Raw genomic sequence first — 341,483 nt, forward strand, 5'->3', positions numbered from 1 at the left:
GGGGTGGGGGGGGGGGGGTTGTGTCTCTCGTGCGGGGGGGGGGCCGCGCCGCGCCGCCCGCCGCCCCCCCCCGCCCCCATCTGCGTAGGAACTGGTCTGCGTAGGGACTGTTAGAGCTTGTCGATCACGTAGTCGATGCACTTCGTCAGCGCCTCGACGTCCGCGGGGTCGATCGCCGGGAACATCGCCACGCGAAGCTGGTTGCGGCCGAGCTTCCGGTACGGCTCCGTGTCCACGATGCCGTTGGCCCGCAGAGCCTTGGCAACAGCGGCAGCGTCGATCTCGTCCGCGAAGTCGATCGTGCCGATGACCTGCGAGCGCTTGGCCGGGTCGGAGACGAACGGCGTCGCGTACTTGGACTCCTCGGCCCAGCCGTACAGCGTGCGCGAGGAGGCGGCCGTGCGGCCGGTGGTGAACTCCAGGCCGCCCTGGCTGTTCATCCACTCCAGCTGCTCACCGAGCAGGAAGAGCGTGGCGAGCGCCGGCGTGTTGTACGTCTGGTTCTTGCGGGAGTTGCCGATCGCCGTGGGAAGGCTGAAGAACTCCGGGACGTGACGGCCGCTCGCGTGGACGCGCTCGGCACGCTCGATGGCGGCGGGAGAGAAGAGGCCGATCCACAGTCCGCCGTCCGACGCGAAGGACTTCTGCGGGGCGAAGTAGTAGACGTCCGTCTCGGCGATGTCGACCGGGAGGCCGCCCGCGCCGGAGGTGGCGTCCACCAGGACGAGGGAACCCTCGTCCGCGCCGGCCACCCGTTTGATGGGGGCCGCGACGCCGGTCGAGGTCTCGTTGTGCGTGAAGGCGTAGACGTCCACGCCCGCCTCCGCCCGCGGCTCCGGGTGCGTGCCCGGCTCGCTGGTGATCACGCTGGGCTCGGCCAGCCACGGGGCGAGCTTCGAGGCCTTGGCGAACTTGGAGGAGAACTCGCCGAAGCTGAGGTGCTGCGACTTGTTCTCGATGAGGCCGTGCGTCGCGACGTCCCAGAAGGCGGTGGAGCCGCCGTTGCCCAGGATCACCTCGTACCCCTCGGGGAGGGAGAAGAGGTCGCGCACACCCTCGCGCACCTTGCCGACCAGGTTCTTGACCGGGGCCTGGCGGTGGGAGGTGCCGAGCAGGGAGGTACCGGTGGCGGCGAGCGCGTCCAGCGCCTCCGTGCGCACCTTGGAGGGGCCCGCGCCGAAACGTCCGTCGGCGGGCTTGATGTCAGCGGGAATCTGGATCTCAGCCACGGGGTGAGCCTAACGGCTTCCGGCGCGCCGGATTCGGGGTGTCCGTCCGGTGAGACCGTGGGACGGACCCAGCGTCACCGGCAGCTCGTACAGGTCGTTCTGCGTCACCACCGGCTTGTTCCGCAGTTCGCGGGGAGCGACCGCCAGGGCCAGGTGGGGGAAGCGCTCGTAGAGGGCCGCGAGCGCCACCCCCGCCTCCAGGCGGGACAGGGCCGCCCCGGGACAGACGTGCGGACCGTGGCCGAAGGAGATGTGGCGGTTCGACGAGGGCGCGGACGTGCGCGAGATGTCGAAGGCGCCCGCCGTGGGCCCGTGCGCCCGCTCGTCGCGGCCGATCGCCGCGTACGACACGATCAGCGCGTCACCCTCGCGGATCACCTTGTCGCCCACCTGGACGTCCTCGGCCGCGAACCGGATCAGGACGTGCGAGGTCGGCGTGGAGTACCGCAGCGTCTCCTCCACGACCATCTCCCAGCTCGCCTCGCCGGACAGGACGAGCGCGAGCTGCTCGGGATGGGCCGAGAGGTTGACCACCGCGTTGACGATCAGCGAGATCGTCGTCTCGTGTCCCGCCGCGACCATCAGCTGGAGCGTGGAGACGATCTCCGCGTCGGTGAGGTGGTCGCCGCCCTCCGACGCGAGGATCAGGGCACTGGTCAGATCGTCGCCGGGCTCGGCACGCCGCGCGGCGACGATCCCCTCCATCATGGCGGCGAGCTCGCCCAGCGTCGCCACGACCTCGGCGGGCGGCGTCTGGGTGGAGAAGAACTTGTCGAAGAGGACCTTCAGGCGCGGATGGTCGGCGGAGTCGATGCCCATCAGGTCACTGATGACGTACATGGGCAGCGGGTAGGCGAACTCGGCCTTGAGATCCACGACCTGGCCGCCGTCCGACGGGAGCCGGTCCAGGAGGCCCTTCGTCAGCTCCGCGATCCGCCCCCGCATCCGCTCCACCCGCCGCGGCGTCAGCGCCTGCGCGACCAGGGCGCGCATCCGGCGGTGCTCCTCGCCGTCGACCGTCAGCATCGAGCGGCCCGGGTTGGCCAGGCCGATCAGCGGCCAGTCGGCGGGTATCTCACCCCGCCGCCAGGCGCCCCACACGCCGATGTCCTTCACCAGGCGCTTGTCGCCGAGGAGTTGGCGGGCCTCTGCGTGGTGCGTGACCGCCCAGACGGGCACACCGCCGGGCAGCTCCACCTCGGCGAGCGGGCCCGCGGCACGCAGCCTGGCGCTCTCGCCGTCCAGGTCGGTGACGAAGGGGTCGAGGACGATGCGGTCGGGTGCGGTGCGGGCGGGGCAGCCGGTCGTCATCGGGGCTCTCCTCTGGGTCCACGCGGGTTCTGATGATCAAGTCGCGGCAACTATAGGCGCGCGTCGGGTGTTTGACCGCGGCCGGTTCGGGCCTTCGCGGATGCATATTGAGGGCATGGATATCGGCATGAGTGATCTCGGAGGCGTGGAAGCGGAACTGCGGGCAGCGGTACGGGGGGAGGTGGACTTCTCCGTCACCGCGCGGGCCCTGAACACCATGGACGCGTCCAACTACCGTCGCGTGCCGCTCGGCGTCCTCGCCCCGCGCGACGCGGACGACGTGGCCGCGGCGCTCGCCGTGTGCCGTGCGCGCGGGGTGCCCGTGGTGGCCCGCGGCGCGGGCACGTCCATCGCCGGGCAGGCGACCGGCACGGGGCTCGTCCTCGACTTCACCCGGCACATGAACCGGATCGTGTCCCTGGACGCCGAGTCGCGGACCGCGGTCGTCCAGCCCGGCGTGATCTGCGACGACCTGCGGGGCGCGGCGGCTGCCCACGGCCTGACCTTCGGCCCCGACCCGTCCACCCACAACCGCTGCACCTTGGGCGGCATGATCGGCAACAACTCCTGCGGGTCGCACTCGGTCGCCTGGGGCACGACCGCCGACAACGTCGCCTCGCTCTCGGTGGTGAGCGGAGCCGGTGCGCGGCTGGCTCTCGCGCAGGGCTGGCAGGGCGCTCCCGATGGCCTCCGTGCCCTCCTGGAGCCCGAGTCGGAGCTGCTGCGCACCGGCTTCCCGGAGCTGCCGCGCCGTATCTCCGGCTATGCGCTCGACGCCACGCTTCCCGAGCGGGGAGTGGATCTGGCCCGCTCCTTCTGCGGGTCGGAGGGCACGCTCGGCGTGCTGACGGAGGCGGTCGTACGCCTCGTCGAGTCGCCACGCGCGCGTGCGCTCGCGGTCCTCGGGTACGCCGACGAGAGCGCCGCGGCCGAGGCCGCTGCCGGGTTGCTGCCGCACGGGCCTCTGACGGTGGAGGGCATGGCGGCCGACCTCGTACGGGGCTCCGCGGGGCTGCCCAAGGGCGGCGCCTGGCTGTTCGTGGAGACGGGCGGCGCGAGCGAGGGTCAGGCACGCGCGCGTGCGCAGGCGATCGCGCGGGCGGTGTCGGGGGACACGGTGGACTCCGTGGTCGTGACGGACCCGGCGGGGCAGCGCGCGCTGTGGCGGGTTCGGGAGGACGCCAGCGGGACGGCGACGCGGATGCCGGACGGCAGCGAGGCGTGGCCGGGGTGGGAGGACTGCGCGGTGCCGCCCGCACGGCTCGGGGCGTACCTGCGGGACTTCAGGGGGCTGCTCGCCGAGCACGGGCTGCGCGGGACTCCGTACGGGCACTTCGGGGACGGCTGCATTCACGTACGCATCGACTTCGACCTGCTGAGCGAGGTGGGCGTGCGACGCTTCCGCCGCTTCTCGGAGGAACTGGCGCAGCTCGTGGTCGCGCACGGGGGTTCGCTGTCGGGCGAGCACGGGGACGGGCAGGCGCGGGCCGAGCTCCTGCCGAAGATGTACGGGGCTGACCTCGTCCGGCTGTTCGAGCGGGTGAAGGGGGTGTGGGACCCGGCGGACCTGCTGAACCCCGGGATGCTGGTGCGCCCCGCGCCGCTGGACACGAATCTGCGGTTCGCCCCGCTGCCGCGGAAGCCGGTGGACGTGGCCTTCGGCTACCCGCATGACGGCGGGGACTTCTCCGCGGCGGTGCGCAGGTGCGTGGGCGTCGCGAAGTGCCGTACGGCTTCGGCCGGTGCGGGGGGCGGGGTGATGTGCCCGTCCTTCCGGGTCACGGGGGAGGAGGAGCATTCCACGCGGGGCCGGGCCCGTCTCCTGCACGAGATGCTCGCGGGCGAGGTGGTCACGGACGGCTGGCGTTCGGAGGAGGTGCGGGACGCGCTCGACTTGTGCTTGTCCTGCAAGGGGTGCCGGTCGGACTGTCCGGTGGGCGTGGACATGGCCACGTACAAGGCGGAGTTCCTGCACCACCACTACGAGGGCCGCAGGCGCCCCGCGGCGCACTACGCGATGGGCTGGCTGCCGCTGTGGCTGCGCCTGGTCTCGCGGACGCGCATGGCGGGGGTGGCCAACGCGCTGGCCCGGGTGGCGGTACTGGCGGCGTCGGCCAAGAGGCTGGGCGGGATCGCACCGGAGAGGGAGATTCCGCGGCTTGCGGGGGAGACGTTCCGGCGGTGGTTCCGGGGGCGGGATGTTTCCCGGGCTTCGGGGGGCCCGGCGGTCGTTCTCTGGCCGGACACGTTCACGGACCACTTGTCACCGGCGGTGGGCCGGGCCGCGGTGCGGGTCCTGGAGGACGCGGGGCTGCGGGTGGTGGTGCCGCCGGGGGATGTGTGCTGCGGCTTGACCTATGTGTCGACGGGGCAACTGGACCGAGCGCGCGCGGTGATGCGCAGGACCCTGGAGCGGATGGGGCCGCTGCTGGACTCGGGGGCGCCCCTCGTGGTCCTCGAACCGAGCTGCGCGGCGGCGCTGAAGACGGACCTGGTGGAGCTGTCGGGCGACGACGAGCGGGCGAGGGAACTCGCGGGCCGCGTACGGACGTTCGCGCAGGCCCTGGAGGAACTGGCCCCGGAGTGGTCGCCGCCGAGGATCGGCCGACCGGTGGTGGGTCAGACGCACTGCCACCAGCACGCGGTCCTTGGCGACGCGGCCGAACGCCGCCTGCGGGAGAAGGCGGGCCTGGAGGGCGGGTTGAGCGGCGGCTGCTGCGGCCTCGCGGGCAACTTCGGTTTCGAGGCGGGCCATTACGAGGTCTCCGCGGCATGCGCGGAGGAGCAACTGCTGCCGGCGGTACGGGGCGCCGTGCCGGAGCCGGAGGGCGGCCCCGTGGTCCTCGCGGACGGCTTCTCCTGCCGCACGCAGCTGGAGCAGCTGGGGGAGGGTGCGCGGGGTCGGCATCTGGCGGAGGTCTTGGCGGAGGGGCTGGGGAAGGGGTCGGCGGAGAGTTCGGGGGAGCTCTGAGAGGACTGACGGACTGACTCAGGCCCCGCGAACGCCGTCTCCCGCCCCCGCCCGCAGCTCTGCCCGCAGCTCCCCGTGCAGGCGGGCGATCGTCCCGCACACCAGTGGCATGACCAGCGGAGGCAGCAGGAGCAGGGCCACGGCTGTGGGCAGGATCATGACCAGTACGCCAGTGATCCATACGTTGTCGTCGCTGAGCCACAGCATGCCGAGTCCCGCGAAGTGGGCGAGAGGGGCGAGCGCGTACGCGGCCAGAAGGACGACGAGTGCCGCGGTCGCCATGAGCAGCGTGCCCAGCCCGAAGACGCGCATACGCGCCCCGCGGGTCAGCACCCAGGAGCGGTACAGCGCCACGAACGGCGACCGGCGTTCCAGCACCGTCTCAGCGGTGGCCGGCGAAAGGCGGAAGTACAGCAGCGGGCCCAGACACATGACGCCGATCGGCAGCACCCACCCCACCAGCGTGTACAGCGGGGTCGCGGTCTCGCCCAGAGGCGTGGGCTCGACCCCGGGCACCTCACCCCTCTCGACGAACATCCACAGCACATAACCCGCGAGCACCATGGCGCCCACGGCCAGACCGGTCAGCGCGTTGACCGCGAGGGCGGCGGGAAGACGCCGCCGGGTGCGCCGCCACAACGCGCGGACGCTCAGCGCCCCGCCGTCGCGCGTGGCGTGACAGTCCGCGACGGCGTACGCGGCGTGCAGGACGGAGACGACGAGAAGTCCCAGCACGAGCAGCAGCAGCGACACCACGGAACCGACCCTCACCAGCGGGAACCAGCCACCGTCGGCGTAGGCCACGTAGGAGTCCTCGTTGGCGATGTTGCGGTCCGCGTAGTTCCGGACGCCCTCGAAGGTGTCCCACGCCGCCGCGAACCCACCGGCCACGATCGCGCAGCCGAGGAGCGCGGTCAGGGCGGCCACGCGCAGGGTGAAGCCGTACGCCGCGCCGCGGTAGCCCCTGACGAGGGCGGCGCTCAGCACCCCGCCGACCCCGCCGGGCCTGCCGCACGGCTGCTCGGTGGGCTGGTTTCCGTCGCGCGCCATGGACTGACCCGACTTCCTTGCGGTTGCGTGGTGACTGCACCCAAGACGCTGTGCGGGCGTGCGGGGTTCCGGCGCCACCCACCATGTGGACCTGGTTTGCGTACAGCAGTGAAAGCGCTCCACAATCCTGACGTGGTCTACTACCTTGGACGGTCCAGTCCAGGTGAGTGGACTGGTCGGATGGGCCGGGGACGGAAGAAACGGAAGGGTTGGCTGTGGACGCGTCGAGGAGTGGTCAGGAGGCGGCACCCGGTGGGCGGTGGGGTGCCCTCGGGCCCGTCGGGCTGGTGCTCGCGGGCGGCGTCTCCGTCCAGTTCGGCGGGGCCGTCGCCGTGAGCGTGATGCCCAAGGCCGGCGCCCTCGGCATCGTGACTCTGCGGCTCGCCTTCGCCGCGCTGGTGCTGATGATCGTCTGCCGGCCCGCGTTGCGCGGGCACTCGCGCGCCGACTGGGGGACCGTCGTCGCCTTCGGCGTGGCCATGGCCGGGATGAACGGGCTCTTCTATCAGTCCGTCGCCCGGATTCCGATGGGGCCCGCCGTCACGCTCGAGGTGCTGGGGCCCTTGGCGCTCTCCGTCTTCGCCTCGCGGCGTGCGGTGAATCTCGTGTGGGCCGGGCTCGCCCTGTGCGGTGTCTTCCTGCTGGGGGGCGGGGGCGGATTCAGTGGGCTCGATCCAGTCGGAGTCGCGTACGCCCTTGGTGCCGGTGCCATGTGGGCCGCGTACATCATGTTCAGCGCCCGTACGGGGCGTCGCTTCCCGCAGGCCGACGGGCTCGCCCTCGCGATGGTCGTCGCCGCTGTCCTCTTCCTGCCGCTCGGCCTCATCGAATCCGGGGAGAAGCTGGTGCGGCCCGAGGTGCTCGCGCTGGGCGCGGCCGTCGCCCTGATGTCCTCCGTGCTGCCGTACACCCTCGAACTGCTCGCCCTGCGCAGGCTTCCCGCCTCCACCTTCGCGATCATGATGAGTCTGGAACCGGCCATCGCCGCCGTCGCCGGATTCCTCGTGCTGAACCAGGCCCTTTCCGTGAACGAGGCCCTCGCCATCTCGCTGGTCATCGCCGCCAGCATGGGCGCCGTGCGCACCCAGGTCGGGCGTGGCCGGGCGCGCAAGGCCGGCGGTGTCGTGTCGGGCGCCGCTCCAGAGGTCATCCCGGCCGCCACCCCGGAGGCCGTGGTGGCGGAGGCCCAGGAGTCCGGCCAGGAGTCCGGCCAGGAGCCCGCCCAGGAGTCCGTCCAGGGGGCCACCCGGGAGTCCGTCACGGAGACGTCCGGAAAGTAATGCAAGCACGCTTGCTTGTTTCTCCGGGCGCTGCCATGCTCCGGGGCACTCCCCCAAGCTCTCAACTCCGTTCGAGCAGGGGGGACCCCCATCCGTGCCCCGAGGGGAGCGCTCCGTGCCCGAAGCCGTGCCCGTACTCGACGATCTGCGCCGTGAGAGCGAGGAACTCGACCGGCTGGTCGGGGGGTTGAGCGAGGAGCGCTGGGCGCTTCTCACCCCTGCCGACGGCTGGACCGTCGCCCATCAGATCGCCCATCTCGCCTGGACCGACCGGGCCGCGCTGACCGCCGTCACCGACGAAGACGCCTTCGGGCGGCTTGTCGAGGAGGCCCTCGCGGCCCCCGATTCGTTCGTCGACGCCGGGGCCGACGAGGGGGCCGCGCTGCCGCCCGGTGAGTTGCTCGCCCAGTGGCGCGCCGGGCGCGAGGCTCTGCTGAAAGCCCTGACGGCCGCCCCGCGCGGCACCCGCTTCCCCTGGTACGGGCCGCCCATGTCGGCCACCTCCATGGCGACCGCCCGGCTCATGGAGACCTGGGCCCACGGCCAGGACGTCGCCGACACGCTGGGCGTCGAGCGGACGCCGACCGACCGGCTGCGGCACATCGCGCACATCGGCGTCCGGGCCCGGGACTTCTCCTTCGGGGTACGCGGGCTGACCGCGCCCGAGTCCCCCTTCCGCGTCGAGCTCCGGCTGCCCTCCGGTGAGCCATGGACCAGCGGGCCCGAGGACGCCGCCCAGCGGGTGACCGGGCCCGCGCTCGACTTCTGCCTGCTCGTCACGCAACGCGCGCACCGGGACGACCTCGCCGTGCGGGCAGAAGGCGCCGACGCCGAGCGGTGGCTGAGCATCGCGCAGGCCTTCGCGGGGCCGCCGGGGAAGGGACGCCCGGCCAAGGAGGGCGGGAGGTGACCGCCCCGCCGCCCGCCCCGCGAGCCACCCCGCCGACCGACTCGCCGGCCGCCCCGCTGCGGATCGGCAACGCCTCCGGCTTCTACGGCGACCGCTTCGACGCCATGCGCGACATGCTCACCGGCGGCCCGCTCTCCGTCCTCACCGGCGACTACCTCGCCGAGCTGACCATGCTGATCCTGGGCCGCGACCGGCTCAAGGACCCCGCCCGCGGCTATGCGAAGACCTTCCTGCGGCAGCTGGAGGAGTGCCTGGGGCTCGCCAAGGAGCGGGGCGTGAGGATCGTCGCCAATGCCGGAGGGCTCAACCCCGGCGGGCTCGCCGACGCCGTACGGGAGTTGGCCGGTCGTCTCGGAATCGGCGTGCGGGTCGCGCATGTGGAAGGGGACGACCTCGGGCGCCGCTTTCCGGACGCTCTCACCGCCAACGCCTACCTCGGCGGCGCCGGAATCGCCGCCTGTCTGCGCGCCGGAGCCGACGTCGTCGTCACCGGGCGGGTGACCGACGCCGCCCTCGTCACCGGGCCCGCCGCCGCACACTTCGGGTGGGGCGACGGCGACCACGACCGGCTCGCGGGAGCGGTCGTCGCCGGGCACATCCTCGAATGCGGCACCCAGGCCACCGGGGGCAACTACGCCTTCTTCGGCGAGCGTGCGCGGCGCGATCTCATCCGGCCGGGGTTTCCGCTCGCCGAGATCCATGAGGACGGAACCAGCGTCATCACCAAGCACGACGGCACGGGCGGTTTCGTGGACGTCGGCACGGTCACCGCGCAGTTGCTGTACGAGACGTCCGGCGCCCGGTACGCCGGGCCGGACGTCACCGCCCGGCTCGACACGGTCGCCCTCACGCAGGAGGGACCCGACCGGGTCCGCGTATCCGGTGTGCGCGGAGAGGCGCCGCCGCCCGACCTCAAGGTCGGCCTGAACCGGCTCGGCGGCTTCCGCAACGAAGTCGTCTTCGTCCTCACCGGGCTCGACGTGGAGGCCAAGGCGGGCCTGGTCCGCGCGCAGGTCGAGGACGCGCTCGCACGGTCCGAGTCCCGCCCTCAAGAGGTGCGGTGGGAGCTCGCCCGCACCGACCGGCCCGACGCCCCCAGCGAAGAGACCGCCTCCGCCGTCCTGCGCCTCGTCGTGCGCGACCCGCGGCAGGACCCCGTCGGCCGCGCCCTGAGCGGCGCCGCGATCGAACTGGCCCTCGGCAGCTACCCCGGGTTCCACGTGACGGCGCCCCCGGGCAAGGGCGCACCCTACGGAGTCTTCGAAGCCGCCTACGTCGAGCGCGGCACCGTCGACCACGTGGCCGTCCTGCCCGGCGGCGAGCGGCTGCACGTCGAGAGCAAGGCCGAGGCTCCCGGCGACAGCCGCGTACCGCTCCTACCGCTCGCACCGCTCGCACCGCTCGCACCGCTCGCACCGGAGGACCTCGACCAGCCGCCCCTGCCCGTGCCCCTCCCACCGGGCCCCACCCGCCGCGCCCCCCTCGGCCTCGTCGCCGGGGCCCGCAGCGGCGACAAGGGCGGGGACGCGAACGTCGGCGTCTGGGTGCGCACGGACGACGCCTGGCGATGGCTCGCCCACGAACTGACCGTCGAGCGGTTCCGTCGACTCATCCCAGAGGCAGCGGGGCTGACCGTCGTACGCCACGCCCTGCCGAACCTGCGGGCGCTGAACTTCGTCGTCACGGGAATCCTCGGCGCGGGCGTCGCGTCCCAGGCCCGCTTCGACCCCCAGGCCAAGGGCCTCGGGGAGTGGCTGCGCGCCCGCCACCTCGACATACCGGCCGCACTCCTCGAAGCGGCCGACCCGGCATCAGCAGCGACGACCCCACCGACGGAGGTACTCCCGTGACCGTCCTCGCGTCCGCGCTCGACCCCGCGAGCGCCGAGTACGCCGAGCACCGCGAGGCCATGCTGGCCAAGCTCGCCGAGCTCGACGCCGAGCAGGCCAAGGCCCTTGAGGGCGGCGGCGAGAAGTACGTGGCCCGGCACCGGGGGCGCGGAAAGCTGCTGGCCCGGGAACGGATCGAGCTGCTCCTCGACCCCGATACGCCGTTCCTCGAACTGTCGCCGCTCGCCGCCTGGGGGAGCGACTACCCCGTGGGCGCCTCGATGGTCACCGGCATCGGTGTCGTCGAGGGGGTGGAGTGCCTGATCACCGCCAACGACCCGACCGTACGCGGCGGCGCCAGCAACCCGTGGACCCTGAAGAAGGCCTTCCGGGCGCACGAGATCGGTCATGCCAACCGGCTGCCGTCCATCCATCTCGTGGAGTCCGGGGGCGCCGATCTCCCCTCCCAGAAGGAGATCTTCATCCCGGGCGGCGCGCTGTTCAAGCACCTCACCCAGTCGTCGGCCGCCGGTGTCCCGACGGTCGCCGTCGTCTTCGGCAACTCCACGGCGGGCGGCGCGTACGTCCCCGGCATGAGCGACCACGTGATCATGGTCAAGGAGCGCGCCAAGGTCTTCCTCGGCGGCCCGCCCCTGGTGAAGATGGCCACCGGCGAGGAGAGCGACGACGAGTCGCTCGGCGGCGCCGAGATGCACGCGCGCGAGTCGGGCCTCGCCGACTATCTCGCCGAGGACGAGCGCGACGCGCTGAGGCAGGCGAGGCGGGTCGTCAGACGCCTCAACTGGAAGAAGGCGTACGCCGATCCGGTCGTGGCCGTCGAGCCGCCCAAGTACGACGAGGACGAGCTGCTCGGCATCGTGCCCGGCGACCTCAAGGTGCCCTTCGACCCGCGCGAGGTCATCGCCCGCGTCGTCGACGCCTCCGACTTCGACGAGTTCAAGCCGCTCTACGGGCCGAGCCTCACCACGGGGTGGGCCTCGCTGCACGGCTATCCCATCGGGATTCTCGCCAACGCGCAGGGCGTGCTCTTCAGCGAGGAGTCCCAGAAGGCCGCCCAGTTCATCCAGTTGGCCAACCAGCGCGACATTCCGCTGCTCTTCCTGCACAACACCACCGGCTACATGGTCGGCAAGGAGTACGAGCAGGGCGGCATCATCAAGCACGGCGCGATGATGATCAACGCCGTGTCGAACTCGCGGGTGCCGCACCTCAGCGTCCTGATGGGCGCCTCGTACGGGGCCGGGCACTACGGCATGTGCGGGCGCGCCTACGACCCGCGCTTCCTCTTCGCCTGGCCGAGCTCCAAGTCGGCCGTCATGGGGCCGCAGCAGCTCGCGGGAGTCCTGTCCATCGTGGCCAGGCAGTCCGCCGCCGCGAAGGGGCAGCCCTACGACGACGAGGCGGACGCCGCCCTGCGCGCCATGGTGGAGCGGCAGATCGAGTCGGAGTCGCTGCCGATGTTCCTCTCCGGCCGTCTCTACGACGACGGCGTCATCGATCCCCGCGACACCCGCACGGTCCTCGGCCTGTGCCTGTCAGCGATCCACACGGCTCCCTATGAGGGCGCGCGCGGTGGCTTCGGCGTCTTCCGGATGTGAGGGGCTCACGATGACCAGCACCACGGCCGGCACCACGACCGGCACCATCATCAGCACGACCGGCACCACCGCCATCAGATCCATCCTGGTCGCCAACCGCGGCGAGATCGCCTGCCGCGTCTTCCGCACCTGCCGCGACCTCGGCATCACCACCGTGGCGGTCTACTCCGACGCCGACGCGGACGCCCTGCACGTCCGCGAGGCCGACACGGCCGTGCGGCTGCCCGGCTCGGCGCCCGCCGACACGTATCTGCGCGGCGAACTCGTCGTGAAGGCCGCCCAGGCGGCGGGCGCGGACGCCGTCCACCCCGGCTACGGCTTCCTCTCGGAGAACGCGGACTTCGCGCGCGCGGTCCTCGACGCCGGGCTCGTATGGATCGGGCCCTCGCCCGAGGCGATCGCGTCCATGGCGTCCAAGACCCGCGCCAAGGAGCTCATGGGCATCTCGCCGATGGCCGTGGACGAGGTCACGGAGGCGGATCTGCCGGTCCTGGTGAAGGCGGCGTCCGGTGGCGGCGGGCGCGGCATGCGCGTCGTACGGGAACTGGACGCACTCAAAGGAGAGTTGGCCGCCGCCCGGGTGGAGGCGGCCGGCGCCTTCGGGGACGGCGAGGTCTTCGTCGAGCCCTATCTGGAGGGCGGCCGGCACGTCGAGGTGCAGATCATGGCCGACGCGCATGACACCGTCTGGGCGCTCGGCACGCGGGACTGCACGCTCCAGCGCAGGCACCAGAAGGTCATCGAGGAGTCCCCGGCACCGGGCCTCGCCGCCGCACTCGTCGAGGAGCTGCACGCGCAGGCCGTGCGCGCGGCACGCGTGACCGGATACCGGGGGGCGGGCACCGTGGAGTTCCTGGTCGCGGACGGACGGGCGCACTTCCTGGAGATGAACACCCGACTCCAGGTGGAACACCCGGTCACCGAGGCCGTGTTCGGAGTCGACCTCGTGGCGCTTCAGATCCAGGTGGCGGAGGGCGCCCGGCTCGCCGAAGAGCCGCCGCCCGCACGCGGTCACGCGGTGGAGGCCCGCCTCTACGCCGAGGACCCGGCCGCTGAGTGGGCCCCGCAGACCGGCACCCTGCACCGGCTTTCCGTGCCGGGCGTGCGGCTCGACACGGGATACGCGGGCGGCGACACGATCGGCGTGCACTACGACCCGATGCTGGCCAAGGCCGTCGCGTACGCCCCTACGCGTGCCCAGGCCCTGCGTGGCCTCGCGGGCGCGCTGGAGCGTGCGGTCGTCCACGGCCTGGTCACCAACAGGGAGTTGCTCGTACGGTCCTTGCGGCACCCCGAGTTCGTCGAGGCCCGCATGGACACCGGCTTCTACGACCGGCACCTCGCCGAGCTCGCCGCCCCCGCCCCGGACCCGTACGCCCCACTGGCCGCCGCGCTCGCCGACGCGCACGGGCGCTCGCGGTTCGGCGGCTTCCGCAACCTCGCCTCTCAGCCGCAGGTCAAGCGCTTGAGGAGCGAGCCGGACGGTACCGAGCACGAGGTGCGCTACCGCCATACACGGGAGGGCCTGAGCGCGGAAGAGGTGCGGGTGCTCTCCGTCTCACGTGAGCTCGTCCTGCTCGAGATCGACGGCGTACGACGGCAGTTCCCTGTCAGCCGGTACGGCGACGGTCGCGTGTACGTCGGCAACACGGCCCTCACCATCCTCCCGCTGCTCCCCGAGCCCACCGTCCGCCAAGAGCCCGGCTCCCTGCTCGCCCCGATGCCCGGCACCGTCGTACGCCTGGCCGAGGGGCTCGCGGAAGGGGCGCGGGTCCAAGCGGGGCAGCCCCTCATCTGGCTGGAGGCCATGAAGATGGAGCACCGCATCTGTGCTCCCGCCTCCGGCACGCTCACCACCCTGCACGCCGCGCCCGGCCGCCAGGTCGAGGTCGGCGCGCTGCTCGCCGTCGTAGACGTCGTACAGGAGGAACAGTCCGTATGAGCACCGTCCTCGAAACCGAAGAGCACCAGGCCCTGCGCGCGGCCGTCGCCGCACTCGGCAAGCGTTACGGCCGCGCGTACATGTCCCGGGTCGTGGCGGGCGAAGGCCACCCCGACGAACTGTGGGCCGACGCCGCCAAGCTCGGCTACCTGGGCGTGAACCTGCCCGAGGAGTACGGCGGCGGGGGCGGCGGCATATCAGAACTCTCCATTGTCCTGGAGGAGTTGGGTGCGGCGGGCTGCCCGCTCCTGATGATGGTCGTCTCGCCCGCCATCTGCGGAACGGTCATCGCCCGCTTCGGCACCGACGAGCAGAAGCGGGCCTGGCTGCCCGGTCTCGCCGACGGCAGCCGCACCATGGCGTTCGGCATCACCGAGCCCGACGCGGGCTCGAACTCCCACCGGATCACCACGACCGCCCGCAAGGACGAGGCGACCGGCGACTGGCTCCTGACCGGCCGCAAGGTGTTCATCTCGGGTGTCGACATCGCCGACGCGACGCTGATCGTGGGCCGTACGGAAGACGCCAGGACCGGCAGCCTCAAGCCCTGCCTGTTCATCGTCCCGCGCGAGACGGAGGGCTTCGAACGGCGGCGGATCGAGATGGAGCTCCAGGCGCCGGAGAAGCAGTTCGAGCTGACCCTGGACGACGTACGGCTGCCCGCCGACGCGCTGGTGGGCGACGAGGACGCCGGGCTGCTCCAGCTTTTCGCCGGCCTCAACCCCGAGCGGATCATGACGGCGGCGTTCTCGATCGGCATGGCGCGCTTCGCCCTCTCCCGGGCGGTCGGATACGCCAAGGAACGCAGCGTCTGGAAGAGCCCGATCGGCGCCCACCAGGCGATCGCGCACCCTCTCGCCCAGTCCCACATCGACATCGAGCTGGCCCGCCTGATGATGCAGAAGGCCGCCCGGCTCTATGACCAGGGCGACGACATGGGCGCGGGCGAGGCCGCCAACATGGCCAAGCTCGCGGCTGCCGACGCGTGCGTGAAGACCGTCGACCAGTCGGTGCACACGCTCGGCGGCAACGGCCTGACCAAGGAGTTCGGCCTGGCCTCCCTGATCGTGGCGTCGCGGGTGGCCCGGATCGCCCCGGTGAGCCGGGAAATGATCCTCAACTACGTGTCGCACCAGACGCTCGGCCTGCCCAAGTCGTACTGAACCCGCCGTCTCGAACAGAGGTGATCCGCATGGGACTCGTGCACGCGCCCCACGAGCGCGGCATCGTCACGCTCACCCTCGACAACCCCGCCAACCGCAACGCCCTCTCGGCGGGGCTGCTGCGGGAACTCGCGGCGGCGCTCGACACCTGCGGCAAGGACCCCGGCGTACGCGCGGTCGTCCTCACGCACACCGGCTCCACGTTCTGCTCGGGCGCCGATCTGCGGGAGCCGCCGGACCCGGCCGACTTCGTGGGGCTGCTCCGGCAGATCGTGGAGCTGCCGAAGCCGGTGGTCGCGCGGGTGGACGGGCACGTGCGGGCGGGCGGGCTCGGCCTTCTCGGCGTGTGCGACATGGCGGGCGCGGGTCCGGGGGCGTCGTTCGCGCTGACGGAGGTACGCATCGGGGTGGCGCCCGCGGTCATCTCCATGCCGCTCCTCGCCCGGCTCGACCCCGGCGCGGCGGCACGCTACTTCCTCACCGGCGAGCGCTTCGGCGCGGCCCAGGCGGCGCGGATCGGTCTGGTGACGGTGGCCGGGGACGACGTGGACGCGGAGCTCTCGCCGCTCCTCGAAGGGCTGCGCAAGGGGGCGCCACAGGCCCTGGCCGAGACGAAGAAGCTGCTCACGGCTAGGGTGCTCGACGCATTCGACCACCACACGGACTCCCTCGTCGCCCTGTCCGCGCGGCTCTTCGCATCGGCGGAGGCGCGGGAGGGGATGGGGGCGTTCCTCGAACGACGGGAGTGCCCATGGGTGCTGTGACGGCGTCCGACCGTGCCGACCGTGCCGACCGCTCGCCCAAGCAGGACCGCAGCCGTGCGACACGGCAGCGGCTCCTGGAGGCCGCCGTGGCGTGCCTCGCCGAGAGCGGCTGGGCCGGGTCCACGGTCTCCGTGGTCGCCGAGCGGGCGGGAGTCTCGCGGGGGGCGGCCCAGCATCACTTCCCGACGCGGGAGGACCTCTTCACGGCGGCGGTGGAGTACGTGGCCGAGCAGCGGTCGACCGCGTTGCGGGAGCTTCCGTCGCAGGACCGGGCCTCGGTGGTGGCCGCTCTGGTGGACTTATACACGGGGCCCTTGTTCAGGGCGGCGCTGCATCTGTGGGTGGCGGCGTCCAACGAGCCGCAGCTCGGTTCGCGGGTGACGGAGCTGGAGGCGCGGGTGGGGCGCGAGACGCACCGGATCGCGGTGCGGCTTCTGGGAGCGGACGAGTCACGGCCCGGCGTCCGGGAGACCATCCAGGGCCTCCTGGACATGGCCCGAGGCCTCGGCCTCGCCAATCTCCTGACGGACGACAGGGCGCGCAGGGAGCGGGTGGTGGCGCAGTGGACGGTGCTGGTGGAGGGAGCGCTGCGCTGAGCCGACCACCGGACGGGCTGAGAATCAGCCCGTCCGGCGTTCGAGGACGAACTCGGCGGAGCCGGTGACGCCGGCAGCCAAGGCCTCCCTAGCGCGCGATGTCCCCGAACCCTTCGACCTCCCGGGGGTCCCGCGTACCGGGCCCCACGTACCGCGCGGAGGGCCGCACAAGACGCCCCGTCCGCTTCTGCTCAAGAATGTGCGCCGACCACCCCGCGGTCCTCGCGCACGTGAACATCGACGTGAACATGTGCGCGGGCACCTCGGCGAAGTCGAGGACGATCGCCGCCCAGAACTCCACGTTGGTGGCGAGGACGCGGTCGGGACGCCGCGCGTGCAGCTCGTCGAGAGCGGCCTTCTCCAGCGCCTCCGCGACCTCGAAGCGGGGGGCGCCCAGCTCGCGCGCCGTGCGGCGCAGGACGCGCGCGCGGGGGTCTTCGGCCCGGTACACCCGGTGACCGAAGCCCATCAGCCGCTCGCCCTTGTCCAGCGCCTGCTTGACGTACGCGACCGCGTCGCCCGTCCGCTCGATCTCCTCGATCATGCCGAGGACACGGGACGGCGCACCGCCGTGCAGCGGCCCGGACATGGCACCCACGGCGCCGGAGAGCGCCGCCGCCACGTCCGCGCCCGTGGAGGCGATGACGCGGGCCGTGAACGTGGAGGCGTTCATGCCGTGCTCGGCGGCCGACGTCCAGTACGCGTCGACGGCCTGGACGTGTTTGGGGTCGGGCTCACCGCGCCAGCGCTTCATGAAGCGCTCGACGACCGTGTCGGCCTTGTCGATCTCGCGCTGCGGCACCATCGGGAGACCCTGGCCGCGGGCGGACTGGGCGACGTAGGAGAGCGCCATGACGGCGGCCCGCGCCAGGTCGTCGCGGGCTTCTTGCTCGCTGATGTCCAGGAGCGGCTTCAGGCCCCACACGGGGGCGAGCATCGCGAGCGCGGACTGGACGTCGACGCGGATGTCGCCGGAGTGCACCGGAATGGGGAACGGCTCGGCGGGCGGCAGGCCGGGATTGAAGGCTCCGTCGACGAGCAGGCCCCAGACGTTGCCGAAGGAGACATGGCCGACCAGATCCTCGATGTCGACGCCGCGATAGCGAAGCGCGCCGCCTTCCTTGTCCGGTTCGGCGATCTCCGTCTCGAACGCGATGACTCCTTCAAGTCCGGGTACGAAGTCGGACATCAGGCGGCTCCTCGTGATGTGTACGACAGACGGTGGTGACAGACAGCTCGTGACCATGTGTCAGAAGTGGGCATGTTCGCCCCGGTTCCGCGGTCCGCCGGTGCGTCGGCGGCTTCCGGCTCTCGACTCGCGGTCCGGGTCGGACACCCCGGTGATGCCCCGTGCGGCTGGTGGTCACCCAACCGATTCGGCAGCGGAACGATATCCTTTGGTGCCACCCTTGGCGATGGCATGCGGCACTCAGTGCCACACGTCACCCTCTCCGTGGCGTACGACAGCTCGTCGGACAGCCCTTCGTATACGGCAAGATGACCGGGTGACCGATCGAGCCGACGCCTCAGCATCAGCCTCCTCATCTGCCGCTCCCGCCGCTCCCGCCTCTCCCGTGTCCGATCTCGCCGCCATCCGGGCCCACTACGGCATGGACGGACTCACCGAGGACCAGGCGCCCGCCACGCCCGTCGAGCTGTTCGCGCTCTGGTTCACGCAGGCGCTGGCCGCGGCCGACGCGGGCCTGCTGTACGAGCCGAACGCCATGGTCGTCTCGACGGTGGACGCCGAGGGCCGCCCCGGCTCACGCACGGTCCTGCTGAAGGGGTACGACGAGCGCGGCTTCGTCTTCTTCACCAACTACGACTCCCGCAAAGCCCGCGATCTGGCCGCGAACCCGAACATCTCGCTGCTCTTCCCCTGGCACCCGATGGCCCGCCAGGTCATCGTCACGGGCGTGGCGGAGCGCGTCGCCCGCGAGGAGACCGTGGCGTACTTCCGCACCCGTCCGCACGGCTCCCAGCTTGGCGCCTGGGCCAGCGCCCAGTCGTCGGTCATCGCCACGCGCGAGGAACTGGACCGTGCGTACGCCGACTTGGAGGCGCGTTACCCGGAGGGCGAGCAGGTGCCCGCGCCCGCGCACTGGGGCGGCTTCCGGGTCGCGCCCCGGAGCGTCGAATTCTGGCAGGGCAGGGCGAACCGCCTGCACGACCGCCTGCGCTACGTCGTACGGACGGAGCAGGACGGCGCCGCGGCCGCTTCGGGCTGGACGGTGGAGCGCCTCAGTCCGTGATGGCCGTGGCCTACCCCGTCAGGACCCCGTCCAGGAACGGCTGGATCGCCTCGCGCCAGGCCTCCGGCTGGTCGTAGTGCACCAGGTGCCCGGCGTCGGCCACCTCCGCGTAGGCCCCGCGGGGCAGTACGCGGACCATTTCCTGGGACTCGGCGCGGCCCAGCTCGCCGTCCAGGCCGCGGACGACCAGGGCGGGGCACTGGACCTGGGCCAGGTCCTCCCAGTGGGCGTCGTACACCCAGGTCTCGCGGGACTTCAGCATCTGTTCGCGGTCGAAGACGGGGCGCCAGCCGTCGGGGCCCTCGGTCATCACCTCGGCGAAGAACTCACCGCGGGAGGGGGTGGGCCGCTCGACCCAGGGGTCGTCCTCGCCGAACCACTTCCGTACGTCGGCGAGCGTGGCGAAGGGCACGGGCCAGGCCTTGAACCAGTCCTCCCACTCGCGCTGCGATGCGGCGCCCAGAGCGGAGGCCCGCATGTCGCAGACGATCAGGGCGCGGACGAGGTCGGGGCGCTTCGCGGCGAGCTGCCAGGCGGTGAGCGCGCCCATGGAGTGGCCGATGAGGACGGCGGGGGCGAGGCCGAGCTGGACGAGCGCGGCCTCGGCGTCGTCCACGTAGGCCTCGCGGGTGAAGGGGCCCTCGGGGGGCTTCTCGCTCTGCCCGTGCGCGCGCTGGTCGAGTGCGACCGCGCGATGTCGCTCGGCGAGCCAGCGGGCGGTGCCCGCCCAGTGCGATGCCCGGCCCATCAGGCCGTGCAGTAACAGCACGCCACCAGGCGGCCCGTCGGTCTCCCTGGACTTGGGAGGATCGGCGAACTCCCAGGCAGCGAGGCGCACGCCACCCGCGCCTGTCACGTCAATGCGCCGCACCATGTTTCCTGGCACCCCCCTTGAATCCTCTCGGGCTGAACGCCTGGTTCTGTCACGCACCCCCGCACGCTATCGAACTCTTTTTCGAAAGCGGCCAGTTCGCCGCCAACACCCCTCATTCGAGTGACCATGCTCAAGGATTGACCGCCGTCGCCGAGGGGAGATCTTCATCGGGAGGCGGGCCGCTCGGGGAAAACGGTCCGAGGGGAATGACCCTGAGAGCTCGGGGCTCCGGGTCAGAACAGGGGAGGACAGGCCCCGGCGCTCAAGGGCGCCGGGGCCCTCTGCGTGCACAGGGGGCGCCGACGCGCACTGTCCGTGCACGCGCGCCCGCTCACCTGATGGGCACATCCTCCTGCCCCCTCCCACGGCCGTGGCGGCGACCACGCGCCGACACGGCAAGAGCCCTCAAGTCATATGCCTCTCGCGACAGCCTCGCACGCAAAACGTCCGGGCGCTGCGATTCGGCACACTGAATCTTGGACCCCCATCGGGCCCGAGGTCGACACAACTGCCCAACCGTTACCGCCAGTTGACGCGAATTATCAGTGGCGGGAGCCGGATCTCGCCGAATCCCGGTCCGGCCGGCCTCAGCGCTTGGCGACGAAGACGTGCGAGGCGACCTCCGTGTTCAGCTCAGCGGCCTCACCGCTGCTGCCCACGAGCACCCCGCCCGCGGACTCCGTCACGCTCACCACGGAGCCCGGCTGCACGCCCGCGCGCCGCAGCGTGTACATGAGCTGCGCGTCCGTCTGGATCGGCTCGCCGATGCGGCGCACCACGACGGTCTTGCCCTCCGTGCCGGGGTCGAGGTCGACCAGGGAGACCATGCCCTCGTCCAGGAACGGGTCGGCCCCGTCCTTCTCGCCCAGCTCCTCCAGGCCCGGGATCGGGTTGCCGTACGGAGACTCGGTGGGGTGGCGCAGGAGCTCCAGGACGCGGCGCTCCACCGCCTCGCTCATCACGTGCTCCCAGCGACACGCCTCCGCGTGGACCTGCTCCCACTCCAGGCCGATCACGTCGACGAGGAGGCACTCGGCCAGGCGGTGCTTGCGCATCACGCGGGTGGCGAGCCTGCGGCCCTCCTCGGTCAGCTCCAGGTGACGGTCGCTGGCGACGGCCACCAGGCCGTCCCGCTCCATGCGCGCGACCGTCTGGCTCACCGTCGGCCCGCTCTGGTCGAGACGCTCGGCGATCCGGGCGCGCATGGGGACCACACCTTCCTCCTCCAGCTCGAGGATGGTGCGCAAATACATCTCAGTGGTGTCAATAAGCCCCGACATGGGTGCCCCTCAGATCTCGCTCGTGCGGCCGGCCCTGCACTCAAGTCTGACGCATACCGCTGACAACCGGGTCGCGCCGGAGGAAAACCGGTTCCGGGCAGCCTCGACGGGGTGCTCGGGCCGTATTGACAGGGCACTGGTCCAGACCGCAACGTGATCCGCGGCACACGCGAAATACGTGCAGGACATACGTACCCGGAAAGGTTCCTCGGCGCATGGGCTCGAAGAGCGAGAACAAGCTGGCCGGTCAGTACATCGACGCCGCGATCGGGCTGCTCGGGCGGGTGCGCGACGAGGAGGCCGGCAACGTCGACGCGGCCGGCACGCTGCTCGCCGACGCGGTCGAGGCCGGCGGCAGGCTCTTCGCCTTCGGCGCCGGACACTCCTCGCTGGCCGCCCAGGACGTCGTCTACCGCGCGGGCGGCCTCGCCCTGATGAACCTCCTGGCCGTCCCCGGGGTCGTCGGCATCGACGTCATGCCCGCCACGCTCGGCTCGGCCCTGGAGCGGGTGGACGGGCTCGCGGGCGCCGTCCTGGACTCCTCGCCGGCCCGCCCCGGCGACGCACTCGTGATCATCTCGCTCTCCGGGCGCAACTCGCTGCCCGTGGAGATGGCGATGAACGCCCGCGCGCTGGGCCTGAAGGTCATCGGGGTGACGTCGGTGGCGTACGCGACGGAGACGAAGTCGCGGCACGTGTCCGGCACCTTCCTGAAGGACCACTGCGACGTCGTGATCGACTCCAAGATCGCCCTCGGTGACGCGGAGCTCAGCCTCGACACGGTCGACGCGCCCTTCGGGCCCGCCTCCAGCGTGGTCGCCAACGCGATCATGCAGGCGACGCTGGCGACCGCCGTCGAGGTGCTGGCGGGGCGGGGGATCCAACCCCCGCTGCTCCGGTCGGGGAACGTGGACGGGGGGCACGACTGGAACGGCAAGGTGTTCCAGGAGTACGGAGACCGGATCTTCTACCGCCGCTGAGGCCGCCTCCTCCACCGCCGCTGAGGCCTCCGCTACCGCCGCTGAGCCCCCTGCGGGCCCGTGGGGAAGCGCACGCGCACGCTGAGCCCGCCTCCCGCCGCGTTCGCCTCCGCGGTCGCCTGCGCTCCGTGCGCGCGGGCGATCGCGGCGACGATGGACAGGCCGAGGCCCGCGCCCTCCCCGCGCGCGTGGGTACGTTCCCGAAGGCGCCGGAAAGGCTCGAAGAGGTGCGGGACGGTCTCCGGCGGGACGACGGGTCCGGTGTTGACGACCTCCACGCCCTCGGGCCCTGTGCGCACCTCGACCCGGCCGCCCTTGACGTTGTAATCCAAGGCGTTCGCCACCAGGTTGTGCACCAGACGGTCCAGGAGCACCCCGTCGCCGAGCACGGTGAGCGGCTCGGCGTGCAGAGAGAGGGTCACCTCCCGCTCGGCCGCCCGGCCCGCGAGCCCTTCCGCCACGGCGTCGGCGATGACGTCGAGGGCGACGGGCTCACGCCGCTCGAGGCCCTGCTCCGATCCGGCGAGGAACAGCAGCCCCTCGATCAGATGCTCGCTGTCGTCGGCGATGGAGATGAGCTTCGTACGAATCCGGGCCACCTGTTCCGCGTCGGGCTCGCCCGCGAGACCGATCTCGGCGGCGGCCCGCTGCATGGCGAGCGGGGTGCGCAGCTCGTGCGCGGCGTTGGCGGCGAACCGCTGCTGCGCGCCGACCAGTTGCTCTATCCGCCCGAGCATCTCGTCGAAGGTGTCGGCCAGCTGTTTCAGCTCGCCGGGCGGGGCGTCGAGCGCGATCCGCTCGTGCAGATTCTCGCCGGACAGGCGCCGCGCGGTGCCGGTGATCACGGCCACCGGGTGCAGGACGCGGCCCGCCATCCACCAGGCGAGCAGGATGGAGAGCGCCGCGTAGGCGAACAGGACGATGACGGAGACCGTGAGCAGCCGGCTCAGGGCCGCCTGCTCGGCGACATCGCTGATCTTCGTGACGGCGAGACCCTGCGTGATGTCGGTGGCCGTGACGCTGTCCGTGGGCATGTGCCGGGCGGCCGACGCGGACGGGTCCGGGGCGGGAACCCGCCAGGGCGGGTCCAGCCTGCGGGCGGGGACGGCGGTGGTGACGGCGGTACTGATCGAGGAGTAGAGCCCCTGCCGTACGAGGAAGTAGACGAGCCCGGTGAGCAGCCCTCCCGCGAGGACGAGCATGCCGCCGTAGAGGGCGGTGAGACGGGCGCGCTCGCTGCGCATGGCCGGCCGGCGCATCATCCGGAGGCGGGGCCGGCCGCCCCCGCGCGCAGCCGTGCGGACCTCGCCCGCGCCGGTCACGCCCGCACCGTGGCGCCGCCCGCCGGAGCGCTTCACGCCGACCGCTCGGTGATCCGGTAGCCCGCGCCGGGCACCGTCTCCACCACCGGGGGATCGCCCAGCTTGGTGCGGAGTTTGGAGAGGGTGACGCGGACCGCGTTCGTGCGGTAGCTGGTGTCTTCCTCCCAGACCTGTTCGATCAGGTCGTCACCGCTGACCACCGCCCCCTCGGCCCGCAGCAGCGCCTCCAGGACCGCGAACTCCTTGCGGGAGAGTGCCAGATGGCGGCCGTCGCGGCTCGCCTGGCGGCGGGCCGTGTCCAGGGTGAGGCCCGCGCGCTCGATGACGGGCGGGAGCGCGGGGCGCGTGCGGCGGCCGAGGGCGAGGACGCGGGCGAGGAGCTCGTCGTACGCGAAGGGCTTGGTCAGGTAGTCGTCCGCGCCGAGGCCCAGGCCCGCCACCCGGTCCCGGACCGTCGCCGACGCCGTCAGCATCAGGACGCGCGTGAGCAGCCGCTGCCCCACCACCCTGCGGCACACCTCGTCGCCGTGCAGGCCCGGCAGATCCCGGTCCAGGATGACGACGTCGTACTCACCGAGTTGTAGCTTGCGCAGCGCCGTCAGGCCGTCGGCCGCGACGTCGACCGCGAGCGCGTCGCGGCGCAGCCCGTCGGCGATCATCTCGGCCAGGAATTCCTCGTCCTCCACCAGCAGTACGCGCATGCGGCCCTGTGTACCTGAAGTGCACCTTTCGTCGGTGTAAGCGTCTCCGTTGAGAGAAACGAAACCCTCCTTCCCGCCAGCCTGTGCGCGTCACAGCGACCAGTGAAGTGAAGGGGACGCCATGAGGACTCTGAGGACTCGTACGCGCTCGACCGCCATCGCGACGGGGTTCGCCGCCCTCGCCCTGTTCGCCGGAGCCTGCTCCTCCGGCGGCGGCGAGAGCAGCCAGGACAAGGCCGACGGTGGCAAGGGCAAGCAGGCCGACGCCGCGTTCAAGGAGCGCGAGTGCCTGCGCAAGCACGGCCTCGAGGTGCCCGAGCCCAAGGCCGGCGAGGACAGCCGCGGCATCACCATCGGCGGCGATCTGAGCAAGGAGAAGATGGAGGCCGCCATGAAGGAGTGCGCCGGCAAGAACGGCAGGTCGGGCGGCGGATCGGTCTCGCAGGCCGACAAGGACAAGATGCTGAAGTACGCCCGCTGCATGCGCGAGAACGGCTTCGACATGCCCGACCCGAAGTTCGACGGCGGCGCCATGGAAGCCCAGAAGATGCCCAAGGGCGCCGAGGCGAAGAAGATGGAGAAGGCCGCCGAGGCGTGCAAGGACATCGTCGCGTGAGGCGCCGCACCGCCGTCGTCGCCACCGTCGTGTCCCTGCTGGCGATCACCGGCGGCGGCGTCGCCGTCACCGCCATCGCCGACAACGGCAAGGACGAGTCCGTGAGCCAGGACTCCGGACTCCCGCCCGCCACCGCGCCCGTCGAACGCGGTGACCTCAGCAGCGGAACCCAGACCGACGGCACCCTCGGCTACGCCAAGGAACGCAAGGTCAACGCGGGCACCACCGGAACGTTGACGTGGTCGGCAGGCAGCGGTTCGACCGTCACACGCGACGGGCGCCTGTACGAGGTCAACGGCGTCCCCGTGCGCCTCATGTACGGCACCGAGCCCATGTACCGCACGCTGAGGACCGGTGACGAGGGCAACGACGTACGGCAGCTCGAGGAGAATCTGCAGGCGCTCGGGTACGGTGCCGGGCTGGCCGTGGACGACACGTACACGGCGGGTACCGCCGCCGCCGTCAAACAGTGGCAGAAGGCGCACGACCGGAAGCAGACGGGCCGGGTGGGACCCGATCAGATCGCCTTCTCACCGGGCGGCGTCCGCGTGAAGTCCACCGAGTCGGCCGTCGGCGACCAGGTCGCGCCGGGCAAGCCGGTGCTCAGCACCACCGGGTCAAAGCGGGTCGTACGGTTCCAGCTCGACGTCGCCGAGGGGAAGCTCGCCAAGGTGGGCACCAAGGTCACCGTGGACCTGCCGGACGGCTCGACGGCCAAGGGGAAGGTCGCGTCCGTCGGCAAGACCGCCAAGCCGGGCGACGACCCCGCCGACAAGACCCCCAAGATCCCGGTGACGGTCTCCTTCGACGATCCCGGCAAGGTCGACGGCTTCGACCAGTCCCCGGTGACGGTGAACCTCACCGGTGAAACCCGCGAGGACGTACTCTCCGTCCCCGTCAACGCCCTCCTCGCGCTGCCCGGCGGAGGCTACGGCGTCCAGGTCGTCGAGCACGGCCGCGCCCGCCAGGTGAAGGTCGAGCTCGGCATGTTCGGGCAGGGGCGCGTCGAGGTCACCGGCGGCGGCCTGCGGGACGGAATGAAGGTCGGGGTGCCCAAGATATGAGCGCCGTCGTGGAGTTGGGCGGGGTCACCAAGGAGTACCCGGGCGGGGTCGCCGCCCTGCGCGGGGTAAATCTCAGGGTCGAGGAGGGTGAACTCCTCGCCATCGTCGGCCCCTCCGGGTCCGGCAAGTCGACGCTGCTGCACATCATCGGCACCCTCGACCGCCCCTCGGAGGGCTCGGTGGCGATCGCGGGGCACGACGTCGCGAAGCTCGCCGACCGCAGCCTCTCCGCGCTGCGCGCACGGCACATCGGTTTCGTGTTCCAGGCGTTCCACCTCGTGCCGGGGATCAGCGCACGCGACAACGTGGCGGAGGGGCTCCTGTACTCCGGGCTCTCGCGCTCGGAGCGCCGCGCGCGGGCCGCGGAGGCCCTGGACCGGGTCGGCCTCGCGGACCGTATGAAGCACCGCCCGCACGAACTCTCCGGCGGCCAGAAGCAGCGCGTCGCCATCGCGCGGGCGGTGGTCGGAGCGCCGGACCTGCTCCTGGCCGACGAGCCCACCGGGGCGTTGGACTCGGCCTCCGGCGAGGCGGTGATGGAGCTGCTTCACGAGCTCAACGCGGAGGGCGCCACCATCGCCGTCATCACGCACGACACGGAGATCGCGGAACGGCTGCCGCGCCAGGTGCGGATACGGGACGGGCAGGTGGTGGCGGACGTCCGCGCCACGACGGGTGAGGGGGTGCTCGCCGGATGATCCGTACGAAGAGGACCAGGAACCCACGGTTGAAGGCGGCGCGGCTCGGACCGAGGGACGTCCTCCACGTCGGCTCGGCGGGTCTGCGCAGCCGCCCCGTGCGGGTCGTTCTGTCGGCGCTGGGGATCGCCATCGGGATCGCCACAATGATCGCGGTGGTCGGCATCTCATCCTCCAGCAAGGCGCAACTCATGCGTGAGCTGGACGAGTTGGGCACGAACATGCTGGTGGCCGCCCCTGGGGAGCCGATGTTCTCCGGCGAGAAGGTGGTACTCCCGCGCGACGCCGCGGGCCGGGTCTCCCGGGTGAAGGGCGTACGGGACGTCGGCGCGACCGGCGACCTCGAACGCAGCGTGCGGCGCAGCGAGAAGATCCCCGAGGACGAGACCGGCGGCATCTCCGTCAAGGCGGCGACCGAGGGCCTGCTGAAGGTGCTGCGGGGTGAGATGGGGCACGGCACATGGTTCAACGCGGCCAACAGCCGATACCCGTCGATCGTCCTCGGCCACGTCGCGGCGGACCGTCTCGGCATCACGCGGCCGGGCCGGCAAGTCTGGGTGGACGACCGCTACTTCACGGTCGTCGGCATCCTCGACCCGCTGCCGCTCTCGCCCGACGTGGAGCGCTCGGCCCTGGTGGGCTGGAAGGCGGCGAAGAGCGAACTCGGCTTCGACGGCCGCCCCACCTCGGTGTACGAGCGGTCGACCGATGCCTCGGTGCACGAGGTCAGGAGCCTGCTCGCGGCGTCGATCGACCCGGAGAACCCACGCAACGTCCAGGTCACCGACCCGTCCTCGGCACTCAAGGCGAAGGCGGCGACGGAGGGAGCGTTCTCCACGCTGCTGCTCGGCCTGGGCGGGATCGCGCTGCTGGTGGGAGGAGTCGGCGTAGCCAACACCATGATCATCTCGGTCCTGGAGCGGCGGTACGAGATCGGATTGCGCCGCTCGATGGGCGCGACGAAGGGGCAGATCCGGATTCAGTTCGTGACGGAGTCCCTGATGCTGTCCGGGCTCGGCGGCCTCGCGGGAATCGCCCTGGGCGCGGCGGCGACTGCCGCGTACGCGGTGTCGGGCGGGCTCCCCTGGGTGGTCCCCCTGTGGGCGGTGAGCGGCGGCTTCGGGGCAACGCTGGTGATCGGGACGGTGGCGGGACTGTACCCGGCGGTACGGGCGGCGAGGCTCTCCCCGACCTTGGCGCTGCACGCGGCCTAGCGGGCTGGGCGGACGGGGCTTTGGGCTCCCGGGGCCTGGCGCTGGATGCGGCTTGTCGGTCCGGTGCGGCGCTCTCCTGGACCGCTGGACCGCCGCTTCGCGGCGGATGCTCCCCACCCACCCACCCACCCACCCGTTTGCCCGGCAGCGGATGCTCACCCCCCGGTTTGTCCCGCAACGGGTGATCACCCACCCGATGTACCGCAGGGTAATCGGGTGGGTGGGTGGGAAAGATCCGCCGCGCAGCGGTGGCCTCGAACACCCACCCACCGACCGGCAGAAACGCGGAGACCCTGAACACCCGCCCCCCCCCGCAGGGAAGCGGAGACCCTGAACAACCGCCCGCCCCGTAGGGCAGCCCCCCCGGCAGGAGCCGTGTCGTCAGGGGCTCAGGGCGTGGGCCAGGTCAAGCGCCGCCGCAACCCTCGCCGCCACACTCTCCGCGTACATCGCGTCCGCCCGCTCGAACTGCGTGCGGCTCGCGCCCCGCAGGAACGTCACCACCCCCAGCGTCCGGCCCCGGCTGCGCAGCACCGCGCACAAGGCGTGGACGGCGTCCTCCGGCCACTGCCTGGCCGCCGCCCACTCCCGGGCGCGCTCAGGCGGCGCGGTGCCCGCACTCGCCCGTACGGAACCCACCCGCTCCACGCACTGCGGGGCCGGATGGCCCTCCAGGTAGCGGACGGGCAGCCCCGCCTTGGCCACCGGCAGGCACGGCCCCGGGGCACCGGCAGGCGTGGCGGCGACCCGGATCAGCCGCACCGGCTCGTCGTCGCCCGCCACCAGATCGATCAACGCGTGGTCGGCGAACCCGGCAAGGGCGAAGTCCAGCTGGACCGTCGCCGCCTCCGTCGGGTCCTCGCACTCACCCGCGGCCCTCGCCGCCCGGTGCAACTGCTGCGAGCGGAACCGCAGTTGCGCCGCCTCCTGCTCGGTCTGCTTGGCCTCCGTCACGTCCAGGAAGAGCCAGGCGACCCCCAACGGCACCGGCTCCTCCGCGAGCGGCGACGCCAGCCGCAGAAAGCCGCTGCGCCAACAGCGCCGCTCAGGCTCACCGCTCTCCGTGGCCCGCACGGACACCCACATCTCGGCGGGCGCGGGCGGAGCCCCCTCGGCGAGCACATGGCTCAGCGCGCTCTCCAGCTCCTCCACCCCCTGCCCGAGCAACTCCCCGAGGGGCCGCCCCAGCAACGCCGTACGCCCCATCCCCAGAGCCCGCGCGGCATGTTCGTTCGCCACTGCGGGGCGCAGATCCGCGTCGACGAGCACCACACCCCACGACGCGCTGTCGAACAGCGCCTCGCTCAGCGCGATGGAACGCTCCAGGTCGATCTGCGCGTGGACCTCGCTGAACGCGCAGTACACCCCGGCGGACTTCCCGTCCCCGCCCCGCACGGCGGCGGACTGCGTCCGCACGAGCACCCGCCCGCCGTCCTTCGTCACCAGCGCGAACTCGTGCACCTGGCGCCCGGGCGCCTCCATGGCGGACAGCAGCCGAGCCTCGACCTCTTCGGCGTCGGCCGTCCGCACCGCCCACCCCGCGAACCCCTGCCGCCCGACGGCCTCCGCCGCCGACCACCCGAGAATCCGCTCGGCCTCACGATTCCAGTGCGTCACCACCCCGTCGGCGTCGAACGCGCACAGGGCGGCGTCCATCCCGTCCAGCAATGCCGCGAGCAGTTCGGCCCCACCGGGCTCGGGCTCTTCGGGCCCCAGCTCGTCGGTGGTTCCGCTACGCCGGGAAGCACTCACCTGGCACCCCCTGCAGGCCGTGTCCTCATGAGCTGCATGTTCTGCGAGTTCCGCGTGTACCGCACGTCAGATCATTGAACTCGAACGTGACGCAGCCCACAGGTACTTCCCAGAAGTTGGACGAAATCGTTGCCCCCAAAGCACTGTGCAACGCCCCGCATAAATCGCTTGTGCGACGGACGGGGCGGTTCCTAGGGTGGCACGTACACACGAAGGGAGGTGGTTCGGCAGATGTATGGAAACCGGACGCGTGAGGTGACTGCGGGCTAGTGGCCCGTCGTCGCAACTCGATTTCGGCGCCGGACCAGCACGTGTGATGTGCGTGCGACCGGCCCAATCCCAAGCAGTCACCCGACCCGCGAGCCGCCGGTGAGTCCGGCCGGCTTCCCGCCGTCTCGTACGGCGGGAACCACGGCTCGCGGGTCGTCTGCGTCGTGAGGCGCCCCTCAGCCCTTGCTGACCGCCGTCAGGATCTCCGGCAGCGCGCGCGCCACCCTCGGCGCCGCGAGCCGCAGGCCGCAGTAGGTGATCAGCGCTCCGTAGGCCCCGCCGAGCGGCAGCAGCACCCAGGACCAGGAACTCTCACCCGAGACGTGCAGCCAGATGGTGAAGGCGAGCACCGGGGCGCAGAGCAGGGCCGCGGCGACCATCCCACCGAAGATCGAGATCCAGGCCAGGCCCGCCTGCCCCGGGGCCACGTTCTTGTAGCCCTCCTGCGGGATCGAGTAGGGGAAGCGGGCCGACGACCAGGCCCCGGTCGCCAGCATCGCGCCGAGCAGGGCGAAGGAGAGGCCGAGCCCCTCCGCCAGACCGGTCCAGTCGCCGAGCACGGCCGCCGTGATCACCGTCACCAGCGTCGCGTACGGAAGGGTGATCACGAGGAGGGCCAGGGCGCGGGCACGGATCTCGATGTACGCGTCGTACGTCGACGAGATCGTCATCGCGACCATCCAGAACGCCGAGGTGTCCTGGCCGAACTGGTTGTACATCAGGACGCCTAGCATCCCGGCCGCGAAGCACGCGAAGTAGATGGAGCCGGTCCCTTGCAGGGCGTTGAAGAGCGGCACGATGAGGCCGATGGCCAGGGACGTCACCCAGGCCGCCTTCGTCTTCGGGTCGCGCCACACGTAGCGCAGGCTGCGCTCCATCACCGTGCCGGTGCGTCCGCCGGGCAGCAGGCGCACCAGGCCGTGTGCCGCGCGGGCCTTGGTGGGTTCCGCCGCCGCGAGCGTCGAGCCGTCGGGGGCCGTCATCAGGCGGGTCAGGCTGCGCTGCCAGAGGGCGAGGAGGGTGGCGAGAGCCCCCGCGCTCAGTACGAGTTGGATGATTCCCGTCGCGTACGAGCCCTCGCTCACGGAGCCGACCGCGCCGATCGCCGAGGCGGGCGGGATCCAGCGCACGACGTCCGCCGCCGGGTCGAGCTGCGAGAGCCCCGACGAACCCAGGCGCTGCGCCCCGAAGTTGACGACCTGCGCCCCGACCGCGATGAGCAGGCCGCTCAGAACGGCCAGATCGCGCCCCTTGCGGCTGGTCAGCAGCCGGATGTTGGCGGCGGCGACGGTGCGCGCGAGGGCCACGCAGATCAGCAGGGTGAGGGCGATGGCCAGGACGCCGGTGACGGCCGCTGCCGCGCCGTGCGCGAGGGCGATGACCGAGCCGAGCGCGAGGCAGAGGGTGAACAGCGGGCCGATGCCGACCAGGGACGCGACGAGGAGCGCGCGCACCAGCGGACGGGGACGCAGCGGCAGCATCACCAGGCGGGTGGGGTCGAGGGTCTCGTCGCCGCTGGGGAAGAACAGCGGCATCACCGCCCAGCCGAGCGCGAGCACCGCGGTGAGCAGGACGGAGACGGTGGCGGCGTGTTCGTTGCCGCGCAGGGCGATCAGGCCGAGGAGCTGGAGGGCGGCGACGAGGAGCGCCGCGACGACGGACGCGACGTAGGCGGCGCGGCGGCCGGTCGACTGGTGCAGTCCGTTGCGCAGGAGCGCGAGCTTCAGGCGTACGAAGACCGGAGTGATGGACGCGGAGGGCGCGGGCGCGGCTGTCGCGGGCGCCCTCACCGGGTGCCGCCGCCCAGCCAGTCGAGGTGCGAGCCGGTGTCGCGGCCTCCCGCGCCGACCAGTTCGAGGAACGCCTGCTGGAGCGAGGGCGAGTCGCCGCGGACCTCGGCGAGGGTGCCCTGGGCGCGGATGCGTCCCGCGGCCATCACGGCGACCCAGTCGCAGAGCGATTCGACGAGTTCCATGACGTGGGAGGAGAAGACGACCGTCGCCCCGGAGGCGGTGTAGCGCTCCAGGACGCCGCGGATGGTCTGCGCGGAGACCGGGTCGACGCCTTCGAAGGGCTCGTCGAGGAAGAGGACTTCGGGGTTGTGGAGCAGGGCCGCGGCGAGCCCGATCTTCTTGCGCATGCCCGTCGAGTAGTCGACCACTAGTTTGTGCTGGGCGCCCGCGAGATCGAGCACGTCGAGGAGTTGGGTGGCTCTCTTGTCGACCTCGTCGCCGGGAAGCCCGCGGAGTCGTCCGGTGTACGCGAGGAGTTCGCGCCCCGAGAGGCGCTCGAAGAGGCGCAGCCCTTCGGGGAGGACGCCGATGCGGGCCTTGACCTGGACGGGGTCGGTCCAGACGTCGTGGCCGACGACCTGCACCGTGCCCCGGTCCGGCCGCAGAAGCCCGGTGACCATGGACAGGGTGGTGGTCTTGCCGGCGCCGTTCGGCCCGACAAGGCCGATGAACTTGCCCGCGGGCAGCGTGAGATCGATCCCGGCGACGGCGATCTGTTGGCCGAAGGCCTTCCACAGCCCTTGCACCCGTACCGCTGCCGGTACTTCTCCGCTCACCGTGTCCGCCCTTCGTCGCCGTTGCCGCACGATACGACGGCCAGGGGCCAGAACGCCGGACGGGCTTGGACATCCAGCCCGTCCGGCGTCCGTGCTCCGGTGATGCGCCTACCGCCGCGCCTCGCGCCCGCACGCGTACGCCAGCGGCGAGATGATCTCCTCCGCGTCGGGGAGCCAGCGGTTCGCCGCGGTGGGGCGGCAGGCCCACTGCACGGCGCCGCTCGCACCGAACCGGGTGGGCGGCGCGGCGACGTACGCGCCCTCGCCCAGCGAGACCAGGTCGATCGCGGAGGGCGGCCAGCCCAGCTTGCGTACCAGGTCAGGGACCTTCGCGGTGGCGCCCGGCAGGACGAAGAACTGCATCCGGCGATCGGGTGTGCAGGTCACGGGGCCGAGCGTCAGCTCCATCCGCTCCATGCGGGCGAGCGCGAGGAACCCGGCCGTCTCCGGCACGTCGATCGCGTCGAACGTACGGCCCGTCGGCAGCAGGATCGACGACTGCGGCTGCTTGGACCACAGCCGCCTGGCGCCGGTCGCGCTGCCCGTCGCCTGCGTGGCCCAGTCCTCGCGCGCCGGGTGCGAGCCGGGTGTCGCGCACGCGGTGTCACCGCACGAGCAGATTTCGGCCCCCTCGACGGACTCGAGCCATGTCCCGGGGAAGACGTCCCAGTGGCGCTCTTCCGCGTATCGCACGGCCGTGTCCAGCAAGGATTCTCCGCGCTGCTTCGGGATGCGCGCGGCTGACGTGACTCCCATGGTCTCTTCCACGGACTTCTCAACTCCGCCCGACACCTACGGTTACGGCTGGCGCGTGCGCGGGGGCGGAGCATCGATCCTGCATGTGGGGCGCATGGGTGCACGGGCGGGGGCGCGCATGGGCAATGGGTTCCATGTGCGGGTAGCCAAGGCTGGGGCACTCCGAAGAAGCCCGGTTACCGACTTATCGTCCGTTTGTGGTGCATCTTCCGTTTGTCCCAAGGGCATTGATCATCTGGGGTGGCCGATTCCGGCCCCTCCGTCCAGATGAACCACGGTGCACATCAGGGGGTACGCCATGGCCGCAAGGCCGCTCGTCGCGCGGCAGCCCAACGAAAGGCTGCAGGCACTCATTCAGGAAGCGGGTTGCTCGAACGCGGGCCTGGCCCGCCGGGTCAACATGTGCGGCGCGGAGCACGGTCTCGATCTGCGCTACGACAAGACGTCGGTCGCCCGGTGGCTGCGCGGTCAGCAGCCGCGCGGCAGGGCGCCCGGCATCATCGCGGAGGCACTGGGCCGCAAGCTGGGCCGGACGGTCACGATCGACGAGATCGGCATGGCGAACGGCAAGAATCTCGCCTCCGGCGTCGGCCTGCAGTTCTCGCCCACCGTGCTCGGCGCCATCGAGCAGGTATGCGAGCTGTGGCGCAGCGACGTGGGGCGGCGGGACTTCCTGTCCGGCTCGTCCGTCGCCGCTTCCGCGCTCGTCGAGCCGAGCCGGGACTGGCTGATCTCGTCCCCGGACGCGCAGGTCGGCCGGATGGCCGGGCCGCGGGTCGGGCTCTGTGACGTGGCCGCGGTGCGGGCCATGACGGAGGCGCTGACGCAACTGGACCACCAGTACGGCAGCGGGCATGTGCGGCCGGTCGTCGTGCACTACCTGAACAGCGTGGTGTCGGGACTGCTCGCTGGTTCGTACCGCGAGGCGGTGGGACGCGAACTGTTCTCCGCCGTAGCGCGGTTGACGGAACTCGCCGGCTACATGGCGGTGGACACGGGCCAACCGGGCCTGGCCCAGCGGTACTACATCCAGGCGCTGCGGCTCGCTCAAGCCGCGGGCGACCGGGGATACGGCGGCTATGTCCTGGCCGCGTCCATGAGCCATCTCGCGGCCCAGCTCGGCAATCCGCGGGAGATCGCGCAGTTGGCGCGGGCGGCCCAGGAGGGGACGCGCGGGCGGGTCACTCCGCGCGCGGAGGCCATGTTCTACGCCGCCGAGGCGAGGGGGCACGCGCTGCTCGGGGACGGGCGTTCGACCCAGGCCGTCGCGGGCCGTGCGGTCGAGGCGATGGATCGGGCGTCCGGGGAAGCGGACTCGGGCGACGACCCGGTGTGGATCCAGCACTTCGACCACGCGTATCTGGCCGATGAACTGGCTCATTGTCACCGTGACTTGGGTCAGGCGGACGCGGCGGCGCGCAGTGCCGAGGAGTCCCTCGCGGGGCATCCGGAGACACGGGCGCGGCGACGGGCGATCGGCCTCGTCCTGCTCGCCACGGCGCAGGTGCAGAGCCGGGACGTCGAGCAGGCGTGCCACACGGGTCTGAAGGCGGTCGAACTGCTCGGCACGCTGCGGTCGAACCGCGGCGCCGAGTATCTGGAGGACTTCCAGCAGCGGCTCGGTCCGTACCGCGAGGAGCCGGTGGTAAGGGAGTTCGGGGCGCGGATGGACCTCCAGGCGGCGTGAAGGAGCGCGGGTTCGGGTGCGTGAAGGGTTTGTGATGTGTGTCGCGCACCGGTGAACGCGGCCCGTCCCCGCCCTTTCCGCACCATGAACAGCCAACTCCCGTACGTGGCCGGTCCTGCCCGGTGACGTAATCAGCGTTTCACGGAGAGCTTTTGTTACTTCCGCGATTGATGCGGCCTCGGAGGTTTGAGCTGCGTGGCAGACGGCTGTGGCGACCCGGTAGCGTGAGCCGACGGTTCCGTAGGTCCCCCATTCGTAGGAGTCCCGGTGACGCAGCAGAGCGGGCAGGGCGCCGCTTCCTCCGATCCGCATTCCGCGGACCGGCACGCGCACGAAGGCATCGTGCTGCCTGCCGACGGAAGCGAGCCCTTGATGCCCGGCACCACCGGCGACCAGGTGGCCCCCGCGGGCGGCAGCCCCTGGGGCCAGCCGTGGGGCCCGGCCCCGGCCGACCCGCCGCCCGGCTCGGACCAGGCGTGGGACTCCGCCGCCGGCCCGCAGCAGTCGTACGGCGCGGGCACCCCGCTGCCCCCCGAGGGCGCGCAGCACCAGGACCACGCGCAGGGCGCTTCGTACGGGGGCCCGCCCACGGACGGCACGTACGGGGGCCAGCAGCCGGCCGGCGCGTACGGCGGCCAGCTCCCGGGCGACGCGTACGGCGGCCGGCCGCAGAGTGACGCATACGGCCGACAGGCTCCGAACGCCGCTTACGGGGGCCAGCCGCAGGGTGCTCCTTACGGGGCGCCACAGAACGCGGACGCACCGTACACGGGGCAGCCGCAGGGCGGTCAGCACGCGGGCCCCGCTCACGGTGGGCAGCACGCGGGCACGCACGCGGGGCAGCCCGCCGCCGACGTGCCCTACACCGGGCCGGGGGGTGGGGCGCACGCGGGCCGGCCCGCAGCCGGCGCGCATGCGAGACCCGCGGCGGGCGGCACCCACGCGGGCCAGCCCGCCGACGCCTCGTACCCCGGACAGTCCGCCGACGCCTCGTACCCCGGCCAGCCGGGACAGCCGCTTCCGGCGGCGGGGCAGGCCGGGCAAGCGGGTCAGGCCGGGCTGCCCGGGCAGCTTCCGGCCGCCATTCAGGGCGAGCAGACGCCGCCCGCCGCACAGTCCGGCCAGCTTCCCCCGAGCGGCTCCGGTGCTGCCGGTGTGCCCTTGCCGCCCGTCGCCGGAGGCCTCGCGCCGCTGCCGCCCGTCGCCGCGGGTGACGCGGACGCCACGCAGTACATACCCGCGACGCCCGCCGCAGGCGCAGGTACCGACGAAAGCGCCACGCAGTACATACCCGCGACGCCCGCCGCAGGCGCAGGCGCCGACGAAGGCGCCACGCAGTACATACCCCCCGTCGCCCCCGGCGCCCTGCCGCCCGAGGCGCCCGCGGGGGAGGCCACGCAGTTTCTGGGGCGCGGGCCCATGCCCGGTGCGCCCATGCCACCGGCTGCCGGTTCCGACAGCGAGCCCACGCAGTACATCCCGCCCGTGCCCGCCGAGCCCGGCAAGGCACCCTTCGGGATACGGCCCGGCGCCCCGGGCGACCGGCAGCCGCCCGCCGAGTTCGACAGCCTCTTCCGCACCGAGCAGCCGGAATCCGAAGGCCCCGCGTCGACCCAGCAGATGCCCCGCTTCGAGCCGCCGCAGCCCGCGGGCCACGGCCAGGGCGACGGCGGCGGTCGCGCCGCGCGCCGCGCCGCGGCCGCTGCCCCCGCGTCGCGCGGAGGGGGCCGCACCGGGTCGAAGGTGCCGCTCTTCGCGGCCGTCGGTGTCGCCATCGCGCTGGTCGGCGTCGGGGCGGGTGCTCTCCTCAGCGGCGGCGGTGACGAGGAGAAGGACAGCCCGCAGACCGTCTCCGAGTCCGCGCCCGCCGAGAAACCGTCGCCTTCCGTCGACCCCGCCAAGGAGCAGGCCGTCGCCCTGGACAAGCTCCTGGCCGACAGCAACAACAGCCGTGACTCGGTGATCGCCGCCGTACGCAACGTGGGAAAGTGCGCCGACCTCGCCCAGTCGGCCACCGATCTGCGTAACGCGGCCAAGCAGCGCAACGGCCTGGTCACGCGCCTCTCGGGGCTCTCGGTGGACAAGCTTCCGGCCAACGCCCAGCTGACCGCCTCCCTCACCAAGGCGTGGAAGGCGTCCGCGGCGGCCGACAACCACTACGCCGCGTGGGCGGGCCAGGTCGCGGGCAAGAAGGGCTGCAAGAAGGGCCACGCCCGTACGACGCCGCAGGCGGTCGCCGGGAACAAGTCGAGCGGCGAGGCGACCACGGCCAAGCAGGAAGCGGCCGGGCTGTGGAACACCATCGCCAAGCGGTACGGGCTCACCACCCGCGACAAGTCCCAGCTCTAGGGCGGCGGGGCAGCGGGGGCCCGGGGCAGCGGGTCCCCGGGGGCCCCGTGCGGGTCATTCCACCCGCTCCAGAGTCTTCGAGACGTTCACGAAGCCCTTGCGGGCAGGCACCAGGCGGCCGTCGCGCACCATCTGGAACGTGACGTCCGCGTTGACCAGGCGCGGGAAGTCGCTCGCCGCGAGCATGTCCTTGAAGCGCCAGCTCAGGGTGGGCGTGAGCCCGCCCGTCTCCACCTTGAGCCCCTTGTCGAGCGCCCGCCGCAGCGTCCGCGCCGAGACCTCGCCGCCGTCGAGCGACTCGACGGTCTGCTTCAGGACGGTGTAGGCGATCCACGTCGTCTGCACGCCCGCGTCCGTCGGGTCGACCCGGTTGTCGCCGAAGGCCTGCTGCCGGATGACCTCGCGCATCTCGTCCCAGCGCGCGTCGCTCGCGGCGGGGTACCAGCCGGTGAGGTAGGCGCCTTCGTACGGTCCCTTGCCGCCGCCCGTGCGGTCGACGAGGGACTGGTCGACGCTGCCGAGCACGGAGGAGATCTTCGCGGTCGGATACGCGTCCTCGGTGCGCCGGTAGGAGTCGTAGAACGTGTCCGTGCGCTCCCCGAGGGCCGCCGTCACACAGCCGCCGGTGCCCGCGCGCTCCAGCGCCTGCTCGGCCTGTGCCGTGAAGTCGGTGCCGTCCTCGGGCGCCCGGATGTCGAAGGAGGGCTTGTGGCGGCCCTCGGTGAGGCCCGCGTCCAGGAGCCCCGGCAGGTCGTCACCGGCGATCGTGTCGGGGCGTACGAGGGAGACACGCTCGCAGCGGTCGGCGAGCTGGCGGCCGTTGCCCGCCATGAGCGCCGGTTCGCCGCCGTTGACGGGGTACGACAGGGGGCTGCTGAACTCCTCGTCGGTGACGCCGTACCCGCCGATGTAGGGGATGCCGGCGACTTCGAGGGGGGAGAGGAAGGACCGGCCGTGCTGGCTGTACGAGCCGACGACGGCCGCCACCTCCTTGTCGACCGCCTCGCGGGCGCAGTCGGCTGCGCCCACCGGGTCGTTGTGGTCGTTGCAGGTGATGACCTTGAGCTCACGGCCGTCGAGGCCGCCGTTCGCGTTGACCCAGCGCGCGTAGGCCTGCGCCATCGCCGGGATGCCCGGCTTGTTGCTCGCCCTGGTCTTCTCGGGGGCCCAGGTCATGACGGTCACGGGGTCCTCCCTGGATCCCCCCGTGGAACCAGGGACGACCCCGCACGCGGTGGTCAGGGACGCACCCGCCGCCACCAGGGCGGCCGCGGTGAGCGCTGCGGTCTTGGAGGGGCGGGGGAACAAGGTGCGTCGTGAGACGGGCATGGTCCTGCACGATTCCGTCGCAGCGCCAACCATGGAGTGACGCGTTCTCAACGCATGGTGACAAGAAGGTGAATGGCAGGGGCCGGTTCGGCCGCACCGAAGGGGAACGTACGATCGATGACCGTGCAAGGTTCGGAGAACTCTTCCCGTCGTGGCCGTCGCTCAAGCACCATGGGCGGCATGCCAACCAACGACATGCCGTGGTGGCGGTGGCGCAGCAATGTGCGCTCGGCCCTTCACATGCTCTCCGACCCGGGGTTCCAGCGTGAGTGCTGGCTCGCGGGGCGCGAGGAGTACGGGGACGTGACCGACGCCGTGTACCGCCTGGTCGAGGACACGTGGCTCGACAACTGGTCCGCCGAGAAGTACGTCGGGACGATCTTCCGTGACGCGGAGGAGGCCGCCCTGGTCGACGCGGCGGTGCTCAGGGTCCTGCGGATCATGCACGAGGTGGGACCCGACGCGTTGGTCTCCGCCTATCTGAATCACCCGGGGTGGCCGGAGGCGGTCCGTGCCGCGCGGGAGGCGCATGTGCGGCTCGCCGCGAGTGACGGGGACAACCCCGACGAGGCCCCTCGGACCCTTGAGGTGCTGCGGATCATGACGCGGTCGGCGAGCTAGACACTCGCCGTCCGGGGCGTGGACCGTGGTCCCGTGGAGCGCCCCGGTTGTGGGAACCTTGGGCGCATGAACGAGAAGGTCCCCGCCCCCGCTGAGCAGTACGTCCTCACCCTCTCCTGCCCGGACAAGCAGGGCATCGTGCACGCCGTGTCGAGTTATCTCTTCATGACCGGCTGCAACATCGAGGACAGCCAGCAGTTCGGTGACCACGACACCGGGCTCTTCTTCATGCGCGTCCACTTCTCGGCGGAGCCGCCGGTGACGGTGGAGAAGCTGCGGGCGAGCTTCGCGGCGATCGGTGACTCCTTCCACATGGACTGGCAGGTGCACCGCGCCGACGACAAGATGCGCGTCGTCCTGCTCGTGTCGAAGTTCGGGCACTGTCTGAACGACCTGCTGTTCCGCTCGCGCATCGGCGCGCTCCCGGTCGAGATCGCCGCGGTCGTCTCGAACCACACGGACTTCGCCGAACTCGTCGCCTCGTACGACCTTCCCTTCCACCACATCCCGGTGACCAAGGACAACAAGGCGCAGGCCGAGGCGCAGATCCTGGAGCTGGTGCGCGCCGAGAAGGTGGAGCTCGTCGTCCTCGCCCGCTACATGCAGGTGCTCTCGGACGACCTCTGCAAGCAGCTCAGCGGCCGGATCATCAACATCCACCACTCCTTCCTGCCGAGCTTCAAGGGCGCGAAGCCGTACCACCAGGCGCACGCGCGCGGTGTGAAGCTGATCGGCGCGACCGCGCACTATGTGACGGCGGACCTCGACGAGGGGCCGATCATCGAGCAGGAGGTCGAGCGGGTCAGCCACGACGTCACGCCGAACCAGCTGGTCGCCATCGGCCGGGACGTGGAGTGCCAGGCGCTCGCGCGGGCCGTGAAGTGGCATGCCGAGCGCAGGATCCTGCTGAACGGCCACCGGACGGTCGTCTTCACCTGAGGCGGGCCCGCGGGGTCAGCTCACATCCGGCTCAGTGACGCCGCCGCGAACAGCACGTCCCTGATCGCCTGGCCGTCCCCGACCTGCCCCGCTGCCGCCTCCTGCGGCGAGACGTGGCCCGCAGCCAGGCGGCAGAACTCGACGCCGTCCAGGGCGACATGGGCCACCTCACGGTCCGCCGAGGCGCTGGCGCCGGGGGAGTCGAGGGGAATGAACCACTCCCCGCCGCCCAAGCCCTCGACCTCCAGGCGCAGGCTGCGGCCCGGGGCGCCCGCCGCCACCAGGCCGTGCGCCGGGGCGGCGAGCCCCGAGCGGCGGCGCTCGGCGAGCGTGCCGGGGAGCAGCCGGGCGGCGAGGTCGATCATGCGGTGCAGATGGCGCGGGGACGGCGGCTCGTACGGATAGTCCACCGCCTCCGCGATGTCGCCCGCGTGGATCCAGCACTCGAAGGCGCGGTCCAGCATCGAGTCCCGCAGCGGCAGTTCGACGCGGCGGCCCTGGTCGTCAGGGGCGCTGTAGGGGACGGCGAGGCCGCCGGAGCCGGAGCCGTGCGGGCCGCCCGCGGTGAAGGACACCGTGCGGATCAGCTCGTGGGACTGCTCGCGCCAGGGGCCGCGCACCGCGCGCGTGGGCGGGAAGTACGAGGCGCGCCAGTACGCCTCGGTGCGGTGGCCGGGGTCGGACCGCAGCGGTGTCTCCCTGCCCAGCGGGTCGTCGAGGCCGAGGGCCAGCGCGACCAGGCCGTCGACGGCGAGGAGGTGGGCGATCACGCCGGCCACCGTCGTCTTGCGGCTGGCCGGACGGTCCTCGTCGAACCATCGCAGGCGCACCGGAGCGTGCCACTCCGAGTCACCGATGTCCCGCAGGAGCGCGTCGAGCCGCGCGGTCTCGGCGTCGTACGGAATGGCCCACTCGGGCACCGGGATACGGGGCGGACGCCGCCCGAGGCAGTTCTCGATGACGCGGTTGCGCAGGCCCGGGTCGAGGTCGAGGCTCTCCTCCTGGTGCAGCAGGCCCACGGCGTCGCGCAGCCGCAGGGCCTCTTCCGCGCAGGGGCCGCAGTGCCCGAGGTGTTCCTCGACGGCGATGGCTTCGTCGACGGAGCACGCGGCGAGCGCCCAGGCGCCGAGCAGGGACTTCAGGACGCGGTGGTCGAGGGCGAGAGGGGGCGCCTCCCAGGCTTTCGGCTCTGGGGGAGGGCCGGGCAAGGGGTCGCCCGTGTCCTCTATGGACGCGCGGGGCAGCGGTATGCGAGGCGGCCGCCGGGCGTCCCCGCCACCGGCACCGTCCGCGCCGTCGGGGCCATCGGAGCCTCCCGCGCCGTCGCCGCTCTCCGGGACGTCCGGTTCCTCGAACGGGTCCTGCCGGTCGGGCCCCTTCACAGCGCTCTCCCGTAACCGGGACGCGTCCGCGGTGAGGGGTGCGGTTCCGCGGGTCCCGCCGCGTCGTTGGCGGTGGAGAGAAGCTGCAGGCCCAGGCGGAGACGGCGGCGCGCCTCGTCCTCCGTCACGCCGAGGTCGGCCGCGGTCTGGCGGTAGTCGCGCCGCTGGAAGTAGGCGAGCTCCAGTGCGGCGCGCAACGGGGCGGGCATGGCCGTGACGATGTAGTCCGCGCGGGCGGCGGCCGAGGCGCGGCGGACCTTGCGCTCCAGGTCCTCCGCGGTGCCCGCACCACCGCGGGCCAGGGCGGCGGACTCGGTCTGGCGAAGCCGCCGGACGGCCCGCTGGTGGGTGAGCGTGGCGACCCAGGAGCGCAGGGGGCCCTGCTTGGGGTCGTACGCGTCGGGGTTCTCCCAGATGTGGGCGAAGACCTCGCGGGTGATCCGGTCGGCGGCGTCCTCGTCACCGAGCACGCGGTGGGCGAGGCCGTGCACGAGCGAGGCGAAGTGGTCGTACAGCTCGCCGAGGGCGGCCGCCTCCCCGTGCGCCAGTCGCTGCTGCATGCGGCGGTCCCAGCGACGCGGCGCGTCCTTCGCCATGCGGCCCCCTCTGCGCCTGCCGTTCCTCGCTCGTCCCGATTCCCTCCGTCGAATGTAGTCGCCACCACCGACAACGCACTCCCTTTGAGGCAAAGTGCGCGTGCGCCGGGCCTCGGGTGATAGGGAGCGGTGTCTCTGGTGTTTCATGGGGAAGAGCTGGGGCAGCCGCGACGTAGGAAGCGTAGGGAAGGCTTCCGCATCGGCGAGCTACGGGCGAGCGGTATCAGCGAGCGAGAGGCGTGCGAGTGACGCTGCAGGTGGCCGTGGACGAGCAGGACGGCTGGGCCGTGCTGCGGGTGTCCGGCGAGATGGACCTCGTGACCTCGCCCGTCGTGCGCCAGCGCGTGCACGACGCCGTGGCCGACGGCCGGCACAGCCTCGTCCTCGACCTCTCGGACGTCCTCTTCTGCGACTCCAGCGGCGTCGGCGTGCTCATAGCCACGCGCCGCCTGTTCCGCTCCTGCCAGGGCCGCCTGCGCCTGATACTGCCCGCGCAGGGCGCCGAGGACGGCTCCCACGTGAACCGCGTCCTGGCGGCCCTCGGCGTACGCCGCCTCTTCGAGGTCTTCCCGGACGTGGCGGCAGCGGTCGACGACGAGGCGATCCCCCTCTCCGCGTGACACCGCCCCGGGCGGACCCGAAAGATCACCAAGGACGGGCTCCTGGTAAACCTCTCTTGTCCCGGTCTTGGCACAAGCGTCGGCTTCCGGCCTCCGGGGGGTCGCCGAACACGTACGCTCGCTGCCAGACAGACCCAGGGGACCCCCTGTGCACACGCACCCAACCGCAGAAGTGAGGCGGCCCGAACACCATGGACAGTGCCGAGTACGAGCGTAAGATCGCGGCCCGTTTCGCCAGCTTTGACCAGGACGGCAACGGCTACATCTCCCGTGAGGACTTCAGCACGGCGACCGCCGCCCTGCTCAGCGAGTTCGGCGCCACGGCACGCTCCGAGAAGGGGCAGGCCCTGTACATCGGGGCCGAAGCCTTCTGGCAGGGCATGGCCGGGATCGCCGACCGTGACGGTGACCAGCGGATCACCAAGCCGGAGTTCGTGGGCGGCGCCGTCAAGCGCCTGCGGGACAACTCGGACCGGTTCGCCGAGATCGCGCGGCCGTTCCTGGACGCCGTGATCTCGGTCGCGGACGGCGACGGTGACGGATCGCTCAGCCCGCAGGAGGTCGAGCGCGTCCTGAGGGCCCTCGGCGTCCCGGCGGACGTCGCGAGCGCCGCGAGCGGCTCGCTCGACACCGACGGGGACGGGCGGGTGACGGAGGAGGAGATCGTCGCGGCGTTCTCGGCCTACTTCACCGTTCCTGAGTGAGTCGTTCTCAGGTCAGCCGCGCGTGAACCTCTCCCGCAGCTTGTACTTGAGCACCTTGCGCAGCGCCTCGTTGCGAGGAAGGGCCTCCACCACCTCCAGTTGCTCCGGCAGCTTGTACGTGGAGAGTCCTTCCCCGCGCAGATACGCGGTCAGGGACTGAAGCGTCAGCTCGTCGGCGGTGTCGTGAGCCCCCGGCCGCAGTTCGATCACCGCGCAGACCCGCTCGCCCCGTTCGGGGTCCGGGAGGCCGATCACCGCCGCGTCCCCCACGGCCGGATGCCGGTGGAGCAGATCCTCGATCTCCTTCGCGGAGATGTTCTCGCCCTTGCGGATGATGATGTCCTTGGCCCGGCCGGTGAGCACCAGGTGACCGGTGGGGCGCAGGTGGCCCAGGTCGCCCGTGATCAGGAAACCGTCCGCGTCGAAGGCCCCCGCGCTCTGGGCGTGGGGGCCTGGGGGTGTACCCCCGGCAGGACGAGTCACGTACCCCTGGCAGACCGCCTCCCCGCGCAGCCGCACCTCCCCGTCGACCCCGGCGGGCACCTCCTTGCCCTCGGCGTCCGTGATCCGGATCTCCATGCCCTCGGGGGGCCTGCCCTCCGTCGTCGCGAGGTTCTCCGCGGTGTCGTCCGGCGTACCCATGGTGATCATCGGCACCTCGGTCATGCCGTAGCCGTGGGTCAGTTGGCAGCCCATCTCCCGTACGACCGCGTGATAGATCTCCGGCGGCTTCGGCGCACCGCCGCCCGCGAGGAGGCGCAGGGTGGGGATGAGCTTCTCGCCCGGCGCCAGCCTCCGCTGCTCGGCGAGGAACATCGAGTAGAACGCGGTCGAACCGCCCGCCACCGTCACGCCGTGCCGCCGGTAGCCGTCGAGCGCGTCCGGCAGCGCGAACTGCTCGAACATGACCGCCGGGAAGCCGTACAGCAGGAGCATCACCGTGTAGTCGGGGCCCGCTATGTGCGCGAAGGGGAACGCCATCGAGCCGACGTCGTCCGCCGACAGGTGCAGCGCGTGCGCCAGGCACGAGCCGCCCGCGATCAGTGAACGATCCGTGTGCAGGACGCCCTTGGGGTCGGACGTCGTGCCCGACGTCCAGTAGATCCAGCGTACGGACGTGCCGTCCGCGGGCGGCGGGGGAAGGGTGGCCGGGTCGCCGTCGGGCAGGTCCTCGTACGCGTACGCCTCGAAGACGCCCCGTGCGCCGAGCCGGCGCGCCATCTCCGTGTGGTCGAAGCCGCGCCACACCCCCGGCACGGCGAAGAACTCCGCCCCGGACGCCCTGAGCGCGAAGCCGACTTCGCGGTCTCGGTAGAAGGGGATGACCGGTGACTGGACCGCGCCGATGCGGGCGAGCGCGAAGGAGAGCAGGGCGGTCTCGATGCGCGTGGGCAGCTGCCAGGCCACGACGGTTCCGGGGCGCACGCCCATGCCGTGGAGCCCCGCGGCCACCCGTTCGGCCCGGTCGCGCAGTTCGCCGAAGGTCAGCGTCCGGTCGTCGGCGGCGTCGGCCGCGGCCTGGACGAGGACGGGGGCGTCGGGGGTGAGCCGGGCGCGGCGCTCGACGAGCTCCCAGAGGGTGCGGGACGCCCCCAGCGCGTACGCGGTCTCGTTCTCCGAGGTCCTCATGCGATCCCCTCCTGGCGGGCCCTGAACTGACGGGGAGTCAGATCGTGCCGAGAGCGTAAGCCTCACCGCCTTGTCGGTCCAGGGGTGCGCGGTTAGCCTGCCTTCTGACGTTCCATCTGACGCGCCATCAGATATGCCGGAGGGCCAGTGGATCTCACATACACAGCGGAGGAGGAGTCCTTCCGGGCGGGACTGCGTGAATGGCTGGCCCGGACGCTGCCGCAACTCCCGCCGCGCCCGGACCCGTTGGACTGGCCGGGGCGTCGCGCGTACGACATGGGATGGCAGCGCAGGCTGTACGACGCCGGGTACGCGGGCCTGCACTGGCCCGTCGACGCGGGCGGCCGTGGGGCGACTCCGACCCAGCACCTGATCTTCCTGGAGGAGACGGAGAAGGCGGGCGCACCCTACGTGGGGGCGAACTTCGTGGGCCTCCTGCACGCGGGCCCCACCATCGCCTCCGAAGGGACGCCCGAGCAGCGGGCCCGGTGGCTGCCGCCCGTACTGCGCGGCGACGAGGTGTGGTGCCAGGGGTTCAGCGAACCCGAAGCGGGCTCCGACCTCGCGTCGCTGCGCACGCGCGCGTGGCGGGACGGCGACGACTACGTGGTGAGCGGCTCCAAGGTCTGGACCTCGCACGCGGAGGTCGCCGACTGGTGCGAGCTCCTCGTGCGCACGACACCGGTCAGCGAGGACGTGCCCAAGCACCGCGGCATCTCCTGGCTGGCGATGCCGATGGACGCCCCCGGCATCACGGTCCGTCCCCTGCGCACGCTCGCGGGATCGACCGAGTTCGCCGAGGTGTTCCTCGACGAGGTGCGGGTGCCGGTCGCCAACCGGGTCGGCGCGGAGAACGACGGCTGGCGCGTGACGATGGTGACGCTGTCGTACGAGCGGGGCACGGCCTTCGTGGGGGAGGTCGTCGCCTGCCGCCGGGTCCTCGGCGAGCTGGCCCGCGAGGCCCGCAAGAGCGGCCGCTGGGACGACGCGGTCCTACGGCGCAGGCTCGGCAGGCTCAGCGCGGAGTTCGGGGCGCTGTGGCGGCTCACGCAGTGGAACGTCAGCGAGTCGCAGCGGGCCCAGGCCGGGGTGCCGGGCATCGGCGGGTCCGTCTTCAAGCTGCGCTACTCGCACGCGCGCCAGGAACTGTACGAGGCCGCGGGTGAGGTCCTTGGGCCCGGCGCGCTCGACCTGGGCCACGAGTGGACCCTGGACCGGCTCTCCTCCCTCTCGTACACGATCGCCGCCGGGACCTCGCAGATCCAGCAGAACATCGTGGCCGAGCGGATACTCGGCCTCCCGAAGGGACGGTGAGGTCCGCGTGGACTTTCAACTCACACAGGACCAGCGGGCGTTGCGGGCCGGGGTGCGCGAGCTCCTGGAGGGGCGGTTCGGCGGGGCCGCGCTGCGGGCGGCAGCGGACCGTGGAACCCCCTCGCTCGACCGCGCTCTGTGGCGGGAGCTCGGGGACGCCGGGTTCTTCTCGCTGCGGGTGCCCGAGGAGGCGGGCGGGGTCGGACTCGGTCTTCCGGAAGCCGTGTTGGCCTTCGAGGAGGCGGGGCGAGCACTGCTCCCCGGGCCGCTGGTGGCCACGTTCCTCGCGGCGCCCGACGTCACGGGAGCGGCCCAGGGCGCGACCGTGGTGACGGCCGTGTCAGGCGGGCTCGTCCCGTGGCTGGACGAGGCGGACGTCGTCCACGGGGACGCCTCCGGGGCCCTGCCGCTGCGATCGGTCGACCCGCTGACACCGCTGCACCGGGTGCGTGATGACGGCGGGCGTGGAAGCGGAACGGCCTCGGAGGCGGACCTGCTGCTCGCCGCGGAACAGCTCGGCAGCGCGGGCAAGACCTGCGAGATGGCGGTCCGCCATGCCCGGGAACGTACCCAATTCGGCCGTTCCATCGGATCCTTCCAAGCCGTCAAGCACCTCTGCGCACAGATGCTCGTGCGCGCCGAGGTCGCCCGCGCCGCCGTGTACGCAGCGTCCGTCACCGGTGACGCGGCGGAGATCGCGGCGGCCAAGCTGCTCGCCGACGAGGCGGCGGTGCGGGGCGCGCGCGACTGCCTCCAGGTGCACGGCGGGATGGGCTTCACCTGGGAGGCCGACGTGCACCTGCATCTCAAGCGGGCCTGGGTGCGGGCAGGGCTCGGGCGATCGGCGGCCCGGGCGGAGGAGGAGCTGGCGGCGGCGCTGTGAGCCCCGGTGGGCGCGCAGAGTGATCGACTTGTCAAGTCCGCGAAGTGGGGGGAGGCTACTGAGCGTCGATATCGGGTTGTGTCCTATGCGTGACTCGTCACGGCATGGAGTCGGGCGTCGGCTCCGGTACCTTGTGTCAGATGCGAGTGGTTCTGAGGTCGAGCCATGCCGGTGTTGCCACTGAGGCGGCGCCGGACCCGGCAATGCTTGCCGCTCGCAGTGCAGGAAGGGGCTTCATGCCCGCCTGTTCGACACCCCGCGGCGCGCGTCGCACAGTATGCAGCACGCGTACTCCTTCACGCTGGAATATGCCTGAAGCGCTTGTTGGGGTGACTGAACGTCAACCATGCTGTCTCTCAAGGGGATCACGTTCCGTGACCCCGTGGAGTCGCGAGGCGATGTGTCCGCCGGTTCGGATGGTGTGAGCGGTGCAGGTGCTTCAAGTTCAGCTGGAGGTCAGGCCCGACCCCACAGAGGTGGGACGGGCTCGAAGGTGGGCCCGGTCGCGGCTCGCCGGTTCCGGGATAGGGGTCGACGAGCCACTGGCCGAGACGCTGATCCTGCTGATCTCGGAGCTGGTGACCAACGCGGTGGTGCACACGGGCTGTCCGGCCGTGCTGCGCATGCGGCTCCCGGACGTCCCGGATGCGCCCGAGGAGGCCGCGGAGGCGGGTCCGGGCACGGTCAGGGTCGAGGTCGCCGATGCCAGCGCGCGTCCGCCGAAACAGCGGCACGCCGGTGACGACGCGACCAACGGCCGGGGCCTGGAACTCGTCGACGGCCTCGCCGACCGCTGGGGCTGGCAGGCCGAAGGTGCGGGAAAGAGCATCTGGTGCGAGGTGGACAGGTGCGAGCCCGGGGTCGCGGCGGTCGCGTTCGACGGGACGACCTACGAAGACGTCGCGTACGAGGCGGTCTGAGCCCCGGAGAAGCCGCGTACGAGGCGGTCTGAGCCCCGCGAGGCGGCCCCGGGCGCCTGCATGCGCCGTCGCGTGCCACGGTGCGCGGCCGTGCGCGGCCGGTACAAAAGCGGCATAATTCATCAATCAGTGGACGGGTGTTGACGTACCGTGTCCGATTGATCACGCTTATGTGCAGCGATTCGCCGCGAGGGGACGTCGAGGGACGGTGGTCTGTGACCCGGTCCTCGGCGAGACGTGAGTCGCCGTCGGCGTGGGTCCCTTCGTGGCCGAACTGGGCAGGACCAGAGCGCCGGAGCCGGATGGCGGCGCGCGCGGCAACGCGCTCGGGGCGAGAGCCGAGGCGCCGCCATCCGAGGATTCACAACACCGCCACCGGCGCGACAGGAGTCCCCGTGCCGCCGACGAACGGCTCGGGCGTCGCGGAGAGAAGGAAGCTGTAGCGGGAAACTTCTGCACAGGCTGTGGACAACTTTTCCAGATTCCAGTTCTGACCCTGCAGCATCCCCATCTCCACCAGGTCGAGCGCGTGCACGGGCAGCCAGAGGTTCTCGATCTCGGGCGGGAAGATCTCGAAGGTGAGGGTGTCGTTGGCGACCGCCGCGACATCGCGCGCGTGGAACCACTCGGGGGTGCGGACCGAGAGGCCGGGGGACGGATATCCGTACGCGTGCTTGTCGCCCGCCAGATAGGTCTGGATCTGGCCGGTGCGTACGAGGACGATGTCGCCGGCGCGGACGCGGAGCCCCGCGAACTCCTCGGCCTCGGCCAGGTCTTCGGGGGTGACCGCGTGATCGCCGGGCAGCCGGTCGACGCCCTTGGCGCGGGCGACATCCAGCAGCACACCGCGCGAGACGAGGTGCGCCACCTTGTCGATGCCGCTGAACCGCGCGCCGGTGTGGGCGGTGATGGTGTCCGCCGGGCGGCCGTTGTAGATCTTTCCCGAGTGCGAGGCGTGTGTGAGCGCGTCCCAGTGGGTGGCCGTCTGCAAGCCCATCGTGACGGCGTCGTCGCTGGTGGCGACCGTACCGGGGCCGAAGAGCTCCTGGTTGATCTGCACCATCGTGTGGAGGGGGTTGATCCGGCCGGGTATCAGGCCCGTCTGGACGCCGTCTTCCTTGAGAGGCAGGGCGAGCGGGACGCGCCGTCCGGTGCGAATGGTGGCGGCGGCCTCGCGGACCACCTCGTCGGTGATGAGGTTGAGCGTGCCGACCTCGTCGTCGGAACCCCAACGACCCCAGTTGTTCACGCGTTTGGCGATGTCGAAGAACTCGGGCGGCAGGGCTGGTCCTGTGGAAGCTGTGGAGTCTGTGGATGCCGAGTCTGACATGGGTCCTCCCCGGGGCTTGTCTTCCGGTGTCTGACGGGCCATAGAATCTAACGGTCCGTCAGAAACCGCGGGAAGGGGCCGGACGTGGGGAACTTCTTGGCAGGCAAGGTGGTGGCCGTGACCGGTGCCGGGCGCGGCATCGGCAGGGCGGTCGCGCTGGCCGCCGCGGCCGAGGGGGCGAAGGTCGTCGTGAACGACTACGGCGTCTCCATGGAGGGCGCGGAACCGGCCAGCGAGATAGCCGACGGCGTGGTCAAGGAGATCCAGGCGGCGGGCGGCGAGGCCGTGGCCGTCGCCGACGACATCTCCACCATGGCGGGCGGGCAGCGCATCGTCGACACCGCCCTCGCCGCGTACGGACGCGTCGACGGCGTGGTGTGCGTGGCCGGAATCCTGCGCGAGCGGATGCTGTTCAACATGTCCGAGCAGGAGTGGGACCCTGTGGTCGCCACGCACCTGAAGGGCACGTTCACCGTCTTCAGGGCCGCATCGGCGGTCATGCGCAAGCAGGGCACGGGCACGCTGATCGGCTTCACCAGCGGCAACCACCAGGGTTCCGTCGCGCAGGCCAACTACAGCGCCGCCAAGGGCGGGATCATCTCGCTGGTGCGCAGCGCGGCCCTCGGTCTGCACAAGTACGGAGTGACGGCCAACGCCGTCGCGCCGGTCGCGAGGACCCGGATGTCCGCCAACGTGCCCATGGAGCTGAAGGAGATCGGCGAGCCGGAGGACGTGGCCGCGCTGGTCACGTATCTGCTGAGCGAGCGGGCCCGGCAGGAGAAGATCACCGGGCAGGTCTACACGGTCGCCGGACCGAAGATCGCCGTATGGGCCCAGCCCCGGGAGCTGCGCGCCGGGTACGTCGAGGGCGGCTGGACGCCGGAGAAGATAGCCGACTTCCTGCCGGGGACGGTGGGGGTCGACCCGATGCCGATGCTGGCGCAGCTGGAGGCGATGGCGAAGGCCGCGGCCGCCAAAGACCGGCCGAACGCGTAGGCCGGGCGGTGGAGTTCGCATTCACGCGGCAGGACGAGGAGTTCCGCGCTCAGGCACGGGCGTGGCTCGGCGAGCACCTGACGGGGGAGTTCGCCGGGGCGGCGGGGCGGGGCGGGCCCGGCAGCGAGCACGAAGGGGCGGCGGAACGGCGCGTCTGGGAACGGGAGTTGGGCCGAGGCGGGTGGATCGGCCTCGGGTGGGACTCGGACGCGTACGGGAACCGGAGGGCCACACTGACCCAGCAGGTCGTCTGGGCGGAGGAGTACGCGCGGGCGCGGGCGCCAGGGCGCTGTGGCCACATCGGCGAGAACCTGCTGGCCCCGACTCTCCTCGCCCACGGCACGCAGGAGCAGCGGGACGAGTTCCTGCCGCCCATCGCGCGCGGCGAGACGCTGTGGTGCCAGGGGTACAGCGAGCCGGGGGCCGGGTCGGACCTGGCGGGACTGCGGACGGCGGCGCTGCGGGACGGCGAGGTGTACCGCGTCACCGGACAGAAGGTCTGGACCTCGCTCGCCCATGAGGCGGACTGGTGCTTCGTGCTGGCCCGGACCGACGCGGGCTCCGCCGGGCACCGGGGCATCTCGTTCCTGCTGGTGCCGATGGACCAGCCGGGACGCGTCGAGGTGCGGCCCATACGGCAGTTGACGGGGACGAGCGAGTTCAACGAGGTCTTCTTCGACGGGGCGATCGCGCGCGCCTCGCACGTGGTCGGAGGGGCGGGCGACGGATGGCGCGTCGCCATGGGGCTGCTCGGCTTCGAACGGGGAGTCTCGACGCTGGTGCAGCAGATCGGTTTCGCCCAGGAGCTGGAAGACGTCGTCCGGGAGGCCGTCGCGAGCGGGGCCGTCGACGACCCCGTGCTGCGGGACCGGCTCGTACGGCAGTGGGCGCAGTTGCGGGTCATGCGGTGGAACGCGCTGCGTACGTTGGGGACTGCGGGCCGCAGCGGCACCGAGGACGCGGGCGCGCCGAGCGTGGCCAAGCTGCTGTGGGGCGGGTGGCATCAGCGGCTGGGGGAGCTCGCCATGGCCGTGCGGGGGGCTGCGGGGGCGGTCGGCCCCGGGGACTGGAGCGAGAGCGCCCCCTACGAACTCGACGCTCTGCAGAGGCTCTTCCTCTTCACGCGGGCGGACACCATCTATGGCGGCTCGGACGAGATTCAGCGGAACATCATCGCCGAGCGCGTGCTCGGCCTGCCGAGGGAGGCGCGATGAGGGGTGTCGTTTTCGACAGGAGCAGGGCCGAGGGGAGCAGGGTCGAGGTCGTCGACGACCTGGAGATACGGGACCCGGGGCCGGGAGAGGTACTGGTCGCCGTCAAGGCCGCGGGCCTGTGCCACAGCGATCTCTCCGTGATCGACGGGACCATCCCCTTCCCTTCACCGGTGGTGCTCGGCCACGAAGGGGCGGGGGTGGTGGAGGCGGTCGGCGCGGGGGTGACCCATGTGACGGCCGGTGACCACGTGGCGCTGTCGACCATCGCGAGCTGCGGGGCGTGCGGGGAGTGCAACCGGGGGCGGCCGACCATGTGCCGGCGCGCGATCGGGATGCCGGACCAGCCGTTCTCGCGGGGCGGCAGGCCCATCCACCAGTTCGCGGCGAACTCCGCGTTCGCGGAACGCACGGTGGTGAAGGGCGTGCAGGCCGTGAAGATCCCGCAGGACATTCCGCTGACGTCGGCCGCGTTGATCGGCTGCGGGGTCGTGACCGGGGTCGGCGCCGCGCTCAACCGCGCGAAGGTCGGCCACGGGGACAGCGTGGTGGTGATCGGGACCGGCGGCATCGGCCTGAACGTGCTCCAGGGGGCGAGGATCGCGGGGGCGACGCGGATCGTGGCGGTCGACGCGAACCCCGAGAAGGATTCGGTGGCACGGAGGTTCGGCGCGACGCACTTCTTCTCGTCGGCGGAGGCGGAGGGCGTGAAGGAACTGCTGCCGACGGGGGCGGACCACGTCTTCGAGTGCGTGGGCCGCGTCGAGCTGATCCGGCAGGCGATCGACCTGCTCGACCGGCACGGGCAGGCGATCCTGCTGGGGGTGCCACCGGCCGCGGCCGAAGCGTCGTTCCTGGTCTCGTCGCTGTTCCTGGACAAGTCGATCCTGGGCTGCCGCTACGGCTCGGCCCGCCCGCAACGGGACTTCGCCCTGTACGCGGAGCTGTACCGGGAGGGGCGCCTGCTCCTTGACGAGTTGGTGACGGAGACGTACCCGGTGGAGGACTTCGCGAAGGCGGTGGGGGATGCGGAGGCGGGGCGGGTGGCGCGGGGGGTGCTGATGTTCTGAGCTGATGTTCTGAGGGGTCACTGGGGGGAGGGGGGAGGTGGGGAGGGGGCTGTGCGGTGCGGTGCCGTCCGTGGGTGCGCGCGGTGCGGGGCCGGGTCGTTTGTGGGTGCGGGGCCGCGCCGGTATGTCCGTCCTCGCTATCGTCCGGTGGCCGCGGGGCTGCTTCGGTTCTGGAGCGCCGCGAACCGTGCTCCGGGCAGACATACCGGCACGTCCCCTCGCGTGCGCTGCCGACTGCGGGTGATCGTCGGCTGGTCGGATGGTGCTGCGGGGTAATCGGGTGGGTGGGTGGGAAAGTCTGTTCGGTAGAAGGGCTGCAGGGCGCTCTGTCGCGGGAGGGGGCGCGGGCCCCCGGGGTCACCCGCGGCCCCCGGGGGGTCACCGCCCAGGCCCGGCGGGCACGCCTTCGCGGAACGTGCGGCGGTACGCCGTGGGGGTCACACCCAGGGCCGCCTGCAAGTGCGCCCGCATCGACTGCGCCGTACCGAACCCCGCGTCCCGCGCGACCCGGTCCACGGAGAGATCGCTGGACTCCAGGAGGTGGCGGGCCCGCTCGACCCGCTGCTGCGCGAGCCACTGGCCGGGGCTGATGCCCACCTCCTCACGGAAGCGGCGCGTGAAGGTGCGTACGGACATGGATTCCTGGTCCGCCATGTCGCGCAGCTGGATCGGCTCGTGCAGGCGGGCCAGGGCCCACGCCCGCGCGGCGGTCGTCGTCGCGAACTGGGGCTCGGGAACGGGGCGTTGGATGTACTGGGCCTGGCCCCCGTCCCGGTGCGGCGGCACCACCGTACGGCGGGCGACGTCGTTGGCGACCGTCGACCCGTGGTCCCTGCGCACGACATGAAGGCAGAGGTCGAGCCCCGCCGCCACACCCGCCGAGGTGAGGACGTCCCCGTCGTCGATGAAGAGGACGTCGGGGTCCACCGTGATCCGGGGGAAGAGACGCTGGAAGTGCTCCGCCGACGACCAGTGCGTCGTGGCGGTGCGGCCGTCGAGATAGCCCGCGGCGGCGAGGACGTACCCGCCCGTGCAGATGGAGATCAGGCGCGTGCCCGGTCTGATGTGGGCGAGGGCCGAGGACAGTTCATCGGTCAGGCGGCCCTCCTCGTGGACCGGGCCCAGTTCGTACGATGCCGGGACCACGACCGTGTCGGCCGTGGCCAGAACCTCTGGTCCGTTCTCCACGAGGATCGAGACATCGGCATCCGTGCGCACCGGGCCCGGCGGCCGGATGGACGCGGTCACCACCTCGTACAGAAACGCGCCGTCATCGCTTCTCGCGCGGCCGAAGATCCGCTGCGGGATGCCGAACTCGAAGGGGATGACACCGTCCAGGGCCAGCACCACCACGCGGTGGCGGGGAGTGGTCCGTTTCGGGTCGGCGGTCGTCGGGGCCATGGCCCGATCCTAGTCAATGCTGTCCTTCGGGCCACTCGTTCGGGGGCGGACGGAACCTGATGCTGTTTGTCGTGACCCAGACAGACGTGAATCAGGCGGCCGAGCCGCCCCTGGAGGCGCCGAGGCGGCGCCGCCGTATCCACCGGGCGTGGTTCGTCGTCGCCGTCACCTTCGTGACGATCATCGGCGCCGCCGCCTTCCGCTCCCTGCCGGGCCTGCTCATCGATCCGCTGCACGACGAGTTCCACTGGTCGCGCGGCACGATCGGCCTCGCGGTCTCCATCAACCTCGCGCTGTACGGACTCACCGCGCCGTTCGCCGCCGCGCTGATGGACCGCTTCGGCATCCGCAGGGTCGTGGCCGTCGCGCTCATCGTGATCGCGCTCGGCTCCGGCCTCACCGTGTGGATGGAGCACGCCTGGCAGCTGCTGCTGTGCTGGGGACTGCTCGTCGGGCTCGGCTCGGGGTCCATGGCGCTCGCCTTCGCCGCCACCGTCACCAACCGCTGGTTCACCACGCGCCGCGGACTCGTCACCGGCATCCTGACGGCTGCCTCCGCGTCCGGGCAGCTGATCTTCCTGCCGGTGCTCTCCTGGCTCGTGGAGGCCCACGAGTGGCGGCCCGCCGCGGTGACCGTGGCCCTGGCGGCACTCGCCGTCGTCCCGTTCGTGTGGCTGCTGCTGCGCGACCATCCGGCGGACGTGGGCCTGAAGCCGTACGGGTCCGAGGAGTTCGTGGAGAAGCCCCCGCCCGCCACGGGGGCCGCGCGACGTGCGGTCACCGTACTGTTCGCGGCGGCCCGCACAGGCCCGTTCTGGCTGCTCGCGGGGACCTTCGCCATCTGCGGCGCCTCGACGAACGGACTGATCCAGACGCACTTCGTGCCCGCCGCGCACGACCACGGCATGCCGATCACGGCCGCCGCCTCACTCCTCGCCGTCATCGGCGTCTTCGACGTCGTGGGGACGATCGCCTCCGGCTGGTTCACGGACCGCTTCGACGCGCGGCGCCTCCTTGCCGTGTACTACGCGCTGCGCGGCATCTCGCTGCTCTTCCTGCCGCTGCTGCTCGCGCCCTCCGTCCACCTGCCGATGGTCTTCTTCATCGTCTTCTACGGCCTCGACTGGGTGGCGACCGTGCCGCCGACCCTGGCCCTGTGCCGCGAGCAGTACGGCGAGGACAGCGCCATCGTCTTCGGCTGGGTGCTCGCCTCGCACCAGGTGGGTGCCGCGCTCGTGGCCGTCATCGGCGGCGTGGTGCGCGATGCCTTCGGGTCGTACGACGTGATGTGGATCGCCTCGGGTGCGCTGTGCGCGGCGGCGGCACTGATGGCCCTGGTCATCCGGCGGGCCGGCGAGGAGGAGACCGTGCGGCCGGCCGCGCTCACCTAGCGCGCGTGTCGAGCCCGCCGAACGTGCCGAACGTGCCCCGGTGGAAGAGGAGCGGTTCGCCGTCCTCGGTGGCGCCCAGGGCGTCCACCCTGCCGACCACGATCAGGTGGTCGCCCCCGGTGTGCACGGCCTGGATCGTGCAGTCGATCCAGGCCGGAGCGCCGGTCAGGCGGGGCGAACCGGTGACGGGGGCGGCGTCGAACTCCACTCCGGCGAACTTGTCGGCGCCGCTCACCGCGAAGCCGCGGCACAGTGCGCCCTGGTCGGCACCGAGGACGTTCACGCAGAAGACGCCGGCGCGTGCGATGCGCGGCCACGTCGTCGACGTACGCGCGACCATGAAGGAGACCAGGGGCGGGTCGAGGGAGAGCGAGGAGAAGGACTGACAGGCGAATCCCGCCGGGCCGTCATCTCCCTCGGATGCCGGTGACGTGACAACGGTCACGCCGGTCGCGAAGTTCCCCAGTACGCGCCGGAACTCGCCCGCGTCCAGCGGCGCCCGCTCGTCGTCGCCGACCGCCCGCAGCCGCGGCCGGGGGAGGGCTTCGACCGGGCCGGTGGTGGTCGGTGCTCCGACCGACCTGAGGTATCGGACGGCCGTGGCCGCCATCCCTGCATGTCCCATCACACCGACCATTGAAGCTGACGGGTCGTCAGATGGGAAGGGTGCGGAGCTTCCGCATCGGCGGTGGGCGGGGCTGTGGGCCTGCGGGCTCGGATGCCCGTGTGCCTGTGTGCCCGTGTGTTTAGCGACCTCAGCGGCCCACGGTGGCCCTCAGCGGCCCTCGTACGACGGTGAGCGCCGCTCCACGAAGCTGGCCACGCCCTCGTTCGCGTCAACCGTCGTCATGTTGATCTCCTGCGCCGCGGCCTCCGCCGCGAAGGCGGTCGCACGGTCCGATTCGAGGGACGCGTTGACCAGTTGCTTGGTCATGGCGATGGCGCGGGTCGGCCCCGTCGCGAGGCGTTCCGCCCAGGCGCGTGCCGTCTTCTCCAGCTCGTCGGCCGGTACGACGCGATTGACGAGCCCGATCCGTTCGGCCTCCGCGGCCGGCACGGAGTCGCCGAAGAACATCAGCTCCTTGGCCCGCCGCGGACCGATGAGACGCGGCAGCAGATAAGCCCCGCCGCCGTCGGGCACCAGGCCGCGGCGCACGAACACCTCGATGAACTTGGCCTGTTCGGCGGCGACGACGAGGTCGCAGGCGAACGCGAGGTGCGCGCCGATCCCGGCGGCGGTCCCGTTCACGGCGGCGATGACCGGTTTCTCGCAGTCCAGGACAGCGGCGATGAGGCGCTGGGCGCCCAGCCTGATCGTGCGGGCCACGTCGCCGGGCACGCGCTCGGCGCCGCTGGGCGCACCGCGCAGGTCGGCCCCGGCGCAGAAGCCCTTGCCGGTGGCGGTGATCACGACGGCGCGGACGCCTGGGTCCGAGGAGGCGTCGGCGAGCAGCGAGATGACGCGTTCGCGCTGGTCCCAGGTGACGGCGTTCATGGCTTCGGGCCGATTGAGCGTGATCCACGAGACGCCGTTGTCAGTGGCGTGGAGTACCAATGAGTCGAGGGGATCAACCGGCGTTTCGGGGGAGGCAGTCATGGGTGGGCAGGCTCCATTTCGCCGCGGGGTGTTCGGGTGGGCGAGCGTGTGGGCGTCCGGGTGGGTGAGTGCGTGGGCGAGTGCGATTGCGTGGGTGTTCGGGTGGGTGAGCGGGAAGGGAGCGCCGCGAAGCGGTGTCCTGAAACCCCTGGAACCCCGCTCAGCGGCAGACGGCAAGAGCGTCCAGAGCGACCGCCCCCTGCCCCCGCCCCAGCACCATCAGCGGATTGATGTCCAGCTCCGCCAGCTCGTCGCCGAGTTCAAGAGCCATCCGCTGGACCCGGAGCACCACCTCGACGAGCGCGTCGACATCGACCGGCGGCCCTCCTCGGACCCCGTCGAGCAGGGGTCGCCCGCGCAGCTCGGAGAGCATCGCAAGCGCCTGGTCCTCCCCGAAGGGCGGCACCCGCACGGCCACGTCCCGCAGTACCTCGACAAGGACACCGCCGAGCCCGACGGTCACCGTCGGCCCGAACAGCTCGTCCTGCGTCACGCCGACCACCATCTCGACGCCCCGCTCCACCATCTGGCAGACCAGCACCCCGTCCAGCGCGATGCCTTCGTAGCGGGCGATGTCGGTCAGCTCCCGATAGGCGTCCCGCACCTGACTCGCCGAGGTCAGCCCGACCTTCACCAGGCCAAGGTCGCTCTTGTGGGCGAGCCGTGCCCCGGACGCCTTCATCACGACCGGGTAGCCCACGAGCCCCGCCGCTCGCACGGCGGCCGCCGCACTGGTCACCAACTGCTCGCGCGGTACGCGAATCCCGTACGCGCGCAGCAACTGCTTCGCCGCGTGCTCGCTCAGCTGCTGGCCCGGCCGCATCAGGGCCTGGGCCTTGCGGAAGGACGGCGAGGGCGTGCGCGGGGCCTCGGCGAAGGGGGAGCGGTAACGGGTCGTGAAGCGGTGGTGATCCAGATAGGACCGCACCGCCGTGATGCAGTTGGCGAAGGTGCGGAAGGTGGCGACGCGCGACGAGCCGAGCAGCGTCGTGCGGTAGGCCTCCTCGGTGCCCACGGGCGAGCCCCACACCACGCAGACCAGCTTGTCCGTCTGCTCAGCCGCGTCCACCAGGTCCTGCGCCAGCTTGTCGCTCATGGGCGGGAAGGGACCGGTGATGGGACAGATCAGCACCCCCACCTCCGGGTCGTCCAGGATCGCGTCGATGATCTTCCTGCCGCGCCAGTCGCCCACCGGATGCCCGCCGTTGTCGACGGGGTTGGCTACGTTCAGGTAGCCGGGTATCCACTGGTGGAGCTCCGTCTGCTTGGCGTCCGAGAGCTGCGGAAGCCGCAGTCCCGCCTCGGTCGCCAGGTCCGAGAAGTGCGCGCCCGTGCCGCCCGAGATCGAATACACGACGACGCCCTCGGCCCGCGGCGGCCTCGCGCGCGCCAACAGGGCGGAGGTGTCCTGGAGTTCGTCGAGCCCGTCCACGCGGATCACGCCGTACTGCCGCATCGCCGCGTCGACGACCGTGTCGGCACCGGTCAGCTTGCCGGTATGTGAGGCGGCCATCCGGGCGCCGGTCTCTGTACGGCCGACCTTGACCGCGACGACGGGCACGCCGCGCTGGGCGGCGTGGTCGGCGGCGAGCAGGAAGGAGCGGCCGTCCTTGAGGCCTTCGACGTAACAGGCGATGGCTCCGACCTCGGGGCGTTCGGCGAAGTAGGAGATGAAGTCGGAGGTCTCCAGGTCGGCTTCGTTGCCGGTGGGCGCCCAGTGCGAGAGGCGTACGCCGATCTCCTGCATCGTGAAGACGGGTCGCCCCTGGTGGCCGGACTGGGTGATCAGGGCGATCGCGGGGCCTTCGAGGTCGTCGCGGAACTTCTCGAAGGCGTTGAGATTGGTGTTGGGTCCGAGCAGGCGCAGCCCTGAGCGCTCCACGGCGGCGGCCAGTCGGGCCTGGGCGGCCGCACCCTTCTCGCCTGTCTCCGCGAAGCCCGAGGCGAAGGCGACGGCGAACTTCACCTTGGACTCGGCGAGTTCTTCGATCACGGGAAGGGGGTCACTGACGAGGAGTACGGCCAGATCGACCTGTTCCGGCAGGGCCGCGACGGAAGGGAAGCAAGGGGTGCCGAAGACGGACTGACGGGTGGGATGCACCGGATGGAGCCGGGCGCCGCACCGCTCGGCCCAGTCCATGAGCTGACGCGTGATGCCCGTGTTCGGCCGCCCCTCGGCGTCGGACGCGCCGATGACGGCGACGGACTCGGGCCGGAAGAACCGGTCCAGATCCGGTACGGCGGCATGCAGGGGGCGTCCGCTGACGTCCAGGTCGTCCGCTGGGGCGGCCTGTCCGTGGACGGCGGGTGCCGGGACTTCGCCGCAGGCCACTACACGCGCGCGGCGGGGGTCGGTGGTGAAGGTGCCGTAAGTCGATCCAAGCATCGGTCCGCCCGCTCCTGTGTGACAGCAACTCAACTGACGCATAGTCAGATTACTGAACTGACGCTGTGTCAGGAACAGGGCTGCACGCAAAGAGTGGGGCGGCCCTTTCAGCAGTACCCACGTGCCCCGGGGCTAGCAGTACCCACGTGTCCCGGGGCGCTACTCCCCTTCCGGGGGGTGGGCTTCCGGAAGGGGGTAGTACCGGCCATGGTGGCCCTGTGGAGGGCCGTGGGTCGGGTGCGGGTCCGTTCTGGCTGGTCGCGCCGTTCCTCGCGCCCCCGGAGGGGCGCGCCGGGGTCTGCGGTTCGTGTGGGGTGCGGTGGCCTGGCCTGGGCTGTCAGCGGCTCACGGCGGCCTGGGGTGTCAGCGGCTTGCGGCCAGCGTTCTCGCCACCGCCTTCGCGATCTTCTCCGCGTCCATGGCCATCTCGCGCAGCATTCCGCTGATGGGGTTCGTGAAGCCGGTGAAGTAGAGGCCGGGGGCCGACTTCGGGGTGCGCGCGCCACGGACCAGCGGGGCGCCCTTCGCGTCGAGTACGCCGAGGTCGCCGAGGAGCGGTTCCAGGGCGCGCCGGTATCCCGTGGCCGCGATGACGGCCTCGGGGCCGATCCGGGTGCCGTCGGCGAGGACGACCTTGCCGTCCTCGAAGGAGTCGAGGGCCGCGACCGGTTCTACCTTGCCCTTGCGCACCGCGTCGATCAGACCCACGTCCTGGACCGGGATCGCGCCCTCCTTGACGCGTGAGTACAGGCCGGTGTCGGGGCGGGGCAGCCCCTGCGCGGAGAGGTCGGGGACGCTCACCTTCGCGATCGGTCCCGCGAGCCGGTCCACGAGGGCGGCCGGGAGCCTGCGGCACAGGATTCCCGTGCGCTGCGCGGGCCAGCCCGCCGTGGAGCGGCGGACGATGTGCGGCGCGGTGCGCACCGCGAGACGGACGCGGGCCGCGCCGCCCGCGACGAGGTCGACGGCGATCTCGGCGCCGGTGTTGCCGACGCCCACGACCAGGACGTCCTTGCCCGCGTAGGGTCCGGGGTCGCGGTAGGCGCTCGCGTGCAGGAGTTCGCCCGCGTACGTGTCGCGGCCGGGCCAGTCCGGTATGTGGGGCGTGTGGTTGTACCCGGTGGCGATCACCACCGCGCTGCCGGTCAGCTCCCGTCCGCCGGTGGCGTGCAGCAGCCAGCCGGTGCCGTCGGCCGCCCGTTCGAGGCGGGACACCTCGACGCCGGTGACGATCTCCAGCTGGTGGAAATCGGCGTACTTCTCCAGGTAGCGCACGACGTTGTCACGTGACACCCAGCGTCCGAAGGAGCGCGGTATCGCGAGCCCCGGCAGGGCGGAGAGGCGGCGCGTGGTGTGCAGGTGCAGGCGGTCGTAATGCCCGCGCCAGGAGGCGCCGACCCGGTCGGACCTCTCGAGCACGACCGCGCGCACGCCACGGGCACGCAGTGCGGCCGCGACGGAGAGCCCGCCGGGTCCGCCGCCGACTACGTACACGGGGCGGTCTTGTTGTGGCGCTTGTGGGGGAGTGGTGTCGGCCATGAACCTGAGAGTAATCACGCGGTCACTTGATGGGGGACGGTCAAGCCCCAAACCGGTTGCGAATTGATCACGGGTGCGCGCGGGGTGTTCTCCGTCGATGGGTTCACCGACCTGCCGACGGCCCACGCCTCGTACGTCCTCGCCTCGTGCGCCCATGCCCTCGTACGCCCATGCGTCGCGCGCCCTCACCTCGTACGCCCTCTTGTGCGCGCCCTCTTCTGCAGGCCCTTCTTGCGCACGCCTTTGCCACGCCTCTTGCGCGCGAGTCGGGTGTGCGTTGAACTGACGTACCGTCAGGAACCTGTAGTCGGAGTGGGAGAGACCGCCGCATGGACGTGAGCAGTGCGAGCCCGCGCTACGACCTTCCCGAGCTCGACGCCTTCACCCGCCCCTACTGGGACGCGGCGGCCGACGGGCACCTCCTGATCCGCCGCTGCGGCGGCTGCGGCAAGGCGCACCACTACCCGCGTGAGTTCTGCCCGCACTGCTGGAGCGAGGACGTCGCCTGGGAGCGGGCGAGCGGTCTCGCCACGCTCTACACCTGGTCCGTGGTGCACCGGAACGACCTGCCGCCGTTCGGCGCCCGCGTCCCGTACGCCGCCGCCGTCGTCGACCTCGCCGAGGGCCCGCGCATGATGACGGAGATCATCGGCTGGGAGGGCAGTGAGGGGAGTGAGCTACGGATCGGGATGGCGTTGGAGGTCGCCTTCCGGGAGGCGGGCGACGTGGGGGAGGGGGCGGGCGAGGGCGTGGCCGTGCCGGTGTTCCGGCGGGCCGGGTGACGCTGCCCTGCCCGTAGTCGACTTCTGCCGGAAGCACGGTGCGGGAGATCATGGCTCATGGCTTCCACTCCTTGCCCAGGCTGGCAGTTGATCTCCGACCTCGACGAGTTCCACTCGCGTGCGGCGGCCTTCCTGCACTCGGCGCCCGCCCTGCACACCGCGCTCCTCAGCGTCACCGACGTGCTGCGCACGCGCGGACTCCACGTGTACGGGGAGGAAGACCCCCTCTTCGGAATCCGCATCGGCGATGACGGCGCGAGAGGGCCGCGCGAGGCCACCGTGACCGGGGCTTTCCTGTGGACCCCGCCGCATTTCCTCGCCCTGAGCCCACTCTCCGACGCCGCCGCCGATGAGCTCGCCGGGGTGCTCGCGGACGCGGGCCTGCAGCCCGGCGGGGTCGGAGCCGAGAGCACCACCGCAGCCGACTTCGCGGCGGCCTGGCAGCGGCGGACGGACGCCACCGCCGCCGTCAGCTACCCCCAGCGCCTGTACCGCCTCGGCACCCTGACCCCGCCCGAGCCCGCGCCGGCCGGCGGCGCGCGCGTCGCCACGGACGCCGACCGGGCGTTGTTGGTGCGCTGGCACGGGGAGTTCCACGAGGCCCTCGGGGAGAAGGGGGCGATGGGCGCCGGTGAGTGGGCCGACGCCCGCATCGCGTACGGAGGCGTCACCCTCTGGGAGGCGCCCGACGGCACCCCCGTCGCCATGGCGGGCAACACCCGGCGGGTCGCGGGCCAGGTCCGCATCGCCCCCGTCTATACCCCCGTCCGCCTGCGCGGGCGCGGCTACGCGGGCGCGGTCACCGCCGAGGTGAGCCGTGCCGCGCTCGCGGCGGGCGCGGACGAGGTGCTGCTCTTCACCGACGTCGGCAACCCCACGAGCAACGAGCTGTATCAGCGGCTCGGATTCCGTCCGGTGCGGGACTTCACGCAGTACAGCTTCACGCGCTGACGCCTGCGTGGCCTCCGCCTCACGTGCTGGCGCCTGTGCGGCGGCCCTCACATGCTGACGTCTGCGTGGCGCCCCTCACGCGTTGGCGCCTGTGCGGCCTCCGCCTCACGTGCTGGCGCCTGTGCGGCGGCCCTCACGCGTTGGCGCCTGGGTGGCCTCCCCCTCGCGTGCTGGCGCCTGCGCGCCCTCCCTCACGGCCAGAGCAGCTCCTTGGCCCACCTCGCGTCCCCGCCGCTGTCCGTCTCCCTCCGGTAGCGCAACCGCACGTGCCGGCGCCTCGCGTCCCCCTGGAAGAACTCGACCTCCGCCGGTTCGAGCACGTACAGGGTCCAGCTCGGCGCCGGTGCGTCCGGCTCCGCCTGCGCGCGCTCCCAGGCCGCCTCGCTCGCGGCCACCAATTCCTCGTAACCGGGCAGTACTTCGCTCTGCCTGCCGACCAGGGCCGAGGCCAGGGCACCCGTCGACCGGCGGGCGAGGTCGGCGCGGCTCTCCTCGGGTCCCGCCGTCGTGACCCGGCCGCGCACCCGGACCTGGCGGCCCTGCGCGGGCCAGTAGAAGCCGAGCGCCGCCTCCGGGCGCGCCGCGAGCTGGCGGCCCTTCGCGCTGCCCGCGTGCGAGGCGAAGTGCCAGCCCCGCTCGTCCGCGTCGTGCAGCATCAGCGTCCGTACGTCCGGGCGGCCCGACTCGTCGGCCGTCGCCAGACTCATGGTGTGCGGCTCCACCTGTCCCGCGCCCGCCACGTCCACGAACCACTGCCAGAAGAGCGGCAGCGGGTCGGCGGGGGCTGCCGCGGGGTCGAACGGCGGCAGGTCGGTGTCCCAGACGCGGAGGGAGCGCAGGAGGGCTCGGCCGCGGACGGCCGGGTCGGCGGGGGTGTCGGTGTCGTCCATCCGGCGAATCTACGGGAACACGGCCCGCCTCAGCCCTCTCCAGCCCCGCCGTGCCTCGCCGCCCGCCTCAGCGCCGCGCCTCAGCGTCGTGTCTCACCACTCGCCTCACCGCCGTGCCTCAGCGTCGCGTCTCACCGCCGCGCTTACCCCCTCCGCCTCACCTCCCCGGGCCTCACCCCCCGGGCCTCACGCCCCCCGGGCCTCACCCCCCACCTCACCGCCCCAGCACCACCGTCCCCGACGAGCAGAACCACCCGCCCGTCCCCGACGCCACCGCCACCTCCGGCAGCCTTCCTCCCGCCTTGTGGACCTGGCGGTCGGCACCCGCCTCGCCGCGTAGTTGTCGTACCGCCTCCACCAGCAGGAACAGGCCCCGCATTCCCGGGTGTTGGGCCGAGAGGCCGCCGCCGTCGGTGTTCGTCGGCAGTTGGCCGTCCCGCAGCAGGCGCCCGTTCTCCACGAACGCGCCGCCCTCGCCCTTCGCGCAGAACCCGAGGTCCTCCAGTGTCACCAGGGTCATGTAGGTGAAGGCGTCGTAGATCTCCGCCACGTCGACGTCCTCGGGGCGCACCCCGGCCCGTTCGAAGGCGAGGCGGCCGCTCACGGCCGCCGGGGAGACGGTGAAGTCCTCCCACTCCGACATCGTCGTGTGCGAGACGTGCTCGCCGGTGCCGAGCACCCAGACCGGGGTGGAGACGCAGTCGGCCACGTACTCCTGCGCGGCCAGGAGCACCGCGCAGCCGCCGTCGGAACGTATGCAGCAGTGCAGCTTGGTGAACGGGTCCGCGATCATCGGGCCGCCCAGGACCTCGTCCACCGTGATCGGGTCGCGGTACATCGCGTCGGGGTTCGTCGCCGCGTTCGCGCGTGCCTGCACCGCCACCGAGGCGAGCTGCTCGAGCGTCGTGCCGTACTCGTGCATGTGGCGGCGCGCGGCCATCGCGTACTTCGAGATCAGGGAGTGCCCGTACGGGACCTCGAACTGGAGGGGCCCGCGCGCGCCGAACGACAGGTTCGACGTACGCCGCCTCGCCTTGATGTCCGCCCTCGCCGTCGACCCGTACACGAGCAGTACGGCGTTCGCGCGCCCCGCCGCGATCGCGTCCGCCGCGTGGGCCGCCATGACCTCCCAGGTGGAGCCGCCGACGGAGGTGGAGTCGACCCAGCGCGGCTCGAGCCCCAGATACTCGGCGACCTCGGCCGGGGCGAGCGTGCCGAGGCCCGCCGAAGCGATGCCGTCGATGACCTCGCGGCCGAGACCCGAGTCGGCCAGGGCCCGGCGGGCCGCCTGGGCGTGCAGCGCGTAGGGGGTGGCCTCGTCGACGCGGCCGCAATCGGAGAGCGATATGCCGACGACGGCCACCTTGCGCGGACGCGGCGCCGCACCCGCACCGGCCGACGACGACGTCGACGCATGTGGGCTCGGAGGGAGGGGAGTTGGCATGAATCTGACGGTACATCAGGTGCGGGCGCCTTCGGGAGGGTGTCCGGGGCGGTGTTACGTCCGTCGTGGCCCTGTGCATCTCGCGGGCGCCGTCTTAGCATGACGGCCCGTCAGATCCGGGTCGGACCACCCCTCGTGCACGGCGCCGAGGGGCACGGCCGCGACCCTGGGGAGGAGCCCGCCGATGGACGCCGCCTTCACCGCGGAGCAGGATGAAATCCGCCGCACCCTTCGTGAGCTCGTCACCAAACGCTGCGGCCCGGACGAGGTGAAGGCCGCGGTCCGTACCCCCATCGGACACGACACCGCCCTCTGGTCCGCCCTCGCCGAACAGCTCGGCCTGCCCGGTATCGCCGTGCCCGAGGCGTACGGAGGCGTGGGGTGCGGCCCGGCGGAGCTCGCCCTCAGCAGCGAAGAGCTGGGCCGCGCCCTGACCCCCTCACCCCTCTTCGGCACCGCCGCGCTCGTCGCCCCGCTACTCCAGCGCCTCGGCACCGACGAGCAGCGGTCGGAGCTGCTGCCCCGTATCGCGACGGGCGGCCTCACCGCGGCGCTCGCCGTACCCGGCACCGGTCTCGCCACCGCGCTCGGCCTGGTCGGCGACAACCTCGGCGACTGGTCGGGCGGCGGCCGTGCGGGCGGCGTGCAGGCCAAGCTCTCGGACGGCGCCTGGCGGCTCTACGGTCAGGCCGAGCAGGTCCTCGACGGGCACGGCGCGGGCCTGCTCGTCGTGGCCGCGCACACGGGGGGCTTCGCCCGTTCCCGTACGCTCCTCTACCTCGTGCGCGGAAACGCCGCCGGACTCGTACGCACCCGGCAGACCGCCCTCGACGAGACCCGGCCGCAGGCGCGCGTCGAACTGCGTGACGTCGAGGCCGAGTTGCTCGGCGCCGCCGACGACGCCGATGTGCCGGGCGCGCTCGCCGCCGTCGGTGACGTCGCCGCGACCGTGCTCGCCGCCGAGGCCGTGGGCGCGGCGGACCGTGCCCTCGAGCGGACCGTCGAGTACGTCAAGCAGCGGGAGCAGTTCGGGCGGGCGATCGGCTCCTTCCAGGCGGTCAAGCACCGGCTCGCGGATGTGTACGTGCAGGTGCAGGCAGCCCGGTCGGCGGCGTACTACGCGGCGTGGGCCACTGGAGCGGGCTCCGGGGCGACGTCCGGGGCGACCTTCGACGAGGGAGGGGGTGTCGGGCAGGCGGGGAGGTCCGCGCGGGTGGGGCGATCCGAACAGGTGGGGGGCCTCGCACTCGCGCAGGCGCTGGACGCGCTGCGGACCGCCGCGTCGGAGGCCGTACAGCTGCACGGCGGCATCGGGTTCACCTGGGAGCACGAGGCGCACCTGTACTTCAAGCGGGCGTCGAGCGACGAACTCCTTTTCGGGCCCGTGCACCGACTGCGGGCGCGAGCGGCGGAACGGGCCGAGCTGTTCGCACCCGCTCCCGCACCTGCCACTGCTCCCGCACCTGTCACCGCTCCCGCACCTGCCACCGCCACCGTTGCCGCCACCGCCCCCGCCCCCGGGGAAGCGCCCGAGCCGGCAGCCTCACAGCCGACGGCGGCCCTCTGATGGCCCCCGGCGTCCGCCTGATGCAGAAGGTGTCGTCCACCCGGACCTTCGCGAAGATCGCCCCGCACTTCATCCCCGCGATGGACCGCACGGTGCACCGCCTCACGCGCGGCAAGGTGCTGCTCAGCGCGAAGATGCTGCCGGGGGTGATCCTGACGGTGCGCGGCGCCAAGAGCGGGCTGCCGCGGCGGATCCCCCTGGCCTGCATGCCGGAGGAGAGCGGAAGTTGGATTCTGATCGGTTCCAACTTCGGCCGCCCGGGACACCCCGCCTGGACCGGCAACCTCATCGCCCATCCGGACGCCGACGTCAGCTGGCAGGGCGCGGACATACCGGTCAGGGCGCGGCTGTTGGCGGGGGACGAGCGGGCGGCGGCCTGGGAGGCGGCGCTGAAGTTCTGGCCGCCGTACGCGACGTACCAGTCCCGCGTGGACCGGGAGATCCGCCTGTTCCGCCTGGAGCGACGCGCGGGGGGACGCGCGGACTAGACGCGCGTGGGTGGTGGGGTAGGAACAGCACAGCGGCGGATCACGAGTGGAACGTGATCCGCCGCTGTACCGACAGGACTTGATAAGCCGACAGGACTTGATAAAGCGTCAGGAGGAGCGTCCCCGGTGACGCGGGATGACGCTGGTGATGCCGGTGACGCCGACGGCATCGACGACACCCATGACATCGACGACACCGATGGCGCTCATGACGCTGATGACGCTATGACGCCGAAACCATGCTCGATGCCCTACTTCGTCGGCTTCTTACCTGTTACGCCCAAATGCACCAACAATGCGAGGTTCGGCTTCAGTTCGGCCTGCTTGACGCCCCAGGTCTGGAAACCCCGCTGGTGCGAGGCGACCGCGGCGAGCATGGCCACCAGGGAGCCCGCCATCGCCGCCGGGTTCACGTCCTTGTCGACCTTGCCCTTGGCCTGGAGCTCCTTGACCGTGTCCGTAAGGGAGTTGTTGACCGAGTTCAGGATCTTCATGCGGATCTTGTAGAAGCGCTTGTCGCCCTCGGCGGCGCCCAGATCGACGACGCGGAGGATCGCGTCGTTCCTGCGCCAGAAGTCGAGGAAGCCGTCGACCAGCTCCTGTGCGGTCTGCCATCCGGCCTTGCCGACCCAGGAACGGCCGTCGAGGAGCTGGGTCAACTCAGCGCCCTCCATGGCCATTTGCTCGGCGATTTCGAGAACGGCGCCCTCGACGTCCGGGAAGTACTGGTAGAAGGTCGCGGGTGAAGTCCCCGCCTTCCGGGCGACGTCGATGACTTTGACGTCCCGGTAGGGCGAGGAGCTGAGCATCTCGCTGAGGCAGTCGAGCAGCTTCTGGCGCGTCGCCTGACCGCGCCGACCGGCCACGCGGCCGTCGACGGTACGTACCTGTCCTGTCATGCCGTCAGCTTACCGAGGGGTGATCGGAGCGCGATTCGGCCGAGTGCAAATGGGGTTGGGGGCCGTATTCCTCTCGATTCCGTACGCCGGTCGGGCGCCGGTCGTGTGGCGGTCCGGCGCCGCGGTCGGCCGGTGATCGGGCGCCGGTCGTGCGGCCGGCGGTGGCCGGAAATCGAGCCGCTCTCGTATTCGATTTACTGTTCGAATCAGGTTTCGCTCACATATCTCCTTCTTCTTACGTCCTTCTCGCGTCTTCTTTGCCCCACAACACCCCGATCCCGCCCCGGGTTCGCAACCGCCGCCCCGGACAGGAAGAATCAGGGTGCGTGCCGCCGTAGCGGCTCGGTGGTGAGACGCTGCACGGGGCCGCTCATACGGCGCCCGGGTACGGGGAGGTGGCAGGGCAAGTGGTGGATCAGCTGACGCAGCACGATCCGAGGCGGATCGGCCCGTTCGAGGTGCTCGGCCGGCTCGGAGCCGGTGGCATGGGCCTTGTCTACCTCGCGCGCTCCGCGTCAGGACGGCGCGTGGCGATCAAGACGGTCAGGACCGAGCTCGCCGAGGACCAGCTGTTCCGCGTTCGCTTCACGCGCGAGGTCGAGGCGGCACGAGCGGTGTCCGGTTTCTATACGGCCGCCGTCGTGGACGCCGACCCGCGTGCGGCCGTGCCATGGCTGGCCACCGCCTATGTGCCCGCTCCCTCGCTCGAAGAAATAGTGAATGAACACGGGCCGCTGCCCACCCAGGCCGTGCGCTGGCTCGCCGCGGGCGTCGCCGAGGCCCTGGAGTCCATCCACGGCGCGGGCCTCGTCCACCGTGACCTCAAGCCGTCGAACGTCCTCGTGGTGGAGGACGGCCCGCGCGTGATCGACTTCGGCATCGCGTCCGGCGTCTCCAATACCCGCCTGACCATGACGAACGTAGCCGTGGGCACGCCCGCCTACATGTCGCCCGAGCAGGCGAAGGACTCGCGCAGCGTCACCGGCGCCAGTGACGTCTTCTCGCTCGGTTCGATGCTCGTCTTCGCCGCCACCGGGCACGCGCCCTTCCACGGGGCGAACCCCGTGGAGACCGTCTTCATGCTGCTCCGCGAAGGCCCTGACCTGGAGGGACTCCCGGACGAGCTGCGTCCGCTCATCGAGACGTGCATGCAGATGGAGGCGGCGCTTCGGCCGAGCCCCAACGACCTCCAGGCCCAGCTCGCACCGCACCTCTTCGCCTCCGAGAGCGCGGACGGCGACAGCGGCACGGCCTCCGCGTGGCTGCCGGAGCGGGCCGTCGCGCTGATCGAGGCCCGCCGTGGCGGCCGACCGCCCGCGCGGGCCGCGCTCGCCTCCTCGGGCAGGAGCGGCGGCCGCGGTGCCGCCCCCGCCGTCGCACCGCCCCCTCCGCAGCACGCGCCGCCGGTGCCACCGACGCAGCCGCCGCCCTTCGGGGGCGTGCCGGACGCCGGTCCCGTGCACCTCGCCGGGGCGAAGGTGCCGATCGGTCCCGGACCGCGGGTCGCCGACGCACGGGCCGCCGCCGTGAGCGCGGTGCCCGCCGACACCGGGCTCGCCGCTTCCTGGTCGCGGTCCAAGGCCGCGGTGAACGGCGCCGCCGACCCGGTGGTGCCCGCCCCCGCCGCCGCCCCGGACGCGGGCACCGCGTGGCGGCCGTGGCGCTTCCGGATGTCGAACGACGTGTGGGGCACGCCCGCCGTCGCGGGGAACCTCGTGTACGTCACGTCCTTCGAGGTCCACGCCCTGGACGTCGGCACCGGCCGCCGCAGCTTCAAGACGCGGGACGTCGCTTGGTCCATGGGCGTCGCCGACGGACGTATCCACGCGTCGGACGGCCCCACGCTCTACGCCCTCGACGGCGCCGACGGCACCGACCTGTGGCGGCTGAACACCGACGCCTGGGTGTACTCCCTGCAGGCCGACCGCGGCACCGTCGTCACCGGGACGCGCGGCGGCGGCGTACAGGCCTGGGAGGCCGCGAACGGCGAGAAGCTCTGGGAGATCACCGGGGCCCAGACCGACTTCGAGACCCCCGAGGCGGGCCCGGTCGTCCACGACGGCACGGTCTACGTGTGGCAGAACGCGCGCCTGCGCGCCCTGGAGGCCCGCACGGGCGACGAGCGCTGGTCGTACCCCATCGGGGACGCGGCCTCCTGCGGCGGCGTCCCGGTGCGGCTCGCGCCCGCCGAAGACGGGTACGTGTACGTGTCCGCGGGGTCCCGTGTCCTCGCCATCGACGTGGCGGGCGGGCACGTCCGCTGGCACTTCGAGGCGCCCGCCGCGTTCCTGTGTCCGCCCACGTTCGCGCCGGGCCCCGCGGTCACCGGCGGCGGCGTGTACCTCGCGGACTACCTCGGGACCGTGTACGCCCTCGACGCCACGGACGGCCGTGACCGGTGGCGCATCGCCACGGAGTCCCGGGCGTCGATCGAGCCCGTGCTCGTCGCCGACGGACATGTGCACGTGGGCAGCGGCAAGGGGCTCTACACGCTGGACGCGGTGACGGGCACGCCGAAATGGCGGTTCCAGGCCGGCGGCGAGGTCGTCGGCACGCCCGTCGTGGCCGACCGGCGTATCCACTTCGGGTCGACGGACCACCTGCTGTACACGCTGAAGGCCGACGACGGCCGCCTGCGCTGGAAGCTGGCCACGGGCGGCGAGATCACCGGGGCACCGGTGGTGCGGGACGGCGTCGTGTACGCGTGCAGCAAGGACCGGTGCGTGTACGCGCTGGACGCGGAGCGGGGGACTGGCACCGCGCGGTCCTAGCGGACCTGGGTGCCTCTCGGGTGCGGGTCGTGTCTGACCCGCGCCGCCGCTCCGCAGCGGATCTTTCCCGCCCACCCACCCGATCACCCCGCGTCGAGCCCCGTCGGGTGAGGGCCGCGCCTCGTGACGGCCGTCGCACCAGCTTTGGAAGGGGCTCCGGACGGCGGCCGTCCACTCGTGACGTTACGCCGACCGCGTGAACCGCGCGAGGCGGCGGCCGGCCCCCCTCACCGGGTACGGAAACCGGAGCCGCGCCCCGTGAACAGCCCCGCCTGCCGCTCCGGGGGCAGGTTGCCGAGCGCGATCAGGTGCGGGGCCTGGGCCAGGGCCTGGGTGCGAGCTGCCTCCTTCGCCGACCAGAGCGCGCGTACGGTGCCCTGCACCGGCTCGGTCGGGTAGGCGGCGATGACCTCGGCCGCACGGGTGGCGGCCGCCAACAGGTCCTGTGGCGCGGCGAGTTCGGAGACCAGGCCCGTCTCGTACGCCCGCTGGGCCGATATCCGCTCGGCCGTCCCCATCAGCGACATCCTGGTGACCTCGCCGAGCGGCATGCGCTGCGCCATGAGGACCGCCTCGTACGCGCTGACCATGCCGTAGGTGGTGTGCGGGTCGAAGAACGTGGCGTGGTCGGCGGCGATGACGAACTCCGCCTCGCCCAGCAGATAGAAGGCGCCGCCGCACGCCATGCCGTTGACGGCGGCGATGACCGGCTTCCACAGGTCGTTGCTCTTGGGGCCGACGGAGAGCAGCGGATCGTCCATCGAGTAGGGGGAGCCGGGCTGCGGGGCGGCGGTGTCACGGTCGATGCCGGTGCAGAACGCCTTGTCCCCCGCTCCGGTGAGGACGATCGCCCGCACGGTGTCGTCGAAGCGGAACTCCCGCCAGGTGGCGGCAAGTCCCTCCGCCGTCTCGGTGTCGATGGCGTTGTGCCGGGCGGGGCGGTCGAGGGTGACGACCGCGACGCCCGTGCCCTTGTCGACGTCCGTACGCAGACTCACGGCCGCTCCAGGAGCCAGCGGGGCATCGTGATCCCGTCCACGTCGGTGAACACGACCTGCACCTTCGCGCCGATGCGCAGGCGCTCGGGGTCGACGGAGTCCAGCGGGGCGTCCGGGGCGGCGACGAGGTTGCCGACCAGGCGGATGCGGGGGGCGTCGGCCAGCTCGACGATGATCGCGTTGTACGGGGCGTTTGCCGCGTACGCGGGGAGCAGGGGTGGGTGTGGTCTTACGTAGGACCAGAGGCGGCCCCGTCCGCTCATCCTGCGCCACTCGCTGTCGAAGGACTGGCAGTGGGGGCAGCATGGCCTTGGCGGGAACCGGAGCTCGCCGCAGGCGGTGCAGGCCTGGATCCTGAGCTCGCCCTGGGCTGCGTACTCCCAGAAAGGGGCGCCGTCCGAGTCGATCGTGGGCGCAAGGAGGGGTTCGCTCGTCGCGTCTGCCATGTGAGTGTCCTTCTGCGGCTGCGGGTGGGATGTGGTTGCTCGCGCAGTTCCCCGCGCCCCTATGGGGCCCGGAGCAGCACCGCCGACGTGGGTACTCCCTCACCGGCTGTCACCAAACACGTGGCCGCGTTCGGCACCTGCGCCGTGCTCGTGCCCCGCAGTTGCTTCACGCCCTCGTTGATGAGGTTGAAGCCGTGGACGTACGCCTCGCTCAGACCGCCGCCCCCGGTGTTGATCGGCAGGCGCCCCCCGCTCTCCAGCGCGCCGCCTTCCGTGAACGCGCCGCCCTCACCACGACCGCAGAAGCCGTACCCCTCCAGGGACAGCGGGATCAGCGGGGTGAACGCGTCGTAGATCTGCGCCACGTCCACATCTTCCGGCGCGAAGTCGGCGTGCTTCCAGAGGTGCCGGGCCGCGGTCCACGCGGGGCCGGTGAGCGGATCGTCGTTCCAGTAGTTGACCATCCCGTGGTGCTGCGCGGGCAGCCCCTGGGCGACGGAATGGACGTACACGGGCTTCTGTCGGCAGTCCCGCGCCCGCTCGGCGGAGACGATGACGCACGCCAACGCACCGTCGGTCTCAAGGCAGTTGTCGAACAGGCACAGGGGCTCGCTGATCCAGCGGGACGACATGTACATCTCGCGGGTCAGTGGGCGTTCGTACATCATCGCGGCGGGATTCTGGTTCGCCCGGTTCCTGCACGCGAGGGCGACGTTGAAGAGGTGGTCGCGGGTCGCCCCGTACTCGTGCATGTAGCGGCGCGCCAGCATTCCGATCTCGTCAGCCGGGCGGAGAAGCCCGAAGGGACGGGTCCACTGGCCCGGGGTGGGGAGCTGGACCGCCGTGTTCTTCCAGGGGCGCGGCCCGCTGCCCCGCTTGCGGGACCGCCAGGCGATGCCCACGCTCGCCTGTCCGGTGGCGACGGCGGCGGCGAGGTGTGCGATGGTCGCGCAGGAACCGCCGCCCCCGTAGCCGACCTTGCTGAAGAAGGTCACGTCGCCCGCGCCGATCGCCTTGGCGACCTCGACCTCGTCCGTCTCCTCCATGGTGTACGAGGCGAAGGCGTCGACCTCGGAGGGGGCGATGCCCGCGTCATCGAGCGCGGCGACGATCGCCCGGCACGCCAACGTCTTCTCGTCCTCGGGCAGTTGTTTCGCGAACGCGGTCTGCCCGATCCCGACTATCGCTGTAGCGTCTTTGAGTGAAGCCATGGGCAACGGCACCTCCGCGAGTGGCGAGGCTCCAGGGCTTCGCCATACGTCGTCCCGACTGCTGACAGCGCGTCAGGTTACAGCTAATCTGACGGATAGTCAGCTACTGCGGCGGAGGGGCTTGCGATGCGCGGCGACCTGGAGTGGGGCAGCATCCCGGGACTTGTCCGGGCGGCGGCCGAGCGGTACGGCGACCGGGAGGCGGTCGTCGAGGGCCGCACCCGCGTCTCGTACGCGGAGCTCGGCCGGCGCGTGGAGCGAGCCGCCGCCGCCTGCATGGCCAACGGCGTCAACTCCGGCGACACAGTGGCAGTCTGGGCCCCGAACACCCTGGACTGGATCGTCTCGGCGCTGGGCGCCGTATCGGCGGGCGCGGTCCTGGTCCCCCTCAACACTCGCTTCAAGGGCGCGGAAGCGGCCTACGTACTACGACGCAGCCGCGCGAAGCTGCTCTTCGTGACAGGCACCTTCCTCGGCACGTCGTACGTCGCCTCGCTGCGCCGCGCGACCACGGAGGGCAAGGGGCAGGGCCCACTGCCGGGACTCCCGCACCTGGATCAGGTGGTGGTCCTGTCCGACGACGCCCCGGAGAACTTCCGCACCTGGAAGGACTTCCTGGCCAGCGGCGACGGGGTGAGCGGCGGCGACGTACGAGGACGCGCGGAGAGCGTCGACGGTGCCGCGCCCTCGGACATCATCTACACCTCGGGCACGACAGGCCGCCCCAAGGGCGCGGTCATCACCCACGCCCAGACCCTGCGCTGCTACGACATCTGGAGCGAACTCGCGGGCCTGCGAGAAGGCGACCGCTACCTCATCGTCAACCCCTTCTTCCACACCTTCGGCTACAAGGCGGGCATCATCGCCTGCCTGATGCGCGGCGCGACGATGATCCCGCAGCCGGTCTTCAACGTGGACACGGTCCTCGCGAACGTCGCGGCGGAACGGATCTCCGTCCTCCCCGGCCCGCCCACCCTGCACCAGTCCCTCCTCGACCACCCCACCCGCGACCAGCACGACCTGTCGGCCCTGCGCCTGGTGGTGACGGGCGCGGCGGTGGTCCCCCTGCAACTGGTCGAGCGCCTGCGCAGCGAACTGCACATCACCACGGTCCTGACGGCGTACGGCCTCTCCGAGGCGAGCGGCATCGTCACGATGTGCCGCCAGGGCGACGCCGCACGTGTCATCGCCTCGACCTCGGGCCGGGCCATCCCGGACACGGAGGTACGGGTGGTGAGCCCCGGCGGCGAGAAACTCTCACCGGGCCACCCGGGAGAGATCCTCGTACGCGGACACAACGTCATGCGGGGCTACTTCGAGGACCCGGCGGAGACGAAGAAGGCCCTCACACCGGACGGCTGGCTGCGGACGGGAGACGTAGGCGTCCTCGACGAGGCGGGCAACCTCCGCATCACGGACCGGATCAAGGACATGTTCATCGTCGGCGGATTCAACGCCTACCCCGCGGAGATAGAACAACTGATCGGCGTGCACCCACAGGTGGCGGACGTGGCGGTGATCGGCATCCCCGATTCGCGGCTGGGAGAGGTGGGCAAGGCGTACGTGGTGCGGCGGCCGGGGGCCGTGCTCACGGCGGACGACTTGATCGCGTGGTCACGCCGGGAGATGGCGAACTACAAGGTGCCCAGGGAGATCGAGTTCGTGGCTGAGCTGCCGAGGAACGCGAGCGGGAAGGTGCTCAAGGGGGAGCTGCGGGGTGCGGGCGTCGTTTAGCTGGCGGGTGTCCGCTCGGCGGCGCTGCGCTCGACGCAGAACTCATTGCCCTCGAGATCGCTGAGCGTGACCCAGCCGCGCCCATCGGGCACGCGATGATCCCTCACGACCTTGGCACCGAGCTTCACGAGCCGCTCGACCTCCTCGTCACGCGTGCGGTCCTGCGGCTGAAGGTCGACGTGCACGCGGTTCTTGACGGTCTTGGCGTCGGGCACGGTCAGGAAGAGAACCGTGATGCCGTCGGCCTCGACGAGGGCTTCCGGATCGCCGGGGGAGTCCTCGTCGGAGATCTTCCCGCCGAGCACTTCGGCCCAGAAGGTGCCCTGGCGGTAGGCGTCGGAACAGTCGAACGTGAGGTGGCGCACGAGCGAGGTCATGGGCGGCACTATCGGCTGGGGACGCGGGGGCTGTCCACCGGTTTTCCGACGGGGCGGCGGGCCCGCCGAGGCTGGCTATTTGCCGGGCTGGCAAAGTTCCTGGCGGGTGGGGGAGGCGGGGGGAGAGCATCATGACGTACGGGCTGGTCCGATGGGTGGGTGGGCGCCGGCCCGGTATGTCTTTGCTGATCCTGATCGTGATCGTGACCCTGACTCCGACTTCTGATCCTGATTCTGATTCTGACTCTGTCTGGGAGGAAACATGTCGCACCCAGTGCAGCACCGCTTGGTGGATGTCCCTGGTGGGCGGATTCACCTGGTGGAGCAAGGGGAGGGCCCCCTGGTCCTCCTCGTCCACGGCTTCCCCGAGTCCTGGTACTCGTGGCGCCACCAGATGCCGGTGCTCGCCGAGGCGGGCTTCCGCGCGGTGGCGATCGACGTGCGCGGCTACGGGCGTTCGTCGAAGCCGCGGGAGGTGGCGGCGTACCGGATGCTGGCGCACGTGGCGGACAACGTCGGAGTTGTCCGCGCCCTGGGTGAGCAGACCGCGACGATCGTGGGCCATGACTGGGGCTCGTCCATCGCGGCCAACTCGGCGCTGCTCAGGCCGGACGTCTTCACGGCGGTGGGGTTGCTGAGCGTCCCGTACACGCCGAGGAACGACTTTCGGCCGACGGACGCCTTCGCCCGGATCGGTGGCGGCGAGGAGGAGTTCTACGTCAGCTACTTCCAGGAGGAGGGGCGTGCGGAGGCGGAGATCGAGCCGGATGTACGGGGCTGGCTGGCTGGTTTCTACGCGGGCCTGTCGGCGGAGACGATGCCCTCGCCCGACACCACCCCGAGCCTGCATCTCGTCCCCCGAGGCGGCAGGATGTCGGACCGCTTCCCGCAGGGTCCGGGACTGCCCTCCTGGCTGACGGAGGCCGACCTCGATGTCTACGCGGCCGAGTTCGAGCGCACCGGCCTGACCGGCGCTCTCAACCGCTACCGCAACGTCGACCGTGACTGGGAGGACCTGGCGCCCTGGGACGGCGCCCCCATCTCCCAACCGTCCCTCTTCATCGGCGGCGACCAGGACGCGACGACGACATGGCTGGCGGACGCGATCAAGGCCTTCCCGGAGACGCTGCCGGGACTGGTGTCCTCGCACATCCTGGAGGGGTGCGGGCACTGGGTGCAGCAGGAGCGTGCGTACGAGGTGAACCGGCTGCTGGTGGAGTGGTTGAGGATGGTGCGCCCGTCAGCCTGAGGTCTCAGTGGCCGATCGGGGGCGCGATGCAGCCGGTCTCCATGAAGGGGCCGTTGGCGCTCGCCTCGTAGTTGGTCGGCTGCAAGAAGGCGGTGACGCAGGCGTCGTCGCGTACGCGCAGGCCGATCATGGTGCCTTCAGGGGTGACGTACTCGTCGTTCTCGTAGCGGGCGCGCATGTCGCTGACGGTGAGTTCACCGCTGAGGATCTTGCCCTTGCCGTCGTACTTCTCGATCTCGTACCCGAGCTCGCCGGTGAGGGCCGCCCGCACGCTCTCCGAGTCCCACGTCTTCTTCTCGTGCAGCCGCTTGAGGACGAGTCTGATGCGAGCGGCCTCGGCCTCGGCGGCTTCCTCGCCTGCCGGGGACATGTCGCCGGGGCGGCGGTAGGCGTTGTTGTCGCCGTTGTGGGGGGCGCCGTCGATGACGCCGGGTTCGACGTAGGGGGAGGCGTCGGGGGGTGGGGCTGGGTCTGTGGTTGTGGTTGTGGGGGTTTCGGCTGGGGAGGTGTCGTGCGGTTGCTCGCCGCAGCCGGCGAGGGAGATGAAGGCGGCGCCGACGAGGACAACCGACATCGCGCCGAGGCGCCGGCGCTGGGATGTGGCGACGATGCGGGATGTGCGTCTCAAGCGGACCATGCACGTGACTCTGCCACGGGTGTGGGGCGGGTGTGCCGTGGGTGGTGAGACGGCTGTGCCACGGCTGTGCCACGGCTGTGCGCGCAGGGCCCGCTGAGGGATACGACTAGGACACGGTCGGGGCCGCGGTCCGGGCCGCGGTCTGTGCTGCGGCCTGGGCTGTCTGGGTCCGGAAGCGCTCGACCAGGGCGGCGGGGGCCTTGTCCGGGGAGCCGGCGTCGTACGGCGGCTGGGGGTCGTACTCGATGAGCAGCTGTACGGTCTGGGCGTGCTCGTCACCGGCGATCTTCCCGGCGAGGGTGAGGCCCATGTCGATCCCGGCGGAGACACCCGCGCCGGTGACGTACTTCCCGTCGAAGACGACGCGCTGCCCGGTGGATTCGACCCCGAACTGCTTGATCTGCTCCAGGGCCAGCCAATGAGACGTGGCCCGGCGGCCCTTGAGGAGCCCGGCGGCCGCGAGGATGAGCGATCCGGTGCAGACGGATGTCGTCCAGGTGGTGGTGGCGTCGACGGCGCGGAGCCAGTTGAGGACGGCCTCGTTCCTCAGGTCGGGCTCGGGGCTGCCGGGTACGACGACGATGTCCGGGCTGCTGACCTCGGCGAGGGATTTCGTGGCGACGAGGGAGAGCGTGCGGGTGTCGTCGAGCACGGGTCCGGCCTGCTCGGCGACGAAGACGACTTCGGCGTCCGGAAGCGAGGAGAGGGTCTGGAAGGGGCCTACCGCGTCGAGGACGGTGATGTTGTCGTAGAGCAGGATCGCGATCTGCATGGGGTCCCTTTTCCGGGTGGCGGGTGGTGTGGGGCGGGCAGTGCCGGGCCGTGCCGTGCTGTGCTGTGCCGTGCTGTGCCGTGCTCAAGTCTTATGGCGGGTGTGGATGTCGGCAATGACAAGTAGCCCTCCTTTACTGCCACTTGTGTGGGCGCGGTTATCCACAAGAGGGCAGTTATCCACAGGCGAATCCGCGCATGACGGATGTGGGGCAACCTAAGGCGATGGGGGGTTCAAGGGAGCCGAGGGGACCGAGGGAGTCGAGAGGGGCCAGGAAATGGGGTGGGCTGAGGGAGATGGCCGTCGAGGGGGTGTTGCTCACGCGCTGGGCCAGGGACGCGGGTTGGCCGACGAGCACGTTGTCCAGGTGCCTGGCCGCCGAGGGATGGACGCGCATCCCGGGCGGTGGCTGGGCGGAGCCCGGAAGAGAGCTCGATCTGACGGTACGTCTCTGGGCGGGGCAGTTGACGACGCCTGGCCTGGTAGCGAGCCACCGGTCGGCGACGATGCTGTGGCGTATCGAAGTGCTTCGGGAGGAGCTGGAGTTCACCGACCCGCTGGGGGCCGCCCGGAAGACGGGCGCCCGCGTCCACCGGCTCCCGCTGCCGCCTGCGGAGATCACAGTGGTGGGGGATCTGCGGGTGACGACGGTAGCGCGTACGTTGGCGGATCTGTTGCGCGGCGGCCCTCGCGAGGACGCCGTGGTGGCCCTCGACTCCGCGCTGAGCAGCCGCCGATACGGGGGGAGTTACTGGCGGGGTCCACTGATCGGGGGCATCGACACGGTGGCCACGGCCCTGGGTTCCCCGCCGGTGGCGCTGGCGGCGGGGGCGGTGAGGGCGCGTCGGTGGCTGACGCTGGCTGACCCGGGGGCGGGCTCACCGGCGGAAACGGTGGCCCGACTCCGGATGCGGGACGCGGGCCTGCGCCCGGAGTCGCAGGCAAGGATCACGACCCCGTGCGGCCGCCTCCTACGCCCGGACTTCTTCTTCCGCGGGGAGGGTGTGGTGGTCGAGATCGAGGGCTACGCCTACCACGGCACCAGAGAGGCCCACCGCCGAGACCTGGCCCGCTACAACGACCTGGGGTCGTGCCCCGAGGTCAGGGTGGTACTGCGCTTCGGCGCGGAGGAGGTATTCACCGCACCGGAGGCATTCGTGGAGAGGGTTCGGACGGCGGTGGAGGGGGCGGGGAGGGGGTGAGGGGGGGGAGGGGAGAGGGGAGGTCAACTGGGCGTCTGATGGCCGACGGGGCGTGGCCTGCGCGGGCGACGACCGTAGCGGCGCCCGACGCCCGACGCCCGTCGACCGACGAGCGCCGCACGGTGCTCGAACTCACCGAGCACGGCGAGGCGGAGCGCGCCCGCTTCGCCGCCGAGCAGCGAAAGGCGTTCCAGGAGACCACCGCCGCCTGGGCCCCGGAGGAGCAACTCCAGTTCGCACGGCTCTTGGTCCGATACGGCGCCGACGCCACGGCTTGGTCGAAAAAGCAGCCCCCAAGCCGGGATTGACCGGGCGTACGACGGCCGGATGCAGAAAAATCCCAGGCTAGGGAGCAGGGGGAGGGGGCTGGGTGGGAATTATTTGCATCGCCCTCAGCTAGCTGCGGGGGCGGCGGTCCGGGCCTTGGGTCTTTACGTGGCGTATGAGGTGGGCGAGGCTCTGGGGGGTTGTCGAGAGTTCGGTGTACGGGGCGTCGCTCTCGCGGAGTTTGACGGTTCCTTGTTGTCCCTGGTGCCCCTGTTGCTGCTGGGCGCTGAGTTCGACGCAGTCAGATGAGTCGCCGCCGCCGGAGTACGAGGACTTCTGCCATGCGGTCTGCTGTGTCATGTCGAGGCCCTTCACATGCTCTGCATGATGCGGCGGATGAGGTCCCTCGACTCTATGACTCCCAACGCCGCCCCCTCCACCTTGCGCAGGACCTCTCGGTAGCGGCTGAGCTGCGCTTCCGCGTCCAGAAAGGCGCCACCGTGCGGGGTGTCCATCAGGACGGTGTCCAGTTGCGGTACGGGACCACGGGCGTAGAGCAGTGTGTCCGCGATTCCGGCGAAGCCGTCCACGTCGAACGGGACGACGCGGACCGTCACTTGTGGGTGATCCGACCGCTCCAGGATGTGCTGCAACTGGTCTCGGGCGACCTTGCCGTCGGCGGCCCGGATTCTCAGCGCTGCTTCGTGGATCACTGCCTCGTAGCGGAAGGGCCGGTCGGCGTCGAGGATCTCCTGACGGCGTAGGCGGAACCGTACGCGTACTTCGAGTTCTCCCTCGGGGAGTCTCGGGACCGTGGAGGTGAAGATCGCCCGAACCTGGTCCTCCGTCTGCAGGAGGGCGGGGATGTGGACGCTCTGGAAGGTCCACAAGTCAGCTGCGTGGTGCTCAAGTTCGGCCAGGTCCAGGTAGCCCGACGGCACCAGCTCCCTGTACTCCTCCCACCAGCCTCGCATCCGCTCGCAGGCCATGGCGGACAGGGCATCGACCAGCGCCGAGTCGTCGCACGCGTACTGGCTGGCCAGGTGGCGTACTCGTTCCTCGCTCACGCCGACTCGCGCGGCTTCTGTCGCGGAGACCTTCGTCTCGGCGATACCGGCGGCTCGCGCTGCCTCCCTGCCGGTCAGGCCCGCCCGTTCGCGCAGCTTGCGCAGCTCGGTGCCGAGCCGTTCCTGGCGCGCGGTGATGATACTTCTCGCCGGCATGTGTGGTCCTCCTTTGGGGAGTTGGAGGAGCTGAGTATCCCAGTTGTGATTGACGGGGTTCAACTGAACCCCTACTGTCAGTGACGTAACACGTACTCTGCGGAGCCGCGGAAGCGCACCGCCCCGTCACGCCTTGACGGTTGCGGCACGGCCACCGCGTTCCCCGCCCCGCAGGGCTGCCCGACTTCTCTCACTCCTCCCTCACCCCCACCAGGAGTACCCCCATGCCCGAAACGAGACGTGCCACGAGCTGCGCCGCGAACTGCGCTCCACCGGAAGAACCCTGGGAGTACACGCTCTACGTCCCCCACGACCTCCGCGCCGTCACCATCGGTCGCCGGACCCTCCGCCTCATCCTCGCCGCGCACGGCCTGCCGCACCTCGCGGAGGTGGCCGAGCTGGTGGCGACGGAGCTGGTCAGCAATGCGTTGCGACATACGAAGGGGCCTGCCGCGCTGCGGCTGCGGTGGGCGGGGCGGGTGCTGCGGATCGGGGTCTGGGACGGCGACCCGACGCCGCCGGAGCCGCCGCCGGACGTTGTCTCCGCGTATGCGGAGGAGGGGAGAGGGCTGGCGATCGTGCGGACGTGTTCCGACGGGTGGGGGTGGTACGCGCTCCCTGGGGCGGGTGCCGGTCCCGGGGGTGGCGGTGGCGGTGGCGGTGGGAAGTATGTGTGGTGCGAGTTGACTGCGGCGTAGGCGTAGGCGTAGGTGTGGGCGTTTGGGACGTGACCGTCACCGATTGGCCTGGACCTGGCTCCAGACATGCATCGGCCGCGACGGCTCCCCCTCCGCGCCGTCGCGGCCGATCGTCCCCCGTCGGGATGTGCGGCTTCGGGTCAGTCCTTCGGCGGGCTGGGCATGTGGCCGTCGCCGAGAGTCGTGATCTCGGTGTCCTTGGGCGGGCTGGGCATGTGGCCGTCGCCGAGAGTAGTGATCTCACCGTCCGCCGGAGGGGCGGGCAGGTGGCCGTCTTCCTGGATCGTTATCTTCTTCTTCGCATCGCTCATCGTGACAACTCCTAGGGAATTGCAGGGGCTCTGGTGTCTGGACCGCCCGTTCGGAAACTCCCCCGAGGGTTGCCGAACGGGCGGTCCAGGGGCCGCTCACGATATAGGTGGGGCCCAGGCGACCCGTCTGCCCCCCGATGCGACGGATCGATGTGTTGAGAGTGGCAGGCACTCATAAACGTTCGATGAACGCCACGGACGGCTCCCTCAGGCTGCCGCGACGGGGTCGAGCAGGGCCCTTACTTCGTCGGCTTCTTGGGCCCCGGCGCCATCGTGGATGACCAGTGCTTCCGTCCAGCAAGCCCGTGCGCGGTCGAGTTGCCCGAGATTGTCGAGCGACCTTCCCAGCAGGATCAGTACGTTTGCACGCATCCAATCACCACCCATGCAGCCGGTGGCCAGGGCTTGCTCCGCGTGCCTGGCCGACTGTGCCGAGCGGCCGGCCTGGAGATGCACTTGAGCGATCCGGTAGTGAGTAGTGCCTTCCCACAGACGCTGACGATTCTCCGCGAACACCTGTAGGGCGTCCGAGAGTTCATCAAGGGCCTCCGCGTGGCGACCTGCATGGCTGAGGCCGATCCCGAGCGCGTATTTCGCATTGGCCAGTCGGAACGTGAGTCCCAGGTCGTCGTAAATGGTCACGCCTTGTCGGGCAAGGTCAATTGCTTTGTTCGTACATCCCATCGAGACGAGTACGCGGGAAAGATTGCACAGAGCGCTCGCTTCACCTGGACCGTTGCCGTCGGCACGGAAGGATTCGATGGCCCTACGGAAGAAGATCTCGCTGGCTGCGTGCTGATTCATGATGGCCGCGGTGATCCCCTGTTCATTCGGGGCGTTTCCACTGGTCCATGGGTCGTCGGACTTGAGTGCAAGCTGCGCGGCCTGCTCCAGTTCAGCTGACGCCTCTTCGAATTGCCCTCCGACCCGGCCGAGTACTTGAGCCAGGCTGACCCGCGCCCGCCCCTCGGCGTGCGAGTCCCCCACCGCCGCCGCGGCATCCCGCGCAGCCGACGTGGCCAGCTCATAACGGAGCGAACTCGCGCCCGATTCCGCCAAGTCCTTGGCGGCCAGCAGCAGGTCAACCGCTCGCCGCAGCGTGCTCGGCCCCAGTGACTGCTGTACGCAGGCCAGGATGCAAGCCGCCTCCGAGTGCAGCCAGTCAAGGGCCTTCGCGTCGTCGCTGAAGCCCTGGACCGTGTGCTCGGTCACTTCGAGGTGATCCACCGTCCGGTCCCCAGGCCGCTCTATCGCGTACACCCGCGCCGCCGACGCCAGATAAAAGTCCAGCAACCGCGACATCGCCGCCCCCCGCTCACTCGGCGGTGACTCGTCCCGTTCCGCGCACGCACGCGCGTAGAGGCGGACCAGGTCGTGGTAGCGGTAGCGTCCCGGCGCCGCCGACTCCACCAGGGATGTGTCGACCAGGGACTCCAGGAGGTCCTCCGTCTCCTCCGTCGGGAGGTCCAGGATCGCCGCAGCTGCCGCCAGGGAGAGGTCCGGGCCGTCCGCGAGGCCCAGGAGGCGGAACGCCCGCGCCTGGGCCGGCTCCAGCTGCCCGTAGCCCAGTTCGAACGTCGCCTTGACCGCGAGGTCGCCCGCCTGGAGCTCGTCCAGGCGCCGCCGCTCGTCCGCCAGCTTCGCGGCCAGGGTCGAGACCGTCCACGTACGGCGCGCCGCGAGGCGAGAGGCCGCGATGCGGATCGCCAGGGGAAGGAAGCCGCACGCCGCCACCACGTCCAGCGCGGCCTTCCGTTCCGACTGGACCCGTTCCTCGCCGACGATCCGGGTGAAGAGGAGGAGGGCCTCCTCCGGAGACATCACGTCCAGGTCGATCAAGTGGGCCCCCGCCAGGTCCACCATTCGGATGCGGCTCGTCACCAGGGCCGCGCAGCCCTCCATGCCCGGGAGCAGAGGGCGTACCTGTGCCGCGTCACGTGCGTTGTCCAGGACCACGAGCACTCGACGCCCGTCGAGGACCGACCTGTACAGCGCCGCCCGCTCCTCCAGGGAGTCCGGGATCGCCGAGTCGGAAGTCCCCAGGGCCCGCAAGAACGCGCCCAGCACCGTTTCCGGCTCCGCCGCCCTCGCGCCCGCTCCCTGCAAGTCCACGTACAGCTGGCCGTCAGGGAAGTGCGAGCGCGCGACGTGCGCCACGTGGACCGCGAGGGTCGTCTTGCCCACGCCGCCGATGCCCGCGAGCGCCGAGACCGCCATCACCCGGCCCTCCGCCGCCGACAGGATCTCGCTCAACTCGGAGACGAAAGACGCACGCCCCGTGAAGTCCGGGACCGTGGCCGGAAGTTGCGCCGGGCGCACCACCGCGGCCGCCGGTTCCGGGGCGGCCGCCGAGGGTTCCGTCAGCGCCGGGTCCGCCCGCAGTATCCGCTGCTGGAGCTCCTTCAGACCCGGGCGCGGGTCCACGCCCAGTTCGTCCGCGAGCAGGCGGCGCGTGTCCGCGTACACCGCCAGCGCCTCCGCCTGGCGCCCGCTGCGGTACAGCGCCAGCATCAGGAGCTCGCGCAGGCGTTCGCGCAGGGGGTGCGCCGCCGTGAGCGCAGTCAGCTCTGATACCGCCTCCGCGTGGCAGCCGACCTCCAGGTCCATGTCCAGGCGTGATTCCAGGAGCTGGACGCGCCATTCCTCCAGGCGTGTGCGTTCCGTTTCCGCGTACGGGCCGGGGACGTTGGCCAGGGGTTCGCCGTCCCACAGGCTCAGCGCCTTGTTCACCAGGGAGCGCGCCTGGCAGAGGTCACCGACGCCCCGCGCCTTCTCCGCCTCCGCGCACAGGTCCTCCGCGAGCGCCAGGTCCAGGGAGCCGTCGGCCACCACCACGGCGTAGCCGCCCGACTCGCTGACCAGGACCCCGGCAGGCAGCACCTTGCGCAGCCGTGACGCGTACGTGCGGACCGCGGCCAGCGCCTGCGAGGGCGGTTCGTCGCCCCAGAGGGCGTCGATCAGTTCGTGTGCCGTCGCCGTGCGGCCGTCGCGCAGCAGCAGTGCGGCCAGCAGTGCGCGCTGCTGCGGGGAGCCCATGGAGAGCTGCTCGGCGCCGTGCCATGCGCGTACGGGGCCGAGCACGCTGAAGTGCGGTCTCAGTTCCTCGGGGGCGTTCCCCGGGGCCGGACGTCGTTGGTCCGGTACTCGCGGTACACCGTCCATCGCTCCCCCTGCTGCCCTGACATGCCCGGCCGTCACCGTGCCTGGTCGTGCGCCGCGGGTCTGCCCGTCCCGCGGTTGCCGTGCTGTACGTGGTTCCGTTCTTTAGCTGATTCTTGCTGCCCGCCAGTTTGCCTTGTTCATGGCGGATACGTCAGCCGTGCGAGACGGCTCTCACAGGGTCCACGCACTCAGGGGCCGGGAACAGTCGGCGTACGGATAACCGACGGAGAGCTGACGGGCCGTCAGATCGGCGCTACCGTGGAGCACATGGAGACCACCGAGACCTTGCCGACGAGCCTGCCGACGAACCCGCCGACGTTCCCGAGGATCATCTCGGTGGACGACCACACCGTTGAGCCCGCGAACGTCTGGCGGGACCGGCTCCCGTCGAAGTACCAGGACAGCGGGCCGCGCATCGTCCGGGCACCCTTGAAGGAAATGTCCTTCTTGGGCGGGAAGTTCGCCCCCGTGATGGGAGCGAAAGGGGATGACGGGCCCATAGGCGACTGGTGGATCTACGAAGACCTGCACCGGCCGCTCACCCGCCTCGACACCGCCGTCGGGTACGACAGGGACGAGATCAAGCTCGAGGTCATCACGTACGAGCAGATGCGGCCGGGCTCCTTCAGCGTGCCCGACCGCCTCGCCGACATGGACGTCAACCACGTCCAGTCCGCCCTCTGTTTCCCCACCTTCCCCCGCTTCTGCGGGCAGACGTTCACCGAGGCCAAGGACCGTGAGCTGGGTCTGCTCGGCGTCCGCGCCTACAACGACTGGATGGTGGAGGAGTGGTGCGGCCCGGACGCGCGGGGCCGCCTCATCCCCCTGACCCTCATTCCGCTCTGGGACGCCGAGCTCGCCGCCGCCGAGGTCCGCCGCAACGCCGCCCGCGGTGTGCGCGCCGTCGCCTTCTCCGAGATTCCGCCGCACCTGGGCCTGCCCTCCATCCACACGGACGAGTGGGACCCCTTCCTGCGGGCCTGCGACGAGACCGGCACCGTCATCGCCATGCACATCGGGTCCAGCAGCAAGATGCCGAGCACGTCCGCGGACGCGCCGCCCGCCGTCGGGTCCACCATCACCTTCGCCAACTGCTGCTTCTCGATGGTCGACTGGCTGATGAGCGGCAAGTTCGAGCGCTTCCCGAACCTCAAGATCATGTATGCGGAAGGGCAGATCGGGTGGATTCCGTACATCCTTGAGCGCGCCGACGTGGTCTGGGAGGAGAACCGCGGCTGGGGCGGGGTCGCCGACAAGGTGCACCGGCCGCCGTCCGAGCTGTTCACCGAGCACGTCTACGGCTGCTTCTTCGATGACGCCTTCGGGCTGAAGAACCTCGACTCGATCGGCGTCGGGAACGTCCTGTACGAGACCGACTATCCGCACTCCGACTCGACCTGGCCGAAGTCGCGGGAGGTGGGTGAGGAGCAGATGGGGCACCTCCCGCCGGACGTGGTCGACCGGATCGTGCGCGGCAACGCCATCGATCTCCTCGGGCTCACGCCGGACGGCTTGTGGGCGGGGCCCGGCGCGTAGCGGCGGGCAGTCGCCGCCGACCCCTTGCCTGACGGATCGTCAGCTACGACGATGAGTCCCGTCGCCAAATATGACTGACCGTCAGGTCAAGGTGAGGGGTCGGGTTCCCATGGCTGCCAACGCGCTGGCGCACATCTTCCCGCAGGGGCGACTGGTCTACGGGATGCAACTTCCCGTCCAGTCGCAGAGCGTCATCTACGCCGAGGCGTGGGAGGCGGACGCCACCGCCGACGATCTCGCCGAGATCGCCCGCACCGCGGACCGGAGCGGCTTCGCGTATGTCGCGGGCTGCGATCACGTGGCCATTCCGCGGCGGCTCGCCGACACCATGAGCACCGTCTGGTACGACCCGGTGGCGACGCTCTCCTTCCTCGCCGGGATCACCGAGAACGTACGGCTGATGAGCCATGTCGCCGTCGTCGGGCTCCGGCACCCGCTCGTCACCGCCAAGCAGTACGCCACCTTGGACCGTCTCAGCGGCGGGCGGCTGATCCTCGGCGTCGGGGCCGGCCACGTGCGGGAGGAGTTCGACGCCGTCGGCGCCGACTTCGAGCGGCGCGGGCCGGTGCTCGACGAGACCATCGACGCACTGAAGGCCGCCCTCGGGCCCGAGGAGTACCCCGAACACCACGGGGCGCGGTACGACTTCAGCGGACTCGGCCAGCAGCCGCGCCCCGCGCAGTCCCGCGTGCCCGTCTGGGTGGGCGGCTCCTCGCCCGCCGCCGTCCGCAGGGCCGCCGTACGCGGTGACGGGTGGCTGCCGCAGGGTGATCCGCGCGACGAGCTACCGGCGCAGATCGCCAGGCTCAAGCGGCTGCGCGCGGAGGCGGGCATCGAGGAGCCGGCCGTGGTGGGGGCGATCGCCGAGCCCCTGTACGTGGGGGAGCCCGGCTGGTCCGTGGGGCGGCGCACCCTGAGCGGGAAGCCGGAGGCCATCGCCGAGTCGCTGCGGGCGTACGGGGCGATGGGCGTGCAGCAGATCCAGGTGCGGTTCCGGTCCCGGAGCCGTGCCGAACTCACCGACCAAATGGCTGCGTTCGTCGCCGAGGTCGCTCCGCACCTCAACTGAGGCCCCCTGATCAACCGAGGCCCCTGACCGCCTGACCTCACTGAAGGAGACTCGTATGGGCAAGCTGGACGGTCGCGTCGTCATCGTCACCGGTGCGGCGCGCGGGCAGGGCGAGCAGGAGGCGCGGCTCTTCGCCGCCGAGGGGGCGCGCGTCGTCATCGGTGACGTGCTCGACGACCAGGGCGAGGCCCTCGCCAAGGAACTCGGCGGTGACGTGGCCAAGTACGTGCACCTCGACGTCGGCCAGGAAGCCGACTGGGAGGCGGCTGTCTCAGCCGCCAAGGGCGCCTTCGGGAAGATAGACGGTCTCGTCAACAACGCCGGCATCCTGCGTTTCAACGAACTCGTCAGCACTCCGCTCGAAGAGTTCCAGCAGATCATCCAGGTCAACCAGGTCGGCTGCTTCCTCGGCATCCGCAATGTCGCGCCCGAGATCGGGGCCGCCGGCGGCGGCACCATCGTGAACACCGCCTCTTACACGGCGATGACGGGTATGGCGTACGTCGGCGCGTACGCCGCGACGAAGCACGCCATCCTCGGCCTCACGCGTGTGGCGGCGCTGGAGCTCGCCGCGCGGAACATCCGCGTCAACGCCGTCTGTCCGGGGGCCGTCGACACCCCGATGACCAACCCCGCGCAGCTCGACCCGGCCGCCGACCCCACCGAGGCGCGGGACGCCGTCGCCGAGCTCTACAAGAAGCTCGTGCCGCTCGGGCGGATCGGCAGGCCCGAGGAGGTGGCCGCGCTCGCGCTCTTCCTGACCGGGGACGACTCGGCGTACATCACCGGGCAGCCGTTCGTCATCGACGGGGGGTGGCTCGCGGGGGTCAGCATCGTGTGACGGCGCATCAGGTATTGACGCTCCACCCACCCGGTGGAACAGTCGACCCCATCAAGATCTGACGGTTCGTCAGAAACTCACGAGGAAAACTCACGAGGATGGTGAACCTCCTTGGAATTCGGTCTCTTTGTACAGGGATACGTGCCCGCCAAGCGGGCCAAGGTCGACCCCGAAGCGGAGCACAAGGCACTCATCGAGGAGACCGAGTACGTCATCCAGGCGGACAAGTCCGGCTTCAAGTACGCCTGGGCCTCCGAGCACCACTTCCTGGAGGAGTACTCGCACCTCTCCGCCAATGACGTCTTCCTCGGCTATCTCGCCCACGCCACCGACCGCATCCACCTGGGCTCCGGGATCTTCAACCCGCTCGCCCCGGTGAACCACCCGGTCAAGGTCGCCGAGAAGGTCGCCATGCTCGACCATCTCTCCGAAGGCCGCTTCGAGTTCGGGTCCGGGCGCGGCGCCGGGTCGCACGAGATATTGGGCTTCATGCCGGGCGTCACCGACATGAACCACACCAAGGAACTCTGGGAAGAGACCATCGCCGAGTTCCCCAAGATGTGGCTCCAGGACGAGTACGTGGGTTTCCAGGGCAAGCACTGGTCACTGCCGCCCCGCAAGATCCTGCCCAAGCCGTACGGGAAGTCGCACCCGGCCATGTGGTACGCCGCCGGGTCCCCCCCTTCGTATGCGATGGCGGGCAAGAAGGGGCTGGGGGTCCTCGGCTTCAGCGTGCAGAAGGTCTCCGACATGGAGTGGGTCCTGGAGTCGTACAAGACAGCCGTGAAGGAAGCCGAGCCGGTCGGTGACTTCATCAACGACAACGTCATGGTGACCTCCACGGCGATCTGCGCGGAGACGCACAAGAAAGCCGTGGAGATCGCCGTCGGCGGCGGACTGAACTATCTGCAGTCCCTGCTCTTCCGCTACCACGACACCTTCCCGCGCCCCGAGGGCATCCCCGAGTGGCCCGAGCTGCTTCCCGAGTACAGCGAGGAGATCATCGAGCTGCTCATCGCCGAGGAGCTGATGATCTGCGGCGACCCGGACGAGGTGCTCACGCAGTGCAAGCGGTGGGAGCAGGCGGGCGCGGACCAGCTCAGCTTCGGTCTGCCCATCGGCATCTCGCCCGAGGACACGAAGAACACGATCAAGTTGATCGGTGAGCATGTGATTCCGAAGATCGATACGGATCCGGTTCACCGGACGTCGCGCTTCCGCCAGGCGGGGACTTCCTGACCCCCCTCCAGCTGCCCCGGCCTTCCCTTCCCGGACGGAGGCCGGGGCACCCTCAACTTGGCACCGACAACCCACCGTCAAGGGGGACGACCTCGTCATGCTCGACCACCTCATCAAGGGCGCGACCGTAGTCGACGGGACCGGCGCCCCCGCCCGCATCGCTGACGTAGGGATCAAGGACGGGCGCATCGCCGTCGTCGCCGAACCCGGCACCGTCACCGAGCAGGCCGCGACCAGCGAAGACGCCCGGGGGCGCATCCTCGCGCCCGGGTTCGTCGACCCGCACACCCATTACGACGCCCAGCTCTTCTGGGACCCGTACGCGACGCCCTCCCTGAACCACGGCGTCACCACCGTCGCGGGCGGAAACTGCGGCTTCACGCTCGCCCCGCTGAACCCCGCGCGTCCCGACGACGCCGACTACACGCGGCGGATGATGTCCAAGGTCGAGGGCATGTCCCTGGTGGCCCTCGAAGAGGGAGCGCCGTGGTCGTGGAGCTCGTTCGGCGAGTATCTGGACGCCCTGGAGGGGCGCGTCGCCGTCAACGCGGGCTTCATGGTGGGGCATTGCGCGCTGCGGCGGTATGTGATGGGCGCGGATGCCGTGGGCGGGCAGCCCTCCGCCGAGCAGTTGGAGGAAATGCTGCGGCTCTTCCATGACGCCATGGACGCGGGCGCCTGGGGTCTTTCCACCACGCAGTCGTCCACGCACTCCGACGGCGACGGACAGCCGGTGGCCTCGCGGCACGCGAAACCCGACGAGCTGCTCGCGCTCAGCCGGGCCGTCGGCGAGCACGAGGGCACGCAGTTGGAGGCGATCGTCGCGGGCTGCCTGGACCAGTTCAGCGACGCCGAGATCGATCTGCTGGTCGAGATGAGCGCCGCCGCGGGGCGGCCGCTCAACTGGAACGTCCTGACCATCGACGCCGCCGTGCCCGAGCGCGTCCCGCGCCAGCTGACCGCCAGCGAACGCGCCCGCGGGGCAGGCGGCCGGATCGTGGCCCTGACGATGCCGATCCTCACCCCCATGAACATGTCGCTCGGCACCTTCTGCGCCCTGAACCTGATCCCCGGCTGGGGCGACGTCCTCGGCCTTCCCGTCCCCGAACGCATCGCCAAGCTGCGTGATCCGGACGTCAGGGGCGAGATGCTGCGGCGCGCCGACAGCAAGGAGGCCGGGGTCTTCCGGCGGCTCACGCACTTCGACCGGTACGTCATCGGGGACACGTACTCCAAGGAGAACGAAGGCCTCACCGGCCGGGTCGTCGGCGACATCGCCGCCGAGCGCGGGCAGGAAGCCTTCCAGTGCGTCGTCGAGATCTGCGCCAACGACGACCTGCGTACGGTCCTGTGGCCCATGCCCTCCGACAACGACCCCGACTCGTGGGCCCTGCGCCGGCAGACGTGGCAGCACGAGGACGTCATGCTGGGCGGCTCCGACGCGGGCGCGCACCTGGACCGCATGTGCGGCGCCCCGTACACGACCCGGTTCATCGGGGACTGCCTGCGGGGCCGCAAGCTCGTCGGCCTCGAACAGGCGGTCAAGATGCTCACCGACGACCCCGCCCAGCTCTTCGGGCTGCGGGACAGGGGCCGCATCGAGGAGGGCTTCCACGCCGACCTCGTCCTCTTCGACCCGGAGCGCATCGACGCGGGCAAGGCCACGCTGGTGCACGACCTGCCCGGCGACAGCCCGCGCCTGGACTCCAAGGCCATCGGCGTCAACGCCGTCTGGGTCAACGGGGTCGAGGCCATCCGCGAGGACCGGGTGACGGGTGCGACGCCCGGCACGGTGCTGCGTTCGGGCCGGGACACCAGGACGGTGAGCACCAAGTGAGTGGTCAACTACCCGCTGGTGAGAGGCTGTTCATCGGCGGCGAGTGGGTCGAGCCCGATGGTGGCCACTACGAGGTGATCAACCCGGCGACGGAGGAGGTCGTGGGCCTCGCCCCGGAGGCGACCCGCGAGCAGGTGCACGCGGCGGCCGGCGCCGCCCGCGAGGCCTTCGCCACCTGGTCGCGTACGACACCGGAGGAGCGGGCCGCGGTCCTGGACCGGGCGGCGGAGATCATGCAGCGGAACCTCGCCTCGTACGCGGAACTCGCCCAGGCCGAGAGCGGCGCGACGACCGGCACCGCGCGGGGCATGCAGGTCGCGGTGTCCGTGGCGCGCTTCAAGCGATACGCGAAGGGCGCCCTCGAACCGGTCGAGGCGGCCCTTCCCCCGCAGATCAACGAGGCGGGACCGATGGGGAGGGCGGGCGTCGTGGGGGCGCTCACCGTCCGCCAGCCGGTGGGTGTCGTCACCTGCGTCACCTCGTACAACAACCCGTGGGCCAACGCGGCGGGCAAAGTGGCGCCCGCCCTGGCCATGGGCAACACGGTCCTCGTGAAGCCGGCCCCGCAGGACCCGCTGTCCGTGTACCGGATGGCGGCGGCGCTTGAGGAGGCCGGGGCGCCGCCGGGAGTGGTGAACGTGGTGAGCGGCGCGCGCCCCGAGGTCGGCGAGGCGGCCGTCGACTCCCGGGACGTCGACATGGTGAGCTTCACCGGCTCGACATCGGTCGGGCAGCGGATCGCCGAGGTGTGTGGCCGCGACATGAAGCGTCAGCTGATGGAGTTGGGCGGCAAGGGCGCGGCGCTCGTCTTCGAGGACGCGGACCTGGACTCGGCGGTGTCCGGGATCGGCACGACGTACGCCTTCTACAGCGGGCAGATCTGCACGGCTCCGACGAGGGTGATCGCGCATCGCGCGGTCTATGAGGACCTGATCGAGAAGCTGAAGGGCTACATCGGCTTCATGAAGGTCGGTGATCCCCGGGAGCAGGGGACGGTCGTCGGGCCGGTGATCTCGGCGGCCCACCGGGACCGCGTCGAGTCGTACGTGGAGCTGGGGCGGAAGGAGGGCGCCCGGGTCGTCGCGGGCGGTGAGCGCCCGGCGGGGCCGGGCCTGGACCGCGGCTTCTACGTCGCTCCGACGCTGCTCGCGGACTGTACGAACGACATGCGGGTGGTCCGGGAGGAGATCTTCGGCCCGGTCGTGGTGGTGGTGCCCTTCGAGGACGAGGAGGAGGGCATCGCGCTGGCCAACGACAGCGACTACGGCCTTCTCGACTACGTCTGGTCGGGCGATGTGGCCCGCGCCTTCCGGGTCGCGCGGCGGCTACGGGCGGGCGGGGTCGGCGTGAACACGATCGGCCGGAACATGGAGGCGCCGTTCGGAGGGTTCAAGAAGAGCGGGGTGGGCCGGGACGTGGGGTCGTACGCGCTGCACGCGTACAGCGAGATGCAGTCGATCGTGTGGCCTGGGTGACGTCCGTCATGTGGGACCCGAGATGCTGCTCGGGAAATTTTTGAACTGGGGCAAAACGGACAGTGCTGCGGTTCCCGCATACCGGACAGTCTGGCTTTTGCCTGTAGATGGATGACGGCTGGCGCGCGGCGGCCGGTAAAGCAAAGGCGCCTGTCCCCTTTTCTCCATCGGTTGCAAGGCGAGCGATCCGGATGTTCATCCTCCGTATGTGGAAACCGCAGCCCTTAACGTCCTGTTCATGACCCAGTTGGACGTACGGCCCCAGGCCGGAGACACGGTAAGCGGCGCCCCCGAGGGGGGCGTACGCGCCAAAGGCCTGGGCGGGAACTCCGTCGGCCTCATGGGCAGCGCCGTCATCGGCATCTCCACTGTCGCCCCCGTCTACTGCCTGACGTCGACCCTCGGCTCCACGGCCGGCGAGGTCGGCCTCGCCATGCCCGCGGTCTTCCTCGCGGGCTTCCTGCCGATGCTCCTGGTGGCCTTCGCCTACCGCGAGCTCAACAAGGCCATGCCGGACTGCGGCACGTCGTTCACCTGGACGGTCAAGGCCTTCGGCCCGCGGATCGGCTGGATGTGCGGCTGGGGCCTCGTCATCGCCACGATCATCGTCCTGTCGAACCTGGCGGGCGTGGCGACCTCGTACTTCTGGCTCCTGGCGGGCGAGATCACGGGCAACGACTCGATAGCGGCCCTGGACGACAACAAGGCCGTCCACATCCTCACCTGCCTCGCCCTGATCGCTGCCGCGACGGCGATCAGCTATCGGGGAATGACGGCCACCAAGGGTGTTCAGTACGCGCTGGTGGGGCTTCAGCTCGTCGTCCTCGCGGTCTTCGTGGTGATGGCCTTCCAGAAGGCGGGCAGCGCCCAGTTCCCCCTCTCGCAGGACTTCTCCTGGTCGTGGCTGAACCCGTTCGCGGTGAAGTCGTTCTCCTCCTTCACCGCGGGCCTCTCGCTCGCGATCTTCATCTACTGGGGCTGGGACGCGTGCCTGGCCGCCAACGAGGAGACGACCGGCAGCGACAAGACCCCCGGCCGCGCCGCGCTCATCGCGATGGTGGTCCTCGTCGGCTCCTACCTCGCGACGGCCATCGCCGCGCAGATGGTGGTGGGCGCGGGCACCAAGGGCCTGGGCCTGGCCAACCCCGACACCTCCGACAACGTCTTCGCCGTCCTGGCGGGCCCCGTGATGGGCCCGACCCTCGGCGTCCTGCTCTTCGTCGCGGTCCTCGCGTCGGCCGCCGCGAGCCTGCAGACGACGTTCATCCCGGTGGCCCGCACGGTCCTCGCCATGTCCTCGTACGAGGCGCTTCCGCCGTCGTTCTCCCGCGTCCACCCGCGCTTCAAGACGCCGGGCCGCGCGACGGTCACGGCGGGCGTCGCGACCGCCGTCTTCTACACGGTCATGACGCTGGTCTCCGAGCACGTCCTGGTCGACACGATCTACGCGCTCGGCCTCATGATCTGCTTCTACTACGCGCTGACGGCCTTCGCCTGCGCCTGGTACTTCCGCCGCGAACTGTTCTCGTCCGTGCGGGACTTCGTCTTCAAGGGGCTCCTCCCGATCCTCGGCGGCGTCCTGCTGACCGGCGTCTTCACCAAGACCCTGATCGACATGTGGAACCCCGCCTACGGCAGCGGCTCCTCCGTCTTCGGCGTCGGCTCGGTCTTCGTGATCGGCGTGGGCCTGCTGCTGCTCGGCGTGGCGATCATGCTGGTGATGGGCCGCAAGAGCCCGGCGTTCTTCCGGGGCGAGGTCCTGAAGAGGGACACGCCCGCGCTGGTCGTCGCGGACTGAACCCTGGCCCGGCGTGACCGCCGGTGAGGGGCTGGCCGCGCAGCTCCCGCGCCTTTCAGGGGCGCGGGGAACTGCGCGAGCAACCACGACGCACCTAGTTCCGGCCCAGGAAAATCGGGTTCGTGAAGGCCCTCAGCGGCCCCGGAAGGCCCGGCGTCACCGGTGCGTGGCGGACCTCGGCCCGTACGTACGCGGCGTACGAAGGCGTCGTGCGCCACTGGGCCGTGCCGGTCCCGGTGGCGGGGATCGCGGGGCTGGTGAAGAGGACGCCCTGGTCCGTCACGAAGCGGATCGTGCAGCCCGGGGCTCCCGTGACGTCCAGGCGGACCGTCACGGGGGTGTCCTGCTCGACGTGGAGGCGCTCGCCGATGCCCGCCTGCTTGCCCCTGCCGCCGGTGGCGGTGAACGTGAGCGAGACCTTCTTGGACTCGGCGACGTAGCTGTGGCCCGCGCGGATGCCCGCCTGGATGGCGTCGCGGCTCAGGTCGTCCGCGAGGACCACCGTCTGCGGGGTGCCGATGGGGTCGGGATCGCGGTGGGCGTCGCTGCTGCCCATGGCCGGGACCCAGGGCTTGCGTCCGCGCACGGCGGCGACCAGGGTGCTGTCCCAGTCGGCCAGGGAGATCTCGTCGTCCGGGGTGTACGCGCCGTTCCACACCTCCACCGCGTCCGCTTCCCCGAAGCCGAACTTCCAGTTGCAGCCGATGCAGGTGGCGTGCGGGTGAGCGGGGACGACGAGGCCGCCCGCGTCGCGGATCTCGCGGGCGTACTTGCCGAAGCGGTTGTCGCGGGCGCGGTAACGCCAGTCGATGAACGTGCCGGGATCCGTGCCGAGGGCGACCAGGTGGCCGTTGCGCGTGGTGACCTCCTCGCCCAGCATGATGAGGAGGTCATCGCCCGCCTCCTCGGCCCAATGAGCGTGCGCCGAGTGCGTGTTGTGCTCGGAGGAGTTGATGAAGTCGAGGCCGGCCGCGCGCGCGAGCGCCGCGATCTCGGCCGGGGTGCGCCTGCCGTCCGAGTACCAGGAGTGCAGGTGGCAGTCGCCGCGGTACCAGGCGCGGCCCCGCCCCTTCGCCCGCTCCGGCGGGTAGACGGGCCTGGGCGTCTTGCCGGGCGCCCCGTACTTGAGGGTGATCGTGACCTCGTAGGGCAGACCCTGGGGTGCGACGGTGTAGGGGCCGAGCGCGATGTTCCAGGTGCCCGCCTTGACCGGGCCGGGGATGTAGCCGGGGGTCGCGTCGTCGGCGCGGATGAAGAACTCCGTGCGCGCGCCGCCCGACCAGCCCCGGAATCCCTTGCCGCCGAGTGCGGTGCCGCGCTGGTCGAAGATGCCGATGTCGAGGGCGTTGCCCTGCGTGCCCGCCGGGACGGTGACCTTCTCGTAGGTGTACGCGACGTGGATCTCCCGTACGCCGCCAGGGACTTCGACCGGCAGGTACACGAAGTCGGGTGACCCGGTGGGCAGCGTGCCGCGCACCACCTTGGTCTCGTCGCCACTTCCGGATTCACGCCCTGCGGCGCTCGCGAAGCTCACGCTGTTCAACGTAAGCGCGGCGGCGGCTCCCGTCACGAGCAGACCGCGCCGGTTCAGGGGCGTGTTGGCGGGTCTGGCCCGGTGGTGTTCGTCCTCGCACATGTGTCGGCTCCCCAGGGTGTCGGAAGGGACTGCAGGGCAACCCTGGTATTGAGCCGTGAACTGCACGGCAAGGGAAGGCAATTGACAGACTTACGGCCGGTGTCGGGCTTTGCGCACGCGGCGGACGGCGATCATGACGATGATGATGATCGCGATGACGGCGATGATCCCGATGATCAGTCCCATCCCGCCCTTGGACTTCTTCTTTTTCTTCTTCTTGGGCTTGGACTGCGCCTCGTCGGCCGCCTTGGTGTCCGCCCGGACGGTGACGGCCCCTGTCGTGTACGCCGTCGAAGCGGGAGCAGAAGCAGAAGCCGTGGCCGAAGCCGACACGGCACCGGCCCGCGGCGTGGCCGCGTGGACCCCCGCGGAAGCGGTGCCTCCCAGCAGCGCGCCGAGCAGCAGCAGTACGGTCGCCAGGCGAAGTCGCATGATGGAGCCCCCCAATTCCCCCGGAACTCGCCGGAATAGTCCGGTTCTGGCGGATCCTAGGCCACTGGGCGCCCCCGCGCCTAGGAGCTCGCGCCCGCGGCCCGCAGCACGGCGGCCGTCTCCTCGTGCCCGCCCTGCGTCGCCCATCGCAACGGGGAACATCCCGTGCCGTGGTCCTCGCGCAGGTCGGGGTCGGCTCCGTGGGCGAGCAGTTCGCGCACCGCGTCGGTGTGACCCCAGCACGCGGCCCCGCACAAGGGCGTTCCCTGGTCGCCGTGGCCGCTCTCCGCGTCGGGATCGGCGCCCGCCTCCAGGAGCACCCGGACGGTGGACGCCGCGCCGTGGACGGACGCGCCGTACAGCGGTGTCGTGCCGTCGGCGTCGGGCTTCTTGGGGTCGGCTCCCGCCCGCAGCAGGGCCTTGACCTGTGCGGTACGGCCCAGTCTCGCTGCCACGGCCAGCTGTTGTGTCTGTTTCTTGCGTCGTCTTCTGCTCATCGGGCGCCAGGGTAGTTCGGGAGCCGCGCGGAGTGGTCGGATTTTCCGCTCCCCCGTGCGGTGGAGGCCCGGCGCTCGTGATCGGCCCGTACGCCGATGTGACGGGACCGCACCCACGGCCAGCATGATGCCCATGCTGAAGATGAGCGCTCTCCCCGATGTCCCCCGGTGGGCCGTGATCGCCGCCCACGCCGTACCGCTGGCCACCCTGCCTTCGGGGCTGTGGCGTGTCGCCCTGGTCGCCGGGCTCCCGGTGGCCGACATGCCGGTGGAGGGCTGGGGCGAGATGCTCTACGTCCTGGGGCTCAGCGTCGTCTCCGAGTGCCTCGCCCTGCTGACGCTCGGACTGGTGCGGGGGTGGGGCGAGGTCGTGCCGGGGTGGATACCGCTGCTCGGCGGGCGCCGGGTGCGGCCGCTCGCCGCGGTGATCCCGGCGCTGCTCGGGGCCGCCGGGCTGTTCCTGATCACTGGCTGGTTCGTGTACGCCGCGTACGCGGACCTGGGCCCCGGCGTCACGGACAGCGTGGCCAAGCAGACACTCCTGATGGTCTGCTACGTGCCGCTGCTCCTGTGGGCTCCGCTGCTCCTCTCGGTGACGGTCGCGTACTACAGGAGGCGGACGCGGGGTGCGGGCGCGGCATGGACCCCCGGGCCGCTGACGGCTGGTAAGTGAGATCCGCTCCCGTACGAGAACGATGTACGGGAGCGTTATGGCTACGCACGCATACGCAACCGGAGGACACCCCATGCGAGTTGCCGCCAGCCTCTACCTCACCGATCAGACCATCACCCCCATACGCCTGGCCCAGGAGCTGGAGCAGCGCGGCTACGCGGCGCTGTACCTCCCCGAGCACTCCCACATCCCCGTTTCCCGCGAAACCCCGTACCCCGGCGGTGAACTGCCGCCCGAATGTGCCCGGATGCTGAACCCGCTCGTGGCCCTCGCGCAGGCCGCCGCCGTCACGGAGCGGCTCGGGCTCGGCACGAACATCGCGCTCGTCGGGCAGCACGACCCCATCGACCTCGCCAAGCAGATCGCGACCCTCGACCATCTCTCCGGCGGCCGGTTCACCCTCGGCATCGGCTACGGCTGGAACAGGGAGGAGGCCGCCGACCACGGCACCGAGTGGCGCACGCGGCGCGCGCTGGTGAGGGACCGGATGGCGGTCATGCGGGCCCTGTGGGCCGATCAGCCGACGGCGTACGAGGGGGAGTTCGAGAGTGTGCGCGCCAGCGATGCGCACCCCAAGCCGGTCCGCGCGCCCCGCCCCCGCAAGGAAGGCCCGCTGTACGGGCCCCGCACCCTCATCGGCGGGGCCGCAGGGCCCAAGCTGTTCGCACACATCGCGGAGTACGCGGACGGCTGGCTCCCCATCGGCGGCGGCGGTCTGCGCGAGAACCTGCCCGCTCTCCGCACCGCGTGGACCGACGCGGGCCGGGACCCGGCCGACTTGTACGTGGCGCTCTCGGCGGTCGAGCCGACCGAGGGCAAGCTCGCCCACTACGCCGAGCTCGGCGTGGACGAGGCCATCGTGCAGCTCCCGGCGCGTGGGGAGGCGGAGGTGCTGCGCACGCTGGACGAGTACCAGCGATACGTGCCTCTCGCACCCGCCTCCCGCGAACGGCACTGACCTGTAGCTGTTTCTCTGAGCGGTCGCTCGTATGCTCGGACGCATGACCAACAGCGCGCCGCAGGACAAAGCACCCCAGGGGCCGACCCCAGCGCCGGCACGGCCCACCGCGAACGCCATGCGTCGCGCGCTCAAACGCGCCAGGGACGGCGTCGCGCTCGACACGGCCGAAGCCGCCGTGCTGCTCCAGGCGCGGGGTGACGACCTGAAGGACCTCGCCGCTTCCGCCGCGCGGGTGCGTGACGCGGGGCTCGCGGCGGCGGGGCGGCCCGGCGTCATCACGTACTCGAAGAGTGTCTTCATCCCGTTGACCCGCCTATGCCGGGACAAGTGTCACTACTGCACGTTCGTGACCGTGCCGGGCAAGCTGCGGCGTGAGGGCCACGGGATGTTCATGTCTCCGGACGAGGTACTGGACATCGCGCGGCGCGGAGCCGAACTCAGCTGCAAAGAAGCCTTGATCACCCTTGGGGACAAGCCTGAGGACCGCTGGCCGGAGGCGCGCCAGTGGCTGGAGGCGGAGGGGTACGACGACACGATCGCCTACGTGCGTGCCATCTCGATCCGCATCCTGGAGGAGACGGGCCTGCTGCCGCACCTCAACCCCGGCGTCATGACCTGGACCGACTTCCAGCGCCTCAAGCCGGTCGCGCCGTCCATGGGCATGATGCTGGAGACCACGGCCGATCGCCTGTGGAGCCGGCCGGGCATGCCGCACTACGGCTCCCCGGACAAGGAACCAGCCGTGCGCCTGCGGGTCCTTGAGGATGCGGGCCGGTCGTCCGTGCCCTTCACCAGCGGGCTGCTCATCGGGATCGGGGAGACGTACGAGGAGCGGGCCCAGTCGCTGTTCGCCCTGCGTCGCGTGTCGCGTTCGTACCACGGCATCCAGGAACTGATCATCCAGAACTTCCGCGCCAAGCCGGACACGGCGATGCGCGGCATGCCGGACGCCCAGATGGACGACCTGGTCGCGACGGTGGCCGTGGCCCGGCACATCATGGGTCCGGCGGGCTGTATCCAGGCCCCGCCGAATCTGGTCGACGGGGAGTACGCGCGCCTGATCGGCGCGGGCATCGATGACTGGGGCGGCGTATCCCCGATCACGATCGACCATGTGAACCCGGAGAAGCCATGGCCGCAGCTGGACGAGCTGGCCGAGCAGTCGGCGGCAGCGGGCTTCCGCCTGGAGGAACGGCTGTGTGTGTACCCGGAGTTCGTGCAGCGCGGCGAACCCTGGCTCGACCCGCGCCTCCTGCCGCACGTGCGCGCACTCGTCGACCCGGAGACGGGCCTGGCGAACGCGGACGCCCGGCCGAGCGGCCTGCCCTGGCAGGAGCCCGACGAGGGGTACGTCGCCTCTTCGGGCCGCACGGACCTGCACCGCACGATCGACACGACGGGCCGTACGTCCGACCGCCGCGACGACTTCGACGAGGTGTACGGCGACTGGGAGGCCCTGCGCGAGCAGGCGGCGCCCGGCATGGTGCCCTCGCGCATCGACGGAGACGTACGGGCGGCCCTGAAGACGGCGGCCGACGACCCGACGCGCCTGACGGACGAGCAGGCCCTGGCCCTGCTGCACGCGGACGGTCCCGCCCTGGACGCGCTGTGCGGTGTCGCGGACGACCTGCGCAAGTCCGTGGTCGGCGACGACGTCACGTACATCGTCACGCGGAACATCAACTTCACGAACGTCTGCTACACCGGCTGCCGCTTCTGCGCGTTCGCCCAGCGCCGTACCGACGCGGACGCCTACACGCTCTCCCTGGACCAGGTCGCGGACCGGGCCCAGCAGGCGTGGGAGGTCGGCGCCACCGAGGTGTGCATGCAGGGCGGCATCCACCCGGACCTGCCCGGCACCGCGTACTTCGACATCGCGCGGGCCGTGAAGGAGCGCGTGCCGGGGATGCACGTGCACGCGTTCTCGCCGATGGAGGTCGTGAACGGCGCGACGCGGACGGGTCTTTCGATCCGGGACTGGCTCAGCGCCGCGAAGGACGCGGGCCTGGACTCGATCCCCGGCACGGCGGCGGAGATCCTCGACGACGAGGTGCGCTGGGTCCTGACGAAGGGGAAGCTGCCGACGGCGACGTGGATCGAGGTGGTCAAGACGGCCCACGAGCTGGGCATCCGCTCCTCGTCCACGATGATGTACGGGCATGTGGACCAGCCGAGGCACTGGCTCGGGCACTTCCGCACGCTGGCCGCGGTGCAGCGGGACGCGCTGGCCAAGGGCGTGGCGGGCTTCACGGAGTTCGTGACGCTGCCCTTCATCCACACGAACGCGCCGGTGTATCTGGCGGGCATCGCGCGTCCTGGGCCGACCACCCGCGACAACCGCGCGGTGGTGGCGATGGCGCGGCTCCTGCTCCACCCGCACATCCCGAACATCCAGACCAGCTGGGTGAAGCTGGGCACGGAGGGTGCGGCGGAGATGCTGCGTTCGGGCGCGAACGACCTGGGCGGCACGCTGATGGAGGAGACCATCTCCCGGATGGCGGGCTCCAGTTACGGCTCGTACCGCTCCGTCAAGGATCTGATCGCGATCGCGGAGGAGGCCGGTCGTCCCGCGAAGCCGCGGACGACGCTGTACGGGGAGGTGCCGCTGGAGCGCCAGGAGGCGGCCGCCGCGTCGGACGGCCACCTCCCGGAGTTGCTTCCCGTACTGGACTGACTCGGGGGACAGGTCAGCCCCTCGGGGGCGGGGTCAGGAGAGTTCGCCGCCGAAGCGGGCTCCCGCCTCCGGGGTGCCGAGCGAGGACGGGCTGAACGACGTGATGTTGGCCGTCGTCAGGCCCGTCTTGGAGCCACGGAACAGCCAGGCGGCGCCCGAGTCCTTGGTCGTGCCGTCCTCCAGCGGGACGCCCACGGTCAGGTCGGCGAGGCCGTCCTTGTTCACGTCGGAGAGCTTGACCTCGGTGCCGAAGTTGTCGCCGGACTCCGAGACGCCGGGGACGGCGGCCGTGGACTGGTTGAAGGCCTGGGCGCCGGTGCCGCTCAGGCCGTTCGCGCCGCCCTTGAGGAGGACGACGGCGCCCGTGTCCCCGGCGGAGTCGATGTCCTCGCCGGGTACGCCGACCGCGATGTCCGGGTAGCCGTCACCGGTGACGTCACCGGCGGAGAGCGAGTAGCCGAACTGGTCGCCCCTGTCGTTCAGATCGGGGTCGCCCGGCTCGCCCACGCCGGGTACGCCCGCGGTGTCCTGGGTGATCTTCGCGGTGCGGGTGGAGAAGCCGGACGCGGAGCCGTAGACGACCCGGACGGCGCCCGCGTCGTAGACCTGCATCTCGGAGACCTCGTCGACCTCGCGGGCCACCAGGTCGCCGTACCCGTCCTTGTCCACGTCGGCGATGACGCCGTTCGTCGTGAACTTCTTCGTCGGCGTCGACGTCTTGGCGAGGCCGTCCTTGCCGCCCTTCCACAGGCGCGAGGAGTACTGCATCTCCTCGAAGTCGTGGCTGGTGACGAGGTCGTCGGCGCCGTCACCGGTGACGTCGCCCACCATGAGCTCCCTGGGGCCGTCGTCGCCGTTCGCGACGGACGAGGTGGAGGCGGGCTTCCCGTCGCGGGTGAACGGGCCGTAGTTCACCTTCAGGGTGTCCTGCGAGTTGACGACGAGGTCGGTCTTGCCGTCGCCGTTGAAGTCGCCTGCCTTCAGCCCCGTCGTGTACTGGTCCGGCAGCTCGCTGCCCTGGGTCAGGCCGTTGGCGGAACCCCAGATCACGACGTTCTTGGGGCCGTTGTTCACGGTGAGGTCGGTGTATCCGTCGCCGTCCAGGTCGGCTGCCTCGGTGCTCGCACCGAAGGCGCCGCCTTCCTCGGGGTCGCCGGGCACGCCCGCGGTGGTGCGGTTGATCTGCTTGGCGTGCGCGGTGTCGGCGCCGGACGCCGAGCCGTACACGATGGATACGTAGCCGGCGCCGGCCTTGCCGTTCACGGCGCCGCGGTACGCGGAGACGGCGAGGTCGGCGTATCCGTCGTGGTTGAAGTCGGTCACGGGCTTGCTCGCCGCGACGGGCGCGGCGGCGGCGGAACCCGCCGTGGCCACGACGGCGAACGGGGTCGCGAGCGCGGTCACCGCGACGGCGGCTATGAGTGAGCGACGCACTGGTCCTCCTGCGGGGGAAACTTCTGTGACACAAGAGAAGACGGGCGCCTGAGGCAAGTGGTTGTACACCGCAGGTTCATCGTTACGACGCCCGGACATTTCCGTTACGGAACCTGACGTTTTCCTCGCTCAACTCCTGTCCCACGTAAAGCAGTTCAGGCTCAGGCCATGGCGAGCCGGTCCACCAGCAGCTCCACCCTCGGCTCGATGTACTCCGGCGGCAGCCGTCCCGCCCGGGTCAGGGTCGCCAGGCCGTGCAGGGACGCCCAGAACGTCTCGGTGAAAAGCCCCGGGTCGACGCCGTCCCCGGCCACCTCGCCCAGGCTCTCCAGCAGCGCGGCGAAGGCGTCCTTGAGGGGTTCCGGGGTGTCCTCGTGCGCGAAGGCAAGGCCACCGTCGAGCTGGAACAGGGCGTCGTAGACCGCCGGGTTGCGTGCGGCGAAGTCGAGGTAGGCGCGGGCGAGAGCGGCGACGCGCTCGCGGGGGCTGTTCGCGCGGGAGGCCGCGGCCCGCACCGCCATGGCCATCTCCGCGGCGCCTTCGAGGGCGACGGCGCCGATGATCTCGCGTTTGCCGCGGAAGTGGCTGTAGAGGACGGGCTGGCTGTATTCGATGCGCTCGGCGAGCCGCCGGGTGGTGACCGCGTCCCAGCCCTGCTGCTCGGCGAGTTCGCGGGCGGTCGCCACGATGAGGCGCTCGCGCTGTGCCCGTTCGCGCTGCTTGCGTTCCTGTACCGACATGACTGAATCCTAGCATCGCTAGACAATCGAGCGGCAGCAGCGCTAGCGTTGCCTCATCACCTAGCAACGCTAGATTCTGGATTCCAGGGGGATCATCATGCTCGACGCACTTGAGGTCATCACCACCGTCTCCGTCGGCGTGATGGTGGGGGTGGAGTTCTCCGTCGCCTTCGTCATCAACCGGATCCTCGACGCGCTCCCCGAGGACAGCGGCCAGCTCGGCCGCGCCCACGGGGGCAGGATGCTCGGCGCCGTGATGCCGGTCTGGTACATCACCTCGGTAGCCCTCGTCGCGGTCTGGGCCATCGCCAGATGGGACCACCACGGCACCGGCCTCGTCGTCACCGCCGGCGCGCTGCTGATCCTCAGCGTGATCATGTCGATCCTGCTGCTCGTCCCGATCAACAACCGCAGCAAAAAGTGGACGCCTGAGAACCGGCCCGCCGACTGGAAGGAGCAGTCGAACCGCTGGGACCGCTTCCACTACGTCCGCGTCGCCGTCATCATCGCCGCCTTCGCCCTGCTGGTCACCGCCCTCGCCTGAGCGCTAGGCGGATGCGGTCGCGTAGGTGAGGAAGACCGCCCAGGTGCTGTTCGCGAAGGCGAGTTGGGGGCCCTGGGCGTTCTTGGAGTCGCGTACGTGGATGGTGCGGGGGGTGGGGGCGATTTCGACGCAGTCGGAGCCAGCTTCGTTGCTGCTGTGGCTGCTCTTCCGCCAGGCCACCTCCAGGCAGTCGGGGCCGTCATCCGTGCTGTAGCTGCTCTTGAACCACTCCAGCTCGGGATCGTCTCCGCCCGAGGGCTTGAGGGTCATGTCTCTCCCCGCACTTTGTCGATGAAGGCCAGCGACTCCTGTGGTGTCAGAGCCTGTGCCCGGATGATGCCATAGCGCATATCAAGGACCTGGATATCCTTCGGGTCAGAGATCACACGGCTGATGAGCTGGACCTCGTTGTGCCCAAGCGTGCTCCCGTCCTTGAGCTTGAGCAGCCGGAACGAGCCGCCGAGGCCAGAGTTCTCCTCGCGGCCCAGAGGCAGCACCTGGAGATCGACGTTCCGCAACTTGCTCACCTCGCACAGTCGGTCGAGCTGCCGCCGCAGCACCATTCTGCCTCCGATGGGGCGACGCAGCGTCGACTCACACTGCACGAAGCTGAAGACAGGCAGGCCTGTTGAGTCGCTCAGGATCTCCTGGCGGGCCATACGGGCGGCCACCCGTTGCTCCAATTCCTCCGAGGCGAACGGGGGCCGCCGATTGCTGAAGACTGCACGGGAGTACTCCTCGGTCTGCAACAGGCCGTGGACAACGGAGTTGTTGTACGCCCCGAGTTCGACCGCTTGGGCCTCCAGCTTCGCCAGGTCCCGGACCTTCTTCGGGTACCGAGCCTCTGTCAAGTCCTCGCGCATCGCGGCGATCTTGCCGCCCGCCCCCAGCACCTGATCCGCCTTGACCAAGAACTCCGGCCGAGGAATCCGCTTCCCCCGCTCGATCTTGTAGACCAGGTTCTCGCCATACCCCACGGCCCTGCCGAACTCGGCGGCTCCCAGCCCAGCAGCCTCTCGCCAGAGTCTGATCTGGCGGCCGACAGCAACCACCGTCCCCGACTCGTCCTCGGGATCAACGTCCCAGCCGGGCTCATCCGTACTGTCAGTGTTCACCGTGTCCACCTCCGCCGTGTCGCCCGTCCCTAACGGTGCTTACATACGGAGCGTCACGCCGGACAGGCTGTACAGGTCGGGACAGCCGTTGGACAGTCACGTACGCACGGGCGTCATCGCTGTTCAGCGTACGCACGCCCCGCCACGCTGAGTGACATGAACCCAGAAGTCACCCAAACCAGCACCCACGCCACCCGCACCCGCACCCACCGGTTCACCGTCCTGCTCTCCGCAACGCGAAGAGGCGCCCGCCTGGCGAGGCTGCTCACGGAGCGTCAACTCGCCGACTGGCAGAACCCGTCCGAGGCGGCGGAAAGCGTCGTCGCCGAGCTAGCGGCAAACGCGGTGCTCCACGGCCAAGTGCCGGGCCGAGGCTTTCGGCTGACCCTCACGCTGGACGCGACCCGCACGCTCCGTATCGAGGTGACTGACCCCCGGGGTGACCGGCTCCCACGAACCCCGGACCCGGCCGGAGGCGACGCGGAGTCGGGGCGAGGGCTGCTCCTCGTCGCGGCGTACGCGGACCGCTGGGGCGTGGACGAAGGCCCAGCCCCCTGCAAAACCGTCTGGGCGGAGCTCGCGCTGCTACCGGATTGCGGCGCGACGTGACCCGGTCAGGCCCGACGCCAAAGACAAAGAACCAGGTAAAGGGCTTGGGGGAAACCCCACCCCACCCCGCCCGTATCGCGCCGTCACCCACAAGAGTGGTCATCGCCAACACGGTTGGCGCTCAGGGGATTTCGTGGTGCAACGTCAGCCGCGACAGAACGCAAGACAACCGAACATGAGACGGCCCCCGCCGGGACGGCAATCCCGAACGAGGGCCTGACCACCGAGGAAGAGATAGAGGCTCCCCTCCATGGCTGAACAGCAGCCTAGCGCGCCCCTGCGCGCCCGCACCGGACGTACGCGGACCGGACTTGACCACGTGGTGGAACGCCACAGCGAACAGTTCACCGTGGTCGGAAACCACCTCGCCCAGCACTCCGAGCTGTCCCTGACGGCGATCGGTCTCGCGACACACATCCAGTCGCTTCCCGGTGGCACGCCGGTCGGCATCAAGGCTCTGGCCGCGAAGTTCCCCGAAGGGGAGACGCGCATCGCCTCCGCCCTGCGGGAGTTGGAGGCGCACGGGTACTTGTCCCGCACCAAGGAGCGGCTCCCGTCCGGCCGGATCGTGACGCGTACGACGTCGTACAACACGCCTCGCCCCGAGCAGCGAGAGCACCCCGAACCGGCGGCACCTGAGCCATCAGCAGCACCGGCCACGAACCCGCTCCCCGCCCCGGACACACCCGTCGACCTCGAAAGACACCGCACCGCGGCGGAGCTACTGTCCGGCCTACGCACCCTCGCCCCACGGCTGCTGCTCACCGAGCGCGACGTACGCCGCCTCGTACCGGCTGCCGCCGCCTGGCTGGAGCGTGGCGTGGCCGCAGCGGACGTACAGCTGACGCTGGCGTCCGGACTGCCACCGGAACCCCTGCGCCGCCCCGCGGCCTTCCTCGCCCACCGCCTCACGGCCCTGCTGCCCCCAGCCGCGCCCCCTGCGCCGAAGGCGCCCCGCCCCGACCCGCTCCAGACCTGCGAAGCCTGCGACCGCGCCTTCCGCTCTCCGGGGCCAGGGCAGTGCGGGGACTGTCGTACTTACGGCGCGGTAGCGGCGTGATGGCCGTGAACGGCTCGATCATCCCGCTGGAGTGGTACATAACCTGTACCATGAACTTCATGGCACTGAAGCGAACCAACGTCTACGCCGATGACGAAGACCTCGCGATGATCAAAGAGGCTGCCGCACGCATGGGCGTCTCGGAGGCCGAAATAATCCGCGAGGGCATTCACCGCATCGCCTTGGCGACCCGCATCTGGGACGAACCGTTCGTCACCGATGAGGAGACGTTCGATCTCGGTGGGCCTGTCACGGATGACGACATCCGCACGGCCGTGACCGGAGCGCATGAGGCGCGAGAGCGCCGCAATCGGGGGCACGCGGCTTGATCGCCATCGCTGACACCTCCGGATTGCTCACGCTCTACAACCGTTCTGACCCGGATCATGAAGCGGTCCGCAAGGCCGCGGACCAGTGCGCTCTTCTCGTCGCCACCCCTCTTGCTTTGACCGACGTCCACCAAGTGGCTGCCAGCCGCGCTGGGCGTGCCGCAGCCGACGGCATCCTTCGCTCGCTCATCGCGCGGGCCCGCCAGATGCGACTGGTCCTGGCCCCTCCCACTCCTGACCACCTCGACGTGGCGCTGTCAGTACGCGCCCGGTATGACTCCCTCGGCCTCGATCTCGTGGACGCGGTGAACGTCGCCCTGGCCGCCGAATACGACACCGATGCCGTACTGACCCGGGACATCCGGGACTTTCGGGCCGTCCGCCCCCTCGGGGGCCGATACACCCATTTCCGGATTCTGCCGGACGACCTCTGATGCCGATCGCTCTGTGATCCCGCCATGGACGTTTCCCGGCCCCCGAAGCTCCATGAAAAGCCCCTGTGAAGTCCGGTCAAAAGTGATCTGAAGGGCGACTCTTCAGATATCTCTTCGCCTCTGAACCGACCGTTCCCGTTCGATTACAGTGCTGCGCAGAACGTGCGCGGAGGGTGCGCGGGGAGAGCAGGGGGAGGAGGTGCCGTGAGCACCGCAGCAGCCACCGGAGTCTGGGGGCGCGTCGAGCAGCAGGACTTTCGCAGCCGGGTGCGCGGCACACTCCTCGGAGCCGCCGTCGGGGACGCGCTCGGGGCGCCCGTCAACTCGCTCAGCCTCGAAGAGATACGCGAAGCCCACGGCGCCGAGGGGCTCACCGAGCCCGCCCCCGCCCACGGCAGGCGCGGCGCCGTCACCGCCGCCACACAGCTCACTCTCTTCACCGTCGACGGACTCATACGCGCCCAGGTGCGGCGCGACACCGGCGCCTGGCACCCGCCCACCGACCTGCACCGGGCTTATCGGCGGTGGGCGGCCACCCAGAGCGACTGGGGCCCTGACGAGCGGCGCAAGGAAGACGGCTGGCTGGCCCGCGAGGAGTGGCTCTACTCGCGCCGCTCGCCCGCCCGTGCCTGTCTGATCGGGTTCGGCGACGAGATCATGGGGACGCTCGAAGCCCCCAAGAACCCGGGGGAGCAGGGCTCCGAGGCCGTCACCCGGTCCGCACCCTTCGGGCTCCTGGTCGGCTGGGAGCCGCAGCTCGTGCTCCAGCTCGCCGTGGAGTGCGCCGTACAGACGCACGGGCACCCCACCGCCTACCTCGCCGCCGGCGCGCACACCCTCCTCGTACACGGCCTGGCGCGCGGAGAGTCCTTGGACGGCGCGATCCAGCGGACGCTCGCGCTGCTCGCCGCCCGGCCCGGCCACCAGCCCGTCACCGACGCCCTGAAGCACGCCCTGGGCGCCGTACGGCAGGGGATGCCCACTCCCTCCCGCGTGGAGGAGCTGATGGGGGACGGGGGAGCCGAGGGCGCGCTTGCCGCCGCGGTGTACTGCGCCCTCGTAGGAGAGGACATCCGCCACGGGCTGCGGCTCGCCGTCAACCACGGGGGAGCTTCGTCCGCCGCGGGCGGCCTGTGCGGGGCGCTGCTCGGCGCGCTGCACGGCGAGACCGCGCTGCCGCCCGCCTGGCTGACCGAGCTGGAAGGGCGGGCCACGATCCTTGAGCTGGCGGACGACTTCGCGATGGAGATGACCCAGGGGCCCGCGCTGCACGGTCCCGCGGTGTCGTCGCCGGGGTGGCTCGCGCGGTATCCGCGGGCGTAGAGCAGCAGCAGTACGCCGGACGGGCTGAATGCTTCCCTGGCCGGGGGAGCATTCAGCCCGTCCGGCGTTTGAGGACGAACTCGGCGGAGCCGGTGAACTACGGCAAGCGGCCCTGCGGCGCGACCATTCCGTCGGCCTCCCCGGCGGGGGGCGGAACAGCCGCCGCACCGGCGGAGTCGTCGTCCCCGTCCGTATTGATCTTCTCGATGAGCGCGTCCCGCTCCGGAGTGTCCTCCGGCTTCACGATGCCGACGACGATGTAGAGGATCAGCGAGACCGCCAGCGGGATCGAGACCTGGTACTCCAGGGGCACCCCGCCCTCGACGCTCCAGTTGATCGGGTAGTTGACCAGCCAGAAGGCGAGCAGACCCATCGACCAGCTGGTGAGCGCCGCGGTCGGACCCGACCTGCGGAAGGTACGCAGCAGACCCAGCATCATCGGGATCGCGATCGGACCCATCAGGCCCGCGACCCACTTGATGACGACCGTGATGATGTCCTTGAACGCGGGGGAGTTGACCTGCGTGGCCACCGCCATGGACAGGCCGAGGAAGACGACGGTCGTCAGACGCGCGGCGAGCAGGCCCGAGCGTTCGTTCCAGTTCCTGGCCTGCCGGGAGAGCACCGGCGCCACGTCGCGGGTGAAGACCGCGGCGATGGCGTTGGCGTCCGAGGAGCACATGGCCATCGTGTGGGAGAAGAAGCCGACGATGACCAGGCCCAACAAGCCGTGCGGCAGGAGCTGTTCGGTCATCAGGGCGTACGAGTCCGAGCCGTCGGGCTTCTTCGCGTCCACCAGGAGCGGGGACATCCACATGGGGAAGAAGAGGACGACCGGCCACACCAGCCACAGCGCGGCCGAGAGCCGGGCCGAGCGTGCGGCCTCCTTCGGGCTCGACGTGGCCATGTAGCGCTGGGCCTGGTTGAGCATGCCGCCGTTGTACTCGAAGAGCTTGATGAAGAGGAACGCGAGCAGGAAGATCGTTCCGTACGGGCCGACCAACGGCTCCGCGTGACCCTGGAGTTCGGGCTCGTCCCAGACGCCGAAGAACCCGCCGTGCGGGCCCAGCTTCGACACCACGGCAACGAACATCGCGACACCGGCCAGGAGCTGGATGATGAACTGGCCGAGTTCGGTGAGCGCGTCGGCCCACAGGCCGCCGATCGTGCAGTAGATGGCGGTGATCACGCCGGTGATCAGGATGCCCTCGTTGATCGAGATGCCGGTGAAGACGGCGAGCAGGGTGGCGATGGCCGCCCACTTGGCGGCCACGTCCACGATCTTCAGGAGCATCCCGGACCAGGCGAGGGCCTGCTGGGTCTTGAGGTTGTAGCGGTTCTTGAGGTATTCGAGCGGCGAGGCCACGTGCAGGCGTCCGCGCAGCCGGTTGATGCGGGGAGCGAAGAGTTTCGAGCCGATGGCGATGCCGAGCGCGATCGGGAACGACCAGGTGATGAAGGACGTGACGCCGTAGGTGTACGCGATGCCCGCGTACCCGGTGAACATCACCGCGCTGTAGCCGGACATGTGGTGCGAGATGCCGGACAGCCACCAGGGCATCTTGCCGCCCGCGGTGAAGAAGTCGCTCACGTTGTCCACGCGTTTGTGGGACCAGATGCCGATCGCGACCATGATGCCGAAGTAGCCGATGAGCACGGCCCAGTCGAGACTGTTCATGTGCCCCCTCCAGGGGTCCGCCTTGTGAACTGCGCTGAAATGCCGTGCACTTGGCCAGTTTCGGGACATACGGACCTGGGCGGCCTTGAAGTGCCCGCTCATCGTGGGTGGGGGTGTGCGCTGCCGACAACCGGCAGTGAGGTCAAGAGCGAGTAAAATCGTTCTGTTTACTGACCTGCGTTCACATCCTTGATCCTGAGAGGCCCGTCCCACGAGGCCGTGTAAGCGCACAAAAACGGCTGTACAGGACCCGGGTCCCGTACAGCCGTGGCCTGTTCCGCGGCGCGGCGCCTACCGCATCAGCTCACCCGCGTTCACCAGCAGCGACTGGCCCGTGATCGCCCGCGCCCTGTCCGACGCGAGGAAGACCGCCGCGTCCGCCACGTCCCCGTCCGTCGCCAGTTCCGGGAGCGCCATCCGCGCCGCGAGGCGCTCCCGCACCTCCTCCTCGGGCACCCCCTCGGTGTGCGCGGTGAACTGGACGTACGCCTCGACCGGCGGGCCCCACATCCAGCCGGGCAGCACGGTGTTCACCCGGATGCGGTCAGGACCCACCTCGTGCGCCAGGGAGTACATCGCCGATGTCAGCGCGCCCTTCGACGCCGCGTACGCCGCCTGCCGCACCTGCGAGGGAGCCGCGACGGCCGACTGCGTGCCGATGAACACCACCGAGCCGCCCCGGGCCTTGAGCGCGGGCAGGCAGGCCCGCGTCATCCGCAGCGTGCCGAGCAGGTTGACGTCGATGACCTGCTGCCAGGTGGTGAAGTCCGCGTCCTGCACGCCACCGAAATAGCTGTCCCAGGCGGCCACATGGACCACCGCGTCGATCCCGCCGAAGCGCTCACGCGCCAAGCCCGCCAGCGCCTCGCACTGGGCCTCGTCGGTGATGTCGGTCGGGCGGTACGCCGTGTGTGTGCCCTCGGGGTCGATCTCCCCGGCGGACTTGGCGAGGTTCGCCTCCGTGCGCGCCCCGAGCACCGCGTGGCCCCCGTCCCGTACGACGGCGGCCGCCACCTGGTGGCCGAGGCCTGCCCCGACCCCCGAGACGACGACGGTCTTTCCTTCGAGGAGCGAGCGCATGGGGCGCCTCCCGGCTCTGGCAGTTTTGCTGACGGAGCGTCAGAGTATGGGCGTCCACCGGAGGAAGGAAGACTCATGAGCGAGGCCGCCCGCACCGAGGACAGCCGCAGCAAGGAAGCCCGCAGCGAGGACACCCGCAGCGAGGACTACGGCGAGCTGGCCGCAGTCGGTCCGTACGGCGTGCACCCGGGCCACGCCCTGATCACCATGGTCGAGCCGCACCCGGGCCACGAGTACGCGTACAACCGCTGGTACGAGGACGACCACTACTACGCCGGCGCGATGGCGATGCCCTGGATGTACGCGGGCCGCCGCTGGGTCGCTCCCCGCGAGCTCCAACTCCTGCGCCGGCCGGAGAAGTCGGCGGTCGCCGAGCCCGTGACCGCCGGCTGCTACCTCTCCACGTACTGGGTGACCGAGGGCCGCTATGACGAGCACATGAAGTGGACCGTCGGCATCAACGAGCGCCTGAACCGCGACGGCCGCGTCTACCAGGACCGCACGCACGTCTTCACGGCCTTCCAGGACCACGAGGCCACCGTCTACCGCGACGGGGCGGCCGGGCCCCGCGACTTCCACGCGCTCGACCACCCCTACCAGGGCCTCGTGCTCGAAGTCATCGACGCCGAATCGCAGCGGCGGCGGGGAGAGCTGCTGGAATGGCTGCGAGCCCGGCAACTGCCGGGGGCCCTCGCCGGTTCTCCCGCCGCGATGGTGACCATCTTCCGGCCGACTCCGCTGCCGGGGGACCGGATGACGTACGTGAAGCAGGTCGAGGGAGTCGACACCCGGCTCACGCTGCTCTGGTTCCTGCAGACCGATCCGCGCGAGTGCTGGCAGGAGCATTTCGCCGGGCGGGCGGAAGCGGTGGCTGAATCGGGGATGGGGAGGGTGGAGCTGCTGGCGCCTTTCATTCCCACGGTGCCGGGAACGGACACGTACGTCGATCAACTGCGGTAGTCGACGAGTGCGGCAGGCGAGTCGATCAGTGCGGCAGGTCAGTCGATCAGTTCGCGCCGGGGAAAGGCCGAGCCCCCTCGGCCGGGACGGCGGGCCAGTCGAGAGGGCTCAATCGGTGCTGCTTATGCAGTTGTCGACCTCTCGCTGATCGCGTCGGGCTGATGCGCGAGCGGGTTCGTCTCAGCCGAGGTGTGAGGACTCCCGGCCGACCTCGGAGACGAAGGCGCGCCACGAGTCGGAGGGAAAGGCGAGGACGGGGCCCTCGGTGACCTTCGAGTCCCGGACCGAAATCGCCGTCGCAACGGGGGACTTGACCTCGACACACGCGCCGTTTCCCGTGGAGTACGAGGACTTGACCCACGTATTCGTAGCGCCCTGATGAATAGCCATGGTTACTCCGGTTCACACAGTTGATGAGTTGCGGTCACCGCCAGGAGCGGCTGCGCCAACGGATGTTGCTCGATGGCGTGATTGACGCTACTCGCCAACATCGCGGAGTGAAGGGAGCGTTCACTCGACCGGATGGCATATTCCAGTGGGGTCTTCCGCCTCGCCGAGTGGTAGGTGTACGGTGCGGGACTTTCCCCTGCGGGGCGGTCTCATACGCGACGTACGCCTCAGCGGGCGTACTCTTTCGCGATGTCCGCGATGAGTTGGCGCGATTGATCCACGTTCAGCGCCTGGGCCCGCAGGTGCTCGTACATCACGCTGTACTGCTGGACGTCGTTCGCCTTCTCCAGATAGAGGTCGCTCGTGACGCCTTCGATGTAGACGACGCTGGAATCCGCCGCGTCCGGGAACTCGAGAATCGCGTACTGGCCATTGAGGCCGGGGTGCGCGCCCATCTCGAAGGGGATCACCTGGACGGTCACGTGAGGCAGCTGCGACTGTTCCACGAGGTGTTCGAGCTGGTCGCGCATCAGATGCCGGGAGCCGACCACCCGGCGCAGCGCCGACTCGTCGAGGACGGTCCACAGGCGCAGCGGGTTCTCCGGGGCGTTGATCCGCTCCTGACGGCGGACGCGCACCTGGACGCGCTTCTCGATGTCCGTCGGCGTGGTCTCCGGCAGCGCGCCCGTGATGAGCGCCTCCGCGTACGCACGGGTCTGGAGCAGACCGGGGACGACCTGCGGGTCGTACACGCGCAGGGACGCGGCGTCCGTCTCCAGGCCGATGTAGACGCTGTACGGAATGTCGCCGAAGGAGTGCCACCAGCCCTGCTGGCGCGAGTCCTTGGCCATTTGCATGAGCGAGTCGACTATGCGGTGGTCCTCGACCTCGTAGACCCCGCACAGGTCGCGCACATCGCGCTGGCTGATCGAACGGCGGCCGTTCTCGAGGCGGCTGATCTTCGACTGCGAGACCAGCAGGCGCTCGGCGACCTCCTCGGCCGTCATGCCCTTGAGCTCGCGGAGCCTGCGGAGCTCCTGGCCCAACCGGCGTCGCCTGACGGTGGGATTGACATTGGACGCCACGGACGTGCACCTCCGACTACATGCCTCTACTTTGCGTGTCTGCTGTTCAGCAGAGTGCCACCAACGCGTCGCACACCGCTGGAAAACAGCCGATGTGAAGAGCGAACCGCAATGCGACGTGAAGACGGACGTGAGGACTGGTACGAGGGGTGCGGCCCGGCCGCGCGATCGCGTTTGCGCGGCCGCGCGGGGCGGTGGTGCCGGTGCCGTCGTCCTGACGGTTCCGGTGCCGGTGCCCCGCGCGGCCCAGCGGCTCCCGAACCGGGTCTGGGGGACTGCGGTGCGGCGTTGCTGTCGCCGGTACTGCGGGTGCTGCGAGTACTGCGGTGCTGCGGGTGATGCGGTGCTGCTGAGCGTGCTCAGTGGGCCACGGCACGTGCCATGGATCCGCGGCGCGGCTGCATCGGAACCCCGCCGGGTTCCGGCACGGTCCTGGCCGGCTGTCGGCCACCGCCTGGTCCACCATGTCCGCCAGGACCACCCGGTCCGCCCGGTCCCGCTGGGGCCGGACTGCGGCGTGGCTGAGCGGCCACACCGTTCTGGACGTCCATCACGGCGTGCGCCACGAGGCCGCCCATCGGGTCGTGCCTGATCAGATCCCGGAGACGGGAGCGCGATGAACGCCCCTCGTTGCCGGGGTAGAGGTGCTTGCCGAGCCCCACTGCGTGAGCGAGCGCGGCGAGCGCCGCGGTCCGCGGGTCCGGCGGTACGCCGGTGCGGATCGCGCTGTCCAGTCGGGACCTGATGTCCCGGCTGATTGCCGTTTCCGTCGCTTGGTAGCGAGTCGTCGGCAGTACTCCGCACATCTGGCCCGATACGGCATGCACCATGCCGCACCGCTCCAGGTGCGCGAGGTAGATCTGGCGCAGCCCCAGTCGGGGCCCGCCAATCCAGTGGACCGCCCGAACCGGGCTGCCGCGCCTGCGCAGCAGTTCCAGTGCGGAGTCCAGAGTCGGATCTCCGGTCGGCCGTGGCATCACCACGGCGATACGATCCCCGTCTGGGGCTATCCGTCCGGCCAGCGCCAGCTCCACTAGCTGTGCTCCGGCCAGACCGAGGTCGAGCGACTGCGGCTGCGCTGTGGTACCCGTGGCCGGGTCCAAAGCGAGCAGCAGAAGCTCCTCCGGAATTGTTCTGCGGCTCCTGCCCATCCATGCCTCCCCGCGTGGATGAATGACAGGGTGACCCCTCTCACATTGGTCTGTCGAGAGTGCGTGACCGGTACGTACGGGAACCAGTAGGTATGTCGTTCTCGTCTACCACGGGGGTTAAGCCCCCACACAGGACACTGGTACATGGTTCGGACAGCGGGTCCGGCCGTGGTTTTGGCGCAACGGCAACGCGAGCGGCATGGCGTACGAGGAGGCATCGGTGGCGGGCGAGACCCCCGACAGGTCGAAGCAGCGGAAGTCGTCGGGGAACCCGACTGGGGCAGAACCGTCCGTGCCGGCACCGGCGCCGGAGGAACGCGACCCGCGTCTCGCGGTGGCCCGTGAGGTCCCCGCGGCACGGGAGGAGCGGGAGGACCAGGCGACGGCGGTCTTCTCGACGAAGGCCGTGACGGAGGCGGCGGCTTCCGGACCGGAGCGGCGTGCGGAATCGGCCGGTGCCGAGGGCGCCGAGACCGGCGACGCGCGGCTGCGGGCCGCTGTGGCGGCGTGGGTGGCCACAGCGGACGAGGAGGCTCCCGGGACGGCGAAGACGGAGGCCGGGGACGGCTCCGAGGAAGTGACGGCTCCGGACGACGAGAAGAACCCGCCGGACACGGCGCCGGAACCTTCCGCCGCTTCACCGGCCACGGCTGAGGCCACGGAGGAGAGCGAGACTCCGGCTGCCACCGAGGCGAAGGCTTCGAACACCGCGGATGAGGCGGACGAGGCGGACGAGGCGGAAGGCTCTGGTGACGCGGGTGCATCCCGTGGCGCTGCCGGTTCCGCCGAGTCCGCGGGCGCCGCGGATGGCCCCCGTGACGCCGACGACGCCGACGACGCCTCCAGTGCCGACGAGCCCGAGGCGGCGGACGAGTCCGCGGGTGGCTCCTCCGGTGCTGCCGGTTCCGCCGAGTCCGCGGGCGCCGCGGATGGCCCCCGTGACGCCGACGACGCCGACGAGGCCTCCAGTGCCGACGAGCCCGAGGCGGCCGACGAGTCCGCGGGTGGCTCCTCCGGTGCCGCTGGCGACGTACGTGACGCCGCCGGTGCCCCCGAGCCCGAGCGGGCCGATGAGCCTGCGGGCGCGGGTGCATCCCGTGACGCTGCCGGTTCCGCCGGTTCCGCCGGTTCCGACGAGCCTGCGGCCGACGACAAGCCCGCCGGTGGCTCCCGCAAGCCCGCCTGGGCCGCGGCGGACGACCCCGCCGATGCCGATGCCGACAAGCCTTCCGGCGGCAAGAGCGAGGGCGAGGGCAAGGGCAAGGGCTCCGGCGGTTCCGAGTCCCCCGGCTCCGCCGACGGTGACCGCAAGGCCTCGACCGGCACCGACAAGGGCGGTGACGCAGACGACACGCCCTCGGCGGACACCCCCACCGGTGGAGTCGACCAGGCCACCGCCGTCTTCAAGGCGCTGCCCCCGAAGGCCGTCGACCAGCCGACCACCATGCTCAAGCTGGGCGACCACAAGCCCGGGGCCAAGCCCGGTGCCAAGCCCGAGGGCAGCACCAAAGCAAAGCCCGAAGCAAAGCCCGAAGCAAAGCCTGCCGCAAAGCCCGAAGGTGAAGCCGAGCGCACCAGCAAGTTCGTCGCGCTCAAGCCCCTGGACGCCCCGTCGCCCAGCGCCCCGAAGCCTCCGGCCCCGGCCCCGGCACCGGCGGCCCCCGGAGCCCAGGCGCCCGCGCCCGAGAAGGCCCCCGCGCCAGAGAAGAGCGACGTAGGGCCCGAGCGCACCACCCAGCAGCCGCTGCCCCCGCGGCCGCCGCTCGACCTCCTCGCCGAGCTCACCAACACTCCGCCGCCGCCGGAGACCCCGGTCCGCACCGCCGTGCGGAGGGTCAAGATCTGGACGCCGCTGGTGCTGCTCCTGGTGGTCGTCTTTGCGGTCGTGCAGGCCGTGCGACCGCTGCCGACCCCGACCCTCGCGCTGACCGCGCAGGAGACCGTCACCTTCGAGGGCGGCAAGCCGTCCATGCCGTGGCCCAGCAAGGGCCAGGCGGCGATGGACGTGAACGGCATCGGGTCGTTCGGCACGTCCGGCGATCAGAAGCCCGTGCCGATCGCGAGCATCGCCAAGGTCATGACGGTCTATCTCGTCCTGCGCGACCACCCGCTGAAGAAGGGCAACCCCGGCCCGAAGATCCCGGTCGACGCCGCGGCGGAGAAGCACTACACGACCGGCAAGGCGGGCAACGAGTCGGTCGTCAAGGTCACCGAGGGCCAGAAGATCACCCAGTACGAGGCGTTGCAGGCGGTGATGCTGCCGTCCGCGAACAACGTCGCCAAGCTGCTCGCCCGCTGGGACACCAAGAGCAATTCCGAGGACGAGTTCGTCGCGAAGATGAACAAGACCGCCAAGGAACTCGGTATGAAGAACACCCACTACACGGACCCGAGCGGCCTGGACAAGACGACCGTCTCCACCGCCGAGGACCTCGTGAAGCTGGGCCGGGCCGCGATGGAGGACCCGGTCTTCAACGAGATCTCCCGCCAGCCCAGCTACAAGGACCTCAACGGCGACAAGCAGAACAACTTCTTCGGGCTCGTCCCGACGGTCGCCATCGGCATCAAGACCGGCACCACCACCGCGGCGGGCGGCAACATCCTCTTCGCCGCGGAGAAGAAGGTCGGCGGCGAGACCCGCACGATCATCGGTGCCGCCCTCGGTCAGTACGGGCAGAACGGCGTGGCCAACATCGACCAGGTCACCGGCGTCACCCGCAAGCTCATCGAGGCCGGTCAGGACGCGCTCACGGCCAAGAAGATCGTGAAGAAGGGCGACGTCGTCGGCCAGGTCGACGACGGGCTCGGCGGCACGACCCCGGTCGTCGCCACCAAGGACGTCGCCGCCGCGGGCTGGTCGGGCCTGACCGTGAAGCTGAAGCTCGGCGAGAAGGCCGGCGTCACGATCCCGCACTCGGCGAAGGCCGGTACGACGGTGGGCGTGCTGAGCGTGGGCGACGGCAAGGAAGGTGCCGTCGAGGTGCCCGTCGCGCTCCAGAAGGACCTCTCCGAGCCCGGTTTCGGCGCCAAGCTCCAGCGCGTCGGCTGAGGCGAGGAGAGCGGAACGTACAGGGAGAAGCGGGCATGGGCGCGGGCGCGAGACGCCGCCCGTGCCCGCGCCTCCGCCGAACCCGCCCGGCCCCGTGGGCGCAGAGCCCCCGCCCCAGGCTCGGTGTGCGCCGTGCGTGCTAGCGTCACAAGTTCGGGGAGTAGCAGTGCGCCGGGGCTGAGCGACGGGGTGTTCCGGGACGGACCCCCTGCCGCGGCGCCCGGACGGACAGAACGACACGGGGAGTGCCGCAAGTGGCCACAGCGGAGCCGACGCGAGCCGACGACGCCGATCCGGAGCCCGGCACCGGAGGCGGCACCCGCACCGGGGCACGAATACAGCTGCCCGCCCAGCGCGGAGCCCGCCCCGTGACACCCGAACGGCCCCCTCGGTGGACGCGAATCCTGCGTCACCCCGTGACCATCACGACCGTCACCGCGGCCGTCCTGCACGTCCTGTGGTTCTTCACCTTCGCCAACAGCGGCGGTGACCTCGCCGCGCAGGACGCCTGGGCCGAGTTCGTCGGACGGCACCCCGACTCCGCGTACAACCTCGCCTGGTACGGCGGGATGCACCCGGTGTCGTACAGCGTCGTCTCGCCGTACCTGATGTCGGTGCTCGGCGTCCGGACCACGATGATGATCGCCGGGACGTTGTCCGCCGCGCTCCTCACGATGATCCTGATCCGCAGCCGCGCGGTGAAGCAGCCCCTGTGGCCCGCGTTCGCGGGTGTCTTCGCGCTGTTCTGCAACGCGGTGTCGGGCCGCGTGACGTACGGACTCGGCCAGATGTTCGCGCTGATGGCCGTCGCGGCCGTCTTCTGCTGGCCCTACCGCTGGCGCTACAAGCGGTGGGCGAAGGCGCTGGTCGCCGCGCCGTTCGCCGCGCTCGCGACCATGGGCAGCCCGGTGGCCGGTCTCTTCGTGGGCCTGGTCGCCGTCGCGCTGTTCCTCAGCAAGCGCTACCCCGGCGCGTACGCCCTCGGGCTCGCGCCCGCCGCCGTCGTGGGGCTCTCCGCGTGGCTCTTCCCGTTCTCCGGCACGCAGCCGATGTCGTTCGGGTCCGCGTCGCTGCCCCTGATCTGCTCGGGCCTCGTCTTCTTCCTCGTACCGAAGCAGTGGAAGACCGTGCGGATCACCACCGCCGTGTACGCGGCGTTCGTGCTCGGCGTCTGGCTGATCAGCTCGCAGATCGGCTCCAACATCTCCCGCCTCGCGATGTCCTTCGGGGGCGTCGCGTTCCTTGCCGCGCTGCCGTTCACGGTGAAGAAGTCCCGCAAGTGGTACACGATCGTCATGGCGTTCGTCGCCTTCACCGGCTGGGTCGGGTTCAAGGCGGTCGACGACATCGTGCACACGACGCCCCAGGCCTCGTGGACGCGTGAGCTCGCGCCGCTCGTCAACGAACTGCAGGAGGTCGGCGCCGAGAAGGGCCGCGTCGAGGTCGTGCCCGCGCGCAGCCACCGCGAGGCGTCCGCGCTCTCGCCGTACGTGAACCTCGCCCGCGGCTGGAACCGGCAGGCGGACATGGAACGCAACCCCCTCTTCTACGACGACACCCTCAACTCCGCGAACTACCACGAGTGGCTCCAGCGCTGGTCCGTGCATTACGTCGTGCTGCCCAAGGGCGAGCCCGACGGTGACGGCGGCAAGCGCGAGGCCGCGCTGGTCGAGAGGGGCCTGCCGTATCTGAAGCAGGTGTGGGTGGACTCCAACTGGCAGCTGTACGAGGTCACCGACCCGACCCCGCTCGCCGACCCGCCCGCGGTGGTCGACCGCGCCGAGGCGGGCGGCATGACGATCGAGGTGAAGGAGGCGGGCCGCGTCCTGATCCGCGTCCCGTACTCGCCGTGGCTCAGCCTCGTCGACGCCGACGGCAAGGGCGTCGAGGGGCCGAAGGAGACCGAGGAGTCCAAGCGGCTGCGGGAGACCGACGAGGACCGCCCCAAGCAGTTCGACAACCTCAACGGCTGCCTGATGGAGGCCGAGGAGGACGCCGAGGGCGACAAGTGGACCGAACTCCTCGCCCCCGGCCCCGGTGTCTACCGCCTCGGCGCCCCCTACCAGCTGCCGCGCGGCACGGCCTGCCCGGAGGAGCTGCGCGAGAGCGTCCGCTAGGGGCTCACTCGGCTCACTCGCCCACCGGGAACGCCACGTCGCACACCTGGTCCTCCGGCCCGGCGGAGTCCCAGTCCACGAAGTAGATCTCGCGGCACGCTCCGGCGACCGTCAGGCCTTCGCGGGCCACCCACGCCTCCACCGCCTCGAACGCGCCGAGGATCTGCGGGTAGGCGACCTGGGCCTTGGTGATGCGGGTGTAGGCGATCCGGTGGGCGGGTTCCACGCGGACCCCCGTGCCCCGCTGCCGGCCCGCCTTCTGGGCCCACGCCCGCGCCGCCGCCGCGTCCCTGACCGGCACGCAGGCCTCCGCGGGGCCGTCGCTGTCCTGGGTGACCTCGGCGTGGTAGACGACGAACGCCGAGCCCGCCACGCCCCCGCACTCGCTCTCGGCCGCCTCTTCCAGACGTCGCGTCGACGCGTCGATCCAGCCGGGCAGCTCCTCGGCGAGCAGGTGCCTGCTCTCGCACAGGACGTACTGCTCCGGCACGTCGACGGTCTTGACCTCGAAATCTTTCCCGTACATCTCAAAGCCTCTTCCAGACAGTCGTCCACGGAGGTATCCCACGAGCGTGCGCTGCTCCGCGTGCCGCTCCTCGACGCCCGCCCAGTACGCGGCGACCGCCTGCCCCGCCCCGTCGCCGTCGAGCCGTACCGTCGCGGTGATCTCCGCGAGCGGCATGCCGAGGCGGCGCAGCAGGACGACGGTGCGGGCGCGTTCCACCTGCGCCGCGCGGTAGTGGCGGTAGCCGGTGGAAGCGTCGACGTACGCGGGGGTCAGCAGCCCGAGGCGGTCGTACAGGCGCAGCGCCTTCGGTGAGAGCCGTGCGCGGGCGGCGAACTCACCGATGGTGAGCAGCGGTTCGCCGCTTGTCCGGTCGTCCCGCGGTGCGTGTGCGTCGTCCATGGGGGAATCCTCCGTCACCGGACCTCGTGGCCCGGCACGCGGACGATGGGCTCTGCCCCAGGGGGAAGGTCAACGTCGGCCGTAGTACGCCTGGGCCTCAAGCCACCGGCGGTGCCTGCCGCGCCGGACCCCGACGATGATCGCGATGCCGGAGCCCGCGAGGAGGCCGAGGAGCGGCACGAGGACGGTCACGACGATGCCGCCGACGAACGACGCGAAGTCGGCGTCGTCGCCGGGGGCGAAGGTGAGGGCGCCGCGCGGGTCGTCGCACGTCACGCGGTAGTCCGCGTCCGTGTCGGCCTTGAGGACGAACACCCGCTCCCACTCGACGCTGCCCTTGGTGACGGTGAAGGTGCTCCCGGGTGTGGTGACGCGCGGCGCGGAGCCCGAGGGAGCGGTGACGATCTCGCAGTGCGCGCGGGCGACGAAGGGGCTGCGTACGTAGATGGCGGCGTCGGCGCCGGGGCCGATCCGCAAGGTGACGGACTGCCCGCTCGTGAACGCCTTGTCGTCCTCGACGGAGTCCACCGTCGAGGTCGACGTCAGCAGGAAACTGGCGATGCCGACGCCCACACAGACCACCGCGACCACCGCGGCCACGACGAACCACACCCAGCGGGGCCGCAGTTGCCCCGCGTCGATACGGGGCGGCGTCCCGGGAGGCGGCCCATAGGGATACATATCGGCACGATGACAGCCCGCCGGGGGGTTGGGGAAGGGTGCTGTCCCCCGGGTTGAACTATGGCCGGCCGCCGTCACCGGCGGCGGACTTCACGTAGCCCTGCCAGATCCGCACCGGGAAGACGTTCCCGTGCCGTGAACTCGCGCCGCCCACACCCGACATGGGCAGCAGCTGCGGTTTGCCCGGAGTGGTCCGGAACATCGTCACGGCCGTCGACAACTCCTTCGTGGTGGCGGTGAACCAGGCCGACCGGAGGCGGTCCTGGTCGCCGGTGCGGCCCGCGACGACCGGGCGGCCGACGGAGGACGCGCCGACGCCCCGCATGGCGTCGGCGGCCTCGTCGGCCACGTCGGGGTCCAGCGCGCGCCGCACGCCGGGCCTTTCGAGTCCGTCGACGGTCTCGTCGGCCACGTCGGGGTCCAGCGCGCGCCGCACGCCGGGCCTTTCGAGTCCGTCGACGGTCTCGTCGTTCTTGACGACCTTGGTCACCGAGTACGGGTCATGCCGCAGGCCGCGGTTGACGAAGGTGCCGTAGGCGTTGGCCATGCGGATCGCACTGGGGGTCGACGTACCGATGGGGAAGGTCCGCTCCAGGCGCGCCATGCTGCCTTCGAGCAGCCCGGACGCGACGGCGGTGCGCCGCACCCGCTCCCATCCGACGTCCTTGCCGAGGCGTACGTAGGTGGCGTTGCCGCCCTTCGCCAGGGCCTGGCCGAGGGTGGGGCGGCTGCTGTCCGGCCGGGCGGTGTCGATGCTGGCCGCGTGGGTGGGCGCGGTGGCTTCCCGCAGGACGCCGCTGTCGTCGTAGGAGCTGCGGGCCGAGACGTCCTGCCACGGCGTACCGCGTCCGCCCGAGCTCCCTTTCGCCTTCCCGCTCGACATGCCGACCCCGTGTTCAAGGGCCGAGGCGAGCACGAAGGGCTTGAAGGCGGAGCCGACGGGGACGCCGGAGGTGTCGGCGTTGTTGGTGAAGTGCTTGGTGGCATCGGACCCTCCGTACAAGGCGACGATGGCGCCGTCGGACGGACGCACGGAGGCGGCGCCCACCTGCACGCCCTTGTCGGCGGCGCGCTTCTTCGGGTCGATGTCGCGGTCGAGCACACGCTCGACAGCGCCCTTCAGCCGCCGCACCTTGGTCCGGTCGAAAGTGGTGTGGATCTTGTAGCCGCCGCGCGCGAGGTCTCTGTCGGTGAGGGAGGTGTGCTGCTTGATGTACTGGTTCGCGACGTCGACGAGATAGCCGGTCTGCCCGCCGAGACTGGTGGTCCGGGACTCCTTGTGGGGTTCGGGGTAGGTGGTGAACTTCCCTCGCACCTCGGCCTTCATGAGCCCGGCCCTGACCTGCCGGTCGAGAATCCACTTCCAACGGGCCTCGGAGCGGCGGTGGTTGACCGCGCTGACGGAGGGGTCGTACTGCTCGGCGCCCTTCAGCAGGGCGGCGAGAGCGGCTCCCTGGCTGGGGTCCAACTGGCGGGCGGGGATGCCGTAGTAGGCGTGAGCGGCGGCCTCGATCCCATATGCGCCACGCCCGAACCAACTGGTGTTGAGATACCCCTGGAGGATCTCCCGCTTGCTCTTCTTCCGGTCCACCTTCAGGGCGATGACGAACTCCTTGACCTTCCGCGTCATCGTCTGGTCCTGGGAGAGGTAGGTGTTCTTCACGTACTGCTGGGTGATGGTGGAGCCGCCTTGGGTCTCCTGGCCGCGGACCATGTTGACGGCGGCGCGGGCCACGCCCTTCGGCGATACGCCGGAGTCGCTGTAGAAGGTGTCGTTCTCGGCGGCGATGACGGCGTTCTCGACGGCGTCGGGGATCTCCGAGAGCCGCACGTTCTGCCGGTTCACCTCACCGGTGCTGACCATCTGGGTGCCGTCGGCCCAGTAGTAGACGTTGGCCTCGCGCCGGGCGGCCGCGTTCTCGTCGGGGATGTCGACCCAGGCGTACACGAAGGCGAAGAGGCAGGTGAGGACGGTCACAAGGAACGTGAGGGAGCCCAGGCACTGCCGCCAGGAGGGAAGCCACCGCCGGATGCCGCGTCTGCCGTGGCGGGGGTAGTCGACGATGCGGCGGCTCGGCTTGCGGGCGCGGGGGTTCTTGGGCTTGCGGGCCGGCTTCCCCTGAGTGTGTGTCCCCATGGTGGGGGAGAGGGGGATGGCGCGGGTGAGGGTTGGCCGGGAACGTATTAGGGGGTCGTAACAGCTCTGGGGTCAGCTCAGCTCTGGGGTCGTCACAGCGCTGTCGGCTCCCGTGCCTGCCCCCGGCAGGGCCGGCCGCGGCGGCTCCCCTGGGCCGCGGCCGGCCCGCCTCGACCATGGCGCCCGGCGACGCGGGAGTGTGCCGGCCTCCATGGGAGTTCGACGGCTGTGTCGGTGTGTCGGCTGTGTCGGCTGCGTCATGGCGTAGACACCACCATGACGGCCTGTAGCCACCGCTTCTCTCTCCCCGTGTTCCCTGGGCGCGGCGATCGACACAGATTGAATGTGCGAAGATCCCGGGCCCAGCGGCGTACCGACCGCGGCCGTGCCGCCGGGGGCGGATGGGAAGCAGGATGGGAAGCGGGCATTGCGGACGCGGGCAGCGCTCCCGCCTGCGAGGCTGTGCTGTGTGACGTATGCGGTGAGTGTGGACGCCCGGATAGCTGCCGGTGCCTCGGAGATGGATGAGCTGCAGCGGATCGGAGCCGGCGCTCTCCTTGAGGACGGCTTCGAGTCCGTGGAGGAGATCGCGGGCCCCGACGGGATGGAGGTCAAGCTCCGCGACACATTTGTGGGTGTGTACCCCGGCGGGGCACTCCTGAAGGTCTTTGTGGACGCCCCGGCGCTGGAGTTCGCCGAGGAGGCCGTCCGCGAACTCGTGGAGGAGCTGCTGGAGCGTACGGGGCTGCTCGCGGAGTGGACCGTCGAGCGCTGCCAGGTGGAACTTCACCCGGACCTGGCGAAGGAGAGCCTGGACGCGGCCGACGGCCCGGACGCTCCGCCGAACGACGTCGAGTCCCGCCGCGCGCGCCTGATGGGACCGGCGGGGGCAACGGTCCCCCTCCATGCTGACGGGACGACGGTCGAGACCGGTGCGATCCGCTCCAAGATCCGCAACATGGCCCCGACGCTGGCGGCGTTCGGGATGGGCGTGTTCGGCGTACCCGACGAGGTCGGCGGCGCGGGCGAGGGAGCGTCGGAGAACACTCCGGGCATCTCGACCGAGGACGCCGAGCTGGCTGCGGGAGCCCTGATCTGGGGCATGGACGTCCTCCTGGACGAACTGTTCCAGGACGCCCACGCGCTGGACCGGGAGGAGACCAACGTCGCCGAGTACGACGGCCCCATGTGGCTCCTGGACGAGCTGCCGGCGCGCTACGCCCTGCGGTACGACGCGAGTTTCGCCCGGCGCTTCCTGGTGACGGCGATCGCCCTGACGACACGGCTCACCGACGGAAGCTTCCGCCAACTGAGCTGCGTCGCGGAGGAGTTGGCGCTCAGGCTGCTGCTGCGCGAGGCGGAGGTCACGCTGGGCACCTTCGGCCTCCTGGACGAGGGGGTCTCGTCGGCGCTCGAGTGCTTCGCCGATCTCGTCTACGAGGACATGGACCACGAGTGGCTCTACGACGACGCGATGGACGGCATCGACGAGAGCGAGGCGAGCGAGGCCGCGGGCATCGCCAGCTGGTTCACCCCCTTCAACGCGACCCGATACGTACACCCGTACGCGGCGGACGAGCCCGAAGGCGGGACGAGCGAGGACGGCGGTTCTTCCGTGTAGCCGTGGTCCCGCGGCGACCCGGGCGCGCCGTGCGAGGGCTCGGAGAAATCGGACGACGCCAGAAGGGGCCCACCTCCAAGATCTAGAGGTGGGCCCCTTCCGCACTGGTGCCCCCGGCAGGATTCGAACCTGCGACACCCGCTTTAGGAGAGCGGTGCTCTATCCCCTGAGCTACGAAGGCCGGCGACCGCCACGGATGGCGGTTCCAGACAGGGTAGCGGATGGGGGTGGGGCGGCGGTGCGTGGCCGGGGGGTGGGGCTTCTCAGGGGGCCGGGGTCCAGTTGCCCAGCCAGTCGCCGATCTCCTGGCCCGCGGCCTGCGCGTCCGTCAGGTGGGGGCGGTCCGCGCTCGCCGGTCCTGAGCCCGCGCCCCTGTTCTTGTACTCGGCGAAGCGGTCGTCCTTCCACGGGAAGCCGCCCATGTCCGTCCACGGTGTGGTCCTGATCGCCGCGCTGAGGGAGGAGTCGCGGACCGTCGTCTGGGGGTCCAGGCTCGCGTCGCCGCCCGCGTGCCAGTTGCGGCCCAGGTGGAAGCTGCGCGCGGACACGTCGCCGTTGACGGTGCTGTTGGTGATCAGGAAGCCCTTGCGGTCGGGCGCGGTCGAGGGGGCCGTGACGTAGCCCTGTGAGGTGCCGTCCCAGCGCTTCTTGAGGGTGATCACCGAGCGGTCCACCACGGCCGTCGCCCGGCCGAAGATGAAGTCGGTGTTGCCCACGATGTAGGAGTTCCTGATGTACGCCCGGCCGAGCTTGGCCTTGGACGCGGTGTCCAGGAGGAGCGTGTCCTGATCGCCCTCGACGATCACGCTGTCGAGGAACGCCTTGTCGGCGGCCGTGCGCAGCGCCACCGCCTGGTGGCCGGACATGTCCTGGTGCGTCTTCTCGTTGAAGTCGTTGGAGATCGTCAGGTTCCGGGCCTGGAAGTCGTCCGCCTCCGCGGCGACCGTGGCGCTGCCCGAGGTGCCGTAGTTTCCGGAACCGTCCGGCTTGGGCGTGCCCGCCGCGTTGTCGTACACGATGACCGTGTCCTTGCGGCTGCCGCCCGTGCCCTGGAGGGTGACGTGCGGCTTGTTGGCCGGGATCTTGACCGTCTCGCGGTACGTGCCCGGCTTGATGGAGACCGTGACCCGCGACGGGTTGTTCGCGGGTACGGCGTCGACCGCGGCCTGAACCGTCTTGTACCGGCCGCTGCCGTCCTTCGCCACGGTGAGGACACCGGCAGCGGAAGCAGCGGAAGCAGCGGATGTCGCGGAACCAGCCTTCGGCGTTGCGGCGCCGATCTTCGCTCGCGGTCCCGTCCCCGCCTTCACCTTCGCCGGGACAGCCGCCGCCTTGTCGAGCGTGTAGCCGTAGAAGCGCTTCGGGTCGAACGCCGTGCCGCCGCTCTCGTTGCGTCCGCTCGTCCTGACGAAGATGTTGCCGCGCTGCACGACCGAGGCCGAACTGTCCCTGATCACCGGGTTGTTCAGGCCCTCGAAGTAGCTGTTCTCCAGGACCATCTTCGTGTTGCCGCGTGAGTAGTTCCCGTAGGACGAGGTGATGTCCGTATCCGAGACGTCCTGGAGGTAGTTGTTGTAGAGGTGCGCGTGGGCCACGTTGTCGGTGGACGGGTTGCGCTGTTCGGTCTCGCGGAACCAGTTGTGGTGGATCGTGATGTCGGCCGTGGTGTTCTCGGTCCAGCCGATGCCGAAGGTCTTGTTGTTGTCGCTCAGCTTGTTCCAGGACACCGTCAGGTAGGTGGTGTCCTTGCGGCTGTCGATCAGACCGTCCGCCATGTGCCGCAGGTCGTTGTGGTCGATCCAGACATGGTGCGCGCCGTCCATCTGCACGGCGTCGAAGTCGTGCTCCTTGTCGTTCCACGTGCCCGCGTACGAGTCCCGGATCGTGAGGTTCCGGATGATCACGTTGTGCACGCCCTGGCCCAGGAAGAAGCCACCCCCGACGATCTGCCCCGAGGTTCCGGAGCCCACGATCGTCTTGTCGGACGCGACCTTGATCTCCTTGCCCTTGGGGTTCATCGTGATCGTCGCGGCGACCACGATGACGTACGGATCGGAGGCCGTCGCGTACTTCTCCAGGTCCGCGAGGGTCTTGACGGTGACCGTCTTTCCGTCGCGTCCGCCGTACGTCCCGTTCTGGCCGAGCGCGTTGACCGAGGCGAAACCGTCGGCGACATCGGCGGCCAAGGCCCCGGACGTCGGGGCGGAACCCGTCGCGGCGGCCGCCGAGGCCCGTGGCTCCGCGTCCTCGCCGAAGACCCCGAAGGCCGTGCCGTACGTCAGTCCCGCCGCGGCGGCCAAGGCCACCGGGATGCCGACCGTCAGGTTCAGCCGGCGTCTGCGGTGGCGCGCCTTGCGCCGATTCTCGTGTTCCTGTTCCTGCCTGACCGCTCTCATTGCCTCATCCGCCCTGGGAAAAGTGAGTGTTGCGTTGCGCAGGCCAGTCGCCACCGGCGGGCGGATTGGTTGCCGGAGCCGGCCGTCGGGTCAGGTCAGGCGGGGCCGGCGGCCCGGTCCCGCTCCGCAAGGTCCTCGTCGATCGCCGTCCGCAGGTCCGCGAGCAGCGTCTCGAACCGCGCCAGGATCTCGGGCGGGTACTGGGCCATCGTCGCGTCCATCCGGACCGCGAGCGGCGTGAAGAACTCGTCGGCGTGTTCCCGGATGCCCGGGCGGCTGTGCAGCGTGACGACGCGGCGGTCGGTGTGCTCGCGTGTGCGGGTGATGTGGCCCGCGCCCTCGAGGCGGTTCAGGAGAGCGGTGGTGGCGCCCGAGGAGAGCAGGATGCGTTCGCTCAAGCGGGCCGGGGAGAGCGGGGTGCCGCGGTCCTCGGCGGTGACGATCTCCAGGAGGGCGTCGGCGTCCGTGGAGTGCAGGCCGAGCCAGACGGCGAAGCGGCGGCTGAGCTCGTTGTAGCGCTCGCCGTACCCCCTGAGCCCGTCCATCAGGCGCTCGCGCTGCGCCGTCACCTCGTCGAGGCGCTCGCGCTCCGCCGTCACCTCGTCGGGTGTCGGTTCCTCCGTCGCCACCGCGCCCGCCCTCTCTGACCCTGCCTGCTGCCCGTACTCGTGCTTTGACAACTTACCGGCCTCAAATTACCTTCATGGTGGAATTACTTCACCATGGAGGTATCGATCGAGATGCGTGACCCCTCGTCCCGTGACCTGTCGTCCCGTGATCCGTCGGCCCCCGCCGGGACCCCCGCCCACCGATGGCTCGGCCTCATCGCCATCGCCCTCGGCGTCGCCCTGATCGTGGTCGACACCACGATCGTCAACGTGATCGTCCCCTCGGTCATCGAGGACCTGGACACAGGCTCCGCCCAGACGCAGTGGATCCAGGAGTCGTACGCGATCGTCTTCGCGGCGCTGCTCCTGCTGACCGGGCGCCTCGCGGACATCTTCGGCGCCCGGCGGATCTTCGTCGCGGGCGTCGTGGTCTTCGGCGCGACCAGCGTGCTGGCCGGGCTCGCGCCCGGCAGCGGGCTGCTGATCCTGGCCCGGTTCCTGCAGGGCGCGGGCGCCGCGATGATCCTGCCGACCTCGCTCTCCCTGCTGAACGCGACCTTCACCGGCAAGGCGCGCGGGCAGGCCTTCGCCATCTGGGGCTCGACCATCGGCGCGGCCGCCGCCCTTGGCCCGCTGCTCGGCGGCTGGCTCGCCGAACACCTCTCGTGGCGTTGGGCGTTCGGCATCAACGTGCCGCTGTCCGTCCTCGTCGCCGCCGGTGTGCTGCTCTGCATGGCTCCCTCGCCGCGGACCAAGGGCCGGGTCGACGTGTCCGGTGCGGTGCTCTCCGCGGTCGGGCTCGGACTGCTCGCCTTCGGTCTTGTCGAAGGGCGTACGTACGGCTGGATCGTCAGCATCGAGCCGCTGGAGGTACTGGGGATCAGCTGGGGCAGCGGCCCCTCACCCGTACTCGTCGCCCTCGTGCTCTCCGCCGTCACGCTGTTCGCGTTCGTCCGGCGGCAGGTCATGCTCAGCCGGGGCGGTGACACGGCGCGGGTCCTGATGGACGTACGGCTGTTCTCGATCGCTTCTTTCCGCAACGGCAACATCGCGACCCTGATCATCGGCCTCGGCGAGTTCGGCATCGTCGCGGTGCTCCCGCTCTGGCTCCAGTTCACCCTCGGCTACAGCGCCCTGGAGGCCGGGCTCGCGCTCGTGCCCATCGCCATCGGCAGCTTCGTGGCGACCGGTGTCAGCTTTCCGCTGGCCTCCAAGGTCGCGGCGCTCGGGCAGGTGCGCATCGGGCTCGCGCTCGAGGTCGTCGGGCTCGCGGGGGTCGGGTTCATCGCCGCCCCGGACAGTTCGTGGTGGGCCGTCGCGCTGATGCTCTTCGTCTACGGGATCGGCGTCGGGTTCGCCACCGCCCAGGTCACGCATGTGGTCCTCGCCGAGGTGCCGCACGAGAGCGCGGGGCAGGGCTCCGGCATTCAGAGCGCCTTCCGCCAGCTCGGTTCCGCGCTCGGGATCGCCGCCCTGACCACGGTCTTCTTCACCACTCTCAGCACCAATCTGCGTGACCGGCTGGGCGAAGCCGGGGTGCCGGGTGGACAGGCGGACCAGTTCACCGGCGCCGTCACCGACAGCGCGGGCGCCGCCATCGGGCCCCTCGCGGACCGCCCGGAGACGGCGTCCGTCGCCGACGCGGCGCGCTCGGCGATGACCGACGGGATCGCCGTCGGCGGCTACGTCGCCGCGGGGTTCGTCGTCCTCGGGCTCATCGCCACCCTCCTCATCCCGGCCGCCACCGCCAGGGACGAGGGAGCCGCCGAGGATCACGACGATGTGGTCACCCCGGTGTAGACGTGCAGACGCAGGGCCAGCTGGATCTCCAGGGCGCGCTCCGGGGACTGCCAGTCGGCGCCGAGCAAGTGGCCGATCCGGTCCAGGCGTTGGACCACGGTGTTCACATGCACATGGAGGGAGTCCTTCGCCTTGGACTGGCTCATGCCGCAGGCGAAATAGGCCCGCAGCGTGTGGATCAGCTCGGTGCCGCGTCTGGTGTCGTAGTCCAGGACCGGGCCCAGCGTGCGGCGTACGTACGAGTCGAGATTCGTGTCGTCACCGAGGAGTACGCCGAGGAAGCCGAGGTCGGGGAGGGCGGCGCCCTGCCCCGCGTGGCCGAGCGCACGCAGGGCGGAGAGGCAGCGCAACGCCTCCGCGTGGGCCAGGGAGAGGGCCTCGGGGCCGATCGCGGGGCCCGCGGCGCCGACGGTGACCGGCGCTCCGGCTGCCTGGCTGAGCTCGGCGGCGAGCGCGCGGGCCCGGGAGCCCGTGTCGTCGGCCGGGATCACCAGGGCCACGTGGTCGTGGTGCGGGCCGGACAGGCCGTGGTGGGTGCGGGCGGCGCGCGCGGCCGATGAGAGCAGGAGTTGGCGTGCCGCCGTGTCGCTGTGGGCGACGAACACCGAGTGGGGCAGGGCCAGATCGACGTCCAGACGGCGGGCACGCGAGGTGAGGCGGCCCGGCGTGCCGGAGAGCGAGAGCAGGTCCCCGAGGAGCTCGCCGCGTACGCGGTCCTCGGCCTCGGCGGCCGAGCGGCGAAGCAGCAGGAGCAGCGCGGTGACGACCCCGGCCCGCTCGAAGAGGCGGCGGTCGGCCTCGCTGAGGTCGGCGCGGCCGGTGAGGGCGATGCTGCCGAGGAGCTCCGGGCCCGCGAGGACCGCGCACACCCAGGTCCCGTCGAGGGGGACGGCCCGGCCACTGGCGCGCGAGGCGGCGACGGCCTTGGCCGGGGGCCTGCGGGGTTCGGCGCCCTCGTCACCCACCCGGGCGAGTTCCGTGCCGTCCGCGTCATGGATGAGGGTGCCGCCGCTCAGCAGCGCGCCGATGGCGGTGGCGACCTCGGTGAAGTCGCCGCCGCGCAGCACGAGATCGGTCAGGCGGTCGTGGGCGTCCTCGGCCCGGCGCAGCGCCTCGCTGTGCGCGCGGATGGTCTGCGACGCCGCGTTCAGGTCGACGAGCGCGGCCCGGGTCTCCTCCATGCGGCGCGCGCTGTCGATGGCGATGGCCGCGTGGTCGGCGAGCGAGGAGAGCAGGGCGCCCTCGTCCGGCGTGAAGGCGCGGGCGGTGCGGTCGGCGGCGTAGAGGACCCCGATGATGTGGGTGCCCTGCCGCAGCGGTACGCCGAGGATGGCGTGCAGGCCCTCTTCCAGTACGGCGCTGTCGATGGGGGCGGTGTGCTGGAAACGGGGGTCGACCTCGTAGTCCCCGGTGGCGTACGGGCGGGCGGTCTGGGCGACGAGGCCGCCGAGCCCCTCGCCCATGCCCAGGCGCAGGTTCTGGAAGGCGGCGGAGACCGATCCGTCCGTCACCCGCATGTAAGTGTCGCCCGCCTCCGGGTCGTTGAGCGAGAGGTACGCGACGTCCGTACGGAGAAGCAGCTTGGCCCGGTGCACGATGGCGCGGAGCACCGCGTCCAGGTCGCGAAGGGCCGCGAGGTCGCCCGCCGTGTCGAACAGCGCGGTCAACTCGGCCTCCCTGCGCTGGTGCTGGTTGAGGGTGCGCCGTACGCGCAGGGCGGTCTGCGTGGCCTCGTCGACCGCCGCGAGCTGGGCGGCGCCCGCCCCGGCGGCGCGGGCCGCCGCGGCGGGACGGGCGAACTGCTCGGCCGGCGCGTCCTGGGCGAGCAGGTCGAGCAGTTCGCGCAGGGCGGTGCACACCTGCTCCCGGTGGGCGGCGTCTGGGGAACTGGTCATACGACGGGTCGCCTCCGGGAGCGGGGTACGCGTGGCGCGCGTGCCGGTGGTGCGGTTCAGCTTCCGATTGTCGCCGAGGCCGTGTCGGCCGCACCCTCGGAAGCCGGTTCGTCATCGGCGAGGGAACGGCCCCGGGTCTCCTTCGCCACCAGCACGGTGACGGTCGTGATCACGACCGTCACGCAGACGTAGAGGGCCACCGGCGTCGCCGAACCGAAGTCCCTCAGGAGCTCCACCGCGATGATCGGCGCGAGCGCGCCGCCGATGATGGACGCGAGCTGGGAGCCCATCGACGCCCCGGAGTAGCGCACCTTCGTGTCGAACATCTCGGAGATGAAGGCGGCCTGCGGCCCGTACATCGCGCCGTGCAGGAGCAGGCCGACCGTGACCGCGAGGGTGATCACGGCGAACGACTTGCTGTCGACGAGCGCGAAGAACGCGAACGCCCACGCCGCCATGCCGATCGACCCGATGAGGGTGACGGGCCTGCGGCCGATGCGGTCGGAGAGCGCGCCCCACAGCGGGATGGTCACGAAGTGCACGGCGGAGCCGATGAGCACGGCGTTCAGGGCGGTGCTCTTGGGCAGTTCCAGGTGCACGGTGACGTAGACGAGGACGAAGGCCGTGAGGATGTAGTACGAGACGTTCTCGCCGAGCCGGGTGCCGATCGCGGTGAGGACGCCGCGCCAGTTGTGCCGGAAGACCTCGACGACCGGGGCGTCCTGCTTGGCCGCTTGCCCCGAGGCCGCCTCGGCCTCCGCGCGGGCCTGCGCCTCCAGGAACAGCGGCGACTCCGAGACCGAGACCCGTATCCACAGGCCGATGATCACGAGCACCCCGGAGAGCAGGAACGGGATGCGCCAGCCCCACGCCAGGAACGCCTCGTCGGACTGGACGGCGGCCAGGAGCGCGAGGACGCCGGTGGCCAGGAGGTTGCCGCCGGGGGCGCCGGCCTGCGGCCAGGAGGCCCAGAAGCCGCGGTTCTTGTCGTCGCCGTGCTCGGAGACGATCAGGACGGCGCCGCCCCACTCGCCGCCGAGCGCGAAGCCCTGGACCAGGCGCAACACCGTGAGCAGGATCGGGGCGCCGACGCCGAGGGTGGCGTGCGTGGGGAGCAGACCCATCGCGAAGGTGGCGCCGCCCATCAGCATCAGGCTGAGCACGAGGAGCTTCTTGCGGCCGATCTTGTCGCCGAAGTGGCCGAACACGACGCCGCCCAGCGGCCGGGCGGCGAAGCCGACGGCATAGGTGAGGAAGGAGAGGAGCGTGCCGACCAGGGGATCGCTGTCGGGGAAGAACAGGGTGTTGAAGACGAGCGCGGCGGCTGACCCGTAGAGGAAGAAGTCGTACCACTCGACGGTGGTGCCGATGAGGCTCGCGCTGATGATGCGGGCGATACCCGGCGTGCCTGGGGTCTTGCCCTGGGCACGCGGCGTTGCGGCTGCCATGGCGTGATCCGTTTCTCGATGGGGACGTGTCGTGGAAGGGCGCTGGGGGGGAGCGGGGGTTTCAGCCGGCGGTCCAGCCGCCGTCCAGGGGCAGCGAGGCGCCGGTCACGAAGCCGCTGTGCGGGCCGCAGAGCCAGAGCGCGGCGGCGGCGATCTCCTCGGGTTCGATGAGGCGCTTGATCGCGGAACGCCGCAGCAGTACGTCGGTGAGGACCTGCTCGGGGTCGATGCCGTGGGCGGCGGCCTGGGCGCTGATCTGGTCCTCGACGAGGGGGGTGCGGGTGTAGCCGGGGCAGAGGCAGTTGCTGGTGACGCCGTGCGTCGCGCCTTCCAGGGCGGTGACCTTGCTCAGGCCCTCCAGGGCGTGTTTGGCGGTGACGTAGGCGGACTTGTAGGCGCTGGCGCGCAGCCCGTGCACGCTGGAGATGTTCACGACGCGGCCCCAGCCGCGGGCGTACATGTGGGGCAGCGTCCGGCGCAGCAGGAGGAACGGCGCGGTGACCATGACCTTCTGGATCAGGTCGAACCGCTCCGGGGGGAACTCCTCGATGGCGGCGACGTGTTGGAGCCCGGCGCTGTTGACGAGGACGTCGACGCGCGTGGGCAGGGTCTCCACCGCGGCGGGGTCGGCGAGGTCCACGGCGTGCGCCTCGCCGTCGATCTCACCGGCGACGTCCTTGGCCGCGTCACCGTGCCGGTCCACGACATGGACGAAGGCGCCGGCATCGGCCAGGGCCACGGCACAGGCCCGGCCGATGCCGCTCGCGCCGCCGGTGACCAGGGCGGTGCGTCCGGTGAGGTCGGTTCCGGAAGGTCCCGCGGGGGCGTCACCGCGGGGAGTGGGGCTCGTCATGGCCGGAAACGTAAGGGTGCGGCGCACGGGGTTCCCATGTGTGGGGCCCACATAACCGGGGCGCGCTCCATGTGGAGGGGCGCGGCCTTCCGCGGACGATCCCGGTGACCCGCGTCACGCCCGGTGGCCCGCGAGCTGTGCTACCTTGCGAACAGCACGTGTGTACGCCGCTTTCTGTGGCGCCGGTGCCGATCTACTTTCTTCCGCCTCGGTCGAGGCTCCCGCAGCTCCGCGGCTTCCACAGTTTTCCTTCTTTTCGCGAAGCCCTTTGCCGCTGTTCTTTTCTCCGCCCGACGTACGGGACGTGTACACACCGTCCCGCCGGGCCCCTTCATTCGCACGCCTGCGAAAGGACCCCCTTCATGAGTACCGCAACCCTCACCCGTGACAACACCAGGACCAGGACCGCCACCCCGGCCACCGCGACCCCCGTCGCCACCGCCTCCGGCATCCTCGACGTGAGTCACAACGCCAACGGCCATCTCCGTACGGGCGATTGCCTCCCCACCCCGAACGACGTGCAGGTCCCCTCCGCGCTCATCCGCCGACTCGGCCTGCGAGCGGGCGACCTGGTCCAGGGCGTCTGCGGCAAGGCCCGCACCCTGACCGACGTCGAGCGGGTCAACGGACACTCCGCCGAAGCCCTGCACAGGCGCGCACGGTTCGGCGACCTGACCCCGCTGCACCCCCGCGAGCGCCTGCGTCTCGAAACACCGGGCACGGGCGGCGGCAGCATCGCCACCCGGCTGATCGACCTCGTCGCCCCGGTCGGCAAGGGCCAGCGCGGCCTCATCGTCGCGCCGCCCCGCACCGGCAAGACCGTGCTGCTCCAGCAGATCGCCGCCGCGGTCAGCGCCAATCACCCCGAGGCGCACCTCATGGTGGTTCTGCTCGACGAACGGCCCGAAGAAGTCACGGACATGAAGCGTTCCGTACGGGGCGAAGTGCTCGCCTCGACCTTCGACCGGCCCGCCAAGGAGCACATCGCCCTGGCCGAACTCGCCGTCGAGCGCGCCAAGCGGCTCACCGAGGAGGGCAAGGACGTCGTCATGCTCTTCGATTCCCTCACCCGGCTCTGCCGCGCGTACAACAACGCGGCGTCCAGTGGCGGCCGTACCCTCTCCGGCGGTGTCGACGCCGCCGCCATCCAGGGTCCCAAGCGCCTCTTCGGTGCCGCGCGGCTCGCGGAGGAGGGCGGGTCCCTGACCATGCTCGCCACCGTGCTCGTGGAGACCGGATCGCGCGCCGACGACTACTACTTCGAGGAGCTCAAGGGCACCGGCAACATGGAGCTCCGCCTCGACCGCGGTATGTCCGAGCGCCGGGTCTTCCCGGCGGTCGACGTCACCCCTTCCGGCACGCGGCGCGACGAACTCCTCGTCCCCGCCGATGAGTTGACCGCCGTACGCGGTCTGCGGCGCGCCCTGCACGGCAGGGACCCGCAGAGCAGCCTGGAGGCGGTCATCGAGCGCCTGCGCAAGACCCCGAACAACGCCGCGTTCCTGCGACAGGTGCAGCAGACCGTGCCCGGTGCGGGATCCTCGAACGTCAACGGCGGCTGAGCCACCGCCTCACGGCCGCGTGACGTGCACCCGGTAGCGGCCGGCCTCGTCGATGTCAGTCACCGTGATGCGCACGCCCGTCTTCTTGTCCGTGAAGGTCTGTCCGGGCTCGTAGGCCGCGTCGGAGAGTTCCGCGTGGACGTTCGGCTGGCGCGTGCAGCCGCCGCTGTCCTTCGTCGAGTCGGAGACCGTGATCGGTCCGTGGCCCGTATCGACTTCCGCGTCCACCCGGTAGACGAGGACGCCCGGCTTGCAGATCGCCTCGTCGTTGCCGCCCCGGGTGCGCACCTCGACGGCGTATCCCGTCCGCTTGGTCAGCGGCACGAAGGCGAGCTTGGTGCCGCCTTCCGTCGGCAGCGGGCTCAGCGTGTGCTCGGTGGTGCCCGCGTCCGAGGCGCAGCTGACCTGTTCGTCGCCGAGCCAGCCGAGCTTCCACTTGTGCCAGGCCACCAGGTCGTTGTTGGCGCCCCAGTCCTCGCTCATGATGTCCCAGTGGCCGGCCGCGCCGCCGCCCTCCTGCGTGTAGAGGTCGGGCAGGCCGAAGACGTGGCCGTTCTCGTGGGGGAGTACGCGGTAGCCCGTCTCGCGGTAGCTGCCCGAGCCGTCGTCCTGCCGGCTGTAGACGAAGGACGCGTTGGAGACCGGGACGCCGTCCGCCACCGGGGCCTCGGTGTTGCCCGCGAAGGTCACCGAGAGGACCGTGTCCAGCGCGGAAGGTCCCGCGTTCGGCGTGATGAGGACGTTCACCAGGTCGTACTCCCGGAAGTCCACGTCCGGGTCGGCGGCCTCCACGATGTCCGTGACCAGTTCGCGGTAGCCGGGGTCGAAGGGGGCGCCACGCTCTATCCCGTACTCCTTGAAGCTCTTGGGCATCCGCAGCCAGTCGGAGACCGGGGACTGAGGGCGGTAGTCGAGCCGTCCGTAGGAGCTGGTGCGAAACCAGTCCGACGTCTGCGGGAAGAACTCCGCGAGGCGGTCGAGCGCGGTGCCCTCGCCGGGGGCGTCGGAGAAGTCGACCATGAGGTTCAGGGCCCGGACGGTGCCGGTGGAGCGGGAGTAGCCGCTGGAGGTGGGCATGCCCTCCGACATCTGGACGCCCATCGTGCCGCTGATCATGCACGGGTTGAGTGTGGTCGCGCGGGCCACGGACGAGGGGCCCGCCGCCGTGGGGGACTCCTCCATCAGGCGGCCGGTGCTCGCCGATGTGGTGACCGTGAGGGCAAGGACGGCGCAGGTGGCGAGTGCGGTGCCGCGTCGCCCTGCGCGTATCTGCCTCCAGGTCGGCTGCTGCATGCGGTGGGCCTTCCCCTAGCGGCAGCCGCCGGTCCTGGCTGCACCCTTTCGATCACCCTGTGCCGGTGGGTGCGCGGGCGCTCGCTGGGTGCGACCGATCGTGGGTTTCTTGTTCCTTTAGGTGTGACGCGGGTCACGGAAAGAAAGTCGGGGACGGGAAATATCCGGGGACTGTCTCCCCGTTTAGACCTGTGTCCGAGCGAAACGGGGAGTGATTCCCCGCATCGCGCATCCGAGGCTCCGGCACCGTCCAGAGGCTCGATCACAAGCTTGAGGAGGGCCGCCGTGGAAACCGCCACCGCTGCACAGCGCCGCACGCCCCGCCCGCGGGCGGACGCGCTGCGCAACCGGGAGCGGATCGTCGCCGCCGCACGCGAGATGTTCGTCGAGTTCGGCCCCGACGTGCCGCTCGACGACATCGCGCGGCGCGCCGGCGTCGGCAACGCCACGGTCTACCGGCACTTCTGCGACCGTTCCGAACTGGTCCACCAGGTCGTCCTGCTGGTCACCGACCGCGTCGCGGCACACGCCGAGGCGGCGATCGCGGCGGCCGAGGCCGACCCGACCGTCGCCTTCGACGAACTGCGCCGGTTCGTACACGCCTCCGCCGACGAGCGGATCGGCGCCTTGTGCCCGATGCTCCAGTCGGCGTTCGACCCCGATCATCCGGATCTGGTCGATGCCCGTGAGCGGCTCGAAGCCGTCACCGACGGGCTCATGCGACGGGCGCGCGCGGCCGGGCAGCTGCGCACCGACATCGCCGTCGGGGACCTGATGGTCGCCCTCTCCCAGCTCACCAGGCCGCTGCCCGGCACCGCGTGCCCGAACATGGACCGCTTCGTCCACCGTCATCTGCAGCTGTTCCTCGACGGCCTGATGGCGCCCGCCCGTTCCGAGCTGCCCGGTGAGGCGGCGACCTTGGAGGACCTCCGCCAGTCCTGAGTCCCGCCCGACCCGCTCGGCCCCACTGACTTCACCACTCCACTGACTTCGCACAACGCCGTTCGATGCCGCTCGATGCCGCTCGATGCCGCTCGATGGAGCCCGGCTTCGTTCTGCGTGGCACGCGTCTCGTCGGCGCGCGACACGCGTCGCCTTCGCCTTTCCGTCACTTTTTCACCACTCGTACCGCTAGGTGGCTTCTCCCATGTCAGAAACAGATCCCAGGCGCTGGAAAGCGCTGATCTTCATCGCGCTCGCGCAGCTGATGGTCGTCCTCGACGCGACCATCGTGAACATCGCGCTGCCCTCCGCCCAGCAGGACCTGGGCATCTCGGACGGCAACCGACAGTGGGTCATCACGGCCTACGCCCTGGCCTTCGGCGGCCTGCTGCTCTTCGGTGGCCGCATAGCCGACATCTGGGGCCGCAAGCGCACCTTCGTGACCGGCCTGATCGGCTTCGCCGCGGCCTCCGCCCTCGGCGGCGCCGCGACCGGCGAGGCCATGATGCTGGGCGCCCGCGCCCTCCAGGGCGTCTTCGGCGCGCTGCTCGCGCCCGCCGCCCTCTCGCTGCTCGCGGTGATGTTCACCGATGCCAAGGAGCGCGCCAAGGCGTTCGGCATCTACGGTGCGATCGCCGGTGGCGGTGGCGCCGTGGGCCTCATCCTCGGCGGCTTCCTCACCGAGTACCTGAACTGGCGCTGGACGTTCTTCGTGAACATCCCCTTCGCCGTCATCGCCGCCCTCGGCGCGTACTTCGTCATCCGCGAGCCGGCCGGCGCCCGCAACCGCTCGCCGCTCGACATCCCGGGCGTGGTCCTGTCCACCCTCGGCCTGGTCGCCCTGGTCTACGGCTTCACGCGCGCCGAGTCCGCCGGCTGGTCGGACGCCCTGACGATCGGCATGTTCGTCGGCTCCGCCGTCCTGCTCGCCGCGTTCGTCCTCACCGAGGCGAAGGTCAAGTCGCCGCTGCTCCCGCTGCGCGTCCTGACCGAGCGCAACCGCGGTGGCGTCTACCTCTCGCTCGGCCTCGCGATCATCGCGATGTTCGGCCTGTTCCTCTTCCTCACGTACTACCTGCAGATCGTCAAGGGCTTCTCGCCGGTGAAGACCGGCTTCGCGTTCCTGCCGATGATCGTCGGCATGATCGCGGGCTCCACGCAGATCGGCGCCCGCCTGATGACCCGCGTCGCACCGCGGCTCCTGATGGGCCCCGGCTTCGTGGTCGCGGCGATCGGCATGCTGCTCCTGACGCAGCTGGAGATCGGCACCTCGTACGCCGGTCTGATCCTGCCCGCGCAGCTGCTGCTCGGCCTCGGCATGGGTACGGCGTTCATGCCCGCCATGTCGCTGGCCACGCACGGTGTCGAGCCGCGTGACTCCGGTGTCGCCTCCGCGATGGTCAACACCTCGCAGCAGGTCGGCGGCGCCATCGGCACCGCACTCCTGAACACCATCGCCGCCTCCGCCACGACCGCGTACATCGCGGACCACGCGGCGGGCGCGACGACTCCCGCGGCCCAGAAGCTGGTCCAGGCGCAGGCCATGGTCGAGGGCTACACCAGCGCGATCTGGTGGGCCGTCGGCATCCTGGCCGCCGCTGCCGCGATCGCCTTCGCCCTCATCAACACCGGTGCCCAGAGCGGCTCTTCCGCCGCCTCGGGTGAGACGGACGGGGCGGAGGACGAGATCAGGATTCCGGTGGTCGCGCACTGACCGCGACCATTCCGGTGGTCGCGCACTGACCGCGACCACCTGGCGTGGCGAGTAGCGCCCCGTAAGGAGGGCCAAGGCGCTAGCGGAGCCAGGGCAGGTCCGCCCCCGCCTCCTTCGGCTGAAGTCCCTCGGCGACGATCACCATGATCTCGCCGAGGGACTTCTGCTGTTCCGGGGTGAGCCGGTCGAAGAGCGCCTGGCGCACGGCGGTGACATGACCGGGCGCGGTCCTGCGCAGGACCTCGTACCCGTCGTCGGTGAGGATCGCGAACTGGCCGCGCCTGTCGGAGGGGCAGTCCTCGCGGCGCACCCAGCCGTTCTTCTCCAGGCGCGCGACGGCGTGCGAGAGACGGGACCGGGTGATCTTGGTGTTCTTGGCCAGCTCCGTCATGCGCAGCCGCCGGCGCGGGGCGACGGAGAGCTGGACCAGAAGGCCGTAGTAGATGTGCGGCATGCCGGCGTCGCGCTGCAACTGGCGATCGAGGTGATCCTCCAAGAGTGTGGTGGCCTGCAGATACGCGAGCCAGGTGCGCTGTTCCTCGTCGTCGAGCCAGCGCGGTTCCCCGCCGGGGGCGTCGGGGGAAGAAGTGGGTGCCGTGTCCATGTACTCCACTGTACGCAGCCCTTCCTTGAAAGTTAAACAATATACGCGTAGGGTCATCGTCGAGCGAAGCTTGAGAGTTAAAGCAACTAGTCCTCGTACGTTCTCGGAGGCGCCGCCATGACCGCAACCCAGGAGCGCATGCCCGCCCTGTATCTCAGCCACGGCGCACCGCCGCTGGCCGACGACGCGCTCTGGCCGGACCAGCTCCGTGCCTGGTCGGACGCGCTGCCGCGCCCCAAGGCCATCCTCATGGTCTCCGCCCACTGGGAGGAGGCCCCGCTCGCGCTCGGCGCGACGCAGACGGCCCCGCTGGTCTACGACTTCTGGGGCTTCCCCGAGCACTACTACCAGGTCACGTACGCCGCCCCGGGCGCCCCTCACCTGGCCGACTCCGTACGCAAACTGCTGCGCGGGGCGGGTACACCGGTGCAGGACATCCCGGATCGCGGGCTCGATCACGGGGCGTACGTCCCGCTCGTCGAGATGTATCCCGACGCGGACGTCCCCGTGCTCCAGATATCCCTGCCGACCCTCGATCCGCGCCGCCTGATGGACATCGGCCGCAAGCTGGCGCCGCTGCGGGACGAGGGCGTACTGATCGTCGGGAGCGGCTTCTTCACGCACAACCTGGCGGCACTGCGCCAGGGCGGTACGCCGTCGTGGTCGGTGGAGTTCGACGCGTGGGGGCACGAGGCGCTCGGCGCGGGCGACGTGGACGCTCTCCTCGACTTCCGGCACACGTCCCCGGCGGGCGAGCTCGCGCATCCGCGCACGGAGCACTTCGCGCCCCTGTTCGTGACGCTGGGGGCGGCGGAGGCCTCGGGGGACCTCGGCGGGCAACGGAGCGTGATCGACGGGTTCTGGATGGGGCTCGCCAAGAGGTCTGTGCAGTTCGGGTGAGGGGCTGCCGCTACGGCTGCCGCTACCTGAGCGGTTCGCTGATCTCGACCGCGCGCAGGGCCGCCGTCAGGGCGCGCTCGTCGCCGATGTCCAGTGCCGTGTCGGTGAACTTGATGACGTGCTCGTCGCCGTGCGCGAGGGCCCGCTCGAAGACCTCCTCGGGGGCGAAGGTGCCGGGCGCGGTGTAGGTGACCGGCGCGTCAGGGGCGTACATCGAGGTAACGGCGGCCGATGCCGTCCAGGCCGCGTGCAGGCTCGGCGCCCACAGGGTGCGGGGCAGCGCGGGCAGGGCGCGCAGCACGGCGTTGGGCGCGGTCGAGGCGTGCACCAGCATGGTCTCCTCGCCGTGGCCGTGCGTGGCGTACCGGTGGGTGGCCGCCCGCACCAGCTCGGTGAGCGCGCGGTGTGCCTCGTCCGGGTCCGTCACCGTGGCCGCCCACGCGGGCAGGCCCGCGACCCGGCCCAGCCTGGCGGGGAAGCCACCGCTGTCCCTGTCCGGGATCGGCTCGACGGCGTCCAGGGCGGCGGCCGCGGTGCCCGCGCCCTCGCTGTCGCCCAAGGGCAGGAGCTCGACACCCGTGACGGGGCGGTGGCGGGCGGCCCAGTAGCCGAGGCCGTGGGCGAGTTCGGCGACGCGGGGTTCGGTCGCCTCGCCGGACAGGAGCGTGCGCACCGCGTGGCCCACCCGGATCACCGGGTGGGTGGAGCCGCCGTACATGCCCGGCAGCAGGATCGGCCACCACGCGGCGAGCACGTCGCGCCACGGGCGTTCGCCGACCTGCCTGCGGAAGTACGCGATCCAGTCCGCCGCACGGCGCGGGTCGCCGAGGGCCTCGCGCCAGTCGTCGTCGGTGATTGACCCGACCGCGCTCGGGTACTCCTCCAACTTCGGCGCGTACAGCTCGAGCCAGCGGTGGACCGCATCGGCCCGGCCGTGCGCGGCGAGCGCCTCGACGGCCATCGGCGCGTGGTTGGTCAGCCGTCCGAGCCGCTCGGGACCCGAGGCGTGCAGGCGCTGCAGGGCTTCGTCGAGGGTGCCGGTGGTGTCGGCTCTGGCGTCTGCTGTGGCGTCTGCTGTGGCGTCCATGGCGGCACGGTAGGCGGGCGCGGGCGGGGATGTAACGGCCTTGCGCCCTAGGTCAGGGCTTAGGGCGGGCCCGGTCGGGACCTAGGACCCGCTTCCGGGCCGGGGGCCCAGGGGACGCTCGTACCAGGCGACGTCCCAGTAGCGGCCGAACTTGCGGCCCACCTCGCGGTACGTGCCGACGTGCCGGAAGCCGACACGTTCGTGGAGGCGGCGGGAAGCGTCGTTCGGCTGGGCGATCCCCGCGTAGGCCCGGTGCAGGTCCTCGCCTTCGAGGGCCTCGAAGAGCGCCTCGTAGAGCAGGGTGCCGATGCCACGGCCCGCGGCGCCCGGCGCGCAGTAGACGCTGACTTCAACAGAAGTGGCGTAGGCGGGCTTGGCCCGGAAAGGAGAACTCGTGGCGTACCCGAGGAGCGGGCCGGAATCCCGCTCCTGGGCAACCAAGAGGCGGTGGGGGCCGTCTTCAGGGTGGGAGAGCAGCCAAGGGCGGCGCTCTTCCGGCAGGAAGACGGCCGTGTCGAAAGTGATCGCCGTCTCGCGTACGTAGTGGTTGTAGATAGCGGTCAGGGCCCCCAGATCGTCCTCCGTGCCCGGCCTGACCTGCACCTCTGTACGCTCCGAAATCATCCGGCCTCCCTTTGTGGCGGCACAGGGTACTGCAACGTCAGGAAAATAGTTGCGCGGCTTGGGAATTCTGTCCGGATTCCAGTCGTTGTTTCCAGTGGAAGCAGGGCACCCGCAAGGGTGTGGTTTCCACCACAGAGGCCTGTGAAAAGGCCGACCAGGACCTCCACACGCAAGGGAGCACGCATGGCAACCCGTGCCGTCGCCCGTCGTAAGTCCGCCTCCTCCGGCGAGACCGACGCGGCACGCAGTGTTCGCGCCGTAGGCGGGGAGATCGCCGACCGCGACCTGGTCGGCATGTACCTCGAGGAGATCGCGCGTACGCCGCTGCTCGACGCCGCCAAGGAAGTCGAGCTGTCCCAGATCATCGAGGCCGGTGTGTATGCCCGGAAGATACTCGACGGTGACGTCGAGGACTCCGTCCCCGGCACTTCCGCATCGCGCGAGGAGCTCGAGGCGCTGGTCGCCGACGGCGAGCGGGCGAAGGACGTCTTCATCCGGTCCAACCTGCGCCTCGTCGTCGCCGTGGCCCGCCGCTATCCGCGCAGTGGGCTGCCGCTCCTCGACCTGATCCAGGAGGGGAACGCGGGCCTGGTCCGCGCGGTCGAGAAGTTCGACTACGCCAAGGGTTTCAAGTTCTCCACGTACGCCACGTGGTGGATCCGTCAGGCCATCACGCGCTCCATAGCCGACCAGTCCCGCACCATCCGCCTCCCCGTCCACCTGGTGGAGGAGCTGGGCCGGATCCGCCGGGTCATGCGCGAGTTCAACCGCAAGCACGGGCGCGACCCGGAGCCGGCGGAAATCGCCGCGGAGCTCGACTCCACGCCCGCGCGTGTCACGGACGTCCTGGACTGGGCGCGCGACCCGGTCTCGCTCAACATGGGCGTGGACGACAGCGGCGACACGCAGTTCGGTGACCTCCTCGAGGACACCTCCGCGGTCTCGCCCGAGCAGTCCGTCCTGACGCTGCTGCGCAGCGAGGAGCTCGACGACCTGATCGGCCGCCTGGACCAGCGCACGGCCTCCATCATCAAGATGCGGTACGGCATCGATGACGGCCGCGAGCGGACGCTGACGGAGGTCGGCAAGCAGCATGGTCTGACGCGTGAGCGGATCCGTCAGATCGAGAAGCACGCGCTGCTGGAACTGAAGAAGCTGGCTCGGGACACGGGCTTCGACGCGGCGGCCTAGGCGGTCGGCCTGAGCGGTCTCCCCATAGCTGAGCCCTGGTGCCATCCCCCCCCGGCACCGGGGCTCATTTTGTCTTTGCCTTGCCTTTTTCTTGCCTTGCGGCTGTGGGGGGGATCGTGTCCCGCGCTCCGCGCGGATGTCTCCCACCCACCCACCCGTTGCTCCGGGGTAATCGGGTGGGTGGGCGGGAAAGATCCGCGCGGAGCGCGGGACAGGGCCCTGCGCAGCCCAGGTGGAGATGGAACCGCCCCGCCCGCGGGAGAGGGAGCTCTGGGACAGGCCCGCGGCCTGCCTACGCCGGGGAAGACGCCCGGTGGAGGCGGGAGCCCAGTTCCCGGAGGGAAGCGACCAGCTCCGGTGGGCCATGGGCCACGAAATCGCAGCCCGCGGTGGCGAGGCGAACCGCCAGCCAGTCGAGGGAATCCGTCACCGTGGCACGCAGGCGGCACCTCGTGTCCGTCACGGGCTCGGGCGTACCCAGGGCGGCAGGGAACGTCGCCGCGATGGTCTCCGCGGACGCTTCGAACGTCACGTCGATCGCGTACGAGGGCTGACCCCGCCACATCGACCGGCGGATGAACTCCGCGGCGTCCCCCGTCGGCAGCTCCCGGGGGACGAAGCGAGCGCCGGTGGCGAAGGGGGACGACACCCGGTCCACCCGGAAGGTGCGCCAGTCGTCGCGATCGATGTCGTACGCGACGAGATACCAGCGCCGCCCCGTGGACACGAGCCGGTGCGGCTCCGTCAGGCGACGGGACTCGGTGCCGTCACCGGAGCGGTACGCGAAGCGGAGGCGCTCCTGGCCCGCCGCCGCGGACGCCATGACCGTAAGCGTCTCGGGCGCGATGCTGGCACCGTCCCCGCTGGTCAGCGGGGTCGTGGCGATCTGCAGCGTCTGGACGCGGTGGCGCAGACGGGAGGGGAGGACTTGTTCGAGTTTCGCAAGGGCCCGTACCGACGCCTCCTCCACGCCCTCCACCGCGTGGCCCGCCCCCGCCCGCAGCCCCACCGCGATCGCCACCGCCTCCTCGTCGTCCAGTACGAGTGGCGGCATGGCCTTGCCCGCGACCAGGCGGTAGCCGCCGGCCGCCCCCTGGCTGGCCTGCACCGGGTAGCCGAGGTCCCGCAGCCGGTCGATGTCGCGCCGCACCGTACGACGGCTGACGCCGAGCCGGTCGGACAGCTCCCCACCGGGCCACTCGCGCGGGGTCTGGAGAAGGGAGAGGAGCTGCAGCAGCCGAGCCGGGGTGTCCATACCACCGGAGCCACCGGAGCCACCGGAGCCGCCAGAACCACCTGAGTCACCGGACCCACGTGATCCGTCAGAGCAGCCTGATCCGTCAGAGTCGAGTGATCCATCAGAGCCACGTGATCGGGCGGCGGACCGTTCCGCCCATTCCGAGGTCGTGCCGGAAGTCGATGTCATGTCTTCCAGGATGCCGCGCATCTAGGACACGCTCTGGCCTATATGGCTTCTAATCTCCCCTCATGACTTACAACAGCCCCGCCACAGCACCGCCAGGAACGGCCTCCGCCGCCGCCGACCGGCGCCGCTGGTTCGCCCTCGCCATCGTGATGACCGCGGCCTTCATGGACCTCGTCGACGTCACCATCGTCAACATCGCGATCCCGTCCATCCAGCAGGAGGCGGGCGCCTCGTACAGCCAGATCCAGTGGATCACCGCGGGCTACGCGCTCGCGTTCGCGGCCGGGCTCATCACCGGCGGGCGGCTCGGTGACATCCACGGGCGCAAGCGGATGTTCCTCATAGGGATCGCGGGCTTCACGGTCGCCTCCGCGCTCTGCGGGTTCGCCGCCAACCCGGAGATGCTGGTCGCCTCGCGCATCCTCCAGGGCGGCATGGCCGCGATGATGGTCCCGCAGGTCCTGTCGATCGTGCACGCCACCTTCCCCGCGCACGAGCGGGGCAAGGTCTTCGGGCTCTTCGGCATGATCGTGGGACTCGGCGCCGTATCGGGACCGCTGCTCGGCGCACTCCTCACCCAGTGGAACCTCTTCGGCCTCGAATGGCGCCCGATCTTCCTCATCAACTTGCCCGTCGGCATCGCGGGACTGATCCTCGGCAGCAAGTTCATCACCGAGTCCAAGGCACCGAAGGCACTCAAGCTCGACCTCGTCGGCGTCGTCCTCGTCACGCTCGGCATGCTGATGGTCCTCTACCCGCTCACCCGCGGGCAGGAGCTGGACTGGCCGCTGTGGGGTTACGCCATGATGGCGGGCGGACTCGTCGTCTTCGGCGCGCTCATCGCGTACGAGAAGGCGAAGGCGGCCAGGGACGGTTCGCCGCTCGTGGAGCTGTCCCTGTTCAAGGTGAAGAGCTTCGCCGCGGGCATCGCCGTGCAGACCGTGTTCGGTGTCTGCATGGGCATCTTCTTCCTGGTCTGGACCCTGTACATGCAGGAGGGGCTCGACTGGAGCGCGCTGCGGGCCGGCACGACCGGGATTCCGTTCTCGATCGCCGTCTCGGTGGCGGCCGGCATGTCCGTGCAGAAGCTGGTACCGCGGTTCGGGCGCAAGGTCCTTCAGGGCGGCGCGCTCACCATGGCCACCGGGGTGCTGCTCTACATCTGGGAGGCGGACCGGTACGGCGCGGACATCGCGTCCTGGCAGATGGCGCTGCCGCTGGTCGTGATGGGCGCCGGCATGGGCTTCATCGTCGCGCCCCTGACCGACGCCATCCTGTCCGACGTGCCGCGTGAGCACTCCGGGTCCGCGTCCGGGCTGCTCAACACGGTGCAGCAGATGGGTACGGCGCTCGGACTCGGCCTGGTCTCCGTGGTCTTCTTCGGCGTGATCGACGAGAAGGCGGCGCGGAGTGAGGTGCCGATGGAGATCGTGGGCGCGTTCCAGAACTCGCTGTGGTGGGTCGTCGGCGTGCTCGTCGCCATCTTCCTGCTGATGTTCGCCCTGCCGTCGAGGCCGCGCCAGCATGTGGAGGGCGCTGACGGTGGCGATGGCAGTGGCGGTGGCGACGAGGCCGCTGCCGGCGATGTCTCCGGTGATGAACTTGCCGAGCGGGAGCCCGCGTTGACCTCCTGAGCGAAGGAGTGACGTGGCACGGCCCAGGCGGAGCCCAGAGCTCTGCCTGGGCCGCCGTCGCGTCCGGGGACGGACGGCGGGTGATGGCCCCCTCACCCACCCACCCTGGGCCCGCTCAATAGGGGCGGACGTCCGTTTGTGTCTGGCGAAAGCCCGAACCTGTTTACTTTGAGGTGTCTCGGTCGTACTCTGCTGGGGAAACCACACACTCGGGCATCCCGCGGAGGCAAACGGACATGTACGCACCGGAGCGGCAGCAGGAGATCCTGCGGCTCGCGCGTGACGGCGGGCGGGTCGACGTACTGTCGCTGGCGGAGGAGTTCAAGGTCACCGCCGAGACCATCCGGCGCGACCTGAAGGCCCTCGACCGCGCGGGTCTGGTGCGTCGCGTGCACGGCGGTGCCATACCGGCCGGACGTCTGGACTTCGAACCGGACCTGGCGGAGCGAGAGGGGACGGCGGCCGACGAGAAGGACCGCATCGCCCACGCCGCCCTGGCCGAGCTCCCCACCGAAGGCAGCGTCATCCTCGACGCGGGCTCGACCGTCGCCCGCCTCGCGGCCTCCCTCCCGCTGGAGGCGACCTTCACCGTCGTCACGCACGGCCTGCCCACCGCCGCCCGCCTCGCCGACCACCCCGGCATCCAGCTCCACCTGATCGGGGGCCGCGTCCGCAGCCGTACGCGCGCCGCCGTCGACGCGTGGGCGCTGCGGGCGTACGGAGAGATCCGCGCCGACGTCCTCTTCGTCGCCGCGAACGGCTTCTCCCCACAAGCCGGTCTGACCACCCCCGACCTCGCCGAAGCCGCCGTCAAACGCGCGGCGATCGGCGCGGCCCGCCGCGTGGTGCTCCTCGCGGACTCCACCAAGCACGGGCAGGAGCACTTCGCGCGCTTCGGTGATCTCGACGACGTGGACCTGCTGATCACCGACACGGGGCTCAGCCCCGAGGACGCCGAGGCGATCGAGGCCCGCGGCACCGAGGTGATCCGCGCATGAGCGGCACGGGCGGCGGCCCGGAAAAGAACGCGGACAGCAGCAGCACGCAGGTCAGTGGCAACGAAACGGTACGTACGCGCATGATCCTCACCGTCACCCCCAACCCCTCCCTCGACCGCACCTACGAGATCCCCTCGCTGGACCGCGGCGAGGTCATCCGGGCCACCGGTGACCGCATGGACCCAGGCGGCAAGGGCGTCAACGTATCGAGGGCGGTCGCGGCGGCCGGCGCGGCCACGCTCGCCGTCCTGCCGCTCGGCGGCGCGCCCGGCGCACTCGTCGCCCAGCTCCTCGACGAGCAGGGCATCAAGGTCGCCCCGGTATGGGTCGCGGGCCAGACCCGCTCCAACATCGCGGTGGCCGAACCCGACGGCACGCTCACCAAAATCAACGCCACCGGGCCCGAACTGACGGGTGCCGAAGCCGAGTTGCTGCTCTCCGCCGTGCGGGGGCGCTCCACCGGCGCCGACTGGATCGCCTGCTGCGGCAGCCTGCCCCGCGGGCTCGCCCCGTCCTGGTACGCCGACCTGGTGGCCCGCGCGCACGCCGCCGGTGCACGCATCGCCCTCGACACCTCGGGACCGGCCCTGCTCGCCGCCCTCGCCGAACGCCCCGACGTGGTCAAGCCGAACGCCGAGGAGCTCGCCGAAGCTGTGGGCCGCCCCCTGGCGACCGTCGGCGACGCGGTCAAGGCCGCCGAAGAGCTGCGGCAGTTGGGCGCGCGGGCCGTGCTCGCCAGCCTCGGCGCGGACGGCCAGCTCCTGGTGGACGACTCGGGCACGTACTTCGGCTGCGCGCCGGTCGACACCGTACGCAGCAACGTCGGCGCCGGTGACTCCTCCCTGGCCGGTTTCCTCATCGCGGGCGGCACCGGCGCCACCGCCCTCGCCTCGGCCGTGGCGCACGGCGCGGCAGCCGTCCAGCTCCCCGGCAGCGCGATGCCGACCCCCTCGGACCTCGCGCCCGACGCGGTCACCGTCACGTCGGAGGTCCCCCTGGACCGCGTACTGACGGAGCCGGCGTCATGACCCCCCGGCCCCACCCCCGCCCCCACACCCCCGTGCCCACCCCCGCCCTCCGGGCGATACGCGTGCGAAGGAGCCCGCGATGAGCGAGATGATCACCGCGGAACTGGTCGACCTCGAAATCGACCGGTCCGCCGGAACCAAGGAAGCGGCGGCCCGTGCCCTCGCCGAGCGCATGGTGGCCCTGGGCCGGGTGACCGATCTGGACGGATTCCTCGCGGATGTGGCCGCCCGCGAGGCCCAGATGCCGACCGGCCTCGACGGCGGCATCGGCATCCCGCACTGCCGCAGTGCCCACGTCACGGAGCCGACCCTGGCCTTCGGCCGCTCGGCCGACGGCATCGACTTCGGGGCGCCGGACGGGCCCGCTGACCTGATCTTCCTGATCGCCGCCCCCGCAGGGGCCGACGACGCCCACCTGACGATCCTGTCCTCCCTGGCACGGCAGTTGATGGACGAGGAGTTCACGACCGCGCTGCGGGCCGCGACGGACGCGGGGACGGCGGCGGACTTGATCCAGGGCAATGGACGGGCGGGTGGGGAGACGACAGAAGAACCCACGGCCCCGCAGCCGGAGAACGACCCCGCCCCGGCGGAACCGTTCCGCATCGTGGCGGTCACCTCCTGCCCCACGGGCATCGCCCACACCTACATGGCAGCCGAGTCCCTCGAGAACGCCGCCCGCGAGGCAGACGTAGAGCTGACCGTGGAGACCCAGGGCTCAGCAGGCTTCACCCGCCTCGACCCGGCGGTCATCGCCGCCGCGGACGCGGTCGTCTTCGCGCACGACGTCCCCGTACGGGACAAGGACCGCTTCTCCGGGAAGCCCACGGTCGACGTCGGCGTGAAGGCGGGCATCAGCAGGCCCGCCGAGCTCATCGCGGAGGCCCGGGCCAAGGCGGCCCGCGGCGAGATCACCGCGGACGTCGGGCCGAGCCCCGTCGACAACACCGGGGACAGCGGCGACGGTTACGGCACCAAGCTGCGCAAGTGGCTGATGTCCGGCGTCAGTTACATGGTCCCCTTCGTCGCCGCCGGCGGCCTCCTCATCGCGCTCGGCTTCGCCATCGGCGGCTGGAAGATCGACAAGGCGCCGTCCGTCGCCGAGCACTTCGTGTGGACGGACACCACCAGCTGGGCCGCGCTCCTCTTCCAGATCGGCGGACTCGCCTTCGCCTTCCTGGTGCCGGTCCTCGCGGGCTACATCGCGTACGGGATGGCCGACCGGCCAGGACTCGTCCCCGGATTCGTCGGCGGTTCCGTCGCCGTCACGATCAACGCGGGCTTCCTGGGCGGCCTCGCGGCGGGTCTGATCGCGGGTGCGGTCGTCATGGGCATCCAGCGCGTGAAGATCCCGGACGTCCTTCGCGGCATCATGCCCGTGGTCGTGATCCCGCTGATCTCGTCCGCGGTCGTCGGCTTCCTGATGTTCCTCGTCATCGGGAAGCCCATCGCCTCGCTGCAGAGCGCGCTGACGGACTGGCTGGAGGGCCTGTCCGGCGCCAACGCCATCATTCTCGGCGTCATCCTCGGCCTGATGATGTGCTTCGACCTCGGCGGCCCGCTGAACAAGGTCGCGTACGCCTTCGCCGTCGGCGGCCTCGCCAACCCGACCGATGGCAGCTTCAAGGTCATGGCCGCGGTGATGGCGGCGGGCATGGTCCCGCCGCTCGCCATGGCCCTCGCCACCACGATCCGCGGCCGGCTCTTCACCAGGGCCGAGCGTGAGAACGGCAAGGCGGCCTGGTTCCTGGGCGCCTCCTTCATCACGGAGGGCGCCATCCCGTTCGCCGCGGCCGACCCGCTGCGGGTGATCCCCGCGTCGATGGCGGGCGGCGCGGTCACCGGCGCCTTGTCGATGGCTTTCGGCTGCACGCTGCGGGCCCCGCACGGCGGCATCTTCGTGGTGCCGCTCATCGGGCAGCCGCTGCTGTACCTGGTGGCGATCGCCGCCGGTGTCGGCGTCTCGACCGTCGCGGTCATCCTGCTCAAGGGCGCCCGGAGGACGGCCCCTTCACAGGGCGGTGTCACGGGCGAGGAAGCGGCGACGGAGAAGCGGGTGCCCGCGGCTGTCTGATCCTCGGCCGTCTGATGCCCGGTCGTCTGATGCCCGGTCGTCTGATGCCCGGCCGTTAGGGCCCGACTGCCGGGCTTCGGCTGTTCGGGCCCTATGCGGGGGGTTGTGCGACATGCGTCACTTCAGGACGTAAGTCCCACAACCCCCTGTCGTAAGCCCCGGATCGTGATGTCTACTGTGCGACATGCTCCAGAATGTCTCGATCCTCCAGCAGACAGGCGTGGCCGTACTGGCCGCGGCGACCGTCGTCTGGGCCGTGGGCCTGGTGCGGGTGATGCGGCGCGACCAGGCCGATGTGGGCGTCCGGCGTCAGTCCCAGGCGCTGAGCGCGCTGCCCGCGCAGGCGGGCCCGCCGGGCGCGGAGACGGCCGAGCTGACGGCGGACGAGCGCGCCGCCTTCGCGGGCCTCGTCCGCCAGTTCGGCCACGGCCGCCCCTGAGCCGGCGAGGCCGCCGCCCCTCTTCGTCCTGCTTCTTCCTATTTTGCGCGCTGCTGCGGCATGTTCCTCGCGCGCTGTTCCATCGCCGCGCGGGCCGCTTCCTCGGAGGCGTACACCTCGCAGCGGTGCCGCTTGTCGGGTGTGACCGTGTGCTCGACCTCCCAGAGGCTGAGCTCGCTGCCGTCGAAGAGCAGGAACGCGTGCTCGTAGAGCGAGAAGCACAGGCGTGCCTCGCCCACCAGGCAGGGGCGGCCGAAAGCCTGGGTGATCTGGTGCGCGAACGCCGAGCGCAGTAACCGCTCCAGTTCCTCGCCGGGGCGCCCCTCGCTCACCGAGTTCTCCGCGCGGCGCAGTAGTCGGCGGCCGTGATCCGCGGAGTCGTCCGGCACGTACGTATGGCGGGGTTCGTGGGCGACCGGGAGCTGGAGCACGACGGGCTGCTCGCAGGCGGCGGAAGGGGTGTCCGGTGGGAGGGGCAGGCGCGAGGTGGCGACCCCCGCCTCCTCCTCGTCCGCGTACAGCTCGTACTGAGGGTGGCTGCCGGGGCCTGTGTTGTGCGCGAGCTCCCAGAGGGTGAGCGCGCCCGCGTCGGCGAGCAGCCACGTGTGACGGTACGTCTCGCGGTGCAGACCCGCGCTGTGGTGCGCGGAGTGCAGCGAACTGTCGTACGCCACAGCCGAGTCCAGACGCCCTATCGTGTCGTCCGGCAGGTCGAAGGAGTTCATGGCGCGGCGAAGAAGCCGCTCTAGATGCTCCTGCGGGGAGTGCGGAGAATTCTGCTCGGCAGACTGTGGCTCGTACGCCGTCTCGTACTCGTACGGAACGCTCAAGGTCTCTCCCGGCGTTGCTGCATGTCACCTTGTGAGTGCATACCGTAGCCCCTGCGTCGGACATCATGTCCGGGAACGGGAAAACGTACGAGCCGCACGGCAAGTTCCCGTGCGGCTCGCGGTGTTGGGGCTGGTGAGAGGGTCGGCCGGGTCAGGTGCGGCGGCCGGAATCAGCCCGCGCTGCCCGCCGTCCACTCGCTCCAGGACATGTTCCAGCCGTTGAGGCCGTTGTCCGGGGCGATCGTCTCGTCCGGGGAGCCCTTGACCGTCACGATGTCCCCGATGAGGGAGTTGTCGTAGAACCACGCGCCCGGCGTGCTGGAGTCACCCGCGCCCTGCGCGTCCTGCAGCCCGACGCAGCCGTGGCTGGTGTTGGCGCTGCCGAAGATCGAGGGTGAGCCCCAGTAGTTGCCGTGGATGAAGGTGCCGGACGACGACAGGCGCATCGCGTGCGGAACGTCCTTGATGTCGTACTCACCGCCGAAACCGACCGTGTCGCCGTTCATACGGGTCTGGGTGAACTTCTCGGAGATCACCATCTTGCCGTTGTACGTGGGGTTCGCGGGGCTGCCCGCGGAGATCGGGATGGTCTTGATGACCTTGCCGTCGCGCTCGACCGTCATCTTCTTGGCCTTCACGTCGACCGTGGAGACCTGGGCGCGGCCGACGGTGAAGCTGACCGTCTTGTTCTGTACGCCGGTGGCGCCGTCCGCGCCCTTCACGCCCTCCAGGTCGATCTTCATCGTGACCTTGGAGCCGGCCTTCCAGTACTCCTCGGGCCGGAAGTCCAGGCGCTGGTCGCCGAACCAGTGACCCACGACCTTCTGGCCGCTGTCGGAGGTGACCTTGATGTGCGACTGGACGGACTGCTTCTCGGTGATCGCCTTGTCGAAGTTGAAGGAGACCGGCATGCCGACGCCGACCTTCGTGCCACCGTCGGGGGTGTAACTGCCGATGAAGCTGTTGGCCTTCGAGACGGTGGTGAAGATCGAGTTCTCGGTCGCCTCCTTGCCCTTGGAGTCCTTCGCGTCGGCCGTGATCTTGTACTTCATGCCGCGCTCCAGCTGGGCCTTGGGCTTCCAGCTGGTGCCGTCGGCGGAGAGCGTGCCGTCGACCGCCGCTCCGGTGGAGACCAGGGTCATCTTCACGTCGGTCAGCTTGCCGCCCTTGACCTTGACGCCGGTGGCGTTGATGGACGCGCCGGTCGAGCCGTCCTTCGCGGAGATGGTGATGTCGGCGCCCTGGGCGTTGGTCTTGCCGTCCTTGCCGCCGCTGTCGCCGTTGGCGTCCGAGTCGCCGCCACAGGCCGTGAGGGTGAGCGCACCCACGGCGGCGAGCGCGGTGGCCGCCAGAAGGGTGCGCCGCCGGGGCTGGGCTATGTGCGACGTTGTCACGGGCTGCTCCATCTTTGTGCGAAGTGCGCGTTCTGATCCAGTAAGGGTTAAGAGCGGCATGCGGGCGGAGAGGTTCCGTCCGCTTGATGTGAGTGCGGGCACATGGACATGGCCCGCCGGCGGTCCAACGGAGCGTTGTCCGCGGCCATTTGTAACTGTTCCGCCTGAGAATTCCCTTGGGTGAGGCTATGGGATTCCTGAGCTCGGGCTACTCGGACTGGTCGGGCTGCTCGGGCTGGTCGGGCTGGTCGGGCTGCTCGGGCTACTGGGCCTGCTTGCCGTACAGGTCGCGGTACGAGAGAAAGGTGCCGCCCGGCGTCCGGACGGACTCCGCGGCCAGGAGCGCCCGGACGATCGCAGCCGTCACCATGTCCGCGCCCGCCGCGAGGATCTCGTTCAGGGCGAGGGGAGCGTCGGCGGCCAGGGGGCGCTCGCCGGTCGCGAGGGCGAAGACCGTGTCCCCGTCGTTCAGGAGATGGACGGGGCGTACGGCGCGCGCCATGCCGTCGTGCGACGTGCCGGCCAGCTTCTGCGCCTGGGCCTTGGTGAGTTCGGCGTCCGTGGCGACCACGGCGAGGGTGGTGTTCAGCGGGGGCGGCCCGTTCTCGGCGGCGGCTTCGGCGAGGCGGCGCGTGGCCTCCTCGTGCACCTCGGGGGCGGGGTAGGCCACCTGCCGTCCCTCGAAGTACCGCCCGTACAGCGCGCCCGTCCCCGCATCGACCCCCGGGCCCGCCGCGTTCGCCACGACCAGGGCGGCCACGGTGATGCCCGAGTCCAGCCTGACGCTCGCGCTGCCGACACCGCCCTTGACCTTCCCGACCACGGCTCCGGTGCCCGCGCCGACGTTCCCCTCCTCGACGGGGGTGAACGGCTCGGTGCCCGCGGCGGCCTCCACCGCGGCGCGGCCCGTCGTGGCGTCGGGGCGCGCCCTGAAGTCGCCGCCGCGGCCGAGGTCGAAGACGCAGGCGGCCGGGACCACGGGGACGACGTGGGAGGGGTCGGGGCCGACCCGTACGCCCCGGCTCCGCTCCTCCAGCCATGCCATCACGCCGGTCGCGGAGTCCAGGCCGTACGCGCTGCCGCCGGTCAGCACCACGGCCTCGACACGCTGCACCAGATTGCGGGGGTCGAGGGCGTCCGTCTCACGGGTGCCGGGGCCGCCGCCGCGCACATCCACGGCGGCGACGGCGCCGCCCGGCGGAGCCAGTACGACGGTCGTGCCGGTGAGGCGGCCTTCGCCGGCGAGAGTCGCGTGGCCCACCCGGAGGCCGGGGACATCGGTGAGGGAGTCGGAGGTCATACCGAGTTGCGTATCACGAGGGGGAGTTGCGCGCCGTGAGTCGGGCCATCCGGCTGGTCAGCGTCACGCCGGTCGCGACGGTGGCCGTCGCCACGAGCCCGGCGACCAGCACGGCCCAGCTTCCGGCGAACGTACTCGCGAGGGTCGCCAGCGCGCCGACCGGCAGCACGAGTTGCTGGGCGAGCCCCACCTTGTAGTAGCGGGAGTGCAGCAGCCAGACGGTGAGGAGATACAGCGCCATCGGTACGGTCACCGCCGCGGACGCGGCGAACGTCGAGATGTGCGCCTTGCCGACCGCCTCCTCGACCGCGACCTCCAGGCCGGCGCCGATCGCGGCGGCCGCTCCCAGGATGAAATAGTGCCCGTACCCCCACAGGAAGGCCTGTCGGTTGCTGCTCAGGCGGCCGTGGATGGGGACGACGAAGTAGACCCACCACGCGGCGAAGACCATCAGGAGACCGCCCGCCGCGATGGGCAGGAGCTCGTCGAGCGCGTCGTTCTCCTCGATGCCGGACTTCACGGCGACGGTCGCCGCCGCGATCGTCTCGCCGAGCACGATGATCGTGAACAGGCCGTACCGCTCGGAGATGTGGTGCGGGTGCCAGGCCGTGGTGTAGCCGCGCTCGGCGATCACCGGCACGCACATCTCCGCCACCGCCATCACGAGGAACAGCCAGGGGCGCGCGTCCTCGGGCAGGAACAACAGTCCCGACCAGCCGATCTGGCAGACCAGCACCCCGCTCGCGTACCGCAGCGCGGTGGTGCGCTCGGCGCCCGTGGCCGACTTGGCGACACGCAGCCACTGAGTGGTGAGGGCGACCCGCATGATCAGGTAGCCGAGCCAGATGAGGAGGAAGTCGTGCTCCTCGAACCCCTGGGAGACCCCCGCGGCGAACACCAGCACTCCGGCGATCTGTACGAGCGTGACGACCCGGTAGAGCACGTCGTCGTTGTCGTACGCCGACGAGAACCACGAGAAGTTGACCCACGCCCAGAACAGCGCGAAGAACACCATCGCGTAGTTGAGCACGCCCTCGCCCGCGTGCCCCTCGGCCACGGAGTGCACGAGCTCGACCCCGGCCTGCGCGACCGCCACGACGAAGCAGAGGTCGAAGAAGAGTTCCAGTGGAGTCGCGGCCCGATGCGTCTCCCCGCGCCCGCGTGCGCGAAGTGGCCGCAGGATGGGGGGCGGGGAAGACGGGGAGCTTGTGGCAGGTGGGGTCGGTGTCGCCCCGGAGGCCGGTGTGGACGTCATGCGGCCCAGCACAGCAGAAGGCACCCGCCGAGTCGGGCTGCGGCGCCCAGCGGGGTCGGCAGTGACACCCGGCCGCCGTACGGCACGCCGCATCCCCTCGCCGCCCTCCGGGCAGATGGCCGCCGCCGGGGGGATCTTCGCCGCTCAGGGGTTCACGGCCGTCTGACGCTCGCCGCGGCCCCCCACGGACGTACCCTGGAAACATGAGCACCGCCCCCGCCCCCGAACCGCGCGATCCGAAGGAATCGGAGACCCCGAAGCACTCCGAGGCGCCGAAGAAGCCGAAGAGTGCCCTGATCTTCGACGACCCCCTGTCGCAGCAGTCTTCGGACGACACGGATCGCGGGTGGGGCGAGCGGCCTCCGGCCGGCGACAGCGCCGGCGACCTGGCGCGCTTCCTCGACGAGAAGCCGCCGCACCACCTCTGAGCGCGGGCTACCGCTCGTCGCGCCCGCGCTCGTCGTGCCCCGAGCCGCGCTGGGCCACCAGGGCGTCGCGGATCTCCTTCAGGACCTCCAGCTCCGAGACCTCGATGACCTCCTGCGCGCCCTCCTTCGCGGCCTTCCGCGCGGCCTGCCTCGCCAGATACTTGGCCATGGGCAGCACCATCAAGAAGTAGACGACGGCCGCCGTGATCACAAAGCTGAGGGTCGCGCTGAGAACCGTGCCCCACATGATCGGGATGCCGTCGACGACCTCTCCCGACTTGTCCACCTTGCACGGGGACTTCAGACAGGAGCTGTAGTGGTCGAGATCCTTCGTCCCGAAGGCGCCGACCAGCGGGTTGATGACACCCTTCACCACGGAGTTCACGATGTTCGTGAACGCGGCTCCGATGACCACCGCGACCGCCAGGTCGACGACATTGCCGCGCATCAGGAAGGCCTTGAAGCCCTCCCAGAGACTCGGCTCGTTCTTCTCGCTCACCACGAGGCCTTTCGTTGCACATGCAGTTTGTGAAACAGACGGCTTCGCAAACTACGTCAGGGCCTGGTAGGACTGTCCAATTGGATGCCTCGAACGAGCGACTTGACCGCAAGTAAGTGCAGTCGCACACGTCGTGAGTCAGCACAGCGTCACCGCCAGCCGCATACCCGCACCGGCTCCGGCGAGCCGCGCCGCCGTCGCCCGCGGCACGGAGAATACGACCAACGCCCCCGCCTCCGCGACGCTTTCACCGGCGTCCGACCGAGGGACGGGTACCTCGGTCACCCTGGCCCCGGCCGCGACCACCCGCGACTTCGATCCGTCCGAGGCCACCACGTCGACCCGGTCGCCCCGGTGCAGCAGACGCACTGTCTCCGCGTCCGCGATCCGTACCGGCGCCGCCACCAGCGCGGCGGCCCGATGCCCCCGCTCCGACTCCCGCGAGGGCGCGGCGGCGGCCGCCGGATGTCCCTGCGGCCGCACCGGCTCGGCATCCCGCGGCCCGGCGGCCACGAGCGCCGCCGCGGTCACCGCGAGCCCAGCGGCCACGGCCCGCCGCCTGTGCCGCAGCAGCCTTCGCAGGCGCCGGCGCCCGCCCCGCACCCGCACGGGCGAGAAGTGCGGCACGGGGCACGGCGGGGGAGGGGCGGAGGAGGAGATTTCTGAGATGTCTGAGGGAGCATGCGCCACGACGGCCACCACCTGCGGAGAGTGCGGGAGAGCTGCGGAGAGTTCGGTAGAGCTGCAGAGAGTTCGGGAGGGCTGAGGATCTTGCCTTGCGCTCTCACGATGCAGGCCCGCGCCGAATCCCGCTGAGACCCGTGCACTACTCGCCGGTTGTGGACAACTCCCTCACCCGAAGGGAAAGTTCCGCCCTCAGACGCGGTGAGGGCCTCTCACGGCAGCTGAATCCCCGTCTCCATCCCGCCCAGCGCCCGCGCACACGAACACTCCCGCTCGCCCTGCGCGGGCAGCCCGGCCACCGCGTCGAACAGCACCGCCCGCAGCCGGTCCACATTGGCCGCGAACACCTGGAGCACCTCTTCGTGCGAGACGCCCTCACCGCTCTCCGCACCCGCGTCCAGGTCCGTCACCAGGGTCAACGACGTGTAGCAGAGCTCAAGTTCGCGGGCGAGCGCGGCCTCCGGATGCCCGGTCATGCCCACCACCGACCAGCCCTGCGCCGCATGCCACAGCGATTCGGCCCGAGTCGAGAACCGCGGCCCCTCGATCACCACGAGCGTCCCGCCGTCCACCGGCTCCCACTTCCGCCCGCGGGCCGCCTGCAGCGCGGCGCCGCGCCCGACGGGGCAGTACGGGTCGGCAAGCGACACGTGCACGACGTTCGGAATGCTCCCGTCCGGCAGGGGCACCCCGTCGAAATACGTCTGCGTACGTGACTTCGTGCGGTCCACGAGCTGATCGGGCACCAGCAGCGTCCCGGGACCGAACTCGGGCCGCAGGCCGCCCACCGCACACGGGCCGAGCACCTGACGTACGCCCACGGAGCGCAGCGCCCACAGGTTGGCGCGGTAATTGATCCGATGCGGCGGCAGATGGTGTCCGCGGCCGTGCCGGGGCAGGAACGCGACCCGCCGCCCGGCGATGTCTCCGATGAAGAGGGAGTCGCTGGGCGCCCCGTAGGGCGTGTCGACCTCGAGCTCGGTCACGTCGTCGAGGAAGGAGTAGAAGCCCGAGCCGCCGATGACACCGATCCCGGCCCGCGTCGCGTTCGGCGTGTTCACCATGCCGAGCACAGTAACCGGGCCCGGGAACGCCGAGGTCCCCGCTGTCGGAGGACAGCGGGGACCTGGGAGAAAAGCGTGCGCGTGGGGTCTTTAAAGGCGTGCGCGGACGGTCTGCCCGAGGACTAGGCGGCCGACGAGCTCGACGAGCCGGCCGAGGACCCCGATGAGGAGCTGGACGACTTCGAGTCCGAGGAGGACGACGAAGCGCCCGCGGAGGACTTGGAGTCCGACGGCTTGGAGTCCGAGGACTTCGACGCGGTCGCCGTCGACGGCGTGCTGCTCGACGACGAGCCGCGGCTGTCGTTGCGGTAGAAGCCAGAGCCCTTGAAGACGATGCCGACGGCGGAGAACACCTTCTTGAGGCGTCCGTCGCAGCTGGGGCACGTGGTCAAAGCGTCATCGGTGAACTTCTGCACCGCCTCGAGGCCCTCGCCGCATTCGGTGCACTGGTACTGGTACGTCGGCACTTGCTTCCTCCTGGCACTCTCACTCGATGAGTGCTAACGACGATCCATAGTGACGTATTCCGCGAGATCAGTCCACCGCGACCGGCTCGCGGTGACCGACGCCACGTGCCACGGTGCGTCCGACCGACCGCGGCACGAGCCGCGAGCGCAGCGTCACGAGCACCGCGAGGGCCAGCGCCGTGCCGCCCAGCGGCACCAGGAATCCGGCGCCGTCCCAGAAGCGGTCCTCCAGCTGTCCCGCGACCGTGACGGCCGCGGCCTGACCGAGCGCGACGGCACCGGTGAGCCAGGTGAACGCCTCGGTGCGGCCGGAGGGGTCCACGAGACGGTCGACCAGTGTGTAGCCGGTGATGAGCGCGGGCGCGATGCAGACGCCGACCAGGAGTCCGAGTCCGGCGAGCAGCACCACGGAGTGCGCGGCCCACAGTCCGGAGGCCATCAGGGTCAGCGCCGCGTACCCGACGAGAAGGCGCCGCTGCGGGGCGATCTTCCAGGCGATGGCACCGCAGACGAGCCCGGAGAGCATGTTGCCCGCCGCGAACGTGCCGTACAGGACGCCGTTCAGGCCGGGCTCGCCGATGGACTCGGTGAAGGCGGCCAGGGACACCTGCATACCGCCGAAGACGGCGCCGATGCCCAGGAAGGTCACGATCAGCACCCGCACACCGGGGATGCGCAGGGCCGAGACGTGCTCCACGCGCGCGTGCTCCTCGCGGGAGGCGGGCCTGGGCTGGGTGCTCTTCTGCGCGGCGAACAGCAGGCCGCCCACCAGAGTGAGTCCGGCCTCCGTGAAGAGTCCGGCCGCCGGGTCGATGGTCGTGCACAGCGCGGTCGCGAAGAGCGGGCCGAGGACGAACGTCAGCTCGTCCGTGACCGACTCGAAGGCGGCCGCCGTGCCCGCCAGCGGGGAGTCCTGGAGCTTGACGCCCCAGCGGGCCCGCACCATGGGGCTGATCTGCGGCTGCGAGGCGCCGGTGGGCACCGCCGCGACGAAGAGGGCCCACAAGGGGGCGTCCGAGAGCGCGAGCACCGTCAGGGAGAGCACCGAGACGGTGTGGATGAGCACGCCCGGCACCAGTACGGCCCGCTGGCCGAACCGGTCGGCGAGCTTGCCGCCGAAGGGGGCGAACACCGCCATGGAGACACCGGTGACGGCCGAGACGGCGCCGGCGACGCCGTACGAGCCGGTGGTGTGCTGCACAAGGAGCACGATGGAGATGGTCAGCATCGCGAAGGGCTGTCGTGCCGCGAAGCCGGGCAGGAGAAACGTCCAGGCGCCGCGGGTGCGCAGCAGCTGTCCGTATCCCGGGCGGGAGGTGACCGTGGATGCCACGGCCCGTGCCTTTCTGCCGCCTGGTAGCGCGGCCCCCTTTTTCAGGGCGACGCCGAGAGCTGTCCTCTTGCGCGGAACTGCGGTAGATGCCGGTTGCCCACTGCAGTTGCCCACTGCGAGGACATGCGGCCGCCATACGGTCGGCGCCAGCTCTGCTTCAGACAGAGTTGGTTCGATCAGTTGGTACAGAAGAAGTGTGCCTTCATCGTACAGGGAATGTGCCCCATCAGGCCTGTGAATACGGAGATTGAGGCGCCCGTCACCTGTGATTGCCCCGCCTTTTGGCCTCATGACCAGCAGTTCCCAGCCATCCAGCCAGTTTTCCGCCCTGTCCGACGGCCCGCAGCCGCCGCTCCGCCGCGTCGCGCACCGGGTCGGTCGCGACCACGAGAAGTTCGTCCCCGCGCTGCAGCACGGTCATGGGCTGCGGTACGAATGATTCGCCGTTGCGAACGACGAGCGTGACCGCCGCCCCTGCGGGCATCCGCAGCTCCCCCACCTCGACGCCGTGCATCCGCGATCCCTTCGGGATCGCCACCGAGAGCAGGTGCCCGCGCAGACGCTCCAGAGGTGCCGATTCGATGCCCAGGTCGGCGGCGCCCGAAGAGTCGCCCAGGTGCAGTGTCCTGGCCAGCCACGGCAGCGTAGGACCTTGGATCAGGGTGTAGACGACGACCAGGACGAAGACGATGTTGAAGATCCGCTCGCTGTCGTCGACGCCGTTCACCATCGGGATCGTGGCCAGAATAATGGGCACGGCTCCACGCAGTCCGGCCCAGGACATCAGGGCCTTCTCCTGCCAGGGCAGGCGGAACGGCACGAGGCTGATGACCACTCCGAGGGGTCTGGCCACCACGGTCAGGATCAGGCCGATGATGATCGCGGGCCACATGTCGTCGAGCAGGTCGTGCGGGGTGACCAGGAGGCCGAGCAGGACGAACATGCCGATCTGCGCGATCCAGCCGAGCCCTTCGGCGAAGCCCCGGGTGGCGGGCCAGTGCGGCAGCTTGGCGTTGCCGAGGGCCATCGCGGCGAGGTAGACGGCGAGGAATCCACTGCCGTGCGCCATGGCTCCGGCCGCGTAGGCGGCGACGGCGATGGCCATCACGGCGATGGGGTAGAGGCCGGACGCGGGCAGCGCCACGTGCCGCAGGCCGAAGGCGCCGAGCCAGCCCACCGCGATGCCGATCACGGCACCGATCGCCAGCTCCAGGGCGATCTCGCCGAGGAGGACGTACCAGTGCTCCACGGGGCCCGCGGTGGAGAAGGCCACGACCAGGATCAGCACGGGGGCGTCGTTGAACCCCGACTCCGCTTCCAGGATCCCCGTCACGCGCGCGGGCAGCGGCACCTTGCGCAGCACGGAGAAGACCGCCGCCGCGTCCGTCGACGAGACCACCGCGCCGATGATCAGCGCTTGCCGCCACTCGAGGCCGACCAGGTAGTGGGCTCCGGCGGCCGTCACGCCGACGCTCACCGCGATGCCGACGAGCGACAGGACGGCGGCCGCGGGCAACGCGGGTTTGATCTCTTTCCACTTCGTGCCGAGGCCGCCCTCGGCCAGGATCACGACGAGCGCCGCATAGCCGATGACCTGCGTCAACTCGGCATTGTTGAAGGTGACGTTGCCGATACCGTCCTGACCGATGGCGATGCCGATGCCGAGGTAGAGAAGCAGGCTGGGGAGCCCACTGCGCGACGAGATGCGGACCGCCGCGACCGCGACGAGCAGGACGAGCGAGCAGATGAGCAGAAGCTGGTTGAGGTCGTGGACAGTCAGGGGCCGTTCCTTCCTTCGCGCAAGCCAAGTACTTCGTTACCTTACCTAATTGTTAACGCTTCCTTGATGCCACCGAACACGCGTCCGACGTGTCGCCATGTAGGTTCCTGACTCCGCGTCCGAGGCCGTAGTGCCCTGCGCCTACAGTTGCTCCAGCGCTCCCACCACCGCCCAGCCAGCCCTGCCGCTCGCGTAAGGACAGCAAGGACAGCGATGCCCTCGAATACCACCGCCTCTTCCGGTCATAAGTCCGGCAAGAAGAAGGGGCGCCGAGCCCGCCTCCTCGTAATCGTCCTGGTCCTGGCCATCGTGGCGGGCATCGGCTACGGGGCGTACTGGAGCGTCAGTACGGTGCGTGCCTCCTTCCCGCAGACCAAGGGGACGATCAAACTCGACGGCCTCGCCGGTCCCGTCGACGTGAAGCGCGACGGCAACGGCATCCCGCAGATCTACGCCGAGTCCGACGCCGACCTGTTCATGGCCCAGGGCTTCGTCCAGGCGCAGGACCGGTTCTGGGAGATGGACGTCCGCCGCCATATGACCTCCGGTCGCCTCTCCGAGATGTTCGGCAAGGGCCAAGTGAAGACCGATGAGTTCCTGCGGACGCTCGGTTGGCACCGCGTGGCGCAGAAGGAGTACGACACCAAGCTCTCGCCCGCGACGAAGAAGTACCTCCAGGCGTACTCCAAGGGAGTCAACGCCTACCTGAAGGACAAGAGCGGCAAGGACATCTCCCTGGAGTACGCCGCCCTTGGCTTCACCAACGACTACGAGCCCCAGGAGTGGACCCCCGTCGACTCCGTGGCGTGGCTCAAGGCCATGGCCTGGGACCTGCGCGGCAACATGCAGGACGAGATCGACCGCTCTTTGATGACCAGCCGTCTCGGCCCGTCCCAGATCAAGGACCTGTACCCGGAGTACCCGTACGACCGGAACAAGCCCATCGTCCAGGAGGGCGCCTACAACAGCCTCACCAAGGAGTACGAGGGCAAGGGCAGCGGCACGGGCAGCCAGTCGCAGACCGGCGGCGCGGCGGGCACGGGCCTCGCGGGCAACACCCAGGCCCCCGACGGGCTCCAGTCCCAGCTGTCGGGCCTCTCCGACATCCTGGACAGCGTCCCGGACGCGGGCCTCGGCCCGAACGGCAACGGCATCGGCTCCAACTCCTGGGTGGTCTCCGGCGACCACACGATCACCGGGAAGCCACTGCTCGCCAACGACCCGCACCTGTCACCGCAGCTGCCGTCCGTCTGGTACCAGATGGGGCTGCACTGCCGGACGGTCTCCAAGGACTGCCAGTACGACGTCTCCGGCTACACCTTCGCCGGCATGCCCGGCGTGGTGATCGGCCACAACCAGGAGATCGCCTGGGGCATGACGAATCTCGGCGCCGACGTCACCGACCTCTACCTCGAGAAGTTCGAGGGCGACGGCTACGAGTACGACGACAAGGTGCTGCCCTTCAAGTCCCGCGTGGAGACCATCAAGGTCGCGGGCGGCAAGTCCAAGAAGATCACCGTCCGGGAGACCGGCAACGGGCCCCTATTGTCCGACCGCGACGACGAGCTGGTGAAGGTCGGCAAGAAGGCCACCGTCGACAGCGCGGCCCCCGACCGGGGTGATGGCTACGGAGTCTCGCTGCGCTGGACCGCGCTGCGGCCGGGCAAGTCGATGGACGCCGTCTTCGAGCTCAACAAGGCGAAGGACTTCTCGGAGTTCCGCAAGGCGGCCTCTTCTTTTGAAGTGCCCTCGCAGAACCTGATCTACGCGGACCGCGACGGCCACATCGGCTACCAGGCGCCCGGCAAGATCCCGGTCCGCGGCAAGGGCGACGGCGCACTGCCCGCGCCCGGCTGGGACTCCGACTACCGCTGGACCGGCTACATCCCGCAGTCCGCGCTGCCCTACGAGTACGACCCGAAGCGCGGCTACATCGTGACCGCCAACCAGGCCGTCATCGACGACGACAAGTCCTCGTACCCGTACAAGCTCACGTCGGACTGGGGCTACGGGGCGCGCAGCCAGCGCATCACCGACCTGATCCAGTCGAAGATCAAGAACGGTGGGAAGGTCTCCACCGAGGACATGCGCACGATGCAGATGGACAACAGCAGCGAGATCGCCAAGCTGCTCGTGCCCAAGCTGCTCAAGATCGACGTCAAGGACGGCTACGTCCGTGAGGCGCAGAAGCTGCTCGAGGGCTGGGACTACACCCAGGAACCCGACTCGGCGGCGGCCGCGTACTTCAACTCGGTCTGGCGCAACATCCTCAAGCTCTCCATCGGCAACAAGCTGCCCAAGGAGCTGCGGGTCAAGGGCCAGTGCCTGAACGTCGAACCGGCCGGGAACACCGGTCCCGCCGACGAGGCCGAGCGGGTGCGCGAGTGCGGTCAGCGGGACGCGGAATCCGCGCAGCCCGACGGCGGCGACCGCTACTACGAAGTGATCCGGTCGATCCTCGACGACGAGGACAACGACTGGTGGAAGTCGCCCAGGACCCGCACGGACGCCGCGACCAAGACCCGCGACCAGCTGTTCGGCCGGGCCATGGAGGACGCGCGCTGGGACCTGACGGCCAAGCTCGGCAAGGACGTCGACACCTGGAGCTGGGGCCGCCTGCACCGGCTGACCCTGAAGAACCAGACCCTGGGCGTGGAAGGCCCCGGCTGGCTCCAGTTCATGCTCAACCGCGGCCCGTTCAAGCTGGGCGGCGGCGAGGCGGCGGTCAACGCGACCGGCTGGAACGCGGCGGGCGGCTACGGAGTGCAGTGGGTGCCTTCGATGCGCATGGTGGTGAACCTCGACAACCTCGACAAGTCGAAGTGGATCAACCTCACCGGAGCTTCGGGACACGCCTACAGCGCGCACTACACCGACCAGACCAGCAAGTGGGTCAAGGGCGAGCTGCTGCCGTGGTCCTTCTCGGACGAGGCCGTCAAGAAGAGCACGAACGACACCCTGGTGCTGCGGCCCTGAGCCGCGTCCGACCAGTACGGCAACAGTGAAAGGGCCCTCCACGCGCGCGTGGAGGGCCATTCTCGTCTTCACAGACCTCTCAGCGGAAGCGGCGCACTCCCGACGGGGTGACGACGGCGTGCACCGGCTTGTCGTGCGGCTCCTGGGGCACGTGCGCGACGACTTCGGTGTCGTACAGGAGCACCACCAGGGCCGGGTCGGCCCCGGCCCGCCCGAGCCGGGCGAGCACCCTGTCGTACGACCCGCCACCGCGCCCCAGCCGCATTCCGCGCGCGTCCACGGCAAGGCCCGGCAGCAGCACGACGTCCGCCGACACGACCGCGTCGGGCCCGAGGCGCGGCCCCGAGGGTTCCAAGAGCTGGATCTTTCCAGGGTGTTGCACGCGGGCGAGCGAGCCCTCGCCCGCGTAGGCCGCCCAGTCCAGGTCGTTGTCCGGGAGGAGCACCGGCAGCAGGACCCGCGTCCCGCGCGCGTGCAGGGCGTCGAGGAGAGCGCGCGTCCCCGGTTCGCTCCCCACGGAGACGTACGCGGCGACCGTGCGCGCCCCGAGGAGCTCCGGCAGCTTCAATGCGCGCTCGGCGAGAACCGCGGCGGTCTTCTGAGCGTCATCCCTAGTCAACCGGCTTCTCACCGCGAGGAATTCCGCGCGCAAGGTGCGCTTGGTTGGCTGATCGGACGGCTGGTCCGAGCCGGTTTCTTGCATGGCGCGTTCACAAACCTTTCCAAGTGCGCTCATATGAGAACAAAATGTCCGGAGACACAGATTCCGCACATACTCACCGGTTATGGTTACGGACATGACTGAGTCTCACCCCCCGCGGATCAGCAAGGCTGTCATTCCCGCAGCAGGCCTTGGCACCCGGTTCCTGCCGGCCACCAAGGCCACCCCCAAGGAGATGCTGCCCGTCGTCGACAAGCCGGCGATCCAGTACGTGGTCGAGGAGGCCGCCTCCGCCGGCCTCGACGACGTCCTCATGATCACGGGCCGCAACAAGCGCCCCCTCGAGGACCACTTCGACCGCAACTACGAGCTGGAGTCGGCCCTTCTGGCCAAGGGCGACGAGGCGAGGCTGGCGAAGGTCCAGGAGTCCAGTGACCTCGCCACCATGCACTACGTGCGCCAGGGCGACCCCAAGGGGCTCGGTCACGCCGTCCTGTGCGCCGCCCCGCACGTCGGCGACGAACCGTTCGCCGTCCTCCTCGGCGACGACCTGATCGACCCGCGCGACCCCCTCCTCGCCCGCATGGTCGAGGTCCAGGAGCGGCACGGCGGCAGTGTCATCGCCCTCATGGAGGTGGCCCCGGAGCAGATCCACCTCTACGGCTGCGCGGCCGTGGACGCCACGGACGAGGGCGACGTCGTCAAGGTGACCGGTCTGGTCGAGAAGCCCGACGCGGCGGACGCCCCCAGCAACTACGCCATCATCGGCCGCTATGTCCTCGACCCTCACGTCTTCGACATACTGCGCACGACCGAGCCGGGCCGCGGCGGTGAGATCCAGCTCACCGACGCCCTCCAGCAGCTCGCGGCCGACGAGAAGGTGGGCGGCCCCGTGCACGGCGTCGTCTTCAAGGGCCGCCGCTATGACACCGGCGACCGGGGCGACTATCTGCGTGCCATTGTCAGACTCGCGTGCGAACGTGAAGACCTGGGCCCGGACTTCCAGGCCTGGCTTCGCAGTTACGTGTCCGAGGAGATGTAGCACTTTGAGCAGCAGCGCGACGACTGAAGTCACCGGCCAGGAACACGTCTGGTCGGTGAGCGAGCACCTGGACGACATCCTCGGATCCGTCCGCCCCTTGGAGCCCATCGAGCTCCAACTCCTCGACGCCCAGGGCTGCGTCCTCGTCGAGGACGTCACGGTGCCCGTCTCGCTGCCGCCCTTCGACAACAGCTCCATGGACGGTTACGCGGTCCGGGTCGCCGACGTCGCGGGCGCGAGCGAGGAGTTCCCCGCCGTCCTGACGGTCATCGGTGACGTGGCCGCCGGCCAGGGCGAGCAGCCAGAAGTCGGCGCCGGACAGGCCGCCCGCATCATGACCGGCGCCCCGCTGCCGCCCGGTGCCGAGGCCGTCGTCCCCGTGGAGTGGACCGACGGAGGCCTCGGCGAAGGCCCCGTCTCCGGGATGCGCGCGCACAGCGGCGCCCCCGAAGGAGCATCCGGCGAGGTCCGCGTCCACCGCCCCGCCGAGGCACGCGCGCACGTGCGGGCGCGTGGCAGCGACGTCCGGGCCGGTGACCGCGCGCTGTCCGCCGGCACGGTCCTCGGCGCCCCGCAGATCGCCCTGCTCGCCGCGATCGGCCGCGGCACGGTCACGGTGCGCCCACGCCCCCGTGTGGTCGTCATGTCCACCGGCAGCGAACTGATCCAGCCCGGCGAGGAGCTGGCCAAGGGGCAGATCTACGACTCCAACAGCTTCGCCCTGACCGCCGCGGCCAGGGACGCCGGAGCGATCGCCTACCGCGTGGGCGCGGTCGCCGACGACGCCGACACACTGCGCTCCACCATCGAGGACCAGCTGATCCGCGCCGACCTCGTCGTCACCACGGGCGGCGTCAGCGTCGGTGCGTACGACGTCGTGAAGGAAGCCCTCTCATCCGTGGGATCCGCCGAGGACGGGGGTGAGGACGGCAGCGGCATCGAGTTCCGCAAGCTCGCCATGCAACCGGGCAAGCCGCAGGGCTTCGGCTCCATCGGCCCCGACCACACCCCGCTGCTCGCGCTCCCGGGCAACCCGGTGTCGTCGTACGTCTCCTTCGAGATCTTCGTGCGTCCCGCGGTGCGCGCCCTGATGGGCCTCCCGGACGTCCACCGGCCCACGGCGCGCGCGGAGCTCACCGCCGACAAGGCGCTGACCTCACCCGCGGGCAAGCGGCAGTTCCTGCGCGGGCAGTACGACGCCGAGGCGGGCGGCGTGCGGCCCGTGGGCGGCGCGGGCTCCCACCTCGTCGCGGCCCTCGCGCACGCGAACGCGCTGATCGTCGTCCCGGAGGACACCACGTCGGTCGAGCCGGGTACGGACGTCGAAGTGGTCCTGCTCGGCTGAAAGGCGCGTCCGCGCGGTACGGTGTCGCGCACATAAGCCCCCTCGCGCCGCACCGCCGGAGGGCCCGGACCGGGAGCGCCACAGCACATGAGTACCGAGCAGCGACTGACGCACATCGACGAAGCGGGCGCCGCCCGCATGGTCGACGTATCCGCGAAGGACGTGACGGCGCGCACCGCCCGCGCCAGTGGCCGCGTCCTGGTCTCGCCCCGCGTGATCGAGCTGCTGCGCGGGGAAGGCGTGCCGAAGGGCGACGCCCTGGCCACCGCGCGGATCGCGGGCATCATGGGTGCCAAGCGCACGCCCGACCTGATCCCGCTCTGCCACCCGCTGGCCGTCTCCGGGGTGAAACTGGACCTGTCCGTGGCGGACGACGCCGTCGAGATCCTCGCCACGGTGAAGACGACGGACCGTACGGGCGTGGAGATGGAGGCGCTCACCGCGGTGAGCGTCGCCGCCCTCACGGTGATCGACATGGTCAAGGCCGTCGACAAGGGCGCGGTCATCACGGACGTCCGCGTCGAGGAGAAGACCGGCGGCAAGTCCGGGGACTGGAGCCGCGAAGGAGCCGGCGCATGACCGCGTACCGCGCACTCGTCGTCACGGCCTCCAACCGCGCGGCCGCCGGGGTCTACGCCGACCGGGGCGGGCCGATCATCGCCGAGGCGCTGTCCGCGCTCGGCTTCGAGGTCGAAGGCCCCCAGGTCGTCCCGGACGGCGACCCCGTCGAGCAGGCCCTGCGCGCCGGAGCCGAAGCCGGGTTCGACGTGATCCTCACCACCGGCGGCACCGGCATCTCGCCCACCGACCGCACCCCCGAGGCGACCCGCGCCGTCATCGACCACGAGGTGCCGGGCATCCCGGAGGCGATCCGCGCCTACGGCAGGGCGAAGATCCCCACGGCCGTGCTCTCCCGCGGCCTGGCCGGGGTCGCGGGGCGCACCCTCATCGTGAACCTGCCCGGCTCCACCGGCGGCGTGCGGGACGGCATCGCCGTCCTGGAGCCCTTGCTCACGCACGCCGTAGAGCAACTCCGGGGCGGCGACCATCCCAGACCCTCCCCCAGTGCCCCAAAGGCCTGGGAGGTACCCCCGGGCGGTGCGAGCTGAACAGCCCTTCCTGGCCCGTCGAGCTGACGGACGGCGATGTCGCCCTCCGTCCGATAAAGATGCGCGACCAGCGGCCCTGGCGTGAGGTCAACCGGCGCAACAGGGACTGGCTGCGCCCCTGGGAGGCGACCATCCCGCCACCCACGCCGAGCGGCCCGGTGGTGCACCGCCCGACGTACCGTCAGATGGTCCGGCATCTGCGCGCCGAGGCGCACGCCGGGCGCATGCTGCCCTTCGTGATCGAGTACCAGGGGCGGCTCGTCGGGCAGTTGACGGTCGCCGGAATCACCTGGGGATCGATGTGCTCGGGCCATGTCGGCTACTGGGTCGACCAGTCGGTCGCGGGCCGCGGCGTGATGCCGACCGCCGTCGCTCTCGCGGTCGACCATTGCTTCCGATCGGTCGGGCTGCACCGTATCGAGGTCTGTATTCGCCCCGAGAACGGGCCGAGTCGCAGGGTCGTGGAGAAACTCGGATTCCGCGAGGAGGGCCTCCGTCCACGTTATCTCCACATCGACGGCGCCTGGCGTGACCACCTTGTCTTCGCGCTCACCGCGGAAGAGGTACCGGAAGGGTTGCTGCGGCGCTGGCACCAGGCACGCCCCCGGAACACCGCGTAAATAGAATAAGTGTTTGAAATTGATCGGTGATCGACCACCTGGGTCCGACTTGGTCCCTCCGAGGCATTAATTTCACGGTCCCGGTGTCCTGTTGATCGCATCAGTCACAAAAAAAGTTCGAGATATCAGCCAGATCGTGCGACACACCGGCGCAATTGGCAGATGGCCTCAAGCAAACCCCTCTACCGTGTGAGGCGTGAGCAGCAGCGGCCTCATCTACGCAGTCATCGTCGGGGCCTGGGCCGCCTACTTGGTGCCGATGTGGCTCCGTAGGCAGGACGAGCTCAATGAAGCCCGTCCGACGGAACGCTTCAGCACCGCCATCCGGCTCCTGTCCGGACGCGCGGGGATGGAGCGCCGGTACGCCAAGGACCTGCAAGCGCGCTCGCCTGAAGAGGAGGAGTCGCGCGACCCGGACAACGCCACCGGCTCGGTGGACGTCCGGGCCTTCGTCGCGCCCCCGCACCGACAGGGCGGCCAGGACGAGCGGCCCGAGCCGCAGGGCAAGGCGCCGGTCAAACCCCAGGCGCAGCAGCCCTCGCCGAGGTCACACACGCAGCAGCCGTCGGCACGGTCCCAGGCGCAGCCCGCGGCGAAGCCCCAGGCGAAGCCCTCCGTGAAGGCCCAGGTGAACCCCTCGGCCGCGGTTCCGGCACAGGCCCCGGCCCCGACCCCGGCCCCGTCCGGAGCCCGGCCCCAGCAGTCGGCCGCCCGGCGGGCCGCGTCGGCGGAAGCCGCCGCGCGCGCCCGGCGCACGAAGGTACTCGCGCGCCGACGGCGTACGACGGTGATGCTGTTCATCGCCTTCACCGCCGGCACGGTCGTCGCCGCCGTCGGAGGGCTCGCGTTCCTCTGGGCGCCCGCGGCGCCCGCCGCGCTCCTCAGCGCGTACATCGTGTATCTGCGGGGCCAGGAGCGGCGCCGCTTCACCTACACCATGGACCGGCGCAGGGCCGAGGTCGCCGCGCAGCGGCTGCGGGAGCGTCAGCCGCGCAGGCGTACGCCGGGCGGCGCGGACGCGGTCGTCGACGAAGCGGAGGAAGGACCGGGCCCCGGGACGGAGACCGGGCTCTCCGCACTCGCCGCCGACCGCCGCGCCCTGGTCGAGCAGACCGACCACGCGGAGTGGGTGGACCAGCAGCGTGAGCGCCAGCGCCGCCCCGGCCACGGCGACAGCTGGGACCCGGTGCCGGTGCCCCTGCCGACATACGTGACCGCGCCGGTCGCCCCGCGGGCCACCGGCGACGTCGACTTGGGCGCACCCGACGCCTGGAGCTCCGCGCGGTCGAGTTCCGTGGAGCCCACGGCCGACGAGGCGCGGGGCGAGGCGGACGCGAGCGGATACCCCGACTACGCCGAGGACGCGGAAGCCGCCGAGGGCGGCGAGGGCGCCGAGGGTATGGACGCGGGGGGTGGCCGCAGCGACGCACGGCGGGCCGCGTCCGCGCGCAGGGCCCGGGAACGCGGGCGCACGCCCCTCTTCGATCAGTACGACGACGGGGAGCGGCCGCGGGCCGCCAACGAGTGAGGCCTGACCAGCGAGGGACCGGTCAGGAACGGATTTCCGAGCACCCGGATCGGGATGCTAGAGTTTCACTCGTTGCAAGGGCCTGTGGCGCAGTCTGGTAGCGCACCTCGTTCGCATCGAGGGGGTCTGGGGTTCAAATCCCCACAGGTCCACTGCACATGAGATCCCGTCCAGTTCATCGAACTGGGCGGGATCTTTGCTGTGCCTCAGAAGTGAAGCGCCGGCAACTACAGCGGCTTCGCGAAGCAGCGGCTCGAGTTCTCGAAGCGGTAGTGGCCGAACTTCGTGGGGGCCGGGGTGTAGCCGGTAGAGGTGTAGAGAGCTATGGCCTCCGGCTGCTTCGTGCCCGTCTCCAGGACCATGCGCGTACGCCCGGCCGCCCTGGCGTCGTCCTCCAGGGCCGCGAGTATGCGCCGGGCCAGGCCGAGACCGCGGGCCTCCGGGGTGACGTACATGCGCTTGATCTCGGCGTCGCCGTCCGCGTACCCCTCGTCGTTCTTCTCGTGGCCGCGCCAGCCGCCGGTGGCCACGGGGGTGCCGTTCTCGTCGTACGCGAGGAGATACAGACCGCGCGGGGCGGTGAACATGGCCGGGTCGAGGGGTGTGATGTCGCCCTCGTCGCCGTACCGCTCCGCGTATTCGAGCTGGACGCGGTCGTTGAGCATGACCGCGTCGGGGTGGTCGAAGGGGGTGGGGCGCAGCTCGATGAAGGTCCGCTGCGACAGTGACTGGATACTCATGCGAATCATCGTACTTCTATGCGGTGGGGTGTGGGTATCCATTAGTGGGGTGCGGGCATCCATTTAGTGTGCCGGTATCGTTCCCGGATGCTCCAAGTGACCAGTGTGAATGTGAACGGGCTGCGCGCCGCCGCGAAGAAGGGCTTCGTCGAGTGGCTCGCGGACACCTCGGCCGACGTGCTCTGCCTCCAGGAGGTGCGGGCCGAGCCTCAGCAGCTGCCGGACGAGGTGCGCGGGCCCGAGGGCTGGCACGTCGTGCACGCGCCGGCCGCCGCCAAGGGGCGGGCGGGCGTCTCCCTCTATACGCGCCGTGAGCCCGATCGCGTACAGGTCGGATTCGGGTCGCAGGAGTTCGACGGCAGCGGGCGTTACGTCGAGGCCGATCTGCCCGGCGTCACGGTCGCGAGCCTGTATCTGCCCTCGGGCGAGGTCGGCACGGAGCGGCAGGACGAGAAGGTCCGCTTCATGGGCGAGTTCCTCGTCTACTTGAAGGGCCTCAAGCAGCGGGCGGCCGCCGAGGGGCGGCAGGTCGTGGTCTGCGGCGACTGGAACATCGCGCACCAGGAGGCCGACCTCAAGAACTGGAAGGGCAACAAGAAGAACTCGGGGTTCCTGCCCGAGGAGCGTGCCTGGCTCAGTGAGGTCTTCGAGGGGGACGCCGGATACGTCGATGTGGTGCGGGCGCTGCACCCCGACGTCGAGGGCCCCTACTCCTGGTGGTCCTACCGAGGGCGCGCCTTCGACAATGACACGGGTTGGCGCATTGACTACCACGTGGCGACGCCGGGCCTCGCGGAGCGCGCGGTCAAGGCTTTCGTGGAGCGGGCGGCCAGTCATGAGCAGCGGTGGTCGGACCACGCACCCGTCACGGTGGTCTACGACATGTGATGCCGCGCGGCGCCATGGCATGTTGCGAGCGCGTACCTGACAATGACTCGACTGCCTCAACTGCCAGCCGTGTGGGGAGACTTCATGTCCGGTAAGTCGAGTCCGTCTCGTCGGGGTGTGCTGCTCGGTGCTCTGGGTGCGGGGGTCGGGGCGGGGCTGCCGGTGGTGGCCGCGTCACCCGCCGTGGGCGTGTCACCCGCCGTGGCGGCCGGAGCGGGCGGAGCCGACGGAGGGATTCCTCGGGGTACGCCGCCCGTGCTGCTCACGGAGCAGGCGACCCGGCGGATCCTCGTGCTCGACCCGAGGCGCAGGGTCTGGGACCCCGAGGAGAATCCGTCCGTCGTGCGGTGGGCGTTCTCGCCCCTGGAGCACTCGGGGTACAAGGACCTCCGGCCGGAGGACAGCTGGGTGTATCCGAGCGAGTCGAAGGTGCGCAGACACAAGAAGCGTACGTACGTCCTGACCACCGCCTCCTTCGGCTTCGTCGCCGTCGTCGACCACCCCTCGGGCAAGCGCTACTGGGGCGCGGCGATCGGACCGGGCGACGACCTCTTCAATCCGCACAGTGCCGAAATCCTGCCGGACGGCAACGTGGCGGTGGCGTGCAGCACGGGTGCGCTGGTCAGGCTGTACGCGGCGTCACAGGGGCCGCGCGCCTCGCGGTTCGCCGAGGCGGAACTGAAGGGTGCGCACGGGCTGCACTGGGACGGTGAGCGCGAGGTCCTGTGGGCCATAGGGGACGATGAGTTGGTGACGTATGCCGTGGGTGGCACGCGGGCACGGCCCACGCTGACGCGGCGGTTCTCGATCGGGCTGCCGGTCGGTACGCCGGGCAGGACCCCCGGCGGCCACGACCTCTTCCCCGTGGCCGGGCGGGCCGGGCGGCTGTGGGTGACGACGAACGCGGCCGTCTTCCAGTACGACATCCGGGGTGAGGTCTTCGTGCGGGACTTCGCCGGGGCCGGGGAGATCTCCCGGAAGTCGGTGAAGGGGGTCGGCGATGATCCGGGTACGGGGCAGGTCATCTCCACCGTGCCGGAGGGTGGGCTCGAGGAGAGCTGGTGGACCACGAAGGTGAGTGTCCATCGGCCTGCCGGGGAGTATGAGTTGGTCAACGGCGGGATTTACAAGGCGCGTTGGTTCTTGCCGAGGTAGGGAGTGCTCGGAGGTCCGGGCGGGCCGTCTACTTCAAACGGCGGTCCAAGGCCATCGACAGTTCCGCCTCCACCACGCTCTTCGCCAGTGGGCGCAGGCGGTCGATGCTGACGGTGCCCGCTTCGTCGGGTGTATGGGTGCGGATGACCGTGATGAACAACTCGGCCAGTGCGTCCGCGTGTTCGCGTACGCGCTGGCCCGCCTCCAGGACCGCCGCCAGGGGGATGCCTTCGCGGACCAGGGCCGATGAGACGTCCAGGAGGCGGCGGCTCACGTGGACGATCTCCTCGCCGTCCGTGCCCAGGTAGCCGAGGTCCAGGGCCGCGGCGAGGTTCTCGGGGGTGACCTCGCCCGCGAAGTGGTCGGCCAGTTCCTCGGGGGTGAGGCGGACCGGGGTCTCCTCGGTGGGTGCGCCGATGCCCAGGAGTTCGCCGACGTCGCGGCCGTTCTCGAAGGCCTCCGCGAGTTCCGCGATGCCGCTCAGGGTGTGTCCGCGCTCCAGGAGGGCGGCGATCGTGCGGAGTCTGGCCAGGTGATGGTCGTCGTACCAGGCGATGCGGCCCTCGCGGCGGGGCGGTGGGATCAGGCCGCGCTCACGGTAGAAGCGCACGGTGCGCACCGTGATGCCGGCCGCCTTGGCCAGCTCCTCCATGCGGTACTCGCGTGTCTCTGCCACGGCAGCAGCCTATGCGGTGCCGGATCGCGCGGGTGTTCTACCGGCGGTAACTCAAGGCGCCAGACCCCTACCCATCAGTACGCGGCTGTTCTACTCTCCCAATTGCGCCAGTGGACACTGGCAGAGTCGTGAAGCAGTTCGGGAGGCGGCGGCATGACCGAGGACGAGCGCCAGCAGGAGCGCGAGCAGGGGTGTGAGAAGGGGCGCGCCCGCGAGCATGTGCGGGTGGCGGTGATCGGGTCGGGGTTCGGCGGGCTCGGTGCCGCGGTCCGGCTGCGCCGCGAAGGCATCACCGACTTCGTCGTCCTGGAGCGGGCCGACGCCGTGGGCGGCACCTGGCGGGACAACAGCTATCCGGGCTGTGCGTGCGACGTTCCCTCGCATCTGTACTCGTTCTCCTTCGCGCCCAACCCCGACTGGCCGCGCACCTTCTCCGGCCAGGAGAAGATCCAGGAGTACCTGGAGCAGGTCGCCGACACCTTCCGCCTGCGCTCGCACATCCGCCTGAACACCGAGGTCACGCAGCTGCGCTGGGACGCGGAGGAGCTGTGGTGGGAGGTCGAGACCAGCAACGGCACGCTCACCGCGGATGTCGTCGTCTCCGCCACCGGCCCGCTCTCCGACCCCAAGCTCCCGGACATCCCCGGCCTCGACACCTTCGAGGGCAAGGTCTTCCACTCCGCGCGCTGGGACCACGACTACGACCTGCGCGGCAAGCGCGTCGCGATGATCGGCACCGGTGCCTCCGCCATCCAGATCGTGCCCGCCATCCAGCGCGAGGTCGGCAGGCTGACCCTCTTCCAGCGCACCCCGCCCTGGGTGATGCCGCGCATGGACCGCGCCATCAGCAAGGCCGAGCGCTGGCTGCACCGTCAGCTGCCGTTCACCACGCAGGCCCGGCGCGGCATCCTGTGGGGCATCCGGGAGTTGCAGGTCCAGGCGTTCACCAAGCGGCCGAACGAGCTCGGCGCGGTCGAGCAGCTCGCCAAGCGGAACATCGCCCGTGCCATCAAGGACCGGTCGCTGCGGGCCAAGCTGACACCCTCGTACCGCATCGGCTGCAAGCGGATCCTGCTCTCCAACACCTACTACCCGGCGCTCGCGCAGCCCAATGTCGACGTCGTCGCCAGTGGGCTCAGCGAGGTGCGCGGCAACACCGTCGTCGCCGCGGACGGCACCGAGACCGAGGTCGACGCGATCATCTTCGGCACGGGATTCCACGTGACGGACATGCCGATCGCCAACCGTGTGGTGGGTCCCGACGGCGTGACGATGATGGAGACCTGGAAGGACGGGATGAAGTCGCTGCGCGGCGCGACCGCGGCGGGCTTCCCCAACTTCATGACGGTCATCGGACCGAACACCGGCCTCGGCAACTCCTCGATGATCCTGATGATCGAGTCCCAGCTGAACTATCTCGCCGACTACATGCGGCAGTTGACGCTGCTGGCTCCCCCCGGACGCGGCGACCGGGCCGCGCTCGCCGCGCGGGCGAGTGCCGTGGACGCCTGGAACGTCAAGGTGCAGGAGCGCATGAAGCGCACCGTGTGGAACACGGGCGGCTGCAACAGCTGGTACCTCGACGAGAACGGCGTGAACACGACGATCTGGCCGGGCACGACGAGCGAGTTCCGGGGCGCCACGCGCCGGGTCGATCTCGCCGAGTACGAGGTGGTGCGACCGCCGAGGACGGACGTGGGCGCGCCGCTGAAGCCCCGTACGGAGAAGAAGGTCGAGGCAGGGGCATGAGCAGGCTGACGCATGTGACGAGCGGTCCGTTCGCGCCGCCCGCCGCGGCGCCGCCCGCCGCGGCGCGGGAGCTGACCGTCGTGTCGGCGGACGGCGCGCGGCTGCACGCCGAGGTGCACGGCCCCGAGGGCGCGCCCGCGGTGGTGCTCGCGCACGGGTGGACCTGTTCGACCGCCTTCTGGGCGGCGCAGATACGTGACCTCGCCGTCGACCACCGGGTGATCGTGTACGACCAGCGGGGACACGGGCGCAGTGCCGCGCCGGACGGGGTCGAGGGGTACAGCACCACCGCCCTCGCCGACGACCTGGAGGCGGTGCTCGCGGCGACTCTCGCGCCGGGGGAACGGGCCGTGCTCGCCGGGCACTCCATGGGCGGCATGACGATCATGGCCGCGAGTACGCGTCCGGCGCTGCGGGAACACGCGGCCGCCGCTCTGCTGTGCAGCACGGGCAGCGCGCGGCTCGTCGCCGAGTCGACCGTGGTGCCGATGCGGGCCGGGTGGCTGCGGACACGGCTGACGCGGTCGGTGCTCGGGGCCAAGGCGCCGCTCGGGCCCGTGACGCCGATGGCCCGCCGGCTCCTCAAGTACGCCACGATGGGCGCCGGTTCGCCCCCGGAACGGGTCGAGGTGTGCGCGCGGATCGTGCACGGATGCCCGCGGGTGGTGCGCTACCGCTGGTCGCACGTGCTTGACGAGGTCGCACTCGACACGGGCGTACTGGAACTGAACGTGCCCACCGCGGTCATCGCGGGCACCTGCGACCGGATGACGCCCATCGCGCACGCGCGGCGACTCGCGGGGATGCTGCCGGACTCGCTCGGTCTCACCGAGCTTCCCGGTATCGGGCACATGACGCCGGTCGAGGCGCCGGAGGCGGTCACCGCGGGGATCAGGGGCCTCGTGAAGAAGTACGTACGGGCGAACGAGCAGCAGGTGCACGGGCTTGAGGGGAGCAGCGCATGAGCAAGGTCAGCCTGGAGGGTCAGGTCGCGGTCGTCACCGGGGCGGCGCGGGGAGTGGGGGAGCTGCTCGCGCGCAAGCTCTCGGCGCGGGGTGCGAAGCTCGCGCTGATCGGCCTGGAGCCGGACGAACTGAAGCAGGTGGCGGGGCGGCTGCACACCGAGGCGGAGGCCTGGCACGCGGACGTCACGGATCACGCCGCGATGGCCCGGGTCGCCCAGGAGGTCAAGGAGCGGTTCGGGAAGGTCGACATCGTCGTCGCCAACGCGGGCGTCGCCAACGGAGGGCCGTTCGTCGAGTCCGACCCCGACGCGTGGCGCCGGGTGATCGAGGTCAACCTCATCGGCAGCGCGGTGACGGGGCGGGCGTTCCTGCCCGTCCTGATGGAGAGCCGGGGCTATCTCCTCCAGATCGCCTCGCTGGCGGCGATCACGCCGGCGCCGATGATGACGGCGTACTGCGCGTCGAAGTCGGGCGTCGAGGCGTACGCGCACTGTCTGCGGGCCGAGGTCGGCTACAAGGGCGTGAAGGTGGGCGTCGGCTACCTGTCCTGGACGGACACGGACATGGTGCGGGGCGCGGATCAGGACGACGTGATGCGGGAGTTGCGGCAGCGCCTGCCGTGGCCGGCCGGCAAGACGTACCCGCTGGGTCCGGCCGTCGACCGGATCGTGGCCGGGATCGAGCGCCGGTCGAGCCACGTGTACGCGCAGTGGTGGCTGCGGGGGATGCAGGGCATCAGGGGCTACCTGCCCGGCGTCATCGGCTCGGTCGGCCAGCGAGAGATGCGGCGGTTCGAACCCCGGCTGGGGTCGGTCTCCACGGGGCTCGTGGGGGCGGGGGGCTCCGCCGACGAACAGGCCCGTGACGAACAGGCCCGTACCGCGCGGTAGTCAGGCAATGGTGAGGCCCACCCGGCACCCCGGGTGGGCCTCACCGTCAAAACAGCCAAAGCTCGGCGCCGCGTCAGGCGTCGTAGTCCTGGTTGAACTTGTCCTGCTGCTCCTGCGCGGCCTTCTGGGCCTCGTCCCTGCCCTGTGAGCTGCGCTCGCTCGCCTCGTCCCTGCCCTGCGAGGCGCGCTCGCCCGCCTCGTCCTTCTTGTCGCCCATCGCGTCCTTCGCCTTGCCGGCGAGGTCGTTCGCCTTGTCCTGGAACTGGTCCTTGATGCCCATGCGGGTTCACTCCTAGGGGTGAGGTTGGAGGGGCCTCGACCAGACTTGCATGGAGGTATATACCTCGCATTTCGATCAGTTACGGGAAGTGACGTGACGGGAAGTGACGGGTCACGTGAGGGAGGCCGCGCTACCCCCGCGGCGGCAGCTTCGGCCGCCGCCTGTCCGGCACGTCGTCCATGCCCGGCGGCTCAGCCGCCGACTGCTGTTCCAGGAGGTCCAGCGCCACCCGCACCGCGTCGTCGAGCTGCGCGTGCCGCCCCTCCGCCCAGTCCAGCGGCGTCCGCAGCACCTCCAGGTCAGGGGCCACGCCGTGGTTCTCCACGGACCAGCCGTACTCGTCGAACCACCCCGCGTTCATCGGCACCGTGATGACCGTCCCGTCACCGAGGACGTGCCGCCCGGTCATCCCCACCACGCCGCCCCACGTGCGCTGGCCCACCACGGGGCCGAGGCCGAGGAGTTTGAAGGCCGCCGTGATCATGTCGCCGTCGGATGATGTCGCCTCGTCGGCCAGGGCCACCACGGGGCCTCGGGGCGCGTTCGACGCGTACGACACCGGCTCGGCGTTCCGTGTCAGGTCCCAGCCCAGGATCTTCCGCGTCAGCTTCTCCACCACCAGCTCGCTGATGTGCCCGCCCGCGTTGCCGCGCACGTCCACGATCAGGGCCGGGCGGGAGACCTCCAGGCGCAGGTCCCGGTTGAACTGCGCCCACCCGGAACCGCCCATGTCGGGGATGTGCAGGTAGCCGCACTTGCCCCCGCTCAACTCCCGGACGACGTCACGCCGTTTGGCCACCCAGTCCTGGTAGCGCAGGGGGCGTTCGTTGATGAGGGGGACGATCGCCACCCTCCGCGGCCTGCCCTCCTTCTCCGCCGGCTGGAACGTCAGCTCCACCGTCGTGCCGCCCGCCGCCGAGAGCAGCGGGAAGGGGCCCGCCACCGGGTCCACCGGGCGGCCGTCGATGTGCGTGAGGATCGCGCCCTCGCGGATGCCCGCGCCCGCGAGCGGCGAGCGCGCCTTGGAGTCGGAGGAGTCGCCGGGCAGAATCCGTTTGATCATCCAATGGCCGTCCCGGCAGACCAGGTTGGCGCCCAGCAGGCCCATCGCCCGCTGATAGTGCGGCGGCCCTTCGTTGCGGCGGGCGGCGGAGACGTACGCATGTGACGTGCCGAGCTCGCCCAGGACCTCGCGGAGCAGGTCCGCGAACTCGTCGGGGGACGCGACCCGTTCCACCAGCGGCCGGTACTGGTCCAGGATCGCGGGCCAGTCGATGCCGCACATGTGCGGCTCCCAGAAGTAGGCCCGGATGAGGCGGCCCGCCTCGTCGTAGGCCTGGCGCCACTCGGCGGCCGGGTCGACCTCGTGCAGGATGCGGCGCAGATCGATCCAGACGATCGTGTCGCTGTCGCCGGACTCCGTCGAGGGGACCGCGCGCAGCTCGTCATCGTCGACCACCACGAGCCGCGTGCCGTCGCCGCTGAGCGCGAACCAGTCGAGGTTGCCGACCAGTTCGGACTTCTTCCCCTTGGTGATGTCGAAGTACTCCAGGGTGGGGCGCCCTGAGGTGTCCGAGGGATTGACGAACGTCTCGCCGAGCGCGCCCGAGATCGGCCAGCGCAACCAGACGAGACCGCCGCCGCTGACGGGTTTGAGCGCCGAGTACTTGGACGCCGAGACCGGGAACGGCGTCACCCTGCTCTCCAGGCCCTCGACCTCCACGAGGGCCGACCCGGCCGGCGAGAGGCCGTCGGCCGGGTCGAGCCCGCCCGCCGCCGGGCGGCCGTCGGGGGAGAGCGCGAAGGGGGACGGGGTCGCCGACGACAGGGGGACCAGGTAGGGGCGGCAGCCGAGCGGGAAGGACAGGTCGCCGGTGTGCACGTCGTAGACGGGGTCGAAGCCGCGCCAGGACAGGAAGGCCAGATAGCGGCCGTCGCTGGTGAAGACCGGATTCTCGTCCTCGAAGCGGCCGTTGGTGACGTCCACGATGATGCGGCGGCCCGGCCCTTCGATGCGGGCCATCTTGATGTGGCGCAGCGACCGGCCGATGCCGGGATGGGACCAGGTCAGCCACGCCCCGTCCGGGGAGAACGCCAGATCCCGCACCGGGCCGTTGACGGAGCGGATCAGCTCCGTGACCTCGCCCTCGGACTCCTCGGAGGCATCCACGAGGAGCAGCCGCCCGTCGTTCGAGGCGATCGCGAGCCGCTCGCCCTCCGGGTCGGAGATCAGTTCGAGGACTCGGCCCAGCTTTCCCTGCGCGAGCCTGCGCGGCGCGCGGTCGCCGCTGGCGCGCGGCAGATAGGCGATCTCGACGGCGTCCTCGCCCTCGGCGTCGGTGACGTAGGCGACCTGCCCGCCCTTGCCGAGCATCTCCGGGAGCCGGACGCGAACGCCCGGGGTGTCGATGATGGTGCGGGCGGGGCCGTCCCGGTGCGTGAGCCAGTACAGGCTGCCGCGTACGACGACGGCGCTCGCCCGGCCCGTCGTGTCCACGGAGAGCGAGTCGAGGTGCTGCGCGGCCGGCACCTGATAGATCCGCCGTCCGGCACGCGGCCCGCCCAGGCGCACGTCGAGCCGGCGCGGCTCGGAGTCGGCGGACAGGTCGTCCACCAGCCAGACGTCGCCCGCGCACTGGTAGACGACGCGCGAGCCGTCGCTGGCGGCGTGCCGGGCGTAGAAGGCGTCGTGATCGGTGTGCCGTCGCAGGTCGGAGCCGTCCGGCAGACAGGAGTAGAGGTTGCCGACGCCCTCGTGGTCGGAGAGGAAGGCGATCCTGCCGTCCACGAACATCGGGGCGTCCAGGTGCCCGTCGAGGTCGGGCAGGATCTGCTCGCCGTGCACCCACAGGCGGCCCGTGGCCCCGCCCCGGTAGCGCTTCCACGCGGCGGGCTCGTGCGGCGGCTTCCCGGTCAGGAGGAGCGTCTTGCGTTCGCCGTCGATGTCGTTGACCGCGATGTCGTACACAGGGCCCCAGGGCAGCTTGCCGCCGGGTGAGCCGTCGGTCGGCACGCTGTAGGCCCAGCAGAAGTACGAGAAGGGCTGGCCGTGCGAGGAGACGGCGAGGATGTCGCCGTCGGGGGACCAGCCGCAGACCCGGGTGTCCGTGCTGCCCCAGTAGGTGAGGCGCCGGGCCGGGCCGCCGTCGACCGGGGCGAGATGGATCTCCGGGTCGAGGCTGCGCCATGTCGTGAACGCGATGTGGCGGCCGTCCGGCGAGAAGCGCGGATGGCTCACCTTGGTCCGGTCGACGGTCACCCGCCAGGCCCGGCCCGCGGGTGCGCTGTCCGGGCTCAGCGGTGCCACCCAGAGATCGTCCTCGGCCGCGAAACAGAGGCGGTCGCCGCTGAGGTGCGGAAATCGCAGGTAGGCGTGGTCAGCATGGGCTTCATCGCGCGCGTCGGTCACTTCACCATGCTTTTCCGGTGCGCAGGCCCCGGCAACTCGTACATGAGGTCAATGACTCGTACATGGGGTCGAACAGGTGCTGACGCGCCGCGTGATGCAGCACACGTACGAAACCGTTTCGTTTCGTTAAGCCTCCGGGTAGAGTCATGGCGTACGCAACAGTGCTGAACGGGAGCGGAGGGATCATGGCTGAGGCGGCAACGGTGCGGCGCAGCCGGATCACGCCCGAGCGCGAGGCCGAGCTCTACGCGGCCGTGCTCGACCTGCTCCGCGAAGTCGGGTACGAAGCGCTCACGATGGACGCCGTCGCGGCCCGCACGAAATCCAGCAAGGCCACCCTCTACCGCCAGTGGGGGAGCAAGCCCGAGCTGATCGCCAGGGCGCTGCGGCACAACAAGCCGGTGTCCATCGAGGACATCGACACGGGGTCCCTGCGCGGCGACCTGCTTGAGACCGCGAACCGTTCGGACGACTGCCAGATGGAGCGGGACGCCGCGCTGATGCGTGGTTTGTTCCACGCCATCCACGGGAACCCCGAACTCCACCAGGCGCTACGGCAGTTGCTCATCGAGCCGGAGATCACCGGCCTGAACGCGCTGCTGCGCAGGGCTGTCGAGCGGGGCGAAGTGGCCCCGGACAACCCGGCGTTGGGTTACGTCATCCACATGATGGTCGGCGGCTTCGTCGCCCGTGACCTGATCGAGGACCGCACGGTCGACCGTGAGTTCCTCCGTTCCTACATCGACGCCGTGATCCTCCCCGCTCTCGGCGTCTGACCCAGCCCCCTCACAAGTTCACCCCTTCCACCTGACGCGACCGCTCACGTCGTCGGGCTGATCCCCCCTGCCCTGTAGACACCACGACCTGACCGGGAGTACGCCTCCGTGGCCACTTTCCTCTACAAACTAGGCCGACTCGCTTTCCGGCGACGGCACTTCGTCGCCCTGATATGGGTGGCGCTCCTGACGCTCGCCGGAGTCGGCGCCGCGTCCGCGCCCACCGCCGCCTCCAGCTCCTTCTCCATTCCGGGCACGGAGGCCCAGAAGGCCTTCGACCTGCTCGAAGAGCGTGCGCCCGAAGCCAGTGCCGACGGGGCGAGCGCCCGCGTCGTCTTCAAGGCGCCGGACGGCGAGAAGGTCACCGACCCGGGCAACAAGGCCGAGATCGAGAAGACCGTCGCCGCCCTCAAGTCCGGTTCGGACGAGGTCGCGAGGGCCGACAGCCCCTTCCGGACCAAGACGGTCAGCAAGGACGGCTCCACGGCGTACGCCTCGGTCTCGTACAAGGTCACCTCGATGGAGCTGACCGACGACAGCCGTGACGCCCTTGAGAAGACCACCGACCAGGCGCGGGAGTCCGGGCTCACGGTCGAGGTCGGTGGCGACGCGCTGCAGGCGATGCCCGAGACCGGGGCCACCGAGATCATCGGCATCGCGGTCGCGGCCGTCGTCCTCGTCATCACCTTCGGCTCGCTGATCGCGGCGGGTCTTCCCCTGCTGACCGCGCTGATCGGCGTGGGCATCGGCGTCTCCTCGATCACCGCGCTCGCCAGCGCGCTCGACCTGGGGACGACCACCTCCACGCTCGCCATGATGATCGGCCTCGCGGTCGGCATCGACTACGCGCTCTTCATCGTCTCCCGCTACCGCGGCGAACTCGCCGACGGACGGGACCGCGAGGAGGCGGCGGGCCGTGCCGTGGGGACCGCAGGATCGGCCGTGGTCTTCGCCGGACTCACCGTGGTCATCGCGCTTGTCGGCCTCGCCGTGGTGAACATCCCGATGCTCACCAAGATGGGCTTCGCGGCGGCCGGCACGGTGGTCATCGCCGTGCTCATCGCGCTCACCCTGATTCCGGCGCTGCTCGGTTACGCGGGCAAGAAGGTCAAGCCCACGGGCGAGAAGAGCAAGGTGCTCGGCGGCGGCAGGAAGAAGGCCGCGGCCGAGGGCACCGAGGGCGGTGCGGAGCCGAAGAGCAACCTCGGCACGCGCTGGGCACGCTTCGTCGTCCGCCGCCCCCTGACCGTCCTGCTGGTCGGCGTCATCGGTCTCGGCGCCGCCGCGCTGCCGGTCTCCTCGCTCGAACTGGGCCTGCCGGACGACGGTTCGCAGCCGACGTCCACGACTCAGCGCAAGGCGTACGACCTGGTCTCCGACGGATTCGGCCCCGGTTTCAACGGCCCGCTGATGACGGTCGCCGACCTCAAGGGGAGCGACGACCCGAAGGCCGCGGCCGGTGAGATCACCAAGACGATCTCCGGGCTCGACGACGTCCTCTCGGTCGCGCCGCCGACGGTCAACAAGGCGGGCGACACGGCGATCATCAGCGTCGTCCCGTCCTCCAAGCCCAGCGGCATCGAGACCGAGAACCTCGTGCACGCGATCCGTGACGCGGGCGCCGACATCAAGTCCGACACCGGCGCGAGCGTCATGGTCACCGGCACGACGGCCATGAACATCGACGTCTCACAGAAGCTGAACGACGCCCTGCTGCCCTACCTGGCACTCGTCGTCGGTCTCGCCTTCCTCCTCCTGATCGTCGTCTTCCGCTCCATCCTGGTCCCGCTCAAGGCGGCACTCGGCTTCCTGCTCTCGGTCCTCGCGGCCCTGGGCGCGGTCGTCGCGGTCTTCCAGTGGGGCTGGCTCGGCTCGCTCTTCGGTGTCGAGCAGACCGGCCCGATCATGAGCATGATGCCGATCTTCATGGTGGGCGTCGTCTTCGGCCTCGCGATGGATTACGAGGTGTTCCTCGTGACGCGCATGCGAGAGGCGTACGTCCACGGGGAGCGGCCGGGCCAGGCGATCGTGACCGGCTTCCGGCACGGGGCACGCGTGGTCTCGGCGGCGGCGGTCATCATGATCGCGGTCTTCGCCGGCTTCATCGGCTCCGGCGAGCAGATGGTGAAGATGATCGGCTTCGGCCTCGCGATCGCCGTCTTCTTCGACGCGTTCATCGTCCGCATGGCGCTGGTCCCGGCGGTTCTCGCGCTGCTCGGCAAGAAGGCGTGGTGGCTGCCGAGGTGGCTGGACCGCGCGCTGCCGAACGTGGACGTCGAGGGCGAGGGCCTGCGCACGGCCGCCGAGAAGGACGCCGACCGCGCTCAGGACACCGACCGGGAGCCGGCCAGGGTCTGAGCGGGGGCGAGCACACCGCGCTGGGGCGTCAGCTACGACGCCTCAGTGCGGGACGGGGCCGTCTCAGTGCGGGACGGGGGCCGTCGCGTACGTGCGGCGCAGGAAGCGGATGAGCGCCGAAGCCTCGAACTGCACGACTGCCACGCCCTGCGCCGAGTGGAACTCCATGACCGTCTGGACCCGTCCACAGGGCCAGATGTGTACGTCGCCGCTGGTGGCCGGGGCCCGCAGGCCCTGTTCGAGCAGCTGCCTGGCGATGGTCCACTCGTGTGAACCCTCGTAAGACCCAGGGAGGCCGATCCGCACCGAGAGCGGGTCGGCCTCCGGGTCGTACCGGAGGACGGCGGGGACGGCGAGCTGGTCGTCAGGGGAGTCCGTGACGACGTGGGCACGTGCGAACTGTTCTACTGCGGGCATCGCCGAACTCCTCACCGTCACGCTCTTCATCACGCGCCTTCTGCCCTCTAATGTCCCATATATTGCGATTCTTGCTCCAGGTGTGACCGGGATAACTGGGTAGTCAGCGCTCTTGCAAACCGTTCGCAACAGAGCACTATCATTGAACGGTTCGCGAGCGATCCGCTCTGCCTCTCCTCTTCCTGTCCTGCCCAGGAGCGCGCGCATGCATGTCCCCGACGGATTCATCAACGCACCCGTCTCCGCCGCCACCGGGATCATCGCCGCCGGAGCGGTCGCGGTCAGCCTCCGCGGCGCACGGCGCGAGCTGGACGAGCGGACGGCGCCGCTGGCCGGACTCGTGGCCGCGTTCATCTTCGCCGTGCAGATGCTGAACTTCCCGGTCGCCGCCGGGACCAGCGGACATCTGCTCGGTGGGGCGCTCGCCGCGATACTCGTCGGCCCCTACACGGGCGTCCTGTGCGTGTCCGTCGTCCTGCTGATGCAGGGCCTCCTCTTCGCCGACGGCGGCCTGACCGCGCTCGGCGTGAACATCACGGACATGGCCGTCGTCACGACCGTCGTGGCCTATCTCACCTTCCGCGGCCTGGTGAAGGTGCTCCCGCGCACCCGCCGCTCCATCACCGCCTCCGCCTTCGTCGCCGCGCTGATCTCCGTGCCCGCCGCCGCGCTCGCCTTCACCTTCCTCTACGCGCTCGGCGGCACGACCGACGTCTCCATCGGCAAGGTCGCCACGGCCATGGTCGGCGTGCACATCCTCATCGGCATCGGCGAGGCCGCCATCACCGCACTCACGGTCGGCGCGGTCGTCGCCGTCCGCCCCGACCTCGTGTACGGCGCCCGCGGCCTGACCCAGAAGCTCAAGCTCCGCGTCGGCGGCGAACTGGTCGACGCCCCCGCGGCCGAGGAGCCCGCCCCCGTCGCCGCGGCGCGCTCGCACCGCAAGGTGTGGATCGCGGGCCTGGTCACCTCCCTCGTCCTCGCGGGCTTCGTCAGCTTCTACGCCTCCGCGAACCCCGACGGCCTGGAGAAGGTCGCCGCCGACAAGGGAATCGACAAGAAGGCCGAGGAGCACGCCACCTCGGACTCCCCGCTCGCCGACTACGGCGTCAAGGACATCACCGACACCCGCCTCTCCGGCGGCCTCGCGGGCGTGATCGGCGTCGGCGTCACGATCGTCGCGGGCTCGGCGGTCTTCTGGGCGCTGCGGCGTCGCCGTACGACGGACACGGACCCCGCGTCCACAGCCTCGGTCTCCTCCTCCGCCTCCGCCTCCGAGAACACCTGACATGGGCGCGGGCCACGCCCACCGGCTCTACCGGCACGGCCACTCACCCGTCCACGCCCTGCCCCCGCACACCAAACTGGCGGCGGTCTTCTGCTTCGTGCTCGTCGTGGTCTCCACACCGCGCGAGGCGATGTGGGCCTTCGGCCTGTACGCGCTGCTGCTCGGCGCGGTGGCCTACGCCTCCCGCGTCCCGCTCCCGTTCCTCCTGAAGCGGCTGCTCATCGAGGTCCCGTTCGTGGCGTTCGCGGTGCTCATGCCGTTCGTGGCGGAGGGCGAGCGAGTCGACGTACTGGGCATGTCCCTGAGCGTGAACGGCCTCTGGGGCGCCTGGAACGTCCTGGCCAAGGGCACGCTGGGCGTCGCCGCCTCCGTGCTGCTCGCCTCCACCACCGAACTGCGCTCGCTGCTCCTCGGCCTCCAGCGCCTGAAGCTGCCGCCGCTGCTCGTCCAGATCGCCTCGTTCATGATCCGGTACGGCGACGTGATCACGGACGAGATGCGCCGCATGAAGATCGCGCGTGAGTCCCGCGGATTCGAGGCGCGGGGCGTACGGCAGTGGGGCGTCCTCGCGAAATCCGCCGGCGCGCTCTTCATCCGCTCGTACGAGAGGGGCGAGCGGGTGCACCTGGCCATGGTCAGCCGGGGCTACGCCGGTGCGATGCCGGTGATCGACGAGGTCACCGCCTCGCGCGCACAGTGGACGTACGCCTTCGCCCTGCCGGGCGCCGCTCTTGTCGTCTGCCTGCTGGGATGGACCCTGTGACCGCTGCACCCTCTCTCGAAGTGGCCGGACTGGCCTTCGCCTACCCCGACGGGCACCAGGCGCTGTTCGGCGTCGACATGACGGTCGGCCGCGGCGAGCGAGTCGCACTGCTCGGCCCCAACGGCGCGGGCAAGACGACGCTCGTCCTGCATCTGAACGGCATCCTGACGGGCGGCGCGGGCACGGTCACCGTCGCGGGCCTTCCGGTCGGCAAGAAGCACATGGCGGAGATCAGGCGCCGCGTCGGCATCGTCTTCCAGGACCCGGACGACCAACTCTTCATGCCGACGGTGCGCGAGGACGTGGCGTTCGGCCCGGCGGCGGCGGGGATGCGCGGCCCGGAGCTGGAGGCCAGGGTCCACAAGGCCCTCTCCCAGGTGGGCATGGCGGAGTTCGCGGACCGCCCGCCGCACCACCTCTCCTTCGGCCAGCGCAGACGCGTCGCGGTGGCGACCGTCCTCGCGATGGAGCCGGAGATCCTGGTCCTCGACGAGCCGTCCTCGAACCTGGACCCGGCCTCGCGCCGCGAACTGGCCGACATCCTGCGCTCGTTGGACGTGACGGTCCTGATGGTCACCCACGACCTCCCCTACGCCCTCGAACTCTGCCCCCGGGCCCTGATCCTGAGCGAGGGCGTGATCGCCGCGGACGGCCCGACGGGCGAGCTGCTCGGCGACGAGGACCTGATGGCGGCACACCGCCTTGAGCTGCCGTTCGGCTTCGATCCGAAGACGGCCGACACGACTCGAAAGGCCCCTAGCGGCAGCGCCGGCCAGACCGACTGGTGACGCGGCTGCCTCAGCTAGTAATTCCGCATGTGCGTACGGGTACTTGTGGGGCGAAAGTGACGGGGGTTGTGGCATGGCGGGGAATCGTCCGGCGGATTGGCATGTCCTGGACCTGGACAAGGACCCAACTCCCGGCGATCCGGACCGGGTCCGGAACCTGGCCAAGAACTTGCACGACTTCGCCGACGACGTGTCGAAGGTGCTGCGGGACATCAAGGGGATGGCGGGTGAGGATGCGATCCTGACGTGGGCGGGCAAGACGGCGGAGTCCTTCACGGCGGAGTTCGAGGACGCGCCGGGCAAGTTGAAGAAGCTCAAGAAGAGCTACGAGATGGCCGGCGACGCCCTGTCGACGTACTGGCCGGAGCTGGAACGCTCCCAGGCTTTGGCGGACAAGGCATTGGCCCAGGGGCGCGAGGCCCAGACCAGCCTCTCCGCCGCGCAGTCCCGGCTGACCTCGGCCGACTCCTGGATGGACCGGGCGGGCAAGGAAGCCGACAAGTACAAGGACGACGACGGCACCAAGGCCGGCAAGGACGTCCCGAAACCCGACCCGGACAAGGTCAAGGCCGCCACCCGCAACGCCGACTCCGCCGAGAAGGCCCAGACGGCCGCCAAGTCGGACGTCTCCGCCGCCAAGAGCAACCTCGATGCCGCGAAGAAGATGGCCGAGGACGCGCGCAAGATGCGCGAGAACGCGGCCGGTACGGCGAAGAAGAAGCTCGAAGAGGCCTCCGACGCCGGTATTCAGAACCGCAAGTGGTGGGAGGAGGTCGGCGACTGGGTCACCGACAACTGGGACACCATCGTCGCCGTCTGCAAGGTCGTCGTGGCCGTGCTCGGCGTCATCGCGCTAATCGTCGGCGGTCCCATTCTCGGCGCGATCGTCCTCATCGCCGCCCTCGTCGTCCTGGCCGACACCCTCAACAAATACGCCAACGGGGAAGCAGGGCTGCTCGACGTCGCCTTCGCCGCCCTGGACTGCATCCCCGGCATGGAGGCCCTCACCAGCCTCCGCGGCCTCGCCAAGGGTATGAAGGGCCTCAAGGGAGGCCTCAAGGGCCTTAAGTCGGCCCGGAGTGCGCTCGCCAGTGGTGCGAAGGGCACGTACAACCGGGTAAAGAGCAAGATCAAGGGTTGTGGTGACCCGGTGGACGTGGCCACCGGGCAGATGTTCCTCGAGGGGACGGACATCAGGCTCCCGGGCACCTTGCCGCTGGCCTTCACCCGCCGTGTCGCATCCGGCTATCGCACCGGTGGGTGGTTCGGGCCGAGCTGGGCATCCACCATCGACCAGCGCCTGGAGATCGACGAAGAGGGCGTTGTCCTCGTCACCGAGGACGGAATGCTGCTGGCTTACCCACACCCCGCGGGACCCGAGGCTTGCGTGCTGGCCGACTCCGGCCCGCGCCGGCCGCTTGTCCGGCTGGACAACGGCGGCTACCAGGTCACAGACCCGGTCACCGGTCGTCGCCGCCAGTTCTCCTCACCCGTCGATGGGGTGGCACTCCTGGAAAGAGTGGCCGACCGTAACCACAACACCATCGACTTCGACTACGACACGCAGGGCACTCCGCTGGGGATCCGCCACTCCGGCGGCTACCACCTCGCCCTGACCGTTGAGGACGAGCGCGTCACCGCCCTGACTTTGGTCGGTGCGGGAGACGACTGCTCGGACATCATGGTCAAGCGATACGGCTACACCGACGGCAACCTCGCCTCAGTCACCAACTCCTCCGGCATTCCGACGCGGTTCACGTATGACCAACGGCTGCGCATCACGTCGTGGGAGGACTCCAACAGCAGCTGGTACAGCTACACGTACGACGAGCAGGACCGGTGCGTCGCGCAGAGCGGCATGGCCGGGCATCTGGCCCACACTTTCGCGTACGACGTGACCGACCCAGCGTGGCCCGAGTGCCGTGTCACGGACGTCACCACGGCCGCGGGTGCCACTTCGCGCTTCGTCATCGATGACCGCTGCTTGGTCGTCGCGGAGACCGATCCGCTCGGCCACACCACACTCCGGACCTTCGACGCACGCGACAAGCTGGTTTCCACCACCGATGGTCTTGGCCGCACCACCGCTTACACCTGGGACGAATGCGACAACCTCACGCTTGTCGAACAGGCCGACGGGACCCGCACGGAGATCGCTTACAACAACCTCGGCCAGCCGGTCGACGTGCATGAACCCGGCGGCCTGGTCTGGCGCCACACCTACGACGAGCGGGGCAACCACCTCACCACCCTCACCCCGGCGTCAGCGCTCACCCGGTTCGCCTACGACGAAACGGGCCACCTGACCGCGGTGACGGACCCGCTCGGCAGCACTGTCTCGGTCCGTTGCGATGCGGCAGGTCTGCCGGCTGAAACCATCGACGCACTGGGCGGAACGACCCGCTACGAGCGCGACGGCTTCGGCCGTCCGGTCAAGGTGACCGACGCGACGGGCCTCAGCACGTCCATGGAGTGGACGGTCGAGGGCAAACTGTCCCGGCGGACCACAGGGGACGAGGGGACGGAGTCGTGGACGTACGACGGAGAGGGAAACTGCACGACACACACCGACGCCATGGGCGGCGTATCGGTATTCGAGTACACGCACTTTGACCTGCTGTCGGCCCGTACTGGGCCGGACGGCTCCCGGTACGTCTTCGAGCATGATGCGCAGCTGCAACTGCGTAGGGTGGTCAATCCTCTCGGACTGGCGTGGAGTTACGAGTACGACTTGGCCGGACGGCTGATATCGGAAAGCGACTTCGACGAGCGGCGGCACGACTACACCCATGACGCGGTCGGCAGGCTGACAGCCCGGACCACTCCTTCCGGTGACACGATCAGCTTCGAACGAGATGTGCTGGGGCGCGCGGTGGCCAAGAACGCCGCAGGCGTGGTCACCACCTACACGTACGACGCAATGGGCGATCTGATAGGCGCTCGCGGCCCGGACACAGTGCTCACGCTGGAACGTGACCGGGAGGGCAACATCACTTCGGAGACGGTCAACGGCCGCACCTCGAGGTACACCTACGATGCGCTCGGGCGCCGCACCAGCCGTGCGACGCCGTCCGGTGAGGTGAGCACCTGGGTCTACGACGCCGCGGGCAACCGCATCGCGCTGTCGACGGCGGGCCGCCGACTGAGCTTCACCCACGATGCGGGCGGCCGGGAACTGTCCCGTCGGATCGGCGAGGGCCTCACACTCACGCAGAACTACGATCCTCTGGGCCGCATGACCCGACAGGAACTTGCCGGTCCGGCCGACCGGAGCATCCAGCACCGCACCTACACCTATCGCCCGGACGGCTACCTGGTCGGAATCGACGACAAGCTCAATGGATCCCGCCGCTTCGACCTGGACCCGGTAGGCCGGGTCACCACCGTTCGCGCAGCGGGCTGGTCCGAGAGCTACGCCTACGACGCGGCCGGAAATCAGACCCAAGCCTCCTGGCCCTCCTCCATGCCCGGCCAAGAAGCAGTTGGCCGGCGGACCTACACCGGCACCCGCATCCGCACCGCGGGAGGCGTCCGCTACGAACATGACGGAGCGGGTCGCATCACGCTGCGCCAGAAGACCCGGATATCCCGGAAACCGGACACCTGGCGCTACACGTGGGACGCGGAGGACCGGCTCACCGCAGTGGTCACCCCGGACGGGACGCGGTGGCGGTATCAATACGATCCGCTGGGGCGACGCACAGCGAAGGAACGCTTGGCCGTGGACGGTGAAACTGCGGTCGAGCAGGTGGACTTCACCTGGGATGTGACCAACCTGTGCGAACAGACCAGTCACGCCCCGGACAGCGCGGAAGCGGTCACTCTCACTTGGGTCCACAACGGGCTGCACCCTTTGACCCAGACCGAGCGCAAGATGACGGTCGATGCGGGCGCAGCTGACCAGCAGGAGATCGACTGCCGCTTCTACGCCATCGTCACCGATCTCATCGGTACCCCCACCGAGCTTGTGGACGAGCAGGGCGACATCGCGTGGCGTACCCGCACCACGCTCTGGGGCACCACAGTCTGGAATCGCGACGCCACGGCCTACACGCCACTTCGCTTTCCCGGCCAGTACCACGATCCTGAGACTGGTCTCCACTACAACTACTTCCGGCACTACGACCCGGAGACGGCCAGGTATCTCACTCCTGACCCTCTCGGCCTGACGCCCGACCCGAACCACGCCACCTACGTACATAACCCCCACACCTGGGCCGACCCTCTCGGCCTGAGCCCATGCGACGAGATTCTTCCTGAGGGCTATACGTCGTCGCCCGCACTGCAGAAGGACCCGTACCACCCGGATGCGGTAAAGAAGCGGAGTGACGCGAACAAGGAGCTCTACGCTGCAACACCGGCGGACAGGGCGGCGGAGCTCGGTTACAAGACAAGAATTCCGACTCAGCGGGCGCCTTTCGATTCGCATGGGCAAGAGGTGTTCTCAAACGGCAAGAAGTACATCTCGCCTGACGTCGACGGCCACAACGTCTCCGACGGATGGAAGATGTTCAACAGAAAGGGCCAGAGGATCGGCACCTATGACGCAGACCTCAATTACCTCAAGGAATGACGGCTTCTCGATCCAGGTGGCTTCCGAGCCCTCGCCGGGAGAGGTGGCTGCAGGTACTGGCGCTGTCGGCAGGATTTCGGTGGGTGATTTCGAAGAAAGCTTTGCGATGGATCTCTCCTACTGGAGCGTGACGGACTACCAGGAAAGCTGGATGAGCGCCCTGGCTGTCCTTGACGGTGGGACTGACTCCACTTCGTGCCTAATTTCCTCGATCACTGATCCGGCGAACAGTAACTTTGTGTTCTGCTGGCCGATATACCGAGAAGGGGATGACGTGTACGTCCAGAATTCGATCATCTTCTTGGAGGAGTTGACCGGAGATTTCATTCCGAAGGAGCCTTGGCGCTCCGTGGAGCCGCGCAGCACGGTGGACGAGGACGGAAACAACATCTCTGAATGGAAGACGAGTATGGGCGCGGTCAGAGAGTTTCTGTCCGTGGCTCGTTGAGTGACGAGGGGTGAAGGTCCAGTTCGGCACGGACCGTTTTGCCGAAGGGTGGGCGGTCGAGTACTGCCCACCGGTCGGCCAGCGCCTCGACGAGGAGGAGCCCTCGGCCGCCCTCCGACCGGGGTGGTGGGGTGGCGTCTGTGCCGGGGCCGTCCGGGCGACGCTCGCCGCGTGGGTCCGATACGTCGATGCGGAGAGTGCGCGCGTCGAAGGTGAGCCGCAGCTCGAAGTCACGTCCCGGAACGTGGCCGTGCGTCACTGCGTTGGCGGCGAGTTCGGCCAAGAGCAAGGCGGCGGTGTCCGAGGTGTCGGAATCGTACGGGATGCCCCACGCGTCGAGCCGGTGCAGGGCGAGGTGACGGGCCAGGCGGGCGCCGCGCGGCGTGGAGCTGAATCGCTGGGCGAACACACGCACGGTAACCGGCACTTGGGGAGTTGAGCTGGGCGTCATGGCCCCAAAATGGCCGCCTGCGGGTTCCGCGCACCAGGTCAGCGACTAGCACTCTGCGTCAGAGTACTAGTACGGAGCGTAGACAGGGCTGGCAACTGTCCGTAACCATGGGCTGGTTGGGAGCGGTTCGCGGGGCAGGCGCAACGGAGGTGTCCTCGTATGACGGACGGTGCGGGCGGGTCGCCGGGCTGTAGTGAGCCGGAGGTGTCGGACAGTCTGAGGACGTTCGGCGAGGTCTTCAAGGCCTTCCGTAGACGGGCGGGCCTGACCCAGGAGGAGTTCGCCGAGTCGGTCGGGTACTCGGTTCAGACGGTCGCCAAGATCGAGCAGGGGCGTCGCTTTCCACAGCCGGACTTCGTGGAGCGGGCGGAGGAGCTTCTGGACGCGTTTGGCGCGCTGCGGGGTGCGGCGCGGCATCTTTCGCGACAGCCGGGGTTGGCCAGTTGGTTCCGGCAGTGGGCGAAGTTCGAGGCGGAGGCGGTGAGTCTGTACACGTACGAATGCCGGGTGGTGCCGGGCCTGTTGCAGACGGAGGCCTACGCGCGGGCGGTGTCGTTCAGTGTGCCACCGCTGCCGGACGAGCAACAGTTGGGGGAGCGTGTCGCTGCGCGGCTGGCACGACAGGACCTCCTTGCGACATCCCGTAAGCCGCCTACGGCGTTCAGTTTCATCGTGGAACAGGCGGTACTTGAGCGGCATACGGGCGGGGCTGAAGTGACCCGGGAGCTGTATGACCGCCTGCTGGGCGTCATCGAACGGCACTGGAACGTGGAGTTCCAGCTGATGCCGTTGCGGCAGCCGGTGCATGCGGGGCTGGATGGGCCACTGCGGCTGGCTGAGACGGTCGAGAATCACTGGTTCGGCTACTCGGAAGGACAGGAGAACGGTCGCCTCATCACTGACGTGAAAGAGATCAGCCGCCTCCATCAGCGCTATGCCAAGATGCGTTCACAGGCCCTGACACCCGAGGATTCGCTGGGCCTGTTGAAACGATTGCGAGGAGCGCTATGAACACGTCCGAACTGGCCTGGTTCAAGAGCAGTTACAGCGGCTCGCAGGGCGACGACTGCATCGAGGTGGCCCTCTCCTGGCGCAAGTCCAGCTACAGCAGCGGCAGCGAGGGCGACTGCGTCGAGGTTGCCACGTGCCCCGAGACGGTCCATGTGCGGGACTCCAAGGTGCAGTACGGCCCGCAACTCGCGGTCACCGCAGGGACGTGGCGGCGTTTCCTGTCGTACGCGACGGCAGCGCTATGAGCACGTTTGATCTGGCCTGGTTCAAGAGCAGTTACAGCGGCTCCGAGGGCGACGACTGCGTCGAGGTGGCCCTTTCCTGGCACAAGTCCAGCTACAGCAGCGGCAGTCAGGGCGACTGCGTCGAGGTCGCCACGTGCCCCGAGACGGTCCACGTGCGGGACTCCAAGGTGCAGCACGGCCCGCAACTCGCCGTCACGGCCGGGACTTGGCGGAGCTTCCTCTCGTACGCGACGCAGGACTAACACCGCCGAAGCCCTAACCCGCGTGCAGCATCAACCCGATCCCCGCCACCATCAACCCCGCCGCCACCAGCCTCGGCGCCCCGAACTTCTCCTTGAAGAAGACCGCCCCGATCCCCGCCCCCACGATGATCGACGACTCCCGCAGCGCCGAGATCGGCGCGAGGTCCGCCTTCGTCTGGGCCCAGAGGACCAAGCCGTACGCCGCCACCGACAGGGCCGCACCCAGCAGCCCGACCCCCGCGAACGGCCGCAGCCGCCCCACCAGTTCGCCCCGCCAGCGGTACGCCGCGTACACCGGAATCGCGAGGCCCTCAAGGATCATCAGCCACGCGATGTAGCCCAGGGAGGAACCGGACGCCCGGACGCCGAGGCCGTCCACCACCGTGTACGCCGCGATCGAGACGCCCGTGGCGAGGGCCGCGCCGATCGCCGCCCAGTCGGGGCGTCGGCCCGAGCCGCGTATGCCCCAGAGGGCGAGGCCCGTCAGGCCCGCGCAGGAGACCGCGACGCCCGCCGCCTGCCAGCCGTCCGGGATCTCGCCCGCGAAGACCGCGGCGAGGACGGTCACCACCAAGGGCGCCGTACCGCGCGCGATCGGGTACGCCTGGCCGAAGTCGCCGAGCTTGAACGACTTCATGAGCAGGGCGTAGTAGCCGATGTGGATGAGGGCCGAGACGATCAGGTACGGCCACGCTCCCGCCGCCGGTATCGCCGCGAACGGGGCGATCAGCAGGCCGATCAGCAGCCCGCCGCCCGATATCAGCGTAAAGCCGACCAGCTTGTCCGTGATGTGGTGCGCGATCGCGTTCCAGCTCGCGTGCGTGACGGCGGCCAGCAGGACCGCCGCCGTGACCACCGGCGTCACTTGTCGAGCTCGCGCACGTCCACCAGAGTGCCGTTCGCATGGCTGATCAGGACCTTGGGCGCCATGGGGAAGACCGCGTACGGAGTGCCCGCCGCCGCCCACACCACGTCGTGGGCGAGGAGGGAGGGGTCCGCGAGGACGCGGGTCTTCGTCGCATGACCGAAGGGCGGTACGCCGCCGATCGCGTACCCCGTCGTCGCCCGGACGACGTCCGCCTTCGCGCGCGTCACCTTCGCCGCGCACAACTCCCACCGCACGCGCTCCAGGTCGACCCGCGAGGCGCCGTCCATCAGGACGAGCACCGGGACGCCGTCCGCCGCGAAGATCAGGGACTTGCAGATCTGGCTCAGCTCGCAGCCGATGGCGGCCGCGGCCTCCTGGGCGGTACGGGCTCCCTCCGGGAAGGTGCGGACCTCGCCGACCAGTTCAGCGAGGCCGAGCTCGTCCAGTGCCGCGGCGAAACGGGGGTGGGCGGGGGAATCTGTAGCGCTCATGCCCGGCACGCTAGCGGTCTGTGTACCGGGCACGCGACCGTGTATCCGCATATCGGACAGACGGTAACGACCAGAGCGAGTCGCCTACTTGTCCGCCAGGAACTACTTGTCCGCCAGGAACATCGCCCGCACCAGCGGCCCCGCCGAGTCCCCGCCGTGCCCGCCTTCCTGCACCACCGCTCCCGCGGCCAGGTCACCGCGGTACGCCGTGAACCATCCGTTGGGCTTCTTCTGGCCGTCGACCTCCGCGGAGCCCGTCTTCGCGCCCATGTCGGAGCCGAGGCCCGACATCGGCTTGACGGCCGTTCCCGCCACCGCCGTGTAGTGCATCAGGTCCCGCAGCGCCGAAGCCGTCGCCCCCGACATCTTGCGGGGCGCCGTCGCGAGCGTGCGCTTGTCGACGTCCGGGGAGACCAGGTACGGCTGCTTGAAGGTGCCCGACTTCACCGTGGCCGCCACCGACGCCATGTTCAGCGGGCTCATGCGCACCCCGCCCTGACCGATCAGCGAGGCGCCCATCTGCGCGTCGCTCTGCACCGGGATCGCCCCGTCGAAGGACGGGACGCCGATCGACCAGTTGTCGCGGCCGAGGCCGAAGACCTCCTGCGCCTGCTTGGTCAGGGAGTCGTCCTGGAGCTTCTCGGCCTGGCTGATGAAGGCCGTGTTGCAGGATCGGGCGAAGCTCGCGCGGAACGTGCCGTTCTTGATCTGGAACTTGTCGTCGTTCTGGAACTTCCAGCCGCCGTACGTCACGTACTTCGGGCACGGGTGCTTCTTGTCGACGCCCGCGAGCTTCTTCTCCAGGAGCAGGGACGAGGTGACGACCTTCATCGTCGAGCCGGGGGCCAGCGAACCCTGGAACGCGATGTTGAAGCCGGTCGGCTTCGAGTTGGCCGCCGCCAGGATCTCGCCCGTGCTCGGCTTCACCAGGACGACCGACGCCTGCTTGCGCTTGCGCGTCTCCTTCTCCGCCGCCGCCTGGAGCGAGGCGTCGAAGGTGGTCTTCAGAGTGCCGGGAGTGCCGGGGGAGAGCGTGAGGAGCGTCTTGTCGGGCGTCGCCTTCGCGTCGTCCTTCGTCGTCGCCGACTTCTCGGCGTTCTTCGCGCTGTCCTTGCGCACGACCCGCAGCTCCACGCCCGCCTCGCCGCCGGCCTTGTCACCGAACTTCTCGCGCAGGCTGTCGAGCACCGTGCCGAGCGAGGGGTACTTCGCCGCCGTCAGCTCGCCGCCGTCCCGGTCCACCGCCTTGATCGGCGGGTCCCCGGCCGCACCGGTGACCAGGCGGTCGCCTTCCTTCAGGTCCGGGTGCACGACGGAGGGCTGCCAGCCGACCAGCGTCTTGCCGTCGTGCTTTCTTCGTACGACGGTGAGCTCGGAGTCGTACGCGAAGGGCTTGCTCTTTCCCTCGTACGAGACCGTGGACGTGACCGAGAACGGCACCTTCGCGCCCGAGCGCTCGCCCGGCGTCAGCCGCACCTTCGTGAGGTGGGAGTCCTTGGCGTACGCGGTGAGGGCCCTCTTCGCCGTCGCCCGGTCGTCCGTGAGCGCCGCGGCCCCCGCGACATCGCCCTTCTGCCACGCGGCGAGGAAGTCCCGTGTGGTGGCGCGCACCTCGGCGGCGGTCGGCGGGCCCGAGGCCACCGGCTTCTCGTCGACCGTCGGTCCGTCACCGGACGAGCCGCCGATCAGGCTGTACGCGGCGATGCCCACGCCGCACACGATCACGGCGGCGGCGCCGCCGAGCACACCCGGGTGCACCTTGGCGCTCTTCGCGTCCGATGTGCCCGTGATGTTCCTGATTCCCTTGCGCTCGCTGGCGCGCCCTCGCTTACCCACTGACCCTCCGCAGATCCCAGAGCCCACGCACCGGAAGGCCCCACACTAGGCGGCTTTCCTGAGCCCCCCGACCAATCACCTCAACTGCCGGCGGCAAGTACCGCGGCCACGACAGGACCGGCCGCGTCGCCGCCGTGGCCGCCCTTCTCCACCACCGCCGCGGCCGCCACGTCACCGCGGTATCCGGTGAACCAGCTGTTGGGCTTCTCCTGGCCGGTGACCTCCGCCGATCCCGTCTTCGCGCCGATGCTGCCACTGAGCCCGGACATGGCGCGGGCGCCGGTGCCGCTGACCGCCGTGCGGTTCATCATCTGGCGCAGCTGCTGCACCGTGGACGCGGGCAGGCCGCGTGCCTGGGCCAGCTTCCGGGCGTCCAGTGACGGGTCCACGATGACCGGCTGCCGGAAGACTCCCGTCATCGCCGTCGCCGTGACCGACGCCATGTTGAGCGGGTTCAGCTGCACCTGGCCCTGGCCGATCATGTTCTGCGCGCGGTCGGGGCCCGGGGACGCCGGGACCGAGCCGTCCACCGTCCGGACGCCCACCTTCCAGTCGAGGCCGAGGCCGAAGCCGTTCCGCGCCTCTTCGGTGAGGGACGCGTCCGTGACGCCGTCCTCGTCGACCAGCTTCACGAACGCGGTGTTGCACGAGCGCGCGAAGCTGTCCGCCAGGGTCGCGTCCTCGTTCGGGGCGAGACCGGGGAGGTTCTGGATGGTGTTGCTCTGCCAGGTCGCGGTGGACGGGCAGGGCGCGGGGCCGCTCGCCTTCGTCACGCCCTTGTCGATGAGCATCGCCGCCGAGACGATCTTCATCGTCGAGCCGGGAGCCAGCCGGCCCTCGAGGGCCGCGTTGAACTCGTCCGCCCGGTGGTTGGCCACCGCCAGGACCTCGCCGGAGCTCGGCTGCACGGCGACGACGGAGGAGTCCGGGCGCTGGGCCACCGCTTTCTCGGCGGCGCGCTGTGCCGGTGCGCTCAGTGTCGTTTTCAGCCGCCCCGCCTTGCCCTTGGCGAGCGTGAGGAGCGTCTCGGTGCCCGCGTCCTCGTCCGCGCGGCGGACGTAGAGCTCGACGCCGGGTGTACCGCCCAGCTTCTCGCCGTACTTCGCGCGCAGCTGGTCGAGGAGCGGGCCGAGCGAGGGGTGGTCCTTCTCGTCCAGGACCGTGCCGTGCCGGTCGACGGCCTGGACGGGAGGCGCGGCGGCCTCACCGGTCGCCAGCGTGTCGTCCCTCTTCAGGTCCGGGTGGACGACCGAGGGGTCCCAGTCGACGAGTGCGCGGCCCGTCGCCTTGCCCCGGACGACGGTCAGTTCGGAGTCGTACGCGAAGGGCTTGCTCTTCCCCTCGTACGACACCGTGGCCTCGACCGAGAACGGCACGGTCGTGCCGGTGGCCTTGCCCGGCGTGAGTCTCACCTTCGTCAGGTGGGCGTCCTCGCGGTAGCCGGTCAGGATCTTCGAGGCCACTTCCGCGTTGTTCGTGTAGTGCGAGGCCTGCTCGGCGTCGCCCTTGGCCCACGCGGCGAAGAACTTCTTCGTGGTCTCGCCGACCTCACCGCTCGTCGGCGGCCCGGTCCTCACCACCTCGGGACCCGCCCCCGGTGGACCGCCGCCCCCGGTCACGCCGTTCACCAAGTTGTACGCGCCGTATCCCGCGCCCCCGACCATCACGGCGAACACGCCGCCCACCAAAGTGACCTTTACCCCTTTGCGCATTCCGCGCCCCCTCCCCAGGAGCCCTCCCGAATGTGTGTCCGGAAGGGTGGTTCGCACCGAACTTTAAGCGGAGGAGGTGACGTACGAGGGAGCTGTTATCCGAAGGTGTCTCAAGTGCCCACTACATGGACGTTTCTAGACCCAGGTGTCCAGAAGCATGCGGGCCCGCCAGGAATCGATGGGAATGGCCTGGCCGGTGTAAATGGGCCAGAACCAGATGAAGTTCCACAGGATCAACAGCACCAGGACGCCCGAAGCCGCGGCCCCCACGACCCGCCGCCGCTCGCTCGACCCGGGCGGGCCGAGAATCGCGCCGATCATCATCGCGACGGCCAGGCACAGGAACGGCACGAAGACGACGGCGTAGAAGTAGAAGATCGTCCGCTCCTGGTACATGAACCACGGCAGATAACCCGCCGCGATCCCGCACACGATCGCGCCCGCACGCCAGTCCCTGCGGAACACCCACCGCCACAGCACATAGAGGAGCGCGAACGCCCCCGCCCACCACAGCATCGGAGTGCCGAGCGCCAGGACCTCGCGGGCGCACTTCTCGGCGGTGCCCGACGGGCAGCCGTCCTTGCCGGGCAGCGGTGACTCGTAGAAGTACGAGACGGGCCGGCCGTCGACGATCCAGCTCCACGGGTTCGACTGGTAGGTGTGCGGCGAGGAGAGCCCCACGTGGAAGTCGTAGACCGCGTGTTCGTAATGCCACAGGCTGCGCAGCCAGTCCGGCAGGAACGTCCAGGAGCCGCCCTTGCCGTCCGTGGCCGCCCAGTTGCGGTAGTAGCCGCCCGTGCCGTCCGTCGGGGAGAGGATCCAGCCGAGCCAGGACAGGACGTACGTGCCGAGCGCGACCGGCACCGTCGAGACGAACGCCGGGAACACGTCCCGCTTCAAGGCCGCGCGGTAGGGGCGCTCGGCGCCCGCGACGCGGCGGGCGCCCACGTCCCACAGGACGGTCATCAAGCAGAAGAAGACCATGATGTACAGGCCGTTCCACTTGGTGCCGAAAGCGAGCCCCAGGCAGAGACCGGCCGCCCAGCGCCACGGGCGCCAACCGAGCCGCAGCCTCTCGGCGACGCCCGCGTCCGGGCGCACGATCCCGTCCTCGTCCATCGGCAACGCGGTCGCCAGCTTCTCCCGCGCCTTGTCCCGGTCGATCAGGAAACAGCCGAACGCGGCGAGCACGAAGAACATCAGGACCTGGTCGAGCAGCGCGGTGCGGCTCATCACGAAGTGCAGCCCGTCCACCGCGAGCAGCCCGCCCGCCAGACAGCCCAGGAACGTGGAGCGGAAGAGGCGCCGCCCGATCCGGCACAGCATCAGCACCGACAGGGTGCCGAGCACCGCCGTCATGAAGCGCCAGCCGAAGGGATCGAAGCCGAACATCCACTCGCCGACGCCGATGACGTACTTGCCGACCGGCGGATGCACGACGTACGCGGCGTCCGTGGGGATCGTGATGTTCGACCCCTGCTCCAGGACGGAGTCGTTGACCTTCTCCGGCCAGTTGACCTCGAAGCCCCGGTGGATCAGTGCCCAGGCGTCCTTGGCGTAGTACGTCTCGTCGAATATCACGGCGTTCGGGCTGCCGAGATTCCAGAACCGCGTGAGCCCCGCGACCAGCGTGATCAGCAGCGGGCCGATCCAGCCCGACCACCGGACGAAACGGTCGGCGTAACTCTTCGGCATGCCGATCGACGCCCACAGCCGCGGGCTCGGCTCGGTGTACGCGGGCACGAGCCGGGCCCGGACGTCGGCGGTGGGACGCGCCACATAACCGAAGCGGCGCAGCCTGTGCTGCCACGACGGCTGCTGCTCCTCGGCTGCCTGGCCCTGGCGGGTGTCCGGGGAAGACGCGGTACTGGTCACCGCGCCATCGTAGGGAACCCGACTGTGTGAGTCCCGCTCCCGTCCCCTGCGAGGATGGAACAGTGACAGGAAGCGCTGATTCCCCCGGAAACCCGTCCCTCGCAAACCCGTCCCCCGGAACCCTCGTCCTCGCGGGCACGCCCATCGGCGATGTCGCGGACGCGCCGCCGCGGCTCGCCGCCGAGCTGGAGTCGGCCGATGTGGTGGCCGCCGAGGACACCCGGCGGCTGCGCAGGCTCACCCAGGCGCTCGGTGTGCAGGTGGGCGGGCGGGTCGTCTCGTACTTCGAGGGCAACGAGAGCGCGCGTACGCCCGACCTGGTCGAAGCCCTGGTCGGCGGTGCACGGGTGCTGCTCGTGACGGACGCCGGGATGCCGTCGGTGTCCGACCCCGGGTACCGGCTCGTCGCCGCCGCCGTGGAGAAGGACATCCGGGTCACGGCCGTGCCGGGGCCGTCCGCCGTGCTCACCGCGCTCGCGCTCTCGGGCCTTCCGGTGGACCGCTTCTGCTTCGAGGGCTTCCTGCCGCGCAAGGCGGGCGAGCGGCTCTCGCGGCTGCGCGAGGTGGCCGAAGACCGTCGCACTCTCGTCTACTTCGAGGCACCGCACCGGATCGACGACACCCTCGTCGCGATGGCCGAGGCGTTCGGCGACGAACGCAGGGCGGCGGTCTGCCGTGAGCTGACCAAGACGTACGAAGAGGTCAAGCGCGGTTCGCTGAAGGAACTCGCCGAGTGGGCGGCGGACGGCGTACGCGGGGAGATCACCGTCGTCGTCGAGGGAGCGCCGGAGAAAAGCGCCGGTGACCTGGGCCCGGAGGAGCTGGTGCGCAGGGTGCGGGTGCGCGAGGAGGCGGGGGAGCGACGCAAGGAGGCGATCGCCGCCGTCGCGGCCGAGGCGGGGCTGCCCAAGCGCGACGTGTTCGATGCCGTCGTGGCGGCAAAGAATGCGGCTCGGGCCGCCCCATCGGACGGCAAAGGACTATCGTGAAAAGCAAAGTGCGGGCCGTGCACCGGGCCTGAAGGCCATGGAAAGGCCAAATCGTCCTCAACTGTCGACAGGTCTGATGCGCTGACTCCGGGAAAAGCGTCCACTGGTCAAAGGGGACGCACCCGTCCCCACGCTTCCGGCCGGGAGGTATCCCCGGTCCGGCAGCGCTTGTCCAGCGGACAAGAGGAGCTGGCATGAGTGATATCGCCGACACCGGTCACCCACTCGCGACGAACACAGTTCACGAGTCGTACGCCTTCGCCTGTATGAGGTGCGGGCACGGCTGGGAACAGTCGTACGAGATCGAGCATCACGTGGACGGCAAGGGCAAGGAATTCGTGACGTACGTGGCGGACGGCCACCGTGTGCCGTCGCCCCTGACCCGGCCGACGTGCCTGAACTGCGGCGGCCATGTCGTGCGGATCATGCGGGCGGGGCAGGTGTCGTCGGTGCTCGATCTGATGCGGCGGCATCAGGCGCCGCGGGCGGTGGCGAGTGCGGGGGCGGGGGGTGAGTCCGGCTCCGGGGGCGCGGCGGCAGAACCCCGTGAGCCCAGGCATCACCACTGGCACCTGTCGGCGCTGCTGCATCCCTTCCACCACCGCAAGGCGGGGTGACCCGCAAGGTGGGGTGACCCGCAAGGTGGGGTGACCCGCGAAGGGGGATGCATTCCACTTCGTAGGATCGAGGCATGCCTTCCGACGCCAAGAACGCCGCGCCGCCGCTGCCCGAACCCCTGCGGGTTCCGGTCGCCGACTCCCACACCCACCTCGACATGCAGTCGGGGACGGTGGACGAGGGGCTCGCCAAGGCCGCGGCGGTCGGCGTGACCACGGTCGTACAGGTGGGCTGTGATGTGGCCGGTTCGCGCTGGGCCGCCCAGACGGCCGCCGCGTACGAGAGCGTGCACGCCACCGTGGCCCTGCATCCCAACGAGGCGCCGCGCATCGTGCACGGCGACCCCGACGGCTGGTCCCGGCAAGGCGCGCGCGAGGCGGGCGGAGACGGGGCGCTCGACGCGGCGCTCGCCGAGATCGACAGGCTGGCCGCGCTGGCGCAGGTCAAGGGCGTGGGTGAGACCGGGCTCGACTACTTCCGCACCGGGCCCGAGGGCAAGGCCGCCCAGGAGCGGTCCTTCCGCGCCCACATCGAGATCGCCAAGCGGCACGGCAAGGCCCTGGTCATCCACGATCGCGAGGCGCACGAAGACGTGCTGCGGGTCCTGAAGGAGGAGGGGGCTCCGGAGCGCACCGTCTTCCACTGCTACTCGGGTGACGCGGCGATGGCCCAAGTCTGCGCGGAGAACGGCTACTTCATGTCCTTCGCCGGCAACATGACCTTCAAGAACGCGCAGGGTCTGCGGGACGCGCTGGCCGTGGCCCCCCTCGAACTGGTCCTCGTGGAGACCGACGCGCCCTTCCTCACGCCCGCTCCCTACCGCGGACGGCCTAACGCGCCGTATCTCGTTCCGGTCACATTGCGGGCGATGGCCGAGGTGCGGGGGATCGGTGAGGACGCCATGGCCGAGGCGATCTCGGCCAACACGGCACGCGCCTTTGATTACTGACGTATAACGCCCATACCCCCGCGGTTCAGGGCAGCGCAACCACACTGTGTAGTTGCGCTGCTTTGGAGAGTGACGCTCGCTCCGCTAGGTTCTGGTCCGCCTCGCCCGATCCGGACCAGAACGAGAACGCTGGAGCGTCGTCGTGAGTCATGCGCCGCAGTACGAGATGTCCTATGGGGGCGGCACGACCTATGAGCCGGAGCCGGAGCCGGTGCCGGAGACCGGCCCGGAGCCGGACCGCTTTCCCCGGCAGGCCACCCTGGTCATGCCTGACGGAGGGCGGGCCGAGGCGCGGCGCGCGGCGCGGCGGAAGAAGCCGAGACCGAAGCAGCAGTCCCGGTCGAGGGCCTCGGCTTCGCCGGAGCGGCCCGACTCGCTGCGGCGGCTGTTGCCGCAGGCGCTGGTGGTCGCCTTTCTCGCGGGCGGCACCTCGGCGTTCGTCGCCGACGACAAGGCGATCCGGCTGAGTGTCGACGGCGAGTCGCGCACCCTGCACACCTTCGCGGACGACGTCGGTGAGCTGCTCGAGGACGAGGGCGTGGACTTCGGCACGCACGACATCGTGGCGCCGACCGCGAGCACGGCCCTGGCCAGCGGCGACGAGATCGCCGTCCGCTACGGCCGGCCGGTCAAGCTCACCGTCGACGGCCGGCGTCGCGAGGTGTGGACGACGGCCCGCACGGTGGACGGGGCGCTGCGGCAGCTCGGGGTGCGCGCCGAGGGGGCCTATCTGTCGGCCTCGCGGAGCAAGCGGATCGACCGGGGCGGACTGGATCTCGACGTAAGGACCGAGCGCACCGTGACGATCCTGGCGGACGGTCGCGAGCGGACCGTCCGTACGAACGCGGCGACGGTACGGGAAGCGGTCGAGGAGTCCGGAATCAGCCTGAACGGCCAGGACACGACCTCCGTCCCGCCCGGCAGCTTTCCGCGCGACGGGCAGACGGTCACCGTCATGCGGATCTCCGGGCGCAAGGAGGTGCGCGAGGAGCCGATCCCGTTCGACGTCCAGCGGACACAGGACCCCTCCCTGTTCGTCGGTACGGAGGTCGTGGAGCGGCCGGGGCGCCAGGGGGCCCGGCGGGTGACGTACGCGCTGCGGACGGTCAACGGCGTCAAGCAGAAGCCGCGGCGGCTGCGGTCGGAGGTCGTGCGGGAGCCGCAGACGCAGATCGTGAAGGTGGGCACCAAGCAGCGGCCGAGTTCGGTCGCGGGGGCGGACGGCCTGAACTGGGGCTCGCTGGCCCAGTGCGAGTCGGGCGGCCGCCCGAACGCGGTGGACGCGTCGGGGACGTACGGGGGGCTGTACCAGTTCGACACACGGACCTGGCAGGGCCTGGGCGGCTCGGGCCGCCCGCAGGACGCGTCCGCGGAGGAACAGACGTACCGCGCGAAGAAGCTTTACGTGCAACGGGGGGCGAGTCCGTGGCCGCACTGTGGGGGGCGGCTGTAGGGGGCTCCGGGCTCCCGCGGGCACTCGGGTGGCCGGGCGGGCAAGGCGGCGGGGCGACCGGCGGCCGACTGGTGAGGGGCCGGGGCCGGGCCCCGTAATCTGGTGCGGTGAGCAACACTGAGCCCGGCAGCCTCCTCGGCGCCGCCGACATCCGCGAACTGGCCGCTGCCCTGGGCGTACGCCCGACCAAGCAGCGCGGCCAGAACTTCGTCATCGACGCCAACACCGTCCGCCGCATCGTCCGCACCGCGGAAGTCGGCCCGAAGGACGTGGTCGTCGAGGTGGGGCCCGGGCTCGGCTCGCTGACTCTGGCCTTGCTGGACGCGGCGGCCAGCGTGATCGCGGTCGAGATCGACGACACGCTGGCGGGGGCCCTTCCCGCGACCGTCGAAGCCCGGCTTCCCGCGAAGGCCGCGTCCTTCGCGCTGGTGCACAGCGACGCCATGCTCGTGCGCGAGCTGCCGGGCCCCGCCCCGACCGCGCTGGTCGCCAACCTTCCGTACAACGTGGCCGTCCCCGTGCTGCTGCACATGCTCGACACGTTCCCCAGCATCGAGCGCACGCTCGTGATGGTGCAGGCCGAGGTCGCCGACCGCCTCGCCGCGGCTCCGGGCTCGAAGGTGTACGGCGTGCCTTCCGTGAAGGCGAACTGGTACGCCGACGTGAAGCGCGCTGGTTCCATCGGCCGCAACGTCTTCTGGCCCGCCCCGAACGTCGACTCCGGCCTGGTCTCGCTCGTGCGGCGCGCCGAGCCGGTGAAGACCACCGCTTCGAAGAAGGAAGTCTTCGCCGTCGTCGACGCGGCCTTCGCCCAGCGCCGCAAGACCTTGCGTGCCGCCCTCGCCGGGTGGGCGGGCTCCGCGCCTGCCGCCGAGGCCGCGCTCGTCGCCGCCGGAATCTCGCCGCAGGCGCGCGGCGAGGCGCTGACGGTGGAGGAGTTCGCGCGGATCGCCGAGAACAAGGGACACGAGCCCAAGGGCCCCGAGGGAGCGCACGCGTGAGCCAGAGCGTGACCGTTCGCGTTCCCGCGAAGGTCAATGTCCAGCTCGCCGTCGGCGCCGCGCGCCCGGACGGGTTCCACGACCTCGCCAATGTCTTCCTCGCCGTCGGGCTGTACGACGAAGTCACCGTGACGCCCGCCGAGCGACTGCGGGTGACCTGTTCGGGGCCCGGCTGCGATCAAGTGCCTCTCGACCGCACCAACTTGGCGGCGAGGGCCGCGGAGCTGCTCGCCGCGCGTCACGGGCGTACCGCCGACGTGCACATCCACATCGCCAAGGACATCCCCGTAGCCGGTGGCATGGCAGGCGGCAGCGCGGACGGTGCGGGCGCGCTCGTGGCGTGCGACGCGCTGTGGGGAACCGGGGCCTCGCGGGACGAACTGCTCGACATCTGCGCCGAGTTGGGCAGCGATGTGCCGTTCAGCCTGGTGGGCGGGGCGGCGCTCGGCACCGGCCGTGGCGAGAAGCTGGAGAGCCTTGAGGTCGGCGGCGCCTTCCACTGGGTGTTCGCGGTGGCCGACGGAGGACTCTCCACGCCCGCGGTCTACCGCGAGTTCGACCGGCTGACCCCCAACGCTCCCGCTCCGGAGGCGTCGGCCGGGCTGCTCGACGCCTTGCGCCAGGGAGACGCCGAGGCCCTCGCCGGCGCCGTGTCCAACGATCTGCAGCCCGCGGCGCTCTCGCTGTTCCCCTCGCTCGCCGGCACCCTCGCCGCGGGGACCGGGGCGGGCGCCCTGGCCGCGCTCGTCTCCGGCTCCGGGCCCACGACGGCGTTCCTGGCGGCGGACGCCCAGGCCGCGCGGCGGGTCGCCGAGGCGCTCTCGGCCTCCGGCACCTGCCGTACGGCCCGGGTGGCGGCCTCGCCCGCGCCGGGCGCGACGGTGCTTTAGGGGCGCGGGTACTCAGACGCGGATCTGAGTACGTGCGCGCTGATGCCAGGCGTGCGGTGCGCGCGACCGTACGTACATGGGATCAAGCGTTCGCGAACTGGCCGAGAAGACGCCCACCGGGCGCGACCGGTACATCGACCTGCTGCGGGTCGCCTCGCTCGGCACGGTCGTCGTGGGCCACTGGCTGATGGCGGCGGTGACCGTCGGCGGCGACGGCCGCACGGAGGTCGGCAACCTGCTCGCCGTCGTGCCCGACCTGCAGCTGCTCACCTGGGCGCTGCAGATCATGCCGGTGTTCTTCTTCGTCGGCGGCTTCTCGCACGCACTGTCGTACCGCTCTCTGAGGCGCAAGGCCCCGCAGGGCGGCGGCTCGGTCTACTCGGCGTTCCTGCGGGCGCGGCTGCAACGGCTGCTGCGGCCGACGATGGTCTTCATCGGGGTATGGGGTGTAGCCGCGCTGGCGGTCCAACTCCTGGGTGGGAGCGGGGCGTTGCTGGACGTGACGCTTCGGCTTGTCGCCCAGCCGCTGTGGTTCATCGGCATCTACCTGGCGATGGTCGCGTTCACGCCGCCGCTGCTGAGGCTGCACGAGCGGTACGGCTGGGGCGCGTTCGGCGGCCTCGTGCTCGCCGCGGGGGCGGTGGACGTGGCGCGCTTCGCCTTCGGCGCCCCGTACGTGGAGTTCCTGAACTTCGCCTTCGTGTGGCTCGCCGTGCATCAGCTCGGCTTCCTGCGGGCGGACGGCAGGCTGCGGATACCGGCGGCCATGGCCGGGGCGGGTCTCGCGGGGGCCGCGGTCCTGGTGGCCTTGGGCCCGTATCCGCTCTCCATGGTGGGCATGCCCGGCGAGCGCGTCTCGAACATGGCGCCGCCGACCTTCGCCCTGCTCTGCCACGGCGTGTGGCTGGTGGGCGCCGTGGAGCTGCTGCGGGGACCCGCGACCCGGTGGCTGGCGCGACCGCGGGTGTGGCGGGGCGTCGTGGCGGCGAACGGCGTCTCGATGACGGCGTTCCTTTGGCACCTGACGGCGATGCTGGGGGTGTACGGGGCGATGATCGCGATGGACGTGCGGTTGCCCGAGCCGGCCACCGCGGTGTGGTGGACGCAGGTGCCTTTGCGCATGGCGGCCGCGGTGGTGCTCACCGCGCTGCTGGTCGCGGCGTTCCGCCGTTTCGAAGAGCCGGTGAAGGCAAAGGAGCTGCCGAGAACCCCGGGTGCGGGCCCGGCAGCCGCCGTGGGCGTCACGCTCTGCCTCTTCGGGGTGCTCGGACTCTCGATGGTCGGCTTCGGGGGACTTCTCGAAGGGCGTACGGCGATGCTGATCGCGGTGCGGGTGACGGCGCCGGCGGCGGTGGGCATGGCGCTGGTCGGGTGGCTGCTCGTGGAGCGGGCGCCTACAGCTCGTCGATGGCGGTGAGGTCGATGTCGATGTCGAACGGGACGTTGATCTTGAGGCGGTCGTGGTGGATGCCGGTCAGGGCGTAGGTGCCGGACGCCTTGCCGAGTTCGTAGACCTGGACCACCGGGTGGGCGTCCCCACCCGCCATCTCGACCAGCCAGTAGTGGGGGATCCCCGCTGCGGCGTACTTGTGGGGCTTGGTGTCGCGGTCGCGGGCCTCGGATTCGGGGGAGACGACTTCGACGGCGAGGAGCACGTCGGCGACGGGGAAGTACGTTTGGTCGCGGCTCTTGACCGCCTCCTTGCGGACGACGGAGACATCAGGCTCAGGGCCGTTTCGTCGGTCGATGACCACCGTCATCTCGCGGCTGACCTTCAGATCAGTTGGAACCGTGCTGCGGAGCCCGTTCACCAACAGGTCGATGGCGAGGCTGTGGAAGTAGCGTTGCGGGCTCACGAAGACCAAACTCCCGTCGATCAACTCGGTGTGCGGCGGGAGGCCGGGCAACGTGTGCAGGTCGTCCACGGTCCAGCCCTCCTGCGGCGGCACCGGCCACCGCGGTGTCGGCGCGGTGCTCGGCTCGGAGATCGGCTCGGCGGTCATGGTTCCTCCCATGGACGGGATTCTTCGGCCTGCGCCTCAACGGTAGCCGCCGGTTCGCGCGACCGTCATCACAAAGAGTGATCACCCCCGCACTCCGGAGCGCGCGAAGGCATCCCCGGCAGGGCGACTACGCTGGAGGTCGATCGATCCCCTTCCCTGGAGCGTTAATGGCCGTCAACCTGGTCAATGTCGAGGCAGTCAGCAAGGTGTACGGCACCCGTGCCCTGCTCGACGGTGTCTCCCTCGGCGTGTCCGAGGGGGACCGGATCGGCGTCGTGGGGCGCAACGGAGACGGCAAGACGACCCTCATCCGGATGCTCGCCAAGCTGGAGGACGCGGACTCCGGGCGGGTCACGCACAACGGCGGTCTGCAGCTCGGCGTGCTGACCCAGCACGACTCGCTGGACCCCGAGGCCACCGTGCGCCACGAGGTCATCGGTGACCTCGCCGATCACGAGTGGGCGGGCAACGCCAAGATCCGCGATGTGCTCACCGGGCTGTTCGGCGGGCTCGACATGCCGGGCTTCCCGCAGGGGCTCGACACCGTCATCGGGCCGCTCTCCGGCGGCGAGCGGCGCCGCATCGCGCTCGCCAAGCTCCTCATCGGCGAGCCCGACCTCATCGTGCTCGACGAGCCGACCAACCACCTGGACGTCGAGGGCATCGCCTGGCTCGCGGGGCACCTGCGGACGCGGCGCTCGGCGCTCGTCTGCGTCACGCACGACCGCTGGTTCCTCGACCAGGTGTGCACGCGTATGTGGGACGTACAGAGCGGCTCCGTCTTCGAGTACGAGGGCGGGTACTCCGATTACGTCTTCGCCCGTGCCGAGCGTGAGCGCATCGCGGCCACCGAGGAGACCAAGCGCAAGAACCTGATGCGCAAGGAGCTGGCCTGGCTGCGGCGCGGCGCCCCCGCGCGCACCAGCAAGCCGCGGTACCGCATCGAGGCCGCCAACGAGCTCATCGCCGACGTGCCGCCGCCGCGGGACACCAGTGAGCTGATGAAGTTCGCCACGACCCGGCTCGGCAAGACCGTCTTCGATCTTGAGGACGTGACCGTCCAGGCCGGGCCCAAGGTGCTCCTCAAGCACCTGACGTGGCAGCTCGGCCCTGGTGACCGCATCGGCCTGGTGGGTGTCAACGGCGCGGGCAAGACCTCGCTCCTGCGGGCGATGGCGCAGGCTCAGCGCTCCGACGGTGACGTGCAGCCCGAGGCGGGGCGTGTGGTCGTCGGCAAGACCGTGAAGCTGGCCTATCTGTCGCAGGAGGTCGCCGAACTCGCCCCGACGCTGCGGGTGTTGCAGGCCGTGCAGCAGGTGCGCGAGCGGGTCGACCTCGGCAAGGGCCGGGAGATGACCGCGGGGCAGCTCTGCGAGATGTTCGGGTTCAACAAGGAGAAGCAGTGGACGCCCGTCGGTGACCTGTCCGGTGGTGAGCGGCGGCGGCTCCAGCTGCTGCGTCTCCTGATGGACGAGCCGAACGTCCTCTTCCTCGACGAGCCCACCAACGACCTCGACATCGAGACGCTGACACAGCTCGAGGACGTCCTCGACAGCTGGCCGGGGTCGATGGTCGTGATCTCCCACGACCGGTTCTTCCTGGAGCGCACCACCGACAAGGTCTTCGCACTGCTCGGCGACGCCACGATGCGGATGCTGCCGCGCGGCATCGACGAGTACCTGGAGCGGCGCAAGCGGATGGCGGAAGCGGGCGTCCCCGCGGCGCCCGGAGCCACCGCGTCGGCATCCTCCAGGGCCGCCGCACCGGCCGCCCCGCAGAAGACCGTCTCCTCCGCCGACGCACGCGCCGCGAAGAAGGAACTCCAGAAGATCGAGCGGCAGCTGGACAAGATGTCCACGAAGGAGACGTGGCTGCACGCTCAAATCGCCGATAACGCCACTGACTTCGAAAAGGTGGCCAAACTGGACGCCGAGTTGCGTGAACTCGTCAGCGAACGCGACGAGTTGGAGATGCGGTGGCTGGAGCTCGCGGAGAGCGCGTAGAGGTCTAGTAACAGACGCATCACGGGCCGGTCCTCCCTTGGGAACAGGGGACGGACCGGTCAGGTGTGCTAGGCCGTCAGGGTGATAGAAAGGTCGGCCTGAGCACCACTTGGCGTGCCGAAAAATCAGTGAAGGGGGAAGCGCTGATGACTCAGCCGCCCAACCAACCGCCGTCCGGCGGTTTCGGAGCTCCGCAGGATCCGGAGCAGGGAGCCGCGCCGCAGCCACCGGGCCAGCCGCCGCAGATGCCCGGTCAGCCGCCGGCCCCGCCGTCCGGAGCCCCGCAGACTCCGCCGCCCGCGCCCGGCTACGGCTACCCGCAGACCCCGCCCGCGCCCCAGCCGGGTTACGGCTACCCGCAGCAGCCGGGGCCGTACGGCCAGCCCACGCAGCCGCAGCAGCCCGGACCGTACGGCCAGCCCACGCAGCCGGGTCAGCCCGGTCCCTACGGCCAGCCCACGCAGCCGGGCCCCTACGCCCAGCAGCCCCAGTACGGGTACCCGCAGCAGCAGTTCCCGCCCCCTGGCGTGCCCGGCACCCATCCGCCCGGCGTCGGCGGTGGCGGCGGCAAGAACCCCTTCAAGGGCAAGCCGGTTCTGATCGTGGCGGCCGTGGCGGTCGCGGCGCTCGTCATCGGCGGTGTCGCCTGGGCGGTCGTCGGCGGTGATGATGACGGCAAGAAGAAGCCGACCGCGGGCAAGAGCGAGGACCCCAAGGCCAGCGGGTCCGCTCCGGTCAACCCGGGCAACGGCGACGGCGACGGCAAGGAGCAGGAAGACCTCAACGCGGGCCGGCAGCCCGGCGAGGCGAAGGTGCTCTGGTACAAGGAAGCGCCCAAGGTGCCCGGTTCGGGCGCCGACGCCAACGGCATGTGGGTCCAGGGTGACGTCGCAGTCAAGGCGGCGTACAAGGAGATCACCGCCTACAACGTGAAGACGGGCGACCAGGCCTGGCCGACGATCAAGTTCCCGCAGAAGATCTGTGGCACGACTCCGCAGGTCACCAAGGACAACAAGATCGTCGTCGCGTACAAGGACGGCCAGAAGGACTCCGCCAAGTGCAGCCAGGTCCAGGTCGTCGACCTGAAGACGGGCGGCAAGGGCTGGGCGAAGCCGGTCGAGGAGGAGGGCCTCTTCGACTTCTCCAGCGACGTCGATCTCTCCGTCACCGGCGACACGCTGATGGTGGGCCGCTCCCAGTCCGGCACGGCGCTGCGGATGAGCGACGGCAAGGAACTCTTCGTTTCCGAGAAGAAGGACGAGGGCACCTGCTTCCCCAGCGGCTTCGCCGGCGGGAAGAAGATGCTCCGCGCCCTCTCCTGCGGGGCGGGCTCGCCCACCGAGCACGACGAGCTCCAGCAGATCGACCCGAAGACCGGCAAGGCCGTGTGGACGAAGAAGTTCCCCAAGGGCTGGCAGGTCACCCGGATCTACTCCGAGAGCCCGACGATCGTCTACCTCGCCAATGAGGACAAGAAGCAGTGGAACATCACCACGCTGAAGCCCAACAGCAGCGACACCCGCTCTGAGGTCGCCGTCGACGAGAAGTTCGCGCCGGAGTGCGGCGGTTCGACGTTCCTCGGCGGCAGCCTGCAGGGCTGCCTCGGCGCGACGACCGACGACAAGAACCTCTACCTGCCGACCGAGGCGACCTCCGGGGCCAACGAGGTCGTGGCGATCAGCCTCGCCGACGGCAAGGAGGCCTGGCGCGTGAAGTCGCCGCTTGAGGAATCGATGCTGCCGATGAAGGTCGAGGGCGGTGAGCTGATCGCCTATGTCAATCCGTCGTACGACTCCGGCGGTCAGGTCGTCTCGATCCCGCTCTCGGGGTCGCACGAGCCGAAGACGCTCCTGAAGCACCCCGAAGGGACCTCCGAGATCGAGAGCGGCTTCTTCTCGAAGGACGTCGACTTCGTGGACGGTCGCTTCTACATCTCCACCACGCGGCTCTCGGGCAGCGCAAAGGGCCAGGAGAAGCTGATGCTGGCCTACGGCAAGTGACCTTCTCCGGCGGGCAAGCGCCCGCGCCTTCCTCGTCGCCCAGTTCACCTCTCGTCCCCAAGGAACCGACGTCATGACCCAGCCGCCCCAGCCGCCCAACGAGCCCCCGCAGGGCGGGTTCGGCGCTCCCCAGGACCCCCCGCCCGGCGGTTTCGGCGCACCGCAGGACCCCCCGCCGGTGGGCTTCGGCAAGGCCCCCGAGCCGGGCAACCCGTCGTACGGCTACCCGCAGACCCCGCCGCCCGCGCAGCCCCCCGCCCAGCCGCAGACGCCGCCCCCGCCGCCGCAGGGCCAGCCCAACTACGGCTACCCGCAGGCACCGCAGGCCCCCGGCACCCCGCCCCCCGGCCAGCCCCAGGGCTACGGCTACCCGGGCCAGCCGACCCAGCCCTACGGCCAGCAGGCTCCGTACGGCCAGCAGGCTCCGTACGGCCAGCAGGCTCCGTACGGCGCCTACCAGCAGCCCGGCACGATGCCGATGGCTCCGCAGGCGGGCGCGCCCGGCGGCTCGGGCGGGTCGAGGCTCAGCGGCCAGATGAAGATCATCATCGGTGCGGTCGTCGCGATCGCCCTGATCGTCGGCGGCGGCGTCTTCTACGCCACGACGTCGGGCAAGGACGACACCGAGGCGAGCTCCGAGGGCTCGACCGGTGGCAGCAAGGGCGGCGAGGGCGAGCAGAAGGGCGGTGGCGGCGAGCAGGGCCCGAGCGGTCCCGGCACGGAGAAGGTCCCGGCCAACACCAGCGCCACCGTCTCCATGCAGCTCCCGCAGCCCGAGGTCCCCAAGGACGACGTCTGGAGCATCAAGGGCTCCTGGCTCACCGAGGACGTCTACGCCAAGGCGGGCGTCAACGAGATCGTCGGCTACGACCCGTCCGACGGCAAGGAGCTGTGGACGCTGCCGCTCAAGGGACAGACCTGCGCGAGCTCGCGCGAGGTCACCAAGGACGGCATCGTCGCGGTCGCGTACGAAGAGGGCAAGCGGACCAAGAAGGGCGACCACCAGACCTGTTCGCAGATCTCCGCGGTCGACCTGAAGGACGGCAAGAGGCTCTGGACGGAGACCATCGACGAGGGCAGCATGGCCGCCCGCGTCCAGGAGGTCACCATCAGCGGCAGCACCGTCGCGGCCGGTTCGAGCGCCGGTGGCGCGGCCTTCGACCTCACCTCGGGCAAGCACCTGTGGGAGCCCACCCCGGGCGAGAAGTGCCAGGACGAGGGCTACGCGGGCGGCGAGCAGCTCGTAGCCGTCCAGAAGTGCGGCGACTACGGCGACGAGAAGCTCAAGGTCCAGCTCCTCGACCCCAAGACCGGCGATTCCAAGTGGACCTACCCGGTGACGCCGGGCGTCGACAACGCCAAGATCATCTCGACCCGCCCGGTCGTCTTCGGCCAGGACACCCAGGAGATCACCGCGAGCGGCGTCACGGACGCCTTCTCGCTGGACGACCAGGGCAAGCTCCGCGCCAAGATCTCGCTGCCCGACGGGAAGTACGACCACGACTGCGAGGTCAACGTCGTCTACGCCTGCTCTTCGCTGGCCGTCGGCAACGACAAGCTCTACGTCCCGACCCGCCAGCACGACGGCGGTGGCGACGGCTACAGCCAGACGAACGAGATCATCGCCTTCTCGCTGGCCACCGGCAAGACCACCGGTGACCGTGCCGACGCGGGCGAGAACGGCGAGATGTTCCCCATCCGCATGGACGGCGGCAACATCCTGGCCTACAAGGACGCGGGCTACGACAAGGGCGCCCAGGTCGTCTCCCTCAACGGCAAGACGATGAAGGAGACCAAGCTCCTGGAGACGCCCGCGGCCGAGTCCGTCGGCAGCGCCATCAGCGGCATGGTCCCGAAATCGAACGAACTCCTTTACGCCGACGGCAGGCTCTACCTCGGCAAGGAGCTGATCAGCAAGCCGTACTCGAAGGACGAGAAGGAGTACACGGCCCTGGGCTTCGTCGCCCAATAGGCCCGCGACCTCCGCGTACGCGATGAGCGGCCCCGTTCCTGAAGAGGAGCGGGGCCGTTTTCGCTTTCCCCTCTGCGCCGTTCCGTACGCACGTACTCCCGCTCACTCGAATATGGCCGGGATTTCGGCATTCCGGGCCGCTTATCGCCGGGAGGGGGCGCGCCGCGTCGAACAAGCGTGTAGCTTCCGGGGGATGAGTGGGCGTGGGGCCGGGGGGCCCTCGATCCGTGGGGGTTCCGTGGGGGAAAGTGGGGGGCTGCTCGATGGGTGTGCGACTCATGGTGGTCGACGACCACCGACTGCTCGCCGAGGCACTCGCCTCGGCCTTGAAGCTGCGCGGGCACCGGGTGCTCGCCGCTGCCGCACCCGCGGCCGGGGCGGCGGAGCTGGTCATCAGCCGGGCACCCGAGGTCTGCCTGCTCGGCACGGCGACGCCCGCGGAGCCCGGCATGTTCGATCCGGTCGTGAAGATCAAGCGGGAGCGGCCACAGGTGGCCGTGGTGGTGCTCGGCCCGGTGCCGAGCCCGCGCGGCATCGCCGCGGCCTTCGCCGCGGGTGCTTCCGGGTACGTACGCCATGACGAGCGCATCGAGGGTGTCGAGCGCGCCATCATGAAGGCGAGAGCCGGTGAGGCCGCCATCGCCCCGCAGCTGCTGCAGGGCGCGTTCAGCGAGCTGCTCAATCCGGCCGCGCAGCCCGACGACGAGGGGCAGCGGCTGCTGCAGATGCTCACGCCGCGCGAGGTCGAGGTCCTGGTGCGGGTCGCGGACGGCGAGGACACCCGTCTCATCGCCGCCGGGATGGGGATCGCGCCCAGCACGGCGCGCACGCACGTGCAGCGCGTCCTGATGAAACTGGGTGTCGGCTCCCGCCTGGAAGCCGCGGCGCTCGCCGCCCGCACCGGCCTGCTCGACCGCGCGGAACGGCCCGCCGCGGCCTACCCGGAGGACACCCAGACGCCGACGGGGCCCGAGCCACCGGTGCAGTGAACTCGGGCCCCGTCCTGGGGTGTTACTCGCCTTCTTCCGGCGCCTCGGTGGGCGGCGGAGTGGGGCGCAGCCACAGCCAGCCGAGGAAGAAGAGCCCGAGCGCCAGCATGGCCAGGCCCGTCCAGAGGTTGATGTTGATGTCCTCCGCCTTCTTCATGTCGGCGTCGGACGGGGAGATTCCGGCGATCGTCACGATGATTCCGTAGACGACGAAGAGGCCGCCGATGATCCGCCGGATGTCGAAGAGACGGGCCGCCGTGGCGGACTTGCGCTCCAGTGCGGAGACTTCGTCGTGCAGTTCAGACATGTTCTTCCAGACCTCCGATCGGGATTAGAGCGAGTACGGCAGGTAGCAGGCCGCGGCGAGCACGACCGCTCCCCAGCCGAGCAGCGCGGGCTTGCGGTACCAGGCGTCGTCGCCCTCGGCCGGTGGCTCGTCGATGCCCGGCGCTGTCGTCCCGTAGACCAGACCGGCCAGTTCGGCCTCCGGCTTGGGGGCGGTGAAGAGCGTGACCGCGACCATCACGACGGCGCCGGCGACGAAGCCGACGATCGCCGATACGAAGTTGGCGCCCTGGTCGGTCGGGATGTCGATGACGCCCTGTTTGTAGATCCAGAAGTAGTTGACCATCGCGGCGGTCGTGCCCGCGAGCAGACCCCACACACCGGACTTCATGGAGGCGCGCTTCCAGAACATGCCGATGATGAAGACGACGAACATCGGCACGTTGAAGAAGGAGAACAGCGTCTGGAGGTACCCCATGATGTTCGAGAACGACGAGGCGATGAAGGCCGTCCCGATGGAGGCGAGGACGCCGATCGCCGTGATGAGCCGGCCGAACTTCAGGTAGTAGCCGTCCTCGCGGTCCTTGACCACGTACTTCGCCCAGATGTCGTACGTGAAGACGGTGTTGAAGGACGACACGTTCGCCGCCATGCCCGCCATGAACGCCGCGAGCAGACCGGTCACCGCGATGCCGAGCACGCCGTTGGGCAGCAGCTCCTGCATCAGGTACGGGATCGCGTCGTTGTACGTCAGGTCCGACCCCGCGGTGCCGATCTTCGGGACCAGCACGGCCGCGACCAGGCCCGGGATCATCACCAGGAAGACGATGAAGATCTTCGGGAAGGCTGCGATCAGCGGGGTGCGCTTGGCGGCGGAGAGGTTCTTCGCGGACAGGGCGCGCTGCACCTCGGCGAAGTTGGTCGTCCAGTAGCCGAAGGAGAGCACGAAGCCGAGGCCGAGGATGATCGTCAGCCAGTTCGCGCCCAGCGGGTTGGCGTCACCGATGCCGGTGCCGCCCCAGGCGGTCATGAAGTTCTCGCCGTGCGACTTCTCGATCGACCCGCTCAGACCGTCCCAGCCGCCGACCTTCTTCAGGCCGATGACACAGATCGGGATCAGCGCGGCCAGGATCACGAAGAACTGGAGGACCTCGTTGTAGATCGCCGAGGAGAGGCCGCCGATCGTGATGTACGCCAGGACGAAGAACCCGGCGACCACGATGGCCACCCACTGCGGCCAGCCGAGGAGCGCCTCGACGACGATCGACAGGGCGTAGAGGTTCACGCCCGCGATGAGTATCGCGGCGAAGGCGAAGAGCACCGAGCTCAGCAGGTGCGCCGACTTGTCGAAGCGCTGGAGCAGGAACTCGGGGACCGAGCGGACCTTGCTGCGGTAGTAGAACGGCATCATCACGAGGCCGAGGAAGACCATCGCGGGGATGGCGCCGATCCAGTACCAGTGGACGACCGCGACGCCGTACTGGGCGCCGGTCGCCGCCATGCCCAGGATCTCGGTGGCGCCGAGGTTCGCCGCGACGAACGCGAGGCCGGTGACCCAGGCGGGCAGGGAGCGGCCCGAGAGGAAGAAGTCGAGGCTGGTCTTCACGGAACGGCGGGCGGCGAAACCGATGCCGAGGACCACGGCGAAGTAGATCGCGAGGATCGCGTAGTCGAGGCCGTTGGTAGGCAGCCGAAGCCCGTCGGCCAAGGTCTGTGTGGGGGACTGCATGGGGAACTCGCTTCGTTGCGCGAACTGAATCAGAACCGGAACCTACGCCCCTCACTTCAATAACTGAAGACTTCTGTTGGTGTTCTTTGTTGGATTGTGATGGGCCCCACCGCTCCGACCGCGTTGACGATGCTGTTGCGTTGTGGTTTGTTGTGTTCGGTTATGTTGGGTGGGTGTCGGTGAGGAGCCACGGACGTGAAGAAGACCTCGACCCGTCTCGCAGACGGTCGTGAGCTCATCTACTACGACTCGCGCGACGACGCGGTGCGCGACGCCATGGACCGCAGGCCCCTGGAGCCCATCTCCACCACATCGGAGATCCGGCACGACCCGCTGCTCGGCGACGCCGTCGCCATCGCCTCGCACCGCCAGGGCCGCACGTATCACCCGCCGGCCGACGAGTGCCCGCTCTGCCCCTCCGAGGGAGAGCGCCTGAGCGAGGTCCCCGACTCCGCGTACGACGTGGTCGTCTTCGAGAACCGTTTCCCCTCGCTGGCCGGGGACGCCGGACGGTGCGAGGTCGTCTGCTTCACCTCCGACCACGACTCGTCCTTCGCCGACCTCACCGAGGACCAGGCCCGCCTCGTCCTGGACGCCTGGACGGACAGGACCGCCGAGCTCTCACACCTCCCCTCCGTCGAGCAGGTGTTCTGCTTCGAGAACCGCGGAGCCGAGATCGGCGTGACCCTCGGCCACCCGCACGGGCAGATCTACGCCTATCCCTTCGTCACCCCGCGTACGTCGCTGATGCTGAGGTCCCTCGCCGCGCACAAGGAGGCCACGGGCGGTCGCAATCTCTTCGACGACGTGGTGGCCGAGGAGTCGGCCGGCGAACGCGTCGTCCTGGACGCCGAGCACTGGGTGGCGTTCGTCCCCTACTCCGCGCACTGGCCCTACGAGGTGCACCTCTATCCCAAGCGCCGGGTGCCGGACCTGCTCGGGCTCGACGAAGCCGCGCGCACAGAGTTTCCCCAGGTTTATCTGGAACTGTTGAGGCGCTTCGACCGGATCTTCGGCGAAGGTGAAGGCGGGACCGAGGGACAGGCGCTCACCCCGTACATCGCCGCGTGGCACCAGGCGCCCTTCGGCGCGCTGGAGGGACATGACGGCGTCAATCGGGACGACTTCGCACTCCACCTCGAGCTTTTCACCATTCGCCGCACTTCGGGCAAGCTGAAGTTCCTCGCGGGTTCCGAATCCGGCATGAGCGTGTTCATCAACGACGTGCCGCCGGAAGCCGCGGCCCAGCGACTGCGAGAGGTAGCGAGTTCATGAGCGGTAAGTACCTGGTCACCGGCGGGGCGGGCTATGTGGGAAGCGTGGTGGCCCAGCATCTGATCGAGGCCGGGCACGAGGTGACCGTCCTCGACAACCTCTCGACCGGCTTCCGCGAGGGCGTCCCGGCCGACGCGACGTTCGTCGAGGGAGACATCCGCGATGCCGCCAAGTGGCTGGATCCCTCCTTCGACGCCGTGTTGCACTTCGCCGCCTTTTCCCAGGTCGGCGAGTCCGTCGCGAAGCCCGAGAAGTACTGGGACAACAACGTCGGCGGCACGATGGCGCTGCTCGCCGCGATGCGCGAGGCCGGGGTCCGCAAACTCGTCTTCTCCTCGACGGCGGCGACATACGGCGAGCCGGTCAGCACCCCCATCACCGAGACGGACCCGACCGCCCCGACCTCCCCGTACGGCGCCTCGAAGCTCGCCGTGGACCACATGATCACCGGCGAGGCCACCGCCCACGGCCTGGGCGCCGTGTCGCTGCGCTACTTCAACGTGGCGGGCGCCTACGGGCAGTACGGCGAGCGCCACGATCCCGAGTCCCACCTGATCCCGCTCGTCCTCCAGGTCGCCCAGGGCAAGCGCGAGGCCATCTCCGTCTACGGCGACGACTACCCGACCCCGGACGGCACCTGCGTCCGCGACTACATCCACGTCGCGGACCTCGCCCAGGCGCACCTCCTCGCCGTCGAGGCCGCCACCCCCGGCGAGCACCTGATCTGCAACCTCGGCAACGGCAACGGCTTCTCCGTGCGCGAGGTCATCGAGACCGTCCGCCAGGTCACCGGCCACCCGATCCCCGAGGTCATGGCCCCGCGGCGCGGCGGCGACCCGGCGGTCCTCGTCGCGTCCGCGGCCACCGCGCGGGAGCGGCTCGGCTGGAATCCGTCCCGCGCGGACCTCGCGGGCATCGTCGCCGACGCGTGGGCGTTCGCCCAGCGCTGACACATGGGATCAAGGGGTAACTGATGGACGTAGCGGGGCAGTTCGCGGAGCTGTACGGGTACGAGCCGCAGGGGGTCTGGTCGGCCCCGGGCCGGGTCAACCTCATCGGCGAGTACACGGACTTCAACGAAGGCTTCGTGATGCCGCTCGCGTTGCCGCACACCGCGGTGGCGGCGGTGGCGCGCCGCACCGACGGCGTCCTGCGCCTGCACTCGGCGGACATCGACGCCCCGGTCGCCGAACTGCGCGTCGACGAGCTGACGCCCCTGTCGAAATACGGTCAGGGCGGCTGGGCCGCCTACCCGGCCGGTGTGGTGTGGGCGCTGCGGGACGCGGGGCACGAGGTCTCGGGGGGCGCCGACATCCACCTCGCGTCGACCGTGCCGACCGGCGCGGGCCTGTCCTCGTCCGCGGCCCTGGAGGTGGTCACGGCACTCGCCCTGAACGACCTGTACGAACTGGGTCTACCCAGGCCCGAGTTGGCGGTCCTGGCCCAGCGCGCGGAGAACGCCTTCGTGGGCGTTCCCTGCGGAGTGATGGACCAGATGGCGTCCGCGTGCGCCACCGAGGGCCACGCCCTGCACCTGGACTGCCGGGACCTGTCGATACGTCAGGTGCCCTTCGACCTGGCTTCACACGGCCTGCGGCTCCTGGTGGTCGACACCCGCGTCAAGCACGAGCTGGGCGACGGGGCGTACGCCGAGCGGCGTGCCGGGTGCGAGGAGGGCGCGCGCATCCTGGGGGTCTCCCATCTGCGGGACGTGCGGTACGCCGAACTCCCCGACGCCCTGGCCGAGCTGACGGATGAGAAGGTCCGCCGCTATGTCCGCCACGTCGTCTCGGACGACCACCGGGTGGAGCAGGTCATCGGCCTGCTCGACGCGGGCGAGGTGCGGGCGATCGGCCCCGTCCTGACCGAGGGCCACGCATCGCTCCGTGACGATCTGAGCATCTCCTGCGAGGAGTTGGACCTGGTGGTGTCCGCCGCGAATGCGGCGGGGGCACTCGGCTCCCGGATGACGGGCGGCGGCTTCGGTGGTTCGGCGGTCGTCCTCGTGGAGGAGGCGGACGCGGAGGCGGTGACGAAGTCGGTCCTGGAGGCCTTCACCACGGCGGGCCACACGGCCCCACGGGTGTTCCCGGCCATTCCGTCGGCGGGGGCGCGCCGCTTGGCGTGAGGCGTCTTGGACGGAGATCCGTCAGAAGGATCCCAGGCCCCTAGTCCAGCCGCTTCGTGAGGGTGAACTCCTTGGCGCCCTCCGGGTAGTCGGGGATCACCGCCACCACGTCGTAGCCCTGTCCTCGGTAGAACCCCGGGGCCTGGAAGTCCCACGTCTCCACGCGGGAGTTGCGGCATTCGCGCTCCTCTCGCGCGATGCGTTCCGCCTCGGCGAGGAGCCGGGCGCCGAATCCGGCGCCCCGGTGCTTCTCGCTGACCCAGAGGTGGTTCACATGGAGCCAGCGTCCCCAGGTGTGTCCGGCGAGGCCGCCGACGAGGCCCTCCGTGCTCTCCACGAGCCAGACGGCCAGCGGTATTTCGCGATCCTGCGGGGTCCCGTGCAGGGAACGGATCACGGGGGAGGCCGCGGAGTTCGCGTCCTCAAGTCCGGCGAGGAGCAGAGCGAACCGCTCCTTGTCGACTCCTGCCTCAATACGAAACATACGGCTCACCATAAACGCGCTGGCCAGTCAGTTCTGTAAATTACCTTCCGCTCCTGCCGTGCGGCCCTACTCTGAGTGGCAGTGCCGGTGGGGGCCGGCACCGCTCAGGGGGCGAGACAGTCGGGTACGACACCCGGCGTGGGGGTGGCAGTCACAGCTCGGCGGCGGCCGTGCGACTGTGGCGACCCCCGTCCCGGGTGTCGTGCCCGCACCGTACGTCCTCCGACATCATTTTGACGGGGGTATCCCCTGCTCTTCGAGGAGAGCTTGGGGGAGGGGGTTTCAGTGGTTCGTATCCGAGTCCTGGTCGTCGACGACCATCGCATCTTCGCCGAGTCGCTCGCGGCGGCACTGGCGGCGGAACCGGACGTCGACGTGTCCGCGGCGGGCAGCGGCCCGGCCGCGCTGCGCTGCCTGGAGCGGGCGACGGCCGAGGGGCGCAGATACGACGTGCTGCTCGTCGACGCCGACCTGGGCGCGTCCGCGAGCGCCATGCAGGGCGTGCGGCCCGCGCCTTCCGTGCAGGAGGGCAACGCGGACGGCCTGGTGGACGGCATCTCCCTGGTCGCCGGGGTCCGTTCGGGCCAGCCGATGGTCCGTACGGTCGTGCTCGCCGAGAAGGACGACCCCCGCCGGGCCGCCCTCGCGCTGCAGGCGGGCGCCTCGGGGTGGGTCGCCAAGGACTGCTCGCTCTCCCGGCTCCTGACGGTCATACGGGGAGTGCTGCGGGAGGAGACGCATCTGCCGCCCGCGCTGCTCACCGGCGTTCTGCGCGAGTTGACCGCCGCCCGCAAGCACCGCACGGAATCCGAGCGCCTGGTGGAGTCGTTGACCCCGCGTGAGCGCGAGGTGCTGCGCTGCATGGTGGCGGGCCTGGGCAGGAAGGCCGTGGCCGAGCGCCTCTTCCTCTCCCCGCACACGGTGCGCACGCACATGCAGAACGTGCTGGGGAAGCTGGGCGTCCACTCCACGCTCGCGGCCGTCGCGCTGGCGCGCCGGGCAGGGGTGGGACCGGTCGACCTAGCCGGGGATGTTGTCGAACGGGGCGGTCAACTGGCGTAGCAGTCCGGCGAGTTCGCCGCGCTGCCCGCGCGAGAGTTCGGCGAGGATCGCCCGCTCCTGCTTGAGGAGTCCGGCGAGGGCCTGGTCCGCGCGGTCCTGCCCTTCCTCGGTCAGCCGCACGAGCACGCCCCGCCGGTCGCTGGGGTCCGGCAGCCGCTCGACGAGGCCCTTCTTCGCGAGCCGGTCGATGCGGTTGGTCATCGTGCCGGAGGTGACCAGGGTCTGGGTGAGGAGCTGTCCGGGGGAGAGCTGATAGGGCGCGCCCGCGCGCCGCAGCGACGTCAGTACGTCGAACTCCCACGGTTCCAGATTGTGCTCGGAGAACGCGAGCCGCCGGGCCCTGTCGAGATGCCGCGCGAGCCTGCTGACGCGGCTGAGCACCTCGAGTGGTTCCACGTCGAGGTCGGGGCGCTCCCGGCGCCATGCAGCGACCAGACGGTCGACCTCGTCCTCCATGACGATCAGTGTAGGGGGTCTGTCGACATGAAGTCTCTTGACGTCAAGATAGTCTGGGCCGAGGATGGCGTTACGACGTGCGCATGGCGCCCGTACGAAGGCGATGTGACGCCGGTACGACGCCCGCGCGAAGGCAGTATGACGCCGAGGCCCGGAAAGTCCGTGCGACGCCGAGGCCCTTCCCCGCAGGAGGCCCACCCATGTCCGCCGCCCCCGGCAACAGCCCCGCCCCCACCTGGGACCCTGGCCAGTACCTGCGCCACTCCGGGCACCGCGCCCGCCCCTTCGTGGACCTGCTGGCCCGCGTCCCCGAGCTCCCCGCCACCGGCGGCCGTCCGCCGCGCGTCGCGGACCTGGGCTGCGGCCCCGGCAACGTCACCCGGCTCCTCGCCGAACGCTGGCCCACGGCGCACATCACGGGCTTCGACAACTCCCCCCAGATGCTGGAGCGGGCCGGGCGCCTGGCGGGCCCCACGACCGGCGGCGGCCGCCTGGACTTCGCCGCGGCGGACGCCGGGAACTGGGCGCCGCCCGAGGGGACGTACGACCTGATCCTGTCCAACGCCACGCTCCAATGGGTGCCGGGCCACCCCGACTCCTTCCCCGCCTGGATCGCGGCGCTGACCCCTGGCGGCACGTTCGCCTTCCAGGTCCCCGGCAACTTCGAGGCCCCGAGCCACGTCCTGATGCGGGAGCTGAGCGAGTCCGAGCGGTGGCGGGACCGGCTCGGCGGCAGCCTGCGCCACGCGGACGCGGTGCTCTCGCCGACGGCCTACCTGGAGCGGCTTGCCCCGCTGGGGTGTGAGGTGGACGCCTGGGAGACCACGTATCTGCACCTCCTGGAGGGTCCGGACCCGGTCCTGGACTGGGTGAAGGGGACGGGCCTGCGGCCTGTGCTGACGGCTCTGGGTGACGACCCGGAGGCGAGGGAGGCGTTCCTCACCGAGTACGGGGAGCTGCTGCGCAAGGCGTACCCGGCAGGGGAGCGGGGCACGGTCTTCCCCTTCCGCAGGGTCTTCGCCGTGGCCAGGCGGACCACGTGACGCTGGTCGCCGTCGACCACGTCCAGCTCGCCGCGCCGCCCGGCAGTGAGGTGGCCCTGCGGGCGTACTACGTCGACGTGCTCGGCATGAAGGAGATCGCCAAGCCCCCGGCGCTCGCCGCGCGCGGCGGGTGCTGGTTCCGCGCGGGGGCGGTGGAGCTGCACCTGGGCGTGGAGGCGGGCTTCCGCCCGGCGCGCAAGGCGCACCCCGGGCTGCGGGTGCGGAACATCTCGGCGTACGCCGAGCGGCTGGCCGCGCGAGGCGCGGAGGTCGTCTGGGACGACGCCCTGCCGGGCCACCGGCGGTTCTACTCGGAGGACCCGGTGGGCAACCGGCTCGAATTCCTCGAACCGTTGGCCTGACCTCGCACTTACGAGTGATCTCCGGGACTTTCCGTCCGCAGGGGCGGTGTGGCCCATAGCGTCCCCGTGTCGCTTGTGCCGCAGTGGCGCCCGCGCCCACACTGACGAAGGAGGTGCTTCACGATGACCGCTCTCGCACACGAGGTGTCCGTGGCTGTGGACGACAACATTTCCCCTGCGGCGGACGACAACCCGGTCCCTGACCTGGACGAGGTCCTATGGCAGGTGTGGAAAGCCATGGATCTCCCCGAGGGCTGCCGGGCCGAGATTATCGAGGGAGCCATCGAAGTGTCGCCCACCGGCTGTCGCCGTCACATGGTGCTCATCAACCGTCTTCGCCACGCTCTGGCAGGTCATCTGGAGGGCGGCGACTGGGCGGTATGGCATGACGGCAACGTCTTGCATCACCGAAAGTGCTGGATTCCGGACCTCTTCATCGCTCCGCTCGACCCCGACGAGATCCCCGATGAGGAAGGTCTTGGTGTCGACGCGGCCGGCGTTCCCATGGTCATCGAGGTTGTCTCGCCAGGCACGCGGAACGAAGAACGAGACCGCATCCGCAAACGCCGCGAGTACGCCGGCGCCGGTATCCCGCTGTACGTCCTTGTCGACGACCACGACGGCGACGGCTATGTCGTCCTGCTGACCTCACCCAACCCAAAGAAGGCCACCTACACGGACGAACACCGCGTCCCGTACGGCACGGACGCGGTGCTCCCCGAGGGGCCGGCAAAGGGGTTCGTCATCGGCGAGGACATCACCCGGAGCTGATCCCCCTCAGCTCTTCCTGTGCCCTATCAGCCGCGGCTTCGGCTCAAGCCCGTCAAGGCCGTGCCACGCCAGGTTCACCAGATGTGCCGCCACCTCCGCCTTCTTCGGCTTGCGGGCGTCCAGCCACCACTGGCCCGTCAGCGCGACCATGCCGACCAGCGCCTGGGCATACAGGGGCGCCAGCTTCTGGTCGAAGCCCCGTGTCTTGAACTCCTGGCCCAGGATGTCCTCGACCTGCGTCGCGATGTCCGAGATCAACGAAGCGAACGTGCCCGTCGACTGCGCCACCGGCGAATCACGGACCAGGATGCGGAAGCCGTCCGTGTACGTCTCGATGTAGTCCAGGAGGGCGAACGCCGCCTGCTCCAGGAGCTCACGCGGATGGCCCGCCGTCAACGCACCCGTCACACCGTCGAGCAGCGCCCGCATCTCACGGTCCACCACCACCGCGTACAGACCTTCCTTGCCGCCGAAATGCTCGTACACGACAGGCTTGGAGACACCGGCCTTCGCCGCGATCTCCTCCACCGACGTGCCCTCGAAACCCTTGGCGGCGAAGAGAGTACGGCCGATGTCCAGCAACTGCTCCCGGCGCTCGGCACCCGTCATCCGGGTCCGGCGCGTACGCCGGGGCTGCTTCTCTTTGCTGGAGGGGCTGGAATTGCTGGAGTCGGTCGGCACGTCATCAATCATGCCGGGCCGACGGTCTGCTGCTTCCGGCGGGAGTCGATACGCGACCTCGACGGCCAGCGCACGTCCGTCGCCCACCCCAGCTGCTCGCACCAGCGGATGATCCGCGCCGACGAGTCGATCTGGCCCCGCAGCACACCGTGCCGCGCCGACGTCGGGTCGGCGTGGTGGAGGTTGTGCCAGGACTCACCGCAGGACAGCACCGCGAGCCACCACACGTTGCCGGAGCGGTCACGCGACTTGAACGGGCGCTTGCCGACCGCGTGACAGATCGAGTTGATCGACCACGTCACGTGGTGCAGCAGCGCGACCCGCACCAGCGAGCCCCAGAAGAACGCCGTGAAAGCGCCCCACCACGACATCGTCACCAGGCCGCCGACCACCGGCGGGATCGCCAGCGACACGATCGTCCAGAGCAGGAACTGACGGGAGATCCTGCGCAGCGCCGGGTCCTTGATCAGGTCCGGTGCGTACTTCTCCTGGGACGTCTGCTCCTCGTCGAACATCCAGCCGATGTGCGCCCACCACAGGCCCTTCATCAAGGCCGGGACCGTCTCGCCGAAGCGCCACGGGGAGTGCGGGTCGCCCTCCGCGTCGGAGAACTTGTGGTGCTTGCGGTGATCCGCCACCCAGCGGACCAGCGGTCCCTCCACCGCCATCGAACCCGCCACGGCCAGCGCGATCCGCAGCGGACGCTTCGCCTTGAAGGCGCCGTGCGTGAAGTAGCGGTGAAAACCGATCGTGATGCCGTGACAGCCCAGGTAGTACATGAACACCAGCAGGCCGAGGTCCAGCCAGCTCACCCCCCAGCCCCAGACCAGCGGCACCGCGGCGACCAGAGCGAGGAACGGCACGACGATGAACAGCAGCAACGTGATCTGTTCGAGGGAACGCTTCCGCTCACCGCCCAGCGTCGCGGACGGGGCGGTGGAGGCTGAAGCGGTGGAGGGAGAAGCGTCTTCGATCACATCGGTGTCGGAATACGCATCGGAAGATGTGGTCATGGGCACGTCCCCTGTGGGGTCGAGGGTTGAGGGTCACGACGCGGCTGCGGCGGGCGCACGAGCACGGGTCCCGCGCTGTCTACGGTCCCGTAACCTACGGCGACGTAAGTATGTCAGCGCGGAACCGCGCGGCAAGAGGCCGCGAGTACGTGCCGCGCGGTGACACTTATCCTTGGAAACGGTCGGACAGCGCGGTCCGCTCTCTCTAGTTCCCCCAGATCGGCGTTCCTATCCGACTGGGGACCCCCTCCCAGACGTGCTTCAACACTGCAAGGAGCCGCACCTGTGAGCAGTGCCGACGACCAGACCACCACAGCCAGCGCCGAGCTGCGCGCCGACATCCGCCGTCTCGGCGATCTGCTGGGCGAGACCCTCGTACGTCAGGAGGGTCCCGAGCTCCTCGAACTGGTCGAGAAGGTCCGCCGCCTGACCCGCGAGGACGGCGAGGCCGCCGCGCGCCTCCTCGGCGGCACCGAACTGGAGACCGCGGCCAAGCTGGTCCGCGCCTTCTCCACGTACTTCCACCTGGCCAACGTGACCGAGCAGGTCCACCGCGGACGCGAGCTGCGCGCCCGGCGAGCCGCCGAGGGCGGGCTCCTCGCCCGCACCGCCGACCGGCTCAAGGACGCCGACCCCGAGCACCTGCGCCAGACCGTGGAGCACCTCAACGTGCGACCCGTCTTCACCGCGCACCCCACGGAGGCCGCCCGCCGCTCCGTCCTCAACAAGCTCCGCCGCGTCGCCGAACTCCTGGAGACCCCGGTCATCGAGGCCGACCGGCGCCGCCACGACACCCGTCTGGCCGAGAACATCGACCTGGTGTGGCAGACCGACGAGCTGCGCGTCGTCCGGCCGGAACCCGCGGACGAGGCCCGCAACGCCATCTACTACCTGGACGAACTGCACGCCGGCGCCGTCGGGGACGTACTGGAAGACCTCACCGCCGAGCTGGAGCGCGTCGGCGTCCAACTGCCGGAAGGCACCCGGCCCCTCACCTTCGGCACCTGGATCGGCGGCGACCGCGACGGCAACCCCAACGTGACGCCCGCCGTCACCTGGGATGTCCTGATCCTCCAGCACGAGCACGGCATCAACGACGCCCTCCTCCTCGTCGACGAACTGCGCGGCTTCCTCTCCAACTCCATCCGCTACACCGGAGCCACCGAGGAACTGAAGGCCTCCCTCCAGCTCGACCTGGAGCGACTGCCCGAGATCAGCCCCCGCTACAAGCGGCTGAACGCCGAGGAGCCCTACCGACTCAAGGCCACCTGCATCCGGCAGAAGCTGGAGAACACCAAGGAGCGTCTGGCCCGCGGCACCGCCCACGAGGACGGGCGCGACTACCTCGGCACCGGCGAGCTCCTGCACGACCTCACCCTCGTCCAGACGTCGCTGCGCGAACACAAGGGCGCCCTGTTCGCCGACGGCCGCATGAACCGCACGATCCGTACGCTCGCCGCGTTCGGTCTGCAGCTCGCCACCATGGACGTACGCGAGCACGCCGACGCCCACCACCACGCCCTCGGCCAGCTCTTCGACCGCCTGGGCGAGGAGTCCTGGCGTTACGTGGACATGCCCCGCGAGTACCGCCAGAAGCTGCTCGCCAAGGAACTGCGCTCCCGCAGGCCGCTCGGCCCGTCCCCGGCTCCGCTGGACGCCGCAGGGGAGAAGACCCTCGGGGTCTTCCTCACCGTGAAGAAGGCCCTGGAGGTCTTCGGACCCGAGGTCATCGAGTCCTACATCATCTCCATGTGCCAGGGCGCCGACGACGTCTTCGCGGCGTCCGTCCTCGCCCGCGAGGCTGGACTCATCGACCTGCACGCCGGCTGGGCGAAGATCGGCATCGTGCCGCTCCTGGAGACGACGGACGAACTGCGCGCCGCCGACGTCATCCTCGACGAGATGCTCGCCGACCCCTCGTACCGCAGGCTGGTCGCGCTCCGGGGCGACGTCCAGGAGGTCATGCTCGGCTACTCGGACTCCTCCAAGTTCGGCGGCATCACCACCTCGCAGTGGGAGATCCACCGGGCGCAGCGGAGGTTGCGTGATGTCGCGCACCGTTACGGGGTTCGGCTGAGGCTGTTCCACGGCCGCGGCGGAACGGTCGGGCGTGGCGGCGGCCCCTCGCACGACGCGATCCTCGCGCAGCCCTGGGGCACGCTCGAGGGCGAGATCAAGGTGACCGAGCAGGGCGAGGTCATCTCCGACAAGTACCTGGTGCCGTCGCTGGCCAGGGAGAACCTCGAACTGACGGTGGCCGCGACCCTCCAGGCCTCCGCCCTGCACACGGCTCCCCGCCAGTCGGACGAGGCGCTCGCCCGCTGGGACGCGGCGATGGACGTGGTGAGCGAAGCGGCCCACACCGCCTACCGCAAGCTCGTCGAGGACCCGGACCTGCCCTCGTACTTCCTCGCGTCGACGCCGGTGGACCAGCTCGCCGAACTCCACCTGGGCTCGCGTCCCTCACGCCGTCCCGGCTCGGGCGTCTCGCTCGACGGCCTGCGCGCCATCCCGTGGGTGTTCGGCTGGACGCAGTCGCGGCAGATCGTGCCCGGCTGGTTCGGCGTCGGCTCGGGCCTCAAGGCGCTGCGCGAGGCCGGTCTGGACGCCGTGCTCGGCGAGATGCAGGAGCACTGGCACTTCTTCCAGAACTTCCTCTCGAACGTGGAGATGACGCTGGCCAAGACGGACCTGCGGATCGCCCGCCACTATGTGGACACGCTCGTCCCCGACGAGCTGAAGCACGTCTTCGACGTGATCGAGGCGGAGCACGCGCTGACCGTGCAGGAGGTCCTGCGGATCACGGGCGGCGAGGAACTCCTCGGCTCCCACCCGGAGCTCCGGCAGACCCTCGCCATCCGTGACGCCTACCTGGACCCGATCTCGTACCTCCAGGTCGCGCTCCTGAAGCGTCAGCGTGACGCGGCAGCGGCGGGCGAGGAGCCGGACCCCCTCCTTGGCCGCGCACTGCTCCTCACGGTCAACGGAGTGGCGGCGGGGCTGCGGAACACCGGCTGATTTTTCCTGGCGGGGCGCCTTGCTTACGGGGCTGATGCTTCGGCCTGGCGGGGCGCCTTGCTTACGGGGCTGATGCCTCTGCCTGGCGGGGGCGCCCCCGCCTTGCCTTGCTCTGAGCTGGCCGGGGCTCGGTGCCTCGGCCTTCGGCCGGATTGTCCCGCCGCCTGCGCGGCGGACGTCTCCCACCCACCCACCCACCCGTTTGCCCGGCGTCGAGTTGTGGGCGGGAGGGCGTTTCCCGCCCACCCGCCCGTTTACCCGGCGGCGGATTGTGGGGTGGGCGGGTGTCTCCCGCCTACCTGACCGTTTGCCCGGCGTCGGGCTGTGGGCGGAGGACGTTTCCCGCCCCCTGCCCGTTTACCCGGTGTCGGGTCGTGTCTGCCACCCACCTGACCGTTTGCCCGGCGTGGGGTTGTCGGGTGGGCGGGTGTCTCCCGCCCACCCGGTTACCCGGCGGCGGGTTGGCTGGCGTGTGGGTCTGCTGTTGCGTCCGCTCGCCCGTTTGGCCGTCGGCGCAGGGTGAGGGGCGGGGCTGGAGTTTGGTGTCCGCCTTCTCCTTGCGTGGCAGGCGTCAGCCCGCCGTTGCACGAGCTTTTCCCGCTCACCCACCCAATGCCGGGTAATCGGGTGGGTGGGTGGGGAAGATCCGCCGCGCAGCGGCGGGCCCGGGACGACCCGAGGCCGGTCGGGAAGCGGCGGGCCCCGGCGACCCCCGGTCAGGGAAGCGGCGGGCGCAGGCGGCCCCCCGGTCGGGGAAGCGGCGGGCCCCCGGCGGCCCCCCAGGGGCAGGGAAACGGCGGACCCACGTGTGGGGTGCTGGGCTGCGCCTAGAACGTCAGCGTTGCGAAAGACGTCGTCAGGAGTGCCCCGCCCGCCAGGGCCAGCGCCCACGCCGTACGGGGCAGGCGCAGCCCCCCGGCCACCACCACCGAGGACAGCAGCAGCGCGCCGCCCAGCGGCAGCCACGCGTGGAGGAATCCGGGGCCGCCCGTACGGACGACCTCGTCGGTGCCGGGCTTCACGGCCACCGGAATCCGCGCCCCCTTGTCCTCCGCGATCGAGCGGTCGATCACGACCCTCTCCCGCGGCTCGGAACCGGCGGTCGAGGGGACATAGGAACCGAAGCAGTCGTCGGAGGAGCAGCGCGTCACCCGCATCGTGCCCCGCTCACGCTCACCGGTGAGCATCACGTGCTGCGCCGTGCCCCAGGAAGCCCAGACGCCCGCGACAAGCAGCAGCGCCGCGAGCCCGCCCATCACCGTCCGGCGTACGAGAAGCAGCGCGTTCATGGCGGTGATCCTTGGCCATGGGTATGCGCTCAGTCAACCGGTCTCGGGTCTCGGCCACATCCCCGGACGCCGGACCCCAGACGCCACCAGCCACCACTCAGGAGTTGTACGAACTCTGCGCCCGCTCAAGACCGTCGATCACCAGAGACTCCGCCGCGTCCGCGGCCCGGTCCACGAAGTAACCCAGCTCCTTGCGCTCCGCCGACGAGAAGTCCTTCAGGACGAAGTCCGCGACCTGCATCCGCCCCGGCGGACGCCCGATCCCGAACCGCACCCGGTGGTAGTCCGGGCCCATCGCCTTCGTCATCGACTTCAGACCGTTGTGGCCGTTGTCGCCGCCGCCCAGCTTCAGCCGCAGCGTGCCGTAGTCGATGTCCAGCTCGTCATGGACCGTGACGATGTTCGCCGTCGGGACCTTGTAGAAATCGCGCAGCGCCGTCACGGGACCGCCCGAGACGTTCATGTACGACATCGGCTTCGCAAGCACGACACGGCGGCTCCCCGGACCCGGCGGACCGATCCGGCCCTCGAGCACCTGAGCCTGCGCACGCCCACTGCGCTTGAACGAGCCACCGATCCGCTCCGCGAGGAGATCGGCCACCATGAAGCCCACGTTGTGCCGGTTCAAGGCGTACCCGGGGCCTGGATTGCCCAGACCCACGATCAGCCAGGGCGCGCTCGGGTCCGTCGTCATCTGCATGTCTCCTTCATAGCCCAACCGCCGCCCCGCGCAGGAGCGCGGAGCGGCGGTCGGCGGCAGAGTCGAGCTCAGGAGCTCAGTCCAGCAAGGTCGAGGCTCAGGCCTCGGCGGCGGCGTCGCCCTCGGCGCTCTCGGCGGCCTCCTCGGCCTGCGCGGCCAGGACCTGCAGGACGACGGTGTCGTCCTCGACGGCAAGGGTCGTGCCGGCGGGCAGCGTGATGTCCTTGGCGAGGACCGTCGCACCGGCCTCGAGACCGGCGATGGAGACGGTGACCGACTCCGGGATGTGCGTGGCCTCGGCCTCGACGGGCAGCGCGTTCAGCACGTGCTCGAGCAGGTTGCCGCCCGGGGCGAGCTCGCCCTCGGTGTGCACGTAGATGTCGACGTTGACCTTCTCGCCCTTACGGACCAGGAGCAGGTCGACGTGCTCCAGGATGCCGGTACGCACGGCGTCACGCTGGACGGCCTTGGGGATGACCAGCTGGCTCTTGCCCTCGATGTCCAGGTTGATCAGGACGTTCGGGGTCTTGAGCGCCATCAGGGTGCCGTGGTGCGGCAGGGCGATGTGGACGGGGTCCGCACCGTGGCCGTACACAACGGCGGGCAGCTTGTCGGCGCGACGCAGACGGCGGGCGGAACCCTTGCCGAACTCGCTGCGGACCTCGGCGGAGATCTTCACCTCGGGCATGTGCACTCCTCGTAAAAGTGGTGACGGAACAGAGTCGGTCACCCGGCCACGACTGGCCTGCTACGAAGAGCGCGTCGATAACGGACCGCCGTACTGCAATGAGTACGGCCTCCCTCGCCGAGCAACTCCGTGAGTCTACCCGGCGGGGAGGCCGCCTCAGAAATCGATCTTCCGTAGTCGTACCGGCGAGCCCGCGAAAGCTACGCCTGCTCGTCGAAGAGGCTCGTCACCGAACCGTCCTCGAAGACCTCACGCACCGCGTTCGCGATGGTCGGCGCGATCGACAGGACCGTGATCTTGTCGAGCTCCAGGTCACCCGGGTCGGGCAGCGTGTCCGTGAACACGAACTCGCTCACCTTGGAGTTCTTCAGACGGTCGGCCGCCGGACCGGACAGCACACCGTGCGTGGCCGTCACGATGACGTCCTCCGCGCCGTGCGCGAACAGCGCGTCCGCGGCAGCGCAGATCGTGCCACCCGTGTCGATCATGTCATCGACCAGGACACAGACGCGGCCCTCCACGTCACCCACGACCTCATGCACGGTGACCTGGTTGGCGACGTCCTTGTCGCGGCGCTTGTGCACGATCGCCAGCGGCGCGCCCAGACGGTCGCACCAGCGGTCGGCGACCCGGACACGGCCGGCGTCGGGGGAGACCACCGTCAGCTTCGAACGGTCGACCTTCGCGCCCACGTAGTCCGCGAGGACCGGCAGCGCGAAGAGATGATCGACCGGACCGTCGAAGAAGCCCTGGATCTGGTCCGTGTGCAGGTCGACCGTGAGGATGCGGTCCGCGCCCGCCGTCTTCATCAGGTCCGCCACCAGACGGGCCGAGATCGGCTCACGGCCGCGGTGCTTCTTGTCCTGGCGCGCGTAACCGTAGAACGGCACGATCACGGTGATGGAGCGGGCCGACGCGCGCTTCAGCGCGTCGATCATGATCAACTGCTCCATGATCCACTTGTTGATCGGAGCCGTGTGGCTCTGGATCAAGAAGCAGTCCGCGCCACGAGCCGACTCCTGGTACCGCACATAGATCTCGCCATTGGCGAAATCGAAAGCCTTCGTCGGCACGATGCCGACACCCAGCCTGTGTGCGACCTCCTCGGCCAACTCGGGGTGGGCGCGGCCGGAGAAGAGCATCAACTTCTTCTCGCCGGTCGTCTTGATCCCGGTCACAGCACTAGTCTCCTCAGACGAGTTCTTCCCGCTGCCGTCCTCACACGCTCCGGAAAATCACAGTCCGAAGCGCTGAGTCGGCCGAAATGGTGTGCACCTATCACGGTACGCCGTGTACGACGCACCTGTTTCCGGTCAGCTTCCGCTTGCCGAATTCCTGGACTCCCCGGACGCCGCCTCCGCCGCCCGCGCAGCCGCACTGCCCGGACGCTTGCGCGCCACCCAACCCTCGATATTCCGTTGCTGCCCCCGGGCCACAGCCAGCGAACCCGCCGGAACATCCTTCGTGATGACCGAACCCGCCGCCGTATAAGCCCCGTCCCCAACAGTGACAGGAGCCACAAACATGTTGTCCGAACCCGTCTTGCAGTGAGACCCCACCGTCGTGTGGTGCTTCGCCTCACCGTCGTAATTCACAAACACGCTCGCAGCGCCGATGTTGGTGAAATCACCGATCGTCGCATCACCCACGTACGACAGATGCGGAACCTTCGTCCCCTCACCGATCGTCGCGTTCTTCATCTCCACGTACGTACCCGCCTTGGCCTTCACGCCCAGCCGCGTCCCCGGCCGCAGATACGCGAACGGACCGACACTCGCCTGCTCCCCCACCTCGGAGTCGTACGCCACCGTGTTGTCCACCCGCGCCCCGGCGCCCACCCTGACGTTCCTCAGACGGGAGTTCGGCCCCACCTCGGCACCCTCACCCAGATGCGTGGACCCCTGCAGCTGCGTACCCGGATGCACCAGCGCGTCCTGCTCGTACGTCACCGTCGCGTCGACCCACGTCGAGGCGGGGTCCACGACCGTGACACCGGCCAGCATCGCCTCGGTGAGCAGCCGGTCGTTCAAGGTGCGCCGAGCGGCGGCCAGTTGCACGCGGTTGTTGATCCCCGCGATCTCCTCATGATCCACGGTGACCGCCGCGCCCACACGATGCCCCGCTTCCCGCAGGATCCCCAGAACATCGGTCAGGTACTCCTCACCCTGACTGTTGTCCGTACGCACCTTGCCCAGCGCCTTCGCGAGCAGCTGCCCATCGAACGCGAACACACCGGAATTGATCTCCCGGATCAGACGCTGCGTCTGAGTGGCGTCCTTGTGCTCGACGATCCCGGTCACCGCGCCGCTCTCGCCGTCCCGCACGATCCGGCCGTAGCCGGTCGCGTCCGGCACCTCGGCGGTCAGCACGGTCACGGCATTGCCGTCACCGGTGTGCGTCTCGGCCAGCTTCTGGAGAGTCGCACCGGTCAGCAGCGGAGTGTCCCCACAGACGACGATCACGGTCCCGTCCACGGCACCGCCGAGCTCGTCCAGACCGATGCGGACGGCGTGACCGGTGCCCTTCTGCTCGCTCTGGTACGCCGTGCGGACGTCCGGGGCGATCGTCCCGAGGTGCGCGATGACCTGCTCGCGGGCGAACCCGACGACGGTGACGAGGCGCTCCGGGCTCAACGCGTACGCGGCTTCGAGCACGTGCCCGATGAGGGAACGCCCACAGATCTCATGCAGGACCTTGGGAGTGGCCGACTTCATACGGGTGCCCTCACCCGCTGCAAGGACGACGACGGCTGCCGGGCTGTTGGCGCTCACGGGGGTGCCCTTCGGCTTCGGATGTGCGGGGAGTGGACATCCGCAGGATACCGGGGCGTTGTGGGGCGGAAATGAGGGCGGGTCCTGACCTTGCGGTCAGGACCCGGAAGTCTGCTCCCCCGCCAGGGCTCGAACCTGGAATACGGCAGTCAAAGTGCCGGGTGTTGCCAATTACACCACAGGGGATGGCGGGAGCAGCCTACGCGGTATGCCGCCCGGCCTCCACCACCATGCCAGACCACCAGCCTTCGATGCGACGGTAGAGCTCGGCGCTCCGGGAAACCCGGATCACAAGGCAGCCGCGATAGCCGTCGCCCACGTTCTTCCGGACTGTCTTGGGGTTGTGCTTCTTGATAGTCGTCTTCTGGAAGGTGGAGACGTCGACGCCGACCAAGTCGGCCCAGTAGCGCTCAGCAGCCTCGACGTCGGCCGTCATGTGGATCATGACCCGGTACTTCAGTCGCTCCGGTCCCACGTCCAGCAGGTTCAGCCATGCCAGGTAGAGCTGTATGACACCCGGGTCGCTGTTGACGAAGAGGACGTTCTCTCGTCGGTCGTACGACTTGTCCTTCATGCCTTCCGCCCAGTAGAGCGCGGTTCCGGCAACGAGCAACTCACGGTCGGACATCGCCTCGATCTGGCGGGCTGCCGCAGTCTTGGTGCGCTTGCGCTCTTCATCCCGGACCGCAAGTTCGTGCTCCCACCGTTTCCGCGCCGCCAGCTTCGCCTGCTCTGACGGGTCCCGCCGCTCCGGCTTCGGCAAATCCCGTACCCACAGCGAGATCGAACTCTTCGAGCAGCCCAGCTCGACCTGGATCTGGTCGTACGTGAGCCCCTTGACCCGCAGCTCCCGCGCCCGCTCCCGTAGGTCGTCCTTCGCGTTCGGACGCTTCGTCCACTCCGGGGCTGGCTCGCCCTCCAGGAGGCGGTTCAGGATGTCGTTGTTGTCGACGTGCAGCCGGTCGCGGATCTGGCGGCGGCTCAGCCCCTCCCGCCGTAACGCGATCGCCCGCTCCCGCAGTCCCTCGAAGTCGGCGTACTTGCTCGTGATTTCCGTCATGCGACGACCCTTGTCCGGAATGCGAACCTCCGGCCGGGAACCCGGAGCGGTTCGCCAGTTCGAGGGAATTCGGGCCGTTTCGTTTCGCGATGGTCAGCGCGTGCGTTCGATCACCGAGCCGGAAACTCGCCGGAAAAGGAGGGCTTGTCGCCCGTAGGCTGGAAGGCATGACCACGACGGGGGAGAACCACAGAGCGGCCGTGACCGGGCCGTGGTGGTGGGAGCGGCGGCGTAGTGCCGTGCTGGATGTGGGGATTGCGCTGGCGTCGGCGGCGGAGTGCGCTGCCGAGGGGATCACGTTCGCGGGGGATACGGGGGTCCCCACGGGGGTGGGGGTCGCGTTCGGGGTGTTGGCGGGGGCTTCGCTGGTGTTGCGGCGGCGGTGGCCGATTGCCGTGGTGCTGATTTCCATCGCGATCACGCCCGCGCAGATGGGGATTTTCCTGACGGTCGTCGGGCTTTACACGCTGGCCGCTTCCGAGTTGCCTCGGCGGATCATCGGGTCGCTCGCCGGGATGTCGTTGCTGGGGACGCTCATCGTGACCCTTGTGCGGACTCGGCAGGACATGGAGAGCGGGGAGCTGGGGTTCGCGGAGGGGTTCATACCCTTCATCGCGATCATGACGTCCATCGGGTTGACCACGCCGCCGATCTTGCTGGGGCTGTACATCGGGGCGCGGCGGCGGCTCATGGAGAGTCTGCGGGAGCGTGCCGACAGTTTGAAGGGTGAGTTGCAGCTGCTCGCGGAGCGCGCCGAGGAGCGGGCGGAGTGGGCGCGTAATGAGGAGCGGACCCGGATCGCGCGGGAGATGCATGATGTGGTCGCTCATCGGGTGAGTCTGATGGTGGTGCATGCTGCCGCGTTGCAGGCTGTGGCGAGGAAGGACCCTGAGAAGGCCGTCAAGAACGCCGCTCTGGTCGGTGACATGGGGCGGCAGGCGCTGACGGAGCTGCGCGAGATGCTGGGTGTGCTGCGGACCGGGGAGCCGACGCCGGCCGCGGGGGGTCGGCACGGGTCGGTCTCGGACGCGGTGCCGTTGGCGGCTGTGGGGTTTGCGGCCGCTGCTGCCGCCTCGCGCGCGGTGGACGAGGACGGGCCGTGTCTGGCGGAGCTGGATGAGCTGGTGGGGCAGTCTCGTGCGGCGGGGATGGCGGTGGTTCTGTCCGTGGAGGGTGATTCGCGCGCGTATGCGGCGGATGTCGAGCAGACGGCGTACCGGGTGGTTCAGGAGGCGTTGACGAACGTGCACAAGCACGCCGCGGGCGCCAAGACGTATGTGCGGCTGGCGCATCGCGGTGCGGAGATCGCGATGCAGGTGGAGAACGAGCCGCCGCCGGAGGCCGGTCCGGGGGACGCCCGGTTGCCCAGTGGGGGCAATGGTCTGGTGGGGATGAAGGAGCGGGTCGTCGCGTTGGGTGGGGTGTTCGTGTCGGGGCCGACGGACGCGGGTGGGTTCCGGGTGTCGGCGGTGCTGCCCGCGGCCGCCTAGGTTCTGTTGCCGGGTTTTTCTCAGCCCGCCCTGAGGTGTTTTCTTCTCAGCCCGCCTTGAGGCGTTCCGGTTGTGTGCCGGAGGTGAGGGTGGCGAGGGCTTCGTCGATGTGGGCGCCCAGGTACCAGTCGCCGCTGTGGTCGAGGCTGTAGACGCGGCCCAGCGCGTCGATGGCCAGGAGCGCCTGGGTCTCGGTCTCCTCTCCTATGGGGCACACCTCGGTGTCGAGGGCGCGGCCCAGGTCGCCGAGGGTGCGGGCGAGGTGGAGGCCGTAGAGGGGGTCGAGGTGTACGGCGGCGGGCGCTATGTGGCGGCCGGGGCCCTGTGGGGTGATGTGCAGTCCGCCGAACTCGGCCCAGGCTTCGACGGCGGCGGGGAAGACGGCGTGCTGGTGTCCTGCGGGTGAGGTGTGGCGGCGCAGGACGTCGGCCCAGATCTCGGCCTGTTTTATGTCCCACCGTCCGGGGGTCCAGCCGGCGGCGCGCAGGGCGGCGTCGACGGGGACGGGGAAGCGGGGTGAGGCGGCGGTCTGGTGGGTGTGCGTGGGGTGGTGCGTGTGCTGTTCGGTGTGCATGGGCCCTCGTCGCGGTTCGGGGTCAGCGGTTCGGTGGTGGGGGTCAGGATTCGGGTGTCGGGGGTTCCACGATCCGTACGCCGAAGTGCGCTGCGAGGGCGGTGCAGGAGCGGCAGGGGCGGGCGAAGCCGCCGTGCAGGGGGTCGCCGTCCTCGCGGATGCGGCGGGTGGTGAGTTTGGCGTGTTTGAGGGCTTTGCGGGCTTCGCCGTTGGTCATGGGTTTTCGTGCGGCGCGTTTGGAGCGGCTGCTGTCGGCCGTCGTGAGGTGGCGCGAGATGAGGATGGCTTCGGCGCATCGTCCGGTGAAGCGTTCGCGCTGACCGCTTGTGAGGGTGTCGAGGAAGTCCTGTACGAGTGGGTGCAGAGCGGGCGGTTCTTCGCCGCGGCCCGCGGTGCTCGTGAGGGTCGCGCCGCGGACGGAGAGTGCGGCGGCGACGGTGGGAAGTATGCCGTCGCGGCGCTGGCGCAGTGTGGGCGCGTGGGCGGACGTGCTGCTCCAGCCGACGCGTGGATCTCCGGTGCCGGTGGGGTGCTCGGCGGTCGCCGAAGGTGCTGTCGTGGCCGTGGTGCTGTCGGTCGTACCGGTCTGTGCCGTGTGCATGGTGGTGCTTCCCTCCCCGCAACTCGCGGCTGTGACCGCGTGTGCCACGCCCCCGCGTTGCGGGGACAGCCTGCCAAACGGGGCGGGTGGTGCGGAAGCTGGGGCACCGCGACACGCCCGGCTTTCGGCGGACGGTGACGGTCCGGTGGCTGCAGGTCATGGAACCGGAGGCCCGGTGACCGGTGTCGTCCTTACGCATAGGCTGTCGACATCCGCAGACCGCGGAACGCAGGACGAAGTACGCACAATCGACGCACAGCGATCCGCGAAACCATTAACAGTGCCGCAGGGGGCAACCGCCATGACGACAGGTCGGCTGGGGCAGCAGGCCGCACCGCCGAACGCGGCCTACGCCGGGCAGGTCGTGCACTTCCCGGATCCGGTCCGGGCCACGCGCCATCCCAGAGGCGTGCGCGTGGACGAGCGCGGCTATCCGGACTTCTCGGCCTACGCGCGTGCGGCCGTCGAGATCGCCGAGCCTCCGGAGGGCTTCGGTGTCGACGAGTTGCGCCTGACGGACTATGTCTCCGCGAACGCGGCGATGGCCGCGGCGGAGCATGACCTGTGGGACACGATTCTGCCGGTGGCGACTCCGCACGGCTGGACCTGGCACCACGTGCCGGGGGGCCGGCGTCTTGAGCTGGTCCCGGTGGAGGTGAAGGCGCTCCTGCGGCATCACGGCGGGCTCGCGACGACGCCGGTGGACCAGGACAAGAGGGGTACGCGCCCGCTTCAGGAGACCCGCCCGGCGCATCTCGCGCTGCCGAAGTCGGCGGTCGCGGTGAGCGAGCAGGAGATCCTCGGCGCCGAGGAGGAGCTGGGTTACCGGCTGCCTGGCGCCTACCGTTCCTTCCTGAAGGCGGCGGGCGGTTGCGCGCCGGTGGGTACGGCGCTCGACGCGGAGCTCGGCCTCCTGATCGACCAGCCGTTCTTCACGGTGCGGGACGAGGCCGCGGTCAATGACTTGGTGTACGTGAACAAATGCCTGCGCGACCATCTCACCAAGGACTATCTGGGAGTTGGTTTCGTGCAGGGCGGCATCCTCGCCGTGAAGGTGAGGGGCGAGCGGATCGGTTCGGTGTGGTTCTGCGCGTACGACGACGCCCGGGACGTCTCGGAGACGGCGGGCTGGCAGCCCGCCGAGCGGGTGCAGCGATTGTTGCTGCCGTGCGGTGACGACTTCGACGCGTTCTTGTCCCGGCTCGCGGGGAATCCGCCGGAGTTGGAGACCGTGGCGAACCTGATGGTGGACGGCGGCTTCGCGCGCGCTGTCCCGGTGGGGGAGTGAGTTGTCGATGGTGACCTTCGCGCAGGCGCAGGAGCGCGCCGACGAGTGGATCAACGGCGATGTGCCCGGATACCAGCATCGTGAGGTGCGGGTACGGGAGTTCGAGCTGGGTTTCGTCGTGTGGGCGGAGGACCGTGAGAACGGTCCGGTGTCCGACGGTGGCCGTCAGCGGCTCGTCATCGCGCGGGACAGCGGCGACGCCACGCTCTGGCCGGGGCTGCCGGTCGGTGAGGTGATCCGCCGGTACGAGGAGGAGTACGGCGCCCCGGAAGCGGTGCCTCAGGACGCGGTGCCGGCCCCGCCGGAGCGGGTTGATCTGAATCAGACGTCGTTCCTGTTGAGCCCTCCGGAGTGGCTCCAGGAGGCGGCGGACAAGCTGGGCATCCCGGATCGCAGGGGTGAGTCGTCCGCGGGTGTGGAGCCGTCGGACGAGGCGCCTGCGTCACCTGCTCCGTCTGCTTCCTCCGCTCCGTCCGGCTCCCCTGCCTCCCCTGCCCCCTCTGCCCCGTCTGTGTCGGGCGGGTCCATCGGGGGTGTGGGATACGGCAGTTCGACGCCACCCGCGCCCGCGCCTGCGGAGTCAGCCGCACCCGAAGCGCCCGGTGGCGGTACGCCGTGGCCCGCGGCCGGGGCGTCGAGTGACCCCGTCGGGGCCACCCCGTGGGCCGGTACGGACACCAACGCGGACTCCGGCGACGACCGTTCGGTGCCCGCACCCGCGACGGTGTTCGCGCCGCCGCTGGTCGGTGGTGACGACGACACGCCGCCGCCCGGTGTGGCGCCGGAGGCCAAGACCGCGCTGATGCACGGCGGCAGCGGCCTTCCGTCGACGACGGTGGCACCCGCACTCGACGGCTCGAACATGCCGCCCCCCGCGGGCCCCGGTGGTCCCGACGCGTCCGCGTACGGCTATCCGCAGGGGCCGGGCGCGCAGGCTCCGGCCGCTCCGGGGCCGAACCTGCCCCCGCCGCCCGCGGGCGCCGCGGTGAACATGCCGCCGCCTCCGGGCGCGAGCGCTCCGGACCCCTCCGCGTACGGCTATCCGCAGGGTTCGGCTCCGGCTGCCGCCGCGCACTCCGTGCCTTCCGGCGCGGGGGACATCGCCGACGCCGCGACCAGCAAGGCGCAGGCGCCGCCACGCGGTGCCCGTGGTGGCGGTGCGGTCACCCCGCCGCCTCCCGGCGCCCCGGGGACCCCCGGCATGCCGCCGGGCAGTACGCCGCCGCCGTCCGGTCCCGGTGCTCCGGGCACCCCGGCGGGCGGTTACGTCCCGACGCAGCTGGTCTCGGCGCTCGGCCCCGATGGACCTCAGCCGCCCGCGGCTCCGAACGCGCCGCAGCCGCCCGGTGCTCCGGGTACGCCTGCCGGTGGTGTGCACCATGCGGCGACGATGCTGGCGGACCCGAGCCTGGGCGGTCCTGGCGGGATCAAGCCGCCGGGCGCTCCTGGTGCTCCTCAGCCTCCCGGCCCGCCCGGCGTTCCGGGTGCTCCGGGTGCTCCTCAGCCTCCCGGCCCGCCCGGTGCTCCGGGTACGCCTGCCGGTGGTGTGCACCATGCGGCGACGATGCTGGCGGACCCGAGCCTGGGCGGTCCCGGTGGGATCAAGCCGCCGGGCGCTCTTGGTGCCCCGCAGCCTCCCGGCCCGCCCGGCGCTCCGGGTGCTCCCGGCGCACCTCAGCCTCCTGCGGCTCCCGGCGCACCCGGCGCACCCGGCGGTGGTGTCCACCACGCCGCGACCATGCTGGCCGGACCCGCGGTCGGCGGCCCCGGCGCGCCCATGCCCCCGCAGGCTCCGGGCGCCCCCGGCATGCCGCCCCCGGCGCCGGGCGGGCCCGGCCCCGGTCAGCCCTACGGCTACCCGCAGCCGCCCACAGGGCAGCCGACCGTCGGCCCCGGCTACCAGGCCGTACTCCGCTATCGCGCGCAGGACGGCTCCGAGCAGCAGCTCATCCGCCGCTCGGCGCCCGGCACGCCGCACCCCGAGTGGCAGATCCTGCACGAGCTGCGCGGCATGAACGTGCCGCCGCAGCAGGTGCTCGAACTCCACACGGAGCTGGAGTCCTGCGAGCTGCCGGGCGCCTACTGCGCCCGCATGATCCGGGAGACCTGGCCGCAGGCGCGGATCACGAGCATCGCTCCGTACGGCAGGGATCACGGGTCCCGGCAGGGGGGCATGCAGCAGCTCATCGCGCATCAGGCCGAGTTGCACCAGGTCGCGGACGGCCCGGCGCGCCCGGCGCCGGTGCGCGCGCCGCTGCCGCAGGTGCAGCCCGCGCCGCCGATTCCGCCGGAGGGTGTGGCGCAGGAGCTGGTGGGCGCGTTCGGGCCCGGTGTCTTCCGCTTCGACCAGCGGGCGGTCTCCCGGCAGGGGGTGCCCGATCTGGTGGCGCACACGCTCGTCGTGGCGGGCCTGCCGGTCGATTTCGGTCCGTTCTTCTGGGCGCAGGCCCAGCCGGGCCGTCCGGTGCCGACCCTCGCCGAGACGGCACAGGAGCGCGGGGTGCAGCCGGCGTCGGACGCCGGTTCGTACCTGGTCATGGGCAGTGACTTCGGCCGTGCGATCTGCGTCCAGTACGGCACGGCGAACATCGTCGCCGTGCCCGTGGAGGCCGGCCCCGGCGGGGCGCCCGTGCCGCCGCAGTTCGTGAACACGGGGCTGCCGGAGTTCGCGCGCTGCCTGGCGCTGCTCGGCCGCATGTGGCGGCTGCGGTTCGGGTTGAACCAGGAGCAGGCGGGGCGCTGGACGGTCGACTTCCAGGCCCAGCTTGCCGCGCTCGACCCGGCGGCGCTGGCTTCGCCGGAGAGCTGGTGGTCGGTGCTGCTCGAGCAGATGTGGGACGGGTTGCTCTGACCTCCGCCCCTGCGGGGGTGGCGGCATACGCATACGAGGCGCTCGACCCCGCCGGGGACGAGCGCCTCGCCGTTTCCCGGGCTCTGATTCCGACTTCCGGCAGGAATAGCGCATCCTTGAGTGGATGAGATGAGCGGAGTGTCGCGTTATGGGTACTTCCGCTTGATCCATCAAGATGTGCGCCAATCGCGTAGTACGCGCGTGGTGCGTCGGAGGAGGGATTCAGGATGAGCAGCGGTGCTACGGCGTCGGAGCACGGCTTCGTCGCCGTGCGCGGACGTGGTTACCGTCCCGAGCAGGTGGACGCGTACGCCTTCGATCTGTCCCGGGACCGCGACGACGCGTGGGAACGCGCCGCCCGGCTCACCGTCCTCGCCAAGGAGATGGAGGCGGAGGCGGAGCGGCTGCGGGACGTGGTCTCGCGCCTCGCCCCTCAGACGTACGAGACGTTGAGCGAACGCGCGCGGAACATTCTCGCCCTGAGCGAGGCGGAGGCCGCGGCCGTACGGGAGTCGGCCGAGGCCGAGGCGCGGCGCGCGACGGAGGCGGCCGAGGCGCAGGCCCGGGAGGTCCGTGAGGCTGCTCGTGCGTACGCCGACGAAACCCTCGGCGAGGCCGACGAGCGGGCCCGGCAGCGGTTGCTCGCCTGCCGCGCGAGCGCGGACGAGACGCGGATCGCGGCCCGCCGTGACGTGAAGGAGTGGCGGGGTGAGGCCCTGGCCGCACTGCGGGAGATGCGGCAGCGCAGCGCCGCGCTCCTGGAGGAGCAGGAGAAGGAGCAGGCCGAGCGTTGGGAGGCCGCGGAGGCGGAGATCGCCGCCCGGGAAGCCGAGGCAGAGGCGCGGGAGGCTGCGCTGGTGGCCGCGGCCGAGGCGCGCCTGTCCGAGGCCAAGCGGGCCTTCGCCCAGGCGGAGGAGTCCGCCCGGCACGGGCAGGAGGACGCGGAGGCGAAGGGCGCCGAGCTGGTCGCCGCCGCGAGGGTGCGGGAGGAGGGCATCGCCAGGGAGACCGAGCGGATGCTGCGGGAGCACGGGGAGGAGTGGGACGAGGTGCGGGCGCACATGGAGCACGTACGAAGCAGTCTCGCCGCGCTGACCGCACGGGCGGCGGCGGAGGAGGGCGCCCCCTAGGGCCCCTGGTCGCACCCCGTCCGCCCGTCCACCCGCCTACCCCCGCTTGATGCCCGCCAGGATCCAGCCCTCCACCGCCTCGTACCGCCTGCGTTGTTTCTCCGACTCCCTCGGGCCCGAGGACACCGTGCCGAGCCAGCCCAGGAGGAAGCCGAGGGGGATGGAGGCGATGCCTGTGGTGGTGAAGGGGAACCAGTTGAAGTCGTGGTCCGGGAAGGCCGAGGTGGGGGCGCCCGAGACCAGGTTGGTGCCCGTCATGAGGATGACGGAGCCGAGGGTGCCGCCGATCAGGGTCCACAGGAGGCCCCTGCGCGTGTAGCGGCGCCAGAAGAGGCTGTAGACGAGGGCCGGGGCGAGGGCCGATGCGCCCAGGCAGAAGGAGAGGGTGACCAGCGGTTGCAGGTTGTGGTGCTGCACCATGACCGCGAGTGCGATCGCGAGGCCCCCTATGGCCAGCGCCGAGACGCGGGCCAGTGTCATCTCGCGGCGCGGGGTGAGCTCCTTGCGGAGGCTCAGGTGTGCGAAGACGTCGTGGGCCAGGGAGTTGGCGCAGGCGAGGATCATTCCGGCGACCGAGGCGAGCAGTGTCAGGAAGATCGCCGTGGTGACCGTCGTGAAGAGGAGGGTCTCGAACGTCGTGGCGTGCGCGCCGAACACGGCCTTGGAGCCCAGCAGATAGGCCGTGTTGCCCTGCGGGTCCGCCTTCGCGATCGCCGCGCGCCCGATCATCGCCGTCGCGCCGAAGCCGACGATCGTGATGATGAGGACGAAGAGCGCCACCGAGGACACCGCCCAGGACATCGAGCGGCGTATCTCGGGCGCGCTGCGCGCCGTGTACATGCGCATCGTCACATGGGGGAGGCATGCGCCGCCGAGTACCACCGTCAGTTCCGAACTGATCATGTCGAGGCCGGGGTGGGGGCCGCCCGCGAACTGCAGGCCGGACTGGAGGTAGGCCGGGCCTGCCCCGCTGCCCCGCTCGGCGGCGGCGAGCAGCGCGCCGAAGTCCCAGTCGAAGCGGTGCAGGATCAGGGCGGCGATGACCACTCCGGAGCCGAGCAGGATCACGATCTTGAGGATCTGGATGAGGGCCGTGCCCTTCATGCCGCCGATCGCCGCGTAGCTGATCATGAGTGCGCCGAGTGCGACGACGCATCCCGTCTTCACGCCCTCGCCGGAGAACCCGAGGATGAAGGAGAGCAGGTCGCCCGCGCCCGCCAGCTGCACCAGCATGAGGGGGATGAGCGCGGCGAGTGTCGCCGCGCAGGCGGTGACGCGTACGGCGCGGCCGGGCATCCGGCGTGCCAGTACGTCGCCCATGGTGAACCGGCCCGCGTTGCGCAGGGGTTCGGCGAGCAGGAACATCAGGAGCATGAGGGACAGCGCCGTACTCAGGGCGAGGACGACACCGTCGTACCCGAGGAGGGCGATGATTCCGCCGGTGCCGAGCACGGTCGCCGCCGAGATGTAGTCGCCCGCGATGGCCAGACCGTTGCGCATCGGCGAGAGGGCGCCGTAGCCGGTGTAGAACTCGCCGAGGTTGTCGCGGTCCGGGCCCGTCATGACACACAGGAGCAGCGTGAGGGTGACGACGGCGGTGAACGCCACCAGGGACATGGCTTGTGCGGAGTCGGCGGCCAGGGTGACGCCGGGGCTCGCCGGTGCGAGGCCGGAGTTCATCGGTTCGCCTCCAACTCCGCGAGCTTGCGCAGCCGTTCGGCCATCGGGTCGACCCTGCGGCGGGCCGTGTACTCGTACAGCCCTATGGCGAGCAGGGTGACGGGCACCTGGCACAGGCCGAGCAGCAGGCCGGTGGTCAGGCCGCCGGAGACCGTGTCCGTCATCAGGGACGGGGCGGAGGCGGAGAGGATCAGGAAGAGCGTGAAGTAGCCGAGAGCCGTGAGGGTGGCGACGCGACGCTGCCGGCGGTAGGCGCTGCGCAGGTGGCGCAGGTCGCTGTGGCGGCCGAGCGCGGGGTGGCGGGGGAGCCTTCTGGGCGGTGGGGGAGGTGGCGGCGCGACGGGCTGCCAGGGGTAGGTGGGGTACGAGGGGGAGGAGGGCGACGGGGGTGCGGAGTTGGGGGGAGCGGCGGGGGGACCGTAGGCGTGTCGGCCCTGCTGAGGGTGGTGCGGGCGCTGCGGGTGGTGCGGGTTTTGGGGCTGGTCAGGGTAGGGCATCCCGGTTCTCCTTGCGCGGCGTCGGTCCGGTGCGGGACCGCAGGGAGCGAGAGGTGAGGATCGAGCACGCTACTTGTAAGTAGGAGAACCGCGGAGGGTTTTGCGCATACTGGTTGGTCGGTCTAGTCGGCCGGTCTGTTCACGGGGCTTTCGCGCGGGGCGAGTTCGGTGTTCTCGCCACTCTCAGGGGCGCTGACCTCCCCGTTTCCCGACCCGCTCTCCGTCCCGTTCTCCGGGGACTCCACCCCGATTACCGGAAACCGCCGGGGCGCGAGGAACACCAGGACGAGGAGTGCGATCACCGCCGCGCACCCCGCTCCCACGTACACCGTGTCGACCGCCGAGTCGACCGCCCGGCGCAGCCGTTCGGGGTCGGCGACCGCGGCCGGGTCCTCCAGGGCGTGTGCCACCGAGTCCAGGGAGCCGGCGCCGCCGAGCTTCGACGTGAGCACTCCGTTGGCGACCGCCCCGAAGAGCGCGGCGCCCAGGGTCTGGCCTATCTGGCGGCAGAAGAGGATCGAGGCGGTGGCCGTGCCGCGCTCGGACCAGCCGACGGTGGACTGCACCCCCACGATCAGCGGCAGTTGGAAGAGGCCGAGTGCCGCGCCGAGCAGCAGCATGATCAGCGCCGGCTGCCAGGCCTGCCCCGGATAGGGCAGGAACGGGAACGCGAAGAGGCAGAGCGCCGCCCCGCCGATGCCGATGAGCGCCGTGTCGCGAAAGCCCAGCCTGCGGTAGACGTGCTGGCTCAGGGCGGCGGAGACCGGCCAGCTCAGCGTCATCACGGAGAGCACGAACCCGGCGGCGACCGGCGCGAGGCCGAGCACGGACTGGGCGTACGTCGGCAGGAACACGGTGGGCGCGACCATCAGGAGACCGAGCGCGCCCAGGGCGAGGTTGACCGCGGCGATGGTGCGCCGGCGCCAGACCCAGCCGGGGATGATCGGTTCCGCCGCGCGCCGCTCGACGACCACGACGGCCGCCGCGAGCAGCAGTCCGCCCGCGAACAACGCGAGTGACGGCGCGGACAGCCAGCCCCAGGCGACGCCGCCCTGTACGAGCGCGGTGAGCAGGACGCCGCCGCAGGCGAAGACGGCGAGTGCGCCCGCCCAGTCGGTGCGCCCGCGGGTGGCCTGCTCGCGCTCCGGCTCGTGGAGGTGGCGGACGATCAGCCAGAGCGCCACCGCCCCGATGGGCAGGTTGATCAGGAAGATCCAGCGCCAGTCGGCGTATGCGGCGATCAGCCCGCCGAGTGCGGGCCCCGCGATCGAGGAGGCGGCCCATACGGTGGACAACTTGGCCTGGATCTTGGGGCGTTCCTTGAGGGGATAGAGGTCGGCGGCCAGTGTCTGCACCGTCCCCTGAAGCGCTCCGCCGCCCAGGCCCTGGACGACGCGGAAGGCGATGAGCGCCCCCATGTTCCAGGCGACGGCGCACAGGGCCGAGCCGATCAGGAAGAGGATGCTGCCCGCGATGAGGACGGGCTTGCGGCCGAAGGTGTCGGAGAGCTTGCCGTAGATGGGCAGGGTGACGGTGACGGCGAGCAGATAGCCGGAGAAGAGCCAGGAGAAGACGGAGAAGCCGCCGAGGTCGCCGACGATCTGCGGGATGGCGGTCGAGACGATCGTGGCGTCCAGGGCCGCCAGCGCCATGGCGAGCATGAGGGCGGCTACGACGGGGCCGCGCCGCCGCCGGTCGTCCGTGCCCGAAGGTGTGCCGTCCGCGTTCACCGAGATCCCTTCCCCCTGCATCTAATTGCTCCGGGTCACCTTCTCACCCGGCGGGCGTCCGGGGCAGGGGCGCGGAGCATCGCGGCAGGTGGGGCGGTGTCCGCTCGGCAGGAGGGTGGAGCGACCCCGAGAAAGGCTCCACCGGCGGGTGGAGATCCCCTAGGGGAACCTCCGTACTACGGACCGGGGAGCGTTCGTACTGCCGGAGGACGAGAAGGCCCCGGGCGCTTCTTAGATTGGCTTTATGCCGACGAGGTCGGGCCCACGCACCTTCGGGTCGGACCAGCCACCCCCTCGGGGGTGGGGTTTTCCCCAGCAGAAGACTGCGCTGGGCACCAGGGCGCCGGAGCCGTCGGACGACCAGACTCTTTATGCGTAGCGAACACGCCTGAGAACACCTTCAAGACCACCTGAGCACACCTGATCCACCGCGTAACCGACTTAGGAGACTTACCGTGACATCGGCTGTAACCATTCCCAGGCACGGGGGCACTGGAGGGCGTACGGCCGTGGCGGCACGGGCGCGCCAGGTCGTGAAGGCGTACGGGTCCGGGGAGACCCGGGTCGTCGCGCTCGACGAGATCGACGTGGACATCGCCCGCGGGCAGTTCACCGCGATCATGGGCCCCTCCGGCTCCGGCAAGTCGACCCTGATGCACTGCCTCGCGGGCCTGGACACCGTGTCCTCCGGGCAGATCTACCTCGACGAGACCGAGATCACCGGCCTGAAGGACAAGAAGCTCACGCAGCTTCGCCGGGACCGGATCGGCTTCATCTTCCAGGCGTTCAACCTCCTGCCGACGCTCAACGCCATCGAGAACATCACGCTTCCGATGGACATCGCGGGCCGCAAGCCCGACCGCGGCTGGCTGGATCAGGTCGTGGAGACCGTCGGCCTCGCGGGGCGTCTCAAGCACCGTCCGACCGAGCTCTCCGGTGGCCAGCAGCAGCGTGTCGCGGTGGCCCGCGCGCTCGCCGCGCGTCCGGAGATCATCTTCGGTGACGAGCCGACCGGAAACCTCGACTCCCGTGCGGGAGCGGAGGTGTTGGGCTTCCTGCGCAAGTCGGTGACCGAGCTCGGCCAGACCATCGTGATGGTCACGCACGACCCGGTGGCCGCCTCGTACGCGGACCGGGTGCTGTATCTCGCGGACGGCCGGATCGTCGACGAGATGTTCTCGCCGACCGCCGAGAGTGTCCTCGACCGCATGAAGGACTTCGACGCGCGGGGGCGTACGTCATGACCGTCCTCAAGACCTCGATGCGCAACTTCTTCGCGCACAAGGGCCGCATGGCGCTCTCCGCCGTGGCCGTGGTCCTGTCGGTGGCGTTCGTCTGCGGCACGCTCGTCTTCTCCGACACGATGAACACGACGTTCGACAAGCTCTTCGCCGCGACGTCCGCGGACGTCACCGTGACCGACAAGAACGCCGAGGACTCGGGCGAGACGCCCGACAGCGGCAGGCCGGAGTCGATCCCCGCCTCGGCCGTCGAGCAGGCGAAGAAGGCCGACGGCGCGAAGTCCGCGGAGGGTGCGGTCAGCAGCACCGCCGTCACCGTCGTCAACTCCGAGAAGGAGAACGTGGGTCCGTCCGGCGGCGGTCCGACCATCGCGGGCAACTGGACGCACAACGACCTGCGTTCGATGGACATCACCTCGGGACACGCCCCGCGCGGGCCCACCGACGTGATGGTCGACGCCGACACCGCGGACAAGCACCACCTCAAGATCGGTGACGAGCTGCGCACCATCGCCGTCGCCGGCGACCACACCGCCAGGATCTCCGGCATCGCCACCTTCAAGGTGACCAACCCCGGCGCCGCGATCGTCTACTTCGACACCGCGACCGCACAGCGCGAACTCCTGGGCGCGACAGGCAAGTTCACGCACGTCAACGTCACGGCCGAGCAGGGTGTCAGCGACGCGGAGCTCAAGCGGAACGTCGGCGAGGCCATGGGCGCCGAGGCCTCCGCGTACAAGGTCAAGACCCAGCAGGAGACCTCGGACGACGGCCGCGAGAGCGTCAGCGGCTTCCTCGACGTGATGAAGTACGCGATGCTCGGCTTCGCCGGGATCGCCTTCCTGGTCGGCATCTTCCTCATCATCAACACCTTCTCGATGCTGGTCGCCCAGCGCACCCGCGAGATCGGCCTGATGCGCGCCATCGGATCGAGCCGCAAGCAGGTCAACCGCTCCGTGCTCGCCGAGGCGCTGCTGCTCGGCGTCATCGGCTCGATCCTCGGAGTCGGCGCGGGCGTCGGACTCGCCGTCGGCCTGATGCAGCTCATGTCGGGCATGGGCATGGAACTGTCCACGCAGGACCTCACGGTCAAGTGGACGACTCCCGTGGTGGGCATGGTCCTCGGCGTCGTCGTCACCGTCCTCGCCGCCTACCTCCCCGCACGGCGCGCCGCCAAGGTCTCCCCGATGGCAGCGCTGCGCGACGCCGGAACACCGTCCGACGGCAAGGCGAGCTTCCTGCGCGCGGTCATCGGCCTGGTCCTCACCGGCGCCGGCGCCTTCGGCCTCTACACCGCCTCGCAGGCGGACAAGGCGAGCGAGGGCTCGCTCTTCCTCGGCGGCGGTGTGGTCCTGACCCTCATCGGCTTCGTCGTCATCGGCCCGGTCCTCGCCAACGGCGTGGTCCGCGTCATCAGCGCCGTACTCCTGCGGTGGTTCGGCCCCGTCGGGCGGATGGCCGAGCGCAACGCCCTGCGCAACCCGCGCCGCACCGGCGCCACCGGCGCGGCCCTGATGATCGGCCTCGCCCTGGTCGCCTGCCTCTCGGTGGTCGGCTCCTCGATGGTCGCGTCGGCCACGGACGAGCTCGACAAGTCGGTGGGCGCGGACTTCATCATCCAGTCCGACAACGGCCAGGCGATCACCCCGAAGGCCGCGAAGTCCCTGGAGAAGGCCGACCACATCGCCCACATCACCCAGTACAAGGACATCAAGGCCGACCTGACCGCCCCGAACGGCAAGACCGCCAAGGGCGTGGGCCTGAGCGCCGCCGACGCGACGTACGCCGAGGACCTGCGCAGCGAGACCGTCGCCGGCAAGCTCACCGACGCCTACAAGCCGGACTCCATGTCGGTCGGCGAGGACTTCGCCAAGGACCACGGGATCACCGTCGGCGACAAGGTGAAGCTCGCCTTCGACCACGGCCGGACCGGCGAGATGACGGTACGGGCGATCACGTCGAGCGAGACCTCGATCGACTCGGGCGCGATGTACGTGAACATCGAGACCGCGGCGAAGTACGTGCCCGACGACCGCATGCCGCCGAACGAGATCATGTTCGCCAAGGCGGAGAAGGGCCAGCAGGACGCGGCGTACACGTCGCTGAAGGCGGCCATGTCCGACTACCCGCAGTACAAGGTCATGGACCAGACCGACTTCAAGCAGACGCTGAAGGACCAGGTCGGCCAGATGCTGAACATGGTCTACGGCCTGCTCGGTCTCGCGATCATCGTCGCGATCCTGGGTGTGGTGAACACCCTCGCCCTCTCGGTGGTCGAGCGGACCCGTGAGATCGGCCTGATGCGGGCGATCGGCCTCTCGCGCCGCCAGCTGCGCCGCATGATCCGCCTGGAGTCGGTGGTCATCGCCCTCTTCGGCGCACTGCTCGGCCTCGGCCTCGGCATGGGCTGGGGAGCGACGGCCCAGAAGCTGCTGGCCCTGGAGGGCCTGAAGGTCCTGGAGATCCCCTGGCCGACGATCATCACGGTCTTCATCGGCTCGGCGTTCGTGGGCCTGTTCGCGGCGCTGGTCCCCGCTTTCAGGGCGGGCCGGATGAACGTGCTGAACGCGATCGCTACCGAATAGCTCCCGCTACGGGGGTGCGGGGGCGCTCCCGCTGGGGGGCGCAGGAGAATGGCCCGGCTCCGGTGGAATTCCGCCGGAGCCGGGCCATTGTCCGGTCGAGTTCGGCGAGCTCCGCGGGGTTGATGAAGATCGCCACGGCCCGGCCCTGGTCCGTGATGGTGATGCGTTCACGGGCGTTCGACGTCCGGCGGACCAGGGGGTCGAACCGGGCGTAGGCCTCAATGATGGGCAGCGTCTCGCTCATGTACAGAACCGCAAGCTCGGCCCTGCGTGCCGTCAGTCGCTCGATCGGGTGACGAGAGCGTCGGCGACGTACTCTGGGCACCCCCGACCCGTCCGGCGTGCTCGGTCGGATTCAGCCCGTCGACGGCGCCCGCCTGGGGCGGAGCCCGACGGCCAGCGGCTCTCCGCCGTGAGTCGTACGCTGGAGGCCCCCCGGCCCGTCACTCGTGTCGGGCGGTTCGCGTTGCCCACCCCTCGGACCCCGGACGGGATTCCCCTTCATGAGCCTGCACGGACTCCTCGACGCCGTCGTCAAGGACGCGGCCCTCGCCGAAGCGGTAAAAGCCGCCACCGGCGGCAACCGCGCCCACGTGGACCTGGTCGGGCCGCCCGCCGCCCGCCCCTTCGCGGTCGCCGCTCTTGCCCGCGAGACCGACCGCACCGTCCTCGCCGTGACGGCGACCGGCCGCGAGGCCGAGGACCTGGCCGCCGCCCTGCGGACGATCCTGCCGCCGGACGGAGTCGTCGAGTACCCCTCCTGGGAGACGCTCCCGCACGAGCGCCTCTCGCCCCGCTCCGACACCGTCGGCCGCCGCCTCGCCGTCCTGCGCCGCCTCGCGCACCCGCGCCCCGACGACCCCGAGACCGGCCCCGTCTCCGTCATCGTCGCCCCCGTGCGCTCGGTCCTCCAGCCGCAGGTCAAGGGCCTGGGCGACCTGGAGCCCGTGGCCCTGCGCACCGGGGAGAGCACGGACCTGAACGAGACCGTGGAGGCCCTCGCCGCAGCCGCGTACTCCCGCGTGGAGCTGGTCGAGAAGCGCGGCGAGTTCGCCGTGCGCGGCGGCATCCTGGATGTCTTCCCGCCGACCGAGGAACATCCCCTCCGGGTCGAGTTCTGGGGCGACGACGTCGAGGAGATCCGCTACTTCAAGGTCGCCGACCAGCGCTCCCTGGAAGTCGCCGCCCACGGCCTGTGGGCCCCGCCCTGCCGCGAGCTGCTCCTCACGGACCAGGTGCGGGAGAGAGCCGCCGCTCTCGCCGAGGCCCACCCCGAGCTGGGCGAACTCCTCGGGAAGATCGCCGAGGGCATCGCCGTCGAGGGCATGGAATCCCTCGCGCCGGTCCTGGTCGACGACATGGAGCTGCTGCTCGACGTCCTGCCGGAGCAGAGCATGGCCGTGGTCTGCGACCCCGAGCGCGTGCGCACCCGCGCCGCCGACCTGGTGGCCACCTCGCAGGAGTTCCTCCAGGCCAGCTGGGCGGCGACCGCCGGTGGCGGGGACGCCCCCATCGACGTGGGCGCCGCCTCCCTCTGGGGCATCGCGGACGTCCGCGACCACGCCCGTGACCTGGGGATGATGTGGTGGTCCGTGTCGCCCTTCGCGGCGGACGAGGACCTGGGCCAGGACACCCTCAAGCTCGGCATGCACGCCACCGAGACCTACCGCGGCGACACCGCCAAGGCGCTCGCCGACACCAAGGGCTGGCTCGCCGACGGCTGGCGCACCGTCTACGTCACCGAGGGCCACGGCCCCGCCGCCCGCACCGTCGAGGTCCTCGGCGGCGAAGGCATCGCGGCGCGCCTCGACGGGGACCTCGCCGAGCTCACGCCCTCGCTCGTACACGTGTCCTGCGGCTCCATCGACTACGGCTTCATCGACCCCGCGCTCAAGCTCGCCGTACTCACCGAGACCGACCTCTCCGGCCAGAAAGCGGCCGGCAAGGACGGCCAGCGGATGCCCGCGCGCCGCCGCAAGACGATCGACCCGCTGACCCTGGAGGCCGGCGACTACATCGTCCACGAGCAGCACGGCGTCGGCCGCTACATCGAGATGGTGCAGCGCACCGTCCAGAGCGCCACCCGCGAGTACCTCGTCGTGGAGTACGCCCCCGCCAAGCGCGGCCAGCCCGGCGACCGGCTCTACATCCCCACCGACCAGCTGGAGCAGATCACCAAGTACGTCGGCGGCGAGGCCCCCACCCTGCACCGCCTGGGCGGCGCCGACTGGACGAAGACGAAGGCGCGCGCGAAGAAGGCGGTCAAGGAGATCGCCGCCGACCTCATCAAGCTGTACTCCGCCCGCATGGCCGCCCCCGGCCACTCCTTCGCCCCCGACACGCCCTGGCAGCGCGAGCTGGAGGACGCCTTCCCGTACGTGGAGACGCCCGACCAGCTCACCACCATCGCCGAGGTCAAGGAGGACATGGAGAAGACGGTCCCCATGGACCGCCTGATCTGCGGCGACGTCGGCTACGGCAAGACGGAGATCGCGGTCCGCGCCGCGTTCAAGGCGGTCCAGGACGGCAAGCAGGTCGCGGTCCTGGTCCCGACGACGCTGCTCGTGCAGCAGCACTTCGGCACCTTCGGTGAGCGCTACTCCCAGTTCCCCGTCAAGGTGAAGGCGCTGTCCCGCTTCCAGACGGAGACGGAGTCCAAGGCCACCCTGGAGGGCCTGCGCGACGGCTCGGTCGACATCGTCATCGGCACGCACCGCCTCTTCTCCTCCGAGACCAAGTTCAAGGACCTGGGCCTGGTCATCGTCGACGAGGAGCAGCGCTTCGGCGTCGAGCACAAGGAGCAGCTGAAGAAGCTGCGCGCCAACGTCGACGTCCTGACCATGTCGGCCACCCCCATTCCCCGTACGCTCGAAATGGCCGTGACCGGCATCCGCGAGATGTCGACCATCACCACGCCGCCCGAGGAGCGCCACCCGGTCCTGACCTTCGTCGGGCCGTACGAGGAGAAGCAGATCGGCGCGGCCGTCCGCCGCGAACTGCTCCGCGAGGGCCAGGTCTTCTACATCCACAACCGCGTCGAGTCCATCGACCGCGCGGCGGCCAGGCTCCGCGACATCGTCCCCGAGGCCCGCATCGCCATCGCCCACGGCCAGATGTCCGAACAGGCCCTGGAACAAGTGGTGGTGGACTTCTGGGAGAAGAAGTTCGACGTGCTGGTCTCGACGACGATCGTCGAGTCGGGCATCGACATCGCCAACGCCAACACGCTGATCGTCGAGCGTGGCGACAACTTCGGCCTCTCCCAGCTCCATCAGCTGCGCGGCCGTGTTGGACGTGGCCGTGAGCGCGGTTACGCGTACTTCCTGTACCCGCCGGAGAAGCCGCTGACCGAGACCGCCCACGAGCGTCTCGCCACGATCGCCCAGCACACGGAGATGGGCGCGGGCATGTACGTGGCCATGAAGGACCTGGAGATCCGCGGCGCGGGCAACCTCCTGGGCGGCGAACAGTCGGGACACATCGCGGGCGTCGGCTTCGACCTCTACGTACGCATGGTGGGCGAGGCCGTGGCCGACTACCGCGCGTCCCTGGAGGGCGGCGTGGAGGAGGAGCCGCCGCTGGAGGTCAAGGTCGAGCTGCCGGTCGACGCGCACGTCCCGCACGACTACGCCCCCGGCGAGCGGCTGCGCCTGGCGGCCTACCGCTCGATCGCCTCGGCGAGCAGCGAAGAGGACGTCAAGGCCGTACGGGAGGAACTCACCGACCGCTACGGCAAGTTGCCGGAGCCCGTGGAGAACCTCCTCCTGGTGGCCGGTCTGCGCATGCTGGCCCGTGCGTGCGGCGTCGGCGAGATCGTGCTGCAGGGCAACAACATCCGGTTCGCCCCGGTGGAGCTGCGGGAGTCGCAGGAGCTGAGGCTCAAGCGCCTCTACCCCGGCACGGTCATCAAGGCGAACGCCCACCAGCTCCTGGTGCCGCGCCCGAAGACGGCCAAGGTCGGCGGGAAGCCGCTGGTCGGGCGGGAACTGCTTGGCTGGGTCGGGGAGTTCCTGACGACGATCGTGGGGTCGTAAGGGGCTGCAGGGAGCTCAGGGGGTGCAGGCGTCGGCGATCGAGCGGCTGTTCTCGTAGAGGTGGTGCCGCGTGACCCGCCCGTCCTCGACGGTCAGCCGCAGCGCGAAGGGGCCTTCGAAGGACTTGCCGGTGTCGCGCACGGTGCCCCACAACTGACCGAAGATCACGGCGTCCGCGCCGTCGACCATGATCGTGTCGACGGTGGCACCGGCCTTCTCCGGGACGGTGTGGGCGGCCAGTTCGGCGGACTGGGCCGCGCAGTCGGCGGCGGTGGCACGCGGCCGGATCCACGGCACGCCCGGGTTCTCGGCGAGCATCCAGTCGACCTCGTCGGCGAAGAGGGCGGTGAGGCCCTCGCTGTCACCCGTCAGCCGGTACTGGAGGAACGCCTGGACGGCGGCGCGGGTGGCGTCTTCGGTGGAGGCGGTGGCGGAGGGCTTGGCGGTCACTTCTCACTCCTCGGTCGGGCGTTCCTGCGTCTGACGTCGATACTTCCGCACCGCCGGGGAGGGGGCGATTACGCCGGAGGTAATGACGGCCCTCGGTACGGTGGCCGTGAGAGACGCAAGCACGTGGGACATGGGGAGGGGAAGTGCCGTGGGGCTTGGGACCGTCGTGGGACTCGTCTGTTTTCCGGTGAAGTCGATGCTGGGGGAGGAGCGCGAGCGGCTCGTCCTCGATGAGCGGGGCGTGGCCGGTGACCGGCTGTGGGCCCTGCGGTACGAGGACGGGAAGTTGGGGAGCGGCAAGAACAGCCGCCGGTTCCGGCGGACACCGGGGATGCTGGAGCACGACGCCGCGTACGAGGGCGACGACCCCGTCATCACCACGCCGGACGGTGAGACGCTGCGGCCGGGTGACCCCCGTATCCCCGAACTCTTCGGCGCGGGCGTGGAGCTGGCGCGCGAGGACGAGGTGAGCCATCAGGACGCGGGCGCCGTCTCCCTCGTCGGCACCGCGTCGCTGCGCGCGCTCGGCGAGCTGCTCGGCGACTTCGACCCCGTCGACGTACGCCGACTGCGCAAGAACGTCGTGGTCGAGACGGACGAGCCGTGGATCGAGGGGGACTGGGTCGGACGGCAGATCACCTTCGACGGCGGCCTGAGCCTGCGCGTCGTCGAGCGCATCGAACGCTGCGTCATGACCACGCAGGCCCAGCGCGGCCTCCCGGCAGACAACCGCATCCTCAAGACGCTCACCGCCTCGCGCGGCATGAGCATCGGGGTGTACGCCGACGTCGTGACGCCCGGCACGCTCGCACTCGGCGCGCAGGTGACCGTCCAGTGAGCCGCCGTGGCAGGGGAGTTCAGATCGCGCTGCTGCTCGCGCTCGCCGTCACCGGAACCGTCACGGGCTGCTCGCCCCCGGAGGAGACCGGCGGCCAACCAGGAGCCGACGCCGAGGCGGGCCCGGCACTCGCCGCGGTCGACACACTCACCGTCAAGGGCCGTGCCCCCAAGACGGGGTACGACCGCGACCGCTTCGGCAGCCCCTGGGCCGACACGGACTCCAACCGTTGCGGGACGCGCGACGACATACTCAAGCGCGACCTCACGGACGTGAAGTACCGCGACGGCGGGGACTGCGAGGTGTCATCGGGCGAGCTCTCGCCCGACCCGTACACCGGCAAGGACGTAACGTTTGTGCGCGGTCGCAGCCAGGTCGACATCGACCATCTCGTCGCCCTCTCGGACGCCTGGCAGAAGGGCGCGGGCAAGTGGGAGCCGAGCAAGCGCATCGCCTTCGCCAACGACCCGCTCAATCTCCTGGCGGTCGACGCGGGCCCCAACCGCGGCAAGGGAGACGGGGACGCGGCCACGTGGCTGCCGCCGGACAAGGGTTACCGGTGTGCCTATGTGGCACGACAGGTGGCGGTGAAGAAGAAGTACGAGGTGTGGGTGACGGGCGCCGAACGGGACGCGATGAAGCGGGTCCTGGCGGACTGCCCGCGGGAGAAGCTGCCGGCCGGGGGCGGTCCGACAGTGGCGCCGGGACGGTTTCACGCACGCTGAGACGTTGCTCGGCCGCTGATGCGTTGCTCGGGCGTACGGACTCGTACGTACAGAAAAATGACTTAACAGGCGGGTCCGGGCCCGCTACCGTCCGGGCCATGGACCTGAAGATCACGACACTTGCCGAGCGGCCCGAACTCGCCGGGCCGCTCTGGGCGATGGAGGACACCTGGCCCGAGTTCATCGGGAACGATCCCATCGCGTGGTCGCTGATCGGGCGGATCGTGAAGGAGCTTCCCGAGTACGTCCTGGTCGCCACGGACGAGCGGGGCACGGTCGCGGCCAAGGCGTTCAGCGTGCCGTTCGCGCTGGCCGCCGACGGGCGCCGGGAGCTGCCGGACGGCGGCTGGGACCAGGTCATGCTGTGGGCGTTCTCGGATCTGCGGCACGGCAGGAAGCCCGACACGGTGAGCGCGATCGAGATCACCGTGGCGAAGGAATTCCTCGGGCAGGGGCTCTCCGGACGCATGCTCGCCGCGATGCGCGAGAACGCACGCGCGCGTGGCTTCGCGGAAGTCGTGGCCCCGGTCCGCCCGAACGCCAAGCACCTCGAACCCGCCGCGCTGATCGACGCGTACGCGCGGCGCGAGCGGGACGACGGGCTGCCCACCGACCCGTGGCTGCGGGTGCACGTGCGGGCGGGCGGCACCATCGAGAAGGTGGCGCACGCGTCGATGACGGTCTCCGGTTCGCTCGCGCAGTGGCGGGCGTGGACCGGGTTGCCGTTCGACACCGCCGGTCCCGTGGAGGTCCCGGGCGCGCTGGTGCCGGTGCTCTGCGAGCCGGAGCGCGGGTACGCGGTGTACGTGGAGCCGAACGTGTGGGTGCGGCACGTGCTCTGAGCGCGCGTCATGAGCCCGCGCCTCGGGCCCGGACAGTCAGCCCGGGCCTTGGCCTATGCCGTAAGCCCAGGCCGCACCGCGGTCCACGTCGGTCGCGAGGGTCAGCCCGCGAGCTTGTCGATGTCCACGACGTCACCGGCGGGCGGCTTCGCGTCGACCGGCTTGTCGAAGTCGCCGAACGCCAGGCTGTCCGGCGTCTTGGCGGTCTCGTTCACGACCTTCAGCAGATACGGCTCGCCCTCCGTCGCGACGTAGAGGGTGTACCGGTCCTTGCCGTCGCTCTCGGTGAGCGTGAGGGCCGGGGTGCCGTCGAGCGTGGTCGTCTTGCCCCTGCGGGCGGCGGAGTTGACGTCCTTGAACGGGGCGAGCAGGACGTCCAGGTCGCAGAACGAGGCGATGTCCTTCGCGTCGGCATCGGTCGCGGAGGTCTTCACCCACCGGTCCGCGAGCGTGTCCACGGCGGCCTGGGTGTCGGCCGCGGGCTCGCCCTTGCCCTGGGCGCGCAGGAACTTCTCGTCGTACTTCATGTAGACCGTGCGCGCGGTCGTGATCAGGTCGAGCGAGCCTTCCCCGCCCATGCCCATCGTGCCCGCGCACTGCCCCTTGGTGTCGAAGGCCATGTCCAGCTCGATGTCGCCGGCCTCGTCGGGGACGCTGCCCTTCACGGTGAGGGACGAGGCGCCGGTCGTCGCCTTCACGGCCTTGTCGACGATGTCGGGCCCGGACAGGCCGGGGAAGGGCCCCGCCTCCTTCTCGGCCTCCTTCACCTTCCCCTGCTCCTTCTTCTGGGAGCCGCCGGTCTCGGTGCCGCAGGCCGCCAGGCCGGTGGTCGCGGCGGCGGCCAGGCATACAGCGGCAAGAGTGGTACGTCGCGTACGTCGCATGAAGATCCCCCCACGGGAGCTCAGAGCTTGAAGCTTTAAGTGCTGCCGACATCTCAGCAGAGGCTGTGAACCGAGTCAACACGAGATTGAGTGGACGGTCGGTTAACACGCGTGAAGGGAGGCGTTCGCCGAGCGGTGGGTATGCTCGGCGCCACAGCGCCGCGGCGGGGCCCGTCAGCGGCGGGGCAGCGGGACCGAGGGGAGCCAGTCGGTGCATGACAACGCGACAGAGGTGACCGCCGCCGGGATCGCCCGGCTCGCCGGTGTCGGCCGGGCGGCCGTCAGCAATTGGCGCCGACGCCACCCCGACTTCCCCAAGCCCGTCGGAGGCACCGAGACCAGCCCTTCCTTCGCCCTGGCGGAGGTGGAGCAGTGGCTGCGCACCCAGGGCAAGCTGGGTGAGGTGCCGCTGAAGGAGCGCGTCTGGCAGCACCTCGCGGGCCACCCCGCGGGCCCGGTCACCGCACTCCTGCACGCGGGCTGCGCCCTGCTCCTCGTACGTGACCGCCATCCCGACTGGCTCAAGGTGAGCGCGGTGTCGGACGAGCGGATGGCGCAGCTGCTCCCGAAAGCCCTCGCGGAAGTCGTCACCCCCCGGTTCGGCGCGCCCGCGGTCACCACCGGAGGCAGCCCCCGACAGACCCTGCGCGTCCCCGACGCCGCCCAGCTCCTGCCCTCCGTCCCGTTGCTGCGCGGCGTGGCCGAGCTCGCCTCCGAGCTGGGGGCCCGGCAGACGTACGAGTTCCTGATCGGGCGGCACATCGACGCCAACCCCCGGCAGTACACGCTCACTCCGGCCGGCCCCGCCGACCTGATGGCCGCCCTCGCCGGGCCCGCGCCGACCGTGCTCGACCCCGCCTGCGGCACCGGCGCCCTGCTGCGAGCCGTCGCCTCGCGGCCCGACCAGCGCCTCTACGGCCAGGACAGCGCCCCCGAACTCGCCGCCCTCACCGCACTGCGCCTCGCCCTGCACTCCGATGCCACCGTCCGTGCCGCAGCCGCCGACACCCTGCGCGCGGACGCCTTCGCCGAGGCGCGGGCTGACGCCGTCCTCTGCCACCCGCCCTTCAACGAGCGCAACTGGGGGCATGACGAACTCGCCTACGACCCCCGCTGGGAGTACGGCTTCCCGGCCCGTACGGAATCCGAACTCGCCTGGGTCCAGCACGCGTTGGCCCGGCTCCGGGACGGCGGCACCGCCGTCCTGCTGATGCCGCCCGCCGCCGCGGCCCGCCGCTCCGGGCGCCGGGTGCGCGCCGACCTTCTGCGCCGCGGCGCCCTGCGTGCCGTGATCGCGCTGCCCGCGGGCGCCGCGCCCCCCTACAACATCCCGCTGCACGTCTGGGTCCTGAAGAGGCCCACGCCCGGCGCGAAGACCCCGCCCGAGCTGCTCCTCGTCGAGACGGCGGGGCTCTCCGCCGCCGACGGCAGGGACCGGCAGGCGTGGCGGCCGGTGCAGGACGCCGTGGTGGACGTCTGGCGGACCTTCGAGCGGCACGGCACGGTCGGTGAACGGCCGGGGCTCGCCCGCTGCGTGCCGGTGCTCGAACTCCTCGACGACGAGGTCGATCTGGCCCCGGCCCGCAGGCTGCCGGCCGCGGGCGGCGGGGCCGACGAACTGACGGCCGTCCGTGAACGGCTCGGGGACGCCGTGCGGCGCACGAGCGACCTCATGCCGCCGCTCGCCGAGGAGGGCGAAGCGGCCCGCTGGCCGGTGACCACCGTGGGGGAACTGGCCCGCGCGGGCGCCCTGTCGCTGTGTACGGGCACGGGGTCAGGGGCGGTCGCGCCCGGCGTCACACGTGTCCTGACCGAGCATGACGTACTGGCCGGAACGGCACCCTCCGGCACCGTCGAACCGTCGTCCTACCCGCTACGGGAAAGCGCCGTCGACGAAACGGCCGACGCCGTGGTGACCCGGCCCGGCGACGTCGTCATCCCCGCCACCGGCGGCGGCACCGCGGCCCGCGTCATCGACGAGACCACCGCGGGCGCCGCGCTCGGCCGGGGACTCACCCTGCTGCGCCCCGATCCGGCCGCCCTGGACTCGTGGTTCCTCGCCGGGTTCCTGCGCGGCACCGCCAACAACCGCCAGGCGAGCAGCTACGCGTCCACCGCGGCCCGGCTCGACGTCCGAAGGCTGCGGCTGCCGCGCCTGCCGCCGGAGGGACAGCACGGCTACGGCGAACGGTTCCGCGCACTCGCCGCATTCGAGGACGCCCTGCGTCTCGCGGGCAGGCTGGGCGAGCAGTTGGTGAGGGGTCTGCACGACGGACTGACGGACGGCACCCTTCCGCCGGAATGAGGCGACCGGGTTCCGGCCGGGCCCGTGATCGGGCCGCGATCGGGACGTGACCAGTACGGCAACGGTTCGGTACAACCCGGGACCGCTTCCACGTGTCGGCCTATACGCTCGAAACAGCATCAGTTCGTATTTCGACTTTCGGCCTTGCGTTCTCCTCCAGGAAACGGGCGGCCGCATCAGGCAACAGGAGCGTCCATGCACGGCCACGGTTACGCGCCGCAGCAACCGCCGCCGGCCTCCGGCGGCACCCACGTGACGCTGCGCGTGCTGTTCGTGGCCATCGCGGTCATGACGTGCGGACTGCTCGCCTGGGCGCCGATGCTGCGGCTCGCGATCGTGACGCGCAAGTCGTACGACTGGGGGTTCTTCGGGCTCGTGACCGCGCTCGACGTGACGGCTCTCGTGCTCATCGGCGTCGACCCGGGCGAAGAGGAGTTCCAACAGCCCGGCAGCGCGGGCATGGTGATCCTCCTGAGCACCCTCGTGGCCGCGATCGCCTACTACCTGTTCGCGGAGATCCGCCACTTCAGCCGCCACCGGCAGAGCTACGCGGGCTACGCGGGACCGCAGCCCGCGTACGGCTACCCGCGACAGCAGGGATCCGCCCCCGTCCACCTCCAGCCCACGCAACCGCACCAGCCGCCGGTCCAGCAGACGCCGCCCCCGCCCGCGCGCCCCGCACCGGCCCGCATCCACCAAGTACAGGCCGAGCTCGACGAGCTCAGTGACTACCTGCGCAAGCAAGAAGGCGGCAACTGACCGTGTCATCGGGGACGGGCGGCGGCGGCCGTGTCATCGCAGCGCGCTACGAACTCTCCACCCTCATCGGCCAGGGCGGCATGGGCCAGGTCTGGACGGCGTACGACCAACGCCTCGACCGCCGCGTCGCGGTCAAGCTCCTGCGCCCCGACCGCGTCGCGGGCGCCGAGGCCGACGAGCTGCGCCGCCGCTTCGTGCGCGAGTGCCGCGTCACCGCCCAGGTCGACCACCCGGGCCTCGTCACCGTCCACGACGCCGGTACGGAGGGCGAGGACCTCTACCTCGTCATGCAGTACGTCGACGGGGCGGACCTCGGCGACCACCTCGCCGAGCACGACCCCTACCCGTGGCAGTGGGCCGTCGCGATCGCCGCACAGCTGTGCGCCGTGCTCTCCGCCGTGCACGCCGTGCCGATCGTGCACCGCGACCTCAAGCCGCGGAACGTGATGGTCAAGCAGGACGGCACGATCAGCATCCTCGACCTGGGCATCGCCTCGGTCATGGACACCGACACCACCCGCCTCACGCACACCGGCTCGCCCATCGGCAGCCCCGCGTACATGGCCCCCGAACAGGCGATGGGCGGCGCGGTCGGCCCGTACACCGACCTGTACGCCCTCGGTGTCCTGCTGCACGAACTCCTCAGCGGTGACGTGCCGTTCTCCGGCTCCACCGCGCTCGGCGTCCTCCACCGCCACCTCTACGAACCACCGCTCCCGGTCCGCCGCCTGCGCGCCGAGGTCCCCGAACCCTTGGAGGCCGTGGTCCTTCGCCTCCTCGCCAAGGACCCCCAGCACCGGTACGCCAGCGCCCAGGACGTCTACGAGGACCTCGCCCCGATGCTCCCCGCGCGCGGTATCCCCACCGGCGGCCCGCTCGACCCCACCCGCCCCTTCCTGCGCCCGCACGCGCCGTGGCCGGACCGCGCGACGACGCCGGCCGCCGCCCCCGCCATCCAGCCGGACCGGCCCGACCAGCGCCAGGGCCCCGGCAGCCACACCGACGTGGTGCACGCCGTCGACGAGGTCAAGCGGCTCCTCGGCGAGGGCCGCATCACACAGGCCGTGGACATCCTCGGCTCGATCCTGCCCGCGGCCGCCGCCAAGCACGGCGAGCACTCCCCGGTGGTCCGCTCCCTGCGCAAGCAGTACGCGGCGACGCTCATGGACGACGGCCAGTACCGCCGCGCCCTGCCCGAGCTGCGCCGCCTCGCCGACGAGCGCGCCGCCGAGTCCGGCCAGGCCGACCCGCACTCACTCCAGTTCCGCTACGAGGCCGCGCAGTGCCTGGAGCAACTGGGCGAACCCGCGGCGGCCCTCGCGGAGTACCGCGCGCTCCTCCCCTATTACGAGAACCGCTACGCCTCCGACGACCGCGAACGCCCCCTGGAGATCCGCCGCCGCATCGGCCACCTGCTGCTGGCCCTCGGCGACCGCGCGGCGGCCCACGACGCGCTGGCCCGGCTGCTCATGGACGCCGAGCGGATGCACGGCGTCGGTCATCCGTTCCCGGCGGAGATCCGGCGTACGTTGCAGTGGCTAGGACAAGTGCGCGGTTAGTGGGGCCGGGGGTGCCTCAACTTCACCCGAATCGTTGGTCGAATGGGTGGCCGAGAGACCGGCCACTCCCTAACATCGATCACCGCAAGACTTTGTGCACCGCCGCACAATCTCCTCGGGAGGCTCACTTGCACCGCCGTCGTCGCCGTCGCACCGCGCTCGCCCTCTCCACCGCCGCCATCGCCGCGGCCCCCCTCCTGACCGCCTGCGGCAGCGAGGCCCATCCGGGCGCCGCGGCCGTCGTGGGCAACGACCGGATCACGGTCTCGCAGCTGGAGGGCCGGGTGAACGAGGTCCGCGACGCGCAGCGCGCCGCCATCCCGGACGAGCAGCAGTACGAGCAGGCCATCGCCAAGTCCGGCGGCCTCACCCGCGCAACGCTGCACACGATGGTCCTGGACAAGGTGCTGCACCGCGCGGCCGTCGATGCCGGGGTGGACGTGTCCCGCCGTGACATCCAGACGATGAGAGCGGGCCTCGAACAGCAGGCGGGCGGCAAGAAGCAGCTCGAACAGGGCTGGCTCCAGCAGTACAGCGTCGCCCCCTCCCACCTGGAGGACAGCCTCCGTACGGAGATCGAGGCCCAGAAGCTGGCGAAGAAACTGGGCGCGGACATGAACGCCCCGGAGGGCCAGGCGATCTTCTGGAAGGAGCTCTCCAAGGCCTCCAAGAAGCTCGACGTGGACCTGAACCCGCGGTACGGCACGTGGGACGTGGAGAAGAGCAAGCGCGCGGACAGCAAGACGCCGTGGGTGCGCGAGGTGTCCGGCGACGGCGCCGCCGCCCCCAAGCAGCAGGCATAAGGACGCCGGTCGGCGCTGTCGGCGGCGTGGGTTACGTTCGACGGGTGAACGCAACCACGCCCCCGGCCGACGCCCCCGGCCGCGTCATCCTCCTCACCACCAGCCACCGCGTGGCCCCCGGCCTGTTGTCCTGGCCCGCGTGGCAGGCCCTGCACGGGGCCGACGCGGTCCTGTGCGCCGACGCCACGCACCCCCAACTGCCGTATCTGCGCGAGGCGGGCGTGCGCGTGGAGCAGACGTCGCCCACGGCCCAGGAGCTGGTGGACGCCTGCGCCGGCGGCCGCACGGTCCTCGTCGTCGCGACGGCCGAGGGCGACCAGGCCCTGACGGACGGCCTGGCGAGGCTCGCGGGCTCGGGCCGCGTCTCCATGCCCGACCTGGAGCTCCTCCCGGCGTCGTACGACCTGCCGGGCGCGCGGCTCCTGGACCTCGTACAGGTCATGGACCAGATCCGGGACGAGTGCCCCTGGTCGTCCCAGCAGACCCACAAGGGCCTGGCGAAGTACGCGATCGAGGAGGCGTACGAACTGGTCGAGGCGATCGAGGAGGGCGACAGGGACGAGCTGCGGGAGGAGCTGGGCGACGTCCTGCTCCAGGTGGTCTTCCACGCCCGCATCGCGGAGGAGGACGAGGAGTCCCCCTTCTCCGTGGACGACGTCGCGGGCGGCATCGTCGACAAACTGATCCACCGCCACCCGCACGTCTTCGGCGACGACTCGGCGGACACTCCCGAGGACGTGAAGGCGCACTGGCTCCGCACGAAGGCACAGGAGAAGCAGCGTTCGTCGGTGACGGAGGGAATCCCCCTGGGCCAGCCGGGCCTGGCCCTGGCGGCGAAGCTGGCGTCACGGGTGCGGACGGCGGGCCTTGAGGTGACGACCCCCTCGGGAGAGGGCGTCGGCTACGAACTCCTCGCGCTCGCCGTGCGCGCAGAGGCGCAGGGCGTGGACCCGGAGGCGGCGCTGCGGGGGGCGGCGCGGGCTTATCGGGACGCGGTGCGGGCTGCGGAGGCAGGGAGGGGTAGGACCGCTTGCGATTGATGTACCTACACAACATAGGTACATTGAGGCCATGGAAACCATCGGCCTCCGCGAGCTGAACCAGAACCCCTCCAAGGCAGTGGCCCGGGTCCGTGCCGGTGCCTCGATACTCGTCACCGACCGGGGCAAGCCGGTCCTGCGCATGGTCCCGGAGTCCGAAGCCCCCGGCACCTTGCAGCGCCTGCTCGCATCGGGCGACGTCGCCGCGCCCGCAGAGGAGGGCATGCCCGAGGTCTTCACCGACCTCGCGCCCGAACTCGGCAGCCTCTCCGACGTACTGCTCGAAGAGCGCGACAGGGAGCGGCGGCGGTGATCTACCTCGACAGCTGTGCGCTGCTGAAGTTCATCAAGCCGGAGAAGGAGACCGAGGCGCTGCGTGCCTGGCGGGCCGGGCTGCCGGACGGGACGGAGCTCCTCGGCAGTGACCTCGCCCGGCTCGAGATCACCCGGGCTCTGTACCGGACCGGGGTCGACCACCAGAGGGTGCCCTTCTTCGTGGGGCAGGCCGTACGAGGCGTCTATCTTGCCGACGTCACGACCACGGTCATGGCGCGGGCCGCGGCCTACCGTATTCAGCGGCTCGGGACGCTCGACGCGATCCATCTCGCGAGCGCCGACCCCTTCCGGCAGGACATCACGGAGTTCGTCACCTATGACCAGGAGCTGGCTCGCGCGGCCGACGAGCTCGGCTTTCCGGTGAGCGCTCCGGCGTAACGGACCAACGGTACGCGGGTGCGGGCGGCCGGATACGGTCAGGACCATGCAAGACCAGCCGCCCGCCCCCGCAGGGGACACCCACGCAGCCTGCCCCGCAGGGGCCACCGTCCCCACGCCCGAGGCCCAGGGGCCAGAGCTCTTCACGTGGGAGTTCGCCACCGACCCCTACCCCGCCTACGCCTGGCTCCGCGAGTACGCACCCGTGCACAAGACGCGGCTGCCCAGTGGCGTGGAGGCCTGGCTGGTCACCCGGTACGCCGATGCCAAGCAGGCGCTCGCCGACCAGCGGCTCAGCAAGAACCCGGCCCATCATGGTGAGCCCGCGCACGCGAAGAGCAAGACCGGCATCCCGGGTGAGCGCAGCGCCAACCTCATGACGCATCTGCTCAACATCGACCCGCCGGACCACACCCGCCTGCGCCGCCTCGTCTCCAAGGCCTTCACGCCCCGCCGCGTCGCCGAGTTCGCGCCCCGCGTGCAGGAGCTGACCGACCAGCTCATCGACCAGTTCGCGGAGAAGGGGGAGGCCGACCTCATTCACGACTTCGCCTTCCCGCTCCCCATCTACGCGATCTGCGACCTGCTCGGCGTGCCACGCGAGGACCAGGACGACTTCCGCGACTGGGCGGGAATGATGATCCGGCATGGGGGAGGCCCCAGGGGCGGGGTCGCCCGGTCCGTGAAGAAGATGCGCGGCTACCTCGCCGAGCTGATCCACCGCAAGCGCCTCGAACCCGGCGACGACCTCATCTCCGGGCTCATCCGTGCCTCCGACCACGGCGAGCACCTCAGTGAGAACGAGGCCGCCGCGATGGCCTTCATCCTCCTGTTTGCCGGTTTTGAGACGACCGTCAACCTCATCGGCAATGGCACCTACGCCCTCCTCACCCACCCCGAGCAGCGTGAGCGGCTCCAGGAATCTTTGCGGGAAGGCGACACCGGTCTCCTGGAGACCGGGATCGAGGAACTCCTCCGCTTCGACGGGCCCGTCGAGCTGGCCACGTGGCGGTACGCCACCGAGCCGCTGACCATCGGAGGGGAGGACGTCGCCGCCGGTGACCCCGTCCTCGTCGTCCTCGCCGCCGCCGATCGCGACCCCGAACGCTTCGACCGGCCGGACACGCTCGACCTCTCCCGCCGCGACAACCAACACCTCGGCTACGGCCATGGCATTCATTACTGTCTCGGCGCACCGCTGGCCCGGCTCGAAGGTCAGGCCGCCCTCGCGACGCTTCTGCGGCGCCTCCCTGACCTGCGACTCGCGGCGGAACCTGGTGATTTGAGGTGGCGCGGCGGGCTCATCATGCGGGGGCTCCGTACACTCCCCGTGGAGTTCGCGCCCGCACAGCGGAGCAAATATCAGCCGCCTGAACCGACGTCCAGCTGACGCGCCGTCAAGACTGTGACTTTCACGTGATCTCCGCTGCATCGACTTGTGACAAGCGTTCGACTGCCGCTACGTTCACCGACGACTCGGCATCCCGTGCCGCAGTCGTCGCTCCAGTCACGCGAAAGGCAACCGCATGCTCTCCGGCAATGGTCGTCACCGACGCCCCCGCCAGGCCCCGGCCCTGATCGTCGCGGCAGGAGTCGCGGGATCGGCCATCGCCATCCCGCTGCTCGGCGCCACCAGCGCGAGCGCGGCGTCCACCGCCACGTGGGACAAGCTCGCGGAGTGCGAGAGCGGTGGTTCCTGGAGCGCGGACGCCGGCAACGGCTACTACGGCGGTCTCCAGCTCTCGCAGCAGACCTGGGAGGAGTACGGCGGCCTCGACTTCGCGCCGAGCGCCGACCAGGCGAGCCGTTCCCAGCAGATCTCCGTCGCCGAGAAGGTCCTCGACGACCAGGGGCCCAAGGCCTGGCCGAGCTGCGCGCCGACCGCCGGCCTCTCCCAGGACGGCGCCGCCGCCGACGTCGACCCGGGTGCCCCGATCACGACGATTCCTTCTGACGAGCCGTCGGAGTCGCCTGAGTCGTCCGAACCGAGCGAGCCGAGCGAGTCGTCAGAGCCGGGCGAGACGGCCGACTCCTCGGACAGCGCCAAGCCGTCCGAAAAGCCGGACGCCGACGGCGAGTCACGAGACAAGAATCACGACGAGCCGGGCAAGTCGGGCGACCCGGGTGAGTCCGGTGACTCGGCCAAGTCGGACGACCCGGACAAGTCTCGCTCGGAGGACGCCACTTCGACCACCCCTTCGCCCTCCACCGGTGAGAGCGAAGGCCGCCACCGTGGCGGCGGCGCGGGCGACGAGGCGTCCGAAGGCTCCGCCCGCGAGGGTTCGGGCCGACACGCCTCCCGTGGCGACGAGCGCGAGCATGACGTCTCCGAGGGGACGTACACGGTCCGCTCCGGCGACAACCTCTCGCTCATCGCCGACGACCTGGATGTGAAGGGCGGGTGGACCGAGCTGTACGCCGAGAACGAGAAGTCCGTCGGCTCCGACCCCGACCTCATCCTTCCCGGTCAGAGCCTCGATTTGGGCGAAAAGTAAGGGTAGTTGGCGAGTCGCTTTGCGCTCGATGTCCCAATTGGCGCAAGTGAGAGATGGGTCTCAGAAGCCCTGATCGTCTTTGAAATTAGGCGGATCGCATGCCTAACGTCGTGACCGCTCGCCACAGCGGGCCCCGCCGGTCGGTACGCCGAGTCCTGCCAACGGCCGTTCGGGAACAGTCGTCGCGTAAGCGCCGTAGGCAGGAGCGGGGGACCCAAGGTTTGCGCCGGGCCGGTCCGTTGAAAGCCGAGCATCGCGAGAGCGAGCGAGGCGGACGGACAGGAACGGCTAGGGGTTAAGTCGCGCTCAAGAAGCGCGGCCGGGCAACTTCACTGGCCCGAACCCGACAGCTCACCTCGCAGGCGTCGGTGAGGGGATCACTCATGCTGTTTTCCAGCAAGGGCAAGCACCGCCGCCCGTCCAAGGCCACTCGTGTCGTCACGCTCGCCGGTGTCACCGGTGTCGCTGTCGCCGCTCCGCTGATGGCGGCCGGTTCGGCCTCCGCCGCGACGAACTCCGAGTGGGACGCCGTCGCCCAGTGCGAGTCGGGCGGCAACTGGTCCATCAACACCGGCAACGGCTACACGGGCGGCCTGCAGTTCTCGTCGTCCACCTGGGCGGCGTACGGCGGCACGAAGTACGCGCCCACCGCCGACAAGGCCTCCAAGGCCCAGCAGATCGAGATCGGCGAGAAGGTCCTCGCGGGTCAGGGCAAGGGTGCCTGGCCGAGCTGCGGCGTCGGCCTCTCGGGCGCTTCCAACCAGGGTGGCGGTGCGCAGCAGAGCGCCCCGCAGCAGACCCAGGAGCAGCCGCAGAGCAAGCCCAGCGCACAGACCGAGCAGCCGCAGCAGGCCGCCCCCAAGGCGGCCCCGAAGGTCGAGGCCGCACCGCAGGCCGAGTCCAAGAAGACCGTCGAGACGCCGACCGGCAAGACGGTCAAGAAGGGCGACGGCGAGTACAAGGTCAAGAAGGGTGACACCCTCTCCAAGATCGCCGAGGCCAAGGACGTCAAGGGCGGCTGGCACAAGGTCTACAAGCTCAACGGCGACATCATCGACAACGCCGACATGATCTACCCGGGCCAGCAGCTCCACCTGAGCTAGTCCTGGCGGGGTGCTCCCCCTCCCCGCCCCGGTGCGCGTATCCCCCGTACGCACCGGGGCGGGGTTCATTCGGTCCTCGCCCCGGACCTTCCACTCTTTGTTCCGTTCGGAAACATTTTGCTCTCGGTTTGTCCACGGGGCGGTCGCTCGGCTGGCTCTTGTCCGGGAGCCGGTTAGGCTCGTGTCCGCGAGGCCAACGTTTCGCGTACCCGCGTCACATCCCAGAAGGAGATGCTCGTGCCGTCCATCGACGTCGTCGTAGCCCGGGAAATCCTGGACTCCCGAGGCAACCCCACGGTCGAGGTCGAGGTCGGCCTCGACGACGGCAGCACGGGTCGTGCCGCCGTTCCGTCCGGTGCGTCCACCGGTGCTTTCGAGGCCATCGAACTCCGTGACGGTGACCCCAACCGTTACATGGGCAAGGGCGTGGAGAAGGCCGTCCTCGCCGTCATCGAGCAGATCGGCCCGGAGCTCGTCGGGTACGACGCGACCGAGCAGCGCCTGATCGACCAGGCGATGTTCGACCTCGACGCCACCGACAACAAGGGCTCGCTCGGCGCCAACGCCATCCTCGGCGTCTCGCTCGCCGTCGCACACGCCGCGTCGGAGGCCTCCGACCTCCCGCTCTTCCGCTACCTCGGCGGCCCGAACGCGCACCTGCTGCCCGTTCCGATGATGAACATCCTGAACGGCGGGTCGCACGCCGACTCGAACGTCGACATCCAGGAGTTCATGATCGCGCCGATCGGCGCCGAGTCGTTCTCCGAGGCCCTGCGCTGGGGCACCGAGGTCTACCACACGCTGAAGAAGGTCCTGAAGGACAAGGGCCTCTCCACCGGCCTGGGCGACGAGGGCGGCTTCGCCCCGAACCTGGACTCGAACCGCGCCGCGCTCGACCTCATCCTCGAGGCCATCAAGAAGGCCGGTTACGTCCCCGGCGAGCAGATCGCGCTCGCGCTCGATGTCGCCGCGTCCGAGTTCTACAAGGACGGCAGCTACGAGTTCGAGGGCAAGTCCCGCTCGGCCGCCGAGATGACCGAGTACTACGAGGAGCTCGTCGCCTCGTACCCCCTCGTCTCCATCGAGGACCCGCTGTTCGAGGACGACTGGGCCGGCTGGAACGCCATCACCGAGAAGCTCGGCGGGAAGGTCCAGCTCGTGGGCGACGACCTGTTCGTCACCAACCCGGAGCGCCTGGCCCGCGGCATCGAGGAGAAGTCGGCCAACGCCCTTCTGGTGAAGGTCAACCAGATCGGTTCGCTGACCGAGACGCTCGACGCCGTCGAGATGGCCCAGCGCAGCGGCTTCAAGTGCATGATGTCCCACCGCTCCGGCGAGACCGAGGACGTCACCATCGCCGACCTCGCCGTCGCCACCAACTGCGGCCAGATCAAGACCGGCGCCCCGGCCCGCTCCGAGCGCGTCGCCAAGTACAACCAGCTGCTCCGCATCGAGGAGATCCTCGACGACGCCGCGGTCTACGCGGGCCGTTCGGCGTTCCCCCGCTTCAAGGGCTGATCGTCGCCGGTCCCCGGCTCCGCTGAGCAGTTACCTACGTCCCCGTACTCGGTCCCGTACCGTGTGCGGGGACGTACGTACGTATCGGGGAGGCGGCACACATGGCCGTGAAGGACCGCGACCGGTTCTCCACCGCGACCAGACTGCGGCTGCTCGGCGAGCAGACCGCGGAGCGTGTCTACCGCTCCCAGACCAAGCGCCAGGCGCGCCGCTCCCGGCTCACGGGACGCGCCGCGCTCCTCGCGCTCGTGCTCTGTTCGCTGGTCGTCGCGCTCGCCTACCCGATAAGGCAGTACGTCTCCCAGCGCGCGGAGATCGCCGACCAGCGCACGGAGCAGGCCGAGCGCCGCGAGAACGTCGAGAGGCTGAAGGACGAGAAGGCCCGTTGGCGGGACGACGCGTACGCGGAGCAGCGCATCCGGGACCGGCTGCACTATGTGATGCCGGGCGAGACCGGCTACACGGTGATCGACCCCGAGGCGGCCAAGCAGCAGCGCACCGACCAGGGGGCCGCCGCCAGGCCCTGGTACTCGAACGTCTGGGAGGGCGTCGACAAGGCGGACCGCCCGGCGGACGACGACTGAATTCAGCAGAACTTCTACGGAACCGATCGAAAGACAGGCATGGAAACGCCCCCGCCGACCACCCCGCGCACCGACCCCACCGACGCCGACGTCGAGGCCTTCAAGCAGCAGCTCGGCCGCCCGCCGCGCGGCCTGCGGGCCATCGCCCACCGCTGCCCGTGCGGGCAGCCGGATGTCGTCGAGACGGCGCCGCGCCTGCCGGACGGGACGCCGTTCCCGACGACGTACTACCTGACGTGCCCGCGGGCCGCTTCCGCGATCGGCACGCTCGAGGCCAACGGCGTCATGAAGGAGATGTCGGAGCGGCTGAAGACGGACCCCGAGCTGGCCGCCGCCTACCGCGCGGCGCACGAGGACTACATCGCGCGCCGCGACGCCATCGAGGTCCTTGAGGGTTTCCCGAGCGCGGGCGGCATGCCGGACCGCGTGAAGTGCCTGCACGTCCTGGTGGGCCACTCCCTGGCAGCGGGCCCCGGCGTGAACCCCCTGGGTGACGAGGCGATCGCGATGCTGCCTGAGTGGTGGGCCAAGGGGCCGTGCGTCACGCCGTGTTCCGACGCTGGTGCTGGCGCCGATGCCACTGCCGAGCAGGAGCCCGCGAAGTGACCCGCGTAGCCGCCATCGACTGCGGCACGAACTCGATCCGCCTGCTCGTGGCGGACGCGGACCCGCAGACCGGCGAACTGGTCGACCTGGACCGGCGGATGACCATCGTCCGCCTCGGCCAGGGTGTGGACAAGACGGGCCGCCTGGCTCCCGAGGCCCTGGAGCGGACCTTCGCCGCCTGCCGCGAGTACGCGGAAGTGATCAAGCGTCACGGCGCCGAACGCCTCCGCTTCGTGGCGACCTCAGCCTCCCGCGACGCCGAGAACCGCGACGACTTCGTACGCGGCGTCCTGGACATCCTCGGTGTCGAGCCGGAGGTCATCAGCGGTGACCAGGAGGCCGAGTTCTCGTTCACGGGAGCGACGAAGGAGCTGGCGGGCAGTGACCACCTCGACAAGCCCTACCTCGTCGTCGACATCGGCGGCGGTTCCACGGAGTTCGTCGTCGGCGAGGACCACGTCCGCGCCGCCCGCTCCGTGGACGTCGGCTGCGTGCGCCTGACGGAGCGGCACATCCGTACCGACCCGCCCGCGCCCGCCGAACTCGACGCCGTCCGCGCCGACATCGGGGCCGCGCTTGACCTCGCCGAGCAGACGGTGCCGATCCGCGAGGCCCGTACCCTGGTCGGCCTAGCGGGCTCGGTGACCACGGTGGCCGCCATCGCGCTCGGCCTCGACGCGTACGACTCCGCGGCGATCCACCACTCCCGGGTCTCCTACGAGCAGGTGAGCGAGATCGTCGGCCGTCTGGCCGGGGCCACGCACGACGAGCGGGCCGCGATCCCGGTGATGCATCCGGGGCGCGTGGACGTCATCGTGTCGGGCGCGCTCGTGCTGCTGGGAATCATGGTCCGGACCGGGGCCAGGGAGGTCGTCGTGAGTGAGCACGACATCCTGGACGGCATCGCATGGCACGCGGCGGAGGAGCTGCGGTAGGACGTCAGCGCGGGTCGGTCCAGGCGCTCAGATGGTGCGGTAGACGTCGCGACGGTCGCCGACTTTGACGGCGAGGATGACGAGATCGCCATCCAGGACCTGGTAGGCGATCCGGTAGCTGCCGACCCTGAGGCGGTAGAGACCGGACGGCCCGGTCAGCTTCTTGATGTCGGCGTCCTGGCGGTACGGGTCGTCGCTGCCGTGGTGAACCGGAACGCGTACTTCACGCCGAGCCTTCGCCCCGCTCGCTGAAGAGGTCGGCCAGCAGCTCGGCCATGGTCACGGTCGGGCCGCCTTCGGCCAGGACCGCTTCGGCCTCGCGCCACAGCGCTCTCGTCCATGAGCAGAATGTACGCGCAAGCCTGTACACAGGCAGTGGGGGCCGGCACCGGCTGGGTCGATCGCCTGAGCGTGTCCTGTAGCGTCTGAGCGGCTGGTGAGGGGCTCGGAAGGCCCGTCGGCGACATCCCGTCGGGAAAACTTCGTGAAGTTCTTCACAAGGAAATCGGCTCGGTTGGACGATGTTCAGGGGTTCTGGACCCCTGAAAGTGATCCCAGAGGCCCCCGCGACCCCCGACAGTGAAGGTTCGGGAGTGGGTGCGGAGCGGGCGTCGGCGGAGTGGTCCACTGCGTGGGAGGGCCAGAGCGGCAGCTCACAGGGGGTGCACAACGTCTCGGGTCATCCCGTGGTTCCCCTGGGGCTCTATGGCCTGCGTCACGCGGGCGGCGAACTATAGCAGAGGGACCACTCATGCTTGTGAAGGGGCGCACGAGCGACCCCCGCCGGGCGGGTGGATACTCGATGGCATGAGCACCACGGAGCGTCCCAGGATCCTCGTAGTAGGCGGTGGGTACGTAGGCCTGTACGCAGCTCGGCGCATCCTCAAGAAGATGCGCTACGGAGAGGCGACCGTCACGGTCGTCGACCCCCGGTCGTACATGACCTACCAGCCCTTCCTCCCCGAAGCAGCCGCCGGCAGCATTTCGCCTCGGCACGTCGTCGTCCCGCTGCGACGCGTGCTGCCCAAGGCGGAAGTTCTGACCGGCCGGGTCACCACCATCGATCAGGACCGCAAGGTCGCGACGATCGCCCCCCTCGTGGGCGAGGCGTACGAGCTGCCTTTCGACTACCTGGTCATCGCGATGGGCGCGGTCTCCCGCACCTTCCCGATCCCCGGCCTCGCCGAGCAGGGCATCGGAATGAAGGGCATCGAGGAGGCCATCGGCCTGCGCAACCACGTCCTCGAGCAGCTGGACAAGGCTGACTCCACGACGGACGAGGACGTCCGCCGCAAGGCGCTGACCTTCGTCTTCGTCGGCGGTGGCTTCGCGGGCGCGGAGACCATCGGTGAGGTCGAGGACATGGCCCGCGACGCGGCCAAGTACTACAACAACGTGAAGCGCGAGGACATGCGCTTCGTGCTCGTCGACGTCGCGGACAAGATCCTCCCCGAGGTCGGCCCGAAGCTCGGCCAGTACGGCAAGGAGCACCTCGAGGGCCGCGGTGTCGAGGTCTACCTCAAGACCGGCATGGACTCCTGCGTGGACGGCCACGTGGTGCTGAACAACGGCCTCGAGGTCGACTCCAGCACCATCGTGTGGACCGCCGGCGTCAAGCCGAACCCGGCGCTCGCCCGCTTCGGTCTGCCGCTCGGCCCCCGTGGCCACGTCGACACCCGGACGACCCTCCAGGTCCAGGGCACCGACTACATCTGGGCCGCGGGCGACAACGCCCAGGTGCCGGACCTGGTCGGCCGCAAGGCCGGCAACGAGAACGCCTGGTGCCCGCCGAACGCCCAGCACGCGCTGCGCCAGGCCAAGGTTCTCGGCGACAACGTGATCTCCGGCATGCGGGGCTTCCCGCAGAAGGAGTACAGCCACGCCAACAAGGGTGCGGTCGCCGGTCTCGGCCTGCACAAGGGCGTCGCGATGATCGTCATGGGCAAGGTGAAGATCAAGCTCAAGGGCCGTCTCGCCTGGTACATGCACCGCGCGTACCACGGCATGGCGATGCCGACGTTCAACCGCAAGATCCGCGTCTTCGCGGACTGGACCCTCGCGGTCTTCCTCAAGCGTGAGGTCGTCTCGCTGGGTGCCATGGAGACGCCGCGCGAGGAGTTCTACGAGGCCGCCAAGCCCGCGCCGAAGCCCGCCGCGGCCAAGGCGGAGCCTCAGGACGCCAAGTCCGCCGAGTCCGCCAAGGATGGAGCGAAGGCCAAGGCCTCCTGACCTCCGGTCACTGATCCACCCCGAAGGGGCCGTCCGCCATCCGTGGTGCGGGCGGCCCCTTCGGGTTTTTCCCGGTAAATTGCATGTTGCCTACATGTATTTTGCCGATCCGTGACGCGGCAACGGGACTGCGCAAGCGCTCTGTTGGTGTTTACGTGGTGTTGAGCTGTCCCGGGATCGCCATCACGGAGGTGGGCACCATGCCACACGCCGCACTGCGGCTAGAGAGCCTTGCCGAACAACTGCTGGGAGCCCCGCTCCCCGTGCGGATTCGTGCCTGGGACGGTTCGGAAGCAGGCCCGCCGGGCGCCCCTGTCCTCGTCGTACGCAGCCGTCGCGCCCTGCGCCGCCTGATGTGGAAGCCGGGCGAGCTGGGCCTGGCCCGTGCCTGGGTGGCCGGGGACCTGGACGTCGAGGGCGATCTGTACGCCGCGCTCGACCGGCTCGCCGGGTTCATCTGGGAGCGCGACGAGGACGCCAAGAGCCTCAGGGAGTCCCTGCGCGACCCGCGGTTCCGCGCCGCGGCCCGCGATCTTGTCGGCCTCGCCGCGCCGTTCCTGCCGCCGGCGCCGCCGCCGGAGGAGATGCGCGGGCGTGGCCGCCTCCACCTGCACACCAAGGGCAGCGACCGACAGGCCATCAGCCACCACTACGACGTGGGCAACGACTTCTACGAGCTGGTGCTCGGCCCCTCGATGGTCTACTCGTGCGCATACTGGGGGGCCGATGAAGAGGCAGCGTCCACCCTTGAGGACGCCCAGCGCGACAAGCTCGAACTGATCTCCCGCAAGCTCGCCCTGAAGCCCGGCATGCGACTCCTCGACGTCGGCTGCGGCTGGGGCTCCATGGCGATCCACGCGGCGCGCGAGCACGGCGTGACCGTCGTCGGCGTCACGCTCTCCCAGGAGCAGGCCGCGTACGCCAGGAAGCGCATCGCGGAAGAGGGCATGACCGACAAAGTCGAGATCCGCGTCCAGGACTACCGCGACGTGCGTGACGGGCCGTACGACGCCATCTCCTCCATCGGCATGGCCGAACACGTCGGCGCCGAACGGTACTTGGAGTACGCACACGACCTGCACGCCCTCCTCAAGCCCGGCGGCCGGCTCCTCAACCACCAGATCGCGCGCCGCCCGCAGGCCGACGAGTCGTCGTACGAGGTCGACGCCTTCATCGACGCCTACGTCTTCCCCGGCGGCGAGCTGGCTCCCGTGGGGTCCACCGTCTCCATCCTGGAGCGCGCCGGATTCGAGGTGCGCGACGTGGAGGCGATCCGCGAGCACTACGCCCTCACCCTGCGCCGCTGGGTCGCCAACCTGGAGGCCCACTGGCAGGAGGGCCAGCGGCTCACCTCGCCCGGCCGCGCCCGCATCTGGCGCCTCTACATGGCGGCGTCCGCGCTCTCCTTCGAGCGCAACCGCATCGGCGTCAACCAGGTCCTCGCGGTGAAGACCCCGGAGATCGGCACCTCCGGGATGCCGCTGCGGGCCCGCGATTGGCGGTAGGACCGTACGTGAGCGGGGCCCCGGACGGAGTACGTCCGGGGCCCCGCTCCTGCCTACCTGGCGCCAAGTGCTACTCGCTCTTGATCGCCATGAGCGGGTTCAGCTTGGCCGCGCTGCGGGCCGGCCACATCGCCGCGAGGACACCGACCAGGGCCGCGATCGCGAGGAAGACCAGAATCCGGCCGACCGGGATCTCCATCGAGTACGTCTGCACGGTCTCGCTGATGCTGCCGCCCGCGGCCCAGCCCATGAAGAGGCCGAGACCGATGCCGAGCACCGCGCCGAACAGGGAGATGATGACCGCCTCCAGGCGCACCATCTGCTTGACCTTCGCGCGGTCCAGGCCGATGGCCCGCATCATGCCGATCTCGTGCTTCCGCTCGAAGACCGACATGGCCAGGGTGTTGATGACACCGAGCACCGCGATCAGGATGGCCATCGCGAGCAGGCCGTAGAGCATGTTCAGCATCAGGTTGATCGCGCCGGCGATCTCGTTGCTGATCGCGTCCTTGTCCTGGATCTTGATGGCGGGGTTGTCGCCGAGGGCCTTGACGATCGCGTCCTCGGCCTTGTCGGAGGTGCCGCCCTCCATCTTCACCAGGACCTGCTGGTCGGTGATCTTCGACAGGTGCGGGTCGACCACGGAGAGCGGCGTGAACAGCCCGTCGATCATCTCGTTCTGCTGGTAGACCCCGGCGATCTCGAGCTTGACCGTCTTGTCGTCGTCGAACTTCACCGGGATGGTGTCGCCCGTCTTCAGGCCCTGCTCGTCCGCGGTCTTCTTGTCGATCAGCGTGGAGTCGCCCTTCAGGCCCGCGAGCGAACCACTGGTGAAGTCGAGGCTCACCAGCTTGCCGAAGGCCTTCTCGTCGACGCCGGAGACCTGGGAGTACGAGCCGTCCACCTCGCCGTAGGCCGTACGCAGCGGACTGCTCGCCTCGACCTCGGGGAGCTTGTCCAGCTTCTCGCGGACCTCGGGGGTCAGCGGCTGGTAGTTCGCCATGGAGACGGTGTAGTCGGCCTTCAGGGAGCCCGCGGCCATCTTGTTGATGGCGCTGCTCATGGAGGTCGCCACCACCGTCATCGCCGTGATGAGGGTCAGGCCGATCATCAGGGCGGCGGCGGTGGAGGCCGTGCGGCGCGGGTTGCGCACCGCGTTGAGCCGGGACAGCTTGCCCGTGACGCCGAACGGCTTCAGGAGCGGGGCCGACCCCGCGATGAACGGGCGCGACAGGAGCGGCGTGAGGACGATGACGCCGACCATGATCACGGCAGCGCCGCCGGCCATCACGTAGTTGTCGTCCATGAAGAGCATGACTGCGCCGAGGGCGACGATGATCGAGCCGATGGTGTTGCGGACGACGAGACCGCGCGTGGTGGGCGTCGCGTGGACGCTGTTCATCGCGGCGACGGGCGGGATCTTCGCGGCGCGGCGGCCCGGCAGCCAGGCGGCCAGCATGGTCACGACCACGCCGATGACCAGGGCGACGACGATCGTGGTCGGGGCGATGATGATCGGCCCGTCGGGCAGCGACGCGCCCGCGGAGTTCATCAGGGACTCCAGGCCCATGGCCACGCCGATGCCGAGCGCGAAGCCGGTGACGGCGGCGACCAGACCGACGATGAACGCCTCGATGAGCACCGAGCGCGTCACCTGACGGCGCGAGGCGCCGATGGCGCGCATGAGCGCGAGCTCCTTGGTGCGCTGGGCGACCAGCATGGTGAAGGTGTTGGCGATGATGAAGATGCCGACGAAGAGCGCGATGCCCGCGAAGATCAGCAGGACCTGGCTCATCGACTTGGTGTCCTGCTCGATCATCCTCTCCTGGTCGTCGGAGAGCTGGGCGCCGGTGACGGCGTCCGTGTCCTTCGGCAGGATCTTCTCGACGGAGCTCTTCAGGGCCGTGTCGGACGTACCGGCGGCCGCCTTCACGTCGATCTCGTCGTACTCGGTCTTGCCGAGGACCGTGCGCGCGGTGTCGTTGTCGAACACCACCAGGCTGCCGCCCGCGAGGACACTGCCGTCCTCGGTGTCGAAGACGCCGCTGACCTTTGCCTTCTTCACCGGCCCGTCGGTGGAGTAGCGGACGGTGTCGCCGACCTTGTAGCCGGTGCGCTCGGCGGTGCGGGAGTCGAGCGCGAGGTCACCGGCGGACTTCGGGGCGGCGCCCTCGGCGAAGTCGTAGCGGGGGTCCTTGCCGTCCTTGCCCGGGAAGTAGTTGGCGCCGGTGGTGCCCCACTCGCCGCCGACCAGCTTGCCGTCCTTGTCGGCGAGCGCGGTGAAGCCGTTGAAGGTGCCTATCGCCGACTCGGCGCCGGGCAGGCTCCGGGCCTCCTTCAGCAGGGAGTCGGTCAGGCGGGGCTTCTGCTTGGTCTCGTCGTCGGAGCCGCCGAACGGCTGGACGGCGACCGAGACGTGGTCGAAGCTCTTCGCCGACTTGTTCTTGTAGGCGTTGCCGAAGGTGTCGGTGAAGACCAGGGTGCCGGAGACGAAGGCGACGCCGAGCATGACGGCGAGCACGGTCATCAACAGCCTGGCCTTGTGCGCGAGCACGTTGCGCAGGGCGGTACGGAACATGGTGGTGAGTCCTGGTGGAGAGAGGGTGGGCCCCGAAGGGGGCGCCCCCGAAGGGGCGCGGGGAACTGCGCGACAAGCCACGGCGTGCCCGCAGCTGACACGCTTCCTGCGGAGCGCTAGCTCGTACGGCCCTTCGCGTCGAAGTCCTTCATCCGGTCAAGCACGCCGTCGGCGGTCGGCGAGAGCATCTCGTCGACGATCCGCCCGTCGGCCAGGAAGATCACGCGATCCGCGTACGCCGCGGCCACGGGGTCATGCGTGACCATGACGACCGTCTGCCCCAGCTCCCGTACGGAGTTGCGCAGGAAGCCGAGGACCTCCGCACCCGAGCGTGAGTCGAGGTTTCCGGTGGGCTCGTCACCGAAGATGATGTCGGGCTGCGAGGCCAGCGCGCGGGCCACGGCGACGCGCTGCTGCTGGCCGCCGGAGAGCTCGGTGGGCCGGTGGCTGAGCCGCCCGGACAGGCCGACCATGGAGATGACCTGCTCGAGCCACTGCTTGTCCGGCTTGCGGCCCGCGATGTCCATCGGCAGCGTGATGTTCTCCAGGGCCGTCAGGGTCGGCAGGAGGTTGAAGGCCTGGAAGATGAAGCCGATCTTGTCCCGGCGGAGCTTGGTGAGCTGCTTGTCCTTGAGGGTGGACAGCTCGGTCTCGCCGATCCGGACGGAGCCGCCGCTGAAGCTGTCGAGCCCCGCGACACAGTGCATCAGGGTCGACTTGCCGGAGCCCGACGGGCCCATGATCGCGGTGAACTCGCCCTGCCGGAAGTCGACGGAGACATGGTCCAGGGCGACCACCTGGGTCTCGCCCTGTCCGTACACCTTGGAGAGGTCCGTGGCGCGTGCGGCCACCGCGGTGGTGCGGGCGGCGAAGGGGGTGGTGGTCACGGGGTGGTGCTCCTGTCGGGACGACGAGTGGGGACGTACTCCATCGTCCTTGCGGAACAGGGCCGTGTAGTCAGCCGTTGTTCTGGTTCCGGGGGCCCTCTGCGGTCGGACTCCGGGCGCCCGTGTCATACCTGGGGATGACCCCGGCCCCTGACGCGGGTAGCACTCGCCAGGGACCCTCGTGCGCCGCGCAGGCGGCTAAATTCCGTCATTCCGTACCGGAGGCCGCACAACGGTGAAAGGGCCTGCGGCATGTACCTATGGGCTGTACCGGCGGCTGATGCACCCTCAGACGTCAATAAAATAAGACAACATCGGGCTGTTGTTCCGCTGTTCGAGGGACGCCTCCCGATAGGGTCGAATCACTTGATGCGGAGCCCACGGCCTGCCCGGATGGTGGAATGCAGACACGGCGAGCTTAAACCTCGCTGCCCCTAGCGGGCGTGCCGGTTCAAGTCCGGCTCCGGGCACCTCCGCTAAGTCGTCGGCGGGTACGTACGCCAAGGCATCAGCGCACCGTTGAAGCGTGCCGCCGTGTGCAGGTCCGCCTCGATCGCCGCCGCCGTCTCGCGCAGTGCGGGAAGCAGCGCCTCGATGGTTTCCTCCAGTGGGGCGGTGCCCGCGTGCTGCGCCACGTTCAGGGCCGCGATCACACGGCCCCGCGCGTCCTCGATCGGTACGGCGACCGAGCGCAGGCCCTCCTCCAGCTCCTCGTCCGCGGTGGCGTAACCGTCGGCGGCGGCGCGGTCCAGGATGCGGCCGAGGTCGGCGGGGTCCGTGACGGTGCGACGGGTGAGGGGCTTCGGCGGGGCCGCCTTCAGCAGGCGCGCGCGCTCCCGCTTCGGGAGCCCGGCGAGCAGGACGCGGCCCATGGCGGTCGGATACGCGGGGAAACGCGTGCCGAGCGTGATGTAGACGCTCATGACGCGGACCGTCGCCGCCCGCGCCACGTAGAGGATGTCCGTGCCGTCGAGCACCGTCACCGATGCCGACTGGTGTACGCGTCCGGTCAGTTGGCGCAGATGCGGCTCGGCGATGTCGGCGAAGCCCAGGCGGGACAGGCGGGCGTAGCCGAGCTCCAGGACGCGGGGGAGCGGGCGGTGGAGGCGGCCGTCGTACGCCGCGTACCCCTCGAGCTCCAGCGTGCGCAGGCAGCGGCGCGCGGTGGCCCGTGGCAGGCCGGTGGCGGCGGCGATCGCGGTGAGCGGGAGGCCGTCGCCGCGGGCCCGGCCGAGGGCGCGCAGGACGGCGAGGCCGCGGGCGAGCGACTGGAGGAAGCCGGGGCCGAGTTCGGCCTTGGCGTCGACCGTGTCCACCGGCTGATCGGGCGTCAACTCCCCACCCGGGTACGGTGTTGTGGCCGTCGGCAGGGACTCCAGGTGCGCGGCCTCCTCCCGCAGCCGTGGCAGCACCAGCTCCGCGAGGCCCTGCGCCGTGTGTCTGCTGGTGTGGCTCACCGCGGACAGGGCGTACCGGGTCCGGCCCGCCGCGTCGCGCACCGGGACCGCCGTCGCGATCAGGCCCGGCTCGATCAGCTGGTCGTCGAGCGCCCAGCCCGTCGCCCGCGAGCGCTCCACGCGACCCGCGAGGTCCGGCGGCGGGGAGACCGGCCCCGGCGGCAGCGCGGGGAAGGCGTGACCCTCGGGATCGGCCGCCACCCGCGCCCGCCACGCGTCCCACGCCGCCTCGTCCCACTCGGCGGCGAACAGGGCCCCCGGCGCGCACCGCTCGGCGGGCAGCAGATCGCCGATGCGGAAGGCCACCGACATCGCGCGGCGCCGCGCGGCCTGGGTGACGAAGCGGACGCCGTCGCCGTCCGGCACCGCGAGGGACACCGACTCGTCCAGCTCGTCCGCGAGCCGGGCGGTGCGCGCCGCCACCTCGCCGCTCAGCCCGCTCGCCGCGAGGTAGGCGTTGCCGAGCTCCATCAGGCGTGGCGTGAGGTGGAGCTCCTGGCCGTGCTCGCGTACGTAACCGAGGCGGGCCAGGGTCGCCACGACCCGGTCCACCGTCGAGCGGGCCAGGCCGGTCGCGCGCACGAGGTCGCCCGCCCTGACCTGTTCGGCGACCGCGAGGGCGCGCAGCACCGCGAGACCGCGCTCCAGGGGGCGTACGGACTCTTCTGGCATGGCGCCGCTCCTCGCACGGGTGGAAGACGGGCGTCCCGAAAGTGGATGTCCCAGAACCGTTGACAGCCGCTGGGTCCGGTCGGAGACTCCCGTCAGCACATTATGAACGAAAGTTCACCAGGCGAACAAGTGGAGGGGTCGGCCGATGCGCACCACCGTCGGAATCATCGGAGCAGGACCGGCGGGCCTGCTCCTCGCCCGCCTGCTGCACAACGCGGGCATCGATTCCGTCGTCCTGGAGACCCGCGACCGCGCCTACGTCGAACAGCGCCAACGCGCCGGAATCCTGGAGCAGGGCACCGTGGACGTCCTGCGCGAGGCCGGCGCCGCCGCCCGCATGGACCGCGTGGGCATCCCGCACGACGGCATCGAGCTGCGCTTCGACCGCCGCAGGCACCGCGTCGACTTCCCCGCCCTCACCGGCGGCAGGTCCGTGATGGTCTACGCCCAGACCGAGGTCTGCAAGGACCTCATAGCCCTCCAGCTCGCGGACGGGGGCCCGCTGCTCTTCGAGGCCGAGGCGCTCGCCGTCGAGGGCGCGGAGACCGAGAACCCGCGCGTCCGCTTCCGTCACCAGGGTCGCGAGGATGTCCTGGAGTGCGACTACGTGGTCGGCTGCGACGGCTCCTGGGGCGTGGCCCGCAAGGCGGTGCCCGCCGACGTCTCCAGGGTCTTCGAGCGGACGTACCCCTTCGGCTGGCTCGGCATCCTCGCCGACGTACCGCCCTCGCACGACGAGCTGGTCTACGCCCGCCACGACCGCGGCTTCGCCCTGCTCTCCATGCGCTCACCCGTCGTCACGCGCGCCTACCTCCAGGTCCCCGCGGGTACGGACGCGGCCGACTGGGACGACGAGGAGATCTGGGACGAGCTCGACCGCCGCCTGGAGACCGACGACCCCGCCTGGACCCTCAAGCGCGGCCCCATCACCGCCAAGTCCGTCACCCCCATGCGCAGCCACGTCCACGAGCCCATGCGGCACGGACGCGTCTTCCTCGCCGGGGACGCCGCCCACATCGTCCCGCCCACCGGCGCCAAGGGCCTCAACCTCGCCGTCGGCGACGTCGTCACCTTCGCCCGCGCGCTCACCGAGCTCCGCGACACCGGCTCCGACGCACGCCTGGAGGCGTACTCGGAGACCTGCCTGCGCCGCGTCTGGCAGGCCGAGCGCTTCTCGTACGCCATGACCACGATGCTGCACCGCGCCCCCGAAGCCACCCCCTTCGAGGACCGCATCCAGCTCGCCCGCCTTGACCGCATCACCACCGCTCGCTCGGCCGAGACCGACCTCGCCGAGAGCTACACGGGCTTTCCCCTCGACTGAGCCCGCGCCGCCGTACCCCTGGAAAACCCCCGTCCCCCACCAGGTCCCACGAAGAAGTGAGAACCCCGTGACCGCTCCCCGAGGCGCCGCTCCCGAGCGCACCTTCAGATCAGTGGCCCCCGTCATAGCCCTGTGCTGGCTCGTCGTCTTCTTCGACGGCATGGACGTCAACATCTACGGCGCCGTGATGCCGCACCTCATCGACGACAAGGACTTCGGCTTCACCGCGTCGACCGCGGGCACCATCGGCTCCTGGACCACCTTCGGCATGCTGATCGGCGCCCTCGGCTGCGGCACGCTCACCGACTGGATCGGCCGCAAGCCGATGGTCATGGGCAGCGTCGCGCTGTTCTCCCTGGGCTCCGCGGTCTGCGCGCTCGCGCCGAGCGCCGCCGTCTTCGGCGGCGGGCGGTTCATCGCCGGGCTCGGGCTCGGCGGTCTGATGCCGATCAGCCTCGCGATCGTCGCCGAGTTCGCGCCGCGGCGCAGGGCCGCGCTCGCCACCGGCCTGATGATGACCTCGTACCACGCGGGCGGCATGGCGGCCACGGGCCTCGGACTCTGGCTCGGGCCCGACCACGGCTGGCGCGTCGTCTTCTGGGCGGGCGTCATCCCCGCGGTCGTCGCCATCCCCCTCGTACTGAAGTGGCTGCCCGAATCGCCCGGCGTGCTGCTCTCCAAGGGGCGCACGAGCGAGGCCGAGGCCGTCGCCGCCCGTTTCCTGTTGCCGTCCCCGACGCTCGCCGAAGCCCCCGAGGCGGGCGCCAAGGGCCGCTTCGCCGCCGTCGCCTCGCTCTTCGGCCCCGGCCAGCGGTTCGCGACCCCGCTCCTGTGGCTCGCGTCCTTCGCCGGCCTGCTCCTCGTCTACGGCGTCTCCACCTGGCTCCCCGAGCTGATGCGCGCCTCCGGCTACTCCCTCTCCTCCTCCGTCACCTTCCTCATGGTGATCAACGCGGGCGGCATCGTCGGCATGCTCGTCGCGGGGCGTCTTGCGGACAAGTTCGGCGCCGTGCGGATCTCGGCGATCTGGTTCCTGCTCACCGCCTGCGGCACCTTCCTGCTCAGGGCGGAGCTGCCGCTCGGTGTCGCGTACGTGATCGTCTTCATGACCGGCATCTGGCTCTTCTCGGCGCAGGTGATGGTCTACGCCTCCGCTCCCTCCGTCTACACGCCCGCCCAGCGCGCCACCGGGCTCGGCTGGATCACCGGCGTCGGGCGCACCGGCGCGGTCGTCGGGCCGTGGCTGGGAGGCGCCGTGGTCTCCGGCGGAAACGCGTCCCTCGGATTCACCACCTTCGCCGTGGCCGCGGTGCTCGGCGCCTGCGCGATCTCGCTGGTGCCACTCGTCCGGCGCAGCCGCCGTGCCCCGGCCGACGAGGGCGGATCCCCCGCCGCACCGGGAACAGAGAGCACCGGCTCAGGCGTTCTTGGTCACAAGGAGGGAAAGATCCTCCCCAAGCACTAGGGTCTTCCTTTTGCCTACGCATTACTCTTGACCCAAAGCCACGCACGGTGGCCATGGAGGAGTGAAATGAGGAGCAGTAACCCGGTCTTCTCGCGACGGGGGTTCAGCCGCGACAACGGCTACGCGGGCTTCGGCACGCAGCCGCAGGCCGGGGGACCCGCGGGCGGGACACAGACCCAGCAGGGCAATCCGTACGCCGCCGCGGGCCAGCAGGCCCCCGCCAATCCGTACGCGACGAACCCCTACGCCCAGCAGGACCTGCAGTACGGCGCGCCGCAGGCGCCCGTAACCACCGCCGGCCGTATGACGATGGACGACGTCGTCATGCGTACGGCCACCACGCTCGGCACGCTGCTGGTCACGGCCGCGCTCGCCTGGGCGCTGCTGCCGGTGGACGACGCCAGCATCAGCAAGTCGTTCGGCATCGCGATCGGCGCAGGCCTCATCGCGATGGTGCTCGGCCTGGTGCAGGCCTTCAAGCGCAAGGCCTCGCCCGCGCTGATCCTGACGTACGCCGCCCTGGAAGGTGTCTTCCTCGGCGTCGTCTCCAGCATCGTCGACAACCGCATCGCGGACGGCGCGGCCATGCAGGCCGTGCTCGGCACGATGGCCGTCTTCGTCGGTGTCCTCGTCGCCTACAAGGCGGGCTGGATCCGCGTCAACCGTCGCTTCTACGGCTTCGTGATGGCCGCGGCGATGGGCTTCCTGCTCCTGACCGCCGTGAACCTGCTGTTCGCGGTCTTCGGCGGCGGTGACGGCCTCGGCTTCCGCAGCGGCGGCCTCGGCATCGTCTTCGGCATCGTCGGCATCCTGCTCGGCGCGTGCTTCCTGGCCCTGGACTTCAAGCAGGTCGAGGACGGCATCGCGTACGGAGCGCCGAAGGAAGAGGCCTGGCTCGCGGCGTTCGGTCTGACGATGACGCTCGTCTGGATCTACCTCGAGTTCCTGCGCCTGATCGCCATCCTTCAGGGCAACGACTGACGCGGCTGACTCGGCCGGATCGACTCGGTTGGATCGACTCGGTTGGATCAACGAAGGGCCCCGCGGAACGCATGTTCCGCGGGGCCCTTCGCCGTATGTGTGCGTGTGTGTGAGTGAGGGGGACAGGGGGATCAGAGCAGCTTGCGCGCTGCCCGGCGCAAGTCGTACTCGTGGATGATTGCCTTGGCGTGCCCATAAGCCAGGTTGTGCTCCGCGCGGAGCCAGCTGACCTTCTCCTCGAAGCGGAAGAGAGAAGGGCCTTCGTCCACGGCGCGAAGCCAGTCGGAGATCTCACGACCGGTGCAGTGGGGGATTCGGGCGATCAGGTTGCGGTGGGTCTCCTCGGAGAAGACTTGTGACATCGGCGCCTCCGGACGCGTCGCGATGTGTTCCGTCCTTCACGACACCGTGCCTGAGCGTTGGGGCGTTGGCAACAGTCCCGTCCAGGCGCATAAGGTCGCCGGGTGCTTGATACGACGCCTTTGACGGCCGCAGTGGACCAATTCGCCGACCGTTTGCGGGCCGCCCCGCAAAGTCGCCTGCAGCGGGGTGCGGCGACCGAGGCGCTGGCTCTGGCCAGGGAGTTGGCGGTGCGCGCGCAAGCCATCGAGGAGCCCGGCGTCCCGCCGCGCGAGATGCCGGACGCCGGGATGTTCGCCGCCGCCGACCAGATCACGGTCGCGGGGCGCGATCTGGCCCTCGTACTGGAGGATTCCGAGGAGCTGGCGCGGGCGCTGGAGCTCGTGGAGGAGGCGCAGAAGCGGGCCGGGGTCTAGGTCTCAGCGGCCGACGGCGCAGGCGTCCCCGTTGAGCGTGAAGCGCGGCGGAGGCGACGAGTCGCCGGTGTGGTCGGCGAGATAGCCGAGCGTGATGCTCGCGCCGGGGGCGATCGTGGCGTTGTACGTGGCGTTGGTGGCCGTGATGGTGTTGCTGCCCTGGGTGAGGTCGGTGTTCCAGTCGGAGACGACCCTCTGACCGAGGGCCAGCGGGAACTTCAGCGCCCAGCCGGTCACCGGGGTGCTGCCGGTGTTGGTGACGGTGAGGTCGACCGTCGTGCCGGTGCCCCAGGTCTTCACGGTGCGGTCCACCCGGCAGGTGGGTTCCTCCCGGGCGAAGGACACGCGGTGCAGGCCGCCGGGCAGGTCGTTGACCACGTAGAACTCCCCGTCGACGGTGGTGCCGATCGACGTCACCTGGGTGGGCATCTCGCCGATCTCGGCCTGGTCGTAGCCGCCTTCGCCGTCGGGGCGCAGTGCCCAGACCGTGGAGGAGCAGTAGTCGGTGGCGATGTACGTGCCGCCGACGAGGCCGGCGTACTTCTGACCCCGGTAGACGTGGCCGCCGATGACCGAGCAGCCGCCGGTGTACGGGGAGTAGGTGAAGACCGGCTCGGTGTACTTCTCGCCGGGCACGCAGTGGCCGCCGTCGAACCGCTCAAAACCCTCGTAGCAGGACCAGCCGAGGTTCTGCCCGCCCTGCCCGGACGCGAGGTGGTCGATCTCCTCCCAGCGGCCCTGGCCGACGTCGCCGATCCACATCGAGCCGTCGGCGCTGTCGAAGGAGAACCGCCACGGGTTGCGCAGCCCGTACTGCCAGATCTCGGCGCGGGCCCCCGGGGTGCCGACGAACGGGTTGTCGTCCGGGACGCAGTAGGCGAGCGGGGCACAGGCGCGGCGCACGTCGATGCGCATGATCTTGCCGAGGAGGGTGTCGAGTCGCTGCCCGGCGCGCAGGGGGTCCGCGGAGCCGCCGCCGTCGCCGATGCTCCAGTACAGGTTGCCGTCGGGGCCGAACGCGAGCTGACCGCCGTTGTGGTTGCTGTGCTCGGCGTGCGGCTGGGAGAGCAGGACCTCCAGGCGGGACTCGTCGAGCCGGTAGCGGGCGACGGTGACCGCGCCGTCGGGCCGGGCCGTGTACGCCAGGTACAGGTGGTGGCTGTCGGCGTAGTCGGGCGGGAGCGCGATGCCGAGCAGGCCGCGCTCGTTGCCCGATTCGTCCACGGCCGACGTGATGTCGATGAGCGGGTTCCGGGCCAGGCCGGTGTCCGGGTGGTAGACGCGTACGGTGCCGGACTTCTCGGTGATGAACAACCGGTCCGTGCCGTCGTCGGGGGCGACGAGGGCGGTGGGCCGTCTCAGCCCGGAGGCGACCTGGGTGGTGGTCGCATGGAGCGACGGCAGGGGCACGGTGTCCGCTGCCGCGGGCGGTGCCGCCGCGAAGGACCGGGGCCCGGCGACGGGCGAGAGGGTGAGGGCGGTCAACAGCAGGGTCAGTATGAGAGATCCGGCCCAGTGGCGTCGTGACATAGCGGCTCCAGTGACGAGTGGTGCGTCGGTACGTCAGGGCATGGACGCGTCCCGCCGGGCGGCGTACCGCGTCCGGCGGGACGGTCCTGAGCGGCAGCTCAGCGGAAGTTCACATCACTGCACAGGAAGTACGTCTGATCCATGTGCGAGGCCTGCCAGACCGTGTAGACGATGTGGCGACCGCTGTATCCGGACGTGCTCACAGGGATCGAGTAGTTCTGGCTGGGCGCGTACTTGCCGGTACGGGCCACCAGTTGGAGGTCGCTCCAGCGCAGCGGCTGGGTGGTGGGGTCGTAGCCCTGCCGGGTGACGTAGACCAGGAAGTAGTCCGCGCCGTGGCTGGCCTGGTCGTACAGCTTGACGTCGAAGTTGGCGCCGATGTCCGTGGTCTTCCACGGGCCCGCGGCGTCCAGCGCGTTGTAGCGGCCACCTTCGGTCCGGCCGCCGCTGCACAGCTGACCGTCGGGGACGACCGCCTGGAAGTTGCCTCCGGAGCCGTTGCGGTACAGGCCGTTCCAGTTCCACATGGCGTTGGGATCGGCCCGCCACGCCTGCCAGCACATGGGGTCTTCCTTTTCCATGGCCGGGTTCAGGTGGTCGCTGCCCCAGCGCAGCCAGCAGCCGTAGTTGCGCGATGCCGGGTCGACGACCGATCCGTGGGCCACGGCGGTGCCGCTCCAGGGGATCAGGCTGAGCAGCACCGCAACGAAGGTGCTCAGGACGAGCGTCAGCCGGCGCCGCCGCCCGCTATGGGCATGCATATGACAATCCATGATCTCCTTCTTTCCGTGGGGGAGTGCCTGTGGTGCCTGTCTTCCTGTGGGGGTGTCGTCACGGCTTGACGCAGGTGATCGAGCCGACCGGCAGGTTGCTCCCGGTCGAGGTGGCGGTGAAGCCGAACGTCACCGCGCCGTCCGGTGGGATGGTCCGGTTGTGGTCGGCGTTCTTGACCGTGACCGTGCCGTCCGGGCCGTTGCCGAGGGTGCCGTTCCAGACCTGGTTGATCTTGGTGCCGTTGCCCGGCTGCCAGCGCACGGCCCATCCGTCACGGGTCGTGGTGTTGTGGTTCATCACCTCGACGGAACCCTGGAAGCCGCCGTTCCAGGAGTTCGTCACCTTGTAGAGGGCCATGCACCCGACGTGCGCGTCATCGGTCGGGGTCGGGGTGGGGGGCGGCGTAGAAGTCGGGGTCGGCGTAGGGGTCGGGCCGCCCGGCTCGCGGATACCGGTCACCTCGCCGTTGCCGCCGTCGAAGACGATGTCGGAGCAGGAGAAGAAGTTCTCCTGGCTGTCCGACCGCACCCACTGGATGAACATCATCGCGTCACCGGAGCGGCCCGAGGGCAGCTTCAGGTCCCAGTGGTAGTGACCGGACTCGCTGCCCACCGAACCGGACTGCGGTGGGTCGGTGACGGTCTGGACGAGGTCGAGGTCGCCCCAGCCCAGCGGCTTCGTGGGCGAGTAGCCGGGCTTGGACACGTACACCCGGAAGTCGCCGGGGTGCGCCGCCCAGTTGCTGTGCTTGATCTTGATCGTCGACCCGGAGGTGAGGTGCGTCCGCGGCCAGTCGGCGCGGGCGGCGTTGTAGCCGGTGAAGTTGTACGGGGAGCGGTCGCCGGCGCTGCACAGCTTGCCGTCCGGGACGTAACCCGGGCCGCGTCCGCCCGCGTTGGAGTCGAGTACGGCGAACCAGTTGTACAGCGCGTTCGCGCCGCTCTCCGCGAGCGCCGCCTTGCACGCCGGGTTCGTCGGGTCGAGCGCGCCGGTGCTGGTCCTGGCGTCCTGGTAGCAGAGGTAGGTCCGCGATCCGGGTGTCATCGTCACACCGTGCGCCTGCGCGCTGTTCTGGCCGACCAGGGCCAGACCGAGCCCGCTGAGCAGCGTGGCGAGGACGGCCAGTAAGGACAGTGATCGTCTCTTGCTCAGAGTCTTGTTCAGAGCCATGGTGCCTCCTTTGGTGGGTGGACCGTCGCGAGGTTCACCTGGGCGGTGTGTCCCAGGCCGGTGCGGTGGGTGACCCCCCGCCCGCGTCCGTGGTGACCCTCAGCGCGGCCGAGGCCGGGGACCTGTTGCCCGCGGCGTCCCGGGCCCGGACGATGTAGCGGTAGGCGGTGCCGGCGCTCAGCCCGGTGTCCGTGTACGTGGTGCCCGACACCGGCGACGCGGCGATCCTGGCGCCGTTGCGGTAGACGTCGTAGCCGCTCACGCCCACGTTGTCGGTGGACGCCTTCCAGGCCAGTGAGACGCTGTTCGCGGTCTTCGCCGTGGCCTTCAGGCGCTTGGGCGCGCTGGGGGCGGTGGTGTCGCCCGGGCCGGTGCCGCCCGTGGGCACGGCCGGGTAGGCGTTCTTCACCAGCATCGCGAACTGGTCGTGGAACCAGTGACCGGCCAGCGGTGCGTCCGGCAGGGCGCCGGTCTTGCTGTTGCCCGCGCCGGGCGCGGTGTAGTCCGGGTCGCACATCGGGTCCTGGCGCTTGCCCTCGTCGTTCGGGATGTCCTTGGCGGCCCCGTCGGACTCACCCGGCGGCTTGACCCACAAGAAGGCGTCCAGGTGCGAGTCCGGGTGGCCGGAGGGCGCACTCTGCGGAGGCTGTCCCAGACCCGCGCCGTCGACGTTGCACCACAGCCCGCGATGCGCGCGCCGGTCGGCCTTGGACTCGGTGACGTAGGTGTCGAGCGTGGTGCTGGTGCTCTCGGCGGTCGGGCGGGCGGAGCCGCCCCAGCCGTTGCGGGAGGTGTCGATGACCATGCCGGTGGAGGCGGGCCAGCCGGCCGCGACCAGGGTCCGGTGCATGTTCTTGGTGAAGTCCGACTCGTCGAAGTTCGCGTTCCACCCGTAGAACGTGCCGGACTTGACCATGTCGCCGCCGACCGTCTTGTCGGGGTCGGTCAGGAACGGCTCCGCCGACGGCGTGTAGTTGGAGACGTTCGTGATCAGCCCGTCGACGCTGCTCAGCCCGGCCGCGGTGCCCTTGGCGACGTCGGTGTACAGCTGCGCCGTCTGCGCGAGGTTGGTGTCCCAGCCGAGCCAGCCGGAGTGGGCGACGTCGAGGTAGGTGTAGACGTTCGGGATGGCGTGCAGCTTGTTCAGGGCGTACTGGGCGGCCTTGACGTAGATGCCGCTGCTCTTGGCCTGGGCGCACTCAGGGTCGGCCGTGTTGGTCACCAGGTTCGGCAGGCCGTCCGGTTCGATGACCGTGGTGATGCGGATGCCCTGGTACTTGGGCTTCTTGAAGACCTTCGCGATGACGTCGATGTAGTCGCTCTTGTAGCGGTCCAGGCCCGCCTGAGTGAGCGGCAGTTCACCGCTGGAGGCCAGGGACGCGCAGTCCCGGCCGGGCAGGTCGTACACGACGAACGTGGCCGTGATCGGCCGTCCGGGCTTCTTCTGGGCCAGCGCCAGGTCGAGGTGGTCGGCCAGGCTCTTGCGGCCGGCGTTGGCGTCGCCGCCGTGGATCGCCGCGATCCGGTCCAGCCAGACGGCGGTGGGGTAGCTCTTGACCTTCTCCATCCTGGCCTTGAGCGCGGCGTCGGAGGTCTTGGCGATGGATGCGTCGACGCTGGTCGCGTAGTCCGGGTTGACGTAGAAGCTCGCCCCGGCGAACGGGTTGTCGACGTGTGCTTCCGCGGCGACCGCGGGCCCTCCCGCGAGCTGGCCCGTCACCCCGAGCGTCAGGGTGGCCAGTGCGGTGGCCAGGACCGCCGCCGTTCGTCGGCGCGAGCGCCGTAAGCGCGTGTCGGCCGGTCTTCTCGGGTTGGTCATCGTGCCTCCTCGGTGGTACGGAGCGGGTGGTTCCGGCTCTGCGGTCAGGAGCCGGAGGAGAGCCGGGGCCCGCCCTGTTGGTGCAGGGAGGAAGAGCGGGCCCCGGGGCAGGCGGGACACGGCGGGCCGGGCGGCCCCGCCGGCCGGGTCACGCGACAGCGCAGGCGGTGCCGTTGAGGCTGAAGGCGGTGGGCTTGGCGAACGTGCCGCTGGAGGTCCCCTGGAAACCGAACGACTGGCTGCCGCCCGGCGCGATCCGCGCGTTGTGGGAGAGGCCGCTCGCCGTGACCGCTCCTGATGACGGGGTGACGGACGCGTTCCAGGCGTTGGTGATCCGCTGGCCGGACGGCAGGGCGAAGGCGAGCTTCCAGTTGTCGACGGCCGCTGAACCGGTGTTGCTCACGGTGACGTCGGCGGTGAAGCCGCCCTGCCAGGTGTTCGTGCCGTACGACACCTTGCACGCGGCCGGGCCGCCGGGGTCGCCCGGACCGGTGCCACCGGTGTTGACGGTCGACGAGAAGGAGTTGACCGAAAGGCCCGCGCCGTTCTGCCAGGGTTCGAAGCCCGCCTGAACACTCGTCAGGTACCAGTCGTTCTCGGCCATGCCGCGGGCGACGGCCTGCCGGACGAAGTCCATGACGTCGAAGTCCCAGCTCGCGATCGCCGACGGGGCGACGAAGGACAGCACGTCGTTGCCGCCGTTGTTGCCCGACCACACCTGCCAGGTGCGTCCGCCCACGGTGGCCGTGCCCACCTGGGAGCCGATGGGCTGGACCGGGCCCACCTTGTTGAACCAGATCATGATCTCGGTCCGGTTCACGCCGTCCTTCCGTGGCGTCGGGTCGAGCCAGATGTCGTACGAGGCGTTGTAGACCGCGTCACTGACATAGCCGTAAGAGATGCTGCTGGGCGCGCTGGATACGGTGCTGAGCTGCGCCGGAAGGTTGGTCCCCGGCGAACAGTTCGTGTAGTGGCAGCCGTTGAAGATCGACGGGTACGACTTGGGGGCCCCGTTGGTCGGCACGGAACCGTCGGCCCGGGTGACCTTGAAGCCCGTGTCCGAGGCGGAGACGCACTGCGTCTGGGTGGTGCCCCAGCGGTTGTTCTGGACGACGTAGCGCCCCTGGACCGTGGTCGATCCGAAGGGTTCGCAGATCGTGGTGTCGGCCTGGGCCGGTGCCGTCGCGGTGATCAGCGCGGCGACGACGGCGAGAGCCGTGAGGAGCGTTCCCAACAGGCCGCGTAAGGCGCGGACGTGACGCGGTGACGATCGCATGCGGGGGCCTCTCGTGGGAGTGCGGGGGACGGCCCAGTGGGTGCGCTCCCAGCTCCCCCATGATGGGAGCGCTCCCACTGGTGGTTCGGTCGTGGACTCTAAAAGCCCCCCATGTCCCTGACAAGAGGTGGTGCAGCAAACCGGACGAAGCGATTTCGAAAGGCCAGGTCGCAGGGGTGCCCGACAAAGGGGATGTGAATTGGGAGCGCTCCCGAGAGTGCCGACGTCGGCGCCCGACGGGCCGGACGGTGGTCGGCGGGGCACACGGCGCCGGGCGAGTCGAGCGGTGGCGGACGGGTCACGTGGCGCCGGACGAGTCAAGCGATACGGAAGGGGCCAAGCGATATGGACGGGTCAGGCGATACGGAACGGGTCAAGCGGAGTCGCGGAGCACCAGCTCCGTGCGCAGGATGACGTGCCGCCAGGCCACCGGCGAGTCCTCCATCTCCTCCAGGAGCAGCCGCACCATGGTCCGGCCGATCTCCTCGATCGGCTGGCGCACCGTCGTCAGACGGGGGTCCGTGTGCTGCGCCAGCAGGAAGTCGTCGAAGCCGATCACCGCGACGTCCTGCGGCACCCGGCGGCCCACCGCGCGCAGGGCGTTCAGCGCTCCGGCGGCCATGCTGTCCGAGGCGGCGAAGACGGCGTCGACCCCGGGGTCACGCGCGATGATTTCGGCCATCGCCGCGCGCCCGCTCTGCTCGGTGAAGTCCCCTTCGACGATCCAGGAGGGTCTGATGTCGATGCCCGCGCGCTCCAGCGCCTCGCGGTAGCCGCGCAACCGGCACTGGGCGACGTACATGTCCAGCGGCCCGGTGATGGTCGCGACCGCGCTGCGCCCGCTGCTCAGCAGGTGGTCGACGGCGTCGCGGACGCCCCCGGCGTTGTCCGCGTCGACGTAGGTGATGCTCTCGTCGCCCGAGCGCCGGCCCAGCATGACCGTGGGCAGCCCCGCGTCCGCGAGCATGTCGGGCAGCGGGTCATCCGCGTGCAGGGACATCAGCAGCACACCGTCGACCCGGCCGCCGCGCGCGTACTCCACGAAGCGCCGCCGCTCGACGTCCGTGCGCACCTGGGTGAGCAGCAGCTGCATCTTGGTGTCGGCCAGCGCGTCCCCGACGGAGCGGATGGTCTCCGAGAAGAACGGCTCCCCGAACTTCCGCCAGTCCGGTTCCGTCATGACCAGGGCGACGGCGTCCGCGCGGCGCCCGGCCAGTGAACGGGCCGCCAGGTTGGGCACGTACCCCAGTTCGGCGACGGCGCGCTGCACGGCACGCCGGGTCGAGTCCTTCACGCCTGCCACGTTGTTGATGACGCGGGAGACGGTGCCCCGCCCCACACCGGCGAGCGCGGCCACCTCCTCCAGGGTCGGCGCCGCGCCGGGGCGCTGCTTGCCCATGACCCTCTCCCCCCACCCAGAGAAGATCCGATATTACGCTCGCGGCCTCCGGGCGTGGCCGAATCCCGTCAGACCGAGGCGATGACGCGGTCCGCGAGGATGTAGACGTTCTCGGTGCCGCACTCGAAGGTCAGGGCGTAGGCGCCGGAGACTCCGGAGCCGCCGAGCAGGACCGGGGTGTGGCCGTCGCGCAGGGCGTCGGCGAGCAGCTCGGCGGTCTCGCGGTGGCCCGGGGTCATGCAGAGCGTCGTGCCGTCGGCGAAGACGTAGACGTCCAGCGTGCCGAGCGGGCCCGGGCGGACGTCGGCGAGCGCCGTGCGGGCGTCGGCCAGTTCCTCGAGGCAGGCGACCGTGCGCTCGTGGTCGCCGTTGACGGGGGACTGGACCGGGACGAAGTCGGGGTGCGAGGGGTGGCGGCGGCGGGCCGCGGCCAGCTCCGGGGAGTCTCCCCCGAAGACTCCGTCCAGGGAGGTGCCCCCGGCGAACTCGTCGGCCGGGTCGGCGTACGGCTCGATGACCGGCTCCAGGCTGTCCGCCTCCAGGCCCGCGAGGTCCGCCTGGCGGGGCACGAACAGCTCGTCGGCCATGTCGGAGAGGCCGGGCAGGCCGCTCAGCAGGGAGGGCGCGTCGGAGGCGTCACGGGCTTCCTGGGCGGCCCAGAAGGCTCGCGCCTCGGCCAGCTCGCGCTCCCGTTCCTCGGCGAGGGCCTCGGCGACGGCCGTGCGTATCTCCTCGGCGTCCGCGGTGGTGCGGGCGGCGGGAACGGTGGCGTGCGCGGTCGCCGACTGGCCCTGGGCCAGCTCGGTGCGCAAGGCGGTGATTTCGGCTAGCTGCTTCCGCAGCCCGTGCACGGCGTGCAGGGCGGCGGCACCCACGGCCGTGGCAGCGGCCGTGGAGAGCAGCAAGGCAAGAGGCATGGCGCTCACTGACGTACTCCCGGTTTCAAGTCGACCCCCGACTTCCTACATCAGCTTGAAGCCTGCACGATCCACCTGTCAGTGCATTACGTCACGAATTGGACAGGTCTTTCGGCCCGGCGTTTACCCGCAGACGCGCTCTGAGCTGGGTATATGCAACTCCCCCAGGAGATAGGTCACATCCTGGGGGAGATTGAGTCACGAATCAATGGAGGCGCAAGGGATTCGCGGGGGTCGGAGGGGTCAGCTGAGGCGCTCGATGACCATGGCCATGCCCTGGCCACCGCCCACGCACATCGTCTCCAGGCCGAACTGCTTGTCGTGGAACTGGAGGCTGTTGATGAGCGTGCCGGTGATGCGGGCGCCGGTCATGCCGAAGGGGTGGCCGACGGCGATGGCGCCGCCGTTGATGTTCAGCTTGTCGATCGGGATGTTCAGGTCGCGGTAGGAGGGGATCACCTGGGCGGCGAAGGCCTCGTTGATCTCGAAGAGGTCGATGTCGTCGACGGTGAGACCGGCGCGGGACAGGGCCTGCTTCGACGCCTCCACCGGGCCGAGGCCCATGATCTCGGGGGAGAGGCCGGTGACGCCGGTGGAGACGATGCGGGCGAGCGGGGTCAGGCCGAGCTCGCGGGCCTTGGTGTCGCTCATGATCACGAGGGCGGCGGCGCCGTCGTTGAGCGGGCAGCAGTTGCCGGCGGTGACGCGGCCGTCGGGGCGGAAGACGGGCTTGAGGCCCTCGACGCCTTCGAGGGTGACGCCGGCGCGGGGGCCGTCGTCCTTGCTGACGACGGTGCCGTCAGGGGTCGTCACCGGGGTGATCTCGCGCTCCCAGAAGCCGTTCTTGAGGGCTTCCTCGGCGAGGTTCTGGGACCTGACGCCGAACTCGTCCATGTCCTTGCGGGTGACGCCCTTGGCGCGGGCCAGGTTCTCGGCGGTCTGCCCCATCGCGATGTACGCGTCCGGGAGCAGGCCGTCCTCACGGGGGTCGTGCCAGTCGGAGCCCTCGGTCTTGGAGACCGCCTCGGTGCGGGCCTCGGCGTCGGCGAAGAGGGGGTTGTGGGTGTCGGGGAGGCCGTCACTGGACCCCTTGATGCTGCGGGACACCATCTCCACGCCGGCGGAGATGAAGACGTCGCCCTCCCCGGCCTTGATGGCGTGCAGGGCCATGCGGGAGGTCTGCAGGGAGGAGGAGCAGTACCGGGTGATGGTGCAGCCCGGCAGGTGGTCCATGCCCATCTGTACGGCGACGATGCGGCCGAGGTTGTGCCCCTGCTCGCCACCCGGCAGTCCACAGCCGAGCATCAGGTCGTCGATGAGCTTCGGGTCGAGCTCGGGGACCTTGGCGAGGGCGGCCTCGATGATGGTGGCGGTCAGATCGTCCGGTCGAAGGTCCTTCAGGGAGCCCTTGAAGGCGCGGCCGATCGGGGTGCGGGCGGCGGAGACGATCACGGCTTCGGGCATCACGGCACTCCTACTGGCGGGGGCGCCCCGGGCAGAGGTGAGGCGGGGCGCGGTTGGCTGGCGGGACTCGGGGTTTCGGGACTCCTTCGGAAGTTACCTGTACGTACCGCGGCCAGTCATCGGGCGGGGACTGTGATGCGGAACGCATTTTTCTAAGCGCTTGCTCAGTCTGGCGTGGGCGCCTTTCGCTGGCGGGGGCGCCCATGGCTGTGGGGTGGCTTGATGCAAGGGCGTCAGGGGCGGTCCCTGCCCCGCCGCTGCGCGGCGGGTCTCTCCCGCCCGCCCACCCGATTACCCGGTGGCGTCTTCTCCCCTGCCTCACTTGCTGCGGGTGGACGTCCCAGCCTGGGCGCTGCGCGCCGGATGTCCCCCGCCCGCCCGAGCTCCTGGTTCCGCCATCCGCCGATCGCCTGGGCGGCGGCTTTTCGCCCCCGATCCCACTGCCGGGTAAACGGGTGGGTGGGCGGGAGAGATCCGGCGCGGAGCGCCGGGCCGGTGGGTGGCGGCCCGCAGTGCCCCACGGGCGTGGTGGCAGCCCCCCACCCCGAGGCCCGGCGCGGACCGGGGGAGAGTCACCCCGCCCCGTAGGGCTACTGCGGCAGTGGGGACGGGTCCGGGGTCGGGTGGATGCGGCGGCGGCGTCGGCGTTTGATGAGGGCCCAGGGGCCGCGGGGCCCGGTGGGCATGGCGGCCGCCACCTCCGTGCCACCCTCCGACGCGGCCTGCGCGGCCGCCCTGGCCACCGGCAGGAAGCCCTCCCGGCGCGACACGTCGGGGCGCTCCTCCTCCGGCCACAGGCCCAGCGCGGCGCACAGCGTCGGCAGCACCGCCATCGCCGCGGTCGCGTACCCCTCCGCGGAGGGGTGGTAGTTGTCGGGGCCGAACAGTTCCCGGGGGTTCGCCAGGAACTCGGGGCCGAGCAGGTCCCCGAGCGACACCGTGCGTCCGCCCTGCTCGACCACCCCGATCGTCTGCGCGGCAGCCAGCTGGCGGGAGACCCGCCGTGCCATCCAGCGCAACGGCTGGTAGACGTTCTCCACCGTGCCCAGGTCGGGGCAGGTCCCGACCACCACCTCGGCACCGGCCGTCCGCAGCCGCCGCACCGCGGAGGACAGAAGGCGTACGGAGCGTGTCGCGGGCATCCGGTGCGTCACGTCGTTCGCGCCGATCATCACGACGCAGACGTCCGGCACCCAGGACGCCGGGTCGGAGAGGATCAGCGTCACCTGGCGGTCAAGGTCGTCCGACTGGGCGCCCGGCAGCGCCACGTTCCGCAGCTCCACCGGCCGCTCGGCCACCGCGGCAAGCCCCGCCGCGAGGAGCGCGGCGGGAGTCTGCCTGGCCCGGTACACACCCTGCCCCGCGGCGGTCGAATCGCCGAGCATCGCGAACCGCAAGGGCTCCGCCCCGTCCGGCCGGTCCGCGTAACCCCAGCCGTAGCGCCCGTCGGCCCGTGGCGGGGCCGCGTGCTCCCCGCTGTTCCCGACGGACCGCTTCGCCAGCTGGACCTCCGCGAGGACCACTCCCAGGGCCGCTGCCCCGAGCAGCCCGATGCCTCCGCCGCCGTAAGCCGCGCCCGCCGCGATCCGCCGCGCCACCCTCGCCCTCGACATGCCCTGCAGCCACCTCCTCGTACCGCCCTACATCGACTCATTGCCCCGTAAGGACGGTCGGCCAATCGCGAACGGAGGTGAACGACTGAACGGGAGCCTTACGCTGACGGCACCCATTCGTCGCACTACATCGCAGCCCGGAGACAACGGTGCAATTCCACGACTCGATGATCAGCCTCGTCGGCAACACCCCGCTGGTGAAGCTCAACAACGTGACCACGGGCATTCAGGCGACCGTCCTGGCGAAGGTCGAGTACTTCAACCCCGGCGGTTCCGTGAAGGACCGCATCGCGCTGCGCATGATCGAGGCGGCCGAGCAGAGCGGGGAGCTCAAGCCCGGCGGCACCATCGTCGAGCCGACCTCCGGCAACACCGGCGTCGGGCTCGCCATCGTGGCCCAGCAGAAGGGCTACAAGTGCATCTTCGTCTGCCCGGACAAGGTGTCGCTCGACAAGATCAACGTCCTGCGGGCGTACGGCGCCGACGTGGTCGTCTGCCCCACCGCCGTCGACCCCGAGCACCCGGACTCGTACTACAACGTCTCCGACCGCCTCGTGCGCGAGACCCCCGGCGCCTGGAAGCCCGACCAGTACAGCAACCCGAACAATCCCCTTTCCCACTACCACTCCACCGGCCCTGAGCTGTGGGAGCAGACGGAAGGGAAGATCACCCATTTCGTGACCGGCATCGGGACCGGCGGCACCATCTCCGGGACGGGCGGGTATCTGAAGGAGGTCTCCGAGGGGCGCGTGCGGGTCGTCGGCGCCGACCCCGAGGGGTCCGTGTACTCCGGGGGCTCCGGGCGGCCGTACCTCGTCGAGGGCGTCGGCGAGGACTTCTGGCCGACGGCGTACGACCAGAACGTGACGGACGAGATCATCGCGGTGTCCGACAAGGACTCCTTCCAGATGACGCGGCGCCTGGCCAAGGAGGAGGGGCTCCTCGTCGGCGGCTCCTGCGGGATGGCCGTGGTGGCCGCGCTGCGGGTCGCCGAGCGGCTCGGCCCCGACGACGTCGTGGTCGTGCTCCTGCCCGACTCCGGGCGCGGCTACATGAGCAAGATCTTCAGCGATGAGTGGATGAACGACTACGGGTTCCTGGAGCAGGCGGGCGACGCGCCTCGCGTCGGTGACGTACTGCGCCGCAAGGAGGGTGGCGAGCTGCCCTCACTCGTCCACATGCACCCGGAGGAGACGGTCGGCGAGGCCATCGACGTACTGCGGGAGTACGGCGTCTCGCAGATGCCCATCGTCAAGCCGGGCGCGGGTCACCCGGACGTGATGGCGGCCGAGGTCATCGGCTCGGTCGTCGAACGCGAGCTCCTCGACGCCCTGTTCACGCAGCGCGCCTCGCTCACCGATCCGCTGGAGAAGCACATGTCGGACCCGCTGCCGCAGGTGGGCTCCGGCGAACCGGTCGCCGACCTGATGTCCGTGCTCGGCGGGGCCGACGCGGCGATCGTCCTGGTCGAGGGCAAGCCGACCGGTGTGGTGAGCCGTCAGGACCTGCTGGCCTTCCTGGCGGAGCAGCAGGGGCAGTAGCCGCGGAGTGTGCCGTGAGTCGCGTGGGTCGAACTTCGCGGAAGTGGTACGAGCAGGACACGTCCGCGCAGCACACGCTTAACACGCCTCCGGCACATTGGTGGTTGTCGGCGTACAGGAACTCCGGAGCGGCTCCCGGACCTCTGAACGCCCGGACGTGGGCCCGGTCCTGACCCGGCCCGTGTCCCTCGCGGGGACCGCCGTCGTCCCGCCCCCTGGGAAACCGGGGGTGCGGCGGTCCCCGCGCATGAACTGCGTATACGTTCCACAGAGACCGAGGGCTTCAGTGCCCCTCGCTCAATACCCCTGTATCCGCGCCGCCGCGTGACTCACCGCTGCCGTGTGCGTGGTCCAGCCGGTGGGCGTTCGCACGTGGAGCTGGAACGCCGTCGGCTCGGGCGCGTAGCCCATGGGGCGGTCCGGGCTGAGGGCGAGGGAGCTCTGGAGCCACGTGGAGGGGGCGGTCGACAGGGTCGTGCCCGCGTAGGCGCCGGTGGTCGGGCGGTGGACGTGGCCCGCCAGGACCCGGGCCACGTGCGGGTGGCGGGACAGGACCTCCGCCAGGGCCTCGCTGTCCGTGAGACGCATGCCGTCCAGGTACGGGATGCCGATGTCCGTCGGCGGGTGGTGCAGGCAGACCAGGGCAGGAACCTCCGGACGGGCCGTCAACTTATCGTCCAGCCAAGCGAGTTGCTCCTCGCCCAGGCGGCCGTGCGGAGCTCCCGGCACCTTCGTGTCCAGGGCGATCAGCGTCAGGTCGGCGTACTCGACGGCGTAGTGCGTGGTGTGCGCGCCGCCGAGCTGCGGCTCACCGCCGAACGCCTTGAGCAGGGCGGCAGGGTCGTCGTGGTTGCCGGTCGTCAGGTGCAGGGGCAGCGGGAAGCCCGCGATGAGTTCGCGCAGCTGCTCGTACTCCTCGGGGCGGCCGTGTTCCGTCAGGTCGCCGGTGATGACGACGCAGGTGGGCCGGGGTTCGAGGGCCAGGACGCGGGCGAGCGCGCGGCGCAGCCCGGCCGCCGGCTCGGACGCCAGCGGGCCGGTGGTGAGGTGCGGGTCACTGAGGTGTGCGACGGAGGTGGTCATGGCGGAACGGTCCGCCTCAGCCGGGCAGCCGCGCCACCGGTCATGCTGTCAGCGGAATCCGGCGGCCCGAGCCTCAGTCGTCCCACTCCGACTTCCGCTCGCGCTCCCTGCGGCCGCGCCCGAAGTTCATGCCCCGCATCGAATGCACCGCGTTCACCCCGACGATGCCGCCCCAGGTGACGAAGAGACCGGGCAGGTCCGCGTTGACCACACCGATCGCCGAGAGCGGGATCGCGAGGATCAGCGAGACGATGCCGAAGCCGAAGCGCTCGCCCCAGGAGTCCACGGGGCTGTTCGGCGCGCGGGACCCGCGGGCGACGACCATCTGCTGCTCGGCCATGTGCCGGCGCATCCGCCGGTCGATCGTGCCGTCCAGGCGCTGCTCGACCTTGCCGAGGAACGAGTCGACCAGCGCGGACTCATACTCTTCGCCCAGCTCTCTGCGGGCGTGCAGAGAGGCGTCGAGTTCCTTCTTGAGTTCAGCGTCTCGGGCTTCCATAGTCTTTTACGTTACGCAGCCGACGCGGGCGTGACAGTGGGGCTATCCCCCCTTTCCTCGGGGATGTGCGAGGTGTCGCGGCGGGCGAGCAGCCAGTACAGGGCCGCGGGGACGACCAGGCCCACGATCCAGGAGATGTCCGCGCCGCCCAGCGGATCCACGAGGGGGCCGGTGTAGAAGTGCGTGACGAGGAAGGGGAGCTGGGCGAGGAGGCCCACTCCGTAGACCGTCAGCGCGTCCCAGCGCCAGGCACCGTAGCGGCCGTGGGGGTCGGAGAGCGCCGGGATGTCGTAGCGCTCCTTGGAGATCAGGTAGTAGTCGACCAGGTTGATCGCCGACCACGGCGTGAAGAACGTCAGCAGGAACAGCAGGAAGTCCTTGAAGGACGTCAGGAAGCTGTCCTTGCCGAGCAGCGCCACCACCGTGCCCGCGACCATGATCAGTGCGATGTACGCCGACCTGCCGCGCGGGGACAGCGTCTTCTGGCCCCGGAATCCGCTGATGCTGGTCACCATCGACATGAAGCCGCCGTAGGTGTTGAGCACGTTGATCGTCAGCTTGCCGAGCGCGATCACGAAGTACAGGAAGGACGCGATCAGGCCCGTGCCGCCCAGGCCGACCACGTATCCGACCTGGTTGGCGAGGAACGCGTCCCCGGCGCTCGCCGCCACGAGAACACCGAACGTCATCGACCACTGCGAGCCGAGCGCCGAGCCGGACAGCGTCCACCAGAAGGTGGCCCGCCCCGACGTCGTACGCGGCAGATAGCGCGAGTAGTCCGCGACGTAAGGACCGAAGGCGAGCTGCCAGGATGCCGAGAGCGACACGGCGAGCAGGAACATCGGCAGGTCGAAGTGCGCGTCGTTCAGGAGCGCCGACAGGTCCACGCGGTCCAGGAGGCGGATGCCCAGGTAGATGAAGGCCAGCGCGCAGATCACGCTCGCCACCCGCCCGAGGACGTGGATCACGCGGTAGCCGACGGCCGCCACCACCGCGGTGATCACCGCGAAGACGATGATGCCGGTGGTGTCGTTCGTGTGCGTGAGCTGGGCCGTGGCCTGTCCGGCGAGGACGCTGCCGCTGGCGAAGAAGCCGACGTACATGAGGATGACGAGCAGCAGCGGCACGACCGCGCCGCGCACCCCGAACTGGGCGCGCGACTGGATCATCTGCGGCAGGCCCAGCTTCGGGCCCTGCGCCGAGTGCAGGGCCATCACGGCGCCGCCGAGCAGATTGCCGAGCAGCAGGCCGATCACCGACCAGACCACGTCGCCGCCGAAGACGACGGCGAGCGCGCCGGTGACGACCGCGGTGATCTGCAGGTTGGCGCCGAGCCAGAGGGTGAACTGGCTGAACGCGGTTCCGTGCCGTTCGTCGTCGGGGACGACGTCGATGGAGCGCCGCTCCACGAGAGTGTCTGCCATGATCCGGGAACTCCCTGCTGCTGTACGAGCTACCTCTTGCGTGGGGTGCCTGTCGGCGGGCGGGCGGGCGGGCCGGCCGGCGGGCTACTTCTTGGTGATCCCGTGCCGCGCCGCCCAGTCGTTCGCGACGTCCTCGGGGTCCTTCTTGTCCTTGTCCACCAGGCGGTTCAGCTCGGTGAGCTGCTTGGTCGTCAGGGCGTTGCCCAGGCGGGCGAGGGCCGCTCGCACCGTCGAGTCGGCCTTGCGGTCGGCGATGAGCGGGACGACGTGCTGGCCGGGGATCAGGTTCTTGGGGTCGGTGAGGACGACCCACTTCTCGGCGACGATGTCGGTGTCGGTGGTGAAGAGGTTCGCCACGTCCACGTCGCCCTTCTTCAGGGCGCCCTTCACCAACGGGCCCGAGGAATCGAGGGACTTGAACTCCTTGAACTCCACGCCGTAGACGTCCTTGAGGCCCACCGAGCCCACCGTGCGCTTCTTGACCTCGGGCGCCGCGCCGATGACGAGCTTGCCGTTGTGTTTCGCGAGGTCCGCGAGGGTCTTCAGGCCGTACTTGTCGGCGGTCTCCTGGGTGACGGCGAAGGCGTCGGAGTCCTCGGCCTTGCCGTAGGGCAGGATCTGCAGGCCGCGCGGCAGGGCCATGGCGAGGGCGTTCTGCATCTCGCCCTCCTCCGTGGCCTTCGCCTTGGTGTCGAGGTAGTGCAGGAGGGCGCCCTGGTACTCGGGCAGGAGGTCGATGTCGCCGCCCTTGAGGGCGGGGATGAGGATCTCGCGGGTGCCGAGGTTGGGGCGGACCTTGGTCTTCACGCCCGCCGCTTCGAGTGCGGCGGCGTAGAGGTAGCCGAGCACCTGGTTCTCGGTGAAGTTGGCGGTGCCGATGGTGACGCCGTCCTTGCTGGAGCCGCCGCCACCGCCGCCGGAGCCGCCCCCGTCGAGGGAGGTGATGCCGCCGCTGCACGCGGCGAGCGCGGGGACGGAGGCCGCGGCGAAGAGTCCGCCGATGAGGGTCCTGCGGTTCATGGGGGCCATCTGGGTTTGCTCCTAGGCCGTCTTGGCGGGGCGGTGGCGGAAGAGGGCGCGCTGCAAAGCGGAGAGCGCGAGATCGAGTACGACGGCGACGACCGCGACGAGCACGGCACCGCCGAGCACCTGCACGAGGTCACGCTGGGCGAGCCCGTCGAAGACGTACCGGCCGAGCCCGCCGAAGGAGACGTACGCGGCGATGGTGGCCGTCGCGACGACCTGGATGAGCGCGAGCCGGAGCCCGGTCATGATCAGCGGGAGCGCGAGGGGCAGTTCGACCTGGAAGAGGACCTGGTGCCAGCGCATGCCCTGGCCGCGCGCGGCGTCCCGTACCTCGGGGTCGACGGCGGTCATCCCGGCGTACGTGTTGGTGACGATGGAGGGGATGGCCAGCGCGACGAGGGCGATGTAGACGGGCCACATGGACAGACCGCTGGCCAGGAAGACCAGGACGACGAGGCCGACGGTGGGCAGTGCGCGCCCGAAGCTGGAGAGGTTGATGGCGACGAAGGCGCCCCGCCCGGTGTGCCCGATGAGCAGTCCGACCGGCAGTGCGATCGCGGCGGCGATGAGGGTGGCGAGCAGCGAGTACTGGAGGTGCTCGGCGAGGCGGTGCCCGATGCCGTCGGACCCGGCCCACTGCTCGCCGCTGACCAGCCAGGCACCGAGATCCTTGAAGAGTTCGTACATGTCACGTGCTCCTCTTGCGGCGGGTCCAGGGCGTCAGGACGTACTGGAGGGTGACCAGCAGCGCGTCCGCGACGAGCGCGAGGAGCAGGGTCAGGGCGACGCCGACGATGACGGGGGTGGGGAAGTTGCGCTGGAAGCCGTCCGTGAAGAGCTGGCCGAGGCCGCCGTCGCCGATGTAGGTGGCCACGGAGACGAGTGAGATCGCCATGACCGTCGCGATGCGTACGCCCGCCATGATCACCGGGAGCGCGAGGGGGAGCTCGACGGTGAGGAGGGTGCGCAGGGGCCTGGTGCCCATGGCCTTCGCGGCCTCCTTCGTCTTGGCGGGGACGGAGTCCAGGCCCTCGACGGTGTTCCGCAGGAGCACGACGAGGGTGTAGATCGTCAGGCCGATGACGGTGGTGGTGCGGGTGAGCCCGCTGACCGGCAGGAGCAGCACGAAGACGGCGATGGACGGGATGGTGAACAGGACGTTCGACAGCCCGAGGAGCAGCCCGCGCAGGGGGCGCACGCGGTGGGCGACGACGGCCAGGGGGAGCGAGACGAGCAGGCCGAGGAGTACGGCGGTGAGGGCGGCCTGGAGGTGGGAGAGGGTGAGGGTGGTGAGGTCGTCGGTGTGGTCGGCTATCCACGACCAGTCGACGGTCACGGGGTGCGCTCCGCCGTGCCCGCGGGGTCCGTTCTGGCGGGCGTGGCGTCTGCTTCCGTGTCGCCGGTGTCGCCGGTGTCGCCGGGTTCGCCCTCTGTGTGCGGCTCCGTCTGCCCTCGGCCGTTCACCGGCGGGTGCGGGTCGTCTTGGGTTGCTCGCGCCCACGCGGCGGAGCCGCACATGTCAGAGCCCCGCGCCCCTGACGGGGCGCTGCTGCCCCCGCGGCCTTGTTCATGCGCCACGCCCGCGTGCTCATGGATGTCGTCGCGGGATGTGACGCCGGTCAGGGCGCCCGCCGCGTCGACGCGGGCGACCAGGCCGCTGGGGGCGGCTATCGATTCGTTGAGGGCGGACAGCAGCGAGTCCGTGTCGCGCAGCGGGCGTACGGGGATGTCCGCCGCCTCGCCGTCCTTGTGCCGCCAGGCCACCGGGGCCCCCGCAGCGTCCAGGCGCAGCGTCCAGGCGCCGCCCTCCGGGGCCGGGGCCTGCGGGACCTCCGCGAGCGTGGACAGGGAGAGCAGCTTCAGGCCGCGCTCGGCGCCGAGGAAGTCCGCGACGAAGTCGTCCGCCGGGCGGGCCAGGAGCTCGGCGGGCTCGGCGCACTGGACGAGGTGGCCGCCGGTGCGGAAGACGGCTATGCGGTCGCCGAGCCGTACGGCCTCGTCGATGTCGTGCGTGACGAAGACGATGGTCTTGTTCAACTCCCGCTGAAGGCGCAGGAGTTCGTCCTGGAGCTGGGTGCGGACCACGGGGTCGACCGCGCCGAACGGCTCGTCCATCAGGAGCACCGGCGGGTCCGCGGCGAGCGCGCGGGCCACGCCCACGCGCTGCTGCTGGCCGCCGGAGAGCTGGTGCGGGTAGCGCTTCCCGGCGTCGGCGGTGAGGCCGACCGTCTCCAGGAGCTCGGCCGCCCGCGCCCGCGCCTTCTTGCGGCCCCAGCCGAGCAGCAGCGGCACCGTCGCGATGTTGTCCAGGACGGTGCGGTGCGGGAAGAGCCCGGACTGCTGGATCACGTAACCGATGGAGCGGCGCAGCTCGGCGGCGTCCTGCTCCAGGACGTCCTTGCCGTTGACTCTGATCGTTCCGGAGGTCGGGTCGACCATCCTGTTGATCATGCGGAGCGTTGTCGTTTTGCCGCAACCGGAAGATCCGACGAGGACGGTCACGCCCCCTTCCGGCATTTCGAGGCTGAGGTCGTGGACCGCGGTTGTGCCGTTCGGGAAGCGCTTGTGGACCGTATCGAATTGGATCATGAGGAGTCCCTTGCCCGGCTGTATATCGTCATGCAGAGTTCTCGTTGACTGAATAGATTGTCAATAGCCAGTCCACGCCCCGAGGTAAATCACTGGTAACGAGTGGTCGCAGGGCAAGACTGAGCGTCCGGTTGAGGAGGATTTACGAGTGATGTCGTCTCGTATCGCGGACAAGGCAACCGCCAGGGCGACCGACGACAGCGGCTCGGTCGTCGTCCTGGACGGCCGGGGACTGATGGTCGCAGATGTCGTACGCATGGCCGAATCCACCGCAAAGCCGGTCCCCGGGACGGACGGGATGAAGCGCGTGGAACTCTCGTGGAACGCCGCGCGGGAGATCGCCTCCTGGGGTCGCGTCTACGGCCGCTCCACCGGAGTGGGCGCCAACCGGAATGAGTCCGTGCCGACCGAGGCGGCCTCCGACCACGGTCTGCGGCTGCTCCGCAGCCACGCCGGAGCGATCGGTGCGGAGCTGCCCGCGCGGCAGGTCCGCGCGATGCTCGCGGTCCGCGCCAACCAGCTCCTCGCCGGCGGCGCGGGCCTGCGCCCGACCGTCGTCACGGCGCTCTGCCAGGCCCTGGAGACCGGCGCCTATCCGAAGGTCAACGAATTCGGCTCGGTCGGCACGGGCGACATCGCCGCGCTCGCGCAGATGGGCCTCGCGCTCGCGGGCGAGCACCCCTGGCAGGGGCCGGGCACCGCCCCCGAACCGCAGCCCCTCGACAACAACGACGCCCTCGCCCTGATCAGCAGCAACGCCCTCACCCTCGGCCAGTCCGCGCTCGCCCTGCACGAACTGCGCGGGCTGATCGCGGCCACCCAGGTGGTGGCGGCACTGACCCTGATGGCGGTCGACGGCTCGTACGAGGCGTACGCGCTGCCCGTGCACGAGGCGCGGCGCCACGCCGGTTCGTACGCGGTCGCCGAACGGATGCGGCAGATCCTCGGCGCGCCCGACCGCCCCACGCCACCGCTCGGCCGCATCCAGGACCCGTACGGCCTGCGCTGCGTGCCGCAGATCCACGGGCCCGCGCACGACGCGGCGAACGCGCTCGAGGACGTCCTCACGGTGGAGATCAACGCGGCGGCGGAGAACCCGCTGATCTCGGCGGACGACATGGCGGCCTACCACCACGGCGGCTTCTACCTCGCCCAACTGGCGCTGTCCCTCGACCACTTCAGGCTCGCGGTGAGTCAAGTGGCACGCCTGTCCACCTCCCGCCTGTCCACCCTGAACGAACCGGGCTTCACCCGCCTGCGGCCCTTCCTCGCGGACGGCGAACCGGCGTCCTCGGGCGTGATGATCCTGGAGTACGCGGCCGGCGCGGCCCTCGGTGACCTGCGGGCCTTCTCCGCGCCCGCCTCCCTCGGCCATGCGGTGCTCTCCCGCGGAGTCGAGGAGCAGGCCAGCTTCGCCTCGCTCGCGGCGCGCCAGACGCTGCGGGCGTGCGAGGCGTACCGCCTGGTGGTGGGGTGCGAACTGGTCGCTGCCATACGGGCGTTGAGGCTACGGGACATGAGGCTCGATCCGGAGCTGCCGGTCGGCAGGGCCTTCGAGCTCGCGGATGCCGTACTGGACGCGGAGCTGGCCGACCGGCCGTTGACGGATGATGTGACGGCGGCGGCCGGACTGCTCGACCGGTTCACGGAGCTGTGGCTGGACCTCGGGCCCGGGAGCGGGTCCGGCGGCGTAACGGGCTACGAAAGCCAGGGTGTTGTGAGGGGAACGGTATGAGTGACAGTCCTGCCGCGCGGCTGCAGGTGCTCTTCGAGGGCCACCGGCTCACGCCCACGCAGCGGCGCATCGCGCACTGCATGGTCCGGCGGGCGGCGGACGTCCCCTTCCTCTCCAGCGTCGAACTGGCGGAGCTCGCCGGGGTGAGCCAGCCCTCGGTGACGCGTTTCGCGGTGGCGCTCGGCTTCGACGGCTATCCGGCGCTGCGGCGGCACCTGCGGGAACTGGCGCCCGCGGAGGCGGCGAACGGGGACTCCCTCAACGAGTACCAGCAGGCGGTCGAGGCGGAGATCGCGAACCTGCGCCACCTGGCGGAGGTGCTCGCCGACCCCGCGCCGGTCGAGCGCGCCGGGCGGCTCCTCGCCTCCTCCCGCCCGCTCCCCGTCCTCGGCCTGCGGGCCGCCGCGTCCCAGGCGTACGGCTTCTCGTACTTCGCGGCGAAGGTCCACCCCGACGTACGCCTCCTCGACGAGGGCGGCACGATGCTGGCCGACCGCATCGACGCGGCGGTACGGGCGGGGGCGTCGGCGCTTCTGTGCTTCGCGCTGCCTCGCCATCCGCGTGAGGTGGTCGACGCGCTGGCCTATGCGCAGGGGGCGGGCCTCTCCGTGGTGACGGTCGCGGACTCGGCGTTCGCCCCCGTCGCGGCGCACTCCGACCTCCTCCTCCCGGCGGCGGTCGGCACGGGCCTCGCCTTCGACACGGCGTGCGCCCCGATGCTGCTGGGCCGGGTGCTCCTGGAGGCCATGTGCGACGGGCTTCCGGACGCGCAGGCGCGGCTTGAGGAGTTCGACGCGGGGGCGGCGGCGCGGGGGTTGTTCGTGGAGTGAGCTGCTCCGAAGAGCGAACGCTCGCTGACCGCGGCCGACGGAAGACCCCTCGCCCGAAGTGGCGACGCGCGACCGCCGCACCTCTCCGCCGGCCGGCCGCAGCACGCCATCGGTCTCTCACCGTTCCCTCATGTTTCCCCGCTAGCCTCCTCCGCCGACGCGAAAGAGGAGGCGGACGACGTGGGGCGCGGCGGACATGGACTGGCCAGGGTTTCGGTGGTCGTGCGGGCGGGGGCCGTGCCCCTGTGGTGGCTCGGTGTCGTGGCCGCGGGGATCGGGACGTTGCCGGACGGGCTCACCGGGCGCCGTATCGGCGTATTCACGGGTGCCGCCCTCCTTCTCCTGGTAGCCGTCGCCGTCACGTACTCCCGGCGCAAGCGCTACACCGCCCTCACCCGCGAAGCGACCCGCGCCGCCAGGCAGGACATCCTCCAGGACCGCGCCGTCACCGTACGCAACTGGCGCCGTGCGCACCGCTGGTGGCTCGGTCTCGGGTTTCTTGTCGCCCTGGTGAGCGCCTTCGTCATTCCTGCCGCCGGGGGGATGGTCATGGCCGGAGCGGGAGTCGGGCTCTGGGGCAAGGCCGTCTGGCTCGGGCGGCGCGAGCGGGAGCTCGACGCGCTGCTGTGGGTGCGCGTCGACTGGCTCAGCCGTCGCGCCGGCGCCCCCGCGGGCAAGGCGGTGAAGGGCTACCGCTCCACCGGGCCCTTCGCGGGAGACGCCGCCCCCGGCGGCGCTCGTCGCCGGCGCGTGAGCGCCTGATCAGCCCCCCGAGCGGTCCTCCTGTCAGTCCTCGCCCCGCGCCTTCATCACCACCTTGTTGACCACCCAGAGGCCGACTCCGATGGCGAGGAGGATGCCCGCCCGGATGTAGACCTCCGCCGGGCGGTCGGCGAGGGGGCTCGCCAGGATCAGGGCGGTGATCGCGCCGAGCACGGGCAGCACCGTGGGCGTACGGAAGTGCTCGTGGTCCACCCGGTCCTTGCGCAGGACCAGGACCGTCACGTTGACCACCGCGAACACGCACAGGAGCAGGAACGCCGTGGTGTCGCCGAGCCCCTCGATCTCGCCCGTGGACACCAGGCCGACGGCCAGGAGCGACACGAAGACGATGCCGACCACCGGTGTGCGGCGGCGGGCCAGGACCCGGCCCATCGCGCGCGGCAGTATGCGTTCGTTGGCCATGCCGTAACAGAGCCGCGAGGCCATCATGATGTTGATGAGGGCCGAGTTGGTGACCGCGAACAGGGCGATCAGCGCGAAGAGTTTGTGCGGGAAATCGATGCCACCCGCCTTCACGACCTCCAGGAGCGGGCCGCTCGATCCCTCAAGGACCTTGTAGTCCACGAGCAGGGACGAGACCAGCGCCACCAGGACGTAGATCGTGCCCGTCACCGCGACGCCGATGAAGATCGCCCTCGGGAACGTACGCACCGGATCCTTCGTCTCCTCGGCCATGTTCACCGAGTCCTCGAAGCCGACGAACGCGAAGAAGCCGAGCGCGGTCGCGCCGAGGATGCCCGTCATCAGGGCGTAGCCCGTGCCGCCGTCCGGTGACTCGAAGTCCGTGAGGCGGCCGGGGTCCCCGTCCCCGCTCAGCACGGCGTACGCGCCGATCGCGAGGATGATGGCCAGGCCCGTCAGCTCGACGAGCGTGAGCACCACGTTCGTCTTCACCGACTCCGAGACGCCCCGCAGGTTCAGCGCCGCGAGCGCGAGGATGAAGAGGATCGCGATCAGCGTCGGCGGGAGGGCGTCGCTCGTCAGTTCGCTCAGGTAGTCGCCGCTGAAGGCGCGCGCCGCCGCGCTCGCCGACGAGAGCCCCGAGGCCATCACCATGAACGCGACGATGAAGGTGAGGAACGGGACCTTGAACGCCTTCTGCGTGTAGAGGGCCGCGCCCGCCGCCTTCGGGTACTTGCCGACCAGCTCGACGTACGACGCCGCTGTCAGGATCGCCACGACGAAGCCGATCGCGAACGGCAGCCACAGCGCGCCGCCGACCTTTCCCGCGACCTTGCCGGTGGTGGCGTAGATGCCGGTGCCGAGGATGTCGCCGATCACGAAGAGGATCAGGAGCTTGGGGCCGATCGCGCGCTTCAGCGCGGGTTCTCCGGACGGCGGTGTACTGGCGGCCTTTTCTGATGTCGTCACAGGATCATCTCCCCCGAGGGTGTGCCTGGAGGGAGCATCTGCCCCGAAAGTGCTGCGGGAATGCAGGAGTTGAGCAACCTCAGAGGTCGCGAACCTCCGGGTTCCCGGTGCCAGGACTCAGAACTCGCGCAACGCGTCCCGCCTCGCGCCCCCCGACTCGGCGACGATCTCCTCCAGGGTCTGCGGATCCCGCACGGTGGCGAAGGCGACCTCGCCGCCCGCGCTCGCGGTGAAGCCGTAAATGCCGGGTCGGGCAAGGCTGTTGTACGAGTAGTGGTGCGCGAAGTAGTACGCCCCCGTGTCGAGCACCGCGGCGTAGTCGCCCTGTTCGAGCAGCGGGAGCGGGCGGTTCTCGGCGAGCAGGTCGCCCGCGAAACAGGCGGGGCCCGCGATGTCCTGGCCGACGGACGGGCCGCTCTTGGGGCGGCCCTTCGCGTCGTACGCGGCGATCCGCAGCGGCCAGGACGCGGGCGCGTACACCGTGCGGGTGGCCACCTGGACGCCCGCGTGGGTCACGGCGACGGGCCGGGTGCCCGCCGACTTGGCGTACTCGACGCGGGCCAGGATCGTGCCGTGCTTGGCGAGCAGCGAGCGGCCGAACTCGGTGACCAGGCCGTAGCGCCCGTCGAGCAGTCCTGGCACACGGGACTTGAGGCGGCGCGCGTACTGCGCGTGCGTCGGCGACTCCTCGTCCGAACCGAAGTTGACGGGCAGGCCGCCGCCGATGTCGAGGGTGTCGATCTGCTGCCGGCCGGCCCGTTCGTTGATCTCCTCGGCCAGTTCGTACGTCGCCGACACGCCCCGCACCATCAGTTCGAGGGGCATCCCCTGTGACCCGGAGTGGGCGTGTATCCGCGTCATCCAGGGGCGGTCGAGATAAGCCTGGACGATCCATTCGCGCGCGCCGTCGTCGAGCAGCGCGACCCCGAACTTGGAGGTCGCCGTCGCGGTGGACAGGGCGCCGATGGAGCCGCCGCCGATCTGCGGGTTCACGCGCAGGCCGATGGGTGAGTTGGTGGGCGCCGAGCGGATCATGGCGTCCAGACGGGCGAGCTCCTGCGGATTGTCCGCGTTCACGGCGATGCCGAGGGCGAGGGCCTCGCGCAGCTCGGCGGGGGTCTTCGCGGGCGAGTCGAGGACGGTGTCCGTGGTCGGCACGCCGGCGGCCCGTGCCAGGGCGAGCTCACCGGGGCTCGCCACCTCGGCGCCGATGCCCGCGTCGTGCAGCAGCCGCAGGACCGGGACGAGGGGGGCCGCCTTCACCGCGAAGGCGTGCAGGACCGGTGTGCCGGGCGGTGTGACGGCCTCGAAGGCGGCGTGCAGGGCGGCGGCGGACGCGCGGATTCCGGCGACGTCCAGGAGGCCGACGATGGGCGACGCCGGGTCGACGATGCCCCGCTCGACGGCGGCGCGGACGGCCTGGTCACGCCGGGCGGCGGGGTCCGCCGCGGCCTCCGTGTCCGCCTCGGTCGTGTGTGCGGTCCCCGTGTCCTGATCGCTCATGCGTGCCAGCCAATCACCCGCGAAGCGGTCTCGCTGTCGTACCCATGTATTGACTAGCTCTATTCAACATCGCAGGATGTGAATAACAAGGTCACAGCAGTCCACCACGAGCTCACGAGCAGAGCTTCACGCGAGGAGGCATCGCCATGTCAGGACCCCGCCCCGTACGGGCACCGCGCGGCAGTGAACTGAGCGCCCTGGGATGGCAGCAGGAAGCCGCCCTCCGGATGCTGCAGAACAACCTCGACCCCGAGGTCGCCGAGCACCCCGACAAGCTCGTCGTCTACGGCGGCACCGGCAAGGCGGCCCGCGACTGGCGCTCCTTCGACGCGATGGTGCGCACGCTCAAGACCCTCAAGCAGGACGAGACGATGCTCGTCCAGTCCGGCCGCCCGGTCGGCGTCATGCAGACCCACGAGTGGGCCCCGCGCGTCCTGATCGCCAACTCCAACCTGGTGGGCGACTGGGCGAACTGGGAGGAGTTCCGCCGCCTGGAGCAGCTCGGCCTCACCATGTACGGCCAGATGACGGCCGGCTCCTGGATCTACATCGGCACGCAGGGCATCCTCCAGGGCACGTACGAGACGTTCGCCGCCGTAGCCGCCAAGAAGTTCAACGGCACCCTCGCCGGGACGATCACCCTCACCGCCGGACTCGGCGGCATGGGCGGCGCCCAGCCCCTCGCGGTCACGATGAACGACGGCGTCGCGATCTGTATCGACGTCGACCCGCGCGCCATCGAGCGCCGCATCGAGCACAAGTACCTGGACGTGAAGGCCGACTCCCTGGAGCACGCGCTCCAACTGGCCGTCGAGGCGCGGGACGCCCGCCGCCCCCTCTCCATCGGCCTGCTCGGCAACGCCGCCGACCTGCTCCCCCGCATGCTGGCCGAGTCCGCCCCCATCGACATCGTCACCGACCAGACATCGGCCCACGACCCGCTCGCGTACCTCCCCACCGGCGTCGACTTCGACGACATGGCGTCGTACGCGGCCAAGGACCCGGCGGGCTTCACCACCCGCGCCCGTGAGTCCATGGCCCGGCACGTCGAGGCGATGGTCGGCTTCATGGACGCGGGCGCCGAGGTCTTCGACTACGGCAACTCGATCCGAGGTGAGGCGCAACTGGCGGGCTACGACCGCGCGTTCGCATTCCCCGGCTTCGTCCCCGCCTACATCCGCCCGCTCTTCTGCGAGGGCAAGGGCCCGTTCCGCTGGGCGGCGCTCTCGGGCGAGGCCTCGGACATCCACAAGACGGACAAGGCGCTCCTGGACCTCTTCCCGGAGAACGAGTCCCTGCACCGCTGGATCAAGATGGCGGGGGAGCGGGTCCACTTCCAGGGCCTCCCCGCGCGCATCTGCTGGCTCGGCCAGGGGGAGCGCGACAAGGCGGGCGACATGTTCAACGACATGGTCGGCAACGGCACCCTCGCCGCGCCGCTCGCGATCGGCCGCGACCACCTGGACTGCGGCTCGGTGGCCTCCCCGTACCGCGAGACGGAAGCCATGCTGGACGGCTCGGACGCGATCGCCGACTGGCCGCTCCTGAACGCCATGGTCAACGTCGCCTCGGGCGCCTCCTGGGTCTCCATCCACCACGGCGGCGGCGTCGGCATGGGCCGCTCGATCCACGCGGGCCAGGTCTCGGTCGCCGACGGCACGAAGCTCGCGGGCGAGAAGATCCGCCGCGTCCTCACCAACGACCCGGGCATGGGCGTCATCCGGCACGTGGACGCGGGCTACGACATCGCGGAGTCGGTCGCGGACGAGAAGGGCGTACGCATCCCGATGCGCGAGGGCGACGACGCCGCCGTGGGTGACCAGGCGTGAGTGACACGTTCCACGCCATGTGGCGCTCGCTGCGGCCCATCGGCCGCAGCGACGCCTCCGGCGGCTACCGCCGCTACGCCTGGACCGGCGCCGACGCCGAGTGCCGACTCTGGTTCCAGGCGCAGGCGGAGGCCCGCGGTCTCGACTACGAGGTCGACCGCAACGGCAACCAGTGGGCGTGGCTCGGCGACCCCGCCCGGGGCGACGCGGTCGTCACCGGCTCACACCTGGACTCCGTACCGGACGGCGGCGCCTTCGACGGCCCCCTCGGGGTCGTGTCCGCCTTCGCGGCGCTGGATGAACTGCGCGCACGGAAGGTGGCATTCCGCCGCCCCCTGGCCATCACCAACTTCGGCGACGAGGAAGGCGCCCGCTTCGGCCTGGCCTGCGTGGGCTCCCGCCTGACCGCCGGACAACTCACACGCGAGAAGGCGTACGAGTTGACGGACACGGACGGCATCACGCTCCCGCAGGCGATGGAGGCGGCGGGATACGACCCGTCCGCCATCGGCCCCGACCCTGAACGCCTGTCCCGAATCGGCGCGTTCGTGGAACTGCACGTCGAACAGGGCCGCGCGCTCGACCTGACCGGCGACCCCGTGGGCATCGCGTCCGCCATCTGGCCGCACGGACGCTGGCGCTTCGACTTCCGGGGCGAGGCCAACCACGCGGGCACCACCCGCCTGGTGGACCGCCGCGACCCGATGCTGTCGTACGCGGAGACGGTCCTCGCGGCCCGCAGGGAGGCCGAACTGGCGGGCGCGGTGGCGACGTTCGGCAAGATCTCCGTCGAACCGAACGGCGTCAACGCGATCCCGTCCCTGGTCAGGGGCTGGCTGGACTCCCGCGCGGCCGACCAGTCCACCCTCGACACGGTCGTGACGGGCATCGAGAAGGCGGCCCGCGAGTACGCGGACCGGCACGGCATCGACCTGGACGTGGTCCGCGAGTCGTTCACCCCGGTGGTCGAGTTCGCGCACGCCCTGCGGGACGAGCTGGGCACGATCCTCGGCGCCGGGACCGGCAGAGAGCTGCCCGTTCTGGGAACGGGCGCGGGACACGACGCGGGTATTTTGTCCGGCTCGATCCCCACCGCCATGCTGTTCGTACGGAACCCCACGGGCATCTCACACTCCCCGGCCGAGTTCGCCGCCGAGGACGACTGCGTGGCCGGGGTGACCGCACTGGCCGACGTACTGGAAGGGCTGGCGTGCAGGTGACGACGGAGACTTACTGGCTGGAGCAGGCCTGGCTCGACCCGACGGTGGAGCCGGGCGTAGCGGTGGAGGTGACGGGCGACCGGATCACGGCCGTCCGCAAGGGCGTAGAGACCCCGCCCCCCGGCGCGACGGTACTGCGCGGCCTGACGGTCCCGGGCCTCGCCAACGCCCACTCCCATGCCTTCCACCGTGCCCTGCGCGGCACGGTCCAGGTGGGCTCCGGCACGTTCTGGACGTGGCGCGAGGTCATGTACGCGGTGGCGGACCGCCTGACGCCGGAGTCGTACCACGCGCTGGCCCGCGCGGTGTACGCGGAGATGGCCCTCGCGGGCATCACCGTGGTGGGCGAGTTCCACTACCTGCACCACGCGCCGGGCGGAGTGGCTTATGCGGACCCCAACGCGATGGGCGAGGCGCTGATCGAGGCGGCGGCGGACGCGGGCATCCGCATCACGCTTCTGGACACGGCGTACGTGGCTTCGGGCCTCTTGACGGAGTCACGCGGCGAACCCCCCAACCGCCACCAGCTCAGCTTCTCCGACGGCACGACGGAGGCGTGGGCGGAGCGGGCGTCAGCCCTCAAGGACCGTGCTCACGCCCGGATCGGCGCTGCCATCCACTCCGTACGAGCGGTGCCCGCGCGGCAGTTGGGCACGGTGGCGCAGTGGGCGTCGGCCCGCGAGGCGCCCCTCCACGTGCACCTGTCCGAGCAGACGGCGGAGAACGAGGCGTGCCAGGCGGTACACGGCCGCACTCCGACGCGCCTCTTGGCGGACCACGGGGTCCTGGGCCCCCGCACGACGGGCGTACACAACACCCACCTCACGGACGAGGACATCGCCCTGCTCGGCCGCACGACGACGGGCACGTGCATGTGCCCGACGACGGAGCGCGACCTGGCGGACGGCATCGGCCCGGCGGTCCGCCTCCAGCGGGCGGGCAGCCCCCTCTCCCTGGGCAGCGACAGCCACGCGGTGATCGACATCCTCGAAGAGGCGCGGGCCATGGAACTGAACGAGCGCCTGCGCTCGCACACACGGGGCCACTGGACGGCGGCGGCGCTGCTGCGAGCGGCTTCCGTCGACGGCCATGCGGCGCTGGGCTGGTCGGACGCGGGCGTGATCGAGCCGGGCGCCCTCGCCGACTTCGCCACGATCGCGCTCGACTCGGTCCGCACGGCGGGCCCGCTGCCGCGCCTGGCGGCGGAGACGGCGGTGTTCGCGGCGACGTCGGCGGATGTGCGGCACACGGTGGTGGGGGGCCGCCACGTCGTACGGGACGGAGCCCACACCTTGGTGCCGGACGTGGCGGGGGCGTTGGCGGAGGCGGTGGCGGCGCTGAGAGATTGACGCACTTCAGGGCAGCGGGTCCTGACTGAACTGCCGCTTCGCGGTGACTTTCCCCCCACCCGCCCACCCGTTTGCCCGGCGGCTGTCCAGCCACTTCTGGCGGGGTCTTTCTGCGGGTGGAGGGTTGTGGTTGGACCGCCGCTTCGCGGTGGTTTTTCCCGCCCGCCCACCCGTTTGCCCGGCAGTTGCCCACCCACCCCCGGCGAAGTCAGTTCAGCCCGTCCGGCGTTTGAGGACGAGCGCGCAAGCGCGATCTCCCGAGCCCCGGGCGGCGGAGCCGCGATTTCGGGAAGGGGCGGGATCGGGGAAAGAACCGCCGGAGGCAAGACGCCCGCCCCCACTCACCCGCAGAGGACCCCATGACCACCACCCTCATCACGAACATCGCCAGCCTCGTCACCAACGACCCCGCCCAGGGAGACGGAAGCCGCCTGGGCCTCATCGAGGACGCCGCAGTAGTCCTGGACGGTGACCGCATCGCCTGGGTGGGCCCCACGGACAAAGCTCCGTCGGCGGACGAGGCGTACGACGCACAGGGCCGAGCCGCCATCCCCGGCTTCGTCGACTCCCACAGCCACCTCGTCTTCGCGGGCGACCGCACCCAGGAGTTCAACGCCCGCATGTCGGGCCGCGCGTACTCCGCGGGAGGCATCCGCACGACGGTGGCGGCGACCCGGGCAGCCACGGACGCCGAGCTGGAGGCGAACCTCACGCACTACTTGGCGGAGGCCCTCCGCCAGGGCACGACCACGTTCGAGACGAAGTCGGGCTACGGCCTCAACACCGAGGACGAGGCCCGCGCCCTGCGCATCGCGTCCCGGCACACCGACGAGGTGACGTACCTGGGCGCACACATCGTCTCCCCGGACTACGCCGAGGACCCGGCGGCGTACGTAGACCTGGTGACCGGCGAGATGCTGGAGGCCTGCGCCCCCCACGCCCGCTGGATCGACGTCTTCTGCGAGAAGGGCGCGTTCGACGGCGACCAGGCCCGCGCGATCCTGACGGCGGGCAAGGCGAAGGGACTGCACCCCCGCATCCACGCGAACCAGCTCTCGTACGGCCCCGGCGTACAGCTCGCCGTGGAACTGGACGCGGCATCGGCGGACCACTGCACGCACCTGACGGACGCGGACGTCGACGCGCTGGCCCAGGGCAACACGGTGGCCACGCTCCTCCCCGGCGCCGAGTTCTCCACCCGAGCGGAGTGGCCCGACGCCCGCCGCATCCTGGACGCGGGCGCGACGGTGGCCCTCTCCACGGACTGCAACCCGGGCTCGTCCTTCACCTCGTCGGTCCCGTTCTGCATCGCCCTGGCGGTACGGGACATGGGCATGACCCCGGACGAGGCGATCTGGTCGGCGACGGCGGGCGGCGCGGCGGCTCTGCGCCGCACGGACGTCGGTTTCGTACGGGAAGGTGCCCGCGCGGACCTGGCGCTCCTGGATGCCCCGAGCCACGTCCACCTGGCGTACCGTCCGGGGGTTCCGTTGGTGAGCGAGGTGTGGCAGCGGGGCGTCCGGGTGCGCTGACGGTCCTTGCTCGCGGAGGGGCGTTGCAGGAAAGTCCCGCCGACAGCCACGGATCGTGGCCTGGCAGTGGGACTTTTCTGCGACGCGCTGCCTTCTCAGGCGGCGAGTTCGCCCTGCGTGACGGTGGCGACGAAAGGGGCCCACGCGTTGGCGGGGATCACGAGGGCGGGCCCGCTCGTGACTTTGGAGTCCCGAACGGGGACGACACCGGGAAGGCCGTCGGCTACCTCGACGCAGTCGCCGCCGGTGCCGTTGCTGTAGCTGCTCTTGCGCCAGCGGGCGGCGGCTCTGCACCGCACGGACGTCGGTTTCGTGCGGGAAGGTGCCCGCGCGGACCTGGCGCTCCTGGATGCCCCGAGCCACGTCCACCTGGCGTACCGTCCGGAGGTTCCGTTGGTGAGCGAGGTGTGGCAGCGGGGCCGCACCTCGGCGAGGGAACCCCCGTGAAGGTGAGAGTCACCGGCGGCTCCGGACGGATCCGCGTGGCGGTGACCGACCCCGACCCGCGCGCCTGGCCCCTGCTCCGCCTGGCCGGCGGGGACGACGAGACGGGGCGTGGTCTGGCCCTGCTCGACGCGGTCTCGCTGCGCTGGGGCGTGGAGCTGGGGCCGGACAGCAAGACCGTCTGGTGCGAACTGGGGGAGGGCTAGGTGGCGCACCGCCTGCTCGTCGGGCTTCTGGCCCGTCTGCTCGCCCGCCTGCTCGTCCGGCTCCTGCCCGGTACGGGCGCACGCCGCGCTCCCGTCACCACAGAAGTGCTCCCGCTGAGGCTGACGGCAGCCCGGACCGACCCTCGACCCCGCAGCCCGTACGCGCGTGAGGTCGCCGAAGACCGCCCCATCGAGGTCAGCGCCATCCCTCTCACGCGGCCCTACTGCCGTGCCGCCTGAGGGGCCTGCCCACGGACCCCCGGGTGCGATCCTGAACGCCATGAACCCCATGAAGACCATCGGCCTCATCGGCGGCATGAGCTGGGAGTCCAGCGCCGAGTACTACCGGCTGCTCAACGAGCTCGTACGGGAGCGGCTCGGCGGGCTGCACTCCGCTCGTTGCGTGCTGTACTCCGTCGACTTCGCCGAGATCGAGCAGCTTCAGGCCGCGGGGGAGTGGGAGCGGGCGGGGGAGGTGCTCGCCGGTGCCGCCAAGGGAGTCGAGGCGGCCGGCGCCGAGCTTGTGCTGATCTGCACCAACACCATGCACAAGGTCGCCGGGCAGGTCCAGGACGCCCTGTCCGTGCCTCTTCTGCACCTCGCGGACGCCACCGCCGAGGCCGTGCTGCGGGACGGCGTACGGCGCGTGGGGCTGCTCGGTACCGCGTTCACCATGGAGCAGGACTTCTACCGGGAGCGGCTCGCCGCGCACGGGCTCGACGTGATCGTGCCGGACGCGGAAGGGCGCGCGCTCGTGCACCGTGTGATCTACGAGGAGTTGTGCCGAGGTCTGGTGCGTGACGAGTCACGTGTGGGGTACCAGGGGGTTATCGGCGATCTCGTACGGAAGGGGGCGGAGGGAGTGATTCTGGGGTGCACCGAGATTGAGCTTCTCATCGGGCAGGAGCACAGCCCGGTGCCGGTCTACCCGACGACGAGGCTGCATGCGGAGGCGGCGGTGCGGATGGCGGTGGAGCCGGCGCCGTAGAGCAAGCAGCCAAGCAGTCAGCGAGCAGCCAGCAAGCAACCCACCCGCCTACCCCGGACTGCGGGGCAAACGGGTGGGTGGGTGGGAGAAGCGGCAATCGACAAGCCCGCAAAAACGCCGAGCGGCGAGCCCCCTCACTCGTCGACAGTCAGTCCCTTGCGGAGCTTGACGAGAGTGCGCGACAGCAGTCGCGAGACGTGCATCTGCGAGATGCCCAGCTCTTCGCCTATCTCCGACTGCGTCATGTTGGCGACGAAGCGCAGCGAGAGGATCTTCCGGTCGCGCGGCGGCAGTTCGGCGATCAGCGGCTTCAACGACTCGACGTACTCGATGCCTTCGAGTCCGTGGTCCTCGTAGCCGATCCGGTCCGCGAGCGCGCCTTCGGAGTCGTCCTCCTCGGGCTGCGCGTCCAGCGAGCTGGCCGTGTAGGCGTTGGACGCGGCCATGCCCTCGACAACCTCGTCGTTGGAGATGCCCAGGCGCTCGGCGAGCTCGCCCACCGTGGGGGCGCGATCGAATTGCTGGGCGAGTTCGTCGCCCGCCTTGGCGAGGTCCAGTCGGAGTTCCTGAAGGCGGCGCGGCACGCGCACCGACCAACTCGTGTCGCGGAAGAAGCGCTTGATCTCGCCGACGATGGTCGGCATCGCGAAGGTCGGGAACTCGACGCCTCGGCTGAGCTCGAAGCGGTCGATCGCCTTGATCAGGCCGATGGTGCCGACCTGGATGATGTCCTCCATCGGCTCGCTGCGGGAGCGGAACCGGGAGGCGGCGAACTTGACCAGGGCGAGGTTCAGTTCGACGAGTGTGTTGCGGACGTACGCGTACTCGTGCGTCCCTTCCTCGAGTGATTCGAGGCGTTCGAAGAGGGTCTTGGACAGAGCCCTCGCATCCAGCGGCCCCACCTCGTCGAACGGCGGGATCTCGGGCAGGTCGGCGAGCCCCTCCAGGGCTTCCGCCTCCGGTACGGACGTCAGGTCCGGGAGTTCGCCGGGCATGGCTTCCGTGCGGGGACCCGGGATCTCGGTCTCGATACGGTTCGGCGGGAGTGTCGACGTCGCTCGGTCAGTGCGCGATTCGTCGAGCCGGGGTGACATGGTGTCCTCCATCGTTCTCGGCATATGGCTGCCGATGCCAATACGTGCACTGCGGTGTGCGGCGCCTCCAAAGCCGTCAGTGTTGATTACTGTCTCTTCTACCCCTACCCGTTTCCACAGCCCGGTCGCAAGTGCGTTGTGTTACTAAATGTCCGAATTCTGGGGGATGTTCGGGTACCCGAGAGCGCGAGGAAGGCGTAATGTTCAGGGGCGTCATCAACAGCCACGACGGTCGGAAGTGAGTGACGGAATGGACCGCGGGACAGTCGGTAGCGCGCATCGGGGCCGGCTTCTGGTCGAAGTCCGGGCGGAAGGCCCGAGCGTCGTCGTTACTCCGGCGGGTGAGTTGGATCACCACACCGCCGATTTGTTGCGTGAGCCACTCGAGGCGTGCCTCGACGACGGCTTCTCGCGTCTGGTCGTCGACTGTTCGCGACTGGAGTTCATGGACTCCACCGGACTCAACGTCCTACTGGGGGCTCGGCTCAAGGCCGAGGCGGCGGGGGGTGGGGTGCATCTGGCAGGGATGCTGCCCGTGGTGGCCAGGGTCTTCGAGATCACCGGAGCCGAGGCGGTCTTCAGTGTCCACGAAACCCTCGCGGAGGCCTTGTCGTCCGACTGACCGAGTGGTCCGCTGACGGAGCGTGCTCAAGAGTTGCGCGCCCGTTGTCTCTATGTGATCACTGAGTTACGAGTGTCACACGGGTCGCGTCGAATAAGTGGGTGTTCTCACGGTTCGGCCGGGCAGGAGACACCCTGGATACGTAGCCAGCGGTCCGCGTAGCAATCGTTGCCAAAACAACAGCAGGAACGGTCGAGCAGCCGATGAACCTCCTGGAGCCCTGCTTCTTGTCCAGTTCCTTGTCCAGAGTCCCCTTGTCGGTGAGGTGAAGCGCTGATGAGCACCACCCGGCCTTACTCGCCGGGCGACCGCGGCCCGGAGCCCGAGGTCGCTGTCGCGGCCGTCCCCGCGGACCAGGCCGTCCCGGCGGCCACGGTCCGTCAGGGGCGCCAGGTCCGCAGGCTGAGCCTGAACGGCGCCAGCGGCATCGTGCCGCTCGCCCGGGACTTCGCCCGCCAGGCGCTGCAGGCGTGGGGTTGGCTGCCCGCGGCGGGCGCCGATCAGCGTGCCGCCGCTGAGGACGTCCTCCTCGTGGTGTCGGAGCTGGTGACCAACGCGTGCCTGCACGCGGAGGGCCCCGACGAGCTCTGGCTCTCCTCGGACAGCAAGGTGCTGCGGATAGAGGTGTCCGACCGCGGCGCCGGTCAGCCGACGCCTCGTACCCCGCACCGCGCGGGGCGCCCCGGCGGCCACGGGATGTTCATAGTCCAGCGGCTCTGCCTGGACTGGGGGGTCGTCCGCACCCCGGGGGTGTCGGGCAAGACGGTGTGGGCGGAGCTGAGCGCGCCCGTGTAGGGCCAGGGCCGCGCGCTTGCGCAGTGCCCACTCAGTTCCCCCTTGGGTTACCCACGGTTCGTACGCGCGCCGGATCACTGAGATCCGGCGCGTTCTTTGTCTTCCCTCGGCAAGGCCCCGGGCGTACCTTGAGCGCCCAATCTGATGTGCCGTCAGTAAATCCGCACCGCGGCACAGCCACGACCGGCATGAGGGGAACTCGAGGTGTCGTACCAAAAACATAGGGTCGCGCTCGCGCTTGCCACGGCCTTGGCCGGCGGCTCGGCGGTGCTGATGGCCGCCCCCGCCGCGCAGGCCGAGGTCCAGGACGTCAACTACCAGTGCAAGACGCCCATCGGCAACAAGGGCGCGGTCTCGCCGATCGACATCAAGAGCGTGAAGAGCGGTAGCGGCTACAAACTCACCATGTCCTTCCAGAAGGGCGTCTCCTCCAGCCCCGTGGAGCTGGGCAAGGGCGCGATGAAGCCGAGCGCGCTCATCAAGCTGGGCGGCGCCGAGAGCGGCACGGTGCCGGTGTCCGGAGCGCCCAACGACAAGGCGATCCCCGCCAACACCCCCATCAAGATCAGCGACCTGTCCGGAACGTACACGCCCAAGAAGAGCGGCAAGGTCACCTTCACGGCGGGTGTCCTGACGATCAAGGCGCTCGGCACGACGACGACGTGCACCCCGTCCAACAGCCCCAAGCCCGCGCTCTCGCTGGACGTGAAGGGGTCGGGCGGCGGCGGAACGACGGACGACGGCTCCGGCGGAACCAGTGAGGACAGCGGCTCCGGCGGTGCGGCCAGTGCCCCCTCGGGCGGCGAGGAACTCCCGCAGACCGGGCCCGCCGACTCGGCGATCGCGCTCGGCACCCTCGGCGGCACGGTGCTGCTCGCGGGCGCGGCGGGCGCGCTCTGGCTGACCCGCAGGAACCAGGCGGCCCGGTCGCGCTAGCCCGGACAGACCTGGGCGCGGTGCGCGGCGTCGCGGGGACGCGGTGGCCGCGCGCGCCCCGTCCGACCCCGCGTACGAACCGTACGGATCGTACGACTCGTACGACGTGTACTCAGCGTACGTAGATCCAGGAGCCGCCGATGCCGTCTCTGCTGTCCGTTGCCCGCGCTCTCGCCGTGTCCGTGGCCTTACTGGTGACGGGCCTGGTGCCGACGACGCCGGTGTTCGCCGACGACGCCGGAGCGTGGTCGATCGCGCCCTTTGCGGGAGGAGGGACCCGGCCGGCCAAGGACGGGCGGCCCTACTTCTACGTGGAGGGCACGCCGGGCTCCGTCCTTGAGGACACGGTGACGGTCACCAATCCGGGGTCGAAGCCGCGCACGGTGGAGCTGAGCGGCGCGGACGCGGGCAACACCAAGGGCGGCGCGTTCTCTCTGGAGCGGGGCAAGCCGAAGGACACCGGCTCCTGGATCACTTTCGCCGAGCGCGAGGTGAAGGTCCCGCCGCGCACGCGGGCCGAGGTGCCGTTCAGCGTGAGCATCCCCGAGAGCGCGGTGCCCGGCGACCACCCCGGGGCGGTCGTGGCGCGGGAGGGCGGCCGCGACGCCGGGGTCCGCGTGCATCTGCGGGTGAGCGGTCCGACGCTCTCCGCGCTCACGGTCGAGCGCGTGAGGACCGAGGGCGAGCGCATCTCGTACGACGTCGTCAACCGCGGCAACACGGTCCTGACCCCGAAGTTGAAGGTCCACGCGGAGGGCCTCTTCGGTCCGCTGCTCGACCGGGGCCCTCGCACGCTGCCGGTGGAACTCCTTCCCGGCCGCAGGGTCACCCTGACGGAACCGTGGGCGGACGCCCCCGCGCTCGACTCCGTCGAGGTGACGCTCACGGTGACGGCATCGGGCGGGGCCCACGGCAAGGCGACGGCATCGGCCCGTTTCGTGCCGTGGGGAGCTGTGGCGGGGGCGGGGGCCGGGGTGCTCGGTCTGGTCGCGGCGAGCGTCTGGTTCGTACGCGAACGCAGACGCAGGGCGGCGGTGGCGGATCCACCGCTCGGCGAGCCTGAACAGGGCCTCGCGGGGCGGGAGTTGGCGGCATCCAGTACGGGAAGGGGCGACCAGTTGTGAGCGGCCACCTGTTGTGGGCAGGCGTTCCGCGGGGCGATCGAGGTCTCCCCTGCACAAGCGGGGCCGGGAGCCCGGGGAAGGGTGGGAACGGCACCCCACTGCCGGGCACCGGTGGACGAGGCGGCAAGCGGTACATGGCCGCGGCCGCCGTGCTGGCGGTACTGGCGGCGCTGCTGCTCCCGGCAGCCGCAGGCCAGGCCGCAGCCGCCGAGAAGCCTGAGGTCACCCTCTCCAAGGCCGAGGCGGGCAAGGGCGGCGACATCACCGTCAAGGGTGCGGGGTGGCGGAGGAACGCCCTGCTCATGATGTTTATCTGCGGCCAGTCCACCCCGGGCGACGGCGTGCCCGGCGGCACGAACTCCTGCGCCAACGACACCGGCCGCGCCGTCACGACGGACGGCGAGGGAACCTTCAGCAAGAAGCTCCCCGTGGCCGAGCCGCCCAAGCCCTGCCCCTGCGTGGTCCACGTGGCCACGGTGACGGGCGACAAGGCCCAGGCGGACGCCGCCTTCAAGGTGGCGGGGCACCCCGTCGAACCCTTGCCCAGGCAGCAGGGCGGCGGGAAGCTCTCCGTCCTCACCGATACGCGTCTTGAGGGATCGAGCGGTGTCCTGACCTGGTTCGGCGCGCCGCCGTCCCGCAAGTTCGTCTTCACCGTGGGCAACGTCGGCTCGGCCCCCGTCAAGGATCCGGTCTTCCAAGTGGGCACCTCCCACGGCGTGTTCGCACCGCAGTGGGAGGAACAGCAGTGGCGCGGCATCATAGCCCCCGGCAAGAAGGCCCAGATCACGCTGCCGGTCGAGCTCTCGGCCGGGGCGCACGGCAACTACCTCGTCTCCCTGAAGTTCGGCGACAAGGTCCTCGCCGAGCAGCCCTGGGGCGTCGGCCGCCCGTGGGGCGTCACCGTCTTCTGGGTCCTGCTCTGCGTCGTCGTGCCCGCCGCCGTCTTCCGCATCGGCATGGCGGTCGTGGACAGGCTCCGTCCCAACCGGCGCCGCCGCAGCAGCCGCCCGGCGGGACGCCACCGTACCGGCAGGATCGCCGAACTCACCGACCGGCTGCCGAAGTTGCGGCTCTCCCAGGGGGCGGTCGCGGCGGACGAGGCGGCCCGTACACCACGTACGAAGCCGTCCCGCGAACCCCGCGAGCCCGGCAAGTCCGGCGGCTCGGGCAAGGGCGCGGCCACGAACACGGGGACCCTCCCGTGGTTCACCCCTGACACAGACCCCGGCGCCGGTACCGCACCCGCCGCCGGACAGCTCTCCGCACCGTCAGAGAACAGCCCGACGACGAAGGGAAACACGTGAACAGCACACGACGGAGAGCGGGCGCGGCCTCGGTCTCGCTGCTGCTCGGCGGGGCGGGCATCCTGCTGGGCGCGGGTCCCGCGCAGGCGGCCGAGGTGGCGTACAAGACGGAGTGCATTCCGCCGTCGATATCGGGGCTGCCGCCGGTGCAGGGCACCACCAAGGTGGAGATCACCGCGCCGGCCACCGCGAAGGTGGGCGACGAGGTCGAGGTCGTATGGAAGACCACGGAGGCCGCGTCCAAGAACCCGGACATCCTCGACCTGGACAAGGACACGGTGAAGCCGACCGGCACCATCAAGCTGGGCGGCGGCCAGACCGGTGACCTGGCGGTGGCGGGCGAGCGGGTCAATCCGCCGATCAAGAAGAACAGCCCGATGATCCTGTCCGACATGAAGGGCAAGCTGAAGCTGACCAAGGCGGGCGACATCACGCTCACCCCGGGCGCGTACAACATCAACGTCAGCAAGCCGATGTCGACGGACACGAAGTGCACGCCGAAGGAAGAGGTCAAGGCGGGCGCGACCATCAAGGTGACGGAGGGCGGCGGAAGTTCGGGCGGCGCGGCCTCGGGCGGCAGCACGTCAGGCGGCGGCACCGGCGGCACCGGCGGCACCGGCGGCACCGGCGGCACCGGCGGCACCGGCGGCACCGGCGGCGGCGACACGGGTGGTGGCACCGGCGGCGACACGGGCGGCGACACGGGTGGCGACACCGGCGGTTCCACCAGTGGCGGTAGCGGTGGCGACGACGGCGGCAAGACGGACTTCCCCGGCAAGGAAGTCCAGACTCCCTACAAGTGCAAGACGCCCATCGGCGACAAGGACGCCACGTCGCCCGTCCAGATCAACGCCAAGAAGGACGGCGGGAGTTACGGCCTCACCGTCGAGTTCAAGAAGTCCGTCATGGACAGCCCCGCCGACATCCCCGCGGACTCGGTGAAACCGTCGATGGAGGTCAAACTGGGCGGCGCGGACAAGGGCACGGTGCACGTCGAGGGCCCCACCAACAAGGAGCCCATCAAGTCGGGTGACCCGATGACGATCCCTGACCTGACCGGCACGTACAAGCCGGGCGCGGACGGCAAGTCGACGCTCTCGCCGGGCGTCCTCACGGTCAAGGCGCTCGGTACGACGACGACCTGTACGCCGACCAAGGCCGAGGTCTCGCTGGAACTCGACACGGCGGCGCAGCCGGGCGGCGCCGGCGGTTCCGGCGACGGTTCCGCGGGGGGCTCCACAACCGGCGGTGGCTCCGCCGCAGGCGGTGGTGGCGACCTCGCCGAGACCGGCGCCGAGAGCGACGGGGCCTTGCGCGCCCTCGGCCTCGTCGCCGGAACAGTGATTCTGCTGGGCGGCGCGGTCTTCACGTTCCTCCCCGGGCGAAGGAGTGGCCTCCGCTGAAGCCCCGCCAGGGGCGCGGGGAACTGCGCGAGCAACCAGAGACGACCCGCACCGGCCGATGGCGCGCCTCTCGCAGACGGGTCTGCCTGCGGCGGCCCGTCCGGCGGGTGCGGGTCGTCATGGGTTGCTCGCGCAGTTCCCCGCGCCCCTAAAGGGACGCCGCCGCTCAGGCGTGCTCCCGCAGCCACCGCAGGACCGCCTGGGCGAAACCCGGGTCCCTCAGGAGCTCGCCCCCGTGGGCCGAACCCGGCTCGATGCGCACCGCAACGTCCCGCAGCCCCGCCGCCCTCTGCGCCTGCGCGAGGTCCGTGGAGTGGGCGACCGGGACGAAGTCCGCCGCCGAGTGCGTGAGGTACAGGGGCGCGTCGTTCTTGCCGGAGGCGCGCGACTTGGCCACCAGGTCGACCCACTTCTTCCAGCACGGCCCGGAGGCCCGGTCCGGCGCACACCCCGCGAGCAGCTCCGACGTCAGCCGCAGCTTGCGCCGGGCCGCCGAGGCCGCGCGCGTCCCGCCGTCCTTCCAGGCGCGGTAGGGCGATGCGACGGGGGAGAGCGCCACCACGCCGCGCACCCGCTCGCGCCCGGCGCCGTAGGCCCCCGCGCTGACGGCGAGATGACCGCCGGCGGACGACCCGAGCACCACGGGCGTGCCGCCGCCGCGCCGCTTCACCCACCGCAGGGCAGCGAGCACGTCGTCGCGCTGCGCGGGCCAGGCGGCGTCGGTGGCGAGGCGGTAGTCGGTGTCGTACACGGTGAACCCGCGCTCCGCGAACCACCGCGCCCGCCCGCTCCAGTCGGTGTCCCGCACCCAGGAACCGCCGTGCAGGATCATCAGGGCCGGGCGCCCGGACCGGTCGCCGTACACGGTGATCTTCTGGCGCGCGTGCCCCCCGTACGAGAAGGTCCGGCCGGGCGGCGGTCCGGGCGCGCCCTCGACGGTGAGACCGGGCGGCGGTTCGGGAACGGCCTCGACGGAGAGGTCGGGCGGCGGTTCGGGCACGGCCTCGACGGCGGCACTGGACGACAGCAACGCCACGCAGAGGGCGAGGGTCGGCAACGTACGACGCATGGCCAGATGCTTCACCGCCCGGCCCCGTCACCGGCACGGAAACGTTCCGCGTCACCGCCACGGGTTAGTGAACGATCCTCTGTTCGCACGAGTGGACGAACGGCGAGGGCCGCCGCACCGGGTGGTGCGGCGGCCCTCAGTTCGAGCGTGGGGGTGTGCGGATCAGCGCACGTCACCCATGAGCGCGCGCACCTTGTTGCGGGCCATGTAGACCGAGAAGCCGGCGAGCACCGCGGCCGCGGCCTCCAGGGCGACCATGCCCTGGCCGTTGAGGTCCACACCGGCGATGGCGAGCATGCCGGTCACGCTGTCACCCGCGGTGACGGCGAGGAAGAAGACTCCCATCATCTGGGAGGCGTACTTCGCGGGCGCCATCTTCGTGGTCAGCGACAGGCCCACCGGGGACAGGCACAGCTCGGCGACCGTGTGCATCAGGAAGATCAGCACCAGCCACCACATGGTGACCTTCGTGTCGCCGGTGGCCATGCCCATCGGGACGAGGAACACGAAGAACGAGGCGCCGGCCATCACCAGGGCGAAGGAGAACTTCACGATGGTGCTGGGCTCGCGGTTGCTGCGGGCCATCTTGATCCACAGGGCGGCGAAGACCGGGGCGAGCAGCATGATGAAGCCCGGGTTCAGCGACTGGAACAGGGTGTTCGGCATCTCCCAGCCGAAGATGTCCCGGGAGGTGTGGGAGTCACCGAAGAGGGACAGCGTCGACGCGCCCTGGTCGAAGATCATCCAGAAGATCGCGGCGGCCACGAAGAACCAGATGAACGCCGTCATCTTGGTCTGCTCTTCGTTGTTGAGCTCCTTGTCCCGCTTGATCTTGACCAGGACCGCGACGGGGATCAGCAGACCGGCCACGGTGATCGGGAGCAGCGCCCAGTTGAGGGTGAGCCGGTAGACGTCGGTGAAGGCCACGAGGAGGTAGAACGCCGCGATGACGGCGACGGCCCCGAGGGTCTTGACGATGACGCCGCGCTTCTCCTCGGCCGACAGCGGGTTCGGGACCAGGCTGCTCTCCGCGGACAAGTGGCGGGAACCGAGCATGAACTGGATCGCGCCGAGCGCCATGCCGACCGCGGCCAGGCCGAAGCCCAGGTGCCAGTTGACCTTCTCACCGAGGATGCCGATGGCGAAGGGCGCGGCGAAGGCACCGAGGTTGATGCCCATGTAGAAGATCGTGAAGCCGCCGTCGCGACGGAGGTCCTTCGGGTCGCGGTAGAGCTGGCCGACCATCGTCGAGATGTTGGCCTTCAGCAGACCCGAGCCGACCGCGACCAGGGCGAGACCGACGAAGAACATCGCCGAGCTCGGCAGGGCCAGGCACACGTGACCGGCGACGATCACGATGCTCGCGATGGCCACGGTCTTGCGGGCGCCCCAGATGCGGTCGCCGATCCAGCCTCCGGGCATGGCCATGAGATAGACCATGGCCACGTAGACGGAGTAGATGGCCGTGGCAGCCGCCGCGGTGTACGCGAGGCCGCCGCCCTGGCTGCCGGTGGCCGCGTCTGCGCCGCCGGAGACCAGGTAGAGCACGAGCAGGGCGCGCATGCCGTAGTAGGAGAAGCGCTCCCACATCTCGGTCATGAACAGAGTGGCCAGTCCGCGGGGGTGGCCGAAGAAGGTCTTCTCGGAGCCAGGGGTACCGGCGGAGTCCTTCGTCAGGCTGGACGCCATGGGTCGATCCTCGTGGTTCGGGACGCGCGGCAAGAGCGTGTGCGCGCCCGGTGGGGGGCGGTCGGCACCGGGGTCGCACCGGCCTCACCCCCACGCCCGGGGAGTGTTCGCGCCCCTTTTCGGGGAAGGCGCAGGACGGGGACTCCGAGATCCACGCCCTGGGCGCATCGTCACGCGCAGGGCCCGACCACAGGTCATTCCTTTCAAGGCTGGCACAAGCCAGCCCGCACATAAAAGAGACCTAAGGCCGCACAGCGGGCCAAAGGTCCTTGCATAGTGCATCAGGCGTTGGGTCACCATACGCCACGACAGTGCGGCATATGGAAGGACTTGAGAGATGGATCACAGGTTACGGTGGAACCGCCGACCCATATTCGAAGGTGATCCCCAGGATCGCACCCCATAGCCGCAGGGGCCGACCGACAGCGGGCGATCACCCCACGGCAGTCCTCCGGCGCGGACTACCATCACCCCATGACCCGTGTACTGCTCGCCGAGGACGACGCGTCCATCTCGGAGCCGCTGGCCCGTGCCCTGCGCAGGGAGGGGTACGAGGTCGAAGTGCGTGAGGACGGCCCGACCGCCCTCGACGCCGGGCTGCGGGGCAGCGTCGACCTCGTCGTACTCGACCTGGGGCTGCCCGGGATGGACGGCCTGGAGGTGGCCCGCCGCCTCCGCGCCGGGGGGCACACGGCGCCGATCCTCATCCTGACCGCCCGTGCCGACGAGGTGGACACCGTCGTCGGTCTGGACGCGGGCGCCGACGACTACGTCACCAAGCCCTTCCGCCTCGCCGAACTCCTCGCCCGGGTCCGGGCCCTGCTCCGGCGCGGCGCGGCCGAACCGCAGCAGGCTCCGGCCACGCACGGCGTGCGGATCGACGTCGAGTCGCACCGCGCCTGGATGGGCGAGGAGGAGCTCCAGCTCACGGCCAAGGAGTTCGACCTGCTCCGGGTCCTGGTCCGTGACGCGGGCCGGGTGGTCACCCGCGACCAGCTGATGCGTGAGGTCTGGGACACCACGTGGTGGTCGTCCACCAAGACGCTGGACATGCACATCTCCTGGCTGCGCAAGAAGCTGGGCGACGACGCGGCGAACCCGCGGTACATCGCCACTGTGCGGGGCGTCGGCTTCCGCTTCGAGAAAAGCTAGCGGCGCCCCTGACGGGGCCCCCGCCGGTTTGCGATCCGGGACACTGGGGGCATGCGCCGTCGCCTCATTAACTCCACGCTGGCCGTGGTCCTCGTCGTCATCGCCGTCTTCGGCGTGAGTCTGGTGATCGTAGAGACGAGGACCATCAGCAGCAGCGCCCAGGAGCGAGTGACCAGCGAGGCGTTCCGCCTGGCCAGCGTCGTCGACAGCAGGCTCATCAGCGACGAGCGGATCAGCGCCGAGATCCTCCGGGACGTGGCCGCGGTCGACACCGACCGCTACGCCCTCATCGAGATCCCCGGCCGCGCCCCCATCGAGATCGGCACCCGCCCCACCGGCGACGTCATCCGGGACACGGCCATGGGCGAGGAGGGCGAGAAGGTCACCGTCGAGGAACCGCGCACCGCGGTCACCCAGGAGGTCGGCCGCACCCTGCTGATCATCGGCGCCGTGGCCCTGCTGGCGATCATCGCCGCCGTACTCCTCGCCGTACGTCAGGCCAACCGCCTGGCCTCGCCCCTCACCGACCTCGCGGAGACCGCCGAGCGCCTCGGCTCGGGCGACCCGAGGCCCCGCCACAAGCGGTACGGGGTGCCGGAGCTCGACCGGGTCGCGGACGTCCTTGACAGCAGTGCCGAGCGGATCGCCCGCATGCTGACCGCCGAGCGCCGGCTGGCGGCGGACGCCTCGCACCAGCTCCGTACGCCTCTGACGGCTCTGTCCATGCGGCTCGAGGAGATCACCGTCACCGAGGACCTGGACACGGTGAAGGAGGAGGCCACGATCGCGCTCGCGCAGGTCGAGCGCCTCACCGACGTCGTGCAGCGGCTGCTCACGAACTCACGCGACCCGCGCACCGGCTCCGCCGTCTCCTTCGACCTGGACGAGGTCATCAAGCAGCAGCTGGAGGAGTGGCGCCCGGCCTACCGCAGCGCGGGCCGCGCCATCGTCAGCTCGGGCAAACAGCATCTGCGGGCCGTGGGCACACCGGGGGCGGTCGCCCAGGTCCTCGCCGCGCTCATCGAGAACTCGCTCATGCACGGCGGCGGCACCGTGGCCCTGCGGACCCGCGTCACGGGAAACCAGACGGTCATCGAGGTCACCGACGACGGCCCCGGCGTCCCCGCCGACCTGGGCGCACGGATCTTCGAGCGCACCATCAGCGGCCGCAACTCGACGGGTATCGGCCTCGCGGTGGCCCGGGACCTGGCCGAGGCGGACGGTGGCCGCCTGGAAATGCTGCAGACCAAGCCACCGGTCTTCGGCCTGTTCCTCTCGCGTACGCCGCCACAGAAGCGGAACCGCGAGCACGAGGAGACGGTGCGCTAGGCGGTAGGGGCTAGGCGCTAGCGGGTGCCTCGCCCGGCGGGGCGCTTCTCGTCGGTCGGCACGGACTTCGTCCCGGCCTTCGTCCCGGACTCGGGCTCCAGGAACGATTCCGCATGGGCGACGGTCGCGGGCAGCGCCTTGAAGACCCAGGTGCGGTAGGACCAGAAGCGGAAGCAGGTGGCGATGCCGATGCCCACGAACTTGAAGATGTTGCGCTGGAGCGGGCTGTCCCAGTCGAAGCCGTAGATCGCCGCGTACAGGACGCCGTTCTCGATCACCAGGCCGACCGCGCTGAAGATCAGGAACAGCGTGAGCTCCTTGGTGCGTGAGCTCTTGTCGCGGTCCTTGTACGTGAAGTAACGGAACCCCACGTAGTTGAAGGCGATGGCGACGACGGTGGCGATCACGTTCGCCCGCACGGCCTGGAGGTCGGTGGTGTGCCACAGCAGGTTGGAGACGCTGAAGTTCACCAGCGTGCCCAGCGCCCCCACGGCTCCGAACTTGGCCACTTCGCGCGCGAGCTGCTCCAGTCGCACCCGTAGTGCGCCACGTTCCGTCATGGTGGTCGCCCCAACCCCCGTCGTCGATTCGTTCGGTCTCGTCCTCGTCGACGTATGTGGTGATTCGGTCGCGTCAACCCAGCCATGCTAACCAGCGACCCCCGCCCGCCGCTCGGGGACGCCTCCACACTGTGGCGGCTCTGTGACGACAGAGCCCGTGCGGTGCACGGAAACCGGCCGTTCGGAGGTGGCCGATACAGGCCGATACCCTGGGGGTGTGACGTTCCCGGTAGTCGGCATGGTCGGCGGCGGTCAGCTCGCCCGCATGACCCACGAGGCGGGTATCCCCCTCGGCCTGAAATTCAAGCTCCTCAGTGACACCCCTCAGGACTCCGCGGCGCAGGTCGTCGGCGATGTCGTCATCGGCGATTATCGCGACCTCGACACGCTGCGCGAGTTCGCGAGGGGCTGCGACGTGATCACTTTTGATCACGAACACGTACCCACCGAGCATCTACGGGCCCTGGAGGCGGACGGCATCGCCGTGCGTCCGGGGCCCGACGCGCTGGTGCACGCCCAGGACAAGGGCGTGATGCGCGAGAAGCTCACGGAGATCGGCGTGCCGTGTCCACGCCACCGGATCGTGCGCGATCCGGCCGACGTGGCGGCCTTCGCGGCCGAAGGCCTTGCCGAAGGCTCTTCGGACGGCGACGGCTTCCCCGTGATCCTCAAGACGGTGCGTGGCGGCTATGACGGAAAGGGGGTGTGGTTCGTACGTTCCGTCGAGGACGCCGAAGACCCCTTCCGGGCCGGTGTCCCCGTGCTCGCCGAGGAGAAGGTCGACTTCGTACGGGAGCTCGCGGCGAACGTCGTCCGCTCGCCGCACGGCCAGGCCGTGGCCTACCCCGTCGTCGAGTCGCGGCAGGTCGACGGCGTCTGCGACACGGTCATCGCGCCCGCCCCCGGCCTCTCGGAGGGCCTCGCGGGCCGGGCCCAGGAACTGGCCCTTCGGGTCGCGAAGGAACTCGACGTGGTCGGCCATCTGGCGGTCGAGCTCTTCGAGACGCGCGACGGCCGCATCCTGGTCAACGAACTGGCGATGCGCCCGCACAACTCGGGCCACTGGACGCAGGACGGGGCGATCACGTCCCAGTTCACCAATCACGTGCGCGCGGTGCTCGACCTGCCTCTGGGCGACCCGCGCCCGCGGGCGAAGTGGACGGTCATGGCCAATGTCCTGGGCGGCGACTACCCGGACATGTACCAGGCGTACCTGCACTGCATGGCGCACGACCCGCAGTTGAAGATCCACATGTACGGCAAGGACGTGAAGCCCGGACGCAAGGTCGGTCACGTCAACACCTACGGCGACGACCTGGACGACGTGCTGGAGCGCGCGCGTCACGCGGCCGACTACCTCAGAGGAACGATCACGCAATGACCGCACCTGTAGCACCGGTAGCACCTGTAGTCGGCATCGTCATGGGGTCCGACTCCGACTGGCCGGTCATGGAGGCCGCGGCCAAGGCCCTCGACGAGTTCGAGATCCCCTACGAGGTCGACGTCGTCTCGGCGCACCGCATGCCCCGCGAGATGGTCGCGTACGGCGAGGAGGCGGCGGACCGCGGCCTCAAGGCGATCATCGCGGGGGCCGGCGGCGCCGCGCACCTGCCGGGCATGCTGGCGTCGGTGACACCGCTGCCGGTGATCGGCGTGCCCGTACCGCTCAAGTACCTCGACGGCATGGACTCGCTCCTGTCCATCGTGCAGATGCCCGCGGGTGTGCCCGTGGCGACGGTCTCGGTGGGCGGCGCGCGCAACGCGGGCCTCCTCGCGGCGCGCATCCTGGCCGCGCACGACCCCGAACTCCTCGGCCGTATGCGGGAGTTCCAGCAGGAGCTGAACGAACAGGCCACGGAGAAGGGCAAGCGCCTTCGCACCAAGGTCGAAGGCGCGGGCTCCGGCTTCGGTTTCGGCTCGGGAAAGTGAGCGGCATGACCTCACCGGACAGCGCCGCCCTGACGGACGCCCGTGCCTTCCTCGCCGACTTCCCGGTCGTCGACGGCCACAACGACCTGCCCTGGGCCCTGCGCGAGAAGGCGGGGTACGACATCGACCGCCTCGACATCGCGACCGACCAGACGGGCAACCTCCACACGGACATCACGCGCCTGCGGGCGGGCGGAGTCGGCGCGCAGTTCTGGTCGGTGTACGTCCGCACCGACCTGACGGGCGACGCGGCGGTGAGCGCCACGCTCGAACAGGTCGACTGTGTCGACCAGTTGCTCACACGCTACCCGGATGACCTGCGGCGCGCGCTGACGGCTGCGGACATGGAGGAGGCACGGGCACAGGGCCGTATCGCCTCCCTGATGGGCGCCGAGGGCGGCCACTCCATCAACAACTCCCTCGCGACACTGCGGGCGTTGCACGCGCTCGGCGTCCGCTACATGACGCTGACGCACAACGACAACATCGCGTGGGCCGACTCGGCGACGGACGAGCCCGGCGTCGGCGGACTCTCCGCCTTCGGCCATGAGGTCGTACGCGAGATGAACCGCAGCGGCATGCTCGTGGACCTCTCCCACGTGGCGGCGACGACGATGCGGGCGGCCCTGGACACCTCGGTGGCGCCGGTGATCTTCTCGCACTCCTCGGCGCGCGCGGTCTGCGACCATCCGCGCAACATCCCGGACGACGTCCTGGAGCGCCTGCCCGTCAACGGCGGTGTCGCGATGGCCACGTTCGTCCCGAAGTTCGTTCTGCAGGCGGCGGTCGACTGGACGGCGGCGGCCGACGAGAACATGCGGGCGCACGGCTTCCACCACCTGGACACGACGCCGGAGGCGATGAAGGTCCACGCGGCCTTCGAGGAGACCACCCCGCGCCCCGTCGCCACGGCCGCGACGGTCGCCGACCACCTCGACCACATGCGCGAGGTGGCGGGCATCGACCACATCGGCATCGGCGGCGACTACGACGGCACGGCGTTCACGCCGGACGGCCTCGACGACGTCTCCGGCTATCCGAACCTGATCGCGGAGCTCCTGACCCGTGGCTGGTCGAAGCCGGACCTGGCCAAGCTGACGTGGCAGAACGCGGTCCGCGTCCTGGGCGCGGCGGAAGACGTGGCACGCGACGAGCAGTCGCGGCGCGGCCCGTCGAACGCGACGCTTCAGCAGCTGGACGGCTGAGGGCGTACGGACAGCGGGGCGGGGGCGGCCCCCTCTCCCACCCTGGCCGCCCCCCTCACCGGCCGCATACCCGTCCTCGACATCGCGCCCCTCGTCCACGGCGGGCGGCGGCCCGC

291 protein-coding genes, 4 tRNA genes, 4 pseudogenes and 1 riboswitch are annotated in these 341,483 nt (G+C 70.5%); of the genes and pseudogenes, 165 read left to right on the forward strand and 134 right to left on the reverse strand.

Annotated elements, in window-relative coordinates; genetic code table 11:
• Positions 1-110: 110 nt before the first annotated feature.
• Both serC and AB0I94_RS10270 read right to left on the reverse strand, forming a co-directional pair.
• The gene (gene serC / locus AB0I94_RS10265) at positions 111-1,229 is read right to left on the reverse strand and encodes a phosphoserine transaminase (protein ID WP_363309042.1); all 1,119 of its coding nucleotides are present in this window, start codon (positions 1,227-1,229) and stop codon (positions 111-113) included.
• 9 nt (positions 1,230-1,238) lie between these two features.
• A complete protein-coding gene (locus AB0I94_RS10270; protein WP_363309043.1) occupies positions 1,239-2,540 on the reverse strand; it encodes a cytochrome P450 in 1,302 nt (433 codons plus the stop codon).
• 127 nt (positions 2,541-2,667) lie between these two features.
• On the opposite strand from AB0I94_RS10270, the gene AB0I94_RS10275 reads away from it, so the two are divergent.
• Positions 2,668-5,511, forward strand: a complete 2,844-nt coding sequence (locus tag AB0I94_RS10275; protein WP_363309044.1) for an FAD-binding and (Fe-S)-binding domain-containing protein — start codon at positions 2,668-2,670, stop codon at positions 5,509-5,511.
• An 18-nt stretch (positions 5,512-5,529) separates the two neighbouring features.
• Here the strand turns inward: AB0I94_RS10275 and AB0I94_RS10280 are convergent, their stop codons facing one another.
• Positions 5,530-6,561: a hypothetical protein gene (locus tag AB0I94_RS10280; protein WP_363309045.1), complete on the reverse strand. Its 1,032-nt coding sequence runs from the start codon at positions 6,559-6,561 to the stop codon at positions 5,530-5,532.
• A gap of 215 nt (positions 6,562-6,776) precedes the next feature.
• Between AB0I94_RS10280 and AB0I94_RS10285 the strand changes: the two genes are divergently transcribed.
• The 8 genes from AB0I94_RS10285 to AB0I94_RS10320 all read left to right on the forward strand — a co-directional run bounded on the left by AB0I94_RS10285 (position 6,777) and on the right by AB0I94_RS10320 (position 16,664).
• Positions 6,777-7,841: an EamA family transporter gene (locus AB0I94_RS10285; RefSeq protein ID WP_363309046.1), complete on the forward strand. Its 1,065-nt coding sequence runs from the start codon at positions 6,777-6,779 to the stop codon at positions 7,839-7,841.
• A gap of 115 nt (positions 7,842-7,956) precedes the next feature.
• Entirely contained in the window at positions 7,957-8,751 is a 795-nt protein-coding gene (locus AB0I94_RS10290; RefSeq protein ID WP_363309047.1) for a TIGR03084 family metal-binding protein, read from the forward strand.
• Entirely contained in the window at positions 8,748-10,601 is a 1,854-nt protein-coding gene (locus AB0I94_RS10295) for an acyclic terpene utilization AtuA family protein (protein WP_363309048.1), read from the forward strand. Before AB0I94_RS10290 ends, AB0I94_RS10295 begins: the two co-directional genes overlap by 4 nt.
• Positions 10,598-12,199 (forward strand): carboxyl transferase domain-containing protein, encoded by a 1,602-nt coding sequence (locus tag AB0I94_RS10300; protein WP_363309049.1) that lies wholly within the window; start codon positions 10,598-10,600, stop codon positions 12,197-12,199. Before AB0I94_RS10295 ends, AB0I94_RS10300 begins: the two co-directional genes overlap by 4 nt.
• Before the next feature lie 10 nt (positions 12,200-12,209).
• Positions 12,210-14,141 (forward strand): biotin carboxylase N-terminal domain-containing protein, encoded by a 1,932-nt coding sequence (locus AB0I94_RS10305; RefSeq protein ID WP_363309050.1) that lies wholly within the window; start codon positions 12,210-12,212, stop codon positions 14,139-14,141.
• Positions 14,138-15,304 carry an acyl-CoA dehydrogenase family protein gene (locus AB0I94_RS10310; protein ID WP_363309051.1) on the forward strand — a complete coding sequence of 389 codons (1,167 nt, stop codon included), beginning with the start codon at positions 14,138-14,140 and terminating at the stop codon, positions 15,302-15,304. The genes AB0I94_RS10305 and AB0I94_RS10310 overlap by 4 nt, the downstream gene beginning before the upstream one ends.
• Before the next feature lie 29 nt (positions 15,305-15,333).
• Positions 15,334-16,068 (forward strand): enoyl-CoA hydratase family protein, encoded by a 735-nt coding sequence (locus AB0I94_RS10315; RefSeq protein ID WP_363309052.1) that lies wholly within the window; start codon positions 15,334-15,336, stop codon positions 16,066-16,068.
• Positions 16,056-16,664, forward strand: a complete 609-nt coding sequence (locus AB0I94_RS10320; RefSeq protein WP_363309053.1) for a TetR/AcrR family transcriptional regulator — start codon at positions 16,056-16,058, stop codon at positions 16,662-16,664. Before AB0I94_RS10315 ends, AB0I94_RS10320 begins: the two co-directional genes overlap by 13 nt.
• Positions 16,665-16,752: 88 nt before the next feature.
• On the opposite strand, the gene AB0I94_RS10325 is transcribed toward AB0I94_RS10320, so the two are convergent.
• Positions 16,753-17,853, reverse strand: coding sequence for a citrate synthase 2 (locus tag AB0I94_RS10325; protein WP_363309054.1), 1,101 nt, complete (start codon positions 17,851-17,853; stop codon positions 16,753-16,755).
• Positions 17,854-18,274: 421 nt separating this feature from the next.
• On the opposite strand from AB0I94_RS10325, the gene pdxH reads away from it, so the two are divergent.
• A complete protein-coding gene (pdxH, locus tag AB0I94_RS10330; protein ID WP_363309317.1) occupies positions 18,275-18,916 on the forward strand; it encodes a pyridoxamine 5'-phosphate oxidase in 642 nt (213 codons plus the stop codon).
• A gap of 10 nt (positions 18,917-18,926) precedes the next feature.
• Here the strand turns inward: pdxH and AB0I94_RS10335 are convergent, their stop codons facing one another.
• Together AB0I94_RS10335 and AB0I94_RS10340 are read right to left on the reverse strand one after the other, a co-directional pair.
• Positions 18,927-19,790, reverse strand: coding sequence for an alpha/beta hydrolase (locus AB0I94_RS10335; protein WP_363309055.1), 864 nt, complete (start codon positions 19,788-19,790; stop codon positions 18,927-18,929).
• A 587-nt stretch (positions 19,791-20,377) separates the two neighbouring features.
• The gene (locus AB0I94_RS10340) at positions 20,378-21,070 is read right to left on the reverse strand and encodes a metal-dependent transcriptional regulator (protein WP_363309056.1); all 693 of its coding nucleotides are present in this window, start codon (positions 21,068-21,070) and stop codon (positions 20,378-20,380) included.
• Between the two features lie 215 nt (positions 21,071-21,285).
• On the opposite strand from AB0I94_RS10340, the gene AB0I94_RS10345 reads away from it, so the two are divergent.
• A complete protein-coding gene (locus AB0I94_RS10345; RefSeq protein WP_363309057.1) occupies positions 21,286-22,050 on the forward strand; it encodes an SIS domain-containing protein in 765 nt (254 codons plus the stop codon).
• A 32-nt stretch (positions 22,051-22,082) separates the two neighbouring features.
• Here AB0I94_RS10345 and AB0I94_RS10350 read toward each other — a convergent pair whose 3' ends face one another.
• Both AB0I94_RS10350 and AB0I94_RS10355 read right to left on the reverse strand, forming a co-directional pair.
• The gene (locus AB0I94_RS10350) at positions 22,083-23,294 is read right to left on the reverse strand and encodes an ATP-binding protein (protein ID WP_363309058.1); all 1,212 of its coding nucleotides are present in this window, start codon (positions 23,292-23,294) and stop codon (positions 22,083-22,085) included.
• A 110-nt stretch (positions 23,295-23,404) separates the two neighbouring features.
• Entirely contained in the window at positions 23,405-24,073 is a 669-nt protein-coding gene (locus tag AB0I94_RS10355) for a response regulator transcription factor (RefSeq protein ID WP_363309059.1), read from the reverse strand.
• A gap of 121 nt (positions 24,074-24,194) precedes the next feature.
• Here AB0I94_RS10355 and AB0I94_RS10360 point away from each other — a divergent pair, with 121 nt between their 5' ends.
• From AB0I94_RS10360 to AB0I94_RS10375, 4 genes are read left to right on the forward strand one after another with little or no spacing between them, the layout of a single operon-like run.
• Complete coding sequence (locus AB0I94_RS10360; RefSeq protein ID WP_363309060.1) at positions 24,195-24,689, forward strand: hypothetical protein; 495 nt, start codon at positions 24,195-24,197, stop codon at positions 24,687-24,689.
• The gene (locus AB0I94_RS10365; protein WP_363309061.1) at positions 24,686-25,753 is read left to right on the forward strand and encodes a peptidoglycan-binding protein; all 1,068 of its coding nucleotides are present in this window, start codon (positions 24,686-24,688) and stop codon (positions 25,751-25,753) included. Before AB0I94_RS10360 ends, AB0I94_RS10365 begins: the two co-directional genes overlap by 4 nt.
• Positions 25,750-26,451, forward strand: a complete 702-nt coding sequence (locus AB0I94_RS10370) for an ABC transporter ATP-binding protein (RefSeq protein ID WP_363309063.1) — start codon at positions 25,750-25,752, stop codon at positions 26,449-26,451. The genes AB0I94_RS10365 and AB0I94_RS10370 overlap by 4 nt, the downstream gene beginning before the upstream one ends.
• Positions 26,448-27,665 (forward strand): ABC transporter permease, encoded by a 1,218-nt coding sequence (locus tag AB0I94_RS10375; RefSeq protein WP_363309064.1) that lies wholly within the window; start codon positions 26,448-26,450, stop codon positions 27,663-27,665. Before AB0I94_RS10370 ends, AB0I94_RS10375 begins: the two co-directional genes overlap by 4 nt.
• 381 nt (positions 27,666-28,046) lie before the next feature.
• Here AB0I94_RS10375 and AB0I94_RS10380 read toward each other — a convergent pair whose 3' ends face one another.
• The 4 genes from AB0I94_RS10380 to AB0I94_RS10395 all read right to left on the reverse strand — a co-directional run bounded on the left by AB0I94_RS10380 (position 28,047) and on the right by AB0I94_RS10395 (position 33,012).
• Complete coding sequence (locus AB0I94_RS10380; protein ID WP_363309065.1) at positions 28,047-29,417, reverse strand: PAS domain-containing protein; 1,371 nt, start codon at positions 29,415-29,417, stop codon at positions 28,047-28,049.
• A gap of 446 nt (positions 29,418-29,863) precedes the next feature.
• Complete coding sequence (locus AB0I94_RS10385) at positions 29,864-31,477, reverse strand: transporter (RefSeq protein ID WP_363309066.1); 1,614 nt, start codon at positions 31,475-31,477, stop codon at positions 29,864-29,866.
• Positions 31,474-32,256: an ABC transporter ATP-binding protein gene (locus AB0I94_RS10390; RefSeq protein WP_363309067.1), complete on the reverse strand. Its 783-nt coding sequence runs from the start codon at positions 32,254-32,256 to the stop codon at positions 31,474-31,476. Before AB0I94_RS10390 ends, AB0I94_RS10385 begins: the two co-directional genes overlap by 4 nt.
• A 108-nt stretch (positions 32,257-32,364) precedes the next feature.
• Positions 32,365-33,012 carry a bifunctional DNA primase/polymerase gene (locus AB0I94_RS10395; protein WP_363309068.1) on the reverse strand — a complete coding sequence of 216 codons (648 nt, stop codon included), beginning with the start codon at positions 33,010-33,012 and terminating at the stop codon, positions 32,365-32,367.
• 298 nt (positions 33,013-33,310) lie between these two features.
• On the opposite strand from AB0I94_RS10395, the gene AB0I94_RS10400 reads away from it, so the two are divergent.
• Entirely contained in the window at positions 33,311-34,699 is a 1,389-nt protein-coding gene (locus AB0I94_RS10400) for a transcriptional regulator (RefSeq protein ID WP_363309069.1), read from the forward strand.
• 372 nt (positions 34,700-35,071) lie between these two features.
• Positions 35,072-37,048 carry a hypothetical protein gene (locus AB0I94_RS10405; RefSeq protein ID WP_363309318.1) on the forward strand — a complete coding sequence of 659 codons (1,977 nt, stop codon included), beginning with the start codon at positions 35,072-35,074 and terminating at the stop codon, positions 37,046-37,048.
• A 54-nt stretch (positions 37,049-37,102) separates the two neighbouring features.
• Here AB0I94_RS10405 and AB0I94_RS10410 read toward each other — a convergent pair whose 3' ends face one another.
• Complete coding sequence (locus AB0I94_RS10410) at positions 37,103-38,377, reverse strand: ABC transporter substrate-binding protein (RefSeq protein WP_363309070.1); 1,275 nt, start codon at positions 38,375-38,377, stop codon at positions 37,103-37,105.
• A 117-nt stretch (positions 38,378-38,494) separates the two neighbouring features.
• Between AB0I94_RS10410 and AB0I94_RS10415 the strand changes: the two genes are divergently transcribed.
• A complete protein-coding gene (locus AB0I94_RS10415; RefSeq protein ID WP_363309071.1) occupies positions 38,495-38,998 on the forward strand; it encodes a hypothetical protein in 504 nt (167 codons plus the stop codon).
• Positions 38,999-39,064: 66 nt separating this feature from the next.
• Positions 39,065-39,937, forward strand: a complete 873-nt coding sequence (purU, locus tag AB0I94_RS10420) for a formyltetrahydrofolate deformylase (protein ID WP_363309072.1) — start codon at positions 39,065-39,067, stop codon at positions 39,935-39,937.
• A gap of 20 nt (positions 39,938-39,957) precedes the next feature.
• Here the strand turns inward: purU and AB0I94_RS10425 are convergent, their stop codons facing one another.
• Entirely contained in the window at positions 39,958-41,319 is a 1,362-nt protein-coding gene (locus AB0I94_RS10425; RefSeq protein WP_363309074.1) for an MDMPI N domain containing protein, read from the reverse strand.
• On the reverse strand, positions 41,316-41,915 hold the full coding sequence (locus tag AB0I94_RS10430; RefSeq protein WP_363309075.1) for a sigma-70 family RNA polymerase sigma factor: 600 nt from the start codon (positions 41,913-41,915) through the stop codon (positions 41,316-41,318). The genes AB0I94_RS10425 and AB0I94_RS10430 overlap by 4 nt, the downstream gene beginning before the upstream one ends.
• 245 nt (positions 41,916-42,160) lie before the next feature.
• Here AB0I94_RS10430 and AB0I94_RS10435 point away from each other — a divergent pair, with 245 nt between their 5' ends.
• Positions 42,161-42,535: an STAS domain-containing protein gene (locus AB0I94_RS10435; protein ID WP_363309076.1), complete on the forward strand. Its 375-nt coding sequence runs from the start codon at positions 42,161-42,163 to the stop codon at positions 42,533-42,535.
• A gap of 191 nt (positions 42,536-42,726) precedes the next feature.
• Positions 42,727-43,239 carry an EF-hand domain-containing protein gene (locus AB0I94_RS10440; RefSeq protein WP_363309077.1) on the forward strand — a complete coding sequence of 171 codons (513 nt, stop codon included), beginning with the start codon at positions 42,727-42,729 and terminating at the stop codon, positions 43,237-43,239.
• Between the two features lie 12 nt (positions 43,240-43,251).
• Here the strand turns inward: AB0I94_RS10440 and AB0I94_RS10445 are convergent, their stop codons facing one another.
• Positions 43,252-44,868: an AMP-binding protein gene (locus AB0I94_RS10445; protein WP_363309078.1), complete on the reverse strand. Its 1,617-nt coding sequence runs from the start codon at positions 44,866-44,868 to the stop codon at positions 43,252-43,254.
• Positions 44,869-45,015: 147 nt separating this feature from the next.
• Here AB0I94_RS10445 and AB0I94_RS10450 point away from each other — a divergent pair, with 147 nt between their 5' ends.
• The 3 genes from AB0I94_RS10450 to AB0I94_RS10460 all read left to right on the forward strand — a co-directional run bounded on the left by AB0I94_RS10450 (position 45,016) and on the right by AB0I94_RS10460 (position 47,985).
• The gene (locus tag AB0I94_RS10450) at positions 45,016-46,182 is read left to right on the forward strand and encodes an acyl-CoA dehydrogenase (RefSeq protein WP_363309079.1); all 1,167 of its coding nucleotides are present in this window, start codon (positions 45,016-45,018) and stop codon (positions 46,180-46,182) included.
• 7 nt (positions 46,183-46,189) lie between these two features.
• Positions 46,190-47,065, forward strand: coding sequence for an acyl-CoA dehydrogenase family protein (locus tag AB0I94_RS10455; RefSeq protein WP_363309080.1), 876 nt, complete (start codon positions 46,190-46,192; stop codon positions 47,063-47,065).
• Between the two features lie 428 nt (positions 47,066-47,493).
• Positions 47,494-47,985: an ATP-binding protein gene (locus AB0I94_RS10460; RefSeq protein WP_363309081.1), complete on the forward strand. Its 492-nt coding sequence runs from the start codon at positions 47,494-47,496 to the stop codon at positions 47,983-47,985.
• A 361-nt stretch (positions 47,986-48,346) separates the two neighbouring features.
• Here the strand turns inward: AB0I94_RS10460 and AB0I94_RS10465 are convergent, their stop codons facing one another.
• Positions 48,347-49,315, reverse strand: a complete 969-nt coding sequence (locus AB0I94_RS10465) for a cyclase family protein (protein ID WP_363309083.1) — start codon at positions 49,313-49,315, stop codon at positions 48,347-48,349.
• An 84-nt stretch (positions 49,316-49,399) separates the two neighbouring features.
• On the opposite strand from AB0I94_RS10465, the gene AB0I94_RS10470 reads away from it, so the two are divergent.
• The 3 genes from AB0I94_RS10470 to AB0I94_RS10480 are packed head-to-tail and all read left to right on the forward strand — an operon-like array spanning position 49,400 to position 52,592.
• Positions 49,400-50,311, forward strand: coding sequence for an SDR family NAD(P)-dependent oxidoreductase (locus tag AB0I94_RS10470; protein ID WP_363309084.1), 912 nt, complete (start codon positions 49,400-49,402; stop codon positions 50,309-50,311).
• Between the two features lie 8 nt (positions 50,312-50,319).
• Positions 50,320-51,525, forward strand: a complete 1,206-nt coding sequence (locus AB0I94_RS10475) for an acyl-CoA dehydrogenase family protein (protein WP_363309085.1) — start codon at positions 50,320-50,322, stop codon at positions 51,523-51,525.
• Positions 51,522-52,592, forward strand: coding sequence for a Zn-dependent alcohol dehydrogenase (locus tag AB0I94_RS10480; protein WP_363309086.1), 1,071 nt, complete (start codon positions 51,522-51,524; stop codon positions 52,590-52,592). The genes AB0I94_RS10475 and AB0I94_RS10480 overlap by 4 nt, the downstream gene beginning before the upstream one ends.
• Before the next feature lie 378 nt (positions 52,593-52,970).
• On the opposite strand, the gene AB0I94_RS10485 is transcribed toward AB0I94_RS10480, so the two are convergent.
• The gene (locus AB0I94_RS10485; RefSeq protein WP_363309087.1) at positions 52,971-53,993 is read right to left on the reverse strand and encodes a helix-turn-helix domain-containing protein; all 1,023 of its coding nucleotides are present in this window, start codon (positions 53,991-53,993) and stop codon (positions 52,971-52,973) included.
• Between the two features lie 59 nt (positions 53,994-54,052).
• Here AB0I94_RS10485 and AB0I94_RS10490 point away from each other — a divergent pair, with 59 nt between their 5' ends.
• Positions 54,053-55,384, forward strand: a complete 1,332-nt coding sequence (locus tag AB0I94_RS10490; RefSeq protein ID WP_363309088.1) for an MFS transporter — start codon at positions 54,053-54,055, stop codon at positions 55,382-55,384.
• Here the strand turns inward: AB0I94_RS10490 and AB0I94_RS10495 are convergent.
• The 4 genes from AB0I94_RS10495 to AB0I94_RS10510 form a co-directional block, all read right to left on the reverse strand.
• The gene (locus AB0I94_RS10495) at positions 55,377-56,009 is read right to left on the reverse strand and encodes a flavin reductase family protein (protein ID WP_363309089.1); all 633 of its coding nucleotides are present in this window, start codon (positions 56,007-56,009) and stop codon (positions 55,377-55,379) included. The genes AB0I94_RS10490 and AB0I94_RS10495 overlap by 8 nt on opposite strands.
• 150 nt (positions 56,010-56,159) lie before the next feature.
• Positions 56,160-56,981: an enoyl-CoA hydratase-related protein gene (locus AB0I94_RS10500; protein ID WP_363309090.1), complete on the reverse strand. Its 822-nt coding sequence runs from the start codon at positions 56,979-56,981 to the stop codon at positions 56,160-56,162.
• Between the two features lie 160 nt (positions 56,982-57,141).
• Entirely contained in the window at positions 57,142-59,367 is a 2,226-nt protein-coding gene (locus tag AB0I94_RS10505; RefSeq protein ID WP_363309091.1) for an acetate--CoA ligase family protein, read from the reverse strand.
• 363 nt (positions 59,368-59,730) lie between these two features.
• Positions 59,731-60,906 carry an NAD(P)/FAD-dependent oxidoreductase gene (locus tag AB0I94_RS10510; protein ID WP_363309092.1) on the reverse strand — a complete coding sequence of 392 codons (1,176 nt, stop codon included), beginning with the start codon at positions 60,904-60,906 and terminating at the stop codon, positions 59,731-59,733.
• Positions 60,907-61,235: 329 nt separating this feature from the next.
• Between AB0I94_RS10510 and AB0I94_RS10515 the strand changes: the two genes are divergently transcribed.
• Both AB0I94_RS10515 and AB0I94_RS10520 read left to right on the forward strand, forming a co-directional pair.
• Complete coding sequence (locus tag AB0I94_RS10515; protein WP_363309093.1) at positions 61,236-61,688, forward strand: OB-fold domain-containing protein; 453 nt, start codon at positions 61,236-61,238, stop codon at positions 61,686-61,688.
• Between the two features lie 57 nt (positions 61,689-61,745).
• A complete protein-coding gene (locus AB0I94_RS10520; protein ID WP_363309094.1) occupies positions 61,746-62,639 on the forward strand; it encodes a GNAT family N-acetyltransferase in 894 nt (297 codons plus the stop codon).
• A 191-nt stretch (positions 62,640-62,830) separates the two neighbouring features.
• On the opposite strand, the gene AB0I94_RS10525 is transcribed toward AB0I94_RS10520, so the two are convergent.
• Together AB0I94_RS10525 and AB0I94_RS10530 are read right to left on the reverse strand one after the other, a co-directional pair.
• Positions 62,831-63,529, reverse strand: coding sequence for a pyridoxal 5'-phosphate synthase (locus AB0I94_RS10525; protein WP_363309095.1), 699 nt, complete (start codon positions 63,527-63,529; stop codon positions 62,831-62,833).
• Between the two features lie 214 nt (positions 63,530-63,743).
• Positions 63,744-64,973 carry an acetyl-CoA acetyltransferase gene (locus AB0I94_RS10530; protein WP_363309096.1) on the reverse strand — a complete coding sequence of 410 codons (1,230 nt, stop codon included), beginning with the start codon at positions 64,971-64,973 and terminating at the stop codon, positions 63,744-63,746.
• Positions 64,974-65,157: 184 nt separating this feature from the next.
• On the opposite strand from AB0I94_RS10530, the gene AB0I94_RS10535 reads away from it, so the two are divergent.
• On the forward strand, positions 65,158-66,540 hold the full coding sequence (locus tag AB0I94_RS10535; protein WP_363309097.1) for an acyl-CoA dehydrogenase family protein: 1,383 nt from the start codon (positions 65,158-65,160) through the stop codon (positions 66,538-66,540).
• Positions 66,540-67,028 (forward strand): nitroreductase family deazaflavin-dependent oxidoreductase, encoded by a 489-nt coding sequence (locus tag AB0I94_RS10540; RefSeq protein WP_363309098.1) that lies wholly within the window; start codon positions 66,540-66,542, stop codon positions 67,026-67,028. Before AB0I94_RS10535 ends, AB0I94_RS10540 begins: the two co-directional genes overlap by 1 nt.
• Before the next feature lie 251 nt (positions 67,029-67,279).
• On the opposite strand, the gene AB0I94_RS10545 is transcribed toward AB0I94_RS10540, so the two are convergent.
• Complete coding sequence (locus tag AB0I94_RS10545; protein WP_363309099.1) at positions 67,280-67,927, reverse strand: TetR family transcriptional regulator; 648 nt, start codon at positions 67,925-67,927, stop codon at positions 67,280-67,282.
• Positions 67,928-68,334: 407 nt separating this feature from the next.
• Between AB0I94_RS10545 and AB0I94_RS10550 the strand changes: the two genes are divergently transcribed.
• Complete coding sequence (locus AB0I94_RS10550) at positions 68,335-70,698, forward strand: serine/threonine-protein kinase (protein WP_363309100.1); 2,364 nt, start codon at positions 68,335-68,337, stop codon at positions 70,696-70,698.
• Positions 70,699-70,925: 227 nt separating this feature from the next.
• Here the strand turns inward: AB0I94_RS10550 and AB0I94_RS10555 are convergent, their stop codons facing one another.
• From AB0I94_RS10555 to AB0I94_RS10565, 3 genes are read right to left on the reverse strand one after another with little or no spacing between them, the layout of a single operon-like run.
• Positions 70,926-71,696: an enoyl-CoA hydratase/isomerase family protein gene (locus tag AB0I94_RS10555; RefSeq protein ID WP_363309101.1), complete on the reverse strand. Its 771-nt coding sequence runs from the start codon at positions 71,694-71,696 to the stop codon at positions 70,926-70,928.
• Positions 71,693-72,142 carry an OB-fold domain-containing protein gene (locus tag AB0I94_RS10560; RefSeq protein WP_363309102.1) on the reverse strand — a complete coding sequence of 150 codons (450 nt, stop codon included), beginning with the start codon at positions 72,140-72,142 and terminating at the stop codon, positions 71,693-71,695. Before AB0I94_RS10560 ends, AB0I94_RS10555 begins: the two co-directional genes overlap by 4 nt.
• A gap of 59 nt (positions 72,143-72,201) precedes the next feature.
• The gene (locus tag AB0I94_RS10565) at positions 72,202-73,353 is read right to left on the reverse strand and encodes a lipid-transfer protein (RefSeq protein ID WP_363309103.1); all 1,152 of its coding nucleotides are present in this window, start codon (positions 73,351-73,353) and stop codon (positions 72,202-72,204) included.
• A gap of 126 nt (positions 73,354-73,479) precedes the next feature.
• Here AB0I94_RS10565 and AB0I94_RS10570 point away from each other — a divergent pair, with 126 nt between their 5' ends.
• On the forward strand, positions 73,480-75,087 hold the full coding sequence (locus AB0I94_RS10570; protein ID WP_363309104.1) for a FadD3 family acyl-CoA ligase: 1,608 nt from the start codon (positions 73,480-73,482) through the stop codon (positions 75,085-75,087).
• On the opposite strand, the gene AB0I94_RS10575 is transcribed toward AB0I94_RS10570, so the two are convergent.
• Complete coding sequence (locus AB0I94_RS10575) at positions 75,084-75,464, reverse strand: VOC family protein (RefSeq protein WP_363309105.1); 381 nt, start codon at positions 75,462-75,464, stop codon at positions 75,084-75,086. The genes AB0I94_RS10570 and AB0I94_RS10575 overlap by 4 nt on opposite strands.
• A gap of 262 nt (positions 75,465-75,726) precedes the next feature.
• Here AB0I94_RS10575 and AB0I94_RS10580 point away from each other — a divergent pair, with 262 nt between their 5' ends.
• Positions 75,727-76,713 (forward strand): alpha/beta hydrolase, encoded by a 987-nt coding sequence (locus AB0I94_RS10580; protein ID WP_363309106.1) that lies wholly within the window; start codon positions 75,727-75,729, stop codon positions 76,711-76,713.
• Positions 76,714-76,717: 4 nt separating this feature from the next.
• On the opposite strand, the gene AB0I94_RS10585 is transcribed toward AB0I94_RS10580, so the two are convergent.
• Both AB0I94_RS10585 and AB0I94_RS10590 read right to left on the reverse strand, forming a co-directional pair.
• Complete coding sequence (locus tag AB0I94_RS10585; protein WP_363309107.1) at positions 76,718-77,350, reverse strand: hypothetical protein; 633 nt, start codon at positions 77,348-77,350, stop codon at positions 76,718-76,720.
• A gap of 106 nt (positions 77,351-77,456) precedes the next feature.
• Positions 77,457-78,122: a DJ-1/PfpI family protein gene (locus tag AB0I94_RS10590; RefSeq protein WP_363309109.1), complete on the reverse strand. Its 666-nt coding sequence runs from the start codon at positions 78,120-78,122 to the stop codon at positions 77,457-77,459.
• A 296-nt stretch (positions 78,123-78,418) separates the two neighbouring features.
• On the opposite strand from AB0I94_RS10590, the gene AB0I94_RS10595 reads away from it, so the two are divergent.
• Positions 78,419-79,324, forward strand: a complete 906-nt coding sequence (locus tag AB0I94_RS10595; RefSeq protein WP_363309110.1) for a hypothetical protein — start codon at positions 78,419-78,421, stop codon at positions 79,322-79,324.
• A gap of 92 nt (positions 79,325-79,416) precedes the next feature.
• Positions 79,417-79,632, forward strand: a pseudogene (locus AB0I94_RS10600) (MarR family transcriptional regulator); the annotation flags it as partial.
• 88 nt (positions 79,633-79,720) lie between these two features.
• Here the strand turns inward: AB0I94_RS10600 and AB0I94_RS10605 are convergent.
• Positions 79,721-79,951, reverse strand: a complete 231-nt coding sequence (locus tag AB0I94_RS10605; protein ID WP_363309111.1) for a DUF397 domain-containing protein — start codon at positions 79,949-79,951, stop codon at positions 79,721-79,723.
• 11 nt (positions 79,952-79,962) lie between these two features.
• Entirely contained in the window at positions 79,963-80,814 is an 852-nt protein-coding gene (locus AB0I94_RS10610) for a helix-turn-helix transcriptional regulator (RefSeq protein ID WP_363309112.1), read from the reverse strand.
• 224 nt (positions 80,815-81,038) lie between these two features.
• Between AB0I94_RS10610 and AB0I94_RS10615 the strand changes: the two genes are divergently transcribed.
• The gene (locus AB0I94_RS10615) at positions 81,039-81,512 is read left to right on the forward strand and encodes an ATP-binding protein (RefSeq protein ID WP_363309113.1); all 474 of its coding nucleotides are present in this window, start codon (positions 81,039-81,041) and stop codon (positions 81,510-81,512) included.
• 140 nt (positions 81,513-81,652) lie between these two features.
• Here the strand turns inward: AB0I94_RS10615 and AB0I94_RS10620 are convergent, their stop codons facing one another.
• Together AB0I94_RS10620 and AB0I94_RS10625 are read right to left on the reverse strand one after the other, a co-directional pair.
• Positions 81,653-81,823 (reverse strand): hypothetical protein, encoded by a 171-nt coding sequence (locus AB0I94_RS10620; protein ID WP_363309114.1) that lies wholly within the window; start codon positions 81,821-81,823, stop codon positions 81,653-81,655.
• A gap of 207 nt (positions 81,824-82,030) precedes the next feature.
• Positions 82,031-84,985, reverse strand: a complete 2,955-nt coding sequence (locus AB0I94_RS10625) for a BTAD domain-containing putative transcriptional regulator (protein ID WP_363309115.1) — start codon at positions 84,983-84,985, stop codon at positions 82,031-82,033.
• A gap of 267 nt (positions 84,986-85,252) precedes the next feature.
• On the opposite strand from AB0I94_RS10625, the gene AB0I94_RS10630 reads away from it, so the two are divergent.
• The 7 genes from AB0I94_RS10630 (at position 85,253) to AB0I94_RS10660 (ending at position 94,780) form a co-directional block, all read left to right on the forward strand.
• Positions 85,253-86,521, forward strand: coding sequence for an amidohydrolase family protein (locus AB0I94_RS10630; RefSeq protein ID WP_363309116.1), 1,269 nt, complete (start codon positions 85,253-85,255; stop codon positions 86,519-86,521).
• A 109-nt stretch (positions 86,522-86,630) separates the two neighbouring features.
• The gene (locus tag AB0I94_RS10635) at positions 86,631-87,590 is read left to right on the forward strand and encodes an LLM class F420-dependent oxidoreductase (protein WP_363309117.1); all 960 of its coding nucleotides are present in this window, start codon (positions 86,631-86,633) and stop codon (positions 87,588-87,590) included.
• A gap of 55 nt (positions 87,591-87,645) precedes the next feature.
• The gene (locus tag AB0I94_RS10640; protein ID WP_363309118.1) at positions 87,646-88,431 is read left to right on the forward strand and encodes a glucose 1-dehydrogenase; all 786 of its coding nucleotides are present in this window, start codon (positions 87,646-87,648) and stop codon (positions 88,429-88,431) included.
• A gap of 111 nt (positions 88,432-88,542) precedes the next feature.
• Positions 88,543-89,670: an LLM class flavin-dependent oxidoreductase gene (locus AB0I94_RS10645; RefSeq protein WP_363309119.1), complete on the forward strand. Its 1,128-nt coding sequence runs from the start codon at positions 88,543-88,545 to the stop codon at positions 89,668-89,670.
• A gap of 97 nt (positions 89,671-89,767) precedes the next feature.
• Positions 89,768-91,507 carry a D-aminoacylase gene (locus AB0I94_RS10650; RefSeq protein ID WP_363309120.1) on the forward strand — a complete coding sequence of 580 codons (1,740 nt, stop codon included), beginning with the start codon at positions 89,768-89,770 and terminating at the stop codon, positions 91,505-91,507.
• Complete coding sequence (locus AB0I94_RS10655; RefSeq protein ID WP_363309121.1) at positions 91,504-92,982, forward strand: aldehyde dehydrogenase family protein; 1,479 nt, start codon at positions 91,504-91,506, stop codon at positions 92,980-92,982. The genes AB0I94_RS10650 and AB0I94_RS10655 overlap by 4 nt, the downstream gene beginning before the upstream one ends.
• Before the next feature lie 238 nt (positions 92,983-93,220).
• Positions 93,221-94,780 carry an APC family permease gene (locus AB0I94_RS10660; protein ID WP_363309122.1) on the forward strand — a complete coding sequence of 520 codons (1,560 nt, stop codon included), beginning with the start codon at positions 93,221-93,223 and terminating at the stop codon, positions 94,778-94,780.
• 94 nt (positions 94,781-94,874) lie between these two features.
• Here AB0I94_RS10660 and AB0I94_RS10665 read toward each other — a convergent pair whose 3' ends face one another.
• From AB0I94_RS10665 to AB0I94_RS10675, 3 genes are all read right to left on the reverse strand, one after another.
• Positions 94,875-96,416 (reverse strand): CehA/McbA family metallohydrolase, encoded by a 1,542-nt coding sequence (locus tag AB0I94_RS10665; RefSeq protein ID WP_363309123.1) that lies wholly within the window; start codon positions 96,414-96,416, stop codon positions 94,875-94,877.
• A 90-nt stretch (positions 96,417-96,506) separates the two neighbouring features.
• Complete coding sequence (locus AB0I94_RS10670) at positions 96,507-96,848, reverse strand: hypothetical protein (protein ID WP_363309124.1); 342 nt, start codon at positions 96,846-96,848, stop codon at positions 96,507-96,509.
• A gap of 80 nt (positions 96,849-96,928) precedes the next feature.
• A complete protein-coding gene (locus AB0I94_RS10675; protein ID WP_363309125.1) occupies positions 96,929-97,345 on the reverse strand; it encodes an ankyrin repeat domain-containing protein in 417 nt (138 codons plus the stop codon).
• 133 nt (positions 97,346-97,478) lie between these two features.
• Between AB0I94_RS10675 and AB0I94_RS10680 the strand changes: the two genes are divergently transcribed.
• From AB0I94_RS10680 to AB0I94_RS10690, 3 genes are all read left to right on the forward strand, one after another.
• The gene (locus AB0I94_RS10680) at positions 97,479-98,018 is read left to right on the forward strand and encodes a hypothetical protein (RefSeq protein WP_363309126.1); all 540 of its coding nucleotides are present in this window, start codon (positions 97,479-97,481) and stop codon (positions 98,016-98,018) included.
• Between the two features lie 73 nt (positions 98,019-98,091).
• Positions 98,092-98,976, forward strand: coding sequence for a TIGR03619 family F420-dependent LLM class oxidoreductase (locus AB0I94_RS10685; protein ID WP_363309127.1), 885 nt, complete (start codon positions 98,092-98,094; stop codon positions 98,974-98,976).
• Between the two features lie 43 nt (positions 98,977-99,019).
• Positions 99,020-101,653, forward strand: coding sequence for a bifunctional FO biosynthesis protein CofGH (locus tag AB0I94_RS10690; RefSeq protein WP_363309128.1), 2,634 nt, complete (start codon positions 99,020-99,022; stop codon positions 101,651-101,653).
• Between the two features lie 33 nt (positions 101,654-101,686).
• Here AB0I94_RS10690 and AB0I94_RS10695 read toward each other — a convergent pair whose 3' ends face one another.
• Both AB0I94_RS10695 and AB0I94_RS10700 read right to left on the reverse strand, forming a co-directional pair.
• On the reverse strand, positions 101,687-103,087 hold the full coding sequence (locus tag AB0I94_RS10695; RefSeq protein WP_363309129.1) for an FG-GAP-like repeat-containing protein: 1,401 nt from the start codon (positions 103,085-103,087) through the stop codon (positions 101,687-101,689).
• 161 nt (positions 103,088-103,248) lie between these two features.
• Positions 103,249-103,827, reverse strand: coding sequence for a TetR/AcrR family transcriptional regulator (locus AB0I94_RS10700; RefSeq protein ID WP_363309130.1), 579 nt, complete (start codon positions 103,825-103,827; stop codon positions 103,249-103,251).
• 97 nt (positions 103,828-103,924) lie between these two features.
• Here AB0I94_RS10700 and AB0I94_RS10705 point away from each other — a divergent pair, with 97 nt between their 5' ends.
• Positions 103,925-104,371 carry a DUF1772 domain-containing protein gene (locus AB0I94_RS10705; RefSeq protein WP_363309131.1) on the forward strand — a complete coding sequence of 149 codons (447 nt, stop codon included), beginning with the start codon at positions 103,925-103,927 and terminating at the stop codon, positions 104,369-104,371.
• A gap of 3 nt (positions 104,372-104,374) precedes the next feature.
• Here the strand turns inward: AB0I94_RS10705 and AB0I94_RS10710 are convergent, their stop codons facing one another.
• Together AB0I94_RS10710 and AB0I94_RS10715 are read right to left on the reverse strand one after the other, a co-directional pair.
• Complete coding sequence (locus tag AB0I94_RS10710) at positions 104,375-104,641, reverse strand: DUF397 domain-containing protein (protein WP_363309132.1); 267 nt, start codon at positions 104,639-104,641, stop codon at positions 104,375-104,377.
• On the reverse strand, positions 104,638-105,486 hold the full coding sequence (locus AB0I94_RS10715; protein WP_363309133.1) for a helix-turn-helix transcriptional regulator: 849 nt from the start codon (positions 105,484-105,486) through the stop codon (positions 104,638-104,640). Before AB0I94_RS10715 ends, AB0I94_RS10710 begins: the two co-directional genes overlap by 4 nt.
• Before the next feature lie 156 nt (positions 105,487-105,642).
• Between AB0I94_RS10715 and AB0I94_RS10720 the strand changes: the two genes are divergently transcribed.
• The 5 genes from AB0I94_RS10720 (at position 105,643) to AB0I94_RS10740 (ending at position 109,241) form a co-directional block, all read left to right on the forward strand.
• Positions 105,643-106,095, forward strand: a complete 453-nt coding sequence (locus AB0I94_RS10720; protein ID WP_363309134.1) for an ATP-binding protein — start codon at positions 105,643-105,645, stop codon at positions 106,093-106,095.
• 250 nt (positions 106,096-106,345) lie between these two features.
• Entirely contained in the window at positions 106,346-107,155 is an 810-nt protein-coding gene (locus AB0I94_RS10725; RefSeq protein ID WP_363309135.1) for a helix-turn-helix domain-containing protein, read from the forward strand.
• Between the two features lie 59 nt (positions 107,156-107,214).
• On the forward strand, positions 107,215-107,484 hold the full coding sequence (locus AB0I94_RS10730) for a CopG family transcriptional regulator (protein ID WP_160505612.1): 270 nt from the start codon (positions 107,215-107,217) through the stop codon (positions 107,482-107,484).
• A complete protein-coding gene (locus AB0I94_RS10735; protein WP_363309136.1) occupies positions 107,481-107,918 on the forward strand; it encodes a PIN domain-containing protein in 438 nt (145 codons plus the stop codon). Before AB0I94_RS10730 ends, AB0I94_RS10735 begins: the two co-directional genes overlap by 4 nt.
• A 204-nt stretch (positions 107,919-108,122) precedes the next feature.
• Positions 108,123-109,241: an ADP-ribosylglycohydrolase family protein gene (locus AB0I94_RS10740; protein ID WP_363309137.1), complete on the forward strand. Its 1,119-nt coding sequence runs from the start codon at positions 108,123-108,125 to the stop codon at positions 109,239-109,241.
• A 97-nt stretch (positions 109,242-109,338) separates the two neighbouring features.
• Here the strand turns inward: AB0I94_RS10740 and AB0I94_RS10745 are convergent, their stop codons facing one another.
• Entirely contained in the window at positions 109,339-110,919 is a 1,581-nt protein-coding gene (locus tag AB0I94_RS10745; protein WP_363309138.1) for a sodium:solute symporter family protein, read from the reverse strand.
• A gap of 291 nt (positions 110,920-111,210) precedes the next feature.
• Positions 111,211-111,999 carry an SDR family oxidoreductase gene (locus AB0I94_RS10750; RefSeq protein WP_363309139.1) on the reverse strand — a complete coding sequence of 263 codons (789 nt, stop codon included), beginning with the start codon at positions 111,997-111,999 and terminating at the stop codon, positions 111,211-111,213.
• A gap of 75 nt (positions 112,000-112,074) precedes the next feature.
• Here AB0I94_RS10750 and AB0I94_RS10755 point away from each other — a divergent pair, with 75 nt between their 5' ends.
• Positions 112,075-112,959: a hypothetical protein gene (locus AB0I94_RS10755; protein ID WP_363309140.1), complete on the forward strand. Its 885-nt coding sequence runs from the start codon at positions 112,075-112,077 to the stop codon at positions 112,957-112,959.
• Between the two features lie 180 nt (positions 112,960-113,139).
• Here the strand turns inward: AB0I94_RS10755 and AB0I94_RS10760 are convergent, their stop codons facing one another.
• From AB0I94_RS10760 to AB0I94_RS10770, 3 genes are all read right to left on the reverse strand, one after another.
• Positions 113,140-113,349: a DUF397 domain-containing protein gene (locus AB0I94_RS10760; RefSeq protein ID WP_363309141.1), complete on the reverse strand. Its 210-nt coding sequence runs from the start codon at positions 113,347-113,349 to the stop codon at positions 113,140-113,142.
• 227 nt (positions 113,350-113,576) lie between these two features.
• Entirely contained in the window at positions 113,577-114,434 is an 858-nt protein-coding gene (locus AB0I94_RS10765) for a helix-turn-helix transcriptional regulator (protein ID WP_363211805.1), read from the reverse strand.
• A gap of 359 nt (positions 114,435-114,793) precedes the next feature.
• Positions 114,794-115,585 (reverse strand): GPP34 family phosphoprotein, encoded by a 792-nt coding sequence (locus tag AB0I94_RS10770; protein WP_363309142.1) that lies wholly within the window; start codon positions 115,583-115,585, stop codon positions 114,794-114,796.
• Positions 115,586-115,784: 199 nt separating this feature from the next.
• On the opposite strand from AB0I94_RS10770, the gene AB0I94_RS10775 reads away from it, so the two are divergent.
• Together AB0I94_RS10775 and AB0I94_RS10780 are read left to right on the forward strand one after the other, a co-directional pair.
• Positions 115,785-118,634: a serine hydrolase gene (locus AB0I94_RS10775; protein WP_363309143.1), complete on the forward strand. Its 2,850-nt coding sequence runs from the start codon at positions 115,785-115,787 to the stop codon at positions 118,632-118,634.
• Positions 118,635-118,888: 254 nt separating this feature from the next.
• Entirely contained in the window at positions 118,889-120,751 is a 1,863-nt protein-coding gene (locus AB0I94_RS10780; protein ID WP_363309144.1) for an MFS transporter, read from the forward strand.
• Positions 120,752-120,764: 13 nt separating this feature from the next.
• Here the strand turns inward: AB0I94_RS10780 and AB0I94_RS10785 are convergent, their stop codons facing one another.
• From AB0I94_RS10785 to AB0I94_RS10795, 3 genes are all read right to left on the reverse strand, one after another.
• Entirely contained in the window at positions 120,765-121,658 is an 894-nt protein-coding gene (locus tag AB0I94_RS10785; protein ID WP_363309145.1) for a MerR family transcriptional regulator, read from the reverse strand.
• 69 nt (positions 121,659-121,727) lie between these two features.
• Entirely contained in the window at positions 121,728-122,339 is a 612-nt protein-coding gene (locus AB0I94_RS10790) for a serine/arginine repetitive matrix protein 2 (protein ID WP_363309146.1), read from the reverse strand.
• Between the two features lie 58 nt (positions 122,340-122,397).
• Positions 122,398-124,476, reverse strand: coding sequence for a transglycosylase domain-containing protein (locus tag AB0I94_RS10795; RefSeq protein ID WP_363309147.1), 2,079 nt, complete (start codon positions 124,474-124,476; stop codon positions 122,398-122,400).
• A 520-nt stretch (positions 124,477-124,996) separates the two neighbouring features.
• Between AB0I94_RS10795 and AB0I94_RS10800 the strand changes: the two genes are divergently transcribed.
• Positions 124,997-126,097 (forward strand): hypothetical protein, encoded by a 1,101-nt coding sequence (locus AB0I94_RS10800; RefSeq protein WP_363309148.1) that lies wholly within the window; start codon positions 124,997-124,999, stop codon positions 126,095-126,097.
• 105 nt (positions 126,098-126,202) lie between these two features.
• On the opposite strand, the gene AB0I94_RS10805 is transcribed toward AB0I94_RS10800, so the two are convergent.
• From AB0I94_RS10805 to AB0I94_RS10815, 3 genes are all read right to left on the reverse strand, one after another.
• A tRNA-Arg gene (locus AB0I94_RS10805) sits at positions 126,203-126,278 on the reverse strand.
• Between the two features lie 82 nt (positions 126,279-126,360).
• A complete protein-coding gene (locus tag AB0I94_RS10810) occupies positions 126,361-128,493 on the reverse strand; it encodes a pectinesterase family protein (protein WP_363309149.1) in 2,133 nt (710 codons plus the stop codon).
• A gap of 95 nt (positions 128,494-128,588) precedes the next feature.
• On the reverse strand, positions 128,589-129,038 hold the full coding sequence (locus AB0I94_RS10815) for a MarR family transcriptional regulator (protein WP_363309319.1): 450 nt from the start codon (positions 129,036-129,038) through the stop codon (positions 128,589-128,591).
• 177 nt (positions 129,039-129,215) lie between these two features.
• Here AB0I94_RS10815 and AB0I94_RS10820 point away from each other — a divergent pair, with 177 nt between their 5' ends.
• A complete protein-coding gene (locus tag AB0I94_RS10820) occupies positions 129,216-130,901 on the forward strand; it encodes a DHA2 family efflux MFS transporter permease subunit (protein ID WP_363309150.1) in 1,686 nt (561 codons plus the stop codon).
• Here the strand turns inward: AB0I94_RS10820 and AB0I94_RS10825 are convergent.
• The 3 genes from AB0I94_RS10825 to AB0I94_RS10835 all read right to left on the reverse strand — a co-directional run bounded on the left by AB0I94_RS10825 (position 130,874) and on the right by AB0I94_RS10835 (position 135,097).
• Positions 130,874-132,796, reverse strand: a complete 1,923-nt coding sequence (locus tag AB0I94_RS10825) for a GAF domain-containing protein (protein ID WP_363309151.1) — start codon at positions 132,794-132,796, stop codon at positions 130,874-130,876. The two genes, AB0I94_RS10820 and AB0I94_RS10825, sit on opposite strands and share 28 nt — an antisense overlap.
• A gap of 56 nt (positions 132,797-132,852) precedes the next feature.
• Positions 132,853-134,244 (reverse strand): MFS transporter, encoded by a 1,392-nt coding sequence (locus tag AB0I94_RS10830; protein WP_363309152.1) that lies wholly within the window; start codon positions 134,242-134,244, stop codon positions 132,853-132,855.
• A gap of 61 nt (positions 134,245-134,305) precedes the next feature.
• Positions 134,306-135,097 carry a 3-hydroxybutyrate dehydrogenase gene (locus tag AB0I94_RS10835; RefSeq protein ID WP_363309153.1) on the reverse strand — a complete coding sequence of 264 codons (792 nt, stop codon included), beginning with the start codon at positions 135,095-135,097 and terminating at the stop codon, positions 134,306-134,308.
• Between the two features lie 362 nt (positions 135,098-135,459).
• Here AB0I94_RS10835 and rho point away from each other — a divergent pair, with 362 nt between their 5' ends.
• The gene (gene rho / locus AB0I94_RS10840) at positions 135,460-136,659 is read left to right on the forward strand and encodes a transcription termination factor Rho (RefSeq protein WP_363309154.1); all 1,200 of its coding nucleotides are present in this window, start codon (positions 135,460-135,462) and stop codon (positions 136,657-136,659) included.
• Positions 136,660-136,668: 9 nt separating this feature from the next.
• On the opposite strand, the gene AB0I94_RS10845 is transcribed toward rho, so the two are convergent.
• Complete coding sequence (locus tag AB0I94_RS10845) at positions 136,669-137,952, reverse strand: M6 family metalloprotease domain-containing protein (RefSeq protein ID WP_363309155.1); 1,284 nt, start codon at positions 137,950-137,952, stop codon at positions 136,669-136,671.
• A gap of 285 nt (positions 137,953-138,237) precedes the next feature.
• Here AB0I94_RS10845 and AB0I94_RS10850 point away from each other — a divergent pair, with 285 nt between their 5' ends.
• Complete coding sequence (locus tag AB0I94_RS10850; protein ID WP_363309156.1) at positions 138,238-138,894, forward strand: helix-turn-helix domain-containing protein; 657 nt, start codon at positions 138,238-138,240, stop codon at positions 138,892-138,894.
• Between the two features lie 205 nt (positions 138,895-139,099).
• A complete protein-coding gene (locus AB0I94_RS10855; RefSeq protein WP_363309157.1) occupies positions 139,100-140,608 on the forward strand; it encodes an MFS transporter in 1,509 nt (502 codons plus the stop codon).
• 79 nt (positions 140,609-140,687) lie between these two features.
• Here AB0I94_RS10855 and AB0I94_RS10860 read toward each other — a convergent pair whose 3' ends face one another.
• Positions 140,688-141,212 (reverse strand): MarR family transcriptional regulator, encoded by a 525-nt coding sequence (locus tag AB0I94_RS10860; RefSeq protein ID WP_363309158.1) that lies wholly within the window; start codon positions 141,210-141,212, stop codon positions 140,688-140,690.
• A 117-nt stretch (positions 141,213-141,329) separates the two neighbouring features.
• Between AB0I94_RS10860 and AB0I94_RS10865 the strand changes: the two genes are divergently transcribed.
• A complete protein-coding gene (locus AB0I94_RS10865; protein ID WP_363309159.1) occupies positions 141,330-142,112 on the forward strand; it encodes a class III extradiol ring-cleavage dioxygenase in 783 nt (260 codons plus the stop codon).
• A gap of 22 nt (positions 142,113-142,134) precedes the next feature.
• Here the strand turns inward: AB0I94_RS10865 and AB0I94_RS10870 are convergent, their stop codons facing one another.
• Complete coding sequence (locus tag AB0I94_RS10870; protein WP_363309160.1) at positions 142,135-143,199, reverse strand: questin oxidase family protein; 1,065 nt, start codon at positions 143,197-143,199, stop codon at positions 142,135-142,137.
• An 81-nt stretch (positions 143,200-143,280) separates the two neighbouring features.
• A complete protein-coding gene (locus AB0I94_RS10875; RefSeq protein WP_363309161.1) occupies positions 143,281-143,823 on the reverse strand; it encodes an N-acetyltransferase family protein in 543 nt (180 codons plus the stop codon).
• A 183-nt stretch (positions 143,824-144,006) separates the two neighbouring features.
• Between AB0I94_RS10875 and AB0I94_RS10880 the strand changes: the two genes are divergently transcribed.
• Entirely contained in the window at positions 144,007-145,014 is a 1,008-nt protein-coding gene (locus AB0I94_RS10880; RefSeq protein WP_363309162.1) for a sigma-70 family RNA polymerase sigma factor, read from the forward strand.
• A gap of 292 nt (positions 145,015-145,306) precedes the next feature.
• Here AB0I94_RS10880 and AB0I94_RS10885 read toward each other — a convergent pair whose 3' ends face one another.
• Complete coding sequence (locus tag AB0I94_RS10885) at positions 145,307-146,269, reverse strand: YafY family protein (RefSeq protein ID WP_363309163.1); 963 nt, start codon at positions 146,267-146,269, stop codon at positions 145,307-145,309.
• 233 nt (positions 146,270-146,502) lie between these two features.
• Here AB0I94_RS10885 and AB0I94_RS10890 point away from each other — a divergent pair, with 233 nt between their 5' ends.
• From AB0I94_RS10890 to AB0I94_RS10910, 5 genes are all read left to right on the forward strand, one after another.
• Positions 146,503-148,074 (forward strand): MFS transporter, encoded by a 1,572-nt coding sequence (locus AB0I94_RS10890; RefSeq protein WP_363309164.1) that lies wholly within the window; start codon positions 146,503-146,505, stop codon positions 148,072-148,074.
• 236 nt (positions 148,075-148,310) lie between these two features.
• A complete protein-coding gene (locus AB0I94_RS10895) occupies positions 148,311-149,072 on the forward strand; it encodes a DeoR/GlpR family DNA-binding transcription regulator (protein WP_363309165.1) in 762 nt (253 codons plus the stop codon).
• 80 nt (positions 149,073-149,152) lie between these two features.
• Positions 149,153-150,100, forward strand: coding sequence for a 1-phosphofructokinase (pfkB, locus tag AB0I94_RS10900; RefSeq protein ID WP_363309320.1), 948 nt, complete (start codon positions 149,153-149,155; stop codon positions 150,098-150,100).
• Between the two features lie 79 nt (positions 150,101-150,179).
• On the forward strand, positions 150,180-152,174 hold the full coding sequence (locus AB0I94_RS10905; RefSeq protein ID WP_363309166.1) for a fructose-specific PTS transporter subunit EIIC: 1,995 nt from the start codon (positions 150,180-150,182) through the stop codon (positions 152,172-152,174).
• 184 nt (positions 152,175-152,358) lie between these two features.
• Entirely contained in the window at positions 152,359-152,613 is a 255-nt protein-coding gene (locus AB0I94_RS10910; RefSeq protein WP_363309167.1) for a hypothetical protein, read from the forward strand.
• Between the two features lie 38 nt (positions 152,614-152,651).
• On the opposite strand, the gene AB0I94_RS10915 is transcribed toward AB0I94_RS10910, so the two are convergent.
• The 4 genes from AB0I94_RS10915 to AB0I94_RS10930 form a co-directional block, all read right to left on the reverse strand.
• Positions 152,652-153,443 carry a DUF6227 family protein gene (locus AB0I94_RS10915; RefSeq protein ID WP_363309168.1) on the reverse strand — a complete coding sequence of 264 codons (792 nt, stop codon included), beginning with the start codon at positions 153,441-153,443 and terminating at the stop codon, positions 152,652-152,654.
• Between the two features lie 170 nt (positions 153,444-153,613).
• Positions 153,614-154,849, reverse strand: coding sequence for an Ig-like domain-containing protein (locus AB0I94_RS10920; protein ID WP_363309169.1), 1,236 nt, complete (start codon positions 154,847-154,849; stop codon positions 153,614-153,616).
• Positions 154,850-155,099: 250 nt separating this feature from the next.
• Entirely contained in the window at positions 155,100-156,137 is a 1,038-nt protein-coding gene (locus AB0I94_RS10925) for a P1 family peptidase (RefSeq protein WP_363309170.1), read from the reverse strand.
• A gap of 13 nt (positions 156,138-156,150) precedes the next feature.
• Positions 156,151-157,392 (reverse strand): low temperature requirement protein A, encoded by a 1,242-nt coding sequence (locus AB0I94_RS10930; RefSeq protein ID WP_363309171.1) that lies wholly within the window; start codon positions 157,390-157,392, stop codon positions 156,151-156,153.
• A gap of 203 nt (positions 157,393-157,595) precedes the next feature.
• Here AB0I94_RS10930 and AB0I94_RS10935 point away from each other — a divergent pair, with 203 nt between their 5' ends.
• Positions 157,596-157,820 carry a hypothetical protein gene (locus tag AB0I94_RS10935; RefSeq protein WP_363309172.1) on the forward strand — a complete coding sequence of 75 codons (225 nt, stop codon included), beginning with the start codon at positions 157,596-157,598 and terminating at the stop codon, positions 157,818-157,820.
• A 7-nt stretch (positions 157,821-157,827) separates the two neighbouring features.
• Here the strand turns inward: AB0I94_RS10935 and mscL are convergent, their stop codons facing one another.
• From mscL to AB0I94_RS10965, 6 genes are all read right to left on the reverse strand, one after another.
• Positions 157,828-158,319: a large conductance mechanosensitive channel protein MscL gene (gene mscL / locus AB0I94_RS10940; RefSeq protein WP_363309173.1), complete on the reverse strand. Its 492-nt coding sequence runs from the start codon at positions 158,317-158,319 to the stop codon at positions 157,828-157,830.
• Between the two features lie 138 nt (positions 158,320-158,457).
• Positions 158,458-158,988: a hypothetical protein gene (locus AB0I94_RS10945; RefSeq protein ID WP_363309321.1), complete on the reverse strand. Its 531-nt coding sequence runs from the start codon at positions 158,986-158,988 to the stop codon at positions 158,458-158,460.
• A gap of 227 nt (positions 158,989-159,215) precedes the next feature.
• Positions 159,216-160,067: an S-methyl-5'-thioadenosine phosphorylase gene (locus tag AB0I94_RS10950; protein ID WP_363309174.1), complete on the reverse strand. Its 852-nt coding sequence runs from the start codon at positions 160,065-160,067 to the stop codon at positions 159,216-159,218.
• Positions 160,068-160,189: 122 nt separating this feature from the next.
• Positions 160,190-160,534 (reverse strand): FmdB family zinc ribbon protein, encoded by a 345-nt coding sequence (locus tag AB0I94_RS10955; protein WP_363309175.1) that lies wholly within the window; start codon positions 160,532-160,534, stop codon positions 160,190-160,192.
• A gap of 67 nt (positions 160,535-160,601) precedes the next feature.
• On the reverse strand, positions 160,602-161,867 hold the full coding sequence (locus tag AB0I94_RS10960; protein ID WP_363309176.1) for an MFS transporter: 1,266 nt from the start codon (positions 161,865-161,867) through the stop codon (positions 160,602-160,604).
• 259 nt (positions 161,868-162,126) lie between these two features.
• Complete coding sequence (locus tag AB0I94_RS10965; protein WP_363309322.1) at positions 162,127-163,647, reverse strand: potassium/proton antiporter; 1,521 nt, start codon at positions 163,645-163,647, stop codon at positions 162,127-162,129.
• Positions 163,648-163,860: 213 nt separating this feature from the next.
• Here AB0I94_RS10965 and AB0I94_RS10970 point away from each other — a divergent pair, with 213 nt between their 5' ends.
• Positions 163,861-166,623 carry a penicillin acylase family protein gene (locus tag AB0I94_RS10970; RefSeq protein WP_363309177.1) on the forward strand — a complete coding sequence of 921 codons (2,763 nt, stop codon included), beginning with the start codon at positions 163,861-163,863 and terminating at the stop codon, positions 166,621-166,623.
• A gap of 79 nt (positions 166,624-166,702) precedes the next feature.
• Here the strand turns inward: AB0I94_RS10970 and AB0I94_RS10975 are convergent, their stop codons facing one another.
• The gene (locus tag AB0I94_RS10975; protein ID WP_363309323.1) at positions 166,703-167,326 is read right to left on the reverse strand and encodes a 5-formyltetrahydrofolate cyclo-ligase; all 624 of its coding nucleotides are present in this window, start codon (positions 167,324-167,326) and stop codon (positions 166,703-166,705) included.
• A 94-nt stretch (positions 167,327-167,420) separates the two neighbouring features.
• Here AB0I94_RS10975 and galU point away from each other — a divergent pair, with 94 nt between their 5' ends.
• From galU to AB0I94_RS11010, 7 genes are all read left to right on the forward strand, one after another.
• Positions 167,421-168,326 (forward strand): UTP--glucose-1-phosphate uridylyltransferase GalU, encoded by a 906-nt coding sequence (gene galU, locus AB0I94_RS10980; protein WP_363309178.1) that lies wholly within the window; start codon positions 167,421-167,423, stop codon positions 168,324-168,326.
• A 4-nt stretch (positions 168,327-168,330) separates the two neighbouring features.
• Positions 168,331-169,671: a gephyrin-like molybdotransferase Glp gene (glp, locus tag AB0I94_RS10985; RefSeq protein WP_363309179.1), complete on the forward strand. Its 1,341-nt coding sequence runs from the start codon at positions 168,331-168,333 to the stop codon at positions 169,669-169,671.
• An 87-nt stretch (positions 169,672-169,758) separates the two neighbouring features.
• The gene (moaC, locus tag AB0I94_RS10990) at positions 169,759-170,250 is read left to right on the forward strand and encodes a cyclic pyranopterin monophosphate synthase MoaC (RefSeq protein ID WP_363309180.1); all 492 of its coding nucleotides are present in this window, start codon (positions 169,759-169,761) and stop codon (positions 170,248-170,250) included.
• A complete protein-coding gene (locus AB0I94_RS10995; protein ID WP_363309181.1) occupies positions 170,247-170,780 on the forward strand; it encodes a MogA/MoaB family molybdenum cofactor biosynthesis protein in 534 nt (177 codons plus the stop codon). Before moaC ends, AB0I94_RS10995 begins: the two co-directional genes overlap by 4 nt.
• Positions 170,777-171,400 (forward strand): GNAT family protein, encoded by a 624-nt coding sequence (locus AB0I94_RS11000; RefSeq protein WP_363309324.1) that lies wholly within the window; start codon positions 170,777-170,779, stop codon positions 171,398-171,400. Before AB0I94_RS10995 ends, AB0I94_RS11000 begins: the two co-directional genes overlap by 4 nt.
• Before the next feature lie 196 nt (positions 171,401-171,596).
• On the forward strand, positions 171,597-172,928 hold the full coding sequence (gene glpR / locus AB0I94_RS11005) for a gephyrin-like molybdotransferase receptor GlpR (protein ID WP_363309182.1): 1,332 nt from the start codon (positions 171,597-171,599) through the stop codon (positions 172,926-172,928).
• Positions 172,929-173,006: 78 nt separating this feature from the next.
• Positions 173,007-173,080 (forward strand) — tRNA-Ala (locus tag AB0I94_RS11010).
• 75 nt (positions 173,081-173,155) lie between these two features.
• Here AB0I94_RS11010 and AB0I94_RS11015 read toward each other — a convergent pair.
• Positions 173,156-173,635 (reverse strand): GNAT family N-acetyltransferase, encoded by a 480-nt coding sequence (locus tag AB0I94_RS11015; protein ID WP_363309325.1) that lies wholly within the window; start codon positions 173,633-173,635, stop codon positions 173,156-173,158.
• 120 nt (positions 173,636-173,755) lie between these two features.
• Between AB0I94_RS11015 and AB0I94_RS11020 the strand changes: the two genes are divergently transcribed.
• Together AB0I94_RS11020 and AB0I94_RS11025 are read left to right on the forward strand one after the other, a co-directional pair.
• Entirely contained in the window at positions 173,756-174,556 is an 801-nt protein-coding gene (locus AB0I94_RS11020) for an exodeoxyribonuclease III (protein ID WP_363309183.1), read from the forward strand.
• An 84-nt stretch (positions 174,557-174,640) separates the two neighbouring features.
• Complete coding sequence (locus AB0I94_RS11025; protein WP_363309184.1) at positions 174,641-175,711, forward strand: DUF6528 family protein; 1,071 nt, start codon at positions 174,641-174,643, stop codon at positions 175,709-175,711.
• Between the two features lie 28 nt (positions 175,712-175,739).
• Here the strand turns inward: AB0I94_RS11025 and AB0I94_RS11030 are convergent, their stop codons facing one another.
• Entirely contained in the window at positions 175,740-176,363 is a 624-nt protein-coding gene (locus AB0I94_RS11030; RefSeq protein ID WP_363309326.1) for a MerR family transcriptional regulator, read from the reverse strand.
• A gap of 177 nt (positions 176,364-176,540) precedes the next feature.
• On the opposite strand from AB0I94_RS11030, the gene AB0I94_RS11035 reads away from it, so the two are divergent.
• From AB0I94_RS11035 to AB0I94_RS11045, 3 genes are read left to right on the forward strand one after another with little or no spacing between them, the layout of a single operon-like run.
• On the forward strand, positions 176,541-178,136 hold the full coding sequence (locus AB0I94_RS11035; protein ID WP_363309185.1) for an NAD(P)/FAD-dependent oxidoreductase: 1,596 nt from the start codon (positions 176,541-176,543) through the stop codon (positions 178,134-178,136).
• Complete coding sequence (locus AB0I94_RS11040; protein WP_363309186.1) at positions 178,133-179,101, forward strand: alpha/beta hydrolase; 969 nt, start codon at positions 178,133-178,135, stop codon at positions 179,099-179,101. Before AB0I94_RS11035 ends, AB0I94_RS11040 begins: the two co-directional genes overlap by 4 nt.
• Entirely contained in the window at positions 179,098-179,991 is an 894-nt protein-coding gene (locus tag AB0I94_RS11045; protein WP_363309187.1) for an SDR family oxidoreductase, read from the forward strand. The genes AB0I94_RS11040 and AB0I94_RS11045 overlap by 4 nt, the downstream gene beginning before the upstream one ends.
• 73 nt (positions 179,992-180,064) lie before the next feature.
• Here the strand turns inward: AB0I94_RS11045 and AB0I94_RS11050 are convergent, their stop codons facing one another.
• Positions 180,065-180,271: a hypothetical protein gene (locus AB0I94_RS11050; RefSeq protein ID WP_363309188.1), complete on the reverse strand. Its 207-nt coding sequence runs from the start codon at positions 180,269-180,271 to the stop codon at positions 180,065-180,067.
• A 130-nt stretch (positions 180,272-180,401) separates the two neighbouring features.
• A complete protein-coding gene (locus AB0I94_RS11055; protein ID WP_363309189.1) occupies positions 180,402-183,680 on the reverse strand; it encodes a S41 family peptidase in 3,279 nt (1,092 codons plus the stop codon).
• Between the two features lie 203 nt (positions 183,681-183,883).
• On the opposite strand from AB0I94_RS11055, the gene AB0I94_RS11060 reads away from it, so the two are divergent.
• A complete protein-coding gene (locus tag AB0I94_RS11060; protein ID WP_363309327.1) occupies positions 183,884-184,456 on the forward strand; it encodes a TetR/AcrR family transcriptional regulator in 573 nt (190 codons plus the stop codon).
• Between the two features lie 108 nt (positions 184,457-184,564).
• Positions 184,565-186,814, forward strand: a complete 2,250-nt coding sequence (locus AB0I94_RS11065) for an MMPL family transporter (protein WP_363309190.1) — start codon at positions 184,565-184,567, stop codon at positions 186,812-186,814.
• A 63-nt stretch (positions 186,815-186,877) separates the two neighbouring features.
• Here the strand turns inward: AB0I94_RS11065 and AB0I94_RS11070 are convergent, their stop codons facing one another.
• Complete coding sequence (locus AB0I94_RS11070; protein WP_363309191.1) at positions 186,878-187,231, reverse strand: SsgA family sporulation/cell division regulator; 354 nt, start codon at positions 187,229-187,231, stop codon at positions 186,878-186,880.
• Between the two features lie 205 nt (positions 187,232-187,436).
• Between AB0I94_RS11070 and AB0I94_RS11075 the strand changes: the two genes are divergently transcribed.
• The 5 genes from AB0I94_RS11075 (at position 187,437) to AB0I94_RS11095 (ending at position 195,091) form a co-directional block, all read left to right on the forward strand.
• The gene (locus AB0I94_RS11075; protein WP_363309192.1) at positions 187,437-188,519 is read left to right on the forward strand and encodes an energy-coupling factor ABC transporter permease; all 1,083 of its coding nucleotides are present in this window, start codon (positions 187,437-187,439) and stop codon (positions 188,517-188,519) included.
• 1 nt (position 188,520) lies between these two features.
• The gene (cbiQ, locus tag AB0I94_RS11080) at positions 188,521-189,282 is read left to right on the forward strand and encodes a cobalt ECF transporter T component CbiQ (protein WP_363309193.1); all 762 of its coding nucleotides are present in this window, start codon (positions 188,521-188,523) and stop codon (positions 189,280-189,282) included.
• Complete coding sequence (locus AB0I94_RS11085; RefSeq protein ID WP_363309194.1) at positions 189,270-190,070, forward strand: ABC transporter ATP-binding protein; 801 nt, start codon at positions 189,270-189,272, stop codon at positions 190,068-190,070. Before cbiQ ends, AB0I94_RS11085 begins: the two co-directional genes overlap by 13 nt.
• 73 nt (positions 190,071-190,143) lie before the next feature.
• Positions 190,144-194,643 carry a DUF6531 domain-containing protein gene (locus tag AB0I94_RS11090; RefSeq protein ID WP_363309195.1) on the forward strand — a complete coding sequence of 1,500 codons (4,500 nt, stop codon included), beginning with the start codon at positions 190,144-190,146 and terminating at the stop codon, positions 194,641-194,643.
• Positions 194,612-195,091, forward strand: a complete 480-nt coding sequence (locus tag AB0I94_RS11095) for a hypothetical protein (protein ID WP_363309196.1) — start codon at positions 194,612-194,614, stop codon at positions 195,089-195,091. Before AB0I94_RS11090 ends, AB0I94_RS11095 begins: the two co-directional genes overlap by 32 nt.
• Here AB0I94_RS11095 and AB0I94_RS11100 read toward each other — a convergent pair.
• Positions 195,063-195,542 carry an ATP-binding protein gene (locus AB0I94_RS11100; RefSeq protein WP_363309197.1) on the reverse strand — a complete coding sequence of 160 codons (480 nt, stop codon included), beginning with the start codon at positions 195,540-195,542 and terminating at the stop codon, positions 195,063-195,065. The genes AB0I94_RS11095 and AB0I94_RS11100 overlap by 29 nt on opposite strands.
• A gap of 159 nt (positions 195,543-195,701) precedes the next feature.
• Here AB0I94_RS11100 and AB0I94_RS11105 point away from each other — a divergent pair, with 159 nt between their 5' ends.
• From AB0I94_RS11105 to AB0I94_RS11115, 3 genes are read left to right on the forward strand one after another with little or no spacing between them, the layout of a single operon-like run.
• Positions 195,702-196,553, forward strand: a complete 852-nt coding sequence (locus tag AB0I94_RS11105; RefSeq protein ID WP_363309198.1) for a helix-turn-helix transcriptional regulator — start codon at positions 195,702-195,704, stop codon at positions 196,551-196,553.
• Positions 196,550-196,798 (forward strand): DUF397 domain-containing protein, encoded by a 249-nt coding sequence (locus AB0I94_RS11110; protein ID WP_363309199.1) that lies wholly within the window; start codon positions 196,550-196,552, stop codon positions 196,796-196,798. Before AB0I94_RS11105 ends, AB0I94_RS11110 begins: the two co-directional genes overlap by 4 nt.
• Complete coding sequence (locus tag AB0I94_RS11115; protein ID WP_363309200.1) at positions 196,795-197,040, forward strand: DUF397 domain-containing protein; 246 nt, start codon at positions 196,795-196,797, stop codon at positions 197,038-197,040. Before AB0I94_RS11110 ends, AB0I94_RS11115 begins: the two co-directional genes overlap by 4 nt.
• A 13-nt stretch (positions 197,041-197,053) precedes the next feature.
• Here the strand turns inward: AB0I94_RS11115 and AB0I94_RS11120 are convergent, their stop codons facing one another.
• From AB0I94_RS11120 to AB0I94_RS11140, 5 genes are all read right to left on the reverse strand, one after another.
• Entirely contained in the window at positions 197,054-197,905 is an 852-nt protein-coding gene (locus tag AB0I94_RS11120; protein WP_363309201.1) for a DMT family transporter, read from the reverse strand.
• The gene (locus AB0I94_RS11125) at positions 197,902-198,399 is read right to left on the reverse strand and encodes a YbaK/EbsC family protein (protein WP_363309202.1); all 498 of its coding nucleotides are present in this window, start codon (positions 198,397-198,399) and stop codon (positions 197,902-197,904) included. Before AB0I94_RS11125 ends, AB0I94_RS11120 begins: the two co-directional genes overlap by 4 nt.
• A gap of 102 nt (positions 198,400-198,501) precedes the next feature.
• Positions 198,502-200,145 carry a penicillin-binding transpeptidase domain-containing protein gene (locus tag AB0I94_RS11130; RefSeq protein ID WP_363309328.1) on the reverse strand — a complete coding sequence of 548 codons (1,644 nt, stop codon included), beginning with the start codon at positions 200,143-200,145 and terminating at the stop codon, positions 198,502-198,504.
• 170 nt (positions 200,146-200,315) lie between these two features.
• Complete coding sequence (locus AB0I94_RS11135) at positions 200,316-201,947, reverse strand: penicillin-binding transpeptidase domain-containing protein (RefSeq protein WP_363309203.1); 1,632 nt, start codon at positions 201,945-201,947, stop codon at positions 200,316-200,318.
• A gap of 135 nt (positions 201,948-202,082) precedes the next feature.
• Positions 202,083-203,822, reverse strand: coding sequence for a phospholipid carrier-dependent glycosyltransferase (locus AB0I94_RS11140; protein ID WP_363309204.1), 1,740 nt, complete (start codon positions 203,820-203,822; stop codon positions 202,083-202,085).
• Between the two features lie 62 nt (positions 203,823-203,884).
• On the opposite strand from AB0I94_RS11140, the gene rsmI reads away from it, so the two are divergent.
• The 7 genes from rsmI to AB0I94_RS11175 all read left to right on the forward strand — a co-directional run bounded on the left by rsmI (position 203,885) and on the right by AB0I94_RS11175 (position 211,139).
• Positions 203,885-204,811: a 16S rRNA (cytidine(1402)-2'-O)-methyltransferase gene (rsmI, locus tag AB0I94_RS11145; RefSeq protein WP_363309205.1), complete on the forward strand. Its 927-nt coding sequence runs from the start codon at positions 203,885-203,887 to the stop codon at positions 204,809-204,811.
• 194 nt (positions 204,812-205,005) lie between these two features.
• On the forward strand, positions 205,006-205,428 hold the full coding sequence (locus tag AB0I94_RS11150) for a hypothetical protein (RefSeq protein WP_363309206.1): 423 nt from the start codon (positions 205,006-205,008) through the stop codon (positions 205,426-205,428).
• 74 nt (positions 205,429-205,502) lie between these two features.
• Positions 205,503-206,378 (forward strand): TatD family hydrolase, encoded by an 876-nt coding sequence (locus AB0I94_RS11155; protein ID WP_363309207.1) that lies wholly within the window; start codon positions 205,503-205,505, stop codon positions 206,376-206,378.
• Positions 206,379-206,544: 166 nt separating this feature from the next.
• Positions 206,545-207,831: a ubiquitin-like domain-containing protein gene (locus tag AB0I94_RS11160; protein WP_363309329.1), complete on the forward strand. Its 1,287-nt coding sequence runs from the start codon at positions 206,545-206,547 to the stop codon at positions 207,829-207,831.
• A 107-nt stretch (positions 207,832-207,938) separates the two neighbouring features.
• Complete coding sequence (gene rsmA / locus AB0I94_RS11165) at positions 207,939-208,832, forward strand: 16S rRNA (adenine(1518)-N(6)/adenine(1519)-N(6))-dimethyltransferase RsmA (protein WP_363309208.1); 894 nt, start codon at positions 207,939-207,941, stop codon at positions 208,830-208,832.
• Positions 208,829-209,722, forward strand: a complete 894-nt coding sequence (locus AB0I94_RS11170; RefSeq protein ID WP_363309209.1) for a 4-(cytidine 5'-diphospho)-2-C-methyl-D-erythritol kinase — start codon at positions 208,829-208,831, stop codon at positions 209,720-209,722. The genes rsmA and AB0I94_RS11170 overlap by 4 nt, the downstream gene beginning before the upstream one ends.
• A gap of 76 nt (positions 209,723-209,798) precedes the next feature.
• The gene (locus AB0I94_RS11175; RefSeq protein WP_363309210.1) at positions 209,799-211,139 is read left to right on the forward strand and encodes an acyltransferase; all 1,341 of its coding nucleotides are present in this window, start codon (positions 209,799-209,801) and stop codon (positions 211,137-211,139) included.
• On the opposite strand, the gene AB0I94_RS11180 is transcribed toward AB0I94_RS11175, so the two are convergent.
• The gene (locus AB0I94_RS11180) at positions 211,117-211,725 is read right to left on the reverse strand and encodes a Uma2 family endonuclease (RefSeq protein WP_363309211.1); all 609 of its coding nucleotides are present in this window, start codon (positions 211,723-211,725) and stop codon (positions 211,117-211,119) included. The genes AB0I94_RS11175 and AB0I94_RS11180 overlap by 23 nt on opposite strands.
• Before the next feature lie 167 nt (positions 211,726-211,892).
• Between AB0I94_RS11180 and AB0I94_RS11185 the strand changes: the two genes are divergently transcribed.
• From AB0I94_RS11185 to AB0I94_RS11200, 4 genes are all read left to right on the forward strand, one after another.
• Positions 211,893-213,728: an ABC-F family ATP-binding cassette domain-containing protein gene (locus AB0I94_RS11185; protein ID WP_363309212.1), complete on the forward strand. Its 1,836-nt coding sequence runs from the start codon at positions 211,893-211,895 to the stop codon at positions 213,726-213,728.
• A 146-nt stretch (positions 213,729-213,874) separates the two neighbouring features.
• The gene (locus tag AB0I94_RS11190; RefSeq protein ID WP_363309213.1) at positions 213,875-215,728 is read left to right on the forward strand and encodes a PQQ-binding-like beta-propeller repeat protein; all 1,854 of its coding nucleotides are present in this window, start codon (positions 213,875-213,877) and stop codon (positions 215,726-215,728) included.
• Between the two features lie 73 nt (positions 215,729-215,801).
• Entirely contained in the window at positions 215,802-217,700 is a 1,899-nt protein-coding gene (locus AB0I94_RS11195) for a PQQ-binding-like beta-propeller repeat protein (RefSeq protein ID WP_363309214.1), read from the forward strand.
• A 263-nt stretch (positions 217,701-217,963) separates the two neighbouring features.
• Entirely contained in the window at positions 217,964-218,689 is a 726-nt protein-coding gene (locus tag AB0I94_RS11200) for a response regulator transcription factor (protein WP_363309215.1), read from the forward strand.
• Positions 218,690-218,711: 22 nt separating this feature from the next.
• Here the strand turns inward: AB0I94_RS11200 and AB0I94_RS11205 are convergent, their stop codons facing one another.
• Both AB0I94_RS11205 and AB0I94_RS11210 read right to left on the reverse strand, forming a co-directional pair.
• On the reverse strand, positions 218,712-218,996 hold the full coding sequence (locus AB0I94_RS11205) for a hypothetical protein (RefSeq protein ID WP_363309216.1): 285 nt from the start codon (positions 218,994-218,996) through the stop codon (positions 218,712-218,714).
• Positions 218,997-219,020: 24 nt separating this feature from the next.
• The gene (locus tag AB0I94_RS11210) at positions 219,021-220,703 is read right to left on the reverse strand and encodes a sodium:solute symporter family protein (protein ID WP_363309217.1); all 1,683 of its coding nucleotides are present in this window, start codon (positions 220,701-220,703) and stop codon (positions 219,021-219,023) included.
• Positions 220,704-220,898: 195 nt separating this feature from the next.
• Here AB0I94_RS11210 and galT point away from each other — a divergent pair, with 195 nt between their 5' ends.
• Genes galT through galK form a run of 3 tightly spaced genes read left to right on the forward strand, consistent with a single transcriptional unit; the run spans position 220,899 to position 224,106 of the window.
• Entirely contained in the window at positions 220,899-221,978 is a 1,080-nt protein-coding gene (gene galT, locus AB0I94_RS11215; RefSeq protein ID WP_363309218.1) for a galactose-1-phosphate uridylyltransferase, read from the forward strand.
• On the forward strand, positions 221,975-222,928 hold the full coding sequence (galE, locus tag AB0I94_RS11220) for a UDP-glucose 4-epimerase GalE (RefSeq protein WP_363309219.1): 954 nt from the start codon (positions 221,975-221,977) through the stop codon (positions 222,926-222,928). The genes galT and galE overlap by 4 nt, the downstream gene beginning before the upstream one ends.
• Before the next feature lie 23 nt (positions 222,929-222,951).
• Complete coding sequence (gene galK / locus AB0I94_RS11225; protein WP_363309220.1) at positions 222,952-224,106, forward strand: galactokinase; 1,155 nt, start codon at positions 222,952-222,954, stop codon at positions 224,104-224,106.
• A gap of 40 nt (positions 224,107-224,146) precedes the next feature.
• Here the strand turns inward: galK and AB0I94_RS11230 are convergent, their stop codons facing one another.
• The gene (locus AB0I94_RS11230) at positions 224,147-224,602 is read right to left on the reverse strand and encodes a GNAT family N-acetyltransferase (RefSeq protein WP_363309221.1); all 456 of its coding nucleotides are present in this window, start codon (positions 224,600-224,602) and stop codon (positions 224,147-224,149) included.
• A gap of 273 nt (positions 224,603-224,875) precedes the next feature.
• Between AB0I94_RS11230 and AB0I94_RS11235 the strand changes: the two genes are divergently transcribed.
• The gene (locus AB0I94_RS11235; protein WP_363309222.1) at positions 224,876-225,652 is read left to right on the forward strand and encodes a response regulator transcription factor; all 777 of its coding nucleotides are present in this window, start codon (positions 224,876-224,878) and stop codon (positions 225,650-225,652) included.
• Here the strand turns inward: AB0I94_RS11235 and AB0I94_RS11240 are convergent.
• Positions 225,611-226,108, reverse strand: coding sequence for a MarR family transcriptional regulator (locus tag AB0I94_RS11240; protein ID WP_160505514.1), 498 nt, complete (start codon positions 226,106-226,108; stop codon positions 225,611-225,613). The two genes, AB0I94_RS11235 and AB0I94_RS11240, sit on opposite strands and share 42 nt — an antisense overlap.
• A gap of 200 nt (positions 226,109-226,308) precedes the next feature.
• Between AB0I94_RS11240 and AB0I94_RS11245 the strand changes: the two genes are divergently transcribed.
• The 3 genes from AB0I94_RS11245 to AB0I94_RS11255 all read left to right on the forward strand — a co-directional run bounded on the left by AB0I94_RS11245 (position 226,309) and on the right by AB0I94_RS11255 (position 228,284).
• The gene (locus AB0I94_RS11245; protein ID WP_363309223.1) at positions 226,309-227,151 is read left to right on the forward strand and encodes a trans-aconitate 2-methyltransferase; all 843 of its coding nucleotides are present in this window, start codon (positions 226,309-226,311) and stop codon (positions 227,149-227,151) included.
• Complete coding sequence (locus AB0I94_RS11250) at positions 227,148-227,513, forward strand: VOC family protein (RefSeq protein WP_363309224.1); 366 nt, start codon at positions 227,148-227,150, stop codon at positions 227,511-227,513. The genes AB0I94_RS11245 and AB0I94_RS11250 overlap by 4 nt, the downstream gene beginning before the upstream one ends.
• 123 nt (positions 227,514-227,636) lie before the next feature.
• Complete coding sequence (locus tag AB0I94_RS11255) at positions 227,637-228,284, forward strand: Uma2 family endonuclease (RefSeq protein WP_363309225.1); 648 nt, start codon at positions 227,637-227,639, stop codon at positions 228,282-228,284.
• Positions 228,285-228,290: 6 nt separating this feature from the next.
• Here the strand turns inward: AB0I94_RS11255 and AB0I94_RS11260 are convergent, their stop codons facing one another.
• Together AB0I94_RS11260 and AB0I94_RS11265 are read right to left on the reverse strand one after the other, a co-directional pair.
• A complete protein-coding gene (locus tag AB0I94_RS11260; RefSeq protein WP_363309226.1) occupies positions 228,291-228,977 on the reverse strand; it encodes a TetR/AcrR family transcriptional regulator in 687 nt (228 codons plus the stop codon).
• The gene (locus AB0I94_RS11265) at positions 228,974-229,978 is read right to left on the reverse strand and encodes a fatty acid desaturase (protein ID WP_363309227.1); all 1,005 of its coding nucleotides are present in this window, start codon (positions 229,976-229,978) and stop codon (positions 228,974-228,976) included. The genes AB0I94_RS11260 and AB0I94_RS11265 overlap by 4 nt, the downstream gene beginning before the upstream one ends.
• A 285-nt stretch (positions 229,979-230,263) precedes the next feature.
• Between AB0I94_RS11265 and ppc the strand changes: the two genes are divergently transcribed.
• On the forward strand, positions 230,264-232,996 hold the full coding sequence (gene ppc / locus AB0I94_RS11270) for a phosphoenolpyruvate carboxylase (RefSeq protein WP_363309228.1): 2,733 nt from the start codon (positions 230,264-230,266) through the stop codon (positions 232,994-232,996).
• Positions 232,997-233,823: 827 nt separating this feature from the next.
• On the opposite strand, the gene AB0I94_RS11275 is transcribed toward ppc, so the two are convergent.
• From AB0I94_RS11275 to AB0I94_RS11305, 7 genes are all read right to left on the reverse strand, one after another.
• Positions 233,824-234,285 carry a hypothetical protein gene (locus AB0I94_RS11275; protein ID WP_363309229.1) on the reverse strand — a complete coding sequence of 154 codons (462 nt, stop codon included), beginning with the start codon at positions 234,283-234,285 and terminating at the stop codon, positions 233,824-233,826.
• A gap of 97 nt (positions 234,286-234,382) precedes the next feature.
• Positions 234,383-234,979: an aminoacyl-tRNA hydrolase gene (gene pth / locus AB0I94_RS11280; RefSeq protein WP_363309230.1), complete on the reverse strand. Its 597-nt coding sequence runs from the start codon at positions 234,977-234,979 to the stop codon at positions 234,383-234,385.
• Between the two features lie 103 nt (positions 234,980-235,082).
• Entirely contained in the window at positions 235,083-235,673 is a 591-nt protein-coding gene (locus AB0I94_RS11285; RefSeq protein ID WP_363309232.1) for a 50S ribosomal protein L25/general stress protein Ctc, read from the reverse strand.
• A 200-nt stretch (positions 235,674-235,873) separates the two neighbouring features.
• Complete coding sequence (locus AB0I94_RS11290) at positions 235,874-236,851, reverse strand: ribose-phosphate diphosphokinase (RefSeq protein WP_363309233.1); 978 nt, start codon at positions 236,849-236,851, stop codon at positions 235,874-235,876.
• 135 nt (positions 236,852-236,986) lie between these two features.
• A complete protein-coding gene (gene glmU / locus AB0I94_RS11295) occupies positions 236,987-238,444 on the reverse strand; it encodes a bifunctional UDP-N-acetylglucosamine diphosphorylase/glucosamine-1-phosphate N-acetyltransferase GlmU (RefSeq protein WP_363309235.1) in 1,458 nt (485 codons plus the stop codon).
• A gap of 114 nt (positions 238,445-238,558) precedes the next feature.
• Positions 238,559-238,630: transfer RNA gene (locus tag AB0I94_RS11300), tRNA-Gln, on the reverse strand.
• Between the two features lie 13 nt (positions 238,631-238,643).
• Complete coding sequence (locus AB0I94_RS11305; RefSeq protein WP_363309236.1) at positions 238,644-239,504, reverse strand: hypothetical protein; 861 nt, start codon at positions 239,502-239,504, stop codon at positions 238,644-238,646.
• 167 nt (positions 239,505-239,671) lie between these two features.
• Here AB0I94_RS11305 and AB0I94_RS11310 point away from each other — a divergent pair, with 167 nt between their 5' ends.
• Positions 239,672-240,994, forward strand: a complete 1,323-nt coding sequence (locus AB0I94_RS11310; protein ID WP_363309237.1) for a histidine kinase — start codon at positions 239,672-239,674, stop codon at positions 240,992-240,994.
• Positions 240,995-241,040: 46 nt separating this feature from the next.
• Here the strand turns inward: AB0I94_RS11310 and AB0I94_RS11315 are convergent, their stop codons facing one another.
• Positions 241,041-241,568, reverse strand: coding sequence for an SUKH-3 domain-containing protein (locus AB0I94_RS11315; protein WP_363309238.1), 528 nt, complete (start codon positions 241,566-241,568; stop codon positions 241,041-241,043).
• 43 nt (positions 241,569-241,611) lie between these two features.
• Entirely contained in the window at positions 241,612-242,169 is a 558-nt protein-coding gene (locus AB0I94_RS11320) for a YwqJ-related putative deaminase (RefSeq protein WP_363309239.1), read from the reverse strand.
• A gap of 301 nt (positions 242,170-242,470) precedes the next feature.
• On the opposite strand from AB0I94_RS11320, the gene AB0I94_RS11325 reads away from it, so the two are divergent.
• The 3 genes from AB0I94_RS11325 to AB0I94_RS11335 all read left to right on the forward strand — a co-directional run bounded on the left by AB0I94_RS11325 (position 242,471) and on the right by AB0I94_RS11335 (position 247,438).
• Complete coding sequence (locus tag AB0I94_RS11325) at positions 242,471-243,457, forward strand: SMI1/KNR4 family protein (protein WP_363309240.1); 987 nt, start codon at positions 242,471-242,473, stop codon at positions 243,455-243,457.
• Positions 243,458-243,464: 7 nt separating this feature from the next.
• On the forward strand, positions 243,465-246,308 hold the full coding sequence (locus AB0I94_RS11330; protein ID WP_363309241.1) for an SUKH-4 family immunity protein: 2,844 nt from the start codon (positions 243,465-243,467) through the stop codon (positions 246,306-246,308).
• 227 nt (positions 246,309-246,535) lie between these two features.
• Positions 246,536-247,438, forward strand: coding sequence for a cellulose-binding protein (locus AB0I94_RS11335; RefSeq protein ID WP_363309242.1), 903 nt, complete (start codon positions 246,536-246,538; stop codon positions 247,436-247,438).
• A gap of 36 nt (positions 247,439-247,474) precedes the next feature.
• Here AB0I94_RS11335 and AB0I94_RS11340 read toward each other — a convergent pair whose 3' ends face one another.
• The 3 genes from AB0I94_RS11340 to AB0I94_RS11350 all read right to left on the reverse strand — a co-directional run bounded on the left by AB0I94_RS11340 (position 247,475) and on the right by AB0I94_RS11350 (position 251,366).
• A complete protein-coding gene (locus tag AB0I94_RS11340; protein WP_363309243.1) occupies positions 247,475-249,118 on the reverse strand; it encodes a cation acetate symporter in 1,644 nt (547 codons plus the stop codon).
• Positions 249,115-249,615, reverse strand: a complete 501-nt coding sequence (locus tag AB0I94_RS11345) for a DUF485 domain-containing protein (RefSeq protein WP_363309244.1) — start codon at positions 249,613-249,615, stop codon at positions 249,115-249,117. The genes AB0I94_RS11340 and AB0I94_RS11345 overlap by 4 nt, the downstream gene beginning before the upstream one ends.
• A 122-nt stretch (positions 249,616-249,737) precedes the next feature.
• Positions 249,738-251,366 carry an MFS transporter gene (locus AB0I94_RS11350; protein WP_363309245.1) on the reverse strand — a complete coding sequence of 543 codons (1,629 nt, stop codon included), beginning with the start codon at positions 251,364-251,366 and terminating at the stop codon, positions 249,738-249,740.
• A gap of 434 nt (positions 251,367-251,800) precedes the next feature.
• On the opposite strand from AB0I94_RS11350, the gene AB0I94_RS11355 reads away from it, so the two are divergent.
• Together AB0I94_RS11355 and AB0I94_RS11360 are read left to right on the forward strand one after the other, a co-directional pair.
• Positions 251,801-252,589, forward strand: a complete 789-nt coding sequence (locus tag AB0I94_RS11355; protein WP_363309246.1) for an ABC transporter ATP-binding protein — start codon at positions 251,801-251,803, stop codon at positions 252,587-252,589.
• The gene (locus AB0I94_RS11360) at positions 252,586-255,171 is read left to right on the forward strand and encodes an FtsX-like permease family protein (protein ID WP_363309247.1); all 2,586 of its coding nucleotides are present in this window, start codon (positions 252,586-252,588) and stop codon (positions 255,169-255,171) included. Before AB0I94_RS11355 ends, AB0I94_RS11360 begins: the two co-directional genes overlap by 4 nt.
• Here AB0I94_RS11360 and AB0I94_RS11365 read toward each other — a convergent pair.
• Positions 255,161-255,415, reverse strand: coding sequence for a type II toxin-antitoxin system prevent-host-death family antitoxin (locus tag AB0I94_RS11365; protein WP_363309248.1), 255 nt, complete (start codon positions 255,413-255,415; stop codon positions 255,161-255,163). The genes AB0I94_RS11360 and AB0I94_RS11365 overlap by 11 nt on opposite strands.
• A 259-nt stretch (positions 255,416-255,674) precedes the next feature.
• Here AB0I94_RS11365 and mfd point away from each other — a divergent pair, with 259 nt between their 5' ends.
• Positions 255,675-259,205 carry a transcription-repair coupling factor gene (gene mfd / locus AB0I94_RS11370; protein WP_363309249.1) on the forward strand — a complete coding sequence of 1,177 codons (3,531 nt, stop codon included), beginning with the start codon at positions 255,675-255,677 and terminating at the stop codon, positions 259,203-259,205.
• A gap of 15 nt (positions 259,206-259,220) precedes the next feature.
• Here the strand turns inward: mfd and AB0I94_RS11375 are convergent, their stop codons facing one another.
• The gene (locus tag AB0I94_RS11375; protein WP_363309250.1) at positions 259,221-259,655 is read right to left on the reverse strand and encodes a nuclear transport factor 2 family protein; all 435 of its coding nucleotides are present in this window, start codon (positions 259,653-259,655) and stop codon (positions 259,221-259,223) included.
• 148 nt (positions 259,656-259,803) lie between these two features.
• Between AB0I94_RS11375 and AB0I94_RS11380 the strand changes: the two genes are divergently transcribed.
• The 3 genes from AB0I94_RS11380 to AB0I94_RS11390 all read left to right on the forward strand — a co-directional run bounded on the left by AB0I94_RS11380 (position 259,804) and on the right by AB0I94_RS11390 (position 262,060).
• The gene (locus AB0I94_RS11380; protein ID WP_363309251.1) at positions 259,804-260,493 is read left to right on the forward strand and encodes an MOSC N-terminal beta barrel domain-containing protein; all 690 of its coding nucleotides are present in this window, start codon (positions 259,804-259,806) and stop codon (positions 260,491-260,493) included.
• Complete coding sequence (locus tag AB0I94_RS11385) at positions 260,490-261,218, forward strand: HNH endonuclease family protein (protein WP_363309252.1); 729 nt, start codon at positions 260,490-260,492, stop codon at positions 261,216-261,218. Before AB0I94_RS11380 ends, AB0I94_RS11385 begins: the two co-directional genes overlap by 4 nt.
• A 98-nt stretch (positions 261,219-261,316) precedes the next feature.
• Positions 261,317-262,060: an N-acetyltransferase gene (locus AB0I94_RS11390; protein ID WP_363309253.1), complete on the forward strand. Its 744-nt coding sequence runs from the start codon at positions 261,317-261,319 to the stop codon at positions 262,058-262,060.
• A gap of 101 nt (positions 262,061-262,161) precedes the next feature.
• On the opposite strand, the gene AB0I94_RS11395 is transcribed toward AB0I94_RS11390, so the two are convergent.
• A complete protein-coding gene (locus AB0I94_RS11395) occupies positions 262,162-262,944 on the reverse strand; it encodes a hypothetical protein (RefSeq protein ID WP_363309254.1) in 783 nt (260 codons plus the stop codon).
• Positions 262,945-263,155: 211 nt separating this feature from the next.
• On the opposite strand from AB0I94_RS11395, the gene AB0I94_RS11400 reads away from it, so the two are divergent.
• From AB0I94_RS11400 to AB0I94_RS11465, 14 genes are all read left to right on the forward strand, one after another.
• Positions 263,156-265,249 carry an N-6 DNA methylase gene (locus AB0I94_RS11400; protein WP_363309255.1) on the forward strand — a complete coding sequence of 698 codons (2,094 nt, stop codon included), beginning with the start codon at positions 263,156-263,158 and terminating at the stop codon, positions 265,247-265,249.
• A 195-nt stretch (positions 265,250-265,444) separates the two neighbouring features.
• Positions 265,445-266,008, forward strand: coding sequence for a hypothetical protein (locus AB0I94_RS11405; RefSeq protein ID WP_363309256.1), 564 nt, complete (start codon positions 265,445-265,447; stop codon positions 266,006-266,008).
• Positions 266,005-267,567 (forward strand): serine/threonine-protein kinase, encoded by a 1,563-nt coding sequence (locus AB0I94_RS11410; protein ID WP_363309330.1) that lies wholly within the window; start codon positions 266,005-266,007, stop codon positions 267,565-267,567. The genes AB0I94_RS11405 and AB0I94_RS11410 overlap by 4 nt, the downstream gene beginning before the upstream one ends.
• A gap of 128 nt (positions 267,568-267,695) precedes the next feature.
• A complete protein-coding gene (locus tag AB0I94_RS11415) occupies positions 267,696-268,370 on the forward strand; it encodes a SurA N-terminal domain-containing protein (protein ID WP_363309257.1) in 675 nt (224 codons plus the stop codon).
• Positions 268,371-268,414: 44 nt separating this feature from the next.
• Positions 268,415-269,410, forward strand: coding sequence for a nucleoside triphosphate pyrophosphohydrolase (locus tag AB0I94_RS11420; protein ID WP_363309258.1), 996 nt, complete (start codon positions 268,415-268,417; stop codon positions 269,408-269,410).
• Positions 269,411-269,441: 31 nt separating this feature from the next.
• A complete protein-coding gene (locus AB0I94_RS11425) occupies positions 269,442-269,723 on the forward strand; it encodes a type II toxin-antitoxin system prevent-host-death family antitoxin (protein WP_363309259.1) in 282 nt (93 codons plus the stop codon).
• Positions 269,720-270,124 carry a type II toxin-antitoxin system VapC family toxin gene (locus AB0I94_RS11430; RefSeq protein ID WP_363309260.1) on the forward strand — a complete coding sequence of 135 codons (405 nt, stop codon included), beginning with the start codon at positions 269,720-269,722 and terminating at the stop codon, positions 270,122-270,124. The genes AB0I94_RS11425 and AB0I94_RS11430 overlap by 4 nt, the downstream gene beginning before the upstream one ends.
• A gap of 46 nt (positions 270,125-270,170) precedes the next feature.
• A complete protein-coding gene (locus AB0I94_RS11435; RefSeq protein WP_363309261.1) occupies positions 270,171-271,514 on the forward strand; it encodes a cytochrome P450 in 1,344 nt (447 codons plus the stop codon).
• 136 nt (positions 271,515-271,650) lie between these two features.
• On the forward strand, positions 271,651-272,619 hold the full coding sequence (locus tag AB0I94_RS11440) for a transglycosylase family protein (protein WP_363309262.1): 969 nt from the start codon (positions 271,651-271,653) through the stop codon (positions 272,617-272,619).
• Positions 272,620-272,853: 234 nt separating this feature from the next.
• Positions 272,854-272,999: riboswitch (cyclic di-AMP (ydaO/yuaA leader) on the forward strand.
• A gap of 3 nt (positions 273,000-273,002) precedes the next feature.
• Complete coding sequence (locus AB0I94_RS11445) at positions 273,003-273,722, forward strand: transglycosylase family protein (RefSeq protein WP_363309263.1); 720 nt, start codon at positions 273,003-273,005, stop codon at positions 273,720-273,722.
• A 237-nt stretch (positions 273,723-273,959) separates the two neighbouring features.
• Positions 273,960-275,240 carry a phosphopyruvate hydratase gene (eno, locus tag AB0I94_RS11450; protein WP_363309264.1) on the forward strand — a complete coding sequence of 427 codons (1,281 nt, stop codon included), beginning with the start codon at positions 273,960-273,962 and terminating at the stop codon, positions 275,238-275,240.
• Positions 275,241-275,341: 101 nt separating this feature from the next.
• The gene (locus AB0I94_RS11455; protein WP_363309265.1) at positions 275,342-275,824 is read left to right on the forward strand and encodes a septum formation initiator family protein; all 483 of its coding nucleotides are present in this window, start codon (positions 275,342-275,344) and stop codon (positions 275,822-275,824) included.
• A gap of 39 nt (positions 275,825-275,863) precedes the next feature.
• Complete coding sequence (locus AB0I94_RS11460) at positions 275,864-276,430, forward strand: DUF501 domain-containing protein (protein WP_363309266.1); 567 nt, start codon at positions 275,864-275,866, stop codon at positions 276,428-276,430.
• Positions 276,427-277,365: a Ppx/GppA phosphatase family protein gene (locus AB0I94_RS11465; protein WP_363309267.1), complete on the forward strand. Its 939-nt coding sequence runs from the start codon at positions 276,427-276,429 to the stop codon at positions 277,363-277,365. The genes AB0I94_RS11460 and AB0I94_RS11465 overlap by 4 nt, the downstream gene beginning before the upstream one ends.
• A 27-nt stretch (positions 277,366-277,392) precedes the next feature.
• On the opposite strand, the pseudogene AB0I94_RS11470 reads toward AB0I94_RS11465, so the two are convergent.
• Together AB0I94_RS11470 and AB0I94_RS11475 are read right to left on the reverse strand one after the other, a co-directional pair.
• Positions 277,393-277,560: pseudogene (locus tag AB0I94_RS11470) on the reverse strand (type II toxin-antitoxin system RelE/ParE family toxin); the annotation flags it as partial.
• 28 nt (positions 277,561-277,588) lie between these two features.
• Positions 277,589-277,693, reverse strand: a pseudogene (locus AB0I94_RS11475) (prevent-host-death protein); the annotation flags it as partial.
• A 479-nt stretch (positions 277,694-278,172) separates the two neighbouring features.
• On the opposite strand from AB0I94_RS11475, the gene AB0I94_RS11480 reads away from it, so the two are divergent.
• Positions 278,173-279,594, forward strand: a complete 1,422-nt coding sequence (locus AB0I94_RS11480) for an NAD(P)/FAD-dependent oxidoreductase (RefSeq protein ID WP_363309268.1) — start codon at positions 278,173-278,175, stop codon at positions 279,592-279,594.
• A gap of 200 nt (positions 279,595-279,794) precedes the next feature.
• A complete protein-coding gene (locus AB0I94_RS11485; RefSeq protein WP_363309269.1) occupies positions 279,795-281,099 on the forward strand; it encodes a cyclopropane-fatty-acyl-phospholipid synthase family protein in 1,305 nt (434 codons plus the stop codon).
• 70 nt (positions 281,100-281,169) lie between these two features.
• Here AB0I94_RS11485 and AB0I94_RS11490 read toward each other — a convergent pair whose 3' ends face one another.
• A complete protein-coding gene (locus AB0I94_RS11490) occupies positions 281,170-283,677 on the reverse strand; it encodes an FtsX-like permease family protein (RefSeq protein WP_363309270.1) in 2,508 nt (835 codons plus the stop codon).
• 116 nt (positions 283,678-283,793) lie between these two features.
• On the reverse strand, positions 283,794-284,564 hold the full coding sequence (locus AB0I94_RS11495) for an ABC transporter ATP-binding protein (RefSeq protein WP_363309271.1): 771 nt from the start codon (positions 284,562-284,564) through the stop codon (positions 283,794-283,796).
• A 387-nt stretch (positions 284,565-284,951) separates the two neighbouring features.
• On the opposite strand from AB0I94_RS11495, the gene AB0I94_RS11500 reads away from it, so the two are divergent.
• Positions 284,952-285,034 (forward strand) — tRNA-Leu (locus tag AB0I94_RS11500).
• 6 nt (positions 285,035-285,040) lie between these two features.
• On the opposite strand, the gene AB0I94_RS11505 is transcribed toward AB0I94_RS11500, so the two are convergent.
• On the reverse strand, positions 285,041-286,693 hold the full coding sequence (locus tag AB0I94_RS11505; protein ID WP_363309272.1) for an IclR family transcriptional regulator C-terminal domain-containing protein: 1,653 nt from the start codon (positions 286,691-286,693) through the stop codon (positions 285,041-285,043).
• Positions 286,694-286,838: 145 nt separating this feature from the next.
• Here AB0I94_RS11505 and AB0I94_RS11510 point away from each other — a divergent pair, with 145 nt between their 5' ends.
• The 3 genes from AB0I94_RS11510 (at position 286,839) to AB0I94_RS11520 (ending at position 290,463) form a co-directional block, all read left to right on the forward strand.
• On the forward strand, positions 286,839-288,017 hold the full coding sequence (locus tag AB0I94_RS11510) for a 4-hydroxybenzoate 3-monooxygenase (RefSeq protein WP_363309273.1): 1,179 nt from the start codon (positions 286,839-286,841) through the stop codon (positions 288,015-288,017).
• Positions 288,018-288,084: 67 nt separating this feature from the next.
• Positions 288,085-289,482, forward strand: a complete 1,398-nt coding sequence (locus AB0I94_RS11515; RefSeq protein WP_363309274.1) for an aromatic acid/H+ symport family MFS transporter — start codon at positions 288,085-288,087, stop codon at positions 289,480-289,482.
• Positions 289,483-289,548: 66 nt separating this feature from the next.
• Positions 289,549-290,463: a Bax inhibitor-1/YccA family protein gene (locus tag AB0I94_RS11520; protein ID WP_363309275.1), complete on the forward strand. Its 915-nt coding sequence runs from the start codon at positions 289,549-289,551 to the stop codon at positions 290,461-290,463.
• Positions 290,464-290,594: 131 nt separating this feature from the next.
• Here the strand turns inward: AB0I94_RS11520 and AB0I94_RS11525 are convergent, their stop codons facing one another.
• The gene (locus AB0I94_RS11525; protein WP_160505450.1) at positions 290,595-290,825 is read right to left on the reverse strand and encodes a DUF4287 domain-containing protein; all 231 of its coding nucleotides are present in this window, start codon (positions 290,823-290,825) and stop codon (positions 290,595-290,597) included.
• 132 nt (positions 290,826-290,957) lie between these two features.
• Between AB0I94_RS11525 and AB0I94_RS11530 the strand changes: the two genes are divergently transcribed.
• Positions 290,958-291,239 carry a hypothetical protein gene (locus AB0I94_RS11530; protein WP_363309331.1) on the forward strand — a complete coding sequence of 94 codons (282 nt, stop codon included), beginning with the start codon at positions 290,958-290,960 and terminating at the stop codon, positions 291,237-291,239.
• A 3-nt stretch (positions 291,240-291,242) separates the two neighbouring features.
• Here the strand turns inward: AB0I94_RS11530 and AB0I94_RS11535 are convergent, their stop codons facing one another.
• The 9 genes from AB0I94_RS11535 to AB0I94_RS11575 form a co-directional block, all read right to left on the reverse strand.
• A complete protein-coding gene (locus tag AB0I94_RS11535) occupies positions 291,243-292,769 on the reverse strand; it encodes a PQQ-dependent sugar dehydrogenase (RefSeq protein ID WP_363309276.1) in 1,527 nt (508 codons plus the stop codon).
• A gap of 98 nt (positions 292,770-292,867) precedes the next feature.
• Complete coding sequence (locus AB0I94_RS11540) at positions 292,868-293,542, reverse strand: lytic polysaccharide monooxygenase auxiliary activity family 9 protein (protein ID WP_363309277.1); 675 nt, start codon at positions 293,540-293,542, stop codon at positions 292,868-292,870.
• Between the two features lie 58 nt (positions 293,543-293,600).
• Positions 293,601-294,713: a lytic polysaccharide monooxygenase gene (locus AB0I94_RS11545; protein ID WP_363309278.1), complete on the reverse strand. Its 1,113-nt coding sequence runs from the start codon at positions 294,711-294,713 to the stop codon at positions 293,601-293,603.
• 34 nt (positions 294,714-294,747) lie between these two features.
• Positions 294,748-296,532 (reverse strand): glycoside hydrolase family 6 protein, encoded by a 1,785-nt coding sequence (locus AB0I94_RS11550; protein WP_363309279.1) that lies wholly within the window; start codon positions 296,530-296,532, stop codon positions 294,748-294,750.
• Positions 296,533-296,680: 148 nt separating this feature from the next.
• On the reverse strand, positions 296,681-297,808 hold the full coding sequence (locus AB0I94_RS11555) for a cellulose binding domain-containing protein (protein WP_363309280.1): 1,128 nt from the start codon (positions 297,806-297,808) through the stop codon (positions 296,681-296,683).
• A 373-nt stretch (positions 297,809-298,181) separates the two neighbouring features.
• Entirely contained in the window at positions 298,182-299,207 is a 1,026-nt protein-coding gene (locus AB0I94_RS11560; RefSeq protein WP_363309281.1) for a LacI family DNA-binding transcriptional regulator, read from the reverse strand.
• A gap of 68 nt (positions 299,208-299,275) precedes the next feature.
• On the reverse strand, positions 299,276-300,124 hold the full coding sequence (locus AB0I94_RS11565) for a hypothetical protein (RefSeq protein ID WP_363309332.1): 849 nt from the start codon (positions 300,122-300,124) through the stop codon (positions 299,276-299,278).
• Between the two features lie 243 nt (positions 300,125-300,367).
• Positions 300,368-301,588 carry an acetyl-CoA C-acetyltransferase gene (locus AB0I94_RS11570; protein ID WP_363309282.1) on the reverse strand — a complete coding sequence of 407 codons (1,221 nt, stop codon included), beginning with the start codon at positions 301,586-301,588 and terminating at the stop codon, positions 300,368-300,370.
• Positions 301,589-302,178: 590 nt separating this feature from the next.
• Complete coding sequence (locus AB0I94_RS11575) at positions 302,179-303,201, reverse strand: SGNH/GDSL hydrolase family protein (protein ID WP_363309283.1); 1,023 nt, start codon at positions 303,199-303,201, stop codon at positions 302,179-302,181.
• Between the two features lie 149 nt (positions 303,202-303,350).
• Here AB0I94_RS11575 and AB0I94_RS11580 point away from each other — a divergent pair, with 149 nt between their 5' ends.
• Positions 303,351-304,742: a cystathionine beta-synthase gene (locus AB0I94_RS11580; RefSeq protein WP_363309284.1), complete on the forward strand. Its 1,392-nt coding sequence runs from the start codon at positions 303,351-303,353 to the stop codon at positions 304,740-304,742.
• 297 nt (positions 304,743-305,039) lie between these two features.
• Here the strand turns inward: AB0I94_RS11580 and AB0I94_RS11585 are convergent, their stop codons facing one another.
• From AB0I94_RS11585 to AB0I94_RS11615, 7 genes are all read right to left on the reverse strand, one after another.
• A complete protein-coding gene (locus AB0I94_RS11585) occupies positions 305,040-305,825 on the reverse strand; it encodes a phosphodiesterase (RefSeq protein ID WP_363309285.1) in 786 nt (261 codons plus the stop codon).
• Positions 305,826-305,898: 73 nt separating this feature from the next.
• On the reverse strand, positions 305,899-306,324 hold the full coding sequence (locus AB0I94_RS11590; RefSeq protein WP_363309286.1) for a hypothetical protein: 426 nt from the start codon (positions 306,322-306,324) through the stop codon (positions 305,899-305,901).
• 11 nt (positions 306,325-306,335) lie between these two features.
• Positions 306,336-307,748 (reverse strand): cytosine permease, encoded by a 1,413-nt coding sequence (locus AB0I94_RS11595; protein WP_363309287.1) that lies wholly within the window; start codon positions 307,746-307,748, stop codon positions 306,336-306,338.
• A gap of 84 nt (positions 307,749-307,832) precedes the next feature.
• Entirely contained in the window at positions 307,833-308,768 is a 936-nt protein-coding gene (locus tag AB0I94_RS11600) for an ABC transporter substrate-binding protein (RefSeq protein ID WP_363309333.1), read from the reverse strand.
• A 21-nt stretch (positions 308,769-308,789) separates the two neighbouring features.
• Positions 308,790-309,461 (reverse strand): ABC transporter permease, encoded by a 672-nt coding sequence (locus tag AB0I94_RS11605; protein WP_363309288.1) that lies wholly within the window; start codon positions 309,459-309,461, stop codon positions 308,790-308,792.
• A 1-nt stretch (position 309,462) separates the two neighbouring features.
• Entirely contained in the window at positions 309,463-310,110 is a 648-nt protein-coding gene (locus AB0I94_RS11610; protein ID WP_363309289.1) for an ABC transporter permease, read from the reverse strand.
• A complete protein-coding gene (locus tag AB0I94_RS11615) occupies positions 310,107-311,363 on the reverse strand; it encodes an ABC transporter ATP-binding protein (protein ID WP_363309290.1) in 1,257 nt (418 codons plus the stop codon). Before AB0I94_RS11615 ends, AB0I94_RS11610 begins: the two co-directional genes overlap by 4 nt.
• Before the next feature lie 151 nt (positions 311,364-311,514).
• On the opposite strand from AB0I94_RS11615, the gene AB0I94_RS11620 reads away from it, so the two are divergent.
• The 3 genes from AB0I94_RS11620 (at position 311,515) to AB0I94_RS11630 (ending at position 314,690) form a co-directional block, all read left to right on the forward strand.
• Positions 311,515-313,098, forward strand: coding sequence for an aromatic amino acid ammonia-lyase (locus AB0I94_RS11620; RefSeq protein ID WP_363309291.1), 1,584 nt, complete (start codon positions 311,515-311,517; stop codon positions 313,096-313,098).
• Complete coding sequence (locus tag AB0I94_RS11625; RefSeq protein ID WP_363309292.1) at positions 313,095-313,928, forward strand: MurR/RpiR family transcriptional regulator; 834 nt, start codon at positions 313,095-313,097, stop codon at positions 313,926-313,928. Before AB0I94_RS11620 ends, AB0I94_RS11625 begins: the two co-directional genes overlap by 4 nt.
• 180 nt (positions 313,929-314,108) lie before the next feature.
• Positions 314,109-314,690, forward strand: a complete 582-nt coding sequence (locus tag AB0I94_RS11630; RefSeq protein ID WP_363309293.1) for a hypothetical protein — start codon at positions 314,109-314,111, stop codon at positions 314,688-314,690.
• Positions 314,691-314,714: 24 nt separating this feature from the next.
• On the opposite strand, the gene AB0I94_RS11635 is transcribed toward AB0I94_RS11630, so the two are convergent.
• Both AB0I94_RS11635 and AB0I94_RS11640 read right to left on the reverse strand, forming a co-directional pair.
• A complete protein-coding gene (locus AB0I94_RS11635; protein WP_363309294.1) occupies positions 314,715-316,082 on the reverse strand; it encodes an APC family permease in 1,368 nt (455 codons plus the stop codon).
• 117 nt (positions 316,083-316,199) lie between these two features.
• Positions 316,200-317,585, reverse strand: coding sequence for a diaminopimelate decarboxylase (locus AB0I94_RS11640; RefSeq protein WP_363309295.1), 1,386 nt, complete (start codon positions 317,583-317,585; stop codon positions 316,200-316,202).
• 146 nt (positions 317,586-317,731) lie between these two features.
• On the opposite strand from AB0I94_RS11640, the gene hutU reads away from it, so the two are divergent.
• The 4 genes from hutU to hutI all read left to right on the forward strand — a co-directional run bounded on the left by hutU (position 317,732) and on the right by hutI (position 323,515).
• Positions 317,732-319,414, forward strand: coding sequence for a urocanate hydratase (gene hutU, locus AB0I94_RS11645; protein ID WP_363309296.1), 1,683 nt, complete (start codon positions 317,732-317,734; stop codon positions 319,412-319,414).
• Positions 319,415-319,431: 17 nt separating this feature from the next.
• Complete coding sequence (locus AB0I94_RS11650; protein ID WP_363309334.1) at positions 319,432-320,634, forward strand: allantoate amidohydrolase; 1,203 nt, start codon at positions 319,432-319,434, stop codon at positions 320,632-320,634.
• Positions 320,631-321,983, forward strand: a complete 1,353-nt coding sequence (locus AB0I94_RS11655; protein ID WP_363309297.1) for a formimidoylglutamate deiminase — start codon at positions 320,631-320,633, stop codon at positions 321,981-321,983. Before AB0I94_RS11650 ends, AB0I94_RS11655 begins: the two co-directional genes overlap by 4 nt.
• Positions 321,984-322,342: 359 nt before the next feature.
• Positions 322,343-323,515 (forward strand): imidazolonepropionase, encoded by a 1,173-nt coding sequence (hutI, locus tag AB0I94_RS11660; protein WP_363309299.1) that lies wholly within the window; start codon positions 322,343-322,345, stop codon positions 323,513-323,515.
• A 95-nt stretch (positions 323,516-323,610) separates the two neighbouring features.
• Here the strand turns inward: hutI and AB0I94_RS11665 are convergent, their stop codons facing one another.
• A complete protein-coding gene (locus AB0I94_RS11665; protein WP_363309300.1) occupies positions 323,611-323,814 on the reverse strand; it encodes a DUF397 domain-containing protein in 204 nt (67 codons plus the stop codon).
• 123 nt (positions 323,815-323,937) lie between these two features.
• On the opposite strand from AB0I94_RS11665, the pseudogene AB0I94_RS11670 reads away from it, so the two are divergent.
• The 3 genes and pseudogenes from AB0I94_RS11670 to AB0I94_RS11680 all read left to right on the forward strand — a co-directional run.
• Positions 323,938-324,165: pseudogene (locus tag AB0I94_RS11670) on the forward strand (ATP-binding protein); the annotation flags it as partial.
• Positions 324,166-324,405, forward strand: a complete 240-nt coding sequence (locus AB0I94_RS11675) for a hypothetical protein (RefSeq protein ID WP_363309301.1) — start codon at positions 324,166-324,168, stop codon at positions 324,403-324,405.
• A gap of 49 nt (positions 324,406-324,454) precedes the next feature.
• Complete coding sequence (locus tag AB0I94_RS11680) at positions 324,455-325,153, forward strand: aspartate/glutamate racemase family protein (protein WP_363309335.1); 699 nt, start codon at positions 324,455-324,457, stop codon at positions 325,151-325,153.
• A gap of 134 nt (positions 325,154-325,287) precedes the next feature.
• Here AB0I94_RS11680 and AB0I94_RS11685 read toward each other — a convergent pair whose 3' ends face one another.
• Positions 325,288-326,259 carry an RNA polymerase sigma factor SigF gene (locus tag AB0I94_RS11685; protein ID WP_363309302.1) on the reverse strand — a complete coding sequence of 324 codons (972 nt, stop codon included), beginning with the start codon at positions 326,257-326,259 and terminating at the stop codon, positions 325,288-325,290.
• A gap of 238 nt (positions 326,260-326,497) precedes the next feature.
• Here AB0I94_RS11685 and AB0I94_RS11690 point away from each other — a divergent pair, with 238 nt between their 5' ends.
• From AB0I94_RS11690 to AB0I94_RS11715, 6 genes are all read left to right on the forward strand, one after another.
• Positions 326,498-326,869 (forward strand): STAS domain-containing protein, encoded by a 372-nt coding sequence (locus tag AB0I94_RS11690; RefSeq protein ID WP_363309303.1) that lies wholly within the window; start codon positions 326,498-326,500, stop codon positions 326,867-326,869.
• Between the two features lie 276 nt (positions 326,870-327,145).
• Positions 327,146-327,664, forward strand: coding sequence for an ATP-binding protein (locus AB0I94_RS11695; RefSeq protein WP_363309304.1), 519 nt, complete (start codon positions 327,146-327,148; stop codon positions 327,662-327,664).
• A gap of 204 nt (positions 327,665-327,868) precedes the next feature.
• Positions 327,869-328,600: an LPXTG cell wall anchor domain-containing protein gene (locus AB0I94_RS11700; protein WP_363309305.1), complete on the forward strand. Its 732-nt coding sequence runs from the start codon at positions 327,869-327,871 to the stop codon at positions 328,598-328,600.
• A 140-nt stretch (positions 328,601-328,740) separates the two neighbouring features.
• Entirely contained in the window at positions 328,741-329,724 is a 984-nt protein-coding gene (locus AB0I94_RS11705) for a DUF916 domain-containing protein (RefSeq protein ID WP_363309306.1), read from the forward strand.
• Between the two features lie 134 nt (positions 329,725-329,858).
• Positions 329,859-331,031: a hypothetical protein gene (locus tag AB0I94_RS11710; protein WP_363309307.1), complete on the forward strand. Its 1,173-nt coding sequence runs from the start codon at positions 329,859-329,861 to the stop codon at positions 331,029-331,031.
• Positions 331,028-332,434 carry a hypothetical protein gene (locus tag AB0I94_RS11715; protein ID WP_363309308.1) on the forward strand — a complete coding sequence of 469 codons (1,407 nt, stop codon included), beginning with the start codon at positions 331,028-331,030 and terminating at the stop codon, positions 332,432-332,434. The genes AB0I94_RS11710 and AB0I94_RS11715 overlap by 4 nt, the downstream gene beginning before the upstream one ends.
• 166 nt (positions 332,435-332,600) lie before the next feature.
• Here AB0I94_RS11715 and AB0I94_RS11720 read toward each other — a convergent pair whose 3' ends face one another.
• Both AB0I94_RS11720 and AB0I94_RS11725 read right to left on the reverse strand, forming a co-directional pair.
• Positions 332,601-333,503, reverse strand: coding sequence for an alpha/beta hydrolase (locus AB0I94_RS11720; RefSeq protein WP_363309309.1), 903 nt, complete (start codon positions 333,501-333,503; stop codon positions 332,601-332,603).
• A gap of 162 nt (positions 333,504-333,665) precedes the next feature.
• Positions 333,666-335,192, reverse strand: coding sequence for an oligopeptide:H+ symporter (locus tag AB0I94_RS11725; RefSeq protein ID WP_363309310.1), 1,527 nt, complete (start codon positions 335,190-335,192; stop codon positions 333,666-333,668).
• Between the two features lie 474 nt (positions 335,193-335,666).
• Between AB0I94_RS11725 and AB0I94_RS11730 the strand changes: the two genes are divergently transcribed.
• Both AB0I94_RS11730 and AB0I94_RS11735 read left to right on the forward strand, forming a co-directional pair.
• Positions 335,667-336,344: a response regulator transcription factor gene (locus AB0I94_RS11730; RefSeq protein ID WP_363309311.1), complete on the forward strand. Its 678-nt coding sequence runs from the start codon at positions 335,667-335,669 to the stop codon at positions 336,342-336,344.
• Positions 336,345-336,395: 51 nt separating this feature from the next.
• Positions 336,396-337,673, forward strand: a complete 1,278-nt coding sequence (locus tag AB0I94_RS11735; RefSeq protein WP_363309312.1) for an ATP-binding protein — start codon at positions 336,396-336,398, stop codon at positions 337,671-337,673.
• A 17-nt stretch (positions 337,674-337,690) separates the two neighbouring features.
• Here the strand turns inward: AB0I94_RS11735 and AB0I94_RS11740 are convergent, their stop codons facing one another.
• On the reverse strand, positions 337,691-338,233 hold the full coding sequence (locus AB0I94_RS11740) for a GtrA family protein (protein ID WP_363309313.1): 543 nt from the start codon (positions 338,231-338,233) through the stop codon (positions 337,691-337,693).
• A gap of 217 nt (positions 338,234-338,450) precedes the next feature.
• Here AB0I94_RS11740 and AB0I94_RS11745 point away from each other — a divergent pair, with 217 nt between their 5' ends.
• The 3 genes from AB0I94_RS11745 to AB0I94_RS11755 are packed head-to-tail and all read left to right on the forward strand — an operon-like array spanning position 338,451 to position 341,367.
• Positions 338,451-339,614, forward strand: coding sequence for a 5-(carboxyamino)imidazole ribonucleotide synthase (locus tag AB0I94_RS11745; protein ID WP_363309314.1), 1,164 nt, complete (start codon positions 338,451-338,453; stop codon positions 339,612-339,614).
• Positions 339,611-340,162 (forward strand): 5-(carboxyamino)imidazole ribonucleotide mutase, encoded by a 552-nt coding sequence (gene purE, locus AB0I94_RS11750; RefSeq protein WP_363309315.1) that lies wholly within the window; start codon positions 339,611-339,613, stop codon positions 340,160-340,162. Before AB0I94_RS11745 ends, purE begins: the two co-directional genes overlap by 4 nt.
• A 5-nt stretch (positions 340,163-340,167) precedes the next feature.
• On the forward strand, positions 340,168-341,367 hold the full coding sequence (locus AB0I94_RS11755) for a dipeptidase (RefSeq protein ID WP_363309316.1): 1,200 nt from the start codon (positions 340,168-340,170) through the stop codon (positions 341,365-341,367).
• Positions 341,368-341,483: the final 116 nt, after the last annotated feature.

This window comes from Streptomyces sp. NPDC050147 (assembly GCF_040660195.1).
In the GTDB taxonomy this organism is placed as follows: Bacteria; Actinomycetota; Actinomycetes; order Streptomycetales; family Streptomycetaceae; genus Streptomyces.

What these genes read in the sequence shown, in the direction of transcription:
- AB0I94_RS10775 (WP_363309143.1), top strand. Translation starts at nt 115,785, where the DNA reads ATGGCGTACGAGGAGGCATCGGTGGCGGGCGAGACCCCCGACAGGTCG.
- AB0I94_RS11180 (WP_363309211.1), bottom strand. Translation starts at nt 211,725, where the DNA reads ATGACCGCCGAGCCGATCTCCGAGCCGAGCACCGCGCCGACACCGCGG.
- AB0I94_RS11460 (WP_363309266.1), top strand. Translation starts at nt 275,864, where the DNA reads ATGGAAACGCCCCCGCCGACCACCCCGCGCACCGACCCCACCGACGCC.
- AB0I94_RS10700 (WP_363309130.1), bottom strand. Translation starts at nt 103,827, where the DNA reads ATGTCGGTACAGGAACGCAAGCAGCGCGAACGGGCACAGCGCGAGCGC.
- AB0I94_RS11155 (WP_363309207.1), top strand. Translation starts at nt 205,503, where the DNA reads ATGCCTTCCGACGCCAAGAACGCCGCGCCGCCGCTGCCCGAACCCCTG.
- purE (WP_363309315.1), top strand. Translation starts at nt 339,611, where the DNA reads ATGACCGCACCTGTAGCACCGGTAGCACCTGTAGTCGGCATCGTCATG.
- AB0I94_RS10595 (WP_363309110.1), top strand. Translation starts at nt 78,419, where the DNA reads ATGGCCGTCGAGGGGGTGTTGCTCACGCGCTGGGCCAGGGACGCGGGT.
- AB0I94_RS10305 (WP_363309050.1), top strand. Translation starts at nt 12,210, where the DNA reads ATGACCAGCACCACGGCCGGCACCACGACCGGCACCATCATCAGCACG.
- AB0I94_RS10275 (WP_363309044.1), top strand. Translation starts at nt 2,668, where the DNA reads ATGAGTGATCTCGGAGGCGTGGAAGCGGAACTGCGGGCAGCGGTACGG.
- AB0I94_RS11070 (WP_363309191.1), bottom strand. Translation starts at nt 187,231, where the DNA reads ATGCCCGCAGTAGAACAGTTCGCACGTGCCCACGTCGTCACGGACTCC.
- AB0I94_RS10770 (WP_363309142.1), bottom strand. Translation starts at nt 115,585, where the DNA reads ATGGGCAGGAGCCGCAGAACAATTCCGGAGGAGCTTCTGCTGCTCGCT.
- AB0I94_RS10690 (WP_363309128.1), top strand. Translation starts at nt 99,020, where the DNA reads ATGACCAACAGCGCGCCGCAGGACAAAGCACCCCAGGGGCCGACCCCA.
- AB0I94_RS11335 (WP_363309242.1), top strand. Translation starts at nt 246,536, where the DNA reads ATGAGCAGCGGTGCTACGGCGTCGGAGCACGGCTTCGTCGCCGTGCGC.
- AB0I94_RS10515 (WP_363309093.1), top strand. Translation starts at nt 61,236, where the DNA reads ATGGACGTGAGCAGTGCGAGCCCGCGCTACGACCTTCCCGAGCTCGAC.
- purU (WP_363309072.1), top strand. Translation starts at nt 39,065, where the DNA reads ATGAACGAGAAGGTCCCCGCCCCCGCTGAGCAGTACGTCCTCACCCTC.
- AB0I94_RS11490 (WP_363309270.1), bottom strand. Translation starts at nt 283,677, where the DNA reads ATGTTCCGTACCGCCCTGCGCAACGTGCTCGCGCACAAGGCCAGGCTG.
- hutU (WP_363309296.1), top strand. Translation starts at nt 317,732, where the DNA reads ATGTCAGGACCCCGCCCCGTACGGGCACCGCGCGGCAGTGAACTGAGC.
- AB0I94_RS11600 (WP_363309333.1), bottom strand. Translation starts at nt 308,768, where the DNA reads ATGAACCGCAGGACCCTCATCGGCGGACTCTTCGCCGCGGCCTCCGTC.
- AB0I94_RS10310 (WP_363309051.1), top strand. Translation starts at nt 14,138, where the DNA reads ATGAGCACCGTCCTCGAAACCGAAGAGCACCAGGCCCTGCGCGCGGCC.
- AB0I94_RS11525 (WP_160505450.1), bottom strand. Translation starts at nt 290,825, where the DNA reads ATGTCACAAGTCTTCTCCGAGGAGACCCACCGCAACCTGATCGCCCGA.
- AB0I94_RS11115 (WP_363309200.1), top strand. Translation starts at nt 196,795, where the DNA reads ATGAGCACGTTTGATCTGGCCTGGTTCAAGAGCAGTTACAGCGGCTCC.
- AB0I94_RS11550 (WP_363309279.1), bottom strand. Translation starts at nt 296,532, where the DNA reads ATGACCAACCCGAGAAGACCGGCCGACACGCGCTTACGGCGCTCGCGC.
- AB0I94_RS10755 (WP_363309140.1), top strand. Translation starts at nt 112,075, where the DNA reads ATGAGCGAGGCCGCCCGCACCGAGGACAGCCGCAGCAAGGAAGCCCGC.
- AB0I94_RS10570 (WP_363309104.1), top strand. Translation starts at nt 73,480, where the DNA reads ATGCGCGGCGACCTGGAGTGGGGCAGCATCCCGGGACTTGTCCGGGCG.
- AB0I94_RS10485 (WP_363309087.1), bottom strand. Translation starts at nt 53,993, where the DNA reads ATGGCCCCGACGACCGCCGACCCGAAACGGACCACTCCCCGCCACCGC.
- AB0I94_RS10925 (WP_363309170.1), bottom strand. Translation starts at nt 156,137, where the DNA reads ATGACCTCCGACTCCCTCACCGATGTCCCCGGCCTCCGGGTGGGCCAC.
- AB0I94_RS11240 (WP_160505514.1), bottom strand. Translation starts at nt 226,108, where the DNA reads ATGGAGGACGAGGTCGACCGTCTGGTCGCTGCATGGCGCCGGGAGCGC.
- AB0I94_RS10465 (WP_363309083.1), bottom strand. Translation starts at nt 49,315, where the DNA reads ATGTCAGACTCGGCATCCACAGACTCCACAGCTTCCACAGGACCAGCC.
- AB0I94_RS11735 (WP_363309312.1), top strand. Translation starts at nt 336,396, where the DNA reads ATGCGCCGTCGCCTCATTAACTCCACGCTGGCCGTGGTCCTCGTCGTC.
- AB0I94_RS11050 (WP_363309188.1), bottom strand. Translation starts at nt 180,271, where the DNA reads ATGGGCATCAAGGACCAGTTCCAGGACAAGGCGAACGACCTCGCCGGC.
- AB0I94_RS10540 (WP_363309098.1), top strand. Translation starts at nt 66,540, where the DNA reads ATGGCCCCCGGCGTCCGCCTGATGCAGAAGGTGTCGTCCACCCGGACC.
- AB0I94_RS10430 (WP_363309075.1), bottom strand. Translation starts at nt 41,915, where the DNA reads ATGGCGAAGGACGCGCCGCGTCGCTGGGACCGCCGCATGCAGCAGCGA.
- AB0I94_RS10660 (WP_363309122.1), top strand. Translation starts at nt 93,221, where the DNA reads ATGACCCAGTTGGACGTACGGCCCCAGGCCGGAGACACGGTAAGCGGC.
- AB0I94_RS10785 (WP_363309145.1), bottom strand. Translation starts at nt 121,658, where the DNA reads ATGGACGACGCACACGCACCGCGGGACGACCGGACAAGCGGCGAACCG.
- AB0I94_RS11200 (WP_363309215.1), top strand. Translation starts at nt 217,964, where the DNA reads ATGGGTGTGCGACTCATGGTGGTCGACGACCACCGACTGCTCGCCGAG.
- AB0I94_RS11405 (WP_363309256.1), top strand. Translation starts at nt 265,445, where the DNA reads ATGCACGGCCACGGTTACGCGCCGCAGCAACCGCCGCCGGCCTCCGGC.
- AB0I94_RS10880 (WP_363309162.1), top strand. Translation starts at nt 144,007, where the DNA reads ATGGCAACCCGTGCCGTCGCCCGTCGTAAGTCCGCCTCCTCCGGCGAG.
- AB0I94_RS11365 (WP_363309248.1), bottom strand. Translation starts at nt 255,415, where the DNA reads ATGAGCGAGACGCTGCCCATCATTGAGGCCTACGCCCGGTTCGACCCC.
- AB0I94_RS10895 (WP_363309165.1), top strand. Translation starts at nt 148,311, where the DNA reads ATGTACGCACCGGAGCGGCAGCAGGAGATCCTGCGGCTCGCGCGTGAC.
- AB0I94_RS11575 (WP_363309283.1), bottom strand. Translation starts at nt 303,201, where the DNA reads ATGTCGAGGGCGAGGGTGGCGCGGCGGATCGCGGCGGGCGCGGCTTAC.
- AB0I94_RS11505 (WP_363309272.1), bottom strand. Translation starts at nt 286,693, where the DNA reads ATGCCAGAAGAGTCCGTACGCCCCCTGGAGCGCGGTCTCGCGGTGCTG.
- hutI (WP_363309299.1), top strand. Translation starts at nt 322,343, where the DNA reads ATGACCACCACCCTCATCACGAACATCGCCAGCCTCGTCACCAACGAC.
- AB0I94_RS11320 (WP_363309239.1), bottom strand. Translation starts at nt 242,169, where the DNA reads ATGCACACGGCACAGACCGGTACGACCGACAGCACCACGGCCACGACA.
- AB0I94_RS10445 (WP_363309078.1), bottom strand. Translation starts at nt 44,868, where the DNA reads ATGAGGACCTCGGAGAACGAGACCGCGTACGCGCTGGGGGCGTCCCGC.
- AB0I94_RS11730 (WP_363309311.1), top strand. Translation starts at nt 335,667, where the DNA reads ATGACCCGTGTACTGCTCGCCGAGGACGACGCGTCCATCTCGGAGCCG.
- AB0I94_RS10405 (WP_363309318.1), top strand. Translation starts at nt 35,072, where the DNA reads ATGCCCGGCACCACCGGCGACCAGGTGGCCCCCGCGGGCGGCAGCCCC.
- AB0I94_RS10905 (WP_363309166.1), top strand. Translation starts at nt 150,180, where the DNA reads ATGAGCGAGATGATCACCGCGGAACTGGTCGACCTCGAAATCGACCGG.
- AB0I94_RS11680 (WP_363309335.1), top strand. Translation starts at nt 324,455, where the DNA reads ATGAAGACCATCGGCCTCATCGGCGGCATGAGCTGGGAGTCCAGCGCC.
- AB0I94_RS10625 (WP_363309115.1), bottom strand. Translation starts at nt 84,985, where the DNA reads ATGGACGGTGTACCGCGAGTACCGGACCAACGACGTCCGGCCCCGGGG.
- AB0I94_RS11035 (WP_363309185.1), top strand. Translation starts at nt 176,541, where the DNA reads ATGACCGAGGACGAGCGCCAGCAGGAGCGCGAGCAGGGGTGTGAGAAG.
- AB0I94_RS11520 (WP_363309275.1), top strand. Translation starts at nt 289,549, where the DNA reads ATGAGGAGCAGTAACCCGGTCTTCTCGCGACGGGGGTTCAGCCGCGAC.
- AB0I94_RS11305 (WP_363309236.1), bottom strand. Translation starts at nt 239,504, where the DNA reads ATGACGGAAATCACGAGCAAGTACGCCGACTTCGAGGGACTGCGGGAG.
- AB0I94_RS10720 (WP_363309134.1), top strand. Translation starts at nt 105,643, where the DNA reads ATGAACCCAGAAGTCACCCAAACCAGCACCCACGCCACCCGCACCCGC.
- AB0I94_RS11330 (WP_363309241.1), top strand. Translation starts at nt 243,465, where the DNA reads ATGGTGACCTTCGCGCAGGCGCAGGAGCGCGCCGACGAGTGGATCAAC.
- AB0I94_RS10505 (WP_363309091.1), bottom strand. Translation starts at nt 59,367, where the DNA reads ATGCTTGGATCGACTTACGGCACCTTCACCACCGACCCCCGCCGCGCG.
- AB0I94_RS10315 (WP_363309052.1), top strand. Translation starts at nt 15,334, where the DNA reads ATGGGACTCGTGCACGCGCCCCACGAGCGCGGCATCGTCACGCTCACC.
- AB0I94_RS10345 (WP_363309057.1), top strand. Translation starts at nt 21,286, where the DNA reads ATGGGCTCGAAGAGCGAGAACAAGCTGGCCGGTCAGTACATCGACGCC.
- AB0I94_RS10440 (WP_363309077.1), top strand. Translation starts at nt 42,727, where the DNA reads ATGGACAGTGCCGAGTACGAGCGTAAGATCGCGGCCCGTTTCGCCAGC.
- AB0I94_RS10490 (WP_363309088.1), top strand. Translation starts at nt 54,053, where the DNA reads ATGCTGTTTGTCGTGACCCAGACAGACGTGAATCAGGCGGCCGAGCCG.
- AB0I94_RS10500 (WP_363309090.1), bottom strand. Translation starts at nt 56,981, where the DNA reads ATGACTGCCTCCCCCGAAACGCCGGTTGATCCCCTCGACTCATTGGTA.
- AB0I94_RS11540 (WP_363309277.1), bottom strand. Translation starts at nt 293,542, where the DNA reads ATGGATTGTCATATGCATGCCCATAGCGGGCGGCGGCGCCGGCTGACG.
- AB0I94_RS10810 (WP_363309149.1), bottom strand. Translation starts at nt 128,493, where the DNA reads ATGAGAGCGGTCAGGCAGGAACAGGAACACGAGAATCGGCGCAAGGCG.
- AB0I94_RS10750 (WP_363309139.1), bottom strand. Translation starts at nt 111,999, where the DNA reads ATGCGCTCGCTCCTCGAAGGAAAGACCGTCGTCGTCTCGGGGGTCGGG.
- AB0I94_RS10635 (WP_363309117.1), top strand. Translation starts at nt 86,631, where the DNA reads ATGGCTGCCAACGCGCTGGCGCACATCTTCCCGCAGGGGCGACTGGTC.
- moaC (WP_363309180.1), top strand. Translation starts at nt 169,759, where the DNA reads ATGAGTACCGAGCAGCGACTGACGCACATCGACGAAGCGGGCGCCGCC.
- AB0I94_RS11360 (WP_363309247.1), top strand. Translation starts at nt 252,586, where the DNA reads ATGACCGTCCTCAAGACCTCGATGCGCAACTTCTTCGCGCACAAGGGC.
- AB0I94_RS11480 (WP_363309268.1), top strand. Translation starts at nt 278,173, where the DNA reads ATGAGCACCACGGAGCGTCCCAGGATCCTCGTAGTAGGCGGTGGGTAC.
- AB0I94_RS11535 (WP_363309276.1), bottom strand. Translation starts at nt 292,769, where the DNA reads ATGTCACGACGCCACTGGGCCGGATCTCTCATACTGACCCTGCTGTTG.
- AB0I94_RS10790 (WP_363309146.1), bottom strand. Translation starts at nt 122,339, where the DNA reads ATGTATCCCTATGGGCCGCCTCCCGGGACGCCGCCCCGTATCGACGCG.
- AB0I94_RS11030 (WP_363309326.1), bottom strand. Translation starts at nt 176,363, where the DNA reads ATGGAGGAGCTGGCCAAGGCGGCCGGCATCACGGTGCGCACCGTGCGC.
- AB0I94_RS10920 (WP_363309169.1), bottom strand. Translation starts at nt 154,849, where the DNA reads ATGGAGCAGCCCGTGACAACGTCGCACATAGCCCAGCCCCGGCGGCGC.
- galE (WP_363309219.1), top strand. Translation starts at nt 221,975, where the DNA reads ATGAGCGGTAAGTACCTGGTCACCGGCGGGGCGGGCTATGTGGGAAGC.
- AB0I94_RS10705 (WP_363309131.1), top strand. Translation starts at nt 103,925, where the DNA reads ATGCTCGACGCACTTGAGGTCATCACCACCGTCTCCGTCGGCGTGATG.
- AB0I94_RS11710 (WP_363309307.1), top strand. Translation starts at nt 329,859, where the DNA reads ATGGCCGCGGCCGCCGTGCTGGCGGTACTGGCGGCGCTGCTGCTCCCG.
- AB0I94_RS10560 (WP_363309102.1), bottom strand. Translation starts at nt 72,142, where the DNA reads ATGGCAGACGCGACGAGCGAACCCCTCCTTGCGCCCACGATCGACTCG.
- AB0I94_RS10585 (WP_363309107.1), bottom strand. Translation starts at nt 77,350, where the DNA reads ATGGTCCGCTTGAGACGCACATCCCGCATCGTCGCCACATCCCAGCGC.
- AB0I94_RS10745 (WP_363309138.1), bottom strand. Translation starts at nt 110,919, where the DNA reads ATGAACAGTCTCGACTGGGCCGTGCTCATCGGCTACTTCGGCATCATG.
- AB0I94_RS10400 (WP_363309069.1), top strand. Translation starts at nt 33,311, where the DNA reads ATGGCCGCAAGGCCGCTCGTCGCGCGGCAGCCCAACGAAAGGCTGCAG.
- AB0I94_RS10830 (WP_363309152.1), bottom strand. Translation starts at nt 134,244, where the DNA reads ATGGCAGCCGCAACGCCGCGTGCCCAGGGCAAGACCCCAGGCACGCCG.
- AB0I94_RS10815 (WP_363309319.1), bottom strand. Translation starts at nt 129,038, where the DNA reads ATGGACGGGCTCAGGGGGTACGGCGAGCGCTACAACGAGCTCAGCCGC.
- AB0I94_RS11075 (WP_363309192.1), top strand. Translation starts at nt 187,437, where the DNA reads ATGCATGTCCCCGACGGATTCATCAACGCACCCGTCTCCGCCGCCACC.
- AB0I94_RS11445 (WP_363309263.1), top strand. Translation starts at nt 273,003, where the DNA reads ATGCTGTTTTCCAGCAAGGGCAAGCACCGCCGCCCGTCCAAGGCCACT.
- AB0I94_RS10510 (WP_363309092.1), bottom strand. Translation starts at nt 60,906, where the DNA reads ATGGCCGACACCACTCCCCCACAAGCGCCACAACAAGACCGCCCCGTG.
- AB0I94_RS11275 (WP_363309229.1), bottom strand. Translation starts at nt 234,285, where the DNA reads ATGAACGCGCTGCTTCTCGTACGCCGGACGGTGATGGGCGGGCTCGCG.
- AB0I94_RS10885 (WP_363309163.1), bottom strand. Translation starts at nt 146,269, where the DNA reads ATGGACACCCCGGCTCGGCTGCTGCAGCTCCTCTCCCTTCTCCAGACC.
- AB0I94_RS10630 (WP_363309116.1), top strand. Translation starts at nt 85,253, where the DNA reads ATGGAGACCACCGAGACCTTGCCGACGAGCCTGCCGACGAACCCGCCG.
- AB0I94_RS10975 (WP_363309323.1), bottom strand. Translation starts at nt 167,326, where the DNA reads ATGCAAGAAACCGGCTCGGACCAGCCGTCCGATCAGCCAACCAAGCGC.
- AB0I94_RS10530 (WP_363309096.1), bottom strand. Translation starts at nt 64,973, where the DNA reads ATGCCAACTCCCCTCCCTCCGAGCCCACATGCGTCGACGTCGTCGTCG.
- AB0I94_RS11615 (WP_363309290.1), bottom strand. Translation starts at nt 311,363, where the DNA reads ATGATCCAATTCGATACGGTCCACAAGCGCTTCCCGAACGGCACAACC.
- AB0I94_RS10795 (WP_363309147.1), bottom strand. Translation starts at nt 124,476, where the DNA reads ATGGGGACACACACTCAGGGGAAGCCGGCCCGCAAGCCCAAGAACCCC.
- AB0I94_RS10665 (WP_363309123.1), bottom strand. Translation starts at nt 96,416, where the DNA reads ATGTGCGAGGACGAACACCACCGGGCCAGACCCGCCAACACGCCCCTG.
- AB0I94_RS11555 (WP_363309280.1), bottom strand. Translation starts at nt 297,808, where the DNA reads ATGCGATCGTCACCGCGTCACGTCCGCGCCTTACGCGGCCTGTTGGGA.
- AB0I94_RS11545 (WP_363309278.1), bottom strand. Translation starts at nt 294,713, where the DNA reads ATGGCTCTGAACAAGACTCTGAGCAAGAGACGATCACTGTCCTTACTG.
- AB0I94_RS10875 (WP_363309161.1), bottom strand. Translation starts at nt 143,823, where the DNA reads ATGATTTCGGAGCGTACAGAGGTGCAGGTCAGGCCGGGCACGGAGGAC.
- AB0I94_RS11095 (WP_363309196.1), top strand. Translation starts at nt 194,612, where the DNA reads ATGACGCAGACCTCAATTACCTCAAGGAATGACGGCTTCTCGATCCAG.
- AB0I94_RS10615 (WP_363309113.1), top strand. Translation starts at nt 81,039, where the DNA reads ATGCCCGAAACGAGACGTGCCACGAGCTGCGCCGCGAACTGCGCTCCA.
- AB0I94_RS10355 (WP_363309059.1), bottom strand. Translation starts at nt 24,073, where the DNA reads ATGCGCGTACTGCTGGTGGAGGACGAGGAATTCCTGGCCGAGATGATC.
- AB0I94_RS11190 (WP_363309213.1), top strand. Translation starts at nt 213,875, where the DNA reads ATGACTCAGCCGCCCAACCAACCGCCGTCCGGCGGTTTCGGAGCTCCG.
- AB0I94_RS11725 (WP_363309310.1), bottom strand. Translation starts at nt 335,192, where the DNA reads ATGGCGTCCAGCCTGACGAAGGACTCCGCCGGTACCCCTGGCTCCGAG.
- AB0I94_RS10415 (WP_363309071.1), top strand. Translation starts at nt 38,495, where the DNA reads ATGACCGTGCAAGGTTCGGAGAACTCTTCCCGTCGTGGCCGTCGCTCA.
- AB0I94_RS11185 (WP_363309212.1), top strand. Translation starts at nt 211,893, where the DNA reads ATGGCCGTCAACCTGGTCAATGTCGAGGCAGTCAGCAAGGTGTACGGC.
- AB0I94_RS11150 (WP_363309206.1), top strand. Translation starts at nt 205,006, where the DNA reads ATGAGTGATATCGCCGACACCGGTCACCCACTCGCGACGAACACAGTT.
- AB0I94_RS11160 (WP_363309329.1), top strand. Translation starts at nt 206,545, where the DNA reads ATGTCCTATGGGGGCGGCACGACCTATGAGCCGGAGCCGGAGCCGGTG.
- AB0I94_RS10870 (WP_363309160.1), bottom strand. Translation starts at nt 143,199, where the DNA reads ATGGACGCCACAGCAGACGCCACAGCAGACGCCAGAGCCGACACCACC.
- AB0I94_RS10640 (WP_363309118.1), top strand. Translation starts at nt 87,646, where the DNA reads ATGGGCAAGCTGGACGGTCGCGTCGTCATCGTCACCGGTGCGGCGCGC.
- AB0I94_RS11640 (WP_363309295.1), bottom strand. Translation starts at nt 317,585, where the DNA reads ATGAGCGATCAGGACACGGGGACCGCACACACGACCGAGGCGGACACG.
- AB0I94_RS11325 (WP_363309240.1), top strand. Translation starts at nt 242,471, where the DNA reads ATGACGACAGGTCGGCTGGGGCAGCAGGCCGCACCGCCGAACGCGGCC.
- AB0I94_RS10835 (WP_363309153.1), bottom strand. Translation starts at nt 135,097, where the DNA reads ATGACGAGCCCCACTCCCCGCGGTGACGCCCCCGCGGGACCTTCCGGA.
- AB0I94_RS11485 (WP_363309269.1), top strand. Translation starts at nt 279,795, where the DNA reads ATGCCACACGCCGCACTGCGGCTAGAGAGCCTTGCCGAACAACTGCTG.
- AB0I94_RS10910 (WP_363309167.1), top strand. Translation starts at nt 152,359, where the DNA reads ATGCTCCAGAATGTCTCGATCCTCCAGCAGACAGGCGTGGCCGTACTG.
- AB0I94_RS11395 (WP_363309254.1), bottom strand. Translation starts at nt 262,944, where the DNA reads ATGCGACGTACGCGACGTACCACTCTTGCCGCTGTATGCCTGGCCGCC.
- AB0I94_RS11265 (WP_363309227.1), bottom strand. Translation starts at nt 229,978, where the DNA reads ATGACCACATCTTCCGATGCGTATTCCGACACCGATGTGATCGAAGAC.
- AB0I94_RS11315 (WP_363309238.1), bottom strand. Translation starts at nt 241,568, where the DNA reads ATGCACACCGAACAGCACACGCACCACCCCACGCACACCCACCAGACC.
- AB0I94_RS11350 (WP_363309245.1), bottom strand. Translation starts at nt 251,366, where the DNA reads ATGCAGGGGGAAGGGATCTCGGTGAACGCGGACGGCACACCTTCGGGC.
- AB0I94_RS11740 (WP_363309313.1), bottom strand. Translation starts at nt 338,233, where the DNA reads ATGACGGAACGTGGCGCACTACGGGTGCGACTGGAGCAGCTCGCGCGC.
- AB0I94_RS10545 (WP_363309099.1), bottom strand. Translation starts at nt 67,927, where the DNA reads ATGACAGGACAGGTACGTACCGTCGACGGCCGCGTGGCCGGTCGGCGC.
- AB0I94_RS10565 (WP_363309103.1), bottom strand. Translation starts at nt 73,353, where the DNA reads ATGGCTTCACTCAAAGACGCTACAGCGATAGTCGGGATCGGGCAGACC.
- AB0I94_RS10325 (WP_363309054.1), bottom strand. Translation starts at nt 17,853, where the DNA reads ATGTCCGACTTCGTACCCGGACTTGAAGGAGTCATCGCGTTCGAGACG.
- AB0I94_RS11595 (WP_363309287.1), bottom strand. Translation starts at nt 307,748, where the DNA reads ATGGCAGACACTCTCGTGGAGCGGCGCTCCATCGACGTCGTCCCCGAC.
- galU (WP_363309178.1), top strand. Translation starts at nt 167,421, where the DNA reads ATGACTGAGTCTCACCCCCCGCGGATCAGCAAGGCTGTCATTCCCGCA.
- AB0I94_RS11135 (WP_363309203.1), bottom strand. Translation starts at nt 201,947, where the DNA reads ATGCGCAAAGGGGTAAAGGTCACTTTGGTGGGCGGCGTGTTCGCCGTG.
- AB0I94_RS11230 (WP_363309221.1), bottom strand. Translation starts at nt 224,602, where the DNA reads ATGGTGAGCCGTATGTTTCGTATTGAGGCAGGAGTCGACAAGGAGCGG.
- AB0I94_RS10845 (WP_363309155.1), bottom strand. Translation starts at nt 137,952, where the DNA reads ATGCAGCAGCCGACCTGGAGGCAGATACGCGCAGGGCGACGCGGCACC.
- AB0I94_RS11705 (WP_363309306.1), top strand. Translation starts at nt 328,741, where the DNA reads ATGCCGTCTCTGCTGTCCGTTGCCCGCGCTCTCGCCGTGTCCGTGGCC.
- AB0I94_RS11090 (WP_363309195.1), top strand. Translation starts at nt 190,144, where the DNA reads ATGGCGGGGAATCGTCCGGCGGATTGGCATGTCCTGGACCTGGACAAG.
- AB0I94_RS11570 (WP_363309282.1), bottom strand. Translation starts at nt 301,588, where the DNA reads ATGCCCGAAGCCGTGATCGTCTCCGCCGCCCGCACCCCGATCGGCCGC.
- AB0I94_RS11425 (WP_363309259.1), top strand. Translation starts at nt 269,442, where the DNA reads ATGGAAACCATCGGCCTCCGCGAGCTGAACCAGAACCCCTCCAAGGCA.
- AB0I94_RS10375 (WP_363309064.1), top strand. Translation starts at nt 26,448, where the DNA reads ATGATCCGTACGAAGAGGACCAGGAACCCACGGTTGAAGGCGGCGCGG.
- AB0I94_RS10820 (WP_363309150.1), top strand. Translation starts at nt 129,216, where the DNA reads ATGGAGGTATCGATCGAGATGCGTGACCCCTCGTCCCGTGACCTGTCG.
- AB0I94_RS11685 (WP_363309302.1), bottom strand. Translation starts at nt 326,259, where the DNA reads ATGGAGGACACCATGTCACCCCGGCTCGACGAATCGCGCACTGACCGA.
- AB0I94_RS11590 (WP_363309286.1), bottom strand. Translation starts at nt 306,324, where the DNA reads ATGGAAGCCCGAGACGCTGAACTCAAGAAGGAACTCGACGCCTCTCTG.
- AB0I94_RS11565 (WP_363309332.1), bottom strand. Translation starts at nt 300,124, where the DNA reads ATGCCTCTTGCCTTGCTGCTCTCCACGGCCGCTGCCACGGCCGTGGGT.
- AB0I94_RS11390 (WP_363309253.1), top strand. Translation starts at nt 261,317, where the DNA reads ATGGACCTGAAGATCACGACACTTGCCGAGCGGCCCGAACTCGCCGGG.
- AB0I94_RS10535 (WP_363309097.1), top strand. Translation starts at nt 65,158, where the DNA reads ATGGACGCCGCCTTCACCGCGGAGCAGGATGAAATCCGCCGCACCCTT.
- AB0I94_RS11455 (WP_363309265.1), top strand. Translation starts at nt 275,342, where the DNA reads ATGGCCGTGAAGGACCGCGACCGGTTCTCCACCGCGACCAGACTGCGG.
- AB0I94_RS11110 (WP_363309199.1), top strand. Translation starts at nt 196,550, where the DNA reads ATGAACACGTCCGAACTGGCCTGGTTCAAGAGCAGTTACAGCGGCTCG.
- pfkB (WP_363309320.1), top strand. Translation starts at nt 149,153, where the DNA reads ATGATCCTCACCGTCACCCCCAACCCCTCCCTCGACCGCACCTACGAG.
- AB0I94_RS11585 (WP_363309285.1), bottom strand. Translation starts at nt 305,825, where the DNA reads ATGACCACCTCCGTCGCACACCTCAGTGACCCGCACCTCACCACCGGC.
- AB0I94_RS10725 (WP_363309135.1), top strand. Translation starts at nt 106,346, where the DNA reads ATGGCTGAACAGCAGCCTAGCGCGCCCCTGCGCGCCCGCACCGGACGT.
- AB0I94_RS10760 (WP_363309141.1), bottom strand. Translation starts at nt 113,349, where the DNA reads ATGGCTATTCATCAGGGCGCTACGAATACGTGGGTCAAGTCCTCGTAC.
- AB0I94_RS11690 (WP_363309303.1), top strand. Translation starts at nt 326,498, where the DNA reads ATGGACCGCGGGACAGTCGGTAGCGCGCATCGGGGCCGGCTTCTGGTC.
- AB0I94_RS10825 (WP_363309151.1), bottom strand. Translation starts at nt 132,796, where the DNA reads ATGACCAGTTCCCCAGACGCCGCCCACCGGGAGCAGGTGTGCACCGCC.
- AB0I94_RS11125 (WP_363309202.1), bottom strand. Translation starts at nt 198,399, where the DNA reads ATGAGCGCTACAGATTCCCCCGCCCACCCCCGTTTCGCCGCGGCACTG.
- AB0I94_RS10320 (WP_363309053.1), top strand. Translation starts at nt 16,056, where the DNA reads ATGGGTGCTGTGACGGCGTCCGACCGTGCCGACCGTGCCGACCGCTCG.
- AB0I94_RS11045 (WP_363309187.1), top strand. Translation starts at nt 179,098, where the DNA reads ATGAGCAAGGTCAGCCTGGAGGGTCAGGTCGCGGTCGTCACCGGGGCG.
- AB0I94_RS11560 (WP_363309281.1), bottom strand. Translation starts at nt 299,207, where the DNA reads ATGGGCAAGCAGCGCCCCGGCGCGGCGCCGACCCTGGAGGAGGTGGCC.
- AB0I94_RS11205 (WP_363309216.1), bottom strand. Translation starts at nt 218,996, where the DNA reads ATGTCTGAACTGCACGACGAAGTCTCCGCACTGGAGCGCAAGTCCGCC.
- AB0I94_RS10575 (WP_363309105.1), bottom strand. Translation starts at nt 75,464, where the DNA reads ATGACCTCGCTCGTGCGCCACCTCACGTTCGACTGTTCCGACGCCTAC.
- AB0I94_RS11340 (WP_363309243.1), bottom strand. Translation starts at nt 249,118, where the DNA reads ATGAACTCCGGCCTCGCACCGGCGAGCCCCGGCGTCACCCTGGCCGCC.
- AB0I94_RS11255 (WP_363309225.1), top strand. Translation starts at nt 227,637, where the DNA reads ATGACCGCTCTCGCACACGAGGTGTCCGTGGCTGTGGACGACAACATT.
- AB0I94_RS10395 (WP_363309068.1), bottom strand. Translation starts at nt 33,012, where the DNA reads ATGGGAGTCACGTCAGCCGCGCGCATCCCGAAGCAGCGCGGAGAATCC.
- AB0I94_RS11510 (WP_363309273.1), top strand. Translation starts at nt 286,839, where the DNA reads ATGCGCACCACCGTCGGAATCATCGGAGCAGGACCGGCGGGCCTGCTC.
- AB0I94_RS10350 (WP_363309058.1), bottom strand. Translation starts at nt 23,294, where the DNA reads ATGCGCAGCGAGCGCGCCCGTCTCACCGCCCTCTACGGCGGCATGCTC.
- AB0I94_RS10580 (WP_363309106.1), top strand. Translation starts at nt 75,727, where the DNA reads ATGTCGCACCCAGTGCAGCACCGCTTGGTGGATGTCCCTGGTGGGCGG.
- AB0I94_RS11345 (WP_363309244.1), bottom strand. Translation starts at nt 249,615, where the DNA reads ATGCCCTACCCTGACCAGCCCCAAAACCCGCACCACCCGCAGCGCCCG.
- AB0I94_RS10360 (WP_363309060.1), top strand. Translation starts at nt 24,195, where the DNA reads ATGAGGACTCTGAGGACTCGTACGCGCTCGACCGCCATCGCGACGGGG.
- AB0I94_RS10610 (WP_363309112.1), bottom strand. Translation starts at nt 80,814, where the DNA reads ATGCCGGCGAGAAGTATCATCACCGCGCGCCAGGAACGGCTCGGCACC.
- AB0I94_RS11695 (WP_363309304.1), top strand. Translation starts at nt 327,146, where the DNA reads ATGAGCACCACCCGGCCTTACTCGCCGGGCGACCGCGGCCCGGAGCCC.
- AB0I94_RS10675 (WP_363309125.1), bottom strand. Translation starts at nt 97,345, where the DNA reads ATGAGCAGAAGACGACGCAAGAAACAGACACAACAGCTGGCCGTGGCA.
- AB0I94_RS11040 (WP_363309186.1), top strand. Translation starts at nt 178,133, where the DNA reads ATGAGCAGGCTGACGCATGTGACGAGCGGTCCGTTCGCGCCGCCCGCC.
- AB0I94_RS11245 (WP_363309223.1), top strand. Translation starts at nt 226,309, where the DNA reads ATGTCCGCCGCCCCCGGCAACAGCCCCGCCCCCACCTGGGACCCTGGC.
- AB0I94_RS11605 (WP_363309288.1), bottom strand. Translation starts at nt 309,461, where the DNA reads ATGTACGAACTCTTCAAGGATCTCGGTGCCTGGCTGGTCAGCGGCGAG.
- AB0I94_RS10800 (WP_363309148.1), top strand. Translation starts at nt 124,997, where the DNA reads ATGGATGAGCTGCAGCGGATCGGAGCCGGCGCTCTCCTTGAGGACGGC.
- AB0I94_RS10280 (WP_363309045.1), bottom strand. Translation starts at nt 6,561, where the DNA reads ATGGCGCGCGACGGAAACCAGCCCACCGAGCAGCCGTGCGGCAGGCCC.
- AB0I94_RS10860 (WP_363309158.1), bottom strand. Translation starts at nt 141,212, where the DNA reads ATGGACACGGCACCCACTTCTTCCCCCGACGCCCCCGGCGGGGAACCG.
- AB0I94_RS10410 (WP_363309070.1), bottom strand. Translation starts at nt 38,377, where the DNA reads ATGCCCGTCTCACGACGCACCTTGTTCCCCCGCCCCTCCAAGACCGCA.
- AB0I94_RS10970 (WP_363309177.1), top strand. Translation starts at nt 163,861, where the DNA reads ATGCCCTCGAATACCACCGCCTCTTCCGGTCATAAGTCCGGCAAGAAG.
- AB0I94_RS10605 (WP_363309111.1), bottom strand. Translation starts at nt 79,951, where the DNA reads ATGACACAGCAGACCGCATGGCAGAAGTCCTCGTACTCCGGCGGCGGC.
- AB0I94_RS10495 (WP_363309089.1), bottom strand. Translation starts at nt 56,009, where the DNA reads ATGGGACATGCAGGGATGGCGGCCACGGCCGTCCGATACCTCAGGTCG.
- AB0I94_RS10730 (WP_160505612.1), top strand. Translation starts at nt 107,215, where the DNA reads ATGGCACTGAAGCGAACCAACGTCTACGCCGATGACGAAGACCTCGCG.
- AB0I94_RS11195 (WP_363309214.1), top strand. Translation starts at nt 215,802, where the DNA reads ATGACCCAGCCGCCCCAGCCGCCCAACGAGCCCCCGCAGGGCGGGTTC.
- AB0I94_RS10680 (WP_363309126.1), top strand. Translation starts at nt 97,479, where the DNA reads ATGCTGAAGATGAGCGCTCTCCCCGATGTCCCCCGGTGGGCCGTGATC.
- AB0I94_RS11625 (WP_363309292.1), top strand. Translation starts at nt 313,095, where the DNA reads ATGAGTGACAGTCCTGCCGCGCGGCTGCAGGTGCTCTTCGAGGGCCAC.
- AB0I94_RS10855 (WP_363309157.1), top strand. Translation starts at nt 139,100, where the DNA reads ATGTCAGAAACAGATCCCAGGCGCTGGAAAGCGCTGATCTTCATCGCG.
- rho (WP_363309154.1), top strand. Translation starts at nt 135,460, where the DNA reads ATGAGTACCGCAACCCTCACCCGTGACAACACCAGGACCAGGACCGCC.
- AB0I94_RS10685 (WP_363309127.1), top strand. Translation starts at nt 98,092, where the DNA reads ATGCGAGTTGCCGCCAGCCTCTACCTCACCGATCAGACCATCACCCCC.
- AB0I94_RS10865 (WP_363309159.1), top strand. Translation starts at nt 141,330, where the DNA reads ATGACCGCAACCCAGGAGCGCATGCCCGCCCTGTATCTCAGCCACGGC.
- AB0I94_RS10670 (WP_363309124.1), bottom strand. Translation starts at nt 96,848, where the DNA reads ATGCGACTTCGCCTGGCGACCGTACTGCTGCTGCTCGGCGCGCTGCTG.
- AB0I94_RS11310 (WP_363309237.1), top strand. Translation starts at nt 239,672, where the DNA reads ATGACCACGACGGGGGAGAACCACAGAGCGGCCGTGACCGGGCCGTGG.
- AB0I94_RS10520 (WP_363309094.1), top strand. Translation starts at nt 61,746, where the DNA reads ATGGCTTCCACTCCTTGCCCAGGCTGGCAGTTGATCTCCGACCTCGAC.
- AB0I94_RS10995 (WP_363309181.1), top strand. Translation starts at nt 170,247, where the DNA reads ATGACCGCGTACCGCGCACTCGTCGTCACGGCCTCCAACCGCGCGGCC.
- AB0I94_RS10335 (WP_363309055.1), bottom strand. Translation starts at nt 19,790, where the DNA reads ATGGTGCGGCGCATTGACGTGACAGGCGCGGGTGGCGTGCGCCTCGCT.
- AB0I94_RS10525 (WP_363309095.1), bottom strand. Translation starts at nt 63,529, where the DNA reads ATGGACGACACCGACACCCCCGCCGACCCGGCCGTCCGCGGCCGAGCC.
- AB0I94_RS10710 (WP_363309132.1), bottom strand. Translation starts at nt 104,641, where the DNA reads ATGACCCTCAAGCCCTCGGGCGGAGACGATCCCGAGCTGGAGTGGTTC.
- AB0I94_RS11650 (WP_363309334.1), top strand. Translation starts at nt 319,432, where the DNA reads ATGTGGCGCTCGCTGCGGCCCATCGGCCGCAGCGACGCCTCCGGCGGC.
- AB0I94_RS10340 (WP_363309056.1), bottom strand. Translation starts at nt 21,070, where the DNA reads ATGTCGGGGCTTATTGACACCACTGAGATGTATTTGCGCACCATCCTC.
- AB0I94_RS10930 (WP_363309171.1), bottom strand. Translation starts at nt 157,392, where the DNA reads ATGACGTCCACACCGGCCTCCGGGGCGACACCGACCCCACCTGCCACA.
- AB0I94_RS11435 (WP_363309261.1), top strand. Translation starts at nt 270,171, where the DNA reads ATGCAAGACCAGCCGCCCGCCCCCGCAGGGGACACCCACGCAGCCTGC.
- AB0I94_RS11440 (WP_363309262.1), top strand. Translation starts at nt 271,651, where the DNA reads ATGCTCTCCGGCAATGGTCGTCACCGACGCCCCCGCCAGGCCCCGGCC.
- AB0I94_RS11020 (WP_363309183.1), top strand. Translation starts at nt 173,756, where the DNA reads ATGCTCCAAGTGACCAGTGTGAATGTGAACGGGCTGCGCGCCGCCGCG.
- AB0I94_RS10480 (WP_363309086.1), top strand. Translation starts at nt 51,522, where the DNA reads ATGAGGGGTGTCGTTTTCGACAGGAGCAGGGCCGAGGGGAGCAGGGTC.
- AB0I94_RS10650 (WP_363309120.1), top strand. Translation starts at nt 89,768, where the DNA reads ATGCTCGACCACCTCATCAAGGGCGCGACCGTAGTCGACGGGACCGGC.
- AB0I94_RS10935 (WP_363309172.1), top strand. Translation starts at nt 157,596, where the DNA reads ATGAGCACCGCCCCCGCCCCCGAACCGCGCGATCCGAAGGAATCGGAG.
- AB0I94_RS11085 (WP_363309194.1), top strand. Translation starts at nt 189,270, where the DNA reads ATGGACCCTGTGACCGCTGCACCCTCTCTCGAAGTGGCCGGACTGGCC.
- AB0I94_RS10890 (WP_363309164.1), top strand. Translation starts at nt 146,503, where the DNA reads ATGACTTACAACAGCCCCGCCACAGCACCGCCAGGAACGGCCTCCGCC.
- galK (WP_363309220.1), top strand. Translation starts at nt 222,952, where the DNA reads ATGGACGTAGCGGGGCAGTTCGCGGAGCTGTACGGGTACGAGCCGCAG.
- mfd (WP_363309249.1), top strand. Translation starts at nt 255,675, where the DNA reads ATGAGCCTGCACGGACTCCTCGACGCCGTCGTCAAGGACGCGGCCCTC.
- AB0I94_RS11105 (WP_363309198.1), top strand. Translation starts at nt 195,702, where the DNA reads ATGACGGACGGTGCGGGCGGGTCGCCGGGCTGTAGTGAGCCGGAGGTG.
- AB0I94_RS11100 (WP_363309197.1), bottom strand. Translation starts at nt 195,542, where the DNA reads ATGACGCCCAGCTCAACTCCCCAAGTGCCGGTTACCGTGCGTGTGTTC.
- AB0I94_RS11025 (WP_363309184.1), top strand. Translation starts at nt 174,641, where the DNA reads ATGTCCGGTAAGTCGAGTCCGTCTCGTCGGGGTGTGCTGCTCGGTGCT.
- AB0I94_RS11210 (WP_363309217.1), bottom strand. Translation starts at nt 220,703, where the DNA reads ATGCAGTCCCCCACACAGACCTTGGCCGACGGGCTTCGGCTGCCTACC.
- pth (WP_363309230.1), bottom strand. Translation starts at nt 234,979, where the DNA reads ATGACGACGGACCCGAGCGCGCCCTGGCTGATCGTGGGTCTGGGCAAT.
- AB0I94_RS10370 (WP_363309063.1), top strand. Translation starts at nt 25,750, where the DNA reads ATGAGCGCCGTCGTGGAGTTGGGCGGGGTCACCAAGGAGTACCCGGGC.
- AB0I94_RS11260 (WP_363309226.1), bottom strand. Translation starts at nt 228,977, where the DNA reads ATGATTGATGACGTGCCGACCGACTCCAGCAATTCCAGCCCCTCCAGC.
- AB0I94_RS11285 (WP_363309232.1), bottom strand. Translation starts at nt 235,673, where the DNA reads ATGCCCGAGGTGAAGATCTCCGCCGAGGTCCGCAGCGAGTTCGGCAAG.
- AB0I94_RS11755 (WP_363309316.1), top strand. Translation starts at nt 340,168, where the DNA reads ATGACCTCACCGGACAGCGCCGCCCTGACGGACGCCCGTGCCTTCCTC.
- AB0I94_RS11620 (WP_363309291.1), top strand. Translation starts at nt 311,515, where the DNA reads ATGTCGTCTCGTATCGCGGACAAGGCAACCGCCAGGGCGACCGACGAC.
- AB0I94_RS10270 (WP_363309043.1), bottom strand. Translation starts at nt 2,540, where the DNA reads ATGACGACCGGCTGCCCCGCCCGCACCGCACCCGACCGCATCGTCCTC.
- AB0I94_RS10590 (WP_363309109.1), bottom strand. Translation starts at nt 78,122, where the DNA reads ATGCAGATCGCGATCCTGCTCTACGACAACATCACCGTCCTCGACGCG.
- cbiQ (WP_363309193.1), top strand. Translation starts at nt 188,521, where the DNA reads ATGGGCGCGGGCCACGCCCACCGGCTCTACCGGCACGGCCACTCACCC.
- AB0I94_RS10950 (WP_363309174.1), bottom strand. Translation starts at nt 160,067, where the DNA reads ATGGTGAACACGCCGAACGCGACGCGGGCCGGGATCGGTGTCATCGGC.
- AB0I94_RS11720 (WP_363309309.1), bottom strand. Translation starts at nt 333,503, where the DNA reads ATGCGTCGTACGTTGCCGACCCTCGCCCTCTGCGTGGCGTTGCTGTCG.
- AB0I94_RS10620 (WP_363309114.1), bottom strand. Translation starts at nt 81,823, where the DNA reads ATGAGCGATGCGAAGAAGAAGATAACGATCCAGGAAGACGGCCACCTG.
- AB0I94_RS11175 (WP_363309210.1), top strand. Translation starts at nt 209,799, where the DNA reads ATGGGATCAAGCGTTCGCGAACTGGCCGAGAAGACGCCCACCGGGCGC.
- pdxH (WP_363309317.1), top strand. Translation starts at nt 18,275, where the DNA reads ATGGACGGACTCACCGAGGACCAGGCGCCCGCCACGCCCGTCGAGCTG.